The 432710-nt window shown below is 72.4% G+C and carries 372 protein-coding genes, 3 tRNA genes, 1 rRNA gene, 11 pseudogenes and 2 riboswitches; of the genes and pseudogenes, 216 read left to right on the top strand and 171 right to left on the bottom strand.

Going from position 1 to position 432710, the window contains the following annotated elements; all coding sequences use genetic code 11:
- A partial coding sequence (locus ACH4NX_RS15570) for an RICIN domain-containing protein (RefSeq protein WP_398127509.1) occupies positions 1-798 on the top strand: 798 nt, incomplete at its 5' end.
- Between the two features lie 140 nt (positions 799-938).
- Here the strand turns inward: ACH4NX_RS15570 and ACH4NX_RS15575 are convergent.
- The 3 genes from ACH4NX_RS15575 to ACH4NX_RS15585 form a co-directional block, all read right to left on the bottom strand.
- Positions 939-3053 carry an ATP-binding protein gene (locus tag ACH4NX_RS15575; protein ID WP_398127667.1) on the bottom strand — a complete coding sequence of 705 codons (2115 nt, stop codon included), beginning with the start codon at positions 3051-3053 and terminating at the stop codon, positions 939-941.
- Between the two features lie 11 nt (positions 3054-3064).
- Entirely contained in the window at positions 3065-3805 is a 741-nt protein-coding gene (locus tag ACH4NX_RS15580) for a DUF4255 domain-containing protein (protein WP_351401252.1), read from the bottom strand.
- A gap of 173 nt (positions 3806-3978) precedes the next feature.
- On the bottom strand, positions 3979-4668 hold the full coding sequence (locus ACH4NX_RS15585; RefSeq protein ID WP_398127510.1) for a LuxR C-terminal-related transcriptional regulator: 690 nt from the start codon (positions 4666-4668) through the stop codon (positions 3979-3981).
- Between the two features lie 411 nt (positions 4669-5079).
- Between ACH4NX_RS15585 and ACH4NX_RS15590 the strand changes: the two genes are divergently transcribed.
- Entirely contained in the window at positions 5080-8214 is a 3135-nt protein-coding gene (locus ACH4NX_RS15590; RefSeq protein ID WP_398127511.1) for an AAA family ATPase, read from the top strand.
- A 197-nt stretch (positions 8215-8411) separates the two neighbouring features.
- Here the strand turns inward: ACH4NX_RS15590 and ACH4NX_RS15595 are convergent, their stop codons facing one another.
- The 3 genes from ACH4NX_RS15595 to ACH4NX_RS15605 all read right to left on the bottom strand — a co-directional run bounded on the left by ACH4NX_RS15595 (position 8412) and on the right by ACH4NX_RS15605 (position 12194).
- Positions 8412-9296, bottom strand: coding sequence for an aminoglycoside phosphotransferase family protein (locus ACH4NX_RS15595; protein ID WP_351401256.1), 885 nt, complete (start codon positions 9294-9296; stop codon positions 8412-8414).
- 73 nt (positions 9297-9369) lie between these two features.
- The gene (locus ACH4NX_RS15600; protein WP_351401258.1) at positions 9370-10872 is read right to left on the bottom strand and encodes an MFS transporter; all 1503 of its coding nucleotides are present in this window, start codon (positions 10870-10872) and stop codon (positions 9370-9372) included.
- Positions 10873-11033: 161 nt separating this feature from the next.
- Positions 11034-12194 (bottom strand): NAD(P)-binding protein, encoded by a 1161-nt coding sequence (locus tag ACH4NX_RS15605; protein WP_398127512.1) that lies wholly within the window; start codon positions 12192-12194, stop codon positions 11034-11036.
- Positions 12195-12346: 152 nt separating this feature from the next.
- On the opposite strand from ACH4NX_RS15605, the gene ACH4NX_RS15610 reads away from it, so the two are divergent.
- On the top strand, positions 12347-13045 hold the full coding sequence (locus tag ACH4NX_RS15610) for a pentapeptide repeat-containing protein (RefSeq protein WP_398127513.1): 699 nt from the start codon (positions 12347-12349) through the stop codon (positions 13043-13045).
- 60 nt (positions 13046-13105) lie between these two features.
- Here ACH4NX_RS15610 and ACH4NX_RS15615 read toward each other — a convergent pair whose 3' ends face one another.
- Positions 13106-13606, bottom strand: coding sequence for a hypothetical protein (locus ACH4NX_RS15615; protein ID WP_279563897.1), 501 nt, complete (start codon positions 13604-13606; stop codon positions 13106-13108).
- A 159-nt stretch (positions 13607-13765) separates the two neighbouring features.
- Here ACH4NX_RS15615 and ACH4NX_RS15620 point away from each other — a divergent pair, with 159 nt between their 5' ends.
- Both ACH4NX_RS15620 and ACH4NX_RS15625 read left to right on the top strand, forming a co-directional pair.
- The gene (locus ACH4NX_RS15620) at positions 13766-15508 is read left to right on the top strand and encodes a protein kinase (RefSeq protein WP_398127514.1); all 1743 of its coding nucleotides are present in this window, start codon (positions 13766-13768) and stop codon (positions 15506-15508) included.
- A gap of 124 nt (positions 15509-15632) precedes the next feature.
- Complete coding sequence (locus ACH4NX_RS15625) at positions 15633-16610, top strand: GNAT family N-acetyltransferase (RefSeq protein WP_398127515.1); 978 nt, start codon at positions 15633-15635, stop codon at positions 16608-16610.
- A gap of 12 nt (positions 16611-16622) precedes the next feature.
- On the opposite strand, the gene ACH4NX_RS15630 is transcribed toward ACH4NX_RS15625, so the two are convergent.
- On the bottom strand, positions 16623-18023 hold the full coding sequence (locus ACH4NX_RS15630) for a M1 family metallopeptidase (RefSeq protein WP_398127516.1): 1401 nt from the start codon (positions 18021-18023) through the stop codon (positions 16623-16625).
- Between the two features lie 130 nt (positions 18024-18153).
- A complete protein-coding gene (locus ACH4NX_RS15635; protein ID WP_398127517.1) occupies positions 18154-18723 on the bottom strand; it encodes a heme-binding protein in 570 nt (189 codons plus the stop codon).
- Positions 18724-19042: 319 nt separating this feature from the next.
- On the opposite strand from ACH4NX_RS15635, the gene ACH4NX_RS15640 reads away from it, so the two are divergent.
- Positions 19043-20266 carry a sensor histidine kinase gene (locus tag ACH4NX_RS15640; RefSeq protein ID WP_351401273.1) on the top strand — a complete coding sequence of 408 codons (1224 nt, stop codon included), beginning with the start codon at positions 19043-19045 and terminating at the stop codon, positions 20264-20266.
- 32 nt (positions 20267-20298) lie between these two features.
- Positions 20299-21117 (top strand): response regulator, encoded by an 819-nt coding sequence (locus ACH4NX_RS15645; RefSeq protein WP_398127518.1) that lies wholly within the window; start codon positions 20299-20301, stop codon positions 21115-21117.
- Between the two features lie 64 nt (positions 21118-21181).
- On the opposite strand, the gene ACH4NX_RS15650 is transcribed toward ACH4NX_RS15645, so the two are convergent.
- Positions 21182-21757 (bottom strand): TerD family protein, encoded by a 576-nt coding sequence (locus tag ACH4NX_RS15650; RefSeq protein WP_279563904.1) that lies wholly within the window; start codon positions 21755-21757, stop codon positions 21182-21184.
- Positions 21758-21914: 157 nt separating this feature from the next.
- On the opposite strand from ACH4NX_RS15650, the gene arfB reads away from it, so the two are divergent.
- Positions 21915-22352, top strand: a complete 438-nt coding sequence (gene arfB, locus ACH4NX_RS15655; protein ID WP_351401278.1) for an alternative ribosome rescue aminoacyl-tRNA hydrolase ArfB — start codon at positions 21915-21917, stop codon at positions 22350-22352.
- A gap of 102 nt (positions 22353-22454) precedes the next feature.
- Here the strand turns inward: arfB and ACH4NX_RS15660 are convergent, their stop codons facing one another.
- Positions 22455-22925, bottom strand: a complete 471-nt coding sequence (locus tag ACH4NX_RS15660) for a GNAT family N-acetyltransferase (protein WP_398127519.1) — start codon at positions 22923-22925, stop codon at positions 22455-22457.
- Positions 22926-22973: 48 nt separating this feature from the next.
- Positions 22974-23465 carry a flavin reductase family protein gene (locus tag ACH4NX_RS15665; protein WP_398127668.1) on the bottom strand — a complete coding sequence of 164 codons (492 nt, stop codon included), beginning with the start codon at positions 23463-23465 and terminating at the stop codon, positions 22974-22976.
- A gap of 443 nt (positions 23466-23908) precedes the next feature.
- Between ACH4NX_RS15665 and cdgB the strand changes: the two genes are divergently transcribed.
- A complete protein-coding gene (gene cdgB, locus ACH4NX_RS15670; protein WP_398127520.1) occupies positions 23909-25591 on the top strand; it encodes a diguanylate cyclase CdgB in 1683 nt (560 codons plus the stop codon).
- A 118-nt stretch (positions 25592-25709) separates the two neighbouring features.
- Positions 25710-26663, top strand: coding sequence for a CBM35 domain-containing protein (locus ACH4NX_RS15675; RefSeq protein ID WP_351401287.1), 954 nt, complete (start codon positions 25710-25712; stop codon positions 26661-26663).
- Positions 26664-26691: 28 nt separating this feature from the next.
- Here the strand turns inward: ACH4NX_RS15675 and ACH4NX_RS15680 are convergent, their stop codons facing one another.
- From ACH4NX_RS15680 to ACH4NX_RS15690, 3 genes are all read right to left on the bottom strand, one after another.
- Positions 26692-27624 (bottom strand): 1-phosphofructokinase family hexose kinase, encoded by a 933-nt coding sequence (locus ACH4NX_RS15680; RefSeq protein WP_398127521.1) that lies wholly within the window; start codon positions 27622-27624, stop codon positions 26692-26694.
- Positions 27625-27781: 157 nt separating this feature from the next.
- On the bottom strand, positions 27782-28927 hold the full coding sequence (gene nagA, locus ACH4NX_RS15685) for an N-acetylglucosamine-6-phosphate deacetylase (RefSeq protein WP_398127522.1): 1146 nt from the start codon (positions 28925-28927) through the stop codon (positions 27782-27784).
- A complete protein-coding gene (locus ACH4NX_RS15690; protein WP_398127669.1) occupies positions 28927-29859 on the bottom strand; it encodes an ROK family protein in 933 nt (310 codons plus the stop codon). The genes nagA and ACH4NX_RS15690 overlap by 1 nt, the downstream gene beginning before the upstream one ends.
- Before the next feature lie 230 nt (positions 29860-30089).
- Here ACH4NX_RS15690 and ACH4NX_RS15695 point away from each other — a divergent pair, with 230 nt between their 5' ends.
- The 3 genes from ACH4NX_RS15695 (at position 30090) to otsB (ending at position 32604) form a co-directional block, all read left to right on the top strand.
- Complete coding sequence (locus tag ACH4NX_RS15695) at positions 30090-31307, top strand: ABC transporter substrate-binding protein (RefSeq protein WP_398127670.1); 1218 nt, start codon at positions 30090-30092, stop codon at positions 31305-31307.
- A 44-nt stretch (positions 31308-31351) separates the two neighbouring features.
- Complete coding sequence (locus ACH4NX_RS15700) at positions 31352-31576, top strand: DUF3263 domain-containing protein (protein WP_398127523.1); 225 nt, start codon at positions 31352-31354, stop codon at positions 31574-31576.
- Between the two features lie 149 nt (positions 31577-31725).
- Positions 31726-32604 (top strand): trehalose-phosphatase, encoded by an 879-nt coding sequence (otsB, locus tag ACH4NX_RS15705; protein WP_398127524.1) that lies wholly within the window; start codon positions 31726-31728, stop codon positions 32602-32604.
- Between the two features lie 76 nt (positions 32605-32680).
- Here the strand turns inward: otsB and ACH4NX_RS15710 are convergent, their stop codons facing one another.
- The gene (locus tag ACH4NX_RS15710; RefSeq protein ID WP_351401798.1) at positions 32681-34084 is read right to left on the bottom strand and encodes a trehalose-6-phosphate synthase; all 1404 of its coding nucleotides are present in this window, start codon (positions 34082-34084) and stop codon (positions 32681-32683) included.
- A gap of 144 nt (positions 34085-34228) precedes the next feature.
- Between ACH4NX_RS15710 and ACH4NX_RS15715 the strand changes: the two genes are divergently transcribed.
- Complete coding sequence (locus ACH4NX_RS15715) at positions 34229-34933, top strand: hypothetical protein (RefSeq protein WP_398127525.1); 705 nt, start codon at positions 34229-34231, stop codon at positions 34931-34933.
- A gap of 3 nt (positions 34934-34936) precedes the next feature.
- Here the strand turns inward: ACH4NX_RS15715 and ACH4NX_RS15720 are convergent, their stop codons facing one another.
- The gene (locus ACH4NX_RS15720) at positions 34937-35911 is read right to left on the bottom strand and encodes a glucosyl-3-phosphoglycerate synthase (protein ID WP_398127526.1); all 975 of its coding nucleotides are present in this window, start codon (positions 35909-35911) and stop codon (positions 34937-34939) included.
- Positions 35912-36098: 187 nt separating this feature from the next.
- A riboswitch (SAM riboswitch) is annotated at positions 36099-36246 on the top strand.
- Positions 36247-36263: 17 nt separating this feature from the next.
- On the opposite strand from ACH4NX_RS15720, the gene thrC reads away from it, so the two are divergent.
- From thrC to ACH4NX_RS15755, 7 genes are all read left to right on the top strand, one after another.
- On the top strand, positions 36264-37568 hold the full coding sequence (gene thrC, locus ACH4NX_RS15725) for a threonine synthase (RefSeq protein WP_351401791.1): 1305 nt from the start codon (positions 36264-36266) through the stop codon (positions 37566-37568).
- On the top strand, positions 37565-37840 hold the full coding sequence (locus ACH4NX_RS15730) for a MoaD/ThiS family protein (RefSeq protein WP_351401789.1): 276 nt from the start codon (positions 37565-37567) through the stop codon (positions 37838-37840). Before thrC ends, ACH4NX_RS15730 begins: the two co-directional genes overlap by 4 nt.
- A gap of 416 nt (positions 37841-38256) precedes the next feature.
- Positions 38257-38460: a cold-shock protein gene (locus tag ACH4NX_RS15735; protein ID WP_004929928.1), complete on the top strand. Its 204-nt coding sequence runs from the start codon at positions 38257-38259 to the stop codon at positions 38458-38460.
- Between the two features lie 356 nt (positions 38461-38816).
- Positions 38817-40442, top strand: a complete 1626-nt coding sequence (gene groL, locus ACH4NX_RS15740; RefSeq protein ID WP_279563920.1) for a chaperonin GroEL — start codon at positions 38817-38819, stop codon at positions 40440-40442.
- A 225-nt stretch (positions 40443-40667) separates the two neighbouring features.
- On the top strand, positions 40668-41798 hold the full coding sequence (locus ACH4NX_RS15745; protein WP_398127527.1) for an NADH:flavin oxidoreductase: 1131 nt from the start codon (positions 40668-40670) through the stop codon (positions 41796-41798).
- A 44-nt stretch (positions 41799-41842) separates the two neighbouring features.
- Positions 41843-43390: a carboxylesterase/lipase family protein gene (locus tag ACH4NX_RS15750; RefSeq protein ID WP_398127528.1), complete on the top strand. Its 1548-nt coding sequence runs from the start codon at positions 41843-41845 to the stop codon at positions 43388-43390.
- Positions 43387-43731 carry a hypothetical protein gene (locus tag ACH4NX_RS15755; RefSeq protein WP_351401782.1) on the top strand — a complete coding sequence of 115 codons (345 nt, stop codon included), beginning with the start codon at positions 43387-43389 and terminating at the stop codon, positions 43729-43731. The genes ACH4NX_RS15750 and ACH4NX_RS15755 overlap by 4 nt, the downstream gene beginning before the upstream one ends.
- A 495-nt stretch (positions 43732-44226) precedes the next feature.
- Here the strand turns inward: ACH4NX_RS15755 and ACH4NX_RS15760 are convergent.
- Positions 44227-44742 (bottom strand): annotated as a pseudogene (locus tag ACH4NX_RS15760) (Scr1 family TA system antitoxin-like transcriptional regulator); the annotation flags it as partial.
- Between the two features lie 101 nt (positions 44743-44843).
- Here ACH4NX_RS15760 and ACH4NX_RS15765 point away from each other — a divergent pair.
- Positions 44844-45233 (top strand): hypothetical protein, encoded by a 390-nt coding sequence (locus tag ACH4NX_RS15765; protein ID WP_351401777.1) that lies wholly within the window; start codon positions 44844-44846, stop codon positions 45231-45233.
- 3 nt (positions 45234-45236) lie between these two features.
- Here ACH4NX_RS15765 and ACH4NX_RS15770 read toward each other — a convergent pair whose 3' ends face one another.
- A complete protein-coding gene (locus ACH4NX_RS15770) occupies positions 45237-45815 on the bottom strand; it encodes a TetR family transcriptional regulator (RefSeq protein ID WP_351401775.1) in 579 nt (192 codons plus the stop codon).
- Positions 45816-45908: 93 nt separating this feature from the next.
- On the opposite strand from ACH4NX_RS15770, the gene ACH4NX_RS15775 reads away from it, so the two are divergent.
- The gene (locus ACH4NX_RS15775; RefSeq protein ID WP_351401773.1) at positions 45909-46502 is read left to right on the top strand and encodes a dihydrofolate reductase family protein; all 594 of its coding nucleotides are present in this window, start codon (positions 45909-45911) and stop codon (positions 46500-46502) included.
- Between the two features lie 20 nt (positions 46503-46522).
- On the opposite strand, the gene ACH4NX_RS15780 is transcribed toward ACH4NX_RS15775, so the two are convergent.
- The 4 genes from ACH4NX_RS15780 to ACH4NX_RS15795 are packed head-to-tail and all read right to left on the bottom strand — an operon-like array spanning position 46523 to position 50588.
- Positions 46523-47095, bottom strand: a complete 573-nt coding sequence (locus ACH4NX_RS15780) for a hypothetical protein (protein ID WP_351401771.1) — start codon at positions 47093-47095, stop codon at positions 46523-46525.
- Positions 47043-48587, bottom strand: a complete 1545-nt coding sequence (locus tag ACH4NX_RS15785; RefSeq protein ID WP_398127529.1) for a PTS transporter subunit EIIC — start codon at positions 48585-48587, stop codon at positions 47043-47045. The genes ACH4NX_RS15780 and ACH4NX_RS15785 overlap by 53 nt, the downstream gene beginning before the upstream one ends.
- Before the next feature lie 15 nt (positions 48588-48602).
- Entirely contained in the window at positions 48603-49538 is a 936-nt protein-coding gene (gene murQ / locus ACH4NX_RS15790; protein WP_398127530.1) for an N-acetylmuramic acid 6-phosphate etherase, read from the bottom strand.
- Positions 49539-49592: 54 nt separating this feature from the next.
- Positions 49593-50588 (bottom strand): MurR/RpiR family transcriptional regulator, encoded by a 996-nt coding sequence (locus ACH4NX_RS15795; protein ID WP_398127531.1) that lies wholly within the window; start codon positions 50586-50588, stop codon positions 49593-49595.
- 55 nt (positions 50589-50643) lie between these two features.
- Between ACH4NX_RS15795 and ACH4NX_RS15800 the strand changes: the two genes are divergently transcribed.
- Positions 50644-51027: a hypothetical protein gene (locus tag ACH4NX_RS15800; protein ID WP_351401763.1), complete on the top strand. Its 384-nt coding sequence runs from the start codon at positions 50644-50646 to the stop codon at positions 51025-51027.
- A 10-nt stretch (positions 51028-51037) separates the two neighbouring features.
- Positions 51038-51325, top strand: a complete 288-nt coding sequence (locus ACH4NX_RS15805; RefSeq protein ID WP_351401761.1) for a DUF4031 domain-containing protein — start codon at positions 51038-51040, stop codon at positions 51323-51325.
- On the opposite strand, the gene ACH4NX_RS15810 is transcribed toward ACH4NX_RS15805, so the two are convergent.
- The 4 genes from ACH4NX_RS15810 to ACH4NX_RS15825 form a co-directional block, all read right to left on the bottom strand.
- Complete coding sequence (locus tag ACH4NX_RS15810) at positions 51298-52374, bottom strand: GNAT family N-acetyltransferase (protein WP_398127532.1); 1077 nt, start codon at positions 52372-52374, stop codon at positions 51298-51300. The genes ACH4NX_RS15805 and ACH4NX_RS15810 overlap by 28 nt on opposite strands.
- A 10-nt stretch (positions 52375-52384) precedes the next feature.
- Entirely contained in the window at positions 52385-53056 is a 672-nt protein-coding gene (locus ACH4NX_RS15815) for a hypothetical protein (protein WP_398127533.1), read from the bottom strand.
- A gap of 220 nt (positions 53057-53276) precedes the next feature.
- Entirely contained in the window at positions 53277-53930 is a 654-nt protein-coding gene (locus ACH4NX_RS15820; protein WP_398127534.1) for a response regulator, read from the bottom strand.
- Complete coding sequence (locus ACH4NX_RS15825; RefSeq protein WP_398127535.1) at positions 53927-55120, bottom strand: sensor histidine kinase; 1194 nt, start codon at positions 55118-55120, stop codon at positions 53927-53929. The genes ACH4NX_RS15820 and ACH4NX_RS15825 overlap by 4 nt, the downstream gene beginning before the upstream one ends.
- A 132-nt stretch (positions 55121-55252) precedes the next feature.
- Here ACH4NX_RS15825 and ACH4NX_RS15830 point away from each other — a divergent pair, with 132 nt between their 5' ends.
- The 4 genes from ACH4NX_RS15830 to ACH4NX_RS15845 all read left to right on the top strand — a co-directional run bounded on the left by ACH4NX_RS15830 (position 55253) and on the right by ACH4NX_RS15845 (position 58531).
- On the top strand, positions 55253-56215 hold the full coding sequence (locus tag ACH4NX_RS15830) for an SDR family NAD(P)-dependent oxidoreductase (RefSeq protein ID WP_398127536.1): 963 nt from the start codon (positions 55253-55255) through the stop codon (positions 56213-56215).
- A 152-nt stretch (positions 56216-56367) separates the two neighbouring features.
- Complete coding sequence (locus ACH4NX_RS15835) at positions 56368-57024, top strand: TetR/AcrR family transcriptional regulator (RefSeq protein WP_398127537.1); 657 nt, start codon at positions 56368-56370, stop codon at positions 57022-57024.
- A 33-nt stretch (positions 57025-57057) separates the two neighbouring features.
- Entirely contained in the window at positions 57058-57741 is a 684-nt protein-coding gene (locus ACH4NX_RS15840; protein ID WP_398127538.1) for a maleylpyruvate isomerase family mycothiol-dependent enzyme, read from the top strand.
- 100 nt (positions 57742-57841) lie between these two features.
- Positions 57842-58531: a copper homeostasis protein CutC gene (locus tag ACH4NX_RS15845; RefSeq protein WP_398127539.1), complete on the top strand. Its 690-nt coding sequence runs from the start codon at positions 57842-57844 to the stop codon at positions 58529-58531.
- A 451-nt stretch (positions 58532-58982) separates the two neighbouring features.
- Here the strand turns inward: ACH4NX_RS15845 and ACH4NX_RS15850 are convergent, their stop codons facing one another.
- Positions 58983-61028: a HelD family protein gene (locus tag ACH4NX_RS15850; RefSeq protein ID WP_398127540.1), complete on the bottom strand. Its 2046-nt coding sequence runs from the start codon at positions 61026-61028 to the stop codon at positions 58983-58985.
- Between the two features lie 275 nt (positions 61029-61303).
- Between ACH4NX_RS15850 and ACH4NX_RS15855 the strand changes: the two genes are divergently transcribed.
- A complete protein-coding gene (locus ACH4NX_RS15855) occupies positions 61304-61489 on the top strand; it encodes a hypothetical protein (RefSeq protein WP_351389353.1) in 186 nt (61 codons plus the stop codon).
- Positions 61490-61519: 30 nt separating this feature from the next.
- Here the strand turns inward: ACH4NX_RS15855 and ACH4NX_RS15860 are convergent, their stop codons facing one another.
- The 3 genes from ACH4NX_RS15860 to ACH4NX_RS15870 form a co-directional block, all read right to left on the bottom strand.
- Complete coding sequence (locus tag ACH4NX_RS15860; protein WP_351389351.1) at positions 61520-63163, bottom strand: DNA repair helicase XPB; 1644 nt, start codon at positions 63161-63163, stop codon at positions 61520-61522.
- Between the two features lie 88 nt (positions 63164-63251).
- Positions 63252-63575 (bottom strand): hypothetical protein, encoded by a 324-nt coding sequence (locus tag ACH4NX_RS15865; protein WP_351389348.1) that lies wholly within the window; start codon positions 63573-63575, stop codon positions 63252-63254.
- Positions 63576-64095: 520 nt separating this feature from the next.
- Positions 64096-66681, bottom strand: coding sequence for a helicase C-terminal domain-containing protein (locus ACH4NX_RS15870; protein WP_351389346.1), 2586 nt, complete (start codon positions 66679-66681; stop codon positions 64096-64098).
- Positions 66682-66812: 131 nt separating this feature from the next.
- Between ACH4NX_RS15870 and ACH4NX_RS15875 the strand changes: the two genes are divergently transcribed.
- A complete protein-coding gene (locus ACH4NX_RS15875; RefSeq protein ID WP_398127541.1) occupies positions 66813-67907 on the top strand; it encodes a hypothetical protein in 1095 nt (364 codons plus the stop codon).
- A gap of 78 nt (positions 67908-67985) precedes the next feature.
- Positions 67986-68654: an HAD family hydrolase gene (locus ACH4NX_RS15880; protein ID WP_351389342.1), complete on the top strand. Its 669-nt coding sequence runs from the start codon at positions 67986-67988 to the stop codon at positions 68652-68654.
- Here the strand turns inward: ACH4NX_RS15880 and ACH4NX_RS15885 are convergent.
- Positions 68597-68881, bottom strand: coding sequence for a hypothetical protein (locus ACH4NX_RS15885; protein ID WP_398127542.1), 285 nt, complete (start codon positions 68879-68881; stop codon positions 68597-68599). The genes ACH4NX_RS15880 and ACH4NX_RS15885 overlap by 58 nt on opposite strands.
- Before the next feature lie 162 nt (positions 68882-69043).
- Here ACH4NX_RS15885 and ACH4NX_RS15890 point away from each other — a divergent pair, with 162 nt between their 5' ends.
- Positions 69044-69427, top strand: coding sequence for a cold-shock protein (locus ACH4NX_RS15890; RefSeq protein ID WP_053132946.1), 384 nt, complete (start codon positions 69044-69046; stop codon positions 69425-69427).
- 17 nt (positions 69428-69444) lie between these two features.
- Here ACH4NX_RS15890 and ACH4NX_RS15895 read toward each other — a convergent pair whose 3' ends face one another.
- Genes ACH4NX_RS15895 through ACH4NX_RS15910 form a run of 4 tightly spaced genes read right to left on the bottom strand, consistent with a single transcriptional unit; the run spans position 69445 to position 73000 of the window.
- Positions 69445-70293 (bottom strand): 1,4-dihydroxy-6-naphthoate synthase, encoded by an 849-nt coding sequence (locus tag ACH4NX_RS15895; RefSeq protein WP_351389335.1) that lies wholly within the window; start codon positions 70291-70293, stop codon positions 69445-69447.
- Complete coding sequence (locus ACH4NX_RS15900; protein WP_398127543.1) at positions 70283-71032, bottom strand: futalosine hydrolase; 750 nt, start codon at positions 71030-71032, stop codon at positions 70283-70285. The genes ACH4NX_RS15895 and ACH4NX_RS15900 overlap by 11 nt, the downstream gene beginning before the upstream one ends.
- Entirely contained in the window at positions 71002-71514 is a 513-nt protein-coding gene (locus tag ACH4NX_RS15905; RefSeq protein WP_351389329.1) for a DUF2771 domain-containing protein, read from the bottom strand. The genes ACH4NX_RS15900 and ACH4NX_RS15905 overlap by 31 nt, the downstream gene beginning before the upstream one ends.
- 58 nt (positions 71515-71572) lie before the next feature.
- The gene (locus ACH4NX_RS15910) at positions 71573-73000 is read right to left on the bottom strand and encodes an MFS transporter (RefSeq protein WP_398127544.1); all 1428 of its coding nucleotides are present in this window, start codon (positions 72998-73000) and stop codon (positions 71573-71575) included.
- A 344-nt stretch (positions 73001-73344) separates the two neighbouring features.
- Between ACH4NX_RS15910 and ACH4NX_RS15915 the strand changes: the two genes are divergently transcribed.
- Positions 73345-74271 carry a DUF3027 domain-containing protein gene (locus tag ACH4NX_RS15915; protein WP_351389324.1) on the top strand — a complete coding sequence of 309 codons (927 nt, stop codon included), beginning with the start codon at positions 73345-73347 and terminating at the stop codon, positions 74269-74271.
- A 432-nt stretch (positions 74272-74703) separates the two neighbouring features.
- Positions 74704-77826 carry a sacsin N-terminal ATP-binding-like domain-containing protein gene (locus ACH4NX_RS15920; protein WP_398127545.1) on the top strand — a complete coding sequence of 1041 codons (3123 nt, stop codon included), beginning with the start codon at positions 74704-74706 and terminating at the stop codon, positions 77824-77826.
- Between the two features lie 142 nt (positions 77827-77968).
- Here ACH4NX_RS15920 and ACH4NX_RS15925 read toward each other — a convergent pair whose 3' ends face one another.
- Positions 77969-80383, bottom strand: a complete 2415-nt coding sequence (locus tag ACH4NX_RS15925; protein WP_398127546.1) for an HAD-IC family P-type ATPase — start codon at positions 80381-80383, stop codon at positions 77969-77971.
- A 212-nt stretch (positions 80384-80595) separates the two neighbouring features.
- Positions 80596-80850 (bottom strand): DUF2530 domain-containing protein, encoded by a 255-nt coding sequence (locus ACH4NX_RS15930; protein WP_351389316.1) that lies wholly within the window; start codon positions 80848-80850, stop codon positions 80596-80598.
- 183 nt (positions 80851-81033) lie between these two features.
- Here ACH4NX_RS15930 and ACH4NX_RS15935 point away from each other — a divergent pair, with 183 nt between their 5' ends.
- On the top strand, positions 81034-82491 hold the full coding sequence (locus ACH4NX_RS15935; RefSeq protein ID WP_351389314.1) for an NCS2 family permease: 1458 nt from the start codon (positions 81034-81036) through the stop codon (positions 82489-82491).
- Between the two features lie 10 nt (positions 82492-82501).
- On the opposite strand, the gene ACH4NX_RS15940 is transcribed toward ACH4NX_RS15935, so the two are convergent.
- On the bottom strand, positions 82502-82684 hold the full coding sequence (locus tag ACH4NX_RS15940; RefSeq protein ID WP_055417808.1) for a hypothetical protein: 183 nt from the start codon (positions 82682-82684) through the stop codon (positions 82502-82504).
- 155 nt (positions 82685-82839) lie between these two features.
- On the opposite strand from ACH4NX_RS15940, the gene ACH4NX_RS15945 reads away from it, so the two are divergent.
- On the top strand, positions 82840-83277 hold the full coding sequence (locus ACH4NX_RS15945; protein ID WP_351389311.1) for a MarR family transcriptional regulator: 438 nt from the start codon (positions 82840-82842) through the stop codon (positions 83275-83277).
- A 27-nt stretch (positions 83278-83304) separates the two neighbouring features.
- Positions 83305-84666 (top strand): MFS transporter, encoded by a 1362-nt coding sequence (locus ACH4NX_RS15950; RefSeq protein WP_351389308.1) that lies wholly within the window; start codon positions 83305-83307, stop codon positions 84664-84666.
- 42 nt (positions 84667-84708) lie between these two features.
- On the opposite strand, the gene ACH4NX_RS15955 is transcribed toward ACH4NX_RS15950, so the two are convergent.
- On the bottom strand, positions 84709-85296 hold the full coding sequence (locus ACH4NX_RS15955; RefSeq protein WP_351389305.1) for a Uma2 family endonuclease: 588 nt from the start codon (positions 85294-85296) through the stop codon (positions 84709-84711).
- A gap of 115 nt (positions 85297-85411) precedes the next feature.
- On the opposite strand from ACH4NX_RS15955, the gene thpR reads away from it, so the two are divergent.
- Entirely contained in the window at positions 85412-85984 is a 573-nt protein-coding gene (thpR, locus tag ACH4NX_RS15960; RefSeq protein WP_351389303.1) for an RNA 2',3'-cyclic phosphodiesterase, read from the top strand.
- Positions 85985-86115: 131 nt separating this feature from the next.
- Here the strand turns inward: thpR and ACH4NX_RS15965 are convergent, their stop codons facing one another.
- From ACH4NX_RS15965 to ACH4NX_RS15975, 3 genes are read right to left on the bottom strand one after another with little or no spacing between them, the layout of a single operon-like run.
- Complete coding sequence (locus ACH4NX_RS15965) at positions 86116-87108, bottom strand: aldo/keto reductase (RefSeq protein ID WP_351389300.1); 993 nt, start codon at positions 87106-87108, stop codon at positions 86116-86118.
- A 51-nt stretch (positions 87109-87159) separates the two neighbouring features.
- Positions 87160-87690, bottom strand: a complete 531-nt coding sequence (locus ACH4NX_RS15970; RefSeq protein WP_398127671.1) for a Uma2 family endonuclease — start codon at positions 87688-87690, stop codon at positions 87160-87162.
- A gap of 9 nt (positions 87691-87699) precedes the next feature.
- The gene (locus ACH4NX_RS15975; RefSeq protein WP_351389298.1) at positions 87700-88380 is read right to left on the bottom strand and encodes a GDSL-type esterase/lipase family protein; all 681 of its coding nucleotides are present in this window, start codon (positions 88378-88380) and stop codon (positions 87700-87702) included.
- Positions 88381-88480: 100 nt separating this feature from the next.
- Between ACH4NX_RS15975 and ACH4NX_RS15980 the strand changes: the two genes are divergently transcribed.
- The gene (locus ACH4NX_RS15980) at positions 88481-89464 is read left to right on the top strand and encodes a WD40 repeat domain-containing protein (RefSeq protein WP_351389295.1); all 984 of its coding nucleotides are present in this window, start codon (positions 88481-88483) and stop codon (positions 89462-89464) included.
- On the opposite strand, the gene ACH4NX_RS15985 is transcribed toward ACH4NX_RS15980, so the two are convergent.
- Positions 89438-90277: a TetR/AcrR family transcriptional regulator gene (locus tag ACH4NX_RS15985; RefSeq protein WP_398127547.1), complete on the bottom strand. Its 840-nt coding sequence runs from the start codon at positions 90275-90277 to the stop codon at positions 89438-89440. The two genes, ACH4NX_RS15980 and ACH4NX_RS15985, sit on opposite strands and share 27 nt — an antisense overlap.
- Before the next feature lie 90 nt (positions 90278-90367).
- Between ACH4NX_RS15985 and ACH4NX_RS15990 the strand changes: the two genes are divergently transcribed.
- Positions 90368-91339 (top strand): ATP-binding cassette domain-containing protein, encoded by a 972-nt coding sequence (locus ACH4NX_RS15990; protein ID WP_398127548.1) that lies wholly within the window; start codon positions 90368-90370, stop codon positions 91337-91339.
- Positions 91336-92169: an ABC transporter permease gene (locus tag ACH4NX_RS15995; RefSeq protein WP_351389287.1), complete on the top strand. Its 834-nt coding sequence runs from the start codon at positions 91336-91338 to the stop codon at positions 92167-92169. The genes ACH4NX_RS15990 and ACH4NX_RS15995 overlap by 4 nt, the downstream gene beginning before the upstream one ends.
- A gap of 45 nt (positions 92170-92214) precedes the next feature.
- Here ACH4NX_RS15995 and ACH4NX_RS16000 read toward each other — a convergent pair.
- Positions 92215-92460: pseudogene (locus tag ACH4NX_RS16000) on the bottom strand (winged helix-turn-helix transcriptional regulator); the annotation flags it as partial.
- On the opposite strand from ACH4NX_RS16000, the pseudogene ACH4NX_RS16005 reads away from it, so the two are divergent.
- Positions 92460-92987: pseudogene (locus ACH4NX_RS16005) on the top strand (hypothetical protein); the annotation flags it as partial. The pseudogenes ACH4NX_RS16000 and ACH4NX_RS16005 overlap by 1 nt on opposite strands.
- Here ACH4NX_RS16005 and serC read toward each other — a convergent pair.
- Positions 92966-94084 (bottom strand): phosphoserine transaminase, encoded by a 1119-nt coding sequence (gene serC / locus ACH4NX_RS16010; protein WP_398127549.1) that lies wholly within the window; start codon positions 94082-94084, stop codon positions 92966-92968. The pseudogene ACH4NX_RS16005 and the gene serC sit on opposite strands and share 22 nt — an antisense overlap.
- 110 nt (positions 94085-94194) lie before the next feature.
- On the opposite strand from serC, the gene ACH4NX_RS16015 reads away from it, so the two are divergent.
- On the top strand, positions 94195-97059 hold the full coding sequence (locus ACH4NX_RS16015; RefSeq protein WP_398127550.1) for an FAD-binding and (Fe-S)-binding domain-containing protein: 2865 nt from the start codon (positions 94195-94197) through the stop codon (positions 97057-97059).
- Between the two features lie 156 nt (positions 97060-97215).
- On the opposite strand, the gene ACH4NX_RS16020 is transcribed toward ACH4NX_RS16015, so the two are convergent.
- The 3 genes from ACH4NX_RS16020 to ACH4NX_RS16030 all read right to left on the bottom strand — a co-directional run bounded on the left by ACH4NX_RS16020 (position 97216) and on the right by ACH4NX_RS16030 (position 98233).
- Positions 97216-97587 (bottom strand): VOC family protein, encoded by a 372-nt coding sequence (locus ACH4NX_RS16020; RefSeq protein WP_351389279.1) that lies wholly within the window; start codon positions 97585-97587, stop codon positions 97216-97218.
- Between the two features lie 71 nt (positions 97588-97658).
- A complete protein-coding gene (locus ACH4NX_RS16025) occupies positions 97659-98018 on the bottom strand; it encodes a hypothetical protein (protein WP_398127551.1) in 360 nt (119 codons plus the stop codon).
- The gene (locus ACH4NX_RS16030; RefSeq protein WP_351389414.1) at positions 98015-98233 is read right to left on the bottom strand and encodes a hypothetical protein; all 219 of its coding nucleotides are present in this window, start codon (positions 98231-98233) and stop codon (positions 98015-98017) included. The genes ACH4NX_RS16025 and ACH4NX_RS16030 overlap by 4 nt, the downstream gene beginning before the upstream one ends.
- Before the next feature lie 24 nt (positions 98234-98257).
- Here ACH4NX_RS16030 and ACH4NX_RS16035 point away from each other — a divergent pair.
- Positions 98258-98488 (top strand): annotated as a pseudogene (locus tag ACH4NX_RS16035) (SAM-dependent methyltransferase); the annotation flags it as partial.
- Positions 98489-98575: 87 nt separating this feature from the next.
- On the opposite strand, the gene ACH4NX_RS16040 reads toward ACH4NX_RS16035, so the two are convergent.
- The 4 genes from ACH4NX_RS16040 to ACH4NX_RS16055 form a co-directional block, all read right to left on the bottom strand.
- Positions 98576-99151 (bottom strand): dihydrofolate reductase family protein, encoded by a 576-nt coding sequence (locus ACH4NX_RS16040; RefSeq protein ID WP_351389274.1) that lies wholly within the window; start codon positions 99149-99151, stop codon positions 98576-98578.
- 62 nt (positions 99152-99213) lie between these two features.
- The gene (locus ACH4NX_RS16045; RefSeq protein WP_398127552.1) at positions 99214-99828 is read right to left on the bottom strand and encodes a dihydrofolate reductase family protein; all 615 of its coding nucleotides are present in this window, start codon (positions 99826-99828) and stop codon (positions 99214-99216) included.
- Between the two features lie 96 nt (positions 99829-99924).
- Positions 99925-100377, bottom strand: a complete 453-nt coding sequence (locus tag ACH4NX_RS16050) for an NUDIX domain-containing protein (protein ID WP_351389267.1) — start codon at positions 100375-100377, stop codon at positions 99925-99927.
- 91 nt (positions 100378-100468) lie between these two features.
- Positions 100469-101047: a helix-turn-helix domain-containing protein gene (locus ACH4NX_RS16055; RefSeq protein ID WP_351389264.1), complete on the bottom strand. Its 579-nt coding sequence runs from the start codon at positions 101045-101047 to the stop codon at positions 100469-100471.
- Between the two features lie 108 nt (positions 101048-101155).
- On the opposite strand from ACH4NX_RS16055, the gene ACH4NX_RS16060 reads away from it, so the two are divergent.
- From ACH4NX_RS16060 to ACH4NX_RS16105, 10 genes are all read left to right on the top strand, one after another.
- Positions 101156-102112: an NAD(P)-dependent alcohol dehydrogenase gene (locus tag ACH4NX_RS16060; protein ID WP_351389261.1), complete on the top strand. Its 957-nt coding sequence runs from the start codon at positions 101156-101158 to the stop codon at positions 102110-102112.
- 325 nt (positions 102113-102437) lie between these two features.
- A complete protein-coding gene (locus ACH4NX_RS16065; RefSeq protein WP_398127553.1) occupies positions 102438-103421 on the top strand; it encodes an EamA family transporter in 984 nt (327 codons plus the stop codon).
- 203 nt (positions 103422-103624) lie between these two features.
- Entirely contained in the window at positions 103625-104455 is an 831-nt protein-coding gene (locus ACH4NX_RS16070; RefSeq protein WP_398127554.1) for a TIGR03084 family metal-binding protein, read from the top strand.
- Positions 104452-106134, top strand: a complete 1683-nt coding sequence (locus ACH4NX_RS16075) for an acyclic terpene utilization AtuA family protein (protein ID WP_398127555.1) — start codon at positions 104452-104454, stop codon at positions 106132-106134. Before ACH4NX_RS16070 ends, ACH4NX_RS16075 begins: the two co-directional genes overlap by 4 nt.
- Positions 106131-107729 carry an acyl-CoA carboxylase subunit beta gene (locus tag ACH4NX_RS16080; RefSeq protein WP_398127556.1) on the top strand — a complete coding sequence of 533 codons (1599 nt, stop codon included), beginning with the start codon at positions 106131-106133 and terminating at the stop codon, positions 107727-107729. The genes ACH4NX_RS16075 and ACH4NX_RS16080 overlap by 4 nt, the downstream gene beginning before the upstream one ends.
- A 52-nt stretch (positions 107730-107781) precedes the next feature.
- Positions 107782-109629 (top strand): acetyl/propionyl/methylcrotonyl-CoA carboxylase subunit alpha, encoded by a 1848-nt coding sequence (locus tag ACH4NX_RS16085; protein WP_398127557.1) that lies wholly within the window; start codon positions 107782-107784, stop codon positions 109627-109629.
- Positions 109630-109684: 55 nt separating this feature from the next.
- Positions 109685-110839, top strand: a complete 1155-nt coding sequence (locus ACH4NX_RS16090; RefSeq protein ID WP_351389245.1) for an acyl-CoA dehydrogenase family protein — start codon at positions 109685-109687, stop codon at positions 110837-110839.
- 26 nt (positions 110840-110865) lie between these two features.
- Positions 110866-112434: a 4-coumarate--CoA ligase family protein gene (locus ACH4NX_RS16095; protein ID WP_351389242.1), complete on the top strand. Its 1569-nt coding sequence runs from the start codon at positions 110866-110868 to the stop codon at positions 112432-112434.
- Positions 112431-113165 carry an enoyl-CoA hydratase family protein gene (locus tag ACH4NX_RS16100; protein WP_398127558.1) on the top strand — a complete coding sequence of 245 codons (735 nt, stop codon included), beginning with the start codon at positions 112431-112433 and terminating at the stop codon, positions 113163-113165. Before ACH4NX_RS16095 ends, ACH4NX_RS16100 begins: the two co-directional genes overlap by 4 nt.
- Entirely contained in the window at positions 113153-113833 is a 681-nt protein-coding gene (locus ACH4NX_RS16105; RefSeq protein ID WP_351389237.1) for a TetR/AcrR family transcriptional regulator, read from the top strand. The genes ACH4NX_RS16100 and ACH4NX_RS16105 overlap by 13 nt, the downstream gene beginning before the upstream one ends.
- On the opposite strand, the gene pdxH is transcribed toward ACH4NX_RS16105, so the two are convergent.
- Entirely contained in the window at positions 113823-114515 is a 693-nt protein-coding gene (gene pdxH, locus ACH4NX_RS16110) for a pyridoxamine 5'-phosphate oxidase (RefSeq protein ID WP_351389234.1), read from the bottom strand. The genes ACH4NX_RS16105 and pdxH overlap by 11 nt on opposite strands.
- Positions 114516-114792: 277 nt before the next feature.
- Here pdxH and ACH4NX_RS16115 point away from each other — a divergent pair, with 277 nt between their 5' ends.
- Together ACH4NX_RS16115 and ACH4NX_RS16120 are read left to right on the top strand one after the other, a co-directional pair.
- Positions 114793-115893, top strand: coding sequence for a citrate synthase 2 (locus ACH4NX_RS16115; RefSeq protein ID WP_351389232.1), 1101 nt, complete (start codon positions 114793-114795; stop codon positions 115891-115893).
- A gap of 493 nt (positions 115894-116386) precedes the next feature.
- Positions 116387-117850, top strand: coding sequence for a PAS domain-containing protein (locus ACH4NX_RS16120; protein ID WP_351389231.1), 1464 nt, complete (start codon positions 116387-116389; stop codon positions 117848-117850).
- 17 nt (positions 117851-117867) lie between these two features.
- On the opposite strand, the gene ACH4NX_RS16125 is transcribed toward ACH4NX_RS16120, so the two are convergent.
- The gene (locus ACH4NX_RS16125) at positions 117868-118623 is read right to left on the bottom strand and encodes an SIS domain-containing protein (RefSeq protein WP_351389228.1); all 756 of its coding nucleotides are present in this window, start codon (positions 118621-118623) and stop codon (positions 117868-117870) included.
- A 211-nt stretch (positions 118624-118834) separates the two neighbouring features.
- On the opposite strand from ACH4NX_RS16125, the gene ACH4NX_RS16130 reads away from it, so the two are divergent.
- Together ACH4NX_RS16130 and ACH4NX_RS16135 are read left to right on the top strand one after the other, a co-directional pair.
- Positions 118835-119527 (top strand): metal-dependent transcriptional regulator, encoded by a 693-nt coding sequence (locus ACH4NX_RS16130; RefSeq protein ID WP_351389225.1) that lies wholly within the window; start codon positions 118835-118837, stop codon positions 119525-119527.
- Between the two features lie 650 nt (positions 119528-120177).
- Positions 120178-121095, top strand: a complete 918-nt coding sequence (locus ACH4NX_RS16135; protein WP_398127559.1) for an alpha/beta fold hydrolase — start codon at positions 120178-120180, stop codon at positions 121093-121095.
- A 19-nt stretch (positions 121096-121114) separates the two neighbouring features.
- On the opposite strand, the gene ACH4NX_RS16140 is transcribed toward ACH4NX_RS16135, so the two are convergent.
- The 5 genes from ACH4NX_RS16140 to ACH4NX_RS16160 all read right to left on the bottom strand — a co-directional run bounded on the left by ACH4NX_RS16140 (position 121115) and on the right by ACH4NX_RS16160 (position 128434).
- Positions 121115-121843: a hypothetical protein gene (locus ACH4NX_RS16140; RefSeq protein WP_398127560.1), complete on the bottom strand. Its 729-nt coding sequence runs from the start codon at positions 121841-121843 to the stop codon at positions 121115-121117.
- Positions 121840-121989, bottom strand: coding sequence for a hypothetical protein (locus tag ACH4NX_RS16145; RefSeq protein WP_351389217.1), 150 nt, complete (start codon positions 121987-121989; stop codon positions 121840-121842). The genes ACH4NX_RS16140 and ACH4NX_RS16145 overlap by 4 nt, the downstream gene beginning before the upstream one ends.
- 35 nt (positions 121990-122024) lie before the next feature.
- Positions 122025-126650, bottom strand: coding sequence for a CHAT domain-containing protein (locus ACH4NX_RS16150; protein ID WP_398127561.1), 4626 nt, complete (start codon positions 126648-126650; stop codon positions 122025-122027).
- Positions 126647-127525 carry a hypothetical protein gene (locus ACH4NX_RS16155; RefSeq protein ID WP_398127562.1) on the bottom strand — a complete coding sequence of 293 codons (879 nt, stop codon included), beginning with the start codon at positions 127523-127525 and terminating at the stop codon, positions 126647-126649. Before ACH4NX_RS16155 ends, ACH4NX_RS16150 begins: the two co-directional genes overlap by 4 nt.
- A gap of 255 nt (positions 127526-127780) precedes the next feature.
- On the bottom strand, positions 127781-128434 hold the full coding sequence (locus ACH4NX_RS16160) for a bifunctional DNA primase/polymerase (protein ID WP_398127563.1): 654 nt from the start codon (positions 128432-128434) through the stop codon (positions 127781-127783).
- Between the two features lie 320 nt (positions 128435-128754).
- On the opposite strand from ACH4NX_RS16160, the gene ACH4NX_RS16165 reads away from it, so the two are divergent.
- Together ACH4NX_RS16165 and ACH4NX_RS16170 are read left to right on the top strand one after the other, a co-directional pair.
- The gene (locus ACH4NX_RS16165; RefSeq protein WP_351389206.1) at positions 128755-130140 is read left to right on the top strand and encodes a transcriptional regulator; all 1386 of its coding nucleotides are present in this window, start codon (positions 128755-128757) and stop codon (positions 130138-130140) included.
- A 201-nt stretch (positions 130141-130341) separates the two neighbouring features.
- Positions 130342-132180, top strand: a complete 1839-nt coding sequence (locus ACH4NX_RS16170) for a hypothetical protein (RefSeq protein ID WP_398127564.1) — start codon at positions 130342-130344, stop codon at positions 132178-132180.
- Between the two features lie 57 nt (positions 132181-132237).
- Here the strand turns inward: ACH4NX_RS16170 and ACH4NX_RS16175 are convergent, their stop codons facing one another.
- Positions 132238-133560 carry an ABC transporter substrate-binding protein gene (locus ACH4NX_RS16175; RefSeq protein WP_398127565.1) on the bottom strand — a complete coding sequence of 441 codons (1323 nt, stop codon included), beginning with the start codon at positions 133558-133560 and terminating at the stop codon, positions 132238-132240.
- Positions 133561-133677: 117 nt separating this feature from the next.
- Between ACH4NX_RS16175 and ACH4NX_RS16180 the strand changes: the two genes are divergently transcribed.
- Together ACH4NX_RS16180 and purU are read left to right on the top strand one after the other, a co-directional pair.
- On the top strand, positions 133678-134178 hold the full coding sequence (locus ACH4NX_RS16180; RefSeq protein WP_351389199.1) for a hypothetical protein: 501 nt from the start codon (positions 133678-133680) through the stop codon (positions 134176-134178).
- 46 nt (positions 134179-134224) lie between these two features.
- The gene (purU, locus tag ACH4NX_RS16185) at positions 134225-135118 is read left to right on the top strand and encodes a formyltetrahydrofolate deformylase (protein ID WP_351389196.1); all 894 of its coding nucleotides are present in this window, start codon (positions 134225-134227) and stop codon (positions 135116-135118) included.
- 84 nt (positions 135119-135202) lie between these two features.
- Here purU and ACH4NX_RS16190 read toward each other — a convergent pair.
- Both ACH4NX_RS16190 and ACH4NX_RS16195 read right to left on the bottom strand, forming a co-directional pair.
- Positions 135203-136387, bottom strand: a pseudogene (locus ACH4NX_RS16190) (zf-HC2 domain-containing protein); the annotation flags it as partial.
- Between the two features lie 437 nt (positions 136388-136824).
- Positions 136825-137415, bottom strand: a complete 591-nt coding sequence (locus ACH4NX_RS16195; protein WP_351389193.1) for a sigma-70 family RNA polymerase sigma factor — start codon at positions 137413-137415, stop codon at positions 136825-136827.
- 390 nt (positions 137416-137805) lie between these two features.
- On the opposite strand from ACH4NX_RS16195, the gene ACH4NX_RS16200 reads away from it, so the two are divergent.
- From ACH4NX_RS16200 to ACH4NX_RS16210, 3 genes are all read left to right on the top strand, one after another.
- Positions 137806-138186, top strand: a complete 381-nt coding sequence (locus ACH4NX_RS16200) for an STAS domain-containing protein (RefSeq protein ID WP_345590818.1) — start codon at positions 137806-137808, stop codon at positions 138184-138186.
- Between the two features lie 130 nt (positions 138187-138316).
- Complete coding sequence (locus ACH4NX_RS16205; RefSeq protein WP_351389191.1) at positions 138317-138829, top strand: EF-hand domain-containing protein; 513 nt, start codon at positions 138317-138319, stop codon at positions 138827-138829.
- Positions 138830-139386: 557 nt separating this feature from the next.
- Positions 139387-139863, top strand: a complete 477-nt coding sequence (locus ACH4NX_RS16210) for an ATP-binding protein (protein WP_351389404.1) — start codon at positions 139387-139389, stop codon at positions 139861-139863.
- Positions 139864-140235: 372 nt separating this feature from the next.
- Here ACH4NX_RS16210 and ACH4NX_RS16215 read toward each other — a convergent pair whose 3' ends face one another.
- Positions 140236-141309 (bottom strand): GlxA family transcriptional regulator, encoded by a 1074-nt coding sequence (locus ACH4NX_RS16215; RefSeq protein ID WP_398127566.1) that lies wholly within the window; start codon positions 141307-141309, stop codon positions 140236-140238.
- Between the two features lie 71 nt (positions 141310-141380).
- Between ACH4NX_RS16215 and ACH4NX_RS16220 the strand changes: the two are divergent.
- Positions 141381-141590 (top strand): annotated as a pseudogene (locus ACH4NX_RS16220) (MFS transporter); the annotation flags it as partial.
- 119 nt (positions 141591-141709) lie between these two features.
- Here ACH4NX_RS16220 and ACH4NX_RS16225 read toward each other — a convergent pair.
- Positions 141710-142483, bottom strand: coding sequence for an XRE family transcriptional regulator (locus tag ACH4NX_RS16225; protein ID WP_351389187.1), 774 nt, complete (start codon positions 142481-142483; stop codon positions 141710-141712).
- Between the two features lie 321 nt (positions 142484-142804).
- Here ACH4NX_RS16225 and ACH4NX_RS16230 point away from each other — a divergent pair, with 321 nt between their 5' ends.
- Complete coding sequence (locus tag ACH4NX_RS16230) at positions 142805-143305, top strand: hypothetical protein (RefSeq protein WP_351389186.1); 501 nt, start codon at positions 142805-142807, stop codon at positions 143303-143305.
- 228 nt (positions 143306-143533) lie between these two features.
- Positions 143534-144010 (top strand): methyltransferase domain-containing protein, encoded by a 477-nt coding sequence (locus tag ACH4NX_RS16235; protein WP_351389183.1) that lies wholly within the window; start codon positions 143534-143536, stop codon positions 144008-144010.
- A gap of 21 nt (positions 144011-144031) precedes the next feature.
- On the opposite strand, the gene ACH4NX_RS16240 is transcribed toward ACH4NX_RS16235, so the two are convergent.
- From ACH4NX_RS16240 to ACH4NX_RS16250, 3 genes are all read right to left on the bottom strand, one after another.
- Positions 144032-144739: a recombinase family protein gene (locus tag ACH4NX_RS16240; RefSeq protein WP_351389180.1), complete on the bottom strand. Its 708-nt coding sequence runs from the start codon at positions 144737-144739 to the stop codon at positions 144032-144034.
- A 191-nt stretch (positions 144740-144930) separates the two neighbouring features.
- A complete protein-coding gene (locus ACH4NX_RS16245; protein WP_351389177.1) occupies positions 144931-145494 on the bottom strand; it encodes a hypothetical protein in 564 nt (187 codons plus the stop codon).
- A complete protein-coding gene (locus tag ACH4NX_RS16250; RefSeq protein ID WP_159056500.1) occupies positions 145487-145798 on the bottom strand; it encodes a hypothetical protein in 312 nt (103 codons plus the stop codon). The genes ACH4NX_RS16245 and ACH4NX_RS16250 overlap by 8 nt, the downstream gene beginning before the upstream one ends.
- Positions 145799-146236: 438 nt before the next feature.
- Between ACH4NX_RS16250 and ACH4NX_RS16255 the strand changes: the two genes are divergently transcribed.
- Positions 146237-146854 carry a hypothetical protein gene (locus ACH4NX_RS16255; RefSeq protein WP_398127567.1) on the top strand — a complete coding sequence of 206 codons (618 nt, stop codon included), beginning with the start codon at positions 146237-146239 and terminating at the stop codon, positions 146852-146854.
- Positions 146855-146911: 57 nt separating this feature from the next.
- On the opposite strand, the gene ACH4NX_RS16260 is transcribed toward ACH4NX_RS16255, so the two are convergent.
- Positions 146912-148333 carry a recombinase family protein gene (locus ACH4NX_RS16260; RefSeq protein ID WP_398127568.1) on the bottom strand — a complete coding sequence of 474 codons (1422 nt, stop codon included), beginning with the start codon at positions 148331-148333 and terminating at the stop codon, positions 146912-146914.
- A gap of 20 nt (positions 148334-148353) precedes the next feature.
- On the opposite strand from ACH4NX_RS16260, the gene ACH4NX_RS16265 reads away from it, so the two are divergent.
- Complete coding sequence (locus ACH4NX_RS16265; RefSeq protein WP_398127672.1) at positions 148354-149529, top strand: MFS transporter; 1176 nt, start codon at positions 148354-148356, stop codon at positions 149527-149529.
- Positions 149530-149662: 133 nt separating this feature from the next.
- Here the strand turns inward: ACH4NX_RS16265 and ACH4NX_RS16270 are convergent, their stop codons facing one another.
- Complete coding sequence (locus ACH4NX_RS16270; protein ID WP_398127569.1) at positions 149663-150865, bottom strand: flavin-containing monooxygenase; 1203 nt, start codon at positions 150863-150865, stop codon at positions 149663-149665.
- 153 nt (positions 150866-151018) lie between these two features.
- On the opposite strand from ACH4NX_RS16270, the gene ACH4NX_RS16275 reads away from it, so the two are divergent.
- Positions 151019-151630 (top strand): GNAT family N-acetyltransferase, encoded by a 612-nt coding sequence (locus ACH4NX_RS16275; RefSeq protein WP_398127570.1) that lies wholly within the window; start codon positions 151019-151021, stop codon positions 151628-151630.
- Positions 151631-151637: 7 nt separating this feature from the next.
- On the opposite strand, the gene ACH4NX_RS16280 is transcribed toward ACH4NX_RS16275, so the two are convergent.
- The 3 genes from ACH4NX_RS16280 to ACH4NX_RS16290 form a co-directional block, all read right to left on the bottom strand.
- Positions 151638-152306, bottom strand: a complete 669-nt coding sequence (locus ACH4NX_RS16280; RefSeq protein WP_398127571.1) for a pyridoxal 5'-phosphate synthase — start codon at positions 152304-152306, stop codon at positions 151638-151640.
- A gap of 27 nt (positions 152307-152333) precedes the next feature.
- Positions 152334-152759, bottom strand: coding sequence for a pyridoxamine 5'-phosphate oxidase family protein (locus ACH4NX_RS16285; protein ID WP_351389161.1), 426 nt, complete (start codon positions 152757-152759; stop codon positions 152334-152336).
- 433 nt (positions 152760-153192) lie between these two features.
- A complete protein-coding gene (locus ACH4NX_RS16290; RefSeq protein ID WP_351389401.1) occupies positions 153193-153828 on the bottom strand; it encodes a TetR family transcriptional regulator in 636 nt (211 codons plus the stop codon).
- Between the two features lie 134 nt (positions 153829-153962).
- On the opposite strand from ACH4NX_RS16290, the gene ACH4NX_RS16295 reads away from it, so the two are divergent.
- The gene (locus tag ACH4NX_RS16295; RefSeq protein ID WP_351389159.1) at positions 153963-154745 is read left to right on the top strand and encodes a VOC family protein; all 783 of its coding nucleotides are present in this window, start codon (positions 153963-153965) and stop codon (positions 154743-154745) included.
- Between the two features lie 189 nt (positions 154746-154934).
- Positions 154935-157367: a PQQ-binding-like beta-propeller repeat protein gene (locus ACH4NX_RS16300; protein WP_398127572.1), complete on the top strand. Its 2433-nt coding sequence runs from the start codon at positions 154935-154937 to the stop codon at positions 157365-157367.
- A 118-nt stretch (positions 157368-157485) separates the two neighbouring features.
- On the opposite strand, the gene ACH4NX_RS16305 is transcribed toward ACH4NX_RS16300, so the two are convergent.
- From ACH4NX_RS16305 to ACH4NX_RS16315, 3 genes are all read right to left on the bottom strand, one after another.
- The gene (locus ACH4NX_RS16305) at positions 157486-157671 is read right to left on the bottom strand and encodes a hypothetical protein (protein ID WP_351389153.1); all 186 of its coding nucleotides are present in this window, start codon (positions 157669-157671) and stop codon (positions 157486-157488) included.
- 247 nt (positions 157672-157918) lie between these two features.
- Positions 157919-160888 (bottom strand): BTAD domain-containing putative transcriptional regulator, encoded by a 2970-nt coding sequence (locus ACH4NX_RS16310; protein WP_398127573.1) that lies wholly within the window; start codon positions 160886-160888, stop codon positions 157919-157921.
- A 90-nt stretch (positions 160889-160978) separates the two neighbouring features.
- On the bottom strand, positions 160979-161485 hold the full coding sequence (locus ACH4NX_RS16315) for a nitroreductase/quinone reductase family protein (RefSeq protein ID WP_398127574.1): 507 nt from the start codon (positions 161483-161485) through the stop codon (positions 160979-160981).
- Between the two features lie 94 nt (positions 161486-161579).
- Between ACH4NX_RS16315 and ACH4NX_RS16320 the strand changes: the two genes are divergently transcribed.
- The gene (locus tag ACH4NX_RS16320; protein ID WP_351389146.1) at positions 161580-162413 is read left to right on the top strand and encodes an endonuclease/exonuclease/phosphatase family protein; all 834 of its coding nucleotides are present in this window, start codon (positions 161580-161582) and stop codon (positions 162411-162413) included.
- On the opposite strand, the gene ACH4NX_RS16325 is transcribed toward ACH4NX_RS16320, so the two are convergent.
- A complete protein-coding gene (locus ACH4NX_RS16325; protein ID WP_398127575.1) occupies positions 162385-163896 on the bottom strand; it encodes a CehA/McbA family metallohydrolase in 1512 nt (503 codons plus the stop codon). The genes ACH4NX_RS16320 and ACH4NX_RS16325 overlap by 29 nt on opposite strands.
- Before the next feature lie 319 nt (positions 163897-164215).
- On the opposite strand from ACH4NX_RS16325, the gene ACH4NX_RS16330 reads away from it, so the two are divergent.
- On the top strand, positions 164216-166819 hold the full coding sequence (locus ACH4NX_RS16330) for a bifunctional FO biosynthesis protein CofGH (RefSeq protein ID WP_351389143.1): 2604 nt from the start codon (positions 164216-164218) through the stop codon (positions 166817-166819).
- A gap of 93 nt (positions 166820-166912) precedes the next feature.
- Entirely contained in the window at positions 166913-167476 is a 564-nt protein-coding gene (locus ACH4NX_RS16335; protein WP_351389137.1) for a hypothetical protein, read from the top strand.
- Here the strand turns inward: ACH4NX_RS16335 and ACH4NX_RS16340 are convergent.
- The 3 genes from ACH4NX_RS16340 to ACH4NX_RS16350 are packed head-to-tail and all read right to left on the bottom strand — an operon-like array spanning position 167460 to position 169015.
- The gene (locus ACH4NX_RS16340; protein WP_351389134.1) at positions 167460-167966 is read right to left on the bottom strand and encodes a DUF2165 domain-containing protein; all 507 of its coding nucleotides are present in this window, start codon (positions 167964-167966) and stop codon (positions 167460-167462) included. The two genes, ACH4NX_RS16335 and ACH4NX_RS16340, sit on opposite strands and share 17 nt — an antisense overlap.
- A gap of 45 nt (positions 167967-168011) precedes the next feature.
- Entirely contained in the window at positions 168012-168206 is a 195-nt protein-coding gene (locus ACH4NX_RS16345; protein ID WP_345590851.1) for a DUF397 domain-containing protein, read from the bottom strand.
- Complete coding sequence (locus ACH4NX_RS16350) at positions 168203-169015, bottom strand: helix-turn-helix domain-containing protein (RefSeq protein WP_398127576.1); 813 nt, start codon at positions 169013-169015, stop codon at positions 168203-168205. The genes ACH4NX_RS16345 and ACH4NX_RS16350 overlap by 4 nt, the downstream gene beginning before the upstream one ends.
- Positions 169016-169176: 161 nt before the next feature.
- Between ACH4NX_RS16350 and ACH4NX_RS16355 the strand changes: the two genes are divergently transcribed.
- Together ACH4NX_RS16355 and ACH4NX_RS16360 are read left to right on the top strand one after the other, a co-directional pair.
- Positions 169177-169563: an ATP-binding protein gene (locus tag ACH4NX_RS16355; protein WP_398127577.1), complete on the top strand. Its 387-nt coding sequence runs from the start codon at positions 169177-169179 to the stop codon at positions 169561-169563.
- A gap of 951 nt (positions 169564-170514) precedes the next feature.
- Positions 170515-170808 carry a hypothetical protein gene (locus ACH4NX_RS16360; protein ID WP_398127578.1) on the top strand — a complete coding sequence of 98 codons (294 nt, stop codon included), beginning with the start codon at positions 170515-170517 and terminating at the stop codon, positions 170806-170808.
- A 92-nt stretch (positions 170809-170900) separates the two neighbouring features.
- On the opposite strand, the gene ACH4NX_RS16365 is transcribed toward ACH4NX_RS16360, so the two are convergent.
- Positions 170901-171272 (bottom strand): DoxX family protein, encoded by a 372-nt coding sequence (locus ACH4NX_RS16365; RefSeq protein WP_398127579.1) that lies wholly within the window; start codon positions 171270-171272, stop codon positions 170901-170903.
- Positions 171273-171389: 117 nt separating this feature from the next.
- Between ACH4NX_RS16365 and ACH4NX_RS16370 the strand changes: the two genes are divergently transcribed.
- The 4 genes from ACH4NX_RS16370 to ACH4NX_RS16385 all read left to right on the top strand — a co-directional run bounded on the left by ACH4NX_RS16370 (position 171390) and on the right by ACH4NX_RS16385 (position 178548).
- Positions 171390-172286 (top strand): LysR family transcriptional regulator, encoded by an 897-nt coding sequence (locus ACH4NX_RS16370; protein WP_398127580.1) that lies wholly within the window; start codon positions 171390-171392, stop codon positions 172284-172286.
- A gap of 104 nt (positions 172287-172390) precedes the next feature.
- On the top strand, positions 172391-173506 hold the full coding sequence (locus tag ACH4NX_RS16375) for an ADP-ribosylglycohydrolase family protein (protein ID WP_398127581.1): 1116 nt from the start codon (positions 172391-172393) through the stop codon (positions 173504-173506).
- A 239-nt stretch (positions 173507-173745) separates the two neighbouring features.
- A complete protein-coding gene (locus ACH4NX_RS16380; protein WP_398127582.1) occupies positions 173746-176181 on the top strand; it encodes a protein kinase in 2436 nt (811 codons plus the stop codon).
- Positions 176182-176214: 33 nt separating this feature from the next.
- A complete protein-coding gene (locus tag ACH4NX_RS16385; RefSeq protein WP_398127583.1) occupies positions 176215-178548 on the top strand; it encodes a protein kinase in 2334 nt (777 codons plus the stop codon).
- Positions 178549-178588: 40 nt separating this feature from the next.
- On the opposite strand, the gene ACH4NX_RS16390 is transcribed toward ACH4NX_RS16385, so the two are convergent.
- The 3 genes from ACH4NX_RS16390 to ACH4NX_RS16400 all read right to left on the bottom strand — a co-directional run bounded on the left by ACH4NX_RS16390 (position 178589) and on the right by ACH4NX_RS16400 (position 184938).
- Positions 178589-180172, bottom strand: a complete 1584-nt coding sequence (locus ACH4NX_RS16390) for a sodium:solute symporter family protein (protein WP_351389109.1) — start codon at positions 180170-180172, stop codon at positions 178589-178591.
- A 258-nt stretch (positions 180173-180430) separates the two neighbouring features.
- Positions 180431-182389 carry an MFS transporter gene (locus ACH4NX_RS16395; protein WP_398127584.1) on the bottom strand — a complete coding sequence of 653 codons (1959 nt, stop codon included), beginning with the start codon at positions 182387-182389 and terminating at the stop codon, positions 180431-180433.
- Positions 182390-182601: 212 nt separating this feature from the next.
- Positions 182602-184938, bottom strand: coding sequence for a D-alanyl-D-alanine carboxypeptidase (locus tag ACH4NX_RS16400; protein WP_398153360.1), 2337 nt, complete (start codon positions 184936-184938; stop codon positions 182602-182604).
- A 179-nt stretch (positions 184939-185117) separates the two neighbouring features.
- Between ACH4NX_RS16400 and ACH4NX_RS16405 the strand changes: the two genes are divergently transcribed.
- From ACH4NX_RS16405 to ACH4NX_RS16415, 3 genes are all read left to right on the top strand, one after another.
- A complete protein-coding gene (locus ACH4NX_RS16405; RefSeq protein WP_351389101.1) occupies positions 185118-185876 on the top strand; it encodes a GPP34 family phosphoprotein in 759 nt (252 codons plus the stop codon).
- 359 nt (positions 185877-186235) lie between these two features.
- Positions 186236-187120, top strand: coding sequence for a helix-turn-helix transcriptional regulator (locus tag ACH4NX_RS16410; RefSeq protein WP_351389098.1), 885 nt, complete (start codon positions 186236-186238; stop codon positions 187118-187120).
- A 183-nt stretch (positions 187121-187303) separates the two neighbouring features.
- Positions 187304-187495 carry a DUF397 domain-containing protein gene (locus ACH4NX_RS16415; protein WP_279565538.1) on the top strand — a complete coding sequence of 64 codons (192 nt, stop codon included), beginning with the start codon at positions 187304-187306 and terminating at the stop codon, positions 187493-187495.
- 104 nt (positions 187496-187599) lie between these two features.
- On the opposite strand, the gene ACH4NX_RS16420 is transcribed toward ACH4NX_RS16415, so the two are convergent.
- The 3 genes from ACH4NX_RS16420 to ACH4NX_RS16430 all read right to left on the bottom strand — a co-directional run bounded on the left by ACH4NX_RS16420 (position 187600) and on the right by ACH4NX_RS16430 (position 190301).
- Entirely contained in the window at positions 187600-188460 is an 861-nt protein-coding gene (locus ACH4NX_RS16420; protein ID WP_351389094.1) for a MerR family transcriptional regulator, read from the bottom strand.
- A gap of 102 nt (positions 188461-188562) precedes the next feature.
- Positions 188563-189084 carry a glutathione peroxidase gene (locus ACH4NX_RS16425; protein WP_398127586.1) on the bottom strand — a complete coding sequence of 174 codons (522 nt, stop codon included), beginning with the start codon at positions 189082-189084 and terminating at the stop codon, positions 188563-188565.
- Between the two features lie 242 nt (positions 189085-189326).
- Complete coding sequence (locus ACH4NX_RS16430) at positions 189327-190301, bottom strand: ArsR family transcriptional regulator (protein ID WP_398127587.1); 975 nt, start codon at positions 190299-190301, stop codon at positions 189327-189329.
- 93 nt (positions 190302-190394) lie between these two features.
- Between ACH4NX_RS16430 and ACH4NX_RS16435 the strand changes: the two genes are divergently transcribed.
- Both ACH4NX_RS16435 and ACH4NX_RS16440 read left to right on the top strand, forming a co-directional pair.
- Positions 190395-191633: an MFS transporter gene (locus tag ACH4NX_RS16435; RefSeq protein ID WP_351389085.1), complete on the top strand. Its 1239-nt coding sequence runs from the start codon at positions 190395-190397 to the stop codon at positions 191631-191633.
- 114 nt (positions 191634-191747) lie between these two features.
- Entirely contained in the window at positions 191748-192860 is a 1113-nt protein-coding gene (locus ACH4NX_RS16440) for a PP2C family protein-serine/threonine phosphatase (protein WP_351389082.1), read from the top strand.
- A 148-nt stretch (positions 192861-193008) separates the two neighbouring features.
- On the opposite strand, the gene sigJ is transcribed toward ACH4NX_RS16440, so the two are convergent.
- The gene (gene sigJ / locus ACH4NX_RS16445) at positions 193009-193950 is read right to left on the bottom strand and encodes an RNA polymerase sigma factor SigJ (RefSeq protein ID WP_351389080.1); all 942 of its coding nucleotides are present in this window, start codon (positions 193948-193950) and stop codon (positions 193009-193011) included.
- A 227-nt stretch (positions 193951-194177) separates the two neighbouring features.
- On the opposite strand from sigJ, the gene ACH4NX_RS16450 reads away from it, so the two are divergent.
- On the top strand, positions 194178-194654 hold the full coding sequence (locus ACH4NX_RS16450; protein ID WP_351389077.1) for a carboxymuconolactone decarboxylase family protein: 477 nt from the start codon (positions 194178-194180) through the stop codon (positions 194652-194654).
- 4 nt (positions 194655-194658) lie between these two features.
- On the opposite strand, the gene ACH4NX_RS16455 is transcribed toward ACH4NX_RS16450, so the two are convergent.
- Positions 194659-194838 carry a hypothetical protein gene (locus ACH4NX_RS16455; RefSeq protein ID WP_398127588.1) on the bottom strand — a complete coding sequence of 60 codons (180 nt, stop codon included), beginning with the start codon at positions 194836-194838 and terminating at the stop codon, positions 194659-194661.
- Between the two features lie 2 nt (positions 194839-194840).
- Between ACH4NX_RS16455 and ACH4NX_RS16460 the strand changes: the two genes are divergently transcribed.
- The 3 genes from ACH4NX_RS16460 to ACH4NX_RS16470 all read left to right on the top strand — a co-directional run bounded on the left by ACH4NX_RS16460 (position 194841) and on the right by ACH4NX_RS16470 (position 199131).
- Positions 194841-195389, top strand: coding sequence for a YceI family protein (locus tag ACH4NX_RS16460; protein ID WP_351389074.1), 549 nt, complete (start codon positions 194841-194843; stop codon positions 195387-195389).
- Positions 195390-195732: 343 nt separating this feature from the next.
- Positions 195733-196581 (top strand): ABC transporter ATP-binding protein, encoded by an 849-nt coding sequence (locus tag ACH4NX_RS16465; RefSeq protein ID WP_398127589.1) that lies wholly within the window; start codon positions 195733-195735, stop codon positions 196579-196581.
- 3 nt (positions 196582-196584) lie between these two features.
- Positions 196585-199131, top strand: a complete 2547-nt coding sequence (locus tag ACH4NX_RS16470; protein WP_398127590.1) for an FtsX-like permease family protein — start codon at positions 196585-196587, stop codon at positions 199129-199131.
- Positions 199132-199317: 186 nt separating this feature from the next.
- On the opposite strand, the gene ACH4NX_RS16475 is transcribed toward ACH4NX_RS16470, so the two are convergent.
- Together ACH4NX_RS16475 and ACH4NX_RS16480 are read right to left on the bottom strand one after the other, a co-directional pair.
- Entirely contained in the window at positions 199318-199677 is a 360-nt protein-coding gene (locus ACH4NX_RS16475; RefSeq protein WP_351389065.1) for a hypothetical protein, read from the bottom strand.
- A 334-nt stretch (positions 199678-200011) separates the two neighbouring features.
- On the bottom strand, positions 200012-201094 hold the full coding sequence (locus ACH4NX_RS16480; protein WP_398127591.1) for a Gfo/Idh/MocA family protein: 1083 nt from the start codon (positions 201092-201094) through the stop codon (positions 200012-200014).
- Between the two features lie 264 nt (positions 201095-201358).
- Here ACH4NX_RS16480 and ACH4NX_RS16485 point away from each other — a divergent pair, with 264 nt between their 5' ends.
- Positions 201359-202219, top strand: a complete 861-nt coding sequence (locus tag ACH4NX_RS16485; RefSeq protein WP_398127592.1) for an alpha/beta fold hydrolase — start codon at positions 201359-201361, stop codon at positions 202217-202219.
- A gap of 384 nt (positions 202220-202603) precedes the next feature.
- Here ACH4NX_RS16485 and ACH4NX_RS16490 read toward each other — a convergent pair whose 3' ends face one another.
- Complete coding sequence (locus ACH4NX_RS16490; RefSeq protein WP_398127593.1) at positions 202604-203971, bottom strand: MFS transporter; 1368 nt, start codon at positions 203969-203971, stop codon at positions 202604-202606.
- A gap of 72 nt (positions 203972-204043) precedes the next feature.
- Here ACH4NX_RS16490 and ACH4NX_RS16495 point away from each other — a divergent pair, with 72 nt between their 5' ends.
- The 3 genes from ACH4NX_RS16495 to ACH4NX_RS16505 all read left to right on the top strand — a co-directional run bounded on the left by ACH4NX_RS16495 (position 204044) and on the right by ACH4NX_RS16505 (position 205832).
- On the top strand, positions 204044-204916 hold the full coding sequence (locus tag ACH4NX_RS16495) for a LysR family transcriptional regulator (protein WP_351389053.1): 873 nt from the start codon (positions 204044-204046) through the stop codon (positions 204914-204916).
- A gap of 465 nt (positions 204917-205381) precedes the next feature.
- A complete protein-coding gene (locus ACH4NX_RS16500; RefSeq protein ID WP_398127594.1) occupies positions 205382-205582 on the top strand; it encodes a hypothetical protein in 201 nt (66 codons plus the stop codon).
- Position 205583: 1 nt separating this feature from the next.
- Positions 205584-205832, top strand: coding sequence for a hypothetical protein (locus tag ACH4NX_RS16505; protein WP_351389048.1), 249 nt, complete (start codon positions 205584-205586; stop codon positions 205830-205832).
- A gap of 119 nt (positions 205833-205951) precedes the next feature.
- Here ACH4NX_RS16505 and ACH4NX_RS16510 read toward each other — a convergent pair.
- The 3 genes from ACH4NX_RS16510 to ACH4NX_RS16520 form a co-directional block, all read right to left on the bottom strand.
- Positions 205952-206024, bottom strand: a tRNA-Arg gene (locus ACH4NX_RS16510).
- A gap of 44 nt (positions 206025-206068) precedes the next feature.
- Complete coding sequence (locus ACH4NX_RS16515) at positions 206069-207850, bottom strand: IclR family transcriptional regulator C-terminal domain-containing protein (protein ID WP_398127595.1); 1782 nt, start codon at positions 207848-207850, stop codon at positions 206069-206071.
- An 86-nt stretch (positions 207851-207936) separates the two neighbouring features.
- Positions 207937-209232 (bottom strand): M6 family metalloprotease domain-containing protein, encoded by a 1296-nt coding sequence (locus ACH4NX_RS16520; protein WP_398127596.1) that lies wholly within the window; start codon positions 209230-209232, stop codon positions 207937-207939.
- A gap of 341 nt (positions 209233-209573) precedes the next feature.
- On the opposite strand from ACH4NX_RS16520, the gene ACH4NX_RS16525 reads away from it, so the two are divergent.
- Complete coding sequence (locus ACH4NX_RS16525; RefSeq protein WP_351389040.1) at positions 209574-210227, top strand: helix-turn-helix domain-containing protein; 654 nt, start codon at positions 209574-209576, stop codon at positions 210225-210227.
- A 356-nt stretch (positions 210228-210583) separates the two neighbouring features.
- Positions 210584-212143 (top strand): MFS transporter, encoded by a 1560-nt coding sequence (locus ACH4NX_RS16530; RefSeq protein WP_351389037.1) that lies wholly within the window; start codon positions 210584-210586, stop codon positions 212141-212143.
- A 121-nt stretch (positions 212144-212264) separates the two neighbouring features.
- On the opposite strand, the gene ACH4NX_RS16535 is transcribed toward ACH4NX_RS16530, so the two are convergent.
- Positions 212265-212816 carry a MarR family winged helix-turn-helix transcriptional regulator gene (locus ACH4NX_RS16535; protein WP_398127597.1) on the bottom strand — a complete coding sequence of 184 codons (552 nt, stop codon included), beginning with the start codon at positions 212814-212816 and terminating at the stop codon, positions 212265-212267.
- 131 nt (positions 212817-212947) lie between these two features.
- Here ACH4NX_RS16535 and ACH4NX_RS16540 point away from each other — a divergent pair, with 131 nt between their 5' ends.
- Positions 212948-213709 carry a dioxygenase gene (locus tag ACH4NX_RS16540; protein ID WP_398127673.1) on the top strand — a complete coding sequence of 254 codons (762 nt, stop codon included), beginning with the start codon at positions 212948-212950 and terminating at the stop codon, positions 213707-213709.
- An 82-nt stretch (positions 213710-213791) separates the two neighbouring features.
- On the opposite strand, the gene ACH4NX_RS16545 is transcribed toward ACH4NX_RS16540, so the two are convergent.
- Complete coding sequence (locus ACH4NX_RS16545) at positions 213792-214328, bottom strand: N-acetyltransferase family protein (protein ID WP_351389031.1); 537 nt, start codon at positions 214326-214328, stop codon at positions 213792-213794.
- 232 nt (positions 214329-214560) lie between these two features.
- Between ACH4NX_RS16545 and ACH4NX_RS16550 the strand changes: the two genes are divergently transcribed.
- Both ACH4NX_RS16550 and ACH4NX_RS16555 read left to right on the top strand, forming a co-directional pair.
- Positions 214561-215559 carry a sigma-70 family RNA polymerase sigma factor gene (locus tag ACH4NX_RS16550; protein ID WP_351389028.1) on the top strand — a complete coding sequence of 333 codons (999 nt, stop codon included), beginning with the start codon at positions 214561-214563 and terminating at the stop codon, positions 215557-215559.
- 789 nt (positions 215560-216348) lie between these two features.
- Positions 216349-217056, top strand: a complete 708-nt coding sequence (locus ACH4NX_RS16555; protein WP_398127598.1) for a TetR/AcrR family transcriptional regulator — start codon at positions 216349-216351, stop codon at positions 217054-217056.
- Between the two features lie 29 nt (positions 217057-217085).
- Here the strand turns inward: ACH4NX_RS16555 and ACH4NX_RS16560 are convergent, their stop codons facing one another.
- Positions 217086-218057: a YafY family protein gene (locus ACH4NX_RS16560; RefSeq protein ID WP_351389025.1), complete on the bottom strand. Its 972-nt coding sequence runs from the start codon at positions 218055-218057 to the stop codon at positions 217086-217088.
- Positions 218058-218119: 62 nt separating this feature from the next.
- On the opposite strand from ACH4NX_RS16560, the gene ACH4NX_RS16565 reads away from it, so the two are divergent.
- The 4 genes from ACH4NX_RS16565 to ACH4NX_RS16580 all read left to right on the top strand — a co-directional run bounded on the left by ACH4NX_RS16565 (position 218120) and on the right by ACH4NX_RS16580 (position 224046).
- The gene (locus tag ACH4NX_RS16565; RefSeq protein ID WP_351389023.1) at positions 218120-219637 is read left to right on the top strand and encodes an MFS transporter; all 1518 of its coding nucleotides are present in this window, start codon (positions 218120-218122) and stop codon (positions 219635-219637) included.
- A 344-nt stretch (positions 219638-219981) separates the two neighbouring features.
- On the top strand, positions 219982-220743 hold the full coding sequence (locus ACH4NX_RS16570; RefSeq protein ID WP_351389021.1) for a DeoR/GlpR family DNA-binding transcription regulator: 762 nt from the start codon (positions 219982-219984) through the stop codon (positions 220741-220743).
- Positions 220740-221687: a 1-phosphofructokinase gene (pfkB, locus tag ACH4NX_RS16575; RefSeq protein WP_351389019.1), complete on the top strand. Its 948-nt coding sequence runs from the start codon at positions 220740-220742 to the stop codon at positions 221685-221687. The genes ACH4NX_RS16570 and pfkB overlap by 4 nt, the downstream gene beginning before the upstream one ends.
- A gap of 184 nt (positions 221688-221871) precedes the next feature.
- A complete protein-coding gene (locus ACH4NX_RS16580; protein WP_398127599.1) occupies positions 221872-224046 on the top strand; it encodes a fructose-specific PTS transporter subunit EIIC in 2175 nt (724 codons plus the stop codon).
- A 100-nt stretch (positions 224047-224146) separates the two neighbouring features.
- On the opposite strand, the gene ACH4NX_RS16585 is transcribed toward ACH4NX_RS16580, so the two are convergent.
- The 3 genes from ACH4NX_RS16585 to ACH4NX_RS16595 form a co-directional block, all read right to left on the bottom strand.
- Positions 224147-224893 (bottom strand): DUF6227 family protein, encoded by a 747-nt coding sequence (locus ACH4NX_RS16585; RefSeq protein ID WP_351389015.1) that lies wholly within the window; start codon positions 224891-224893, stop codon positions 224147-224149.
- A 168-nt stretch (positions 224894-225061) separates the two neighbouring features.
- Positions 225062-226288: an Ig-like domain-containing protein gene (locus tag ACH4NX_RS16590; protein WP_398127600.1), complete on the bottom strand. Its 1227-nt coding sequence runs from the start codon at positions 226286-226288 to the stop codon at positions 225062-225064.
- Positions 226289-226672: 384 nt separating this feature from the next.
- The gene (locus ACH4NX_RS16595; RefSeq protein WP_398127601.1) at positions 226673-227716 is read right to left on the bottom strand and encodes a P1 family peptidase; all 1044 of its coding nucleotides are present in this window, start codon (positions 227714-227716) and stop codon (positions 226673-226675) included.
- A gap of 136 nt (positions 227717-227852) precedes the next feature.
- Here ACH4NX_RS16595 and ACH4NX_RS16600 point away from each other — a divergent pair, with 136 nt between their 5' ends.
- Positions 227853-228029, top strand: coding sequence for a hypothetical protein (locus ACH4NX_RS16600; RefSeq protein WP_351389009.1), 177 nt, complete (start codon positions 227853-227855; stop codon positions 228027-228029).
- Positions 228030-228077: 48 nt separating this feature from the next.
- Here ACH4NX_RS16600 and mscL read toward each other — a convergent pair whose 3' ends face one another.
- The 6 genes from mscL to ACH4NX_RS16630 form a co-directional block, all read right to left on the bottom strand.
- Positions 228078-228572, bottom strand: a complete 495-nt coding sequence (mscL, locus tag ACH4NX_RS16605; protein ID WP_351389007.1) for a large conductance mechanosensitive channel protein MscL — start codon at positions 228570-228572, stop codon at positions 228078-228080.
- A 141-nt stretch (positions 228573-228713) separates the two neighbouring features.
- Positions 228714-229193, bottom strand: a complete 480-nt coding sequence (locus tag ACH4NX_RS16610; RefSeq protein WP_351389388.1) for a hypothetical protein — start codon at positions 229191-229193, stop codon at positions 228714-228716.
- A 304-nt stretch (positions 229194-229497) separates the two neighbouring features.
- The gene (locus tag ACH4NX_RS16615; protein ID WP_398127674.1) at positions 229498-230340 is read right to left on the bottom strand and encodes an S-methyl-5'-thioadenosine phosphorylase; all 843 of its coding nucleotides are present in this window, start codon (positions 230338-230340) and stop codon (positions 229498-229500) included.
- A gap of 152 nt (positions 230341-230492) precedes the next feature.
- Positions 230493-230825, bottom strand: coding sequence for an FmdB family zinc ribbon protein (locus ACH4NX_RS16620; RefSeq protein ID WP_398127602.1), 333 nt, complete (start codon positions 230823-230825; stop codon positions 230493-230495).
- 68 nt (positions 230826-230893) lie between these two features.
- On the bottom strand, positions 230894-232210 hold the full coding sequence (locus ACH4NX_RS16625; protein WP_398127603.1) for an MFS transporter: 1317 nt from the start codon (positions 232208-232210) through the stop codon (positions 230894-230896).
- A 303-nt stretch (positions 232211-232513) separates the two neighbouring features.
- Complete coding sequence (locus ACH4NX_RS16630; RefSeq protein WP_398127604.1) at positions 232514-234052, bottom strand: potassium/proton antiporter; 1539 nt, start codon at positions 234050-234052, stop codon at positions 232514-232516.
- Positions 234053-234375: 323 nt separating this feature from the next.
- Here ACH4NX_RS16630 and ACH4NX_RS16635 point away from each other — a divergent pair, with 323 nt between their 5' ends.
- Positions 234376-237198: a penicillin acylase family protein gene (locus ACH4NX_RS16635; RefSeq protein WP_398127605.1), complete on the top strand. Its 2823-nt coding sequence runs from the start codon at positions 234376-234378 to the stop codon at positions 237196-237198.
- Positions 237199-237267: 69 nt separating this feature from the next.
- Here ACH4NX_RS16635 and ACH4NX_RS16640 read toward each other — a convergent pair whose 3' ends face one another.
- A complete protein-coding gene (locus ACH4NX_RS16640; protein WP_398127606.1) occupies positions 237268-237882 on the bottom strand; it encodes a 5-formyltetrahydrofolate cyclo-ligase in 615 nt (204 codons plus the stop codon).
- A 93-nt stretch (positions 237883-237975) separates the two neighbouring features.
- On the opposite strand from ACH4NX_RS16640, the gene galU reads away from it, so the two are divergent.
- From galU to ACH4NX_RS16680, 8 genes are all read left to right on the top strand, one after another.
- Positions 237976-238878 (top strand): UTP--glucose-1-phosphate uridylyltransferase GalU, encoded by a 903-nt coding sequence (gene galU, locus ACH4NX_RS16645; RefSeq protein ID WP_351388997.1) that lies wholly within the window; start codon positions 237976-237978, stop codon positions 238876-238878.
- 5 nt (positions 238879-238883) lie between these two features.
- Positions 238884-240233, top strand: a complete 1350-nt coding sequence (glp, locus tag ACH4NX_RS16650) for a gephyrin-like molybdotransferase Glp (RefSeq protein ID WP_398127607.1) — start codon at positions 238884-238886, stop codon at positions 240231-240233.
- Between the two features lie 86 nt (positions 240234-240319).
- Positions 240320-240886, top strand: coding sequence for a cyclic pyranopterin monophosphate synthase MoaC (gene moaC, locus ACH4NX_RS16655; RefSeq protein WP_398127608.1), 567 nt, complete (start codon positions 240320-240322; stop codon positions 240884-240886).
- Entirely contained in the window at positions 240883-241422 is a 540-nt protein-coding gene (locus ACH4NX_RS16660) for a molybdenum cofactor biosynthesis protein B (protein ID WP_398127609.1), read from the top strand. Before moaC ends, ACH4NX_RS16660 begins: the two co-directional genes overlap by 4 nt.
- 26 nt (positions 241423-241448) lie before the next feature.
- Positions 241449-242054: a GNAT family protein gene (locus ACH4NX_RS16665; protein ID WP_351389377.1), complete on the top strand. Its 606-nt coding sequence runs from the start codon at positions 241449-241451 to the stop codon at positions 242052-242054.
- Positions 242055-242225: 171 nt separating this feature from the next.
- Positions 242226-243572 (top strand): gephyrin-like molybdotransferase receptor GlpR, encoded by a 1347-nt coding sequence (gene glpR / locus ACH4NX_RS16670; RefSeq protein WP_398127610.1) that lies wholly within the window; start codon positions 242226-242228, stop codon positions 243570-243572.
- A gap of 68 nt (positions 243573-243640) precedes the next feature.
- A tRNA-Ala gene (locus tag ACH4NX_RS16675) sits at positions 243641-243714 on the top strand.
- A 233-nt stretch (positions 243715-243947) separates the two neighbouring features.
- Entirely contained in the window at positions 243948-245702 is a 1755-nt protein-coding gene (locus ACH4NX_RS16680; protein WP_398127611.1) for a hypothetical protein, read from the top strand.
- A 125-nt stretch (positions 245703-245827) separates the two neighbouring features.
- Here ACH4NX_RS16680 and ACH4NX_RS16685 read toward each other — a convergent pair whose 3' ends face one another.
- Positions 245828-246313 (bottom strand): GNAT family N-acetyltransferase, encoded by a 486-nt coding sequence (locus ACH4NX_RS16685; RefSeq protein WP_279562612.1) that lies wholly within the window; start codon positions 246311-246313, stop codon positions 245828-245830.
- A 311-nt stretch (positions 246314-246624) separates the two neighbouring features.
- Positions 246625-246951, bottom strand: a complete 327-nt coding sequence (locus tag ACH4NX_RS16690) for a hypothetical protein (RefSeq protein WP_398127612.1) — start codon at positions 246949-246951, stop codon at positions 246625-246627.
- Positions 246952-247117: 166 nt separating this feature from the next.
- Here ACH4NX_RS16690 and ACH4NX_RS16695 point away from each other — a divergent pair, with 166 nt between their 5' ends.
- Together ACH4NX_RS16695 and ACH4NX_RS16700 are read left to right on the top strand one after the other, a co-directional pair.
- Positions 247118-247390: a GntR family transcriptional regulator gene (locus tag ACH4NX_RS16695; protein ID WP_279562614.1), complete on the top strand. Its 273-nt coding sequence runs from the start codon at positions 247118-247120 to the stop codon at positions 247388-247390.
- A 50-nt stretch (positions 247391-247440) separates the two neighbouring features.
- Positions 247441-248244: an exodeoxyribonuclease III gene (locus ACH4NX_RS16700; RefSeq protein WP_398127613.1), complete on the top strand. Its 804-nt coding sequence runs from the start codon at positions 247441-247443 to the stop codon at positions 248242-248244.
- A gap of 4 nt (positions 248245-248248) precedes the next feature.
- Here ACH4NX_RS16700 and ACH4NX_RS16705 read toward each other — a convergent pair whose 3' ends face one another.
- On the bottom strand, positions 248249-248908 hold the full coding sequence (locus tag ACH4NX_RS16705; RefSeq protein ID WP_398127614.1) for a MerR family transcriptional regulator: 660 nt from the start codon (positions 248906-248908) through the stop codon (positions 248249-248251).
- Positions 248909-249041: 133 nt separating this feature from the next.
- Here ACH4NX_RS16705 and ACH4NX_RS16710 point away from each other — a divergent pair, with 133 nt between their 5' ends.
- The 4 genes from ACH4NX_RS16710 to ACH4NX_RS16725 all read left to right on the top strand — a co-directional run bounded on the left by ACH4NX_RS16710 (position 249042) and on the right by ACH4NX_RS16725 (position 252800).
- On the top strand, positions 249042-250601 hold the full coding sequence (locus tag ACH4NX_RS16710; RefSeq protein WP_351388984.1) for an NAD(P)/FAD-dependent oxidoreductase: 1560 nt from the start codon (positions 249042-249044) through the stop codon (positions 250599-250601).
- A complete protein-coding gene (locus ACH4NX_RS16715; protein ID WP_398127615.1) occupies positions 250598-251542 on the top strand; it encodes an alpha/beta fold hydrolase in 945 nt (314 codons plus the stop codon). Before ACH4NX_RS16710 ends, ACH4NX_RS16715 begins: the two co-directional genes overlap by 4 nt.
- Complete coding sequence (locus ACH4NX_RS16720; protein WP_398127616.1) at positions 251539-252492, top strand: SDR family oxidoreductase; 954 nt, start codon at positions 251539-251541, stop codon at positions 252490-252492. Before ACH4NX_RS16715 ends, ACH4NX_RS16720 begins: the two co-directional genes overlap by 4 nt.
- Before the next feature lie 86 nt (positions 252493-252578).
- Positions 252579-252800, top strand: coding sequence for a hypothetical protein (locus ACH4NX_RS16725; protein ID WP_351388978.1), 222 nt, complete (start codon positions 252579-252581; stop codon positions 252798-252800).
- Between the two features lie 94 nt (positions 252801-252894).
- Here ACH4NX_RS16725 and ACH4NX_RS16730 read toward each other — a convergent pair whose 3' ends face one another.
- Positions 252895-256362 carry a S41 family peptidase gene (locus tag ACH4NX_RS16730; RefSeq protein ID WP_398127617.1) on the bottom strand — a complete coding sequence of 1156 codons (3468 nt, stop codon included), beginning with the start codon at positions 256360-256362 and terminating at the stop codon, positions 252895-252897.
- A gap of 179 nt (positions 256363-256541) precedes the next feature.
- Between ACH4NX_RS16730 and ACH4NX_RS16735 the strand changes: the two genes are divergently transcribed.
- The 5 genes from ACH4NX_RS16735 to ACH4NX_RS16755 all read left to right on the top strand — a co-directional run bounded on the left by ACH4NX_RS16735 (position 256542) and on the right by ACH4NX_RS16755 (position 261527).
- Entirely contained in the window at positions 256542-257141 is a 600-nt protein-coding gene (locus ACH4NX_RS16735; protein WP_351388974.1) for a TetR/AcrR family transcriptional regulator, read from the top strand.
- Positions 257142-257343: 202 nt separating this feature from the next.
- Positions 257344-259590, top strand: a complete 2247-nt coding sequence (locus ACH4NX_RS16740; RefSeq protein WP_398127618.1) for an MMPL family transporter — start codon at positions 257344-257346, stop codon at positions 259588-259590.
- Positions 259591-259778: 188 nt separating this feature from the next.
- On the top strand, positions 259779-260291 hold the full coding sequence (locus ACH4NX_RS16745; RefSeq protein WP_351388971.1) for a YbaK/EbsC family protein: 513 nt from the start codon (positions 259779-259781) through the stop codon (positions 260289-260291).
- Positions 260288-261133: a DMT family transporter gene (locus ACH4NX_RS16750; protein ID WP_351388969.1), complete on the top strand. Its 846-nt coding sequence runs from the start codon at positions 260288-260290 to the stop codon at positions 261131-261133. The genes ACH4NX_RS16745 and ACH4NX_RS16750 overlap by 4 nt, the downstream gene beginning before the upstream one ends.
- A 118-nt stretch (positions 261134-261251) precedes the next feature.
- Positions 261252-261527 (top strand): DUF1876 domain-containing protein, encoded by a 276-nt coding sequence (locus ACH4NX_RS16755; protein WP_398127619.1) that lies wholly within the window; start codon positions 261252-261254, stop codon positions 261525-261527.
- Here the strand turns inward: ACH4NX_RS16755 and ACH4NX_RS16760 are convergent.
- A complete protein-coding gene (locus tag ACH4NX_RS16760) occupies positions 261507-262745 on the bottom strand; it encodes a serine hydrolase domain-containing protein (RefSeq protein WP_398127675.1) in 1239 nt (412 codons plus the stop codon). The two genes, ACH4NX_RS16755 and ACH4NX_RS16760, sit on opposite strands and share 21 nt — an antisense overlap.
- 252 nt (positions 262746-262997) lie before the next feature.
- Here ACH4NX_RS16760 and ACH4NX_RS16765 point away from each other — a divergent pair, with 252 nt between their 5' ends.
- The gene (locus ACH4NX_RS16765; RefSeq protein ID WP_351388966.1) at positions 262998-263375 is read left to right on the top strand and encodes an SsgA family sporulation/cell division regulator; all 378 of its coding nucleotides are present in this window, start codon (positions 262998-263000) and stop codon (positions 263373-263375) included.
- Between the two features lie 34 nt (positions 263376-263409).
- Here the strand turns inward: ACH4NX_RS16765 and ACH4NX_RS16770 are convergent, their stop codons facing one another.
- The 5 genes from ACH4NX_RS16770 to ACH4NX_RS16790 all read right to left on the bottom strand — a co-directional run bounded on the left by ACH4NX_RS16770 (position 263410) and on the right by ACH4NX_RS16790 (position 270003).
- Positions 263410-265083: a penicillin-binding transpeptidase domain-containing protein gene (locus ACH4NX_RS16770; RefSeq protein WP_398127620.1), complete on the bottom strand. Its 1674-nt coding sequence runs from the start codon at positions 265081-265083 to the stop codon at positions 263410-263412.
- Positions 265084-265208: 125 nt separating this feature from the next.
- Positions 265209-266834 (bottom strand): penicillin-binding transpeptidase domain-containing protein, encoded by a 1626-nt coding sequence (locus ACH4NX_RS16775; protein ID WP_398127621.1) that lies wholly within the window; start codon positions 266832-266834, stop codon positions 265209-265211.
- Positions 266835-267172: 338 nt separating this feature from the next.
- Positions 267173-267487, bottom strand: a complete 315-nt coding sequence (locus ACH4NX_RS16780; protein WP_351388962.1) for a hypothetical protein — start codon at positions 267485-267487, stop codon at positions 267173-267175.
- Positions 267484-267990 (bottom strand): DUF6232 family protein, encoded by a 507-nt coding sequence (locus tag ACH4NX_RS16785; RefSeq protein ID WP_398127622.1) that lies wholly within the window; start codon positions 267988-267990, stop codon positions 267484-267486. The genes ACH4NX_RS16780 and ACH4NX_RS16785 overlap by 4 nt, the downstream gene beginning before the upstream one ends.
- A 267-nt stretch (positions 267991-268257) precedes the next feature.
- Positions 268258-270003 (bottom strand): dolichyl-phosphate-mannose--protein mannosyltransferase, encoded by a 1746-nt coding sequence (locus ACH4NX_RS16790; protein WP_398127623.1) that lies wholly within the window; start codon positions 270001-270003, stop codon positions 268258-268260.
- Between the two features lie 162 nt (positions 270004-270165).
- On the opposite strand from ACH4NX_RS16790, the gene rsmI reads away from it, so the two are divergent.
- The 6 genes from rsmI to ACH4NX_RS16820 all read left to right on the top strand — a co-directional run bounded on the left by rsmI (position 270166) and on the right by ACH4NX_RS16820 (position 275790).
- Positions 270166-271014 (top strand): 16S rRNA (cytidine(1402)-2'-O)-methyltransferase, encoded by an 849-nt coding sequence (gene rsmI / locus ACH4NX_RS16795; protein WP_398127624.1) that lies wholly within the window; start codon positions 270166-270168, stop codon positions 271012-271014.
- A 167-nt stretch (positions 271015-271181) separates the two neighbouring features.
- Entirely contained in the window at positions 271182-271604 is a 423-nt protein-coding gene (locus ACH4NX_RS16800; protein ID WP_398127676.1) for a hypothetical protein, read from the top strand.
- Positions 271605-271645: 41 nt separating this feature from the next.
- Entirely contained in the window at positions 271646-272533 is an 888-nt protein-coding gene (locus ACH4NX_RS16805) for a TatD family hydrolase (RefSeq protein ID WP_351388953.1), read from the top strand.
- Between the two features lie 100 nt (positions 272534-272633).
- Positions 272634-273848 (top strand): ubiquitin-like domain-containing protein, encoded by a 1215-nt coding sequence (locus tag ACH4NX_RS16810; protein ID WP_398127625.1) that lies wholly within the window; start codon positions 272634-272636, stop codon positions 273846-273848.
- Positions 273849-274010: 162 nt separating this feature from the next.
- Positions 274011-274886: a 16S rRNA (adenine(1518)-N(6)/adenine(1519)-N(6))-dimethyltransferase RsmA gene (rsmA, locus tag ACH4NX_RS16815; RefSeq protein ID WP_351388949.1), complete on the top strand. Its 876-nt coding sequence runs from the start codon at positions 274011-274013 to the stop codon at positions 274884-274886.
- A gap of 7 nt (positions 274887-274893) precedes the next feature.
- Complete coding sequence (locus ACH4NX_RS16820) at positions 274894-275790, top strand: 4-(cytidine 5'-diphospho)-2-C-methyl-D-erythritol kinase (RefSeq protein ID WP_351388947.1); 897 nt, start codon at positions 274894-274896, stop codon at positions 275788-275790.
- Between the two features lie 16 nt (positions 275791-275806).
- Here ACH4NX_RS16820 and ACH4NX_RS16825 read toward each other — a convergent pair whose 3' ends face one another.
- On the bottom strand, positions 275807-276406 hold the full coding sequence (locus ACH4NX_RS16825) for a Uma2 family endonuclease (RefSeq protein ID WP_351388945.1): 600 nt from the start codon (positions 276404-276406) through the stop codon (positions 275807-275809).
- A gap of 156 nt (positions 276407-276562) precedes the next feature.
- On the opposite strand from ACH4NX_RS16825, the gene ACH4NX_RS16830 reads away from it, so the two are divergent.
- The 4 genes from ACH4NX_RS16830 to ACH4NX_RS16845 all read left to right on the top strand — a co-directional run bounded on the left by ACH4NX_RS16830 (position 276563) and on the right by ACH4NX_RS16845 (position 283334).
- Positions 276563-278377: an ABC-F family ATP-binding cassette domain-containing protein gene (locus ACH4NX_RS16830; RefSeq protein ID WP_351388943.1), complete on the top strand. Its 1815-nt coding sequence runs from the start codon at positions 276563-276565 to the stop codon at positions 278375-278377.
- A gap of 246 nt (positions 278378-278623) precedes the next feature.
- Positions 278624-280432, top strand: a complete 1809-nt coding sequence (locus tag ACH4NX_RS16835) for a PQQ-binding-like beta-propeller repeat protein (RefSeq protein WP_351388941.1) — start codon at positions 278624-278626, stop codon at positions 280430-280432.
- A gap of 92 nt (positions 280433-280524) precedes the next feature.
- On the top strand, positions 280525-282420 hold the full coding sequence (locus tag ACH4NX_RS16840) for a PQQ-binding-like beta-propeller repeat protein (protein ID WP_398127626.1): 1896 nt from the start codon (positions 280525-280527) through the stop codon (positions 282418-282420).
- Positions 282421-282659: 239 nt separating this feature from the next.
- Positions 282660-283334: a LuxR C-terminal-related transcriptional regulator gene (locus tag ACH4NX_RS16845; RefSeq protein ID WP_351388937.1), complete on the top strand. Its 675-nt coding sequence runs from the start codon at positions 282660-282662 to the stop codon at positions 283332-283334.
- Between the two features lie 54 nt (positions 283335-283388).
- Here the strand turns inward: ACH4NX_RS16845 and ACH4NX_RS16850 are convergent, their stop codons facing one another.
- Both ACH4NX_RS16850 and ACH4NX_RS16855 read right to left on the bottom strand, forming a co-directional pair.
- Positions 283389-283712 (bottom strand): hypothetical protein, encoded by a 324-nt coding sequence (locus ACH4NX_RS16850; RefSeq protein ID WP_398127627.1) that lies wholly within the window; start codon positions 283710-283712, stop codon positions 283389-283391.
- Positions 283713-283733: 21 nt separating this feature from the next.
- Positions 283734-285413: a sodium:solute symporter family protein gene (locus tag ACH4NX_RS16855; RefSeq protein WP_351388933.1), complete on the bottom strand. Its 1680-nt coding sequence runs from the start codon at positions 285411-285413 to the stop codon at positions 283734-283736.
- Positions 285414-285663: 250 nt separating this feature from the next.
- Here ACH4NX_RS16855 and galT point away from each other — a divergent pair, with 250 nt between their 5' ends.
- From galT to galK, 3 genes are read left to right on the top strand one after another with little or no spacing between them, the layout of a single operon-like run.
- Positions 285664-286725, top strand: a complete 1062-nt coding sequence (gene galT, locus ACH4NX_RS16860; RefSeq protein ID WP_351388931.1) for a galactose-1-phosphate uridylyltransferase — start codon at positions 285664-285666, stop codon at positions 286723-286725.
- Entirely contained in the window at positions 286722-287684 is a 963-nt protein-coding gene (gene galE / locus ACH4NX_RS16865; RefSeq protein WP_351388929.1) for a UDP-glucose 4-epimerase GalE, read from the top strand. Before galT ends, galE begins: the two co-directional genes overlap by 4 nt.
- Positions 287685-287717: 33 nt before the next feature.
- A complete protein-coding gene (gene galK / locus ACH4NX_RS16870) occupies positions 287718-288893 on the top strand; it encodes a galactokinase (RefSeq protein ID WP_351388927.1) in 1176 nt (391 codons plus the stop codon).
- Here the strand turns inward: galK and ACH4NX_RS16875 are convergent.
- The 4 genes from ACH4NX_RS16875 to ACH4NX_RS16890 form a co-directional block, all read right to left on the bottom strand.
- Positions 288835-289140: a hypothetical protein gene (locus ACH4NX_RS16875; protein WP_398127628.1), complete on the bottom strand. Its 306-nt coding sequence runs from the start codon at positions 289138-289140 to the stop codon at positions 288835-288837. The two genes, galK and ACH4NX_RS16875, sit on opposite strands and share 59 nt — an antisense overlap.
- A gap of 87 nt (positions 289141-289227) precedes the next feature.
- Positions 289228-289455, bottom strand: coding sequence for a DUF397 domain-containing protein (locus ACH4NX_RS16880; RefSeq protein ID WP_351388925.1), 228 nt, complete (start codon positions 289453-289455; stop codon positions 289228-289230).
- A gap of 92 nt (positions 289456-289547) precedes the next feature.
- Complete coding sequence (locus ACH4NX_RS16885; protein WP_351388923.1) at positions 289548-289772, bottom strand: DUF397 domain-containing protein; 225 nt, start codon at positions 289770-289772, stop codon at positions 289548-289550.
- Entirely contained in the window at positions 289769-290113 is a 345-nt protein-coding gene (locus ACH4NX_RS16890; RefSeq protein WP_398127677.1) for a DUF5753 domain-containing protein, read from the bottom strand. Before ACH4NX_RS16890 ends, ACH4NX_RS16885 begins: the two co-directional genes overlap by 4 nt.
- Here ACH4NX_RS16890 and ACH4NX_RS16895 point away from each other — a divergent pair.
- Positions 290107-290328, top strand: a pseudogene (locus ACH4NX_RS16895) (Uma2 family endonuclease); the annotation flags it as partial. The gene ACH4NX_RS16890 and the pseudogene ACH4NX_RS16895 overlap by 7 nt on opposite strands.
- Before the next feature lie 5 nt (positions 290329-290333).
- On the opposite strand, the gene ACH4NX_RS16900 reads toward ACH4NX_RS16895, so the two are convergent.
- Positions 290334-290801: a GNAT family N-acetyltransferase gene (locus ACH4NX_RS16900; protein ID WP_398127629.1), complete on the bottom strand. Its 468-nt coding sequence runs from the start codon at positions 290799-290801 to the stop codon at positions 290334-290336.
- Positions 290802-291113: 312 nt separating this feature from the next.
- On the opposite strand from ACH4NX_RS16900, the gene ACH4NX_RS16905 reads away from it, so the two are divergent.
- Entirely contained in the window at positions 291114-291884 is a 771-nt protein-coding gene (locus tag ACH4NX_RS16905; RefSeq protein ID WP_351388919.1) for a response regulator transcription factor, read from the top strand.
- Here the strand turns inward: ACH4NX_RS16905 and tamR are convergent.
- On the bottom strand, positions 291843-292340 hold the full coding sequence (gene tamR / locus ACH4NX_RS16910; RefSeq protein WP_351388917.1) for a MarR family transcriptional regulator TamR: 498 nt from the start codon (positions 292338-292340) through the stop codon (positions 291843-291845). The genes ACH4NX_RS16905 and tamR overlap by 42 nt on opposite strands.
- A 119-nt stretch (positions 292341-292459) precedes the next feature.
- On the opposite strand from tamR, the gene ACH4NX_RS16915 reads away from it, so the two are divergent.
- Positions 292460-293278: a trans-aconitate 2-methyltransferase gene (locus tag ACH4NX_RS16915; RefSeq protein ID WP_398127630.1), complete on the top strand. Its 819-nt coding sequence runs from the start codon at positions 292460-292462 to the stop codon at positions 293276-293278.
- A 108-nt stretch (positions 293279-293386) separates the two neighbouring features.
- Here the strand turns inward: ACH4NX_RS16915 and ACH4NX_RS16920 are convergent, their stop codons facing one another.
- From ACH4NX_RS16920 to ACH4NX_RS16930, 3 genes are read right to left on the bottom strand one after another with little or no spacing between them, the layout of a single operon-like run.
- Positions 293387-294562 carry a CaiB/BaiF CoA-transferase family protein gene (locus ACH4NX_RS16920; protein WP_351388913.1) on the bottom strand — a complete coding sequence of 392 codons (1176 nt, stop codon included), beginning with the start codon at positions 294560-294562 and terminating at the stop codon, positions 293387-293389.
- 22 nt (positions 294563-294584) lie between these two features.
- A complete protein-coding gene (locus ACH4NX_RS16925; protein ID WP_279562659.1) occupies positions 294585-295262 on the bottom strand; it encodes a TetR/AcrR family transcriptional regulator in 678 nt (225 codons plus the stop codon).
- Positions 295259-296272: an acyl-CoA desaturase gene (locus tag ACH4NX_RS16930; protein WP_398127631.1), complete on the bottom strand. Its 1014-nt coding sequence runs from the start codon at positions 296270-296272 to the stop codon at positions 295259-295261. The genes ACH4NX_RS16925 and ACH4NX_RS16930 overlap by 4 nt, the downstream gene beginning before the upstream one ends.
- 311 nt (positions 296273-296583) lie before the next feature.
- On the opposite strand from ACH4NX_RS16930, the gene ppc reads away from it, so the two are divergent.
- Positions 296584-299319: a phosphoenolpyruvate carboxylase gene (gene ppc, locus ACH4NX_RS16935; RefSeq protein ID WP_351388909.1), complete on the top strand. Its 2736-nt coding sequence runs from the start codon at positions 296584-296586 to the stop codon at positions 299317-299319.
- Between the two features lie 82 nt (positions 299320-299401).
- Here ppc and ACH4NX_RS16940 read toward each other — a convergent pair whose 3' ends face one another.
- From ACH4NX_RS16940 to glmU, 5 genes are all read right to left on the bottom strand, one after another.
- On the bottom strand, positions 299402-299929 hold the full coding sequence (locus ACH4NX_RS16940; RefSeq protein WP_398127632.1) for a hypothetical protein: 528 nt from the start codon (positions 299927-299929) through the stop codon (positions 299402-299404).
- Positions 299930-300037: 108 nt separating this feature from the next.
- Entirely contained in the window at positions 300038-300634 is a 597-nt protein-coding gene (pth, locus tag ACH4NX_RS16945) for an aminoacyl-tRNA hydrolase (protein ID WP_398127633.1), read from the bottom strand.
- A 121-nt stretch (positions 300635-300755) separates the two neighbouring features.
- Positions 300756-301343: a 50S ribosomal protein L25/general stress protein Ctc gene (locus tag ACH4NX_RS16950; protein ID WP_351388904.1), complete on the bottom strand. Its 588-nt coding sequence runs from the start codon at positions 301341-301343 to the stop codon at positions 300756-300758.
- Positions 301344-301537: 194 nt separating this feature from the next.
- The gene (locus ACH4NX_RS16955) at positions 301538-302512 is read right to left on the bottom strand and encodes a ribose-phosphate diphosphokinase (protein ID WP_279562665.1); all 975 of its coding nucleotides are present in this window, start codon (positions 302510-302512) and stop codon (positions 301538-301540) included.
- Between the two features lie 135 nt (positions 302513-302647).
- Positions 302648-304096, bottom strand: a complete 1449-nt coding sequence (gene glmU, locus ACH4NX_RS16960; RefSeq protein WP_398127634.1) for a bifunctional UDP-N-acetylglucosamine diphosphorylase/glucosamine-1-phosphate N-acetyltransferase GlmU — start codon at positions 304094-304096, stop codon at positions 302648-302650.
- 399 nt (positions 304097-304495) lie between these two features.
- Between glmU and ACH4NX_RS16965 the strand changes: the two genes are divergently transcribed.
- The gene (locus ACH4NX_RS16965; RefSeq protein ID WP_351388900.1) at positions 304496-305815 is read left to right on the top strand and encodes a histidine kinase; all 1320 of its coding nucleotides are present in this window, start codon (positions 304496-304498) and stop codon (positions 305813-305815) included.
- A gap of 76 nt (positions 305816-305891) precedes the next feature.
- On the opposite strand, the gene ACH4NX_RS16970 is transcribed toward ACH4NX_RS16965, so the two are convergent.
- Positions 305892-306386, bottom strand: a complete 495-nt coding sequence (locus ACH4NX_RS16970; RefSeq protein WP_351388898.1) for an SUKH-3 domain-containing protein — start codon at positions 306384-306386, stop codon at positions 305892-305894.
- Between the two features lie 109 nt (positions 306387-306495).
- On the bottom strand, positions 306496-307071 hold the full coding sequence (locus ACH4NX_RS16975; RefSeq protein ID WP_351388896.1) for a YwqJ-related putative deaminase: 576 nt from the start codon (positions 307069-307071) through the stop codon (positions 306496-306498).
- A 305-nt stretch (positions 307072-307376) separates the two neighbouring features.
- Here ACH4NX_RS16975 and ACH4NX_RS16980 point away from each other — a divergent pair, with 305 nt between their 5' ends.
- The 6 genes from ACH4NX_RS16980 (at position 307377) to mfd (ending at position 320428) form a co-directional block, all read left to right on the top strand.
- Positions 307377-308402, top strand: coding sequence for an SMI1/KNR4 family protein (locus ACH4NX_RS16980; protein ID WP_351388894.1), 1026 nt, complete (start codon positions 307377-307379; stop codon positions 308400-308402).
- A gap of 7 nt (positions 308403-308409) precedes the next feature.
- Entirely contained in the window at positions 308410-311202 is a 2793-nt protein-coding gene (locus ACH4NX_RS16985) for an SUKH-4 family immunity protein (protein ID WP_398127635.1), read from the top strand.
- A 166-nt stretch (positions 311203-311368) separates the two neighbouring features.
- A complete protein-coding gene (locus ACH4NX_RS16990) occupies positions 311369-312259 on the top strand; it encodes a cellulose-binding protein (RefSeq protein ID WP_398127636.1) in 891 nt (296 codons plus the stop codon).
- Between the two features lie 863 nt (positions 312260-313122).
- Entirely contained in the window at positions 313123-313911 is a 789-nt protein-coding gene (locus ACH4NX_RS16995) for an ABC transporter ATP-binding protein (RefSeq protein WP_351388888.1), read from the top strand.
- On the top strand, positions 313908-316472 hold the full coding sequence (locus ACH4NX_RS17000; protein WP_351388886.1) for an FtsX-like permease family protein: 2565 nt from the start codon (positions 313908-313910) through the stop codon (positions 316470-316472). The genes ACH4NX_RS16995 and ACH4NX_RS17000 overlap by 4 nt, the downstream gene beginning before the upstream one ends.
- Positions 316473-316894: 422 nt before the next feature.
- Entirely contained in the window at positions 316895-320428 is a 3534-nt protein-coding gene (mfd, locus tag ACH4NX_RS17005; RefSeq protein ID WP_398127637.1) for a transcription-repair coupling factor, read from the top strand.
- A 190-nt stretch (positions 320429-320618) separates the two neighbouring features.
- On the opposite strand, the gene ACH4NX_RS17010 is transcribed toward mfd, so the two are convergent.
- Entirely contained in the window at positions 320619-320816 is a 198-nt protein-coding gene (locus ACH4NX_RS17010) for an antitoxin (RefSeq protein ID WP_351388883.1), read from the bottom strand.
- A 145-nt stretch (positions 320817-320961) separates the two neighbouring features.
- Between ACH4NX_RS17010 and ACH4NX_RS17015 the strand changes: the two genes are divergently transcribed.
- Together ACH4NX_RS17015 and ACH4NX_RS17020 are read left to right on the top strand one after the other, a co-directional pair.
- Positions 320962-321744, top strand: a complete 783-nt coding sequence (locus ACH4NX_RS17015) for an HNH endonuclease family protein (RefSeq protein ID WP_398127638.1) — start codon at positions 320962-320964, stop codon at positions 321742-321744.
- Between the two features lie 67 nt (positions 321745-321811).
- Positions 321812-322555 carry an N-acetyltransferase gene (locus ACH4NX_RS17020; protein ID WP_398127639.1) on the top strand — a complete coding sequence of 248 codons (744 nt, stop codon included), beginning with the start codon at positions 321812-321814 and terminating at the stop codon, positions 322553-322555.
- 20 nt (positions 322556-322575) lie between these two features.
- On the opposite strand, the gene ACH4NX_RS17025 is transcribed toward ACH4NX_RS17020, so the two are convergent.
- A complete protein-coding gene (locus ACH4NX_RS17025) occupies positions 322576-323058 on the bottom strand; it encodes a hypothetical protein (protein ID WP_398127640.1) in 483 nt (160 codons plus the stop codon).
- 191 nt (positions 323059-323249) lie between these two features.
- Here ACH4NX_RS17025 and ACH4NX_RS17030 point away from each other — a divergent pair, with 191 nt between their 5' ends.
- From ACH4NX_RS17030 to ACH4NX_RS17095, 14 genes are all read left to right on the top strand, one after another.
- Entirely contained in the window at positions 323250-325493 is a 2244-nt protein-coding gene (locus ACH4NX_RS17030; RefSeq protein ID WP_398127641.1) for an N-6 DNA methylase, read from the top strand.
- Positions 325494-325628: 135 nt separating this feature from the next.
- Positions 325629-326363: a hypothetical protein gene (locus tag ACH4NX_RS17035; protein ID WP_398127642.1), complete on the top strand. Its 735-nt coding sequence runs from the start codon at positions 325629-325631 to the stop codon at positions 326361-326363.
- A 38-nt stretch (positions 326364-326401) separates the two neighbouring features.
- Positions 326402-327892, top strand: coding sequence for a serine/threonine protein kinase PkaE (pkaE, locus tag ACH4NX_RS17040; RefSeq protein ID WP_351389372.1), 1491 nt, complete (start codon positions 326402-326404; stop codon positions 327890-327892).
- Positions 327893-328042: 150 nt separating this feature from the next.
- On the top strand, positions 328043-328690 hold the full coding sequence (locus ACH4NX_RS17045) for a SurA N-terminal domain-containing protein (RefSeq protein ID WP_351388871.1): 648 nt from the start codon (positions 328043-328045) through the stop codon (positions 328688-328690).
- Between the two features lie 89 nt (positions 328691-328779).
- Complete coding sequence (locus tag ACH4NX_RS17050) at positions 328780-329775, top strand: nucleoside triphosphate pyrophosphohydrolase (RefSeq protein WP_398127643.1); 996 nt, start codon at positions 328780-328782, stop codon at positions 329773-329775.
- A gap of 33 nt (positions 329776-329808) precedes the next feature.
- Positions 329809-331155: a cytochrome P450 gene (locus ACH4NX_RS17055; RefSeq protein WP_398127644.1), complete on the top strand. Its 1347-nt coding sequence runs from the start codon at positions 329809-329811 to the stop codon at positions 331153-331155.
- A 141-nt stretch (positions 331156-331296) separates the two neighbouring features.
- Positions 331297-332376 (top strand): transglycosylase family protein, encoded by a 1080-nt coding sequence (locus ACH4NX_RS17060; RefSeq protein ID WP_398127645.1) that lies wholly within the window; start codon positions 331297-331299, stop codon positions 332374-332376.
- A gap of 182 nt (positions 332377-332558) precedes the next feature.
- A riboswitch (cyclic di-AMP (ydaO/yuaA leader) is annotated at positions 332559-332725 on the top strand.
- 3 nt (positions 332726-332728) lie between these two features.
- Positions 332729-333475, top strand: coding sequence for a transglycosylase family protein (locus ACH4NX_RS17065; RefSeq protein WP_351388863.1), 747 nt, complete (start codon positions 332729-332731; stop codon positions 333473-333475).
- Positions 333476-333778: 303 nt separating this feature from the next.
- Positions 333779-335068 carry a phosphopyruvate hydratase gene (gene eno, locus ACH4NX_RS17070; protein WP_351388861.1) on the top strand — a complete coding sequence of 430 codons (1290 nt, stop codon included), beginning with the start codon at positions 333779-333781 and terminating at the stop codon, positions 335066-335068.
- 116 nt (positions 335069-335184) lie between these two features.
- On the top strand, positions 335185-335667 hold the full coding sequence (locus ACH4NX_RS17075) for a septum formation initiator family protein (RefSeq protein WP_279562689.1): 483 nt from the start codon (positions 335185-335187) through the stop codon (positions 335665-335667).
- A gap of 104 nt (positions 335668-335771) precedes the next feature.
- Complete coding sequence (locus ACH4NX_RS17080) at positions 335772-336311, top strand: DUF501 domain-containing protein (protein ID WP_398127646.1); 540 nt, start codon at positions 335772-335774, stop codon at positions 336309-336311.
- Entirely contained in the window at positions 336308-337249 is a 942-nt protein-coding gene (locus tag ACH4NX_RS17085; RefSeq protein WP_351388857.1) for a Ppx/GppA phosphatase family protein, read from the top strand. The genes ACH4NX_RS17080 and ACH4NX_RS17085 overlap by 4 nt, the downstream gene beginning before the upstream one ends.
- A 433-nt stretch (positions 337250-337682) precedes the next feature.
- Positions 337683-339098 (top strand): NAD(P)/FAD-dependent oxidoreductase, encoded by a 1416-nt coding sequence (locus ACH4NX_RS17090; protein WP_351388855.1) that lies wholly within the window; start codon positions 337683-337685, stop codon positions 339096-339098.
- 237 nt (positions 339099-339335) lie between these two features.
- Complete coding sequence (locus ACH4NX_RS17095; RefSeq protein ID WP_351388854.1) at positions 339336-340637, top strand: class I SAM-dependent methyltransferase; 1302 nt, start codon at positions 339336-339338, stop codon at positions 340635-340637.
- A gap of 63 nt (positions 340638-340700) precedes the next feature.
- Here the strand turns inward: ACH4NX_RS17095 and ACH4NX_RS17100 are convergent, their stop codons facing one another.
- Positions 340701-343229, bottom strand: coding sequence for an ABC transporter permease (locus ACH4NX_RS17100; RefSeq protein WP_398127647.1), 2529 nt, complete (start codon positions 343227-343229; stop codon positions 340701-340703).
- Between the two features lie 44 nt (positions 343230-343273).
- Complete coding sequence (locus ACH4NX_RS17105) at positions 343274-344044, bottom strand: ABC transporter ATP-binding protein (RefSeq protein WP_351388850.1); 771 nt, start codon at positions 344042-344044, stop codon at positions 343274-343276.
- Between the two features lie 405 nt (positions 344045-344449).
- On the opposite strand from ACH4NX_RS17105, the gene ACH4NX_RS17110 reads away from it, so the two are divergent.
- Positions 344450-344536: transfer RNA gene (locus ACH4NX_RS17110), tRNA-Leu, on the top strand.
- A gap of 238 nt (positions 344537-344774) precedes the next feature.
- Here ACH4NX_RS17110 and ACH4NX_RS17115 read toward each other — a convergent pair.
- On the bottom strand, positions 344775-345359 hold the full coding sequence (locus tag ACH4NX_RS17115) for an HD domain-containing protein (RefSeq protein WP_351388849.1): 585 nt from the start codon (positions 345357-345359) through the stop codon (positions 344775-344777).
- A gap of 12 nt (positions 345360-345371) precedes the next feature.
- Entirely contained in the window at positions 345372-346487 is a 1116-nt protein-coding gene (locus ACH4NX_RS17120; RefSeq protein WP_398127648.1) for a helix-turn-helix domain-containing protein, read from the bottom strand.
- Between the two features lie 164 nt (positions 346488-346651).
- Between ACH4NX_RS17120 and ACH4NX_RS17125 the strand changes: the two genes are divergently transcribed.
- The 7 genes from ACH4NX_RS17125 (at position 346652) to ACH4NX_RS17155 (ending at position 351101) form a co-directional block, all read left to right on the top strand.
- The gene (locus tag ACH4NX_RS17125) at positions 346652-347158 is read left to right on the top strand and encodes a hypothetical protein (RefSeq protein WP_279562699.1); all 507 of its coding nucleotides are present in this window, start codon (positions 346652-346654) and stop codon (positions 347156-347158) included.
- A complete protein-coding gene (locus ACH4NX_RS17130; RefSeq protein WP_351388844.1) occupies positions 347155-347541 on the top strand; it encodes a DUF6415 family natural product biosynthesis protein in 387 nt (128 codons plus the stop codon). The genes ACH4NX_RS17125 and ACH4NX_RS17130 overlap by 4 nt, the downstream gene beginning before the upstream one ends.
- A gap of 77 nt (positions 347542-347618) precedes the next feature.
- Positions 347619-348737, top strand: a complete 1119-nt coding sequence (locus ACH4NX_RS17135) for a radical SAM protein (RefSeq protein WP_398127649.1) — start codon at positions 347619-347621, stop codon at positions 348735-348737.
- 4 nt (positions 348738-348741) lie between these two features.
- Positions 348742-348942, top strand: coding sequence for a hypothetical protein (locus tag ACH4NX_RS17140; RefSeq protein ID WP_279562702.1), 201 nt, complete (start codon positions 348742-348744; stop codon positions 348940-348942).
- A gap of 90 nt (positions 348943-349032) precedes the next feature.
- Positions 349033-349899, top strand: coding sequence for a GNAT family N-acetyltransferase (locus ACH4NX_RS17145; RefSeq protein ID WP_383523088.1), 867 nt, complete (start codon positions 349033-349035; stop codon positions 349897-349899).
- Positions 349900-349969: 70 nt separating this feature from the next.
- Entirely contained in the window at positions 349970-350179 is a 210-nt protein-coding gene (locus ACH4NX_RS17150) for a hypothetical protein (RefSeq protein ID WP_351388837.1), read from the top strand.
- A 226-nt stretch (positions 350180-350405) separates the two neighbouring features.
- Positions 350406-351101 (top strand): hypothetical protein, encoded by a 696-nt coding sequence (locus ACH4NX_RS17155; protein WP_351388835.1) that lies wholly within the window; start codon positions 350406-350408, stop codon positions 351099-351101.
- A gap of 91 nt (positions 351102-351192) precedes the next feature.
- Here ACH4NX_RS17155 and ACH4NX_RS17160 read toward each other — a convergent pair whose 3' ends face one another.
- The gene (locus tag ACH4NX_RS17160; protein WP_351389370.1) at positions 351193-352818 is read right to left on the bottom strand and encodes an IS200/IS605 family accessory protein TnpB-related protein; all 1626 of its coding nucleotides are present in this window, start codon (positions 352816-352818) and stop codon (positions 351193-351195) included.
- A gap of 202 nt (positions 352819-353020) precedes the next feature.
- Between ACH4NX_RS17160 and ACH4NX_RS17165 the strand changes: the two are divergent.
- From ACH4NX_RS17165 to ACH4NX_RS17175, 3 genes and pseudogenes are all read left to right on the top strand, one after another.
- Positions 353021-353494 (top strand): annotated as a pseudogene (locus ACH4NX_RS17165) (ammonia channel protein); the annotation flags it as partial.
- 244 nt (positions 353495-353738) lie between these two features.
- The gene (locus ACH4NX_RS17170; RefSeq protein ID WP_351388833.1) at positions 353739-354932 is read left to right on the top strand and encodes a 4-hydroxybenzoate 3-monooxygenase; all 1194 of its coding nucleotides are present in this window, start codon (positions 353739-353741) and stop codon (positions 354930-354932) included.
- A 219-nt stretch (positions 354933-355151) separates the two neighbouring features.
- Entirely contained in the window at positions 355152-356063 is a 912-nt protein-coding gene (locus ACH4NX_RS17175; RefSeq protein ID WP_351388832.1) for a Bax inhibitor-1/YccA family protein, read from the top strand.
- Between the two features lie 116 nt (positions 356064-356179).
- Here ACH4NX_RS17175 and ACH4NX_RS17180 read toward each other — a convergent pair whose 3' ends face one another.
- Entirely contained in the window at positions 356180-356410 is a 231-nt protein-coding gene (locus tag ACH4NX_RS17180) for a DUF4287 domain-containing protein (protein WP_351388831.1), read from the bottom strand.
- Between the two features lie 103 nt (positions 356411-356513).
- Here ACH4NX_RS17180 and ACH4NX_RS17185 point away from each other — a divergent pair, with 103 nt between their 5' ends.
- Positions 356514-356825: a hypothetical protein gene (locus ACH4NX_RS17185; RefSeq protein WP_351388829.1), complete on the top strand. Its 312-nt coding sequence runs from the start codon at positions 356514-356516 to the stop codon at positions 356823-356825.
- Positions 356826-356887: 62 nt separating this feature from the next.
- Here the strand turns inward: ACH4NX_RS17185 and ACH4NX_RS17190 are convergent, their stop codons facing one another.
- From ACH4NX_RS17190 to ACH4NX_RS17200, 3 genes are all read right to left on the bottom strand, one after another.
- Complete coding sequence (locus ACH4NX_RS17190; protein WP_351388827.1) at positions 356888-357697, bottom strand: hypothetical protein; 810 nt, start codon at positions 357695-357697, stop codon at positions 356888-356890.
- 283 nt (positions 357698-357980) lie between these two features.
- Positions 357981-359201, bottom strand: a complete 1221-nt coding sequence (locus tag ACH4NX_RS17195) for an acetyl-CoA C-acetyltransferase (RefSeq protein ID WP_351388825.1) — start codon at positions 359199-359201, stop codon at positions 357981-357983.
- Positions 359202-359463: 262 nt separating this feature from the next.
- Entirely contained in the window at positions 359464-360489 is a 1026-nt protein-coding gene (locus ACH4NX_RS17200; RefSeq protein WP_351388823.1) for an SGNH/GDSL hydrolase family protein, read from the bottom strand.
- A 237-nt stretch (positions 360490-360726) separates the two neighbouring features.
- Here ACH4NX_RS17200 and ACH4NX_RS17205 point away from each other — a divergent pair, with 237 nt between their 5' ends.
- A complete protein-coding gene (locus tag ACH4NX_RS17205) occupies positions 360727-362115 on the top strand; it encodes a cystathionine beta-synthase (protein ID WP_398127650.1) in 1389 nt (462 codons plus the stop codon).
- 414 nt (positions 362116-362529) lie between these two features.
- On the opposite strand, the gene ACH4NX_RS17210 is transcribed toward ACH4NX_RS17205, so the two are convergent.
- Positions 362530-362964 carry a hypothetical protein gene (locus tag ACH4NX_RS17210; protein WP_351388820.1) on the bottom strand — a complete coding sequence of 145 codons (435 nt, stop codon included), beginning with the start codon at positions 362962-362964 and terminating at the stop codon, positions 362530-362532.
- Positions 362965-363117: 153 nt separating this feature from the next.
- Here ACH4NX_RS17210 and ACH4NX_RS17215 point away from each other — a divergent pair, with 153 nt between their 5' ends.
- Positions 363118-364062, top strand: a complete 945-nt coding sequence (locus tag ACH4NX_RS17215; protein ID WP_351388818.1) for a MurR/RpiR family transcriptional regulator — start codon at positions 363118-363120, stop codon at positions 364060-364062.
- Positions 364063-364182: 120 nt separating this feature from the next.
- Complete coding sequence (locus ACH4NX_RS17220) at positions 364183-364767, top strand: hypothetical protein (RefSeq protein ID WP_351388816.1); 585 nt, start codon at positions 364183-364185, stop codon at positions 364765-364767.
- Positions 364768-364804: 37 nt separating this feature from the next.
- Here the strand turns inward: ACH4NX_RS17220 and ACH4NX_RS17225 are convergent, their stop codons facing one another.
- Complete coding sequence (locus ACH4NX_RS17225) at positions 364805-366145, bottom strand: diaminopimelate decarboxylase (protein ID WP_398127678.1); 1341 nt, start codon at positions 366143-366145, stop codon at positions 364805-364807.
- Positions 366146-366413: 268 nt separating this feature from the next.
- Between ACH4NX_RS17225 and hutU the strand changes: the two genes are divergently transcribed.
- The 4 genes from hutU to hutI are packed head-to-tail and all read left to right on the top strand — an operon-like array spanning position 366414 to position 371918.
- Positions 366414-368114: a urocanate hydratase gene (gene hutU, locus ACH4NX_RS17230; protein WP_351388815.1), complete on the top strand. Its 1701-nt coding sequence runs from the start codon at positions 366414-366416 to the stop codon at positions 368112-368114.
- Positions 368111-369334 (top strand): allantoate amidohydrolase, encoded by a 1224-nt coding sequence (locus tag ACH4NX_RS17235; RefSeq protein ID WP_351388813.1) that lies wholly within the window; start codon positions 368111-368113, stop codon positions 369332-369334. Before hutU ends, ACH4NX_RS17235 begins: the two co-directional genes overlap by 4 nt.
- Positions 369331-370686, top strand: coding sequence for a formimidoylglutamate deiminase (locus ACH4NX_RS17240; RefSeq protein WP_351388811.1), 1356 nt, complete (start codon positions 369331-369333; stop codon positions 370684-370686). The genes ACH4NX_RS17235 and ACH4NX_RS17240 overlap by 4 nt, the downstream gene beginning before the upstream one ends.
- A gap of 56 nt (positions 370687-370742) precedes the next feature.
- Positions 370743-371918 (top strand): imidazolonepropionase, encoded by a 1176-nt coding sequence (gene hutI, locus ACH4NX_RS17245; RefSeq protein WP_351389366.1) that lies wholly within the window; start codon positions 370743-370745, stop codon positions 371916-371918.
- A gap of 118 nt (positions 371919-372036) precedes the next feature.
- Here hutI and ACH4NX_RS17250 read toward each other — a convergent pair whose 3' ends face one another.
- The gene (locus ACH4NX_RS17250) at positions 372037-372951 is read right to left on the bottom strand and encodes an RNA polymerase sigma factor SigF (protein WP_279562729.1); all 915 of its coding nucleotides are present in this window, start codon (positions 372949-372951) and stop codon (positions 372037-372039) included.
- A 252-nt stretch (positions 372952-373203) separates the two neighbouring features.
- On the opposite strand from ACH4NX_RS17250, the gene ACH4NX_RS17255 reads away from it, so the two are divergent.
- The 4 genes and pseudogenes from ACH4NX_RS17255 to ACH4NX_RS17270 all read left to right on the top strand — a co-directional run.
- Positions 373204-373581 carry an STAS domain-containing protein gene (locus ACH4NX_RS17255; protein WP_279562730.1) on the top strand — a complete coding sequence of 126 codons (378 nt, stop codon included), beginning with the start codon at positions 373204-373206 and terminating at the stop codon, positions 373579-373581.
- Positions 373582-373770: 189 nt separating this feature from the next.
- Positions 373771-374469: an ATP-binding protein gene (locus ACH4NX_RS17260; protein WP_398127651.1), complete on the top strand. Its 699-nt coding sequence runs from the start codon at positions 373771-373773 to the stop codon at positions 374467-374469.
- Positions 374442-374771: a Scr1 family TA system antitoxin-like transcriptional regulator gene (locus tag ACH4NX_RS17265; RefSeq protein WP_398127652.1), complete on the top strand. Its 330-nt coding sequence runs from the start codon at positions 374442-374444 to the stop codon at positions 374769-374771. Before ACH4NX_RS17260 ends, ACH4NX_RS17265 begins: the two co-directional genes overlap by 28 nt.
- A pseudogene (locus tag ACH4NX_RS17270) lies at positions 374759-374932 on the top strand (DUF397 domain-containing protein); the annotation flags it as partial. The gene ACH4NX_RS17265 and the pseudogene ACH4NX_RS17270, both read left to right, overlap by 13 nt.
- Positions 374933-375040: 108 nt before the next feature.
- Here the strand turns inward: ACH4NX_RS17270 and ACH4NX_RS17275 are convergent.
- Positions 375041-376876, bottom strand: a complete 1836-nt coding sequence (locus ACH4NX_RS17275) for a hypothetical protein (RefSeq protein WP_398127653.1) — start codon at positions 376874-376876, stop codon at positions 375041-375043.
- A 333-nt stretch (positions 376877-377209) separates the two neighbouring features.
- Complete coding sequence (locus ACH4NX_RS17280; RefSeq protein WP_351388798.1) at positions 377210-378706, bottom strand: MFS transporter; 1497 nt, start codon at positions 378704-378706, stop codon at positions 377210-377212.
- Between the two features lie 546 nt (positions 378707-379252).
- Between ACH4NX_RS17280 and ACH4NX_RS17285 the strand changes: the two genes are divergently transcribed.
- The gene (locus tag ACH4NX_RS17285; RefSeq protein WP_351388796.1) at positions 379253-379930 is read left to right on the top strand and encodes a response regulator transcription factor; all 678 of its coding nucleotides are present in this window, start codon (positions 379253-379255) and stop codon (positions 379928-379930) included.
- A gap of 49 nt (positions 379931-379979) precedes the next feature.
- Positions 379980-381254 (top strand): two-component system sensor histidine kinase DraK, encoded by a 1275-nt coding sequence (gene draK / locus ACH4NX_RS17290; RefSeq protein ID WP_351388794.1) that lies wholly within the window; start codon positions 379980-379982, stop codon positions 381252-381254.
- Between the two features lie 46 nt (positions 381255-381300).
- On the opposite strand, the gene ACH4NX_RS17295 is transcribed toward draK, so the two are convergent.
- The gene (locus ACH4NX_RS17295) at positions 381301-381891 is read right to left on the bottom strand and encodes a GtrA family protein (RefSeq protein ID WP_351388791.1); all 591 of its coding nucleotides are present in this window, start codon (positions 381889-381891) and stop codon (positions 381301-381303) included.
- A gap of 166 nt (positions 381892-382057) precedes the next feature.
- On the opposite strand from ACH4NX_RS17295, the gene ACH4NX_RS17300 reads away from it, so the two are divergent.
- From ACH4NX_RS17300 to ACH4NX_RS17315, 4 genes are all read left to right on the top strand, one after another.
- Entirely contained in the window at positions 382058-383197 is a 1140-nt protein-coding gene (locus tag ACH4NX_RS17300; protein ID WP_351388789.1) for a 5-(carboxyamino)imidazole ribonucleotide synthase, read from the top strand.
- On the top strand, positions 383194-383733 hold the full coding sequence (gene purE, locus ACH4NX_RS17305; protein WP_351388786.1) for a 5-(carboxyamino)imidazole ribonucleotide mutase: 540 nt from the start codon (positions 383194-383196) through the stop codon (positions 383731-383733). The genes ACH4NX_RS17300 and purE overlap by 4 nt, the downstream gene beginning before the upstream one ends.
- A 5-nt stretch (positions 383734-383738) precedes the next feature.
- Entirely contained in the window at positions 383739-384917 is a 1179-nt protein-coding gene (locus tag ACH4NX_RS17310) for a dipeptidase (protein ID WP_351389363.1), read from the top strand.
- 122 nt (positions 384918-385039) lie between these two features.
- A complete protein-coding gene (locus ACH4NX_RS17315) occupies positions 385040-386167 on the top strand; it encodes a dipeptidase (RefSeq protein ID WP_351388783.1) in 1128 nt (375 codons plus the stop codon).
- A 3-nt stretch (positions 386168-386170) separates the two neighbouring features.
- Here ACH4NX_RS17315 and ACH4NX_RS17320 read toward each other — a convergent pair whose 3' ends face one another.
- The gene (locus tag ACH4NX_RS17320; protein WP_351388781.1) at positions 386171-386563 is read right to left on the bottom strand and encodes a VOC family protein; all 393 of its coding nucleotides are present in this window, start codon (positions 386561-386563) and stop codon (positions 386171-386173) included.
- A 35-nt stretch (positions 386564-386598) separates the two neighbouring features.
- Positions 386599-386919, bottom strand: coding sequence for a VOC family protein (locus tag ACH4NX_RS17325; protein WP_398127654.1), 321 nt, complete (start codon positions 386917-386919; stop codon positions 386599-386601).
- A 385-nt stretch (positions 386920-387304) separates the two neighbouring features.
- Here ACH4NX_RS17325 and ACH4NX_RS17330 point away from each other — a divergent pair.
- Positions 387305-387545, top strand: a pseudogene (locus ACH4NX_RS17330) (CGNR zinc finger domain-containing protein); the annotation flags it as partial.
- A gap of 112 nt (positions 387546-387657) precedes the next feature.
- Here the strand turns inward: ACH4NX_RS17330 and ACH4NX_RS17335 are convergent.
- The gene (locus tag ACH4NX_RS17335) at positions 387658-389001 is read right to left on the bottom strand and encodes a UDP-glucose/GDP-mannose dehydrogenase family protein (protein ID WP_351388773.1); all 1344 of its coding nucleotides are present in this window, start codon (positions 388999-389001) and stop codon (positions 387658-387660) included.
- Between the two features lie 181 nt (positions 389002-389182).
- On the opposite strand from ACH4NX_RS17335, the gene ACH4NX_RS17340 reads away from it, so the two are divergent.
- Entirely contained in the window at positions 389183-390340 is a 1158-nt protein-coding gene (locus tag ACH4NX_RS17340; protein ID WP_351388770.1) for an acyl-CoA dehydrogenase, read from the top strand.
- 140 nt (positions 390341-390480) lie between these two features.
- Here ACH4NX_RS17340 and ACH4NX_RS17345 read toward each other — a convergent pair whose 3' ends face one another.
- A complete protein-coding gene (locus ACH4NX_RS17345) occupies positions 390481-391047 on the bottom strand; it encodes an acyl-CoA thioesterase (protein ID WP_351388768.1) in 567 nt (188 codons plus the stop codon).
- Between the two features lie 117 nt (positions 391048-391164).
- Here ACH4NX_RS17345 and ACH4NX_RS17350 point away from each other — a divergent pair, with 117 nt between their 5' ends.
- Entirely contained in the window at positions 391165-392451 is a 1287-nt protein-coding gene (locus tag ACH4NX_RS17350; RefSeq protein WP_351388766.1) for an LCP family protein, read from the top strand.
- 25 nt (positions 392452-392476) lie between these two features.
- On the opposite strand, the gene ACH4NX_RS17355 is transcribed toward ACH4NX_RS17350, so the two are convergent.
- Complete coding sequence (locus tag ACH4NX_RS17355; protein WP_398127655.1) at positions 392477-393853, bottom strand: LCP family protein; 1377 nt, start codon at positions 393851-393853, stop codon at positions 392477-392479.
- Positions 393854-394126: 273 nt separating this feature from the next.
- On the opposite strand from ACH4NX_RS17355, the gene ACH4NX_RS17360 reads away from it, so the two are divergent.
- Positions 394127-395173, top strand: a complete 1047-nt coding sequence (locus ACH4NX_RS17360) for a glycosyltransferase family 2 protein (protein WP_351388761.1) — start codon at positions 394127-394129, stop codon at positions 395171-395173.
- A gap of 51 nt (positions 395174-395224) precedes the next feature.
- Here ACH4NX_RS17360 and ACH4NX_RS17365 read toward each other — a convergent pair whose 3' ends face one another.
- The 6 genes from ACH4NX_RS17365 to ACH4NX_RS17390 all read right to left on the bottom strand — a co-directional run bounded on the left by ACH4NX_RS17365 (position 395225) and on the right by ACH4NX_RS17390 (position 405129).
- Positions 395225-396904, bottom strand: a complete 1680-nt coding sequence (locus tag ACH4NX_RS17365) for an LCP family protein (RefSeq protein WP_351388758.1) — start codon at positions 396902-396904, stop codon at positions 395225-395227.
- 84 nt (positions 396905-396988) lie between these two features.
- Entirely contained in the window at positions 396989-398740 is a 1752-nt protein-coding gene (locus ACH4NX_RS17370; protein WP_351388756.1) for an LCP family protein, read from the bottom strand.
- 204 nt (positions 398741-398944) lie between these two features.
- Positions 398945-400657, bottom strand: a complete 1713-nt coding sequence (locus ACH4NX_RS17375) for an LCP family protein (protein ID WP_398127656.1) — start codon at positions 400655-400657, stop codon at positions 398945-398947.
- Positions 400658-400806: 149 nt separating this feature from the next.
- A complete protein-coding gene (locus tag ACH4NX_RS17380) occupies positions 400807-402603 on the bottom strand; it encodes an LCP family protein (RefSeq protein ID WP_351388750.1) in 1797 nt (598 codons plus the stop codon).
- Positions 402604-402899: 296 nt separating this feature from the next.
- Positions 402900-404105 carry an LCP family protein gene (locus ACH4NX_RS17385; RefSeq protein WP_398127657.1) on the bottom strand — a complete coding sequence of 402 codons (1206 nt, stop codon included), beginning with the start codon at positions 404103-404105 and terminating at the stop codon, positions 402900-402902.
- Between the two features lie 259 nt (positions 404106-404364).
- On the bottom strand, positions 404365-405129 hold the full coding sequence (locus ACH4NX_RS17390) for a TIGR03089 family protein (protein ID WP_398127658.1): 765 nt from the start codon (positions 405127-405129) through the stop codon (positions 404365-404367).
- Between the two features lie 139 nt (positions 405130-405268).
- Here ACH4NX_RS17390 and ACH4NX_RS17395 point away from each other — a divergent pair, with 139 nt between their 5' ends.
- Positions 405269-406603 carry a peptidoglycan recognition protein gene (locus ACH4NX_RS17395; RefSeq protein WP_398127659.1) on the top strand — a complete coding sequence of 445 codons (1335 nt, stop codon included), beginning with the start codon at positions 405269-405271 and terminating at the stop codon, positions 406601-406603.
- 125 nt (positions 406604-406728) lie between these two features.
- Positions 406729-407811: an NDP-sugar synthase gene (locus tag ACH4NX_RS17400; RefSeq protein ID WP_351388739.1), complete on the top strand. Its 1083-nt coding sequence runs from the start codon at positions 406729-406731 to the stop codon at positions 407809-407811.
- A 193-nt stretch (positions 407812-408004) separates the two neighbouring features.
- On the opposite strand, the gene ACH4NX_RS17405 is transcribed toward ACH4NX_RS17400, so the two are convergent.
- The 4 genes from ACH4NX_RS17405 to ACH4NX_RS17420 all read right to left on the bottom strand — a co-directional run bounded on the left by ACH4NX_RS17405 (position 408005) and on the right by ACH4NX_RS17420 (position 412036).
- Positions 408005-409009 (bottom strand): DNA-3-methyladenine glycosylase family protein, encoded by a 1005-nt coding sequence (locus ACH4NX_RS17405; protein ID WP_398127660.1) that lies wholly within the window; start codon positions 409007-409009, stop codon positions 408005-408007.
- A gap of 73 nt (positions 409010-409082) precedes the next feature.
- The gene (locus ACH4NX_RS17410; RefSeq protein ID WP_351389361.1) at positions 409083-410414 is read right to left on the bottom strand and encodes a coenzyme F420-0:L-glutamate ligase; all 1332 of its coding nucleotides are present in this window, start codon (positions 410412-410414) and stop codon (positions 409083-409085) included.
- Positions 410415-410494: 80 nt separating this feature from the next.
- Positions 410495-411478 (bottom strand): 2-phospho-L-lactate transferase, encoded by a 984-nt coding sequence (cofD, locus tag ACH4NX_RS17415; RefSeq protein WP_398127661.1) that lies wholly within the window; start codon positions 411476-411478, stop codon positions 410495-410497.
- A gap of 33 nt (positions 411479-411511) precedes the next feature.
- Entirely contained in the window at positions 411512-412036 is a 525-nt protein-coding gene (locus ACH4NX_RS17420; RefSeq protein WP_398127662.1) for a cysteine dioxygenase, read from the bottom strand.
- A 683-nt stretch (positions 412037-412719) separates the two neighbouring features.
- On the opposite strand from ACH4NX_RS17420, the gene ACH4NX_RS17425 reads away from it, so the two are divergent.
- The 3 genes from ACH4NX_RS17425 (at position 412720) to ACH4NX_RS17435 (ending at position 418499) form a co-directional block, all read left to right on the top strand.
- Positions 412720-412983, top strand: a complete 264-nt coding sequence (locus ACH4NX_RS17425) for a WhiB family transcriptional regulator (protein ID WP_279562764.1) — start codon at positions 412720-412722, stop codon at positions 412981-412983.
- 192 nt (positions 412984-413175) lie between these two features.
- A complete protein-coding gene (locus ACH4NX_RS17430; protein WP_398127663.1) occupies positions 413176-417000 on the top strand; it encodes a glycosyltransferase family 2 protein in 3825 nt (1274 codons plus the stop codon).
- Complete coding sequence (locus ACH4NX_RS17435) at positions 416997-418499, top strand: DUF5719 family protein (RefSeq protein WP_398127664.1); 1503 nt, start codon at positions 416997-416999, stop codon at positions 418497-418499. Before ACH4NX_RS17430 ends, ACH4NX_RS17435 begins: the two co-directional genes overlap by 4 nt.
- Before the next feature lie 122 nt (positions 418500-418621).
- Here ACH4NX_RS17435 and ACH4NX_RS17440 read toward each other — a convergent pair whose 3' ends face one another.
- Complete coding sequence (locus ACH4NX_RS17440; RefSeq protein ID WP_351389359.1) at positions 418622-419083, bottom strand: metallopeptidase family protein; 462 nt, start codon at positions 419081-419083, stop codon at positions 418622-418624.
- Between the two features lie 294 nt (positions 419084-419377).
- Between ACH4NX_RS17440 and ACH4NX_RS17445 the strand changes: the two genes are divergently transcribed.
- From ACH4NX_RS17445 to ACH4NX_RS17485, 9 genes and pseudogenes are all read left to right on the top strand, one after another.
- The gene (locus tag ACH4NX_RS17445; RefSeq protein WP_345596365.1) at positions 419378-419800 is read left to right on the top strand and encodes a DUF3499 domain-containing protein; all 423 of its coding nucleotides are present in this window, start codon (positions 419378-419380) and stop codon (positions 419798-419800) included.
- Between the two features lie 139 nt (positions 419801-419939).
- Positions 419940-421566 (top strand): annotated as a pseudogene (locus ACH4NX_RS17450) (L-lactate permease).
- A gap of 79 nt (positions 421567-421645) precedes the next feature.
- Positions 421646-423010 (top strand): phosphomannomutase/phosphoglucomutase, encoded by a 1365-nt coding sequence (locus ACH4NX_RS17455; RefSeq protein ID WP_398127665.1) that lies wholly within the window; start codon positions 421646-421648, stop codon positions 423008-423010.
- A 179-nt stretch (positions 423011-423189) separates the two neighbouring features.
- Entirely contained in the window at positions 423190-423360 is a 171-nt protein-coding gene (locus tag ACH4NX_RS17460; protein ID WP_003975784.1) for a Trm112 family protein, read from the top strand.
- A gap of 73 nt (positions 423361-423433) precedes the next feature.
- Entirely contained in the window at positions 423434-424561 is a 1128-nt protein-coding gene (locus ACH4NX_RS17465) for an SIS domain-containing protein (protein ID WP_351388716.1), read from the top strand.
- A gap of 169 nt (positions 424562-424730) precedes the next feature.
- On the top strand, positions 424731-425882 hold the full coding sequence (gene manA / locus ACH4NX_RS17470; RefSeq protein ID WP_398127666.1) for a mannose-6-phosphate isomerase, class I: 1152 nt from the start codon (positions 424731-424733) through the stop codon (positions 425880-425882).
- 154 nt (positions 425883-426036) lie between these two features.
- Positions 426037-427017, top strand: coding sequence for a cation diffusion facilitator family transporter (locus tag ACH4NX_RS17475; RefSeq protein ID WP_351388711.1), 981 nt, complete (start codon positions 426037-426039; stop codon positions 427015-427017).
- Between the two features lie 354 nt (positions 427018-427371).
- Positions 427372-428829, top strand: coding sequence for an adenosylhomocysteinase (gene ahcY / locus ACH4NX_RS17480; protein ID WP_351388708.1), 1458 nt, complete (start codon positions 427372-427374; stop codon positions 428827-428829).
- A gap of 162 nt (positions 428830-428991) precedes the next feature.
- The gene (locus tag ACH4NX_RS17485; protein ID WP_351388706.1) at positions 428992-429606 is read left to right on the top strand and encodes a hypothetical protein; all 615 of its coding nucleotides are present in this window, start codon (positions 428992-428994) and stop codon (positions 429604-429606) included.
- A gap of 46 nt (positions 429607-429652) precedes the next feature.
- Here the strand turns inward: ACH4NX_RS17485 and ACH4NX_RS17490 are convergent, their stop codons facing one another.
- Positions 429653-430672 carry an RDD family protein gene (locus ACH4NX_RS17490; protein ID WP_351388703.1) on the bottom strand — a complete coding sequence of 340 codons (1020 nt, stop codon included), beginning with the start codon at positions 430670-430672 and terminating at the stop codon, positions 429653-429655.
- A gap of 125 nt (positions 430673-430797) precedes the next feature.
- On the opposite strand from ACH4NX_RS17490, the gene ACH4NX_RS17495 reads away from it, so the two are divergent.
- Together ACH4NX_RS17495 and ACH4NX_RS17500 are read left to right on the top strand one after the other, a co-directional pair.
- On the top strand, positions 430798-431805 hold the full coding sequence (locus ACH4NX_RS17495) for a stage II sporulation protein M (protein ID WP_351388701.1): 1008 nt from the start codon (positions 430798-430800) through the stop codon (positions 431803-431805).
- Between the two features lie 554 nt (positions 431806-432359).
- Positions 432360-432710 (top strand): 16S ribosomal RNA (locus ACH4NX_RS17500); the annotation flags it as partial.

A 432710-nucleotide genomic window follows, 5' to 3' on the forward strand; every position in this document is an offset into this window, starting at 1 on the left:
TTCCTCGGTATCGCCCTCGCGCTGACCCTGGCGTTCGTGATGATCTGGATCGCCTACAAGCCGCAGGTCCGCACCAGCGCCACCGAACAGCTGGAGCAGACGGGCACCGCGCTCGCGCCGAGCCCCAGCGCCAGCGCCGGCGCGGAGAAGCTGCCGAGCGCGGAGGAGCCGGCCCTCGCCCAGCCCCCCGCGCCGCAGCAGACCACCGAGGAACCGAAGAAGGACGCCGGCGGTGACGGCGGCGGTGGTGGCGGTGGTGGCGGCGGTGGCGGTGGCGCGGAGCAGACCGAGGAGCCGGCCGCGGAGCCCGACGTCGTGCCCGCCAGCAGGGTCCTGCTGCGCAACACCACCACCGAGTTCTGCGCCGAGCTCCCGGGGCACGAGAAGGGGCAGATCAACGGCCCCGTATGGCAGTCCGTCTGCGATCCCACCGATGCCGACAACCAACTCTGGAACCTGGAGGTGAAGTACCCGAAGGGCGGACCCGGCGGGACGGCGCTCTTCCAGATCCGGAACGTGAAGGACCAGCTCTGCATGGACCTGCCCGAGTACGGGGCCAACCCCATCAGGACGGCGGTCACCGAGTTCACCTGCACCGGCACGAACGCCGACAACCAGCTCTGGTGGGTCGACAAGCAGAAGAGCGGCAACTACTGGATCCGCAACTTCGCCAGCAACAACGCGTGCCTGGACGTCGCCGGATCGAGCGTCCGCGTCATCGACGCCAAGATGATGATCTACGACTGCGCCAACTCCGACGACGCGGAGTGGCAGATCCTCCCGTCGAACCAGGCCTGAGCCGTTCGATCACCGGCCCCTCGATCGCCGGCCCCTCGATCGCCGGCCCCGCCGCACGGGGCCGGTGATCGAGGGGCCGGCCGCCATTCACGGCGACGCCCGAAGGGCGGCTTCGTCGGCTGGGGAGCGACGGCGGGCGTCTACCAGACCGCCTCGCCCGGCACCAGCCGGCCGGCCTTGCGGTACTCACGGCGGGCGCCCTCCAGGAGGTCGTCCGCCGTCACATGCCCCCCGCGTCCGGCGGCGAGATAGGCGGCGGTGACCACCGCGCTGCGGATCGAACCGCCGGCCAGCTCGAAGTCCCGGGCCAGCGGGGCCGGATCGATGCCGTCGTCGGACGGCACGTGCGACAGACCGTGCCGCCACAGCGCCAGACGCTGACCGGCGTCCGGGAACGGGAAGTCGACCACCAGGTCCAGGCGCCGGGTGAACGCCTCGTCGATGTTGGCCCGCAGGTTGGTGGTGAGCAGGGCGATGCCGTCGAAGGACTCCAGACGCTGGAGCAGGTAGGCGCTCTCCATGTTGGCGTACCGGTCGTGCGAGTCCTTGACCTCGGAGCGCTTGCCGAAGACGGCGTCGGCCTCGTCGAAGAGGAGCACGGCGTCGGTGCGGTCGGCCTCCGTGAAGATCCGTTCGAGGTTCTTCTCGGTCTCGCCGACGTACTTGTCCACGACCGACGACAACTGGACCACGTAGAGGTCCAGGCCCAGGTCGGCCGCGACGACCTCCGCCGACAGGGTCTTGCCGGTGCCCGACTCGCCCGCGAACAGACCGAGGACCCCCCGGCCGCGTCCGCCGCCCGCGCTGAGCCGCCAGTCGCCGAGGACGCGGTCGCGGTGGCGGGCGCGCAGGGCGAGTTCGTGCAGCTGGACAAGGGGCTTGTCGGGCAGGACCAGGTCCCCCCAGTCCACGTCGGGCCGGATCCGGCGGGCGTGGCTCTCCAGGCCGGAGGCCGACTGCCGGCGGGCCGCGAGCCGGACGTGGGCGGCGGTGAGCGGGGTGCCGTCGAAGGCGGCGAGGGAGCGGGCGGCGAGCGCGGCCCGCTGGATGCGGTCGCCACCGAGCCGGTAGGGGGCGACGGCGTCGGCCAGGTCGAACGCGTCGCTGTCCGGTCCCAGCGCGGCCTGCCAGGCGGCCGCACCGCCGGCCAGGCGGCCCGGCGCGTCCAGGACCAGCGGGTCGGTCGGGGACCAGTGCGGGTCGTACGGTCGCGGGTCGGTGAGCAGCACGGTCACGTCCGTCGCCGCGGTCAGCGCTCGCACCAGCGGGCCCGGCTTCTCGGGCAGGCCCGACACCACGACGGCCCGGCCGGTGAGGCGCGCCTCGCGCAGCAGCTCGGGGACGTGGTCCTCGGGCCGGGAGCAGCGCAGCGCGTCGATGCCGGCGGCGTCCAGGACACAGGCGAGAGCGGCCAGACCGTCGCCCTCGCGCGGTTCGCGCAGGTAGGCGGTGAGCGGGCCGTCGTGCAGACGGGCGGCGAGGCGGCGTACGAAGTCGTCGGCGCCGGGCGCGGGCAGCGGATCCGGCATCGGGTGCAGCAGGTCGAGGAGGGCGGCGTCCGGGGTGTCGTCACCGAGCAGATGGCCGATCAGCCGGTCCGGGACCCGCAACGACCGGGTGAGGAAGGGGCGCTCGGGCTCCTCGACCACCAGCAGGCCGAGGGCGCGCAGCGGCGCGGAGGTGTGGAGGCGGGCCCGGGCCGCCGCCTGGTGCGGGGGCACCCCGCACAGGTCGAGGGCGAGGCCCACGGTGGCGCGACGGCGGCTCACGTCGTCGTTGAGGTAGCCGTAGAGCGGCTCGAAGGTGCGGTCGATGTCGGGGGCGAGGGAGATGAGCAGGAGCGCGATGTCCAGCTCGGTCAGCCACGTCCGCCCGGCCAGCCACGCCAGCCGGTCACCCGGGTCGGCCGGCCAGCCGGCGGACCCGTGCGGCGGGGCGGCGTCGCGAGCGTCGAGGACACCGGCGGCATCGGCATCGGTGGCGGCATCGGCAGCGGTGGCGGCGTCGGGAGTGGTGGTGGCCGCGGGCGCGTCGCCGGACGGCCAGGCGCGCAGCAGGTGCTGGACGGCCTCGTTGGACAGGTACAGGCCGCGCAGTGGGTCGTCGGCCGTGGGGTCGGTGGCCGAGCGGTGCTCGACCAGCGCGGTCACCTGCTCCCGCAGGGCGGCGAGGCGGGCGAGCAGCGTGTGTGCGGGATCGCCGTCGTACGGGGCGAACGCGGGGACACCGGAGGCGGCGGCCGACGTCGTCCGCACGGAGGGGGTGTTCACGGCTGGTCCGTACGGTCCGTACGGCGGCCGGCCGCGTCCTTGGGGGCGGCACGGTCCGCCGCGTTCTCGCGGGCCCTGCGGGCCGCCGCTTCTTCGCGGGCCGTGCGGACCGCGGCCACCTGGTGGGGACGGTGGGAGCGCCCTTCCGTCTTCGGCGGGTCGCCGTCCATACCGCGCAGCCGGACCATCGCGCCCTCGGTGACCGGGGGCCCGGCGTCGTACTCCGGGAAGGCCGGGAAGGGGGCGGTCACCACCAGGTCCAGGGACGGCTTCAGCTCGCCGCCCAGGGCGGACCAGATCTCGGCGAGGGAGCGGGACTCCGACTGGCTGCCGGCCACCGACAGCGGCATCGACAGGCCCAGCGCTCCGAGGGGACCGGGGAGTTCGCCGGGCGGCAGGAGCTCGTGGGGCAGCAGGGTCGCCAGTACGGCCGACAGCAACCGGTGTTCGTCCTGCGGGGTCTTCGTCCAGGCTGTCACCAGGTACGACAGCCGGAACCAGCGCGGCGGCCGACGGTGCCTCACCACGATGTCCCGCTCGTCACGCACCGAGATCTGGCCGCGATGGCGCCGGGTCACATCCTCACGGATGTCGTACAAGTAGGCGTTGACCACGGGGGCGTTGCGCCGGGCCGCCCAGTCGCGGGTGGGCGCTTCGAAGGCCACGTCGATGCCCGAGCCCGTCAACGTTCCACTGCCGAGGAGGCTCTTGACGACCTCGTCCACCTCGTGGATCACTCTTGCGCTCCCGCCCTGCCCGTACTGCCGTTCCGCCCGCTGCCGCGGCCTGTCACCAGTGTCACCGATCGTGCCCCGGGTGCCGGCCTGCCCGCGCGCGCGCCGGGGACGGCGGACGGGCAGGCGCCCTTGCCCTCGCGGCCCCGTGGGGTCGGTCTCGAATGCCCTTTCGGTCAGATGTAGCCTTCCCGCAGGGCATATGCCACGGCGTGCGCGCGGTTGCGCAGGTGAAGCCGCGTGGTGAGTCCGTGCATGACGTTCTTGACGGTCCGTTCGGAGTAGGACAGCTTGCCCGCGATCTCTCCGGTGTCGAGGCCCTCGGCCACCAGGCGCAGGACGTCCACCTCGCGTGGCGCGAGCCCCAGCGAGGGGGCGCCGGGACGGCCCGCCGCGCCCCGGTGCAACGTGCCCACCTGGGAGATGAGCCGGCCGAGCAGGTCGGCGGGCAGGTCGCCGTCGCCGCGGGAGGCGGCCAGCACCGCCTGCACCAGCCGGTGGGCGGTGGCCTCGTGCCGCCAGACGATGGCGCCGACGCCGCACTCGACGACGTCCAGCAGTTCGCTCTCACGGATCGTGCCGATCACGAGCACGGCGCGCGCGCCCTCGCTGCGCACGATCCTGCGCAGCCGGGTGAGCGCCGCCTCGTCGAGGGCGTCCTCGACGAGCAGGGCCACGGTGCCGGGGCCGGAGTCCTCGCGCAGGTCGATCTCCGGGTGCCGGCGCAACTGGCTGACCGCGCCCTCGCGGCTGATCGGGTCCGGAGCGGACACCGCCACCGGGACGCGCCGGTCGGTGACCCCGACGGCCGCGCCGGTGCTGGTGCCGATGGTGGATGTGGTGGTGGTCCGGGGTGAGTTGAGCAACCGTTTCCCCCCTGTTCACGAGCCCGCCGTCCGGCGCAGGCCAGTAGCGGATGAGCGTGTTCCACACTTCTGTGACGGATGGGACCGCGCAATCGTGGAGCACCACGAGGAACACCACGAGACCAGCGTGGAGACCGCCACGAACGGGCCGCCGTGGGAGCGTTTCAGCAGGTCAGGGAGGTTTGAGGGGCAGGTTCGGCAGTTCGTGACGCCGGGCGCGCAGCACCGTGAGCCTCGCCACAACCACCACCGTCACCACGACCACGACCGCGGCCACGGTCACAACCGCCGTGGCGGCCACCGCCCGGCCCACCGGACATCGTTGCCACGCGTGGGCCACTTCACACCACCCATGTCCGCATTCGTACGTCTCACAGAGCGGGGGAGCACCATCCACCACAGGAGGCACCGATGACCGGACCGCTCCGTGAGCGCGACGGCGCCCACGCGCTGCTCGCGGCCGAGACCGAGCGCGCCCGGACCGGCACCGGCGGTCTCGTGCTGCTGCGCGGCGCCACCGGCACCGGCCGCACCGCCGTCCTGGAGGCCGTCGTCCGGCACGCCGCGGACCGTGGCCTGCGAGTACTGAGCGTGCGCTGCTCGCCCGAGGACACCGGCGTGCCCTTCGCCGCGATCTGTCAGCTTCTGGGCCCGGTACCGGAGTTCACCGACCTGGTGCCCGGCGCTGACGACCGCGGCAGCGCGGCCCGGCTGTGGCGGCTGCTGCGCTCGTACGCCGACGAGGGGCCGCTGCTGGTGGCCGTGGACGACGTCCACCTGGCCGACGACGCCTCGCGGCGCTGGCTGGTCGAAGCGGCCCGGCGCGTCGACCGATTACCGGTACTGCTGGTGGCCACCGAGCGGAGCCAGTACGACATCGACCCGCGGCCCGCCGGACTCAGCCAGGCACTGTCCCCCTCCCTCGTCCGCACGCACACCCTCGCCCCGCTCAGCGACGCGGTGGCGGCCGGGCTGGTCCGGGACGCCTTCCCCACGGCCGGACCGCGCTGGACGGCGCAGTGCGTACGGGCGGGCGCCGGCAGTCCGTTGCTGCTGCACGCCCTGCTCGACGACCTGCGGGGCATCCCGCGGCCGGACGGCCCCGTGCCCTACGACGCGCCGCCCCTGCCCGACACCTGTGCCGCGCTGTATCCCGGGACCTACCCGGCGGCCGTCTCCTGGTGGCTGAACAGCGCCGGGCCCGCGACGGCCGACGTGGCCCGGTGCCTCGCGGCACTGGAACAGGCGTGGCCGACGGACACGGACGACGACCTTTCGGACGCCCGGGCGCACGACCCGGCGGACGGCCCGGCGGACCGGTCGGGCGGACGCGGGGAGCTCCGGCATGCCCTCGCACTCCCCGATGCGGGCACGTTCCGCGTCACCGAAGCCTCCGAGTCCGCGCAGACCACGAGAGCCACGCGGCCCACGCGGCGTGGCGAGGACGCGGAACACGTGTGGCCCGACCCGTACACACGGCGCGCCCCCCGGCAGGACGACCCGTACGCGGAGCCCGCGCCCCAGGGCCGTACGGCCCCCGCGGGGGCCGGGGACCCGGTCGACCTGCTCGCCGAGGCGGCCGGCGCCGACCCCGCGCGGGTCGCCGGATGGCTCGCCGCCATGACCCGGCTCGGTCTGCTGCGCCCCGACGCCCAAGGCCACCCCCGCTACGCGCACCCGCTGCTGCGCGACGCCGTGCTCACCGGCTGGCCCCGGCCCCGCCGGGAGGCCGCGCACCGGGCGGCGGCCGAGGCGATGCTGCGCCGGGGCGACCGGGTCGAGGCGGTCGCCCGGCACCTGCTGCGCACGCCGGTCGTCGGCCTGCCCTGGGCCTTGCGCGTCCTGCGCGACGCGGTCACGGTCGCCGTGCACGACGCCCGCCCCGACGACGCCGTCGGCTACCTGCGCCGGGCGCTGGACGAGCCGCTGCCGGACGACCTCCGCCAGCGGCTGCTGACCGAACTGGGCTCCCTGGAGTACGCGTCGGCCGACACCCCGGCGGCCATCGCGCGCCTCGCCGAGGCCCAGCACCTGCCGGCCGACCCCCGCAACCGGGTGCGTACGGCCGTGGCCCTCGGCACCGCCCTGGCCGGACGCGGCGAGATCCGTACGGCCATGGAGGTGCTGCGCCGCACGGAGGTCCGGCTGTCCGGCCACCCGGGCCTGACCCGCACCGTGCAGACCGCCGGCGTGCTGCTGTCCGACGTGGACCTGGCGACCCGGCAGGAGGTGTACCGGTGGCTGTGCGAGACCGGCGAGCACTCCCCGGAGCTGGTGGGCACCGCGGGGCAGGCCCTGCTCGTGCGGTACGCGGCGACGGCCGCGCTGATCTCGGCCGAGGACGCGATGACCCGCGTACGGGCCCTGCTGGCGCAGCCCACCGACCCGCTCGCCGAGCCCTTCCTGCTGGGTACGGCCGCCGCGGTCGCCCAGTGGGCCGACGAACTCGACGAGGCGGACCGGCTCGTGGAGCGCGGCCTGGCCGGACAGCACCCCGCCCTGCTCCACCCGATGCAGCACGCGCTCCTCAACACCCGCGCCGACATCGCCGCGGCCCGCGGCGACCACGCCCGGCTGCTCGCCACCGGCCCCGGCCCCGGTTTCGGTTTCGGCTCCGGCTTCCGCCGCGACGTGGCGGCGGGCGGGACGAGGGCGCCGTCCGGCTCCGGGCCCACCAACCGGGACGCCCACGCCCTGATGGCCCTGGTCCACACCGGCCGCACCGAGGAGGCGGGGCGGCTCGCGGGCGCCTTCGACCTGCGCCGGGCACCGGAGTCCTGGGAGCTGAACCGCTTCCTGTACGCGCGGGGCGTGCAGCGGGCCGCCGCAGGTGACCCGGCGGGCGCGATCCAGGACTTCCTGGAGAGCGGACGGCGCCAGTCCGCCCGCGAGGTGATCAGCCCGGTCGTCACCCCGTGGCGGACCGCGGTCGCGGAGTGCCGGCTGGTCCTGGGCGGCGGCCAGGAGGCACTCGCCCTGGCGACGGAGGAGCTGCGGCTGGCCCGGGTGTGGAACACCCCGCGCACGGTGGGCCGCGCCCTGCGCGTGCTGGGCACCGCGACCGGCGGGCGGCGCGGCCTGGAGCTGGCCGAGGAAGCCGTACGCACCCTGCGGGACGCGCCCGCCGACACCGGCATGGAGCTGGTCGAGGCGCTCATCGGCCAGGGCCGTCAGCTCACCGCCGCCGGTGAACGCGGCCGCGCCCGCGACTGCCTGCGCGAGGCGGCGGAGCTGGCCGAGGGCAAGGGCGCCGTGCGGCTGCTCACCCTGGCAGGGCAGGCCCTGCGGGAGAGCGGCGCCCGGGGCCCGGTGACGGCCCGTACCGGATCCGGGGCGCTGACCGGCAGTGAGCGCCGTATCGCCGAACTGGCCGCCGGCGGGCGGACGAACACCGAGATAGCCGACCTGCTGCACCTGGCCCGGCGCACCGTGGAGACCCACCTGACCAGCACGTACCGCAAGCTGCGGATACGCCGCAGGACCGAGCTGCCCGGCGCGCTGGCCCTGGGCCGGACCGAGGACGCGCGGCCCACCGCTCAGGACTGAGGGCCGGCGGGGGTGCGGTACGCCCGGCGCGGCGCGCGACTTCGTGGTACGCCCCCTCGCGGCTCGCGGCTCGCGGCTCGCGGCTCGCGGCTCGCGGCTCGCGGCTCGCGGCTCGCGGCTCGCGGCATGCGATCGGCTTCGGGGCCGGTTCCGTGGTCGGCCGTCGTCTCGGCCAGCAGCCGCCCGGTGACCGGAGCTCACGCCGCCGTTCGCAGCAGCCGCCCGATCTCCAGCTGCTCGACCTCCAGCGGGTCGCCGTCCTCCACGTTCCACAGGCAGTTCTGCAGGACGCGGCCGAGGGACCAGGCGCGGGCCCGTTCCCGGTCCAGTGCGAGGACGTCGGTCATGGCGTCGAAGCGCCACCGGGTCTCGTCCGGGTCGTAACGGTTGTCGAGGGCCGGCAACAGGTCGAAACCGGGGTCGCCGGCCAGCGGTTTGGGGTCGATGGCGAGCCACGGGGCCCGGTCCGAGCCGAGGACGTTGTCGTAGTGCAGGTCCCAGTGCAGCAGCCGGTCACCGGGCTCGTCCGCGACCTCGCGCACGGCGGCGGCGCAGTCGGCGACCAAGCGGCGGTCCGCCGGGTCAGGGATGTGCTCCAGCGCCCGCGGCGTCCGCTCCAGCATGCCGCGCGCGGCGTCACCGAGCCCGCGCACGCCGGGCGGTGCGGGAACCCTGGTGAGGTGGGCGAGCAGCCGGGCGATGACGAGGACGGCCTCGCGGGAGTCCTCGACGTGGCCGAGCGTGCGGGCCGAGTCCAGGCGCTCCAGGAGCATCGTGCCGGTGGCCGCGTCGTGGTCGAGCAGCCGCACCGCCCCGTCGCCGTCCCACAGCCGCAGCGCGACGGGCTCGCCCTCGGTCTCCGCGTCGAGGATCTGGAGTTTCAGCGCGGCCGGCGTGCCGTCTCGGCGTACGACGGGCAGTACGAGGGCGGCCCAGCCGTGCATCGACGGCCCGTCCAGGCGCAGTTCCCAGCGGTCCAGGAAACCGGCCGCCAGTGCGGGCAGCTCGTCGATGAAGGCGCGGCCCGCCTCTCCGTTGTACTTCGCCTGCGCGACGGCGAGCGCGTCCGGAACCTCGATCATGTCGGCCGACGCTACCGGCGGACGGCGTGGCGGTCACGCGGATATCGGGCCGGGGAGCCGTGGCCCGGTCCGGTCAGGCCACCGGTTCCGGCACCGGCCGGTCGGCCGGAGGGCCGTCCTTCGGAGCCTTGGCCGTCACCATCAGGCCCGCGATCAGGGCCGCCAGCAGCATGACGCCGGCGGCCAGCCAGATGGCGACCGTGTAGCCGTGGACGATGCCCTCCCGGACGACCGACGCCCGCTGCGACGGGTCGGTGAGGTGGGAGGCGACGTAGGACGCGCTGGTGCTGGTGGCGATGGTGTTGAGCAGCGCCGTGCCGATCGAGCCGCCCACCTGCTGCGAGGTGTTGACCGTCGCCGAGGTCACGCCGGAGTCCCGCGGGGCGACCCCGGCGGTGGCGGTGGAGAAGACCGGCATGAAGGTCAGGCCCATGCCGAGACCCATGAGGATCAGCGCGGGCAGGATCTCGGAGGCGTATTCCGAGTCCACGGTCATCCGGGTGAGGATCACCATGCCGCCGGAGGCGAGGAGCATGCCGGGGACCATCAGCGTGCGCGGGCCCACGTGGCGCAGCAGCCGGGCCGAGATCTGCGTGGAGCCGATGACGATCGAGGCGGTCATCGGCAGGAACGCGAGGCCGGTCCGTACGGGGGAGTAGCCGAGGATGGTCTGGAGGTAGTAGGTCATGAACAGGAACATCCCGAACATGCCGATGACGGCCAGCATCATCGTCAGGAAGCAGCCGGCGCGGTTGCGGTCGCGGATGACGTGCAGGGGCAGCAGGGGACTCGCGGCGCGGGCCTGCCACCACACGAAGACCGCGAGGAGTACGACGCCCGCGGCGAACAGCGCCAGCACCAGCGGGTCGGTCCAGCCGCGTGGCTGCGCCTCGCTGAAGCCGTAGACGAGGGCGACCAGGCCGCCGCAGCCGAGGAACACGCCGGGGACGTCGAGGCGGGCGTCGGACTGACCGGGACGGTCTTTCAGCAGGACCAGGGCGCCGATCACGGCGGCGACGGCGATGGGGATGTTGACGTACAGGCACCAGCGCCAGTTCAGGTACTCCGTGAGCACACCGCCGACGAGGAAACCGACGGCGGCGCCGCTGCCGGCCAGCGTGCCGTAGATGCCGAAGGCCTTCCCGCGCTCCTTCGGATCGGTGAAGGCCGTCGCCAGCAGGGAGAGCGCGGACGGCGCGAGGACGGCGGCGAAGACGCCCTGGAGGGCGCGGGCGCCGAAGAGCATCGCCGGGGTGGTGGCGGCGCCGCCGATCGCGGACACGGCGGCGAAGCCGATGAGCCCGATGACGAAGGTGCGTCTGCGTCCCACCAGGTCCGCGACCCGGCCGCCGAGCAGCAGCAGCCCGCCGAACGCGAGGGTGTAGGCGGTGATCACCCACTGGCGGTTGGTGTCGGACATGCCCAGGTCGCGCTGCGCGGAGGGCAGCGCGATGTTCACGATGGTCGCGTCGAGGACGACCATCAGCTGGGCCAGGGCGATGACCACCAACCCCCACCAGCGGCGGGGATCGGCCTCCGCGGGCGCGGCCGGCCCACCTGTCCGGGTGCCACTCATCTGGTCAGAAGACCATGAAACGGGGCGTATCGCATCCCGTTGCGGCGGCCGAGGGTCCCGCGAGGCCCCGAGAGGCCCCGCGAGGCCCCGAGAGGCCCCGCGAGGCCCCGAGAGGCCCCGAGAGGTCTTGCGCGGGAGGCGACGCGACGCGACCGGCGGCCTCACGCGTGCTCGACGTCCAGCTCCCGCCGGCCGAGTGCCAGCGACACCGCCGTCAGGGCGCTGTTGAACGACACCTCCGACAGCAGGCCCGGCGCGGCGACCTGGTCACCGGCGAGATACACCCCGTCGCCGCGGTCGACGGCGGGCCGGTCGCGCCAGGTGGTGCCGGGCGGGTCCACCGCGCCGGTACGGCCGTTCGCGATCGCCTCGCGCCGCCAGGTGAGGCGCTCGCGCCAGCCGGGGAAGCCGAGGTCGAGCAGTTCCTCGGCACGGGCGGTGCCGTCGGCCTTCGACTCGTGGGGTGCGATCGGGATCTGTCCCTGGATCAGCTGCTCGCCGGCCGGAGCCAGGGTGCGGTCCTGCGCCGTGAACCGTTCGATCCAGCCCGGCGCGTCCAGGTCGGAGATCGCGAAGGCGTCACCGCGCCGGGTCCGTACGGCCAGGTCGATCAGGGTGGTGCGCCCGCTCGGCCAGGTCAGCGAGGGCTCGCCCAGCAGGCGACGGGCGGCGTCCAGGGAGGTGGCGACGACGACGGGGGCGCCGGCCGGGACCGTGTCGACGCGGGAGAGGGTCTCCACCCGGACCCCGAGGTTCCACGCCAGGGCGGCCATCCGGTCGATCACCCCGGACCAGCCGCCGCGCGGGTAGTGCGCCTCGGGCGGCAGCTTGGCGGCCCGGCGCAGGCGTTCCCGCACGAAGGCGGCGGAGAGTGACCCGGGGTCGTGGTGGAAGAGGGCGACGGCGCAGTAGTGCGCGGCGGCCCGGGCGCCCTCCTCGCCCGCGACACCGGTCGCCCAGGTCAGGAAGTCGGTGTCGACCGGCGCCGGTCCGACGCCCCGGCGCAGCAGCTTGAGCATGGCGAGGGGCGGGGTGCGGCGCAGCGCGCCCTTGTGGCGCAGCCGCAGCCGGGCCCCCTCCAGCGGCGGGACCGGCGCGAGCGGGCCGATCAGGCCGCGCTGTCGCAGCCACGTCCAGTGCGGGCCGCCGTTGTAGAGGGCGTGCGGGCCGTCGTTGGTCCGGTAGCGGTCTTCGGCCGTCCGGGCCCGTCCGCCGAGGGTGTGGTGCGCCTCGTGGACGGTGACCTTGGCGCCCGCCTCGGCGGCGGTGATGGCCGCGGTCAGTCCGGCGAAGCCGCCGCCGATGACGGTGATGCGATGCATGGCTGGTGCTCTCCCTCGGTCGGGGCCGCCTGGCGTGATGCCTGTCCGCCAGTACGACGACCGCGGCGACGCCGGATGTGACATGAGGGCGGGGCGAAAGGGCGTTCGCGTAGGTCAGTGCGGTTGTCAGTGGTGGGGTGCAGCATGGGGGCATGGCGAGGAAAGCGGCGGGCGGCGGCGGGGGTACGAGGACGACGGTGCGGGCGGCGCGGCGCCCGGGGCTGCGGCTGCCACCGCTGGAGCCCCATGACGGAGCGGAGCTGGAGCCGGACGGGGACTACGACGCGCTGGAGTTCCGGGAGACGGACTTCGCCGGGCAGGACGGGGCGGGCGCCCGTTTCATGGACTGCGCGCTGACGGGATGCGCGCTGGACGAGGCGTCCCTGACCCGGGCCCGGTTGCTCGACTCGGTACTCACCGGTGTCCGCGGCGTCGGTACGCAGCTCGCCGAGGCGACCCTGCGCGACGTCGAGCTGGTCGACGCCCGCCTGGGCGGTACCCAGCTGCACGGTGCCGTGCTGGAACGGGTCCTGGTCCGCGGCGGCAAGATCGACTATCTCAACCTCCGCCGGGCCCGGCTCAAGGACGTCGTCTTCGAGAGCTGTGTCCTGGTCGAGCCGGACTTCGGGGGCGCCCGCCTGGAGCGGGTCGAGTTCGTGGACTGTGCTCTGAAGGGGGCGGACTTCAGCGCGGCGACCCTCACGGACGTCGACCTGCGCGGCGCCGCCCCGCTGGAGCTGGCCCGGGGGGTGGACCGGCTGTCGGGGGCGGTGATCAGTCCGGCCCAGCTGCTGGACCTGGCGCCGGTGCTGGCGGCGGAGCTGGGGTTGCGGGTGCAGGCGGGGGAGTAGCGCCGGGGGAGGCCAGGGGCGGGGAGAGCGGGCGCGGGGAGCGGCGCGGGGTCCGAGGGCTCAGGAGACGCGGGGGAAGCGGGCCTGGAGGGTCCAGATGGCCGGGTTGTCCGCCAGGTCGTCGTGCATGTCGGTGAGGTCGGCGATCAGGTCGTGCAGGAAGTCGCGGCACTCCCGGCGCAGTTCGGTGTGGGAGAAGGAGAGCGGGGGCTCGCTCTCCGGCAGCCACTCGGCCTCGATGTCGACCCACCCGAAGCGGCGCTCGAAGAGCAGGCGGTCGGCGGACTCGGTGAAGTCCAGCTCCGCCCACTGCGGCCGGGCGGCCCGGGAGCCCGCCGGGTCCCGGTCGACGCGCTCCACGATGTCGCACAGCGCCCAGGCGAAGTCGAGCACCGGCACCCATCCCCAGGCTGTGGAGATCTCCCGGTCCGCCTTGGTGTCGGCGAGATACACGTCCCCGCAGAACAGGTCGTGCCGCAGCGCGTGGACGTCCGCGCGGCGGTAGTCCGTCTGCGGGGGGTCGGGGAAGCGGGTGGAGAGGGCGTAGCCGATGTCGAGCACGCAGGTGATGGTGTCATGACCGTGGAACCGGCCGCCGCGTGCCGTTCGTGAGTCAGGGTGGCGGTCGGCGCAACTGCCGTCGGGGCACCGGGTTTTCACAGGCACGACTCGTGTCTCTATCCTCATGCGCACGGTGTCGCCAGGAACGAGGGAGCACGAATGAACGGGTTGGAGCCGGGCGATCCCGAATGGGTCGGTACCTACCGGCTGCTCGGCAGGCTCGGTGAGGGCGGCATGGGGCGGGTGTACCTGGCGCGTTCCGACCGGGGCCGGACGGTGGCCGTCAAGACCGTCCGCGAGGAACTGGCCCGCCAGCCCGACTTCCGGCGGCGCTTCGCGCAGGAGGTGAAGGCGGCGCAGCGCGTCGGCGGCGAGTGGACCGCGCCCGTGCTGGACGCCGACACCCAGGCGCCGACCCCCTGGCTCGCCACCGGCTATGTCGCCGGGCCCTCGCTCGCCGAGGTCGTGGACCAGCAGTACGGGCCACTGCCCCCCGCCTCCCTGCGGGTGCTGGCGGCGGGCCTGTTGCGGGCGCTGCAGACCATCCACGGCGCCGGTCTCGTGCACCGCGACCTCAAGCCCTCCAACATCCTGGTGACCATCGACGGCCCCCGCGTCATCGACTTCGGCATCGCCCGCGCGCTGGACGTGTCCACACAGTCCGCGGAAGGGTTCACCCGCACGGGGGCCGTCGTGGGCTCGCCGGGGTTCATGTCCCCCGAGCAGGTGCGCGGGGAGAAGGTGTCGTACGCCAGCGACATCTTCTGCCTCGGCGCGGTGCTGGCCTACGCCGCGACGGGCCGGATGCCCTTCGGTACCGACGAGGGCGGGATGCACTCGCTGCTCTTCCGCATCGCGACCGAGGAGGCGGACCTCTCCCGCGTACCTGATGACTGGCAGGGGCTGGTCGCGGCCTGCCTGGTCAAGGACCCCGACAAGCGCCCCACCCCGGACGAGCTGCTGACGTCGATCGAGGACATGGAGGGCGCGGACGCCGCGCGGGGCGGTGCGTGGCTGCCCGGCGAGGTGCTGGCCGAGCTGGGCCGGCACGCCGTGCAGCTCCTGGACAGCGAGGATCCGGAGAAGCGTGTGCCCCTCGGGGCGCCTGTCGCGGGCTTCGGCCCGCCGCCCACCGCCTTCGGCCCGTCGACACCCCCGGGGCCGCTCCCCACGCCGTTCGGTGCCCAGCCGGGCCCCCAGCGGTCTCCGGCGTACGCCACGCCCGTCCCCGGGCCGGCCGCCACCCCCTCCCCGTACGCCCGGCGGCCCATGCGCCCGCTCCGGGGGCTGGCCCTGACCCTGAACGCCCTGCTCGGCGTGTACGCCTTCCTGCTGCTGGCCCGCGGTGCCGTGCTCGGGCAGGTGCTCGTCCAGCTCGGCGATCTCGACAGCGACGAGTCCCCGCGCGCCATCGAGAGTTTCGACGACTGGGTCCTCGCGTCCGATCTGCTCTCCGGCCTCAACGGGCTGGCGATCATGGGGGCGGCGGGGATGTGGGTGTGCTGGTTCCGCCACACGTGGCTGAACGCCGACGCGCTCGCGCCGGGCCGGGTCCGCTACGGCCCCGGTCTGGCGGCGGGTGCCTGGTTCATCCCCGTCGCCAACTTCTACCTGCCCAAGCAGATCGCCAACGACATCTGGACGGCGACGACCGGCCGTGCGAAGGGCGCCGGGCGGTGGCTGGTGCACACCTGGTGGTGGCTCTGGCTCGCCCACTTCGTGACGTTCATGAACGACTCGTTCCAGGTCTGGAACGAGGACAAACTGGTCGAGGACGCCAGGGAGAGCGTCATCAACTCCCAGGGCGCCAACGTTGTCGGCATCGTGAGCACCGTGCTGGCGATGGTCCTGGTCTCCCGGCTCACCTCGCTCCAGCGGGCCCGCGCCGCCCAGGCCGCCTGAGCGGCGCGGGGGAGGCGCGGGCGCCCGTCCGGCCCGGCCTGCCCCGTCCGGTGGCCTGCCCCGCCCGGCCCGGAGCGCCCCGTGAACACGCCGCACGGACGCGCGGACCGGATAGGTTGCCCGAGTGATCCTCACTCCCCTCCCGCTCACCCCCGACCACGACATCCCGGGCCCCCTCCTCACCGAACTCACCGCCCTCTACGCCTCGAACCGCGCGTTCCACGCGCTCGGCGGCGAGTTCCCGGACCCGGACGACATCCGTCCGGAGCAGGTGGCGGCGGCGCTGGCCGACGAGTTGGCGCGGCCGGGGGCCGAGGTGCTGCTCGCCAGGGACGCGGGCCGGCTGGTCGGGGTCGCGGTCACGCTCGCCCGGCACCCGGGCCCGGCCGAGCCGGACCCGTGGATCGGGCTGCTGATGGTGGACGCGGGGCTGTGGCGGCAGGGATACGGCACACGGCTCGCGTCCCTCGTCGAGGACCGCCTCCGGGCCGGGGGCCGCACCGCCGTACGGCTCGCCGTCCCCGACGCCGACGGACTCGCCTTCTGGACCGCCCTCGGTTACACGGCCGTCGACGACCGCCCCGACCTTCGGCGGGGCCACCCCCGCACGGTGCTGCGCAAGCCACTGGGCGGCCCGGCGGACGGGCCGCCGCGCACCCCGCGCCGCGCCGCCCGCCTCGCCGTGCTCGACCCCGAGGGCGCGGTCTTCCTCCTCCGCTACGACAACGTGGAGGTCGGCGTGCACTGGGCGATGCCCGGCGGCGGTCTGGAAGCGGACGAGAGCCCTCGCGAGGGCGCCCTGCGCGAAGTGCGCGAGGAGACCGGCTGGACCGACCTGGAAGCCGGCCCCCTGCTCTGCACCTGGGAACACGACTTCACCCACCTGAGCGTCGGCCCCGTCCGCCAGCACGAGCACATCCACGTCGCCCGCGGCCCCCGCCGCGAACCCACCGGCCCTCACCTCGCCGCAGCCCACGCCGCGGACGGCATCCTCACCTGGCGCTGGTGGACCCCGGGGGAACTCGCCGAAGCCCCCGAACCCCTGTGGCCGCCGGACCTGGCCCGGCTGCTCGACGCGTTCGAGGCACCCCGGAGCCTCTGAAGCCCTCGGAACTCACGGGCTGTCCGGCCTGCCGTCCCCGTACAGCCAGTCCTCCCAGACCCCCGAGAAGTCCTCGTCCGGCGCCGACTTCTCCACGTACGCCGTGAAGTCGTCGGTGTCCGCGTTGCCGTGGCGGTGGGCGGTGGCCCAGCCCCGTAGAAGCGCCGGGAAGGCGTCGTCGCCGACTGCCTGGCGGATCTTGTGCAGGACCATCGCGCCGCGCTGGTAGACGGGGCTCGCGGAGATGTGCTCCGCGTCGGGCGGGTCCGCGGGCGGGAACGCCCAGATCGAGTCGTTCGCGTCCTCGTCGGGGTAGTAGGTCCCGTCGTAGAGCGCGTCGAAGGTCTGCTGCGCGGTGTCGCCGCCCTCGTCCTCCTCCCACAGCCACTCGGCGTAGGTGGCGAAGCCCTCGTTGAGCCACATGTCCCGCCAGGTCTTCGGGCTGACGGAGTTCCCGTACCACTGGTGGGCGAGTTCGTGGACGAGCAGGACGGTGTCGGGGGCACCGGGGAAGTAGGGCCGGTTCTGGGTCTCCAGGGCGTAGCCGGCGTCGCCGACGCGGTCGACGATCGCGCCGGTGGAGGAGAAGGGGTACGGGCCGAAGTTCTCCTGGGCCCACTCCATGACCTCGGGAATCCGCTCCAGAACCACCCGGCTCGCGTCGGCCTGCTCCGGGTCGACGGCCGTGTACACCGGCAGGCCGTCGTCGGTGGTGGAGCGGTCGGTCTCCCAGTCGCCGACGGCGACCGTGGCGACGTGGCTCGACATCGGCTCGGCGGTGTGCCAGGTGAACGTCGTGCGGCCCTCGCGGGTGGTCTCACCCGTCAACTCGCCGTTGGAGACGGCTCCCAGGCCCTCCGGCACCGTCACCGCGAGATCGTAGGTGGCCTTGTCGGAGGGGTGGTGGTTGCCGGGGAACCAGGCCATCGAGCCCGTCGGCTCGCCGAGCCCGACCGCGCCGTCGGCGGTGGGCAGCCAGCCCTCCTCGGAGCCGTCCGGGTCGGTCACCGTCACCGGGCCACCGGAGTAGCGGACGGTGACTTCGAACGTCTCCCCGTCGTTCAGCTCGTCCGCCGGGCGGACGGTCAGCTCCTGTCCGGCCCGGTTGAAGCGGGCGTCCCGGCCCTCGACGGTGACCTTCTCGACGTCCAGGCCCTTGAGGTCGAGGTTGAAGGCGGACAGCTCCCGGGTGGTGCGGGCGGTGATCGTCGAGGTTCCGGTGAGGTGCTCCGCGTCGGGGTCGTAGGCCAGGGTCAGGTCGTAGTGGCCGACGTCGTAGCCGCCGTTGCCCGCCTTCGGGAAGTACGGGTCACGCACGCCCGAGCCGCCGGGGGTGCCGTCGACCCCGCCGCCACCGCTGCACGCCGCGAGGACGGTGACGGTGGCGGCTACGAGCAGGCGGGGGGTGCGCACGTCGTGATCTTATGAGGCGTTTCACGTGAAACGCCTCTCGGAACCGGCTGTCGGAGCCGTACCCCGGGCCCCGGATCTCTGCCCCCGCCTCCCCGGACCTCTGCCCCGCCCCCCGGTCCTCCGGGGCGGACTAGTCGATCGCCGCCGCGCCCGCCCGCGCGAACTTCTCGTCCAAGGTGCCGGACGGCGCACCCGCGACCCCGATTCCGGCGATCGGCGCCTTGCCGGCGGTGACCGGGACGCCGCCGCCCAGGAACAGGGTGCCCGGGATGTCCTTCAGGTTCGGGGCGTTCTCCAGGCGTCCTTCCAGCTCGGTGGTCGGGGCGTTCCAGGCGACCGCGGTGAACGCCTTCTTCACGGCCGACTCGTACGACTGCGGGCCCGCGCCGTCACCGCGCATGGTGAGGATCGTGTTGCCGTTGCGGTCGACGACCGCGACCGTGATCCGCCGGCCCTCCTTCCCGGCGGCCTTCAGCGCGGCCTGCGCCGCCTCGGTCGCGGCGGCGATCGTCAGATGCGTGGAGGTGGTGGTGTCGCGCCCGCCGGCCTCGCCGGCGGAGACGGCGGCCACCGCGGAGTTCCGGGCGGCGTCCGGCGCGGAGGCGTTCGCCGCCACGGTGCCGAAGGTGCCGGCGGCGACGGCGGCGAGGACGGTACCGCCGGTGGCGATGCGGGCGCGCCGGGAGAAGGTCTTCTTCATGGTGGTCTGCTCCTCGGAGAAGGGCTGAGATCGGGCCGGACGGTCCGCGCCGGGGTCACCCGGGCCGCTTCCGTCCGTCTGCTCTCCACCCTCCGCCCACCACCCGGGGCGCACGGTCGCCGTTCCGGCTGCTCGTGGGCGACGGAACGGGCGACGGCGGGGTCGTCCGATCGGTTGACCCGCCGGCCGCCCAGGCGGGTCACCATGGGAGTGTCCGCGCAGCTCAGCGATCTCCTACGGCACGTTGTAGGACACGCGGGCGGAAAGCCGCGGGACACACAGGCGGACAGGACACACAGGCGGAAGGGAGGCGCGCCGGATGCCGAAGCCGTACGACCCGGACACCCGGTGGCTCGGTGCCGTCATGCACGCGGCGTTCTTCCTGCTGCTCGGGGGTGCCCTGGCCCGGTTCCTGCAGCGCCACCCCGGCGAGCCACGCACTCCGTGGATCCTCGCCCTGTCCCTCACCCTCGCCGTGCTGCACCTGCTCGGCCCCGTCCTGAGCGGCCCCGGGGCGCGGCACACCCGTCGGAGCCTGGGCCGGCTGGGCCTGGTCGTCGTGGTGTGGATGGTGCTGGTCGTCCTCGCGCCCAGCTTCTCCTGGTGTGCGGTACCGCTCTTCTACACCGGCCTGCGCACCCTGCCGGCCCGCGCGGCGCTCGTACTGGTCGCCGTCCTGACGGTGTTCGTCGTCGCCGCGCAGCTCCGCCTCGCCGGAGGTCTCGACCCGAACCTGCTTCTCGCGCCGCCCGCCGTCGCCGCGATCGCCGCGGCCGTCTTCCTGCACACCGAACGGCAGGCGGCCCGGCAGCGCACCCTGATCGACGACCTGATCCGCACCCGCCGGGAACTCGCCGCCTCCGAGCGCCGCGAGGGCACCCTCGCCGAACGCCAGCGGCTGTCCATGGAGATCCACGACAGCCTGGCCCAGGGCCTGTCCAGTCAGCGGATGCTGCTCCAGGCGGCCGAGCGGGTCTGGGAGTCCGACCCGGACAAGGCCCGCACCCACGTCCGGGGCGCCGCCTCCGTCGCCGAGCACAACCTCACGGAGGCCCGGCGCTTCGTCCACGACCTCGCCCCCGCCGACCTCGCCCGCGGCGGCGGCCTGGAGGCGGCGCTGCGCGCATTGGCCGAGCGGGAGTCGGGCGGCCACCTCACCGTGCGCGTCCACGTGGACGACGGCGCCCGCGTCCCGCCGCTGCCCGACCGGGTCGAGTCCGTCCTGTTGCGCATCGCCCAGGGAGCGCTGGCCAACGTCCGGGAGCACGCGGACGCGTCCATCGCCGCGCTCACCCTCACCCTCCTCGACGACCAGGCCGTCCTCGACGTCACCGACGACGGACACGGCTTCGACCCGGCCGCGCTGCCCGACGCGCCCACCGGGGTACGCGGACACGGACTGCCCGCCATGCGCGCACGGCTGCGGCAGCTCGGCGGCACCCTGACCGTCGAGTCCGCGCCCGGCGAGGGCACCGTCCTGTCCGCTGCCGTCCCCCTGGAAGCGCCCCGGACCGGGCCGGCCGACGCACCCGAAGCACGATGACCATCCCGGCCCGAAGCCCTGGAGGCACTCCGATGACCGACCCGGTGGGCCCGCAGCCGGCTGCCGCATCCCTTCCCGTGCGTCTCCTGGTCTGCGACGACCACGCCGTCGTACGGGCCGGGCTGCTCGCCCTGCTCGACAGCGCGCCCGGTATCGAGGTGGTGGGCGAGGCGGGCACCGGCGAGGAGGCACTCGCGCTCGCCGCGCGGCTGGCGCCGGACGTGGTGCTGATGGACCTTCAGCTCGGCGAGGGCATGGACGGCGTGGAGACCACCCGCCGCCTCACGTCCCCCTCGGCGGCAGTCGGCGCCGCGGGCGCCGCGGGCGCCGCTGGAACTGCGGGAACCGCCGGCGCCCGGGCCGCGGGGGGAACGGGAGGAGGCGGACGCGCCGGGAGCGCCGGGAGTGCCGGGGAAGCCGTCGGAGAGGGAGGCGCCGGGGAGGCCCGGGGAGCGCCCCCGCACGTCCTGGTCCTGACCACGTACGACACCGACGCCGACATCACCCGAGCCATCGAGGCCGGCGCGACCGGCTACCTGCTGAAGGCCGAGCGCCCCGAGGAACTGTTCGCCGCCATCCACGCCGCTGCCCAGGGCCGAACGGCGCTGTCCGGACCGGTGGCCAGCCGGGTCATGGCCAACATGCGCCGCCCGCGTCCCTCCCTCACCGACCGCGAACGCGACATCCTGGCCCAGCTCGCCACCGGGCTCGGCAACCGGGAGATCGCCCGTGCCCTGTTCATCAGCGAGGCCACGGTGAAGACCCACCTGCGCCGCATCTACGACAAGCTGGACGTCGACACCCGCGCGGGCGCGGTCGCGGTGGCGAAGGAGCAGCGTCTGCTGACGTGACGTACGAAGGCCCCCCGGCGCACGACCGGGAGGCCTCCGTACGGAACGAACGAGCGGGTGAACGTCAGACGCTCACACCGAAGTCCTGGGCGATGCCCACCAGGCCCGAGGCGTAGCCCTGGCCGACGGCGCGGAACTTCCACTCGGCGCCGTTGCGGTACAGCTCACCGAAGACCATCGCGGTCTCGGTGGCCGCGTCCTCGGACAGGTCGTAGCGGGCGATCTCGGCGCCGCCGGCCTTGTTGAGGATGCGGATGTAGGCGTTGCGCACCTGGCCGAAGTTCTGCGAACGGTTCTCGGCGTCGTAGATCGAGACCGGGAAGACGATCTTCTCGATGTCGGCCGGGAGGCCGGCCAGGTTGACGTTGATCGCCTCGTCGTCGCCGGCGCCCTCGCCGGTGCGGTTGTCACCGGTGTGGACGATCGTGTTGTCCGGCGTCTGCTTGTTGTTGAAGAACACGAAGTGGCCGTCGGAGTAGACCTTGCCCTGCGTGTTGACCGCGATCGCGGAGGCGTCGAGGTCGAAGTCTGTGCCGGTGGTGGTACGGACGTCCCAGCCGAGCCCCACGGTGACTTCGGTCAGGCCCGGAGCCTCCTTGGTGAGCGAGACGTTGCCACCCTTGGACAGGCTTACAGCCATTGTTGGGAGTCCCTTCCCTCGTTTACGTACGGCAAGAAAGTTACAGCTACCCCCATGAACGACGAGAGGGGTACGCAAGGTTCCTGCTCTCTTTACTTTCTTTACCGAGGCCGGGCTCAGGATATTGGGGTGACGTGGGCCGCCCGGGGACGGGAACATGGACGGCATGTCCGGTCCTCATCTCATCCGCGGCTCCGTCTCCCTGCCCGAGGCCGAGCTCGTCTGGCGTTTCTCGCGCTCCTCGGGGCCCGGTGGGCAGCACGTCAACACCACGGACACCGCGGTGGAGCTGCGCTTCGACCTGGCGAGGACCGAGTCCCTGCCCGAGGTGTGGAAGCGGCGGGCGCTGGAGCGGCTGGCCGGACGCCTGACCGACGGGGTCGTCACCGTCCGCGCCTCCGAGCACCGCTCCCAGTGGCGCAACCGCGAGGCCGCCGCCGTACGCCTCGCCGCCCTCCTCGCCGAGGCCACCGCGCCCCCGCCCAGGCCCCGCAGACCGACCCGCGTCCCGCGCGGCATCAACGAGCGCCGGCTGCGCGAGAAGAAGCAGCGCTCGCAGACCAAGCGGGGGCGCTCCGCGCGGGACTGGGGGTGACCGACCGGTGGCACCCGATGAGTCTGTCCGCGGGTCCGTCGCGGCCGGCCGCGCAGTTCCCCGCGCCCCTTTCGGGGCGCACTCCAGGTCGGCCCTCCGCGTTCAGCCGAGGTCCAGCACGCCCACCGTCTCGCCCTCGCTGGTCTCTCCGTCGGGCCGGAAGCCCAGGCCCAGGTAGAAGCGCTCGGGGCCGTCCGGGCCCGGATGCCACGTCACGTAGCACTCCTTGCCGCCGCGGCGACGGATCTCCCGGGCCACCGACTCCACGGCGAAGCGGCCGTACCCCCGGCCCTGCTCCCCGGCCGCGATGTTCAGCCGCCACAGTCCGGAGCGCAGCACGCTGCCGTCCTCGTACCAGTCGATGTCGAAGAAGGCCATGAGGAAGCCGACGGGACGCTCGCCGTCGACGATCAGGCGGGGCCAGGCGACGCCGGGGTGGAGGTAGGCCTCGGCGAGGGAATTCACCACCGGGGAGACGGCGAACTCCTGCTCGGGGAGGACCCGTATGCCGACGGCGGCGTCGAAGTTCGCCGGAGTGATCTCCTCCAGGCGCGTGGCGGTACTGGTCGTCATGCGCGCACCCTAGGCAGGCGGTGCGAGGACGGGCGAGCGGATTTCCGCTCAGCCCAGCTGCCGGTAGCGCCCCTTGAAGTACGCCAGCGGCCCCCCGTCGGGGCTCGGCAGCGCGGCGGTCAGCACGCGGCCGATCACCAGGGTGTGGTCCCCGGCCGCCACCCGTCGCTCGGTACGGCACTCCAGCGTCGCCAGGGCACCGCCTACCACGGGGGCCCCGGTCGCCTCCCCCCGTACGTAGGGGATGTCCGCGAACAGGAGCCGGTCGCTGACGCGGCCCTTCATCGCGAAGCGGCCCGCGATGTGCCGCTGGCTCTCGGACAGGACGGAGACCGCCCACAGGGGCTGCTCGTCGAGCAGGTCGTCCATGCGGGAGCCCTCCCGCAGGCTGACCAGCACCAGCGGCGGGTCCAGGGACACCGACATGAACGCCGTGGCCGTCATCCCGACGTCCTCGCCGCTCGGCGCCTGCGGGTCGTCGGGGTCGAGCGACGCCTCCTGCGCGGTCACCAGGACCACGCCCGAGGCCAGCCGGGACATGGCGGCACGGAATTCCTCGTTGCTCACCCCCTCAGCATGCCCGGCGGCGGGCGACGGTGACGGAGGCGAGGGGGACGCGGAGGGCGTGGGGGACGTGAGAGACGGAGAATTCGGCACGCCCGCCACGCTAATCGCCGGGCCGCCGGTCCGGCATCGGCCCCCGGACCGAACCGGGGCACGAACCGGGACCTAGGACCCCGGAAGGAGGCGTGCGCACACCCAAGAACTTTGCGTTCGGTAAACGCCTGGGGAAAACGCGGAAACGCCATGCAATTGCTCACCTTTTGCTGTGACTTGAGTCACAAGGAGCGGTAATTGTTGACCCTGTGTACCGAGTGAGGAGCGCGCTGTGATTCAGTGGCGGGGAACCTGCAAGGGCACCAGCAGTACAGGCGCCGACGAGAACCCTTGATTCGCTGCGAGGCCTCGGGGGGAGGGTGAGCATGGAGACCGAGTCGGAGCCCTACGTCCGTCTTGCGTCCCTGCGTCAGCTGCACCAGGCCATGGCCGACATGAACACCGCCCGCAGCCTGGCCGACACCCTGCAGACCGTCGCCGACGGAGTCGTCCACGCCCTCGGGTACGAGCTGGCGTGCGTCAACCTGGTCCGCCCCGACGGCGACCTCGTCGTGGCCGCCTTCGCGGGCAACCAGGCCGCCGAGGCGCTGATCACCGGCCGGGTCGGCTCACGCGACTCCTGGGAGCGCCGCCTGGCCATGGGCGAGCAGTGGGGCGACCTGATCTTCATACCCCACACCGAGGGCTGGATCCTCGACGACGACGACGTCCCGCAGTGGTACACCGACGGGCCCGCGCCCCGCTTCGAGGACGAGTGGCACCCCTCGGACCGGCTCTTCGCCCCGATGTACGCGCCCGGCCCGCAGGGCGGCGGCAACAGTGGCGAGCTGGTCGGCGTCCTGTCCGTGGACCGGCCGCGCAACGGCCGCCGCCCCGGCGCCTGGGGTCGCGAGGCTTTGCAGATGTACGCGTTCCAGGCCGCGATCGCGATCAGCAACGCCCGGCTCCGCTCCAACATGCAGCGCGCCCTGGTCCGCCTGGAGCGCGACCAGCAGGCGCTCAGGGCCAGTGAGGAAAGCTTCCGGCAGGCCTTCGAGTACGCCCCCTCCGGCATGGCCATCGCCGAGATGGGCGGCGACCAGCACGGCCGCATCCTGCGCACCAACGACGCCCTGTGCCGCCTGCTCGGCCGCCCCGCCTCCGCGATGCGCCGCTACGCCTTCTCCGACCTGGTCCATCCCGAGGACATCGGCACCCTGCTGCGCACCTCCGCCGAGGGCGGCCGGGCCGAGCTGCGCCTGGGCCGCCGCGACAACACGTACGTCTGGGTCTCCCTGCGCAACAGCGTCGTCGCCGACGCCGCCGACGGGCCGCGCTTCCTGCTCACCCACGTCGAGGACATAGAGGAGCGCAAGCGCCGCGAGCTCCAGCTCGCCCACCGCGCCTCCCACGACTCCCTCACCGGCCTGCCGAACTCCGCCGAGCTGCGCTCCCGGCTCGCCGCCCGGCTCTGCCGGCGCCCGCAGTCCTCGCACGTGGCCGTGGCCGACGCCATGGACGCGGCCTACGGGCAGGACGTGGCCCACGGGAGCTCCGCCGTGTTCGACTCCGGCGGTCACACCTACGACTTCGGCGCGGGCACCGAGCCGTACGGCACCTACGACCATCATGAGCACGCCATCGCCCCCGCGGACGGCCGCGACGACGGCACCAAGGGGCTCGCGGTCCTCTTCTGCGACCTGGACGGCTTCAAGTCGATCAACGACCGGTTCGGGCACAACGCCGGCGACGCCGTACTCATCGAGGTCGCCCACCGGCTCAGCGGCGGGGTGCGCGACGGCGACACGGTGGCCCGGCTCGGCGGCGACGAGTTCGTGATCCTCGCCAACGGGCTCGGCCGGGCCGACGCCCAGGACCTCGCCGTACGCCTGCGCAACGAGATCATCCAGCCGATCCGGGCCGAGGGACGGGCCGTCCGGGTGGGCGCCAGCTTCGGCATCGGATGGGCCCACTGCGGCATGACGGCGGACGAGGTTCTCAAGTCCGCTGACGAACGGATGTACGTCGAGAAACGATCTCGTCCCAAACAGCATCGCCGAGCCGGATGATCACCAGGTCAGCGCCTTGATGCGGTGTGAGTCACCCTTTCGGGTCAGTGGGAGCGGGTAGGCTCGCTGTCTCACACCCGTACCGCACAAGCACCGCATCTGGTTAGGAGACCTAGGGATGACGCCCGGCAACAACGGCGCGAGCACGCCCGAGGACGACGACCCCTTCGGCTACCTCTACGCCGACGGGCAGGCCAACGGGGCCCAGCCGCCGTCCGGTGGCTATGGCTACCCGAACTCCGTCAACCGGGTGCGTCCCGTCGGCACACGGCAGTACGGGGCCCCGCAGGGCCAGCCCGCCCCGCAGCAGCAGGGGGTCTACGGCCAGGCCCCACAGCAGCAGGGCGCCCACGGCCGGCCGAACGCGCACTACGCCGCGCCGGAGACCTTCCCCGGCGGCGGCGCTCCCACCGCCCCGCAGCACTCGGGACACGGCGGGGGCGGCGGACGCCGCGGCCCCAACACCAAGGGCCTGCTGATCGGCGCGGTCGCGGTCGTCGCCGCGGTGGTCATCGGTATCTCCGTGGCCATGATGAGCAGTGGCTCCGAGGACGACAAGGGCGGCGAGGAGGCGGGCGGCGGCACCGCGCCCACCCAGTCGCAGACCACCGATCCCAGCCCCTCGGCCAGCGAAGGCGCCGAGGAGGAGGCCGAGCTGCCGTCGACGGACGCGAAGGCCCTCAGGCTGTCGCCCGGTGTGACGACCGCCTCGGACATCGAGGGCGCGAAGACCGAGGGCGGGGTCTACGTCACGGGCTTCAACCAGGTCGGCGCCAAGGTCACCTGGACGGTGAACGGCATCGAGAAGGCCGGCAGCTACCGGCTGAACGTGCGCTACGGCACCCCGGGCGTGGACGCCGACGCCACCCTGCTGGTCAACGGCAAGTCCGAAGCCCGTCCGCTGAACATGAAGAACTTCGGGGGCACGCCGGCCGGGGACTGGGAAAAGGGCTGGAAGTCCACCTGGGCCAACGTGAACCTCAACGAGGGCACCAACACGATCGAGCTCGCGTGCAACGCGGACAACAAGTGCGAAGTGGTCCTCGACCAGCTCTCGATCACGGCCGGCTGACACCCCCCTGGGCCGGCCGCAGGCCACGTCACGCCGCGTCGGCCTCCGCCGTCACCGCGACCCCGCGTCCGAGCAGCTCCTCGTACGCCCCCCGGTCGAACTCGCCCGCCACCGGTGCCGACACCGTCGCCGCGGACAGGGCGACCGCGCGGGCCAGGCGGTCCGGCCAGGGCAGGTTCTCGACGAGGCCGGAGAGCAGCCCCGCGACCGCCGAGTCGCCTGCACCGGTCGGATTGCCCCGGACACGGGCGTGCGGCGCGGCCCGCCAGCGGCCCTCCGGAGTCACCGCGAGCAGCCCCTCGGCGCCCAGTGAGGCGACCACCGAGCGGGCACCGCGGCGCCGGGCGGACTGCGTGGCCCGCAGCGGCTCGTGCGAGCCGGTCAGCTCGGCCAGCTCCTCGGCGTTCGGCTTGATCAGGTCCGGGCGGGCGGCGACCCCCCGGCGCAGCGGCTCCCCGCTGGTGTCCAGCAGCACCGGCACGCCCGCGGCGCGCGCCGTGCGCACCAGGGCGGCGTACGCGCCCACCGGTACGCCCGGCGGCAGGCTGCCGCACAGGGCGACCGCCGAGGCGCCGGCCAGCAGATCCTCGTAGACGTTCTGGAAGGCGTTCCACTCGGCGGGTGCGACGGCCGGTCCGGGCTCGTTGAGCTGGGTGGTGTCGCCGGTGCGTTCGTCGACGACGGCGATGGTGCGCCGGGTCGCCCCCGCGACCGGCACCAGCGCGTCGGCCACCCCGCGCACGCCGCCGAGCCCCTCGCGCACGACCTCTCCGGTGACGCCGCCCGCGAAGCCGGTCACCGTCACCTCGTGTCCGAGGGCCGCCAGCACCCGGGCCACGTTCAGGCCCTTGCCGCCGGGCCGCTCCGTCACTCCGGTGACCCGGTGGGAGGCGTGCGGCCTGAGGGCCGGGACCCGATAGGTGATGTCGAGCGCGGTGTTGAGTGTGACGGTGAGGATCACCTGGGCAGACCTCCCCCGATCGCCTGCGGCTGCCGTGTGGACACGATCATGCCAAACGGGTGGCGGCGGGCCCAGCCCCCGGGGCGGCCACCGCCGGGCGCTCCGGGTGCTCCGGGCGCTCCGGGGGTGGACTCGGGGTGGTGGCCCCGGGGACGGATCAGCCCAGCCCGGGATCGACCACCCATTCGCCCCGGCGCATCACGCCCACCAGGTCGAACGCGGCGTCCAGCACCACCAGGTCGGCGTCCTTGCCGGGCTCCAGGGAGCCGACCCGGCCGTCCAGGCCGAGCAGCCGCGCCGGGTTGGCGGAGATCGCCGCGACCACGTCCTCCACGGCCAGCCCGTCCACCGTCACCGCCCGCTTGAAGGCGCGGTCCAGGGTGAGCGTGGAGCCCGCGATCGAGCCGCCCTCCACCAGCCGGGCCACCCCGTCGGAGACCTCGACCTCCATCGGGCCGAGCAGATAGCGGCCGTCACCGAAGCCGGCCGCGTCCATCGCGTCGGTGATGAAGGCGACCCGGGCGGCGCCCGCGTGGTGGAAGGCCAGCCGGAGCGCGGCCGGGTGCAGGTGCGTGCCGTCGTTGATCAGCTCGACGGTGACCCGCTCGTCCTCCAGCAGCGCCGTGATCGGGCCCGGGGCGCGGTGACCGAGCGGCGGCATCGCGTTGAAGAGGTGCGTGGCGACCGTGGCGCCCGCGTCGATGGCCTGGAGCGTCTGCTCGTACGTCGCGTCCGTGTGTCCGACCGCCGCGATCACGCCGTGCTCGGCGAGCAGCCGTACGGAGTCCAGGCCGCCCGGCAGCTCGGTGGCCAGCGTCATCATCTTCGCGTGCCCGTGCGCGGCGTCGATCAGCTTGCGGACCTCGGCCGGGTCCGGGTCGCGCAGCAGCTGCTCGTCGTGCGCGCCCTTGCGGCACGGGGAGATGAACGGCCCCTCGAAGTGGATGCCGGCGACGTCGCCCTGCTGGGCCAGCTCGGCCAGCACCCCGGCGTGCCGGGCGAGGAAGTCCAGGTCACCGGTGACGGCGGAGGCGACCGTCGTCGTCGTGCCGTGCCGGCGGTGGGTGTCGACGCCCTTGAGGATCTCCTCGTGGGTGCCGCCGGCGAAGGAGGCGCCGCCGCCGCCGTGGTTGTGGATGTCGACGAAGCCGGGGACCACCCAGTGGCCCGACACGTCGAGGACTTCCGCCTGAGGGGACGCCGTGTCCGCGATCCGCGTGCCGTCGACGATCACGCGGCCGTCGTCCACGGTCCCGGTGGGCAGTACCACCCGGGCACCGGCGAGAACCTTGCTTGGGGCCATCAGGTGGTTACCTCCGGGGGAGTCACGGTCGTGGGAGTGGTGCTGAGTGGGTCGGTGGTGAGCAGGTCCCAGGCCATGAGCCCGGCACCCAGGCAGCCGGCGGTGTCCCCCAGGGCCGCGGGGACGATCTCCGGCAGCTTCTGGAAGGTGACGCGCCGCCGGACGGCGTCCCGCAGTGGTGTGAACAAGGTTTCCCCCGCCTCGGCGAGGCCGCCACCGATGATCAGGACCCGCGGGTCCAGCAGAGTGAGCGCGGTGACCAGCCCGTCGGCGAGCGCGTCCACGGCGGCCCGCCACACGGCGAGCGCCCGGGTGTCGCCCGATTCGACGGCCTTGGCGCAGTCGGCGGCGTCCGCCTCCGGGTCGCCGCACGCCTCGGCCCACGCCTGGCTGACCGCCGACGCGGACGCGAACCGCTCCAGGCAGCCGCGCTGCCCGCACGGGCACGGCGTCCCGCCGGGCCGTACGACGATGTGGCCGATCTCGCCCGCGAAGCCGTGGGCGCCCGACTCCACCCGGCCGTCGATGCCGATGGCACCCGCGATACCGGTGCCCAGCGGCACGAACAGGAACCGGTCGGTGCCCTGCCCCGCCCCGATGCGCCCCTCGGCGAGCCCGCCGGTGCGCACGTCGTGCCCGAGGGCGACCGGAATGCCGCCGAGCCGGTCGCTGAGCAGCGCCCGCAGCGGTACGTCGCGCCAGCCGAGGTTGGCCGCGTACACGGCGGTGCCGTGCTCCTCGTCGATGATGCCGGGGACGACGACACCGGCGGCGCGGGCGGGCTCGCCGAACCGGTCGGCGCCGTAGGCGCGCAGTTCGGCGGCGAAGTCCAGGATGCCCGCGACGACCGCCTCGGGACCGCGGTCGCGGCCGGTGGCCCGGCGGGCCTGGTGCAGCAGCTCGCCCCCCGGCCCGGCCAGGGCGGCCTTCATCCCGGTGCCGCCCACATCGAGGGCGATGACATGTCTCACGGGGACAGTGTGGCCCGTTGACCCGGGAGAGGTCTAGTCCACTGTCGTGGTGTAGACCTTAATCCGTTAAACGAACAAGCGAACAAGCGAACGCGTAAGCAAAGCAGCGAACGACAAGTCGTCGGCAGGGTTGGGGAATCAGGGTGCAGCGGCGTAGGACAGGAACGATCGCGGTGGTGTCCGCACTGGGCATGACGGTGGTCCTCGGCGGCTGCGGGCTCACCGGAGACTCCGGCGAGGTGACCCTGAAGCTGGTGGCCGCCGACTACGGCGACAGCAAGGCCAACAGCTCCCAGACCTACTGGGACGAACTGGCCAAGGCCTACGAGGCCAAACACCCCGACGTGCACGTGGACGTCACCGTGCACTCCTGGAACGACGTCGACCGCAAGGTCCGCGAAATGGTCGAGGCCGGTGAGGCGCCCGACATGGCGCAGATCGGCGCCTACTCCGACTACGCGGACCAGGGCCTGCTCTACCAGGCCGGTGAACTCCTCTCCATCCCGGTCCAGGCCAACTACGTCTCGCAGCTCGCCGGCGCCGGCCAGGTCAACGGGGTGCAGTACGGCCTGCCGTTCGCGGCCTCCACCCGCGTGCTCTTCTACAACAAGACCCTCTTCGACAAGGCCGGCGTCACCCCGCCCAAGACCTGGGACGACCTCGCCGACGCCGCCGGGGAGCTCGAGGCGGAGGGCGTGAAGTACCCGTACGCGCTGCCGCTGGGCCCCGAGGAGGCACCGGCCGAGACGATGCAGTGGATGCTCAGCGGCGGGGGCGGCTACATCGACGACGTCGGCACCTACTCCGTCGACTCGCCGCAGAACGTCACCACCTTCACCTGGCTCAAGGAGGAACTGGTCGAGAAGGGCCTCACCGGCCCGGTCGCCCCCGGCCAGCTCGACCGGGCCGACGCCTTCGCCGCCTTCGCGAACGGCGACGTCGGCATGCTCAACGGCCACCCGACGCTGATGAAGATGGCGTCCGACAAGGGCGTGAAGTACGGCATGGTGACGACCCCCGGCGTCGACGGCGCCAGCAGGAACACGCTCGGCGTCACCGACTGGATGACCGCCTTCAAGGAGAACGGCCACCAGGAGGAGATCGGCGACTTCCTCGACTTCGTCTACGACGACGAGAACGTCCTCGACTTCTCCCGCCGGTACAACCTGCTGCCGGTGACCACCTCCGCGTCCCAGATCATGAGCACCTCGGCGGAGGACAAGGACCTCCGGCCGTTCCTGAACGAGCTGCTGCTCTCCGAGCTCTACCCGGTCGGCAAGACCTCCTGGGCCTCGGTCAGCGCGGACGTCAAGAAGCGCATCGGCCAGGCGGTCGCCCCCGGCGGCAGCACCGAGGAGGTCCTCGCCCAGATCCAGGCGACGGCGATGCGGGCGGGCAGCGCGGAGTAGCGGCCACGGGGCCACTGTCGGTGGCGGGCGTTACGGTGCCGTACATGGACCTGGGACAGAGGGAGCGGCGCATCCTCGCGCTGGAACGCCGCGGCTTTCCCGGCCCCGGCGCGAAGGAGCGCGCGATCCGCGAGGAACTGGGCCTGGCCCCCGTCCGCTACTACCAGCTCCTCAACGCCCTCCTGGACGCCCCCCGCGCGCTGGCGGCCGACCCGGTGACGGTCAACCGGCTGCGCCGGGTACGGGAGTCGCGGCGCTCGGAGCGGTGACGCCGCCGGCGCGGGCGGACGTGATCCGCGGCGCGACCGCGTTCGCAGGGTCGGCCTGTGCCCGTCCGCCCTGTGCCCGTCCGGCCGGTGTGCGGCGGAGGCGCAGAGCGATGCGTGTGCCCCGCGCGCCGGCGGGATAGGTTCGCGGTATGGGCAGCCACCAGGACTCCATCCGTGACGACTCCCCGGACTCTCCGGCCCACCTGCCGACGCCCGCGACGGCGGCCGGACGCGAAGGGCTCGACGCCCTCCTCGCCCGCCCCGGCCGCGCCGTGGTCGCGCTCGACTTCGACGGCACGCTCGCCCCGATCGTCGCCGACCCCGACCGGGCCCGCGCCCACCCGGACGCCGTACCGGCGCTCGCGGCCCTCGCCCCGAAGGTCGCCTCCGTCGCCGTGATCACCGGCCGCCCGGCGGAGGTCGCGGTCCGCCACGGCGGCTTCGCGGCCGTCCCCGGCCTGGGACACCTCGTCGTCCTCGGCCACTACGGAGCCGAGCGCTGGGACGCCGCCACCGGCACCCTCACCACCCCCGACCCGCACCCCGGCGTCGGCGCCGTCCGCGCCGAGCTGCCGGGACTGCTGGAGCGGTCCGGGGCCGGGCAGGGCACGTGGACCGAGGAGAAGGGCCACGCGATCGCCGTCCACACCCGCCGTGCCCCCGACCCCCAGGCCGCCTTCGACACCCTGCGCGCCCCCCTCACCGGCCTCGCCTCCCGCCACGGCCTGATCGTCGAGCCGGGCCGCATGGTCCTGGAGCTGCGCCCGCCCGGCATGGACAAGGGCGCCGCACTGCGGGAGTACGTCCGGGAGCTGGACGCGGGGGCCGTCCTCTACGCCGGCGACGACCTCGGCGACCTCCCCGCCTTCACCGCCGTCGACACCCTCCGCACGGAGGGCACCCCCGGCCTCCTGGTCTGCAGCGGCAGCGACGAGGTCCCGGACCTCCGCGAACGAGCCGACATGGTGGTCGACGGCCCGCCGGGAGTGGTACGCCTGCTCCGTTCCCTGGCCGCACGGCTCGCGTAGCCACTTCCTGCCCCCCCCGTAGCGCCGGGCCGCGCGACCCACCGCAGCCCAGCCCCAACGCCGGATCACCCGGCGATCAAGACCTCAGCGCATCCAACTGCTCCAGGAACCACCGCGCCGGAGGCAACGCCGTCCCCGCCGCCGCCAACCGCTTCGTCCGCTCCGCCCGTTCCCCCGGCGCCACCCCCAACGCCTCGTGCAGCGCGTCGGCCGTGCCGACCACGTCGTACGGGTTCACGACGACCGCGTCCTCCCCCAGCTCCTCGTACGCCCCCGCCTCCCGGGACAGCACCAGCACGCACCCCTCGTCGGAGACGACCGGCACCTCCTTCGCGACGAGGTTCATCCCGTCCCGGACGGGATTGACCAGCGCCACGTCCGCCAGCCGGTACGCCGCCAGCGACCGCGCGAAGTCGTCCTTCACATGCAGCACGACCGGCGTCCACCCCGCCGTCCCGAACTCCGCGTTGATCGAGTCGGCCACCCGCCGCACCTCGGCGGTGTAGTCCCGGTACACGGCGAGGTCCTGCCGCGAGGGGTAGGCGAACGCGACGTGCACGACCCGTTCCCGCCACTGAGGCCGCCCGGTCAGCAGCTCCCGGTACGCCAGCAGCCCCCGCACGATGTTCTTCGACAGCTCGGTCCGGTCCACCCGCACGACGGTCCTGCGCGCGCTTCCGTCCGGGCCGGCGCCGATCTCCGCCCGCAGCGCCGCCATCCGCTCGTCCACGTCGGCCTCGTGCGACCGCCGCCGCAGGAAGTCCGCGTCGGCGCCCAGCCCGTGCACACCGATCTCCGTGGAGCCGAGCCCGCCCACCAGCGCGTCGCAGCAGGCGCTGAACGCGTCGGCCCAGCGCCGGGTGAGGAACCCGAGCCGGTCGGCGCCGAGCATGCCCCGCAGCACCTGCTCGGCGATGTCGTCCGGCAGCAGCCGGAAGTAGTCGACCGGCGCCCACGGCGTGTGCGAGAAGTGCCCGATCCTCAGATCCGGCCGCAGCTCCCGCAGCATCCCCGGCACCAGTGTCAGGTGGTAGTCCTGCACGATCGCGACCGCGCCCTCGGCGGCCTCCTCGGCCAGCGCCTTCGCGAAGGCCCGGTTGTACGCCTCGTAGGAGGCCCACTGCCGCCGGAACTCCGCGTCGAAGACCGGCTCCAGGGGCGTCTGGTAGAGCATGTGGTGCACGAACCACAGCACGCTGTTGGCGATCCCGTTGTACGCGTCCGCGTGCACGTCGGCCGGTACGTCCAGCATCCGCACGCCGTCCTCGCCGACCCCGCGCCGCACCGCCTCGCGGTCGCCGTCGCCGAGCGCGGAGCACACCCACAGCGCCCCCGCGTCCGGCCCGATGGCCGACAGTCCGGAGACCAGCCCGCCCCCGCCGCGCCTGGCGTGCAGCGAACCGTCGTCCCGCACCTCGTACGAGACCGGCCCCCGGTTGGAGGCGACCAGTACCTGAGCAGCACCGAAGCTTGAAGCCATACGCCTCAACGTAGCCAGGCCCCGGAACCCTCAAACGTGCTCGGACGACACTTCGGCATCGATTGCGTCACGCGTCTTGTGCAGAAGATGTGAACGGATCGAGCATATGCGGTGCACATTTCAACTTTCTGGGGGGTGGGCGTCATGCCCATACGTATCCGCCGGTTCGCCGGCACCGCGGCACTGGTCGCGGCCTCGGCGCTGGCTCTGGCCGGTTGCGGGGACGGAAGCGCCGGTACCGGGACGGCGGCCGAGCGACCGGCCTCGGCCACCGCCACACCGACCCCCACGCCCACTCCGACCCCCACAGCCACGCCGGCCTCGACCCCCTCGCCGACCCCCACACCCACCCCCGCCGCCGTCACGCTGGACGACCACACCGGCTCCGCCGTCGGAAAGGCGGTCGGCGCGGCGAAGAAGGCCGGGCTCGCCTACGCCGTCCAGCTCCAGGGCACGGGCGGGAAGCGGGCCTCCTCCTGGGCCGCGGGCGAGGAGGTCTGCGAGCAGACCGACGATCCCGGCGGCTCCTACGACGTGGCGTTCACCGTCCCGCGCAACGGCCGTGACTGCTCCGGTGACCTCCTGCACACCCCGGAACCGGCCCGTACGACGGCCCCCGCCCCGGATCCCGGCACGGACACGGGTTCCGGCACGGGTACGGACACGGGTTCCGGGACCGGCACCGGCGGCTGCGAACTCACCAGCCCCGCCGGCAACTGCTACGCCGACGGCCAGTTCTGCGCCAAGAAGCACCGCGGCCTGAGCACCCACGGGCGCGGTGGCGAGTACCTGACCTGCGCGCAGGACCCGGGCGGCAGGTGGCGCTGGTCGGACGGCGTCGCCGGCTGACGCTCAGGCCACCCTGCGGGCCGCGTACTCCGCGATCTCCGTCATCGGGGGGCGTTCCTCGGTGTCCACCGAGTACGTGCGCGGCTCGAAGCCGTCGGCGCCCCGTTCGAACTGGATGAGGGACGGCCGTACCAGGTGGCCGCGGGCCAGCCGGAGCTGGGCGGTGCGGTAGATCGCGGCGGACATGCGGCCCAGCGCCTGGCCGTCCTGGTGCCGGTGCCTGCGCACGCCGACGTCGACCTGCGCGAGGGCGTCCAGGCCCACCAGGTGCAGGGAGTCGACCAGCATGCCCAGCTCGACCCCGTAGCCGACGGGGAAGGGGAGCCGCTCCAGGAGGGAGCGGCGGGCCGCGTACTCGCCGCCGAGCGGCTGGACGAAACCGGCCAGCCGCGGCCAGTGCATGTTGAGCAGCGGGCGGGCCATCAGTTCCGTGACCCGGCCGCCCTGCCCGGCCGCGGGCAGGCCGGAGGCGCGGCCGCCGTCGGACACGGTGAGCGGGCGGTCGTACATGGCCTTGACGAGGTGCACGCCCGGGTCGGTGAGCAGCGGCCCCACGATCCCGGTGACGAAGTCGGCGGAGAACTCGCGCAGGTCCGCGTCGACGAAGCAGACGATGTCGCCGCCGGTGACCAGCAGCGAGCGCCACAGCACCTCGCCCTTGCCGGGCACGGCCGGGATGCGGGGCAGGATCGCGTCGCGGTGCACGACGCGCGCGCCCGCCGCCGCGGCCACCGCCGACGTGCGGTCGCTCGATCCGGAGTCCACGACCACGATCTCGTCGACGAGCGGGACGCGCCCCATCAGGTCCCGGCGGATCACCGTGACGATGTCGCCGACCGTCGCCTCCTCGTCGAGGGCGGGGAGCACCACGCTGACCGACTGCCCGGTGGTGTGCTTGGCGGCCAGGAGCTGCTGGATCGGCCGGTCCGACACGGACCAGGAGCGTGCGCTCAGCCAGCGCTCGACTTCTTCCAGCACGTTCGGTGGCTCCTTCGTGGTCCGGTGTGATCCATCTCGCGGTGCGGACGACTGTCTCAACCGCCCTGGCCTTCGGTTACAGTCTTGAACAACGCGGAGGCCCACCGCATGCCGGGGGTCCCGCACGCACCAACGCTCGACAAGCGCGCCAGGCGCGACAGGCCGAGCGGGATCAACAATCGAATACCGCTCATCCAGAGGGGCAGAGGGATACGGCCCGTTGAAGCCCCGGCAACCCTCCAGTCGGTTCCTGTCACGCGGACGTGGCGAGGCTCCCGGCTCGGGAAGGTGCCAAATCCGTCTCACGGCGAGATGCGTCGTGAGGAAGATGAGGAGAAAGGGCCTCGCCTCCATGGCTGTGCAGACTGTCGAAAGCACCACCACCCCCGACGCTCCCGCCCCCGCCGGCTCCGTCGATCTGGGCCCCGCCGCAGCGCTCTCCTGCCGCGAATGCGGCCACCGCGTCCCGCTCGGCCCCGTCTTCGCCTGCGAGGAGTGTTTCGGCCCGCTGGAGATCGCCTACGACTTCTCGGCCTACGACACCGAGGAACTCCGCGCGCGTATCGAGGCGGGCCCCGCGAACATCTGGCGCTACGCCCCGCTGCTGCCCGTCCCCGCCGACGTGGCCGACAAGCCGAACATCAACCCCGGCTGGACCAAGCTGGTCAAGGCCGACAACCTGGCCCGCGAGCTCGGCGTCACCGGCGGTCTGTACGTCAAGGACGACTCCGGCAACCCGACGCACTCCTTCAAGGACCGCGTCGTCGCGCAGGCCATCGAGGCCGCCCGCGCCTTCGGCTTCACCACCCTGTCCTGCTCCTCCACCGGCAACCTCGCGGGCGCCGTCGGCGCCGCCGCCGCCCGCGCCGGCTTCCGCTCCTGCGTGTTCATCCCGCACGACCTGGAGCAGGGCAAGGTCGTCATGGCCGCCGTCTACGGCGGTGAGCTCGTCGGCATCCAGGGCAACTACGACGACGTGAACCGCTTCTGCTCCGAGCTGATCGGCGACCCGGCCGGCGAGGGCTGGGGCTTCGTCAACGTCAACCTGCGACCGTACTACGCGGAGGGCTCCAAGACCCTGGCGTACGAGATCTGCGAGCAGCTCGGCTGGCGGCTGCCCGACCAGATCGTCGTCCCGATCGCCTCCGGCTCGCAGCTCACGAAGATCGACAAGGGTCTGCAGGAGCTGATCAGGCTCGGTCTGGTCGAGGACAGGCCGTACAAGATCTTCGGCGCCCAGGCCGAGGGCTGCTCGCCGGTGTCCACCGCGTACAAGGCCGGCCACGACGTCGTACGCCCGCAGAAGCCGGACACCATCGCCAAGTCCCTGGCGATCGGCAACCCGGCCGACGGCCCGTACGTCCTCGACATCGCGCGCCGCACCGGCGGCGCCGTGGAGGACGTGAGTGACGAGCAGGTCGTCGACGCGATCAAGCTGCTCGCGCGCACCGAGGGGATCTTCGCGGAGACCGCGGGCGGCGTGACGGTCGGCGTCACGAGGAAGCTGATCGAGAACGGCGTCCTGGATCCGTCCCTCACCACCGTCGTCCTCAACACCGGCGACGGCCTGAAGACCCTCGACGCGGTGGCCGGTACCGGCCTCACCGCCACCATCCGCCCGAACCTGGACTCCTTCCGAGAGGCTGGCCTCGCATGAGCGTGACCGTTCGCATCCCGACCATCCTGCGCACCTACACCGGCGGCAAGGCCGAGGTCGCCGCCGACGGCGCGAACCTCGGTGAGGTCATCGCCGACCTGGACAAGAACCACACCGGCATCGCCGCCCGCGTGCTGGACGACCAGGGCAAGCTCCGCCGCTTCGTCAACGTCTACGTCAACGACGACGACGTCCGCTTCGAGCAGGGCCTTCAGACCGCGACCCCCAACGGCGCGGGCGTCTCCATCATCCCCGCGGTCGCCGGCGGCTGATACGCGTCGATACACGTCGTAGTACGAATTGCCCTCTCCGTAAGAGAAACGGAGGGGGCAATTCCATGTGATTGAGCACGGTAGAGTTGGGGAACGCGCTCCCGATCGCGAGATCGGGAACTCCGCCTCCCTGCCGCCGGCCCGACAAGAAATAGCCAAAATGCGGGCGTATTTCGCGGCTTTTGTTCCCTTCGTGGACCCCGACTTGACCCGAATTCAGGCGAATTCTTGCCATATTCCGGACCGGGTGCGTCCAGATTTCTCGTCCGACTGACCTGTTGCAGAGGGCAGTTGGACAGATACATTCGGCCGCGGTCGACGCGTTCCGGCGCACGCCCCCAGTCGTGGGGGGCGAGGTCTGACCCGGGTCCGCGAAGTGCGGATCTGTGCAAGGGCCAGTAATAGGGGAGTTAGGCATGGCTCAGGGCACCGTCAAGTGGTTCAACGCGGAGAAGGGGTACGGCTTCATCGCGGTCGACGGTGGTGCGGATGTTTTCGTCCACTACAGCGCGATTCAGATGGACGGCTACCGCACCCTCGAAGAAGGCCAGCGGGTCGAGTTCGAGATCTCGCAGGGTCAGAAGGGCCCGCAGGCCGACATGGTTCGCCTCAGCGCCTGAGACGCGCGGCCACCGCAGCGCGGTCTTCAGCCGAAGGGCCCGTACCTCCCGGGGTACGGGCCCTTCGGCCTGCCCGGACGCGCCCGGGACGCGCTCCGGACCATGCCGGGACCGCCCCCGGGCGGTGTTCGCGGGTGGCTGAGCGCCGGTGTCGATCCCCGAGAGGCGCTTGCACTCGGCAGGGGCGAGTGCTAATCATTGCGTTAGCACTCTGAAGGTGAGAGTGACAACGAAGGACCGGGTCGGTGAGGCCCGCAGGCCGGGTGGGGAAGGAACCACACGGCAGGCGAGCCGTCCGTCGCGGGCGCGGGCGCGGTCCGAAGGAATCACCCCCAGTCCTGGAGGGACCACTTCACATGGCCAAGATCATCGCGTTCGACGAGGAGGCACGGCGCGGCCTCGAGCGCGGCATGAACCAGCTCGCGGACGCCGTCAAGGTGACGCTCGGCCCCAAGGGCCGCAACGTCGTCCTCGAGAAGAAGTGGGGCGCCCCCACGATCACCAACGATGGTGTCTCCATCGCCAAGGAGATCGAGCTCGAGGACCCGTACGAGAAGATCGGCGCCGAGCTGGTCAAGGAAGTCGCCAAGAAGACGGACGACGTCGCCGGTGACGGTACGACCACCGCGACCGTTCTCGCTCAGGCCCTGGTCAAGGAAGGCCTGCGCAACGTCGCGGCCGGCGCCAACCCCATGGCCCTCAAGCGCGGCATCGAGAAGGCCGTCGAGGCCGTCTCCGCCGCCCTGCTCGAGCAGGCGAAGGACGTCGAGACCAAGGAGCAGATCGCCTCCACGGCCTCCATCTCCGCCGCCGACACCCAGATCGGCGAGCTCATCGCCGAGGCGATGGACAAGGTCGGCAAGGAAGGCGTCATCACCGTCGAGGAGTCCCAGACCTTCGGTCTGGAGCTGGAGCTCACCGAGGGTATGCGCTTCGACAAGGGCTACATCTCGGCGTACTTCGCCACCGACATGGAGCGTATGGAGGCGTCGCTCGACGACCCGTACATCCTGATCGCCAACTCCAAGATCGGCAACGTCAAGGACCTGCTGCCGCTCCTGGAGAAGGTCATGCAGTCGGGCAAGCCGCTGCTGATCATCGCCGAGGACGTCGAGGGCGAGGCCCTGTCGACCCTGGTCGTCAACAAGATCCGCGGCACCTTCAAGTCCGTCGCCGTCAAGGCCCCGGGCTTCGGCGACCGCCGCAAGGCCATGCTCGGCGACATCGCCATCCTCACGGGCGGCGAGGTCATCTCCGAGGAGGTCGGCCTCAAGCTGGAGAACGCCTCCCTGGACCTCCTGGGCAGCGCCCGCAAGGTCGTCATCACCAAGGACGAGACCACGATCGTGGACGGCGCCGGCTCCGCCGACCAGGTCCAGGGCCGGGTCAACCAGATCCGCGCCGAGATCGAGAACAGCGACTCGGACTACGACCGCGAGAAGCTCCAGGAGCGCCTGGCGAAGCTGGCCGGCGGCGTGGCCGTCATCAAGGCCGGTGCCGCCACCGAGGTCGAGCTCAAGGAGCGCAAGCACCGCATCGAGGACGCCGTTCGCAACGCGAAGGCGGCCGTCGAGGAGGGTATCGTCGCCGGTGGTGGCGTGGCCCTGCTCCAGGCCTCCCAGGTCTTCGAGAAGCTGGAGCTGTCGGGTGACGAGGCGACCGGCGCCAACGCCGTGAAGCTCGCCCTGGAGGCCCCGCTGAAGCAGATCGCCGTCAACGGTGGTCTCGAGGGCGGCGTCGTCGTGGAGAAGGTCCGCAACCTGACCGTCGGCCACGGCCTGAACGCCGCGACCGGTGAGTACGTCGACATGATCGCCGAGGGCATCATCGACCCGGCGAAGGTGACCCGCTCTGCTCTGCAGAACGCCGCCTCCATCGCCGCGCTGTTCCTCACCACCGAGGCCGTCATCGCCGACAAGCCGGAGAAGGCCGCCGCGGGCGGCGCCCCGGGCGGCATGCCGGGCGGTGACATGGACTTCTGATCGACCCAGGTCGATCAACCGTCCTTCACGTACCGAGGGCGGCACCCCCTGTTCCGGCAGGGGGTGCCGCCCTCGGGCGTTTTCGGGGCCGGCCGGGCGGTGTGCCACGGATCACAGCGGGCCGGCACGGACGGACGGAATGGCGCGGCGGGGCGTGCCGGTTGTCGCCGGAGTGCGTTGAATGCATGCGCACATACCGAACGGTACCTCCAGAGGAGCCCCCACGTGACCGTCACCGCCTCCGACGCCGCCTCGCGCGCCGCCCAGGTCCTCGCCCGCCCGGCCACCATCAACGGCCTGACCGTGCCGAACCGTATCGCGATGGCCCCGATGACCCGGATGTTCTCGCCCGGCGGCATCCCCGGCGAGGACGTGGTCTCGTACTACGCCCGGCGCGCCGCCGCCGGTGTCGGCCTGATCGTCACCGAGGGCACGTACGTCGGCCACGACTCGGCCGGGCAGAGCGACCGCGTGCCGCGCTTCCACGGCGAGGAGCAGCTGGCCGGCTGGGCGAAGGTCGCCGACGCGGTGCACGCGGCGGGCGGCACGATCGTGCCGCAGCTGTGGCACATCGGGATGGTGCGCGAGGCCGGGGAGCCGCCGTTCGCGGACGCCCCCGCCGTCGGCCCCTCCGGCCTGCGCATCGGCGAGGACGAGGTCACCGGCAGGGCGATGACCCGGCGCGACCTGGACGACGTCATCGGCGCCTTCGCCGAGGCCGCCGCGGCCGCGGAGCGCATCGGCTTCGACGGTGTGGAGCTGCACGGCGCCCACGGCTACCTCATCGACCAGTTCCTGTACGCGGGCACCAACCGCCGTACCGACGCCTACGGCGGCGACCCGGTGGCCCGTACCCGGTTCGCCGCCGAGATCGTGGCCGCCGTGCGCGAGAAGGTCTCGCCCGGCTTCCCGGTGATCTTCCGGTACTCGCAGTGGAAGCAGGACGCCTACGACGTCCGCCTCGCCGAGACCCCCCAGGAGCTGGAGGCGATCCTCGCCCCGCTCGCCTCGGCCGGCGTCGACGCCTTCCACGCCTCCACCCGCCGCTACTGGCTGCCCGAGTTCGACGACTCCGACCTCAACCTCGCCGGCTGGACCAGGAAGCTCACCGGCAGGGCCACGATCACGGTCGGCTCGGTCGGCCTCGAGGGCGAGTTCGGCAAGGCCTTCCTGGGCGAGGGCGCCGCGCTCGGCAGCCTCGACAACCTGCTGGACCGGATGGAGCGCGACGAGTTCGACATGGTCGCCGTCGGCCGCGCGCTGCTCCAGGACCCGGACTGGGCCCGGAAGGTCCTCTCCGGCCGCTTCGACGAGCTGGCGCCGTTCGACGCGGCGGCGCTGCGGACCCTGAGCTGATCCGGCCCGCTCACGGCGCGCACCGCGGCGTAGGGTCTGGGGGCATGACGCTCCCTGACCCCGTGGAATCAGTGGAATCAGCAGGTGTGGTGCGCACCGCCGCCGGTGCGGTGCGCGGGAGGCGGGAGGGCGGTCTGACCGTCTTCCGCGGCATCCCGTTCGCCGGGCCGCCGGTGGGCGGGGCCAGGTTCGCCGCCCCGCGCCCGGCCCGCGCCTGGGACGGCATACGCGAGGCGTACGCCTTCGGCCCGCCGCCCCCGCAGGACCTCGGCACAGTGGGCCCGGCCGGTGGTGCGAACGCCGCCGTGGGCGACGACTGGCTGACCGTCAACGTCTGGACCCCCGACCCGGACCCGGCCGCCCACCGCCCGGTGATGGTGTGGATCTACGGCGGCGCCTACAAGCTCGGCCACTCCGGCAGCCCCGGCTACGACGCCCGCCGCATCGCCGAGGACGGCGACCTGGTCGTCGTCACCTTCAACTACCGCCTCGGCATGGAGGGCTTCGCCCGCGTCGAGGGCGCCCCCGCCAACCGGGGTCTGCTCGACCAGGTGGCCGCGCTCAAGTGGGTGCGGGAGAACATCGCGGCGTTCGGCGGCGACCCGGACCAGGTCACCGTCTTCGGCGAGTCGGCGGGTGCCGGGTCCGTCGCCTCGCTGCTGGCCATGCCGAGCGCGACCGGGCTGTTCCGGCGGGCCATCGCCCAGAGTGTGCCGGGCGCGTTCTTCTCCGAGGGGCTCGCCCGGGACATCGCCACCGCCCTCGCCGCCGAGCTAGGCCTGCGGCCCACCGTCGCCGACCTGGCGGCCGTGGACCCGGACCAGCTGGTCAAGGCGGGGCAGTCCCTCGCGCCGAAGATGCCCGGGTACGTGGACCGCTGGGGGCAGGCCGCGCCCACGGTCACCCCGTACTCGCCGGTCGTCGACGGCGAGGTGCTGCCGGTCATGCCGTGGCGGGCACTCGCGTCCGGCGCGTCCCGGCACGTGGACCTGGTCGTCGGTCACAACCGCGACGAGAACCGGCTCTTCACCGCCATGGCGGGCAAGCTCGGCCGGATCACCGGCGAACGCGCGAGCGCGTCCCTCGCTCTGTACGCGCCGGGCGGCGAGGCGGCCTACCGCGCCGCGTACCCGGGTGCGTCGGCGAACGACCTCTACGAACGCGTCCAGACCGACTGGCTCTTCGCCATGCCGTCCCTGCACCTGGCCGAGGCCCACCTCGCGGGTGGCGGCCGGTCCCACGTCTACGAGCTGACCTGGCCGGCCCCGGGCGACGGCGGCGCCCTCGGCGCCTGCCACGCCCTGGACGTCCCGCTCCTCTTCGGCACGTTCCGGGCCGACCTGGGGCTGCTGCTGTTCGCCGGTGCGGAGCCGTCCCCGGAGGCGCTGGCCCTGTCGTCCCGGTTCCGTGCCTCGTGGACGGCGTTCGCACGCACGGGCGACCCCGGCTGGCCCGCGTACGACACGGAACGGCGCCTGGTGCAGGTGCTGGACGCGGAGCCGGTCGTCGCGCCGTACCCGGGGGAGGCGTCACGGCGGCTGTGGGAGGGCTACGAGTTCGCGCCCCTGCCGCTGGTGGGAACGGAGGCGTGACCGGCCGGGGCCTCGTGCTGGGACTGTTCGTCGTGCCGGTGGTCGTCGGCGTGTACCTGCTCTGCGAGCCGGCGTTCGTGGGCGGCACCCCGCAGTGCGACGGCATCATCGTGGAGTACGGGGACTCGGAGCGCTCCGGCCCCATGCAGCCGGGGCAGACGTGCAACCTGTTCGACTTCACGGACCGCAGGTCGGCGGGTACCCGGACGTACGACCAGCAGAAGAAGGCGCAGGACGACGAGGCGACGGAGGACTACTGGGTCGGGGGCTGGTGGCTCGCGTACGGTGTGGCGGGCCTGTTCGCCGTCACCCGCCTGGGCCGGGAACGCCGGCGCTCCTGAGGCACGGGTCCGGGCGGGGCGTCAGGGCGTCGCCGACTTCCACGTGGCCGTGGGGCCGCCGGCTTCTGTGTCAGTGTCGTGCTTCCACGATCCGCGTCAAGGGCGCTGCGCGTAGCCTTCGGCGATCGGCCTGCGGCCGCCCCTTGACCCGGCTCGCTCCAGCACGGGGGAGAAGCGTGCGGGCGGCCGGGGATGGTGGGTGTTCCAGGTACGCCGGTCCCTTGGCCGGGTCGCGCGGTCGCCCGGCGTGAGGGGCGCGTCGGCGCCTCGCAGGCACGCCGGGAGTGTGGCGTCTGCCGCCCGGTGGGTGGGGGACCCCTCCCGGAAACCGAGGACGAAATCGCTATTTCGTCCTCGGTTTTCGAGAGAGGTCCGGCCCGGGGGCTCTCGCGCCGAGACGGAACCGCCCACCGCCCACCGCCCACTGGCCACCGGCCGTCGGACGCTGAGGCGGCCCGGCGTGCTGCCACGGCAAGGAAGCGAGTGGCCCCACGGTCACCTGGAAGCCGGGGCTGCCTTGATGCCGTCGACGAAGACCGACCAGGCGTCGGCCTGGAACCGCAGCCTGGGTCCGTGGGGGTCCTTGGAATCGCGGACCGGGATGGCGACAGGGTTACCGACGCCGACTTCGAGGCAGTTGTCGCCGCTGCCGCCGCTGTACGTCGACTTGCGCCGGCGGCCGATCTCCATCAACTTGATGGCGCCCTCCAGCGAGGCATGCGCTCCCGCTTCGAACGGCAGCACCTGCACAATGATCCGGTTCCGGTCCATGCGCGCCGCCACCAGTTCCTCGATCACCTCGTTCGGCGCCGTGGGTTGGTATGCCCGGCACACCGCCCGTGTGTACGCAGGGGTTTGCAGCAGCCCAGGGAACAGCAGGGGCGCGTACTCCCTGATCTCCGTGGCGGTAGCCTCCGCCTCCGCCGCCTCCGTGAAGTGCTCCGGATACTTCGACTTCGCCGACGCCGCGCAGTTCCGCCGGAAGAAGTCCTCCGTGCTCAGGGCGTCGTCTCGCACATCAGGGGTTGTTGGGACGCCCTGTATGGCCAGGTTGGAGGCGGGGCAGACACGCAGTGTGGTGAATCGAGAACTCAGCGTGGAGGTGAGGAAGGGTGCGGTCGACCGAAGAAGTCGTCGAGTCCTTGCGGCAGGCCCTCGTGGGGGCCGGAGTCGTGCTGCCGTCCCTGTGCGTCGATCCGGTGACCGGCGCGAGTGACGAGCCGTTCGCCCTGGTCGACCTGGGACGGTGCAACGTCCGGGTCGCCGAGCGGCTGGCGTCGGTGGTGCGGGGTGAGCGGCCGGCGGTCGGTACACATGCCGTGGACGCGCGGGACGGGCGGGTGGGGGAGGTCATGGAACATGCCGGCGGCGGCGTGCGGCTGCGGCCGGTCGGCGGGGGCCGGGAGTGGGACTGCCCGAAGGGGGCGGTGGTGGATGCGCAGCCGGAGGAGGTGATGCGGGCCCGGCTGCGCAAGACCGACCACGAGAGCGTACGGGGCTAGTGGCTAGTCCGGTGCCACGATGCGTTCGACCGCCGCCGCCACCAGCTCGTCGCGCTCGGCCGGGGTGAAGACGTCCGGCAGGGTGAGCTGCTCGACGATCAGCCAGTTCAGGGCGAGGTAGAGCAGCTTGACGGCCATCGCGTCGCCGGGGAGGCCGGACGCCTCGTGGTACGAGACGTTGGCGGCGACGTCGGCACGGATGCGCTCGGTCAGGACCGCGCGCAGCTCGGGGCGGCGGGTCGCCTCCAGGCGGAGTTCCAGCAGCGCGAGGTAGCCGGTGCGGAACGAGGCGATGCGGTCGACGAGTTCGCGCATCAGGACGACGTAGGTGTCCCGGTCGCGGCCGGCCGTCCGCTGACGGGTGAGGGTGGCCTCGTCGGGGTGGAGCCGTTCGTAGACGCGGGCGCCGGCCTGGGTGAGCAGGTCGTCGCGGTTGGCGAAGTAGTTGGACGCGGTGCCGCCCGGCACGGCGGCCTCCGTGTCCACCGCCCGGAAGGTCAGGCCCCGGGCGCCTTCCTCGGCCAGCACCTCGATCGCGGCGTCGACGAGGGCGGCGCGGCGCTGGTCGTTCCTTCTCACCATGGGCACGGCTCCATCGGGAATCGCATTGACATCACTCCAGTCGTAGTACTACGTTCAAACCACTTCAAGCAGAGTACTACGTGGGGGTTCCTCTTGCGAAAGCTCGTGTACTACGTCGCCGTCACGCTCGACGGCCGTATCGCCGGCCCCGGCGGGGAGTTCGACTTCTTCCCGCTCGGCGACGAAAGGCAGGCCGCCGCCTACTCGGCCTGGACCAACCCGCTCTACCCGGAGACGGTGCCGACCGCCTACCGCGCCGCCGTCGGTCTCACGGACGTGCCCAACCGGAATTTCGACACCGTCCTGATGGGACTCGGCAGCTACCGTCCCGGTCTCGACGAGGGGCATCCCAGCCCGTACGCGCACCTGCGCCAGTACGTGGTGTCGAGCACCCTGAAGCCCGACGAGGCCGACCCCGCCGTCACCGTCGTGCCGAGCGATCCGCTCGCCCTCGTCCGTGAGCTGAAGGCGGAGGACGGCGGCCTGGACATCTGGCTGTGCGGCGGCGGAAAGCTCGCGGGCGCCCTGCTGCCCGAGATCGACGAGCTGCTGATCAAGAGCTACCCGGTGATCGCCGGTGCCGGTGTCCCGCTGGTCGACGGTGTCTTCGACCCCACGCTGTTCGACGCCGCCGAGCGCACCGCCTTCACCAACGGCGTCACGCTCACCCGCTTCACCCGCCGGTAGGAGGGGAGGGGCCGGCAGGCTCAGATGCCGCCCATCGGCTCGATGTCCACCCGTACCGGCGTCCCCCACACCCGCAGCACCTCGTAGTCCGTGAACTCGTGGACGAGCCGGTACGCCATCGCCGCGCGGGGGGCGCGCAGCTGGGCCGCGATGTACAGCTCGGCCTCGCGGCGGTCGCGGCGCGGGGTGCCGCACAGCTGCCAGGCCTGGCCGTTCCACAGCTCGGGCAGCCAGCGCTGCTGGGGCTGCGGACGGTCGCCCCGGACGCCGTAGCGGGACTGGACCGGCTCGGTGGCGGGACGGGCGGGGAGCGGGCCGCCGTTGTACTCGCTGCGGCGGGCGGCGCGGCGGCGGGTCTCGCACAGGAGGCAGAGGTCGGGGGCGGCCTTGTCGACCGGGCCGTTCGGGTGTTCGTGGCAGTGGGTGGTCGGGGCCGCCGCCGTGACGCTCTCCTCCAGCTGGTCCAGGGCGCGCTTCAGGTCCGCGCGGACCTCGTGCAGCTTGGCGTCCGGGGTGTCGGTGCCCAGGGCCTCGCCGTGCTCACCGAGGAGACGCAGGGCGCGGCCCAGGGCGGTCAGCTGGGCGTGGTTCATGTTCCCCAGCGTCGCACACGGCGCGGGCGGTGCCGTCGCCCAGACCGAAGAAGTACGTCGCCGCGAAGCCGACCAGGTACCCGGTGAGCAGCCCGCCGCCGTACACGCCCGCCGTCACCGCCCAGCCTCCGCCGCCCGCGAGAAGCGGGAACAGCGCCCAGCCGGACGGGCCGATCGCCGTCGCCCCCACGTCCGTGCCGAGCATCGCGAACAGGCCGGTGAAGGCGCCGCCCGCCGCGCCGCCCACACAGGCGGTGAGGAAGGGGCGGCCGAGGGGGAGGGAGACGCCGTAGATCAGGGGCTCGCCGACGCCGAGCAGGCCGGCCGGGAGCGCCGATCTGATCGTCGTGCGGAGAGTGGTGTCGTGGCGGAGGCGGACGTACACCGCCGCCGCCGCGCCGACCTGGCCCGCGCCCGCCATGGCCAGGATGGGGAGCAGGACGGTGTGGCCCTGCTGCTCGATGAGGGTGGTGTGGATGGGGATGAGGGCCTGGTGCAGGCCCAGCATCACCAGCGGGAGGAAGAGGCCGCCGAGGACCAGGCCGGCCAGCGCGCCGGTCGTCGTCAGGAGCCAGTCGGCCGCCGTGCCGATGGCCGTGGCGACCTCCCCGGCCGCGTACATGAGGACGTAGAGGGTGACCAGGCCGGAGACCAGGACCGTCAGGGTCGGGGTGAGCAGGACGTCCAGGGTGCCGGGGAGGCGGGCGCGGCACCACTTCTCGACGCGGGTGCCGAGCAGAGCGGCCGCCAGCGCGCCGAGGACACCGCCCTGGCCGGGGGCGAGCGCGGTGCCGAACGCCGTCACCTCCGCCACGCCCGGGTAGACGACGACGGCGGCGACCGCGCCGCCCAGCACGGGCGTCCCGCCGAACTCCTTCGCCGTGTTGTGGCCGACGAACACCGCGATCAGCGCCATGAAGGCGGAGGAGAGGGCGATCAGGGCGGGGGTGATGCCGGGGAGCCGTTCCAGGTTCGTCAGCAGACCCGCGATGCCCGCGACGATCCCGCAGCCGATCAGGGCGGGGATGAGCGGGACGAAGATGTTCGCGACGCGGCGCAGGGCCGTCTTGAGCGGGGTCGCGTTGCGCCGCTTCTGCCGCGCCCTCAGCTCGGCACCGCGCCGGGCGAGGGCGTCCGCCGGACCGGCGGGGCCGGTCACCGGGCCGGCGGGAGCGTCCGCCGGGGCGGCGGGAGCGTCCGCCGCCGGTGTGCCGCCGACCCCGTCGGTCGCCAGCAGTGCCTCGAACGCCTCCGTCACCCGGCCGACCACCCCCGGCCCCAGTACCACCTGGTACGACTCGCCGTCCTCCACCACCCCCAGCACACCGGGCAACGCCCGCAGCGCCGCGTCGTCCACCCGGGTGCGGTCGGCCAGGACCAGGCGGAGGCGGGTCATGCAGTGGGCGACGGAGGTGACGTTGGCCGGGCCGCCGACCAGGGGGAGCAGCGCGGCGGCCGTGGAGCGGGGCGTGTGGGGGGTGTCCTTGTGCACCCCCCGAGCGTGCGGTCAGCCCTGTGCCGTGGCCAGCGCGGCGCGCAGGTGGCCGCCGGAGTCCTCCAGAAGGCGGGCGGCCGTCGGGCCGTCCACGTCGGCCAGCAGGGTCAGGATCGCGTGCTTGACCTCGCCGTCCGTGGCGGTCAGGGCGCGCTCGACCTCGTCGTCGGCGGCGCCGGTGGCGAGCGCGACGATGCGGCGCGAGCGGGCGCGCAGCTTCTCGTTGGAGGCGCGGACGTCCACCATCAGGTTCCCGTACGTCTTGCCGAGGCGGATCATCGTGATCGTCGACAGCATGTTCAGGACCAGCTTCTGCGCCGTACCGGCCTTCAGCCGGGTGGAGCCGGTGATCAGCTCGGGTCCGGTGACGACCTCGATGCCGTGCTCCGCGGCGGCGGCCAGGGCGCTGCCGCGGTTGCACGCCAGCCCGATGGTCAGGGCCCCCAGCGCGCGGGCGTGCTCGACGGCGCCGACGGCGTACGGCGTGCGGCCGGAGGCGGAGACGCCGACCACCGTGTCGTCGGGGGTGAGGACGAGGGCGTCCAGGTCGGCGCGGGCCAGCTCGGCCGAGTCCTCGGCGCCCTCGACGGAGGTGACCATGGCGTCAGGGCCGCCCGCGATGAGGCCGACGACCTGTCCGGGGCCGGTGTTGAAGGTGGGCGGGCACTCCGAGGCGTCCAGTACGCCGAGCCGGCCGGCCGTGCCGGCGCCCGCGTAGACCAGCCGCCCGCCGCGTGCCATCCGGGCCACGACGGCGTCGACGGCGGCGGCGATCTCGGGCAGCCGCTCGGCGACGGCGGCGGGCACGGCGGTGTCCTCGCCGTTCATCACCCGCGCGATGTCGAGGGTGGGCATGCGGTCGATCTCGGCCAGCTCGGGCCGGAACGCCTCGGTGGCCAGCGTCTCCAACTGGGAACGGAGGTCGGGGTGATGGGGGGTCGCAGTCATGAGGAAGCCGCTCTTTTCCACTTCGGTGCCTGTACTTACCCGGGGCGCGGGGGCCTACGATCTCCCGCGGCTCCCGTGCCGGTGGGCCAACGCCTCGTAGGACGCCGACAGGGCCGGCGCGGCCGACTCGTACGTCCGCTGCGCCACCCCCACGAACAGACAGTCGACCACCAGCAGCTGGCTGGTCCGCGACGACATCGCCGCCGGCCGCAGCTCGCTCTCCCTGGACGTGGACGTGGTCAGCACGTGGTCGGCGTACTGCGTGACGGGGCTGTCGGGACGGCCGGTGATGGCGACGGTCGTCGCCCCGCGTTCGAAGGCGGCCCGCAGCGGCTCGATGACGTCCCCGGTCGACCCGGAGTGCGTGATGGCGAGGGCGACGTCCCCGGCGCGCAACTGCACCGCGTTGGTGACGGCGAGGTGCGGATCGCTGGGGGCGTGCGCTATGAGCCCTATGCGCAGGAGCTTCTGGGTGAGGTCCTGCGCCACCAGGCCCGAGGCGCCGATGCCGTACACGTCGGTGCGGCGGGCGGCGGCGAGCGCGGCGACGGCCGCGCCCAGCTGGACGGTGTCCAGTGAGGCGGCGGTGTCGGCGAGGGTCTGCTGCTCGTCGTAGGCCAGCTTGGCGACGACGTCGGCGATCGGGTCGTCGACCGCGATGTCGGTCGTGATGGCGGGCGCGCGGCCGGACTGCTGCTGGGCGGCGAGCCCGGCGAGCGCGAGGCGCAGGTCGCGGTAGCCGGGGTAGCCGAGCAGCCGGGCGGTGCGTACGACGGTCGCCTCGCTGGTGCCGGTGAGCTCGGCGAGGCCGGTGACCGTGAGGGCCGCGCAGCCGGCCGGGTCACCCGCGACCGCCTCGGCGACCCGCTGCATGGAACGGGTCATCGACGGCGCCAGCGTGCGGACCTTGGCGGCGAGGGCGGCGGGCGCGGGCGGCGCGCCCCCGCTTCCGGCGCCGTGGCGGGCACCGGTCGCGCCACCGGTCGCACCGCCGCCGCGCGTGCTCCCGCCGCGCGCGCTGCCGAAAGTTTCCTTCACTTCATCGGTCACCGCTGAAAGATATTTTCGTTTCGGTCCACGGGTCAAGAGTGCGCACAATGGGTGCATGGACGACCCCATCAGCCCCCTGGAGCAGACGCTGCACGCCGCACGCGCCCTCGTCCTCGCCGACCTGGTGGCGGGCCAGGTCGCCGAGCCGGACGTCGTCTCGCTGGTCGAGGAGTCCGTCGTACAGCGGCGCTGGTGGGTCGAGCAGTGGCCCGAGGGCGCGGAGTTCGTGGCCGGGCTGGTCGCGCAGGACGTGCAGGACGCGCTGCTGGAGCGGTACGGGCGCTGGCCGCTGTGCCCGGTGTGCGGCTCCGGCGACCCGCACGCGCTGGAGGTCGAGCCGGAGCTCGGCCCCGACCCGCACTGGGTGTGCGGCAAGGCGGGCGTGAGGGTCGCGGCGGTCGGCTCGCTGGGCGGCGCCGTCACAGGCACCCCTTCGTGAGGGCGGCCCGGTGAGCGTCTACATCGATCCGCCGAGCTGGCCCGGGCACGGCCGCATGTGGTCGCACCTCGTCAGCGACGTCTCCTACGCCGAGCTGCACGCGTTCGCCGAGACCCTGGGCGTGCCGCGCCGCGCCTTCGAACGCGACCACTACGACGTCCCCGCCCAGCGGTACGCCGACGCCGTGTCCGCCGGTGCGCTGGAGGTCAGCAGCCGCGAGGTGGTGCGGCTGCTGCACGGGGCGGGGCTGCGGCGCCGCAAGGGCGCCGTTCAGCCGCGCGTGCCGCGCAGCTCGTAGGCGAGTTGCCTCTCGTCCTTCGCGACCCGGGTGAAACCGGCGCGGACGATCACGGCCTGGGAGGCGAGGTTGACGGGCTCGGTCGTCGCGAACACGGACGTCACCTCCTCGCGGGCCAGCGCCCACGCGGACAGCGCCCGCAGGCCCTCGGTGGCGTAGCCGTGGCCGCGGGCCGCCTCCACGAGGTCGTAGCCGATCTCCACCCTGCCCTCCTCGTCCGGCACCCCGTGGAAGCCCATGCCGCCGACCGCGCGGCCGTCCTCGCGGCGCACGAGTACGAAGACCCCCCACTCGGGCCGGTGCACGCCCGCCTCGTACGCCTGCAGCAGCATCCCGGCGGCGTCCCGGGTGCCCTGGAAGGGGCCGCCGCCGGCCCATTCGAAGCCGCCGTCGCCGCCCGCCACCAGGTCGGTGGCGGCGGCCGGGGTGACGCCCTGGAGGGTGAGGCGCTCGGCCGGGACGACCAGGTTGTTGAGCCAGCGCCACCCGGTGACCGGCGCGCGGCCGGGCAGTTCGCCGCGGCCGGTGGCCCACAGCAGGGTGCGCCAGGGGTCGTCTCCGGGCCGGACGTGCGGGAAGATCCGGGCGAGGACGTCCGGGCACAGGGCGGCGGGCGGCTCGTAGGCCAGTCCGAGGCCCTCGGCGATGTCGTGCGTGTGCGCGAGTACCTCGGTGACGCCCATGGCGGCGAAGCCCTCGCGGTCCGCGCTGCGGAAGGGGTAGGGGTGGAAGGCGCGGACCTCGCGCGGCGTGGTGCGGAGGGTGGCGGTGAGCAGGGCGCAGGTCGTCTCGATGACGTGCAGGACGCCCTCGTTGTCCGTGCCGTCGTCGAAGGTGATCTCGAAGGGGACGCAGGCCTCGGTGGCGCGTCCGGCGAGCTGGCCCGCGTAGAAGACGAAGTCGCCCGCGAGGTGCTCCGCCGTCTCCCGGCAGCTCCACTTCAGGCGCCCGGCGCGTGCCGCCTCCCAGTCCCGGTCCGTCGCCGTCCGCAGCAGCGCGACCGCGCTCGCGACGGCCTCCTCCACCTGTTCCCCACCCATGCTCCGCATGCCGGGCAGGCTACGGGGCGGGTTCGTCCCCGGGCGACAGCATTACCAGCTCGCCGGTGAGGTTGTGGCGGGCGGTCGCCTCCCACTCCCGCCGCCCGTGCGGGGTGCGGAACAGCCGGGGCAGGGCGAGGAGCCGGCGGAGGACCGCGGCACGGCCCTCGCGGAAGTCCTCGTTCGGCACGAAGTGGTACTCCTCGCGGACGGCGGCCGTGTACGCGGCGTACGCCGAGGGAGGCGCCGCGAGGATCGCCAGGTCGGCGTCGCACAGCACCTGTCCGTCGCGGTCGTCGTCGGCGGGGTCGTGCGTGACGGTGAGCCGCACCAGCCGCGCCACCTCGGCGGTCTTGTGCGCCGGCACCCCGGCCTCGGGCAGCGCGCGCTCGGCGAGGCGGGCCGAGCGCTCCTCGTTCTCGGAGCGGTCGGGGAGGTAGACGGCGTCGTGGAACCAGGCGGCGAGCCGCACCACGTCGGCGTCGACGGCGTGCTCCTCCAGGACGTCGACGTGGTCCAGGACCGAGGTGAGGTGCGCGAGCGTGTGGTAGCGCCGCGCGGGCTCCTGCCAGCGGGCGAGCAGGTTGTCGGCGTACGGCGCCGGGTCGGGGCGGCCGGTCCCCCGGGCGGGGCCGGCGGCTCCGTCCAGGGCGCGGGCGAAACGGGAGCGCAGGGCGTCGAGGTCGGCCATGCGGCCATTGTCCCCGGTGAGCGCCCTTCTGTGCCCTCGAAGAGCGTGCTCGGAATGCGCGGTACCCGTGTCCGGGACGGCGCGGGAGTCCGCGCAGGACGGCCCGCGCGGGTAAGGCACCGCACCGGAGGCGCCCCGCAGTGGAGGTACCGCGTTGGAGGACTGCGCGGAGCATCGCGTCCCGGAGCGGGCAGGGGGCGCGGGGCGAGGTCGGGAGCGGTCAGTCCGGGCTGATACCGGTGAGGGCGGCGAGAACGGCGAGACGGATGCGGTTGTCCCGGCCCGTCTTCGCCATCAGGCTCGCCACGTGCGTCTTCACCGTGGTGATCCCGAGGTGCAGCCGGTCGGCGATCTCCTGGTTGGACAGGCCCACGCCCAGGAGGCCGAGAACCTCCCGCTCGCGCGGGGTGATGGCCGGTACCGGGAGTTCCGCCGGGGTGTCGGAGGGGGAGCGGGCGTGGAGAGCCTGGGCGACGAGGCGCTCGAGGACGTCCCGGCTGAAGGGGGCCTCTCCGCCCGCGGCCCGGCGTACGGCGTCCAGGAGTTCGGCCGGTGGGGTGTCCTTGACGAGGAAACCACAGGCCCCGGCCGCGAGCACCGGATAGAGATGGTCGTCGTCGTCGAACGTGGTGAGGGCGACGACCCGGGTGGCGGGGCGCGCCGCCAGGATGCGGCGGGTGGCCGTGATGCCGTCCACGCCGGGCATTCTCAGGTCCATCAGGACGACGTCGGGGGTGAGTCGTTCGGCCAGCCGTACCGCCTCCGCTCCGTTGTCCGCCTCGCCCTGGATCTCGATGTCCGGAGCCTGCTCGAAGAGCATGCGCAGCCCCATGCGGACGAGTTGCTGGTCGTCGACGACGAGGAGACGGATCACGACTGCAGCTCCATGCCGGGTGTGAGGGCGGGCAGTTCGGCCGTGAGACGCCAGCCCCGGGCCGAGGGGCCTGCGTCCAGCCGGCCGCCGAGCAGGTCCACGCGTTCGCGCATGCCGATCAGGCCGTGTCCGGACGGGCCCGGGGCCGGTGGCCGGGTTCTCCCGGCCCCGTCGTCGTGGATCGTCACGTGTACGGCGTCGTCGTCGACCCGTACGGCCAGCTCGGCGTGTGCGCCGGGCCCGCCGTGCTTGGCCGCGTTGGCCAGGCCCTCCTGGGCCAGTCGGAGGACCGCGAGGCCACGTACCGCGTCGAGCCGTGCGACACGGGGGTCCACGGACGCGGTCACGGCGAGGCCGGTCTGGCGGCCGTGTTCCACCACCGACTCCAACGCCGTCGGCAGGGCCCCGGGTGAGACCGGGGAACCGGTGCCGGGACCGGTACGGTCCGGGGCGCGCAGTACGGTCACCAGGCGCCGCAGATCGGTCAGTGCCGCGCCTGCACTGGAGTGCAGGTCGTCGAGGACTTCGGGGATCCGCGGGTCGGTGGTGCCGGTGGCGGCGACGACATGCCGGGCGACACCGACGCGCAGCACCATGGAGGAGACGTGGTGGGCCACGAGGTCGTGCAACTCGCGCGCGATGGTGGTGCGCTCCGCCGCGCGGGCGGCCAGCAGCTGTTGTTCGGCGCGGAGTTCCTGCTGCTCCGCGTACTGACGGGCGTGCGTCGCGGCGTCGCGGGTCACGCGTACGTACGCGCCCAGGAGGAGTGGTAGGCCCGCGACGATGCCCATCTTGTAGAGCACCGGCAGTAGTTCGCCGGGCAGGTCCTCCAGGCGGTTCACGGCGACGGCGAGTGCCAGTGCCGTCGTCCCCGCGGCCAGGTGGCGTCCGGACTGCCTGACCGCCAGTTCGAAGAGGGTCACCGCGGCCAGCACCTTCACCGGGGAGACGGTGCTCGCGCCCAGCGCGTGTGCGACGACGAGCAGGGCCGACTGCGCCAGGAGAGCGCCGAACGCCCACCTGCCCGCGGCCAGGCACAGTACGAGGCCGACTGCGGCCAGGGCCCGGTCCTGGGCTCCGGAGGGCCTTTGCAGCAGCAGGAAGTAGCCGATCAGTACGCCGGCGAGTGCCCAGACCCGTATGACGGCGAATCTCCTGTCGAACGCAAGCTCGATCCAAGACCGGTTCACGCGGCCCACGATAGGCGGGCGGTCGTACTCCTGGGGTCCTGCCGCGGAAGGAGGGCGACTCCTCCATCCGGCCGCGACGTCCGGCCCGAGGACGGAGCCGTGGGTCCGGGACGGGCTGCCAGTGTGCTCGTCATGGACACGAACGCGAACGCGAACACGAGTGCTGGTGCGGCCGCCGGTTCCGCCGCCCCGGGGCGGCGCGCCCTCCTCGGTGGCGCTGCCGCCCTGGGCCTGGCGGGCGCGGCCTTCGGCGGCACCGCCCACGCGGCCGGCGACCAGTCCGGCTCCCGTCCCCGGGCCGGCCGCTTCCGGGGGAAGTCGGTGCTCGTCACGGGCGCCACATCGGGTATCGGCAGGGCGACGGCGAAGGCGTTCGCCGAGGAGGGCGCCCACGTCGGATTCTGCGGCAGACGGGCCGAGTTGGGCCGCCAGGTGGAACGGGAGATCCGGGAAGCGGGCGGCGAAGCCGCCTTCGTCCAGGCCGACGTCCGGGAGGCCGCCCAGGTGCGGAGTTTCGTGGACCGGGTCGCGAGTCGTTACGGCGGCATCGACGTGGCCTTCAACAACGCCGGTATCGGCGGGGGCAAACTGCCCCACGAGATGAGCGTCGAGGAGTGGGACGACGTCCAGGCCACCAACGCCCGGGGCGTCTTCCTCGCGATCAAGTACGAGATCCCGCACATGCTCAGGGCGGGGCGCGGCGTCATCATCTGCACCTCGTCGTCGGCGGCCGAACAGGCGCGGCCGAACGGCGCCGCGTACACCGCGAGCAAGCGGGCGGTGCAGGGCATCGTGAAGTCCGCGGCGCTGGCGTACGGACCCGAGGGAATCAGGGTCAACGCCCTGCTGCCCGGCACCACCGACACCCCCTTCGTCCGTCCGCCGGGAATCCCGGACGCGGATTGGGCCGGGTACAAGCGGGCATGGGGGCCGCTCAACGTCGACGGTCTCGAACGGATGGCCGAAGCCGAGGAGATCGCGCACGCGGTGCTCGGGCTCGCGTCCGACGACTTCCCGTACATGACGGGTGCGTCGGTCGCCGTGGACGGCGGAAGCACCGCGGGCCGGAAAATGATCCAGCCGACCAGTACCTGAGGCCGGGTCCTCGGCCCGTGCGGTGATTCGCCGAGGCTCCGGGACCAGCTGGGAAGACCGTCGCGCTGATAGCCTCTAACCGACCTTTGACGCTGTAGTTCGAGTGGCCGGTTCGCGGAGACGCTCCGCGGGAGGCGGAGGGCGGTGGACCCGTGCCGGAAGCGCGCACCAAGACCACGAGGACCCCGCGCGAGCGCTACCGCACCCAGGTGCGCGCGGAGATCAAGGAACACGCCTGGGAGCAGATCGCGTCGGCGGGGGCGTCCGCGCTCTCCCTCAACGCGATCGCCAAGCGGATGGGGATGAGCGGCCCCGCGCTCTACCGGTACTTCGGCGGCCGGGACGAGCTGATCACCGAACTGGTCAGGGACGCGTACCGAAGCCTCGCCGACACCTTCCGGGCGGCCTTGGGGGCGGGCGCCGACCTCGCCGGGCTGGCGCACGCCATGCGCGCGTGGGCCCTGGACGACCCCCATCGCTACTTCCTCGTCTTCGGCACCCCCGTCCCGGGCTACCGCGCGCCCGACGACATCACCGGGATCGCCGCCGAGACGATGACGGCCATCCTCGACGCCTGCGCCGCGCTGCCCTCGGAGCGCCCCGCGACACCCTTCGACACGCACCTCGAAGGTCACCGGCAGTGGGCCGCCGGCCATCCGGCCCCGCCCGCCGTCCTGCACCGGGCGCTGACCGTCTGGACCCGGCTGCACGGTGTCCTGTCCCTGGAACTCGCGGGCCACTTCACCGGCATGGCGTTCGATCCCGCCCTGCTCTACGCCGCCGAACTGGACGACCTGCTGGAACGCTGACCGCGCGGCGGGGCCGGCCCTAACGTGGAGTCCATGACGACTCCCGCGGATGTGAACGACGTACGCGATCCCGAGCTGCCCGGACGGCTGCTGGCCACCGAGCGGGACGCCCTGGTCCCGCTGCTGCGGTCCCGGGCGGACGCCGACTTCGCGCTGCCGGTGGCCGCGTGTCCGGGCTGGACCGTGCGGGACGTGCTGGCGCACTGTTCCGGCGCGCTGACGCGAGTGGTGGAGAACCGCTTCGAGGACGGTGTCTTCTCGCCGGAGTCCAACGACCGCGACATCGCCGAACGCGCCGGCTGGACGAACGCCCGGGTCGTGGACGAGCTGGAACGCGGCATGACCGAGGCCGGTCCGGTGATCGTCCGCGCGGGCGGTGCCCTGGACGGGCTCGCGCTGGGGGAGTGGGTGCACGCGGGTGATGTGCGGGTGGCTCTCGGCGAGCCGGGGGCGTACGCGGGGCGCGGGCTGCCGGACGCGCTCGCGCTCCTCGGCTCGCTCACCCGTGATCGCGGTCACCTGCCGCTGCACGCCGACCTCGACGACGTGGACGAGCCCCTGAAGCTGGGCGAGGTGAGCGGGGAGCGGCCGCCGGGGCGGTTCATCGGGGACGCGGCGACGCTGCTGCGGCTGTTCGCGGGGCGGCCCGTGGACGACGCGGCCGGGTACGAGCTGGCCGGGGTGGATGCGGCGGAACTGAATCTCTTCGGCGGCTGAACCGTCCGCCGTGTCCGGGGGCGAAGGGGCGCCCCGGCCTGCCATCGGGGCGTAGTCTTGGATTGGACTAGACCTGTAGTAGGCCGACGAATGGGGTCCCATGAGCAAGCGTGCAGTCCTGGAGGTGATCGCCCTCGACGTCGAGGACGCGGTCGCCGCCCAGGCCGGAGGCGCGGATCGTCTCGAACTGGTCACCGACATGGCGGCCGACGGACTCACCCCGTCGGCCGAGACCGTCGCCGCGATCCGCGCCGCCGTCGACATCGACGTACGGGTGATGCTGCGGCTCGCCGACGGGTTCGCCGCCGGGGACGTCGAGCGGCTGGCGCGGGTCGCGGGGCGGATGCGGGAGGCCGGGGCCACGCAGTTCGTGCTGGGGTTCCTCGACACCGACGGTGACGTGGACCTGCGGGCCGTGGAGCGGGTGGCCGGGGTGCTGGCCGGGTGCCGGTGGACGTTCCACCGCGCCATCGACCGCGCCGGGAACCGGGACGCCCTGCGCAAGCAGCTCGCGGACTTCCCCGGGCTGGACACGTACCTCACGGCCGGGGCGGCCGGCGGGGTCGACGACGGACTGCCCGTACTGCTCGCCGAGGCGCGGCGGCGGGGGGAGCCCGGGTACGAGCAGCAGCTGCTGGTGGGGGGCGGCCTGCGGCTGGAACATGTGCCGGGCCTCCTCGACGCGGGCATCGACGGCTTCCACATCGGCGGAGCGGCGAGACCCCAGGGGTGGGACGGGCCGGTGTCGGCGGACGCGGTGGGGGAGTGGCGCCGGGTACTGGGAGCGTGACCGCGTCCCGCGTGGCCTGCGCGTGACCGCGTCCCGCGTACCCTGCGCGTGACCGCGTGACCGCGTGACCGCGTGACCGCGTGACCGCGTGACCGCGTGACCGCGTGACCGCGTGACCGCGTGACCGCGTGACCGCGTGACCGCGGGCGATCGTGCCGCCAGGGGCGGCACGGGTGGGCGCGGCGGCACCCGGCCGGCGCCGGGCCGCGCCACCCACCCCGCGTTCACCCGCACCGGACCCGCGCCCGCTGGGCCCGCGCCTGCTGGGCCCGCGCCTGCTGGGCCCGCGCCTGCTGGGCCCGCGCCTGCTGGGCCCGCGCCTGCTGGGCCCGCGCCCGCGCCCGCACCGGACCCGCGCCCGCAGGACCCGCGCCCGAACCAGCCCCGCGCCCGAACCGGCCCCGCGCCCGTACCGCGTCCGCGCCGCCCGCCCCCAAGCACCACGCGCCCGCTACACCAACTGCGAGGGCAGCCCCGCCCCGTGCGTCACGATCAGCCCCGACACCGCGCGGGTCAGACAGACGTACAGCCGCCGCAGTCCCGTCCGTTCGTCCGGCTCGCCGTCGACCACGGCCCGCGGCTCGTCCAGGACCACGTAGTCGTACTCCAGGCCCTTGGCCAGCGAGGCCGGCACCAGGGTCAGGCGGGTGGCGCGGGTCGTCTCCTCGCCCGGGCCGATGAAACCGATCCCCGCCGCTTCGAGGGCCTCCGCCAGCTCCGGCACCCGCGCGTCGGCGGCGATCAGGCCGACCGAGCCCTCGCGCTCCAGCAGCTCGCGGCAGGCGGACACCACGTCCGCGGTCCCCTCCGTGGTCGTACGGATGTCGAAGAAGCCCGGGTTCTCACGGATCGACGCCACCGGCGTCAGGCCCGGCGCGATGTGCGGCAGCAGCCGGGAGGCGTACGCGATGACGTCCGTCGGCACGCGGAAACCGGCCGTCAGCTCCTCGATCACGGCCTCGCCCTTGCCCATGTGCGTCAGCGCGTCGGACCAGCTCCGCGTCGCCCACGGCGTGGTGCCCTGCGCCAGGTCGCCGAGGACGGTCGCCGAGCCGGTGGTGCAGCGCCGGCCCACCGCGCGGTACTGCATCGGGGAGAGGTCCTGCGCCTCGTCGACGACCACGTGCCCGAGGGAGTGGGTGCGCTCGACGAGGTCGGTGGCCTCGTCGATCAGCACGGTGTCGGCGGGTGACCACTTGGCCGACTTCACCGAGCGGGCCGGCTTCGCCCACAGCACCGCCTTCCGCTCGTCCTCGGTGAGGACGCCCTCGGCGTGCTCGGCGAGGAAGTCCGCGTCCGACAGGAGCCGCAGGACGAGCTTCGCGGGCTCGACCGGCGGCCAGACCGCCTTCACCACCGCCTTCACGGCGGCGTCGCGCGCCACCGCGTTCTGCACCCGGTCGTCCGGTGCCTCGCCCGCCCGTTCCATCCGCACCAGTACCGCGTGCGCGATGCGCTGGGGGAGGGCCTCGCGGGCGGCGCCGTAGCGGATGCCGCGGGCGAGCAGCTCGCGGACGATCTCCTCCAGTTCGTACGCGGCCACCCGCCAGCGGCGCGAGCCGCGCACCACGACGACGCCCTCGGTGGGGAGGGTGACGTGCGAGTACAGCGCCCTGCGCAGTACGTCCGCCATCCGGGCGTCGCCCTTGATCACCGCCGTCGCCGCCTCGTCCGCGCCGCGCACCTCGACGTGCGCCACCAGGTCGTCGACGGTCGCCTGGCGGACCGTCAGTTCGCCGAGGGCGGGGAGCACCTGCTCGATGTAGTGCAGGAAGGACCTGTTGGGGCCGATGACGAGGGTGCCGGTGCGGGCGAGGCGCTCGCGGTGGGCGTAGAGGAGGTAGGCGACCCGGTGCAGGCCGACCGCGGTCTTACCGGTGCCGGGTCCGCCCTGCACACAGACCGAACCGGTCAGCCCGGCCCGTACGATCTCGTCCTGCTCGGGCTGGATGGTCGCCACGATGTCGCGCATCGGACCGACGCGGGGCCGCTCGATCTCCTGCTGGAGCAGCCTGCTGGTGAGGGCCGCCTCGGCCGGGTCGGACAGGTGCTCGTCCTCGTACGCCGTCAGCTCGCCGCCGGTGTAACCGAAGCGGCGGCGCAGCGCGACGTCCATGGGGTCCTTCTTCGAGGCCCGGTAGAACGGCTGCGAGACCGGCGCCCGCCAGTCGATCACCATCGGGTCGCCGTCCGTGTCGTGCACGTGCCGCCGCCCGACGTAGAAGAGCTCCCCCTCCCCGCCCTCCGCCCGCTCGGCACCCGGTGCGTGCAGGTAGTCGAGCCGGCCGAAGAACAGCGGGGTGTCGCTGAGGTCGGCGAGCGCCTTGACGCGCTCCTCGATCTGGCTCTCCAGCACGGCGGCGTTGACCCAGTTCGCGGTGACGTCGGTGAGGTCGAGGGACTCGACGTCCTCGCGCATGGCGCGCAGCGCGGAACGGGACGCGGCGAGGTGGGCGCGCTCCTTGGAGAGGGGGTCTTCGTGGACGGGCGTGGACAAGGGAGTGCCTCCGGATGACCTGCGATGCGGTGGGCGCTGGCTGCGCGCGGTGGGCCGGCCGGTTTCCGTCCGGACGGCGGCACTCCGTGGGGAGGCGGGCAAGAGCGGAGATTCTAGAGGGCGGAAGGCGGCGCGGGCCAACCTATTTCCCGTCCCCTAGGGGATCGCGTCCTCCGCTCAGGGGGACGCGCTCCCTCCACGGTCGTAGTGGGAAAGGGCGGGGCTCGGTCCGCGGACCGATGCCGGTACGGGGCCCGCGGTCGCACCATGGAGACATGAGCGCAGCAACCATCTCCCCCGCCCCGGCACCGGGCCGCGCGTCCGGTGCCACGCCCGTGGCCGGCAGCCACCGGCACCGGCTCGGTGACGCCGTGCGCGCCGTCAGGGTGTTCGCGGGCGCCGCCTTCGACGTGGTCGTACTCGGTGAGTACGGCGAGGAGGCCGGCGTCCGCCGCCGGTGATCCTCGCCGGGACCCGGCCGCGGTGTCCGGTCAGCCCTCCGCCAGCAGCTCGTCCGCGTCCATGATCCGGTACGCGTAGCCCTGCTCCGCCAGGAAGCGCTGGCGGTGGGCGGCGAAGTCCTGGTCGAGGGTGTCGCGGGCGACGACCGAGTAGAAGTGCGCCTGGTGGCCGTCGGCCTTCGGACGCAGCACCCGGCCGAGCCGCTGGGCCTCCTCCTGCCGGGACCCGAAGGTGCCCGACACCTGGATGGCGACGGTCGCCTCCGGCAGGTCGATGGAGAAGTTCGCGACCTTGGACACGACCAGCACGCTGATCTCGCCCTGGCGGAAGGACTCGAAGAGCTTCTCCCGCTGGGCGTTGGACGTCTCGCCCTTGATGACCGGCGCGCCCAGGTGCTCGCCCAGCTCGTCGAGCTGGTCGATGTACTGGCCGATGACGAGGATCTGCTGCCCGGCGAAGCGCCGCACGATCGCCTCCGTCACCTTCCGCTTGGTGGCGGTCGTCGCGCAGAAGCGGTACTTCTCCTCCGTCTCGGCGGTGGCGTACGCGAGGCGCTCGGAGTCGGTGAGGTTGACCCGGACCTCCACGCAGTCGGCGGGCGCGATGTAGCCCTGCGCCTCGATCTCCTTCCACGGCGCGTCGAAACGCTTCGGGCCGATGAGGGAGAACACGTCCGACTCGCGGCCGTCCTCGCGGACCAGGGTCGCGGTCAGACCGAGCCGCCGCCGCGCCTGGAGGTCGGCGGTGAACTTGAAGACCGGCGCCGGAAGCAGGTGCACCTCGTCGTAGACGACCAGCCCCCAGTCCCGGGAGTCGAAGAGCTCCAGGTGCGGGTAGACGCCCTTCCGCTTCGTCGTCAGCACCTGGTACGTGGCGATGGTGACCGGCCGGATCTCCTTCTTCGTCCCGCTGTACTCGCCGATCTCCTCCTCGGTGAGGGAGGTCCGCTTCACCAGCTCGTGCTTCCACTGCCGGGCGGAGACGGTGTTCGTCACCAGGATCAGGGTCGTCGACTTGGCCTGCGCCATCGAACCGGCCCCGACCAGCGTCTTCCCGGCGCCGCAGGGGAGTACGACGACGCCGCTGCCGCCGTGCCAGAAGTTCTCCACCGCCTGTTTCTGGTAGGGCCGCAGCGCCCAGCCGTCCTCGGCCAGCTCGATCGGGTGCGCCTCGCCGTCGACGTACCCGGCGAGGTCCTCGGCGGGCCAGCCCAGCTTCAGCAGCGTCTGCTTGATCTGCCCGCGCTCGGAGGGGTGCACGGCCACCGTGTCGGGGTCGATGCGGTTGCCGACCAGTGGCGCGATCCGCTTCGACTTCAGGACCTCCTCCAGCACCGGCCGGTCGGTGCTCGTCAGGACCAGGCCGTGCGCCGGGTGCTTGGAGAGGGTGAGGCGGCCGTAGCGGTCCATCGTCTCGGCGATGTCGACGAGCAGCGCGTGCGGCACCGGGTAGCGGCTGTACTCGACGAGCGCGTCCACGACCTGCTCGGCGTCGTGGCCCGCCGCCCGCGCGTTCCACAGGCCCAGCGGGGTCAGGCGGTAGGTGTGGATGTGCTCCGGCGCCCGCTCCAGTTCGGCGAACGGCGCGATGGCCCGACGGCACTCCCCGGCCTGCTCGTGGTCGACTTCGAGGAGCAGGGTCTTGTCGGACTGGACGATCAGCGGACCATTCACGGGCGGCACCCTTTCGCGCGCGTACGGCCGACTGCGACTGGACGGATCGGCCAAACGTCCAGTGTGCCTGATCCGGAGCCCGGCGGGTCTAGCGAAGAGTGAGGTTGTTGATCAGCGGGCCCTCGATGCTGATCCCCTCCGTGACCAGGGACTCGATGCCGTTGGCCGGTAGGAGCAGCGGCAGCGCGGCGGCCTTGGGGGCGAGCGCGCCGAACAGCGCCGCGGCGGTGATCAGGGCGGCGACGGAGACGGCGACGGCGTTGCGGGCGGCGGACTGGTCGGCGGAGCGGGCGGCGGACTGGTCGGCGGAGTGACTGTTCGAGTGATCGTTCGAGTGGCCGTCTGAGTGGCTGTCCGGGTGACTGTCCGAGTGGCTGGTGGAGCGGTCGGGATCGGTGAGCTCGGAGCGCATGGCGGTGTCCGGCCTTTCGGGATCACGGGGGAGCGTGGGGGGAGGAATCCGGAGCGGGCCGGGCCCAGGGGGACTGGGGACCCGGCCCGCCGACGGGGTCGCCGACCGGAGGGATCGGCGAGGGATCAGAGGGCGGTCACCGGACGGTCAGAGGACCAGGCCCCCGCCGAGGTCGATGCCGATCGCGGCGGCCTCGGCGGCGAACGCCGCGACGAGGGTGGCGGTGGAGGCCAGGACGGTGGCGACGCGGCGAACTGCAGTACGCATCAGGTTCTCCCTTTCGGTTGGTTTGCAGGGCAACCGGTGGCTGCCCGACCGCCGTCGAACCGATGCGGAATATGAAGAAAGCTCCCTCGCAGGTGCGAATCACCCGGCGTGGCGTGCATGAACCACCGCGTACGCCCGAAAGTGTCCAAGAAGGCGGAACCACGGCCGGACGCGCGTAAAACCCCAAAGGGACCCGAGTGCCACGTCACCGCAGGCCACGCCACGCGGCACAGCACGGACGCGGCACGTCACCTCACGTCGCGTCGTCCGCGAGTTCGGCCACACCGGTGATCCGGTGCAGCGGATACGTGCGCACCTCGTCCGCCGTGTGGTCGTACGCCGTCACGAAGCCGCCCTCCACCCGGATCGGGGCGACGACGCGCTGGCTGGCGGCGCCCTCGGCGTTCACGTAGCCGATCCACAGCGCCTCGCCGGTCATGACGGCCGCCTGCATGGTGGCGAGGGTCTCGGCGGCACCGGTACGGGGCAGTCCGCCCCCGGCCGGGGTGTCGTCCGCTCCGCTCCCGGGGCCCGGCTTGCGCGGGGCCGTGGCGGCCAGGTCGCCGGCCCGGACGGCGCGGATCGCCGCCGTCAGAAGCGTGTCGTCGGGCGCCGGCGGACCGTCCGGGACCGGCTCCGGCGCCGCCCGCGGCGGTGTGCGGTGGGCGTCGGCGCGGGCGATCAGCACGTCGCCCCCGGCGGACTCGGCGGCCGGCGCGAACCCCATCGCGCGCAGCCCCTCCAGCAGGGTCGCCGGGTCGGCCTGCGCGGCCAGCACGGTCGGCGCCAGGCGGCGCAGGGCGAGGGCGGAGGCCCGCCTGTCGGCGAGGATCTCGTCCAGCGTCGCGTCGTCGTCACAGCGCACGTACGCCGAGGCCGCGCCCACCCGCAGCCGCCCGTGCCGCCGGGCCACGTCGTCGATCAGGTACGTGAGCGGCTGCGGCACCGGCGTACGGGAGTGCCGCGCCAGGAAGGCGTGCAGGTCGGCGGCGGCCTGCCCGGAATCCAGGGCGCGGCGCACCGAGCCCGGCGTGAACCGGTAGACGGTCGCCCCGCCCTTGGACTCCACGTCCGCGAGCACCCCCAGCACGTCGGCCAGCGGCCGCTCCAGGGGACCCGGCGCCACCGCCGTCAGGTCGGCCTGGAGCAGCACGTGGTCCAGCGGTTCGGGGAACAGCGGCGCGAGCAGCCGGGCGGCCCTCGCGGTGGCGGCGGCCCGTTCGGCGGGGGTCGCGGGCGCGGGCGCGGGCGGGGTGCGGTGATGGTGGACGGGGAGCTTGTCGCCGGGGCTCTCGGGCGCCCCGGCAGCCTCCGGTGCCTCCTCCGGACGGGACGGTTCGGGCGCTCCGATCAGCGCCCGTCCCGGCGCGGCCAGCGCGCCGCGCCCGGTGACGCCCAGCAGCTCCGCCTCCGACAGCGTCCAGCGGGCCAGCCGCGTGCGCAGGTCGTCGTCCTGGCCTTCGCGCCCGTCCCGCCGCGGGCCGCGCAGCGGACGTTCCCAGCGCAGCCGGGCCAGCACCGACTCCTCGGTGGGCGAGGCGCCCTCGGGCAGCCCCGCCAGCAGGGCCAGCACCCGGTGCCGTACCTCCGGCGCCGCCGAACGGTCCAGGTTCGGGCCCAGCGCCGAGAGCGTACGGTCCTTCGCGTCCCGCCCGCCGACCACCCCCGGCGTGCGGGTGGCCGTCAGCCACGTCCCGGCGAGCCGCGCCCAGCGCTCCGCGGTGGGCAGCTCCCGCCACTCGTCGTACGCCGGGGTCGCCGCGTACCGCTCGTCCTCCGCGCCGTCGGAGGCGATCAGCCCGGCCGCGTAGGCCAGCTCGGCCCAGAACGCGGCCACCGGCTCGGGCACGTCCAGTGCGACGGCCGTCCGCTTCAGGTCGCGCACGCTCAGCCCGCCGGCCCGCAGCACCGCCGGACCGCCCTCGTCCCACTCCTTCAGCAGCTCCTCGACGGTCGCCAGCGCCGCCAGGGCCTGTCCGGCCGCGGTGGCGTCCACAACCTGTGGACGGTGCGCGGCGGCGGCCTCCACCGGCGGCGGCACCGGCTCCGGCGTGCGGTGCGCCCGGCCCCCGCGCAGATGCAGGGCGACCTCGCGGGGCAGGACGACGGTGCCGGGCGCGGTCGGCAGCAGCAGGCCGCGGTCCAGCAGGTGGCGCAGGTGCGGCGCGGGGTCGTGGGTGACCTGTCCGTAGGGCGGGCCCCACCTCAGCCGGGCCAGCACCTCCCGGGACTCCTCGGGCAGTTCGGCCAGGAGCGCCGCCATCCGCGGCCGGTCGGCGAACAGGGCGCCGAGCGCGGACACGGCGGAGACGGAGTCGTGCGTCGAGGGCAGCCCGACCGCGGCCAGGATGTCCTGGATCCGGCCCGGTGACATCCCCGCCGTCGCCTCCCGCACGGTGGGGCCGAGCCCCGTCGGGGACGGATGCTGCGGGGAGGGCGCGAGCAGCTCGCGGGCGGTGCGCACCAGCCGCAGCCGGTCGTCGGCACCCCACACCAGGGCCTGTTCGCGCAGCAGGGCGACGGCCCGGGGCAGGGCGGCCGTCACGACGGGATCGCCCTCGTCACCGGCCATGAGGCGGACCAGTTCCCCGTACGGCGCCGGATCCGCCGCCACGGCCAGCGCCTGGGCCGTCTGCAGCGCGAACCGGTCCAGCCGCTCCAGGGCGCGTACGACGGAGGCGCGGGTGCCGGCGCGGGTGGCGAGCTGCGTGAGGTCCGTGGGCACGGGGGTGATGAGGTCGGGACGGCTGCGCAGGAGGGCGGCCAGCGAGACGTCGTCCCTGACGCGGAGCGCCTCCGCGAGGGACCGGGGGGCCGCGGACTTCTCCTCGGTGCTCATCCGGCCCACGTTAGCGGGTGGGTACGGCGGCGGTGTGCGCGTACGGTCGCGCGGTGCGCGTCCGCCCCGCACGGGAGGATTGGATACCTTCGTCCGACGGCGTACCACAACACACCGCCCCGGAGGGCTCCGTGGGGATCGAGAGCGACCAGGTCGTCTACGAGTATCTGAGCCGCGTCGGCGACGTGGCCCAGCAACGGCAGCTGCCGTCGGCCACGCGCATGCGGCTGGTCTCCGAGCTGCGCGACGAGATCGACCGGCACCGCGCCAAGACCACTGTGGACAGTCCCGCCGCCGTCCGCCGCATCCTGGAACGGCTCGGCAGCCCCTACGACATCGTCGACGCGGCGGGCGGCACGAGCGGCGGGAGCGGCACGGGCGGTGGCCTGCGGCCGTCGGTGCCACCGCCCGCCGCCGTGCCCGTGCAGCCGGAGGGCGGGCCGAGGAAGGCGGAGGGCGGGCCTCGGAAGGCGGAGCGGCTCAAGGGTCTGCGGCGCGCCGTGCCGCGTCCCCGCCCCGCCGCGCCCGAGTCCGGGGCGGCTCCCTCCCCGCCGCACCTGGCGAGCGCGGACGAACTGGGTAGCGGCGGCGGCGTCACGCAGCCGGACTGGTGGCGGGTGGACAACGGCCCGTTCGGCGGCGGCCTCGACGGCGGCTTCGGCGGCGGTTTCGGAGGCGGCGGGGACAGCGTGCCGGGGTTCGTCGGCGGTGTGGAGATCCCCGAGCTGCTCAAGCCCCCGCCGCGGGACATGGGCGACGCGGCCGGGGCGGCGAGGAAGAACGGGACCGCGGAGAAGGCGGAGACGGTGGCGGAGGCCGGTGAACCGGCCGTCGCCGCGACGGGCGGGGCCCGGCGCCGCCGCCTCCCCCGCCTGTGGCCCGAGGCCGGCTGGAACAACCCGCTGCTGCTGCTCGCCGCCGCCCTTCTGGTCGTCGGCGCCGTCCTCGGCAGCCTCGTCCCGCTGGGCCTGGGCTGGCTGATCGCCTACCTCTCCCGCCGCCTGACCCCGGCCCAGTCGAAGTGGGCGGTACTGGGCCTGCCCGGCACAGTCGCCGCCGCCGGTGTTGTCTGGCTGTGGGGCCGCACGGAGGGCCGCTGGGGCGACCCGATCGCCGAGGGCCACATGAACGACGCCGTCACGGAGACCTGGCCCTGGGTCCTGCGCACGGCCGCCGTCGCCACGGCCCTGTACCTCCTCTGGCGCTCCCGCCGCCCCCGGAGCTGACCCGCACCCGGGGGCGGGCGGCGCGGGGCAGCCGGGTGTCCGGCCGGCACCGTCGGGCGTCCCGGCACAATGGGGTCCATGGCCTCCACGACCCGCCCCGCGCCCACCGTCGGTTTCGATCTCGACATGACGCTGATCGACTCACGCCCCGGCATCCGCGCCTGCTACCTGGCGCTGACCGAGCGGACGGGGACGTACGTCGACGCCGACCTGGCCGTCACGCGGCTCGGGCCGCCGCTGGAGGAGGAGCTGGCCCACTGGTTCCCGGCCGAGGAGATCGCCGCCACCGCCGACCTGTACCGGGAGATGTACCCGGCGTACGCCATCGCCGCCACGCCCGCGCTGCCCGGCGCCCGGGAGTCGATCGCCGCCGTGCGCGAGGCCGGCGGACGGGCGATCGTCGTCACCGCCAAGTACGAGCCGAACGCCAAGCTGCACCTGGCCCACCTCGGCATGGAGCCGGACGCCGTGATCGGCGACCTGTGGGCCGAGCAGAAGGCCGTGGCGCTGCGCGAGCACGGCGCGGACGTGTACGTCGGCGACCACCTCGGCGACGTACGCGGCGCCCGCACCGCGGGCGCCCACGCCGTGGCCGTGGCCAGCGGTCCGTGCGGTGCGGAGGAACTGCGCGCGGCCGGCGCCGACGTCGTCCTCGCCGACCTGACGGAGTTCCCCGAATGGCTCGCGGGCTACCGCGCCGGTGACGGCGAGGGCGACGCCGAAGGGCTCGACGCGGCACGCGCCTGACGCCGGCCCGCGATGATCGACTGGAACACCCCCGCACCGGCGATCAGGAAGCCCACTCCCATCAGCATGCTCAACACGAACATGTAGGTGGGAAAGGGCGTCGTCCCCAGAAACAGCGGGGCCACCGTGACCAGTGTGGCCACGGTACCGATGAAGAAGACGATCACACCGGCGCGGATCAGTCGGTCACCGGGCGCGGCGGAATTCGTTTGGGTTTTGTCACGCACCCGACCAGGGTAGTTCCCAGGCCTGGAGAACGACCGGGGGACGTCTTGTCACCGGCCTGAAGACCATTAGCCTTGGTACCGGCGGGTCCGGACGACCCGCCCAAGTGCTATCAAGAGCCGTTTCCGAGCAGTTTTCCGACGAGTACGAGGACGAGGACAGACGTGCCTACCGGCAAGGTCAAGTGGTTCAACAGTGAGAAGGGCTTCGGCTTTCTCTCCCGCGACGACGGCGGTGACGTCTTCGTCCATTCCTCGGTCCTCCCCGCCGGAGTCGAGGCACTGAAGCCGGGCCAGCGCGTGGAGTTCGGCGTCGTCGCCGGGCAGCGCGGCGACCAGGCACTGTCCCTCACCCTGCTGGACCCGGCCCCGTCGGTCGCGGCCGCTCAGCGCAAGAAGCCGGACGAGCTGGCCTCCATCGTCCAGGACCTGACCACCCTCCTGGAGAACATCACCCCGATGCTGGAGCGCGGCCGCTACCCCGAGAAGACCGCCGGCAAGAAGATCGCCGGCCTGCTCCGCGCGGTCGCCGACCAGCTGGACGTCTGACCCCGCACCCCCACCCGTCAGGGAAACGCCAGCGCGTCCGGGCCGAGGGCCGGTACCAGTCCCTCGGCCGCCGCGCGGGTCAGCAGGCCGCGGATCGCCGCGTAGCCGTCCTCGCCGAGGTCGGCCGTGAACTCGTTGACGTACAGCCCGATGTGCTGGTCGGCGACGGCCGGGTCCATCTCCTGGGCGTGCTCCATGACGTACGGCCGGGACACCTCCGGGTCGTCCCAGGCCGCGCGGACGGACGTCCGCACCGCGTCGGCCAGGCCCGTCAGCGCCTCCTCGCCCAGCGACCGCTTGGCGATGATCGCGCCGAGCGGGATCGGCAGCCCGGTGGTCCGCTCCCAGTGCTCGCCCATGTCGGCGAGCTTGTGCAGCCCGTAGTTCCGGTACGTGAAACGGGCCTCGTGGATCACCAGTCCCGCGTCGACCTTCCCGTCCCGCACCGCCGGCATGATCTCGTGGAACGGCATGACGACGATCTCACCGACCCCGCCGGGCACGGTGTCCGCCGCCCACAGCCGGAACAGCAGGTACGCCGTCGACGTCTCGCTCGGCACCGCGACCCGGCGGCCGGCGAGGTCCGCGCCGGCCTCCCCGGTCAGCACCAGCGGCCCGCAGCCCCGGCCCAGCGCGCCCCCGCAGGGCAGCAGCGCGTACTCGCCGAGGACGTACGGCAGCACGGCGTAAGACACCTTCAGCACGTCGAACTCGCCGCGCTCGGCCATGCCGTTGGTGACGTCGATGTCCGCGAACGTCACGTCGAGGGCGGGCGCGCCGGGCACCCGGCCGTGGGCCAGGGCGTCGAAGACGAAGGTGTCGTTCGGGCAGGGGGAGTACGCGATCTGCAAGGGCTCAGAGGTCATGTCGGTTCCAACTCGTGAGGACGGGTGCGAGCTTCCCGAAGGCGTCCGTCAGGGCCGCGAGCGCGTCGCCGACGCGCCAGGCGGCGCGGTCGCGCGGGCCGACCGGGTTGGAGACCGCGCGCAGTTCCAGTACGGGCACCCCGTGCGCGGCGGCGGCCTCGGCGACGCCGAAGCCCTCCATGGCCTCGGCCAGGGCGCGCGGGTGGCGGGCGCGCAGCAGCGCGGCCCGTTCGGCGGTGCCGGTGACGGTGGACCCGGTCAGGACGGTGCCGGGGCGGGCGCCGGTCGCGGTGGCCACGGCGGCGACGAGGCCGGCCGGCGGGTGATGGGTGACGGCGCCGAAGCCGAGGTCGGTGACCGGCAGGAAACCGTCGGCCGTCTCGGCGCCCAGGTCGGCCGCGGTGATCTCGTCGGCGACGACGAGCGAGCCGACGGGCGCGTCCGGTACGAAACCGCCGCCGATGCCGGTCGAGACGACCAGACCGTAGGGCGCGGAGCCGAGGGCCGCGGCGGTCAGGGCGGCGGCGGTGGAGGCTGCGGCGAGGGCCGGGCCGACACCGGCGGCCAGCAGATCCCAGCCGTCCGGGTGCCGGTGGAGGGTCACCCCGGGCAAGGACACCTCGGCACCCCGCGCCGGGAACGCCCGAGCCACCGCGTCCCGTTCGACGGGGACCGCGGTGGCCACCAGGACGCGTGGGGAGGACGTGGTCAGCTGTCCTTCTTCAGCCGGAAGGACCACAGACCGGTGGCCTTCTCGCTGGCTTCCTCGCCGTCGCCCGCCTTGATCGTGACGAGCGTGGAGTCGCCCTGGGCGCCGTACTGGGCGTTGAAGAACACGCTGCCCGGGACCGTGCGGTACGTGTTGTCCGTGTCGTCGGTCAGCTGCTGACCGTTCATCAGGATCGTCCAGCGCTCGTCGGCGACCTCCGGGTCCACCCCGAAGCGCACGGTGTCGTCCGGGTTGACCGTGATGGACTCGACGTCGTCGTCCTGCAGGCACTTCTGGATCTCGGCGGTCTCCAGGACCTTGCCCTCCCCGCCGCAGGTGGCGTCGGAGCTGACCGAGTCACTGCCGACCGTGACCGTGGCCATGGGCGTCGGCTGGTCGCAGGCGGACAGCAGGAGCAGTCCGGCGGATACGGCGCCGGCAACGGCGACGGCGCGGCGGCGTCGCACAGCGCCGTGTTGATCAGCGGCTGCGCCGCGGGGCAACGTGGTCATGTCCGAAGGCTATACGGCGCTTGTGGCCGTCCCCCCACCTGGGTACGGCGTGGCGTGGTCACGCCACTCTCGGCCGCGCCGGTCCTCCGTGCCGGGCCGAGTCGATCAGGCCCCGTACGGTCGTCAGCCACCCGGCGGCGATGATCGCGGCGGCCACCGACAGACCCAGCGTGCCGTTCAGCGGCAGCACGATGCCGACCGCTCCGCCGAGCACCCAGGAGACCTGGAGCAGCGTCTCCGAGCGAGCGAACGCCGAGGTGCGGACCTGTTCGGGCACGTCCCGCTGGATCAGCGCGTCCAGGGACAGCTTGGCCAGCGCCTGCGCGAACCCCGCGATGGCGGCCAGGCAGGCCACCAGGACGGTGCTGAAGAACACCGCTGCCGTGACCGCCGCGCCCAGCACGATCGCGACGACCGTCACGATGATGATCTCCGGCGCCCGCGACCGCAGCCACGCGCCCACCGCGGTGCCCAGCGCGTTGCCCGCCCCGGCCGCGACACCCACGATGCCCAGCGACACGGCCGCGCTCTGCCCGGACAGCGGATGCACGCGCAGCAGGAAGGCCAGGAAGAAGATCAGGAAGCCGGACAGGCAGCGGATGCCGGCGTTGGCGGCCAGCGCGTGCGTCACCGCCGGGCCCACCGTGCGCAGCCCGGGTCGCTTGCCCTGCCCCCCCAGCGGTCCTCGTAGCGGACCCCGCAGTGATCCGTGCAGGGGCCCGTGCAGATGGTCCTCGTCGGCGGCGAGCAGCGCCCGGCTCTCACCGCGCGCCGAGTCCACCTTCGGCGGCAGCGTGAACGACAGGACGGTGCCCGCGACGAAGATCACGAAAGCGCCGTACAGCGGCCAGCGCGCCCCGACCTGCTGGAGTCCCGCCGCGATCGGCGCGGCGACGCCGGTGGCGAGCAGCCCGCACAGCGTGACCCGCGAGTTCGCCTTCACCAGGGAGAACCGGGGTGGCAGCAGCCGGGGCACCACGGCGCTTCTGACCACCCCGTACGCCTTCGAGGCGACCAGCACGCCGAGAGCGGCCGGGTACAACCCGATGCTGCCGCTGATGACCGCCCCGGACAGCACCAGCGCGAGCAGCGCCCGGGCGCCCATCGCGGCCGCCATCGCCGCGCGCCGGCCGTGCGGCAGACGGTCCAGGAGCGGGCCGATCACCGGCGCGAGAAGCGTGAACGGGGCCATGGTGATGGCGAGGTAGAGCGCGACCCGGCCGCGCGCCTCGTCGGTGGGGACGGAGAAGAAGACGGTGGAGGCGAGCGCGACGGTGATCATGACGTCGCCGGCGCCGTTCACCCCGTGCAGCTCGATCAGCTTGCCGAGGCCGGACTCGCCGGCTCCGTGCGCGTGCGTCGCCCGGCGGATGCCGCGCGCGGTGCCGGTCACCGGCAGGCGCAGGGCGCGGCCGACCGCACGGAACCGGGAGCCGGGGCCGTGCCTCCGGCTCCCGCCCTTGAACTCCGTCCGTGTTGCTGCCACCCCGTCATAGTGCCCCGAGAGCGGGGGCTGTAGCGTCGATACGGCACGTATGGCGGTGATCGAGTCGGGTGACACCGGCTCCGGAGCCGGCGGCGAACGTCAGGCCGTACCCCGCCGAAACTCCCGTCGGTGTAGGCCCAGCGCACATGAACAGGTAGCGTGCCTAGCGCGCCGTGGCGAACGTTCTCGGCCGCGCGCCTTACGGCCATCCCGCAGAATGGATGACGTAGGTGTGCCCGAGCGCGATCGGGCGCGGACGTCGACGCGGTCCACAGGTCCGCTCCGTCCGCCCCTCGCAGGCAGCGGCGCACTCGTGAGACGGCGTATGGAGAGAAGCGATACCTGTGAGCGCAGCGACAACGCGAAGCCGCACCCCTGACCGTCTGTGCGCCGAGGCAGTCGACCTCGCCCGTGCGGCAGCCGAGGAGGCCGCCGCACCCGGCGTCGTCGGCGAGCACGCCGGGCTGGTGTCGGAGGGTGACCGGGTCGTCACCCACTACTTCGCCTGCAAGGATCTCGGGTACCGGGGCTGGCGCTGGGCCGTCACCGTGGCCCGCGCCTCCCGCGCCAAGATCGTCACGGTGGACGAGGCGGTGCTGCTGCCCGGCCCGGACGCGCTGCTCGCCCCCGAGTGGGTGCCGTGGAGCGAGCGGCTGCGCCCCGGCGACATGGGCCCCGGCGACCTGCTGCCCACCGACGCGGAGGACCTCCGGCTGGAGCCCGGCTGGACCGGCGAGGACGAGCCGCCGCCGAACTCCGCCGTCTCCCACGAGATGGCCGACCTCGTGGAGGCCGAGGACGCCGAGGTCACGGCCGGACCGCCCGCCGAGCTGTCGGTCGTCCCGGCCCGCGGCACGATCTCCGCGGTCGCCGAGGAACTGGGCCTGCGCCGCACGCGGGTGCTCTCCAGGTACGGCCTGCACGTCGCCGCGGACCGCTGGGAGGAGGGCTTCGGCCCGAAGAGCGCGATGGCCCAGGCGGCCCCCGCGGCCTGCGTGAGCTGCGGCTTCCTGGCGCGTATCGGTGGCTCGCTGGGTCAGGCCTTCGGGGTGTGCGCCAACGAGTTCTCCCCGGCGGACGGACGGGTGGTGTCGCTGGCCTACGGGTGCGGCGGGCACTCGGAGGCCGCGGTCATGCCGAGGCCGCCGCAGCCGGCTCCGCCGGTGATCGACGAGACGCGGGTCGACCCGTTCCCGCTGCGCCCGGCGCCGGACTCCGGGTCGGTGCCGGTGACCGAGGACGAGGCGACGGCGGAGCTGGGGCACTCGTAGGCTCCGCCGGCGGGTGCGGGTGCGGGTGCGGGTGCGGGTGCGGGTGCGGGTGCGGATGCGGATGCGGATGCGGGGACGTCGTGGCTCGCGTCCCCCAGCGGGCTGCGCCGCCTGATCCCCCAAGCCCTCTGGTCCCCCGGCCGCCTGCCCCCCGGCCGCCTGCCCCCGGCCGCCTGCCCCCGGCCGCCTGCCCCCCGGCTGCCTGGCCGCCCGGCCGCCTGATCCCCCTGGCCGCCTGGGTGCCTGATCCCCCTGGGCGCCTGGGCGCCTGATCCCCATGGGTGTCTGACCGTCCGACCCGGCCCCCCGGCCCCCGACCGCCCGTCGCCCCGCTCGGCGGCCCCGTCCGCCGAGGCGGGTGTGGGCGGGCGGTGTTCCGTGGGGTGGGTGCCGGGGCGGTACCTTCGTGGTCCGTCGATGAGGAGAGTCACCGTGAGCATGTACGTGCGGCCTGCCGCCAAGGGCGCCGATCCGTTCGGTACGGCACGTCTGCGGCGCGGGGTGCTGGACGCCTGGGCGACGAGCCCGGCCCGGTTCCGTGAGGACGCCAACGCGGAGGAGGACCTCGTCCTCGGCGGCTACCGCGACCGGCTGGTCGTCGAGCTCGCCCAGAACGCCGCCGACGCCGCGGCCCGCGCCGGTGTGCCCGGCCGGCTCCGGCTGACCCTGCGCGACGGGGTCCTCGTCGCCGCCAACACCGGCGCCCCGCTGGACGCGGCCGGCGTCGAGTCGCTGTCCACGCTGCGCGCCTCCGCGAAGCGGGACGCCACGGACAGCGCGGTCGGCCGGTTCGGGGTCGGTTTCGCCGCCGTCCTGGCCGTCACCGACGAGCCCGCCGTCGTCGGCCGGCACGGCGGGGTCCGCTGGTCCCTGGCCGAGGCACGGGGCCTGGCCGCCGACACGGCCCTGCACAGCCCCGGTCTGGGGGACGAGATCCGGCGGCGCGACGGGCACGTCCCGCTGCTGCGGCTGCCGTTCCCCGCCGAGGGCACCGCCCCCGACCCGTACGACACGGCCGTCATCCTGCCGCTGCGCGACCCGGCCGCCGCCGACCTCGCCGAGCGGCTCCTGCACGCCGTGGACGACGCCCTGCTCCTCGCCCTGCCCGGCCTGGAGGAGGTCGTGGTCGAGGTCGCGGACGACGTACGTACGCTGTCCCGCCGCGCCGAGGGCCCACTGACCGTCGTGGAGGACTCCCGGGAGGGCGTCACCCGCTGGCGCACCGCCGCCGCGCACGGGCCGCTCACCCCCGACCTCCTCGCCGACCGGCCGGTGGAGGAACGGCTGCGCCCCCACTGGTCCGTGACGTGGGCGGTGCCCGTGGACGCCGAAGGCTCTCCCGTGCGGCCCCGCACCAGCCCCGTCGTCCACGCCCCCACGCCCAGTGACGAGCCCCTCGGCGTTCCCGCGCTGCTCATCGCCTCCTTCCCGCTGGACTCCACCCGCCGGCACGCCGCACGCGGCCCGCTGACCGACTTCCTGACGGAGCGGGCGGCGGACGCCTACGCCGGGCTGCTCGCCGACTGGCGGCCGGTCACCACCGGCCTCATCGACCTGGTGCCCGGCCCACTGGGCAAGGGCGAACTGGACGGCGTACTGCGGCAGGCGATCCTCGAACGGCTGCCGCGCACCTCCTTCCTGCCGCCCGCCGTCGAACCGCGCGAGGACGACCCCGACCTGCCCGAGTCCCTGCGGCCCCGCGACGCCGAGGTGGTCGAGGGCGCGGGCACCGACACCGTGCGGGTCCTCGCCGAGGTGCTGCCGACCCTGCTGCCCGCCGGACTCGAACGCCGCGCCGAGCTGCGCACACTGGGCGTGGCCCGGGTGCCGCTGACCGACGCGATCGACCGGCTGGCCGGGCTGGAGAAGGCCCCCGGCTGGTGGCGGCGGCTCTACGACAGCCTCGCCGGAGTCGACCCCGAGCGGCTGTCCGGGCTGCCCGTGCCCCTCGCGGACGGCCGCACCACCATCGGGCCCCGGCAGGTGCTCCTGCCCTCCCCGGCCGCCGCCTCCCTCGACCCCGAGGTCCTCACCCGCCTCGGCCTGAAGGTGGCCCACCCGGAAGCCGCCCACGGGCTCCTGGAGAAGCTCGGCGCGCTGCCCGCCACCCCGCGCGCCGTGCTCACCACTCCGCAGGTCCGGACCGCCGTCGCCGCCTCCCTCGAGGACGACGGCGGCACGAACTGGGAGGAGGACGCCCTCGACGCCGACGAACTGGCCGACACCGTCCTCGGCCTGGTCCGCGACGCCGGACTCGACGCCGGGGACGAGCCCTGGCTCGGCGCGCTCGCCCTGCCCGACGAGGACGGCGAACTCTCCCCGGCGGGCGAACTCGTCTTCCCCGGCGGCCCCTTCGCCCAGGTCATGCGCGAGGACGAACTCGCCTCCGTGGACGCGGAGCTGGCCGACAAGTGGGGGCCGCAGCCCCTGGCCGCCTGCGGCGTGCTCGTCACCTTCGCCCTGGTCCGGGCCACCGACGTCGTACTCGACCCGGACGAACTGGAGCCCCGCGAGGGCGACTTCGCCGAGCCGGACGACGCGGGCCTGCTGGACGCCGTGGACGTGTGGAGCGAGGACGTCCTCGACCGCTTCCCGGACAGTCCCGTGCCGCCGGTCGCCACCGAGATCGTCGCCGTGCGCGACCTGGACCTGGTGGACGACGACCGGTGGCCCGAGGCCCTCGCCCTGCTGTCGCGGCCGCCGCTGCGCGACGCGCTCGTCCAGTCCGTGCGCGTACTCCTGCACGACGGCACCCACGAGGTCGTACGGCCGTACACCGCGTGGTGGCTGCGCGGGCACCCGGTGCTCGGCGGGCGCCGCCCGGCGGGTCTGCGCGCGGCGGGCGGCGACCCGCTGCTGCGGGGCCTGTACGACGAGGCCGACGCGGCCGGTTTCGAGGACGAGCAGGTGCTGCGGGCGCTGGGCGTACGGACGTCCGTCGCGGCCCTCCTCGAGGAGCCCGGCGGCGCGGCCGAGCTGCTGGACCGCCTCGCCGACCCCGACCGCCCGGTCACGGCCGCCCAACTGCACGCGCTGTACAGCGCGCTGGCCGAGCTAGACCCCGAACAGGTCACCCTGCCGGACGAGGTGCGGGCCGTGGTCGACGGCCGGGTGGAGGTGGTGGACGCCGCCGACGCCGTGGTGGTCGACTCGCCGGACCTGCTGCCCTTCACGTCGGGCGTGCCGCTGCTGCCGGTACGGCCGGCCCGGGCCGCCGAGCTGGCGGAGCTGTTCCAGGTGCGGCGGCTGAGCGAGTCCGTCACCGGTGAGGTGGACTCCGAGGGTGCCGAGCACGACGTACCGGAGCCGGTGCGGGTGCTGCTCGGGGCGCGGACCCCGGCGTCGTACGTGGAACACGAGGAGCTGGTCGTCGGCGGTGCGGAGATCGACTGGCGGCTGACGGACGACGGCACGCTGCACGCCGCGACCCTGGAGGGCGTCGCCGCCGGGCTCGCCTGGGCGGCCGGTCAGTGGCCGCGCCGCTTCGAGGTCGCCGCACTGCTGGAGGACGAGTCCCGCACGGAGGAGCTGGCGCGGGACCGCTGGTTCGACTAGTACCTTCCCGTAGGCGTGAACGATTCGCGCCCAGTGTCCTTGTGGCGCTCGGATGAGCGCTGCGAGGACACTGGGGCCGAAAAGTTCACGGTTTCTGGCAGGGTGGTCCTCCCCCGCGCCCGGAACCGCCCGTCATCGCGGGCTAGGCCGGTACGTGCCGGTCCACCCACCTCCACAGCAGTTCCAGCACACCCGCCGCCGCCACCGCGATGCCGACGGCGGCCCACGGCATCGTCACGCCCACCAGCTTCAGCGCGAAGAAGTCCTGGAGCCACGGCACCACCAGCACCACCAGGAAGCCCGCGGCCATCGCCGCCACCAGCGCCACGCGCCACCAGGTGTAGGGCCGGGCGATGATCGCCAGCACCCACAGGGAGATCAGGAACAGCGTCAGCGTCGCCGCGCTCGTCTCGGCGTCCAGCGCCCCCGGCCCGGAGTAGTGCTGCCGGGCGACCAGATACGTGGTGAAGGTCGCCGCCCCGGTCAGTACCCCGCCCGGGATCGCGTACCGCATGACGCGCCGTACGAAGTGGGGCTGGGCCCGTTCCTTGTTCGGGGCGAGGGCCAGGAAGAAGGCGGGGACGCCGATGGTGAGCGTGGAGATCAGGGTGAGGTGGCGGGGCAGGAAGGGGTACTCGACCTGTGAGCAGACCACCAGGATCGCCAGCAGCACCGAGTACACGGTCTTCACCAGGAAGAGCGTCGCGACCCGGGTGATGTTGCCGATGACCCGGCGGCCCTCGGCCACCACCGACGGCAGCGTGGCGAAACTGTTGTTGAGCAGCACGATCTGCGCGACCGCCCGGGTGGCCTCGGAGCCCGAGCCCATCGCCACGCCGATGTCGGCGTCCTTGAGCGCCAGGACGTCGTTCACGCCGTCGCCGGTCATCGCGACCGTGTGGCCGCGCGCCTGGAGGGCGCCCACCATGTCCCGCTTCTGCTGCGGGGTGACCCGGCCGAAGACCGTGCCGTCGTCCAGCGCCCCGGCCAGCTCCTCCCGGCCGGCGGGCAGCCGGCGCGCGTCGACGGTGGCGCCGGACAGTCCGAGCTTGGCGGCCACCGCGCCGACCGACACCGCGTTGTCCCCGGAGATGACCTTGGCGCGGACGTCCTGGTCCGCGAAGTAGCGCAGGGTGTCGGCGGCGTCCGGGCGCAGCCGCTGCTCCAGGACGACCAGGGCGGTGGGCGTGACCCCCTCGGCCACCCGGGGGTCGTCCAGGTCGCGGCCGGCGCGGGCGAGCAGCAGTACGCGCAGCCCCCGCTCGTTGAGCCGCGTGGTCTCGGCGAGGGCGGGGTCGTCCTCGGCCAGCAGCACGTCGGGCGCGCCCAGCAGCCACGTACCGGAGGGGCCGTATCCCTCGCCCTCACCCTCGCTGAAGGTGGCCCCGCTGTACTTGCGGGCGGAGGAGAAGGGCAGGGACGCGGTGCGGCGCCGGTCACCGGCGGCTTCGGCGACCGGGTAGGCATCGATGATCGCCTGGAGGGAGGCGTTCGGACGCGGGTCGGACGCGCCGAGGGCGCCGAGGACCGTGCGGACACGGCTCTCGTCGGCGCCGCCGAGCGGGCGCAGCTCGGTGACGTCCATGCCGCCCTCGGTGAGGGTGCCGGTCTTGTCCAGGCAGACGGTGTCGACGCGGGCCAGGCCCTCGATCGCGGGCAGTTCCTGGACGAGGCACTGCTTGCGGCCGAGCCGGACGACGCCGATCGCGAAGGCGACGGAGGTGAGCAGGACCAGGCCCTCCGGGACCATGGGCACGATGCCGCCGACCGTCCGCGCGATCGAGTCGTCCAGCTCGTTGTCCTTGGCGACCAGCTGGCTGAGGATCAGGCCGATCGCGGTCGGGACCATCATCCAGGTGACGTACTTCAGGATCGTGGAGATGCCCGAGCGCAGCTCGGACTGGACCAGGGTGAAGCGGGAGGCCTCCTCGGCGAGCTGGGCGGCGTACGCCTCGCGTCCCACCTTGGTCGCCCGGAACGCGCCGCCGCCCGCGACCACGAAGCTGCCGGACATGACCTGGTCCCCCGGCTGCTTGACGACCGGGTCGGCCTCGCCGGTCAGCAGGGACTCGTCGATCTCCAGCCCGTCCGCCTCGACGCACACCCCGTCGACGACGACCTTGTCCCCGGGGCCGGTCTCGATGACGTCGTCCAGCACGATCTCCGAGGTGCTGACCTCGACGGCCTTCCCGTCCCGGCGCACGGTCGGGCGGACCTCGCCGATCAGTGCCAGGGAGTCGAGGGTCTTCTTCGCCCGCCACTCCTGGACGATGCCGATGCCGGTGTTGGCGAGGATCACGAATCCGAACAGGCTGTCCTGGATCGGCGCGACGAACAGCATGATCACCCAGAGCACGCCGATGATCGCGTTGAACCGGGTGAAGACGTTGGCGCGGACGATGTCGGCCATGGAGCGGCTGCTGCGTACCGGCACGTCGTTGACCTGGCCGCGCGCGACCCGCTCGGCGACGCCGGCCGCCGTCAGTCCGGTGGCCGCGGAGGGGACGTGGAGGGGGTGCGCGGGATCGAGTCGGCCGCCCGCGTCGAGATGCGTCATGCGTTCGACGGTACGTGCGGTTTTGCGGCTTCACCCCCCGGATGCGGGGAAGATCCGACCCGGGTAGGAGGGGCCGGTCCGGCCTCTGGGGCCGTGGTACTACAGGGCGCGCGGGTACGTAGGACCAGGGAGCCCGTCGAGCCGCGGCGCGGTCAGCACGTGGAAGCAGCGCAGCCCGGCCTCCTGCTCGGCCGGCCGCGCGCGGAGCGTCTTCAGGCCGCGTCCCGTGCCATCCGCTTGAGCGCGGCGTCGCGCTTGCGGACGTACCAGATGCCGATCAGCCCGAGCCCGGCACCGGCCAGGCAGGTCCACACCCACCAGGCCTGCCCGCGGTCGTCGAACCAGCCGTAGAAGGGCAGCTGAACGAGGAAGAGGACGAACCAGAGGACGGTGCCGCCGATGATGGTGGGGACCACGGGGCCCTCCAGGGGCTCCGGCGCCTCGTGCGTGGGTGTCCACTTCGTCATGCGTACAGCTTACGAGCAGGGCGCGGGTGCGCCGACAGCGCGCGGCGCCACCCCGGATCTACGCGCGGAGATAGCGATCTCTGGCTCATACGTTCATACTGAATCCGTTTGTCTCTGACCACTTTCATTCGTAGGAAGCACCAACAAGGCCGTGGGGGAACCTGTTGGTGATGAGGTCCTCGCATGCCCACCTCGGCCTCCGCCAAGGTCCCCCCGTCCCCCGAGTCGCCGGAGGACCGGCGGCCCCCGCAGAACGGACTCGACCGCTACTTCAAGATCTCCGAGCGCGGCAGCACGCTGGCCCGCGAGATCCGCGGCGGTCTGGCCACCTTCTTCGCGATGGCCTACATCATCGTGCTGAACCCGATCATCCTGGGCAGCGCGAAGGACATGTACGGCAACCAGCTCGACAACGGTCAGCTGGTCACCGCGACCGCCCTGACGGCGGCGTTCACCACGCTCCTGATGGGCGTCATCGGCAACGTCCCGATCGCGCTGGCCGCCGGCCTCGGTGTGAACTCCGTCGTCGCCCTCCAACTCGCCCCGCGGATGTCCTGGCCGGACGCCATGGGCATGGTGGTACTGGCAGGCTTCGTCGTCATGCTGCTGGTCGCCACCGGCCTGCGTGAGCGCGTGATGAACGCCGTGCCCTACGGCCTGCGCAAGGCCATCGCCATCGGTATCGGCCTGTTCATCATGCTGATCGGCCTCGTCGACTCCGGTTTCATCACCCGGATGCCGGACGCCGCCCAGACCACCGTCCCGCTCCAGCTGGGCACCGGCGGCCATCTGATCGGCTGGCCGGTACTGGTCTTCGCCCTCGGCGTGCTGCTCACCCTGGCGCTGATCGTCCGCAAGACCCCCGGCGCGATCCTGATCTCCATCGTGGTGATGACCGTCGTCGCGATGGTCATCAACGCCGTCGCCGACATCCCCTCCTGGGGCCTGACCACCCCGGAGTGGCCCGGCAACCCCGTCGCCACCCCCGACTTCGGCCTGGTCGGCGAGGTCAGCCTGTTCGGCGGGTTCGAGAAGGTCGGCGTCCTGACCGGCGTGCTCTTCGTCTTCACCGTCCTGCTGTCGTGCTTCTTCGACGCGATGGGCACGATCATGGCGGTCGGCGACGAGGCGAAGCTGACCGACGGCGAGGGACAGATGCCGGGCATCAACAAGGTCCTGTTCGTCGACGGCATCGCGGTCGCCGCGGGCGGCGCCAGCTCCGCGTCGGCGACGACCTGCTTCGTGGAGTCCACGGCCGGCGTCGGCGAGGGCGCGCGCACCGGCTTCGCGAACATCGTCAGCGGTGCGCTGTTCGCCGTGGCCCTGTTCCTCACGCCGGTCGCCACGATGGTGCCGTCCCAGGCGGCCACTCCGGCGCTGGTCGCGGTCGGCTTCCTGATCCTGGCCGGCTCGATCAGGGAGATCGACTGGAGCGACTTCACGATCGCCGTCCCGGCCTTCGTGACGATGCTGATGATGCCGTTCAGCTACTCGATCACCAACGGCATCGGCATGGGCTTCATCACCTTCTCGGTGCTGCGCCTGGCCGCCGGGCGGGGCCGGGAGGTCCCGGTCACCATGTACGCGGTGTCCGCGGTCTTCGCCTTCTACTACCTGATGCCGGCGCTGGGTCTCACCTGACCGGCAGGGCTCACGTGACCCCGTAGAACCGCTCCGTCTCCTCCACGGCGGACTGGAACCGCTCGTCGAAGTCATCGCGAATGAGCGTCCGGACGACATAGTCCTGGACGCTCATTCCTCTTTTCGCCGCATGGTGCCGGAGCCGGTCGAGCAGCTCCCCGTCCATCCGCAGGCTGAGCACGCTGGTCCCCATGCGGACGAGGGTCGCCCCGCCGACCGGGTGATGCTCCGGTTTCCGGAAACAGCTCACTCGTACGGGTGAACTATGCGTTTCAGTGGCGGGCGTCACGGGCAGGCGGGCGGGTGCCCGGTGGTATTTCGCGAGACTAATGAGTTAAGCTAAGGAACATGCCGGACCTCAAGCATGGCGACGACGCCGCCGCCGTGAACTCCCTGCGCTCCGCCGTGATGCGGCTGTCCCGTCGGCTCAAGCACCAGCGCGTCGACGAGTCACTCAGTCCGACCGAGATGTCGGTGCTGGGCACCCTGTCCAACTGCGGCAGCGCGACCCCGGGCGAGCTGGCCCGCAAGGAACACGTCCAGCCGCCCTCGATGACCCGCATCGTGGCGCTCCTGGAGGCCAAGGGACTGGTCCGACTGGAGCCACACCCCGAGGACCGGCGCCAGAAGGTCGTGACGCAGACCGAGCAGGCAGTGGTGATGCTCGAGGAGAGCCGCCGCAAGCGGAACGCGTTCCTGGCCACGCTGGTCGAGGCACTCGACGAGGACGAGTGGGCGAAACTGCGCGCCGCCGCCCCCGTGCTCGAGAAGCTGGCGCACTTGTAAGCAGCATTCGCGAGGAGGCGAACCCTTTTGAGTACGGGATCCGGAGCAGCTTCCGCCCCCGCACCTGACGGCCACGACGACCCGACCGCCCCCGACGCCCCTCGTCGGACGTCGATGTTCGCCTCCCTGAAGGTCAGGAACTACCGCCTCTTCTTCCTGGGCCAGGTCGTCTCCAACGTCGGTACCTGGATGCAGCGCATCGCCCAGGACTGGCTGGTGCTCAGCCTCACCGGCTCCTCGGCCGCCGTCGGTATCACCACCGCCCTGCAGTTCCTGCCGATGCTGCTCTTCGGCCTCTACGGCGGTGTCCTCGTCGACCGCCTGCGCAAGCGGCCCACGCTGCTGGTCACCCAGTCCGCGATGGCCCTGACCGCGCTCTTCCTCGCCGTCCTCACCCTGACCGGCCACGTCGATGTCTGGCACGTCTACGTCGCCGCCTTCGCGATGGGCCTGGCCACGGTCGTCGACAACCCGGCCCGCCAGTCCTTCGTCGCCGAGCTGGTCGGCCGGGACCAGCTCCAGAACGCGGTCAGCCTCAACTCGGCCAACTTCCAGTCCGCCCGCCTGGTCGGCCCCGCCGTCGCCGGTCTGATGATCACCGGCGTGGGCACCGGCTGGGCGTTCCTCGCCAACGGCCTGTCCTTCGTCGCGCCGCTCACCTGCCTGCTGCTGATGCGCGCCCGCGAACTGCACGCCGTCGAGCGCGCCCCGCGCGGCAAGGGACAGCTGCGTGAGGGCCTGCGCTACGTCGCCGGCCGGCCCGAGCTGATCTGGACCATCACCCTGGTCGGCTTCATCGGCACCTTCGGCTTCAACTTCCCGGTCTTCCTGTCCGCCTTCGCCGACGACGTCTTCGACGCGGGGGCCGGTGCCTACAGCCTCTTCAACACCCTCATGGCGGTCGGCTCACTGGCCGGTGCCCTGCTCGCCGCCCGGCGCGGCACCGCGCGGCTGCGCGTCCTGATCGCGGCGGCGCTCGCCTTCGGCGCCCTGGAGATCGTGGCGGCGACGGCACCGCGGCTGTGGCTGTTCGCGCTGCTGATGGTCCCGATAGGCGTCTTCAGCATGACCGTCAACGTCACCGCCAACACCAGCATCCAGATGTCCACCGACCCGGCCATGCGGGGCCGTGTGATGGCCCTGTACATGATGGTCTTCCTCGGCGGCTCACCGGTCGGCGCCCCGATCGTCGGCTGGGTCACGGACACCTACGGCGCCCGGGCCGGCCTCGCCGCGGGGGGCGCGGTGGCGGCGACCGCCGCGCTCGTCATCGGCCTGGTCCTGGCCCGCGTCGGCAACCTGCGCCTGTCGGTGGGCTGGCACCGGGGGCACCCGCAGGTGCGGTTCGTGCCGCGCGAGCGGCGGGAGGAGCTGGCGCCGGCGGCGTAGCCCGCCCGGTTCCCGGCGCCCGCGGCCGGTCCGGTCCCCGGGTCAGTCGCGGGGGAAGTCGTCGGTCTTGAGGGTGAGGCCGACGACGGTGCCGGTCAGGTCGACGTCCTCGCCGAAACCGAAGCCGACGAAGCCGTGGTACTTGCCGTCCTGCGGCAGGGTGTGCAGGTACCACTCGCCGGCGTACGGGTCGACGATCAGGTACACCGGGACGTCGGCGGCGGCGTAGGCGTCCTTCTTGGGGCCGTGGTCGTTGCCGGCCGTGCTCCGGGAGACGACCTCGGCGACGAACTCCACGTCCTCGGGGAGCCAGTGGCCCTTGTCGTCCCGCCGGGCGCCCCCGGCCAGGGCGACGACGTCGGAGGCGAAGCCGTTGAGATGCCCCGGGTAGTCCATACGGACGTCGGACTTGACGCGCTTGCGCGGGTACCTGGCGCGCAGTTGCTCGACGATGTCCAGGATGATGTCCCAGTGGGTGTCCCGCTGTGGCGTCATGAAGATGTGACCCCCGACGATCTCGGTCTTGTATCCCTCGGGGACGGGCATCTTCTCGAGCCACTCGAACATGACGTCCAGAGTCAGCCCGGTGCTCTCTTCGGCCATCTCGATCCTGTCGTCAAGGACGGTCATCGTGGCACTCCTCCCCGGCCGCCCCCGACGCGAGTGCGGCCGCGCGGTACAACGATACGCACGGTGACCAGGACACGCGCGGACGTACGCGTGTTCCCCGGAGGAGACTGACGGCATGAGACTGTTCGCCGCCGTACTGCCCCCGGACGACGTCACCGACGCCCTCGCCGCCGAGGTCGCCGCACTGCGGAGGCTGCCCGGCGCGGACGGGCTGCGCTGGACCGGCCGCCCCGGCTGGCACCTCACGCTGGCCTTCTACGGAGAGGTCGGCGACGACCTCGTACCGGACCTGTCGGCCCGCCTGGAGCGGGCCGCCCACCGCACCGCGCCCTTCGGGCTGGCGCTGCGCGGGGGCGGTCAGTTCGGGCACGGGCGGGCTCTGTGGGCGGGTGCGGAGGGTGATCTCGCCACCCTGCGGCTGCTGGCCGGCCGCGCGGAGTCGGCGGCGCGCAGGGCGGGCGTCCCGATGGGGGAGCACCGCCGCTACAAGCCCCACCTGACGGTGGCCCGCAGCCGGGAGGCGTTCGACGCACGCTCCTGCGTCGAGGCACTGGACCACTTCACGAGCCCCGCCTGGACCGTGACCGACCTCGCGCTGGTGCGCAGCGACCTGCCGACGTCCGGGGTGCCGGGCGAACAGCCCCGTTACGAGACGGTCGCCCGCATCCCGCTCGGCGCCTCCGGTTAGGCTCGGGGGCGTGGACCCGAAGACCCGTAACCGGATCATGGCCGGTGTGCTCGTACTGATGATGCTCGTGGTGGCGGTGGCGGCGGCGCTCGGCTGAGCAGCCGTGAGGCGGCCGCCGCCCTCTCACGCCGTTACCAGGCGAACGCCTCCGGCGAGGGGCCCGGCCCCGGGAAGATCTCGTCCAGCCCGGTCAGCAGCTCGTCCGACAGTTCCAGCTCCACGGCCCGCAGCGCCGACGCGAGCTGCTCCGCGGTGCGCGGACCGACGATCGGGCCGGTCACGCCGGGCCGCGTCAGCAGCCAGGCCAGAGCGGCCTCGCCGGGCTCGACGCCGTGCTTGTCGAGCAGGTCCTCGTAGGCCTGGACCTGCGCGCGGCCCGCGGGGTCGGCCAGGGTGTCGGCCGCCCGTCCGGAGGCGCGGCGTCCGCCCCGCACCTCCTTCTTCAGGACCCCGCCGAGCAGCCCGCCGTGCAGCGGCGACCAGGGGATGACTCCGAGGCCGTAGTCCCGCGCGGCCGGGATGACCTCCATCTCGGCGCGGCGCTCGGCCAGGTTGTACAGGCACTGCTCGCTGACCAGCCCGATGGTGCCGCCGCGCCGGGCGGCGGTCTCGTTGGCCTGGGCGATCTTGTAACCGGGGAAGTTCGAGGACCCGGCGTAGAGGATCTTGCCCTGCTGGACCAGGACGTCGATGGCCTGCCAGATCTCGTCGAATCCGGTGGCGCGGTCGATGTGGTGGAACTGGTACAGGTCGATGTGGTCGGTCTGGAGCCGCTTCAGGCTGGCGTCGACCGCCCGCCGGATGTTCACGGCGGAGAGCTTGTCGTGGTTGGGCCACGCCTCGCCGTCGGCGCCCATGTTGCCGTAGACCTTGGTGGCCAGGACGGTCCTGTCGCGCCGGTCGCCGCCCTTGGCGAACCAGTTGCCGATGATCTCCTCGGTACGGCCCTTGTTCTCGCCCCAGCCGTACACGTTGGCGGTGTCGAAGAAGTTGATGCCGGCGTCCAGCGCCGCGTCCATGATCGCGTGGCTGTCGGCCTCGTCGGTCTGCGGGCCGAAGTTCATGGTCCCGAGGACGAGTCGGCTGACCTTGAGTCCTGTGCGTCCGAGCTGCGTGTACTTCATGGTCCCCAAGCCAACGACTTGGAGTGCACTCCAGGCAAGCGGTCCGTGCGGTCAGTCGCGGGGGAAGGCGTCGGTCCTGAGGGTGAGGCCGAGAACGGTGTCCGTGAGATCCAGCTCCTGCCCGAAGGCGACCCGGGTCTCGGTGGTGTAGTCGCCGTCCTTGGGGTGCGTGAAGATGTGGCAGCGGCCCTGGTAGGGGTCGGCGACGAGGTAGAGGGGGACCTCGGCGGCGGCGTACGCGAGCTTCTTGGGGCCGTAGTCGTTGGCGGCGGTGCCCTGGGGGATGACCTCGGCGACGAACTCGACGTCCTCGTGGCGCCAGTGGCCCGTGTCGTCCCGCTCCGCTCCGTCGCGAAGTTCGGCCACGTCCGGGCAGAAGCCGTTCTCATGGCCCGGGAAGTCGATGCGGACGTCCGAGAGGACCAGTACGTCCATGCCGAACCGGTCCTCGATGGGCCGTACGATCCGGCGGATGATCGCCCAACGCGTGTCGCGCTGCGGTGTCATGTGGACGTTGCCCCCGACGATCTCGACCCTGAATCGCCAGGGCGGTTTCCGTACCGACCTTCTGGTCCGGGCGATCCGGAGTGCCTACCGGGCGGGGGAGTAGGGCCCGCCCAGCCCCCACTCCTCGTCCATCGCCTCCGCGAAGGCCTCCGCGATCTTGTGCTCGCCGCTCTCGTTGGGGTGCGTGCCGTCGTACGTGTCCGTGTGGAAGTCGTACGACACCGGCGGCGGGACCAGGAGCAGCGAGGAGCGGGGTTCGTCGAGGTCGGCGGTGGTCTTCACGAGGAGTTCGTTGAAGCGGGTGACCTGCTCGGCGAAGGACGCGTCGGCCTCCACCCGGATGTTGGGGATCACCGGCATCACGGCCATGCGCACGCGCGGGTCGGCCGAGCGTGCCCCGGCGACGAAGGCCCGGACGTTGTCGGCCGTCTGCTCGGCGTTCGTGTAGAAGCCGAGGTCGATCAGGCCCAGGGAGACCAGGAGCACGTCCGCGCGGCAGTCCCGTACCGTCTCGCCGATCAGCGGGGCCATGTGGTGCCAGCCCTCGCCCCAGCCGGCCAGGTGGGCGCGGGGGAAGTCGGGGTCGGCGTAGGCGTACGAGGTGGGGGCGTCCGTCGACCGGTCGTGCAGCGTCTCGCGGGGGCCGACGAACGTGAAGGGGCGGTCGTGGGAGTCGCGCAGGTGCTGCCACATCCGGTAGCGCCACGTGTGTTCGCCCGCGCTCCCGATCGTCATGGAGTCACCGACAAACATGAACCTGAGCATCCGCTCATCATGGACGATCGGCCTGGGCGGCGCGATGTGAGCCCGGCCACCTGGGGAGCCCCGTACCGTGAACGCCCGTGCGGGATGGCAGTCTTGGCGCATGCGCCGTTCTTTCGCCCTCCTCGCCTCGGCCCTTCTCGTGGGCGCGTTCGCCGCGCCCGCCTCCGCCGCCGACGGGGTCGCCGGGAGTGACGGTTTCACGATCAAGGACCCGCGCATCACCGAGTCCAGCGGCCTCGCCGCCTCCCGCCTGCACCCCGGCGTCTACTGGACCCACAACGACCAGGACAACGGGCCCTACCTCTACGCCGTGGACGGCTCCACCGGCGAGACCGTCGCCCGCGTCGCGCTCTCCGGCGTCGGCACGCCGCGCGACGTCGAGGCGATCTCCGTCGGGCCGGGCAACCGGATCCTCGTCGGCGACATCGGCGACAACCTCGGCGGCACCTGGCCGCACGTGTGGATCTACGAGCTGCCCGAGCCGAAGGAGCTCAAGGACCAGACGGTCGAGGCGAAGCAGTACGTCGTGAAGTACGCGGACGGCGCCCGCGACGCGGAGTCGATGGTCGTCCACCCGAAGACCGGGCGGGTCTACATCATCGACAAGAAGGAGGACGGCGGGCACCTGTACGAGGGGCCCGAGGAGCTGTCCGCCTCCGGCACCAACGTCTTCCGGCGAGCCGCCCCCGTCGAACTCTGGGCCACCGACGCCGCCTTCTCCCCGGACGGCGAGCGGCTCGCCGTGCGCGGCTACATGGGGGGCATCTGGTACGACTGGAACGGCGGGAAGATCCAGCGCAAGGGGCGGATCAGCGTGCCGCTCGGGCAGGGCGAGTCCGCCACCTACACCACCGACGGCGAGAAGCTGCTGCTCGGGATGGAGGGCGAGAGCAGCCCCGTGAAGGCCGAGGACGCGCCCGGGAGCGGCGGTGAGTCGGGAGGTGGCGGCTCCCATGCCCCGGGTGAGGACTCCGAAGGTGCCGACGGGACCGGCGGGGGCACCCTCAAGGTCGGGGCGGTCGGCCTGGTCGTCGCGTGCGCCGCCGTGTTCTTCGGACTACGACGGCTCTTCCGCCGCCGCTGACCGATCAGCCGCCGCCGGACCGTCCGCCGGCCCCGAGCCGCGCGCCGCCGGCCCGCCGGCCGCGCCGCGCGCGGTCACCAGTACCTCCAGCCCGTCCAGGATGCGCTGCAGCCCGAACTCGAAGTGGTCGAAGCCCGCGCCGAAGGTGTCCTCGGTGAGGGAGGCCAGGACGGGGTAGCGCCCGCTGGTCATGGCTTTCACCAGCGCCGGCTCCTGGGCCTGCCAGAACTGCGCGTCCGTCAGGCCGGAGCTGCGCTCGGCCTCCTCCCCGTGCACCTGCGTGCGGGCGGCGCCGACGACGTACCCGTCGATCATGACGATCGCCGACACCAGCTCGGGGTCGGTCAGGCCCATCGGCTTGATCCGGGCGAGCACCTTCTCCATGCCGTCCAGGGCGCTCGGGCCGAGGACCGGGCGGGACTGGTTGACCTCCAGCAGCCAGGTGTGGCGGCGGTAGAGGGCGAGGGTGGCGCGGCCGAGCGCCTCCAGCGCCGTACGCCAGTCGCCGTCGCCGAAGCCGCCGGGGTCCTCGGACGGGCGCTGCACGCGGTCCAGCATCAGGTCGATCAGCTCGCCCTTGCCGGGGACGTAGCGGTACAGGGACATGGTCCCGGTGCCCAGCTCGGTGGCGATCCGGCGCATCGAGACCGCGCCGAGCCCGTCCCGGTCCGCGACCTCGACGGCGACCTCCACGATCCGTTCCAGGGTCAGGCCCGGTTTGGGCCCCCGGCTGGGCCGCCTGCCGGTGTCCCACAACAGGTCGAGGGTGCGGCCGATGTCACCGCTGCCGCTGGTCTCCGTACCGCTTGCCATGAGGGTCATTCTAGGTCCGCGCACAAAAACTGGGTACGGTGTACGCGCAATCGGGTACGGTGTACTCAGTAAAGGAGTGAAGGGGGACCCATGAGCGACGCATACGCGGTACGGGCCGAGGGGCTGGAGAAGCGGTACGGCGAGAAGCACGCCCTCGACGGCTTCGACCTGACCGTCCGCGAGGGCACCGTGCACGGCCTGCTCGGGCCGAACGGCGCCGGCAAGACCACCGCCGTGCGCATCCTGTCCACGCTGCTGAGGCTGGACGGGGGGCGGGCCGAGGTGGCCGGCCTCGACGTCGCCCGGCAGGCGCGCGAGGTACGGGCGCGGATCGGCCTCACCGGCCAGTACGCGGCCGTGGACGAGGTGCTCACCGGCCGGCAGAACCTGGAGATGTTCGGGCGCCTGTTCCACCTGGGCGGCAGGCGGGCTCGCGCCCGGGCCGTCGAGCTGCTGGAGCAGTTCGACCTGACCGACGCCGCCGACCGGGGCGTCGGCAAGTACAGCGGCGGCATGCGGCGCCGCCTCGACCTCGCCGCGTCGATGATCCTCGCCCCGTCCGTGCTGTTCCTGGACGAGCCGACGACGGGCCTGGACCCCCGCAGCCGCGGCGAGGTCTGGGACTCCGTCCGCGCGCTGGTGGCGAGCGGTACGACCGTGCTGCTGACCACGCAGTACCTGGAGGAGGCCGACAAGCTGGCCTCCCGGATCACCGTCATCGACCAGGGCCGGTCCATCGCCGACGACACCCCGGACGGGCTGAAGAACCTGGTCGGCGGCGACCGCGTCGAGGTCGTGGTCGCCGAGCGGGCCGAGATACCGAGGGTGGTGAAGGTGGTCGCCCGCGTCTGCGACGGCGAACCGGAGACCGACGACGTGGCGCTGCGGGTGCACGCCCCGGTCACCGACCGGGTGACCGCGCTGACCGAGGTGGCGCGCACCCTCCAGGACGAGGGGGTCCGGGTGGAGGACATCGGGCTGCGCAGGCCGAGCCTGGACGACGTGTTCCTGAGCCTGACCGGACACCGTACGACTGCGGAGAAGCGGGAGGTGGCGGCATGAGCGCCCTCGACCTGACGACCGGCCCCGGCAGCGGCGGCGATCGCGGGCGGCTGTACTGGGCGGTCGCCGACTGCGGCAACATCGTCCGCCGCGGCCTGACCCACTACAAGCGCCAGCCGGTCAACATCGCCTGGCAGCTCGGCTTCCCGATCCTGTCCGTCCTCCTCTACGGCTATGTCTTCGGCAGCGCGATGACCGTGCCGGGCGGCGGGGACTACAAGGACTTCCTGATGCCGGGCATGTTCGTGATGACCATGGCGTTCGGCTTCATCAACACCGCGACGCTCGTCGTCCACGACTCCACCAAGGGCGTCATCGACCGCTTCCGCTCCATGCCGATGTCCTCCTCCGCGGTGGTGGCGGGGCGCGGTGTGACCGACCTGGTCGTCGCCTGCGCCGAGCTCACGATCCTGGTGCTGACGGCGCTCGCCATGGGCTGGCGGCCGGACGGGGGCTGGAACTTCCTGGCCGCGTTCGGGCTGCTGCTGTGGCTGCGGTTCGCGCTGATCTGGATCGGGGTGTGGCTGGGCCTGCTGGTCCCCAACCCGGAGGCGGCGGGCGGCCTGTTCGCGGTGGCGTTCCCGCTGACGATGATCTCCAGCATCTTCGTAGCCCCGCAGCTCATGCCTGACTGGCTGGGCTGGGTGGCCGCCTGGAACCCCATCTCGTCCACGGCGGCGGCGGCCCGCGAGCTGTTCGGCACGCCGGTGGGCGGCGGCGACTCGTGGGTGGAACAGCACTCGCTGCTGATGGCGGGCGTGTGGCCGGTGGTCCTGACGGCGATCTTCCTGCCGCTGTCGGTGCGGCGCTTCCAGCGGCTCAGCCGGTAGGCCCCGCTCTCCAGGCATGCCGCGTGGAGGGCACCCATGACGGGCTCAGGGAATGGCCTCAATACGTTCCATGTGCTCCTCGCCCCACTCGCCGAGGGGGGCGAGCGCGGCGTTGAGGGAGTGGCCGAACTCGGTCAGCGAGTACTCCACCTTTGGCGGTACCTGGTGAAAGACCTCGCGATGCACCAGGCCACTGGCTTCCAACTCCCGCAGCTGAAGGATCAGCATCCTTTCGCTGATGCCGGGCACCGATCGCCTCAACTCTCCAAAACGGAGCGGCCCTTCACCGAGCGACGACCCTGAGGGTGCTGGGCGGCGACACCGTCCGTCTCGGCGACGAGACGGATCTCGCCGCGCTCTACGAGATGGCGGTCGGTGGCACCCTGCTGCCGGCGCTCGTCGGGTTCTTCCAGGGCGCCGCTGCTGTCCGGGCACGCGGGCTGGACGCGAGCACGTTGGTGCGCTTCACCATCAAGTGGTTCGAGATGATCAATTCCGTCCTGCCGGCCCTTGCTCAGGAGATCGACAGCGGCGATTACAGTAAGCCCGCTTCTTCTGTGAACGTGTTCCTTGCGGGAGCCGCCAACGACGAAGAGCTCGGCAAGGAGTCGAACATCGACACGGCCTGGCTCGCCCCCCTGCATGATTTGCTGAAGCGGGCCGTCGAGATTCCCGACGGTGTCCGAGAGCGGGTCATCGACTGCGCCGGTCTCGACGTGCTGGGGGTACGGATGCGCGAAGGGCGCCCGGCGGATGATCCGCCGGGCGCCCTCCGTCGTCGTACGGGAAGGAGCGGCTACAGCTTCTCGATGACGTAGTCGACGCACTTGGTCAGTGCCTCGACGTCCGCCGGGTCGATCGCCGGGAACATCGCGACGCGCAGCTGGTTGCGGCCGAGCTTGCGGTACGGCTCGGTGTCGACGATGCCGTTGGCGCGCAGCACCTTGGCGACGGCGGCGGCGTCGATGTCGTCGGAGAAGTCGATGGTGCCGATGACCTGCGAGCGCTTGGCCGGGTCCGAGACGAACGGGTCGGCGTACTTGGCTCCCTCGGCCCACGAGTACAGGCGGGTCGAGGAGTCCTTGGTGCGGCCGGTGGTGAAGTCCAGACCGCCCTGGCCGTTCATCCAGTCCAGCTGCTCGCCCAGGAGGAACAGGGTGGCGAGCGCCGGGGTGTTGTACGTCTGGTTCTTGCGGGAGTTGTCGATCGCGGTCGGCAGCGAGAAGAACTCCGGGACGTGCCGGCCGCTCGCGTGGACCCGCTCGGCGCGCTCGATCGCGGCCGGGGAGAAGACGCCGATCCACAGGCCGCCGTCGGAGGCGAAGGACTTCTGCGGGGCGAAGTAGTAGACGTCGGTCTCGGCGATGTCGACCGGCAGACCACCGGCCCCGGAGGTCGCGTCGACGAGGACGAGGGAGCCCTCGTCGGCGCCGGCGACCCGCTTGATGGGCATGGCGACACCGGTCGAGGTCTCGTTGTGGGTGAACGCGTACACGTCCACGCCGGCCTCGGCCCGCGCCTCGGGGTGCGTGCCCGGGTCACAGGAGACGACCGTGGGCTCGGCCAGCCAGGGGGCGAGCTTCGCGGCCTTGGCGAACTTGGAGGAGAACTCGCCGAAGCTCAGGTGCTGCGACTTGTTCTCGATCAGGCCGTGGGTCGCGACGTCCCAGAACGCGGTGGAGCCGCCGTTGCCGAGGATCACCTCGTAACCGTCGGGGAGCCGGAACAGCTCACGGATGCCCTCACGGACCTTGCCGACCAGGTTCTTGACCGGGGCCTGTCGGTGGGAGGTGCCGAGGAGGGACGTACCGGTGGCGGCCAGGGCGTCCAGCGCCTCCACCCGCACCTTGGAGGGGCCCGCGCCGAATCGACCGTCCGCGGGCTTGATGTCAGCAGGAATCTGGATCTCAGCCACGAGCGGGAGCGTATCCCCTCGGCGAAACCGGACGGGGAGATGTCCGTCCGATGAGACGAGATCTCCGCCTCGCGGACCTGTACTGAGCTACAAGCCCCCATCCTGGACGCATGACCGATCTGGAGGCAGCACTGCGCGGGGCCGTCCGGGGCGAGGTCGGATTCGACGTCACCTCCCGGGCCCTGACGACCATGGACGCGTCCAACTACCGGCGGGTGCCGCTCGGCGTGGTGGCGCCGAGGGACGCCGACGACGTGGCGGCCGTACTGGAGGTGTGCCGGACGCACGCGGTGCCGGTCGTGGCGCGGGGCGGGGGTACGTCGATCGCGGGGCAGGCGACCGGCACGGGTGTCGTCCTGGACTTCACCCGGCACATGAACCGGCTGGTCTCCCTCGACCCGGACGCCCGCACGGCGGTCGTCCAGCCCGGCCTGGTCCTCGACCGCCTCCAGGAGGCCGCCGACCCGCACGGCCTGCGCTTCGGCCCCGACCCCTCCACCCACAGCCGGTGCACGCTCGGCGGAATGATCGGCAACAACTCGTGCGGCTCCCACTCGGTGGCGTGGGGCACGACGGCGGACAGCGTGCGCGAGCTGACGGTGCTCACCGCGCGCGGACGGCGGCTGCGGCTCGGGCAGGAGTGGGCCGGGGCGCCGGAGGGCCTGCGTGAGCTGGCCGACGGCGACCTGGCCCGCCTGCGCACCGGCTTTCCCGACCTTCCCCGCCGTATCTCCGGCTACGCGCTGGACGCGCTGCTGCCGGAGCGGGGCGCGGACGTGGCCCGCTCCTTCTGCGGTTCGGAGGGCACGCTGGGCGTGCTGACCGAGGCGGTGGTCCGGCTGGTCGAGGCACCGCGCGCGCGTGCGCTGGCGGTGCTCGGGTACGCCGACGAGGCAGGGGCGGCCGAGGCGGCGGCCGGGCTGCTGCCGCTGGGCCCGCTGACGGTGGAGGGCATGGCGGCGGACCTGGTGCCGGATTCGGCCGCGGCCCTGCTCCCCCGGGGCGGGGCGTGGCTGTTCGTGGAGACGGGCGGCGAGTCGGCGCCACAGGCACGCGCGCGTGCGGAGGCGGTCGTGCGGGCGGCCGACGTGGTGGACGCGCTGGTGGTGACCGACCCGGCCGGGCAGCGGGCGCTGTGGCGGGTCCGGGAGGACGCGAGCGGCACGGCGACGCGGATGCCGGACGGTTCGGAGGCGTGGCCCGGCTGGGAGGACTGCGCGGTGCCGCCGGCCCGCCTCGGGGCCTACCTCCGGGACTTCCGGGGCCTGCTGACCACCCACCACCTGCGCGGCACGCCGTACGGGCACTTCGGTGACGGCTGCATCCACGTACGCATCGACTTCGACCTGCTGACGGACGCCGGGGTCGCCCGCTTCCGCCGCTTCTCCGAGGAGCTGGCCGACCTCGTCGTGGCGCACGGCGGCTCGCTGTCCGGGGAGCACGGGGACGGGCAGGCGCGGGCGGAACTGCTGCCGAGGATGTACGGGCAGGAGACCGTCGCCCTCTTCGAGCGCGCGAAGGCCGTCTGGGACCCGGACGACCTCCTCAACCCGGGCATGCTGGTGCGCCCGGCCCCGCTCGACGCGAACCTCCGCTTCTCCGTCCTGCCGCGTGAGCCGGTGGACGTGGTCTTCGGCTACCCGTTGGACGGGGGCGACTTCTCGGCGGCGGTACGGCGCTGTGTCGGCGTCGCCAAGTGCCGTACGACGTCGGTGGCCGGCTCCGGGGTGATGTGCCCGTCGTTCCGGGCGACGGGGGACGAGGCGCACTCCACGCGCGGACGTGCCCGCCTGCTGCACGAGATGCTCGCCGGCGAGCTGGTGACCGACGGCTGGCGCTCCACGGAGGTCCGGGACGCCCTCGACCTGTGCCTGTCCTGCAAGGGCTGCCGCTCCGACTGCCCGGTCGAGGTCGACATGGCCACGTACAAGGCGGAGTTCCTGCACCACCACTACGCCGGCCGCCGCCGCCCCGCCGCCCACTACGCGATGGGGTGGCTGCCGGTGTGGCTGCGCTGGGCGGCGCGGGCGCGTGCGGCGCCGGTCGTCAACGCGCTGGCGGGCGTGGGACCGCTGGCCGCGGTGGCGAAACGGCTGGGCGGGATCGCGGGCGAGCGGGAGGTGCCGAGGCTGGCGGGGGAGACGTTCAGCAGGTGGTGGCGCGGGCGGCGGCCCGTCGCCGCCGGCACCGGCGAGCTGGTGGTCCTGTGGCCCGACACGTTCACGGAGCACCTCTCCCCCTCCGTGGGCCGGGCGGCCGTACGGGTGCTGGAGGCGGCGGGGCTGCGGGTGGCGCTGCCGCCGACGCTGCGGGGACGCGCCGTGATCGGCGACGGTACGTCGAGGTCGGCGGCCTCCCTCCTGACCGCCCGCCGGGGCCGGGTCTGCTGCGGACTGACGTACGTCTCCACGGGCCAACTGGACCGCGCCCGAGCGGTGATGCGCCGCACCCTGGACCTGATGGCCCCGGTGCTGGAGACGTCCGCGCCGGTCGTCGTCCTGGAACCGAGCTGCGCGGCCGCCCTGCGCACCGACCTGCCCGAGCTGCTGCACGACGACCCGCGGGCGGCTCGGCTGGCGGCCCGTGTGCTGACCTTCGCGGAGGCCCTGGAGCGCCACGCCCCGGACTGGACCCCGCCCACCGTGGACCGCCCTGCCACCGGCCAGACCCACTGCCACCAGCACGCGGTCCTGGGCGACGCGGCCGACCGCCGCCTGCGCGAGGCGGCCGGCCTGACCGGCGAGCTGAGCGGCGGCTGCTGCGGCCTCGCGGGCAACTTCGGCTTCGAGAAGGGCCACTACGAGGTGTCGGCCGCCTGCGCGGAGGACCAGCTGCTCCCGGCGGTGCGCGAGGCCCCGGACGGGGCGGTGGTCCTGGCGGACGGCTTCTCCTGCCGGACGCAGCTGGAGCAGTTGGGCGGGGTGCGGGGGCGGCACCTGGCGGAGGTGCTGGCGGAGGCGTTGGAGGGGGAGTGACGGGGCGACGGGCGGGTGGCGGCAGTCCCTCCGCCGGGGCAGCTCGCAGAAAGTGTGAACGAAGTCGGGCTGATGTACTTACCGCGCTCATCTGAGAGCGAGCCCCGAGAGCCTCGGTCGGCCCCACCGGCCCGGCCGACCGAGGAGGGTCGCTGATCAGCCTCGGCAGATGCAGAAGGGATGACCGGCCGGATCGGTGAGTACCCGCGCCCTGGCAGCCTCGTGAGGCTGGTGATCCGGCTTCCCCGCGCCCAGCTCCAGCAGCCGGGCCTCGGCCTCGTCCAGGTCCGCGACGTAGAAGCAGAGGTGCAGCTGCTGGGGGACGTCCTGCCCGGGCCAGACCGGAGCCCGGTAGTCGTCGACCCGCTGGAATCCGATGAAGAGGCCGTCCTCGCGGTTGAGCCCCGCGAAGCCGGCATCCGACTCCGGGTGCGGCTCGAGACCGGTGGCCTGCTGATAGAACGCCGCCAGAGCCGGCGGGTCGGGACAGTCGAGGGTTATCGCGGCCAACCTCATCTGCGGCGCCATGTCATCTCCGAGCCGATCGGTGAACCTTCGGGGTGGACACCCTAGAGGCAGCGGGCGTGGCCTCGCTTCGCTCACAGACGCCCGGGGTCAGGACGGCCCCGCAGGAGGAGCCGGGGCCGTCGACTGTTCGTCTGCCTCTCAGTTCGCCGAGCCGAAGGCTTCCAGCCGTCGCCGCGGCTCTCGGCCACCCGCAGAACGTCGGCGAGACACTCCGCCAGTCGCTCGGCGAGGTAGCGAAACTCACCGTGCGGCGCGTCGGGGAGGAGACAGTGGGCGTGGGCCAGGAGTTCGAGGCCCATCCCGAGCTGGGTCGACTCCGTGGTGTCGGCCAGCCGTGAGACCGGGCCGCCGTCGTTGTCGGTGATCAGGTAACAGGGCTTGCCCTCGGGGCCGGACCAGGGGAGCAGGCGGGGCTCGGGCGGCTGGGTCATGCCGCCACCTCCAGCTCGTACGGCGCGTCCACGAGGACGTACGGGCGTACGGCCACGGTCTCGACTCCGTCGAGGACGGAGGGGAGGCCGTAGGGGCTGCGGTGAAGGGGAAGAGGTGTCATGCCGTCGGCGGCCGGGTGGTTCGGTGCGGTGTGCGCCGCCGGGTGCGGGCCGGTGCGGCGGTGAGTGCCTCGGGGTTTGAGCAGCAGGCTCAACCACGTGACGAGGCGGCCGATAGGAAGCAGTTGCGCGACGAGGTGGTGGCGGCGGGCTTCGTCGGCGCGGACGTCTTCGGGATCGAGGGACCCGCCTGGTCCCTGCTGGCGGCGGCGGAGCGGAACACCGGCCAGTCGTTCCGTGAGTCGAGCCTGTTCGAGTCGGTCCTCACCGCTGCCCGTATGGCCGAGCCGTATCCGGAGTTGCCGGCGGCGAGTTCGCACCTGCTGGCCGTGGGGCGCCGACAGGAGTGAAGGGGGGCCTGCTGTGTCCAGCCGCGCTGAACGGCCGTCCCGGCGTTACTGGGCACCATGGGGTTCCAGCGGCCCCAGGCCGTGTTGTCAGGACGCCGTCCGCCCCGTCACGCGGTAGCGCAGGTGGACGACTCGTGAGTTGAAGGTGCGGGTCTCGACGAGTTCGAGGTCCACCCGGCGCTCGTCCCGGGGGAAGAACGGGATGCCCCCGCCGACCAGCACCGGGTAGACCATGATCCGGTACTCGTCGATCAGGCCCGACGCGGCCGCCTCGGCGGCGAGTGTCGCGCCGCCGATCGCGATCTCGCCCTCGCCGGGTTCGGCCCGCAGCCGCTCGATCTCCTCCGCCAGGCTCCCGGAGGCCAGCCGGGCCTGCCCCCGTACCTGCGCCAGCGTGGTGGAGAACACCACCTTGGGGAGCGGATTCCAGAGCGCGGCCCATTCGAGCGCGGAGTCGTCGGACGACGGGTCCTGGTCGGCGGTCTCCCAGTACAGCATCGTCTCGTACAGCCGTCGTCCCAGCAGGTGGACGTCGACCTGCCGGATCTCGTCGATCCAGAAGCGGAAGACGTCGTCGCCGGGCGCCGTCCAGTCGAAGTCGCCGTCCGGCCCGACGATGTAGCCGTCGAGCGAGACGCTCATCGAACAGGTCACGCTGCGCATCGGAAGACCTCCTCGGTACGGCTTCGACCGTCGGCTTCGACCGTACGCCCGTCCTGCCGGGGTCACTTCTCGAAGCGGTACTTCAGGTGTGTGGCCGACGGTGTCTCGACGACCCTGAGCTGCCTGAGGCCGCGTGGTCCCGCGCCCGGACCCTCGAAGAGCCGCAGCCCGTCGCCGAGGAGCGCGGGCACCACGTGCAGCTGGAGTTCGTCGACGAGCCCCGCCGCGAGGTACTGCCGCACGGTGCTCGCCCCGCCGCCGATGTCCACGTTCCCGTCCCCGGCGGCGACCTTCGCCTGCTCCGGGGCGCTGTGGACGCCGTCGGTGACGAAGGTGAAGGTGGTGGCGCCCTCCTTGACCAAGGTGGGGCGGGGGCGGTCGGTGAGGACGAAGACGGGGGTGCGGAAGGTCGGGTTGTCGCCCCAGAACTCCTCGCCCGTGTCGTACATCATCCGGCCCATGACCACCGCTCCGGTCGCGTCGAACCACTCCCGGACCAGCTCCGGGTCGCGGTTCTCGTCCCCGCCGGTCATGCCCTGGCGCTCCCGCCGGCTCGCCAGGGTGTGGATCCACTCGAAGACCGGCCCGGCGCCGTCGCCGCCCGGGTTGTCGAGGGTGACGTTCGGACCGGCGACGTAGCCGTCGAGTGTGATGGCCATGTCAGCGGTCACGGTCATGAGGGCGCTCCTGCGGTCGTGGGGTGTGTGGGCGTACTGCCTTCACCCTCACGTCGATCGGGAGCGCGCCTTCTCGACACCGTCCGCGCGGGAATCTCAGAGCGCCGTCTCACCCCGTACGAGCGGACCGCACACCGGCTGCACGCCCTCGGGGAGGCCGTCCGGGCGGCACCAGCGGGCCTCCAGGATCTCGAAGGGGTCGACGCGCAGCTCGCCGCCCAGCAGGCGGGCCTCGTAGGCCACTTCGAGGCGGGTGCGGAAACCGCTGTTCATCATCACCAGGCGGCCCACCTCCACGTCGAGCCCGGTCTCCTCCCTGACCTCGCGGACCACGGTCTCCCGGAAGTCCTCGCCCTTGTGCGCGAAGCCGCTCGGCAGGCCCCACTGGCGGCCCGGCGGCCACATCCGGTGCTTCAGCATCAGCACCCGCCCCTCGTCGTCGCGCACGACGCCGGTCACGCCGACGACGAACTTGGCGTTGAGGAACCACATGACGCGGCTCTGGAAGGGACGCAGGAGCCGCCAGACGCGGGCAAGGAGTCGTCGCACGGGACCTCGGGAGGTGTGGTGGGGCGGGTAACGGCATTCGACACGGGGACGGTACCCGCCTCGGGGCCCGGTCCGGCCGGCCGTCCCCCGCTCAGGAGCGCACACCCGCGATCGCGATGTCCAGCAGCCGGCCCGCCTGCGATCCGTCGTCGTCCTCCTCCGTGACGAGGGAGATCGCGCTGACCAGCGCGAGCAGGTCCTCGGCGCGGACACCGGCACGCACCGTGCCTGCCCGCCGGGCCCGCTGGAGCAGTTCGTCCGCCGCGGTGGTGATCATCGCCGCGCAGCCGTCGTCGTCCGTCAGCAGGTCGGCGTCCGGGCTGTCGCGCAGCAACGACCCGACCAGGCCGCGGCTGGCGGCCGCGTACGCGTTGAAGTCCCGTAGCCAGGAGAAGAGCGCGGTGCCCGGATCGCTGTCCCGGGCATGCTCCCGGGCCCGCGAGCAGAGCGCTTCGACGCGGTCGCGGAAGACGACCTCCAGCAGCGAGCGCCGGGAGGGGAAGTGCCGGTGCAGGGTCGCCGAGCCCACTCCCGCCCGGCGGGCGATCTCTTCGAGGGAGGCGCTGGCGCCATGGGTGGTGAACGCTTCCTCGGCGGCGGCGACGATGCGTTCGTAGTTGCGCCGGGCGTCCGCGCGCAAGGGGCGTCGCGTCGTACTGCCGACCACCATGACCTCCATGATTGCCAATCGGGGTGCCTCTCCGGTTATCGTAGCGGGCATAAGTGGGGGGCCACCCCGTTTAGCGGGGTGGCGAGTGCAGAGAGTCAGGAGAACCGCATGCGTGCCGTCCAGTACGACCGTTTCGGCCCACCCGAGGTGCTGCGCGTCGCCGAGGTGCCCACGCCGCGTCCGGGGCCGGGAGAGGTGCTGGTCGAGGTGCACGCGGCCAGTGTGGACGCGGGGGAGACCGCCTTCCGTGCGGGCAGGATGCGTGCGATGACCCGCGCCCCGTTCCCCCGTGGCGTGGGCGGCGACTTCGCCGGCCGCGTCGCGGCGGTGGGTTCCGGGGTACGCGGCCGGCAGGTGGGAGAGGGGGTGTGGGGAGTCATGCCGCACTTCACCTTCGGCGCCATCGCCGACTACGTCGCCGTCCCCGAGGAGCGGCTCGCCACGGCCCCGGGGAACCTGAGCCTGCTGGAGGCCGCCGCCCTTCCGGTATCGGGAACCACCGCGCTGACCGCGCTGACGGACAAGGCACGCCTCGCCCCGGGGGAGCGGCTCCTGGTCCGGGGCGCCACCGGGGGCGTCGGCAGTGTCGCCGTGCAGTTCGGCAAGGCGCTCGGTGCCCACGTCACCGCCCTCGCCGGCGCCCGGAACCTCGACTGGATCAGGGAACTGGGTGCCGACACGGCCCTGGACTACCGTACGACCCGGCCGGAGGACCTCGGTCGCTTCGACGTCGTCGTCGACGTGGTGGGCACCCACCTCGGCGCCTACCAGGCCCGGCTGGACCGGCGGGGGCGCATGGTCGCCCTCGCCTTCGACCCGGACCGCATCGTCCTGTCCATGCTCGGTACGGGGGTACGGGCTGTCCTTCGGCCCCGGCGGATCAAGCTCTTCAGCAACAACCCCTCGGCGGAGCGCATGGCGGAACTGACCCGCTCCGCCGAGAGGGGGGACGTCCGTCCCGTGATCCACGCCGTCCTGCCGATGGACGGCGTCGCCGAGGCGCACCGCGGGCTCGAGGCGGGAGGCGTGCGCGGGAAGTACGTCGTGGACATGGGACGTCCGTAGCGCTCCTCGCGCTCCTCGCGTCCCTCCTGGCCCTCCTCCTGTCCGCTCCCGCCCTCTCGCCTCCCGCTCTGCCGTGGCCGACTTCAAAGGCTTCTGGGCTCGGTCCGTATGACGGACGGAACGGCGGACGGAGTTGACCCGGGCGGGGTGGGGGACTCATCGTCAGGTGCGTAGGCATTGCATGGTCCTGTCCGGAGGTCATTACCCTGGACCGGTCGGCGATGCGCGATGCGCGATTCGTTACGCGTGGTTCGCTCTGCGCGACTCGCGTTACGCGATGCCCGGCAGAGGTTTCGTTCTCCGCACCGAGTCCCAGGAAGGCCCCGTGACCAGCCCCAGCGCCGCCACCCCGCCCACCCCGGCCGCCGCCGCACTCGCGGGCGGCCCGGGGGCCACGTCCGCCCCGCCCGACGCCCCCGGCGGCCGGGGCTCCCTGGGGCCGGTCGGGCTGGTCCTCGCCGGTGGCCTCTCCGTGCAGTTCGGCGCCGCGCTGGCCGTGAGCCTCATGCCCCGGGCCGGTGCGCTCGGCGTCGTGACGCTGCGGCTGGCGGTGGCCGCCGTCGTCATGCTCCTGATCTGCCGCCCCCGGCTGCGCGGCTACTCCCGGGCCGACTGGAGCACGGTCGTCGTCTTCGGCGTCGCCATGGCCGGCATGAACGGCCTCTTCTACCAGGCCGTCGACCGCATCCCCCTCGGCCCCGCCGTCACCCTGGAGGTGCTCGGCCCGCTCGCCCTGTCCGTCTTCGCCTCCCGCCGCGCGGTCAACCTGGTTTGGGCGGCGCTCGCCCTGGCCGGCGTCTTCCTCCTCGGGGGCGGCGGCTTCGAGAGCCTCGACCCGGTGGGTGCCGCCTTCGCCCTGGCGGCGGGGGTGATGTGGGCGGCGTACATCGTCTTCAGCGCGCGCACGGGCCGCCGCTTCCCGCAGGCCGACGGGCTGGCCCTGGCGATGGCGGTCGGCGCGGTGCTGTTCCTGCCGCTGGGCATCGCCGAGTCGGGCGGCAAGCTCATCGAACCGTCCACGCTCGCGCTGGGTGCCGGGGTCGCCCTGCTCTCCTCCGTCCTGCCCTACACCCTGGAACTCCTCGCCCTGCGCCGCCTGCCCGCGCCCACCTTCGCCATCCTCATGAGCCTGGAACCCGCCATCGCCGCCGCGGCCGGCTTCCTCATCCTCGACCAGGCCCTGTCCGCCACCCAGTCCGCGGCCATCGCCCTGGTCATCGCGGCCAGCATGGGCGCGGTGCGGACCCAGGTGGGGCGGGGGAGGCGGGCGAAGCGTCCGTTGCCGGAGCCGGAGGCCGTCGCACGGTGACCTGCCCCCTGCTCAACTGAGCGGAGCGTGAACATTTCCCTCGAAATGTTCACGCTTTTTCCGTGCGGCCCCAAGGCCCCAAGGACCCGAGGCGCCCACCCCGTCACTCGTCCTAAAATCATGCAAGCATGCTTGATTGTTTATGGTGCCCCTGCCATGCTCCTCCCCACACCGCGCCGCCGCCGTGCCCGAGGGGAGCGACCGTGTCCGACCCGACGCCCGTGATCGACGACCTGCGCGAGGAGAGCGAGGAACTCGACGCGCTGGTCGCCCGGCTGAGTCCCGGCCAGTGGCGCCTCGCCACCCCGGCGCCCCGCTGGACGGTCGCCCACCAGATCGCGCACCTGGCCTGGACCGACCGGTCCGCCCTGCTGGCCGTCACCGACGAGGACGGCTTCCGCGCTCTGGTGGAGCAGGCCCTCGCCGCACCCGACCGGTACGTCGACGACGGCGCCGACGAAGGCGCCCGGCGGCCCCCCGCCGAGCTGCTGGCCACCTGGCGGGAAGGCCGCGCCGCCCTCGACAAGGCGCTGCGCGAGTCGGCCCCCGGCGCCCGTTTCCCCTGGTACGGCCCGCCCATGGCCGCCGCCTCCATGGCCACCGCCCGCCTGATGGAGACCTGGGCCCACGGCCTCGACATCGCCGACACCCTCGGGGTGACGCGCCCGCCCACCGGCCGTCTGAGGCACGTCGCCCGCATCGGCGTCCGCGCCCGGGACTTCGCCTACGCCGCACACGGCCTCACCCCGCCCGCCGAGCCGTTCCGCGTCGAACTCACCGGCCCCGGCGGCGACGTGTGGGCGTACGGCCCCGAGGACGCGGCGCAACGCGTCACCGGCCCCGCCCTCGACTTCTGCCTCCTCGCCACCCAGCGCGCCCACCGCGCCGGCCTCGCCCTCACCGCCGAGGGCCCGGACGCCGACCGCTGGCTGGACATCGCCCAGGCCTTCGCCGGGCCGCCGGGAGCCGGACGCCCGTCGGGGACCGGACGCCCGCCGGGGACCGGACGCCCGTCGAAGGGAACCGTTCAGTGAGCGTGCTCCGCGTCGGCAACGCCTCCGGCTTCTACGGCGACCGCTTCGACGCCATGCGCGAGATGCTCACCGGCGGCCCGCTGGACGTCCTCACCGGCGACTACCTCGCCGAGCTGACCATGCTGATCCTGGGCCGCGACCGGCTGAAGGACCCCGGTGCCGGGTACGCCCGCACCTTCCTGCGGCAACTGGAGGAGTGCCTCGGCCTCGCCCACGACCGGGGCGTGAAGATCGTCAGCAACGCCGGCGGGCTCAACCCCGCCGGACTCGCCGACGCCGTACGCACCCTCGCCGACCGCCTGGGCATCCCCGTACGGGTCGCGCACGTCGAGGGCGACGACCTCACCGCCGCCCACCCGGGAGCGCTGGCCGCGCACGCCTACCTCGGCGGGTTCGGCATCGCCGAGTGCCTGCGCGCGGGCGCCGACGTGGTCGTCACCGGGCGGGTCACCGACGCGGCCCTGGTCACCGGGCCCGCCGCCGCGCACTTCGGCTGGGCGCCGACGGAGTACGACCGGCTGGCGGGCGCGGTCGTCGCCGGGCACGTGCTGGAGTGCGGGGCGCAGGCGACCGGCGGGAACTACGCGTTCTTCGGCGAGGGCGGCGCCCCGCGGCCCGGCTTCCCCCTCGCCGAACTCCACGAGGACGGCAGCAGCGTCGTCACCAAGCACCCCGGCACCGGCGGCCTCGTCGACGTCGGCACCGTGACCGCCCAGCTCCTGTACGAGACGGCCGGGGCGCGGTACGCGGGACCGGACACCACGGCCCGCCTGGACACCGTACGGCTCACGCACGACGGCCCCGACCGGGTGCGGATCGACGGCGTCCGGGGCGAGGCCCCGCCCCCGGAGCTCAAGGTCGGGGTCAACCGCCTGGGCGGCTTCCGCAACGAGGTCGTCTTCGTCCTCACCGGCCTGGAGATCCCGTCCAAGGCGGCGCTGGTACGACAGCAGATGCGCGACTTCTTCGCCGCGTCCGGGTCACGTCCGGCCGAGGTGAGCTGGGATCTGGTCCGGACCGACCGGGCCGACGCCTCCACCGAGGAGACGGCGAGCGCCCTGCTGCGGCTCGTCGTGCGCGACCCCGAGCAGGAGAAGGCCGGCCGGGTACTGAGCGCGGCCGCCGTCGAACTGGCGCTGTCCAGCTACCCCGGCTTCCACGTGCTGGCCCCTCCGGGCAAGGGCGCCCCCTACGGCGTGTTCGAGGACGCCCGTGTCCCGCGGGACGCCGTGGACCACGTGGCCGTCCTCCACGACGGGCGCCGGGTTCCCGTGGCACCGGCCCAGGACACCGCCGTACTGGCGGACGTACCGGAACCGCCCCTGCCGCGACCCCTCCCGCCCGGCCCCGTCCGCCGCGCCCCCCTCGGCCTCGTCGCAGGCGCCCGCAGCGGCGACAAGGGCGGGGACGCCAACGTCGGCGTCTGGGTCCGGACCGACGACGCCTGGCGCTGGCTCGCCCACGAACTGACCACCGACCGGTTCCGGGAACTGATCCCCGAGGCCCGCGACCTGCCCGTCACCCGGCACCCGCTCCCCGGACTGCGCGCCGTCAACTTCGTCGTCGAGGACATCCTCGGCGAGGGCGTCGCCGCCCGGCACCGCTTCGACCCGCAGGCCAAGGCGCTCGGCGAATGGCTGCGCGCCCGGCACGTGGACATCCCGGAGGTTCTGCTGTGACCGTCCTCGCCTCCGCCCTCGACCCCACCGCCCCCGACCACCGGGCGGGCCGCGAGGCCATGCTCGCCAGACTCGCCGACCTCGACGCCGAACACGCCAAGGCGCTCGCGGGCGGCGGCGACAAGTACGTCGCCCGGCACCGGAAACGCGGCAAGCTCCTCGCCCGCGAGCGCGTCGAACTGCTCCTCGACCCCGACACGCCCTTCCTGGAACTGTCACCGCTGGCCGCCTGGGGCAGCGAATACGCGGTCGGCGGTTCCCTCGTCACCGGTATCGGCGTCGTCGAGGGCGTCGAGTGCCTGATCACCGCCAACGACCCGACCGTGCGCGGCGGCGCCAGCAACCCCTGGTCGCTGAAGAAGGCCCTGCGCGCCAACGACATCGCCCTCGCCAACCGGCTGCCCTGCGTCAGCCTGGTCGAGTCCGGCGGCGCCGACCTGCCGTCGCAGAAGGAGATCTTCATCCCCGGCGGCGCGGTCTTCCGGGACCTCACCCGGCTGTCGGCGGCCGGTGTCCCCACCGTCGCCGTCGTCTTCGGCAACTCGACCGCCGGGGGCGCGTACATCCCCGGCATGTCCGACCACGTGATCATGGTCAAAGAGCGCGCGAAGGTGTTCCTCGGCGGGCCGCCGCTGGTGAAGATGGCCACCGGCGAGGAGAGCGACGACGAGTCGCTGGGCGGCGCCGAGATGCACGCCCGCACCTCCGGCCTCGCCGACCACTTCGCCGTGGACGAGCCGGACGCGCTCCGGCAGGCCCGCCGCGTCGTCGCCCGCCTCAACCACCGCAAGGCGCACCCCGACCCGGGCCCCGCCGAGCCGCCGAAGTACGACCCGGAGGAGCTCCTCGGCATCGTCCCCGGAGACCTCAAGGCCCCCTTCGACCCGCGCGAGGTGATCGCCCGGATCGTCGACGCCTCCGACTTCGACGAGTTCAAGCCGCTGTACGGGACGAGCCTGACGACCGGGTGGGCGGCCCTGCACGGCTACCCGGTGGGCATCCTGGCCAACGCCCGGGGGGTCCTGTTCAGCGAGGAGTCGCAGAAGGCCGCCCAGTTCATCCAGCTCGCCAACCAGCGCGACATCCCGCTCCTCTTCCTGCACAACACCACCGGCTACATGGTCGGCAGGGAGTACGAGCAGGGCGGCATCATCAAGCACGGCGCGATGATGATCAACGCGGTCAGCAACAGCCGCGTGCCCCACCTCTCCGTCCTCCTCGGCGCCTCCTACGGCGCCGGCCACTACGGCATGTGCGGCAGGGCCTACGACCCCCGCTTCCTCTTCGCCTGGCCCAGCGCCAAGTCCGCCGTCATGGGCCCGCAGCAGCTCGCCGGCGTGCTCTCCATCGTCGCCCGCCAGTCGGCCGCCGCGAAGGGAGTGCCGTACGACGACGAGGGCGACGCGGCGCTGCGCGCCATGGTGGAGCAGCAGATCGAGTCCGAGTCGCTGCCCATGTTCCTGTCCGGACGCCTCTACGACGACGGTGTCATCGACCCGCGCGACACCCGCACCGTGCTCGGCCTGTGCCTGTCCGCCATCCACACCGCGCCCTACGAGGGCGTGCGCGGCGGCTTCGGCGTCTTCCGGATGTGAGGGGACCACTGTGACCAGCGAGGGAAGCCCTGCGACCAGCGAGGGAGGCACCGTGATCAGCACCGTCCTCGTCGCCAACCGGGGCGAGATCGCCTGCCGGATCTTCCGCACCTGCCGTGAGTCGGGAATCCGGACGGTCGCCGTGCACTCGGACGCCGACGAGTCCGCCCTGCACGCGCGCGTGGCCGACGCGGCGGTACGGCTGCCGGGCACGGCCTCCGCCGACACCTACCTGCGCGGCGACCTGATCGTGAAGGCCGCCGTCGCCGCCGGCGCCGACGCCGTCCACCCCGGCTACGGCTTCCTCTCCGAGAACGCCGGCTTCGCCCGCGCCGTCGCCGACGCGGGCCTGACCTGGATCGGGCCGCCGCCCCGGGCCATCGAGGCGATGGCGTCCAAGACACGCGCCAGGGAACTGATGGGCGTGGCGCCCCTCGGCCGGGTCACCGAGGCGGACCTGCCCGTCCTGGCGAAGGCGGCGGCGGGCGGTGGTGGACGCGGCATGCGCGTCGTACGCCGCCTCGCCGACCTCGAGGCCGCACTGACCGCCGCCCGCGCGGAGGCGGCGAGCGCCTTCGGCGACGGGGAGGTGTTCGTGGAGCCCTACGTCGAGAACGGCCGCCACGTCGAGGTGCAGATCCTCGCCGACACCCACGGCACGGTGTGGGCGCTCGGTACCCGGGACTGCTCCCTCCAGCGCCGCCACCAGAAGGTGATCGAGGAGGCCCCCGCACCGGGCCTGACGCCGGAACTCACCGGCGAACTCCACGGTCTCGCCGTACGCGCCGCCCGCGCCGTCGACTACGCCGGCGCCGGCACCGTCGAGTTCCTCGTCGCGGACGGCAAGGCGCACTTCCTGGAGATGAACACCCGCCTCCAGGTCGAACACCCGGTCACGGAGGCGCTCTTCGGCATCGACCTCGTCGCCCTCCAGCTCCGTATCGCCGAAGGCCACGCCCTCGGAACCGACCCCCCGCGCGCGCGTGGACACGCCGTCGAGGCCCGCCTGTACGCCGAGGACCCGGCGAACGACTGGGCCCCGCAGACCGGCCGCCTGCACCGCCTCACCGTGCCCGACGGCATCCGCCTCGACACCGGCTACACCGACGGCGACGACATCGGCGTCCACTACGACCCGATGCTCGCCAAGGCCGTCGCCCACGCGCCCACCCGCGCGGAGGCCGTCCGCCGCCTCGCCGGCGCCCTGGAGCGGGCCGCGATCCACGGCCCGGTCACCAACCGGGACCTGCTCGTCCGCTCCCTGCGCCACGAGGAGTTCACCTCCGCCCGCATGGACACCGGCTTCTACGACCGTCACCTCGCCGCCCTCACCGGCGGTGCGACGGCCGACCCCCTGGCCCCGCTGGCCGCCGCCCTCGCCGACGCCCACGGCCGCTCCCGCTTCGGCGGTGCCTGGCGCAACCTGCCCTCGCAGCCCCAGGTCAAGCGCTACGCCATGGCGGGCGATGAACTCGAGGTCCGCTACCACCACACCCGCACCGGTCTCACCGCCGACGGCGTACGCGTCGTCCACGCCGACGCACGCGTGGTCCTGCTGGAGGCGGACGGCGTACGGCGCAGGTTCGAGGTGGCCGCGTACGGCGACCAGATCCACGTCGACGCCACCCGCCTCACCGCCCTGCCCCGCTTCCCCGACCCCACCGCCCAGCACGCCCCGGGCTCCCTCCTCGCCCCCATGCCGGGCACGGTCGTCCGCGTCGCGGAGGGCCTCACGGAGGGGACGACGGTCCAGGCCGGCCAGCCCCTCCTGTGGCTGGAGGCGATGAAGATGGAACACCGGATCACCGCCCCGGCCACGGGAGTGCTGACGGCCCTGAACGCCACCCCGGGACAACAGGTCACGGTGGGTTCTCTACTGGCGGTGGTCCAAGGCACTTAGGGGCGCGGGGAACTGCGCGACAAGCCACGACGAGACCCGCTGACGAAGGAGCCGCATGACCCCCGTAATCGAATCCGACGAGCACAAGTCCCTCCGTAAAGCGGTCTCCACCTTCGCCAGAAACCACCCCCGCACCCTCGGCACCGACAGCAAAAACTTCTGGCAGGAAGCCGCCAAGCTCGGCTACATCGGCGTCAACCTGCCGGAGGCGTACGGCGGCGGCGGCGGAGGCATCACCGAACTCTCCCTCGTCCTCGAAGAGATGGGCGCCGCCGGCAACCCCCTGCTGATGATGATCGTCTCCCCGGCGATCTGCGGCACCGTCATCTCCCGCTTCGGCACCGAGGCCCAGAAACGGGACTGGCTCCCCGCCCTCGCCGACGGCACCCGCATGATGTCCTTCGGCATCACCGAGCCCGACGCCGGCTCCAACAGCCACCGCATCACCACCACCGCGCGCCGCGACGGCGGCGACTGGGTCCTCACCGGCCGCAAGGTCTTCATCAGCGGCGTCGACATCTCCGACGCCACCCTCGTCGTCGGCCGCACCGAGACCGTGTCCACTGAAGAGGGCCGCACCGGCAGGCTCAAGCCCTGCCTGTTCATCGTCCCCCGCGACACCCCCGGCTTCGAGCGCCGGCAGATCGACATGGAACTGAACGCCGTCGAGAAGCAGTTCGAGCTGACCCTCGACGACGTACGGCTGCCCGCCGACGCGTTGGTCGGTGACGAGGACGCGGGCCTCCTCCAGCTCTTCGCCGGACTCAACCCCGAGCGCATCATGACGGCGGCCTTCGGCATCGGCATGGGCCGCTACGCGCTCTCCCGCGCCCTCGACTACGCCCGCGAGCGCACCGTCTGGAAGACCCCCATCGGCGCCCACCAGGCCATCGCCCACCCCCTCGCGCAGGCCCACATCGACCTGGAACTGGCCCGCCTGATGACGCAGAAGGCGGCGCGTCTGTACGACGCCGGGGACGACATGGGCGCCGGCGAGGCCGCCAACATGGCCAAGTACGCGGCGGGGGAGGCCTGCGTGAGGGCTGTCGACCAGGCCGTGCACACCCTCGGCGGCAACGGCCTCACCCGTGAGTTCGGGCTGGCCTCGCTGATCACGGCGTCGCGCGTGGCCCGTATCGCCCCGGTGAGCCGGGAGATGATCCTCAACTACGTCTCCCACCAGACCCTGGGCCTGCCCAAGTCGTACTAGCCTCTCCCGGCCGTCCTGGAGGAACCGTGTTCCGCAGCGAGTACGCAGACGTCCCGCCCGTCGACCTGCCCATCCACGACGCGGTGCTCGGCCGCGCCGCCGCCCACGGGAACACCCCGGCGCTGATCGACGGTACCGACGGCACCACCCTCACCTACGAGCAGGTGGACCGGTTCCACCGGCGCGTCGCCGCCGCCCTCGCCGAGGCCGGCGTACGCAAGGGCGACGTCCTCGCCCTGCACAGCCCCAACACCGTCGCCTTCCCGCTGGCCTTCTACGCCGCCACGCGCGCGGGTGCCTCGGTCACCACGGTGCACCCGCTCGCCACGGCGGAGGAGTTCGCGAGGCAGCTCGGCGACTCGCGGGCCCGCTGGATCGTCACCGTCTCACCGCTGCTGGCCACCGCCCGCCGGGCCGCCGAACTCGCGGGCGGCGTCCAGGAGATCCTCGTCTGCGACAGCGCGCCCGGCCACCGCTCGCTCATCGACATGCTGGCGTCCACCGCACCCGAACCGTCCGTCGCCGTCGACCCGGCCGAGGACGTCGCCGCCCTGCCGTACTCCTCCGGCACCACCGGCACCCCCAAGGGCGTCATGCTCACCCACCGGCAGATCGCCACCAACCTCGCCCAGCTCGAACCACTGATGCCGGCCGCCCCGGGCGACCGCGTCCTGGCGATACTGCCCTTCTTCCACATCTACGGCCTGACCGCCCTCATGAACGCCCCGCTGCGGCTCGGCGCCACCGTCGTCGTGCTGCCCCGCTTCGACCTGGAGCAGTTCCTCGCGGCCATCCAGAACCACCGCATCACCGGCCTCTACGTCGCCCCGCCGATCGTCCTCGCCCTCGCCAAGCACCCCCTGGTCGCCGACTACGACCTCTCGTCCCTGAAGTACGTCGTCAGCGCCGCCGCCCCCCTGGACGCGAAGCTCGCCGCCGCCTGCTCCCGGCGGCTCGGCCTGCCGCCCGTCGGCCAGGCGTACGGCATGACGGAACTGTCCCCGGGCACCCACGTCGTCCCCCTGGACGCCATGAACGACGCGCCGCCCGGCACCGTCGGCAAGCTCATCGCCGGCACCGAGATGCGCGTCGTCTCCCTCACCGACCCCGGCAAGGACCTCCCCGCCGGCGAGTCCGGCGAGATACTCATCCGCGGGCCCCAGGTCATGAAGGGCTACCTCGGCCGTCCCGACGCCACCGCCGCCATCATCGATGAGGACGGGTGGCTGCACACCGGGGACGTCGGGCACGTCGACGGTCGGGGCTGGCTGTTCGTCGTCGACCGCGTCAAGGAGCTGATCAAGTACAAGGGCTTCCAGGTGGCCCCCGCCGAACTGGAGGCCCTCCTGCTCACCCACCCCGGCATCGCCGACGCGGCCGTCGTCGGCGCCTACGACGACGACGGCAACGAAGTGCCGCACGCCTTCGTCGTACGCCAACCGGCCGCGCCCGGCCTCCCGGCGGGCGAGGTCATGACGTACGTCGCCGAACGCGTCGCCCCCTACAAACGCGTCCGCCGGGTCACCTTCGTCGACGGCGTGCCCAGGGCGGCCAGCGGCAAGATCCTCCGCCGGGAACTGCGGGGCCGTTCATGAGCCTCGTCCGCCGCGCCCGGGACCGGGGCGTCGAGACCCTCACCCTCGACTCCCCGCACCACCGCAACGCCCTCTCGGCCGCCCTCGTCACCGACCTCGCCGGAGCCCTCACCGACGCCGGCGAGGACACCGGCGTCCGCGCGGTCGTCCTCACCCACACCGGCAACACCTTCAGCGCCGGCGCCGACCTGCGCGACCCGCCCCGCCCGGACGCCCTGGCCGGCCTGCTCCGGCAGATCACCGAGCTGCCCAAACCGGTCGTCGCCCGCGTCGCCGGGCACGTCCGCGCGGGCGGCCTCGGCCTGCTCGCCGCCTGCGACATCGCGGGCGCGTCCACCGCGTCGACGTTCGCCTTCACCGAGGTCCGCGTCGGCGTGGCCCCCGCCGTCATCTCCCTGCCCCTCCTGCCCCGCACCGACCCCCGCGCCCTCGCCCGCTACTGCCTCACCGGCGAACGCCTCGGCGCCGCCGAGGCCGCCCGGATCGGCCTGGTCACGGCGGCGGGCGACGACGTGGACGCCGTACTCGAACCCGTACTGGACGGTGTGCGCCGTGCCTCACCGCAGGGCCTGGCCGAGACGAAACGGCTGCTCACGGCTAGGGTGCTGGAAGCCTTCGACCGGGACGCGGCCGACCTGACGGCACTCTCGGCCCGGCTGTTCGCCTCCCCGCAGGCCCGCGAGGGGATGACGGCCTTCCTCGAACGACGGGATCCCCCATGGGTGGTGTGAGCGGCGCCGTGAACACGGCCGACCGCGCGGAGCGCGTTCCCAAGCAGGACCGCAGCCGGGCCACCCGGCGGCGGCTCCTCGAAGCCGCCGTGTCCTGCCTCGCCGAACGCGGCTGGGCGGGCTCCACGGTCTCCGTCGTCGCCGAACACGCCGGAGTCTCCCGCGGCGCCGCCCAGCACCACTTCCCGACCCGCGAGGACCTCTTCACGGCGGCCGTGGAGTACGTGGCGGAGGAACGGTCCGTCGCGCTGCGCACCCTGTTCCCCGAGGGCGCGGCGGCCGGCGAGCGCCGGGCCGTGGTGTCCGCCCTGGTCGACCTCTACACCGGTCCGCTGTTCCGTGCCGCCCTCCACCTGTGGGTGGCCGCGTCCGACGAGGAGCAGCTGCGCGGCCGGGTGACCGAGCTGGAGGCCCGCGTCGGCCGCGAGACGCACCGCATCGCCGTCGACCTCCTCGGCGCCGACGAGAGCCGCCCCGGTGCCCGCGAAACCGTCCAGGGACTCCTGGACATGGCCCGCGGCCTGGGCCTGGCCAACCTCCTCACGGACGACGCGGGCCGCCGTGAACGGGTGGTCGAGCAGTGGGCGCGGCTGCTGGACGCGGCGCTGGACCGAGGCCGGGGCGCTCCGGCGTCCGCCGTGACGCCGTCGACGACCGTCACGGGCTGAGCCGCTCCACCCGCCAGCCCCCGTCGGTGTCCGCGTCCGCCACGTACCGCAGCCGGTCGTGCAGCCGGTTCTCCCGCCCCTGCCAGAACTCCACCGTCCGCGGCACCACCCGGAACCCGCCCCAGTGCGGCGGCACCGGCACCTGCTCGCCCGCCGGATAGCGCGCCGCCAGCTCGGCGTACGCGGCGTCCAGGGAGCTCCGGCCGGCCACCACCGTGGACTGGGCGCTGGCCCAGGCACCCAGCTGGGAGCCGTGCGGCCGGGTCCGGAAGTACGCGGCGGTCTCGTCCCGCCCGGTACGCCGCGCGACGCCCGTCACGATCACCTGCCGGGCCATCGGATGCCAGGGGAACAGCAGCGAGACGTGCGGGTTCCCGCCCAGCTCGCGCGCCTTGCGGGAGTCGTAGTTGGTGTAGAAGACGAACCCCCGCTCGTCGAAGTGCTTCAGCAGCACCGTGCGGGAGCTGGGCCGGCCCTGTGCGTCCACCGTGGAGACGACCACGGCGTTCGGCTCGAACAGCCCGCCCTCCGTCGCGGCCTGCCGGAACCAGCGGGCGAACTGCTCGACCGGGGTGGCGGCGAGCTCGGCCTCCAGGAGACCCTCGGCCCGGTACTGCTTGCGCATCGCGGCGAGATCGAAAGGGACGGCGGGGCCGGACGGAACGGCATCACGGTCGGTCACGCGGCCATCCTGCCGTATCCGCGCCGATGCCTCCGTGTCCTTCGTCACCCCCTGGCACTGAGTGCCGCAACCCCTCCCCAAGCGTGGCACTCGGGGATATCGTGCTTGCTCCCGATCCGGTTGGATGACTGTCGGCCGAACGGGGCATCACAGGGGTGACCGCCAGGACCGCGAGTCGACGACACGACCGTGGATCCAAGGGACTCGAAGGGTCCCGGGGGCGACCGCACCGCCTCCGCACAGGTCGCCACACATCACGATCACGAGGAGCCGCCTGATGTCCGACTTCGTACCCGGGCTCGAGGGAGTCGTCGCGTTCGAAACGGAGATCGCCGAACCCGACAAGGAGGGCGGCGCCCTCCGCTACCGCGGCGTGGACATCGAGGACCTCGTCGGGCACGTCTCCTTCGGCAACGTCTGGGGCCTGCTCGTCGACGGCGCCTTCAACCCCGGCCTGCCGCCCGCCGAACCCTTCCCCATCCCCGTCCACTCCGGTGACATCCGCGTCGACGTGCAGTCGGCGCTCGCCATGCTCGCGCCGGTCTGGGGCCTCAAACCCCTCCTGGACATCGACGCCGAGCAGGCCCGCGCCGACCTCGCCCGCGCCGCCGTCATGGCCCTGTCCTACGTCGCCCAGTCGGCCCGCGGGCAGGGCCGGCCCATGGTCCCGCAGCGCGAGATCGACAAGGCGAACTCGATCACCGAACGCTTCATGATCCGCTGGCGCGGCGAGCCCGACCCCAAGCACGTCGCCGCGGTCGACGCCTACTGGACCTCGGCCGCCGAACACGGCATGAACGCGTCCACCTTCACCGCCCGCGTCATCGCCTCCACCGGCGCGGACGTGGCGGCGTCCCTCTCCGGCGCCGTGGGCGCCATGTCCGGCCCGCTGCACGGCGGCGCCCCCTCCCGCGTCCTGCACATGATCGAGGAGATCGAGCGCACCGGCGACGCCGAGGCCTACGTCAGGAAGACCCTCGACGCCGGCGAGCGCCTCATGGGCTTCGGCCACCGCGTCTACCGGGCCGAGGACCCCCGCGCCCGTGTCCTGCGCCGTACCGCCCGCGAACTGGGCGCCCCCCGCTTCGAGGTCGCCGAAGCCCTGGAGAAGGCCGCCCTGGCGGAGCTCCACGCCCGCCGCCCCGACCGGGTCCTGGCCACCAACGTCGAGTTCTGGGCCGCCATCATGCTGGACTTCGCCGAGGTCCCGGCCCACATGTTCACCTCGATGTTCACCTGCGCCCGCACGGCCGGCTGGTCGGCCCACATCCTCGAACAGAAGCGCACCGGCCGCCTGGTCCGCCCCTCCGCCCGCTACGTGGGTCCCGGCTCCCGCGACCCGCGCGACATCGAGGGCTACGCCGACATCGCCGGCTGACCCTCACGCACGGTCGCGGAACGCAGACGACCCGCGAGTCAGGTTCCTCCAGTGGAGGAGCCGGCCGGACGTACCGGCGACTCGCGGGTCGGGTGACTGCCTGGGATTGGGCCGGCCGCACGCGTCTGACACGCGCTGGCCCGGCACCGCACAGGATGTGGTGACGGGCCGCTAGCCCGCAGCCACCTCTTCCGTCCGGTATTCATACATCTGCCGAACCACCTCCTCTCCGAAGTGACACCCACACTAGGAAGCCGTCTGCCGGAGAACAACCCATTTTCCGAGACCTCGCCGCCGCGGCCCCGGAGCCGCGCGCGGCGTGGCGTCGTCGGCCCGGGGACGGGGACGGGGCTGCGGATCGAGGCCGTCGCGGGTTGCGCTTCGCGGCTCGTCCCGCACCCCTCATGACGGGGGCGTATGCCGAGTTTCCGCAGTACAACGATTTCCGCAATCTTGTGGGAACTCGGTGTGTGCTGCATCACGTTCGAGTTGAATGAAGGCCAGTGAGCGAACCGGCGTACCGTACGGCGGACGCAGCCTGCAGGGGGTCCAGGTGAGTGCTTCCCGGCGTAGTGGGACCACCGACGAGCTGGGGCCGGACGAGCCGGAACAGCCCGAGCGGGACGGCGCGGACCTGTTGGCCGCGCTCCTCGACGGGATGGACGCGGCCCTGTGCGCGTTCGACGCGGACGGTGTCGTCACCCATTGGAACCGCGAGGCGGAGCGCATCCTGGGCTGGAGCGCGGCCGAGGCCGTGGGGCGGCAGGGCTTCGCCGGGTGGGCCGTGCGCCGGGCGGACGCCGGGGAGGTCGAGGAGCGGCTGCTGTCCGCGATGCGGGCACCCGGGCGTCAGGTGCACGAGTTCGCGCTGCTGACCAAGGACGGCGGGCGGGTGCTGGTGCGCACCCAGTCCGCGGCCGTGCGCGGCCCCGATGGCAGACCCGCGGGCGTGTACTGCGCGTTCAGCGAGGTGCACGCGCAGATCGACCTGGAGCGGTCCATCGCGCTGAGCGAGGCGCTGCTGGAGGACGCGAGCTGGGGCGTCGTGCTGGTGGACGCGGACCTGCGGCCCGCCGTGGTGAACGCGCACGCGGCGCGAGCGCTGGGTGCCGGGCGTACGTCCGTACTGGGCCGCCCGCTCGGTGATCTGCTCGCCCAGGGCGTCGAGGAGCTGGAGAACGCGCTGACGCACGTCCTGGCGGAGGGCACGCCGCCCGCGCCCGCCGAGGTGTGGGTGACTGTGCGGGGCCCGGAGGGTGAGCGGCGCCGGTGCTGGCGCAGCGGGTTCGTGCGGCTGGCGTCGCCGCTGGCGGAGGAGCCGGTGCCGTTGGGCGTCGGCTGGCTCTTCCAGGACATCACCGAGTCGAAGCAGGGCGAGCAGGAGGCGGCGCTGCTGCGGTTCCGGGCCAACCAGCTGCACCGGGCGGCGCGTGCCGCGGCCGAGTGCGAGGACCCGGCGGAGGCGGCCGTCGTCCACCTGGACTTCGCGCTCGCCGGGTTCGCCGACCACGCCCTGATCGACCGGGTCGTGGGCGGGGCGGCGGCGGACACCGACATGGCGGAGCCGGTCCGGCTGGTCCGGGTAGCGGCCACGCCGTCCGGGGCGCCGGGGCCGAGCCTGCCCGCCGGGACGGCCGGGATGCCGGTGCGCTACGGCGAGGGGCACCCGGCGGTGCAGTGCGTGGAGCGGGTGGGCTCGGTGCGGGCCGGCGCCGGGGCCCGGGCGGTGCCGGCCGAGCAGATGCGTGACTGGGCCGCGGCCCGGCAGTGGCCGGCGGACACGGTGCACGGCCTGTGCGCGGTGCTGCGCAGCCGGGGCCGGACACTGGGCGTGGTGACGTTCCTGCGGGGCTCGGGACGCAGCGCGTTCGAGCGGTCCGACGCGATGTACGCGGAGGACGTGGCGGCCCACATCGCGGCGGCGCTGGATCTGGCCGCCGCGGTGGGGAATCGGTAGTGCGGTCCCGGGACCGCTCAGCGCCGGTAGAAGATCCGGTCCGCGTACTGCTCCAGTACGCGTCCGTTCCAGTCGTGGCCGCCGTCCACGTTGCCGGAGCGCAGCAGCGGCGGTTCGATGCCGCGTTCGGCGAGGGTGGCGGCCGCGGTGGCCATCACGGCCTGGAGGAGGGCGCTGGTGACGACCGTGGAGGCGGGCGCGAAGGGCGCCGGGACGGTGTCGAGCGTGAGCTCCGCGTCCCCGACGGCGATCTTGGAGTCCAGCACGATGTCGCAGTGGTCCTTGAGGAAGGTGCCGGAGGCGTGCCGGGACTTGGTCTCGGTGGCGTACGCCACCGAGGTCACGCCGATGACCCGCACACCGAGGGCGCGCGCGTTCAGGGCCATCTCCACGGGCAGGGCGTTGCGCCCGGAGAGGGAGATGATCACCAGGGTGTCGCCCTCGCGGAGCGGCGAGGAGTCCAGTACGGCGCTCGCGAGACCGTCGACGCGCTCCAGGGCGGAGCCGAGCGTGGCCGGCATCACGTCGACGCCGACGACGCCGGGCACGGCGAGCAGGTTCATCAGGGCGAGTCCGCCGGCGCGGTAGACGACGTCCTGGGCGGCGAGGGAGGAGTGCCCGGCGCCGAAGGCGAACAGCCGGCCGCCGTCCCGCACCGTGTCGGCGATCAGCGTGCCGGCCGCCTCGACGGTGTGGGCCTCCTCGTCGCGGACGCGTCGCAGGAGGTCGATCGCCGCGTCGATGAACTGGCCGGCCGGCTTGCGGTCGCTCATGCGGGACCCCTTCGGTATGGCGTCTGTGGCTGCGTCGCGGATCACCGTGCGGTCTGGACCAGTGCGGTGTCAATACGGCCTCGCGGGCCGCGCTGGCCCCGGTTCGGGCGCCGAGGCACGGTTGTCGGTGGTATGCGTCAGAATTGAACGCAGGGCCAGCGCACGCGCCGGTGGGCCGTCGGCCTCCCGGCAATCTCATCAAGGGGCACGTATGTCCGGACTGATCGACACCACGGAGATGTATCTCCGCACCATCCTCGAGCTGGAGGAGGAAGGTGTGGTCCCGATGCGCGCCCGGATCGCCGAGCGGCTCGACCAGAGCGGCCCGACGGTCAGCCAGACGGTGGCGCGGATGGAGCGCGACGGTCTGGTGTCCGTGGCGGCCGACCGGCATCTGGAGCTGACCGAGGAGGGCCGTCGGCTGGCCACCCGCGTGATGCGCAAGCACCGGCTCGCGGAGTGCCTGCTCGTCGACGTGATCGGGCTGGAGTGGGAGCAGGTGCACGCCGAGGCGTGCCGCTGGGAGCACGTGATGAGCGAGGCCGTCGAGCGTCGCGTGCTGGAGCTGCTGCGGCACCCGACCGAGTCGCCGTACGGCAACCCGATCCCGGGGCTGGAGGAGCTGGGCGAGACGGACGGCGCCCACCCGTTCCTGGACGAGGGCATGGTGTCGCTCGCCGACCTGGACCCGGGCCTGGAGGGCAAGACGGTCGTCGTGCGCCGTATCGGCGAGCCGATCCAGACGGACGCGCAGCTGATGTACACGCTGCGCCGGGCGGGTGTGCAGCCCGGCTCGGTGGTGAGCGTGACGGAGTCGGCGGGCGGTGTGCTGGTGGGCAGCGGCGGCGAGGCGGCCGAGCTGGAGTCGGACGTCGCCTCCCATGTGTTCGTCGCCAAGCGCTGAGCGGGCGTCCACGAGCCTTCACCCGCCGTCTCTGCGAGGGCGATCTCCCGCCACCGCGCCGATCCCGTCGATTCCGGGATTCAGTGAGCCGAACAGCAGCGCCCGGACGCTTCGCGTGCAAGGCTGTGCCGTGAGGCATATGACGTAAGGGGCTCTTGGCCGTGGCCTGACAGCGATGTCGCCCGGTCGGAGAGGGGGAGGGACGTGCCGGAGAGATCGAGAGGGCCCCGGCGCCGTGTGGCGCCGGGGCCTGTCCTCCCCTGTACTGACCCGGAGCCCCGAGCTCCCAGGGTCAATCCCCTCGGACCGTTTTCCCCGAGCGGTCCGCCTCCCGATGAAGATCTCCCCTCGCCGGAGGCGATCAATCCCGCAGTGGTGTCACTCGATTGAGGGGTGTTGCCCACCGGGACGGCATTTTCGAATGAGCATTCGATACTCTGCGCAGGTCGAACGGCCCTGAAGCCGAACGGCCCGTGAGCACGGTGGCTGGACACGACGGCGAGCACGTCAGGACACGGCTGGCACGGCAGGCGCGCGGGGACACGGCACGGAAGAAACGGCACGGCACGGCAGGCAGAACACGGTGCACAGGACCGGCCGGCCCGGGTGGGACGGACGGTCCGAGCGAAGCTTGGGGGGTGCCAGGACCTATGGCGCGGCGTATCGACGTGACCGGCGCGGGCGGCGTACGCCTCGCCGCCTGGGAGTTCGGTGATCCTCCCAAGAGCAGCCGGACGCACGGGACGGCCCCGGACGCCACGGCTCCGGGGGACACGGCCCCCTCGTGCGGGGCGGGTGACCTGCCCGGCGTGCTGTTACTGCACGGGCTGATGGGCCGCGCCTCGCACTGGGCCCCCACGGCCCGCTGGCTCTCGGCCCGGCACCGGGCCGTCGCCCTCGACCAGCGCGGCCACGGCCGCAGCGACAAGCCCCCGCAGGCGGCCTACACCCGGGAGGCCTACGTCGGGGACGTCGAGTGCGCCCTGGAGCAGCTCGGGCTCGGCCCGGCCGTCCTGATCGGCCACGCCATGGGCGCGCTGACCGCCTGGCAGCTCGCCGCCAAACGTCCCGACCTGGTCCGCGGCCTGATCATCTGCGACATGCGGGCCTCCGCCCTCGGCGGCGCCACGCAGCACACCTGGACCGAGTGGTTCCGTGCCTGGCCGGTCCCCTTCGCCACGCTCGCCGACGTACGCAAGTGGTTCGGCGAGGACGATCCATGGGTGGAGCGCCCGAATCCGGCCCGGGGAGAGTTCTACGCCGAGGTGATGGCCGAGTCCCCGGACGGCTGGCGGCCGGTCTTCGAGCCGGCGCAGATGCTCAGGTCCCGCGAGACCTGGGTCCACGACGCCCACTGGGAGGAGCTGGCCCAGGTGCGCTGCCCGACCCTGGTCGTCCGCGGCCTCGACGGCGAGCTGGGCCGCGCCGAGGCGCAGGAGATGGTCCGCGTGCTGCCGCGCGGCCAGTACGCGGAGGTCGCCGACGCCGGCCACCTCGTCCACTACGACCAGCCGGAGGCGTGGCGGGCCGCCATCGAGCCCTTCCTGGACAGCCTCCGGGAAGGCTGACCCCGCCCTGTCCCGGTCGTCAGGAAGCGGCGTGGTGCCGTACGGCACCGGCACCCGTCACCACCGTCCCCGCGGCCCCCGCTGCCGAGTCCCCGCCGGTCACCGTGAGGAAGGCCACGGCGCCCACCGCGACGAGCAGGACCGCGAGCAGGCACCAGCGACGGGCCGTGTGCAGGGCGGCGCGGATCTGCCAGACGTGGGCCATGGCGAGCAGCCAGCGTACGAACGGGTCCGTCCGCGCCACATTGGCCCGGGCGCGCTCCAGGTGCCGCCGGAGCAGCTCACGCCGGGCGGGGTCGGCCTCGGCGGCCAGCATGCGCTGGACCTTCGCGGCGACGATCCGGTGGCGCAGCAGGTCGTCCACGCCGGTGGCCGTGGCGCCGAAGAAGTCGGCGGGGGCGGCGTCGATCATCTGCCGCAGGCCGCGCAGCGCCGGGGAGGCGAGAGTGGCCGTCGTGGTCAGCGGGGGCACCAGCACCCGGCTGACCTGCCACACGGCGAGGCTCACCCCGGCCAGCGCGACGAGCAGGGCGGCCCCGGCGACCAGCGCCTCGCCGAGCCCGTGCACCTTGCCCACGGCGACCAGGGGGCCACCGCCGACGAGTGCCGCGCCGACCGCGCCGAAGGCGCCGATCATCCAGCGGGCCGCCGCCCGCAGCTCCGGTACGGCGTCCAGGGGCGAGGGCAGCGCGTCGAAGGGTGTGATGCCCTGGGTGCTCTCCGCGCCCGGTTCCGGTGCCGAGGTCACCGTGTCTCCCCCTCGCGGTTCACCGCGTTCGGGGGGCCGTGGTCCTCGGGCACGTCCGGGTACGGCAGCCACGCCGTGCCGTCGTAGAACTCCAGTACGCCGTCGATGCCGAGCCGTACGTCGTTGATCTCCGGCTCCCTCTCCATGCGCCGCAGTATGGCAGCCGGGAGCCGGCGGCGACTCAACACCCGGTGAGACCGGGGCCGTTGAGGCCGCCAGGGCCGTTGAGGCCGCCGGGTCCGCCGGGTCCGCCGGGTCCGCCGGGTCCGCCGGGTCCGCCGGGTCCGCCGGGTCCGCCGGGTCCGCCGGGTCCGCCGGGTCCGCCAGGTCCGCCGGGTCCGCCGGGTCCGCCGGGGTCACCGGGGCCACCGGGTCCGCCAGGTCCGCCGGGTCCGCCGGGTCCGCCGGGGTCACCGGGGCCACCGGGTCCGCCGGAGCCCTCCAGGTCGTCGAGGCAGCGCAGCAGCACCGTGACCGTCGCCCGTTGCGTCGGATCACGAACCCGTGCCGCGAGGCCGGGATCCCGGCGGCCGGCGAGGACGTCCGCCAGGACGGGGGCGAGCGGGGCGAGGGCCGGATCGGCGCGGAGCCGGTCGAGGTTCTCGCGGGTGGTCGTGGCCGTGCCGCTGTCGCCGGAGGAGGCCGTGACCAGGTTGCCGAGCACGAGCCCGAGATGCATGACGGGCCACAACTGGACCGGCACGTCCGCCTCACCGCGCAGGGCGGCCAGCGCGCGTGCGGCCACGGGCGCGTCCAGCGGTCCCAGACCGGCCCCGACACCGGGTGCGCGGTCGCCGTCGAGGACCCGGCGCAGCACCCCGGCCAGCGGGGCGAACAGGGGCGCCAGCCCGGCGTAGTGGTCCAGGTGCTGTCGTAACTTCACCTTCGCCGCCGTGTTGCCGCGCTCGGCGGACACCAGGGCCGCGATCGCCGGTTCCCACACGATGCCCCACGCCGCCGCGGCGACGCGCGCCGCCGGGTCCGCGTCCGCGCCGTCGGCCGAGGCGTCGGTTCCGGCCAGGCGGCGGGCCTCCCGTCCCAGGGCCGCGAGCACCTCCGACACCCGCTCGGGCGCGGCCAGCCGGCCCAGCAGCGCGTCCAGCGCCACGCCGGACACCTCGCCCACCCGGGCACACAGCGCCTCGGGACCCGGGGGCGGCTCCGCGGCCGGCCCGAACTCCCGCAGATCGCCCGCCGCCGCCCCCACGGCGTCGACCGTCCGTCCGTCGATCAGCACCCCCAGCAGCGCCCCGGCGAGGTGATGGGCGCACGCGCCCGCGCCGTCGCGCGCGTGGGCGTGCAGGTAGGAGCCGAAGTTGGCGTGGCTCACCGCGATGGTGGACGGGGCGCCCGCGCGGTAGGCGTAGCGCAGACAGTCCCGTCCGCGGGCCAGCGCCAGGTCGCCGCGGCCGCGGGTGTCCTCCACGGTCGCGAGGGAGCCGAACACCTCCCCGAGGAGCAGGTCGTCCCCGGCGGCCTCGAACACCGCCCGGCACGGTTCCAGCAGTTCCAGCGCCTCCTCGGCGCGGCCCAGCCGCAGCAGCGGCATGTACGCGGGAAACCGGGCCTGGGCCAGGTCGGGCGCCGGTGCGCCGCGGGCCAGCTTGGAGCGGCAGAGTTCGGCGTTGTACTCCAGCGCCCGCGACCAGTGCCCGGCGTCCACCGCGGCCCGCTGGGCGGTGTCGCACAGCTCCTCCCACACCTCCCACCAGGCCACGGCCTCGCCCGGTTCCGGCCGCCGGGGCAGCTCGTCCGTCCGGCGGCGCAGGACGTCGGCCTCGGCGAGCACCTGCCCGCTACGAGCCCGTTCCACCAGCACGTGCAGCCGGTGCACCTCGCCGAGCAGCCGCGTCCACGGGCCCAGGCCGGCCCGCCGAGCGTGGTCGGTCTCGGCGTCGGCGAAGCCGGCCGCCTCCGCGAGCCGGCCGGTGCGCAGGCACAGGCCGCAGAGCGTGGCGGCCGCCGTGGACGCCGCCGCGTGGTCCCCCCGTTCCAGTGCCGCCGCCAGTGCCTTGCGGGTCAGCCGCTCGGCCGCCGCCGGAGCGGTCGCCCACAGCACCTCGGCCAGCGCGCCGGCCGGTGCCCGGGGCGCGTCCCCTGCGGCGGCCAGGGCGGCGAGATGCCGCACCACGGGCAGGACCCGGTTCCGGGTGGGCCGGGAGCCGTCGCGGCGCAGCACCGTCGTCAGCAGCACCTCGGCGCTCTCGTACTGCCCCAGCCGGATCAGGTACGGGGCGGCGGACAGCCCGGAGTGTGCCAGCAGGGGACCGGCCGACCTGGCCCCGTCCGCCTCGGTGCCCTCCCGCTGCCACGCCGCCTCGAAGACCCGCGTCCAGTACCCGGCCAGCCGGGTGTCGACCAGCTCCCGGAAGCGCTCTCCGGCCCGGTGCCGCCCGTCGGCGGCCACGGCGGCCTGGACCTCGTAGGACACCGGCGTCTCGCCGGACGCGGTCGGTGGCCGCACGCCGATGAGCGCGTACGCCGTCAGTGCCCGCAGGCCGGTGTCCAGGAGGGCGTCGGGGTGGCCGAGGCGGGCGCGCAGGTCGGGCCAGTTGTGTTCCACGGCCGGGCGGGTGCGGTCGTCCTCCTCCAGGCAGCAAAGGAAGCGGAACAGGTCGCGGTGGGCGGGGGCCAGGGCGTCGGCGATCCCGTCGGACCAGGCGCCCAGGACCCGCGCGTAGTCGGCCTCGCTCGGCGTGGCGCGGCCCGTCGTGAAGAACCCGTCGGGCGGTCCCGCGCCCTCGGACCAGGCCCGGCCGGCGGCTCCCAGCAGACCGGCGAGCCGCGCGGGGTCGGACGCCTGCCGGTCGGCGAGCTCCAGCAGCTTGGGGTGGCCCTGCGTCACCTCCAGCAGGGCGGTGGCGTAGCGGCGGGCGGCGGTCGGGTCGAGCCCGGGCAGCCGCCCGTCGAGGAGCGCGGCGAGCCCGGGCAGCTCACGCGTGAGCAGCAGGGCCTCGTCGGCGCTCAGCATGCCGACCGGCTCGCGGTGCACGCGGGGGCCGAGCCCGGGCGGGCGCAGTCGGGCGGTCAGCACGATCCGTCCGGGCCCCGCGTGCCCCGACAGGGCGGTCAGCAGCGGACCCCACCGTTCGTCCCGCCACGCTCCCGTCGCGGTGAGCAGGGCGTCGACGTGGTCGAGGACGAGCAGCAGCCGGTGCCGTGCCAGGCAACCGGCGACGGCGTCCGTGAACTCCCGGAACCCGCCCGGCTCGTCCAGCAGCCGCACGCCGGCGAACTCCGGCACCGCCCGCTCCAGGGCCAGCGCGAAGCCGGCCAGCACATCCTGCGCGTCGTCCGTCTCCCGCCGTTCCGGCGCTTTGAACCAGACGACGCCCTCGAAGGCGTGCCGGTGCGTGGCGACCAGCTCCCGGGCACAGGCCGTCTTGCCCGCACCGGGCATCCCGTGCAGCAGCACGCCGCACCGTCCGCCCCCGACCGCCAACGCCGTCCCGGCCCGTGCCAGCACCCCCACCCGCCCGACGAACCGCTCGAACGGCTCTCCGCCCGGCCGCCCGGCCGTCGGAGCCGGCGCCTCCACCGAGGTGGGGGGAGAACCGTCGGCGGCCGCACCGGCGTGCTCCCCGGCCGCCCGTGCCCCGGCATCCGGCGCGGACCCGTCGGGTCGCCGCGGTGCCGCCAGGGTCAGCCGGGCCGCCCGCTCGCCGAACAGCGCCGGGGTCGCCGACTCCAGAACCGAGGAGGAGCCGCGGGCCGACAGCTCCCCGAGCGTCGTCGCCAGGGCCCGCGGCAGTGGGTGCCCCTCGATGACCAGCAGCGCGTACAGGCGCTCCGCGAGCGCGATCGCGTAACCGTCCGGTACCGCGTACCGCATCGCCAGTACCGCGCAGTCCAGCCGTTCGGCCAGCTCACCGGCGAGCGCGCCGACCGGCCCCGTCCGAGGCCCGGGTCCGGCGCCGCCCTCGTCGGCGTCGACCGGCAGCCCGAGCACCCGACGCTGTTCGCGTACCGTCAGCGTCGCCGACCAGCAGGCGGACAGGGTCACCAGGCCGACCCGGTGGGCGGCCGGGGCCAGCAGCCTGGCCAGTTCGGCGGCCGGTACCCGGTCGGGCCGGCCGGCCTCGGTCTCCAGGAGCAGTTCGCCCGGGGTGCCGTGGCCGGAGACGTGGACGACGTCCCAGCCCTCGGGAGCGGTCAGTACGGCACGGAGCCGGTCGCGGGTGACGCCGTACTGCAGGGTGCGCAGCTCCACGCCGCGCCCGGCCCGCGCGGCGTCCGCGAACAACCGGGCCAGGCCCACTCTCTCCCGCCGCAGGTTCAGTGCCCGTTCGCCCTCCGGCATGCTGAACAGGGCCAGCACCCGTACGGGCCGCTCGCCGTCCGGCGCCGGGGCCCGCACGGGGTGCCCGGTGCGCCCCGTGCCCAGCCGCATCACCAGCGACACGTTCCGCAGCGCCAGCGGACGTCCCCGGACATGGGCCAGTTCCAGCGGTACGTACAGCAGCCGGCGAGCGTCCGCCGGCACCACGACCCGCACCACGGCGGGTGCCGCCGCCGCCAGTGCGGGCCCGACGGGACCGAGGATCTCCGTGCCGATCCACTCGCCCACCTCCCGCACGATCTGCCGCTCCCGCACCGTCCGTTCGTCGGGTGCGGCATGCCGGCGCACGTGACCCGGCAGGTCGAGGAAGGCCTCGTACCGGGAGCTGCCGGGATCGAGGCGCACCGTGTGCCGGGCCAGGACGCCGCCGTCCGGACCGGTCAGCTCCCAGCGCCACCGGTCGGGTCCGGCGACGTCGTGTGCCATTAGCAGCAGCTCGGTCACGGCGGCGTCCGCGGCAGCCGTCACGTCCCCGAGGTGCCGCGCAGCAGCCGGAGCCGCTGGATGGTCCGCTGGATGCCCGGACGCGCGGGATGCGAGGGCGGGAACTCCCGCAACGCCTGCTCGTACATCGCCTGCGCTTGCGCGGCGTGCGCCGGCGACCCGGCCAGCGCGCGCAGCATCAGCGCGCCGCCGAGGTTGACCAGCCGGATCGGGTGGTCCGGGTGGTCGGCCGGGGTGGCGTTCAGCGCCTTGCGGGCATGTCCGAGGGCCTCCTCCAGCGTGGCGGGATCCGGCTCGCGCTGTACGCGGCGCAGCAGGGAGTTGGCCAGGTTGGACTGTTGCGAGGCGCGCTCGGGCCCGGGCGGGAGGAGGTCGAGGCAGGCCCGGTAGAGCCCGATGGCCTCGTCGATGTCGGCCGGCCGCCCCCTGTGGTCGAACGCCTCCTGCAACGACGTGCCCAGCGACGACATGTGGCGGGCCAGTTCGGGGTCGCCCGGCGGCGAGGTGTCCACCGCCTGACGCCCGTACGCCAGCGACCGGTCCAGCAGCCGCACGTCCCGCTCGCGCTCCCAGCGCAGCCGGTACAGCATGCACAGCGTGGACAGGCTGGTGGCGTGGTGCGGGTCGTCGGCCGGGTAGTGGTCCCTGGCCCGCTCCGCCAGGCGCACCGCGCGCCGCAGCAGCGCCGGGTCCCCGGTCCGTCCGTAGGCCAGCCGCAACTCGTCGGCGGCGCCGAGTGGTTCACCGTCTCCGGAGACCGCTCCGGCACCCGCGCCGACCGCCGCGCCCGCGGTCTCCCCGCTCCCGGGCCCGCGCCCGCGCCCGCTCCCGGGGTCGGCCTCGCCCTTGTCGGCCTTGCGCGCGGACCTGCCTCTGGGTATGCCGAACCATCTGGCCACGCTCGCCCCTCAACTGGTCGATGTCGACGGTGCCGTGCTGGACGCGCTGGTGTGTTCCGCGGCTGCTCCCCTGCTCCCCGCTTTTCCCCTTCCGGTCCCGCGTCATGCATGGCCGGCCGCGGTGAGGGTCTTTGGCGGACGCCCCCACCGTGCGCGGTACGGCCGGCCGCAGGCCGAGCAGGGCCGACGCCGCTCCGACGCCGCTCCGACCACGCCGCCGGGGGTGAGATCCAGGCCGGAGGGCCGAGTGCCGTTCTACCGGTCCCGGCCGCAGGCATAGGCCAACGCCGAGATCAGCTCCTCCACATCCGGCAGCCACCGGTTCGCCGCCGTGGGCCGGCACACCCACTGCACCGCCCCCCGCGTCCCGTACCGCGTCGGCGGCGCGGCCACGTACGTACCCTCTCCCAGCGCGGCCAGGTCGAGGGACGACGGCGACCATCCCAGCCGTCGCACGAGATCCGGCACCTTCACCGCCGCGCCCGGCAGCACGAAGAACCGCATCCGCCGGTCCGGCGTCAGCGTCACCGGCCCGAGCGTCAGCTTCATCCGCTCCATCCGGGCCAGCGCCAGGAACCCCGAGGTCTCGGGTACGTCGATCGCGTCGAACGTACGCCCCGTGGGCAGCAGGATGGACGCCGACGGCTGCTTCTGCCACATCCGGCGGGCGACGGTCGCGCTGCCCGTCGCCTGCGTCGCCCAGTCGTCGCGCGCCGGGTGCGCGCCCGGGGCGGCGCACACCGGGTCCGCGCAGGAGCAGTACTGCACCCCGTCGGCGGCTTCCAGCCAGGTGCCGGGAAACACGTCCCAGTGGCGCTCCTCGGCATAGCGTACGGCGGTCTCCAGCAGCGATGTGCCGCGCTGCTGGGGGATCTGTGCGGCTTCGGTGCCGGGGATGGTCTCTTCCACGTGGAACTCAACTCCCGTGGTCACCGGGGGTTACGGGGGGTCGCGCGCGCGGGGAGGAGCATCGATTCCCCACCCGGGGCGCATGGGTGCATGGGTGGGGGCGCGCAGGAGGATTCGCAGCGGGAGGTGGGTAGCCACGTCGGGGGCCGACGCCGGCCGCCACTCCGGCAATCCTCACAAGCGTCACAAGTTTCGTAAGTCTGGCAAGTCTCGTAAGTCTCGCATTGTCGGCACATCGACGGGGCATTGATCTGCACGGCCGGACCTTCTCGTCCGCCGGGACCGCATCGAACCGCACGAGACCGCATGGGGGTTACGCCATGGCCGCAAGGCCTCTCGTCGCGCGGCAGCCGAACGAACGACTGCAGGCGCTCATTCAGGAAGCGGGCTGCTCGAACGCGGGCCTCGCCCGCCGGGTCAACATGTGCGGGGTCGAGCACGGTCTCGACCTTCGGTACGACAAGACGTCAGTGGCCCGCTGGCTGCGCGGACAGCAACCGCGCGGCCGGGCACCGGCGATCATCGCGGAGGCGCTGGGACGCAAGCTCGGCCGCACGGTCACGATCGACGAGATCGGCATGTCCAACGGCAAGAACCTCGCGTCGGGCGTCGGCCTCCAGTTCTCGCCGACGGTACTGGGAGCCATCGAGCAGGTCTGCGAGCTGTGGCGCAGCGACGTGGGGCGCCGGGACTTCCTGTCCGGCTCCTCCGTCGCCGCGTCCGCGCTCGTCGAACCGAGCCGCGACTGGCTGATTTCCGCCCCCGACTCGCAGGTGTCGCGCTCGGCCGGGCCGCGGGTGGGCCGCTCCGACGTGGCGGCGGTGCGGGCGATGACGCAGGCGCTGGTCGACCTCGACCACCAGTACGGCAGCGGCCATGTGCGCCCGGTGGTCGTGCACTACCTGAACAGCGTCGTCTCCGGCCTGCTCGCGGGTTCCTACCGGGAGGCGGTCGGCCGGGAGTTGTTCGCCACGGTCGCCCGGCTGACCGAACTCGCCGGATACATGGCCGTAGACACCGGTCAACCGGGTCTGGCCCAGCGGTACTACATCCAGTCGCTCCGGCTCGCGCAGGCGGCCGGGGACCGCGGCTACGGCGGCTACGTCCTCGCCGCGTCCATGAGCCATCTGGCCGCGCAGCTCGGAAACCCGCGCGAGATCGCGCAGTTGGCGCGCGCGGCGCAGGAGGGCGCGCGCGGACGGGTGACGCCGCGCGCGGAGGCGATGTTCCACGCGGCCGAGGCCCGCGGCCACGCGCTGCTCGGGGACGTACGGGCGGCCCACACGGCGGCCGGGCGGGCGGTCGGCGCGATGGAGACGGCCGATCCGGCCGCCGGGGACGACCCGGTGTGGATCGCGCACTTCGACGAGGCCTACCTCGCGGACGAGTTGGCGCACTGCCACCGGGACCTCGGACAGGCCGACGCGGCGGCGCGGTACGCGCGGCAGTCCCTGGACGGGCATCCGGAGTCGCGGGCGCGCAGGCGGGCCATCGGCCATGTGCTGCTGGCCACCGCGCAGGTGCAGCAGCGGGAGGTCGAACAGGCCTGCAACACGGCGACGAAGGCCGTGGAGCTCCTCGAGACGCTGCGCTCGAACCGGGGCGCCGAGTACCTGGAGGACTTCCAGGCGAGGCTGGAACCGTACGGGCAGGAGGCGGTGGTGAGGGAGTTCGGGGCCCGGCTCGACCTGCAGGCCGCCGCGTGAACGAACGGGCCGCGGGCGCCCGAACGCGCGTCAGGCTCCGGCGTGGTGTGCGGAAAGGGACATGAACAGCGTGGCGCGGCCCGGTTTTGTTACTGCTGTCACAGGGAAGGAGTTGACGTCCGGTGCTGCGTGGCAGTGGGCTCCGGGGACCCGGTAGCGTGAGCCGACGATTCCGAAGGTCCCCCATTCGTAGGAGTCCCGGTGACGCAGAGTGGACAGGGCGAGGAGCCCTCGGCGCGGCAAGCGCACGAAGGCATCGTGCTGCCCTCGGACGGTGGCGAACCCTTGCTTCCGGGTCCGCCAGGCGGATCCGCCGGCCCGGGGCCCGGCCGGCCCGTGCCCGCCTCGGCGCCGCCCGGCGGGCAGGCCTGGGACCAGCCGTGGGGCCCCGGACAGCAGCAGAGCCCGTCCCCGGACCAGGGGTGGAACACGCCGCCCGGCGCCCAGCCCTGGGGCTCCCCGGAGGCCGGCCGGCCGCCCGCCGCGCCCGCTCAGCAGGCCTGGCCCGCGCAGAGCGGCCCGGACCGGACACCCGGAGCCCTGCCGCCGCAGGCCGGCCCGGGACCCCTGCCGCCGGAGGGCGCGCAGGCCCCGGCGTACGGCGCACCCGGGGGCGGCCAGACCTACGGTGAGCAGGCCGGCGGCCAGACGTACGGTGAGCAGGCCGGCGGCCAGACGTACGGTGCGCAGGCCGGCGGCCAGACGTACGGGTCGCAGGCGTCGTACGGGCAGCAGGGCGATTACGGGCAGCAGGGCGCGCACGGCCCGTACGGGCGGCACGGTCAGGTGTCCGGGCCCCAGCGGCCCGCACCCCAGCAGCCTGCCCCTCAGTCCGCGCCCCAGCAGTCCGCGCCTCTGCCGTCGGCTGGTCTGCCGCCCGTAGGCGAGGGCGCCACCCAGTACCTGCCGCCGGTCGGGATACCCGCGGACGAGGGCGTGACGCAGTACATACCTCCCGTGAGTCCGGGCGCGCTGCCTCCGGAGCGACCCGCCCAGACGCACGCCGAGTCGACCCAATTCCTCGGCCGGGCCCCGCAGTACCCCGCCCAGCCCGGGTCCGGTCACCAGCCCGCCCCCGCGGCTCCCGCCGCCCCCGACCCCGACGCCGAGGCCACGCAGTTCATCGCGCCCGTGCCCGGCGGCCCCGCCCCGGTCGCGTACGGCGCCGCGCCCGGCGGTGAGGAGGGGCGGCAGCCGCCCGCCGAGTTCGACAGCCTCTTCCGCGGCGCGCCGGGCGCGGACGGCCCGGCCTCGGCCACCCAGCAGATGCCCCGCTTCGACGAGCCGCAGCCCCCGCGCCCCGGCGATCCGTCCCCGTACGCCCCGCAGGGCCCCGGTGGCGGTGGCCGACGGCGCGGGCACGACAGCGGCGGCGGCCGGGGTGGCCGCGGTGGTGGCCGGACCGGTTCGCGTCTGCCGCTTCTCGCGGCCGTGGGTGTCGGCATCGCCGTCGTCGGTGTCGGCGCGGGCGCGATGATGGCCGGCGGCGGCGAGGAGGACAAGGCCGGCAACCAGACCGTGTCCGCCACGACTCAGGCCTCCGAGCCCGCGTCGGCCTCGCCCTCACCCTCGCCCTCCGTGGACCCGGTCCGGCAGCAGGCCGTGGAGCTGGACAAGCTGCTGGCCCACAGCGGCACCGGCCGGACCACGGTGATCAACGCCGTGGCCGACGTGAAGTCCTGCAAGAAGCTGCCGGAGGCGGCCAAGGACCTGCGCGAGGCCGCCAAGCAGCGCACCGGGCTGGTCACCAGCCTCTCCCAGCTGTCGGTGGACAAGCTGCCCCAGCACACCGAGCTGACCGCCGCCCTCACCAAGGCGTGGCAGGCCTCGGCGTCGGCCGACAACCACTACGCGGCCTGGGCCGACCAGACGGCCGGCAAGAAGGGTTGCAAGAAGGGCAAGGCCCGCACCACCGGCGAGACCCAGGCCGGCAACAAGGCGAGCGGCACGGCCAGCAAGGAGAAGGCCGTGGCCGCCAAGCTCTGGAACGTCATCGCCAAGCAGTACGGACTCACGGAACGCCAGCCGACCCAGCTGTGACCCGGCCGGGCGGGCCGCCTCCTGCCGGCGGGCGGCGCCCGCCGGGCCGGGGGGCGCTCAGGTCAGGTCGGTGTTCCGCAGGGTGCGCGTGGTGTCCAGGGCGTCGGCGCCCTCGCGGGCCGAGACCAGGCGGCCCTGTCGTACGACCTGGAGGGTGACCTCGGTGTTGACCAGGCGCGGGAAGCCGACCGAGGCCAGTTTGCCCTGGAACTTCCACTGGAGCGGCGGCGTGAGCCCGCCCGTGCCGACCGTCAGTCCGTCGTCGAGGGCGCGGGTGACGGTGTGGGCGCTGACCTCGCCGTCGCCGAGCGCCTCGACGACCTCCTTGAGAACGGTGTAGGCGATCCAGGTGGTCTGCACCCCGGCGTCCGCCGCGTCGACGCTGTTGTCGCCGAACGCCTCCTCCTTGATCACCTTCTTCATCCCGTTCCAGGCCGGGTCGTTCGCCGCCGGGTACCAGCCGGTGACGTACGCGCCCTCGTAGGGCCCGGACGCACCGCCGGTCGCGTTGATCGTGGTCTGGTCGACGCTGCCGAGCACCGTCGCGGTCCGGACGTCGGGATAGTCCGCGCGGGCGCGCCGGAAGGAGTCCATGAAGGTGCCGGTGCGGTCCCCGAGGACGGGCACCACGCACCCCGGCGCCGCCGGGTCGGTGGTCGTCCGCTCCAGTGCCCGCCCGGACTGGCCGTCGTACTCGGTGGCGTCCTCCGCCGCGCGCTGGTCGTGGGCCCGCTCGTGCCCGCCCGAGGTCAGTCCCGAGTCGAGCAGCACGGGCAGCTGGTCACCCGCGATGGTGTCGGGGCGGATCAGTGTGACGGGCCCGCAGGAGTCGGCGAGGGTGCTGCCGAGGCCGGCCAGCAGCGCGGGCTGACCGCCGTTCACCGGGTAGGACAGCGGGCTGGTGAACTCCGTGTTGGTGATGCCGTAGCCGCCGATGTACGGGATGCCGGCGCCCTCCAGTACGGGGAGGAAGGAGTCGGCGTGCTGGCTGTAGGAGCCGACGACGGCGACCACGTCCTCCTTGACGGCGCGGCGGGCGCACTTCGCGGCGGCCACGCTGTCGTTGTGGTCGTTGCAGGTCAGGACGTTGAGCTCGCGGCCGCCCAATCCGCCCTGGGCGTTGATCCAGCGGGCGTAGGCCTGCGCGAAGGCGGGCATGCCGGGTTTGTTGGTCGCGCCCGTGTCCTGCGGCGCCCAGGTCATGACGGTGACCGGGTCGTCCCCGGAGCCCCCCGTGGTCCCGGGGACGACCCCGCAGCCGGCGGCGAGTGACGCGCACGCCACCAGCGCGCCCGCCGACAGCGCGCCGGTGCGGATGGCCCGTGAGCGGCCGCGGAGGCCGCGGAGGAAGCTGCTGCGGGTGGGTCGCCTGCCGGTCATGTACCCGCACGATTCCGTCACACGGCTAACCTGGCAGTGACCTGCGGTCAACGCGTGGTGACACGGAGGTGAATTGCGGGGGCCGGTGAGACGCGGGTTGAGGGGAACGTACGATCGATGACCGTGCAGGATTCGGAGAACTCTTCTCGTCGTGGCCGTCGCTCCTCCACCATGGGCGGTATGCCACTCAACGACATGCCGTGGTGGCGCTGGCGCAGTCAGGTGCGCTCCGCGCTGCACATGCTCTCCGCTCCCGCCTTCCAACGGGACGTCTGGCTGGCCGGCGTGGACGGCTACGGCGACGTGACCGACGCGGTCTACCGGCTGGTGGAGGACACCTGGCTGGACCACTGGTCCGCCGAGAAGTACGTGGGCACGGTCTTCCGCGACGCGCAGGAGGCGGCGCTCGTCGACAGCGCCGTGCTGCGCGTACTGCGGATCATGCACCAGGTGGGGCCGGACGCGCCGGTGCACGCGTACCTGAACCACCCGGACTGGCCGGAGGCGGTCCAGGCGGCGCGGGAGGCGCACCTGCGGCTGGCCACCGGTGACGGCGACGACCCGGAGGGGGAGCCGCGCTCGCTCGAGGTGCTGCGGCTCCTGACCCGGTCCGCCTGACGGGACGCCCGCCGGGGGCGGGCCCGGATATGGGACCCTGTCCTGCATGAACGAGCAGTCCTCCGCGGCCGTCCCCCGGGCCGCCGCCCCGGCCGACCAGTACGTCCTCACCCTGTCCTGCCCCGACAAGCAGGGCATCGTGCACGCCGTGTCGAGCTACCTGTTCATGACCGGCTGCAACATCGAGGACAGCCAGCAGTTCGGCGACCACGACACGGGACTGTTCTTCATGCGCGTCCACTTCTCGGGCGACGCTCCGGTGACGGTGGACAAGCTGCGGGCCAGCTTCGCCGCGATCGGTGACGCCTTCCACATGGACTGGCAGATCAACCGGGCCGACGAGAAGATGCGCATCGTGCTCATGGTGAGCAAGTTCGGGCACTGCCTGAACGACCTGCTCTTCCGGGCCCGGATCGGCGCGCTGCCGGTGGAGATCGCGGCCGTGGTGTCCAACCACACGGACTTCGCCGAGCTGGTGGGGTCGTACGGCATCCCGTTCCACCACATCCCGGTGACGAGGGACACCAAGGCCCAGGCCGAGGCACGGGTCCTGGAGGTCGTGCGCGAGGAGGACGTCGAACTCGTCGTGCTGGCCCGCTACATGCAGGTCCTCTCGGACGACCTGTGCAAGCAGCTCAGCGGCCGGATCATCAACATCCACCACTCCTTCCTGCCGAGCTTCAAGGGCGCGAAGCCGTACCACCAGGCGCACGCGCGGGGTGTGAAGCTGATCGGCGCGACCGCCCACTACGTGACGGCCGACCTCGACGAGGGGCCGATCATCGAGCAGGAGGTCGAGCGGGTCGGCCACGACGTCACCCCGGACCAGCTGGTCGCCGTGGGGCGGGACGTGGAGTGCCAGGCGCTGGCGCGGGCCGTGAAGTGGCACGCCGAGCGGAGGATCCTGCTGAACGGGCGGCGGACGGTCGTCTTCGCCTAGGCGCCCGGGGCTTTCGGTCCCTGGTCCGGTGCACGGGCGGCGGCCGGGGGCCGGCCGTCCGCGAACCCGCGACCGCCCCTCCACCTACATCCGGCTCAGGCTCGCCGCCGCGAACAGCACGTCCCGGATCGCCTCCCGGTCACCCGTCTGACCGGCCGCCGCCTCCGCCGGAGGCACGTGCCCCGCGGCCAGCCGGCAGAACTCCACGCCGTCCAGGGCGACATGGGCCACCTCGTGCTCCGCGGAGCCCACCGCGCCCGGGGAGTCGAGCGGGATGAGCCACTCGCCGCCGCCCGAACCCTCGATCTCCAGCCGCAGGCTGCGCCCCGGCTCGCCCGCCGTGACCAGGTGCGGGCGGGTGCCGGGCGCGGCCAGCCCGGCCCGGCGGCGGGCCGCCAGGACGCCCGGCAGCATCCGGGCGGCGAGGTCGATCATGCTGTTCAGATGGCGCGCGGAGGGCGGCTTGTACGGGTAGTCCACCGCGTCGGCGATGTCCTCCGCGTGCACCCAGCACTCGAACGCCCGGTCCAGCATCGCGTCGTGCAGCGGCAGCTCGAAGTCGCCGTAGGAGACCGGCATCCGGCCCGCGTCGCCGGTGAACGACACGGTCCGGACGATGCCGTGGCTCTGCTCGCGCCAGGGCGCCCGCACCGCGCGGGTGGGCGGGTAGTGCGAGGCCCGCCAGTACGCCTCGGTACGGCTGGCGGGCGCCGGGGCGGGTGCGGTGATGTCGCCCAGCGGGTCGGCGAGGCCCAGAGTGACCGCGACGAGTCCGTCGACCGTCAGCAGGTGCGCGATGACGCCGGCGACGGTCGTACGGCGGCTGGCGGCGTCGTCGGCCTCGAACCAGCGCAGCCGGACCGGCGCGTGCCACTCGGCGTCGCCGATGTCCTGGAGCAGCGCGTCCAGCCGCGCGGCCTCGGCGTCGTACGGCCTGGCCCACTCGGGTACCGGGATGCGCGGTGGGCGCCGCTCCAGGCAGCCGTCCAGGACGCGGGTGCGCAGGGCGGGGTCCAGGTCGAGGCTCTCGGGTCGCTGGAGCAGCCCGACGGCCTCGCGCAGCCGCAGCGCCTCGTCGGCGCAGGCGTCGCACTCGCCGAGGTGCTCCTCGACGGCCGCGGCCTCCTGGGCCGAGCAGGCGGCCAGCGCCCAGGCCCCGAGCAGCGACGTCAGCACCTGGTGCTCCCACGCGAGAGGCCCGCCCGGCACCAGGCCGGGCAGGGCCCGCCCGCGGTCCTCGACGGACGCGCGGGGGAGCGGTATACGCGGCGCGCGCCTGGGTCCGTCGGGTCCGCCGGGTCCGCCGGGCCTGCCAGGACCACTGGGCCCGCCGGGGGACGCGGGTCCATCGGCTTTGCCGGGCCCGTCGGCTCCGTCGGGTCCAGCGGCTCCGTCGGGTCCAGAGGGCCTGCCAGGTCCACTGGGCCCGCCGGGGGACGCGGGTCCATCGGCTTTGCCTGGCCCGACGGGCCCGACGGCTCCGTCGGGTCCAGCGGCTCCGCCGGGCCTGTCGACTCCGCCGACTGCGCCGGGTCCGTCGACTCCACCGGGCCCGCCGGAGGGCGTGGGCCCCTCGGCTCCGCCGGACCTTGCCGCCCCGGCGGGCCCACCGGCCTCACCGGTCTCACCGACGGGGCCGGTGAGCCCGGCGGGGCCGGGGGAATGCCCCGGGCCCCGCGGGCCCTCGTCCTCCTCGTGGGTTCCCTTCATGCCGCGCCCCCGTATCCCGACGGAGCCCCGGGTGTGTCCGGGGAGGTGGCGTCGCGGGCGGTGGACAGGAGCTGGAGGCCCAGGCGGAGGCGGCGGCGGGCCTCGTCCTCCGTGACGCCGAGGTCGGCGGCGGTCTGGCGGTAGTCGCGGCGCTGGAAGTAGGCCAGCTCCAGGGCGGCGCGCAGCGGGGCCGGCATGGACTGGACGATGTAGTCGGCGCGGGCGGCGACCGAGGCGTGGCGCACCTTGCTCTCCAGCTCCTCGGTGGTGCCGGGACCGCCGCGGGCGAGGGCGGCCGTCTCCGTGGCGCGCAGCCGCTGCACGGCCAGGCGGTGGGTCAGCGTGGCCACCCACGTACGCAGCGGGCCCTGCCGGGGATCGTAGGCGTCCGGGTGCTCCCAGACGTGCGCGAAGACGTCGCGGGTGATCCGGTCGGCGGCCCGCTCGTCATCGAGCACGCGGTGCGCGAGGCCGTGCACGAGCGAGGCGAACCGGTCGTAGAGCTCCCCCAGGGCGGCGGCCTCGCCCCGCGCGAGCCGCTGCTGCATCTTGCGGTCCCAGCGCAGTGGTACTTCTCTCTTCGTCATACGGCGCTTCACCCCCTGTCCGGTGCTCTGATCGTTTCCTGATCATTCCGTGGTCGTGCCGCGTCCGAGCCGGTCCCCAGCGTGCGGCCACCGTGTCCCCGAATGTAGTCGGCACGTCCGACAGCGCACGCCCCTTTGTGCCAATGCGCGCCCCTGAGAGCCCGTAGGTGGTAAACGCCCCTGATCCGCCTCCCCTACCCTCTACCGTGCGACCGGATTCGATTGTTTTTGATCGAACAGGATCGAAACCGTCTGAAACAAGCCTCTTCTGACCGAACCCCGTTTCCGGCCGGGTGTTTGCGGGAACGGCCGGTGGGCAGGCGCGCGCCCAAGAAGCGTAAGCATGGCTTCCGTTTCGGGTGATTCCGGACGTACCGACGAATGAAAGGCGTGGTGGTGGCGTTCAACGTGACCGGCGGCGAGCAGGGCCAGTGGGCCGTGCTCCAGGTGTCGGGCGAACTGGACCTGGTGACGTCACCGGTGCTGCGGCAGCGCGTGCACGACGAGGTGGCCGAGGGGCGGCACAGTCTTGTTCTGGATCTCTCCGAGGTCCTTTTCTGCGACTCCAGCGGGGTCGGCGTGCTCATCGCCTCCCGGCGGCTCATCCGCTCCTGCCAGGGCCGGCTGCGGCTGATACTGCCGGCCCAGGGCGCCGTCGACGGCTCCCACGTCAACCGCGTCCTCGGCGCGCTCGGCGTGCGCCGGCTCTTCGACGTCCACCCCGATCTGGCCTCGGCGACCGGCGACGAGCCGCGGCCCCTCTCCGCGTAGGCCTGTGCCCGCGCGGGCCCTCTCCGTGCGGGTCCTCTCCGCGTGGATCCCGCCCGGGGCCGCGTCCCACGTCGTACGCTCCGAGCGAGACGCAGACCACCACACCGACGTGAGGCGGCCGGAGAAAACAATGGTCAACAGCGAGTACGAGCGCAGGATCGCCGCGCGGTTCGCCACCTTCGACCAGGACGGCAACGGCTACATCGACCGCGCGGACTTCAGCGGAGCGGCCAAGGCGCTGCTCGCCGAGTTCGGCACCACCGCCCGTTCCGAGAAGGGGCAGGCCCTGTACGGCGGCGCGGAGGCGCTCTGGCAGGGCATGGCGGGCATCGCCGACCGGGACGGCGACCAGCGCATCACCCGTGCGGAGTTCGTCACGGCGGCGGTCAAGCGGCTGCGCGACAACCCGGACCGGTTCGCCGAGATCGCCCGCCCCTTCCTGCACGCGGCCCTGGACGTCGCCGACACCGACGGCGACGGCGCCGCCACCGTCGAGGACGCCGCGCGCGTGCTCACCGCGCTCGGCGTGCCCGGTGACGCCGCCAGGTCGGTCGCCGCCGCGCTCGACGCGGACGGCGACGGCAGGGTCGGGGAGGCGGAGATCGTCCCCGCCTTCGCGCGCTACTTCACCGTGCCCGAGTAGCGGGCCCGGGTACGGAGGCCGGGCACGGGGGCCGGGCGGTCGCCGCCGGCCTCCCGGACGGATACGGCCGCCGCCGGCCCCCCGGACGGATGTCGCGGATCGTGGCAGAGCGGTGTGACGGAGCGTTGATATCGGCTTGTGTCCGGGGCGTGACTCGTCACGCCCCGGAGTCGGTGCCACACTCCGGTACCTTGTGTGGGATGCGAGTGGTCCTGAGCGCCGGCCGGGCCGGAGTTGCCCCTGGGGCGGTTCCGGGACCGGCGGTGTGCGCCTTGCCCCGCAGGGCGGAACGGCCGTCGGCCACCGCCTGTTCGACGGCCCGGAAAGGGCGTCGCACAGTATGCCGCACAGGTACTCCTTCGCGCTGGAATATGCCCGAAGCGCTTGTTGGCGTGACTGTACGTCAACCATGCTGTGCCACGAGGGATTCACGTTCCGTGATCCCTGACCCGGCCGTTGTTCTGGCCATGCAGAGAATGGCTACGATCGTGGCCCTCATGAGGCGCGAGCCTTTGTGTCCGCCGGTTCGGATGGTGTGAGCGGTGCAGGTGCTTCAAGTGCAACTGGAGGTCCGGCCCGACCCCTCGGAAGTGGGGCGTGCGAGGCGGTGGGCGCGCTCACGGCTCGCCGGGGCGGGTATACGGGCCGACGAACCACTCGCCGAGACGCTGGTCCTGCTCGTCTCGGAACTCGTCACCAACGCCGTGGTGCACACCGGCCGTTCGGCCGTGCTGCGGCTGGTACTGCCGGGAACGGTGGCCGAGGAGACCGAGGAAGCCACCGTCCGCCTCGAGGTGGACGACACCAGCGACCGGGCTCCGGTGCCCCGCTGCGTGAACGGCGAGGCCACGGGCGGCCGGGGCCTCGCCCTGGTCGACGGCCTCGCCGACCGCTGGGGCTGGAGCCGGGAAGGCACCGGCAAGCGCATCTGGTGCGAACTGGACCGCTGCGGCGATCGCGAGGACGCCGCGCCGGCCTGTGGGAGCGGCGGTGGCACGGCGGCGTACGAGGGGTTCGCGTACGAAGTGGTGTAGCGGCGGCGCGGGACGCGCCGGGTGCATGAGGGCCCGCTGTCTCCCGGGTCGGTGCGGCAGTGCGCCGGGGTGTGCTTCCGTGCGCGTCCCGCGCAAAAGGGATGTACGTGATGAACTTCCCTTGTTCGGTTGACGGATCGTGACCGTTTCCTCACGCTTGTAGGCAACGATTCGCCGCGAGGGGACGACGAGGGTTCGGTGACGGGGCCTCGGCGAGTGTGGGTCGTGATTCGGCGGCGGTTCCCTCGGGGGCGACGGGAGCCGGGCGGGAGCGCCGGAGTCGGACGGTGGCGCGCGGTGCCATGCTCGGGGCGGACAGCGCCGCGCCGCCGTTCCGACGAGCCGGGGAAGCGTGCGCGCCGTAGCTTCCGCTCACTGTCCACAGGCTGTGGACAACTCCGTCCGGAAGGTCCGCCGGTATGCGGTCGGGGTGACCCCGAGCGTCGCCATCAGGTGCTGCCGCATCGACTGGGCCGTACCGAAGCCGGCGTCGCGCGCCACCTGGTCGACGGACAGGTCGGTGGACTCCAGCAGATGCCGGGCCCGTTCGACGCGCTGCCCGGTGAGCCACTGGCCCGGACTGACACCGGCCTCCTCGCGGAAGCGACGGGTGAAGGTGCGTACGGACATCGACTCCTGGGCGGCCATGTCCCGCAGCTGGATCGGCTCCTGGAGGCGGTCCAGCGCCCAGGCGCGGGCGTTGGTCGTGGACGACTGCTGCGGATCGGGCACCGGCCGCTCGATGTACTGCGCCTGCCCGCCGTCGCGGTGCGGCGGCACGACGGTGCGGCGGGCCACGTCGTTGGCGACGGCGGTGCCGTGGTCCCGGCGCACGATGTGCACGCACAGGTCGATCCCGGCCGCCACCCCGGCCGAGGTGAGCACGTCGCCGTCGTCGACGAACAGCACGTCCGGGTCGACCCGCACCTTCGGGAACAGCCGTTGGAAGTGTTCGGCGGAGGCCCAGTGCGTGGTCGCCGGCCGGCCGTCGAGGTACCCGGCGGCGGCCAGGACGTACCCGCCGGTGCAGATCGCGACGAGCCGGGTGCCGGGCCGGACGAGCGCGAGCGCGGCGGTCAGCTCCTCGGTGAGCACGCCCTCCTCGTACACCGGACCCAGCTCGTAGGAGCTCGGTACGACGACCGTGTCGGCGGTGGCCAGTGCCTCGGGGCCGTTCTCGACCAGGACCGCGAAGTCCGCGTCGGTGCCGACCGGGCCGGGCGGGCGGACCGAGCAGGTGACGACCTCGTACAGCGGACCCGGCCGTTCGTCCCGGGCGCGTCCGAAGATCCGCTGCGGGATGCCCAGTTCGAAGGGGAGCAGGCCGTCGAGGGCGAGGACGACGACGCGGTGCGGCCTTCGCGGCCGGTCCGGCGGGCGCGGAGCCGGTCGCGCCGGTCGCGCCGGTTGCGGCCGGGGTGCGTGGTGCGCGCGGTCGGACGTCATGGCCCGATCCTAGCGAACCGTGTCTTCCGGGCCACTCGATCGGACGGCCCGAGCGTCGGAAGCTCAAGGGCATGACCCAGCCCACCGGCGCCGCCGACGCCGACGCAGCAGAACCAGCAGCCGCCGCACTCCGGCCGGAGCCCGCCCGCCCGCGCCGCCGCGCCCGGGTGCACCGCGCCTGGTGGGTCGCCGCCGTCACCTTCGTGACGATCATCGGCGCCGCCGCCTTCCGGTCCCTGCCCGGCATCCTCGTCGACCCGCTCCACGAGGACTTCGCGTGGTGCTGCTTGGGGGAATTTGAAAGCGGGTCTTGTGTCCCTGCCAGTTCCCAATCGGTCGGGGCGGTTTCGGCGGCAAGACGCCCGTACGGGGCGGTCCCAAATGGGAGCGCCCCGATCCCTCACTCCGGTGTGGTCGAGTACCGCTCGATGCTCGCGCGGCCTGTCGATCGGTCGAGTAGGCGCAGCTCCCACGGGCCTGTGTTCACATCGAAGTCCTTGCCGAACCCGACCCACTTGCCCGCCATGCGTCGGCCCGTCGGCTCGATCAGTAGCTGAATCGCACCGTGGTACCGGGCGCCCTGGTAGTACCCGTCAGCCGCCGTCTGCTCGGTCCACGTACCGGTGACGACGTTCCGATCAACGGTGAGATCCAGAGACAATGGGCTGTCCGGGTTGGTCGACGCTCCGGGCAGGCTCTGAGCTGTCAGCCGGTTGCCGTGCTGCACGATCACGATGTGGTGCTTGCAGTCGAACGTCTCGTCACGGCTGGACGAGTAGAACTCGTACCGGGACAGCCAGATGCCCGCGTACTCGCTCTGCGGCTCCGGCTCCGGGCTTGTGACAGCGTCAGCCGTGCCGACTTCCTCAGCCTCCATGTCGTGGCCTCCTGCCCCGTCCGAGTGGACGCGTGCCATCGGGATCGCGAACCCCAGCGACTCAGGGGTACGGCCGGTGAACCGCTTCAGTGCCCGCGCATACAGCGGGCGGCATGTCCTGGTCTCCCCGGACTCCCAGCGTTGCACGAGTCGCTTGGAGGCGTCGTTCGGCTCCCCCAACTCCTCGCCTGCGCCGCGTAAGCCTCGGGCGAACTCGTCTTGGCTGAGGTTCATCGACTTGCGCACGGAAGTCAGCACGTCGTTGGGGATTCGCTCCCGCTCGGCCGGATTCGTCATGATCCGAGCGTAGCCACGTCACGCCTCCAATGACACCGGTTTGACGCCCTCGGGGTGACACCGACACGACGCCCGAGGGACGCCTTGAACGTCGCCGCAATAGTCATGATCGATCCGGAACATGGTCGTCATGTTCATCCGCATCAGCGCTTACACGGTGAGAGCCGACGGTACGCAGACCAAGCCACGAACCCTGTACGAGGGTGAGGGCGGGGAGCCTCTCGCTACTGGTCTCATGCCGCCGTGCCTGTGTCCCAAGTGCGCGGGTGGACGACGTAACCGGAGCACCACGGAACCCCAACTACGTGGAGGCAAGCCAGCATGAGCACGGCAGTAGTGATCCGCGACCCGAAGGCGTACGTCACCCCGGACGTGTGGGAGCGGGAGGTGGCCCTCCTCCTCCGCAACCCGGAGAGCACGCGCGAACTGGCAGAGGCCAAGTTCGGACAGGCCATCGCCTACCTGGTCACGTGCGGCGAGAACCCGGACCTTCTCATGGGCCCGTCCAAGCAGGTGGACGAAGCATGGCACTCGTTCATGCTCGACTCGATCCCGTACCACCACTTCACCAGCCGGCACTTCGGCCGGTACATCCACCACGTGCCGGAGCTTCCGGGGATGGCGGTCGGAGTCCTGTGCGTCACCGACGACGAGGTGACGCGGGACGGGCACGACTCCAAGACCGGCGGCCCGCTCGTACTGGAGCAGACGATCAAGGCCATCAAGGCGGCCGGGTTCGAGATCGACCCCGCCCTCTGGGGCATGGAAAACGCTGCCGACTGCAACCAGTGCCACGCCGGGTGCCACGACTCGCCCAAGTAGTAGTGAACGGCATGTGAGTTGGGGCCTGTCCTCGTACGTTGGGGGTGGGCCCCTCATGTCGGAAAGGATCACCGCATGTCATTGGCTGAGTCCTGGGACAGGTACGCGGTCGGGAGTAAGCCACGCAGAAGCGTGAATGCCAGGGGCGAGACGACGTGGCTGAACTGGACGCAGTACGCCGACCATGGACCGGACGGGAGCGTTCTGGGCCCCGTAGCCGGACGCCGGGTGCTGGAACTCGGCTCGGGGAGCGGTAGTAACCTCGCGCACCTCGTGATGCTTGGCGCGACAGGTCAAGGGGTGGACATCGCCCCTGCCCGCGAGACGGTCGCGCGGGCGCGCTGGGGCAGTCTGCCGGGCCTTGAGTTCCGTACGGCGGAAGCGGCGGCGTTCCTGGGCGAGACGGACGAGACATTCGATGTCGTGCTCTCGATCTTCGGTGCCGTGTGGTTCGTCGATCCGGACACCTTGCTACCGCTGATCCGCTCGCGTATGGCGCCGGGCGGCATCCTGGCCTTCTCGCACTTGCCCCCAGGCAGCCAGGGGCCCAAGCCCGCCAGAGCGGGACTGCGGCACGACCACACCCCGGACGAGTGGACGCGCATCCTGACGGGGCACGGCTTCTCTGGCGTGAGCGTGTCTCTGATCGACCCGCCAGAGGGCAAGGCTGTGGGCACGATGCTTGTCCGTGCCCTGGCGGCCTGACCGCGCGACTGTACGCCTGTCTCAGGAGACCCCGGCCTTCTGGCAGACGGAGCGAACCGTCATGGCGCTCCACTTCGCGGCTCTGCGCGGGGGCAGGCCCTCAGCGTCGAGCTGCACGCCGATGGCCCGGTAGCTCATCCCCTCCGCCCTCAGTTCGAGTATGCGGGCCTGTGCGGCCTGCTCCGTGGGGTTGGGTGCAGCGTCGCGCTCCCGCCCCTCTCCGTCCCCGTGGAAGCCGTAGGCGTACGCACCGACAGCCTTCCGTCCGGATGCCGCCTTGGCCGCCCGCCCGTCCCGGAGACGCTTGACCACCATGCGCCGATCGAGTTCGGCGAACACGCCGATGACCTGTCGCATGGCCGTGCGCATCGGGTCGTCAGGGTCGTCCTGGTGGACCTCCCCACCATCGGCGGTGAAGACCTTCCCCCCGTCGCGCCAGACCACGGCAAGCGTGGCTTCCTGCACCGTGAGCGCACGGGCCAACCGGTCGAGCCGAGGTATCAGCAACCCCTCTGCCTCGCCCTCCCTGATGAGCAGCAGAGCTTCCGACAGGCCCTGACGGTCAAGCGCTTCGGTCGCACCAGACACGCCTTTATCGCGTGATACGTGAACGATGCGGTGACCGTGGGTCTTGGCCCACGCCTTGACGGCCTTCTCCTGTACGTCCAGGCCGAAGCCGTCCGAGACCTGTCCGGCTCCGGATACGCGGATGTAGGCAACGAGGTTCATGGCTCCCCTTCCATGAGCACGTAAGTCTTTTCGTGTGTAAAAACTTACACCGCAGGTCGGATTACTGCACCGTTGATCGCACGGCCGCGCGTGCAGGTCTACGGCGGAAGGGGTGGGGTATGACCCTCTGAAGGACCTTGCTCGACCGCCGAGTCTTACCGGCCGAGATCGCGCCACGGTTTCGGGGCCATTCAAGACCTCACGATCTGCTGCAAGAACTCGCGGTGCAGGCGGCGCAAGTGAGAGCTCAGTGCCTCGGGAGTGGGCCGCTCTTTCAGGTGGCGGACCGCGTGCGGCGCCATGGCCTTGCCGGTGACCCGTGTACCTGCGGCGTTCGCCTCGCTCGCACAGGACGTAAGAAGCAAGAGGGCGATCTTCTCGGCTAGATCTACTGATACGTCTGACGTCGATACGGCGCGAAGCCTGCGCATCTCTGCCCGGAGCTCGCCGGTGAGCGTGCTCGCCTCGTGGACCATCTGCTGGAGTTCGCCGACCTCAGTCTTCCCACCGTTCCCGGCCTCTGCGGATCCCCGAAACCTGAGAGAGAGATCGACAACTTGCCCCAGCGTCACGTACAAGTCGACGGCGGTGCGTTGCCGTGCAGAGTCAACGTAATCGGTCTGGTAGTTCACGGTCACTTGACCGCCGTCGGCGACGTACTGGTTGCTGACCCACTTCCCCGCGAACTCCTGGCGGTCAGCATTGAACTGCTGACCTACAGACTGACTCTGCTGGTCGAATCTGCTTTCACCCACCAAGCAGCGCCCCAAGCATGGTGGCGATCTGGCTACCAATACCCGTGGCCAGCCCACCCATCTCCAGAAGTCGCTGCATTCTCCCTTGCGCATCTGAGGTGTCGCCAGACGCTGCGGCGTCGCGTGCAGCTTCCAGCTCCGCCCGCACCTCAGGGGGCAGGGGTGGCTCCATCTGTTGCACTTGCCCCAGGATGTCGTTCAGCCCAGCAGCAAGATCGGCCATCGAGATCGGCGTTCCGACGATCATGTTCTCGGCGTTGTGCTGAACGCCGACTGTCTGGTTGTGCTGGTTGAAGGTCGCCACCTGGCCACAGTATGGCTCGCTCAACAAGCTGAGCAACATGTTCCCTGTGTCAACTCCCGTTCCAAAAAGAGGGATTCGAGAAGGGAGTTGCCCTGGATCTCCTCGCGCCACAGCGAGGTAGTCGCGTTACAGTCGGCCCTGCTTGGCCAGCTCAATGTGCTCCTCGGCCAGCTCAGCGCCGGTGACCTGGAGAGCGAACGCAAGGTCGTAGCCAGGCGCGTTGTCTGGATGGCTCATCGCGCCAGCGTAGCGGGGGCGGACCCGTACGCGGCCTCATTTTGAGAGGCGCCTCACATGCGGTGACCTGCGCCTTCCCTCTCCACGCGCTGTACATTTCGGGTTCCCCCGCGCGATGGTGACGGGGCCGCTGTTGTCGTCGGAGAAGGGAAACCTGAGATACAGGAACACGTATGGCGTCGTGCGCTGGTGCGCTCGAACATGAAGCACGCAGAGAAGTTGGTCGGCGTCGCCATGGCGTTGTACGCGGACTACGAGACGGGTGGGAACGTGTGCCCGTCGAACGGGACGATCGCCAGGGAACTCGGCTACGGCGGGAAAGCTCCGGAGCAGACGGTCAACAAGATCGTAGGCAGGCTCCGTAAGGCTGACTGGCTCACGAAGACCGGCAAGGTGCCGGATGGTCCAGTGATCTACCGACTCACTTTGCCGAAGCAGGGGAGTATGGCTGAGAAGCCATACAACCTACTTACCTTCAAGAGCGACGGCGGTAAGAGTGAGGAGCCAGCGGCGAAGAGCAAGCCGGAAGGCGAAAAGCGGCCCCCCGTACGGGGCCGACAGGGCGAAGACGAAGAGCGCAAGCAGCCGGCGAAGGTGGGCCGCGTGAGCGGCCCTCAGCAGGAAGACGAAGGGGCCGGCTCTCTTGGGGGGCCTTCGGCCCCCACCTTGTCCTTCGTGGACCTTGGCAAGGTCAAGCAAGAGGAACAGCGGCGACGCTGGTTCGGCGACGCGTACGCGGCTCCCTTGCTGGTGGAGTTCGACTACGACGGCTTGACCGACCGGCTCCAAGAAGCGGGGCAAGAGCCGCCCCCTTTCTGATCAGGCATGACGAAGCCCCGCCCTCTGGTGAGAGCGGGGCCAGTCGAGCGAGGCAGGCTACGCGTCTTGTTCGTCGTCGGCGGTGTGGTTCCACTCCACGGTCATGTAGTCGTCCACGGTCATCTTCGCCGCCTTCTTGAAGCCGTTCGTGTGCATCGTGATCGTGGTGACGAACTTGACCCAGGCTCGACGGACGGGGAGCGGAGTGTTCGGCCAGTCCTGAATCAGGCCAGCGATGCCCGATACGGGGTCGATCGGGGGCAGGCCGGTGACACCGGACAGCTTCTCGTCGACCTCGTCGAGCCTGGCCCGGATCGCCTCGGTACCGGCCGTCATCTGGGACAGGGTGATGGACCCCGACGCGTAGGCCACAGCCAACCCATCGAGCCGTTCCCGCAGGGTCTGCGCTTCCTGGTGAAGGTGGGCCGAGTCGTCTCCCTCCTCCTGTCGAGCGGCGAGGACCCAGGGAAGGAAGTCGGGGAAGACGATCCGCGCCAGGACAGCGTTACCGGCTCGCTTGTCGGCCAGCTCTCGGGGCACGCGTACGTGCTTCTGTCCACAGCGGTAGACCGGGGTCCCTCGGTACATGCCGCCTCGCACGGTATCCCCGCAACGCTCGCACGTGGCCAGACCGGCAAGCAGGGTCTGAGGGGCCGAGCCGGTACGCGCACCGCCCGTGAAGCGCTTGGGGTTCGTCAGTGCCGACACGAGGGCGTAGTGCGTCGCATCATCAAGAATCGCGGGCCACTTGCCCGCGCCCATCACCTCGCCCCGGTAGGTGACCTGAGCGATGTACCGAGGGGAGATGAGCACCTTCTTCACGCCGCCCACGCCCCACCCCTTCGCCTCGCCATCTGCCTCACCCTTCGCCTTGTCGGACGACGAGCGGGGAGCGAGCAGACCGAGGCCGGTCCAGAAGCGAGCGACAGCCGCCAGGGCCTCGCCTTGGAGAACCATCTCGGCACCCTTGCGGATCGCCTCCGCCTCGGCATCGACCACGGTCACGTAGTCGTCTTCGTATCCGAACGTTCGCAAGCCCGCCTTGTGTGGCTTGCCGTTCTTCGCCGCCTGGAGGTTCGACGCCTTCTGCCGTAGCGCCTTCTGCTCACCCTCGTACTCCGCCCAAGCCGTGACCGTCTTGGCCGTGGCCCGACCGGCCGGAGTCGACAGATCAAGATGTCCGGCGTGGATGGCGTGGACGTCGACCCCGAGTGCGATCACTCGCAGCAGGTCTTCCGTCCTGCGCACGAGCCGGTCAGTGTGCCAACAGAGAATCGCGTCCGGCTTGGTCGCCAACAGCCGTTCGAACCCTGGCCGCACCTTGCCCGAGGTGGCGCTGATGTCGTTGTCCGAGATCACCTCTCGTACGGTCCAGCCACGGGCTGCGGCGAACGCCCGGCACTCGTCCTCCTGGCGCTGAACGCCCAACTCGTCGCCATGCTGATCGAGGCTGAGTCGTACGTAGATGGTGACGTCCATCTGTCCTGCCCCCCTTGTTCATGCACGCGGACTCACGTGCCCCAAAGATTCACCACAAGTTCGGCTGGTCGCGCGGCACGGTCGGCGCCGCCGTCTCCGTCAACCTCGCGCTCTACGGGCTGACCGCCCCCTTCGCGGCGGCGCTGATGGACCGCTTCGGTATCCGGCGGGTGGTGGCCACGGCCCTGGTCGTGATCGCGATCGGCTCGGGCCTGACGGTGTGGATGGAGTCCGCCTGGCAACTCATCCTCTGCTGGGGTCTGTTGGTCGGCCTCGGCTCCGGCTCGATGGCGCTGGCCTTCGCCGCCACCGTCACCAACCGCTGGTTCACCGAGCGGCGCGGCCTGGTCACCGGCGTCCTCACCGCCGCCGCGGCCTCCGGACAGCTGATCTTCCTGCCGCTGCTGTCCTGGATCGTGGAGACGTACGACTGGCGCCCCGCGGCCGTCACCGTCGCCCTGGCCGCCCTCGCCGTCGTCCCCTTCGTCTGGCTCCTCCTCCACGACCACCCCGCGGACGTGGGCCAGAAGCCGTACGGCGCCAAGGAGTTCGTGCCCAAGCCGGCCCCCGTGCCCGGCGCCGCCCGCCGCGCGGTCACGGTGCTCCGCTCCGCCGTCCGCAGCGGCCCGTTCTGGCTGCTGGCCGGCACCTTCGCGATCTGCGGCGCCTCGACCAACGGCCTGATCCAGACCCACTTCGTGCCCGCCGCCCACGACCACGGCATGCCGCTGACGGCCGCCGCCTCGCTGCTCGCCGTCATCGGTGTGTTCGACGTGGTCGGCACGATCGCCTCCGGCTGGTTCACCGACCGCTTCGAACCGCGCCGCCTGCTCGCCGTCTACTACGCCCTGCGCGGCGTCTCCCTCCTCTTCCTCCCCATGCTGCTCGCGCCCGGCGTCCACCCGCCGATGATCTTCTTCATCGTCTTCTACGGCCTCGACTGGGTCGCCACCGTCCCGCCCACCCTCGCCCTGTGCCGCGAGCACTACGGCGACGACAGTGCGATCGTCTTCGGCTGGGTCCTCGCCTCCCACCAGGTCGGCGCCGCCCTCGTCGCCTTCCTCGGCGGCGCCGCCCGGGACACCTTCGGCTCCTACGACGTGGTCTGGTACGCCTCGGGCGCACTGTGCGCGGCAGCGGCCCTGATGGCCCTGGTGATCCGCCGCCGCCCGGCGCCGACGCCCGCGCTCTCCTGAGCCCCGTCCCCGTCCCCGTACCTGTCCCCGACCGGGACCGGGACCGGGACCGGGACCGATCCCACCCGCCGCCCCTCGCCCCGAGGCCGGGGCCCGCCCCTCGCCCCCGAGGCCGGGGGCCCCGTCCCGTCCCTCACCCGGGAAGCCGCGAGGTCCGGCCCCCGTCGCTCTTCGTCACGGCCTCGGCGATCCGCTCCGCGTCCAGTGCCAGTTCGCGGAGCATGCCGCTGACGGGGTTGGTGAAGCCGGTGAAGTACAGGCCGGGGGCGTCCCGCGGGGTGCGGGCGCCCCGTACGACCGGTCTGCCGCGGGCGTCGAGCACGCCGAGGTGGCCGACCAGTCCCTCCAGGCCGCGGAGGTAGCCGGTGGCGGCGAGCACCGTGTCCGGTGCGACGCGGGTGCCGTCGGCGAGGCGCACCTTGCCGTCCTCGAAGCCGTCCACGGCGGCCACGACCTCCACCCGGCCGCCGCGCACCGCGTCGGTCAGACCGACGTCCTGCACCGGGATGGCGCCCTCGGCGACCCGGGTGAGGAGCCCGGTGTCCGGGCGGGGCAGCCCGTGCGCCGACAGGTCGGGCGTGCTGATCCTGGCCAGCGGCCGGGCCAGCCGGTCGACGAGGCCGGCCGGCAGCCGCCGTACGAGGACGCCGTTGTACTGGGCGGGCCAGCCGGCCGTCGAGCGGCGCACGATGTGCGGCGCGGTGCGCACGGACAGCCGCACCCTCGCGGCCCCGCCCTCCACCAGGTCCACGGCGATCTCGGCGCCGGTGTTGCCGACGCCGACGACCAGGACGTCCCGGCCGGCGTACGGAGCCGCGTTCCGGTACTCGGCGGCATGCCGGAACTCGCCGGTGTACGTGTCCCGGCCGGGCCAGTCCGGCACGCGCGGGGTGTGGTTGTGGCCGGTGGCGACCACGACCGCGGCGCCGGCCAGCTCGCGGCCCCCGGAGGCGTGCAGCAGCCAGCCGTCCCCGTCGGGGGCGCGCTCGACGCGGAAGACCTCGACGCCGGTGACGATCTCCAGCTTGTGGTGCTCGGCGTACTTCTCCAGGTACCGCACCACGTCGTCCCTGGCCACCCATCGCCCGAAGCGGCGCGGCATCGGCAGGCCGGGCAGGGACGACAGACGGCGGGTGGTGTGCAGGCGCAGCCGGTCGTAGTGGCGCCGCCAGGAGGAACCGACGTGGTCGGCCCGCTCCAGGACGACGGCGCGGATGCCGCGCTTCCTGAGTGCGTGGGCGGCGGCGAGGCCGCCGGGACCGGCGCCGATGACGTACACGGGGCGGTCCGCGGGGTGGGCGGGCTGCGGTTCAGCGGACGCTGTGGAGTCGGCCATGCCGCGAGCGTAATCACGCCCTCGCTTGATGGGTCTCGGTCAAGACCGGAATCGGTTGCGGATCGGTCACGGCCGAGGCCGGCGGACGCGCGGCGACCAGGACGTGGTTCCGGTCCCCGGCCGGCACCGCCCCCGGTCGGATTGAATGGCTCGATGGTCCACACACGCATGCACACCCTCGCCCCCTCCCTCACCGAACCGCAGGGACACGGTCTGCGTCTCCGGCCCTGGGACGCCGGTTCCGACGCCGACGCGCGGATATGGCTGCGCGGCCACCTCGACCCCGAGTTCCGGCGCTGGAACACACCGCTGACGCTGTGGACGGACCTCGGCGGCGCCCGGAAGTCGCTGCGCGCGCGGGCGGTGGAGGCCGGGGAGGGCAGGGCCGCGTCGTTCCGGATCACTGACGCGGTGAGCGGTACGGCGCTGGGCCACATCGGCGTCAACGAGATCAACCGGCCGCTGAGGCTGGCACGGGTCGGCTACTGGGTGCTCCCCGAGGCCCGCGGCCAGGGCGTCGCCACCCGCGCCCTGTTCCTCGCGTCGCGCTGGGCCTTCGCGGAACTCGGCCTGTACCGCCTGGAACTGGGCCACGCGGTGGGCCACGAGGCCTCCTGCCGGATCGCCGAACGCTGCGGCTACGCCCACGAGGGCACGCTGCGCGGGGCGATGTGGGAGGCCGGGCGGCACGACATGTTCCGGGACGCGCACCTGCACGCGCGACTGGCGACGGACGAGGAGCCGGCGGCGCCCGGCCCCCGGTGAGAGCCGCTCAGGGCCACAGCGACCGCGTGTCCCAGCCGCCGTCCTCGGCCCGCCGGTAGGCCAGTCGTACGTGACGGCGGCGGGCTTCCCCCTGGAAGAACTCCACCTCGTCGGGGACCAGCCGGTACAGCGTCCATGACGGGACGGGAGTCTCCGGCTCCCGTCCGGCCCGTTCCCAGGCCTCCTGTGACGCGCGGGCCAGCTCGTCCGGCGAGTCCAGGTCCGCGCTCTGCCGGCCGGTGAGGGCGGCGGCCAGGGCACCGGTCGACCGTGCGCGCAGATCGGCCCGCGCCTCCTCGGCCGGGGCGACGGTGACCGGGCCGCGCAGGCGCACCTGGCGGCCCAGCGCCGGCCAGTAGAAGACGAGGGCGGCGTACGGGCGGGCGGCGAGGTGGCGGCCCTTGCGGCTGTCGGCGTGCGTGGCGAAGGACCAGCCGTCGGCGTCCGCACCGTGCAGCATCACGATGCGGACGTCCGGCAGGCCCCGGGCGTCCGACGTCGCCAGTGACACCGTGTGCGGCTCGCTCTGGCCGGCCGCCACCGCGTCGGCGAACCACCGCGTGAACAGGGGCAGGGGGTCGCCGGGCGCGGTGGCCGGGTCGAAGGGCGGCAGTTCGGTGACCGCGGGATCCCACACCCGCAGTGACCTCAGCAGTTCGTGCAGATCGGTTCCCATGCCCCGATTGTCACGGGTGCCGGGGGATCACACCGTGCCGAGGTCCGAGGAGACCCAGCGTTCGGGGCGCATCCGGACGATGACCTGATCTCCGTGGTCCGCGGAGGCGAAGGCGACGTAGCCCTCGACCTTCTCGGCCGGCAGGTAGCGGGCGGCCAGCTCCCGCAGACGTTCCTCGGTGGCGGTGGCCGTCTCGACGACCGGCCCCTCCACCGACACGTACCGGATGGTGGGCTCCAGCCGGTCGACCATCAGGGAGAACCGGCCCGCCGCCTTGATCAGCTCGTTCTTGCGGCTGTCGAGCCCGGTCATGATCCAGACGTCGCCGCCGGGCTCGTACTGGTACCAGATCGGCACGGTCAGCGGGGCCCGGCCCGATCCCGCGTCGACCGCGAGCGCGGCGATGTGGGGCTCGGCCAGGAACTTCTCACGCTCTTCGCGGGTCAGGGCCATTGCGGTCTCCTCCAGCGGGTACGGACGTCGGTGCTGAGCACAACACCGGCCGGGCGGGCGGCTGTTCCCCGTTCGAGGGACATCCGCCGGGACGTCGGGGCATCCGCCGGGGCGATGGTGGGCCCGGGTGCCGTGGGGCCGGACTCGGGGCGCTGGTCTTCGTGTCGACGCGGCGGGAGGGCCGGGAGACGGTCGCCGAGTCCGAGCGGGCGGTCGGCGAGGCGGCGGAAGCGGCGGAAGCGCGGCGGCTGACTTCGACGCCGGTGATGAGGCACGTGGTACGGGACCGGCCGCCACCGGCGTAACGCGGTGCGAGGTGCCACCTGCGAGGTGCTGGGTACGTGGTGCGAGGTACGTGGTGCGAGATGCGAGGTGCGAGATGCGAGGTACGTGATGCGTGGTGCGAGGCGGAGATGACAGGTTGCCGGGCGTGCTACTTGGCGGGTTTCTTGCCGGTGACGCCCAAGTACATCAACAGGGCCAGGTTCGGCCTGAGTTCGGACTGCTTGACGCCCCAGGAGGAGAAGCCCTTCTGGTGCGAGGCCGCGCCGGCGAGCATCACGACCAGTGAACCGGCGATCGCCGCGGGGCTCACGTCCTTGTCGACCTTGCCCTTGGCCTGCAGTTCGGCGACCGAGTCCGCGAGGGAGGAGTTCACGGAGTTGAGGATCTTCATGCGGATCTTGGCGAACCGTTTGTCCCCCTCCGCCGCGCCCAGGTCGATGACGCGGAGAATCGCCTCGTTCTTCCGCCAGAACTCCATGAATCCGTCGACGAGTTCCTGTGCCGTCTGCCAGCCGGCCTTGCCGACCCAGGAGCGGCCCGCCGTCAACTCGGCCAGTTGGGAACTCTCCGCGGCCATGTGCTCGGCGATCTCCAGGACGGCGCCCTCGACGTCCGGGAAGTACTGGTAGAAGGTCGCGGGCGAGGTGCCGGCCTTGCGGGCGACATCGATGACTTTGACATCGCGATAGGGGGAGGAGCTGAGCATGTCGCTGAGGCAGTCGAGCAGTTTCTGCCGGGTCGCCTGCCCACGTCGACCGGCCACGCGGCCGTCGACGGTACGCACTTGTCCTGTCATGACGTCAGCTTACCGACGGGTGATCCGAGCGCGATTCGGCCGACTGCAAATGGGGTGCGAGGGCGGAGAGAGGCTGGTGTGCCTGGTCTGCGCGGTGCGGGCGACGCGGCTACTTTGACGGCATGGCCGAAAACGGAGCATCCGCGAAGCGGACATCCAGCGACCCGGGCGACGCGTCCGCGCCCCCGGAAGGCGTCCCCTGCTGGGTGGACGCGCAGCTCTCCGACGTGGCGGCGGGCAAGCGCTTCTACGGCGAGCTCTTCGGCTGGACCTTCCGGGAGGTGGAGGAGGACACGGCCGAGGGGGCGGAAGGCGGGACCGTGTGGGCGTGGCTGGACGGCGCTCCCGTCGCCGCGCTGACCCGCAAGACGGACGGCCGGATGCCCACCGTGTGGTCCGTGTACTTCCACACCCCCGACGCCGCGGCACTGGCCGAGCGGATCCGGGCCGGCGGCGGGCAGGTCGTCACCCCGCCCCACCCGGTCGGCGGCCTCGGCACCACCGCGCTCGCCGCCGATCCCGAGGGTGCCGTCTTCGCCCTCTGGCAGCCGGCCCGTCACCCGGGCTTCGGGCGCCGGCGCCGGCCGGGCACCTTCGCCTGGGCCGAGCTGTACACCCGGGACACCGAGGCCGCCAACGCCTTCTACGGCGACCTCTTCCGCGACGCCCTCTTCGGCCCGGACGCCGCCCCCGACTTCGGCCGCGCCCCGGTCTCCGACGTCTTCCCCGCCGAGATGCCGCCGCACTTCCTCGTCCACTTCCGGGTCGAGGACTGCGAGGCCGCGCTCGGTACGGTGGTCCGGCTCGGCGGGCGGGTGCGGGTGCCGCCGTTCGAGACGTCGTACGGGCGGGTGGCCGTGGTCTCGGACGGGCAGGGGGCGTCGTTCGCGCTGCTGCGGCGCTGAGCGGGCCCGGCGAGCGCGGTCCGTGCCCGGGATGGGGTGAGACACCCTGATTGTCCTCAGGTTCGCCACCAGCGCCTCGGGCAGGAAGAATCGGGGTGCGTGGCGCCACGGAGGTGCGGTGGTGAGACGCTGCACTTCGGTCGCGGACATATGTGGGTGGCGCGGCCCGTACGGGGAGGTGGCAGGCAAGTGGTGGATCAGCTGACGCAGCACGATCCGCGGCGGATCGGGCCGTTCGAGGTGCTGGGGCGGCTCGGCGCCGGCGGCATGGGGCTGGTCTATCTCGCGCGCTCGGCTTCCGGCCGGCGGGTGGCGATCAAGACGGTCCGGACGGAGCTGGCCGAGGACCAGCTGTTCCGCGTCCGCTTCACCCGCGAGGTGGAGGCGGCCCGCGCGGTCTCCGGTTTCTACACGGCGGCGGTGGTCGACGCCGACCCGCGCGCGGCGGTCCCGTGGCTGGCCACGGCCTACGTCCCCGCGCCCTCCCTCGAGGAGATAGTGAACGAGTGCGGGCCGCTCCCGGCCCAGGCGGTGCGCTGGCTGGCGGCGGGCGTCGCGGAGGCGCTCCAGTCGATCCACGGCGCCGGGCTCGTCCACCGCGACCTCAAGCCGTCCAACGTCCTCGTCGTCGAGGACGGCCCCCGGGTGATCGACTTCGGTATCGCGTCCGGCGTCTCGAACACCCGTTTGACGATGACGAACGTCGCCGTCGGCACCCCCGCCTACATGTCCCCGGAACAGGCGAAGGACTCCCGCAGCGTCACCGGCGCCAGCGACGTGTTCTCGCTCGGCTCCATGCTGGTCTTCGCCGCCACCGGGCACCCGCCCTTCCACGGCGCCAACCCGGTCGAGACGGTCTTCATGCTGCTGCGTGAGGGCCCCGACCTCGAAGGCCTCCCGGACGAGCTGCGTCCGCTCATCGACTCCTGCATGCAGATGGAGGCGACCGGCCGCCCCAACCCCGCCGACCTCCAGTCCCAGCTCGCCCCGCACCTGTTCGGCTCGGGCTCCGACGACAGCGGTACCGCGTCGGCGTGGCTGCCCGAGCGGGCGGTGAGCCTGATCGAGGGCCGCCGGGGCGGCCGCACCGCGGTCAAGCTCGCCACGACGGCCGGCGGCCGGGGCGGCGGAGGTGCCGGAGGCGCGGGCGCCGGTGGCCCGGCCGGCGCCCGGCCCGCGGTCCCCGCGCCTCCGCTCCCGCCCCCGCCCTCGCACGACCCCGTCGTACCGCCGCCGCCCGTGCACGCACCGCCGGTGCCCGCGCCCGTCGGCGCGCCCGACACCGGCCCGGTGCGGCTGGCCGGCGTCTCCGTACCCATCGGCCCGGGCCCGCGCGTCGCCGACATGCGCTCCTCGGCCGTCGCGGCACCTCCGCCGGAGTCCGCCCTCGCCGCGTCCTGGTCCCGCCCCCGCCCCGGCGTCAACGGCGCCGACCCCGCCGTACCGGCGGCGGCCCCGCCCGCCCCCACCGCGGCCCCCGAGGCGTCACCGGCCGGCTGGCGCCCCTGGCGCTTCCGCATGTCCAACGACGTCTGGGGCACGCCGTCCGTCGCCGGGGACCTCGTCTACGTCACCTCCTTCGAGGTGCACGCACTGGACGTGGCCACCGGGCGCCGCCGCTTCAAGACCCGGGACGTCGCCTGGTCGATGGCGGTCGCGGACGGCCGTATCCACGCCTCCGACGGCCCCACCCTCTACGCCCTGGACGCCCGCGAGGGCGCCGACCTGTGGCGCGTCCAGACCGACGCCTGGGTGTACTCCCTCCAGGCCGACCGGGGCACGGTCGTCACCGCCACCCGCGGCGGCGGCGTCCAGGCCTACGAGTCCTCGGGCGGCCAGAAGCTGTGGGAGATCACCGGCGCCCAGAGCGACTTCGAGTCCCCGGAGGCGGGCGCGGCGCTCCACGACGGCACGGTGTACGTCTGGCAGGACGCCCGGCTGCGCGCCCTGGACGCCCGTACCGGCGACGAGCGCTGGTCGTACCCGATCGGCGACGCCGCCTCCTGCGGCGGGGTTCCGGTCCGTGTCGCCCACGCCCCCGACGGCTATGTCTACGTCTGTGCCGGCACCCGGGTCCTCGCCCTGGAGGTCGCCTCCGGCCACGTCCGCTGGCACTTCGAGGCCCCGGCGGTCTTCCTGGCCCCGCCCGCCTTCGTGCCCGGCCCCGCGGTGACCGGCGGCGGCGTCTACCTCGCCGACTACCTCGGCACGGTCTACGCCCTCGACGCCACCGACGGCCGCGACCGCTGGCGCATCGCGACCGAGGCCCGTTCCTCCACCGACCCGGTCCTGGTGGCCGCCGGCCACGTCCACGTGGGCAGCGGCAAGGGCCTCTACACGCTCGACGCGGTCACCGGCACGCCCAAGTGGCGCTTCCAGGCGGGCGGCGACATCGTCGGCGCCCCTGCGGTGGCCGAGGGCCGCATCCACTTCGGCTCCACGGACCATCTCCTCTACACCCTCAAGGCCGACGACGGCCGCCTCCGCTGGAAGCTGGCCACCGGCGGCGAGATCACCGGCTCCCCGGTCGTCCGTGACGGAATCGTGTACGCGTGCAGCAAGGACCGCTGTGTGTACGCGCTCGACGCGGAGAAGGGCACGGGAACGGCCCGCACGACCTGACCGACGTCCGGGGGCTCCGGCCGGACCGGTGCGCGTACCCGGGCCGGGTGCGGACGCACGTCGGCCGCGGCGGCTCCCCTCCGCGCCGCCGCGGCCGATCCCCGTGCGGGAACAGGGTCTACTTGCCGTCGCCGCCCAGGGCGGGCGGCGTGGGCATCTGGTTGTCCATCGTGACGATGGGCTCGCCCTTCGCCGGCGGCGTGGGCATCTGGTTGTCCAACGCGACGACGGGCTCGCCGTCCACCGGCGGCGTGGGCATCTGGTTGTCCAGCGGCTTGGCGGGCGTGGCCTTCTGCTCGCTCATCGATTCGTGCTCCTCTGCAACGACGAGGTCGGGTGCGGAACGCCCGCCCAGTAGCTCCCCCGAGGGCCGCTGGGCGGGCGTTCGGAGCCGAACACTAACCCGGTCGGCTCCCCTGTGACCGTCTGCCCCCCGACGCGACGGTCTGGCGTTGGGAAGCATGCCGGAGGGAGATAAACGAACGCTGAACGCCGACGTTTCGCCCGCCCGACGCCGCGTAGCCCAGCCCGCGTAGCCCAGCCCGCGTCGCTCAGGCCGCGTCGGCGGGCGCCAGCAGGGTGCGTACCTCGTCGGCCTCCGAGGCGCTGTTCTCCTCGTAGAGCTTGAGGGCCTCACGCCAGCACGCCCGGGCCCGGTCGGCCTGCCCCAGCGCGGAGAGCGACCGGCCGAGGAGCGTCAGGACGTTGCCGCGCATCCGGTCGCCTCCGATGCACCCGATGACGAGGGCCTGTTCGGCGTGCTGGGCCGCCTGGGCGGGGCGGTGCGCGGCGATGTGCGCCTCGGCGACCCTGAAGTGCGTGGTCCCTTCCCACAGACGCTGCCGGTGGTCCACGAAGATGGTCAGTGCCTCGTTGAACTGGTTCAGGGCCTCGGTGGACCGCCCGGCCTGGGTGAGGGCCATACCGAGGGCGTAGTGGCCGTTGGCCAGGCGCATCGTCCTGCCCAGTTCCGCGAGCAGGGTGAGCCCGTCCCTGGCGATACCGACCGCCTTGCCGACGTTGCCCATGGCCAGGTGGGCGCGCGACAGGTTGAACGACGTCGTCGCCTCGCCCGCCCGGTTGCCCGCCTGGCTGAAGCCCCGGATGGCCTGGTCGAAGAAGGCCTTGCCGTCGGAGTACCGGTGCTGATGCAGCGAGATGAGGCCCCGGTCGTTGGCGGCCCAGCTGCCCGCCGCGACATCCCGCGCGCCGGCCGCCCGCTCCATGGCGATCCGCGCCTCCTCCGCCGCCTGGTGGATGCGGCCGGACACGAGCAGCACGTTGGTGAGGGTCGTCCGCGCCCGTCCTTCCGTACGGAGGTCGCCGGCGGCCCGGGCGGCCTCGGACACGGCGATGGCCGTGGCCTCGTACTGACGGGAGTTGGCGCCGGACTCGGCCAGGTCCTTGGCAGCCCACAGGAGGTCCACTCCGCGCCGCAGCCTGTCCGTGTCCGCCGACTGCCGTACGCAGGCCAGCAGGGACTCGCCTTCGGTGTAGAGCCAGTCCAGGGCGGCCGTCCCCTCGGCGAAGCGCAGTCCTTCGTGCCGCGTCGGTTCCAGGTGGTCCACCAGGCGGTCCCCCGGACGCTCCATCGCGTAGATGCCCGCCGCCGTGGCCAGGTAGAAGTCCAGCAGCCGCGACAGCGCCGCCCCCCGCTCGCTCGGCGGATGCTCGTCCCGTTCGGCGCACGCACGCGCGTAGAGACGTACGAGATCGTGGAAGCGGTAGCGGCCCGGCGCCGCCGATTCGAGCAGGGACGTGTCCACCAGGGACTCCAGCAGGTCCTCGGTGTCCTGTGCCGGAAGGTCCAGTACCGCCGCTGCCGCCGCGAGGGAGATGTCCGGGCCGTCGGCCAGCCCGAGCAGCCTGAAGGCCCGCGCCTGGGCCGGCTCCAGCTGGCCGTAGCCCAGCTCGAAGGTGGCCTTGACGGCCAGGTCGCCGGCCTGGAGTTCGTCCAGGCGGCGGCGTTCGTCCGCCAGTTTCGCGGCGAGGACCGAGACCGTCCACGTGCGGCGGGCCGCCAGCCGGGACGCCGCGACGCGGATCGCCAGCGGCAGGAAGCCGCAGGCCCCGGCCACGTCCAGCGCCGCCTGCCGTTCCGAGGCCACCCGCTCCTCGCCCACGATCTTCGTGAAGAGCGCCAGCGCCTCGTCGGGCGACATCACGTCCAGGTCGACCAGATGAGCCCCGGCGAGGTCCACCATCCGCACCCGCGCCGTCACCAGCGCCGCGCACCCCTCCGTGCCGGGCAGCAGCGGGCGTACCTGTGCGGCGTCCCGGGCGTTGTCGAGCAGGACGAGGACGCGGCGGCCGTCCAGGACGGAGCGGTAGAGCGCCGCGCGTTCCTCCAGGGAGTCCGGGACGGCCGAGTCGGGTGTGCCCAGGGCGCGCAGGAAGGAACCCAGTACCGTCTCGGGTTCCGCCGCCCGCGCGCCCGCGCCCTGGAGGTCGACGTACAGCTGTCCGTCCGGGAAGGCGGCCCGCGTCTGGTGGGCGACGTGCACCGCGAGGGTCGTCTTGCCGACGCCGCCTATGCCGGCCAGTGCCGAGACCGCCATCACGCGGCCGTTGCCGTCCCCGGAGGCCGACGACAGTACGCCGCTCAGCTCGCGGACGAAGGACGCGCGTCCCGTGAAGTCCGGGACGGTGGCGGGAAGCTGGGCCGGCCGGAGCGGGGCCGCCGCCGTCTGCGCGGCCGGGGCCGGCGGTTCGGCGAGGCCCGGGTCGGCCTGGAGGATGCGCTGCTGGAGTTCCTGGAGACCGGGGCGCGGGTCGACGCCGAGTTCGTCGGCCAGCAGGCGCCGCGTGTCCGCGTAGACGGCGAGGGCCTCCGCCTGGCGTCCGCTGCGGTACAGGGCCAGCATCAGCAGCTCGCGCGGGCGTTCCCGCAGCGGGTGTGCCGCCGTGAGCGCCGTCAGCTCCGAGACCGCCTCCGCGTGACAGCCCTGTTCCAGGTCCATGTCGAGGCAGCTTTCGAGGAGTTGGAGCCGCCATTCCTCCAGGCGGACGCGCTGCGCCTCGGCGTACGGGCCCGGGACGCCGGCCAGTACCTCGCCGTCCCACAGCGCCAGCGCGCGGCGCAGTACGTCACGCGCGTGGCACAGGTCCCCGGCGCCGCGCGCCTTCTCGGCCTCGGCCGACAGGTCCTGGGCGGCGGTCAGGTCCAACGCCGCCTCGTCCAGGCCCCGTACGGCGTACCCGCCCGATTCGCTCACCAGGACACCGGGGTCCAGGACCTTCCGCAGCCGCGACGCGTACGTACGTACCGCCGCCAGCGCCTGCGACGGCGGTTCCTCGCCCCACAGGGCGTCGATCAGCTCGGACGCCGTCGCCGTACGGCCCTCGCGGAGCAACAGGGCGGCCAGCAGGGCGCGCTGCTGGGGGGAGCCGGTGGCCAGCGGTTCGCCGCCGCGCCAGGCGCGTACCGGTCCGAGCACGCCGAAACGCAGCGCCGCCGGCTTGTCCGGTTCCGCCGGGGATCCGGGACGCCGCTGCTCCGGTACGCGCGGTACACCGTCCATGCAGTCCCCCTAGACATCCTGAGCAACCACGCCAGTTTGCCTTGCTCATGCCGACCTCGTCAGCCGTGGGAGACGCCGATCACAGGTCCCTCACGTGGCTCCCCGGCTCTCCAGGTCCACCCGCACCGTCAGCAGGCCCGTCCCCACGCCCATGGCCCGCACCGCCAGGCTGTTGAGCCGGGGCAGACGCCGCAGCCGCGCGACCGGATCGTCGTCGGCCAGGGGGTGGGCCGTTCCCGTGTACCAGCGGCCCCTGACCCGCACGCGTACCCGCGGATCGGCCCGGATGTTGCGGACGTACTGGGAGCGCTCGCCGAACTCCGACACCAGCCAGAAGGAGTCCCCGACCCGCCGCCCGCCCACCGGCGTGCGGCGGGGCAGGCCGGAGACGCGTCCGGTGGTCTCCAGCAGGGTCTGGCCCGGCAGGCGGCGTACGACGGCGTTGAGACGGCGCTGGAGGGCCGTGACGGCCCGGTACTTCCTCTCGGCGCTCTTGGCGCTCTCGGAACTCTTGGCGCTCTCGGAACTCTTGGCGTTCTTGGCGCCTCTGACGTTCTTGGCGCTCTCGGCGTTCTCGGCGGAGGACGACATCGACATCGTTCGTTCACGCTCCCGTCTCGTGTGCCTCCATGTTCCCCGGAGACCCTCGGGGGAAGGGAGAGGGCAGGGCCGAGAGACGGGTGGTGCCGGCGTGCGGGTCGTGACCTGGAATCTGTGGTGGCGGTTCGGGCCGTGGGCCGAGCGGCGGAAGGCGATCCTCGACGTGCTGCGGGAGCTGCGGCCCGACGTCGTCGGTCTCCAGGAGGTCTGGGCCGCCGCCGACGGCGCGAACCTCGCCGAGTGGCTGGCCGGCGAACTCGGCCTGCACTGCGTCTGGGCCGCCTGCGAGGCCCCCGAGCGGTGGCAGCGACGGATCGGGGACGACACGGTCGGCATCGGCGCCGCGGTGCTCAGCCGCTGGCCTGCCGTGGAGCGGGCTGCGCTGCGGCTGCCCGTCCCCGAGGAGCTGGACGACGGCCGCCTGGCGCTGTACGCCCGGCTGGACGCGCCGGGCCACCCCGTCCCCTTCTTCACCGCCCACCTGACCTCGGGCGGCCACGCCTCCGCCGTGCGCCGCGAACAGGTCGCGGCGCTCTCGGACTTCGTCGCCGCGCACCGCCACGGCACCGGCTTCCCGCCCGTCGTCACCGGCGACCTCAACGCCCGCCCCGAGTCGCCGGAGGTCAGCCTCCTGCGTGCGGGCGGCCTCCAGGACGCCTGGGAGTGCGCCGGCCCGTCGGCCCCGTCCGCGACCTGGGACGGGGCCAACCCGTACATCCCCGGCGGGCCGGTGCCGGGCGCGCGGATCGACTACGTCCACGTGGGGCCGCCCGGCCCGGACGGACTCGGCCGCGTACACGCCGTGCGGCGGGCGGGCGACGGCCCCGTGGGCGGCGTGTGGCCCTCCGACCACGCGGCGGTCGTCGCGGACCTGGCGGGGCCCGGCGGCCCGGAGGCTACCGCCCCAGGAAGAGGGGATTCGTGAACGCCGCCAGCGCCCCCGGCAGGGGCCCCGCCGCCTCGTGGCGCAGTTCCGCCCGTACGTACGCCGCGTAGGACGCGGTCGTGCGCCACTCGACGACGTCCGAGCCGGACACCGGCAGCGGCGCACTGGTGAACAGCACGCCCTGGTCCGTGACGAAGCGCACCGTGCAGCGCGGCGCGCCCGTCACCTCCAGGCGGACGGTGACCGGGGTGTCGTCGTCCACGCGCAGCCGTTCGCCGATCCCGGCGTGCTCGCCCCGGCCGCCGGAAGCGGTGAAGGCCAGCGACACCTGCGCCGACTCGGCGACGTACGACCGTCCGGCCCGGATGCCCTCCTGGATCGCCTCCCGGGTCAGGTCGTCGGCGAGGACGACGGTCTGCGGGCGGCCGATCACGTCCGGGGCGCGGTGGGAGTCGCTGCTGCCCATCGCCGGGAGCCAGCCCCGCCCGTCGCGCCCGTCGCGCACGGAGGCGACCAGCATGGCGTCCCAGTCGGCCAGCGCCACCTCGTCGTCGGGCGTGTAGGCCCCGTTCCACACCTCGACGGCGTCCGCCTCCCCGAACCCGAACTTCCAGTTGCAGCCGATGCAGGTGGCGTGCGGATGGGCCGGGACGACCAGACCGCCGGCGCGGCGGATCTGCCGGGCGAAACGGCCGAAGCGGTTGTCACGGGCCCGGTAGCGCCAGTCGACGAAGGTGCCGGGATCGGTGCCGAGGGCGACGACGTGGCCGTTGCGGGTCGTCACCTCCTCGCCGAGCAGGATCAGCAGGTCGTCACCGGCCTCCTTCGCCCAGTGCGCGTGCGCCGAGTGCGTGTTGTGCTCGGAGGAGTTGATGAAGTCCAGTCCGGCCCCGCGCGCGAGCGCCGCGATCTCCGCGAGGGTGAAGCGGCCGTCGGAGTACTCGGAGTGCAGGTGGCAGTCGCCCCGGTACCAGGCACGCCCCCGCCCCCTGGCGCGCTCGGGCGGATACACCGGCCGTACGGCCGCGCTCTCCTCCCCGTACGTCAGCGTGACCGTGATCTCGTACGACAGTCCCCGCGGCGCCACCGTGTACGGGCCGAGGGCGATGTGCCACACCCCCGCCCGCACCGGCCCGGGGAGGTAGCCGGGGGTCGCGTCGTCCGCCCGTACGAAGAACTCCGTGCGCGCCCCGCCCGACCAGCCCCGGAAACCCCGGCCGCCGAGGTCGGTGCCGCGCTCGTCGAAGAGGCCGATGTCCAGGGCGTTGCCCTGGGTGCCGGCCGGGACGTCGGGGCGGTCGTAGGTGTAGGCGACATGGATCTCCCGGACGCCGTCCGGGACTTCGACGGGTACGTACACGAAGTCGGGCGAGCCGGTGGGCAGGGTGCCGCGCACCGTTCTCGTCCGCCGCTCCCGCGGTGCCGCCGAGGCGAAGCTCACGCTTCCCAACGTAAGCGCCGCGGCGGCTCCCGTCACGAACACCGCGCGTCTGCCGATTCCGGCGTGGTCGTCCTCGCACATGCTGCTGCTCCCAGGTGTCGTCAGTGACATGACATCGGTGGTGCGGGGTGGTGCGGGGTGGTGCGGGGTGGTGCGTGCAACCCTCGTATTGAGCCGTGAACTCCCGTGCAAGGAAAGGGGTTCGCCGGATTGAGAGCGGGAGTCCGCGCGGTGGGGGGAGCGGGTCGCCGGGCACGGGGAAACGGGACCGCGGGCGCGTGGGGGCCGGGGCCGCCGCGGTGGGACGGCCAAGACCGCCAGGGCGGGAAGAAGCGCGACCGCCGAGGCCGGCCGGTGGGAGGGCCCCGCGTCCTGATCACGCCGCTCGTATGCTCGAAGGATGACGACTTCCGCGACCCCCGGAACCGGACCCGCCGACCCCACGGGCCCCACCGAGAACTCCCTGCGCCGCGCCCTCAAACGCGCGCGGGACGGCGTCGCCCTCGACGTGTCCGAGGCCGCGGTGCTGCTCCAGGCACGCGGCGAGCACCTCGACGCCCTCACCGCGTCCGCCGCCCGGGTCCGGGACGCGGGCCTGGAGGCCGCCGGGCGCCCCGGCGTCATCACCTACTCGAAGAGCGTCTTCATCCCGCTGACCCGCCTGTGCCGGGACAAGTGCCACTACTGCACCTTCGTCACCGTCCCCGGCAAGCTGCGCCGCGAGGGCCACGGGATGTTCATGTCCCCCGACGAGGTCCTCGACATCGCCCGGCGCGGCGCCGCCCTCGGCTGCAAGGAAGCCCTGATCACCCTCGGCGACAAGCCCGAGGACCGCTGGCCGGAGGCGCGCGAGTGGCTCGACGCGCACGGCTACGACGACACGATCGCCTACGTCCGCGCCATCTCGATCCGCGTCCTGGAGGAGACGGGCCTCCTCCCGCACCTCAACCCCGGCGTCATGACCTGGACGGACTTCCAGCGCCTCAAGCCGGTCGCCCCCTCCATGGGCATGATGCTGGAGACCACCGCGACCCGCCTGTGGTCCGAGCCCGGCGGCCCCCACCACGGCTCCCCGGACAAGGAACCGGCCGTACGCCTGCGCGTCCTGGAGGACGCCGGACGCTCCTCGGTCCCCTTCACCTCCGGAATCCTGATCGGCATCGGCGAGACCTACGAGGAGCGCGCCGAGTCGCTCTTCGCCCTCCGCAAGGTCTCCCGCGCCTACCACGGCGTCCAGGAACTGATCATCCAGAACTTCCGCGCCAAGCCGGACACGGCGATGCGCGGCATGCCCGACGCGGAACTGGACGAACTGGTCGCCACGGTGGCCGTCGCCCGCCTCCTCATGGGCCCGTCCGCCTGCCTCCAGGCCCCGCCCAACCTGGTGGACTCGGAGTACGAGCGTCTGATCGGCGCCGGCATCGACGACTGGGGCGGTGTCTCCCCGCTCACCATCGACCACGTCAACCCCGAGCGCCCCTGGCCGCGGATCGACGAACTCGCCGAGAAGTCCCGCACGGCCGGCTTCGAACTCCGCGAACGCCTCTGCGTCTACCCGGAGTTCGTCCAGCGCGGCGAGCCCTGGCTGGACCCGCGCCTGCGCCCGCACGTGGCGGCCCTCGCCGACCCGGCCACCGGCCTGGCCCGAGCGGACGCGACGGTCGAGGGCCACCCGTGGCAGGAGCCGGACGAGGCGTTCACCGCGACCGGCCGCACCGACCTGCACACGACCATCGACACCGAGGGCCGTACGTCGGACCGCCGCGACGACTTCGACGAGGTGTACGGCGACTGGGGCGCCCTGCGCGAGGCCGCCGTCCCCGGCATGGCACCGGAGCGCATCGACACCGACGTACGCCAGGCCCTGGCGACGGCGGCCGACGACCCGACGAAGCTCACCGACGACGAGGCCCTCGCCCTGCTGCACGCCGACGGACCGGCGCTGGACGCCCTGTGCAAGGTGGCCGACGACGTGCGCAAGTCCGTCTCGGGCGACGACGTCACCTACATCGTCACCCGGAACATCAACTTCACCAACGTCTGCTACACCGGCTGCCGCTTCTGCGCCTTCGCCCAGCGCCGCACGGACGCCGACGCGTACACGCTCTCCCTGGAGCAGGTCGCCGACCGCGCGCAGCAGGCCTGGGACGTGGGCGCGGTCGAGGTCTGCATGCAGGGCGGCATCCACCCGGACCTGCCGGGCACCGCCTACTTCGACATCGCGAAGGCCGTCAAGGAACGCGTCCCCGGCATGCACGTGCACGCCTTCTCCCCGATGGAGGTCGTCAACGGCGCGACCCGCACCGGAATGTCCATCCGCGAGTGGCTGAGCGCGGCGAGGGAAGCCGGCCTGGACTCGATCCCGGGCACGGCGGCGGAGATCCTCGACGACGAGGTCCGCTGGATCCTGACCAAGGGCAAGCTGCCCACGGCGACGTGGATCGAGGTCGTCGAGACCGCCCACGAACTGGGCATCCGCTCCTCCTCCACGATGATGTACGGCCACGTCGACCAGCCCCGCCACTGGCTGGGTCACCTGCGCACCCTCGCCGGCATCCAGCAGCGCACGGGCGGCTTCACGGAGTTCGTGACGCTCCCCTTCATCCACACCAACGCACCGGTGTACCTGGCCGGCATCGCGAGGCCGGGTCCCTCCATGCGGGACAACCGCGCGGTCACGGCGATGGCCCGCCTCCTCCTGCACCCGCACATCCCCAACATCCAGACAAGCTGGGTGAAACTGGGCACGGAGGGTGCGGCGGAGATGCTCCGCTCCGGCGCGAACGACCTGGGCGGCACCTTGATGGAGGAGACGATCTCCCGCATGGCCGGCTCGTCGTACGGCTCGTACAAGTCGGTCAAGGACCTGATCGCGGTCGCGGACGCGGCGGGCCGCCCGGCGAAGCCCCGCACGACGCTGTACGGCCCGGTGACCGAGGAGCGGCAGCGGGCGGCGACGGCGTCGGACGGTCACCTGCCGGAGCTGCTGCCGGTACTGGACTGACTCCCGGGGAGGCGTAGGGGCACGGGCCGCCCGCAGTACGATGATCGGGCCCCCGGTGTGTCGGGGTTCTCGTAGCTGAGGAGATGCGTGCCCGTGCCAGCCCGACTTCCCTCGTGGGCCTGGGTCTCCGGTCTGACCGTGGGGGCGATCGCGGCGGTGACCGTCCTGGCCGTACAGGCGGACCAGGGCCCCCACCCCACCGCCACGGTCGCCAAGCCGAGCCCTTCGGTGTCGGCGGACGCGCAGCCGACCCCGAAGGAGACCGCGCCGGCCCCGGTACCGGACGGCTCCGGCACCGGGCGGCGCATCGTCTACTCGCTCGACCAGAAGCGGGTCTGGCTGGTCGACGCGAGCGACGCCGCTCGGCGGACGTTCACGGTGTGGCCGGGCACGGTCAGCCCCGACCCGGGCACCTACACGGTCGGCACCCGCGCCGAGGGGGCCACGACCGGCTCCGACGGTGTGCAGATCGAGCAGATCGTCTATTTCGCCCAGGAGGACGGCGTCTCGGTCGCCTTCTCCAACGCCGTGGACGGCTCCTCGCCCCCGCCGCCCGTCTCCGGTGCGAAGACGGGCGGCATACGGTTGCAGAAGGCCGACGGCACGGCGGTCTGGGCGTTCGCGACGAGTGGCACGAAGGTCACGGTCGTCGGCTAGCGTCCGCCTCTCCGAACGGCAGGTGCGCGACGATCAGCACGACGCCGCTCAGCAGGAACACCCGCGTCGCCGCCTCCAGGCCGTTCCAGTCCGCCGACTGCCACATCGCGAACCACTCCCCGCCGATTCCGATGAACCCGGCCCCGAAGAGCAGCATCAGCATGAGCGTGCCGTACGTGGTCATGCGCCGTGCGGGGGCGTGGTCACGGCGTATCCACAGCCAGGTCGCGTAGATCAGCACCAGTGCGGCCGCCGTCTCCCACACGATGATGGCGACGTAGGCGGCGTCCTGGAGGCCCTTGCTGGTGATCGCCCGCCACATCAGGTCGTCGTCCTTGAACGTCGTGTCCATCGCGAGGACATGACGTACGAAGTCCTGGTTGGTGCCGAAGTCGGTGATGTTCCCGAAGGCGACCAGGGCGATGTAGAGGGCGAGGATCGCGGTCAGGACGGTCGCCGCGAGAGGAAGGGTACGTGGGGTGTTGGACATGGCAGCACTATCCCGCACCGCGTGAGCCCCCATGGCGTGGAACCGCTATGCCGGCCGCCTGCCGGTGAAGGCGACGAAGCGGGCCCATGAGTCGTCCGTGAACGCCAGCCGGTCGCCCGACCTGTTCTTGGAGTCGCGGACGTGGATGGTGGCGTCAGCGGGGGCTATGGCGATCTCGACGCAGTCGGGACCGTCGTTGCTGCTGTAGCTGCTCTTGAACCACTCCAGGGCGGAGGTCATGTCTCTTCTCCCATGACTTTCTCGATGAAGGCCAGTGACTCACGGGGTGCGAGAGCCTGCGCCCGGATCATTCCATAGCGCATTTCCAGGATTTGCACGTCCCGGGGGTCGCTGATGAGGTGACTGTGCAGCTGGGCCTCCAGGTGCCCGAGTGTCTTTCCGTCCCGGAGTTTCAGCAGTCGGAGCGATCCGGCCATCCCCGCGTGATCCTCCCGGTCTGTCGGCATCACTTGGATCTCGACGTGCCTCAACCTGCCGATTTCCAGGAGGTGTTCGAGCTGTTTCCGCAGCGTCATTCTGCCCCCGAGCGGGCGTCGCAGCGTCACCTCTTCCTGCACAAAGGTGAGCTGCGGGTGGGGGACACGCTCGAAGACGGCCTTCCGCGCCATGCGGGCCGAGACGTAGCGGTCGACTTCCTCCTCGGTGTATGCCGGGCGGCGCATCGCGTACAGGGCGCGCGTGTACTCGGGTGTCTGCAACAGCCCGTGGATGTGGTGGCCCGCGTAGGCTCCCAATTCGACCGCCTCGTCCTCCAGCAAGGCCAGGTCCCGCACCTTCTTCGGGTAGCGGGCCTTCTCCACGTCCTCCTTCATGGTCGCGAGTTTTCCGCCCGCGCCCAGTACCTCGTCGGCCTTGTCCAGGAAGTCCGGCTTCGGTACCCGGCGTCCGCGCTCGACCGACGACACCATGTCCTCGCCGTACCCGATGGCGGACCCCAGCTCCGCCTGCCGCATCCCGGCGGCCTCGCGCCACATCTTGATCTGCCGTCCGACCGCCTTGAGCACGGCCGTGGCCTCCTCGTCCTCCACGTCTTCCCCTCCCGACGTACGACCCGTACGACCACGGTGGGCACCGGGACAGTCACCCTCGGTACCGGTGTCGCTGCTGTTCAGATTAGGGACCGGCGGCCACGCTGGGTGACGTGAATCCGAAATTGGACCAGCGAGTCACCCCCGCTACGCCTCAGTTCGTGATCCAGTTGTCCGCGACGCGCCGGGGTGCCCGGCTCGCCCGGCTGCTCGCCGAGCGCCAACTCGTCGACTGGGGCGTGCCGTCGGAGGAGGTGGTGCAGGTCGTGGCCGAGCTGGTGTCGAACGCCGTGCTGCACGGACGGGTGCCCGGACGTGACTTCCGGCTGGCGCTGCGACTGCGCCCCGGCGGCACTCTCCGTATCGAGGTGGCCGACGCGCGGGGCGACCGGGTCCCGCGCCTCCCCGACGCGGTCACCGAGAGGGAGGAAGGCGGGCGCGGACTGCTCATCGTGGGCGCGTACGCGGACCGTTGGGGTGTCGACGGAGGCCCGGGGCCCGCCAAGACCGTCTGGGCCGAGATGTCACCGGGGCGCGGCCGGGCGTGACCCGGTCGCTCACGACGCCAAAGACCAAAGAACCGGGGAAAGAACCAAACCCGTCCCCGCCACCCCCGTCGATCACCCTCCGGGGTGAATGTCGCCAACTCGGCTGGCGCGGAGGTGGCTTCGTGGTGCAGCGTCTGGCGCAGCAACCAACTGACATGATTCGGCCCCCGCCGGGACTGCCATCCCACTGCGAGGGCCTGATCACCGAGGAAGTGAGGCTTCCTGATGACTGAGCAGAACCCTAGCGCGCGCTCGCGCGCCGCGTCCGGCCGTTCCACTGGCGGTGTCGAGCACGACAACCGCCCCCACCACGAGAACTTCACCGTGGTCGGGAACCACCTCCTCCAGCACCCCGAGCTGTCCCTGACGGCGATCGGCCTGGCGGTGCATGTCCAGTCGCTGCCCGCCGGGACTCCGGTCGGGATCAAGACGCTGGCGGGCAAGTTCCCCGAGGGGGAGGTCCGCATCGCCGCCGCGCTGCGGGAACTGGAGGAGCACGGGTACCTCGCACGCACCAAGGAGCGTCTTCAATCGGGGCGAGTCGTGACCCGGACGGTCTCCCGCAACAGGCCCGGCGTGGCCCGGGCAGCCGTACTGCCGCCCGCCCCGCCTGCTGCACGCGCCCCGTCCCCCAAGCCTGTCCCGCCCGCGTCGCCGGTGTCGGCCGCGTTGCCTGTCCCGCCCGCATCGTCGGCGTCGGTCCCGTCGCCTGACCCGTGCGCTTCGTTGCCGCCGTCGGCCCCGTCGGCCCCGTCGGCCCCGTCGGCCCCGTCGGCCCCGTCGGCCCCGTCGGCCCGGTCGGCATCGCTGGCTCCGTCGGCTTCGTCGGCCCGGTCGGCTCCGTCGGCTTCGCTGGCCCCGTCGGCTTCGCTGGCGTCGGCCGGTCTGCTCGCGCGCCTTCGCGTCCTCGACTCATGCCTGCTCCTCACTGAACGGGACGTTCGCCGGCTCGTGCCGTTGGTCACCGTCTGGCTGGAGCGCGGTGTCCCCGCGACCGCCGTGGAGCGGGTCCTGACGTCCGGCCTGCCCCAGGAGCCGATCCGTCACCCGGCGGCCTTCCTGGAGCGCCGGCTCACGGCCGACCTTCCCCCGGTACTGCCCACGCCCAGGCCCGTCACCCCGTCGGCCGCCCGCCCCGACCCCCTCCAGACCTGTGACGACTGCGACCGCGCCTTCCGTGCCCCACAACCGGGCCACTGCCGTGACTGCCGCGAGGGCCGGGCGGTGGAGAGGACGGCCGCGTAGGGCGACCCTCCCTCCCGTTTGCGTGAACTATCAGCAAGGAATGTCCTTCAGCCGCTCAAACGAGCGCCCGAAGGACAACAGGGCCGTTTCGTTCACGCATTTCGGCAGCACAGTGCTCCCGCGGCGGCCAGGAAGAGCGCGGCCGCGTTCAGGGCCAGGTAGCCGGCGGGGAACGCGATGTTGTGGAGGACCCGCGTACGGATATGCGCGGCGACGGCACCGACGTAGAAGAGGACGAGACCGGCCGCCGCGGCGATGCCGAGCGGCCGGACGCCCAGAAGGCCGATGAGGAGCCCGGCGGCTCCGGCGGCCTTGAGCGCGGCGAGCCGGGGGAGCCACGACGCGGGGACCTCCACCTCGGCGGAGTTGGCCAGGACGAACCGAGCCCGCGTCAGGTCCGCGACAGCGATTCCGGCGTTCGCCACGATCGCGGCGACGGTGACGATCACATAGGCCGTGAACACACGCCTCTCCTTCCGGCCGGCCCTCTCACGAGCTCGGTCGTCGCGGCCCGCTTCCCTGGGTCAAGCGTCACCGTGGCGTGTCGTGACGTCCAATACCTGCGTCCATAACCTGGCGGCATGGATGTCGACACGCGGTTGCTGCGGTACTTCGCCGCTGTGGCCGAGGAGGGGACCCTGACCCGGGCCGCCGAGCGGCTGTTCGTCTCCCAGCCGGCGCTGACGAAGCGCATCCGGCAGTTGGAGGCCGGACTCGGAGTGGAACTGTTCACACGGTCGAGGACCGGCATGGCCCTCACCGAACCGGGGCGGGCACTGGCGGAACGGGTCCCCGCCCTGCTGGCAGGGTGGGAGACGGCGCGACGGGAGACGAGGTCGGCGGCGAGCCGGGCCGCCCGCGTCCTGCGGGTCGGGTTCATCGCCAGCGCCGCCAACGAGGCGACACAGCCGATCGTCGCGGAGTTCGCCCGGCGCCGGCCGGGCTGGAGGGCCGAGATGCGGCAGGCCGCCTGGTCGGACCCCTCCGCCGGACTCGGGGACTCGGACGTCGATGTCGCCCTGGTACGACTGCCGTTCCCCGCCCAGGACACACTGCGGGTGACGGTCCTGTTCACCGAACCGCGCTGTGTCGCGCTGCCCAGTGCCCATGCCCTGGCCGCTCGCGAGGTGATCCCCTTCCGCGAGCTGTGGGACGAGCCCTTCGTCGCCGCCCCGGCCGAGACGGGCCCGTGGCGGGAGTACTGGCTGGCCGCCGACGAGCGCGACGGCCGCCCGGTGCGCGTCGGCGCGGTCACCGAGCAGCCGGACGACTGGCTCAGCGCGATCGCCAACGGATACGGCATCGCCCTCGCCCCCGCGTCCGCCGCCCGCTTCTACACCCGGCCCGGCGTCGTCTACCGTCCCGTCACCGGGGTGAGCCCCAGCAGGGTCGGTGTCGCCCGGGCGCCCGCCGACGACGCCAACCCCGTCGTCCAGGACTTCGTCCGCTGCTGCCGCGAGACGCACATCGCCACGTGAACGTCTCCACACCGTTCCGGCCCGTTCCAGCCCTGAACCGGCCACCCCCGTTCGATTACAGTGCTGGGCGTCGTACGTACGCGCGGTGCCGAGGGGAGGTCCAGGTGGGCGCGACAGCCGGTGCCGTCTGGGGGCGTGCCGAGCAGCAGGACTTCCGCAGCCGGGTACGCGGGACGCTCCTCGGAGTGGCCGTCGGGGACGCCCTCGGCACGCCCGTCGAAGGGCTGGACCTCGACGGCATCCGCGAGGCACACGGCGCGGAAGGGCTCACCGACCTGGCGCCCGCCCACGGCCGGCGCGGTGCCGTCACCCACCTCACGCAGCTCACCCTGTTCTCCGTCGACGGGCTGATCCGCGCGCAGGTACGGCGGGACACCGGCGCCTGGCACCCGCCGACCGACCTGCACCGGGCGTACCGGCGCTGGGCCGCCACCCAGCGCGACTGGGGGCCCGACCTGCGGCGCAAGGACGACGGCTGGCTGGCGCGGGAGGAGTGGCTGTACGCCCGCCGGGACGCCACGCGCGCGCTGCTGCTCGGGCTGGGTGACGAGACGATGGGTACACCGGAGGCGCCGAAGAACCCCGGTGAGCGCGGGCCCGAGGCCGCCGCCCGGTCGGCGCCGTTCGGGCTCCTGGTCGGCTGGGAGCCGCAACTGGTCGCCCAGCTCGCCGTGGAGTGCGCGGCGCAGACCCACGGCCACCCCACCGGCTACCTGTCGGCGGGCGCGTACGCCGTGATCGTGCACGGGCTGGCGCGGGGAGAGAGCCTGGACGGTGCCGTGCAGCACGCACTCGCCCTGCTCGCCGCCCGTCCGGGGCACCAGCCTGTGGCGGACGCCCTGCAACACGCGCTGGGCGCGGTACGGCAGGGGCTGCCGAGCCCGGCACGGGTGACCGAGCTGATCGGCGCGGGAGCGGCGGACGGACTGGTCGGCGCCGCCGTGTACTGCGCCCTCGTCGCCGAGGACGTACGGCACGGGCTGCGGCTCGCCGTCAACCACGGCGGTCCCTCCGCCGCGACCGGGGCGCTGACCGGCGGCCTGCTCGGCGCCCTGCACGGCGAGACCGCCCTCCCCCCGGCCTGGCTGGCCGAGCTGGAGGGCCGCCCGACGCTTCTGGAACTGGCCGACGACTTCGCCATGGAGATGACCCAGGGCCCCGCACTGCACGGCCCGGCGGGATCGTCCCCGGGATGGCTGGCGCGCTACCCGCGAGGCTAGGGGGCGGCGGCGGCTTCACGCGGGCAGCCCGGGCAAACGGCACCCCGCGAGCGAGCGAACGTCACACGGCCGTCGTGAGGCCGTCCCGATTGTGTGGGGGCCTGTGGACGGGTCGTACGCGCGAATGTAAGGGTGAGGCGCCGGACCAAGGTCAACAAGGGGACTGCGGAGGGCCGTTCGCCCCTGGACGCACGCTGCGGCGCCGTGCGTTCCGCAGGACGAGAGGGGGCGCGACCGCCATGCTGGGTGGACTGGGCGAGGGAGACCCGAGACAGGTGGGGCCGTACCGGATCCTCGCCCGGCTCGGTGCAGGCGGCATGGGCGAGGTGTACCTGGGGGCGGACGTACGTCCCGCCCCCGCCGGTGCCCGGCCCGAGCTCGCGGCCGTCAAGACCATCCGCGCCGACCTGAGCGGCGACCCGGCCTTCCGCGACCGCTTCCGCCAGGAGATGGCGACGGCACTGACGGTCCAGGGGCGCTTCACCGCCCGGTTGCTGTCCGGTGACGCGGAGGCGGCCGGACCCTGGATGGCCACCGAGTACGTGGCGGGCCCGACCCTGGACCGCGCGGTGCGGGAGACCGGCCCGCTTCCCGTCGAGACGGTGCTCCACCTGGGCCTGGGGCTGGCCCGCGCACTGCGCGGCATCCACCACGCCCGTGTGCGGCACCGCGACCTGAAACCGGCGAACGTGCTGCTCGGCGCTGACGGACCCCGGGTCATCGACTTCGGCATCGCCCGCGACTTCGGCGCGAGCACGATGACCGCCACGGGCGCGATGGTCGGCTCGCCCGGCTACATGTCGCCCGAGCACGTACTGGGCGGCCGCCACATCGTCGCCGCCTCGGACGTCTTCTGCCTGGCCGCCGTGCTGTGCTACGCGGCGACGGGCGCGGCCCCCTTCGGGAACGGCCCCGTGGCCGCCGTGCTCTACCGGATCTCACAGGCCGACGCGGACCTCGGCGCGGTGCCGGGACCGGTGCGCGAGCTGATCGCGGACTGCCTGAGCCTCGACCCGGCCGCGCGGCCCGACGCCGTCGAGCTGGAGACCCGTTTCAAGGCGGCGGCAAAGGCCGCGGGGGCGGCGGAGAACGGCACCACCGCCTGGCCCGCCGCGGTGCGGGCCCTGGTGGACCGGTACGAGGACGAGCTCGCACGCGTCGTGGCGCAGGCCGGACCGGTGCCCGGTCGCGCCCCCACGATGCCGGGCGCCTCACCCGTCCACAGCGCGGAGACCGTCACCGGCCCACCCCCGGCTCCGGGGCCCGCTCCACCGCCGTCGCGCCCGACGGGCCTGTCCCGCCGCAGGATCGTGGCGGTGATCGCCGCGGCCGCGGCGGTGGGGGTGCTCGGGGCGTTCGGGCTGCGCGCGATGCAGGACTCCGGGAAGCCGGGCGGCACGGAGGCCGCGGGCGGCACCGCATCGCCCACCGCCTCGGTGACGGCGGAGGAGGTGGCGGAGAAGCCCTCCGGCCTCTACGAGGGCGGAGTCGACGGCACCCGGCACTTCCCGGCCGACCCGTCCGCCCGCCCCGCCGGGTGGCAGCCGTGGACCACGCAGTTGCCCGGCCGTCCCAGATACTGTGCGCTGAACCCCGAGATCCTGGTCTGCCGCACGGCGGACGGCGGCATGGTCGCGGTGGGCGCGGCCGACGGCAAGCAGCGCTGGGCGGTGCCGTCCACCGCCCCGGGGCAGAAGGCGGCCGAGACCCCGATGAACGGCATCTGGCTCCCCGGCGGCGCCAAGCGGCCACTCATCCACGGTGACCTGGTGATCTCCTACGCGAGCGGCAAGGTGCGCGGAAGATCCGTCTCCGACGGCGAGGCCCGGTGGGAGCGGAGCCTGCCGGTGGGTGAACTCGCCAACAGGGCACCCCTGCTGACGGGCGGGGGCGCCGTGTTCCTCACCGCACACGACAAGGACGGGGTCGTCGTGCACGCCCTCGACGCGGAGACCGGTGAACCGCTGTGGCACAAGACCCTGTCCAACCGCACGGGGACCGGATCGGCCGGCTCCCACTCCATGGCACTCGACTTCGCGGAAGGCAGGGTCCTCGCCACCACCGACAGCGGACTGACGGGCTTCGACGCCCGGACCGGCGCGGCCACCCACGCCGCTGTCGAAGAAGGAGGTGAGTGCGAGAACATCCGGGTGGTCGCGGACAAGGTGTTCTGCGGTTCCGGCCCAAGGACCGTGGTGCTGGACACGGAGAAGTACGCACCCGTGGGCGACCCCGCCCCCGCCCCCTTCGGCGACTGGCCGGGCGCCGAGTACAGCGGCGCCTCCTCCCTGGCCTTCCTGGACGGCACCGCCTACCGGCTCGAACCGGCCGACGACCCGAACCGCGTCGTCCTCCAGAAGGAGGGGGAGGCCCTCGTCCGCACGGTGGGCGGCGCACCCCAGCCGGCCGAAGCGCTCACCTCGTCCTCCGTGATCGTCGGCAGGACGGCGGTGGTCGCGGACAACGAGTACCTCTACACCCTGCCGGTGGACGGCGGAGACGGCGAGGACGGCGGGCGGTACTGGGTCGAGGACTCCCCTGGAAACGACGTCCGGTTCCAGGACTCGGACATCGGCATGGCGGCGTGGGGGCCGAGCCTGATCTCACTCGGCGGGGTGCTGTACCTCGCCTACCACGACGGCACCGTACGCTCCCTCGCACTCCCGCCGGCCTGACCCACCGCATCCGTCCGAACTGGAGTACCCGACGTGCTGCGCCCGCTCGACGCCCACGCCCCGTACGGCATCGGTTCCTACCGCCTGCTCGGCACTCTGGGCTCCGGCGGGATGGGCACCGTCCACCTCGCGCTCCCGCCGGACGGCGGCCCCGAGGACCTCGTCGCGCTGAAGACGGTCCGCCGGGACCTGGAACTCCAGCCCGACTTCAGGCTGCGTTTCCGCCGGGAGGCACAGGCCGCGGGCGCCGTCCGCAGCCCGTACGTCTCCGCGCTCGTCGCCGCCGACCCGGACGCCGAACGGCCCTGGCTGGCCACCGAGTACGTCGTCGGACCCCCGCTCGACGAGGCGGTGTCCCGCGCGGGCGCGCTGCCCGTGCCCGTGGTCCGGGAACTCGGCGCCGACCTGGCCCGCGGACTGGCCGCCGTGCACGGCGCGCGGCTCGTCCACCGCGACCTGAAACCGGCGAACGTCGTCCTGGGCACCGGCGGGCCCCGTCTCATCGACTTCGGCATCGCGCAGGCCTACGACGCGACGGCGCTCACCGCGACGGGCATCATGGTCGGCTCTCCCGGCTTCATGTCGCCCGAACACGTCGCGGGCGACCGGTCGGTCACCGCCGCGTCGGACGTGTTCTGTCTCGGCGCGGTCCTCTGCTACGCCGCGACCGGCCAAGGCCCCTTCCACGACGACGAACTGGCCGCGATCGTCCACCGCATCGCGCGGGGCCGACCCGACCTGTCTCGGGTACCCGGTGAACTGCGCGAGCTGATCGCCGCGTGCCTCGACCCGGACCCGGCCCGGCGGCCGACGACCACGCGGCTCGTCCACGGCCTGGACCCGACCGCCGCGAACGCCCGGCCGGGCGTCGCCCCCGGACCGCGGGCCGACGCCTTCCCGTGGCCGGCCGGGATCGCCCGGGTGATCGGCGAGTACGAGACCACGGTCGGCAGGGCTCTGCTGGCGCCCCCCGCGCCCCGGCACGCGCCCGGCCCGGCCGCTGCCTCGCAGCCCGGCCCGGCCGCCTCTTCGCAGCCCGCCCCTGCCGGTTCTTCGCCGCACGCCCCGGGGCGGGACACCCCGCTCGTCGCGCACGCGCCGTCCCGCTCGCGCCGCGGCACCCGTCGGCGCTGGGCGGCGGGGGCCACCGCGGGCCTCGCGGTCGGCGTGGTCACGGCCGTCCTGGCGGCCACGCTCGGCGACGACGACACGGGCACCGGCGGCGGCGGGGGCGGCGGGGGCGGAGCGGCGGGGGCGGTCACTCCCTCCACCGCGCCGTCGACGGTCTTCGTCAGCAGCGACATGAGCGACTTCGGGCCCGACGCGATGGACCGGAGCAAGCTGCCGGCCGACTGGTCCCCGTGGAACGCCTCGTTCGAGGGCGAGGGCGAGCCGCGCGGCTGTGTGCTCGGCGGCACCATCCTGGTGTGCAGACTGCACCAGGACTCGGGCCGGATCTCGCTGGAGGCGCGGAACGCGCGCGACGGCGGCCCGCTGTGGCGCCACCCGTCCGGGAACGACCGGGCGACGGCCGGGACAGGCACGGCGGAGCCGGGCGTGGACGGTACGTACGCCTACGTTCCGTCGGCGGACGAGGACGGCATCACCGTACTGCGCCTGCGGGACGGCGAGCCCGTGGCCACCGTGGGCGCCAGGAAGGGGTATTCGCCCGTCAAGGCCCGCACGCACGGGGGCCGGCTGTTCGTCGCCTACCGGGAGAGCGGTGGCAAGGGCGGCGCGCTGGTCGGTGCCTTCTCGGCCACGGGGAAGCGCGAGCGGCTGTGGGAGCGGAGGCTCGACTCGGCCGAACCCGGCTCCCTGGAGGTCATGGGCGACTCCCTTCACCTCCACGGCCGGGGCGAGACCCTCGCTCTCGACACCGAGGGAGGCAGGACGCTCGCCGAAGCGGCCGAGCGCTGCGAGCCGGTGGCGCGCGGCGCCGCCCACCTGTCCTGCCCGTCCGGAGTCCGCGACGGCACAACGCTGGAGAAGGCGGAGGGCGACCACCGGGGCGAGCGCATCATGGCGCTGAGCCGCACCGGCGTACTCCTGTCCAGCAGGGAGGGCGCCCCGGACGCCGAGCAGGCGGAACTCGTCGCCCGCGACGTCACCACGGGCCGGGTGCGGTGGACGCGGCCCTGGCCGGGGAGGGGGACCCTGCGGATCGCCGGGGACCAGCTGCTCGTGGCCGACCAGGAGGGCGTCGGCACGGCGCTCCTCGCCGACGGGCTGGGCGTCGGCGCGTACCGCGACACCTTCAGCGGCTGGTCCTCGGCCGGTGAGGGCCCGACCAGCACGCTGGTCCACGGCGGTGCCGTCTTCGTCACCTTCGAGGACGGCACCGTACTCTCCGCGTTCGCCCCCTAGGACACCGGGGGAGCGGGGCAGCGTGCTGGTCGTGGGTGGTTCAGTCCTTCGTCCGCGCCGTTCCCAGCGCGTCCTCCACACCGCCCGCCGGGGTCGGGATCGCGGCCGCCGCGCCGGAGGCGTCGTCGTCATCGTCGGTGTTGAGCCGCTCGATGATCGCGAGCCGTTCCGGGGTGTCCTCCGGCTTCAGGAAGCCGATCACGACGTACAGGACCAGCGACACGGCCAGCGGGATCGACACCTGGTACTCCAGCGGCACCCCGCCCTCCACGCTCCAGTTGATCGGGTAGTTGACCAGCCAGAAGGCGAGCAGGCCCAGCGCCCAGCTGGTGAGCGCCGCCGTCGGACCCGAGCGGCGGAAGGGCCGGAGCAGGCCGAGCATCATCGGGATCGCGATCGGACCCATCAGGCCGGCGACCCACTTGATGACGACGGTGATGATGTCCTTGAACGTCGGCGAGTCGACCTGCGTCGCCACCGCCATCGACAGGGCGAGGAAGATCACCGTCGTCAGCCGCGCCGCCAGCAGCCCGGACCGCCGGCCCCAGGAGCGTGCCCGCACCGAGAGCACCGGCGCCACGTCACGGGTGAACACGGCCGCGATCGCGTTGGCGTCCGAGGAGCACATGGCCATGGTGTGCGAGAAGAAGCCGACGATGACGAGACCCAGCAGGCCGTGCGGCAGCAGCTGCTCGGTCATCAGGGCGTAGGAGTCGGAACCGTCCGGCTTCTGCGACTCGACCAGCAGCGGCGACATCCACATCGGGAAGAACAGCACCAGCGGCCAGACCAGCCACAGGATCGCCGACAGCCGCGCCGAGCGTTCGGCCTCGCGGGGGTTGGGCGTGGCCATGTAGCGCTGGGCCTGGTTGAGCATGCCGCCGTTGTACTCGAAGAGCTTGATGAAGAGGTAGGCGAGCAGGAACACCGTGCCGTACGGGCCGACCAGGGGATCGCCGTGGCCCTGCAGCTCGGGCTCGTCCCAGACGCCGAAGAACCCGCCGTGGTCGTCGAGCTCGACGACCACCGCGGCGAACATGGCGATACCGGCCAGCAGCTGGATGATGAACTGCCCCAGCTCGGTCAGCGCGTCCGCCCACAGGCCGCCGATCGTGCAGTAGATGCCCGTGACGACGCCGGTGATCAGGATGCCCTCGTTGATCGAGATGCCGGTGAAGACCGACAGGAGCGTGGCGATGGCCGCCCACTTCGCGGCCACGTCCACGATCTTCAGCAGCATGCCGGACCAGGCCAGGGCCTGTTGGGTGGGCAGGTTGTACCGGTTCTTCAGGTATTCCAGGGGCGAGGCCACGTGCAGCCGTGAGCGCAGTCTGTTGATGCGCGGCGCGAACAGCTTGGAGCCGATGCCGATGCCGAGCGCGATGGGGAACGACCAGGTCACGAAGGACGTGACGCCGTAGGTGTAGGCGATGCCCGCGTACCCGGTGAACATCACCGCGCTGTAGCCCGACATGTGGTGCGAGATGCCGGACAGCCACCAGGGCATCTTGCCGCCGGCTGTGAAGAAGTCGCTGACGTCGTCGACGCGTTTGTGCGACCAGACACCGATCGCCACCATGACGGCGAAGTAGCCGATGAGCACGGACCAGTCGAGACCGTTCATGTGCCCCCTTCCGGGGTCCGCCTTGTGAACTCCGCTCAACTGGCTGGCACTTCGCACGAGCGGGGTCGGGGCGATGCAGGCCGCGAAGTGCCCGCTCATCGTGGTTGCGCCGACGCGGGCACGACAAGGAAGGGGAGGGTAAAGGGGCAGTAAAATTGTTCGACTAACTGACCTCGGTTCACCTACATGAACGCTCTCAGGGTGCTCCGAGCCGGGTCCGGACCCGAACCCGGACCCGGACCCGGACGGACCCGGGATCTACTTCAGCTCGTCGGGGCACTGCGTACCCCGCGGCAGTCCGTACGGTGACGCCAGCCGGTACGTGCCCGCCTCGGGCGCGATCAGCCACGTCCACTTGTCGCCCTCGGCGGTCTCCTCCGTCTCCATCAGGCAGCCGTTGACGTTGTCGTACGTCTTCGGCGTGTCCTCAGGACTGTTCTTGGAGGCCTCGGTCTCCTGGGGAGCCTGGAGCTTGTTGCCCTCGGCGTCGACGATGCTCAGCCACGGCGAGTACGGCATCCGGACCAGCACCCGGCCGGGCTGCCGCACGTCGATGATCCACTCGCCCTGGTCGGCCCGCTGGACGACCGCGTCGGGCTCCGCCAGCGGCGTCGGGTTGGTCACCTCGAAGAGCTGCCAGTTGGCGTCTCCCCAGACCTGCTTCAGATACGGCAGCCCCCGCTGCACCAGCTCCCGCTCGCGCTTGCCGCCGTCGCCGTCCGGCTCGCCCTTGGGCAGCACCACGTAGTGCACGGCCCAGCGCTTCAGCCACTCGTGGTAGTTCGCCGAGTTGAGCGTGTCGTCGTAGAAGAGCGGGTTGCGCTCCATGTCGGCCTGGCGGAGCCAGCCGCGGGCCAGGTTCACGTACGGCGCGAGCGCCGAGGCCTCCCGGTGCGAACGGGCGGGCACGACCTCAACCCGGCCCTTCTCCGCGCCGACCTCCTGCAACTCGTTGAGGAGCGGTGCCAGCTCGCGCGTCCATGAGGCGGTCGGCTGGGTGTGGATGACGTCGTCGGCCGACTTGAAGCCGATCCAGCCGACGAAGCCGACGATCGAGAAGACGAGCGCGTACCACTTGCGCGTCCGCTCCACCGTGAACGGCAGCGCGGCCACCAGCGCCGCCCCGGCGAAGAGCATCGAGAGGCGGGTGATGTTGGAACCGATCTGCGAGCTGATCAACCAGACCAGCAGCACGGACAGGCCGTAGACCGCCGACGTGATCCGTACGGTCGTCCAGGCACGCGGCACGAACACGTACACCAGGCCCGCGTACAGCATCGGCAGGACCGCCGAGCCGAAGGCCATCGGCTGGGTGCCGGAGAAGGGGAACAGCCAGGTCGACAGCGCGACGACGGCGGCCGGGGCCAGCCCCAGCGACCAGGCGCCCGGGCGGCGCTTCTGCAGGAACAGGGCCACCGCGACCAGCCCCACGAACAGGCCCGCGACCGGCGAGGACATGGTGGCCAGCGCGGCCAGCGGCGCCGCGCACAGCCCCTTGGCCCAGCGTTCGTACCGCCAGCGGTACGGCCAGCAGAACACCGCGGCGACCGCGCCCAGACCGAACATCATGCCCAGCCCGTACGTCACCCGCCCCGACGCCGCGTTGCCCAGCAGCCCGAACAGGCCCGCCAGCGACGCCCACAGCGGGTTGCGGACCACCCGGCTGCGGATCAGGATCATCGTCAGCAGCCCGGCCGACAGCGTCCCCGCGATCATCATCGTCGTACGCACGCCGAGCACCGACATCAGATACGGCGAGACCACGCTGTACGACACCGGGTGCGTGCCGCCGTACCAGGCGAGGTTGTACGCCGAGTCAGGGTGCCGGCCGACGAACTCCGCCCACGCGTCCTGCGCCGCGAGGTCGCCGCCGCTGTTCGCGAACGTGAAGAACCAGACGATGTGGAGGACGCCGGCCAGAGCGGTCACGGACAGTACGGGGTGGCGCAGCATGCGCTCGCGCAGGGCCAGGAAGGCGGCCTTCATCGCGGACGGCGCTTCCGGCTCGGCGGGTTCGCCGCGGTCGGGTGCGGTGCCGTCGGGTGCGGTGCGGTCGGGCTCACGGCCGTCGTCCGCCGGGCCATGACCGGTTCCGCCGCTCTCGCCGTTCTTCCCGCCTGTCCCGCCGTCCTTGCGGGGCGCGGGTACGTGTGGTCGCGGGCCGGCTTCCCGGCCCGGATCGGCGTCGTCGGCGCGTGTCGGCTCCGCAGTGGCCACCTGAAGGCACTCCCCGTGTCCCGTCTTCTGCTTACGACCGTGTCCCGTTCCCGCGACCGGCGACCTGCCCCGTTTCGTGACGCTAGCACGCACCCCCGCACCGTGGCTTCCTCCCCCTCCCGGCCCTCCACGGCCCTCCGGGGCCTCCCCCCGGCCTCCCGGGACGCGAACGCCCCCGCGACCGGGCGGCCGCGGGGGCGTGCGCAGGGGTGTCAGCCCAGGCGGGTCAGCTTGTCCGTGAGGGCGGGCTCCAGGAGCTCCTCCTGGAGGGCGACCGGCACCTGCACCGCGCCGGCGGCACCACCGTCGCCGACCGCGAGCGTTCCGACCTTCGTACCGGCCGCGGCCGTGTGCGGCACCTCGTCCGCCTTGAACGTCAGCTTCACGGTCAGGCCGGGCCAGCCGACGGCCTTGACGTCCTGCGTGGCGACGACCGGCGTCCGGCCGCCGAGGCCGTCGTCGACGTAGCCGACGACGCTCCCCTTCTTCAGGATCGTCCGCGACTCCAGCGTGTCCTGCGCGGCCCGGATCAGCTTGTCGCTGGAGGCCAGCGCGGCACCGAGGATGGTGTTGTCCTTGCCGCCCGCGGGCTGGCGCACCACGGCACCGACGATGGTCCGGGTCTCGCCGCCGATCTCCTTCTTCGCCGCGAAGAGGAGGTTGCCGAGCGCGGAGGTGGTGGTGCCGGTCTTGATGCCGACGACGTCGTTGTGGCCGACGAGCTGGTTCCAGTTGGAGTGGTTGACGCCCTTGTAGTCGTCGTACGACATCTTCGCGGCGACCTCGCGGAACGCGGGCGACTTCATCGCCTCCTTGGCCAGCTTCACCTGGTCCACGGCCGTGCTCACCGTCGTGTCGTTCAGGCCCGACGGGTCGGTGTACGTCGTGTTCGTCATGCCGAGGTCCTTCGCGGCGGCGTTCATCTTCCCCACGAACGCCTTCTCCGACCCCGCGTCCCAGCGGGCGAGCAGCCGCGCCACATTGTTCGCGGACGCGATCAGGATGGCCTCCAGCGCCTCGCGCTGGGAGATCGAGTCGCCCTCGTAGACGTTCACGGTCGACTCCTGGCCCGCCTGCGACTGGTCCTCGGCGGCCTGGTCGATCGCGATCTTCGGCCCGGCGGCGCCGCTCTCGAGCGGGTGGTCGCGCAGGACGACGTACGCCGTCATGACCTTGGCGACACTCGCGATCGGCACCGGCTTCTGGTCGCCGGACGAGCCGAACGTGCCGATGCCCTGCACGTCGAGCGCGGCCTGCCCGCTGGACGGCCACGGAATCCCGGGCTTGCCGCCCTCGAAGGTGAAACTGTCCTGCGCCGTGAGGTCGAGGGTCGGCGTGGGCAGCGAGCGCATGGACTGCACGACGCCGAAGGCGATCACCAGCAGGATGACCAGCGGGGTCCAGATCTTGACCCGGCGCACCGTCGTCCGCAGCGGGGTCTCCGGGGGCGGCGGGGTGTTCGTCAGTTCCGCGAGCAGGTCCAGCGGCGGCTTCGGCGGCAGCGGCTGCTGCCGGGTCCGCTCGGGCCCGACCTGCGGTACGGCGGCGGTGGCCCCGGTCGGGAGTGCCTGCGGCGCCTTGGGGGCCCCGGACGGGGGCTGTGAGGACTGCGGGGGCTTGCGCGTCGCCGGGTCGTCCGGTTGCCGGAGCGCGACGAACTTGCTGGTCCGCTCGGCCTCGGTCTCGGAGCTTTCGCGGGCCTTCTCGGGGACGGTCGCGGCGTCGCCCAGCTTCAGCGTGGTCGTCGGCTGGTCGACGCCGGGCGTGGAGAGCCGCGGGGCCTTGAAGACGGCGGTGGGCTGATCGACGGGACGCTCGTCGGTGTCTGCGCCGGCGGCGGCGTCACCGTCCGTGTCGGCGCCTGTGTCCGTGTCCGTGTCCGTGTCCGTGTCGGACTCGGGGTCGCCATCACGAGCCGTATCCGCAGCGGCGCGGTCGTCGGACCTGCCGTCCGCCCGCTCGGGGGCCTCCGCGGCCTCCGTGTCCGACGTGTCCTCGGCGCTCTCCTCCGCGTCTCCCGGACCCTCCGCGTCCTCGAGCCGCGAGTTCGCGGCGGCCCGCTCGTCCGCGGTCGCCACCCAGGCAGCGACTGCGTCCCGCAGCCGGCCGTCCCTCGGGGCGGCGGGCTCGGCGCGATCGTCGTCGGACGTGTCGGAGGCGTCGGAGGCGTCGGACGAACCGGGCCCCTCGGCCGTGTCGGACGCACCGGATGCCTCGGACGTCTCGGACGTCTCGGACGCCTCGGACGAATCGTCCTCGGCGGTGTTCTGCGGGCCGGTGTCCTCGGCCTCCGCCTCGGGGACCGACAGCACCCGGGTCGCCGTATCGACGCCCCCACGGGAACCGGCGGACGCCGCGGACTCCGAGGACCCGGCGGACGCCGCGGGCTTCGCGTCCTCCCGTGCCACCGCCAGCCGCGGATCAGGCGTCTCGCTCGCCTCGGCCCGGGCTTCGGGAACCGGACCCGCGCTCCCCGACGTCGGTTCTTCCGACGACTCGCGCTGCTTCGACCTGTCGGGGGACTCGCCCGCCACCGATGCCTCCTCCATGCGCCGCGCACGTCGTATGTGCGCTACCGAACCATGTACCAGTGTCCTGTGTACGGGTAGAACCCATGCGGTAGACGAGAACGACATACCTACTGGTTCCACTACGAAGCGGTCACGCACCCTCGACAGACCAATGTGAGAGGGGTCACCCTGTCTGTCATCCACGCGGGGAGGCATGGATGGGCAGGAGCCGCAGAACACTTCCGGAGGAGCTTCTGCTGCTGGCGTTGGACCCGACCACGGGTACCACCGCACAGCCGCAGTCGCTCGACCTCGGTCTGGCCGGAGCACAGCTGGTGGAGCTGGCGCTGGCCGGACGGATAGCCCCAGACGGGGATCGTATCGCCGTGGTCGCACCACGGCCGACAGGAGATCCAACACTGGACTGCGCGTTGGAGTTGCTGCGAAGGCGTGGCGCTCCCGTACGGGCGGTCAACTGGATTGGCGGGCCCCGCCTGGGGCTGCGCCAGACCTACCTCTCGCATCTGGAGCGATGCGGCATGGTGCATGCCGTGGAGGGCCAGATGTGCGGGGTGCTGCCGACGACTCGCTATCAGGCGACGGACACGGCGATCAGCAGGGAGATCAAGAACCGGCTGGACTCGGCGATCCGCACCGGCGTACCGCCGGACCCGCGGACCGCCGCGCTCGCCGCGCTGGCCCACGCGGTCGGTCTCGGCAAGCACCTCTACCCGGGCAACGAAGGACGCTCGTCACGGTCCCGGCTGCGGGACCTCATCAGGCACGACCCCATGGGCGGACTGGTGGCGCACGCGGTGATGGACGTCCAGAACGGCGCGGCGGCCCAGCCACGCCGTGCCCCGGCCCCGGCCGGCCGCCAGGCCGCGGGACCGGGAGGCAGGCCCGCACCGGAACCCGCCCACGGTGTTCCGGCGCAACCGCGCCACGGGTCCATGGCGCGTGCGGTGGCCCATTGAGCCACGTCCCACCGCAGTAGCGCACCGCAGGACCGCACCGCACCGCGACACCGCACCGAATACCGCACCGCAGCACCGCTCGGCAGTACCGCACCGCCGCACCACCAGTCCCCGAGACCCGGTTACGGGAGCCGCGGGTTCGCGCGGGGCGGCGGGACCGCCCGTACGTCCGGCACGCCCGGACGACGGCACGGCCCGCCGCCCCGCGCGGCCATGTGTACGGGTGGCACTCCGAACTGGCGTGTACGCGGCGCATATAGACCGTTTCCCAGCGGTAGAAAGCACCTTGGTGGCAGTCTGCTCAGCAGCAGATACGCAAAGTGGCAAGCATGAGTCACGCAGCCGGAGGTGCACGTCCCGTGGCGTCCAATGTCAATCCCACCGTCAGGCGGCGCCGGCTGGGCCAGGAGCTGCGCCGGCTCCGTGAGCTCAAGGGCATGACGGCCGAGGAGGTGGCCGAGCGGCTGCTGGTCTCGCAGTCGAAGATCAGCCGCCTGGAGAACGGCCGGCGCAGCATCAGCCAGCGTGACGTCCGCGACCTGTGCGGGGTGTACGAGGTCGAGGACCAGCGGATCGTCGACTCCCTCATGCAGATGGCGAAGGACTCGCGCCAGCAGGGCTGGTGGCACGCGTTCGGGGACATCCCGTACAGCGTCTACATCGGTCTGGAGACCGACGCGGAGTCGCTGCGGACGTACGAACCCCAGATCATCACCGGCCTGTTGCAGACCCGGCCGTACGCGGAGGCGCTCATCCAGGGCGCCCTGCCCGAGACGTCGGTCGCCGACATCGAGAAGCGGGTCCAGGTCCGCATACGCCGTCAGGAGCGCATCTCCGCCGACACCAACCCGCTGCGGCTGTGGGTGGTCCTCGACGAGGCCTGCCTGCGCCGTACGGTGGGCAACCGGCAGGTGATGCGCGAGCAGTTGGAGCACGTCGCCGAGATGTCGCAACTGCCGCACATCACCGTGCAGGTGCTGCCGTTCGACGTCGGGGCGCACCCCGGCATCAACGGTCAGTACTCGATCCTGGAGTTCGCCGACACCTCCGACTCCAGCGTCGTGTACATCGAGGGCGTGACCAGCGACCTGTACCTGGAGAAGGCGCAGGACGTGCAGAAGTACACGGTGATGTACGAGCATCTGCGGGCCCAGGCACTGAACGTGGAGCAGTCGCGGCAGCGCATCGAGGACGTCGCGAAGGAGTACGCGCGCGCCGACGGCGGCGGGATGCTACACCCCTGACAGGAGTCCCGGAAGAGCCATCTGAATATGCCACCTGGTCGGGTGAACGGCTGCTCCGATCGGTGAGGCCAGCGAGTAGCGTCGATCACGCCAACGATCACACGACATTGGCGTAAACCGTGCCGCGGCCCAGCGGGCGCGCGGCACGGCGTCAGTACTCAGCAACTCGCCATCGGAGCAGACATGGCAATTCTTCAGGGCGCCCAGGCATCGTGGACCAAGTCCTCCTACTCCGGAGGAAACGGTGCGTGCGTCGAGGTCAAGTCACCGGTCGTGGCGGCACTCGCCGTCCGCGACTCCAAGGTCACCGAAGGACCGGTCCTGGCGTTCCCCGCCGACGCGTGGAACGCCTTCGTGACCTCGGTCAAGGAGTAACGGCTCCACGCGGCGCCGGCCCGGCACCGCCGACGGAGCCCTCTCGACCAGCTCGCCGACCTTGCCGAGAGGGCTCTGTTCAGTCCGGGGCCGTCGTCCCCGCCTCAGCTCACGGGGAAGGCGATGTCACACACCGGGTCCTCGGGGCCCGACGCCTCCCAGTCGGCGAAGTACACCTCACGGCACGGCCCCGCCACCGTCAGCCCCTGAGCGGCGACCCACTCCTCCACCGCCTCGAAGGCGGCCAGGATCTGCGGATGGGCCACCTGCGCCTTGGTGATCCGGGTACGGGCCAGCCGCCGGGCCGGCTCCACCCGCACCCGCGGCCGCCGGGCCCGCCCCCGCTCCTCGCACCACGCCCGGGCCGCCGCCTCGTCGGCGACCGGGACGCACGACTCCGCCGGGCCGTCGCTCTCCATCGACACCTCGGCGTGGTACACGACGAACGGCGCCGCCGTCACACCCCCGCACTCCCCGGCCGCCTCCTCCAACCGTCCCAGCGAGGCGACGATCCACGCGGGCAGCTCGTCCGCCAGCGTGTGCCGCATCTCGCTGATCACCACCTGCGCGGGCACGTCCACCGTCTCGACCACGAATTCTCCGTACACCTCGGAGCTCCTCCCCGAAAGACGTCCACGGAGGTAGCCGGCGAGCGTCCGCTGCCCGGCGACCCGGGCCTCCACTCCCGCCCAGTAGGCGTCGAGCAGCGCGGCGGCCCCGGGCCCGTCCGCGTGGACCACCTCCGCGACCTTCGCGAGCGGCATGTCCAGCTGGCGCAGCAGGGCCACGAGCCGGGCGCGTTCGGTCTGGCCGGTGCGGTAGTAGCGGTAGCCGGTGGCCTCGTCCACATGGTCGGGCACCAGCAGGCCCATACGGTCGTACAGCCTGAGGGCCTTGGCCGACAGCCGGGCCCGCGCGGCGAACGCACCGATGGTCAGCGACTCGTCGTCGCGTGCATCGTCCACGTCGTCATCCTCCGTCACCGGGCGGCCTGTTCCGCCCGGCGACGACGACGCTCGGGCCTGCCCCAGGGGCAAGGTCAACCAAGCGGGCCGGGGCCGGCGTGATCAACCCGCCAGTCGCTCCTCCACGGCCGCCACGACCTCGGCCGACTCCGGCTCGGTCTGCGGCGAGAACCGGGCGGCGACCTTGCCGTCCCGCCCGATCAGGAACTTCTCGAAGTTCCAGCGGATGTCCCCGCTGTGCCCCTCGGCGTCGGCGAAGCCGGTCAGCCGGTCGTACAGCGGGTGTCGGCCCTCCCCGTTGACCTCCGCCTTCTCGGTCATCGGGAAGGTGACGCCGTACGTCGCCGAGCAGAACTCGGCGATCTCGTCGGCGTTGCCCGGCTCCTGGCCCATGAACTGGTTGCAGGGCACGCCGAGCACGGTGAAGCCCTGCTCCGCGTACCGCTCGTGCAGCCGCTCCAGACCGGCGTACTGCGGGGTGAGCCCGCACTTGGAGGCCACGTTGACCACCAGGACGACCCGGCCCGCGTACTGGGCCAGGTCGGCGGCCCCGCCCTGGAGGGCGCCGATCTCGACGTCGAGGGGGAGGCTGTCGTTGCGCTGCGCGTTCTCTGAGGTCGTCATGCCCGGATGCTAGCCCCGAGCCCTGCCCCGGCGACGACACCTTGCCCCACCGACGACACCTTGCCCCGGCCGCGCCCCGCCTTGCCCCGGCCGCGCCCCGCCTCCCCGCCCACCCGCCGCACCGCGCCTTGCTCGCCGGTCACCTAGCCCCCGTTCGGTCACCCCGCACCGCTCGTGGCATGTCCCGCCCGGTAGACGCCCCGACGCCGTGACGCCCCCGGCAGGCTCACGCCCCGACACGGTCACGCCCCCCGCGCGCCCGCCTCGACGAGCACCTCCCCGGCCGCGGTCCGCGAGTACAGCACCGACCGGCCCGCTCGCCGCCGCTCCACCAGCCCCGCGTCCAGCAGCACCCGCAGGTGCCGCCCGACCGACCCGAGGCCCTGCCCGGTCACGCCGACCAACTGGCTGGTGCTCATGGGATCGCCGAGCAGGACCAGCACGCCCGCCCGGGCCGGCCCGAGCAGCGCCCCCAAAGCCGCGGGCACGCTCCGGGCACCGTCGTCCGCCAGGACACCGGCGCACGGATAGACGACCGCGTACCGCTCGGCGTCCTCCCACGACACCCAGCCGTGCCGCTGCGGGGTGATCGGTACGAGGACCAGCTCGGCCCCGGAGAGCTCGCGCGGCGGATACGCGTTCAGGTTGATCTGGAGCCGGCTGTCGCCGAGCCAGCGTGTGCCCGGTCGCAGGGCGTCCAGTACGGCCGCCCAGCCTCCCCGGCTCACCTGCGCGATCCGCGCGACGACATCGGCCTCCAGGATCCGGCGGCGCCGGTCCCAGTCCGGCCGTACGGCCTCGGCCCAGACGTACTCCAGCAGCGCGGCGGCGCGTTCGTGCAGGTCGTCGCGGTCCAGCGCGGCGGGGAGCGGGCGGCCGGCGAGGGAGACGCGCAGATCCGCGCGGGCCTCACCGGGGCGGACCGCCCGGATCCGCGCGACGCCCTCCTCGAAGGTCTCGCCCTCGCGCGGGGTGGGCGTGAGGAAGTCGGCGATCCACTCCCGGCCGACGCCCGAGCGGACGAGCAGCGCGGTCACCGGGTCGCCCGCCAGCCGGCGCCGGTAGGCGGGCAGGTGGGTGTCCAGCCAGGCCCGTTCGCCCGGGTGCCCGGCCACCTCGGCGTGCAGCAGCTTCAGGCAGGCGAAGGTCTCGGCGAGCGGTGAGAGGACGAAGCGGCTGCGGGCCAGCGTGTCGGCGCTGATCTGCCACCAGCCCATACCGCCCAGCCCTCCCTCGGTGCCCGCGCCCCCGCCTTTCGCGTGCGCGCGAAACAATAACGGCCGGCCCCCGGCCCGCCCCAGACTCCCCGCATGCCAGACACCAGCCGCAGGAGCTACGCGGACCTCTTCCGCACCCCGGAGTTCAGCCCTCTCTTCCTCTCCACCTCGGCAGGCATCGCCGCCCAGACGGTGAGCGGCCTGGCGCTCGGCACCCTGGTGTTCCGGGCGACGAACTCGCCGCTGCTGTCCGCGGTGAGCATGTTCGGCCCGGCGCTGGCACAGGTGCTGGGCGCCACGTTGTTCCTGTCCGGCGCCGACCGACTGGCTCCGCGCGCGACGCTGGCGGGCCTCTCGCTCGCGTTCGCCGCCGCCACCGCGGCCCTCGCGCTGCCCGGCCTGCCCCTCTGGGCGATGTTCGCCATCGTCCTCGTCGAGGGCCTGATCGCCTCGCTCGGCGGCGGAGTGCGCTGGGGCCTGCTGAACGAGATCCTCGCCGAGACCGGCAACAGCGACTACCTGACCGGGCGTTCGCTCTTCAACATGATGAGCGGCACCATGCAGATCACCGGATACGCGGCCGGCGGCGCCCTGCTGACCCTGTTCTCGCCCCGCTTGTGCCTGCTGCTCGCGGCCGGCCTCTACGGCACCGCGGCCTGCCTCGCGCTCCGGCTGACCCGCCGCCCGCCGCGCGCCTTTGGCCGCCCCTCCGTGGCCGTCACCCGGCGCACCAACGCCCTGCTGTGGTCCTCCGCACCGCGCCGGTACGTCTATCTCGCCCTGTGGGTCCCGGGCGGCCTCGTCGTCGGCTGCGAGTCGCTGTACGTCTCCTACGACCCGGGCGCCGCGGGCACGCTGTTCGCCTGCGCCGCGCTGGGCATGCTGGCCGGGGACGTGGCGGTCGGGCGCCTGCTGCCGGCCCGGCTGCGCCCGCGCCTGGGCATCCCGCTGCTGGTGCTGCTGGCAGCGCCGTACCTCGTGCTCTTCCTGCGCCCACCGCTGCCGCTGACGGCCGTGCTGGTCGCCCTGGCCTCCGTCGGCTTCGGCGCGAGCCTGGTGCAGCAGGAGCGCCTGGTCGCCCTGACCCCCGGCGAGCTCACCGGACACGCCCTCGGCCTGCACTCCGCCGGGATGCTCACGACACAGGGCCTCGCCGCGGTCCTGGCGGGCACGGTCGCCCAGTTCAGCTCGCCGGCGACGGCGATGACCGCGATGGCGGCCGGCTCACTCGCGGTGACGCTCACGCTGACCGTGGCGAGCCGGCGGAACGCGGCCGACGGCGGCCTGTGGGCCGCCCGCCCCGAGCCGGGTACTCGGCCTCGATTGGGTTAAGGACCGCCCGGCCACTCCTGCGCCAGCAAACCGTTGCATAGTCTAAGAGACTGGTGAGGGGCGCCTGAGAACAGGGAGAAGGCGACTCTTGAGCGCTGCGACACCGGAGTAGTCATGACCGTGAAGAAGCCGCCGTCCAGTTCCGCGATGCTGTCCTGGATGCCCGTGGCGGCCATGACGGTGGTCGCCTTCGTGGACGTCACGGCCGGACCGGACGTGGGTCTTCTGCCCCTGGTGTCGCTGGGTCCCGCGTTCGCCGGCCTGGTCGGCGGCTGGCGGCGTACGGCGGTGATCGGGCTGGTCGCGCTGCTGCTCTGCGTGGGCCTCGGCCTCTACAACGGGCTCTTCGACCGCCCCCGCGGCTTCACCGCCATGGCGTCGGTGGCCGGGGTGACCGGCGTGGGGATCGCGGCGGCCGTGATGCGTTCGCGCCGGGAGGCGGAGCTGGCCAACGTGCGGTCGATCGCGGAGGCGGCCCAGCGGGTGCTGCTGCGTCCGGTGCCGCTGACCGCGGGCCCGCTGCACGCGGCCGTCTCGTACACCTCGGCGCTCGCCGAGGCCCGGATCGGCGGCGACCTGTACGAGGTGGTGGCCTCCCCGCACGGCGTCCGGGTGATCGTGGGCGACGTGCAGGGCAAGGGCCTGGCGGCGGTGGAGACCGCGGCCAGGGTCCTCGGCGCCTTCCGGGAGGCGGCGTACGACGAGAAGGACCTGGTCAAGCTCGGCGAGCGGCTCGAACGCAGCGTCGCCCGCGAGCTGGAGGACGAGAAGTTCGTGACCGCGATCCTCGCCGAGATCGGCTACGACCACCAGGTCGTCCTCCTCAACTACGGCCACCCGGCCCCGATGGTCGTCCACCCGGACGGCACCGCCGACTTCCCGGAGCCGCCCGCCTACGCCCTGCCGCTGGGCCTGGCCGCGCACGGCGGCCCCGGACCGGAGCCGTTCCCGGTGCCCTTCACCCCCGGTGACCAGATACTTCTCTACACCGACGGGGTCACGGAGGCCCGGGACGAGGAGGGCGGCTTCTACCCGCTCGCCGAACGCGCCCACCTCCTGAAGGAGCCCGACGTCCACCGCGCCCTGGACGCGCTCCGAGAGGACCTGGTGCGGCACGCGGCGGGCCCGCACCACGACGACGCGGCGATGCTGCTGCTGCGCTACCAGGGGCACGACGGCGGGCGCGACGGCGGGCGGCCCGCTCACGCCACCGGCCCGGCGGCGTGAGCGGGCCGCGAGGACCCGCTCCGCTCAGGCGCCGGCGACGTCACCACGGGCGCCGGGCCGTTTCTGACGAGGCGGGTACCGGCCGACGCCCCCCGAGCCAGGTACGGCGGGTCGCCCGCCCAGCGCCGGCCGGGCGTACGGACGGTTCTTAGCGGAGCGGCCTGGTCCAGGGCCGGAGCTTCTCCGGGTTCCGCACTCCCCAGATGTGCGTGATCCGGTCACCGGCGACGTCCAGCGACATCACCGCCACGGTGGCGTCCTCCAGTCGCAGCACCAGCCCGGGCTGACCGTTGACCGTACGCTCCAGGAGCGTCAGGCCGGGCGCCCTCCCGGCGAGATCGACGAGGTAGCGCGCGACCTGCTCGCCGCCTTCGACCGGGCGCAGCGCCGCCTGGACGAGCCCACCGCCGTCGCTGACCGCCGAGACCCCGGGGTCGAGGAGGCCGATGAGGGCGTCGATGTCCTTGGCGTCCCACGCCTGCTTGAAGTCCCGTACGACGCGGGCACGCTGGGAGGCCGGAGTCGCCGGCGCCCGTGACGCGCGGATGCGGCGGCGGGCCGAGGTGGCCAGCTGGCGGCATGCCGCCGGCGTACGGCCGACGATCTCCGCCACTTCGGCGAAGGAGTAGCGGAACACGTCGTGGAGGACGAAGGAGACGCGTTCGGCGGGGGTCATCGACTCGAGCACGACGAGGAAGGCCATGCCGACCGACTCGTCGAGGGTGACGCGGTCGGCCGGGTCGGCCGTCCTGCCGCCCGGACGTCCGTCGGCCCACTCCGAGGCATCGGGCAGCGGCTCCGGGATCCATTCGCCCACGTAGCGCTCGCGCCGGGCCCGTGCCGAGCCGAGCTGGTCGAGGCAGATACGGCTCGCGACCTTCGTCAGCCAGCCGCCCGGGGCCTCGACGGCCTCCCGCTGCTGAGGGGACATGGCGTACCAGCGGGTGTACGTCTCCTGTACGACGTCCTCGGCGTCGGCCAGGGAGCCGAGCAGCCGGTACGCGAGATTGATCAGCTGACGCCGCTCGCTCGTGATCGCGCCCAGGCCCGGATCGAACGGGCCGTCTCCTGGCTCGGACTGGGTCTTCATGGTCTCGCCGCTCCCTTGGCCTCGTCCGTCGTCACCAGTACGACGAGACAGCCCCCCGAAGTGTGAGGCGGGCGCCGTCGCCTCACATTCCGCGGGGCTGCGTCGTCGTACTGCCGGGACCGCACGATCACGAACCCGTCCACCCCGGCTCCCGGGGGCTCCCGGGCTCTCTCCCCCCGCGTTGTCCCCGCCCGGGGGAAACGGCCACGCAGGAAAAGGAGATCACCATGAACACCGCCCGTGTCGACTTCTTCGCCCACCCGGGCTCCGCCACGTTCCTGAAGCACATCGTCTCGGCGGGCAAGGCGCTCGCGGACTCGTCGCTGCCGCCCGCGACGCGGGAACTGGTGCTGCTCAGGGTCAGTCAGATCAACGGATGCGGCTTCTGCGTCGACATGCACACCAAGGACGCCGTACACGCCGGGGAGACGCCGCAGCGCGTCAACCTGGTCGCCGTATGGCGGGAGGCCACGGTGTTCACCGACGCCGAGCGCGCCGCCCTGGAGCTGGCGGAGCAGGGCACCCGCATCGCCGACGCGGCCGGCGGTGTCCCCGACGAGGTCTGGGCGAACGCGGCCAAGCACTACGACGAGGACCAGCTCGCCGCCCTGGTGTCGATCGTCGCCCTCATCAACGCGCTGAACCGTCTCAACGTCATGGCCCAGCGGCCCGCGGGCGACTACCGGCCCGGCCAGTTCGGGTGACCGGTCACCCCGCAGGGCCACGCCACCGAAGATCCGCGAGATCCGCGAGATCCGCGAGATTCGCGAGATCCGCGAGATTCGCGAGATTCGCGAGATTCGCGAGATTCGCGAGATCCGCGAGATTCGCGAGATCCGCGAGATTCGCGAGATTCGCGAGATCCGCGTCGGAGACAGGAGTGACCAAGCATGTCGACCATCACCAGGCTCAGCGACCTGACCGGCGACTACGCCCTCGACACCGCCCGCACCCGTATCGGGTTCGTCGCCCGGCACAGGCCGGGCACCAGGGTGCGGGGACAGTTCGACGCGTTCGAGGGCGGTGCGCACCTGGACGGCGACGACCCGTCGAAGTCCGGCGCACGGCTCGTCATCCGGGCGGGGAGCGTCCGGACCCGCAATCCGCGGCGCGACGACCTGTTGCGCGGCAGGTTCCTGGACACCGACGGCCACCCGGTCATCACCTTCACGTCGGCCGAGGTGACGCGGGTCGACGGGACGCACTACAAGGTCACCGGTGACCTGACCGTCCGCGGTGTGTCCCACCCGGTCACCGTGGACGTCGAGCTGACCGGTGGCGGGACCGATCCGCAGGGGAGGTTCCGGGTCGGCTTCAAGGGCAGCGTCACGATCGACCGCAACGACTGGGGCGTGAACTGGAACGCCGCGACGGCCGCCCTGGTCAGCCCCAAGGTGGTGCTGGAGTTCGACGCCGACGCGATCCGGCGACAGCCCTGACCGAACCGCACCGAGGCGGACGGGGGGTACCGAACCGAGCCGAGGCGGACCGAGGCGGTCCGGGGTGGACCGAGGCGGACCGGGGTGGACCGAGGCGGACCGAGGGGGCGGGGTTCGCACCCGCGGCACCGCTCCGGGGCCACCCCGGGACGGCCTGACCGTGCGGCCGACCGGCCTTCCGGCTTCCTGTCCTGCCCGGGCGCCGGTCCCGAACCCGGCCCCGCCGTCCGGTGGTAGTGCCTGCGCTACCTCGGACCGGGTCGCAGGCGGGATGGGTTCACGCGGCCGGCGGTCCTAGCGTCGAGGTGTCCTGCCCCGCGCTCGACCCGGAAGGCGTTTCACCATGTCAGTGACCTCGGCCGACTTCGCCGTCAGCCTCGAACGCGTACGGAAGACGTACGGCGGTGACCAGCCGGTGGTGGCGTTGAACGACGTGGACCTCCGCTTCGTGCGGGGCACGGCGACCGCGGTGATGGGGCCTTCCGGCTCCGGGAAGAGCACGCTGCTGCACTGCGCGGCGGGCCTGGACCGCCCCGACGCCGGGGCGGTCCGGATCGGGTCCACCGACCTGGCGACGATGTCGGAGAAGCGGCTGACCGAACTGCGTCGCAGCCGGATCGGCTTCGTGTTCCAGGCGTTCAACCTCGTCGGCGCCCTGAACGTCGAGCAGAACATCCTGCTGCCCTCCCGGCTGTCCGGGCAGCGGCCGGATCCGGCGTGGGTCGCCGAGGTCGTCGCCCGGGTCGGGCTGGGCGAGCGGCTGCGGCACCGGCCCGCGCAGCTGTCCGGCGGTCAGCAGCAGCGGGTCGCGATCGCACGGGCGCTGGTCACCCGACCCGAGGTGATCTTCTGCGACGAGCCCACCGGCGCCCTCGACACCCGCACCGCGGCCGAAGTCCTGGCGCTGCTGCGGTCGGTGGTCGACCAGGCCGGGCAGACCGTCGTCATGGTGACCCACGACCCGGTCGCCGCCTCCTACGCGGACCGGGTCGTCGTACTCGCCGACGGGCGGATCGTGCAGGACATGCCGCAGCCCGGCGCCGAGCGGATCGCCGAACACCTCGCGCACCTCGGCAACCACCAGCCCGTCACCCACTCCGTCCCCCAGCGCACCACCCAGCCCGCCACCCAGTCCGACAACCCGTACGCCGACCCGTACGCCGCGCAGCCCGCCGTGCGCCTGGAGGGCTGAACCGTGCTCACCCTGGCCGCGCAGACGCTGCGCCACCGCAAGGGCAGCTTCGTGGCGACGTTCGTCGCCCTCGCCGCCGGTGTCGCCGTCCTCATGGCGTGCGCGATGCTCGTGGAGTCCGGTTGGCGCTACCACGGCCAGCCGCAGCGGTACGAGAAGACGGTCGCCGTCGTCGCCGACCGGGACCTGACCGTGTCCACCGAGATGTTCGGCGAGACGGAGAAGTCCGTCATCGCGCTGCCCGAACGCGGCAGCGTGCCGACCGCGCTGGCCGGCAGGCTCGCGGCGGTGCCAGGCGTGGAGCGTGCCGTCGGCGACCGCTCCCTCGCCGTCACCGCCGTGCGGGCACCGGGCCTCGCGGTCACCGGTCACGGCTGGGCGAGCGCCGCCCTCGCCCCGTACCGGACGGTCGACGGAGCCCCGCCCCGCTCCGACGGGGAGATCGCCGTCGACACCCGGCTCCTCGACGGCACCGGCCTCGCCCCCGGCGACTCCATGGAGCTCCTCACCGGCGGAGCGAGCCGTACCTACCGGATCAGCGCGGTCGTCGAGCCGGAGGGCGGCGACGCGTCGAGCGCCGACGCCGGCAGCGCGGCGCTCTTCTTCACCGACGCGCACGCCGCCCGGCTCGACCCGCGCCCGGGCCGCTTCGACGCCATCGGCATCCTCGCCGCACCCGACGCCGACCGCGACGCCGTCCTGGCCGGCATCAGGGAGGTGACCGACAAGGCGGAGGCGACGACCTACACGGGCGACGAGCGGGGCCTGGCCGAAGAGCCCGAGGCCAGGGCGGCACGGGACTTCATCCTCCAGGCAGGCGGCGCCTTCGCCGGTTACGCCGTGATGATCATCGTCGTCGCCGTCGCCGCCACCGTCGGCCTCTCCGTACGGCACCGCCGCCGCGACCTCGCGCTGCTCCGCGCCATCGCCGCGACCCCCGGCCAGGTACGCGGCATGATCCTGGGCGAGGCCGGCCTGCTGGCACTGCTGGCCGCGGTGGTCGGCGTCCCCCTCGGCCTCGTCGCCACCGGATGGATCCGCGACGAACTCGTCACCCGCGGCTTCGCACCCGACACCTTCACCGTGCGGGGCGGCCTGCTGTCCGGGGCGGCGGTCACCCTCACGGTCGCCGCGGTGGCCCTGGGGGCCGCCTGGATCGCGGCCCTGCGCACCACCCGTATCCGCCCCACCGAGGCGCTCGGCGAGGCCGTGGTCGAAACCGGCCTCGGCAGCAGGAAACGGGTCGTGACCGGTCTGGCCTTCCTCGCCGGAGGCGTCGCCCTGATCGGCCTCACCGGCGTCACCGACGGCCAGACCGCCCTCGGCGCGGCCATGGGCATGCTCTACATGTTCGTCCTGGCCGTCGCCCTGCTCGCGCCCTGGATCAACCAGGGCGCGGCCCGCTTCCTCGGACCCGTCCTGAAGGCCGTGTGGGGCAGCAGCGGCTACCTCGCCGCCGCGAACATGCGCGCCAACGCCCGGGGCATGGTCGCCGTCCTCACCGCGCTCGTGCTCTCCGTCGGCTTCGGCGGCTCCGTGTGGTTCCTCCAGGACAACCTCCAGCGTCAGACCGTCGTCCAGAGCCGTGACGGCACGCTCGCCCAGCACGCGATCGTCGGCGGCGCCGGCCTTCCCGCGTCCGCCGCCGAAGAGGCCCGCCGCATCCCCGGGGTACGGGCCGCCACGGGCGTACGGCGTACGTCGGTCGTCGTCCCGTTCGAGATGGGCGCCCAGGCCGTCGTCGCACAGGGCATCGACCCGCGGGGCGCCGAACACACCCTGGACCTGCGGGTGGAGTCGGGCAGCCTCACCGACCTGAACAAGGACACGGTCGCGGTCTCCACCGCGCAGGCGGACTCCGCCGGCTGGGAACTCGGCGACAAGGCCGAGCTGTGGCTGGGCGACGGCACCCCCGTCACCCTGGAGGTCGTCGCCCTGTACGAACGCGGCTGGGGCTTCGGTGACGTCACCCTCCACACCGCGGCCCTCGCCGGCCACACCGTCACCGGACTCGACGACCAGGTCCTCGTCCGCACCGCCCCGGACGCCGACGCCGGCACCGTCGAGGCCCTGACCGACCTCGCGGGCCGGTACCCCGCCGCCTCGGTGGCCGGCACCGACACCCTCACCGGAGAACTCGCCCAGGACCTGGCCATCAGCGGCTGGCTCAACAAGCTGCTCATCGCCGTCCTGGCCGGCTACGCGGTCCTCGCCGCCGCCAACACCCTGATCATGGCGGCTCTCGCCCGGGCCAGGGAACTGTCCCTGCTGCGCCTGGCCGGCGTCACCCGAGGCCAGGTGAAGCGCATGGTCCACGCCGAACAGGCCGGGCTGCTCGGCGTGGCGCTCGCCCTCGGCGGCGCGATCGCGGCCGTCACCCTCACCTCGGTCGTCCACGCAGTCGCCGGACAACGCATCCCGTACGTCCCGGCCGCCGGCTGGCTCACCATCGTCGGCGGCACCGTCGTCCTCGCCCTGACCGCCACGATGCTGCCCATCGGCCGCGTCCTACGCACCCCACCGGTCCAGGGCATCGGCATCCGGGAGTAACCGCCCCACCCGAGCCCGAAGCCCCGGTGCACCGGCCCCGCCCCGGGCCCGAAGCCCCGGTGCACCGGCCCCGCCCCGGGCCCGAAGCCCCGGTGCACCGGCCCCGGCACCTCACCGGCGACGGGGCCGCCCCCGCTCCCGCCCCGTCACCCTCTGCCCTGCGCCGACCCGCCCGCCGGCGGCGACTCACCGCGCGCCGCCACGGCCCCGGAAGCCGCTGCGCAGCGCGAGGGCACACCATATGACCGCCACCGCCAGTGCCGCAGCGGCCATCGCACCCAGCATCGGCGGCTCCGGCCGCCAGCCCAGTGACAGCCGGGCGCCCGTGAACGTGGGCGCGATCGCGATCACCTCCGGGCCCGCGAGCGGAACCCTGGCGGCGACAGTCCGCAGCATGGCCGCCGCCGTCAGCCCGATCGCGGCCCAGACCCACACATACGGCCACGTCTGCCCCGCGACGGCGAGCGGAACTCCGTACTCGTCGGGCCCGACACGGTACGACCCGGAGAACCAGGCCATCCCCAACCCGAGGACGGTGACGCCCACCACCCACACCACATGCCGCCACAACGGACCGGGCCGCAGGGACGTTTCCTCGTCATCGGCTCCTGAGCTGTCGTCGGCTCCCGAGCTGCCCTCGGCACGTGCACCCTCGCCGGCAGGTGAACCTCCGTCGGCAAGTGGACCGTCACCGGCGGGTGAGTCATCCCCACCGAGGGAGCCGGTGTCCGTGCTTGAGCCGCCGCCAGGGCTCGAGCAGTCGTCAGGGCTGGGCAGGCCGCTCGATTCAGTCACGCTCACGAGGACGCACCCCGCAGGCCACGGGTTCCCACCCGCATCAGGTAGCACGCCGAACGGACTCAGAACTCGGGCCGGCTCCTTAGGGAGTTCGGCTCCCAGTCATCCCCGGCTCGGCCGTCACCGCGGGCACTGGGACTGGCCGGGAACCGTGCGCCAGTGACTCCGCGCCGGCCACGCCGACCAGTGACGCGGCCACGGCGGGCCGCACCGGTACCAGTGGTGGCTCACCGTGTTCCATCGTGGCCCGGAAGGCCCGTAGTAGCAGCACGGTGCCCTCGGCTGCACGTGCCACGGGTTCCCCCGCGAGGGTGAGCGGCGGAGGGACGCGTTCCTCCTCGCGGGCGTGGCCCTCCGGTGTCGCCCATCCCTCCGTCCTGACACGGACCGACCAGGACCGTTCGCCGTCGGCTCGGACGGACTCGGCCAGCGCCCTGGTGCCGCGTACGGAGATCCAGCTCCAGTGGCTGGCGGGTTCGCCCTGGAGGAACCCGTGCCGGGTGAGCGCCAGCGCCCCGGTGGACAGCCGTACCGCCATGACGACCGCGGAGCGTGGGTCCGCCGCGTCCACCGGGAACGCCGACACCTCCACCGGCCAGGCGTCCGTGAGGGCCAGCACCGGTGAGAGGGTGTGCGTGCAGTACGCCGTCGGAGCGATGCGCCCGCGCCAATGCGCCGGATCGCCGATCAGGCCCGTGACATCGGCCGGGGACATGCCGTGCAGGTAGTCCGCCTCGATCAGGCTGATCCGGCCCAGCTCCCCGGCCTCGATCGCCTGGCGGACGAGACGGACGTGCGGATGGGCCACGCAGTTCTCGGCGAAGGAGTAGGTCGCGGACGACCGGTCCGCCGCCGCGATGAGCCTTTCGCCTTCCGTGGCGTCCACGCACGCCGCCGACTCGGACAGCACGTGCACGCCACGGTCCAGGAAAGCGATGGCCAACGGCGCGTGCTCATCGAAGTCGTTGGCCAGGACGACCCCGTCAAGACGGTGCTCCAGCAGCTCCTGCCATCGTTCCACCAGCACCGCACTGGGCAGCCGCGCCCGCGCGACGGCGCGGCGTCCGGAGTCGCGGTCACAAGCCACCACGACCTCCAGGCCCACCTTGCGGCACCAGTCCGCCAGATGCAGCCCCATCCCGAGTCCCACCACTCCTACGCGCATACAGACATCCTCTTCCGGACTCCCCTTCCCTCGCAGATGGTTTTCCCACGAAAACGCGGCACGCAGAGGGACTTACCAGTGCGTACGTCCCGGGCACCGAGGGAAGAGGAGCGAGCGGGGCCGAAGCGTTCGGTTGTTCGCGTGCGTCCGGCGACGATGATGGTGTCGTCTGCTTCCACGACGGTGTCGGCGGTGGCCTAGGTGAAGCCCCCGCCGGGGCGGCCTCTCCTGTCCCGGGCAAGGACGAGGGCTGATACTCGGCCGATGGACTCGATCTACCGAAGTACGACGGGCGAGGATCTCACCCGACGCTGGTGCCTCGACCGGCTCGACGCGTGGCCGGTGCCGCATGAACGGAGGACGGTGACCGCCAAGGGGGCACAGACCCACGTGGTCCTCGCCGGCTCCGGTGCCACGACGGTCGTGTTCGTCCCGGGCACCAACTTCAATGCCGCTGTGTCCCTGCCGCTGGCCACGGCCCTGATCACCGCCGGCTACCGAGTCCTGCTGGTGGACGTCCCGGGTCAGCCTGGCCTCAGCTCTGGTGAACGGGGTCTCTCCGGCGGCCGGTTGTCCTGGTACGGGGAGTGGCTGAGCGAGGTGCTCGAGCAGGTCTCGTCCGAGCCGGTGGCGGTGATGGGCCACTCCTTCGGCGCCGCCATAGCCCTGTCCAGCGACTCTCCCCGGATCCACCGGCTCGTCCTGGTATCACCCGGCGGACTGACCAGACTGAGTCTGACCCCTGCGGTGCTGGCTGCCTCGGTTGCCTGGTTCCTACGGCCCGCGCCCACGCACAGCGCCCGGCTCCTGCGCACCATGCTCGCGCCGGGTCATCCGCCCCGCGAGGAACTGGTGACCTGGATGACACTGGTCGCCCGGCACGCGCGCTCCAGCGGGGCGCCCGGCGCGGCCACACTGCCCGCCCGGTCGGTCCCCCGCCTGGTCGTCACGGGGGAGCACGATGTCTTCCTCCCTCCGCGGCGGCTCGCCCACGCAGTGCGCGGCACACTCGGAGCTGAGCTGGGCGTGGTCTCCGGTGCCGGCCACCTCCTGGTCGAAGAGCAACCCGAGTACCTGTCCACCTTGCTGGAGAGCCCGGGCCGGCCCGCCTCCGACGGCCAATGACGTCGCGGTCCCCGTGGGGGGTGCTGCATCCGTAACCTGATCAGTGTGGAGGGATGCCGATCACCACAGCGCCCGGCGGTGTGCCTCACACCCGCCGTCCCAGTCGCCGCATCCGCTGCGGACCGTTCGCGACAACCGGGAGTCCCCGCCCGAGGACCAGCGTCGGCACTTCGACACGGAACTCGCCGGCACGGGGGTCGAGGCGCGACCCATGATGCCCACCGCTGGGTGACGCTGAGCAACGACGGCTTCGAGGGGTTTCTGCTCTCTGCTCCCTTCGAGGGTTTGGGGTTCGGCTCCCGTTCCTGCGATGAGCTACCGGACGCCAAGTGATCTACTTGGTCGATACCGACTACAGAGGCAGTGACCGCATCCGCCGGGCCGTCAGACGGCTCGGTCGTCCTTCCGGGCGGGAGGGCTGCCAGGGCAGCCTTTGACTGCTCCCGCCGCCGCTGTGGCGCTCCCGGCCGACCCCACTGTGGTGCCGCGGTCCGGTGCTGCCGTGCGCTGGACCGCGGACCTCTCGTCCGCTCCGCTCCGGCGGGCCATGAGCAGCCCGACCGCGGCCGCGGCGATCTGGAGCATCCCGGTGGCCGCCAGCACGCGGACCGAGCCGGCCCACCCGATGACCGCGCCGCCGACCAGCAGCCCGAGGGAGGCGCCACCGGAGTGCAGGACGGTCTCGGCGGTGAACGCCGCCCGCCGCTCGCCCCCGGTCGTCTGCTCGCTGATCACGGCGTTCAGGGCGGCGATGCCCCACGGCGTCGCTGCTCCGCCGACGCCGGCCACCAGAGCGATGGCCGCCAGGTTCGGAGCGGCGACGGGCAGGGCGAGGAAGACGGTGCCGAGGACGGCCCAGGAGAGGGCCATGGTGGCGCTGCGGGGGAGCCGGTCGATCAACAGGGGCACCAGCAGCGAGACGGTGACGGAGGCGATTCCGTAGCCGCTGACACCCGCCGCGATCAGCGCACCGGGGCGGCCGGACTCGATGCTCAGGATGGCCAGTCCGAGAGTGAAGCCGAACCAGCAGACCCCGCCGACACCGGCCATGAGAACACCGGCAGCGATCTGTGGATGGCGGCGCAGGACGGCCATCGCTGAGGCGGGTCGCGTCACCACGGCCGACTCGTCCTTGCTCTGGGGACGGCCGGGCTGTGCTGCCGGAACGGCCAGGACCGCGAGGGCCGCCACGGCGAATACGCAGGTCTCGCACCACAACAGGGGCTGCGCTCCCCAGACCGTCACCAGCCAGGCCCCGAGGGGAGGCGCGAAGACCATTGAGATCCGGTGGGCGAGGTCCTGCCAAGCAAGCCACCGGGCGGCGTCCGTCGCCCGGTCATGCCTCGCCCGGGCAGTGACCGGCCGCTCCTGGACGTCGGCCAGATCGGCGACGAGTGCCCGCTGCGCCGGTCCCGAGAGCGCGCCGGCAGTGCCGGTGACCAGACCGGAGGCGCACAGCGCCGCAGCACCGACCTGCCCGGTCAGGGCAGCCACCGGTACGACAGCCAGTCCGGCGGCATGGACGGCCGTCAGGACGGACAGGGCCCGCCCGGAGGTCAGCCGGTCACGCAGCCCACGGCCCCACCAGCCCACGGTCAGCAGGGGCAGGCCCGCCATGCCGCCGACCAGCCCGGTGGTCCACGCCTGACCGGTCTCAGCCAAAGCCACCAATGGCAGAGCCACAGCGGTCATGCGGCTTCCGGTCCAGGTCAGGAAGGTGAGAGCGGTGAGCAAGAAGAGTGGTGTGCGCATGGCCCGATCCTGGGCCGGACACCGCTCGGCAGGTAGGAGCCGCTCGGCCAACGCCTCTCATACGCTGGGGGTATGACCTCACGCCTCACTGTCGAGGATCTGACCCTTACCGAGGCCGTCGCCCGGCACGGCTCGGTGGGAGCGGCCGCCAAGGAGTTGCTGACCACACAGCCTTCGGCGTCGCGTCGCCTGGCCACTCTCGAACGCCGCCTCGGTGTCCAGCTGTTCGAGCGGGACACCACCGGAGCCCGACCCACCCCCGCGGGACGCGAACTGGCTCGTCAAGCAGCCCGGCTGCTCGCTGAGATCGACGCCCTGCCCGACCAGGTCCTCGCCGCCACCAGTGCCCCGTCACTGAGCGTCGGCACCATCCAGGCCCTCGCCCCGATGGTCTTCACCGCCCTGTCCGTCGAGCTGGACGACGTCACCGTGCATCCGGAGACCGACCACGGGCCGGTATTGCTCCAGCAGGTCCACGACGGCCTGCTGGACGCCGCGATTGTCACGATTGCCGACCAGGCCACCGTTCCCCGAGGACTGCACCGGACCGTTCTGGGCGTCTCCCCGCTCGTTCTCGTCCTGCCCCACGGCACCCCGGCCTCCAGAAGAAGGACTCGCCCGCTCGCCGGCCGTCCTGTCCTCTACTCGACGTTCGACCGCACGGGGGAGACCGTTCGGCAACGACTGTCCGCCCTCGGCGCTCACCCGCTGCCCGCCCCCACGATCGAGGCGGGCCTGCGCATCGCCCGGCATCGGCGCATCTGCGCCCTGGTCCCCGAGCTGGCCGCCCGCTGGTACTCCGCGCCGGGAGACCGGATCCAGTCCTCGCCGGTGCCCGGACAAGTCACTCTCTCCCTGGTAGCCCGCCCACCGGGATCCCCGGTACCGGCCGATGCGCTGGAACGGATCACAGCCCGTGTCCTGGGAGCCCATCAGAGCGAATAGTCCGAAAGGGCGGCAGAGTTTGACGTCCGCGCCACTGGCGATGGCCAGCGAGGCTGCCGCGTGTCGCAGCTTGTGCGGGGTGACCTTTGAGATGCCCACAGCCCCGCCCGAGTGACCGCCGGCCGAAGAACCGCTGACGGAAGTTGCGTGCCCGCAGGGGTGCCGGGTTCTGAAAGTCACCCGCTCCTCCTACTACGCCTGGCGCGGGGGCGAGGCCGCCCGCCGTGCCCGGCAAGCCGCCGACGACGCGCTCGCGCACGAGATCACCGTCGTGCACATCGCCTCCCACACACACCTACGGTGTCCCGCGCATCCACGCCGGACTGCGCCGCCTGGGCCGGCGGGTGACCCGGCCGGACCTCCCCCGGGAGTGCTGGACCTGATCTCCGCGCCGGCCACGGGCTTCGCCGGTCCCGTGGCGCTGGCCCGCGAGGCCGTCGCCGCGGTCCTAACGTCGTTCAGACGATGCTGGGTCACAAGTCGGCGGCTCTGACCCTGGACACGTACGGACACCTCTTCCCGGACCGCCTGGACGAGGTGTCGAAGAAGATGCGCAAGCGGCGCTCCAAACAGTTGGGCAAGGCGAAGGTCAAGCTGGAGAAGGCGGAGCGGAAGGCCCGAGAGGCCGCAGCAGCGGTGGCTGTTCTGGAGGACGACTCCGCGTGACGTGTGTCTGATCAAGCACGAGGAGTCTGCCGTCGACGAGGCGAGTGGCCACCTTCCAGCCGAGACGTCCTCCGGCCTCCCGAGCGGCTCGTCGAAGATCCTTGAGTTCGCCCATCTCCACGAGACCCTCGCGGCCGAGGACCAGCTGACCGTAGTAGCCCTCGTACAAGGGGTCCAAGCCGACGCGCATCAACGTCTCCAGCCGGTCGACCAGCTTCTCGTACCGGCGTCGGGCCAGCTCGTCTTCTGAGGGCATTTCGCACAGCTCCCCACCTCTGCCCGCAGCCGCGTGTGTGCCATCTGTGTGCCGCGAGTACAAAGGCCCTCCCGTCCGACGGACGGAAGGGCCTCTGACCAGGTGTTTCTCTGTGCCCCCGGCAGGATTCGAACCTGCGACACCCGCTTTAGGAGAGCGGTGCTCTATCCCCTGAGCTACGAAGGCCGGTGGTGGTATGGCTTTGCCACCGCCGACAGTGTAGCGGGTGGTCAGGTCAGGGGGACCTGGCGGAAGCGGCCCGCCACTCGTAGGTCTGCCTCGATGTGGCCCGCCGTTCGCGTGAGGGCAGGCAGGATCTCCGTCAGGCAGGACCGTGTCGTCCGGCGGGCCGCGTGCATCGCCACGTTCACCGCGGCCACGACGCGGCCCGTGCGGTCGCGTACCGGGACGGCGATGGAGCGCAGACCCGGCTCCAGTTCCTCGTCGACCAGGGCGTAGCCCTGTGAGCGGACCTCCGGGAGGGAGAGGAGGACGCGGCCCAGTGAGGTCGCTCGGGCCGGGAGGCGGGTGCCGACCGTGACGCGGGCGCTCATCACGCGGCCGGTGGACGCCCGGGCCGTGTACTGGATCTCCTCGCCCGAGTCCGCCAGGACGGCCAGCGAGGCCGACTCGTGGACGTGGTCGGCGAGGGCGGTCAGGTGGGGCTGGGCGATCTGGGGGAGGGAGGTGCGGGAGAGGGGCGGGAAGCCGAGGGAGAGGACTCGGGGGGTGAGGGCGAAGGTGTGGGCGGGGGTCTGTGTCACCAGGCCCGCGTGTTGGTGGGTGATGAGGGCCCGGCGGGCTGTCGCCCGGGCCAGGCCCGTCGCCTTCGCGACCTCCGTGAGGGTCAGCGCCGGGCGGTCCTCGCCGAAGGCCGTCAGTACCGTCAGGCCGCGGGCCAGGGACTCGATGAACTCCCGGCCCAGCTCGTGTTTGGACGCGGCCGTCCAGGTGGCCAGGCCGGTGCGGGGGGCCGCCGGTTGTGGCGGTGGGGCGGCGCGCAGGTCGTTCTCCATCGACCGCACCGTCGAGCGGAGGCGGGGGAGCAGGGTCGTGCGCAGGTCCTCGGCCGTGTGGCGGCTGGTGTGGCTCACCACGCTCGCCACGCATGCCACCCGGCCGGTGCCCGGGTCCCGTACGGGTACCGAGACCGCGACCAGGCCCGGTTCGATCAGCTGGTCGTCCAGGGAGCAGTCGTCGGTCGCCGCGGTGGCCGTGCGGTGTGCGAAGTCGTGGTCCCGGGTGGGGTCGTCGCGTGCGGGGACGGCGGGGAACGTGTGGTCCTCCGGGTCCGCCGCCCGGCGGGTGTGCCAGTGGTGCCAGTCGGTCTCCGACCACTCCGTGGCGAACAGCGGGCCCGGTGCGGTGCGTTCGGCGGGGAGCAGGTCGCCGATGCGGAAGCTCAGGGACATCGCGCGACGGCGGGTGGCCTGGTGGATGAAGCGGATGCCGTCACGGTCGCCGACCGCGAGGGAGACCGACTCGTCCAGCTCGTCGGCCAGGGCGTCGGCCCGGGAGGAGAGGAGGGCGGGGAGGCGGAGGGCGGCGAGGTAGGCGTTGCCCAGTTCCATCAGGCGGGGGGCGAGGGTGACGTCGCGGCCGTCCAGGCGGACGTATCCCATGCGGGCGAGGGTCGCCGTGACGCGGTCGACTGTGGAGCGGGCCAGACCGGTGGCCTTCTCCAGGCCGCTGAGGCTGAGGGTGCCGCCGCTGTCGGCTTCGGTCAGCCCCCGCAGTACGGCGATGCCGCGCAGCAGTGGTGCGACCGCTTCGGCCGGTGTCACGTCGTGGGTCGGTGTCGCGTGGGGGTTCGGTGTCACGTCGTGGTTCGGTGTCAGTGGTCCGGCCGGTGCCGCCTTGTCGGCCGGTGTCGCCTCGGCGTTCGGTGTCGCCGTCCTGCCCGGCGTGCCCCCGCCGGCCCGCGCGTCCCGGGGCGCGGCGGTCTCCGTGCCCCGGGGCGTGGCTGCCCGCTCGTGGGCGGCGTCGTTCGTGGTGTCGGTGTTGGCGGGCATCGGCTCTCCGGTGCGGCGGTCGCGGCAGGCCTACCGTAATCCCGGTCGGGAGGGCGCGGTGACCCCGGCGGCGGCCGTCCGAGGCGTCACCTGCGGGTGACCCGCACCTGGTGGTCGCCTTTCAGGTCCGCCCCGGCCACCGCGATCGTGATGCCCCGGCGCGGGTCCTTGAAGGTCTCGCCCGGTGTGAAGGCGGCGTCCGAGAGTTCGGCGTGGATGTTCGGGCTGCGGGTGCAGCCGCCGCTGTCCCGGCGGGAGTCGTAGACCGTCACCGGTCCCATCCCCGTGTCCACGTCCGCGTCGATCTTGTAGATCAGTACGCCCGGACGGCACACCACCTCGTCGTTGCCCTCGCGGGTGCGCAGCTCGACCGCGTAGCCGGACGTGCCGTCCAGCGGGACGACCACCAGCTTGTCGCCGCCCTTGCGGGCCAGTGGTGTCAGCTTGTACTCCGTCGTTCCCGGCGCCGACGCGCAGTGCACCTGGGTGCGGTCCAGCCAGCCCAGTTTCCACTTGTGCCAGCCGAGGAGGTCGTTGTTGGCGCCCCAGTCCTCGCTCATGATGTCCCAGTGGCCGACGGCTCCTCCGCCCTCCTGGGTGTAGAGGTCCGGGAGGCCGAAGACGTGGCCGTTCTCGTGGGGGAGTACCCGGTAGCCGGTGGCGTCGTAGGAGCCGGAGCCGTCGTCCTGGCGGGAGTAGACGAAGGACGCGTTGGACACCGGGACGCCGTCTGCGACCGAGGCCTCGGTGTTGCCGGCGAAGGTGACGGACAGGACCGTGTCCAGGGCGGAGGGGCCCGCGTTCGGTGTGACCAGCACGTTCAGAAGGTCGTACGCGCGGAAGTCGACCTTCGCGTCGGCCGCCCCGACCAGGTCCTCGACCAGTTTGCGGTAGCCGGGCTCGAAGGGCGCGCCGCGCTCTATGCCGTACTCGGCGAACGACTTCGGCATGCGCAGCCAGTCGCGGATCGGGGTCTCGGGGCGGTAGTCGAGGCGGCCGTAGGAACTGGTGCTGAACCATTCCTCGGTCTGCGGGAAGAACTCCGCGTAGCGGTCGAGCGCCTTGCCCTCGCCGGGCGCGTCCGAGAAGTCGATCATCAGGTTCAGGGCGCGGACGGTGCCGGTGGAGCGGGCGTAGCCGGCGGAGGTCGGGACGCCCTCGGACATCTGGATCTCGGGGCCGCCGCTGATCATGCAGGGGCCGTGCGCGGAGGAACGGGAGAGGACGGCCGGGCCCGGGCCCGCCGTCGTGGTGCCCGGCGCGAGCCGGCCGGTGCCCGCCGAGGTGCTGACGGCGAAGGTCACGACCGTGACGGTGGCGATCGCGGCCAGCCGGCGCGGGCGTATCCGGCGGCTCGGCGGCTGCGCCTGCGGCGGCTGCATGCGGACCTCCCGGACCACGGCAGCCGCCCGACACCGGCTGCACCCTTGCGTTCACCCTGTGCCGAGGGGGTCACGGGCGCGCGCTGGCGGAGCCGATCGTGGGTTTCTCGCCGGTAGCCCGCCGAGCGGGGGACGACGGTGAGGGACCCGGGAGGAGGGGAGGGGCGGTGGTGTTCCCGCGTGGACGTCCCCACCGAGGCGAGGGCGTGTGTGACGCGGGTCACCCGAATCTCTTCCGGTCTCGGAAATAACCGGGGATCCTTTCCCCGTTTAGCCCTGTGTCCGAGCGAAGCGGGGACTTCCTCCCCGGATCGCGAACCCAGTCCTCAGAGGAGTACGCCGTGCAGACCGCGACCCCCGAGCAGCACAGGGCGACCCGGCCCCGCGCCGACGCCCTGCGCAACCGGGAGCGGATCGTCACCGCCGCCCGGGAGATGTTCGTCGAGCACGGCCCGGACGTGCCGCTCGACGACATCGCCCGCCGGGCCGGCGTCGGCAACGCCACGGTGTACCGCAACTTCCCCGACCGCGACGCCCTCGTCCGCGAGGTCGTCTGCTCGGTCATGGACCGTACGGCACGGGCGGCGGAGCTCGCTCTCGCGGAGACCGGCGACGCCTTCGAGGCGTTGGAGCGCTTCGTGCACGTCTCCGCCGACGAGCGGATCAGCGCCCTGTGCCCCATGGTCTCCAGCACGTTCGACCAGTACCACCCCGACCTGGAGGCGGCGCGCGGGAGGGTCGAGCTGCTCGTCGCCGAGGTCATGGACCGGGCGAAGGCGGCCGGTCAGCTCCGTGACGACGTGGGCGTGGGCGATCTGATGACCGCCGCGGCCCAGCTCAGCCGGCCCCCGGCCGGTACGGGGTGTCTGAGCGCCGACCGGTTCGTCCACCGCCATCTGCAGCTGTTCCTGGACGGGCTGCGGGCTCCCGCCCGCTCCGCCCTGCCGGGCACGGCCGTGACCCTGGAGGACCTGCGCCGGCCCTGCGACCAGTAGTTCCGCGACTTCCGTCCGAGCAGTAGACCCGTCAGTTCCGTCAGTTCCGTCAGTTCCGTCAGTTCTGTGACTTCCGTCCGAGCAGTAGTTCCGTGGCTTTCGTCCGACCAGTAGTTCCGTTGGTTCCGTGACTTCTGTTCCATCGGCCGGTTCCGCGCTTTCCGTCCCACCGGCCGGCTCCGCGCTCTCCGCTCCACCGGCCGGTTCCGCGACTTCCGTACCACCAGTGGTTCCGCGAATCCCGACCGTCTGAACGCCGGACGGCGGCCGCTGTGGGCCGTCGTCGCGGGCCCGGTCGTCCAGTCGTCCCTTTACTCACCTTTTTTCCGTCACGAAGTCCCGAAGTGGGTACCCCCATGTCTGCAACAGCCGTCAAGGCTTCCGGCGCCCCAGGCGCCCCCGGCGTCCCCGACGCCGGCCGCTGGAAAGCGCTCGTCTTCATCGCGCTCGCCCAGCTGATGGTCGTCCTCGACTCCACCATCGTGAACATCGCCCTGCCCTCCGCCCAGCAGGACCTCGGCATCTCCGACGGCAACCGGCAGTGGGTCGTCACGGCCTACGCCCTCGCCTTCGGTGGCCTGCTGCTCTTCGGCGGGCGGATATCCGACCTGTGGGGCCGCAAGCGCACCTTCGTCCTCGGGCTGGCCGGATTCGCAGCCGCCTCCGCGCTCGGCGGTGCGGCCACCAACGAGGCGATGATGTTCGGCTCCCGCGCCCTCCAGGGCGTCTTCGGTGCCCTGCTCGCGCCCGCCGCGCTCTCCCTGCTCGCCGTGATGTTCACGGACGGCAAGGAGCGCGCCAAGGCCTTCGGCATCTACGGTGCGATCGCCGGTGGCGGCGCCGCCGTGGGCCTGATCCTCGGCGGTTTCCTCACCGAGTACCTGAACTGGCGCTGGACGTTCTTCGTCAACATCCCGTTCGCGGTCGTCGCCGCGGCCGGTGCGTACCTCTTCGTCCGCGAGCCGCAGGGCGGCCGCAACCGCTCGCCGCTCGACATCCCCGGCGTGGTCCTGTCCACCCTCGGTCTGGTCGCGCTCGTCTACGGCTTCACCCGCGCCGAGTCCGAGGGCTGGAGCGACGCGGTGACGGTCGGCATGTTCGTCGGTGCCGCCGTGCTGCTCGTCGCCTTCGTGCTGGTCGAGTCGAGGGTCAAGGCCCCGCTGCTGCCGCTGCGCGTGGTGACCGAGCGCAACCGGGGCGGGATCTACCTCTCGCTGGGCCTGGCGATCATCGCGATGTTCGGCCTGTTCCTCTTCCTGACCTACTACCTGCAGATCGTGCAGGGCTACTCTCCGGTGAAGACCGGGTTCGCCTTCCTGCCGATGGTCGTGGGCATGGTCACGGGCTCCACGCAGATCGGCACCCGGCTGATGACCCGGGTCGCGCCCCGGCTGCTGATGGGTCCCGGCTTCCTGGTCGCCGCCGTCGGCATGCTGCTGCTGACCCAGCTGGAGCTCAACACCTCCTACGCGGCCGTGCTGCTGCCCGGCATGCTCCTGCTCGGTCTCGGCATGGGTACGGCGTTCATGCCGGCCATGTCCCTGGCCACCATGGGCGTGGAGCCGCGGGACTCCGGTGTCGCCTCCGCGATGGTCAACACCTCGCAGCAGGTGGGCGGCGCGATCGGTACGGCGCTGCTGAACACGATCGCCGCCTCGGCCACCACGTCCTACATCGCCGACAACATCGGTGGCGCGGCCACCCGGTCCCAGCAGCAGCTGGTGCAGCTGGAGGGGCAGGTGGAGGGCTACACCAGCGCCATCTGGTTCGCCGTCGGCATCCTGGTCGCGGCGGCCGTGATCGCCCTGACCTTCGTCAACGCCGGCCGCCCGGGCGGCAACGCCGTCACGGGTTCCGGCTCCGGGGCGGGTGACGCGGTCGAGGGCGAGCTGCCGGTGCCGGTCGTCGCCCACTGACGACGACGGACTCGGTGCCCCTTCGGGCCCTGTGGTTCCACAGTTCCCTCGAGTTCCACCCGTGCGCGGGGGAAGGGACGCCCCTCACGTACGGTTCCCAGGACCTGCCCCGGCCGCGCGCTCAGCGCAGCCAGGGCAGGTCCGCACCCGCTTCGCTCGGCTGAAGTCCCTCGGCGACGATCCGCGTGATCTCGCCGAGGGACTTCTGCTGTTCGGGCGTGAGCCGGTCGAACACGGCCTGACGTACGGCGTTCACATGGCCCGGCGCGGTCCGGCTCAGCACCTCGTACCCCTCGTCCGTGAGGATGGCGAACTGGCCGCGCTTGTCGGAGGGGCAGTCCTCCCGGCGGACCCAGCCGTTCTTCTCCAGGCGGGCGACGGCGTGCGAGAGGCGGGAGCGGGTGATCTTCGCGTACCGGGCCAGCTCCGTCATCCGCAGCCGCCGCCGCGGTGACTCCGCGAGCTTGACCAGCAGGCCGTAGTAGACGTGCGGCATGCCCGCGTCGCGCTGGAGCTGACGGTCGAGATGGTCCTCGAGAAGGGTGGCGGCCTCGATGTAGGAGCGCCAGACGCGCTGTTCCTCGTCGGTGAGCCAGCGGGGCTCGTCGGCGGGGGCCGGGGCGGGGGCCGGGACGGGTCCCGGGGTGGGAGCCGGGTTGGGTGCCGTGTTCATGTATCCATCGTACGGAACCACTGCTTGAAACTTAAACAAAGGGAGCGTAGGTTCGGGGAAGAGAGAGATTGAGAGTTCAAGTAGCTCAAGTACCGGGAGTCGCCCTCATGTCCGTCGCCACTCAGGAGCGCATGCCCGCCCTCTATCTCAGCCACGGCGCCCCGCCCCTCGCCGACGACCCCGTCTGGCCCGGCGAACTCGCCGCGTGGGCCGCCGCCCTCCCGCGCCCCAAGGCGATCCTCGTCGTCTCCGCCCACTGGGAGGAGGCCCCGCTCGCCCTCGGTGCCACCCGGACCGTCCCCCTGGTCTACGACTTCTGGGGCTTCCCGGAGCACTACTACCAGGTGCGTTACGAGGCTCCCGGCGCCCCAGCGCTCGCCGAGTCCGTACGCAAGCTGCTGCGCGCCCCCGGTACGCCCGTGCAGGACGTCCCCGACCGCGGCCTCGACCACGGCGCGTACGTGCCGCTCGTCGAGATGTACCCCGGCGCCGACATCCCGGTCCTCCAGGTCTCCATGCCGACCCTCGACCCGGCACGGCTCATGGAGACCGGCCGCAGGCTCGCGCCGCTGCGCGACGAAGGGGTGCTGATCATCGGCTCCGGCTTCTTCACCCACAACCTCGCCGCGCTGCGCCGGAGCGGCGTCCCCGCCTGGTCCGCGGAGTTCGACGACTGGGGCCGGCGCGCGCTGGAGGCCGGTGACGTGGACGGGCTGCTCGACTTCGCCCACAAGTCCCCGGCGGGCCTGCTCGCCCACCCGCGCACCGAGCACTTCGCCCCGCTGTTCGTGACCATGGGGGCGGCGGACGCGGCCGGCGAGCTCGACTCGCGGAAGTCCGTGATCGACGGGTTCTGGATGGGGCTGGCCAAGCGGTCGGTGCAGTTCGGCTGACCGGGCACGGGACGGCGGCAGCGGGACGGAATACGGGCGGGGTGGGAACTGCTTGTGGGAACGGCTTGTTTCCGGGGTGGCACTACCGGGCCGCCTCCCGCTGGAGCGGCTTCTCGTACCAGGCCACGTCCCAGTACCGGCCGAATTTGCGGCCCACCTCGCGGTACGTGCCGACGTACCGGAAGCCGAAGCGTTCGTGCAGCCGGGTGGAGGCCTCGTTGGGCTGCGCGATGCCCGCGTAGGCGCGGTGCAGGTCCTCGCCCGCCAGGGCCTCGAAGAGGGCCGTGTAGAGCAGTGTGCCGATGCCGCGACGGCCGGCGTGCGGGGCGACGTAGACGGTGGTCTCCACCGAGGTCCCGTACGCGGGCTTCGCCCGATAGGGGCTGGATGTGGCGTACCCCAGGATCTCCTGTGAGTCCGCGTCCGTGGCAACCCTCAGCCGGTACGGACCGTCTTCAGGGTGGGAGAGCAGCCAAGGGCGGCGCTCTTCCGGGGTGAAGGGGTTGGTGTCGAACGTGACGGGCGTCTCACGGACGTAGTGGTTGTAGAGGTCGGTGAGGGCCTTGAGGTCCTCCTCGATTCCCGGTCTGACCTGGACCTCCGTACGCCCCGACCGCATCACGCCTCCCCCTGTGGCGGCACAGGGTACTGCATGATCAGAAAAATCGGGGGGCGGGTTGGGAATTCTGTCCGGATTCCAGTCGTTGTTTCCATCGGATGCAGGGCACCCGAGGAGAGTCCCGACAGAGGCCGGAGACCGGATCCGAGACCGGAGGACAACCCCACACGGCGCCGAGTGTCCACAGAACCACCTGGACCACCCGCTGAACCACCATCGCAAGGGAGCACGCATGGCAACCCGTGCCGTCGCCCGTCGTAAGTCCGCCACCGGCGGGACCTCCGACGCGGCAACCAGCGTCCGCGCCAACGGCGGCGAGCTCGCCGACCGCGATCTGGTCGGCATGTACCTCGACGAGATCGCGCGGACACCCCTGCTCGACGCCGCCAAGGAGGTCGAGCTGTCCCAGACCATCGAGGCGGGTGTCTTCGCGCGGCAGGTCCTCGAAGGCTACGAGGAGACCGGGGCGGATGCCACCCGGGAGGAGCTCCGCGCCCTGATCGAGGAGAGCGAGCGGGCGAAGGACGTCTTCATCCGTTCCAACCTGCGGCTGGTCGTCGCGGTCGCCCGCCGTTACCCCCGCAGCGGTCTGCCGCTTCTCGACCTCATTCAGGAGGGCAACGCCGGCCTGGTCCGCGCGGTCGAGAAGTTCGACTACCGCAAGGGCTTCAAGTTCTCGACGTACGCGACCTGGTGGATCCGTCAGGCCATCACCCGGTCCATCGCCGACCAGTCGCGCACCATCCGGCTGCCCGTCCACCTGGTGGAGGAGCTGGGCCGGATCCGGCGCGTCCAGCGCGAGTTCAACCGCGAGCACGGCCGCGAGCCGGAGCCCGCCGAGATCGCCGCCGAGCTCGGTTCCACGCCGGAGCGCGTCACCGACGTACTCGACTGGGCCCGCGACCCCGTCTCGCTGAACATGGCGGTGGACGACGAGGGCGAGACCCAGTTCGGCGACCTGCTCGAGGACACCTCCGCCGTGTCGCCCGAGCAGTCGGTGATGACGCTGCTGCGCAGCGAGGAGCTCGACGACCTCATCGGCCGCCTCGACCCGCGCACGGCCTCCATCATCAAGATGCGGTACGGCATCGACGACGGCCGCGAGCGTACGCTGACGGAGGTCGGCAAGGAGCACGGCCTCACGCGCGAGCGCATCCGGCAGATCGAGAAGCACGCGCTGCTGGAGCTGAAGAAGCTGGCCCGCGACACCGGCTTCGAGGCGGCGGCGTAAAGGCGGTCGCCGCGCGCCGCGGCGGGCGGCGGCCAAGGACGGCGCGAGGGTGACGGCGTGGCGCGGACGCGATGCGGCGGTGCTGTCACCGGCGGCGTGGTGTGATGCGGGGGCGTGACGTGACGCGTGGGGCGTACGCCGGTGGCCGAACCCCGCGCAAACATGGCCGTGTAACGCTGCTTCAACCGGCGGAGGCCGGGAAATAGAACTCCGGGCCCCGCGCTTCCCAGCAGTCCGGGCCCGGGGCGGCGGCCCGGACCGGGCCTCTCCGCCACTTCGGACCACGTCCCGACGCACTCCCCCCGGCGCCGGGACCTTCCCGAGCCGGGCTCGGCGCCTCTCCCCCCGGGGCGCCGGGTCCGGCTCCTTCCGTTGGGGGGCGCGGACCGGCCACGGCGCGGAGAACGGGTGGGGGAGCGTGGAGCGGGCAGGCAGGGGAGGCGGGGCACCCCGAACCTGAACCCCGGGGTGGCCCGCCGAATGGCAGATTCTGCCACAGCGGCATAGCCTGCCGAAGTGAGCAGCACGATCCCCACGCCATCGGCGAACCACCCGCCTTCCCCCTCGTCGGCGGGCACGACCCCTACGGCCCTTTCCTCGTCGGCGGGCACGACCCCTACGGCCCCTTCCTCGTCGGCGGGCACGACCCCTACGACCCTTTCCTCGTCGGCGGGCACGACCCCTACGGCCCCTTCCTCGTCGGCGGGCATCGCCTCTTCGTCGGCGGCGTCCCCCGCGCCCGGGCCGGCGCCCGTCTCCCTGATCGAGCGGCGCAAGGCCGCGACCCGGATGGAGATCGCCCGCGCGGCGGCCCGCCTCTTCGTGAACCAGGGGCTGCGGGCCACCCGGGCCGAGGACATCGCCCGGGCCGCCGGCGTCGCGCCGCGCACCTTCTACCGCTACTTCGCGACCAAGGAGGAGGCCGTCGCCCCGCTCTACGCCCTGGGCGCCGAGCGCTGGGCGCAGGCGGTGCGCGAGGCCCCGGCGGAGCTGTCCCCGCCCGAGGCCCTGGAACACGCCGTACGGCACACGCTGACGCCGGGCGCCGGGGTCTCGGCGCCGTCCTGGGAGTGGGCCCGGACCCTCATCCGGCTGGCCGAGAGCAGCCCGGCGTTGCGGAAGGTGTGGGCGGAGGTCTGCCGGACGGCGGAGCGGGGGCTCGTGAAGGCGCTGGCCGCCCGGATGGCTCAGGGTGACGACAACGTTGCCGCGCGACTGGAGCGCTCTCCCGCCACGCACTTCGCGGCTGCCGTCGCGGGCGCGGCGGTGCGGGTGGCGGTGGAGTACTGGGCGGCCTCCGCCCAGGGTCTCTCCGCCGAGAGCCTCTCGGCGGAGCCCTCCCGGGGGGAGGGGGTCGTGTCGTCCGAGGGCTCCTCGCCCGCGACTCTCCCGCCCGGGGGCTACTCGGCCGACGGGGCGCGGAGTCCGCTGGAGTTGGCGCTGCGGAATCTCGAGGCGGTGCGGGGAGTCGACTGGGACGGTGCTCGTACGAGGTAGTCCGCGAGGGTGGACGGCGGACGGAGCCGTCATTCGCCCCCCGACGCCCTCACCAGCCTTCCTCCCAAGCCCCGTACGCACTCCACCAGTTCCGCCGGCTCCCGTACCCGGAACTCCACCCCCAGCATCGCGAGACGTACCGCCATCCACTCCACCGCGTCGGACACGGTCGCCCGCAGGACGCACGACGCGCCGCCGTCCGCCGACTCCGGGGTCCCGAGCCACTGCGGGATCCGTGCCGCGACGACCTCGGCCGGCGCGTCGAAGGCGACCACGATCTCGTACGAGTCGCCGTGCCGCCGCATCGAGCGCCGCAGGTACTCCGCCGCGCTCCCGGTCGGCAGCTCCCGCGGCGCGAACCGGGCGCCCGTGGCGAACGGTTCGCTCACCCGGTCGACCCGGAAGGTCCGCCAGTCGTCCCGGTCCAGGTCGTAGGCGACCAGGTACCAGCGGCGGCCCGTCGACACCAGCCGGTACGGCTCCGTCACGCGCCGCGACTCGGTGCCGTCCCCCGCGCGGTAGGCGAACCGCAGCCGCTCCCGTCCGGCCACCGTCGAGGCCATGACGGTCAGTGTCTCGGGCGCGATGCTCGGCCCGTCCCCGCTGGTGAGCGGTGTCGTCGCGGCCTGGAGCGTGGCGACGCGGTGGCGCAGGCGGCCCGGCAGCACCTGCTCCAGCTTGGCCAGTGCCCGTACCGAGGCCTCGTCCACCCCCTCCACCGCGTGCCCGGCGCCGGCGCGCAGCCCGACCGCGATGGCCACGGCCTCCTCGTCGTCGAGGACAAGCGGTGGCATCGCCTTGCCGGCCACCAGCCGGTAGCCGCCGTCGGAGCCCATGCTCGCCTGCACGGGGTAGCCCAGTTCGCGCAGCCGGTCGATGTCCCGCCGGACCGTGCGGCGGGAGACCCCGAGCCGGTCGGCGAGCTCGCCGCCGGGCCATTCGCGGGGCGTCTGGAGGAGGGAGAGGAGCGTCAGGAGCCGGGCCGGAGTGTCCGTCGTCATGGCTCCGAGGATGCCGCACCTCTAGGACGTGAACTGTCCTACTGGGGTCGTAGTTTCCTTCCATGACCTCAACGCATATCCCGGGGCCCGCTCCCGCCCAGCCCGTCGCAGGCGACCGGCGTCGCTGGTTCGCGCTCGCGATCGTGATGACCGCGGCCTTCATGGACCTGGTCGACGTCACCATCGTCAACATCGCGATCCCGTCGATCCGGGAGAACGAGGGTGCCACCTACAGCCAGATCCAGTGGATCACCGCCGGTTACGCCCTCGCCTTCGCCGCCGGTCTGATCACCGGCGGACGGCTCGGCGACATCCACGGCCGCAAGCGGGTGTTCCTCATCGGCGTCGGCGGCTTCACCATGGCGTCCGCGCTGTGCGGCTTCGCCGTGAACCCGGAGATGCTGGTCGCCTCCCGCCTTCTCCAGGGCGCCATGGCGGCGCTGATGGTGCCGCAGGTGCTGTCGATCGTGCACGCCACCTTCCCGGCGCACGAACGCGGCAAGGTGTTCGGGCTGTTCGGCGCGATCGTGGGGCTGGGGGCCGTCTCCGGTCCGCTGCTGGGCGCGCTGCTCACCGAGTGGAACCTCTTCGGGCTCGAGTGGCGGCCCATCTTCCTCATCAACCTGCCGGTCGGCGTCGCCGGTCTGATCCTCGGCAGCCGCTACATCACGGAGTCCAAGGCGCCGCGTGCCCTCAAGCTGGACCTGGTCGGGGTCGCCCTGGTCACCCTGGGACTGCTGATGCTGGTCTACCCGCTCACCCAGGGCCGCGAGCTGGACTGGCCGCTGTGGGGGTACCTGTCGATGGCAGGCGCGTTCGTGGTCCTCGCGGTGCTGGTGGCGTACGAGAGGCGGAAGGCGGCGCGGGACGGTTCGCCGCTGGTCGAACTGTCGCTGTTCAAGGTGAAGAGCTTCGCGGCCGGTATCGCCGTGCAGACCGTCTTCGGGATCGCGCTCGGTATCTTCTTCCTGGTGTGGACGCTGTACATGCAGGTGGGGCTCGGCTGGAGCGAGCTGCGGGCCGGGCTGACCGGCGTTCCGTTCTCGATCGCCGTCTCCGTGGCGGCCGGGGTGTCGGTGCAGAAGCTCGTCCCGCGCTTCGGACGCAAGGTGCTCCAGGCGGGCGCGTTGGTCATGGCGGCCGGAGTGCTGCTCTACATCTGGGAGTCCGAGCGGTACGGACTCGGCATCACCTCCTGGCAGATGGCGCTGCCGCTCGTCGTGATGGGCGTCGGCATGGGGCTGATCGTCGCGCCGCTGACGGACGCGGTGCTGTCCCAGGTGCCGCGCGAGCACGCCGGAGCGGCGTCCGGGCTCATCAACACCGTGCAGCAGATGGGCAACGCGCTGGGGCTGGGACTGGTCTCGGTGGTCTTCTTCGGCACCATGAGCGACCACCTGGCTCCGGCCCGCGTCGGCCCGGCGTACGCCGACGCCTTCCAGAACGCGCTGGGCTGGGTGGCCGGGGTGCTGGCCGTCATCTTCCTGCTGATGTTCGCGCTGCCCAAGCGGCCGGCCCAGCACGTGGAAGGGGCCCAGGAGGAGGAGCGGACGCAGGAGAAGGAGCCCGCGCTGGTCTGAGGCCACCGCGCTTCGGTCACCGCGCTTCGGGCAGGGCGGGGGACGGGCGGGGCAGGACAGAGGACGGGCGGGGCAGGACAGAGGACGGGCGGGCAGGGCAGAGGACGGGCAGGACAGGGGCGGGTCCGGTACTTCGGTGCCGGGCCCGCCCCTTTTCGTGTCCCGCCTGGTGAGCCTGAGCCAGGGGTGCTGCCAGGGGTGCTGCCAGGGGTGCCGCCAGGGGAGGAGTGCCCGTTCATGCCCGAGTGAGTCCGTTCGTTTCTGTTTCCTGTTTACATTGCGGAATAGCGGGCGTAGCCTCCGGGTGAAACCACAGGTTCGGGCACAGGCGGAGGCGAACGGTCATGTACGCACCGGAGCGGCAACAGGAGATCCTCCGGCTCGCCCGGGACGGCGGCCGGGTCGACGTGGTGTCGCTGGCCGAGGAGTTCCAGGTGACGGCGGAGACCATCCGCCGCGACCTGAAGGCACTCGACCGCGCCGGGCTGCTGCGCCGCGTGCACGGCGGCGCGATCCCCGCCGGGCGGCTCGACTTCGAGCCGGACCTCGCCGAGCGCGAGTCCACGGCCGCCGACGAGAAGGACCGGATCGCCAAGGCGGCCCTGGCGGAACTGCCGGCCGAGGGCACGGTGATCCTCGACGCCGGTTCGACGGTGGCCCGCATGGCCGCCGCGCTCCCGCCGGAGGCGTCGCTCACCGTCGTCACCCACAGCCTGCCCATCGCGGCCCGCCTCGCCGACCACCCCGGCATCCAGCTCCACCTGGTCGGAGGGCGCGTGCGGCACCGTACGCGCGCCGCCGTGGACGCCTGGGCGCTGCGCGCGTACGGCGAGATCCGCGCCGACGTGCTGGTGGTGGCGGCCAACGGTTTCTCCGTGGAGCACGGTCTGACCACCCCCGACCTCGCCGAGGCCGCCGTCAAGCGCGCCGCGGTGGCCGCCGCCCGCCGCGTGGTGCTGCTCGCCGACTCCTCCAAGCACGGCCAGGAGCACTTCGCCCGCTTCGGCGCCCTGAGCGATGTGGACCTGCTGATCACCGACAGCGGGATGAGCCCCGAAGACGCCACCGCCATCGAGCGCGCCGGCACGGAAGTAGTACGCGCATGATCCTCACCGTCACCCCCAACCCGTCCCTGGACCGCACCTACGAGGTCCCCTCCCTCGACCGCGGCGAGGTCGTCCGCGCCACGGGCGAGCGCGTGGACCCGGGCGGCAAGGGCGTGAACGTCTCGCGCGCGGTGACGGCGGCCGGCCGGCGCACCGTCGCGGTCCTGCCGCTCGGCGGCCCGTCCGGCGCGCTCGTCACCGAGCTGCTCGACGCCCAGGGCATCGAGGTCGCGCCGGTGCCGATCGCCGGGGTCACCCGGGCCAACATCGCGCTCGCCGAGGCGGACGGTGTCCTGACGAAGATCAACGCCCCGGGGCCCGAACTGTCGGCGGCCGAGCGTGAGCTGCTCCTGGAGACCGTACGGCGCCAGTCGCCCGGCGCGGACTGGATCGCCTGCTGCGGCAGCCTGCCCCGCGGACTCGCCCCCTCCTGGTACGCCGACCTGGTCGCCCGGGCACACACGGCGGGCGTCCGCATCGCCCTGGACACCTCCGGGCCCGCCCTGCTCCGGGCGCTGCGTGAACGGCCCGACGTGGTCAAGCCGAACGCCGGGGAGCTGGCGGAGGCCGTCGGGCGTCCCCTGGCCACCGTGGGCGACGCCGTGAAGGCCGCCGAGGAGCTGCGGGAGCTGGGCGCCCGGTCCGTGCTCGCCAGCCTGGGCGCCGACGGACAGCTGCTCGTGGCCGACGAGGGCACCTGGTTCGGCAGCGCCCGGGTGGACGCCGTACGCAGCAACGTCGGTGCCGGGGATGCGTCGCTCGCCGGATTCCTCGTCGCCGGGGGCGCGGGGCCGGGCGCCCTCGCCTCCGCCGTCGCGCACGGCGCCGCCGCCGTCCAGTTGCCCGGCAGCGTGATGCCGACGCCGGTCGACCTGGATCCGGGCGCGGTGACGGTCACGGCGGAAGTGCCGGTGGACCGCGCTCTGAAGGAGCCGGCCTCATGAACTCCCACTCCGGCTCCCACCCCGACCGCCTCCCCGGCCTACTCCCCGGTTTCCTCCTCAACTCCCGCCCCGTCCCGGACCCCCGCGGCCCGGGCCCACGCCCCCACCGCAGTGCCCCCGTCCCCCTCTCCGCCCTCGCCCACCACCCCACGTTCCGGGCGATACGCGAGCTAAGGAGCCCGCGATGAGCGACATGATCACCGCGGATCTGGTCGACCTCGACCTGTCCGCCGACACCAAGGAAGCGGCGGCGCGCGCCCTCGCCGAGCGGATGGTGGCCCAGGGCCGGGTGACCGACCTGGAGGGCTTCCTCGCCGACGTGGCCGCCCGTGAGGCGCAGATGCCGACCGGCCTCGACGGCGGCATCGGCATCCCGCACTGCCGCAGCGAGCACGTCACCGAGCCGACGCTGGCCTTCGGGCGCAGCGCGGACGGCATCGACTTCGGAGCGGCGGACGGTCCGGCCGACCTGATCTTCCTGATCGCCGCTCCGGCGGGCGCCGACGACGCCCACCTGACGATCCTCTCCTCACTCGCCCGGCAGCTGATGAACGCCGAGTTCACGACCGCGCTGCGGTCGGTGGGTGACGCGACCGCCGCCGCCGCGCTGATCCGCGGAGAGCGGCCGACCGGCTCCGAGGGTGCCTCCGCAGGTGCCTTCGAAGGCGCCGGGGACTCCGTGGCGGTCTCGGCGGCGGCCTCCGCCGAGGCCGCCACGGCCGGCACCGACGGGGCGGATGGCACCGACGGGGCCGCTGACACCGACAGGACGGCCGGCACCGACAGGGCGGAGGAGCCCGGGGAGCACGGGAAGTCCGGTGAGCCCGGGCGTCCCTTCCGTATCGTCGCCGTCACCTCCTGCCCCACCGGCATCGCGCACACCTACATGGCGGCCGAGTCGCTGGAGAACGCGGGACGCGAGTCGGGCGTCGAGGTCGTCGTCGAGACGCAGGGCTCGGCCGGCTTCACCCGGCTGGACCCGGCGGTGATCGAGGCGGCGGACGGTGTGATCTTCGCCCATGACGTGCCCGTACGCGACAAGGACCGCTTCGCCGGGAAGCCCACCGTCGACACCGGCGTCAAGGCGGCCATCAACCGGCCCGGCGAGCTGATCGACGAGGTCCGAGGGAAGGCGGCACGCGGCGAGGTCACGGCGGCCGGTTCGAACGGTTCGGCCGGTGCCGACGGTACGACGCCCGTCGAGCGCGGCGGCGGATCCGGCGAGGGCTACGGGACGAAGCTGCGCGTCTGGCTGATGTCCGGCGTCAGCTACATGGTGCCGTTCGTCGCCGCGGGCGGTCTGCTGATCGCCCTGGGCTTCGCCATCGGCGGCTACGAGATCAACGAGGCGCCGTCGGTGATGGACCACTTCGTGTGGTCGCAGGCGGACAGCTGGGCGGCGCTGCTGTACCAGATCGGCGGCGTGGCCTTCGCCTTCCTCGTCCCGGTGCTGGCCGGTTACATCGCCTACGGCATGGCCGACCGACCGGGCCTGGTCCCCGGGTTCGTGGGCGGTTCGATCGCCCTGACCATCAACGCCGGGTTCCTCGGAGGTCTGGCGGCCGGTCTGATCTCCGGTGCCGTGGTGATGGCGATCCAGCGGGTACGCATCCCGGCGGCCCTGCGCGGCATCATGCCCGTGGTGGTGATCCCGCTGATCTCCGCGGCGATCGTCGGGTTCCTGATGTTCGTGGTGATCGGCAAGCCCATCGCGTCCGCGCAGACGGCGATGACCGACTGGCTGAGCGACCTGTCCGGTGCCAACGCCGTCCTGCTCGGCGCCCTGCTCGGCCTGATGATGTGCTTCGACCTGGGCGGCCCGGTCAACAAGGTCGCCTACGCCTTCGCCACCGCCGGCATAGCCGTCTCCGACCCGAGCGACTCGGCGATGAAGATCATGGCGACGGTCATGGCGGCCGGCATGGTCCCGCCGCTGGCGATGGCCCTGGCCACGACCGTGCGCGGCAAGCTCTTCAACGCCGCCGAGCGCGAGAACGGCAAGGCCGCCTGGGTGCTGGGCGCCTCCTTCATCACCGAGGGCGCGATCCCGTTCGCCGCGGCCGACCCGCTGCGGGTCATCCCGTCCTCGATGGTGGGCGGCGCCGTCACCGGCGCTCTGTCCATGGCCTTCGGCGCCACCCTGCGCGCCCCGCACGGCGGCATCTTCGTGGTCCCGCTGATCGGCAACCCGCTGCTCTACCTGGTCGCCGTCGCGGCCGGTGTCTGCGTCACCACGGCCCTGGTGATCGTCCTCAAGGGGCTGCGCAGGCCGACGCCGGGAGCGGTGGTCCCGGGCTCCGGCGGCGCGGACCCGACCGCCTCGACACCGGGGGCGAAGCAGCCGGTGGCCGCCGCCTGAGGGGCGCCCGACGTCGGGCGACGTCGGTGATTCACGGGCCGGGTCCGCGAGGGACCCGGCCCGGCGGCGTCCGTACCGCGTGCCCGCGCCGGCGGGTGCGCTAGGAGACCTGTGCCGCGCGCCGCTCCATCGCGCGGCGGGCGGTGTCCTCACTCTCGTAGACCTCGCACATGTGCCGCCCGTCGGGCGTCGCCGTGTGCTCGACCTCCCAGAGGGAGACCTCCGCACCGTCCCGCAGCAGGAACGCGTGCTCGTAGAGCGAGAAACCGATCCGGGCGCGGCCCGCGCGTCCGGGGCCGCCGAAGGCCTGGGTGATCTGGTGCGCGGACGCCGTCGTCAGCCGGGCGGCGAGGTCACCGCCGGGCCGGTCCGGGTTCTCCGCGCGGCGCAGCAGCCGGCGGGCGTGGTCCGCCGAGGCGTCGGGGACGTAGGCGTGGCGCGGGGCGGGGACGGGGGAGAGCTGTACCTGCACGGGCAGTTCGAAGTCGGGTGTGTCCGGCGGCAGCGCCAGCCGTGCGGTGGCGGTGCGCAGTTCCTCCTCGTCGACGTACACCTCGCGCTGCGGTTCGCTGCCCGGGGCGGTGTTGTGGACCAGCTCCCAGAGCGTGAGCGCCGAGCCGTCGGCGAGCAGCCAGGTGTGCCGGTACGTCTCGCGGTGCAGCCCCGCGCTGTGGTGCGCGGAGTGCAGCGAACCGTCGTGCGCCAGCGCGCAGTCCAGCTGCCGTAAAGTCTCGTCGGGCAGCTCGAACGAGTTCAGTGCGCGACCGAGCAGTCGCATGAGGTGCTCCTCCGGAGACTCGGGCGACTCGGGTGGTTCGTACGCTGCCGTCTCGTACGGAACGCTCAAGGTTTCTCCCGGCGTTGCTGCATGTCACCTTGTGGGTGCATACCGTAGCCCCTCGGTCGGACATCGTGTCCGGGAACCGAGAAAACGTACGCACGAAAAACGGCGGGGCCGCGCGAGAAGTTCCCGCGCGACCCGACGAACCGTCAAAAAACGCTGCTCAGGGCGGTGTCAGACCGCGCTTCCGGCAGTCCACTCGTTCCACGCCATGTTCCAGCCGTTGAGGCCGTTGTCCGGCGTGATCGTGCCGTCCGGGGAGTTCTTGACCGTCACGACGTCCCCGATGAGCGAGTTGTCGTAGAACCACTTGCCGTCGGTGGCGCCCTGGCCGCCCTGCACGTCCCGCAGCCCGACGCAGCCGTGGCTGGTGCCCTGGACGCCGAAGGGAGGGTTGCCCGGGTTGTACCAGTAGTTGCCGTGGATGAAGGTACCGGAGGTGCTCAGCCGCATCGCGTGCGGCACGTCCGGGATGTCGTACTCGCCGCCGAACCCGACCGTCGAACCGTCCATGTGCGTCTGCAGGGACTTCTCCGAGATCACCATCTGTCCGTTGTACGTCGGATTCTCGGCGCTGCCCGCCGAGATGGGGATCGACTTGAGCGTCTCGCCGTCGCGCACGACCGTCATGGTCTGGGTGTCCGCGTCCACCGTGGAGACCTGCGCCCTCCCCACGGTGAAGGTGACGGTCTTCTTCTGCACGCCGTACACGTCGTTCGCGCCCTCCACTCCGTCCAGGTCGATCTTCATCGTGACCTTGGAGCCGGCCTTCCAGTACTCCTCGGGCCGGAAGTCGAGCCGCTGCGAGCCGAACCAGTGCCCGACCACCTTCTGCCCGCTGCTGGAGGTGACCGTGATGTGCGACTGCACGCTCTTCTTGTCGCTGATCGCCTTGTCGAACGTGAATGACACCGGCATCCCCACCCCCACCGTGGTGCCGCCGTCCGGGGCGTACGTGCCGATGAAGCTGTTGGCCGTGGAGACGGTGGTGAAGACCGAGTCGGCGGCGGACGTGCGGCCGTCGGCGTCCTTCGCGGTCGCCGTGATCCGGTACTTCGTGCCGCGCTCCAGCTGCTCCTTGGGCTTCCAGCCCGAGCCGTCGGCGGTGATCGTGCCCGGCACGACCGCGCCCGTCTCCGGCAACGTCATCTTCACGTCCGTCAGTCTGCCGTCGCTGACCTTCACACCGGTCGCGTTGATCGAGGCGCCGGTCGATCCGTCCTTCGCCGAGATCACGACCTCCGCGACCGAGGTCCTGGCGGAGTCCGTGTCGCCGCCCTTGCCGTCCTTGCGGGCGTCGGCGCTGGCGCTTCCGCCGCAGGCGGTGAGGGTGAGGGTGCCGATGGCCAGGGCGGCAACGGCCCCCAGTACGCGCCGCGATGCTATGACCGGGGTTGTCACGGGCTGCTCCAGGTTCGGTTGTTGTGCGGGGTTCTCGCTCAGTCCTGTAGAGGTGATCGGCGGCCGACGAGGTTCCCGCCGCCCGCCCGGAACGCCGGCACGTGACAGAACCGGGACAATCACCCGTCGCGACGCCCGTGCGCCCGTGCGTCCGGGGCGCCCGTGCGTCCGGGGCGCCCGTGCGTCCGGGGCGCCCGTGCGTCCGGGACGGCCGTGCGTCCGGGGCGCCCGTGCGTCCGGGACGGCCGTCCGCTCGTGTGCGGCCCTGTGCGTGTACCGGCCTGTTCGGGACAGTCACGGTTGTCGTCCTGGCGTCCTGTCGTCCTGCCCGCCTGTCGTCGTGCCGGCCCCTCGGTGGCGGCCGGTGGTGTCGCTCGGACTCGGTCAAACGGCCCTGGACGGGCTTCCGTAGAGCTCCTCGTACGACGGCCATGCCCCGCCGGGTCCGTCCACCGGACCGGCGGCCCGGACGGCTCGCACGATCGCGCGCGTCACCATGTCCGCGCCCGCCGCCAGCACCTCGTTCAGCGCGAGCGGCTGCTCGGCGTCGAGGGGACGCTCCCCGGTCGCCAGGGTGAACACCGTGTCCCCGTCGCTGAGCAGGTGCACCGGCCGTACGGCACGCGCGATGCCGTCGTGCGCCGTGCCGGCCAGCTTCTGCGCCTGGGCCTTGGAGAGGTCCGCGTCGGTGGCGACCACGGCGAGCGTGGTGTTCAGCGGGGGCGGTGCGTTCCTCGCCGCGACCTCGGCGAGTCGCCGCCCCGCCGCTTCGTGGACGCCCGGCGCCGGGTACTCGACCCGCCCGCCCCGGAACAACTCCCCGTACAGCACCCCCGTTTCCGGATCCGTCACCGATCCCGCCGCGTTCGCCACCACCAGCGCCGCCACCGTGATTCCCGAGTCCAGCACGGTGCTCGCGCTGCCGATCCCGCCCTTCAGCGTGCCGACCACGGCTCCCGTGCCCGCCCCGACACACCCCTCGGCCATTCCCGCGCCCGGCGTACTCGCGTGGGCCGCCTCGGCCGCCGCCCGTCCGGTGTCCGCGTCCGGCCTGGCCCGGAAGTCGCCCCCGCGCCCGAGGTCGAAGACGCAGGCCGCCGGCACCACCGGCACCACGTGCGCGGGGTCCGGGCCGACGCGTACCCCTCGCCCCCGCTCCTCCAGCCAGGCCATCACCCCGGACGCCGCGTCGAGCCCGTACGCGCTGCCGCCGGTCAGCACCACCGCCTGGACCTTCCGCACCAGGTTGCGCGGATCGAGGGCGTCCGTCTCCTTGGTTCCGGGGCCGCCGCCGCGTACATCCACGGCGGCGACCGCCCCGTCCTCCGGCGCCAGCACCACCGTCGTGCCCGTCAGCCACCCGTCGCCGGTGCGTGTCGCATGCCCCACCAGCACACCGGCGACGTCCGTCAATGCGTCAACTGTCATACCGCCAGTCTCGTCCAGGCACCGGCGCCCACGTCGCCCACGTCGCCCGACGGCGGCATCGGGCGGCGGGCGCCGCAGGGCCCCGCTCCCGCACGCTTCGGCACGCTTCGGGCGGGACGGGCCGTACCCTGGAGCCATGAGCACCACCCCCGCCCCCGAGCCCCGCGCACCCCGGCCCGCGCTGGTCTTCGACGACCCGCTGGACCAGCAGACCTCGGACGACACCGACCGAGGATGGGGCGACCGGCCCGCGGGCGACAGTGCCGCCGACCTGAAGCGCTTCCTCGACGAGAAGCCGCCCCACCACCTGTGAGCCGTGCGGGCAGTGGCCGCCGCCGGGCAGTTGCCGTCGCGATCCGGCCTATGGACGGCCCGACGGGTCGTCCTGGGGACGGTCGTGGCCCGAACCGCGCTGCGCCACCAGCGCGTCGCGGATCTCCTTGAGCACCTCCAGCTCGGAGACCTCGACGATCTCCCGTGTGCTCTCCTTCGCCTTGCGACGGGCCTCCTGCCGGGCCAGGTACTTCGCCATGGGCAGCACCATGAGGAAGTAGACGACGGCCGCGGTGATCAGGAACGTGAGGGTGGCGCCCAGCACCGAGCCCCACAGGATCCGCACCCCCGTCGCGCTGTCGCCGGTCCCGGTGCACGGGCCCTTGAGGCAGGAACTGTAGCTGTCCAGGCTCTGGGTGCCGAACGCGCCGATCAGGGGGTTGATGACCCCCTTCACCACCGAGTTGACGATGTTGGTGAAGGCGGCGCCGATGACGACCGCCACCGCCAGGTCGATGACGTTCCCACGCATCAGGAAGGCCTTGAAACCCTGCCAGACGCTCGGCTCGTTCTTCTCGCTCACCTCGGGGGCTCTCCTCATGTGCACAGGTCGCGGGAGACCAGGTCTCGCACGGACGGGGTGTGGAACAAAACGCTCCGCAACCTACGTCAGCGCTGGGCCGTCCTGTCCAATCAGGTCCCTCCAACGAGCGACTCGACGGGCTCAGCACAGCGTCACCGCCAGCCGCGACGCGGCTCCCGCGCCGATCAGCCGGTGTGCGGTGGCGCGCGGCACCGAGACCACCACCAGCGCCCCGTCCGCCGCCGTCCCGTCCACGGGCTCCGGCACCTCCGTCACCCGCACTCCGCGCGCGATCACGGACGCGTCGCCCGCGCCGCCGTCCCCGGCCGACACGACGTCGACCCGGTCGCCCGGCCTGAGCAGCCGCACCGTGGCCGCGTCGGCGATCCGTACCGGCGCCGACACGAGTCGTACGCCCTGCCGCTTGCGCACCGGCTCGGTCACCGGATGCCCGCGTGGCCGCTGGGCGTCCTGCCCGCCGGCCCCCGGGTGCGGGCCCGCCGCCACCAGCGCCGCGGCGGTGACGGCGAGCCCGACGGCAACGGCACGCCGCCGGTGGCGTACGAGCCGGTGCAGCTGGTGACGCCCGCCGCGCACCCGGACCGGGTCGAAGTGCGGCACCTCGCAGGTGGGAGGAGCGTCGGTGCCGGGCGGCAGCGGAGAGGGAAGGGCGGAACGGGGCACGGTGACCACCACCTGTGACGGGGAGACGAGCGATCGGCTTGCGTTCCCACGATGAGGCCTCTCGCAGCCGCCCGCCGGAGCCCGTGCGTCACCGACCGGTTGTGGAAAACCCGGTCACCCGAAGGGGAAGCTCCAGCCCCCGACCGGCCCTGCTGCGGCAACCGGCCCTGCTGCGGCAACCGGCCCTACTGCGGCCACCGACTCTCACGGCGGCAACCGTCCCTACGGCAGCAACCGCCCCTTACGGCAGCGCGATCCCCGGATCCATCCCGCCCAGCGCCGCCCCGCACGGGCAGTCCCGCTCCCCGTCCGCCGGCAACGCGGCCAGCGCGTCGAACAGGACGCCCCGCAGCCGGTCCACGTTCGCCGCGAACACCCGCAGCACCTCCTCGTGCGAGACGCCCTCGCCGCTCTCCGCGCCGGCGTCGAGGTCGGTGACGAGGGTCAGCGACGTGTAGCAGAGCTCCAGTTCACGCGCGAGCGCCGCCTCGGGGTGGCCGGTCATGCCCACCACCGACCAGCCCTGCGCCCGGTGCCACAAGGACTCCGCGCGGGTCCCGAAGCGCGGTCCCTCGACCACGACCAGGGTGCCGCCGTCCACCGGCTCCCAGTCCCGGCCGCGCGCCGCCTTCAGCGCGGCGGCCCGTCCGGTGCGGCAGTACGGGTCGGCCAGCGACACGTGCACCACGTTGGGCACCGTGCCGTCGGGCGTCGGCATCCCGTCGAAGTACGTCGACGGCCGGGACTTCGTACGGTCGACGAACTGGTCCGGCACCAGCAGCGTGCCCGGCCCGTACTCGGGGCGCAGACCGCCGACCGCGCACGGGCCGAGGACCTGGCGCACGCCGACCGAGCGAAGCGCCCACAGGTTGGCCCGGTAGTTGATCCGGTGCGGCGGCAGATGGTGGCCGCGTCCGTGCCGGGGGAGGAAGGCGACCCGCCGGCCGGCGACCTCGCCGAGGAAGAGGGAGTCGCTGGGCGGCCCGTACGGGGTGTCCACCTCGACCTCGGTCACGTCGTCGAGGAACGAGTAGAAACCGGAGCCGCCGATCACGCCGATCCCGGCAGTCACCTTGTTCGCCATGTTCGCCATGCCCGCACCCTAACCGCCCCGGAAAACACCGAGGACCCCGTCGTCGGACGACGACAGGGTCTCGTAAGAAGCCTTGTACGGCCGAGGAAACCACCCAGCCCGGGAACCTCGCGGCTCAGGGAACCTCGCCGCCGAGGCAAGCCCTACGCGGCGGTGGTGCTGGAGGAGGAGCTGCCGGAACCCGACGACGAGGACGACGACGCCGACGAGGACGACGAACCGCCCGAGTCCGAGGACGACGACGAAGAGGACGTCGACGCTGACGACGACGACTTCGCCGGCGAGCTGCTCGACGAGCTGCCGCGGCTGTCGTTGCGGTAGAAACCGGAGCCCTTGAAGACAATGCCGACCGCCGAGAACACCTTCTTCAGGCGGCCCTGGCAGTTCGGGCACTCGGTCAGGGCGTCGTCGGTGAACTTCTGCACCGCCTCGAGGCCCTCGCCGCACTCGGTGCACTGGTACTGGTACGTCGGCACTTGTCTTCCTCCTGGCACTCTCACTCGATGAGTGCTAACGACGGTCCATAGTGACGTATTCCGCGGGATCAGTCCACTGCGGCGTGCTCCCGGTGACCGACGCCACGTGCCACCGTACGTCCCTGGGGCCGGGTCGCCAGCCGCGAACGCAGGGCCACCAGGACCGCCAGCGCGAGCACCGTGCCGCCCATCGGCACCAGGAACCCGGCGCCGTCCCAGAGCCGGTCCTCCAGCTGCCCGGAGACGGTCACGGCCGCCGCCTGGCCGAGCGCCACGGCGCCGGTCAGCCAGGTGAAGGCCTCGGTGCGGGCGCCGGCCGGGACCAGGCTCTCGACCAGCGTGTAGCCGGTGACGAGGGCGGGCGCGATGCACATGCCGACGAGCAGGCCGAGGCCGGCCAGCACGAGCACCGAGTGCGCGGCCCACAGGCCGGACGCGGTCAGCGCGAGGGCGGCGTACCCGACCAGGAGGCGCCGCTGCGGGGCGACCTTCCAGGCGATGGCGCCGCAGGCCAGGCCGGAGAGCATGTTGCCCGCTGCGAAGACGCCGTACAGGACGCCGTTCAGCCCGGGCTCGCCGATCGACTCGGTGAACGCGGCCAGCGAGACCTGCATGCCGCCGAAGACGGAACCGATGCCCAGGAAGACCACGATCAGGACGCGCACCCCGGGGATGCGCAGTGCCGAAACGCGCTCCACGCGCGCGTGGTCGCCGTCGGCACGGCCGACCACCGGCTGGGTGCTCTTCTGCGCGGCGAACAGCAGACCGCCCACCAGGGTGAGTGCCGCCTCCGTGACCAGGCCCGCGGCCGGGTCCACGGCCGTGCACAGGGCGGTCGCCACGAGCGGGCCGAGGACGAAGGTCAGCTCGTCCGTGACGGACTCGAAGGCGGCCGCCGTGCTCTGCAGCGGGGAGTCCTTGAGCTTCACCCCCCAGCGGGCCCGCACCATGGGTCCGACCTGCGGCACCGAGGCGCCGGTGGGCACGGCCGCCACGAACAGCGCCCACAGGGGTGCGTCCGCGAGCGCGAGGACGGTCAGGGTCAGACCGGAGGCCGCGTGGACGAGTACGCCGGGGAGCAGGACGGCGCGCTGCCCGTAGCGGTCGGCGAGCCGGCCGCTGTAGGGGGCGAAGACGGCCATGGCGACGCCGGTGACGGCCGCGACGGCGCCGGCGACGCCGTAGGAGCCGGAGGTGTGCTGTACGAGCAGCACGATGGAGAGCGTCAGCATGGCGAACGGCTGGCGTGCCGCGAAGCCGGGGAGCAGGAACGTCCAGGCGCCGCGGGTGCGCAGCAGCTGCCCGTATCCCGGGCGGGCGGAGCCGGGCGCGGTGTGCCGCTCCCCCTCCGGCGACTTCTTCGACGGGGTGACCGTGGATGCCACGGCCCGTGCCTTTCTGCCGCCTGGTAGCGCGGTCCGCCTCGCGGTTGTCACCGTGCGGGAGCGCCGAGAGCTGTCCTCTTGCGCGGACTGCGGTAGATGCCGGAGTCGGTGCCGAAGAGGGCGTTCCGGCCGCCATACGGTCGCGCCAGCTCTGCGTCAGGCAGAGTTGGTTCGATCAGGTGCCGTATTCATCGTACAGGGATCAAGAGGGACACAGCCTGTGAAAGCGAGCACCCTCTCACGTTCACCATGTCCACCACGCCCCCCACGGTCACGCCCCCCACGGTCGCCACGCCCCCACGTTCACCTGCGACGCCCGTTCGCGTCGCCCGTGCCCAGCCAGCCGGCCAGTTTGCCGCCGTGTCCGACCGCGCGCAGCCGTGCCTCGGCGGCGTCCCGGACGGGGTCCGTGGCGACCACGAGGAGTTCGTCCCCGCGTCGCAGCCCCGTCGTCGGCAGCGGTACGAACGACGTCTCGTCGCGGACGATGAGCGTGACGGCGGCCCCGGTCGGCAGCCGCAGTTCGCTGACCTCGACGCCGTGCATCCTCGAGCCCTCGGGGATCGTCACGGACAGCAGGTGTCCGCGCAGCCGTTCCAGGGGCGCCGACTCGATGCCGAGGTCGGCGGCCTCGTCCCCCTTGCCCAGGCGCAGCTTGCGGGCCAGCCAGGGCAGCGTCGGCCCCTGGATCAGGGTGTAGACGACGACCAGGACGAAGACGATGTTGAAGATCCGGCGGCTGCCCGCGACGCCCTCCACCATGGGGATCGTCGCCAGGATGATGGGCACCGCGCCGCGCAGTCCGGCCCAGGACATCAGGGCCTGCTCCTGCCAGGGCACCCGGAAGGGCACCAGGCACAGCACGACGCTCAGCGGACGCGCCACCATGGTGAGCACCAGTCCGATGACCAGGGCGGGCAGGATGTCGTCGCCCAGTTCGTGCGGGGTGACCAGCAGGCCGAGCAGCACGAACATGCCGATCTGGGCGAGCCAGCCGAGCCCGTCGGCGAACCCGCGGGTGGCGGGCCAGTGCGGCAGCCGGGCGTTGCCCATGACCATCGAGGCGAGGTAGACGGCGAGGAAGCCGCTGCCGTGGGCCATGGCACCGGCCGCGTAGGCCGCGACGGCGATCGACATGACGGCGATGGGGTAGAGGCCGGAGGCGGGAAGCGCCACGTGCCGCAGTCCCAAGGAGCCCAGCCAGCCGACCGCGAGTCCGATGGCCGCGCCGATGGCCAGCTCCAGGGCGATCTCGCCCAGCAGCACGTACCAGTGCTCGATCGGGCCGGCCGTGGAGAAGGCGACCACGAGGATGACCACCGGGGCGTCGTTGAAGCCGGACTCGGCCTCGAGGATGCCCGTTATGCGCGAGGGCAGCGGGATCCTGCGGAGGACCGAGAAGACGGCCGCCGCGTCCGTGGAGGACACCACCGCGCCGACGATCAGTGCCTGCCGCCACTCCAGCCCGGTCAGGTAGTGCGCGCCCGCCGCCGTCACGCCGACGCTCACCGCGACTCCGGCCAGTGCCAGCGCGGAGGCGGCCGGCAGGGCCGGTTTCGCCTCCTTCCACTTCGTGCCGAGACCGCCTTCGGCCAGGATCACGACCAGGGCCGCATAGCCGATGACCTGGACCAGTTCGGCGTTGTCGAACTGGATGTCGCCGATGCCGTCCTGGCCCATGGCGACGCCGATGGCCAGGTAGACGAGCAGGCTGGGGAGTCCGCTGCGCGAGGAGATCCGGACCGCCACCACGGCGATGAGCAGGACGAGCGAGCAGACGAGCAGGAGCTGGTTGAGGTGGTGGACAGTCAGCGGCCGTTTCCCTTCCCTGGCGCACAGCACGGATCACAGTGCGGATCACCACGGATCACAGCACGGACCACGTCGCGGACGAAGGCGCCCGCGCGGTACGCGCAAGCGCACTCCGCGCAATGTACGTACACCCATGGCACACGGGACCGCGGTGCTCTGCGGACAACTACTTCGTTACCTTACCTAACTCTTGACGCTTTCTTGACGCTCACCTTGGCAAGATCGAACGCCCGTGCCCGCCCGTACCCGACTCCGCGTCAAGGGGGAGTGGGCCCTGCGCCTACAGTTGCTCCAGCGTTCAGTACAAAGCACAGCCCGCCCCTGCCGCTCGTGTTAGGACAGCAAGGACAGCGATGCCCCCCACCAACACCGCCTCCACGGGTCAGCAGCCCGGCAAGTCCGGCAGGAAGAAGGGGCGCAAACTACGCCTTCTCGTCCTCGTGCTGGTTCTGGCCATCATCGGCGGCCTCGCCTACGGGGCGTACTGGTCCATCAGCACCGTCCGCGCGTCCTTTCCGCAGACCAAGGGCTCGATCACGCTGGACGGCCTGTCGGGTCCGGTCGACGTCAAACGCGACGGTTACGGCATCCCGCAGATCTACGCCTCCACCGACGAGGACCTGTTCATGGCGCAGGGCTACGTCCAGGCGCAGGACCGGTTCTACGAGATGGACGTACGCCGCCACATGACCTCCGGCCGCCTGTCGGAGATGTTCGGCGAGGGCCAGGTCGACAACGACGAGTTCCTGCGCACCATGGGCTGGCACCGGGTGGCGAAGAAGGAGTACGACGAGAAGCTGTCGGACTCCACGAAGAAGTACCTCCAGGCCTACGCCAAGGGAGTCAACGCCTACCTGAAGGGCAAGGACGGCAAGGACATCTCCCTGGAGTACGCCGCGCTCGGGTTCACCAACGACTACGAGCCGCAGGAGTGGACCCCGGTCGACTCGGTCGCGTGGCTGAAGGCGATGGCCTGGGACCTGCGCGGCAACATGCAGGACGAGATCGACCGCGCCCTGATGACCAGCCGCCTCGGACCCAAGCAGATCGCCGACCTGTACCCGGCCTATCCGTACGGCCGGAACAAGGCGATCGTCCAGGAGGGCCAGTACGACGAGCTCACCGAGACGTGGGACGGCGGCGGCACGTCCGGCGGCGACGAGGACTCCTCGTCCGGCACGGGCACGGGCACGGGCACGGGCACGGGGACTGGTACTGGCACCGGGACTGGTACTGGCACGGGCACTGGCACGGGTACGGGTACGGGCACCGGCAACGCTCTGCAGGGCCAACTGGGGACCCTCCAGGAGGTCCTGGACGACCTGCCCACCGCCGTCGGCGTGAACGGCAACGGCATCGGCTCCAACTCCTGGGTCGTCTCCGGCGAGCACACCATCACCGGCAAGCCGCTGCTGGCCAACGACCCGCACCTGTCGCCGTCGCTGCCGTCCGTCTGGTACCAGATGGGCCTGCACTGCCGCACCGTCTCCGCGAAGTGCCAGTACGACGTCGCCGGTTACACCTTCGCCGGCATGCCCGGCGTGATAATCGGCCACAACCAGGACATCGCCTGGGGCCTGACCAACTCCGGCGTCGACGTCACCGACCTCTACCTGGAGAAGATCACCGGCGCCGGTTACCAGTACGACGGCAAGGTGGTCCCCTTCGAGACGCGCGAGGAGACCATCAAGGTCGCCGGCGGCGACTCCAAGAAGATCGTCGTCCGGGAGACCAACAACGGCCCCCTCCTGTCCGACCGCGACGACGAACTGGTGAAGACCGGCAAGAAGGCCACCGTCGACACCGCCGCCCCCGACCGAGGCGACGGCTACGGCGTCGCGCTGCGCTGGACCGCGCTGGAGGCGGGCTCCACCATGGACGCCGTCTTCGCGATCGACCGGGCGAAGAACTGGGACGATTTCCGCGAGGCCGCCCAGCTCTTCGAAGTGCCCTCGCAGAACCTGGTCTACGCCGACAGCGAGCGCATCGGCTACACGCTGCCCGGCAGGATCCCGGTGCGCGCCGAGGGCCACGACGGCTCCCTTCCGGCGCCCGGCTGGAGCTCCGACTACCGCTGGAGCGGCGAGTACATCGACCCGGACGAGCTGCCGTACGAGTACGACCCGGAGCGCGGGTACATCGTGACCGCCAACCAGGCCGTCGTCGACGAGGACGACTACCCGTACACGCTGACCACGGACTGGGGCTACGGCGCCCGCAGCCAGCGGATCACCTCCCTGATCGAGCAGAAGATCAAGGACGGCGGGAAGATCTCCACCGACGACATGCGCCAGATGCAGCTGGACAACAGCAGCGAGATGGCCAAGCTGCTCGTGCCCCAGCTGCTGAAGATCGACGTCGCGGACAAGGACGTCCGCGAGGCGCAGAAGCTGCTGGAGGGCTGGGACTACACCCAGGACGCCGACTCGGCGGCCGCCGCCTACTTCAACGCGGTCTGGCGCAACATCCTCAAGCTCGCCTTCGGCAACAAGCTGCCCAAGGAGCTGCGGGTGGAGGGTCAGTGCCTGTGGGTCGACCCGGTCAACACCACCGGACCCGCGGACGAGACGAACAAGGTCCGCGAGTGCGGTCAGCGGGATGCCACCCAGGCGCAGCCCGACGGCGGCGACCGCTGGTTCGAGGTGGTCCGCACCCTGCTGGACGACCCCAAGAGCGACTGGTGGAAGACTCCCGCCTCCGGCACCCGCAAGGGCGCCGACAACCGGGACGACCTCTTCAAGCGGGCCATGACCGACGCCCGCTGGGAGCTGACCGCCAAGCTCGGCAAGGACATCGACACCTGGAACTGGGGCCGGCTGCACCGCCTGTTCCTGAAGAACCAGACCCTGGGCACCGAGGGCCCCGGCTTCCTGAAGTACGCCCTCAACCGCGGCCCGTGGAAGCTCAGCGGCGGCGAGGCGGCGGTCAACGCCGCCGGCTGGAACGCGGCCGGCGGCTACGGGGTGGTCTGGGTGCCGTCCATGCGGATGGTGGTCAACCTCGGCGACCTCGACAAGTCGCGGTGGATCAACCTCACCGGCGCCTCCGGACACGCCTACAGCGCCCACTACACCGACCAGACGGACAAGTGGGCCGACGGAGAGCTGCTGCCCTGGGCCTTCTCGAAGAAGGCGGTCGACGAGAGCACGAGCGACACGCTGGTGCTGAAGCCGTAGCGGTACCGGAAACCGAGCCGTGGCCGACGGCTGACGGGAGTGGCCCCCACGCGCGCGTGGGGGCCACTCTCATGTGAACCTGCGCACTCCCGACGGCGTGACCACCGCGTCCACCGGCCGGTCGTGCGGCTCCTCGGGGACCTGCGCGACCACCTCGGAGCCGTACAGCAGCACCAGCAGCGCGGGACGCGCTCCCGCCCGCTCCAGGCGCGCGAGGACCCGGTCGTACGATCCGCCGCCGCGCCCCAGCCGCATGCCGCGCCCGTCGACGGCCAGGCCCGGCAGCAGCACCACGCCGGCGTCCGTCACCGCGTCCGGCCCCAGGCGCTCACCGGCGGGTTCGGACAGCGTCATCCGCCCGCCGTGCCGCACGCGCGCCAGGGAGCCCTCCCCGGCGTACTCGCCCCAGTCCAGGTCGTTGTCCGGCAGCAGTGCCGGCAGCAGGACACGCACGCCCCGTGCGCGCAGCGCGTCCAGCAGCGCGAGGGTGCCCGGCTCGGCGCCCACGGAGACGTATGCCGCCACGGCGTGCGCCCGCGCGACCTCCGGCATCGCGAGTGCTTGTGCGGCCAGCGCGTGTGCGGCTTCGTGCACGTCGTTGGGGGTCAGACGGTTCCGGGCCGCGAGGATCTCCCGCCGCAACGTCCGTTTGCCGGGCCCGGCCGCAGGTCCGATCTGACTCAATGGTCGCTCCCGTACCGCTCTAGTGTGCTCATATGAGCGCCGAAGATCCGGGATCACGGATTCTCCCCATTGTCACCGGATATGGTGGCGCGCATGACTCAGTCCCACCCCAGGATCAGCAAGGCTGTCATCCCCGCAGCCGGGCTCGGTACCCGGTTCCTGCCGGCCACCAAAGCCACTCCCAAGGAGATGCTGCCGGTCGTCGACAAGCCTGCGATCCAGTACGTGGTCGAAGAGGCCGTGACCGCCGGCCTCGGAGACGTCCTCATGGTCACCGGGCGCAACAAGCGTCCCTTGGAGGACCACTTCGACCGCAACTACGAACTGGAGTCCGCCCTCCAGAAGAAGGGCGACGCGAGCCGGCTGGCCAAGGTCCAGGAGTCCAGCGACCTCGCGATGATCCACTACGTCCGCCAGGGCGACCCCAAGGGCCTCGGACACGCCGTGCTGTGCGCCGCCCCGCACGTCGGCGACGAGCCCTTCGCGGTCCTGCTCGGCGACGACCTGATCGACCCGCGCGACCCGCTGCTGCAGCGCATGGTCGAGGTCCAGGCGCAGTACGGCGGCAGCGTCATCGCCCTCATGGAGGTCGCGCCCGAGCAGATCCACCTCTACGGCTGCGCGGCCGTGGAGGCGACCGAGGACGGCGACGTCGTCAAGGTCGGCGGACTGGTCGAGAAGCCCGACCCGGCCGACGCGCCGTCCAACTACGCCATCATCGGCCGCTACGTCCTCGACCCGCACATCTTCGACATACTCCGCAAGACCGAGCCCGGCCGCGGTGGCGAGATCCAGCTGACCGACGCCCTCCAGCAGCTCGCCGAGGACGAGGGGGTCGGCGGCCCGGTGCACGGCGTCGTCTTCAAGGGCCGCCGCTATGACACCGGTGACCGCGGCGACTATCTGCGTGCCATTGTCAGACTCGCATGCGAACGTGAAGACCTGGGCCCGGACTTCCGGACCTGGCTTCGCAGTTACGTAGCCGAGGAGATGTAACGACGTTGAGCAGCGCCGCGCACCGTGACACCGGCCACGACCACGCCGCCGCGGACCTCGGTCCCGACCGGCTGTGGTCGGTGCAGGAGCACCTGGACGACATCCTCACCACCGTCCGGCCCCTGGAACCCATCGAGCTGAACCTGCTCGACGCCCAGGGCTGCGTCCTGGTCGAGGACATCACGGTGCCGCTCTCCCTGCCGCCGTTCGACAACAGCTCCATGGACGGGTACGCGGTGCGCGTCGCCGACGTCGCGGGCGCGAGCGAGGAGTTCCCCGCCGCCCTCGAGGTCGTCGGGGACGTCGCCGCGGGCCAGGCCGACCCGCTCACCGTGGGCCCCGGTCAGGCCGCGCGCATCATGACGGGCGCCCCGCTCCCGCCCGGCGCGGAGACCGTCGTTCCCGTCGAGTGGACCGACGGCGGGCTCGGTGAGGGCCCGGTGGCCGGGATGCGCGCCCGCAGCCTGGCTCCCGAGGCCGCCGAGGGCCAGGTGCGCGTGTACCGCCCGGCCGAGGCGCGCGCACACGTACGCGCGAAGGGCAGCGACGTCAGGTCCGGCGACCGCGCCCTGGAGGCCGGCACGGTCCTCGGCCCGCCGCAGATCGGCCTGCTCGCCGCGATCGGCCGCGGCAGGGTCCGGGTCCGCCCGCGTCCGCGCGTGGTGGTGCTCTCCACCGGCAGCGAACTCGTCCAGCCCGGCGAGGAACTGGCCCCCGGTCAGATCCACGACTCCAACAGTTTCGCCCTCACCGCCGCCGCCCGCGACGCCGGCGCCATCGCCTACCGTGTGGGCGCCGTCGCCGACGACGCCGAGACCCTGCGCTCCACCATCGAGGACCAGCTGGTCCGCGCCGACCTGATGGTCACCACGGGTGGGGTGAGCGTCGGAGCGTACGACGTCGTCAAGGAGGCGCTGGCGCACGTCGGCGACGAGGACGAACCGGGCAGCGGCGTGGACTTCCGCAAGCTCGCCATGCAGCCCGGCAAGCCCCAGGGCTTCGGCTCCGTCGGCCCCGACCACACCCCGTTGCTCGCCCTGCCCGGCAACCCGGTGTCGTCGTACGTCTCCTTCGAGCTGTTCGTCCGCCCCGCGATCCGCACCCTCATGGGCCTCGCCGACGTCCACCGCCCGACGGCCACCGCGACCCTGGTCACGGAGAAGGCGCTGACCTCGCCGAAGGGGCGCCGGCAGTTCCTGCGCGGTACCTGTGCCGACGGTTCGGTCACCCCGGTCGGTGGCGCCGGGTCCCATCTCGTGGCCGCCCTCGCGCACGCCGACGCGCTGATCGTCGTCCCCGAGGACACCGAGTCCGTCGAGCCGGGCGCCGAGGTCGAGGTGGTCCTGCTCGGCTGACACCTCCTGGTTGGCGGTACCGTGTCGCGCACAGCAGGCCCACGCGCCGCACCGCGCCGGGCCCGGACCGGGAGCGCCACACGAGCATGAGTACGCAGGACCGACCCCCGCACGACGGCCAGGACGCGCACGACACGCACGACACGCACGACGGCCGGGAAGCGCACGACACGCGCGACGGCCAGGACCGGCTGACGCACATCGACGAGGCGGGCGCCGCCCGCATGGTCGACGTGTCCGGCAAGGACGTCACCGCACGCACCGCGCGCGCGAGCGGACGCGTCCTCGTCGCGCCCCGTGTGGTCGAGCTGCTGCGCGGCGAGGGGGTCCCCAAGGGCGACGCCCTCGCCACCGCGCGCATCGCGGGCATCATGGGCGCCAAACGCACCCCGGATCTGATCCCGTTGTGTCATCCGTTGTCGGCCTCCGGTGTGAAACTGGACCTGTCGGTCGCGGACGACGCCGTGGAGATCACCGCCACGGTGCGCACGACGGATCGCACGGGTGTCGAGATGGAGGCGCTCACCGCGGTCTCCGTCGCCGCGCTCACCGTGGTCGACATGGTCAAGGCGGTCGACAAGGGAGCGGTCATCACGGACGTGCGCGTGGAGGAGAAGACGGGCGGCAAGTCGGGTGCCTGGAGCCGGGCATGACACTCGACGCGTCGGCCGGGGGCGCCCTGTCCGCGCCGTACGGAGCCCTGGTCGTCACGGCCTCCAACCGGGCCGCCGCGGGGGTCTACGAGGACCGGGGCGGACCCCTGGTCGCCGAGGGCCTGCGCCGCTTCGGCTTCGCCGTCGACGGCCCGCGGGTCGTCCCCGACGGTGACCCGGTGGAGGCCGCCCTGCGCGCGGGCGCCGAGGCGGGCTACGACGTCATCGTCACCACCGGCGGCACCGGCGTCTCGCCCACCGACCGCACCCCCGAGGCGACGCGGGCGGTGATCGACTACGAGGTCCCGGGCATCGCGGAGGCCGTCCGTGCCTACGGGCGGGACAAGGTGCCCACCGCGGTGCTCTCCCGGGGCCTGGCCGGCGTGGCGGGCGGCACACTGATCGTCAACCTGCCGGGTTCCTCCGGCGGGGTGAAGGACGGCCTCGCGGTGCTGGAGCCGCTGCTGAAGCACGCCGTGGACCAGCTCCGCGGCGGTGACCATCCCAGACCCGCCAGTGGTGGGGGTGCGAGCTGAACAGCCCCTCCTGGCCCGTGGAACTGATGGACGGCGACATCGTCCTCAGGCCGATAAAGCTGCGCGACCAGCGGGCCTGGCGTGAGGTCAACCGGCGCAACCGCGACTGGCTGCGCCCGTGGGAGGCGACCATTCCGCCGCCCGGGCCCGGCGGTCCGCTCACGCACCGTCCGACCTACCGCCAGATGGTGCGGCACCTCCGGTCCGAGGCCCACGCGGGCCGGATGCTGCCCTTCGTCATCGAATACCAGGGGCGGCTGGTCGGCCAGTTGACGGTGGCCGGCATCACCTGGGGCTCGATGTGCTCCGGGCACGTCGGTTACTGGGTGGACGAGGCGGTGGCCGGCCGCGGGGTGATGCCGACGGCCGTGGCGATGGTGGCGGACCACTGTTTCCGCACCGTCGGACTGCATCGCGTCGAGGTCTGTATTCGCCCCGAGAACGCGCCCAGCCGCCGGGTCGTGGAGAAACTCGGATTCCGCGAGGAGGGCCTCAGGCCGCGTTATCTCCACATCGACGGAGCCTGGCGCGATCATCTCGTCTTCGCGCTCACCGCGGAAGAGGTCCCGGAGGGGTTGTTGCGGCGCTGGCGCCGGTCACGGGACCGGAGTGCCCCCAACAGCGGGAATTGAATAAACGTTCGAAATTGACGGCCCGTGACCGTCCGGAACGGATAATTTCGCAACCCTGGTAGTCGGCTGATCGCATCGGTCACAAAAAAAGTTCGAAATATCAGCCAGATCGTGCGACACACCGGCTCAATTGGCGGATGGCCCCACGCAAACCCCTCTACCGTGTGAGGCGTGAGCAGCAGCGGCCTCATCTACGCAGTCATCGTCGGGGCCTGGGCCGCCTACTTGGTGCCGATGTGGCTCCGTAGGCAGGACGAGCTGAACGAGGCCCGTCCGACGGAACGCTTCAGTACCGCCATCCGGCTGCTGTCCGGAAGAGCGGGTATGGAGCGCCGGTACGCCAAGGACCTGCGGTCGCGCTACGCCGACGAGGCGGAGCCCGACGCCGACGCCCCGGACGCCGTCACCGACTCGGTGGACGTCCGGGCGTTCGCCGTGTCCAGAACCCGACGGCACACACGGCCCGCCGCACCGCAGCAGCACGCGGAGCGGTCCGAACCGGCGGGCCAGGACACGGGCGGGCGCCCGCAGGGCCGCAGACCCGGGCAGTCCGCCGACCCCGGGACGTCCTCCGCGTCCGGGCGGCCCTCCGACTCCGGGCAGCCTTCCGCGTCGGGAGAACCCCACGGGTCCGGTGCGGCCGCGGCGCGCAAGCGTGTGCCGCAGGCCCGGCGCGCCCCCGTCTCACCGGCGGCCGCGGCCCGAGCCCGGCGCACCAAGGCGCTCGCGCGCCGTCGGCGTACGACCGTGATGCTGTTCCTGGCCTTCACGCTCGGCTCGGTCGTCGCGGCGGTCGGCGGGCTCGCCTTCCTGTGGGCGCCCGGGGTGCCCGCGGTGCTGCTCAGCGCCTACATCGCCTACCTGCGGTCGCAGGAACGCCACCGGTTCGCCTTCCAGATGGACCGGCGTCAGGCCGAGGTCGCCGCGCAGCGGCTGCGCGACGGCGACCGCCGTCCCCGCCGGCGCACGCCCGCCGACCTCGCGGATCCCACCGGCCCCGCCGGCGACCCCGATGCCGAGGAGCCGGACGACGGCCCCGAGGCGGAACTCGACGCCGGCCTCTCGGCGCTCGCCGCGGACCGGCGCGCGCTGGTGGAGCAGACCGACCACGCCGAGTGGGTCGACCAGCAGCGCGAACGCCAGCGGCGGCCGCAGGGCGACAGCTGGGACCCGGTGCCGGTGCCCCTGCCCACCTACGTGACCGCGCCGGTCGCCCCCCGGGCCACGCCCGACGTGGATCTCGCGGCGCCGGACGCGTGGAGCTCGGCCCGCTCCAGCGCCGTCGCCGACCAGGAGGACGCGGCGGCCGACCCCGGGCCGGACCGCCCGGCCGCCCAGGACCGCCCGGCCGCTTATGCCGAGGACCGCCCGGCTCCCCATGCCGAGGACCGGCCGGAGGCCCCGGCCCGCAGTGGCGCCCGCCGCGCCGCGTCCGCCCGCCGGGCCCGGGAGCGCGGCCGGACCCCGCTCTTCGACCAGTACGAGGACGGGGACCGTCCCCGCGCGGCCAACGAGTAGTCCCAGGTGGTCCCCGGAACCGATTTTTGAGCTGGCCGGTCGGGGTGCTAAAGTTTCACTCGTTGCAAGGGCCTGTGGCGCAGTCTGGTAGCGCACCTCGTTCGCATCGAGGGGGTCTGGGGTTCAAATCCCCACAGGTCCACGCACATTGACGGGATCCCGTTCGATCATCACGATCGAACGGGATCTTCGTCGTTTGCGGGGGAGTGTCCCGTAAGGCAAGGCCGTCCGTACGGCCGCCCGTAAGACAGCCCCGCAGGGCCGCAACGAATCCGTGACCGGACGTCGGGCAACCTTCACTGTTACCGGTGGGTCACCTGGGCACGGTGTCACCGCAGTGGCGCCGTCCTGTCGTCTGGGGAACGGAAGAGAACCATGAGACGTAGCTCCCTGCGCACGCAGTGGGCTCACACGGCCGTGGCCGGGGTGGCCGCCGCGGGACTCGCCACGGTCGGACTGGCCACGGTCGGACTCGCCGGTGTCGCGCAGGCGGAGGAGGGCCAGACGCCCCTCCCCGTCACCATCACCGGTCCGGACAAGGTGGACCTGGCGTTGGACGGGGCCGAGGACGAGCCCGGGAGGCCGCAGATCAGCCTGGGGCTCACCGGTCCCGGGGAGTACGACCCGGACAGCGACACGGACCCGGAGCCGGTCCCGAACAACGGCTACAGCGTCACCATCGACGCCACCGCCCTCAAGGGCTTCGCCGAGGTCGGCCTGCCGCCGTCGTGCGAGGCGGACGGCGGCCTGATCGCCGTCTGCAACAGCAGCAGCCTCTATCCCGGTGACTCGTACAACCCGAGCTGGAGCATCCGCCTCGACCTGTTGGACACCGCCGGGGCCGGGGACTTCGGCAAGGTCAAGGTGACCGGCGCGGGCGAGGGCCTGGCGTTCAACGAGCACACCGTCGACGTACTGGTCGGCGGACCGGAGCTGCTGAAGAAGAAGCTCCCCGCCGAACCCGAGGGCTTCCGGGCCGGTGACACCTACGACGCCCCGCTCGGCTTCCGCAACGTCGGCAGCATGTCGGCCGACGGCGTCGTCCTGCGCTTCGGCGGCACGCGCGGCCTGTCCTTCCCCGACTCGTACGACAACTGCTCGTACGCGGAGGAGAACAAGGACGACCTGATCCGCTATCAGAAGATCGCCCTGTGCACGTTCGAGGGCGAGTTCCTGCCGGACACGGCCTACGAACTGAGTGAGCCGGTCAAGGTGAAGACCGCGGACTTCGCGCTCGGCGACATCTTCCACTACGGCTTCGACGCGGTCGGCGCCAAGGAGGCCGGTGCGCTGCGGGCGGACGCCGACTACCGCGAGGGCTCCGGCCGGACGCTGACCCTCGAGCCGGTCGAGGGCGGCTCCGCCGGCGACTACGAGAAGTACGCCGAGATCGGCCTGGCGACGCGGAACACCTACGACCTCGACCTCACCGGTGCGCGCGTCGCGGGCGAGCAGGGCGAGACCGTCACGGTCGACGTCGCCCTGAGCAACCACGGGCCCGCCTGGATCGGGGCGCTCCGCTCGGGCGGTGAGCCGCTGGACTTCACCGTGCAGGTCCCGGAGGGCGCCAGCGTGGTGGACAGCCCCTGCCGCCCCGTGAACGACGGAGCCACGTCCGAGTACCGCTGCTCGGCGGACACCCCGTTCCTCGAGGACGACCGGCGCACCTTCAGTTTCCAGCTGCGTATCGACGAGGTGGTCGCGGGCGCCAAGGGCAAGATCGCGCTCCCGGAGTGGGACGACCCCCGGGAGGGCAACCCGTCCAACGACGCCGGCTGGATCGTGCTGAACGGCACGGGTGACGAGGAGACGCCGGGTGACACCGGTGGCGCGACCGGCGGGGCCGACGGTGGCGCCACCGGCGGTACCGGCACCGCCGGCGGCTCGGGCACCACGGGCGGCACTGACACGACCGGCGGCTCGGCTTCCACCGGCGGGTCCACCGGTGGTTCCACCGGCGGCACGACCGGCGGTGAGTCCCCCCAGGGCGGCCAGGACACCGAGGGCGGCCTGCTGGCCTCCACCGGCTCCACGGCGCTGCTCGTCTCGGCCGGCGCGGCACTGGCGCTGGCCGCGGGCGGTGTGCTGTTCGCCGTCTCACGCCGCCGCAGGGCGAGTGACGCGGTCTGACGACACGTACATCGACTGCCGACGTCGATGACCGAAGGGCCCCGGGGACGCCGTCTCGCCGTCCCCGGGGCCCTTTGCCGAGCCGCCGACCGCGCCTACGAGTGCCTATCAGTGCCTACCCGTGCCTACGGGACCTGGAGGGCCTTCGCGTAGCAGAGGCTTTCCTCGTGGAAGCGGTAGTAGCCGAACTTCCCGCACGGCTCGTAGCCGCTGGAGGTGTACAGGGCCACGGCCTCCGGCTGCTTGGTGCCGGTCTCCAGCACCATGCGGGTCCGGCCCGCCGCGCGGGCGTCCTCCTCCAGGGCGGCCAGGATGCGCCGGGCCAGTCCTCGGCCGCGCACCTGCTCGATCACGAACATCCGCTTGAGTTCGGCGTCCCCGTCGAGATTGCCCTCGTCGTTGGCGTCCTGGCCGCGCCAGCCGCCGGAGGCGACCGGGACGTCGTTCTCGTCGTACGCGATGAGGTACAGGCCGTTCGGCGGCGCGAAGTCGGACGGGTCCAGGTGCGTGGCGTCGCCGCCGTCGCCGTAGCGGACGTCGTACTCGGCCTGGACCTCGTCGTTCAGCTTCACGGCGTCGGGGTGGTCGAAGGGGACCCGGCGTATGTTCATGCTTCCTACCGTTGATCGATGCGCTGTCTGGAGTGGAGCATCGTCCAGTGTGCCGGTACCGCTACCGCTCCCTGCGGCTCCGGCAGAGTGGGCAGCGGCACGGTGGCCACGTCAGGGAGTCGGGGATCCAGTCGGGGTCGCCGCCACCGGTGTAGGCGCGTTCCCTGGTCCTGCCGCTCTCGCGTCCCTCCGGGGTGACGCGGTAGGTGCTGATCGTCAGGCGGGACCTGCCCGGTTCGGGTGGGGTTCCGGCGTTCACGACTGGCCTGCCTGTGTGGTGTCGAGCCCGGTGCGCTCGGGTGACGTGCGCATCAGACGGCCCTCTTCGCGCCGATCACGTGCCGGTCCAGGTCGAGACCGAAGTCGGCGGCGATGACGAGAGTGAGTCGGCGGCGGCGCCGGCGTGCACGTTCACGTGCGTGCTCGCAGGCGACGACGTAGGGGCGTACGAGGATCGCCGCCGCGCCGTCGAGAGGGTGGTCCGCGCCGTACGGGGAGCGGGGGAGCGGGAGGCGGGGCGCGCCGGTATGGGCGTCGTCGGTGTGCGGAGGGACGGTGCGGGTGCTCGCCCGTCGTTGCCCGGTGGCGGGCAGCAGCAGGGGCAGAGCCCAGAGAAGGAACGCGTGGATAATGCTCATTGTTGTCAGCTCCTTTGTAGCTGGCGGCCATGCCCCCGGACGTTCGCCGCGTCGCGGGGGTCTTTGCGTGAGGGAGAGCGTAGCGTGACTTGTCAGGTGGTGTCATGTGTTGTCAGGTGGCTGCATATGACAAAAGGCATCGTCGTAGGTTCAATAAGGTCGTTAGGTGACCGTTGACCTCGAAGGACCCGAGCCCCTGTACGAGCAGATCGCCGCGATACTCGCCGCCCGGATCGCCGACGGAACCTACGCACCCCGCCGCAGGGTCCCCTCGGAGGCGGGCATCTGCGAGGAGTTCAACGTGTCCCGCCCGACAGCGCGGGCGGCCCTGCAGCTCCTCGGTGAGCGCGGCCTGATCATGACGGTGCGGGGGAAGGGCTCGTTCGTCGTCGAGTCGCCTGCAGAGGGTTCCCGGGGCGACACACCCTCCACCCCCTGACTCCGCCGTCGCCGGGCGGGGCCCGGTGCGGCGGCAGGTATCGTGCCCTGGTGCTCACCGTGACCTCCGTAAATGTGAACGGTCTGCGCGCCGCCGCGAAGAAGGGCTTCGTGGAGTGGCTCGCCGACACCTCCGCCGACGTGCTGTGCCTCCAGGAGGTGCGGGCCGAGCCCCAGCAGCTGCCGGAACACGTCCGCACGCCCGAGGGCTGGCACGTGACGCACGCCCCCGCCGCCGCCAAGGGCCGCGCCGGGGTCTCCCTCTACAGTCGCCGCGAGCCCGACCGGGTCCAGGTGGGTTTCGGCTCGACGGAGTTCGACAGCAGTGGCCGGTACGTCGAGGCGGACCTGCCCGGTGTGACGGTCGCCTCCCTCTACCTGCCCTCCGGCGAGGTCGGCACCGAGCGCCAGGACGAGAAGGTCCGCTTCATGGGCGAGTTCCTCGGCTACCTCAAGGAACTGCGCGAGCGGGCTGCCGCCGACGGGCGCGAGGTCGTCGTCTGCGGCGACTGGAACATCGCGCACCGCGAGGCCGACCTGAAGAACTGGCGCGCGAACAAGAAGAACTCCGGCTTCCTCCCGGAGGAGCGGGAGTGGCTGAGCCGGGTCCTCGATCCGGCCGAGGGGGGTTACGTCGACGTCGTACGCGCCCTGCACCCGGACGTCGAGGGGCCGTACTCGTGGTGGTCGTACCGGGGGCGGGCCTTCGACAATGACAGTGGATGGAGGATCGACCTTCACGCCGCCACCCCGGGCCTGGCCGCCAAGGCCGTCAAGGGGTACGTCGAGCGCGCCGCGACGCACGCCGAGCGCTGGTCCGACCACGCGCCGGTCACGGTGGTCTACGGCCGCTGACCCCCTAGTCCGGCCGCTGGTCCGTCCGTTGCTGGAACCGCCGGTCCATCGCCAGTGACAGTTCCGCCTCCACCACGCTGCGGGCCAGGGGGCGCAGGCGGTGGAGTTCCCGCTCGGGGGCGTGACGCAGGATCAGGTCGGTGAAGAGGTCGGCGAGGGCGTCGGCGTGTTCGCGGACGCGGGCGCCGGCCTGGAGGACCTCGCCGAGGGGGATGCCCTCGCGGACCAGGGCGGAGGAGACCTCCAGCAGACGGTGGCTGATGTGGACGAGTTCGTCGCCGTCGGTGCCGACATAGCCCAGGTCCATCGCGGCGGCGAGGTTCTCGGGGGTGACCTCGCCCTCGAAGCGGGCGGCGAGTTCCTCGGGGGTGAGGCGGACCGGGGTCTCCTCGGTGGGTTCGCCCAGGCCCAGCAGGTCGCCGACGTCGCGGCCGTGGTCGAAGGCGTCGGCGAGTTCCGCGATGCCGTTGAGGGTGTGGCCGCGTTCCAGCAGGGCGGCGATGGTGCGCAGGCGGGCCAGGTGGTGGTCGTCGTACCAGGCGATGCGGCCCTCGCGGCGGGGTGGCGGGATCAGTTTGCGTTCGCGGTAGAAGCGCAGGGTGCGCACCGTGATGCCGGCCAGCCCGGCCAGTTCCTCCATGCGGTATTCACGCTTCTCGGTCACGCCCCGACCCTAAGTCGTACCGGCGGTAACTTTCTTCGGCCCAACCCCTACCCATGAGTACGGAGCTGCTCTACTCTCCCCATTGCGCCAGTGTTCACTGGCGGAGTTCTAGGCGACGCGTGGAGGCTTCGGGATGGCCGAGCACGAGCAGGTGCAAGAACACGTTCGGGTGGCGGTGGTCGGGTCCGGCTTCGGTGGGCTGGGAGCCGCGGTGCGGCTGCGGCGCGAGGGGATCACCGACTTCGTCGTCCTGGAGAGGTCCGGCAGCGTCGGCGGCACCTGGCGGGACAACAGCTACCCCGGGTGCGCCTGCGACGTGCCGTCCCACCTGTACTCCTTCTCCTTCGCGCCCAACCCCGACTGGCCGCGCGCCTTCTCCGGGCAGGAGCACATCCGGGCCTACCTGGAGCACGTGGCCGACACCTTCGGGCTGCGCCCCCACCTCCGCTTCGACTCCGAGGTACGGCGGATGGCGTGGGACGGCGAGCGGCTGCGGTGGGAGATCGAGACCGCGAGCGGCCGGCTGACCGCCGACGTCGTCGTCTCCGCCACCGGGCCGCTGTCCGACCCCAAGGTCCCGGACATTCCGGGTCTGGACTCCTTCCCCGGCAAGGTGTTCCACTCGGCTCGCTGGGACCACGACTACGACCTCACCGGCAAGCGCGTCGCCATGATCGGCACCGGCGCCTCCGCCATCCAGATCGTGCCGGCCATCCAGCCGAAGGTGGGCGGCCTCACCCTCTTCCAGCGCACCCCGGCCTGGGTGATGCCCCGCATGGACCGGGCGATCAGCGCCGCCGAGCGCGCCCTGCACCGGGCGCTGCCCGTGACCACCAAGCTGCGCCGCGGGCTGCTGTGGGGCATCCGGGAACTCCAGGTGCAGGCCTTCACCAAGCACCCGGGCGAGCTGGGCTTCGTCGAGCAGATCGCCAAGCGCAACATGGCCGCCGCCGTCAAGGACCCGGCCCTGCGCGCCAAACTCACGCCCGACTACCGCATCGGCTGCAAGCGGATCCTGCTGTCGAGCGAGTACTACCCGGCGCTCGCCCGGCCCAACGTGGACGTCGTCGCCAGCGGGCTCGGTGAGGTGCGCGGCTCCACCCTCGTCGCAGCCGACGGCACCGAGGCCGAGGTCGACGCGATCATCTTCGGCACCGGTTTCCACGTCACCGACATGCCCATCGCCGAGCGCGTCGTGGGGGCGGACGGGCGGACCCTCGCCGAGACCTGGAAGGGCGGCATGGAGTCGCTGCGGGGCGGCTCGGCGGCCGGCTTCCCCAACTTCATGACGATCATCGGGCCCAACACCGGCCTCGGGAACTCGTCGATGATCCTCATGATCGAGTCCCAGCTGAACTACCTGGCCGACTACCTGCGGCAGATCGACGTGCTCGGCGGCCGGGTCGCTCTCGACGCCCGGCCCGCCGCCGTGCGGAACTGGAACCACCGGGTGCAGGAGCGTATGAAGCGCACCGTGTGGAACACCGGCGGCTGCACCAGCTGGTACCTGGACGCGAGCGGTCGCAACACCACCGTCTGGCCCGGCACCACCGCCGAGTTCCGGCGCGCGACCCGGCGTGTGGACCTCGCGGAGTACCAGGTGCTGCGCCCGGCCGCCGTCGCCGAGGCGGCGCCCGGCGCGGTCGCGGACGCCGAAGCGGTGCCCGGCGCGGACGCGGAGGTGGGCGCGTGAGCCGCCTCCTGCACGTCGCCGCCGGGCCGTACGCCCCGCCCGTCCCCGCCCACGAGCTGACCGTCAGCGCCGCCGACGGCGCCCGGATACACGTCCAGGTGCACGGGCCCGAGCACGCCCCCGCGGTCGTCCTCGCGCACGGCTGGGCCTGCTCGACCGCCTTCTGGGCGGCGCAGATACGCGCCCTGGCCACCGACCACCGCGTCATCGCCTACGACCAGCGCGGCCACGGCCGCAGCCCGGCGGGCCCGGCGTGCGGCACCGATGCTCTCGCCGACGACCTCGAGGCCGTCCTGGAGGCCACGCTCGCGCCGGACGAACAGGCCGTGATCGCCGGGCACTCCATGGGCGGGATGACGGTGATGGCCGCCGCGACCCGGCCCGCGGTGCGTACGCACGCGGCGGCCGTCCTGCTGTGCAGCACGGGCAGTTCCCGGCTGGTGGCTTCCTCGACCGTCGTGCCCCTGGGAGAGGGACGGGTGCGGACCTGGCTGACCCGGCGCATCCTCGGCTCCCGCGCGCCGCTCGGGCCGGTCACACCACTCGCCCGCCGGATCCTCAAGTACGGGACGATGGGCCCCGGGTCGGCCCCGCACATGGTCGACGCCTGCGCCCACGTCGTGCACGCCTGCCCGCGCGGGGTGCGGCACGCCTGGTCCCAGGTGCTCGACCTGCTCGACCTCGACCACGGCGTACGGGAGTTGAGGATGCCGGTCGAGGTCGTCGTCGGCACCGCCGACCGGATGACCCCGCCCGTGCACGCCCGCTCGCTGGCCGCCGCGCTGCCCAACTGCGTGGGCCTGACGGAACTCGTGGGCCTCGGCCACATGACGCCGGTGGAGGCGCCGGACCTGGTCACCGGAAAGATACGCGCCCTCGCCGCCGCCCACCTGTCCACCGACCGCATCGAGAACGCCGTACACGCCGAGGAGAGCGCATGAGCAGCCTGAGCAACAGGGGGAACGGCAAGGGGAACGGCAAGGGGGGCGGCAGGGGGAGCGGCAGGGCGAGCCTGGAGGGGCGGGTCGCCGTCGTCACCGGAGCCGCGCGGGGCGTCGGGGAGTTGCTGGCCCGCAAGCTGTCCGCGCGCGGGGTGAAGGTCGCCCTCGTCGGCCTCGAACCGGACGCGCTCAAGCGGGTCTCCGCACGCCTGCACAGCGACAGCGACCACTGGCACGCCGACGTCACCGACCACGAGGCCATGGCCCGGGTGGCGGCGGAGGTCAGGGAACGCTTCGGCCGGATCGACATCGTCGTCGCCAACGCGGGCGTCGCCACCGGCGGGCCCTTCGCCGACTCCGACCCCGAGTCCTGGCGGCGGGTGATCGAGGTCAACCTGATCGGCTCGGCGGTCACCGCCCGCGCCTTCCTGCCGGCGCTGCTGGAGAGCCGCGGCTACCTGCTCCAGGTCGCTTCCCTCGCCGCCATCACGCCCGCGCCGATGATGAGCGCCTACTGCGCCTCCAAGTCCGGCGTCGAGGCGTTCGCGCACTGCCTGCGCGGCGAGGTCGGCCACCGGGGCGTGAAGGTCGGCGTCGGCTACCTGTCCTGGACCGACACCGACATGGTGCGCGGCGCCGACCAGGACGACGTCATGCGCGAACTGCGGCAGCGGCTGCCCTGGCCGTCCAACAAGACCTATCCGCTGGGCCCGGCGGTCGACCGGCTCGTGGAGGGCATCGAGCGACGCTCCGCCCACGTCTACGGGCAGTGGTGGCTGCGCGGCATGCAGGGGGTGCGCGGCTACCTGCCGGCCGTCATCGGCACCGTCGGCCAGCGCGAGATGCGACGCTTCGGGGACCGGCTCGACAGTGTGCGCACGGGCCTGGTCGGCGCGGGCGGAGCGGCCGACGAACAGCGCCCGACCAGCGCGGTTACCGTCCGTAAGTGATCGACATGCGCAGCGTCACGGCCCATGTGAATCTGATCGGGCCAGGCCGATCCGGCCGGGCCCGAACATCACAGGAGTGAACCCACATGGGTATGAAGGACCAGTTCCAGGAGAAGGCCGAACGCATGCAGCAGCAGGGCAAGCAGCGGGCCGACCAGGCCAGGGAGCAGTTCCAGAACCGCGACCGCCGCCGCGACGAGGACGAGACGGACCCGTCGTCCCCGCGTCGCCGGGAGTCGGAGCACCAGAACCCGTCCTCGCGCCGCCGCGGCGAGGACGAGGAGCTGCAGGACAGCTTCGACGCGTGACGCGCCGCCGCTGAAGTGAGAGGGCGCCCCCGGCTGTTGCCGGCGGGCGCCCTTTCCCGTGCCATCAGAGGTTGCGGAGGTCTTACGGAGGTTCCTACTCCCGCGGCGGCAGCGCCGGTCGCGAGCGGTCCGGTACGTCGTCGTAACCGGGCGGCGTGGCGGGCGGGTTGGTCTCCAGCAGTTCCAGCGCCAGCCGGACCGCCTCGTCCAGCACCGGGTAGCGGCCCTCGGCCCAGTCCAGCGGGGTGCGCAGCGCCGCTACGTCGGGGTCGACGCCGTAGTTCTCCACGGACCAGCCGTACGTGTCGAACCAGGCCGCGTTCATCGGCACCGTGATCACCGTGCCGTCGCCGAGCCGGTGCCGGCCGGTCATGCCGACCACCCCGCCCCAGGTGCGCTGCCCGACCACCGGGCCGAGCCGCAGCAGCTTGAACGCGGCCGTGATCATGTCGCCGTCGGAGGACGTCGCCTCGTCCGCGACCGCCACGACCGGCCCGCGCGGGGCGTCGGAGGTGTACGACACCGGCTGCGCGTCGCGCGTCAGGTCCCAGCCCAGGATGGTGCGGGTCAGCTTCTCGATGACGAGTTCGCTGATGTGCCCGCCGGCGTTGCCGCGCACGTCCACGATCAGCGCGGGCCGGGACACCTCCATGCGCAGGTCGCGGTTGAACTGCGCCCAGCCGGAGCCGCCCATGTCGGGGATGTGCAGGTAGCCGCACCGCCCGCCGCTCAGCTCCCGCACCACCTCGCGGCGTTTGGCCACCCAGTCCTGATAGCGCAGGGGGCGCTCGTCGACCAGCGGGACGACCGCGACCCGGCGGGACGGTCCCGGGCCGCCTTCCGCCGGTGCGAAGGTCAGCTCCACGGTCGTACCGCCCGCACCCGCCAGCAGCGGATACGGCCCCGCCACCGGGTCGACCGGCCTGCCGTCCACGTGGGTCAGTACCGCCCCCTCGCGGATGCCCGTGCCGGCCAGCGGCGAGCGGGCCCTGGAGTCGGAGGAGTCGCCGGGCAGGATGCGCCTGACCGTCCAGTGACCGTCCCGGCAGGCGAAGTTGACGCCGAGCAGGCCCTGGCGGCGCTGGTAGTGCGCCGGGCCCTCGTTGCGCCGGGCGGCGGCGACGTAGGCGTGCGAGGTGCCGAGTTCGCCGAGCACCTCGCGGAGCAGGTCGGCGAACTCGTCCGGGGAGGCGACCCGTTCGAGCAGCGGGCGGTACTGGTCCAGCACCGCGTCCCAGTCGATGCCGCACATGCCGGGGTCCCAGAAGTAGCCGCGGGTCAGGCGGCCCGCCTCGTCGTACGCCTGGCGCCACTCGGCGGCCGGGTCGACCTCGTGCAGGATGCGGCGCAGGTCGATCCAGGTGGTCGAGTCGCTGTCGCCCGCCTCGGTCGCCGGTACGGCACGCAGGTCGCCCTCGTCGAGCACGACCAGGCGGCTGCCGTCGCCGCTGACCCGGAACCAGTCCAGGTGGTCGACCAGTTCGGACTTCTTCGCCTTGGCGAGGTTGAAGTGCTCCAGCGTGGGCCGTTCGCTCGGGTCCGCCGGGTTGGCGAAGGTCTCGCCGAGCGCGCCCGAGATCGGCCAGCGCAGCCAGACCAGGCCACCGCCGGCGACCGGGCACAGGGTCGAGTACTTGGACGCGGTGACCGGGAACGGCGTCACCCGGGACTCCAGCCCCTCGGCCTCGACGGTCACCGCGCCGCCCTCGCCGGTCTCGTCCTCCAACGGGTCCAGACCCCCGGCGGCGGGGCGGCCCTCCGGGTTCAGGGCGAAGGGGGAGGGGGTCGCGGAGGACAGCGGCACCAGGTAGGGGCGGCAGCCCAGCGGGAAGGACAGGTCCCCGGTGTGCACGTCGTACACCGGGTCGAAGCCGCGCCAGGAGAGGAAGGCGAGGTAGCGGCCGTCCCTGGTGAAGACCGGGTTCTCGTCCTCGAAACGACCGTCGGTGACGTCGATGACGAGGGGGCCGTGCTGGTCCTTCTGGCCGGTCTGGCTGGTATGGCCACTCTGGCCGGCTTGGCCTGTCCGGCCGTTGATCCGGGCCAGTTTGATCTGCCGCAGCGAGCGTCCGATGCCCGGATGGGACCAGGTGAGCCAGGCTCCGTCCGGGGAGAAGGCGAGGTCGCGCACGGGGCCGTTGACGGACCGGATCAGCTCGGTGACGTCGCCTTCGGCGGGACTGGCGGGGCCGCCCGCGTCGCCCCCCACGGTGCCGGTGTCCGCCGTGGCCTCTGTCTCCGCCGGGGTCCCGGTGTCCGCCGCCTCCGCCATCGTCCCGGTGTCCACCGTGTCCACCGCGTCCAGTGCCCGGGCGACCTCCTCGTCCTCCTGCGAGACGTCGAGCAGCAGCAGCCGGCCGTCGTGCGAGGCGAGGGCGAGCCGCTCGCCCGCCGGGTCCGAGACCAGTTCCAGCACCCGGCCCAGCTTCCCCGAGGCCAGGCGCCGGGCCGCTCGGCCCCCGGTCGCCCGGGGCAGGTGGGAGATCTCGACGGCGTCCTCGCCCTCCGCGTCCGTCACGTACGCGATCCGTCCGCTCGCCCCGAGCATCTCCGGCAGCCGTACCCGTACCCCCGGCGTGTCGGCGAGGGTGCGGGCCGGGCCGTCGCGGTGGGTGAGCCAGTACAGGCTGCCGCGTACGACGACGGCGCTCGCGCGGCCCGTCTCGTCCACGGAGATGCCGCCCACGTGCTGGGCGGCGGGCACCTGGTACGTACGCCGTCCCGCGCGCGGCCCGCTCAGCCGGACGTCGAGCCGGCGCGGCACCGAGCCCGACGACAGGTCGTCGACGATCCACAGGTCGCCCGCGCACTGGTACACCACGCGGTCGCCGTCGCTCGCGGCGTGCCGGGCGTAGCAGGCGTCGTGGTCGGTGTGGCGGCGAAGGTCGGTGCCGTCGTGGGCGCAGGAGTAGAGGTTGCCGACGCCCTCGTGGTCGGAGAGGAAGGCGATGCGGCCACCGACGAACATGGGGGAGTGCAGATGCCCCCGGAGGCCGGGCAGGAGCCGTCGCCCGTGCAGCCAGAGCCGGCCCGTGGCGCCGCCCCGGTAGCGCTTCCAGGCGGCGGGTTCGTGCGGCGGGGTGCCGGTGAGGAGCAGGGTCCTGCGTTCCCCGTCGAGATCGGCGGCCTGGATGTCGGTGACCGGCCCCCAGGGCAGTTTGCGGCCGGGGTCGCCGTCGGGAGTGACCTTGTAGGCCCAGGTCAGGTGGGAGAAGGGCTCGCCGTGCGAGGCGACGGCGAGGATGGCGGCGTGCCCGTCGGGTTCGGGTGGCGACCAGGCGCAGACCCGGGTGTCGAGGCCGCCCCAGTGGGTGAGCTGCCGTCCGGGGCCGCCGTCCACCGGCACCAGGTGGACCTCCGGCACCAGACTGCGCCAGCTGGTGTACGCGATGTGGCGGCCGTCGGGCGAGAAGCGCGGGTGGCCGGCCTTGGAGCGGTCGACGGTGAGCCGCCAGGCACGGCCCGGACCGTCGAGGTCCGCGAGCCAGAGGTCGTCCTCGGCCACGAAGCACAGTTGTCCGCCACTGAGGTGCGGAAGGCGCAGATAGCTCACCTGCCCCATGCTTTGCCGGGGGTCGGGCCCCGGCAACTCGGCCCGCCACTTACGAGTAACCGACAAGCGTGACCGAGACCACGAACGAAACCGTTTCGTTTCGCTAGAGGGGTGGAGTACCTTGGTCTTGTACGAAACGGTGTCGTTCAGTGGAGTGGACGACGGAGTGGGCGAGAGGAGCGAGCGAGATGACCGTGGTCACCACCGCGCGCCGCAGTCGGATCACTCCCGAGCGCGAGGCCGAGCTGTACGAGGCCGTGCTCGACCTGCTCCGCGAAGTCGGCTACGACGCCCTCACCATGGACGCCGTGGCGGCCCGCACCCGGTCCAGCAAGGCGACGCTCTACCGCCAGTGGGGCGGCAAGGCCGAGCTGGTCGTCAAGGCCGTGCGGCACAACAAGCCCGGTGAGATCGGTGAGGTCGACACCGGCACGCTGCGGGGCGATCTGCACGCGCTCATCGCCCACGACGACGACTGCACCATGGAACAGAACTCCGCCCTGATGCGAGGTCTGGCCATGGCGCTCCACCAGAACCCGGACCTGCGCCAGGCCTTCCGGGAACAGCTCATCGAACCCGAGATGGTGGAGTTCCGGCGCCTGCTGGAACGCGCCGTCGACCGGGGTGAGATCAGACCGGGCTGTCCGGCACTGGACTTCCTCGTGCCCATGCTGGTCGGCGGTTTCGTCACCCGCGCGCTGATCGAGGACCAGCCACCGACGCAGGCCTTCCTCACCTCCTACATCGACGCCGTGATCCTCCCCGCCCTCGGCGTCCCCACCACCTGACACGTCGCCCCAGGCACGTCACTCCGGACGCGTCACCCCGGGCACGTCACCCAGACATGCCACCCCGGACACGTCCCCGGGCTGATCCCCACCTGAGATCCATCTGATTCCCACCTGAGCCCCATCTGACGTCACCGCTCACGTCGTCGGGCCGATCACCCCTGCCCTGAAGATCCCACGACCTGACCGGGAGTACGCCCTCGTGGCCACGTTCCTCTACAAACTCGGCCGGCTCGCCTTCCGCCGGCGGCATTTCGTCGCCCTGATATGGGTGGCGCTGCTGACGCTCGCGGGCGTCGGCGCGGCCACTGCCCCGCCCGCCGGCACCACCTCCTTCTCCATCCCCGGCACCGAGGCCCAGAAGGCCTTCGACCTGCTGGAGGAGCGCTTCCCCGGCACCAGCGCCGACGGGGCGACCGCACGCGTCGTCTTCAAGGCACCGTCCGGCGAGAAGATGACGGACGCCGGGAACAAGGCGACCGTCGAGAAGACCGTCGGCGAACTGGCGGACGGCTCCGAGGTCGCCTCGGTCGCCGACCCCTACACGGGCAACGCCGTCAGCCAGGACGGCACGATCGCCTACGCGTCGGTGAAGTACGACGTCTCCGGCATGGAGCTGGAGGAGACCACCAAGGACGCCCTGGAGGACGCCGCCCAGCAGGCGCGCGACGCCGGGCTGAGTGTCGAGGTCGGCGGTGACGCGCTCCAGGCCGTCCCGCACACCGGCACCACGGAGATCATCGGCATCGCGGTGGCCGCCGTCGTCCTCGTCATCACCTTCGGCTCGCTGGTCGCGGCCGGTCTGCCCCTCCTCACGGCCCTGATCGGCGTCGGCATCGGCGTCGCCTCGATCACGGCGCTGGCCAGCGCGCTTGAGCTGGGCTCCACCACCTCCATCCTGGCGATGATGATCGGCCTCGCGGTCGGCATCGACTACGCCCTGTTCATCGTCTCCCGCTACCGCGCCGAACTCGCCGACGGCCGTGAGCGCGAGGAAGCCGCGGGCCGGGCGGTCGGCACCGCGGGCTCGGCGGTCGTCTTCGCCGGACTCACGGTCGTCATCGCCCTGGTCGGCCTCGCGGTCGTCAACATCCCGATGCTGACCAAGATGGGCATCGCGGCGGCCGCCACCGTCGCCATCGCGGTCCTGATCGCCCTGACGATGGTCCCCGCGCTGCTCGGCTACGCCGGCCGCAGGGTCAAGCCGGTCGGCGCGAAGAGCAAGCTCCTGGGCGGCGGCCGCAAGGGCTCGGACAAGCGCGAGGGTTCGGAGAAGACGGACCATCAGCCGAAGGAGAACCTGGGCACCCGCTGGGCGCGCTTCGTCGTCCGCCGCCCGCTGGCCGTCCTGCTCCTGGGCGTCATCGGTCTCGGAGCCGCCGCGATCCCCGCGGCCTCCCTGGAACTGGGCCTGCCCGACGACGGCTCCCAGCCGACGTCCACCACCCAGCGCAGGGCGTACGACCTGCTTTCGGAGGGCTTCGGGCCGGGCTTCAACGGTCCGCTGATGGTCGTCGTGGACGCCAAGGGCAGCGACGCCCCGCAGCAGGTGTTCACCGACGTCTCGAACGAGATCAAGAACCTCGACGACGTCGTGGCGGTGACCCCGCCCGCACCCAACAAGGGCGGCGACACCGCGACGATCACCGTGATCCCGGACTCCAAGCCGTCCTCCGTCCAGACCGAGGACCTGGTGCACGCCATCCGCAACGCGGGCGGCGACATCAAGGCGGACACCGGCGCGGAGACCCTGGTCACCGGCTCGACGGCGATGAACATCGACGTCAGCGAGAAGCTGAACGACGCGCTGCTGCCGTACCTGGTCCTCGTCGTCGGCCTGGCCTTCCTGCTCCTGATCGTGGTGTTCCGCTCGATCCTGGTCCCGCTGAAGGCGGCCCTCGGCTTCCTGCTCTCCGTCATGGCGGCCCTCGGCGCCGTCGTCGCGGTCTTCCAGTGGGGCTGGCTGTCCGGCCTGCTGGGCGTCGAGGAGACCGGTCCGGTCATGTCGATGATGCCGATCTTCATGGTCGGCGTGGTCTTCGGCCTGGCGATGGACTACGAGGTCTTCCTGGTCACCCGTATGCGGGAGGCCTACGTCCACGGCGAGAAGCCCGACCAGGCGGTCGTGACCGGCTTCAAGCACGGTGCGAGGGTCGTCTCGGCCGCGGCGGTCATCATGATGGCGGTCTTCGCGGGCTTCGTCGGCTCCAGCGAGTCGATGATCAAGATGATCGGTTTCGGGCTGGCGATCGCCGTCTTCTTCGACGCGTTCGTCGTCCGTATGGCCATCGTCCCGGCGGTGCTCGCCCTGCTCGGCAAGAGGGCCTGGTGGCTGCCGAAGTGGCTGGACCGCGCCCTGCCCAACGTGGACGTCGAGGGCGAGGGCCTGCGCACGGCCGACGAGCGGGGTCCGGGCCCCGACGAGGACCGGGAGCTGGTACGCACCTGACGTTCCGCCTCTGACAGCCTCCGACAGAACTGACGGGACCCGACAGGACCGACAGGGCTGACCGGAGGACGACAGACCAGCCGGTGAGGGCTTCCGTGGGGACGGGGCCGCCCTCACCGGCTTCCTCTTGCGCGGGTACGCCGCGAACCGGTCGCCTGCCCGCTACACGTACCGCTACGGTGCCGTCCATGACGACGACCGACGACGCCTCCGCGGCCCCCGCCGCCCACCCCCGTTTCGCCGAGGCCCTGCACGGACTCGGCCTCGGTGAACTGGCCGGACGGGCCCGGCGCTTCCCGGAGGCCACCCGCACCGCCGCCGAGGCCGCCGCCGCGCTCGGGTGCGAGCTGAACCAGATCTGCAAGTCGCTCATCTTCGCCGCCGACGGCGTGCCGGTGCTGGTCCTCATGGACGGCGCCTCCCGCGTCGACCTGGAGCGGGTCCGCGAGGAGCTCGGCGCCGGGAAGGTCACACGGGCCAGGGCCGACGTCGTACGGGAGACGACCGGATACGCCATCGGCGGCGTGCCGCCCTTCGGGCACCGCAACAGGACCCGGGTGCTCGCCGACCGGTCCCTCCTCGCGCACGAGGTCGTCTGGGCCGCCGCCGGAACTCCGTACGCCGTCTTCCCGATGGAGCCCGGAAAACTGGTCGCCACCGCCGGCGCCGCTGTCGTGGACGTGCGCGAGCGACCCGAGTGACCCCGCTGGTCACCGCCGCCGTCCTGCTCGCGGCCGTCACGCACGCCAGCTGGAACGCCATCGCCCACCGGATCACGGACAAGCTGACCGGCTTCGCGCTGATATCCGGCGGCGGGATGCTCATCGGACTCGCGCTGGTGCCGTTCACGGCGTTCCCGGCGGCCGGCGCGTGGCCGTACCTCCTGGTCTCCGCCGCCGTCCACATCGCCTACTACGCCCTGCTGATGCGGTCCTTCCGGCTGGGCGACTTCGGCCAGGCCTACCCGATCGCGCGCGGCAGCGCACCACTGCTGGTCACCGTCCTCGCCGCCGCCTTCGCCCACGAGGTGCCGGACGGCTGGGCGACCGGCGGCATCCTGGTCTCCTGCGCGGGGCTGACCGGCGTCGCCCTGTGGGGACTGCGCGGACGCCGGCCCGACTGGGCGGCGATCGGGGCGGCCCTGGCGACCGGGGTGACCATCGCGGTGTACACGGTCGTCGACGGGCTGGGCGTACGCGCCTCCGGGTCCTCCCTCGGGTACATCGCCTGGCTGATGGCGGTGCAGGGGACGGTCCTCCCGGCGTACTTCCTGTACCGCCACCGCGCGGGGGCCTGGGCGTTGCTGCGGCCGCAGGCCGGGCTCGGGCTGCTCGGCGCGGTGCTGTCCGTCGCCGCGTACGCGCTGGTCCTGTGGGCGCAGACCCGCGCCGAACTCGCGCCGATCGCCGCCCTGCGCGAGTCCTCGATCCTGGTCGGCGCGGCGATCGGCGCGCTCTTCTTCAAGGAGCGGTTCGGCGCGCCCCGGATCGCGGCGGCGGGCCTCCTCGTCGTCGGGATCGGGCTGATGCTCCACACGGGATAGCCGGGACAGCCGGTATGTCCGGGGTGGCGAAGGAGCCCCGGGCAGCCGGAATAGTGCGTACGGCGGCTGCGAGGAGCACCCTGGAAGGAGGTGTTCCGGAGGTCCGGAGGTGATCGTCATGATGCACACCGCAGTGGGGTGGCATGTCGAGCTGGAGTTCATGGAGGACGACCAGCACACGCGGGCGGTGGCGATGGTGCGGCTGCCCGACGGCAGCGAGGTCCGCGCGCACGGCCACGCCAGCCGTCACCGCGTCGACGCCAACCAGCCGAGAGTCGGCGAGGAGGTCGCGGGGGCGCGGGCGCTGAACGAGCTGGCGATGCAACTGCTCACCAAGGCGCACGAGGACATCGACGCGGCGTCGGGGAGGACCTCACACCCCATCCACGTCTGAGCCGGTCCCGGTCCGGCGCAGCGCTGCCCGCACCGCCCGTACCAGCGCCTGCGCCCGCGGGTCCGCCGTCACGGTCCTGCGGAAGCCGTTGGTGACATAGCCGAAGGCGACGCCCGCCTCCGGGTCGGCGAAGCCGAGGGCGCCGCCTCGGCCCGGGTGGCCGAAGGAGCCCGGGGACAGGAACGGGGACGCGCTGCCGTGCAGCATGTAGCCGAGGCCGAAGCGGGTGCCCACGACGAGGACCCGGTCAGGACCGGCCGACTCCTGGGCGCGGGCCCGCTCCATCGTGGCCGTGTCGAACAGGCGCGCGTGCCGCGTCACACCGTCGCGTTCGCCTTCGATCTCGCCGTCGACCTCGCCGATCAGCGCCGCGTAGAAGCGTGCCAGTCCGTCGGCCGTCGCGATGCCGTTGGTCGCGGGGAGGGCCGCGGCGCGGTACGCCGGGTCGTTCTGGTCGGGGAAGGGCGTGATCGCGGCGAAGGCCCGGCGGGTGAGTGAACCGGGGTCGGCGTAGGCTTCGGTGACGGAACGTCTGGGGCGCAGGCGGGGTCCGTTCCCCGACGGCTCGGGGTCCTCGACGCGGCCGACCCGTCCGGCCCGGCCCGCCGCCTCCTGGGCGGCCGGCAGGCCCAGCCACAGGTCCAGACCCAGCGGCCGGGCGATCTCGTCCGCGAGCCACTCACCGGTGCTCCGCCCGCCCGTCGCCCCGCGGACCAGTTCGTCGAGCAGCCACCCGTACGTCAGCGCGTGGTAGCCGTGGTCGGTGCCCGGCTCCCAGACGGGTTCCTGGGCGGCGACGGCCTCCGGGCCCCGGGCCGGGTCGAGCGCCTCGTCCGGGGTGAGCGGGTGGTCGAGGACCGGCAGTCCGGCCCGGTGGTTCAGCACGTGCCGGACCAGCACCCCCTCCTTGCCGTGCGCCTTGAACCGAGGCCAGTACTCGGCCACCGGCGCGTCCAGGTCCAGCACCCCGCGCTGGTGCAGCAGCAGTGGTACGGCGGCGGCGACGCCCTTCGTGGCCGAGCGCACGACCTGGGCGGTGCCCCGGCGCCAGGGCGCGGTGCCGTCGACGTCCCTGGTGCCGCCCCACAGGTCGACGACCTTGCGCCCGTCCCGGTAGACGGCGACCGCCGCGCCCCGGTCGCCCAGCGCCGTGAAGTTCCGTACGAACGCGTCCCTGACCGGCTCGAAACCCTCGGCCACCGTGCCGCGCACATCCACGATCGCGTCCACGTCCACTTCCGAGTCTGCTTCCACGTCCACGCCCACTTTCCTACGTCCCTTCCGACCGCTGCGACAGTCGGTGCAACCGCCCCCGGCCGCCCGCGATTCCGGGAACGGGATCAAGGTCGATCTCGCATGTGATATAGGTCCCGAAGGGTGTGGTCCGGGAAATATGGGACATTGGAGTAGGTGGCGTACGGGGTGGGCGCACAGCTTTCGCAACGGCGGCACAGCGTAAGGGGCGATCCGATGTCCGTAGTCGAACAGTACGCACGAGCCCACATCCTGACGGACACCGATCGCGCGGACGCGGACGACGGCGGAGCCATACCCGTCGTGCTGCGCTACGACCCCGACCGCGATCCGCGGTCCGTGTGCGTCGGACTGCCCGCGCGGGGCCGCGGTCCCGGCTCCCGCGAGTGGGTCTTCTCCAGGGAGCTGCTGGAACAGGGGCTGCGCACGCCCGCCGGGACCGGCGAGGTGCGGGTGTGGCCGTGCGGGCGGGTGCAGGTCGTCGTCGAGTTCCACACCCCGCAGGGCTGCTCGGTGGTCCAGTTCGAGACGAAGGCGCTCATCCGGTTCCTGCGCCGGACCCGCGCGGCGGTGGCACAGCCGGTCGCCCACTGAGCCACCGGCCGCGCGGTCCCGCGCCGCCGGTCGGTCAGCCGGCGTTCTTCAGCAGTGCCGCGACGATCGGCCCCGCGGTGTCGCCGCCGTGGCCGGCCTGCTGGACCACGCCCGCCGCGGCGAGGTCGCCCCGGTACGCGGTGAACCAGCCGTTGGGCTTCTCCTGGCCGTCGACCTCCGCCGAGCCCGTCTTCGCCCCGGCGTCACCGCCCACCCCGGCCATCGCCTCGGCCGCGGTGCCGTACGCCGCCGTGTAGGACATCAGCTCGCGCAGCTGGGCCAGTGTGGCCGCCGACATCGTGCGGGAGGCCGTGGCGAACTCGCGGCCGTCGACCGACCGGGCGACCAGGTACGGCTGGTGGAAGCCGCCCGACTTCACGGTCGCCGACACGGACGCCATGTTCAGCGGGTTCATCCGCACCCCGCCCTGTCCGATGAGGGAGGCGGCCATCGGGGCCGCGCTCTGCACCGGCACCGAGCCGTCGAAGGTGGGCACGCCGACGGACCAGTCGTTCATCGAGAGGCCGAAGACCTCCTTCGCCTGCTTGGTCAGGTCGTCGTTCTCCAGCTTCGGGGCCTGGCTGATGAAGGCCGTGTTGCAGGAGCGGGCGAAGCTCGCCCTGAAGGTGCCGTCCTCGATCTCGAACTCGTCGTCGTTCTGGAACTTCCAGCCGCCGTAGCTGAAGTACTTCGGGCAGGGGTGTTTCCTGTCCATCGACGCCAGGTTCTTCTCGATCAGCATCGAGCCGGTGATGACCTTCATCGTGGAGCCGGGGGCCAGCGAGCCCTGGAAGGCGGTGTTGAAACCGTGGCCGCCGTTGGCGACCGCGAGGATCTCGCCCGTGGAGGCGCGCAGCAGGACCACCGACGCCCGTGCCTTGCCGGCCACCTGCTTCTCGGCGTCGGCCTGGAGGGCGGGGTCCAGGGTCGTCCGCACGGTGCCGGGCGTGCCCTCGCTCAGCTCCAGCAGGGTCTTGTCGGAGGCCTTGGCCGCCTTGGACTCCTTGCCGCGGACCACGCGCAGTTCGACGCCCGGGGTGCCGCCGCCCTTCTCGCCGTACTTCTCGCGCAGGCCGTCCAGGACGGTGCCGAGCGAGGGGTACTTCGCGGCGGTGATCTCCGCGCCGTCCCGGTCCAGCGCCTTGACCGGCGGGGCCCCGGCCTCCCCGGTGACCAGCTTGTCGCCGTCCTTCAGCTCCGGATGGACGACGGAGGCGTGCCAGTCGACCCGCGGCTCGCCGTCGCCGGCCCGGCGTACGACGGTCAGCGCGCTGTCGTACGCCAGCGGCTCGGCCGTCTTCTCGTGGGCGACGGTGGCCTTCACGGAGAACGGGACCTTCTCCCCGGCCGGGACTCCCGCGGTGAACGTGGAGTCCTTGACGCGGGCGTCCTTGGTCCAGCCGGTGAGCAGCGCCTTCGCGGCCCCGGCGTCGTCGGTCGCGGCGGCGGCCCCGGCGACGTCGCCCCGCTGCCAGGCGGTGAGGAAGCCCTGGGCCGTGGAGGTGACCTCGGCCGCCGACAGTGGGCCCGACTTCGCCTTCTCCCCGGCCGCCGCGGCCGTCGTCCGGGCCGTGTCGTCGCCGCCGGCCTGGCCGCCGTAGACCGCGTAGGCACCGAATCCGGCGCCGGCCACGACCACGGCGGCCACACTGCCGACCACGGCGGGTTTCGTCCTCCGCCGTTCGCCGGCGGCCCTTCTGCTGCCCACTGCGTCCCGTTCCTCCGCGCGCTGTCCCGTCGTGGACGGGGTCGGCGGTGCCCTCGTTGTCTTGCTTCATGCTTTCAACGACGGCGACCACATTAGGGTCTTTCGCCCGGCCCGTCCGACCGGATTCAGCCGCCCGCGCGCAGTACGTCCGCCACGATCGGGCCGGCCGCGTCGCCGCCGTGGCCGCCCTCCTCGACCATGGCCGCCGCCGCGACGTCGCCCCGGAAGCCGGTGAACCAGCTGTCGGACGTGGCCTTCCCGTCGCCTTCGGCCGATCCCGTCTTGGCGCCGATGTCGCCGCCGAGCCCGGACATGGCCTCCTGGGCGGTGCCCTGGGTGGCGGTGAGGCGCATCATCTGCTTGAGCTGGGTGGCGGTACCCTGCGGCAGGCCCTTGGCGGTGGCGAGCTTCCGGTCGTCCAGGCCGGGCGAGACCAGGTAGGGCTGGCGGAACTCGCCGGTGATGGCGGTCGCCGTCACGGACGCCATGTTGAGCGGGTTCATCTGGACCTGGCCCTGGCCGATGGCGTTGGCCGCGCGGTCCGGGCCGCTCACGGCGGGGACCTTGCCGTCGAAGGAGACGATGCCGGTCTTCCAGTCGTCGCGTCCCAGCCCGAAGCGCTCCTCGGCCTCCGCCGTCAGCGAGGCGTCCGTGAGCGGTTCCTCGTCGATGAGCTTGATGAAGCCCGTGTTGCAGGACCGCAAGAAGGTGTTGGCGAGGGTGGCGCCCTCGTTGGCGGGCATGCCGGTGAGGTTCTTGAAGGTCTGGCTCTGCCAGGTCGCCGTGTCCGGGCAGGGGGCCGGGCCGTCCATCGAGGTCACGCCGTTGTCGATGAGCATCGCCGCGGTGACGATCTTCATGGTGGAGCCGGGGGCGGCCCGTCCCTGGAAGGCGGCGTTGAAGCCGTCCGCACGGTTGTTCGCCACGGCCAGTACCTCGCCGGTGCTCGGCTCGACGGCCACCACGGACGACTCGCCGTACCGCTTCACCGCCTTCTCGGCCGCCGCCTGCACGCTCGCGCTGAGCGTCGTCTCCAGCTTGCCGGGCTTGCCCTCGGTCAGGGTCAGCAGCGGGGTGTCCGGCCCGCCGTCGTTCCCGTGCCGGACCACCAGCTCCACGCCGGGGGTGCCGCCCGCCTGGGCACCGTACTTCTCCCGGAGCGTGGCGAGGACCGGGCCGAGCGAGGGGTACTTCTCCTTGGTCAGCACGGCGCCGTCGCGGCCGACCGCCTGGATCTGCGGGGTCGCCGACTCCTCGGTCACCAGGGTGTCGCTGTCCTTCAGGTCCGGGTGGACGACGGAGGCCTGCCAGTCGACCAGCGCGCGTCCGCTGGTCTCGCCCCGCACCACCGTCAGCTCGCTCTTGTACGTCAGCGGCTTGGACGCGCCCTCGTAGGACACCTTCGCCTTCACCGTGAACGGCACGGCGGTGCCGGTCGCCTCGCCGGGCGTGATCTCGACGCCGGTGATGTGCGCTTCCTCGCCGTAGGCCGTCAGCATCGTCCCGGCGGCCGTGGAGTTGTTCGTGTGGGAGGCCGCCGCGGTCGCGTCGCCCTTCTCCCAGGCCGTGAAGAACTTCTCCGCCGTCTCCTCGACCTCGTCGCCGCTCGGCGGTCCGCTCTTGACCGACCCTCCGGCGGCGCCCGAGCCCCCGTCCAGTGCCGACACGACGTTGTAGGTGCCGTATCCGGCCCCGCCCACCATCACGGCGAACACGCCGCCTATGACGGCGGCCTTCACCCCCTTGCGCATCGCGCTTTCCCCTCCCGTGGGTGCCTCTGTGACGTCTTCTGAACACGTTCAGAAGACGTGGTCGACTCCGAACTGTATGCGGGGCAGGGGGCGCGAGGTGAGGGGGTGACGTAATCGTTAGCGTGGCGAACGTCCGACGGGACGCCGACGGGGCGGCCGGCGCGGTATGGCCGCGCGGGCGGTCCGGTGCGGGGTGGCTGCGCGGGGCAGCCCGACGCGGGGGACGGCCGACGCGGGGGACGGCCGACGCGGGACGGCCGCCGATCCGCGCCGGCGTCAGTCCCGCGCCGTTCCGCCCGGTCTGCCCCTCTGCCGGCCCGTCGGCCGTCCCGCGCCTCTCACCGCAGGCCGAGCGCCTCCATCAGCCGGGTCGCCGCGCCGAGCGCCGGGGCGCCCACCTCGCCGACCAGGGCCGCGATGCCCGCGATCCCGGCCAGCGCCTGACGGAACCGGCCCGGATCGGCCGGCCCCTGGTCCCGGATCACGTCCAGGGCGGTGTCGATGACCGCCCGGTCGTCGGCGGAGACCTGCTCACGCAGCGACAGCGCGGCGCCGATCATCTGCTGAAGCGCGGCCTGCGGATCCACCGCCCCCTGGTTCTTGATGATGCCGATGTTCTGGTTGCCGAACTGCGTGACCGAGTCGCCGCTCACGTGGTCACCTTCCCGGTGTTGCGGTCGCCGTACTGGTAGATGTGGTCGCCGGTGATCGTGTACGTGGGCATCTGGAGGTGAACCTGGACCTCCGGGTTGTCCATCGCCTCCATCAGCTGGCGGAAGAGGCCCTCCAGCGCCGCCCTGTCGTCCGTGGTGAGGGCGGTCTGCGGATTGCCCGACGTGGTGATCTGGAGGACGTGGAGCGTCGGGGCGTTCAGGACCTTCTGGAGTTCCAGGTAGCCGCGGACCGCGAAAGCGGTCGCGGCGAGAATCACCGCCAGGCCGACGAACACCGACACCTGCGCGAGCCCGATCCCGAAGAAGAACAGGATCAGCTGGCCGATCAGGCCCTTGACGAACTTCGACCGGGCGGCGGCACGGTCCGGGTGAAGTGCTCGTAGCGACGTGTGCGCGATGTTGCGCAGCGGATAGGTGTCCGACCCGATCCACAGCGCGCCCTTGCTGATGTGCACGTCCGTCGTACCGCGTGAGTAGGCCAATTGCCGCTCCCCCTGTTTTCGGCGCGATGGGTGTCACCCACCGGGTGCGCGGTCACGCGCCTGGCCTTGATGAGGAGCCGACCGTATGGAGCCGCGAGGGGCGGCGGGGGTATACGGGGGAGAATGGTGTTCTGGTGACCGGATCGCTTTCGGTGCCGTCGCCGAGGCGGCCTGTCGCTTCCGGAAAGGATCACTGGGCGGACGTTCCGGATCATGACTCGAACCTGGCTCCGAATCATGATCCGGGTCACCGTCCGATCGGGCCCCTCAGACCCATGTATCCAGCCACATCCGCGCCCGCCAGTCGTCCATCGGGATCGGGGTGCCGGTGTAGATCGGCCAGAAGTAGATGAAGTTCCACGCGATCAGCAGCACCAGCACGCCCGCCGCCGTCGCCCCCGCGACCCGCCGGGTGTCGCCGCAGCCCGGCCGGCCCACGATCGCCCCCAGCAGCATCGCCACCGCCAGGCACAGGAACGGCAGGAAGACGACGGCGTAGAAGAGGAAGATCGTGCGCTCCTGGTAGAAGAACCAGGGCAGATAGCCGGCCACGATGCCGCACGCGATGGCGCCCGCCCGCCAGTCGCGGCGGAAGACCCAGCGCCACAGCACGTACAGCAGCGCGAAGACGCCCACCCACCACAGCAGCGGCGTGCCGAGCGCCAGCACCTCGCGGGCGCACTTCTGGCCGGCGTCGGCCGGGCAGCCGTCCGAACCGGCCGCCGGCGACTCGTAGAAGTAGGAGACCGGACGGCCCAGGACGATCCAGCTCCACGGGTTCGACTCGTAGGTGTGCGGCGACGTGAGGTGGGTGTGGAACTCGAGGACCTGCGACTCGTAGTGCCACAGGCTGCGCCACCAGTCCGGGAAGAGCCACGACCAGGAGCTGTCCTTGCCGTCGGTCGCCGCCCAGTCGCGGTAGTAGCCGCCGGTGCCGTCGGCGGGGGAGAAGATCCAGCCCAGCCAGGACAGCACGTACGTGACGAGCGCGACCGGCACCGTCGACAGGAACGCCCAGCCCAGGTCGTACCGCAGCACCGCCAGCCGGGGCCGGTGCGCGCCCGCGACCCGGCGGGTGCCGACGTCCCACAGCACGGCCATCACGCAGAAGGCCGCCATGATGTACAGACCGTTCCACTTGGTGGCCGCGGCCAGGCCCAGCATCAGCCCCGCCGCCAGCCGCCACGGCCGCCACCCGAAGCGGAAGGTCTCGGCGAGGTGCGCGTCCGGACGTACCCGGCCGTCGGCGTCCACCGGCAGCGCGGCGGCGAGTCTCCGGCGGGCCCAGTCGCGGTCGGCGACCAGGCAGCCGAAGGCCGCCAGCACGAAGAACATCAGCACGCTGTCCAGCAGCGCGGTGCGGCTCATCACGAAGTGCAGGCCGTCCACCGCCATCAGCGCGCCCGCCAGGCACCCCAGGAACGTGGAGCGGAACAGCCGGCGCCCGATCCGGCACAGCAGCAGCACCGACAGCGTGCCGAGCAGCGCCGTCATGAACCGCCAGCCGAACGGGTCGAACCCGAACAGCAGCTCGCCCAGCCCGATGACGTACTTGCCGACCGGCGGATGCACGACGTACGCCGCGTCCGTCGGGACCGGGACGTCGCCGCCCGAGTTCAGGATCAGGTCGTTGGCGTTCTTCTCCCAGTTGACCTCGAAACCGCGGTGGATCAGCGCCCAGGCGTCCTTGGCGTAGTACGTCTCGTCGAATATCACCGCCTTCGGGCTGCCCAGGTTCCAGAACCGCAGCACGCCCGCCAGCAGCGCCACCAGCAGCGGCCCGCCCCAGGCCGACCAGCGCACGATCCGGTCGGCCGGCGCCTTGGCCGGCCCGAGAAAGGCCCACAGGCGGGGGCCGGGGCGCGTGTACGGCGGCACCAGCCGGTCGCGGACGTCGTCGGCCGCGGGCGGTGCCGTGTAGCCGAAGCGGCGCAGCCGCTGCTGCCAGGTGGGCCGCTGGTCGGGCGGGGCCTGGTCCTGCCGGGTGTCCGTGGAGGACGCGGTACTGGTCACCGCGCCATCGTAGGGAACCGTACTGTGCACGTCCCGCGCATGCCCCGGACCGGTCGGATGCGTCCGGCGTCCGTCCACCCCCGCGAGGACGGACGCCCGCTCCTGGGACGACGGACGCCCGCTCCTGGGAGGACGCCCGTCCGCTCCTGGGAGGATGGGGGCGTGACTGGAACCCTTGTACTCGCGGGCACCCCCATCGGCGACGTCCGGGACGCCCCGCCGCGACTCGCCGAGGAACTGGCCGGCGCGGACGTCGTCGCCGCCGAGGACACCCGGCGGCTGCGCCGGCTCACCCAGGCGCTCGGCGTCACGCCCAAGGGGCGTGTCGTGTCGTACTTCGAGGGCAACGAGTCCGCGCGTACGCCCGAGCTGGTCGAGGAGCTGGCGGGCGGCGCGCGGGTGCTGCTCGTGACCGACGCCGGGATGCCCTCGGTGTCCGACCCCGGCTACCGGCTGGTCGCCGCCGCCGTCGAGCGGGACGTCCGGGTCACCGCCGTGCCCGGCCCGTCCGCCGTACTCACCGCGCTCGCCCTGTCCGGACTGCCGGTCGACCGGTTCTGCTTCGAGGGCTTCCTGCCGCGCAAGGCCGGCGAGCGGCTCTCGCGGCTGCGCGAGGTCGCCGGGGAACGCCGGACCCTCGTCTACTTCGAGGCCCCGCACCGCCTCGACGACACCCTCGCCGCCATGGCCGAGGTCTTCGGCACCGACCGGCGGGCGGCCGTCTGCCGGGAACTGACCAAGACCTACGAGGAGGTCAGGCGCGGTCCCCTCCGGGAACTCGCCGAGTGGGCCGCCGAGGGGGTGCGCGGCGAGATCACCGTCGTCGTCGAGGGCGCCCCGGACAAGGGACCCGAGGAGTTCGGCGCCGAGGAGCTGGTGCGCAGGGTGCGGGTGCGCGAGGAGGCCGGCGAGCGGCGCAAGGAGGCGATCGCCGCGGTGGCCGCACAGGTGGGCGTGCCCAAGCGCGAGGTGTTCGACGCGGTGGTGGCGGCGAAGAACGCGGGGACCTGATCCGGCCGCTTTTGACTCGTTCCTGACTTGGCGGCCTTTCCGTCAAGGGCACCCCAATTCGGCTCAAACACTCGGCAGATCTGGTGCGCTCCCGCCGCTGGAGGAGTCCACTGGAGGAAGGAGCGGAAGGAACGGCCAGCGACCGAGGGAGCCGGGACGGGATGAGCATGAGTGAGAGCGCGGCACGGACCGGACTGCGTGCCGGTGCCACCGCCGTCGTCCACGAGTCGTACTCCTTCGCCTGCATGCGCTGTGGCAGCGGTTGGGAGCAGTCCTTCGAGATCGAGCACCACAGGGCCGGTGACGGCCACGAGTTCGTGCTCTACGTCGCGGACGGCCGCGTCGTGCCCTCCCCGCTGACCCGGCCGACCTGCGCCAACTGCGACAACCACGTCGTACGGATCATGCGGCCGGGGCGGGTCGCCTCGATACGCGGTACCGGGGCCGGACAGCGGCACCGGGTGCCGCCGGCCGGACCGCTGGAGGTTCCGGTGGTGCCGGACGCCGCTGCGGCGCCCTCGGCGGAGCGCCGGCACTGGCACCTCGCCGACCTCCTGCACGCCCTCCACCTCCACCGCCGGGCGAGCTGACCCCGCCGGGTCCCCGCGGGACCTTTCGTAGGATCGGGGGTATGCCTTCGAACGCCGCCCGGTCCGACAAGAACGACGCGCCTCCGCTCCCCGAACCCCTCCGGGTGCCGGTCGCCGACTCGCACACCCACCTCGACATGCAGTCGGGCACGGTGGAGGAGGGCCTCGCCAAGGCCGCGTCGGTCGGTGTCACGACGGTCGTCCAGGTCGGCTGCGACCTCGCGGGCTCCCGCTGGGCGGCCGAGACGGCGGCGGCGTACGACGCCGTGCACGCCACCGTCGCCCTGCACCCGAACGAGGCGCCGCGCATCGTGCACGGGGACCCCGACGGCTGGTCCAGGCAGGGGGCGCGCGAGCCCGGCGGGGACGAGGCGCTCGACGACGCCCTCGCCGAGATCGACCGGCTGGCCGCCCTCCCCCAGGTCAAGGGCGTCGGAGAGACGGGCCTCGACCACTTCCGCACCGGCCCCGAGGGCAAGGCGGCCCAGGAGAGGTCCTTCCGCGCCCACATCGAGATCGCCAAGCGGCACGGCAAGGCCCTGGTCATCCACGACCGCGACGCCCACACCGACGTCCTGCGCGTCCTCAAGGAGGAGGGCGCCCCCGAGCGCACCGTCTTCCACTGCTACTCGGGCGACGCGGAGATGGCCGAGATCTGCGCCCGCGCCGGGTACTACATGTCGTTCGCCGGCAACGTCACCTTCAAGAACGCCCAGAACCTGCGCGACGCCCTCGCCGTCGCCCCGCCGGAGCTGGTCCTGGTGGAGACCGACGCGCCCTTCCTGACGCCGGTGCCCTACCGGGGGCGGCCCAACGCGCCCTACCTGGTGCCGGTCACGGTGCGCGCCATGGCCGAGGTGCGGGGCGTCGACGAGGACACGCTGGCGACGGCCCTGGCCGCGAACACGGCCCGCGCCTTCGGGTACTGAGAAAGCGGTTCGCCACACTGCGTAGTCGTTCCGCTTTGTGGAGTGACGAACGCTCCGCTAGGTTCTGGGGGCCCGATCCGGACCCCTGGAGCGTGTCGGCGTGAGCAGAACGCAGTTCGAGACGTACGAGACGTACGAGGCGACGTACGAGACGCACGAGACGTACCCGCCGGGCGACGGACGGGCCGCGCGTCGGCGCCGGGAGCGGGGCGCCGGGCGCGCGGACGGTTCCCTGCGCCGGCTGCTGCCGCGCGCGCTGGTCCTGGCGTTCCTCGCGGGCGGCACCACCGCCTTCGTCACCAAGGACAAGGCGGTCGAGCTGACCGTCGACGGCACACCGCGCACGCTGCACACCTTCGCCGACGACGTGTCCGGGCTGCTCGCCCAGGAGGGCGTCGAGACCGGCGCCCACGACGCGATCGTGCCCGCGCCCGGCACCCCGCTGACCAGCGGCGAGGAGGTCGCCGTCCGCTACGGGCGGCCCCTCCTGCTCACCCTCGACGGCCGCCGGCGCCAGGTGTGGACGACCGCGGAGACGGTGGCGGGGGCGCTGAGGCAGCTCGGCGTGCGGACGGAGGGCGCGTACCTGTCCACCGAGGGCCCCCGGCGCATCGGGCGGGAGGGCCTCGCCCTGAACGTGCGGACCGAGCGGGTGGTGACGGTCATGGCCGACGGCCGGGCCCGCACCGTCCGCACCAACGCGGCGACCGTGCGCGAGGCCGTCGAGGAGGCCGGGATCACCCTGCGGGGCCAGGACTCCGTCTCCGTCCCGGCGACCGCCTTCCCCCGCGACGGGCAGACCGTGACGGTGCTGCGGATCACCGGCTCCCGGGAGATCCGCGAGGACCCGATCCCGTTCGGCGTGCGGCGGGCCGAGGACTCCTCCCTCTACCGGGGCACCGAGGTCGTCCAGCAGGCGGGCCGGCCCGGGCTGCGACGCACCACGTACGCGGTGCGCACCGTCAACGGCGTCCGGGAGAGGCCGCGCCGCCTGTACACCGAGGTGGTGCGCGAACCCCTCCCGCAGGTCGTACTGGCCGGCACCCGTACCCGGCCGGAGTCCGTGCGGGGCGCCGACCACCTGGACTGGCAGGGACTGGCCGCATGCGAGTCGGGCGGACGCCCGGACGCGGTCGACCCCTCGGGGACGTACGGCGGCCTGTACCAGTTCGACACCCCCACCTGGCAGAGCCTCGGTGGCGAGGGCCGCCCCCAGGACGCGCCGGCCGAGGAGCAGACGTACCGCGCGAAGAAGCAGTACGTACGCGGCGGCGCCGACTCCTGGCCGCACTGCGGGGCACGGCTGGAGGGGTGACCGACGGCGCCCCGGCTGCCGGTGGGCCGTAGCCCGGAAACCCCGCGCCCGGGTCTGCCGTGCCCCGGCGCCCGAGTCCTGCCGTGCCCCGTCCTGCCGGGTCCTGCCGCGGCCGGCGCACGACCCGGCCGTGCCCCGCCCGCCCCCGGCTACCCTTGCGGGGTGAGCAGCCCCACCTCCGACGCCCTCCTGGGTCCCGCCGACGTCCGCGAACTCGCGGCAGCGCTCGGCGTACGCCCCACCAAGCAGCGCGGCCAGAACTTCGTGATCGACGCGAACACGGTCCGCCGTATCGTCCGCACCGCCGAGGTACGCCCCGACGACGTGGTGGTCGAGGTGGGACCGGGTCTCGGCTCGCTCACCCTGGCCCTGCTGGAGGCCGCCGACCGGGTCACCGCCGTCGAGATCGACGACGTCCTCGCCGGCGCCCTCCCCGCCACCGTCGCCGCCCGGATGCCCGAGCGCGCCGGCCGATTCACGCTGGTCCACTCCGACGCCATGCACGTGCGGGAGCTGCCGGGCCCCGCCCCGACCGCGCTGGTCGCCAACCTGCCGTACAACGTGGCCGTGCCCGTCCTCCTGCACATGCTGGAGACCTTCCCGACCATCGAGCGCACCCTCGTCATGGTCCAGGCCGAGGTCGCCGACCGGCTCGCCGCCGGGCCCGGCTCGCGGGTGTACGGCGTGCCGTCCGTGAAGGCCAACTGGTACGCGGAGGTCCGCCGGGCCGGCTCCATCGGCCGCAACGTCTTCTGGCCCGCGCCCAACGTCGACAGCGGGCTCGTCTCACTCGTCCGGCGCAGTGAGCCGCTGAAGACCACCGCGTCCCGGCGCGAGGTCTTCGCCGTCGTCGACGCCGCGTTCGCCCAGCGCCGCAAGACCCTGCGGGCCGCTCTCGCCGGGTGGGCCGGTTCGGCGGCGGCCGCCGAGGCCGCCCTCGTCGGCGCGGGCGTGTCGCCGCAGGCGCGCGGAGAGTCACTGACCGTGGAAGAGTTCGCGCGTATCGCCGAGCGGCGTATCGCCGAACACGAGGAGTGACGAGCAAGTGAGCGTGACGGTCCGCGTCCCCGCCAAGGTCAACGTCCAGCTCGCGGTCGGCGCCGCCCGCCCCGACGGCTTCCACGACCTGGCCAACGTCTTCCTCGCCGTCTCCCTGTACGACGAGATCACCGCGACCCCCTCAGCGGACGGCCCGCGCGTCACCTGCGAGGGCCCGGACGCCGGCCAGGTCCCCCTCGACCGGACCAACCTCGCGGCCCGCGCCGCCCTCGCCCTCGCCGAGCGGTACGGGCGCGAGCCCGACGTCCACCTGCACATCGCCAAGGACATCCCCGTGGCCGGTGGCATGGCGGGCGGCAGCGCCGACTGCGCGGGCGCGCTGGTCGCCTGCGACGCCCTGTGGGGCACCGGCGCCTCCCGCGCCGAGCTGCTCGCGATCTGCGCCGAACTGGGCAGCGACGTGCCGTTCAGCCTGGTCGGCGGGGCGGCTCTGGGCACCGGACGGGGCGAGAAGCTGACGGAGCTGGAGGTCGGCGGCGACTTCCACTGGGTCTTCGCGATGGCCGCGCGCGGGCTGTCCACGCCGGCCGTCTTCCGCGAGTTCGACCGGCTGGGGGAGGGCCTGGACATTCCGGAGCCGGTCGCCGCACAGCCCGTGCTCGACGCGCTCGCCAAGGGCGACACCGCCGCGCTCGCCGTCGCCGTCACCAACGACCTCCAGCCGGCCGCGCTCTCCCTCTTCCCCGAGCTGTCCGACACCCTCGCGGCGGGCCGGGCGGCGGGCGCGCTGGCGGCCCTGGTCTCGGGCTCGGGACCGACGACGGCCTTCCTCGCCACCGACGCGAGGTCGGCGTCGGACATCGCCGGGGTACTGCGGGCGTCGGGGACGTGCCGTGACGTGCGTACGGCGGTGGGGGCGGTGGCGGGGGCGACGGTGGTCTGAGGGGGCTCGGTCGGGGTCAGAGCTCGTCGATGGCGGTCAGGTCGATGTCGATGGAGTAGGGCTTGTCGACCTTGATCCGTTCACGGTGCATGCCCATGTGTACATAGGCGTTGGTCATCGGATCGAGTTCGTATACGTGGATGATGGGCCTGCCGCCTGATCCGCCCTGCTCGACGCGCCAGAAGTTCGCGATTCCCGCAGCCGCGTACTTCTGCGGCTTCGTCGTGCGGTCACGCGATTCCGAATCCGGGGAGACGACCTCAATGGCGAGGAGGACGTCCTTCGCCGCATAGTTCGTCTGGCCCGGCCCGGTGATGGCGTCGGTTCGGATGACGCTCACATCGGGCTCGGGGCCGTTGTGCTGATCGAGGATGATGGTCATCTCTCGTTTGACCCTGAAACCCGGCGGCACGAACTGCCGAAGGCCACTGACCAGAAGGTCGATCGCGTCGGCGTGAAAGGCGCGCTGCGGACTCACGAAAACCAGGCTCCCGTCGATCAGCTGGGTGTGCGGCGGGAGATCAGGCAGTGTGAACAGGTCGTCCACGGTGTAACCGTCCACGGGCGGCATCGGCCACTGCTGGCGGCGGCGGTGCTCTACGGACTCGGCGGTCATGGTTCCTCCCATGGGCGGGATCCTGCTGCCTGCTCCCCACCGTAGCCGGACGGGTCCGACATGCGTCACCACAAAGAGTGACGAACCCCGTCCGCGTCACCCCACCCCCCGAAGGGCCTACGCTGGAAGGCTGATCGTCCCCCAGTCAGGAGAGAAATGGCCGTCAACCTGGTCAATGTCGAGAACGTCACCAAGGTGTACGGCACCCGTGCGCTCCTCGACGGCGTGTCCCTCGGCGTATCCGAAGGCGACCGCATCGGTGTCGTCGGCCGTAACGGCGACGGCAAGACGACCATGATCCGGATGCTCGCCAGGCTGGAGGACCCGGACACCGGCCGCGTCACCCACTCCGGCGGGCTGCGGCTCGGTGTCCTCACCCAGCACGACTCCCTCGATCCCGGGGCCACCGTCCGCCACGAGGTCATCGGCGACCTCGCCGACCACGAGTGGGCGGGCAACGCCAAGATCAGGGACGTGCTGACCGGACTGTTCGGCGGGCTGGACATGCCGGGCTTCCCGCAGGGCCTGGACACCGTCATCGGGCCGCTCTCCGGCGGCGAGCGGCGCCGGATCGCGCTCGCCAAGCTGCTCATCGACGAGCAGGACCTCGTCGTCCTCGACGAGCCCACCAACCACCTCGACGTCGAGGGCATCGCCTGGCTGGCCAGGCACCTGCGCGAGCGCCGCTCCGCGCTCGTCTGCGTCACCCACGACCGCTGGTTCCTCGACCAGGTCTGCACCCGTATGTGGGACGTGCAGCGCGGCGACGTCTTCGAGTACGAGGGCGGCTACACCGACTACGTCTTCGCCCGCGCCGAACGCGAGCGCATCGCCGCCACCGAGGAGACCAAGCGGCAGAACCTGGTCCGCAAGGAGCTGGCCTGGCTGCGGCGCGGTGCCCCCGCCCGCACCTCCAAGCCCCGCTTCCGCGTCGAGGCCGCCAACGAGCTGATCGCGGACGTGCCGCCGCCCCGGGACAGCGGCGAGCTGATGAAGTTCGCGTCGTCGCGGCTCGGCAAGACCGTGTTCGACCTGGAGGACGTGACCGTCCAGGCCGGTCCCAAGGTGCTGCTCAAGCACGTCACCTGGCAGCTCGGCCCCGGCGACCGCATCGGCCTCGTCGGAGTCAACGGCGCCGGCAAGACCTCCCTGCTGCGGGACCTCGCGAACGCCGCGTTCAGCGACGGGGAGGAGCAGCCCGCGGGCGGGCACGTCAAGGTCGGCAGGACGGTCAAGCTGGCGTACCTCTCCCAGGAGGTCGCCGAACTCGACCCCGCCTGGCGGGTGCTGGAGGCCGTGCAGAGCGTCCGCGAGCGCGTCGACCTCGGCAAGGGCCGGGAGATGACCGCGGGGCAGCTGTGCGAGACGTTCGGCTTCGGCAAGGAGAAGCAGTGGACACCGGTCGGCGACCTGTCCGGCGGTGAGCGGCGGCGGCTCCAGCTGCTCCGCCTCCTCATGGACGAGCCCAACGTCCTCTTCCTCGACGAGCCCACCAACGACCTCGACATCGAGACCCTGACCCAGCTGGAGGACGTACTCGACGGCTGGCCCGGGTCGATGATCGTCATCTCCCACGACCGGTTCTTCGTGGAGCGCACCACCGACCGGGTCTTCGCCCTGCTCGGTGACGGCGCGCTGCGGATGCTGCCGCGCGGCATCGACGAGTACCTGGAGCGCCGCAGGCGGATGGAGGAGGCCGCCGCGTCCAGTGCCCCGGCGGTTGCGGCGAAGCCGGCCGCGGAGGTGCCCGTGAAGAGCGCCGCCGACGTGCGCGCCGCCAAGAAGGAGCTGCAGAAGGTCGAACGGCAGCTGGACAAGGTCTCCGAGAAGGAGACGAAGCTGCACGCGCGGATCGCCGAGAACGCGACGGACTTCGCGAAGGTGGCCGAACTCGACGCCGAGCTGCGCGAACTGGCCGGTCAGCGCGAGGAGCTGGAGATGCGCTGGCTGGAACTGGCGGAGGACGCCTGACTCTGGCCGAAACCGTACGGATACCGGGCGCACGCCGCGTGCAGGGGACGTGAAGGCGCGTAACAGAGGCATCACGGGCCGGTTCTCCCTTGGGTACAGGGGCGGACGCGGCCCGGTGTGCTGTCGTGCCCGGGTGATAGAAAGGCCGTCCGAGAACTGTCTGAGTGACTGCCGTTCAACGACTTCGAGGCCAGCGCGTACCTCGGGTCGTGGCTAGAAACAGTAGTAATAAGGGGGAACGCGCTGATGAGCCAACCGCCCAACCAGCCGCCGCAGCCGGGTGGCTTCGGAGCGCCGCAGGATCCACCGCCGCCAGGCTTCGGGGCCCCGACCCCGCCGCCCCCGCAGGGTCCGCCGTCCGGTCCGCCGCCGCAGCCGGGGTACGGGTATCCGCAGCAGCCGGGGCCGTACGGCCAGCCGCAGCCGGGTCAGCCCGGGCAGCCGCAGCCGGGTCAGCCGGGGCCGTACGGCCAGCAGCCCGGACCGTACAACTCCGGTCCGTACGCCGCCCAGCCCCAGCAGCCCGGCCCCTACGGCCAGCAGCCCGGCTACGGCTATCCGCAGCAGCAGTTCCCGGGCGCGCCCGGCACCCCGCCGCCCGGCGGTTCCGGCTCCCGCAACCCGTTCAAGGGCAAGCCCGCCCTGGCGGTCGGCGCCGCGGTCGCGGCCCTGCTGGTCATCGGCGGCAGCGTGTGGGCGGTCACCGCGACCGGCGGTGACGACAAGGACAAGAAGCCCGTCGCCGGCAAGAGCGACGACCCCAAGCCCTCCGGCTCCGGTGGCGCCCCGGTCAACCCCGGTGACGGCAGTGGCGACGGCGGTGAGGACCCCGACGACCTCAACGAGGGCCGCCAGGCCGGGGAGTCCAAGGTGCTCTGGTACAAGGAGGCGCCCGACGCCCCCGGTTCCGGCGCCGACGCCCCCGGCATGTGGGTCACCGGCGACACCGCGGTGAAGGCGGCGTACAAGCAGGTCTTCGCCTACGGCGTCGGTGACGGCAAGCCCGCCTGGGACCCGATCACCTTCCCGGAGGAGATCTGCGCGGTCACCCCGCAGAAGACGGCCGCGGACAAGATCGTCGTCGTCCACATGAGCGGTTCCAGCGACCGCGCCAAGTGCAACCAGATGCAGGAGATCGACCTCGCCACCGGCGCGAAGGGCTGGAAGGGGGAGGTCGACGACGGAGAACTCTTCGACACCACCCTCTCCGTCGAACTGAACGTCAGCGGCAACGTCATGATGGTCGGCCGCTCCCAGTCCGGCACCGCCTACGACGTCACCAGCGGCAAGAAGCTGTACGACAAGAAGCGGTACGGCGACGCCTGCTTCCCCGCCGGGTTCGCGACCGGGCCGACGAGCATCGTCCAGGTCGCCTCCTGCGGCGCCGGCGGCAACAACGAGCACGACGAGCTGCAGGGCCTCGACCCGAAGACCGGCAAGGTCCTGTGGACCTACAAGTACGAGAAGGGCTGGCGGGTCGAGCGCGCCTACTCCGTCGACCCGCTCGTCGTCTACGCCACCAACGAGGACAAGAAGGTCTGGAACATCTCCACCTTCACCTCCAAGGGCACGGTCCTCGAGCAGGTCGGCGTCGACGAGACCTTCGCCCCCGAGTGCGGCTGGGCCATCCTCGACCGCGACCTCCAGGGCTGCGAGGGCGTGGCGGTCGCCGCCAACACGCTCTACCTGCCGACCGAGGCGACCACCGGCGCCAACGAGATCGTCGCGATCGACCTCGCCACCGGAAAGGAGAAGTGGCGCGCGAAGTCCCCCGCGGACGAGTCGATGATCCCGATGAAGGTCGAGGGCGACCAGCTCATCGCCTACGTGCGGCCGTCCTACGACGCGGGCGGCCAGATCGTGTCGATCGCGACCGGCGGCAGCAGCCACGAACCGGCCAAGCTGCTGCAGAACCCGCAGGGCGTCGCGGACATCGAGAACAGCTTCTACTCCAAGGACATCGACTGGGTCGACGGGCGGTTCTACATCTCCACCACCCGCCTGACCGGAAACGACGAGTCGAAGGAGAAGTTGATGCTCGCCTTCGGCAAGTGACCTTCTTCTTCCGTTCGGTCTCTTCTCTTCGCTTCGTTCCGTTCGCCCGCCCGGCCGTTCCCGTCGTCTCCGCTCCCAGAGGTACTCACGTCATGACCCAGCCGCCGCCCCCGCCACCCAACCAGCCCCCGCAGGGGGGAGGCTTCGGCCCGCCGCAGAACGAGCCGCCGCAGCCGCCGACCCCGCCCTCGGGCGGTGCGCCGGACCTCGGCAAGACCCCCGAGCCGGGCTACGGCTACCCGCAGACCCCGCAGACCCCGCAGACCCCTCCGCAGGCGCCCGCGGCCCCGCCGGCGGGTGCGCCGCAGCCCGGGTACGGCTATCCGCAGGCCCCGCCCCAGCCCCAGCCCGGGTACGGCTACCCCGGTCAGCAGCCCGGCCCCTACGGGCAGCCGCAGCAGCCGGGGCCCTACGGGCAGCCGACACCGCCGTACGGCCAGCCGGGCCAGCCGGGATACGCCTATCCGCCGGTGACCGTGCCGATGCAGGCCCAGGCCGGTGGTCCGGGCGGCGGGCGGAAGATCAACGCGCAGCTGGCGATCATCGTGTCGGCCGTCGTGGCGATCGCGCTGATCATCGGGGGCGGCGTCTGGTACGCGAGCTCCGACGGCAAGGACGGCGGCAAGGACGACACCGCGAGCTCCGGCGGCAAGGGCGACGAGGGCGGCAAGGGCGGCACGGACGGGAAGGGCGGCGAGGGCGGCACGTCCACCGGCGGGGAGGAGAAGGTGCCCGCCGACCCCGCCTCCAAGGTGCTCTTCCAGGTTCCCGCGCCCGCGGTGGCCAAGGACGACAACAGCGTCGTCGTCTCCGGCTCGTGGCTCACCGACACGGTGTACGCCAAGAGCGGCATCGCCGAGATCGTCGGCTACGACCCCGACAAGGGCAGCGAGAAGTGGTCGGTCAAGCTGCCCGGCCCCGTCTGCACGGCCACCCGGCACGTCACCGACGACAACAAGACGGTCGTCGTCCACCAGCCCGCCATGCCGACCAAGACGAAGACCTCGCACGGCTGCTCCCAGGTCGCGCTCATCGACCTGGAGGCGGGCAAGACGCTGTGGACCAAGACCGCCGGTGACCAGCCGATGACCTTCAACAACGTCACGATCAGCGGCGGCACCGTCGCCGTCGGCGGCAATGACGGCGGCGTCGCCTGGGACATCGCCAACGGCAACGTCCTGTGGTCCCCGAAGACGACCGACACCTGCTCCGACGCGGGCTACGGCGGCGGCGAGAAGCTGGTCGCGGTGCGCCGGTGCGGTACGTACGACGCCCGGGAGCTGCACATCCAGACCATCGACCCGAAGGACGGGAAGGTGATCTCGGAGTACAAGATGGCCAAGGGCATCGAGTACGCGAGCGTCGTGTCGACGAACCCGCTGGTCGTGGCCGCCGATGTCGGCGATTCCGCCGGTGACGGCAGTGGCATCTCGGACTTCTTCTCCATCGACAACAAGACCGGCAAGCTGCTCGCCCGCATCTCGGCGCCGGGCGACCAGTTCGCGGCCGAGTGCGACGGCATCACCGAGATGGAGAACTGCACGGGGCTCGCGGTCGGCAAGGACCGGCTCTACGTCCCCACGGAGGAGCACGAGGCCAGCGGCGGCGAGTCGTACAGCCGGACCAACGAGATCGTCGCCTTCGACCTGGCCACCGGGAAGCAGACCGGGCAGCGCGCCGACGCCGGCGTCGACTACACGATCATCCCGCTGCGCATGGACGGCGGCAACGTGATCGCCTACAAGGTCCCGCCGTACGACAAGGGCGGCCAGGTCGTGAGCATCGACGGCGGTACGTTCAAGCAGACCACGCTGCTGGAGAACCCGTCGACCGAGGCGGTGCGGGACGTGGAGACCAGCATGTCGCCGGAGTACTCCGAGTTCATCTACTCGCAGGGACACCTCTACATGTCGGAGGTGTACGCGAGTGAGCCGATCAGCGCGGACGACAAGGAGTACCTCGTAGTCGCCTTCGGTGCCGGCGCCTGAGGCCTTTCGTCGCTTTCCCCGGTGCCTCGCTCACGGCCCCGTCCCTGTCCAGGGGCGGGGCCGTATTGCGGGGGATTTCGGCGATCCGGGTCGGTTATCACCGGTAGGGGCAGCGCGAGGGCGGGCAAGCGTGTAGCTTCCGGGGGCATGAAGGGCGGGGTCGGTGCGGGGCCGAGGGCGGGGGAGCCGGGGGCCCCGGCCGGACGTGCCGGGGGACTGGGTGACTGGGGGGTTGCTCTATGGGAGTACGGCTCATGGTGGTCGACGACCACCGATTGCTCGCCGAGGCGCTGGCCTCGGCGCTGAAGCTGCGCGGGCACCGGGTGCTCGCCGCGGCGGCGCCGGCCGCGGGCGCGGCGGAGCTGGTGATCAGCCGGGCGCCGGAGGTGTGCCTGCTGGGGACGGCGACCCCCGCCGAGCCGGGGATGTTCGATCCGGTGGTGCGGATCAAGCGGGAGCGTCCGCAGGTGGCGGTACTGGTGCTGGGGCCGGTGCCGAACCCTCGCGGGATCGCGGCGGCGTTCGCGGCGGGGGCATCGGGCTATGTCCGGCACGACGAGCGGATCGAGGGCGTCGAGCGGGCGATCATGAAGGCGCGGGCCGGGGAGGCGGCGGTGGCGCCGTCGCTGTTGCAGGGGGCGTTCGGCGAGCTGCTGAATCCGGCGGCCCAGCCCGACGACGAGGGGCAGCGGCTGCTGCGGATGCTCACGCCGCGGGAGGTGGAGGTGCTGGTCCGGGTCGCCGAGGGCGAGGACACCCGCCTGATCGCGGCGGGTATGGGGATCGCCCCCTCCACGGCGCGCACGCACGTCCAGCGCGTACTGATGAAGCTGGGCGTGGGCTCCCGCCTGGAGGCGGCGGCACTGGCCGCGCGCACGGGGCTGCTGGACCGGGCGGGCGCCTTGGACGGCTGAGCGGCCGGCCGACGCCGGGGTGCCCCGCGAGCGAGGGGCACCCCGCGTCGGACGTCACTGCTTCGGTGCCTCCTCCTTCGGGGCCTCCTCGACCGGCGGCGGTGGCGGAGCCGTCGGCCGCAGTTTCAGCCAGGCCAGGAAGAACAGCCCCAGCACCAGCATGCCCAGCCCGGTCCACAGGTTGATGTTCACCCCCTGCGCCTTGTCGATCTCGTCGTCGGACGCCACGAGGCCCGCGATCGTCACGATGACGCCGTAGACCACGAACAGCCCGCCGATGATCCGCCGGATGTCGAACAGCCGTGCGGCGGTGACGGACTTGGTCTCCAGCTCGGAGACCTCGTCCTGGACGTTCTTGTCGGAGTAGGAATCAGACATGTTCTCTCAATCCTCCCGCGATCAGAACGAGAACGGGATGTAGCAGGCGGCGGCCAGTACGACCGCTCCCCAGCCCAGCAGCGCCGGCTTGCGGTACCACGCGTCGTCGCCCTCGGCGGGCGCCTCGGCCATGCCGGGGGAGGTGGTGCCGTAGACCAGGCCCTGCAGCTCGGCGACCGGCTTCGGCTTGGTGAACAGGGTGACGGCGACCATGACCACCGCGCCGGCGACGAAGCCCGCGATCGCGGAGACGAAGTTGGCGCCCTGGTCGGAGGGGATGTCGATGATGCCCTGCTCGTAGAGGACGAAGTAGTTCACCATCGCCGCGGTGGTGCCCGCGATCAGGCCCCAGAAGCCGGACTTCATGGACGCGCGCTTCCAGAACATGCCGATGATGAAGACCACGAACATCGGCACGTTGAAGAAGGAGAACAGCGTCTGGAGGTAGCTCATGATGTTCGAGAACGACGACGCCAGGAAGGCCGTGCCGATCGAGGCCAGGACGCCGATCACGGTGATCAGGCGGCCGAACCGCACGTAGTAGCCGTCCTCGCGGTCCTTCACGACGTACTTCGCCCAGATGTCGGCGGTGAAGACCGTGTTGAAGGAGGAGATGTTCGCCGCCATGCCCGCCATGAAGGCGGCCAGCAGGCCGGTCACCGCGATACCGAGGACGCCGTTGGGCAGCAGTTGCTGCATCAGGTACGGGATCGCGTCGTTGTACTGGAGGTCCGAGCCGGGCGTGCCGATCTTCGGGACGAGTACGGCGGCGACCAGGCCCGGGATCATCACCACGAAGACGATGAAGATCTTCGGGAACGCGGCGATCAGCGGCGTGCGCTTGGCCGCCGAGAGGTTCTTCGCCGACAGGGCGCGCTGCACCTCGGCGAAGTTCGTCGTCCAGTAGCCGAAGGAGAGGACGAAGCCCAGGCCGAGCACGATGGTCAGCCAGTTGGCGCCCAGCGGGTTGTCGCTGCCGATGCCCGTGCCGCCCCACGAGGTCATGAAGTCGGCCCCGCGGGTCTGGGTGAGGGAGTCGGACAGGCCGTCCCAGCCGCCGACCTTCTTCAGGCCCAGGACGGTGATCGGGATGAGTCCGGCCAGGATCACGAAGAACTGGAGGACCTCGTTGTAGATCGCCGAGGACAGGCCGCCCAGGGTGATGTACGCCAGGACGAAGAAGCCGGCGACCACGATGGCCACCCACTGGGGCCAGCCCAGCAGCGCCTCGACGACGATCGCGAGGGCGTAGAGGTTCACTCCGGCGATCAGGATGGCGGCGACGGCGAACAGGACCGAACTCAGCAGGTGCGCCGCCTTGTCGAAGCGCAGCAGCAGGAACTCGGGGACCGAGCGGACCTTCGAGCCGTAGTAGAACGGCATCATCACCAGGCCGAGGAAGACCATGGCCGGGATGGCGCCGATCCAGTACCAGTGGGTCGTGTAGACGCCGTACTGGGCGCTGTTGGCGGCCATGCCCAGGATCTCGGTGGCGCCCAGGTTGGCCGCGACGAAGGCGAGGCCGGTGACCCAGGCGGGCAGCGAGCGTCCGGACAGGAAGAAGTCCAGGCTGGTCTTGACCGAGCGCCGGGCGGCGAAGCCGATGCCGAGCACGACGAGGAAGTAGATCCCGAGGATCGAGTAGTCGAGCCAGTTGGTGGGGAGTCGAAGCTCAGCGGCTAGATATGTGGGGGTATGCATACGAACTCGCTTCGTTGCGCGAACTGATCAGAGCGGAACCTACGCCTCCGCGTTCAGTAATTGAACACTTCTGGTGATGTTCTTTGTTTGATCGTGATGATCGGCACGCTGGTGGATCGCTGATGGACCGCCGATGGATCGCTGGTTGGTCGAGCGGTGCCCGCCGGTTCGATTGCTGATTGGTTGTGACGTGTTATGTTTGATTGTGTTGGGTGATTGGGTGCGGATGCAGGTGCAGAGGAGTCCGGCAGTGAAGAAGACCTCGACCCGACTGGCCGACGGTCGCGAGCTCGTCTACTACGACCTGCGCGACGACACCGTGCGGGACGCCGTCGACCGCCGCCCGCTGGAGCCGACCGTCACCACCTCCGAGGTCCGCCGCGATCCGCTGCTCGGCGACTCGGTGGCCGTCGCCTCGCACCGCCAGGGCCGCATCTACCACCCGCCGGCCGACGAGTGCCCGCTGTGCCCCTCGCAGGGCGAGCGGCTGAGCGAGATCCCGGACTCGTCGTACGACGTGGTGGTCTTCGAGAACCGCTTCCCCTCGCTGGCCGGCGACTCGGGCCGCTGCGAGGTCGTCTGCTTCACCTCCGACCACAACGCCTCCTTCGCCGACCTGAGCGAGGAGCAGGCCCGCCTGGTGCTGGACGCCTGGACGGACCGGACGTCGGAACTCTCCCATCTGCCCTCCGTCGAACAGGTCTTCTGCTTCGAGAACCGGGGTGCCGAGATCGGTGTGACGCTGGGTCACCCGCACGGGCAGATCTACGCCTACCCCTTCACCACGCCCCGCACCGCCCTGATGCTCCGTTCACTCGCCGCGCACAAGGAGGCGACGGGCGGGGAGAACCTGTTCGACGCCGTCCTGGCGGAGGAGCTGGCCGGCGAGCGGGTCGTCCTGGAGACCGAGCACTGGGCCGCCTTCGTGCCGTACGCCGCGCACTGGCCCTACGAGGTGCACCTCTACCCCAAGCGCCGGGTGCCCGACCTGCTCGGCCTCGACGAGGCGGCGCGCACGGAGTTTCCCCAGGTCTATCTGGAACTCTTGAGGCGCTTCGACCGGATCTTCGGCGCCGGTGAGCCCCCGACGCCGTACATCGCGGCCTGGCACCAGGCACCGTTCGGGCAGCTGGAGGACTTCGAGGGCGTGACGCGGGACGACTTCGCGCTGCACCTCGAGCTTTTCACCATCCGCCGGACATCGGGCAAGCTGAAGTTCCTCGCGGGCTCCGAGTCCGGCATGAACGTGTTCATCAACGACGTGCCCCCGGAGCGCGCGGCCGAGCGACTGCGAGAGGTAGCGAGTTCATGAGCGGGAAGTACCTGGTGACGGGCGGGGCCGGTTACGTAGGCAGTGTGGTCGCCCAGCATCTGCTGGAGGCCGGCCACGAGGTCGTCGTCCTCGACAACCTCTCGACGGGCTTCAGGGAGGGCGTGCCGGCCGGCGCCTCGTTCATCGAGGGCGACATCCGTGACGCCGCCAAGTGGCTGGACCCGTCGTACGACGGCGTCCTGCACTTCGCCGCCTTCTCCCAGGTCGGCGAGTCGGTCGTGAAGCCCGAGAAGTACTGGGACAACAACGTCGGCGGCACCATGGCCCTGCTGGAGGCGATGCGCACGGCGGGCGTGCGCCGCCTCGTCTTCTCCTCCACGGCCGCCACCTACGGCGAGCCGGACCAGGTCCCGATCGTCGAGTCCGCGCCGACGAAGCCCACGAACCCGTACGGCGCCTCCAAGCTCGCCGTCGACCACATGATCACCGGCGAGGCGGCGGCCCACGGTCTGGGCGCGGTCTCGCTGCGCTACTTCAACGTCGCGGGCGCGTACGGCGCGTACGGAGAGCGCCACGACCCCGAGTCGCACCTCATCCCGCTGGTCCTCCAGGTGGCACAGGGCAGGCGTGAGGCGATCTCCGTCTTCGGCGACGACTACCCGACGCCGGACGGCACCTGCGTCCGCGACTACATCCACGTCGCCGACCTGGCCGACGCCCACCTGCTCGCCCTGGACGCGGCCACCCCCGGCGAGCACCTCATCTGCAACCTGGGCAACGGCAACGGCTTCTCCGTCCGCGAGGTCGTCGAGACCGTCCGCCAGGTCACCGGCCACCCGATCCCCGAGGTCGTGGCCCCCCGCCGGGGCGGCGACCCGGCGGTCCTGGTCGCCTCGGCCGGCGCCGCCCGCGAGAAACTGGGCTGGAACCCGTCGCGCGCGGACCTCGCGGGGATCGTGGCGGACGCGTGGGAGTTCGCGCAGCAGCGCGCGAAGTAGACCGTACGGACGAGAAGGGCGAGGGGTCAGGGCATGGGCGAGGCTGTCGCAGGGGACGTCGCAGGAGCTGTCGGCGAGCGGTTCCGGGAGCTGTACGGGACGGACCCCGAGGGGGTGTGGGCGGCGCCGGGCCGGGTGAACCTCATCGGCGAGCACACCGACTACAACGACGGCTTCGTCATGCCGTTCGCCCTGCCGCACACGGCGGTCGCGGCGGTGTCCCGGCGCGACGACGGCATCCTGCGCCTGCACTCGGCGGACATCGCGGCCGGCCCCGTCGAGCTGCGCGTCGCGGACCTCACCCCCGAGTCGGACCGGTCCTGGACCGCGTACCCCTCGGGCGTCGTCTGGGCGCTGCGCGAGGCCGGCCACGAGCTGACCGGCGCCGACATCCACCTGGCGTCCACGGTCCCGTCCGGCGCGGGCCTGTCCTCCTCGGCGGCCCTGGAGATCGTCGTCGCCCTCGCCCTGAACGACCTCTACTCCCTCGGCCTGCGCGGCCGGCAGCTGGCCCGCCTGTGCCAGCGCGCCGAGAACGTCTACGTCGGCGCCCCCGTCGGCATCATGGACCAGACCGCCTCCGCCTGCTGCGAAGCGGGCCACGCCCTCTTCCTCGACACCCGCGACCTCTCCCAGCGCCAGATCCCCTTCGACCTCGCCGCCGAGGGCATGCGCCTGCTCGTCGTCGACACCCAGGTCAAGCACTCGCACAGCGAGGGCGAGTACGGCAAACGCCGCGCGGGCTGCGAGAAGGGCGCCGCGCTGCTGGGCGTGAACGCGCTGCGCGACGTGGCGTACGACGAACTCGACGCGGCACTGGAGCGGCTGGCCGACGACGAGGAGGTGCTCCGCCTGGTCCGGCACGTCGTCACCGAGGACGCCCGGGTCGAGCGGGTGGTGTCGTTGCTGGAGTCCGGCGACACCCGCGCCATCGGCCCCGTCCTGGTCGAGGGCCACGCCTCCTTGCGCGACGACTTCCGCATCTCCTGCCCCGAGCTGGACCTGGTCGTCGACACAGCCCTCGCCTCCGGCGCCCTGGGCGCCCGCATGACCGGCGGCGGCTTCGGCGGCTCGGCGATCGTCCTGACGGAGGCGGCCGACGTGGACGCCATCACCAAGGCGGTGGAGGAGGCCTTCGCCTCGGCGGGCTTCACGGCACCCCGCGTGTTCGAGGCGGTGCCTTCGGCGGGGGCGCGGCGGGTGGGGTGACGCCTCGGGCGGCGGCATTGAGCCCGGTGCCACCGCCCACGAAGGCTGCCCTCCTAGCCAGCCGAATCTCTGCGACGGCTACGGCGACAGCGGTGCCGAAGGCGGGATCCTGGCGGGCGGCGACCCGACCGCGGAACTCCTCGACGAGGCGGACGACACCGGAGAGGTCGGCCGGATCGGCACGGTTGAGCTCCCGGGCCAGCTCGGCCTCGAAGTCGTCGGCATCGCCGGGGAAGCCGTACCCCATGGTGAGGGCGGTACGCAGCTCACCGATGGTGCGCAGGGGGAAACCGGGGCCGTCCAGAGTGAACCGTTCCCCTTCTGATGCCGGTGTCTATGGCCGGACGCCGTCGCGCCGAGTCGTCGGCAGGCCTTCGACGAACGCGACGAAGGCGCCGGTGGAAACGGTCACGGTCGCATCAGGCGCCTTCGAGTCCCGCACGGACACCCATGGGCCGCGATCGGCGACCTCGACGCACTCGTTGCCCTCGCCGCCGCTGTAGCTGCTCTTGAACCAGTTCACAGTCATGTGTTCGGTCGAAGAAGGTGCTATGCCGGTCATGAGGACAGCTCCTGTCGTGCTCTGCCCCGGAGCGGTGGTCCGCCGCTCTCGGTTCGGGCAGCGGGCTCCACTTTCTCTGGGAGCGACCCGGGCTACGGCAGCAGAAGACTGCGCTGTCCCTGGGCGACGCCGCCCACGAAGGCCCGGTAGTCGTCCTCGGAGACTATGAGTACCGGGGCGTCGGGGTCGCCGATGTCGTTCGAGTCGCGCATGGCGACCACACCCTCGACGAACGCGACCTCCAAGCAGTTGTCGCCTCCGTCACTCAGGTCGCTCTTGACCCAGGCGGCGTTGGTGAGGTCGACCTTCTTGTTCATGTGTAGCGGTCCTTGATCAGATCGTGGATGTGGTGACGGGACGCCTCCACGTCGAGGGCTTCGGCGCGGAGGTGATTGAACGCGGTTTCGTAGCGCCCGATGTCGCTATCTTCCTCCAGGTACAGGGACGTTGTCATCGGCTGCACCACAGCCACGGGGGGACCGGCAGAGAAGTGCAGCAGGTGAAACGGCCCGTCGATGCCTGCATGGGAACCATGGGTGAAAGGGAGCACCTGGACAGTCACGTGCTTGTAGCGTTCGGTGACGTCGAGCAGGTGTTCCAGCTGGGCCTTCATCACCTGCCTTCCGCCCACTTCCCGCTGTAGTGCCGATTCGTCCAGCCAAGCCGCACAAGTACGCCGCCGCGGGCATCCCGCACTTCTGGCTGGTCGAGACGGGCGGCGGTGCCGGCAAGCACCCGGTGGTCCGGGTCTACGAACTCGACCCCGTCTCCAAGACGTACGACCTCACCGGCACCCATCGCGAGCTGCTCAAACTCGGCGTGCCGTACGACATGGACATCGACATCACCTCGGACGCGCTCGACGAGCTCTGAACACCTCAGACCGGCTGCCGGTTCAGCCGCTTCACCAGCGTGTACTCCGTGATCCCCGGCGGGTAGTCGGGGATCACGCACATCACCTCGTAGCCGTGTCCCGTGTAGAAGTCCGGTGCCTGGAAGTCCCAGGTCTCCACGCGGGCGGCCGCGCAGCGCCGTTCGTCGCGGGCCGTGCGCTCCGCCTCCGCCAGCAGGGCCGATCCCAGGCCCGCGCCCCGGCACCCGGCGTCCACCCACAGGTACGTCACGTGCAGCCAGGTCGCCCAGGTGTGGCCGACCAGGCCGCCCGCCAGGCCGCCTCTCTCGTCCAGCACCCAGACGTGCAGCGGGAATTCGCGTTCGTGAGGGGTTCCGCGCAGGGAACGGAGGGTGGAGGAGGCAACCGTGTTCGTCTCCCGCAGGCGGGTGCGCAGCAGATCGCGCCGTGCTTTGTCGACTTCTGTCACAAGACGAAACATGCGGCTCACCATAAACGCGCGGGACTGTCAGTTCTGCAAATAGCCTTCCGCTCCCGGCGACCGTCCGTACTCTGATGAGCAGCACCGGTGGGGGCCGGTGCCGTTCAGGGGGCGAGACAGCCGGGTACGGCGCCCGGGGCGGGGGTAGCGGTTACTGCACGGCGGCGGCCGTGCGGCCGCGGCGACCTGTCCCGGAGTACCGAGCGCACAGTCGGATACGGGGCTTCGGGCGCCGTACCCGTGCCGGTGTCGTCTTCCGTGTTCCGTGGATGGACAGACGATGGGTATCCCCTGCTCCTCCAGGAGCTCGGGGGAGGGGGTTTCGTGGTTCGTATCCGAGTCCTGGTCGTCGACGACCACCGTATCTTCGCCGAGTCGCTCGCCGCGGCGCTGGCCGCCGAGCCGGACGTCGACGTCTCCGCGGCCGGCAGCGGCCCGGCCGCGCTGCGCTGCCTGGAGCGGGCCGCGTCCGAGGGGCGGCGGTACGACGTGCTGCTCGTCGACGCCGACCTGGGAGGTCACGCGCCCGGTGCGCGTCCCGCCGCCGTGCCCGTGCGGGACGGCAACGAGGACGGGCTGGTGGACGGGATCTCGCTGGTCGCAGGGGTGCGGTCGGGGCAGCCGGGCGTACGGACCGTGGTCCTCGCCGAGAAGGACGACCCCCGGCGGGCGGCCCTCGCGCTGGGCGCCGGCGCCTCAGGTTGGGTGGCCAAGGACTGCTCCCTGTCGCGGCTGCTCAGCGTCATACGGGGGGTTCTGCGCGACGAGACGCATCTGCCGCCCGCCCTGCTCACCGGCGTCCTGCGCGAACTGACCGCCGCCCGCAAGCACCGCACCGAGAGCGAGCGGCTGGTGGAGTCGCTGACCCCGCGGGAGCGGGAGGTGCTGCGCTGCATGGTCGCCGGGCTCGGGCGCAAGGCGGTCGCCGAGCGGCTGTACCTGTCCCCGCACACCGTGCGGACACACATGCAGAACGTCCTGGGCAAGCTGGGCGTCCACTCCACCCTCGCCGCCGTGGCACTGGCGAGGAGGGCCGGGGTGGGGCCGGCGGACCTAACCGGGGATGTTGTCGAACGGGGCGGTCAGCTGGCGTAGCAGCGCGGCCAGTTCGCCGCGCTGGGCGCGGGAGAGTTCGGCCAGGATCGCGCGCTCCTGGGCGAGCAGGCCCGCCAGTGACTGGTCGGCGCGGTCGCGGCCCTCGTCCGTGAGCCGGACCAGTACGCCGCGTCGGTCGCTCGGGTCGGGCAGACGCTCCACCAGGCCCTTCTTGGCCAGGCGGTCGATACGGTTGGTCATCGTGCCCGAGGTGACCAGGGTCTGGGTGAGGAGCTGTCCCGGCGAGAGCTGGTACGGGGTGCCCGCGCGGCGCAGCGCCGTCAGGACGTCGAACTCCCACGGTTCGAGGTGGTGTTCGGAGAAGGCCAGGCGGCGTGCGCGGTCCAGGTGCCGGGCGAGCCTGCTGACCCGGCTCAGCACCTCGAGTGGTTCCACGTCGAGGTCCGGGCGCTCCCGGCGCCACGCTGCGACCAGCCGATCGACCTCGTCCTCCATGACGATCAGTGTAGTGGTTGTGTCGACGTGAAGTCTCTTGATATCGATTATCTTGAAACCGAGAGAATTCCGGGGCGACGCCGGGTACCCGTCCCGCACGGACATCCCCTGGAGGCCTCATGCCCGCCACCGCCCCCACCTGGGACCCCGCCCAGTACCTCCGGCACGCCGACCACCGCGCCCGCCCCTTCACCGACCTCCTCGCCCGCGTCCACGACCTGCCCGGCGACCCGCCCCGCATCGCCGACCTCGGCTGCGGCCCCGGCAACGCCACCGCCCTGCTCGCCGACCGCTGGCCCACCGCCCGCGTCACCGGCTACGACAACTCGCCGCGGATGCTCGAACGGGCCCAGGAGCACGCCGGCCCCACACCGGGCGGCGGCCACCTCGACTTCGCCCCCGCCGACGCCCGCACCTGGACCCCCGACGAGCCGTACGACCTCCTCGTCAGCAACGCCGCCCTCCAGTGGGTCCCCGGCCACGCCGAGCGCTTCTCCGACTGGATCGCCGGGCTCGCCCCCGGCGGCACCCTCGCCCTCCAGGTGCCCGGCAACTTCGACGCCCCCAGCCACCGCCTGATGCGCGAACTCGCCCACTCCCGGCGCTGGCGGGACCGCCTCGCCGGCACCCTGCGCCACGACGACGCCGTCCTCACCCCCGAGGCCTACCTCGCCCGCCTCACCGGCCTCGGCTGCACCGCCGACGTGTGGGAGACGACGTACGTCCATCTGCTGACCGGCGACGACGCCGTGCTGGACTGGGTGAAAGGGACGGGGCTGCGGCCCGTACTCACCGCGCTCGACGACGAACCGGAAGCCCGCGACGCGTTCGTCGAGGAGTACCGGACCGTCCTGCGCGCCGCCTATCCCGCCGGGGCGCACGGCACACCGTTCCCCTTCCGCCGCGTCTTCGCCGTCGCCCGGAAGACGAACCGCTGACCGACGCGGCCGGTCACGTGACAGCAGTCGGTCACGCCAGGAGGGGTACGGTCCGGGGCCGTCCGCATCCGCTCACGCGACGCCCTCCGCTCACGCGACGCCCTCCGCTCACGCGACGCCCTCCGCGACGAGCGCGTCGACGGCCTCCCGGGACAGACCCAGCTCGCCGAGTACGGCGCGGGTGTGCTCACCCAGCGCCGGCACCGCCTCCATGCGGGGCGTGTCCCCGGCCGGGCCGGGCGGCGCCATCGCCGGGACGGGACCGGCCGGCGTCGGCACCCGGTGCACGCGTCCGCGCGCGGCCAGTTGCGGGTGGTCCCACACCTCCGCGAGCGTGTTCACCCGGGCGTTGGCCACCGGCACCGCGCTGAGCAGGGCGACCGCCTCCGTGCCGGTCAGCTCCGCGAACCGGGCCGCGATCACCGCGCCCAGCGCCTCCCGGTGCGTGTCGCGGTCCACGTTGGTCGCGTAGTGCGGGTGATCGGCCAGCTCCGGACGGCCCAGGAAGCCGGCGCAGAAGGCGCGCCACTCGCGCTCGTTCTGGACCGCCATCATGACGACGTCGCCGTCACCCGCCGTGAAGGGACCGTACGGATGGATCGTCGCGTGCGCGGCGCCCGCCCGGGGCGGCGGCTCGGCTCCGTCGAAGGCGTAGTAGAGGGGGAAGCCCATCCACTCCACGGTGGCCTCCAGCATCGACACGTCCAGGTGCGTGCCCCGCCCCGTCCGCCCGCGCTCCAGCAGGGCGCCCAGGATCGAGCTGTACGCGTACATCCCGGCGGCGATGTCCGACACCGAGATGCCCACCTTGGCCATGTCGTCCGGCGTGCCCGTGACGGACAGCAGCCCCGCCTCGGCCTGCACCATCAGGTCGTACGCCTTGCGGCCCGCGTAGGGGCCGGGTTCGCCGTAGCCGGAGATGTCGCAGACGATCAGCTTCGGGTGCGACGCCCGCAGGTCCTCCGCGCCCAGACCGGCGCGGGCCGCCGCCCCCGGTGCCAGGTTCTGGAGGAAGACGTCGGCGCCGGCGATCAGGCGGCGCAGTACGTCCGCGCCGCGCGGGTCCTTGAAGTCCAGGGTGAGGGACTCCTTGTTGCGGTTGGCCCACACGAAGTGCGAGCTCAGGCCCCGTACGCGGGTGTCGTAGGACCGGGCGAAGTCCCCCGCCCCGGGGCGCTCCACCTTGATCACGCGCGCGCCGAGGTCGGCGAGCTGGCGGCTGGCGTAAGGGGCGGCGATCGCCTGTTCGAGTGAGACGACGGTGATTCCGCGCAGCGGCTGCATGTGTTCCCTTCCGGGTACGGCCCTAGTTCTTGCGGTGCCCTATCAGCCGAGGCTTCGGCTCCAGGCCGTCCAGGCCGTGCCACGCCAGGTTCACCAGGTGCGCCGCCACCTCCGCCTTCTTCGGGCGGCGCACGTCCAGCCACCACTGCCCGGTCAGCGCCACCATGCCGACCAGCGCCTGCGCGTACAGCGGGGCCAGCTTCGCGTCGAAGCCGCGGTTCTTGAACTCGCGGCCCAGGATGTCCTCCACCTGGGTGGCGATGTCGGAGATGAGCGAGGCGAAGGAACCCGTCGACTGCGGGATGGGGGAGTCGCGGACCAGGATGCGGAAGCCGTCCGTGTACTCCTCGATGTAGTCGAGGAGCGCGAACGCCGCCTGCTCGCACAGCTCGCGCGGATGGCCGGCGGTCAGGGAGCTGGTCACCATGTCCAGCAGCCGCCGCATCTCACGGTCCACCACCACCGCGTACAGCCCCTCCTTGCCGCCGAAGTGCTCGTACACCACCGGCTTGGAGACCCCGGCCTTCGCCGCGATCTCCTCCACCGACGTGCCCTCGAAACCCTTCGCCGCGAAGAGGGTGCGACCGATCTCCAGCAACTGCTGGCGGCGCTCGGCACCGGTCATCCGGGTGCGACGCGCGCGCCGCGGCTTCTCATTGCTCGGGGTGCTGCTGGAGTCGGTCGCCACGCCGACCATCATGCCGCTTCGACGGTTTCCTTCCGGCGGCGGGAGCCGTCTTGGTCCGTGTTGCGGCGGGAATCGATACGCGAGCGTGACGGCCACCGCACGTCGTAGGCCCAGCCGCACTGCTCGAACCAGCGGATCAGACGGGCGGAGGAGTCCAACTGCCCGCGCATCACGCCGTGCCGCGCCGAGGTCGGGTCGGCGTGGTGCAGGTTGTGCCAGGACTCACCGCAGGACAGGATCGCCAGCCACCACACGTTGCCCGAACGGTCCCGCGACTTGAACGGGCGCTTGCCGACCGCGTGGCAGATCGAGTTGATCGACCACGTGACGTGGTGCAGCAACGCCACCCGGACGAGTGACCCCCAGAAGAACCCGGTGAACGCCCCCCACCAGGACATCGTGACCAGCCCGCCGATCAGCGCCGGAAGGGCCAGGGACACCAGCGTCCACAGAACGAACTGGCGGGAGATCGCACGGAGCGCAGGGTCCCTGATCAGGTCCGGCGCGTACCTGTCCTGCGGGGTCTGCTCCTCGTCGAACATCCACGTGATGTGGGCCCACCACAGGCCCTTGATCAGGGCCGGAACCGTCTCGCCGTAGCGCCACGGCGAATGCGGGTCGCCCTCGTCGTCGGAGAACTTGTGGTGCTTGCGGTGGTCGGCCACCCAGCGGACCAGCGGCCCCTCGACCGCCATCGAGCCCGCGATCGCCAGCGCGATCTTCAGCGGCCGCTTGGCCTTGAAGGAGCCGTGGGTGAAGTGGCGGTGGAAGCCGATGGTGATGCCGTGGCAGCCCAGGAAGTAGAAGAAGACCAGCAGGCCCAGGTCCAGCCAGCTCACGCCCCACCCCCACGCCAGCGGCACCGCCGCCACCAGCGCGAGGAACGGAACGGTGATGAACAGCAGCAGCGTGATCTGTTCGAGGGACCGCTTCTGCTCACCACCCAGCGTGGCGGAGGGCGCGGGGGTGCCCTCCGGGGGCGGCTGCGGAGCGTCTGGGATCACATCGGAACTCGTGGTCATGCGCGTCCCCTGTGGGGTCGAGGGTGGGGGTCGGGGGTGTGTCCGGTTGTCCGGTGCCGGGCTTCGGGAACCATGCACGGTTTCCTACCGTTCCGTAACCTACGGCGACGTAAGTATGGCAGCGCGTCACGCCGCGGCAAGAGCCCGAGGCCCTGCGCGTCCTGGTCGACACCTATCCTGGGGGTCGGTCGGACAGCGCGGTCCGCTCTGATTTCTTCCCGGACGTCCGGCCCCGTAAGCGGCTCCCGCCGCGCGAGACGCCGTCCGGGTTCCCTCCCAGACGAGCTTCAACACTGCAAGGAGCCGCACCTGTGAGCAGTGCCGACGACCAGACCACCACCACGGCCAGCAGCGAGCTGAGCGCCGACATCCGCCGGCTGGGTGATCTCCTCGGAGAGACCCTTGTCCGGCAGGAGGGCCCCGAGCTGCTGGAACTCGTCGAGAAGGTACGCCGACTCACCCGAGAGGACGGCGAGGCCGCCGCCGAGCTGCTGCGCGGCACGGAACTGGAGACCGCGGCCAAGCTGGTCCGCGCCTTCTCCACCTACTTCCACCTCGCCAACGTCACCGAACAGGTCCACCGAGGCCGCGAACTGGGCGCCAAGCGCGCCGCCGAGGGCGGACTCCTCGCCCGTACGGCCGACCGGCTGAAGGACGCCGACCCCGAGCACCTGCGCGACACCGTCCGCAACCTCAACGTCCGGCCCGTCTTCACCGCCCACCCCACCGAGGCCGCCCGCCGCTCCGTCCTCAACAAGCTGCGCCGCATCGCGGCCCTCCTGGACACCCCGGTCATCGAATCCGACCGGCGCCGCCTCGACACCCGCCTCGCCGAGAACATCGACCTCGTCTGGCAGACCGACGAACTCCGCGTCGTGCGCCCCGAACCCGCCGACGAGGCCCGCAACGCCATCTACTACCTCGACGAACTCCACGCGGGCGCCGTCGGCGACGTCCTGGAGGACCTCACGGCGGAACTGGAGCGCGCCGGCGTCAAGCTGCCCGACGACACCCGCCCGCTCACCTTCGGCACCTGGATCGGCGGCGACCGCGACGGCAACCCCAACGTCACCCCCCAGGTCACCTGGGACGTCCTGATCCTCCAGCACGAACACGGCATCAACGACGCCCTGGAGATGATCGACGAGCTGCGCGGCTTCCTCTCCAACTCCATCCGCTACGCCGGCGCCACCGAGGAACTCCTGGGGTCCCTCCAGACCGACCTGGAGCTGCTCCCCGAGATCAGCCCCCGCTACAAGCGCCTCAACGCCGAGGAGCCCTACCGGCTCAAGGCCACCTGCATCCGGCAGAAGCTGGAGAACACCAAGCAGCGCCTCGCCAAGGGCACCCCCCACCAGGAGGGCCGCGACTACCTCGGCACCGCACAGCTCCTGGACGACCTGCGGCTCGTCCAGACCTCCCTGCGCGAACACCGCGGCAGTCTCTTCGCCGACGGCCGCCTCGCCCGCACCATCCGCACGCTGGCCGCCTTCGGCCTCCAGCTCGCCACCATGGACGTCCGCGAACACGCCGACGCCCACCACCACGCCCTCGGCCAGCTCTTCGACCGGCTCGGCGAGGAGTCCTGGCGCTACGCCGACATGCCCCGCGAGTACCGCGCCAAGCTGCTCGCCAAGGAGCTGCGGTCCCGGCGTCCGCTGGCGTCCAGCCCGGCACCCGTGGACGCGGCCGGCGAGAAGACCCTCGGCGTCTTCCAGACCGTCAAGCGCGCCCTGGAGGTCTTCGGCCCCGAGGTCATCGAGTCCTACATCATCTCCATGTGCCAGGGCGCCGACGACGTCTTCGCCGCGGCGGTACTGGCCCGCGAGGCCGGCCTCATCGACCTGCACGCCGGCTGGGCCAAGATCGGCATCGTGCCGCTCCTGGAGACCACGGACGAGCTGAAGGCCGCCGACACCATCCTGGAGGACCTCCTCGCCGACCCCTCCTACCGGCGCCTGGTCGCCCTGCGCGGCGACGTCCAGGAGGTCATGCTCGGCTACTCGGACTCCTCCAAGTTCGGCGGCATCACCACCTCGCAGTGGGAGATCCACCGCGCCCAGCGCCGCCTGCGCGACGTAGCCCACCGCTACGGCGTACGCCTGCGTCTCTTCCACGGCCGCGGCGGCACCGTCGGCCGCGGCGGCGGCCCCACCCACGACGCGATCCTCGCCCAGCCCTGGGGCACCCTGGAGGGCGAGATCAAGGTCACCGAGCAGGGCGAGGTCATCTCCGACAAGTACCTCATCCCCGCGCTGGCCAGGGAGAACCTGGAGCTGACCGTCGCGGCCACCCTCCAGGCCTCCGCCCTGCACACCGCGCCGCGCCAGTCCGACGAGGCCCTCGCCCGCTGGGACGCCGCCATGGACGTCGTCTCCGACGCGGCCCACACGGCCTACCGCAAGCTGGTCGAGGACCCCGACCTGCCGACGTACTTCCTGGCCTCCACGCCGGTCGACCAGCTCGCCGACCTGCACCTGGGCTCGCGGCCCTCCCGCCGCCCCGGCTCGGGTGTCTCGCTCGACGGACTGCGCGCCATCCCGTGGGTCTTCGGCTGGACCCAGTCGCGGCAGATCGTCCCCGGCTGGTACGGCGTCGGCTCTGGCCTCAAGGCGCTGCGGGAGGCCGGGCTGGACACCGTCCTCGACGAGATGCACCAGCAGTGGCACTTCTTCCGCAACTTCATCTCCAACGTCGAGATGACCCTCGCCAAGACCGACCTCCGCATCGCCCAGCACTACGTCGACACCCTCGTCCCGGACGAACTCAAGCACGTCTTCGACCGGATCAAGGCCGAGCACGAGCTCACCGTCGCCGAAGTCCTGCGCGTCACCGGCGAGACCGAACTGCTCGACGCCGACCCCGTCCTGAAGCAGACGTTCACCATCCGCGACGCCTACCTGGACCCCATCTCCTACCTCCAGGTGGCCCTCCTCGGCCGCCAGCGCGAAGCCGCCGCCGCCGGCGAGGAAGCCGACCCGCTGCTCGCCCGAGCCCTGCTCCTCACGGTCAACGGCGTCGCCGCGGGCCTGCGCAACACCGGCTGACCCGAACCGCCCCGCACACGACGGTGCCCCCGCGCTCACCACTCGAGCACGGGGGCACCGTCACGTCCGTGCGCTCGGCGGATCACACCGCGAAGAACGCCGCCGTCAGCAACGCCACACCCGCGCCGGCCATCCCCCACGCCGCCCGCGTCCGCCGCAGACCGCCCGCCACCACCACCGAGGCGAGCAGCAGCGCCCCGCCCAACGGCACCCACGCGTACAGCATCCCGGCCGGACCCGAACGCACCACGTCGTCACCGCCGGGCTTCAGCACCACCGCGTACGTCCGCCCCTTCGCCACGGCGACCGAGTCGTCGATGACGACCCGCTCCCGCGCCTGCGACCCCGACGACACCGGCGAGTACGGCCCACTGCACGACCCCTCGCCGCACCGCGACACCTCGACCGTGCCCTGCTCCCGCCCCTTGGTCAGCAGCACGTGCTGCGCCGTACCCCAGGACGCCCACACACCCGCGATCAGGATCAGCGCCGTGACCGTCCCCATCGCCGCGACCCGGCCGAACCGCCCGAGCACACGCACGGCGTGCGAGGCCCGGCGGGGACGGGCGGCGGCTGCGGCGGTGGCTGAGGCAGGCATGGCCGGGATCATTGGCCATACCTGCGCGCTCGGTCAACTCGCCCGCGCGCCATCGAGGGACAAGTCAGGAGTTGTACGCCGGGGGCCGCGGGTCGGAGCGCGTACGTCAGGAGTGGCGGGTCAGGAGTTGTAGGCGCTCTGCGCCCGCTCGAGTCCCTCGATCACCAGGGCCTCCACCGCGTCCGTGGCCCGGTCCACGAAGTAGTCCAGCTCCTTGCGCTCCGTCGACGAGAAGTCCCGCAGCACGAAGTCCGCCACCTGCATGCGCCCCGGCGGCCGTCCGATGCCGAACCGCACCCGGTGGTAGTCCGGACCCAGCGCCTTCGTGATCGACTTCAGCCCGTTGTGCCCGTTGTCCCCGCCGCCCAGCTTCAGCCGCAGGACGCCGTAGTCGATGTCCAACTCGTCGTGGACCGCCACGATGTTGGAGACCGGCACCTTGTAGAAGTCCCGCAGCGCCGTCACCGGCCCGCCCGAAACGTTCATGAACGACATGGGCTTCGCCAGGATCACCCGCCGGCCGGCCGGCCCCGGCGGTCCGATCCGCCCCTCGACCACCTGCGCCTGCGCCTTGCCGTGCCGCTTGAACCGCGCCCCGATCCGCTCCGCCAGCAGATCCGCCACCATGAAACCGACGTTGTGCCGGTTCGAGGCGTACTCGGGGCCGGGATTGCCGAGACCGGCCACCAGCCAGGGCGCACCCGCGTCCGTCGTCACGTCCGTGTCTCCTTCGTATCCGTCACGTCGTACCCGTCACGTCGTACCCGTCACATGCAGACGAGTCGGCCGCTGCCCCGCACGGGAGCAGCGGCCGACCCAACGATGACCGTGCTGAGGATCAGGCCTCGGCGGCCGCGTCGCCACCCTCGGCGGGGGCCTCCTCGGCCTGCGCCGACAGCACCTGCAGGACCACGGTGTCACCCTCGACGTCCAGCTTCACACCGGACGGCAGCTCGATGTCCTTGGCGAGGATCGAGGCGCCGGCCTCCAGACCCGCCACCGACACGGTGACCTGCTGCGGGATGTGCGTGGCCTCGGCCTCGACCGGCAGCGCGTCCAGGACGTACTCCAGCAGGAAGCCGCCCGGGGCCAGCTCGCCCTCGGCCTGCACCGGGATCTCGACCGACACGGTCTCGCCGCGCGTCACCAGCTGCAGGTCGACGTGCTCCAGGAAGCCCTTGATCGGGTCACGCTGGACCGACTTCGGGATCGCCAGCTCGTTGGTCTTGCCGTCGATGTCCAGCGCGATCAGCACGTTCGACGTACGCAGCGCCAGCAGCAGCTCGTGACCCGGAAGCGTCAGGTGCAGCGGGTCCGAACCGTGGCCGTACAGAACACCCGGAACCTTGCTGTCGCGGCGGATACGACGCGCGGCACCCTTGCCGAACTCGGTGCGCGTCTCGACGGCGATCTTTACCTCAGCCATGGTCACTCCTCGTATGAACAGAATCGGACGTGGTCACCCGGCCACGAACGGCCTGCTACGAAGAGCGCGTCGATAACGGACCGCCACACCCGTGAAAACGGGTACGGCCTCCCTCGCCGAGCAACTTCGACAGTCTACTCGGAGAGGGAGGCCGTACCCAAAACGATCTGTGCGGAACGGTTACCGCGCGACGCTCACTGCTCGTCGAACAGGCTCGTGACCGAACCGTCCTCGAACACCTCACGCACCGCACGCGCGATCGTCGGCGCGATCGACAGCACCGTGATCTTGTCCAGCTCCAGCTCGTTCGGCGTCGGCAGCGTGTCCGTGAACACGAACTCACTCACCTTCGAGTTCTTCAGCCGGTCCGCCGCCGGACCCGACAGCACACCGTGCGTCGCCGTCACGATGACGTCCTCCGCACCGTGCGCGAACAGCGCGTCCGCCGCCGCGCAGATCGTGCCACCCGTGTCGATCATGTCGTCCACCAGGACGCAGATCCGGCCCTCCACCGAACCGACGACCTCGTGCACCGTCACCTGGTTCGCCACGTCCTTGTCGCGCCGCTTGTGCACGATCGCCAGCGGCGCGCCCAGCCGGTCGCACCACCGGTCCGCCACCCGCACCCGGCCCGCGTCCGGAGACACCACCGTCAGCTTCGACCGGTCCACCTTCGCGCCCACGTAGTCCGCGAGGAGCGGCAGCGCGAAGAGGTGGTCGACGGGCCCGTCGAAGAAGCCCTGGATCTGGTCCGTGTGCAGGTCCACGGTCAGGATCCGGTCCGCGCCCGCCGTCTTCATCATGTCGGCGATCAGACGCGCCGAGATCGGTTCACGCCCCCGGTGCTTCTTGTCCTGGCGCGCGTAACCGTAGAACGGCACGATGACCGTGATGGAGCGGGCCGACGCGCGCTTCAGCGCGTCGATCATGATCAGCTGCTCCATGATCCACTTGTTGATCGGAGCCGTGTGGCTCTGGATCAGGAAGCAGTCGGCGCCACGGGCCGACTCCTGGTACCGCACGTAGATCTCGCCGTTGGCGAAGTCGAAGGCCTTCGTCGGGACGACCCCGACACCCAGCTGATGGGCGACCTCCTCGGCAAGCTCGGGGTGGGCGCGGCCGGAAAAGAACATCATCTTCTTTTCGCCGGTCGTCTTGATCCCGGTCACAGCACTTTCTCCTCAGAGGTTTCGCAGCTGAACGTCACGGACGCTCTTCCGGCTGGGTGCGGGAGGGCGTCTCAGCTGGTGGGGTGCGGATGTGCACTTATCACGGTACGCCGTGTTCGACGCGCCGGTTTCCGGTCAGCCTTCGCCGCCGGCCTCCCGGGACACCGCCTCGGCCGCCTTCGCCGCGGCGCTCCCCGGACGCTTCCGAGCCACCCAACCCTCGATATTCCGCTGCTGGCCACGGGCCACGGCCAGCGAACCGGGCGGCACATCCTTCGTGATCACCGAGCCGGCGGCGGTGTACGCGCCGTCCCCGACCGTGACAGGAGCCACAAACATGTTGTCCGAACCCGTACGGCAGTGCGAGCCGACGGTGGTGTGGTGCTTGTCCTGCCCGTCGTAGTTCACGAACACGCTCGCGGCACCGATGTTCGTGTACTCACCGATCGTCGCGTCACCCACATAGGAGAGGTGCGGGACCTTCGTCCCCTCCCCGATCGAGGCGTTCTTCGTCTCCACGTACGCACCGATCTTGGCCTTGGGCCCGAGACGGGTACCGGGACGCAGATACGCGTACGGTCCCACCGTCGCCTCCGGACCGACCACGGCACCGAGGGAGACCGTGTTGTCCACGCGGGCGCCCGCGCCCACGCGCGTGTCGGTGAGCCGGGAGTTCGGCCCGACCTCGCAGCCCTCCGACAGGTGCGTCGAGCCGAGCAGCTGCGTACCCGGGTGGACGACGACGTCCTGCTCGAACGTCACCGTCACGTCCACCCACGTCGTCGCCGGGTCCACGACCGTCACGCCGGCCAGCATGGCGTCGGTCAGCAACCGGTCGTTGAGCGTCCGGCGGGCCTCGGCGAGCTGCACCCGGTTGTTGATCCCCGCGATCTCCCGATGGTCACCGGCCACGGACGCGCCCACCCGGTGACCGGCCTCGCGCAGGATCCCGAGCACGTCGGTGAGGTACTCCTCGCCCTGACTGTTGTCCGTCCGCACCTTCCCCAGCGCCTGAGCGAGCAGCCGCCCGTCGAAGGCGAAGACACCCGAGTTGATCTCACGGATCGCCCGCTGCGACTCGGAGGCGTCCTTGTGCTCGACGATCGCGGTGACGGCACCGGAGGCCCCGTCCCGCACGATCCGGCCGTACCCCGTCGCGTCCGGCACCTCGGCCGTCAGCACGGTCACGGCGTTGCCGTCGGCGGAGTGGGTGGCGGCGAGGGCCCGCAGCGTCCCACCGGTGAGCAGGGGAGTGTCACCGCAGACGACCACGACCGTGCCGTCCACGGCGCCGCCCAGCGCCTCCAGCCCCATCCGCACGGCGTGCCCGGTGCCGTTCTGCTGCTCCTGCACGGCGGTGCGCACGTCGGGGGCGACCTCGGCGAGGTGCGCGGTGACCTTCTCGCGGGCGTGCCCGACGACGGCGACGAGTTCCTTGGGGTCCAGCTCACCGGCGGCGGCGAGCACGTGCCCCACGAGGGACCGGCCGCACAGCTCGTGCAGGACCTTGGGTGTGGCCGACTTCATACGGGTGCCCTCACCCGCTGCGAGAACGACGACGGCGGCCGGGCGAATGGCGCTCACGGGATGCCCTTCGGCTGAGGGGGTGGGGGTGGACATCCGCAGGATACCGGGGTGGTTCGTGGGGGACATGAGTGCGGGCCCCGACGCAGATGTCAGGGCCCGGAAGCCGCAGCTCCCCCATCAGGATTTGAACCTGAACTTAAGGGACCAAAACCCTCAGTGCTGCCTGATTACACCATGGGGGATGAAACTCAACTAACCGGACATTCCGTCAGGCCGCCGAGTCGGCACCCAACACTATGCCGTACCGGGTGCCTTCCGTGCGACGGTACAACTCGGCGCCGAAATGCCGCTCTGCGGGGCTCGGGTGGGCGGTCGGGAGGGACGAGGGGTATCGCGTCGTATCGCTTGTCGAAAGTCGCCGGAAATGTGCCGCCCGCCGCCCGTAGGCTGGAGGACATGACCACGACGGGGGAAGACCACGTACCGGCCCGGGGTGGGCCTTGGTGGTGGGACAGGCGGCGCGGTGCGGTGCTCGACGTGAGCCTCGGTGTCGTGTCCGCGTTGGAGTGCGCGGCGGAGGGGGTTCCGTTCGCGCGGGACGCCGGGATCCCGTGGGCGGCGGGGGTCGTCTTCGGGTTGCTGGCCGGTTCGGTGCTGGTGGTGCGGCGGCGGTGGCCGATCGCGGTGGTGCTGGTGGCGATCGCCATCACGCCCGCGCAGATGGGCTTCCTGATGGGCATCGTCGGCCTGTACACGCTCGCGGCGTGCGAGCTGCCGCGTCGCGTCATCGGCGCGCTGGCCGGGATGTCGATGCTGGGGACGTTGATCGTGACGTTCGTGCGGGTGCGGCAGGACATGGTGCGGGAGGACCTGGCGGTAGGGGACTGGATCCTGCCTTTCGCGGCGATCACCATGTCGGTGGGGGCGACGGCGCCGCCGCTGCTGCTGGGCCTGTACGTGGGGCAGCGACGGCGGTTGATGGAGAGTCTGCGGGAGCGGGCGGACAGCCTGGAGCGGGAGCTGCAGTTGCTCGCCGAGCGCGCGGAGGAGCGCGCGGAGTGGGCGCGGGGCGAGGAGCGGACGCGGATCGCCCGGGAGATGCACGACGTGGTCGCGCATCGGGTGAGTCTGATGGTGGTGCACGCGGCGGCGTTGCAGGCGGTGGCGCGGAAGGACCCCGAGAAGGCGGTGAAGAACGCCGCGCTGGTGGGGGACATGGGGCGGCAGGCGCTGACGGAGTTGCGGGAGATGCTCGGGGTGCTGCGCAGCGGCGGGGCCGGTGCGCGTGCGGAGCGGGCGTCGGTGCCGTTGGCCGCGGTGGGGGTGGCCGCGGCGGCGGCGGCCTCGCGGGCGGCGGGCGACGGTGAGCGGCTCGCCGAGGGGCCGTCTCTGTCCGAGCTGGGTGAGCTGATCGGGCAGTCGGAGGCGGCCGGGATGGCCGTGGACCTGTCGGTGGAGGGGGAGCGGCGGCCGTATGCGGCGGAGGTGGAGCAGACGGCGTTCCGGGTGGTGCAGGAGGCGTTGACGAACGTGCACAAGCACGCGGCGGGCGCGAAGACGTACGTACGGCTGGCGCACCGGGTGTCGGAGGTCGCGATGCAGGTGGAGAACGAGCCGCCGCCGGAGGTGTCGTCGGAGTCGTCGGCGCGGTTGCCGTCGGGTGGCAACGGGCTGGTGGGGATGAAGGAGCGGGTGGCCGCTCTGGGGGGTGTGTTCGTGTCGGGGCCGACGGACGCGGGGGGTTTCCGGGTGTCGGCGGTGATTCCGGCTTCGTAGCCGGGCTTCGTGGCCGAGGGTCTGGCCAAACGCCCGTCAACACCGGTCGGCGTCCGTCAACGCCCGTCGGCGTCCGTCAGCCCGTGGTGAGGCGGGTCGGCTGGGTGCCGGCGACGAGGGTGGCGAGGGCCTGGTCGATGGTGGGGCCGAGGTACCAGTCGCCGGTGTGGTCGAGGGCGTAGACGCGGCCCTCGGTGTCGATGGCGATGAGGGACTGGCTGTCGCTCTCGGCGCCGAGCGGGCAGGTCTGGGTGTCGAGGGCGCGGCCGAGGTCGCCGAGGGTGCGGGCCAAGTGGAGGCCGTGCAGGGGGTCCAGGTGCAGGGTGGCGGGGGCGATCTGGCGGCCGGGGCCGGTGGGGGCGATGTGGAGGCCGCCGAATTCGGCCCAGGCCTCGACCGCGGCGGGGAAGACGGTGTGCCGGTGGCCCGCGGGTGAGGTGTGTTCGCGCAGGGTGTCGGCCCAGATCTCGGCCTGCTTGATGTCCCAGCGTCCGGGTTGCCAGCCGGCGTCCCGCAGGGCGGCGTCGACGGGGACGGGGAAGCGGGTGGTGGAGGTGCGGTCGGCGTGCATCTGCCCTTGGGTTCGTTTCGGTCGGCTCGGTCGGCTCGGTCGGCTCGGTGGTGACGTGCCGCGTGCCGTGTCGTGCGGCGCGGGTGGTCGTTGGCGTGGGCGCCGGGGGTCAGTCGTCGTTCGTCGTGGGGTCGACGACCCGGACACCGAAGTGGGCGCTGAGGGCGGTGCAGGCGCGGCACGGTGTGGCGAAGCTGCCGTGGAGGGGGTCGCCGTCCTCGCGGATGCGGCGGGTGGTGAGTTTGGCGTGTTTGAGCGCTTTGCGGGCTTCGCCGTTGGTCATGGGTTTTCGGGCGGCGCGTTTGCTGCGGGTGGCGTCCGCGGCGGCCAGGTGCCGTGAGATGAGGATGGTCTCGGCGCACCGGCCGGTGTAACGGTCTCGTTGGCCGCTGGTGAGGGTGTCGAGGAAGTCCTGCACGAGGTGGTGCAGGGCCGGGGGTGTGTCGGCGCGGGTGGCGGTGCCGGTGAGGGTGGTGCCGCGGACGGAGAGCGCGGCGGCGACGGTGGGGAGGATGCCGTCGCGCCGGTGCTGGAGAGTGGGGGTCTGGAGGGCTTCGGTGGCGCTCCAGCCGATGCGGGGGTCGCCGCCGCGGGGGTCGCCGTCGCGGAAGTGGCCGCCGCGGGGATCGCCGCCGCGGGGGCCGTCGGACCGCCCCGTGTGGGGTCCCGCCTGTGTCGCACTCATGATCATCTTCCCCTCCTGAGCATCCCCCCGAAGGTCACAGAGTGCCAAATCCCGTGGCTCCTGCGGAAGCTGGGGCGTGTTGACACGCCCGGGCGTGGGCGTTGCGTCACGGGAGGGTGACGGCTGGTCACGGAAGTGGAGGGGCGGGTGGTGGGTGCGAGGTCCGGCGCCGGTGACCGGTCCCGTCGTACCGCATAGGCTGTCGGCACCGCGATCGCGTGCGGTGACCGGACAGTGCAGACAGGTGCGGTCGGACCCAGATCAGACAGACCCAGATCAGACAGACGCCGCAGGGGGCAACCGCCATGACGACAGGTCGGCTCGGGCTGGGGGCACCTCCCGGCCGCCAGGCCGGGGGACACGCCGCGCCGCCGAACGCGGCCTATGCCGGGCAGGTCGTACATTTCCCGGATCCGGTGCGGGCGGCACGTCACCCCAGAGGGGTACGGGTGGACGAGGGCGGTTACCCCGTCTTCACGCCGTACGCCCGTGCGATCGCGGAGATCGCGGACCCGCCGGAGGGATTCGGCGTCGACGAGCTGCGGCTGACGGACTACGTGTCGGCGAACGCCGCGCTGTCGGCGTCGGGGCACGAGCTGTGGGACACGGTGCCGGCGGTGGCGACGCCGCACGGCTGGACGTGGCACCACGTGGCCGGGTCACGGCGGATGGAGCTGGTCCCGGTCGAGGTCAAGGCGCTCCTGAGGCACCACGGCGGGATCGCGACGGCTGCCGTGGACCAGGGCAAGCGCGGGACGCGGCCGTTGCAGGAGACGCGTCCGGCGCACTTCGGTCTGCCGAAGTCGGGTGTGGCCGTGTCGGAGCAGCAGGTGCAGGAGGTCGAGGAGGACCTCGGGTACCGGCTGCCGGGCGCGTACCGGTCGTTCCTGAAGGCGGCGGGTGGTTGCGCGCCGGTGGGTACGGCGCTGGACGCGGAGCTGGGGCTGCTGGTCGACCAGCCGTTCTTCACGGTGCGTGAGGAGGCGGCGGTCAACGACCTGGTCTATGTCAACAAGTGTCTGCGGGACCACCTGACGAAGGACTACCTGGGCGTCGCGTTCGTCCAGGGCGGTCTGCTCGCGGTGAAGGTGAAGGGCGAGCGGATCGGTTCGGTGTGGTTCTGCGCCTACGACGACGTGCGGGACGTGGACCCGTCGTGGCCGCCGGCGGATCGCGTGGAGCGGCTGCTGCTGCCGTGCGGTGACGACTTCGACGCGTTCCTGTCGAGGCTGGCGGGGTCCCCGCCGGAGCTGGAGACGGTGGCGAACCTGATGGTGGACGGCGGTTTCGCGCGTGCGGTGCCCGTGACGTCGGCGTCGGTAGGGGAGTGAGCTGGCGATGGTGACGTTCGCGCAGGCGCAGGAGCGCGCGGAGGAGTGGGTCAACGGCGAGCTCCCGGCGTACCAGCACCGTGAGGTGCGGGTGCGGGAGTTCGAGCTCGGGTTCGTGGTGTGGGCCGAGGACCGCGCGGACGGGCCCCGTTCGGACGGGGGCGCGCAGCGGCTGGTGCTGGCGCGGGACAGCGGTGAGGCCACGCTGTGGCCGGGGCTGCCGGTGGGTGAGGTGATCCGCCGGTACGAGGAGGAGTACGGCCGTCCCGACGGGGCCGCGGATCCCGCGCCGGCGCCCGCGGCGCGGGTGGACCTGAACCAGACGTCGTTCTTGCTGACTCCGCCGGAGTGGTTGCAGGAGGCGGCGGACAAGCTGGGCATCCCGGATCGGCGGCGGGGGGATCACGACGGTGGTGGCGGTGGTGACGCCAGTGGTGCCGGTGGTGACGCCAGTGGTGCCGGTGCCGGTGTCGGTACCGGTGTCGGTGGTGGTGCCGGGACTGGGGCCGGGGTGCCGTCGGCGCCCGGGGCTCCTGCGGCTCCCGTGACGTCCGCCGCTTCGTCGGACGCGCAGGGGAGCGGTGCGGCTTGGCCCGCCGCCGGGGCGGGTTCCGGCTCCGGGGCGGGTGCGGCCGGTGCGCCGGGTGCGCCTGCCGGGGCGACGCCCTGGGCGGGGACGGACACCAACGCGGACGCCGGCGAGGACCGCTCCGTACCGCTGCCCCAGACCGTGTTCGCGCCGCCGCTGAGCGGCTCCGACGACGACAGGCCGCCCGCGGCGAAGCCGGACGCCAAGACGGCGCTGATGTCGGGCGGCAGCGGGCTTCCGCCGACGGCGCTCTCGCCGGCGATCGACGGCCCGAACGCGCCGGCCGCGTCCGCGGGTGCGGACACGCCGCCGCCCGCACCGCCGACGCCGCCCGCTTCGCAGCCGCCCGCCGGTCCGGGGGCGTCCACCACGCCGGCCCGGCCGCTCGCGCCGAACGCCGGGGACATCGCCGACGCCGCGACCAGCAAGGCCTCGCCTCCGCCGCGCCGTGGCGGTGGTTCGACCACGCCGCCTCCGCCGGGTGCTCCTGGCATGCCGGGCGCGCGGCCGGGGAGCACGCCTCCGCCGACGGGGCCTCAGGCGCCGGGGGGCGGCGGTTATGTGCCTACGCAGCTGGTGTCGTCGCTCGGTCCCGAGAGCCCGGCCGGTCCCGGTGGTCCGGCCGGTTCTGGTGGTCCGGCCGGTCCTGGTGGCCCGTCAGGTTCCGGCGGTCCGGCCGGTCCGGGCACGCCGCCCCCGCCGGGTGCGCCGCAGCCTCCGGCCGGTCAGGGCAACCCGGGCACCCCGGGCATGCCGGGTACGCCGCCCCCGCCGAGTGTTCCCGGTGGGATGCACCATGCCGCCACGATGCTGGCCGGCCCCGGCCGGCCGGGCGGCGGTGCTCCCCAGCCGCCGGGTCCGCCCGGTGCGCCTGGCGCTCCAGGTGTCGCAGGCGGGCCCGGTGGCCCGGGCACGCCGCCGCCCCCAGCCGCTCCCGGAGTTCCCGGGGCGCCCGGCCCCCAGGGCTCTTCGGGGGGCGCGGGCGGTGCCGTGCACCACGCGCAGACCGTGCTGGCCGGGCCTTCCATGGGTGGCCCCGGCACGCCTCCGCCGCCGAGCGCCCCGGGTGTCCCCGGTCCGCCCGGAGTCCCGGGCCCGCCTGGCGCTCCGGGCGGCCCGGGTGCCGCACAGCCCGTGCCGCCCGGTGCCGTGCCGCCCGGTGCCATGCCGCCGCCCGGCGGGCCGGTGCCGGGTCAGCCGCCGGCGTACGGCTATCCGCAGCAGCCGCCGTCCGGTCTGCCGACCGTCGGTCCGGGCTACCAGGCCGTGCTGCGCTACCGCGCCCAGGACGGTTCCGAGCAGCAGCTGATCCGGCGTTCGGCGCCGGGTACGCCGCACCCGGAGTGGCAGATCTTCCACGAGCTGCGGGCCATGAACGTGCCGCCGGACCAGGTGCTGGAGCTGCACACGGAGCTGGAGTCGTGCGAGCTGCCGGGCGCGTACTGCGCGCGGATGATCCGGGAGCAGTGGCCGCAGGCGCGGATCACCTCCATCGCGCCGTACGGCACGGATCACGCCAGCCGGCAGCAGGGTATGCGGCAGTTGCTGGTGCACCAGGGCGAGTTGCACCAGGTGGCCGACGGGCCGGCCCGTCCGGCACCGGTGCGTGCTCCGCTGCCGCAGGTGCAGCCGGCGCCGCCGGTCCCGCCGGAGGCCATCGGGCAGGAGCTGGGCGGCGCGTTCGGTCCGGGCGTCTTCCGGTTCGAGCAGGCCGCGGTGTCCCGGCAGGGCGTGCCGCCGGTCGTGGCGCACACGCTGGTGGCGGCGGGTCTGCCGATGGACATGGGTCCGTTCTTCTGGGCGCAGGCCCAGCCGGGGCGTCCGGTGCCGACGCTGGCGGAGCTGGCGGCCGAGCGGGGTGTGCAGCCGGCCTCGGACGCGGGCTCGTACCTCGTCGTGGGCAGCGACTTCGGCCGGGCGATCTGTGTGCAGTACGGCACGGCGGCCATCGTGGCGGTGCCGGTGGAGGCGGGGCCGGGCGGTACGCCCGTGCCGCCGCAGTTCGTGAACACGGGGCTGCCGGAGTTCGCGCGTTGCCTGGCGCTGCTGGGCCGGATGTGGCGGCTCAGGTTCGGTCTGAACCAGGAGCAGGCGGGCCGCTGGACGGTGGACTTCCAGGCGCAGCTGGCCGCGCTGGACCCGGCGGCGCTCGGGTCGCCGGAGAGCTGGTGGTCGGTGCTGCTGGAGCAGATGTGGGACGGGCTGCTGTGAGGCGGCCCGGCCGCTGACGTGACCGACGGGCGGGGCCCGGTCGACCTGTGAGGCGACCGGGCCCCGCCCGTATCTGTGCGGTGTGTCGCATTATGAGGCTTTACCTCCGATCCATAAAGTCGGTTAAGTCCGTTTAGTGCGACAGTTCACCGCAGGGGTGATAGGCATGAGCAGCGCATCGGCGTCCCCTCACGGCTTCGTGACCGTACGCGGGCGTGAGCGCGGCTACCGTCCCGAACAGGTGGAGGCGTACGCCACGGCCCTCTTCGAGGAGCGCGACGCGGCCTGGGAGCGGGCCGCCCGGCTCACCGTGCTCGCCCGGGAGATGGAGGAGGAGCTGGAGGACCTGCTGGACGTGGTCGCGGAGCTCGCCTCGCAGGACTACGAGGAGCTCGGGGAGCGCGCGCGGCACCTCTTCCGGCTCGGTCAGGAGGAGGCCGAGGCCGTACGTGAGGGGGCGCGCAGCGCGGCGCGGAGCCTGCTGGAGGAAGCCCGGGCGCACGCGGTCGGCGTGAACGAGGCGGCGAGGGCGCACGCCGACGCCGTACGCGCCGAGGCCGACGAACGGGCCCGGCACCGGCTGCTGGCGGCCCGCGCGGAGGCCGACGAGGCGCGGATCGAGGCGCGGCGCGAGGTGAGGGCGGGACGCGGAGAGGCGCTGTCCGCGCTGCGCGAGATGCGGAAGCGGACCACCGGGATGCTCGCCGAGCAGAGCCGGGAGCAGGCGGAGCGGTGGGCCGGGGAAGAACGGGCGGAGGAGGAGCGGGCGAGGGCCCTCGACGCACACCACGCTGAGCTGGAGGCCGCTGCCGAACAGGATGTGTGCGAGGCGAGGCGGGCCCTGGCCGACGCCGGGGAGGCGGCGGGGCGGTGGCAGGAGGAGGCCCGGGCCCGGGCGGCCGAGGTGGTCGCCGAGGCCCGGGAGTGTCAGGAGCGGATCGCCCGCGAGACGGAGCGGGTGCTGCGGGAGCACGGGGAGCGGTGGGACGAACTCCAGGCCCACATGGCCTCCGTACGCAGCAACCTCAGTTCGCTGACGGGGCGGGCGGTGGAGTGAGCGACGCCGGAAGGCCCGTTTCCAGGGCTTCCACGGCTCCACGCTTCCTCGGCTTCTTCGGCTTCCTAGGCTTCCTCGGCCTTCTCTGCGCCGTCCCTCGCCCCGGCGTACCGCCCCAGCCAGGAACGTGCCCTCCACGGCCTCCTGGCGGCGGCGCTGTTCCTGGCTGAGCCGGAGACCAGATCGGTGCCCGGCGTCCACAGCAGGACGGCCGGCGAGCCGCCGATGAGGGTGCTGAGCCCGCCCCCACCTCCCCGCGGGCCGTCGTACCCGGACCCGCACCGTGCGAGGAGGGGCCACGCGGCGGCCCACCCCCGCACCGTGCGAGGAGGGGCCACGCGACGGCCCACGTGTCCGGCATTCGCCCGCCGTCCGGCCGCACTCGACCCCGATGTCCTGATCCTGACGTCCTGACCTCGGCGTCTTGACCCTGACGTAGCCGGAGGGTGGATGCTCGAGGCGTCTCGGGCGGGGGACAACCCCGAGGTCTCCTCCGCCGAAGGGGGGACTACCCCTAGGGGTACCTCCGTACTACGGCCTGGGGAGGGTTCGTACCGACGGAGGACGAGACGGGCCCGGTGACGTCCTTAATCTGGCTTTACGCCGCTGGGGGGTGGCGAACCGGACCCCCGGGGGTGGGGTTTTCCACAGGAAAAGAGTGCGCTGAACACCAGCGCGGTCGCCCCCTGGTTCCGGCCAGACTCTTCGACGTAGCAGCACGGCACACGCAGCAGCACGGCACACGCACGGCGGTACGTACACCGCGAGGGATCGCAGCACCGCAGCACACACGTTCACCGGTACCGCTCAGGCGGGCTGACGGCACCGGCGGCTCATCTGATGACCGACATAGGAGACTTGACATGACATCGGCCGTAAGTATTCCCACGCACGGGAGCACTGGAGGACGTACGGCCGTTGCCGCGCGAGCGCGGCAGGTCGTGAAGGCGTACGGAACGGGTGAGACCCGGGTGGTCGCCCTCGACCACGTGGACGTGGACATCGCCCGCGGCCAGTTCACCGCGATCATGGGACCGTCCGGGTCCGGCAAGTCGACGCTGATGCACTGCCTGGCCGGCCTGGACACCGTGACCAGCGGGCAGATCTACCTCGACGAGACCGAGATCACCGGCCTGAAGGACAAGCGGCTCACGCAGCTGCGCCGGGACCGGATCGGCTTCATCTTCCAGGCCTTCAACCTGCTCCCGACGCTCAACGCGATCGAGAACATCACGCTGCCCATGGACATAGCCGGGCGCAAGTACGACCGTGCGTGGCTGGACCGGGTCGTGGAGACCGTGGGGCTCGCCGAGCGGCTCAAGCACCGGCCGAACCAGCTCTCCGGCGGCCAGCAGCAGCGGGTCGCGGTGGCGCGGGCGCTGGCCGCGCGGCCCGAGATCATCTTCGGTGACGAGCCGACCGGAAACCTCGACTCGCGCGCCGGCGCGGAGGTGCTCGGCTTCCTGCGCCAGTCGGTCACCGAACTGGGCCAGACCATCGTGATGGTCACCCACGACCCGGTGGCCGCCAGCTACGCGGACCGGGTGCTCTACCTCGCCGACGGCCGGATCGTGGACGAGATGCACAAGCCGACCGCGGACGCCGTCCTGGACCGCATGAAGGACTTCGACGCCCGGGGGCGCACGTCATGACCGTCGTCAAGACCTCGATGCGCAACTTCCTCGCGCACAAGGGGCGTATGGCCCTGTCGGCGGTGGCGGTGCTGCTGTCGGTGGCGTTCGTGTGCGGCACCCTGGTGTTCACGGACACGATGAACACCACCTTCGACAAGCTCTTCGCGGTCACCTCGTCGGACGTGACGGTCATGCCGAAGGAGGCCAAGAGCGAGGACACCCCGCAGAGCGGGGTGCCCGAGTCGCTGCCGGAGTCCGCGCTGGAGCAGGTCCGCGCGGTCGACGGGGTCGAGTCGGCCGAGGGCATGGTCAGTTCGATGAACGTGACCGTCGTCGACAGTGACAACGACAACGTGGGCGCCACCAGTGGCGCCCCGACGATCGCCGGCAACTGGACGAACAACGACCTCCGGTCGATGGAGATCACGTCCGGGCACGCCCCGCGCGGGCCCACCGAGTTGATGGTCGACGCCGACACCGCCGACAAGCACGGCCTGAAGCTCGGTGACGAACTGCGCACCATCGCGCAGACCGGCGACTTCAAGGCGGAGATCGTCGGCATCGCCTCCTTCACGGTGACCAACCCCGGTGCCGCCGTCATCTACTTCGACACGCCCACCGCCCAGCGCGAACTGCTCGGCTCCACCGGCAAGTTCACCCAGTTCAACGTCGTCGCCGCGGCCGGTGTCTCCGACACGCAGCTCAAGCAGAACGTCTCCCAGGCCATGGACGGCACCTACAAGGTGCAGACGGCGAAGGAGAACTCCGACGAGAACCGCAAGGAACTCGGCGAGTTCATGAACGTCATCAAGTACGCCATGCTCGGCTTCGCCGGCATCGCGTTCCTGGTCGGCATCTTCCTGATCATCAACACCTTCTCCATGCTGGTCGCCCAGCGCACCCGCGAGATAGGCCTGATGCGGGCCATCGGCTCCTCCCGCAAGCAGGTCAACCGCTCGGTGCTGGTCGAGGCCTTCCTCCTCGGCATCGTCGGCTCGATCCTCGGTGTCGCGGCCGGTGTCGGAATCGCCGTCGGCCTGATGAAGCTGATGTCGGCGGCCGGGATGAACCTCTCCACCGACGACCTGACCATCAAGACGGCGACCCCGGTGGTCGGCCTGGTGCTCGGCATCGTGGTCACCGTCCTGGCCGCCTACCTGCCGGCCCGCCGCGCGGGCAAGGTCTCCCCGATGGCCGCCCTGCGCGACGCCGGTACGCCGGCCGACGGCAAGGCCGGCCGGATACGCGGACTGATCGGTCTGGTCCTCACCGGCGCGGGTGCCGCGGCCCTGTTCACGGCGGCCGCCGCCGACAAGGCGAGCGAGGGTTCGCTGATGCTCGGCGCGGGCATCGTGCTGTCCCTCATCGGCTTCGTCGTCGTCGGCCCGCTGCTGGCGGGCTTCGTGGTGCGGATGATCAGCGCGGTGCTGCTGCGGGCCTTCGGCCCGGTCGGCCGCCTGGCCGAGCGCAACGCCCTGCGCAACCCGCGCCGAACCGGCGCCACGGGTGCCGCCCTGATGATCGGCCTCGCACTGGTCGCCTGTCTGTCGGTGGTCGGCTCCTCCATGGTCGCCTCGGCCACGAGCGAGCTGGACAAGACCGTCGGCGCCGACTTCATCGTCCAGGGCAACCAGCGGATCGTGCCGCAGGCCGAGAAGGCGATGCAGGACACGCCCGGACTGGAGCACGTCACCCGCTACAAGATGCTCGACGCCACGCTGACCTCGCCCGACGGCAAGACGGACGACGACGGCATCACGGCCGCCGACCCGACCTACGCCCAGGACGTGAACCGCGTGACGACGGAGGGCAAGCTCTCCGCCGCCTACGGGCCGGACGCCATGTCGGTCGGCGCGGACTACGCGAAGAAGCACGACGTGCACGTCGGCGACACGATCTCCGTCGCCTTCAAGGGCGGCGAGACCGCGAAGCTGAAGGTCGCCGCGATCACGGACGACGACGTGGCCATCGACCAGGGCGCCCGGTACATCAGCATCGAGACGATGCGGAAGTACCTGCCGGCCGACAGCGTCCCGCCGAACACGATCATGTTCGCCAAGGCGAAGGACGGCCAGGGGGAGCAGGCGTACGCCGCGCTGAAGAAGTCGCTGGACGCGTACCCGCAGTACCAGGTGGCCGACCAGACCGACTACAAGCAGGAGCTGAAGGACCAGGTCGGCCAGCTGCTGAACATGGTCTACGGTCTGCTCGCCCTGGCGATCATCGTCGCGGTCCTCGGTGTGGTGAACACGCTGGCGCTGTCGGTGGTCGAGCGGACCCGCGAGATCGGCCTGATGCGGGCGATCGGTCTCTCCCGGCGCCAGCTGCGCCGCATGATCCGCATGGAGTCCGTCGTCATCGCCCTCTTCGGCGCCCTGCTGGGCCTGGGACTGGGCATGGGCTGGGGCGCCACGGCGCAGAGGCTGCTCGCCCTGGAGGGTCTGAACGTCCTCGACATCCCGTGGCCGACGATCATCGGTGTCTTCATCGGCTCGGCCTTCGTAGGCCTGTTCGCCGCCCTGGTGCCGGCGTTCCGCGCGGGCCGGATGAACGTCCTGAGCGCCATCGCGACGGAGTGACCGAGAGACCGAGTGACCAAAAGACCGAGTGACCAAGAGACCGAGTGACCAAGTGACCGAGTGACAGGAATGACGGAGTAGCGACCGAGAAGCCACCGCATACGGGGGTTGCGGAGGAGAGAGCCCGGTGCCGGAAGTCCCGAGGGGGCTCCGGCGCCGGGCTCCTTCCGGTGCGCCTGGTGCGCCGCCTTCCAGTCCGCCGAGCCGGGTGGTGGGTGGCCACGGGCAGAGGGCCCAGGGGGCGGAGCCCCCGGTGGGGCACCGCCATGCCGGTCAACCTGGCGCCGGCGTCATCCACAGCCCCCCACGCCGGCCCGCGCAGCGTCGTACGCTGGACACCCCCGGCCCTCACACCGCCGGGTTACTCGTGTTGTCCACCCCAGCACCCGCACCCAGCACCCCAGGACGGAAGCGCCCCCTCCATGAGCCTGCACGGTCTGCTCGACGCCGTCGTCAAGGACACCGCCCTCGCGGAAGCGATCTCCGCGGCCGCGGACGGCAACCGCATGCACGTCGACCTGGTCGGCCCGCCCGCGGCCCGCGCCTTCTCGGTCGCCGCGCTGGCCCGCGAGACGGGCCGCCCCGTGCTGGCGGTGACGGCGACGGGGCGCGAGGCGGAGGACCTGGCCGCGGCCCTGCGCTCGCTGCTGCCCCCGGAGGGCGTGGTGGAGTACCCCTCCTGGGAGACGCTCCCGCACGAGCGGCTCAGCCCCCGCAGCGACACCGTCGGCCGTCGGCTGGCCGTCCTGCGGCGCCTGGCCCACCCCCGCCCCGACGACCCCGAGACCGGCCCGGTCTCCGTCGTCGTCGCGCCCGTGCGTTCCGTGCTCCAGCCGCAGGTCAAGGGCCTCGGCGACCTGGAGCCGGTGGCGCTGCGCACCGGGCAGAGCGCCGACCTGAACGAGATCGTCGAGGCCCTGGCGGCCGCCGCGTACGCGCGGGTGGAGCTGGTGGAGAAGCGCGGCGAGTTCGCCGTGCGCGGCGGCATCCTGGACGTCTTCCCGCCGACCGAGGAGCACCCCCTCCGCGTCGAGTTCTGGGGCGACGACGTCGAGGAGATCCGCTACTTCAAGGTCGCCGACCAGCGCTCCCTGGAGGTCGCCGACCACGGGGTGTGGGCCCCGCCCTGCCGTGAGCTGCTGCTCACCGACGACGTACGGGAGCGGGCCCGGGTCCTCGCCGAGGACCACCCCGAGCTGGGCGAACTGCTCGGCAAGATCGCCGAGGGCATCGCGGTCGAGGGCATGGAGTCCCTGGCCCCCGTCCTCGTCGACGACGTGGAACTGCTGCTGGACGTGCTGCCCAAGGGCTCGATGGCCCTGGTCTGCGACCCGGAGCGGGTGCGCACGCGCGCCGCCGACCTGGTGGCCACGAGCCAGGAGTTCCTCCAGGCCTCCTGGGCGGCCACCGCGGGCGGCGGCGAGGCGCCGATCGACGTCGACGCCGCCTCCCTGTGGTCCATCGCGGACGTCCGGGAGCGGGCCCGCGAGCTGGACATGATGTGGTGGTCGGTGTCGCCGTTCGCCGCCGACGACGCGCTGGACGACGCCGACACGCTCAAGCTCGGCATGCACGCCCCGGAGACCTACCGCGGCGACACCGCCAAGGCGCTGGCCGACACCAAGGGCTGGCTCGCCGACGGCTGGCGCGCGGTCTACGTCACCGAGGGCCACGGCCCGGCCGCCCGCACCGTCGAGGTCCTCGGCGGCGAGGGCATCGCGGCCCGCCTGGACAACGACCTCGGCACCCTCAGCCCCTCCGTCGTGCACGTCTCCTGCGGTTCGATCGACTACGGCTTCGTCGACCAGGCCCTCAGGCTCGCCGTGCTCACCGAGACCGACCTGACCGGGCAGAAGGCCGCCGGCCGCGAGGGCGCCCGGATGCCGGCCCGGCGCCGCAAGACCATCGACCCGCTGACCCTGGAAGCGGGCGACTACATCGTCCACGAGCAGCACGGCGTCGGCCGCTACATCGAGATGGTCCAGCGCACCGTGCAGGGCGCCACCCGCGAGTACCTGGTCGTGGAGTACGCCCCCGCCAAGCGCGGCCAGCCCGGCGACCGGCTCTACATCCCCACCGACCAGCTGGAGCAGATCACCAAGTACGTCGGCGGCGAGGCCCCCACGCTGCACCGCCTGGGCGGCGCCGACTGGACCAAGACCAAGGCCCGCGCGAAGAAGGCGGTCAAGGAGATCGCCGCCGACCTGATCAAGCTGTACAGCGCGCGGATGGCGGCGCCGGGGCACGCGTTCGGCACGGACACCCCCTGGCAGCGCGAGCTGGAGGACGCCTTCCCCTACGTGGAGACCCCGGACCAGCTCACCACCATCGCCGAGGTCAAGGAGGACATGGAAAAGACGGTCCCCATGGACCGCCTGATCTGCGGCGACGTCGGCTACGGCAAGACCGAGATCGCGGTGCGCGCCGCCTTCAAGGCCGTCCAGGACGGCAAGCAGGTGGCCGTACTCGTGCCGACGACGCTGCTGGTGCAGCAGCACTTCGGGACGTTCAGCGAGCGGTACGCCCAGTTCCCGGTGAACGTGAGGGCGCTGTCCCGCTTCCAGACCGACACCGAGTCGAAGGCGACCCTGGAGGGTCTGCGCGAGGGTTCGGTGGACATCGTCATCGGCACCCACCGCCTCTTCTCCTCCGAGACGAAGTTCAAGGACCTCGGCCTGGTCATCGTCGACGAGGAGCAGCGCTTCGGCGTCGAGCACAAGGAGCAGCTGAAGAAGCTCCGCGCCAACGTCGACGTCCTGACCATGTCCGCCACGCCCATCCCGCGCACCCTGGAGATGGCGGTCACCGGCATCCGCGAGATGTCGACGATCACCACCCCGCCGGAGGAGCGCCACCCGGTGCTGACCTTCGTCGGCCCCTACGAGCACAGGCAGATCGGCGCCGCGATCCGCCGCGAGCTGCTGCGCGAGGGCCAGGTCTTCTACATCCACAACCGCGTCGAGTCCATCGACCGCGCGGCGGCCAAGCTCCGCGAGATCGTCCCCGAGGCGCGCATCGCCACCGCCCACGGCCAGATGTCGGAACAGGCCCTGGAGCAGGTCGTCGTCGACTTCTGGGAGAAGAAGTTCGACGTGCTGGTCTCCACGACCATCGTCGAGTCCGGCATCGACATCTCCAACGCCAACACCCTCATCGTCGAGCGCGGCGACAACTTCGGCCTCAGCCAGCTCCACCAGCTGCGCGGCCGCGTCGGCCGAGGCCGCGAGCGCGGCTACGCGTACTTCCTCTACCCGCCGGAGAAGCCGCTGACCGAGACCGCGCACGAGCGGCTCGCCACCATCGCCCAGCACACCGAGATGGGCGCGGGCATGTACGTGGCGATGAAGGACCTGGAGATCCGCGGCGCGGGCAACCTCCTCGGCGGTGAGCAGTCCGGCCACATCGCGGGCGTCGGCTTCGACCTGTACGTACGGATGGTCGGCGAGGCGGTCGCCGACTACCGGGCCTCCCTGGAGGGCGGTGCCGAGGAGGAGCCGCCGCTCGAGGTCAAGATCGAGCTGCCCGTCGACGCGCACGTCCCGCACGACTACGCCCCGGGCGAGCGGCTGCGGCTCCAGGCGTACCGGTCCATCGCCTCCGCCAACAGCGAGGAGGACGTCAAGGCCGTACGCGAGGAACTCGTCGACCGCTACGGCAAGTTGCCGGAGCCGGTGGAAAACCTGCTGCTGGTTGCGGGCCTGCGGATGCTCGCGCGGGCGTGCGCCGTCGGCGAGATCGTGCTCCAAGGCAACAACATCCGGTTCGCGCCGGTCGAGTTGCGCGAGTCCCAGGAACTGAGGCTCAAGCGCCTCTACCCCGGAAGCGTCATCAAGGCGGGCGCCCACCAGGTCCTGGTGCCGCGCCCGAAGACCGCGAAGGTGGGCGGAAAGCCGCTGGTCGGGCGGGAACTGCTCGGCTGGGTGGGGGAGTTCCTGACCTCGATCCTGGGCTCGTGATCCGGGCCCTGGGCTCGCGATCCGGGCCCTGGGCTCGTGATCCGGGCCTTGGGCCCGTGATCCGGTTGTCGGGCCCTGACCTGGGGCTCTGGGCCGGTAGCCGCTCGCCGATGTGGTGAAGCCGTCCACGGGGACAGGCCCGTGGACGGCTTCGGCGGGTTCGGGGTGCGCGGCGCCCTGATGCGCCTCGCTACTGGTCGGGCCTGCCGCCGCCACGCTCACGCCCGAAGCCGAGTTTGCCCTCGGCCCGCTGCTGTGCGGCGTCGACCTGCTTGGCGTGCTTGCCGCCGGTCCTCTTGTTGACCTGTTGCTCGGCGGCGTCGGACATCTTCCTTGACCTGTCCTTGTCCTTGCCGGCCATGTTCTTCATCTTGTCGAGGATGCCCATGCAGAGCTCCTTCCGAGACGTGACTCACCTCCGACGTTACGGCACATATGTTCCGTATGCCCAATAGAGGCCGATAAGGCCCACTATGGTCTGGACCTCTCCGTCGCTACGGTGGTACGGCGAAACGGCAAGGGGAGGGGCCCGCATGAGGCGACACAGCAGGATCCGTACCGGATGGGCGGCGGGGGCGGCCCTCGCTCTGGCCCTGGTCACCGGGTGCGAGGGCCTCGACGGCGACGGTGACTCGAGCTCGGGCAGCGCTGCCGGGGCGCCGGCCGAGGGGCGGGCCGCGGGCCAGGCCGTCAGCCCGCTGGACAACCCGGACGGAACCGAACCCGGTCTCGCCCCGGTCACGGGCGACACCCGCCAGTCGACGGCCCGGAAGCTCATCGAGGGCCTGGAGACCAAGGGGCGCGGCCCCAAGACGGGGTACGACCGCGACGAGTTCGGCTACGCCTGGATGGACACGGCCGACGGCGTGCCGTTCGCCCGCAACGGTTGTGACACGCGGAACGACCTGCTGAAACGCGATGGTGAGAAGCTGCGCTTCCGCTCCGGCTCCGACTGCGTGATCGTCGCCATGACCCTGGACGATCCGTACACCGGGACGAGCATCGAGTGGCGCAAGCAGAACGCGAGCGAGGTCCAGATCGACCACGTCGTGCCGCTGTCGTACAGCTGGCAGATGGGCTCCTCGCGGTGGGCGGAGAGCAAGCGCGAACAACTGGCGAACGACCCGCTCAACCTGCTGCCGGTCGAGGGCCGGGCCAACTCCGCCAAGGGGGACTCGGGGCCGGCCACCTGGCTCCCGCCCAGCAGGACGGTCCGGTGCGCGTACGCCGTCCGCTTCGCGCAGGTCGCCGACAAGTACGAACTGGCGGTGACGGCGTCCGACAGGCAGATGATGCTGAAGCAGTGCGGCGGCTGACGCGGGCCTGGGGAGTGGTGACGAAAACCGCTTCCGGGCCGTCGGCGCTCCTGCCTACCGTGACTCCATGGAGCTGAAGGTGTCGAGTCTCGCCGAGCGCCCGGAGATGCTGGACCGGGTCCGTGGAATGGCCGACAGCTGGCCCGCGTTCGCGGTCGAGGACATGTCGGGCAACGCCCACTACCCGCGCATCGCCGCCGAACTGCCCGAGTACGTGCAGTTCGCCGAGGACGAGCACGGCGAGGTGGTCGCCCACGGCCACAGCGTGCCGTTCGCTCTGCACGCCGAGGGGCGTGGCACGCTGCCCGCGCGCGGCTGGAGCGAGGTGCTCGTCCGGGCCTTCGGTGACCTGCGCCACGGTGTCCGGCCCGACACCGTCAGTGCCGTCTCGGTGACCGTCGCCCCGCACGCCCAGGGGCTCGGCCTGTCCGGCCGGATGCTCGCCGCGATGCGCGACAACGCCCGTGCCCGTGGTTTCCGCGAGGTCGTCGCCCCCGTCCGCCCCAGCGCGAAGCACCTCGAACCCCACGCCCCCATCGAGGAGTGCGCCCGGCGCCTGCGCCCCGACGGCCTGCCCCACGATCCCTGGCTGCGGGTCCACGCCCGGGCCGGCGCCGCCCTCGACTCAGTGGCCCCGGCCTCCATGACCGTCTCCGGCTCGCTGGACGAGTGGCGGCGCTGGACGGGCCTGCCCTTCGACACCGCCGGGGACGTCGAGGTTCCCGGCGCCCTGGTGCCGGTGCGCTGCGAACCGGAGCGCGGATACGCGGTGTACGTCGAGCCGAACGTGTGGATGCGCCACGCGCTTTGAGCTTCTCGGGTCCCGGCCCGTCAGAACTCGCCGTTGCCGAGCAGTTCGCCGTCGGCGTCGTAGACGGTGACGAGGCCGTTCTCGCTCTGCTTCCAGTCGGCGAACGCGGAGGCGATGAGATTGGCGGGACCCGTGCCCTCGCCCATGAGGCCGCCGGTGAAGTTGGTGTAGACGTCGGCCGCATCGAGGATGTCGTTCTGCTCGTCGGCGCCCTGCACCTTGGTGACGTGGGAGACGGCGTCCTTCTCCGCCGCCGTTCCGTTCTTCCGCACGAACGCCTTGAACTGATCGGCCTGGGATGCCTTCTCGACGGCCTTGTCCTCGGCGGGCTTCGCGTCGGACCTGCCGTCCGGCTTCGCGTCGCCGGACTTCTCGCCCGCGCTCGCCGAGGTCCGGCTGTCGCTCTTGCCGTCGCCGCCCCCGTCACCGGAGTTCGCCGACACCGCGCCGATGACGACGAGCCCCACGACGGCCCCCAGCGCAATCTTGGTCTTCATGCCCATGGCTGTGTTCCCTCCCCATGCGGCAACCGCCACCTTCTCGGCGGTTGCTTGTTCGCGGGGTCAATAAGATCAGAGCGTGTGAACCGAGTCAACCAAGTTCACAGGGCTGTGCGCGTACACGGCGTGAATCGAGGAGGGTGCGTCCACGTCGGTATGCTCGCCGACACACCATCGACGAGGGGGCCGTGCGGGTGCAGGACAACGCGACAGAAGTGACCGCCGCTGGAATCGCCCGGCTCGCCGGCGTCGGCCGGGCGGCCGTCAGCAACTGGCGCCGTCGGCACGCCGACTTCCCCAAGCCGGTCGGCGGCAGCGAGACCAGCCCCTCCTTCGCCCTCGCCGAGGTGGAGGGCTGGCTGCGCGAACACGGCAAACTCGCCGAGGTTCCCCTGCGGGAACGGGTCTGGCAGCAACTCGTCGGCCACCCCGAGGGCCCGGTCACCGCGCTCAAGCACGCCGGCTGCGTCCTGCTGCTGATCCACGACCGCCCCACGCGCTGGCTGGAGGTGAGCGCCGGCTCCGACGTACGGCTCGCCGCGATGCTGCCCGAGGCGCTGGACCAGATGCTGACGGCGCGCTTCGGGACGGCTGCTGTGAACGCCTCCAGCGCTGACCGTGCGGTCGCCCCTGTTCACGCGGGACGCTCCGGGAAAGCGCCGGCCTCCGTGAACACCACGCCGAGGGTTCACACCCCCGTCGAGCCGATCGTGCACACCCCCGCCCGCCACATCCCCGCCGCGCCGATCGTGCACACCCCCGCCCTCCACGCCCCCACCGGCCCAGCCGTCCTCCCCTCCGCTCCCCTCCTGCGCGGCACCGCCGAACTCGCCGCCGAACTCGGGGCCCGGCAGACCTTCGAGTTCCTGCTCGGCCGGCACCTCGACGCCAACCCCCGCCAGTACACGCTCACCCCCGCCGACCTCGCCGGCCTCATGGCGGACCTCGCCGGCCCCGCCCGCACCGTCCTCGACCCCGCCTGCGGCACCGGCGCCCTCCTGCGCGCCGCCGCGCCGGACGGCCCCGCCCCCCGCGCCGAGCGGGCCGACCAGCGGCTGTACGCCCAGGACGGCGCCCCCGACCTCGCCGCCCTCACCGGCATCCGGCTGGCCCTGCACACCCGGGCCGGCGTCCGCGCCGCCGCCGGCGACACCCTGCGCGCCGACGCCTTCCCCGAGCTGCGCGCCGACGCCGTCCTGTGCCACCCGCCGTTCAACGAGCGCAACTGGGGACACGACGAACTCGCCTACGACGCCCGCTGGGAGTACGGCTTCCCGGCCCGCACCGAGTCCGAGCTGGCCTGGGTGCAGCACGCGCTCGCCCGCCTGCGGGACGGCGGCACGGCCGTCCTCCTCATGCCGCCCGCCGCCGCCTCCCGCCGCTCCGGCCGCCGCGTCCGCGCCGACCTGCTGCGCCGGGGCGCGCTGCGGGCCGTGATCGCCCTGCCCGTCGGGGCGGCACCTCCGTACAACATCCCGCTCCACCTGTGGGTGCTGCGCCGGCCCGAGAAGGCGCCCGCGCAGCCCGAGGTGCTGCTCGCCGACGTGGGGCGGTTCGCCGGCGAGGGGCGCGGCGGTCCCGACTGGCGGGCCGTGCGGGACTCCGTGCTCGACGCCTGGCGGGACTTCGACCGCGCCGGCCGCCTCGACGACCGCCCCGGCCTGGCCCGTTCCCTGCCCGTCATCGAACTCCTCGACGACGACGTCGACCTCGCCCCCGCCCGCCACCTGCCGCCCCCCGCCGCGGCCGACGGCGCCGGACGGCTCACCGACGTACGCGAGCGCCTCGACGAGACCCTGCGCCTGACCGCCGACCTCACCCCCGGCATCGCCCCCGACCCCACCCCCTCGGCCACCGGCACCGCACAGCCCGCGCCCCGCTGGCCGCTCACCACCGTCGGCGAACTCGCCCGAGGCGGCGCCCTCGTGCTGCGCACCGGCACCAACGGCGGCCACGCCCGCGTACCGGTGCTCACCGACCACGACGTACTCGCCGGCACCGCCCCTTCCGGCACCCTCCCCGAGAGCGACGAGGAACCCGTACTGACCGAACCCGGCGACGTCGTCGTCCCGGTCCTCGGCGGCGGTTCCGTCGCGCGCGTGATCGACGACGCCACCGCCGGCGCCGCCCTGGGCCGCAACCTCGTCCTCCTGCGGCCCGACCCCGCCGCGCTCGACCCCTGGTTCCTCGCCGGGTTCCTGCGCGGCACCGCCAACAACCGGCAGGCCAGCAGCTACGCCTCCACCGCCACCCGGCTCGACGTCCGCCGCCTCCAGCTACCCCGGCTCCCGCTCGACGCCCAGCACCGCTACGGCGCCCGCTTCCGCGCCCTCGACGAGTTCGAGCGGGCGCTCAGGCTGGCGGGCCGCCTCGGCGAGCAGCTCGTGCGCGGGATGTACGACGGGCTCACGGACGGCACGGTGGCACCCGGCCGGTGACCTGGTGGTGATCGGTACGGCAACGGTTCGGTACAACCGGGGACCACTGTCGGTCCGGGCCTATACGCTCGGACTTCCACACTGAACGGCCCGTTCGTCCGTTCGGCACGTCGGCATCATCGTCCAGGAGCAGTCATGTACGGCAACAGCGCCGCCGGGCCGCCGCCCTCCCGCGGCGCGGCCACCGTCATCACCCTGCGCGTACTGTTCGCCGCCGCGGGCTTCCTGACGTGCGGTCTGCTCGCCTGCGTCCCGCTGTTCCGGATCGCCGTGCTGCGCGGCCGCGGGCTCGACTGGACCGTGGCCTGGCTGAGCCTGCCGGTGTCGATCGGCTGCCTCGCCGTGGTCGGTGAGCTGCCGGAGAGCGACCGCCGCACGGACCTCGCCATGATCGCTCTGCTGCTGATCGGAGCGGCGGCCAGCGCGTACTTCCTCGTGGTCGACATACGCCTGCACGCCGCACCGCGCCAGTTCGCCGGCTACGCGCCGCCGCGGCAGGCCCCCGCCGCGTACTACGGCCAGTCCCACCCCGCGGGACCGTACGCGCCCACGGTCGTGTCGCAGCCCCCGCTCGCCCCGGCCCCGAGGCCGGCGCACCCCGGGTTCCAGACGCACCCCGCGCCCCAGGCGCCGATACCCCAGGCGCCGATACCCCAGGCGCCGATACCCCAGGCGCCGATACCCCAGGCGCCGGTGACCCGGACGCCCGTGCCCCAGGGCCCCGCTTCCAGCCCGCCGCCGCCCCGGCACCCCGCCCCCGCCCGCATCGACCAGGTCCGCGCCGAACTCGACGAGCTCAGCGACTACCTGCGCAACCACGACGGCAACGGCCCCGGCCATGGCAACGGCGGCAACCAGGGCGGAAGGTGACCGTGACGACCGGACGTGTCGTCGCCGACCGGTACGAGCTGTCCACGCTGATCGGGCAGGGCGGCATGGGCCAGGTCTGGACGGCGTACGACCGGCGGCTCGACCGGCGCGTGGCGGTGAAGCTGCTGCGCCCCGACAAGGTGGCCGGCCAGGAGGCCGACGAACTGCGCCGCCGGTTCGTTCGCGAGTGCCGGGTGACCGCCCAGGTCGACCACCCCGGCCTCGTCACCGTGCACGACGCGGGCAGCGAGGGCGAGGAGCTGTTCCTCGTCATGCAGTACGTCGACGGCGCCGACCTCTCCGACCACCTCGCCGAGCACGAGCCGTACCCGTGGCAGTGGTCGGTCGCCGTCGCGGCCCAGCTCTGCGCCGTCCTGAGCGCCGTGCACGCCGTGCCGATCGTCCACCGCGACCTCAAGCCGCGCAACGTGATGGTGAAGCAGGACGGCACCGTCACCGTCCTCGACCTCGGCGTCGCCTCCGTCATGGACGCCGACACCACCCGCCTCACCCACACCGGCACCCCCATAGGCTCGCCCGCCTACATGGCACCCGAGCAGGCGATGGGCGGCGCGGTCGGCCCGTACACCGACCTCTACGCACTCGGCGTGCTTCTGCACGAACTGCTCAGCGGCGACGTCCCGTTCGCCGGCTCCACCGCCCTCGGCGTGCTCCACCGGCACCTGTACGAACCGCCGCTGCCCGTGCGCCGCATCCGCCCCGAGGTCCCCGAGGCGCTCGAAACCCTCGTACTGCGCCTGCTCGCCAAGGACCCGCAGCACCGCCCCGCCTCCGCCCAGGAGGTCTACGAGCACCTGGCGCTGCTGCTGCCCGCGCGCGGCGTACCCACCGGCGGGCCCCTCGACCCCACCCGCCCCTTCGTACGCCCGCACGCCCCCTGGCCCGACCGCGCACGCACCCCCGCGCCCCGGCCGGCCCCCGTGGCGCCCGCCGCCGAGGCCGACAAGCCGGACGTCGCCCGCGCCGTCGACGACGTCAAACGCCTCCTCGGGGAGGGCCGCATCACCCAGGCCGTCGACATCCTCGGCTCGATCCTGCCCGCCGCCGCCGAACAGCACGGCGAGCGTTCCCCGGTCGTGCGCACCCTTCGCAAGCAGTACGCGGCCACCCTCATGGACGACGGCCAGTACCGGCGCGCCCTGCCGGAGCTGCGCCTCCTCGCCGACGAACGCGCCGCAGAGGCCGGCCAGGCCGACCCGCAGTCCCTGCGTCACCGCTACGAAGCCGCCCAGTGCCTGGAACAGCTCGGCGAACCGGCCGCCGCCCTCACCGAGTACCGCGCGCTGCTGCCCTATTACGAGAACCAGTACGTCGCCGGCGACCCAGGCCTCGCCCACGACGTCCGCCGCCGCATCGGCCACCTGCTCCTCGCCCTGGGCGACCGCGCCGCCGCCCACGAGACGCTGGCCCGGCTGCTGCACGACGTGGAGCGCCTGCACGGCCCCGGCCACCCGCTCGCGGCCGAGATCCGGCGCACCCTCCAGTGGCTCGGTCAGGTACGCGGCTGACGACCGCCACCACCCCGGCAGGGGCGAGGCGGTGCCCGAAGTCCTGGTGAATCGTTGGTCGAATGGGTTGGCCAGAGCCCGGCCACTGCCTACCATCGATCATCGCAAGACTTTGTGCACCGTCGCACAAGCTCTCCTCGGGAGGTTTCCTTGCACCGCCGCCGTCGCACCGCGCTCCTCCTCACCGCAGCGATCGCCGTCGCGGCGCCCCTGCTCACCGCCTGCGGCAACGACGCGCATCCGGGAGCGGCGGCCGTCGTGGGCGACCAGCGGATCACCGTCGCCCAGCTGGAGAACCGAGTCGACGAGGTACGCGAGGCACAGCGGGCCTCCGTCCCGGACGACGCCCAGTACCAGCAGGTCCTCGCCCGCACCGGCGGCCTCACCCGCGACACCCTGCACAGCATGGTCCTCGACCGGGTCCTGCACCGCGCGGCCCAGGACGCGGGCGTGACCGTCACCCGCAAGGACGTCCAGCGGATGCGCGGCGGACTCGAGGAGCAGGCCGGCGGCGCCAAGGAGCTGGAGACCGTCTGGCTCCAGCAGTACGGCGTCCCGCCCGAGCGCCTCGACGACAACCTCCGCGTCCAGCTGGAGGCCCAGAAGCTCGCCGAGACCCTCGGCACCGACACCAGCCGGCCCGAGTTCTGGCAGGCCCTGTCCGAGGCCTCCGAGAAGCTCGACGTCGACCTCAATCCGCGCTACGGCGCCTGGGACGTCCAGAAGAGCAGCCGCGTCGACACCGAGGTGCCGTGGCTGCGGGAGACCACGGCGGCGCAGACGCGACAGACGGCGTAGCAGTCCCGCGGGGGCGGGCCCTGCCGGACGGCACGGGGCCCCTGTGGACAACTCACGGGGCTGTCGGCCGCGTGCGTTACGTTCTGTTCGTGAACGCAACCACCGCCGACACCGCTCCCGGCACCACTCCCGGTCCCGGCCGCGTCGTCCTGCTCACCACCAGCCACCGCGTCGCCCCCGGCCTGCTGTCCTGGCCCGCCTGGCAGGCCCTGCGCACCGCCGACCGCGTGCTGTGCGCCGACGGCGCCCACCCTCAGCTGCCGTATCTGCGCGAGGCGGGCATACGGGTCGACGAGACGGCCCCCACCGCCGAGGAACTGGTCGCCGCCTGCGCCGGCGGGCACACGGTGGTGGTCGTGGCGACCGGTGAGGGCGACCCCGCCCTCACCGACGGACTGGCCCGCCTCGCCGGATCGGGCCGCCTCCGCATGCCGGACCTGGAGCTGCTCCCCGCCTCCTACGACCTGCCGGGTGCCCGCCTGCTCGACCTCGTCCAGGTCATGGACCGCATCCGCGCCGAGTGCCCCTGGTCGTCGCGGCGCACCCACCAGGGCCTCGCGAAGTACGCCATCGAGGAGGCGTACGAACTCGTCGAGGCGATCGAGGACGGCGACCGCGTCGAACTGCGCGAGGAGCTGGGCGACGTACTCCTCCAGGTCGTCTTCCACGCCCGCATCGCCGAGGAGGACCCCGACGCGCCGTTCTCCGTCGACGACGTCGCCGGCACCATCGTCGCCAAGCTGATCCACCGCCACCCGCACGTCTTCGGCGACGAGACGGCGTCCACCCCCGAGGAGGTCAGGGAGCACTGGCTGCGCACCAAGGCGGCCGAGAAGCAGCGCACCTCGGTCACCGAGGGCGTCCCCCTCGGCCAGCCCGGCCTGGCCCTCGCCGCCAAGCTCGCCTCCCGGGTGCGCACGGCGGACCTCCCGGTCCCGCTCCCGTCGGGCGAGGGCGTCGGCTACGAGCTGCTGGCCCTGGCGGCACGCGCCGAGGCCGAGGGCACGGACCCGGAGGCGGCACTGCGAGCGGCGGCACGGACGTACCGGGACGCGATCAGGCGGACCGAGGGCGCCGGGGACTGAGGACGCCCCTGGCTCCCCGGATACGGTCAAGGGGTGACCGACCACCCCACGCCCGACCACCCCACGCCCCACGGCGCCGCCCCCGACAGCGCCGTCCCCGCCCCCGAGCTCTTCACCTGGGAGTTCGCCGGCGACCCCTACCCCGCCTACGCCTGGCTGCGCGAGCACGCCCCCGTGCACCGGACGCGGCTGCCCAGCGGTGTGGAGGCCTGGCTGGTCACCCGGTACGCCGACGCCAAGCAGGCCCTCGCCGAACCGCGGCTGTCCAAGAACCCGGCCCACCACGACGAGCCCGCGCACGCCAAGGGCAAGACCGGCATTCCGGGGGAGCGGAAGGCCGAGTTGATGACCCACCTGCTGAACATCGACCCGCCGGACCACACCAGGCTGCGCCGACTGGTCAGCAAGGCGTTCACGCCCCGCCGGGTCGCCGAGTTCGCGCCCCGGGTGCAGGAGCTCGCCGACGACCTCATCGACCGGTTCGCCGGCACGGGGTCCGCAGACCTGATCCACGAGTTCGCCTTCCCGCTGCCCATCTACGCCATTTGCGATCTGCTCGGCGTACCCCGCGAGGACCAGGACGACTTCCGGGACTGGGCGGGGATGATGATCCGCCACGGTGGCGGGCCCAGGGGCGGGGTCGCGCGGTCGGTGAAGAAGATGCGGGGCTACCTCGCCGACCTCATCCACCGCAAGCGCGCGGCGCTGCCGCCCGAGCCCGGCCCCGACGAGGACCTCGTCTCCGCGCTCATCCGCGCCTCCGACCACGGCGAGCACCTCACCGAGAACGAGGTGGCGGCGATGGCCTTCATCCTGTTGTTCGCGGGTTTCGAGACCACGGTCAACCTGATCGGCAACGGCACGTACGCCCTGCTCACCCACCCGGAACAGCGGACCCGGCTCCAGACGTCCCTCGCCGCCGGCGAGCGCGCCCTGCTGGAGACCGGCGTGGAGGAACTGCTGCGCTACGACGGCCCGGTGGAGATGGCCACCTGGCGCTTCGCCACCCGGCCGCTCACCATCGGCGGGCAGGACATCGCGGCCGGCGACCCCGTACTGGTCGTCCTCGCCGCCGCCGACCGGGACCCGGAGCGGTTCACGGACCCGGACACCCTCGACCTCGCCCGCCGGGACAGCCAGCACCTGGGGTACGGCCACGGCATCCACTACTGCCTCGGCGCCCCGCTCGCCCGGCTGGAGGGGCAGACCGCCCTCGCCACGCTGCTCACCCGCCTCCCGGACCTGCGCCTCGACGCGGCCCCGGCCGATCTGCGCTGGCGCGGCGGGCTCATCATGCGCGGTCTGCGCACCTTGCCCGTGTCGTTCACACCCGTCCCGTCGTCATCGGCGGGCAACGGTTCGTCACCAATGCAAAAGTGACACGCGCTCAACTCTGTGATCTTCACGTGATCTGCGCGGCATGAACTTGTGACAAGCGATCATCTGCCTATACGTTCACGAATCAGCGTGGCGCCGAGCATCACCGCCGCGCGGTCCCCGTTGTCTCCGAAAGGTCGTCGCATGCTCTCCGGGAACGGTCGTCACCGTCGCCCCCGCCAGGCTCCCGCCCTGGTCGTCGCCGCCGGAGTGACCGGCTCCGCCATCGCGATCCCGCTCCTGGGCGCCACCGGCGCCCACGCGGCCGACGGGGCGAACTGGGACCAGGTCGCGCAGTGCGAGACCGGCGGTGCCTGGAGCCAGAGCAGCGGCAACGGGTACTACGGAGGTCTCCAGCTCTCCCAGGACGCGTGGGAGAGCTACGGCGGCCTGGAGTACGCGCCGAGCGCCGACCAGGCCAGCCGCTCCCAGCAGATTGCCGTCGCCGAGAAGATGCATGCGGACCAGGGCATCGCCGCCTGGCCGACCTGCGGTCTGCTCGCGGGCCTGGGCGACGACTCGGGGTCCGCGGGCGGCGGCGCGGGTTCGACGGGTGACGGCTCGTCGAAGGGCTCGGGCACCTCGGGGACGTCGGACGCCCCCGGCTCGCCCGGCCTGTCCGACTCGTCCGGTTCCTCCGGCTCGACCCGCTCCTCCGGCTCGAACGGGTCGACCGGCTCGACGAAGTCGGCGGAACCCGCGCCCGAGGAGTCCGCTTCGTCCCCTTCGTCGTCCGCCTCGCCCACCCCTGACTCCTCGTCGGGCAGTGAGGACGATTCGACCAAGTCCGACAGATCCACTGAATCCGGCTCCGCGGAGAGTGTCGATCCACAGAGGGCCGACAATTCACCCACAGCCTCTCCGGAGGTCGGTGAACGGGACAAGTCGGGTCGGAGCGGCGGCTCTTCGGCACTCACCGACACCGGTGAGTCCGGTGAGGGCCGGCATCGCGGCGGCAGTGCCGAAGAGGGTGTGGCGAGCGGCCGTACGGCCGAGTCGTCCGGACGGCACGCCTCGCGCGGAGAGGGGCAGGCGCGAGAGGTCGTGGACGGCGCGTACACCGTGCGTTCCGGCGACAGTCTCTGGGGTATCGCCGACTCCCTTGAGCTCGACGGCGGGTGGCGCTCGCTCTACACCGGCAACAAGGAGGTCGTGGGTGCTGACCCGGACCACATCCTGCCCGGTCAGACGCTCACGGTCAGGGGCGAATCGGGCGAAAAGTAGGGCCAGTTCGCGTCATGGTTAGAGACCGTATGTCCGTTTTGGATCACGTGAGAGATAGGTCTCAGAAGCCGTGATCGTCTTTGAAAATCCGCGGCGCGCGTGTCTACGGTCATGACCGCTCGCCATCGCGGGCCCCGGCTGCCGCAACGCCGAATCCTGCCAGCGGCCGTCCGGGAACAGTCGTCGCGCAAGCGCCGAAGGCAGGAGCGGGGGACCCAAGGTAAGTGCCGCACCGGGCAGTTGAGCCGGAGCGGCTAGGGGTGGAGCCGAGTTCCGCGAGGAACCCGGCCGGGCAACTCAACCGGCCCGAACCCGACAGCTCACCTCGCAGGCGTCGGTGAGGGGATCAACCATGCTGTTTTCCGGCAAGGGCAAGCACCGCCGCCCGTCCAAGGCCACCCGTGTCATCGCCGTCGCCGGCGTCACCGGTGCCGCCGTCGCCGCCCCGCTGATGGCGGCCGGCAACGCCTCCGCCGCCACCGCCTCCGAGTGGGACGCCGTCGCCCAGTGCGAGTCCGGCGGCAACTGGTCCATCAACACCGGCAACGGTTACTACGGCGGTCTGCAGTTCTCCGCCTCCACCTGGGCCGGCTACGGCGGTACGCAGTACGCCTCCACCGCCGACCAGGCCAGCAAGGCGCAGCAGATCGAGATCGCCGAGAAGGTGCTCGCGGGCCAGGGCAAGGGTGCCTGGCCGGTCTGCGGCACCGGCCTGTCGGGCGCCGCGTACACCGGCGGCGGCTCCGGCGAGAGCCAGGACAGCGGCTCCTCCGAGAGCTCCGGCAGCTCCGAGGGTTCCGGCAGCTCCGAGAGCTCGCAGAGCCAGGGCGGCGGCTCCACGGCCGACCGTTCCACCGAGCAGAAGGCCTCCCGCTCCGACGAGCGCCCGGCCCCCGAGAAGAAGACCGTCACCACCCCGACCGGCAAGAAGGTCGAGAAGGGTGACGGCGAGTACAAGGTCGTCGAGGGCGACACCCTCAGCTCGATCGCCGAGGAGCACGACGTCAAGGGCGGCTGGGCGAAGGTGTTCGAGCTGAACGACGACATCGTCGACGACGCCGACCTCATCTACCCGGGCCAGCAGCTGCACCTCAAGTAGGCAGCGGCCCCCAGCTCCCGTCCCGGTGCGTGTTCCCCCGTACGCACCGGGACGGGTTTTTCACGCCCGGGCCCGGACGGGTTTCTGACGCCCCGGCCCGGACGGGCTTCACGCCCCGGCCCGCCCCGGTTTCCGGAAACGTCTTTGTTCCGTTCGGAAACAATTTACTCTCGGTTCTGTCCAGCGGGTGGGCGATCGGCTGGCCGATCGCCCGGAGCCGGTTAGGCTCGGTCCCGCAGAGCCGCTGCGGTCCTGTGGGCCCGCGCGTCACACCTAAGCGTCACATTGAAGAAGGAGATGCTCGTGCCGTCCATCGACGTCGTCGTAGCCCGGGAAATCCTGGACTCCCGAGGCAACCCCACGGTCGAGGTCGAGGTCGGCCTCGACGACGGCAGCACGGGTCGTGCCGCCGTTCCGTCCGGCGCCTCCACCGGCGCCTTCGAGGCCGTCGAACTCCGTGACGGCGATGCGGGCCGTTACCTGGGCAAGGGCGTGGAGAAGGCCGTCCTCGCCGTCATCGAGCAGATCGGCCCGGAGCTCGTCGGCTACGACGCCACCGAGCAGCGCCTGATCGACCAGGCCATGTCCGACCTGGACGCCACCGACAACAAGGGCTCGCTGGGCGCCAACGCCATCCTCGGCGTCTCGCTCGCCGTCGCCCACGCCGCCTCCGAGGCCAGCGACCTGCCGCTCTTCCGCTACCTGGGCGGCCCCAACGCGCACCTGCTGCCGGTGCCGATGATGAACATCCTGAACGGCGGGTCGCACGCCGACTCGAACGTGGACATCCAGGAGTTCATGATCGCCCCGATCGGCGCGGAGTCCTTCTCCGAGGCCCTGCGCTGGGGCGCCGAGGTCTACCACACCCTGAAGAAGGTCCTGAAGAGCAAGGGCCTGGCCACCGGCCTCGGAGACGAGGGCGGCTTCGCCCCGAACCTCGGCTCGAACCGCGAGGCCCTCGACCTCATCCTCGAGGCGATCAAGGAGGCCGGCTACACCCCCGGCGAGCAGATCGCCCTCGCGCTCGACGTCGCCGCGTCCGAGTTCTACAAGGACGGCGTCTACACCTTCGAGGGCAAGGACCGCTCGGCCGCCGAGATGACCGAGTACTACGCCGAGCTGGTCGAGGCGTACCCGCTGGTCTCCATCGAGGACCCGCTGTTCGAGGACGACTGGGCCGGCTGGAAGGTGCTCACCGGCAAGCTCGGCGACAAGGTCCAGATCGTCGGCGACGACCTGTTCGTCACCAACCCGGAGCGCCTGGCCCGCGGCATCGAGGAGGACGCCGCCAACGCCCTGCTCGTCAAGGTCAACCAGATCGGTTCGCTGACCGAGACCCTGGACGCCGTGGAGCTGGCCCAGCGCAACGGCTTCAAGTGCATGATGTCCCACCGCTCCGGCGAGACCGAGGACGTCACCATCGCCGACCTGGCCGTCGCCACCAACTGCGGCCAGATCAAGACCGGCGCCCCGGCCCGCTCCGAGCGCGTCGCCAAGTACAACCAGCTGCTGCGCATCGAGGAGATCCTCGACGACGCCGCGGTGTACGCCGGCCGCAGCGCGTTCCCGCGGTTTCGCTCTGCGAACCAGTAGGCACGGCAAGGGCTGAGCACCGCCCCTGTAGGGCAGCGTCGTACGTACGTCCCCGTACTCGGTCCCGTACCGTGTGCGGGGACGTACGCACGTGTGGACTTAAGGCGGGGACAGACATGGCGGTGAAGGACCGGGACCGTTTCTCCACCGCGACCAGGATCCGGATCATCGGGGAACAGACCGCGGCCCGGGTCTACCGCTCGCAGACCAAGCGCCAGGCCCGTCGTTCCCGGCTGACCGGCCGGGCCGCGCTGCTCGCGATGGTGCTCTGCTCGCTCGTCGTGGCACTCGCCTACCCGATACGGCAGTACGTCGCCCAGCGCGCCGAGATCGCCGACCTCCAGCGGGAGCGGCAGGAGACCCGGGACCGGGTCGAGGACCTGCGCGACCTCAAGGCGCGCTGGCAGGACGACGCCTACGCCGAGCAGCAGATCCGGCTGCGGCTGCACTATGTGATGCCGGGGGAGACGGGGTTCGTCGTCGTCGACCCGGACGCGGCCGAGCAGGCCCGCGCCGAGGCCGGCGCCGCCGACCGGCCCTGGTACCGGAACGTCTGGGACGGGGTCGACAAGGCCGACGCCGCCGCCCACCGGCAGTGACCGACCATGCCGGCAGTGACCGATCACGGCAGTGAACCGGCCCGGCCGGCGGTGAGCCGACCGTGCAGGCAGTGACTCAACAGGAAGACCAGCAGAAGACAGTCATGCAGACTCCCCCGCCGACCACCCCGCGTACCGAGCCCACCGACGCGGACGTCGAGGCCTTCAAGCAGCAGCTCGGACGACCCCCGCGCGGCCTGCGCGCCATCGCGCACCGCTGCCCGTGCGGGCAGCCGGACGTCGTGGAGACGGCCCCACGGCTGCCCGACGGCACTCCGTTCCCCACGCTGTACTACCTGACGTGCCCGAGGGCGGCCTCCGCGATCGGCACGCTGGAGGCGAACGGCGTGATGAAGGAGATGACCGAGCGGCTGGCCACCGACCCGGAACTGGCCGCCGCCTACCGCGCGGCGCACGAGGACTACATCCGGCGCCGCGACGAGATCGAGGAGCTGACCGGCTTCCCGAGCGCGGGCGGCATGCCGGACCGGGTGAAGTGCCTGCACGTGCTGGTCGGCCACTCGCTGGCGGCCGGACCCGGCGTCAACCCGCTGGGCGACGAGGCGATCGCGATGCTGCCCGAGTGGTGGCGCAAGGGGCCGTGCGTGACGGTCTCCGAGACCTGTGGGGAGGACGGCAAGTGACCCGTGTCGCCGCCATCGACTGCGGTACGAACTCCATCCGGCTCCTGGTCGCCGACGTGGACCCGGAGACGGGCGAGCTGACGGACCTGGACCGCCGCATGACCATCGTGCGGCTCGGCCAGGGCGTCGACCGCACCGGGCGACTGGCGCCCGAGGCGCTGGAGCGGACCTTCGCCGCCTGCCGGGAGTACGCCGGGGTGATCAAGGAGCACGGCGCCGAGCGGCTGCGCTTCGTGGCGACCTCCGCCTCCCGGGACGCGGAGAACCGGGACGTGTTCGTGCGCGGGGTGCTGGACATCCTCGGCGTCGAGCCGGAGGTCATCACCGGCGACCAGGAGGCCGAGTTCTCCTTCACCGGCGCCACGCGGGAACTGAGCGGGCGGGACCACCTCGACAAGCCCTACCTGGTCGTCGACATCGGCGGCGGCTCGACGGAGTTCGTCGTCGGCGAGGACCACGTGCGCGCCGCCCGCTCCGTGGACGTCGGCTGCGTCCGGATGACCGAGCGGCACCTGGTGCGCGACGGCGCCGTGACCGACCCGCCCACCGCCGGGCAGGTCGCGGCGATGCGGGCCGACATCGAGGCCGCCCTGGACCTGGCCGAGCGGACGGTGCCCCTGCGCGAGGCCCGCACGCTGGTGGGGCTGGCCGGCTCGGTCACGACCGTCTCCGCGATCGCCCAGGAGCTGCCGGAGTACGACTCGGCCGCCATCCACCACTCCCGCGTCTCCCGCGACCGGGTCCGTGAGATCACCGACTGGCTGCTGCGCTCCACCCACGCCGAGCGCGCGGCGGTTCCCTCCATGCACCCGGGCCGCGTCGACGTGATCGGAGCGGGAGCGCTCGTCCTGCTCTCGATCATGGAGCGGACGGGCGCGGAGGAGGTCGTGGTGAGCGAGCACGACATCCTCGACGGCATCGCGTGGTCGTTGGCGTAGGGGTCCTCGCGGTCGTGGTCTGAGCAGGACGGACGAGCGGGACGGACGACGATTGAGCGGGTGCCGGGGGCCCTTCGGGGCCCCTCGGTGACATCCTGTCGGGAAACTTCGTGAAGTTCTTCACAAGGAATTGGGCCCAGTCGGACGACGAAAGCGCGTCGGTTGACCCTTTTGGGGGTTCAACTGCCCTTTGAACGTGTTCAGGACGGTGTCCGGAGAGTCTCCTGGGCAGACGCTCCAGGAGGGTGGCCCAACGCCCGTAAAGGTGCGGAGGGGCAGCTCACGCGGCATTGACAACGGGGTGCGCCACGCACCGGTTCCTTGCTCCATCATGATCTCCGTCACGTGGGCGGCGGATGGTAGCACAGCCACCGCCGAAGCTTGTGAAGGGGCGCACGAACCACCCCCCTCAACCGGGTGGATACTCGATGGCATGAGCACCACGGAGCGTCCCAGGATCCTCGTAGTAGGCGGTGGGTACGTAGGCCTGTACGCAGCTCGACGCATCCAGAAGAAGATGCGTTACGGCGAGGCGACCGTCACCGTCGTCGACCCGCGGTCGTACATGACCTACCAGCCCTTCCTCCCCGAAGCCGCCGCCGGCAGCATCTCCCCGCGGCACGTCGTCGTCCCCCTGCGGCGCGTGCTTCCGAAGGCGGAGGTCCTCACCGGCCGGGTCAGCACCATCGACCAGGACCGCAAGGTCGCCACGATCGCCCCCCTCGTGGGCGAGGCGTACGAGCTGCCGTTCGACTACCTGGTCATCGCCATGGGCGCGGTCTCCCGCACCTTCCCGATCCCCGGCCTCGCCGAGCAGGGCATCGGCATGAAGGGCATCGAGGAGTCCATCGGCCTGCGCAACCACGTCCTGGAGCAGCTGGACAAGGCCGACTCCACCACCGACGAGGAGATCCGCCGCAAGGCGCTCACCTTCGTTTTCATCGGCGGCGGTTTCGCCGGCGCGGAGACCATCGGTGAGGTCGAGGACATGGCCCGGGACGCGGCCAAGTACTACAACAACGTCTCCCGCGAGGACATGCGCTTCGTCCTCGTGGACGCCGCCGACAAGATCCTCCCCGAGGTCGGTCCCAAGCTCGGCCAGTACGGCAAGGAGCACCTCGAGGGCCGCGGCGTCGAGGTCTACCTGTCCACCTCCATGGACTCCTGCGTCGACGGCCACGTGGTGCTGAAGAACGGCCTGGAGGTCGACTCCAACACCATCGTGTGGACGGCCGGCGTCAAGCCCAACCCGGCGCTGGCCCGCTTCGGCCTGCCGCTGGGCCCCCGCGGTCACGTCGACTGCGCGCCGACCCTCCAGGTCCAGGGAACCGACTACATCTGGGCCGCGGGCGACAACGCCCAGGTGCCGGACCTGGTCGGCCGCAAGGCCGGCAACGAGAACGCCTGGTGCCCGCCGAACGCCCAGCACGCGCTGCGTCAGGCCAAGGTCCTCGGCGACAACGTGATCTCCGGTATGCGGGGCTTCCCGCAGAAGGAGTACAGCCACGCCAACAAGGGCGCGGTGGCGGGCCTCGGCCTGCACAAGGGCGTCGCGATGATCGTCATGGGCAAGATGAAGATCAAGCTCAAGGGGCGTCTCGCCTGGTACATGCACCGCGGATACCACGGTCTCGCGATGCCGACCTGGAACCGGAAGATCCGCGTCTTCGCGGACTGGACGCTCGGCATGTTCCTCAAGCGCGAGGTCGTCTCCCTCGGCGCGATGGAGACCCCGCGCGAGGAGTTCTACGAGGCCGCCAAGCCGGCGCCGGCCGCGCCGAAGGCCGCCGACAAGAGCGAGAAGGCCGCGAGGTCGGAGAAGACCGAGGAGAAGGCCAAGGCCTCCTGACCTCCGGTCATCTCCCGCAGTAGTTCCCCGAAGGGGCCGTCCGCCATCCGTGGTGCGGACGGCCCCTTCGCGTTGCGCCGACGGGGCGAAAAACCTCGTGGCGTGTACAGGTATTTTGCTCAGTCGTCACGCGCGCCGGGGACTGTGCGGCGGGCTCCCAGGTGTTTACGTGGTGTCGGACATTCCTGTCGGACATTCATGTGGGACATCCGGGCTCGCTCGTCACGGAGGTACGCCATGGCTGACGCCGCGCTGCGGCTGCAGAACCTCTTCGAACAGTTGCTGGGAACACCACTCCCGGTGCGCATCCGCGCCTGGGACGGTTCACAGGCGGGCCCGCCGGGCGCGCCGACACTCGTCGTCCGCAACCGCAGGGCCCTGCGGCGCCTGCTGTTCAAGCCGGGCGAACTCGGTCTGGCCCGTGCCTGGGTGGCCGGGGACCTCGACGTGGACGGCGACCTCTACACCGCCCTCGGTCTGCTCGCCGGTCTCCTCTGGGAGCGCGGCGAGGACGCCCGCGGCCTCGCCGAGGCGCTCCGCGACCCCGAGGTCCGGTCCGCCGTGCGCGGTCTGGTCCGGCTGGCCGGGCCGCCGCTGCCGCCCGCCCCGCCGCCGGAGGAGGTCCGCCGGGCCCGCCGCCACCTGCACACCAAGCGCAGCGACCGACGGGCCATCAGCCACCACTACGACGTCGGCAACGACTTCTACGAGCTCGTCCTCGGCCCGTCCATGGTGTACTCCTGCGCCTACTGGCCGGTCCCGCCGTCCGAGGGCGGCACCCTGGAGGACGCCCAGCGCGACAAGCTCGAACTGGTCAGCCGCAAGCTGGGACTGAGCCCCGGTCAGCGCCTCCTCGACGTCGGCTGCGGCTGGGGCTCCCTGGCGATCCACGCGGCCCGTGAGCACGGGGTGAGCGTCGTCGGCGTCACGCTGTCCCAGGAGCAGGCCGCGTTCGCCCGCAAGCGCGTCGCCGACGAGGGACTCACCGACCGGGTGGAGATCCGCGTCCAGGACTACCGGGACGTCGCCGACGGACCGTACGACGCCGTCTCGTCCATCGGTATGGCCGAGCACGTCGGCGCCGAGCGGTACCTGGAGTACGCCGTCGACCTGTTCAGGCTCCTCAAGCCCGGCGGACGGCTGCTGAACCACCAGATCGCCCGCCGCCCCCGACGGGACGAGTCCGCCTACAGCGTGGACGAGTTCATCGACGCCTACGTCTTCCCCGACGGCGAACTCGCCCCGGTCGGCAGTACCGTCACCCAGCTGGAGCGCGCCGGGTTCGAGGTGCGCGACGTCGAGTCGATCCGCGAGCACTACGCGCTCACCCTGCGCCGCTGGGTCGCCAACCTGGAGTCCGGCTGGGCGGCGGCCACCCGCCTCGTCAGCCCCGGCCGGGCCCGCGTCTGGCAGCTGTACATGGCCGCCTCCGCACTCGCCTTCGAGCGCAACCGCATCGGCGTCAACCAGGTCCTCGCCGTGCGGACCCCCGAGCCGGGCGGCTCCGGGATGCCGCTGCGCGCCCGCACCTGGAACTGACCCCCGCGCGCACCGCGAAGGGCCCCGCTCCTGACGGAACGGGGCCCTGTCCACACGTACCGCCTACTCGGCCTTGATGGCGTCGAGCATGTTCAGACGCGCCGCCCGGCGGGCCGGCCACAGCGCCGCCAGGACGCCCACGACGGCGGCCAGCAGGAGGAAGACCCCCATCCGGGCCCAGGGCAGGACCAGCTCGTACGTCGGCATCGTCGAGCCCATCAGCTGTCCGGCGGCCCAGCCGAAGAACACGCCGAGGCCGATGCCGAGCACACCGCCGAAGAGGGAGATCACCAGGGACTCCAGGCGGACCATCCGCTTGATGCCCTTGCGGTCCAGGCCGATCGCCCGCAGCATCCCGATCTCCTGCGAGCGCTCGAAGACCGACATGGCCAGGGTGTTGATGACGCCGAGGACGGCCACGATCACCGCCATGGCCAGCAGACCGTAGAGCATGTTCAGCATCAGCGTGAACATCTTCGCGATCTCGTTGGAGATGTCCTGCTTGTCCTGGATCTTGATCGCCGGGTTGGTATCCAGCGCCTTCACCAGGCTGTCCTTGGAGGCGGAGGAGGCCCCGTCGGACATCTTCACCATGACCTGCATGTCGACCGGGTCCGACTGGTGCGGGGTGACGCCCGCGAGGTCGACCATGATGCCGCGGATCATGTCGTTGCCCTCGTAGACACCGGCGACCTCCAGCCGCTGCTTCTCGCCGTCCTCGTAGGCGACGGTGAAGGCGGAGCCGGCCTTCCAGCCGTGGTCCTTCGCGGTGTCGGCGTCCACGACGACGTTCGTGCCGCCGATCTCGAAGGCGCCCTGCTCGACCTCCAGGTCGGTCAGCTCGCCGATCGTGGAGCCGTTGACGCCGGTGAGGTACTCGGTCTCCCCGTCGATACGGGACTCCGCGTTGCGCAGCGGGCTGATGGCGGTGATGCCGTCGGCCCCGCCGAGCTTCTCTGCGACGTCCGGGCTGAGGGGGCTGCCGTTGGCCATGGAGACCACGTAGTCGGCCTCGATCGACGCCGACGCCATCTTGTCGATCGACTTCTGCAGGCTGCCGGCCATCACCGTCATGCCGGTGATCAGGGTGAGGCCGATCATCAGCGCGGAGGCGGTGGCGGCGGTGCGGCGCGGGTTGCGCACCGAGTTCTGCCGGGCGAGCTTGCCCGCGACGCCGAAGACGCGCAGCACCGGTGCCGCGGCGGCGATCAGCGGGCGGGAGAGCAGCGGCGTCAGGATGAACACGCCGATGATCAGCAGCACCGCGCCCATGCCCATCGGGGCCTGCCCGTCCGAGCCCTCCATCGTCGTCGCCGCGAGGACGACCGCGACGCCGGCGGCCGAGACCAGCGCGCCCAGCGTGTTGCGCAGCACCAGCGACTTCGTCGTGGCCGTGGCGTGCACGCTGCTCATCGCCGCGACCGGCGGGATCTTCGCGGCCCGGCGGCCGGGCAGCCACGCCGCCAGCATGGTGACCAGCACGCCGACCGCGAGGGCCGCGACGATCGTGCCCGGGGAGACCACCAGCGGCCCGTCGGGCACGACCTCGCCCAGCGAGCCCATCAGGGAGCGCATCCCGGCACCGATGCCGACGCCCGCGAGCAGGCCGGTCACGGCGGCGACGACACCGACGACGAACGCCTCGATCAGCACCGACCGCGTCACCTGCCGGCGGGAGGCGCCGACCGCACGCATCAGGGCGAGTTCCTTGGTGCGCTGGGCGACCAGCATCGTGAAGGTGTTGGCGATGATGAACGTGCCGACGAACAGCGCGATGCCGGCGAAGACCAGCAGACCCTGCTTCATGCCGCTCATCGACGAGGCGATCATCTCCGCCTGGTCGTCGGCCAGCTCCTCGGCGGTGGTGGTCTCGACGAGGTCCTTCGGCAGCGCCTTGTCCAGTTCCGCCTTCAGCGCGGCCTGGGTGACACCGGCCTTCGCCTTGACGTCGATCTCGTAGTACGTGCCCGCCTTGCCGAACAGCTTCTGCGCGGTCGCCGTGTCGAACAGGGTGAGGCTGCCGCCGGCCGCGACGCCGCCGTCGTCGGTGGTGAAGACGCCGACGACCTTGGGGGTGAGGACCGGGCCGTCGACGGACATCCGCACGGTGTCGCCGACGCCGTAACCGGACCGCTCGGCGGTCTTGGAGTCGATGAGGATCTCGCCCTCACCCTTCGGGGCGCGCCCGTCGGTCAGCGGGTACCGGGGGTCCTTCGCGCCCCAGTAGTTGCCGCCCCGCGTGCTCCAGCCGTCGCCTATCAGGTCGCCGTCCTTGTCGGCGACGGCGGTGAAGCCGGAGACCACACCGATGGCGGAGGCCGCGCCGGGAACCTTCGCGCTGTCGTCGAGGAGCGCCTCGGTCAGCTCGGGGACCTCGCCGACCTTGTCGCCCTCGGCCTCCTGGTACTCGGTCGTGACGGCGACGTCGACGTGGTCGAAGCCCTTGGCGGAGCTGTTCTGCAGGGCGTCGGAGATGGTGTTGGTGAAGACCAGGGTGCCCGACACGAACGCCACGCCGAGCATCACGGCGAGCACGGTCATCAACAACCTGGCCTTGTGCGCGAACACGTTGCGCAAGGCGGTACGGAACATGGGTCTTCTCTGTCCAGACGTACGGGGGAGAGGCGGGCGGGACGTCAGCTGGTGCGGCCCTTGGCGTCGAACTGCTTCATGCGGTCCAGCACCGAGTCGGCCGTCGGCCCGTACACCTCGTCGACGATGCGTCCGTCCGCGAGGAAGACCACCCGGTCCGCGTAGGCGGCGGCCACCGGGTCGTGGGTCACCATCACCACGGTCTGCCCCAGCTCCCGCACCGAGTTGCGCAGGAAGCCCAGCACCTCGGCACCCGAGCGGGAGTCGAGGTTTCCGGTCGGCTCGTCACCGAAGATGATCTCCGGCCGGGAGGCCAGCGCCCGGGCCACGGCCACGCGCTGCTGCTGGCCGCCGGAGAGCTGGGAGGGACGGTGGCCCAGCCGGTCGGACAGACCGATCATCCGGATCACGGAGTCCAGCCACTGCTTGTCCGGCTTGCGCCCCGCGATGTCCATCGGGAGGGTGATGTTCTCCAGCGCGGTCAGCGTCGGCAGCAGGTTGAACGCCTGGAAGATGAACCCGATCTTGTCCCGGCGCAGCTTGGTCAGCTGCTTGTCCTTCAGGGAGCCCAGTTCCGTCTCGCCGATGCGCACCGAGCCGGAGGAGAAGCTGTCCAGCCCGGCGACGCAGTGCATCAGCGTGGACTTGCCGGAGCCGGAGGGGCCCATGATCGCGGTGAACTCGGCCTGCCGGAAGTCGACGGAGACCCGGTCCAGCGCGACCACCTGGGTCTCGCCCTGGCCGTAGATCTTGGAAAGCTCCGTGGCGCGTGCGGCCACGGTGGTGGACCGGTCGGCGATGGGTGCGGTGGTCACGGGAAGGGCGCTCCTGTCGGTACGGCGTGTGCTCGGGGACGTTCTCCATCCTTCCGGCCGCGGAGCGCCGTGTAGTCAGCCGCTGTTCCGGTTCTGGGGGGCGACTTCGGTCGGACCACGCGGGCCGGCGTCATACCTGGGGATGACAGGCGCCCCTGACAGGCTCCACCGCGGCGCCCCCGGGCGATAACAGGGCGGGCGCCCTTGTAGAGACGGTGAAATTCCGTCATTCCGCATACAAGGCCGGCCACCGCGCGCAAGGGTGTTGGCAAGTGCGGATGACCCGCCCCCCGAGCTGATGCTCCCTCAGGCGCCAATAAAATAAGACAACATCGCTCCGCCCGCCCGCTGTTCGAGGGACCCGTCCCGATAGGCTCGGGGCGCTCAACGCGGAGCCCATGGCCTGCCCGGATGGTGGAATGCAGACACGGCGAGCTTAAACCTCGCTGCCCCTTCGCGGGCGTGCCGGTTCAAGTCCGGCTCCGGGCACCACCGCTGTCACCCTGCGTGACCAGTGACAACGGTCCTGCGGGGCCGTCTCTCTCTTTCCGTGTGGTGCACCGTGAGTGCACGGGCGGCTACTTCGTCGGCAAGAGCTCAGAGTTCGCCGTCAAGGGACAGCGCGCTGATCATGACCGTCTGCTGTACGACTACTGCGACACCGAGGCGCGGTCGGCTCGTGTGCGGCGCCCGGCCGTCCTCCACTGCCTAGGACGACCGGGCAGCTCGGTCAGCGCTTCGTTTCACCGAGGGCGGCGCGGAGCCAGTCGAGCGAACCGGTCTCCAGGACAGCGTCCGCGAGGGCCTGGCCGCTCCTGGTGACGATCCGGCCGCGACTGTTGTCGATCCACCGCTGAGCGTTCTCGTATCCCTGGGCTCGGTATTCGATGCCCTGGATCATGCACTCCAGCTTGTCGGCGTCCCGCGCGCACACCGCCTCGGGGGACTCCCGTGCCTCGTACTCGCCGATCAGGTCGGTCACGGCCTGCGCCAAGGCCTCGGGCATGCCGGTGACCTGATCGGCGGCGATCGCGCGCGCGTCGGCTTCACCGTCGGTGTACTTCTTGCCGAGGTGGTTGACGTCCCCGGTCCGGGTCTCACCGGTGTCGTGCCAGACGGCGAGGAACGCGGCCCGCGCCGGGTCGGCGCCCTCCAGCTTCGCGATGATCGACGCGATCAGACTGGTGCGCCACGAGTGCTCGGCCACCGACTCAGGGTCCCGGACGCCCGCCATCCACCATCCGGTGCGCTTGGTCTGCTTGAGCGTCCCCGCCTCGTACAGGAAGTTCGCCACCGCGGAAAGGTCGTCTGACACTTCGGGCTCCTCTCACGCCTCGGCGAGGCGGATTGCATAGTGGATGCTCTCCAGCTCCCGTCTGCCACGTGGCGAGAGCTCCCGGCTATCCAACATGATCGGTAGCCGGTCGCGCAGGGCGCGGGAGGCAGCTCCTGAGCGCAGGAGGTTGGGCCGGAGCTGGAGCAGGGACCACACGGTGTGGATGTTGAGGTCCACGTATCCGTGCTCGGGGGCCACGCCCTGGACGAGATGGTCGAGGAGCCGGTCTCCGGGCCAGGGCCGTGGCGTGCGGTCGGCGATGAAATCGTCGGACAGTTCTACGTGCTGCATCTCGCCGACCCAGTACGCCCAGTAGTTGAGGTTGGCGGTCTCGCCTGCGTCGTTGTCACGGAGGGCCGTGTCGATCCAGTGGTCCATGCGGTCGCGGTCGCCCTGGCGGGCGGCGACGGCCGCCACCGAACGACCGTTGAGCCAGCCCGTCAGCCAGTCGTCGGGGCGCTCGGTCCTCTGCTGGTGGGCAAGCCAGTCGGCGGTGTCCGTGGCGGTGTCGTACCCCGACAGGTAGAGGGCCTGACGGCGCAGCAGGAACCGGCCGGGGCCGCGGGCCTGCTCGGCGGTGGTCCGCATATGCGTGAAGAAGCGCCGGCGCTCCTCCAGGGAGAGCTGCGGCCCGGGCGGCGCCGGTCCGCGCCGGGGCCGGGCAGGGGCGGGCAGGGTCCGCACCGGCTCCGGGGGTACACCGTTGAGGGGCCACGCCAGCACGGCGCCCAGCTCGCGCTGCATCACCATCACCGCGAGAGGGCTCTCCTCGACGGGGACCTCCTCGTCGAGGACGGTTGTGAGGAGCACGTCTGCCTCGAGGGCCCTCCCCCACGCCTGGAGCAGCGCGGCCGAGACGCCCATCAACATCAGTTTGTGCCGGTACGTGAGCATCTGCCCGTACGGTACGGCGGTCAGCGGTCGGCGAGCTGTCTCCCACCCCGCGACGGTGTCCAGGCTCACGCCCAGGTGCTCGGCCGCCTCCTCCTGCGTGTAACCCTGCTGCTCCCTTATGACGCGCAGGACGTAACCGGAGATGAGGCCGGCGCGGGGACGCGGAGGCGTACCCGTACTGGCGGTCAGGGTTCGGTCCGGGCGAGGCCGCATGGGGTGTCCATCCTGACGGCTAGAGCTCAAGCCACCTGTACTCGCAGTCAGTTCCAGCCCCCACCTGCGGTTTCTAGTGTCGAGGCCATCACGGAATCGAGCGTAGAGGGGGGCAGCCAGACATGGGACCCGTTCGGCAAGTCGACGGATCGAAGGTCGCAGTCGTGACCACCGCGGGTGCGCTGGTGCAGGCCCGGGACAGGGCCGTCTCGAACTGGCTGCTCGCCGCTGCGGACAACCGCGACCGGGCCCAGAGGGAATGGAACGACCGAGGAGTGGCGCTGCTGCGCTGCGGCGGAGCGTTCACCGCCATCCGCGTCCCCGCCTCCCTGATCACCGCCGCTGCCGGCAGCGAGGAGCGTGTCAGGGTGAGTGCCTACCTGAGCGCGGCGCTCCACCGAGGGCCGGTCTTCGTCGACCAGACCGCAGGTTGGTACTACTGCCTCGTCCCCTCGAAAGCCTGCGACTCCTGGCGAGAGCCCGAGACCGAGTGCTTCGGCGATGACCACTACCTCGGCGTGCCCTGCCCTGGAATCGACTTCCGGCACCCCCGGGCGCGCTCCTGCTGGGTGGTCCCGATGGACGGACCCGCCGATCTGTGCAACCCCGACGCAATCAGCCAACTCGTGCACGTGACGAGGAAGAAGACGGCCGAAGCAGGTGCGCGGTGAGGCCCGCGGAGCCGACGGCGGACCCTCGGCAGGACTGGACTGAGGCGCTGAGCATCACTTCCTGCCTGCCGTTGCGCGTACCGGGCCGCGAGCAGGTCGACCAGCTGACCGCCCGCCTGCGCCAGCATGTCGGGCACCTGGCGCCGAAGGTGGACGAGGCGATCAACGACGAGTGCCACGATACTGCCGACCGAGAGACGGCCCGCTGGCTCCTCGGCCGCGTCGACCACACCCTGCGCCAAGGGCCCGGCCCGGACAACCGCACGGCCGCTGTCCACCTCGAAGACCTCGCCCTGAACTGCCGTGCCCTGGCCGCGATCTGCTCACACGAGGAAGAGACCGGGCAGCTCGTTGCCATCGGTCTCCCGTCCACACCGTCCTGACAGTCGGCTTTCCGCTCCTGGCCGTGCTGCCCGGTGCGTACGGCAGGGAGCGGCACCAACCCATCCGAGGAGTCTTCGTGCACTCTTTGATCGCCAGCCCGTTCCTGGAACAGCACACGCTCGTGCGGCCAGGCAGCCGTGGCGGGGCCCTCTTGCCAGAGGCCCGGTACGAGGAATTGCGCGCCCATGACCCCGCCAAACCTGCCCCGGCCTGGCTCGTCGACGCGGTCCGTGGACAGTGGCCCGACCTCGACGTGACCGGCCGGCCGACCGGGGAGTACCTCCTCGTCCGTCAGCCGTCCTCCTGGGGCTATGGCAAGGCGTCCTGGGAGGTCAACCTCGGCTGCAACTACGACTGCAAGCACTGCTACCTGGGGCTGAAAACGCAGTCCGGGATGCCGTGGGAGGACAAGCGGCGCTGCCTGGACGTCATGGCCGAGGCCGGCGTGCTCTTTCTCCAGGTCACCGGTGGCGAGCCCACCATCGACAAGGACTTCATGCGGTCCTACCGGCACGCGTTCGAGCTGGGCATGATGGTCACGGTTTCGACCAATGGGTCGCTGCTGTGGCGGGAGAACCTGCTGCGCCTCTTCCGGGAGTGCCCGCCCTACCGCGTCACCGTCTCCATGTACGGAGCGGCCAAGGCCAGTTACGACGCGCTGACGCAGCGCCCGGGTGCCTGGGACCAGTTCGTGCAGGGCATGAACGCCGCCCGCCACGCCCGGCTGCCGCTGCGCATGAGCATCGTCGTCACCGAGGACAACGGCCACGAGGAACAGAACATGGTCGACCTGTGTCAGCGGTGGGGCGTCGAGTACGAGGTCTTCACCAACATGACGCCCACCATTTACGGCGGGGGCGAGGTGCTGACCGCGCAGTCCAAGGAGCACCTGCGCGTCCGTAAGCAGTTCACCGGCTGCAACGCCGGCCACACCTTCTTTCACATGGACCCCCACGGCCTGGTGTCCATCTGCAAGATCGGCCGCGACGACCAGATCAGCCTGCCCCACGAGGGGATCGAGGGCCTGGCCCGCCTGGGCGCGATCGCGGACCGCCTGATGCTTCGCACTGGAGGCTGCTCGGGATGCAGCCTGGCCGGCTCCTGCCGGGTGTGCAGGCCCCTGGCCAAGCACTACCAGGAGGCGAAGGCCCCGCTGGCGGCGTACTGCCAGCACGGAGATAAGAAAGCAGGGTGAACAGATGACCGCTGTAACCGTCGAAATCTCACCGCGGCGTCCGCTGCCGGACGAAGGACCGACCCAGACCGGCCAGCCGTACCTGACGCGTCCCGTCCTGGTGCCGGTGGAGCCCGTGACCCGGATCACCGCCGTGAGCGACATGGACACCGTCATGGACAGCGCCAAGTGCTCGTGCGCCGCCGGTGACGACAACCCGCACTAGCCGTCCCCTGACCGGCGGGTGACGCCGCAGGCTCCGGGCCAGTTCGCGCCGGGGCCTGCGGCGTGTGCGCGGCGTGGGTAGCGTGCGGTCATGCGCTTTCACTGGGGCTGGATCGAGCCCGTGATGCCCGTGCCGTATGTGCCCACCCTCGGGCCCGCGCGCTGGGGAGACCCGCTCCACGAACTCCTGGAGGCTGTGGTGGACAGCGCCGGTACCGGCCGCTTCCTCCCGCACGACAAAGACCGCCGCTGGGCCGAGACCAAGACCGAACGGGTCTTGGTCGACGCGATCGAGCACGACCAGGCGCAGACCTTCGTCCCGACCCTCGCCGAGCGCGGCCGGGGCGTCGTCAAGGTCCACGTCTACGGGGCAGCGCCGGACAGCCTGTCGGCCGGCGCCGACCTGGCCCGGAAACTGGCCCCCGCCCACGGCGCGGCCAAGGCCCGGATCGTGTGGTTCCTGGGCGCCGACCAGCCCGACGCGTCCGCCCAGGGGACGCGCGTCCAGCTCAAGGACCTCACCGCCGGGCCCGGGGATGCGCCAGGTGTGCCGATCCAGGAGTACAAGGAGCTGCCCGAGGACGCCGGGTTCCAGGCGTTCGCCACGGCGATGGCCGAGGACGGGTTCGCGTTCCTGTACGGACAGATGCAGGCCGGGACGGTCGGCCCCGTCCTGACTGTGCTCCACGACGGGCTGGTCGCCGGCGCCATCGGTCCGATGGAGACCATGAACGACGCCCGGGGGTACGTGCGACTACTGCCTCAGTACTTTGGCGTCCTGCCCCAGCACCGCGGCCGCGGCTACGGGCGGGCCCTGTGGCGCGCAGCAATGCATTGGGGGCACCAGCACGGGGCTGCCTACCAGCTCCTGCAGACCGAGGTCGGGGGCACCTCGGACCGGCTCTGCCGGGCCGAGGGCCTGGCATCGCTGGGGTTCGTCAACCAGGCCGACGTGTGAGCCGGCGCGGCGCCTTTCAGGCCGTGCCCGGTACTCCGTAGCTACTGACTCCGTCCAGGAGGAACTGACCATGACCAACCACGCCGTACGTCTGGAGAGCGCCGGCGCGGCCGTGACCGTCGTCTCCGCCGAGCAGGCCGTCACCGACTGGTCCGCCCGCTACTTCGGAACCTGGTGGAAGGCCGCCGAGGCCGACCCCGCGAGCGTCAGCGCCGGGGCCCTGGTCACCGCCCGCGTGGACACCCGCGAGTACGACGACATCGCCTCGGCCGTGACGTAGTCCCCGCACACGAGCACCACCTACGCGCGGGCCCAACTGCTCCTTGCGGCGGACGCGTCCGGGGGAGTGATCCGGGCCGTGTCGCCGGAGGGCGCGCTCGCCTACCGGTCGGAGCCGGGGGTGCCGCGGCTGGACGTCGTCGGCTGCCGCACCGAGGACGTCGCCACGGCGACCGCCCGCCTGGCACGGGAGGTGGTGCGGGGCGCTGCTGCGGGACGGCTGGGCCGTGCTGCACGCCTCGGCCGTCGTCCAGGACGGGCGCACGGTCCTGACCTTCGGCGGCAAGGGCGCGGGCAAGACGACGACCGCTCTCGCCCTGGCCTCCCGTCACGGCTACGGCCTGCTCGCCAACGACCGCGTCTTCGTCCGGCCGGGCGAGCGGGGCGGCGTGGACGTCCTGCCCTGGCCCTCGGCGGCGGCCGTCGGCCTCGGCCTGCTGGAGGCGCTGGGCTGGTTCGAGACCGCCCGGGAGCGTCTGGAGGCAGGCGAGGCGCTGCACCCGACACAGGACAAGCGGGTCACGGAGGCTCTGCTGGCCGGGGACCGCACGCCGTTGTGGGAGCGCGGCAAGGAATTGAAGACGCAGGTGTTCCCGGACCAGTTCACCGGTTGGTTCGGCGTCCCCCTGGCGACCGAGGGCGAGGCAGCGGCGCTGGTGTTCCCCAGGATCGAGGCCGGGGCGGCCCCGGCCGTCGAGGAGACCGGTCGCGTGCTGGGCGGGGCGGACTTCATGAGCGGCGCGACGGAGGACCGCTACCCGGACGTGTTCGCGCTCCTCGGGGTCGACGACGGCGGCCCCGCGGCCGCCCGCGAGAACGTCGCCCAGCGCGTGGTGGAGCTGCCACACCACTCGGTCGTCCTCGGGCACGACGTGGCCGCGAACGCCGACTTCCTGGCCAAGGTCACCGGGCTCACGACGTAGCCGGCTCCCGCCTCGTCAGGCTCTGGCGCGGTGGCGGCGGGGCCTGACGCGTGGGCAGGCCGGACAGCCAGCATGGTGGCCATCACCGTTCCTATTCAGTGTGCAGGAGTGAGTGCTGGACCCATTCCTGCCTACTGCGGACATCCCGAACGGTTTTGGGTGTCCTGGTCGCCCGCTTTCTCGCTGCGTCCGGTGGCACGGATCGTGTCCGTGGTCCGGGGATACGGGGGCGGGGTCCCTCACGCCCAGAGGCCTCCGGTGGGGCCTGGACGGTCCGATGCCCGCATCCATCACTCTGGTGGGTGCGGGGCGGTGCCGTCCGACGCCGGACCGGATAGCCCTGGGCGCGTCGCCCGATCGCGATGCTCGCGGCATCGTGACGGGTTGTCCTGCGGGTGGTGCTGGTGAGGGGTTTCTGCCAGTGCTGGGCGCCCCATCGGGAGGTGTAGGCGGGATCGACGGCGATGACCGTGATCCCGGTCTGGTCGGCCATGGAGGTCAGGCGGGCGCGGAGCCGGCCGGTGGGCATGCCGGAGATCAGCTGTCTGAACCGTTTCCTGCCGCCGTGTTTCTCGCGGGTTGTCTCGGCGGTGAAGTCGAGGTCTTCGACGGCGATGGCCTTGACCCCGCAGGTCCGGGCCCAGTGCAGGAGCCGGGTCAGGGCGTGGCGGACCTGTGCGTCCCGGTGCTGTGCGGTGCCGGTGAGGTCGTAGGTGAAGCGGCGGGGGTTGCCTACCGGGTTGCCGTGGGTGTCCAGGCGCCAGGCGGCGAGGTGGCCGGCGTTCATGTCGACCCCGATCACCCCGTCGGCCAGTGCCGTGGCCAGGGGTGTGCGGGTGACGGGTTTCTGCCAGGACGCCGTCACATACCAGCGGTCGCGGACCGCGTCGTGGTGGATGCGGTAGGCGACGGCCCTGTTCGCCGAGACCCGGTCGGCCCATTCCTGCCCTCGGTGCGCGAACCGGATGCGGCCGGTGAGGACGTACCGGCCGTGCGGGGCGTTGGCCCACTCCTTGAGCGGGGCGGGCAGCTTGACACTGACCTCACCATCCGGGCTGATGCGCAGGGTCTCGTTCCCGAACCGTTTCCCGCTCTCCCCGTCCGCCTGTAGGAACCACCGCGCCACTTCCCAGCGTGCACGCCACTGGGAGGCGGACAGTTGCGCGGCGGGCAGATGATGCCGGGTGCGGGCCAGGCTCTTGCCGCCCCGGACGACGTGTACGGTCCCGGCCGCCCAGTCGGCGCGTGCCCGCTCCAGCCGGTCCTCCAGAACGCGCAGGCGGCGGGCCTTGGCATGCCACTCCCGCCGACTGCGGTAACCACCCGGAGCCTTCTTCGAACCCTTCTGCCCGACCGGCAGCGACAACCGGCCCCGAAGCGTCCGTACCCCCGCCTCAAGGGACTGGATGTGGGTGCGGGCGCAGCGGCGGGCCAAGGCCCACTGATCGTGTGTGGCCTTCGTGATCGCACCCGCCCATCGAGCCGACGACTGCGGTGTCAGTTCCCGCTTGCGCACTGCCCAGGCCCCGGCATTGTGGTCCAGGCCATCCCGGCAGCGTGCCTTCAGATCACGGGAGGCCAGGGTGCCCAGATGCGCGCCCACCCGCCGCAGCACCTCCAGGTCCACCGCGGTGAGCTGCTTGAGCCGGGTGCAGACCGCCACACCCGACGGGCCTAGCGTGACGAACGGCGCCGCAAGCTTCCGTAGACCACCCACCATGCACCCCCCGCCAAGCTCTGAAAACCCGCTCACCACACCAAACGAGTAGACCCGTCAAAGGTCACGCATTCGACAGGCGGACTCCCGTTCCCTCCCTCGGTGCGGTGCCACAGGGCAACATCCCGCCTCCGAACCACGCTTCCACACTCACTCACACACGCCAGAACACACTCACGCGCCCTCAACGGCCAGCAGTTCCAACCCCACCGGCGCGCTGGTGACCGGACTCGTCGCCGGCGCCGTCTGCGCGTACGCCATCACCCTGAAGTACCGCCTGAACGTCGACGACACCCTCGACGTCGTCGGTGTGCACGGCGCGGGCGGTCTCGTCGGCCTGATCATGGTCGGCCTGTTCGCCACGGCCGAGGTCAGCGGCAAGAAGGGCCTCTTCTACGGGGGCGGCGGCTCCCTGCTCTGGAAGCAGATCGTCGCCATCCTCGCCGTGGCCGCGTTCTCCTTCGTCCTGACCTGGATCCTCGCCAAGGTCGTGGACGTCGTCGTCGGCTTCGCCGCCGAGGAGACGTACGACGCCGTACCGGGCGAGGGCGAGGAACGCGCCTACGACTTCCGCACCGCCGAGCGCCTGGACGCCCTCGCGGGCGGCGGCCGGGGCACCGACCGGGAGACGCTGGCCGAGATCCAGCGGCTGCTGCGGGACCACCGGGAGGGATGAGGGGACCGGCGGCGGCGGCGTGCCCCGGACACCGCCGCCGGCCCGTCCCCGGCCTGTCCCTCGACCGTCGGGCCGTCGCACGATCCTCGGGAGCGCGTCACACACCCGTTGACAGCCGCGCGCGGGAGACCGAAACTCTGCGCAGCGGAGGTGAAAGAAATTTCACCACGCGAACAGTAGAGGTGTGGTGAGCGGACTCATCGCCCACCGTGACGGCAACGACGCCAATCGAAGGGAACGACCGATGCGCACCACCGTCGGCATCATCGGGGCCGGCCCCGCCGGACTCCTCCTCGCCCGGCTGCTCCACAACGCCGGGATCGACTCGGTCGTCCTGGAGAGCCGCGACCGCGCCTACGTCGAGCGGCGGCAGCGCGCCGGAATCCTGGAGCAGGGCACCGTGGACGTCCTGCGCGCGGCCGGGGCCGGGGAGCGGATGGACCGCGAGGGCCTGCCCCACGACGGCATCGAGCTGAGGTTCGCCAAGCGGCGCCACCGCGTCGACTTCCCCGCGCTCACCGGCGGCAGGTCCGTCATGGTCTACGCCCAGACCGAGGTCTGCAAGGACCTCATCGCCCTCCAGCTGAAGGACGGCGGCCCGCTGCTGTTCGAGGCCGAGGCGCTGGCCGTGGAGGGCGCGGAGACCGACCACCCGCGCGTCCGTTTCCGGCGCGGCGGCACCGAGGGCGCAGAGGGCGCGGAGGAGGTCCTGGAGTGCGACTACGTCGTCGGCTGCGACGGCTTCTGGGGCGTGGCCCGGGCGGCGGTCCCGGCCGGACCGGTCCGCACCTTCGAACGGACGTACCCCTTCGGCTGGCTCGGCATCCTCGCCGACGTCGCCCCCTCGCACGACGAGCTGGTCTACGCCCGCCACGACCGCGGCTTCGCCCTGCTCTCCATGCGCTCCCCGTCCGTCTCCCGCCTCTACCTCCAGGTACCCGCCGGCACGGACGCCGAGAGCTGGAGCGACGAGGAGATCTGGACCGAGCTGGAACGCCGTTTCGAGACCGACGACGACTGGGTCCTGAACCGGGGCCCGATCACCCAGAAGTCGGTCACCCCCATGCGCTCCTACGTCCACGAGCCCATGCGGCACGGCCGCCTCTTCCTGGCCGGTGACGCCGCGCACATCGTGCCGCCCACCGGCGCCAAGGGCCTCAACCTCGCCGTCGGGGACGTCGTCACCCTCGCCCGCGCGCTGGCCCATCGCACGAGGACCGGCTCCGAGGACCTCCTCGACGCCTACTCCGAGACCTGCCTGCGCCGCGTCTGGCAGGCCGAGCGCTTCTCGTACGACATGACGACCCTCCTGCACCGCGCCCCCGACGCCACCCCCTTCGAGGAGCGGCTCCAACTCGCCCGCCTCGACCGGATCGCCTCCTCCCGCGCCGCCGAGACCGACCTCGCCGAGGCCTACACCGGGTTCCCGATCGGGTGAACCGATCCGGTGGTCCGAACCGGTGATCCGATGGGGTGACCGACCGGGCAAGGGGTACCCGGACCCGCGCACAACCCCGCCCGTGGGGGGAATCACTGATCCGCGTAGCGTGTTGTGCGGCAAGGCGAGGGAAAGATCCTCCCCAAGCAGTAGGGTCATTCCTTTGCCGTTCTATTACTCTTGAGCCAAGGCTGCGTCGTGTGGCCATGGAGGAGTGAAATGAGGAGCAGAAACCCGGTCTTCTCGCGACGGGGGTTCAGCCGCGACAACGGCTACGCGGGCTTCAACGCCGCGCCGCAGGCCGGGGGCCCCGCCGTCGCCACGCAGGGCAACCCGTACGCGCAGGGCGCTCCGTACGCCCAGCCCGCCGGCAACCCCTACGCGCAGAACCCGTACGCACAGCAGGACCAGCAGTACGGCGCGCCGCCGCAGGCGCCGGCCACCACCGGCCGCATGACGATGGACGACGTCGTCATCCGGACGGCGAGCACGCTCGGCGTGCTCGTGGTGACGGCCGCGCTCGCCTGGGCGCTGCTGCCCGTGGACGACGCCAACCTCGGCCGCTCCATCGGTATCGGTGTCGGTGCCGCGCTGGTCGGCATGGTCCTGGCGCTCGTCCAGTCGTTCAAGCGCAAGGCCTCGCCGGCGCTGATCCTGACGTACGCGGCGTTCGAGGGTGTCTTCCTCGGCGTCATCTCCAGCGTCGTCGACAACCGCATCGCCGACGGCGCGGCCATGCAGGCCGTGATCGGCACGATGGCGGTCTTCGCCGGTGTGCTGATCGCGTACAAGGCCGGCTGGATCCGCGTCAACCGCCGCTTCTACGGCTTCGTGATGGCGGCCGCGCTCGGCTTCGTCTTCCTGATGATGGTGAACCTGCTGTTCGCCGTCTTCGGCGGCGGTGACGGCCTCGGCTTCCGCAGCGGCACCCTCGGTGTCGTCTTCGGCATCGTCGGCGTCATCCTCGGTGCCTGCTTCCTGGCCATGGACTTCAAGCAGGTCGAGGACGGTCTGGCCTACGGCGCCCCGCGCGAGGAGGCCTGGCTCGCCGCCTTCGGTCTCACGCTGACGCTGGTGTGGCTGTACCTGGAGTTCCTGCGGCTGATCGCGATCCTGAACAGCAACGATTAGCGACGACTGGCAGCACCTGCACCAGTGGCGAGCCAGTAGCGAACCAGTAGTGACGAGTACGCGAAGGGTCCCGGGCTTCGAGCCCGGGGCCCTTCGTCGTCGTGGGGACGGCGCGCCTAGAGCAGCTTGCGCGCGGCCCTTCTCAGGTCGTACTCGTGGATGATCGCCTTCGCGTGGCCGTACGCGAGGTCGTGTTCGTGACGGAGCCAGCTGACCTTCTCCTCGAAGCGGAAGAGGGAGGGGCCGTCCTCGACGGCGCGCAGCCAGTCGGAGATCTCACGACCGGTGCAGTGGGGGATGCGGGCGAGCATGTTGCGATGGGTCTCCTCGGAGAAGACGTGGGACATCGGCGCCTCCGGGCGAAAGGGGATGTAAGCCGGTCCTTCAGGTCACCGTGCCTGAGCGTTTGCCCGTTGGCAACAGTCCCGGAGGGGCGCGTACGCTCGCGCCGTGGTTGATACGACGCCTTTGACCCGTGCCGTGGACGACTTCGCCGACCGGTTGCGGGCCGCCCCGCAGAGCAGGCTGCAACGCGGAGCCGCCGCCGAGGCGCTGGAGCTGGCCAGGGAGCTGGCCCGGCGCGCCCAGCTCGTGGAGGAACCGGGGACGGAACCGCGCGAGATGCCGGACGCGGGGATGTTCGCCGCCGCCGACCAGATCGCCGTCGCCGCACACGACCTTGCCCTCGTACTGGCGGACGAGGACCAGGTGGAGGAAGCGGTGGGGCTGGTGGAGGAGGCCCGCAAGCGGGCCGGGGTCTGACGGCCGCGGACCGACGCACCGGCAGCGGCCCTCAGGCCGCCGCCGCGCGGCCGCGGAAGCGGCTAGAGGGACGCGATGACGCGGTCCGCCAGGATGTACACGTTCTCCTCGCCGCAGGCGAAGGTCAGCGTGTAGGCGCCGGAGATCCCCGAACCGCCGAGCAGGTACGGCGTCCTGCCCGCGCCCAGCGCGGCGGCCAGGCGCTCCGCGGTCTCGCGGTGCCCCGGGGTCATGCACAGGGTGGTGCCGTCGGCGAAGACGTACACGTCGAGCGTGCCCAGCGGGCCCGGACGGACGTCCGCCAGCGCGATGCTCGACTCGGCCAGCTCCTCGAGGGTGGCGACGGTGCGCTCGTGGTCGCCCACGGCCGGTGCCGGGTTCGGTACGAAGTCCGGGTGCGAGGGGTGCCGGCGGCGGGCGGCGGCCAGCTCGGCGGACTCCCTGGGACCCGCGTCCACCGCGTCCACCGAGGACGGTTCGTCGGTGTCCGTGCCCGGTTCCGCCACCGGTTCCAGGCCCACGAGGTCGGCCTGGCGGGGCATGAAAAGCTCGCTGTCGGACAGGCCGAGCAGCAGGGGCGCGTCCGAGACGTCCCTGGAGTCCTGGGCCGCCCAGAAGGCCCGCGCCTCGGCGAGCTCCCGCTCGCGCTCCTCGGCGAGCGCCTCCGCGACGGCGGCGCGTATCTCCTCGGCGTCGGCGCTGCCGCGGGCGGCGGGTACACGGCCCCGCGTGGCGGCGGCGCGGCTCTCGGCCAGCTCGGTGCGCAGGGCCGCCACCTGGCGGCGCAGCACCAGGATGCTGCGCAGGACGGCGACGCCCACGGCGCCGGTGGCGGCCGTGGTGAGCAGCAGGGCGATCGGCATGGCGCTCACTGACGTACTCCCGGTTCAAAGTCGACCCCCGACTTCCTACATCAGCTTGAAGGGCGGACTAACCGTCTGTCAGTGCGTAACGTCACGAAGCGGACAGGACTTTGGGCCTGGGCGGTGGGGGTGTGGCTGGTCTGACCTGCGTAAATCAAGGGTGCTGGAGAGGTAGGTCACATCCTGGGGGAGATTGGGTCACAAAACGACCCAGAACCCTGGGGTGAGCGGGGTTCCGGGCCGTGGTGTCACGTTGGGTCCGCGAGGGGCTACCGACGGTCCCTCGGCGGGGTCAGCTCAGGCGCTCGATGACCATGGCCATGCCCTGGCCGCCGCCGACGCACATGGTCTCCAGGCCGAACTGCTTGTCGTGCCACTGGAGGGAGTTGATGAGCGTGCCGGTGATGCGGGCGCCGGTCATGCCGAAGGGGTGGCCGACGGCGATGGCGCCGCCGTTGACGTTCAGCTTCTCCAGCGGGATGCCCAGTTCGCGGTAGGAGGGGATGACCTGCGCGGCGAACGCCTCGTTGATCTCGGCCAGGTCGATGTCGTCGATGGTCAGCCCGGCGCGGGACAGTGCCTGCTTGCTCGCCTCGACCGGGCCCAGGCCCATGATCTCGGGGGAGAGGCCGGAGACGCCGGTGGAGACGATCCGGGCGAGCGGGGTCAGGCCCAGCTCCCGGGCCTTGGTGTCGCTCATGATCACGAGGGCGGCGGCGCCGTCGTTGAGCGGGCAGCAGTTGCCGGCGGTGACCAGGCCGTCGGGGCGGAAGACGGGCTTGAGGCCCTGGACGCCCTCCAGGGTGACGCCGGCGCGGGGGCCGTCGTCCTTGGAGACGACCGTGCCGTCGGGCAGCGTGACCGGGGTGATCTCGCGCTCCCAGAAGCCGTTCTTGATGGCTTCCTCGGCGAGGTTCTGCGAGCGGACGCCGAACTCGTCCATGTCCTGCCGCGTGATCCCCTTGGCGCGCGCCAGGTTCTCGGCGGTCTGGCCCATCGCGATGTACGGGTCGGGGACGAGGCCGTCCTCGCGCGGGTCGTGCCAGGTGGTGCCCTCCTGCTGGGCGACCTCGGCGGTGCGGGCCTCGGCCTCGGCGAAGAGGGGATTGCGGGTGTCCGGCAGGCTGTCGGAGTTGCCCTTGGCGAACCGGGAGACCATCTCGACGCCGGCCGAGACGAAGACGTCGCCCTCGCCGGCCTTGATGGCGTGCAGGGCCATGCGGGAGGTCTGCAGCGACGAGGAGCAGTACCGGGTGACGGTGCAGCCGGGCAGGTGGTCCATGCCCATCTCGACGGCGACGATCCGGCCGAGGTTGTTGCCCTGCTCGCCGCCGGGCAGGCCGCAGCCGAGCATCAGGTCGTCGATGTCCCGGGGGTCCAGCTCGGGAACCTTGGCGAGGGCGGCCTGGATGATCGTGGCGGCGATGTCGTCGGGGCGCAGGTCCTTGAGGGAGCCCTTGAAGGCGCGGCCGATGGGGGAGCGGGCGGCTGAGACGATCACGGCTTCGGGCATCACGGCTCCAAGGAAGAAGATGCGGCGCGTAGCGCCTCGTTGAGGGATTGGTGGTCGGGTGGCGGGAGGAAGAGAGGGTTGGGCGGCTGCTGGGGAAGTTACCCGGACGTATGGCCTGGGTCACGGGTATGGGTGTGTGACATGGACCGCAACTTTCTAAGCGCTTGCTTGGTGCCGTCGTGGCTGCGCCCGTCCGCGCCGCTGAGGGCGGCACGGACGGGCGCACCGGCACCCCGCCGGCGCCGGTGAGTGCCGGCCCCGCCTACCTCGGCTGCGCCGACCTCGCGGGCTCCGGCTCCGTCACCCGGCGCCGCCGCCGGCGCTTGAGCAGCGCCCAGGGCCCCCGCGGGCCCGTGGGCATCGCCGCCGCGACCTCCGTGCCCGCCTCCGCCGCGGCCTCGGCCGCCGCACGCGCCACCGGCAGGAAGCCCTCGCGCCGCAGCGCGTCCGGACGCTCCTCGTCGGCCGGCCACAGGCCGAGCGCGGCGCACACCGACGGCAGTACCGCCATCGCGGCCGTGGCGTACCCCTCGGCGGAGGGGTGGTAGTTGTCGGGGCCGAACAGCTCCCGCGGGTTCTGCGCGAACTCCGGGCCCAGCAGGTCACCCAGCGAGACGGTGCGCCCGCCCTGCTCCACCGCTCCGATCGTCTGCGCCGCCGCCAGCTGCCGCGAGGCCCGCCGGGCCACCCAGCGCAGCGGCTGCCGCACCCGCTCGATGGTGCCCAGATCCGGGCAGGTGCCGACGACCACCTCCGCGCCGGCCGTGCGCAGCCGCCGTACCGCCCCCGACAGGTGCCGGACCGAGCGGGTGGGCGGCATCCGGTGCGTGACGTCGTTCGCCCCGATCATGATCACGCAGATGTCGGGCACCAGTCCCGGATCCGCCAGCACCAGCGTCACCTGCCGGTCCAGGTCGTCCGAACAGGCCCCCGGCGCCGCGACCGACCCCAGATCCACCGGCCGCTCCGCCACCGCCGCGAGCCCCGACGCCAGCAGCGCGCCCGGCGTCTGCCCGGCCCGGTGCACGCCCTGGCCGGCGGCCGTGGAGTCGCCCAGCATCATCAGCCGCAGGGGCGGCCCGCCGACCACCGGCAGGGAGCCGCCGTACAGCCCCCGCGCGTTCGGCACCCGGTCGGGGCCCCCGATGCCCACCCGGCGCCTGGCCAGCTGCACCTCCGCCAGCAGCAGACCCACCGCGGCCGCACCGGCCAGCCCGATGCCGCCGCCGCCGTACGCCGCGCCGGCCGCGATCCGCCGGGCCACCCTCGCCCTCGACATACTCGTCATACGTCGCCGCCACCTCCTCCAACCCGTACACCCAGTGCTTGCCCCGTACGGACGGTCGCCCAATCTCAACGGGGAGTGAACGACCGTCACGGGGTATGGGCCGGGCCGGCAGGCCGTTGGCCTGCCCAGCGGATTTCCGCCTGCCGCCCTCCGGGCGGACGGCGGAAATCCGCCGGGCAGGCCATAGGCTGGCCGGACCGATAGCGACCACACCTTTTGCAGCATCCGGAGACCACGGTGCATTTCCACGACTCGATGATCAGCCTCGTCGGCAACACCCCGCTGGTGCGGCTCAACAGCGTGACCAAGGGCATCAGGGCGACCGTCCTGGCCAAGGTGGAGTACTTCAACCCGGGCGGCTCCGTGAAGGACCGCATCGCCCTGCGCATGATCGAGGCCGCGGAACAGAGCGGAGCCCTGCGGCCGGGCGGCACGATCGTCGAGCCGACCAGCGGCAACACGGGCGTGGGCCTCGCGATCGTGGCCCAGCAGAAGGGCTACAAGTGCGTCTTCGTCTGCCCTGACAAGGTGTCCACCGACAAGATCAACGTACTGCGCGCGTACGGCGCCGAGGTGGTCGTCTGCCCGACGGCCGTCGACCCCGAACACCCGGACTCCTACTACAACGTCTCCGACCGGCTGGTCCGCGAGACGCCGGGCGCCTGGAAGCCGGACCAGTACTCCAACCCGCACAACCCGCTCTCCCACTACCACTCGACCGGCCCCGAACTGTGGGAGCAGACGGAGGGGAAGATCACCCACTTCGTCACCGGTGTCGGCACCGGCGGCACCATCTCCGGCACCGGCCGGTACCTGAAGGAGATCAGCGACGGCGCGGTCAGGGTGGTCGGCGCCGACCCCGAGGGCTCGGTGTACTCCGGCGGTTCCGGACGCCCCTACCTCGTCGAGGGCGTCGGCGAGGACTTCTGGCCGACGGCGTACGACCAGGAGGTGGCCGACGAGATCGTCGCCGTCTCCGACAAGGACTCCTTCCAGATGACCCGCCGCCTCGCCAAGGAGGAGGGCCTGCTGGTCGGCGGCTCCTGCGGCATGGCCGTCGTCGCGGCGCTGCGCGTCGCCGAAGGGCTCGGCGAGGACGACGTGGTCGTCGTACTCCTCCCGGACAGCGGGCGCGGCTACCTGAGCAAGATCTTCAACGACGAGTGGATGGCGGACTACGGCTTCCTGGAGGACGCCGGCCCCAGCGCGCGCGTCGCCGACGTGCTGAACCACAAGGAGGGCGGCTCCATCCCCTCCCTCGTCCACATGCACCCGGACGAGACGGTCGGCGAGGCCATCGAGGTGCTGCGCGAGTACGGCGTCTCGCAGATGCCGATCGTCAAGCCCGGCGCCGGACACCCGGACGTGATGGCCGCCGAGGTCGTCGGCTCGGTCGTGGAACGCGAGCTGCTGGACGCCCTGTTCACCAAGCGCGCCTCGCTGGAGGACCCGCTGGAGAAGCACGTGTCGGCCCCGCTGCCGCAGGTCGGCTCCGGCGAACCGGTCGCGGACCTGATGTCGGTGCTCGGTACGGCGGACGCGGCGATCGTCCTCGTCGAGGGCAGGCCCACCGGTGTGGTGAGCCGTCAGGACCTGCTGTCCTTCCTCGCCAGGAGCGGGAAGTAGCGGGCAGCGGCGAGCGGGTGGGGAGCCAGGCGGGCTTCGCGGACTTCGCGGAAGTGGTACGCGCACGTCACGTCGGCGCAGCACACGCTTAACACGGGCCCGGCAGAGTAGCGGTTGTCGGCAGGGGAGGTGGAGGTACCTCCCAGGCGTTCAGCACTGGGGGAGGGTCCCCGCCCCGCCGGCACCGAACGGCGTCAAGGAACTTCCGGAGCGGCTCCCGGACCTCCAAGGACGCCATGGACGCGCCGCCCCGGCCGTGAGGCCCCGGCACCGCGCGTCCACCGCGGGGACCGCCGTCGTCCCGCCCCCCAGCGATGGGGGTGCGGCGGTCCCCGCGCAGTCTTCTCCCCGCACCCGCCTCAGCGCTCCTTCAGCGCTTCCTCACCGCTTCCTCGGTCCTCCCTCGGTCCTCCCTCAGTCCTCCCAGGCGTCGTCCTTGTCGGCGCGGCGGCGCCGTCCGAAGAGGCCGGGGTTGGTCCGGGCCACCTGGACGACGTTGACCCCGACGATTCCCGCCCACGCGACCAGCAGTCCGGGGAGGTCGCCGACGCCGCCGCCGATCGCGGACAGCGGGATCGCCAGGACCAGCGAGACGATGCCGAAGCCGAAGCGTTCGCCGAAGGTGTCCATGGGCTTCGGCGAACGGCTGTCCCGGGCCGCCGACATCTGCTGCTCGGCGAGCTGTCGGCGCACCCGGCGCTCGACCGTTCCGTCGATGCGCTGGTCGACCTTCTCCAGGAACGAGTCGACCAGCGCGGACTCGTACTCCTCGCCCAGCTCCCTGCGGGTCCGCAGAGTGGCGTCGAGTTCCTTCTTCAGGTCGGTGTCCCGCGCGTCCATTCCCGTCATGCCCCCACGGTAGGCAGCCGGGGGGCCGGCGGCACTGGGGATAGCCCCAGTCTCGAGCGGGGGACGACCGGTGGGCGTCGTGCCTGCCGCCACCTCGCTGTATAACGGTATGCAGAATTCGGGGATGGTGAATAGAGCGAGGGGGAGCACGTCATGAGCGGGGCAAGCGGGACCAGCGGGACGGGTGGGAGCAGCGGGGCCGGCGGCACTGACGTGCCGAGCGAGCGCGGCGGCGACAACGCACCGAGCGGCGGGACCGGCGGGACCGACAGCCCGGCCGTGCGGCTCCAGGCGCTCTTCGAGGGGCACCGGCTGACGCCCACCCAGCGGCGCATCGCGCACAGCATGGTGCGGCGCGCTTTCGACGTGCCCTTCCTGTCCAGCGTGGAACTGGCCGAGCTGGCCGGAGTCAGCCAGCCGTCCGTGACCCGCTTCGCCGTCGCCCTCGGCTTCGACGGGTACCCGGCGCTGCGCCGCCATCTGCGCGAGGTCGCCCCCGCGGAAGCGGTGGCGGACACCGGCTCGCGCAACGAGTACCAGCAGGCCGTGGCGGCCGAGATCGCGAACCTGCGCCACCTGGCGGAGGTGCTGGCCGACCCGGGGCCGGTGCGGGAGGCGGGCCGGACCCTCGCCGCCAGCCGGCCCCTGCCGGTCCTCGGGCTGCGGGCGGCCGCGGCCCAGGCCCACGGCTTCGCCTACTTCGCCGCCAAGGTCCACCCGGACGTGCGGCTGCTGGGCGAGGGCGGCACGATGCTCCACGACCGCATCGACGCCGCGGTCCGGGCGGGCGCGACGGCCCTGCTCTGCTTCGCCCTTCCCCGGCACCCGCGGGAGGTCGTCGACGCGCTCGCCCACGCCAAGGAGGCGGGGCTCACGGTGGTGACCGTCGCCGACTCCGCCTTCGCGCCGGTCGCCAAGGTCTCCGACCTGCTGCTGCCCGCCGCCGTCGGCACCGGCCTCGCCTTCGACACCGCCTGCGCGCCGATGCTGCTCGGCCGGGTGCTGCTCGAGGTCATGTGCGACGACCTGCCGGACGCCCAGGCCCGGCTGGAGGAGTTCGACACCAAGGCGGCGGCGCGGGGCCTCTTCGTGGACTGAGGCGAGGTGCCGGCCCGGGCGCTCCTTCTTCTCAGACTCGTCTCACTTTCTCCCGTTAACCTGCCTCGCCGCACACCCTTCAGACGATTCGCGAAAGCAGAACGGAACAGGAGGCCGGACGTGGCGCGCGGAGGACAGGGGCTGGCTCGGGTCGCCGTCGTCGTCAGGGCGGGGGCGGCACCGCTGTGGTGGCTGGGCGTGTTCGCGACGGGCATCGGGGTGCTGGTGCCGGGACTGACCGGACGCCGGATCGGCGTCCTGGCGGGCGCCGCGCTGTTCATCGTCGCGGCGGCGGTCGTCGCGACCGTGCGGCGCGGGCGGTACACGGCCCTGGCCCGCTCGGCCGCCCACGCCGGCAAGCACGACGTACTCCAGGACCGCGCGGTGACCCTGCGCAACTGGCGCCGGGGCCACCGCTGGTGGCTGCTCCTCGCCTTCCTCGCCGCCCTGGGCAGCGCCTTCGCCGTCCCCGCCGCGGCCGGGCTGCTGATGGCGGGATGCGGCGCCGGACTGTGGCTGAAGTCCGCCTGGATCGGCCGCCGGGAACAGGCCGAGGACGCCCTCCTGTGGGTCCGCGTCGACTGGCTCGCCCACGGTGCCGGCCGCCCGGCGGGCAAGGCCGTCCGCGCCTACCGCAGCACGGGCATCGCGGCGGGCGACGCGGCCCCGGGCGGCGCCCGGCGCAAACAGGCGGCGCTGGTCTGATCCCGTCCCCGCGGGGGACCGCGACGCCGCCCTGCCGCTAACCCCTGCGGCGGACGGCTTCCGTCAGCGCGGCGGCGTGCTCCCCTCCCGCCTCGGTGACGATCTCCCCGACCGTCTGGGCCTCCCGCACGGTCGCGAAGGCGACGTCCCCGGGGCCGCCGGTCAGGAAGCCGTGAACCCCGGGACGCGCGAGTGAGTTGTACGCGTAGTGGTGCGCGAAGTAGTACGCCCCCGTGTCCAGCGCGGCCGCGTAGTCCCCCTGCTCCAGCAACGGCATGGCCCGGCCCACGGCCAGCAGGTCCCCCGCGAAGCACGCGGGCCCCGCCACGTCCTGCACCACGTCCGGCCCCTCCTTCGGCGACCCCTCGCCGTCGTACGCGGAGATCCGCAGCGGCCACGCCCCCGGCGTGTAGACCGTCCGCGTCGCGACCTGCACGCCCGCGTGCGTCACCGCGACCGGCCGCCCCCCGGCGCTCTTGGCGTACTCCACGCGCGCCACCACCGTGCCGTGCTTGGCCAGCAGCGACCGCCCGAACTCGGTGACCAGCCCGTACCGCCCGTCGAACAGTCCCGGCACCGCCTCGCGCAGCACGCGCGCGTACTCGGCGTACGTCGGAGTGGTCTCGTCCGACGCGAAGTTCACCGGCAGCCCACCGCCGATGTCGAGCGTGTCGACCTGCCGGCGTCCGGCCCGCTCGTTGATCTCCTCGGCGAGCGCGTACGTCGCGGCCACGCCCTCGGCCATCAGGGCCAGCGGTATGCCCTGGGAACCGGTGTGCGCGTGCAGCCGGGTCAGCCACGGCCGGTCCAGATACGCCCGCACCACCCACTCGCGCGCCCCCTCGTCGCGCAGCGCCACCCCGAACTTCGAGGTGGCCGTCGCCGTCGACAGCGCCTCGATGGAGCCCCCGCCGACCTGGGGATTGACCCGGATGCCGAGCGGGGAGGCGCTCGCCCCCTCGGCCATCAGGGCGTCGATGCGCTCCAGCTCCTGGAAGTTGTCCGCGTTGACGGCGATGCCCAGGGCCAGCGCCTCCCGCAGCTCGCCCGGCGTCTTGGCGGGCGAGTCCAGCACCGTCCGCTCCGGCGGTACCCCCGCCGCCCGTGACAGCGCGAGCTCACCCGGGCTCGCGACCTCCGCGCCGATGCCCTCCTCGTGCAGCAGCCGCAGCACGGGGACCAGCGGGGTCGCCTTGACCGCGAAGGCGTGCAGTACGGACGTCCCGGGCGCCGTCACCGCCTCGAACGCCGCCCGCAGCTCCGCCGCCGACTCCCGTATGCCGGCCACGTCCAGCAGCCCGACGATCGGGGCGTCGGGCCCGAGCAGTCCCTGCTCCACGGCCGCCCGCACGGCGTCGTCCCGCCGGGCCGCCCGCACGGCCCGCTCCCGCCGCGCGACTTCCTCCGCCCGCGCGGCCGTGCCGCCGGCGCCGTCGCTCACACCCGTGCTCGTTCCGTCGCTCACGCGACCCTCCGTCCCTCGCTGCCTGCCGGTACGTCCCGCTGCCTGCCCCACACATCCAGCCAAACACCCGCGACGCGTCCGCGCCGGGACACGAGACGTATTGACTAGCTCTATTCACGAGGTGAGTATGTGAATATCCGCAGTAACAATCCGCCGGGAGCAAGCCACCAGGAGGCAGACCATGTCCGGACCCCGCCCTGTCCGAGCGCCGCGCGGTACGACGCCGAGCGCCCTGGGCTGGCAGCAGGAGGCCGCCCTGCGGATGCTGCAGAACAACCTCGACCCCGAGGTCGCCGAGCACCCCGACAAGCTCGTCGTCTACGGCGGTACGGGCAAGGCCGCCCGCGACTGGCGCTCCTTCGACGCCATGGTCCGCACGCTGCGCACCCTCAAGCAGGACGAGACGATGCTCGTCCAGTCCGGCCGCCCCGTCGGCGTCATGCAGACCCACGAGTGGGCCCCGCGCGTCCTCATCGCCAACTCCAACCTCGTCGGCGACTGGGCCAACTGGGAGGAGTTCCGCCGCCTGGAGGCCCTCGGCCTGACCATGTACGGGCAGATGACGGCCGGCTCGTGGATCTACATCGGCACCCAGGGCATCCTCCAGGGCACCTACGAGACCTTCGCCGCCGTGGCCGCGAAGCTGCACGCGACCGGCAAGGGGGTCGACGGCACCCTCGCCGGGACCATCACCCTCACCGCCGGCCTCGGCGGCATGGGCGGCGCCCAGCCGCTGGCCGTCACCATGAACGACGGTGTCGCGATCTGCATCGACTGCGACCCGCGAGCCATCGACCGCCGCATCGAGCACCGCTTCCTCGACACGAAGGCCGACTCCCTCGACCACGCCCTCCAACTGGCCACCGACGCCCGCGACCGGCGCGAGCCGCTCTCCGTCGGCGTCCTCGGCAACGCCGCCGACCTCGTCCCGCGGCTGCTCGCCATGGGCGCCCCCGTCGACATCGTCACCGACCAGACCTCGGCCCACGACCCGCTGGCCTACCTGCCCACCGGGATCGCCTTCGAGGACATGGCCGACGCCGCCGCCAAGGACCCGGCCGGCTTCACCACCCGCGCCCGCGAGTCCATGGCCCGGCACGTCGAGGCCATGGTCGGCTTCCAGGACGCCGGAGCCGAGGTCTTCGACTACGGCAACTCCATCCGCGGCGAGGCCCGGCTCGCCGGTTACGACCGGGCCTTCGCCTTCCCCGGCTTCGTCCCCGCCTACATCCGCCCCCTCTTCTGCGAGGGCAAGGGCCCCTTCCGCTGGGCCGCGCTGTCCGGCGACCCCGCCGACATCGCCAAGACCGACAAGGCGATCCTCGATCTCTTCCCCGAGAACGAATCCCTCGCCCGCTGGATCAGGATGGCGGGGGAGCGGGTCCACTTCCAGGGCCTGCCCGCCCGTATCTGCTGGCTCGGCTACGGCGAGCGCGACAAGGCCGGCGAGCGGTTCAACGACATGGTGGCGAGCGGTGAGCTGGCCGCACCCCTCGTCCTCGGCCGCGACCACCTCGACTGCGGCTCCGTGGCGTCTCCGTACCGCGAGACCGAGGCCATGCTCGACGGCTCCGACGCCATCGCCGACTGGCCGCTGCTCAACGCCATGGTCAACGTGGCCTCCGGCGCCTCCTGGGTCTCCCTCCACCACGGCGGCGGCGTCGGCATGGGCCGCTCCCTCCACGCCGGGCAGGTCACCGTCGCCGACGGCACCGCGCTGGCCGGCGAGAAGATCCGCCGGGTCCTCACCAACGACCCCGGCATGGGCGTCATCCGGCACGTCGACGCCGGGTACGACCTCGCCGACTCGGTCGCCGGGGAGCGGGGCGTGCGGGTACCCATGCGCGAGGGCGACGGGACGCGCGAGGGTGAGGGCGCGTGAGCTTCCACAGCATGTGGGCGGAGCTGCTGCCGGTCGGCCGCAGCTCCGCCTCCGGCGGTTACCGCCGCTACGCCTGGACCGGTGCCGACGCCGACTGCCGGACCTGGTTCCGGGAGCAGGCCCGCAGACGCGGACTGGCCTACGAGGTCGACCGCAACGGCAACCAGTGGGCCTGGCTCGGCGACCCCGCCGCCCAAAACGCCGTCGTCACCGGCTCCCACCTGGACTCCGTGCCCGACGGCGGCGCCTTCGACGGCCCTCTCGGCGTGGTGTCCGCCTTCGCCGCCCTGGACGAACTGCGCGGGAGGGGAGCGCGCCTCACCAGACCCCTCGGCATCGTCAACTTCGGCGACGAGGAGGGCGCCCGCTTCGGCCTCGCCTGCGTCGGCTCCCGGCTCACCGCGGGCGCGCTCACCGTCGAGCAGGCCCACCGCCTGACCGACGGCGACGGCATCACGCTCCCGCGGGCCATGGAGGCCGCCGGGTACGACCCGGACACCATCGGACCCGACCCCGAGCGGCTCGCCCGCATCGGCGCCTTCGTCGAGCTCCACGTCGAACAGGGCCGCGCCCTCGACCTGTCCGGGGACCGGATCGGCCTCGCCAGCGCCATCTGGCCGCACGGCCGCTGGCGGTTCGACTTCCGCGGCGAGGCCAACCACGCCGGCACCACCCGGCTCCCCGACCGGCAGGACCCCATGCTGAGCTACGCCGAGACCGTCCTCGCCGCCCGACGCGAGGCCGAACTCGCCGGCGCCGTCGCCACCTTCGGCAAGATCGCCGTCGAGCCCAACGGCGTCAACGCCATCCCCTCCCTCGTACGCGGCTGGCTCGACTCCCGCGCCGCCGACCAGGAGAGCCTGGACACCGTGGTGACCGGCATCGAGAAGGCCGCCCGCGAGTACGCCGCCGCCCACGGCGTCGACCTCGACGTCGAACGCGAGTCCTTCACGCCCGTCGTCGAGTTCGACCACGCGCTGCGCGACGAACTCGCCCGCATCCTCGGCGGCGACACGGAAACGGATCCCGAGGTGCCCGTCCTCGGCACCGGCGCCGGACACGACGCCGGAATCCTCTCCGGACGCATCCCGACCGCCATGCTGTTCGTACGCAACCCCACCGGCGTGTCGCACTCCCCGGCCGAGTACGCCGCCGAGGACGACTGTGTGGCCGGGGTGAGCGCACTCGCCGACGTACTGGAAGGGCTGGCCCGCACGTGACCCCCACCGAGACCGGGCGGACCCGGACGTACTGGCTGGAACACGCCTGGCTCGGCACCCACGTCGAACCGGGCGTCGCCCTCGACGTGCGCGCCGGTCGCATCACCGCCGTCCGCCGGGACACCGCCACCCCGCCCCCCGGCGCCGAGCCCCTGCGCGGACTGACCCTTCCCGGCCTCGCCAACGCCCACAGCCATGCCTTCCACCGCGCCCTGCGCGGCACCGTCCAGGTCGGCTCCGGCACCTTCTGGACCTGGCGCGAGGTCATGTACTCCGTCGCCGACCGGCTGACCCCCGAGACCTATCGCCAACTCGCCCGCGCGGTGTACGCCGAGATGGCCCTCGCCGGCATCACCACCGTCGGCGAGTTCCACTACGTCCACCACGCCCCCGGCGGCACCCCCTACGCCGACCCCAACGCGATGGGCGAGGCCCTGATCGAGGCCGCCGCCGAAGCCGGCATCCGCGTCACCCTCCTCGACACCTGCTACCTGTCCGCCGGCTTCGGGCAGCCCCCGAACGCCCACCAGCTCCGCTTCAGCGACGGCACTGCGGAGGCCTGGGCGGAACGCTGTTCACTTCTCAAGGAACGGGATCACGCACGGATGGGGGCGGCGATCCACTCCGTACGGGCCGTACCCGCCGACCAGCTGGCGACCGTGGCGCGCTGGGCCGAGGAGCGGCGGGCCCCGCTGCATGCGCACCTGTCCGAGCAGACCGCCGAGAACGACGCCTGCCGCGACGCCCACGGCTGCACCCCGACCCGGCTCCTCGCCGACCACGGCGTACTCGGACCCCGCACCACCGGCGTCCACAGCACCCACCTCACCGACGAGGACATCGCCCTGCTCGGCGGCAGCCGCACCGGCACCTGCATGTGCCCGACCACGGAACGGGACCTCGCCGACGGCATCGGACCCGCGGCCGCCCTCCAGCGGGCGGGCTCCCCGCTCTGTCTCGGCTCCGACAGCCACGCCGTCGTCGACCTGCTGGAAGAGGCGCGCGCCATGGAGCTGAACGAGCGTCTGCGCACCCGCACCCGCGGCCACTGGACCGCCGCCGCCCTGCTGCGCGCCGCCACCGCCGACGGCCACGCCGCCCTCGGCTGGGACGACCTCGGCACCATCGAGGCCGGGGCCCGCGCCGACCTCACCACCCTCGCCCTCGACTCCGTCAGAACAGCGGGGCCGCTGCCCAGGCTCGGCGCCGAGACGGCCGTATTCGCCGCGACGGCAGCGGACGTACGGCACACGATCGTGGGCGGGCGGCACGTCGTGCGCGACGGGGCGCACACTCTCGTACCCGATGTGCCGCAGGCCCTCGCGCGGGCCGTCGAAGCCCTGCGCGCGTGACCGCGACCGCCCGCCCCCACTTCCGCTCCCGCCCCCACGAGGACGTCACGGACATCATGAGCAGCAGCACCGTCATCACCAACATCGCCGCACTCGTCACCAACGACCCCTCCCTCGGTGACAACTCCCCCCTCGGACTGGTCCGGGACGCGGCCGTCGTCATCGACGGCGACCGCGTCGCGTGGACCGGTGAATCAAGCAAAGCACCCGCCACTGACAATCGCCTCGACGCCGGCGGCCGGGCGGTCCTCCCCGGCTTCGTCGACTCCCACTCCCACCTCCTCTTCGGCGGCGACCGCACCGAGGAGTTCAACGCCCGCATGTCCGGCCGCCCCTACAGCGCCGGCGGCATCCGCACCACCGTCGCCGCCACCCGGGCCGCGAGCGACGCGGAACTGGAGACCGGCCTCACCCGTTATCTCGAAGAGGCCCTGCGCCAGGGCACCACCACCTTCGAGACCAAGTCCGGCTACGGCCTGACCACCGCCGACGAGTCCCGCGCCCTGCGGGTCGCCGCCCGCCACACCGACGAGGTCACCTTCCTCGGCGCCCACATCGTCGCTCCCGAACTCGCCGACGACCCGGCCGCCTACGTCGCGCTCGTCACCGGCGAGATGCTCGACGCCTGCGCCCCGTACGCCCGCTGGATCGACGTCTTCTGCGAGAAGGGCGCCTTCGACGGCGACCAGGCCCGCGCGATCCTCACCGCCGGCAAGGCCAAGGGCCTGCACCCCCGCATCCACGCCAACCAGCTCTCCCACGGACCCGGCGTCCGGCTCGCCGTGGAACTCGACGCCGCCAGCGCCGACCACTGCACCCACCTCACCGACGCCGACGTGGACGCCCTCGCGAACAGCCGCACCGTCGCCACCCTGCTCCCCGGCGCCGAGTTCTCCACCCGCGCCGAGTGGCCGGACGCCCGGCGCCTGCTCGACGCCGGCGTGACGGTCGCGCTGTCCACCGACTGCAACCCCGGCTCGTCCTTCACGTCCTCGGTGCCCTTCTGCGTCGCGCTCGCCGTACGGGACATGGGGATGACTCCCGACGAGGCGGTCTGGGCGGCCACCGCGGGCGGCGCGGCCGCCCTGCGCCGCGACGACATCGGCCGCCTCACCCCGGGCGCCCACGCCGACCTGACCCTTCTCGACGCCCCCAGCCACGTCCACCTGGCCTACCGGCCCGGCGTTCCGCTGGTCGCGGGCGTGTGGCGACGGGGCGTACGGATGGTGTGAGCGGCGCGCGCCTCGGCGGGAGCGCGGCCGGGAGGGCGGCGCGGCCCCCGACAGCCCGAAGGGGGGCGGCCCGGTTCCGGACCGCCCCCCTTCAGGGCAAGCGTCACGCGGTGAGGTCCTACTCCTCGACCGTGAGCCCCTTGCGCAGCCGTACGAGTGTCCGCGACAGCAGGCGTGAGACGTGCATCTGGGAGATGCCCAGTTCCTCGCCGATCTCCGACTGGGTCATCCCCGCGACGAAGCGGAGCGAGAGGATCTTCCGGTCCCGGGACGGGAGTTCGGCGATCAGCGGCTTCAGCGACTCGACGTACTCGATGCCCTCGAGCCCGTGGTCCTCGTAACCGATGCGGTCGGCCAGCGCGCCCTCGGCGTCGTCCTCCTCCGGCTGGGCGTCCAGCGAGGAGGCGGTGTAGGCGTTGGACGCCGCCATGCCCTCGACGACCTCGTCCTTGGACAGGCCGAGGTGCTCGGCCAGTTCGCTCACCGTGGGGGCGCGGTCGAGGCGCTGGGCCAGCTCGTCGCCGGCCTTGGCCAGGTCGAGCCGCAGCTCCTGGAGGCGGCGCGGGACGCGCACGGACCACGAGGTGTCGCGGAAGAAGCGCTTGATCTCGCCGATGATGGTCGGCATCGCGAACGTGGGGAACTCCACACCGCGGGACGTCTCGAAGCGGTCGATCGCCTTGATCAGGCCGATCGTGCCGACCTGGATGATGTCCTCCATCGGCTCGCTGCGGGAGCGGAAGCGGGAGGCGGCGAACTTGACCAGCGCGAGGTTGAGCTCGACGAGCGTGTTGCGTACGTACGCGTACTCGTGCGTGCCTTCCTCCAGCGACTCCAGCCGCTCGAAGAGGGTCTTGGACAGGGCCCGGGCGTCCGCCGGAGCAACCTCGTCGTAAGCGGGGATGTCCGGAAGCCCGGCGAGTGCGCCGTCGTGGTCGACGACCGCGTCATGATGCTCGATGGGATCCAGATGTTCCGGAGGGAGTGTCGACGTCGCTTCTTGGGTACGCGATCCGTCGAGCCGGGGTGACATGATGTCCTCCATCGTTCTCGGCATACGGCTGCCGAAGCCAGTTACGTGCACTGCGGTGTGCGGCGCCTCCAAAGCCGGCCGTGTCGGTTTACGTGTCCTACTAGCCCTACCGGGTTTACCGAGCCCACCGCAAGTGTGTTATGTGCAAGTATGTCCGTTTGTGTGCGGTTGTTCGGGTGTCGGAGTGCGCTGGGAAGGCGTAGTGTTCGAGGGCGTCAGCAAGCAGTCACGACCTCGGGAGAGAGAAACGGCATGGACCGCGGGACGGTCGGCAGTGCCCAGTCGGGCCGGCTACTGGTGGAGGTGCGGGACGAGGGCCCCAGTGCCGTCGTGACTCCGGCGGGTGAGTTGGATCATCACACCGCCGATTTGTTGCGCGAGCCCCTGGAGGACTGTCTCGCCAAGGGATTCAACCGGCTTGTCGTCGACTGCTCGCGTCTGGAGTTCTGCGACTCCACAGGGCTCAACGTCCTGCTCGGCGCGCGGCTGAAGGCGGAGGCCGCGGGGGGCGGTGTGCATCTGGTGGCCATGCAGCCCGTAGTGGCTCGCGTGTTCGAGATCACGGGGGCCGAAGCGGTCTTCACCCTCCATGACACGCTTGAGGCCGCCCTGGCCGACGCGACCGGCTGAGCCGGTCCTTGTCCAGCCGGCGACGGGTCTCGCGCGCCCCCTGGGGCAGGGGTTTTCGCCCCGTCCGATGTTTCGTGCCGAATACAGGGGTGTTCGGACGGTCCGGTCGGGCAGGAGACCCCCTGAACCGACTGTGTACGACGTACGACTTTGAAACGTGAACTGGTGAATCGGTGAGGTGAAGCGCTGATGAGCACCACCCGGCCCTACTCGCCGGGCGACCGTGGTCCGGAGCCCAGCGGCGCTTCCGGGGCGTCCGAGGGGGGCGTGCCCGGGACCGGGGAGTCCGAGGGGGGCGTGTCCGCCGGGCAGGCCGCCGTGATCGGGGGGTCCGTGTCCTCGTCCCCGTCCGGGGCAGCCGCGTCCGGGGCAGCCGCGTCCGGGGCGTCGCCCGGGCCCGCTCCCGGGGCGGCTTCCGGGCCCACCTCCACGGCTCCGTCCGGGGCGGCGTCCTCGGGTGGCCCCGCGAGTGGCGGGGGGCGGCAGGTACGCAGGCTCAGCTTCGACGACCAGAGCGGGGTGGTCCCGCTCGCTCGTGACTTCACCCGCCAGGCGCTGTACGCCTGGGGCTGGCTGCCCTCCGCCACCGCGGACCAGCGTGCCGCCGCCGAGGACGTACTGCTCGTGGTGTCCGAGCTGGTCACCAACGCCTGTCTGCACGCCGAGGGGCCGGACGAGCTGTGGATCACCTGCGAGAAGAAGGTGATCCGGCTGGAGGTCTCCGACCGGGGCACGGGGCAGCCCGCGCCGCGCACCCCGCACCGCGCCGGGCGTCCTGGCGGGCACGGCATGTTCATCGTGCAGCGGCTGTGCCTGGACTGGGGCGTGGTGCGGACGCCGGGGGTCGCGGGCAAGCGGGTGTGGGCGGAGTTGGGGGCGCCGGCGTAGGCCTGCGCCGGCGACGCCTGCACCGGGTTCACCCACCCACCCGTCTCGGTCGGCCGAGGAGCTCCCGCTCCTGGGGCTCCGCCACCCGTGCCCAGCTGTTCCACATCCTTGAACTGAGCGAACAGGGCAACGTGACCGTCCGGGTCATCCCGTACGCCTCGCCCCACTTCCCGGGCAACGGCCGGCCCTTCGACTACGCGGCCGGCCCGGTCCCTCAACTCCACACCGTCCAGTTGGCGTGCAGCCCCTCACCTGGCGCAAGTCCACCTAGAGCCCCGACGGTTCGAACTGGGTCGAGATAGCCACCACCGCGACCGTCATCCTGGTCCGCGACTCCAAGAGCCGCGCGGGAGCGCACCTCGCCTTCCCCCGCACCGTATGGGCGGACTTCCTCGCAGTGACGACGCACCCAGCCTTGGCGGAGGCTGCGCGGTTTCCCGTTCCGTCAACCGTGGTCACGTGACCCGGACGCCTCGCGCTCGGGAGCATCCACCCAGATGCCGGGCAGGGGCAGCGGGAGGGGTGCAGGGCGAGACGCCGAGCGATCATGGGCTTCGGAGTTGCGGCTGTTTCAGCCGGCACTGGTTCCAGGACTGCCCCTACGCTCCCGCCCGCTGCCCTCGGCGGCCTCCTTGGGCCGCCACATGGCCATCCACCCGGACAGCATCACCAGGTGCGACTTGACGACATCCAGCGACCGGAGGCTCTGCTCCACGAGCCGGCTCTTGTCGTTGGTGGTCAGTGTCCCCTCCTCCCAGCCCTCGAACGCGTCGATCCGTTCCTGGAGCACCAGCCGCAGCGCGGCGAGTTGCTCACGCGCCCGCTTCGCCACGATCAGGAACTCCCGCAGTCCCTGGCGGTTTGCCTGGTCGGTGCCCGACTCGATCGCCTCGATCTCGGCGTCCGCCTCGTCGTGCGCGGCCGTCACCTCGTCGGCCAGGCCGACGAGCCGCTGCCGCAACCGCTGCCCGGTCGGCACGGTCCCGCCCTCGTGCGCGCGGTCCATGTCGTAGGGCACGCCGAAGTTCTGGGCTATGTCCATGACTTCGTGCAGCGTGTGGTAGGCCAGCTCGGCCGTGTGGTCGTAGTGCAGCCGCCAGAAGGAGAAGACGCCCCAGGCGACCGCGGCGATCTCCTCCTGCGACGCTCCGGCCGTCTTCGCCAGCTTCAGCATGCGGGCGGCCCGGCGGGACTGTCCCGCCCACACGGGCAGGTTCTTGGACCGGGCCAGCTTCGTGGTCTCCGAGTTCTCGTTGCGTACGGACGGCTGTCTCCTGCCCGTGTTCGGCGGCGAGACCCGCAGGTTGGTGCTGCCCCGGTCCTGGGTGGGCAGCCGCTTGCCGTCGGCGTCGAACCCGGCGGTGCTCCGCAGTTCCTCCTCGGTGTTGCCCGGCAGCCATCCGCTGCCCCGGGTGCGGGGCGTGTGGGGGTTGGGCGCCGCGTAGTACTCCTGGAGGTCGTGCAGCGTGATGACCTTGTCCCGGAAACCGAACTTCTCGGGGGTCCGCAGCACCGCCAGGTAACCCCCGTTGTCCAGCATCCCGGGGCGCAGGTGGGAGCCCTCGAACTTCTCGGCGCCGAAGTAACCCCCGTAGGTCCCGATCGGCCGCGGCGGCGGGGCCGTCTCGCCCCTCGCGTCCCGCAGCACCGGCTGCAGCTTCGGGTCGGACAGGCCCGTGGTCAGCTCGCGCGCCATGCCCTGAGCGGCGTCGTCCGTGAACTTCTGCTTCCCGAGGCGCTCGTTCTTCTCGTCCTCGAACCTGCGGTACAGACGCTTCAGCAGCACGTTCAGGAAGGCCTCGACGTCACCCTCGGCCTGGATCTTCTGCGCGATCTCCTTCTCTTTCCTCCGGTTCCCCTTGGCGGCGACCCAGCCCATGAGGTGACGGGCCAGTTCCGTGTAGTCGTTCACCAGGATCTTGTGGTTCTTCGCCCCGAAGTCGGGGTGGGCGCCGATCTCCCGTTTGAGGGCCGGGTGGTAGCCCTTGTGGCCGACCGGGGCGACGATCGCCTTCCTGAGCTGGTCGATGATCCGGGAGTGGTGGTTCATGAACTGCTGGCGTTCCTCCGGCGAGAGGTCCTTGTCAACCGTCTCGGCCAGATGCGAGAGCACCTCGTGCGACAACTCATCGACGGCCGTCGAGTGCTTCTCCTCCGGCAGGTTCCGCGTCTTCCGCTGGTAGCGCATCGTGTAGTCGATCCGCCCGACCACGAGCGAGCGCTGCACCGGGGTTCCGGTCCCGGTCCAGGAACCGCGGGCGACGGTGCGGGCGACGGCGGCGTTACCGGCGAGGCCCTGCAGGCGGTGCACGGCTGCCTCGGGCGGCTGCTGGTGCGGCGCCGGAGCCGGCAGACCGGTGCCGGCGGGCTTCTTCTCCCGCTGCCAGCCGCGTCCGTGCTGATGCATCGTGTGCCCTCTCGCCTGTACGGGTGGCGGGCGCTCACGCGCCTCCGCACGCGGCCCGCACCTTGCATAGTGGAGGGGGAACACGGCCGGGAAGAGCCTCGGGGGTAGTCCAGCTGCCCGTTCAGGCCGCCCCGCGCCCGCCTGCCACGACAAGGGCGTCTGCTCCTCGCGGACCCCCGCCGAACCGACCACGGACTCCCCTGTCCAGTGTCCGGCTTTCGAGTGACCGAGGCACGGGGACCTGTCTCAGCATCGCTGAAACGCCCGGAGGGCCACCGCGTCCACCCGGACGCGATGACCCTCCGCGGAACAGGACCGCCAGGCCGGCTGGGCTCAGCGGACGTCGCCCATGAGTTCCTTCACGCGCTTGCGGTACATCCAGATCGCGACACCGGCGACCACGGCGAGCGTGGCCTCCGCGGCCACGATGCCCGTCCTGTTCAGGTCGACGCCGGCGATGGAGAGCAGGCCGGTCGTGGCGTCACCGGCGGTGACGGCCAGGAACCAGACGCCCATCATCTGCGAGGCGTACTTCACGGGCGCCATCTTCGTGGTGACCGACAGGCCGACCGGGGAGAGCATCAGCTCACCGCAGGTCTGGACGAAGTAGATCGCCACCAGCCACAGCGCGGCCGCCTTGTGACCGCCGTCCGCGATGGCCAGCGGGGCCAGGAAGAGGAAGAAGGACGCGCCGACCAGGACCAGGCCGAACGAGAACTTGACGATCGTGCTCGGCTCCTTGCCGCGCCGCGCGAGCGCCAGCCACACCGTGGCGAAGACCGGGGCCAGGGCCATGATGATGACCGGGTTGACCGACTGGAACCAGGAGACCGGGAACTCCCAGCCGAAGACGCTGGTGTCGGTGGAGGAGTCCGCGAAGAGCGACAGGGTCGAGCCGCCCTGGTCGTAGATCATCCAGAAGATGGCCGCGGCGACGAAGAACCAGATGTACGCGGACATCTTCGACTGCTCGGCGCGGTCCAGGTCCTTGTCGCGCTTGATGCGGGTCAGCACCAGCACCGGGATGATCACGCCGAGCAGGGTCAGCGGGACCAGGATCCAGTTCAGGGTGTAGGTGCCGGAGAAGCCGACGATCGCGTAGAAGACGACCGCGAGGGCGGCCCAGAACGCGGCCTTGCGCAGGGTGGAGGTCTTCTCCGCCGCCGACAGGGGCTTGGGGACCACGCTGGAGTGCGGCGCCAGGTGACGGCTGCCGAGCAGGAACTGCACCACGCCCAGACCCATGCCGACCGCGGCGAGCGCGAAGCCCAGGTGCCAGTTGACGTTCTCACCGATGGTGCCGATGATCAGCGGCGCGGCGAAGGCACCGAGGTTGATGCCCATGTAGAAGACGGTGAAGCCACCGTCGCGGCGCGGATCGTCGGGGCCGCTGTAGAGCTGGCCGACCATCGTGGAGATGTTGGCCTTCAGCAGACCCGAGCCGATGGCGACCAGACCGAGGCCCGCGAAGAACGTGCCGGAGGACGGCAGCGCCAGCGTGAGGTGGCCGAGCATGATCACGCCACCGGCGACGGCGACGGTCCTGCGGGGTCCCCAGACACGGTCGCCGAACCAGCCGCCCGGCATCGTGAGCAGGTACACCAGCGAGAGGTACACCGAGTAGATCGCGGTCGCGGTGCCGGCGTTCATGCCGAGACCGCCGGGGGCCACCAGGTACAGCGGGAGCAGAGCCCTCATGCCGTAGTAGGAGAAACGCTCCCACATCTCGGTCATGAAGAGAGTGGCCAGTCCGCGGGGGTGGCCGAAGAAGGTCTTCTCGGATCCGGGGGTGCCCGGAGAGACCGAGTCCTTCGTCAGGCTGGACGCCATGGTCGATCCTTGCTGGTCGGGACGCGCTCATGAGGCGATGCGCGCCCGGTGGGGGAGGCGGCCGGCACCGGCGGCTCGTCACCCGTCCATCCCACGCCTGAGGGATTCCGCTCCGGATCACGAAGCGGTGGACGGCGGCCACCGGGATCCACGCCTCCGCGCGCGGCGCTGCACGCGTTGAGGCCCGGCCACAGGTCATTCCTTTCAAGGCCGGCCGTGGGGGCCGGCCCGCACACAAAAGAGACCCTCAGCGTCGTACTGTCGCCAAAGGGTCCCCTGGGTGCTACAGGCGCTGATTCACCATACGGCAGGACACCGCCCGGTATGGAAGGACTTGAGACGCGGATCACAGGTGATACTGGAACCGCGAACGATCTTTCGAAGGTCCATCACAGGATGGCACCCCACAGCCGCAGGTTCGTACAGGGGGTCCGCGGCGGGCCGGGCGGGCGGGCCGCCGCGGCGGATGCCCGGCTTGTCCGCAGGCGGGAGATCCTCGGGTCGATCACGCCCCGGGCGCTGCTCCGAGCGGACTACCATCAGCTCATGACCCGTGTACTGCTCGCCGAGGACGACGCGTCCATCTCGGAGCCGCTGGCCCGCGCACTGCGCCGGGAAGGGTACGAGGTCGAGGTGCGTGAGGACGGACCCACCGCACTCGACGCCGGCCTGCAGGGCGGCATCGACCTGGTCGTGCTGGACCTGGGCCTGCCGGGCATGGACGGGCTGGAGGTCGCCCGCCGGCTGCGGTCCGAGGGCCTCGCCGTGCCGATCCTGATCCTGACCGCGCGCGCCGACGAGGTGGACACCGTCGTCGGGCTGGACGCGGGTGCCGACGACTACGTCACCAAGCCCTTCCGCCTCGCCGAGCTGCTCGCCCGGGTCCGGGCCCTGCTGCGGCGCGGTTCCGTGGAGCCCCCGCAGCCGCCCGCGACGCACGGCGTGCGCATCGACGTCGAATCGCACCGGGCCTGGATGGGGGAGGAGGAGCTCCAGCTCACCGCCAAGGAGTTCGACCTGCTGCGGGTGCTGGTGCGCGACGCCGGCCGGGTCGTCACGCGCGACCAGCTGATGCGCGAGGTCTGGGACACCACCTGGTGGTCGTCGACCAAGACCCTCGACATGCACATCTCCTGGCTGCGCAAGAAGCTGGGGGACGACGCGGCGAACCCCCGCTACATCGCCACCGTGCGCGGTGTCGGTTTCCGTTTCGAGAAGAACTGAGCTCCGAGAAGGGCTGAGCGCCCGCAGGGGCCTGCCCGGGTAAGAGGACATGCGCCGTCGACTGATCCAGTCCACGCTCGCCGTGGTGCTCATCGTGATCGCCGTGTTCGGCGTCTCACTCGTGATCGTCGAGACCCGGACGATCAGCAGCTCCGCGCAGGAGCGGGTCGACCTGGAGGCGGTGCGGCTGGCCAGCATCGTGGACAGCCGGCTGCTCGGCACCGGATCGGTCGACGCCACGTTCCTGCGGGAGCAGGTCCGGGACGCCCGGTACGCCGAGATCCGGATCCCCGGCAAGCCGGTCATCGAGGTCGGCAGCCGGCCGACCGGCGAGGTCATCCGCGGCAAGGCCACCGGCGAGGAGGGCGAGACCGTCCTCGTCGAGGAGCCGAGCTCCGCGGTGACCCGTGAGGTCGGCCGGACCCTGCTGATCATCGGCCTGGTGGCGCTGCTCGCGGTGATCGCCGCGGTGCTGCTGGCGATCCGGCAGGCCAACCGGCTCGCCTCCCCGCTCACCGACCTCGCCGAGACCGCCGAACGCCTCGGCTCCGGCGACCCGCGCCCGAGGCACAAGCGCTACGGCGTCCCCGAGCTGGACCGCGTCGCGGACGTGCTGGACTCCTCCGCCGAGCGCATCGCCCGGATGCTCACCGCCGAGCGCCGCCTGGCCGCCGACGCCTCGCACCAGTTGCGTACGCCGCTGACGGCGCTGTCCATGCGGCTGGAGGAGATCACCCTCACCGACGAGCCGGAGACGGTGAAGGAGGAGGCGACGATCGCGCTGTCGCAGGTGGAGCGGCTGACGGACGTCGTGGACCGGCTGCTGACGAACTCCCGCGACCCGCGCAGCGGCTCCGCCGTCACCTTCGAGCTGGACGACGTCATCCAGCAGCAGATCGACGAGTGGCGCCCCGCCTACCGGAGCGAGGGACGGGCGATCGTCAGCTCCGGCAAACGGCACCTGACCGCCGTGGGCACCCCGGGCGCCGTGGCGCAGGTGCTGGCCGCGCTGATCGAGAACTCCCTGATGCACGGGGGCGGCACGGTGGCCCTGCGGACCCGGGTGACCGGCAACCAGGCGGTGGTCGAGGTCACCGACGAGGGGCTCGGCGTCCCGGCCGACCTGGGGGCGCGGATCTTCGAACGCGCGATCAGCGGGCGGAACTCGACGGGTATCGGCCTCGCCGTCGCCCGCGACCTGGCCGAGGCGGACGGCGGCCGGCTGGAGCTCCTCCAGGGCCGCCCCCCGGTGTTCGGCCTGTTCCTGTCGCGTACGCCGCCGTCGAAGAAGTCGTCCGGGGACTCGGGGGGGACGGTGCGCTAGGCGCATCGCCGCGCGCACCGCGCGGGGAGGGCGGCCCCGGCCGCCGTCAGCGCTGTGCCGCGGGGGCGCCGTCCGGGGCGCGTACGGCCGTCGGATCCTCGTGCTCCAGGAAGGTCTCCGCCCGCCTCACCGGCTCGCGGGCCGGCCGGGTGCGGAAGACCCAGCTGCGGTACGACCAGAAGCGGAACAGCGTGCCGATGCCGATGCCGAGGAACTTGAAGATGTTGCTCTGCAACGGGCTGTCCCAGCCGAAGCCGTACGTCGCCGTGTACAGCACGCCGTTCTCGATCACCAGCCCGACCGCGCTGAACAGCAGGAACAGCGACATCTCGCGGGTTTGGCGGCTCTTGTCGCGGTCCCGGTAGGTGAAGTAGCGGAAACCCAGGTAGTTGAAGGCGATCGCGACGACGGTCGCGACGATGCTGGCCCGCACCACGTGGAGCTCGGTCACGTGCCGTATCAGGTTGAAGACGAGGAGGTTGACCAGAACCCCCGCGCCGCCCACCGCGCCGAACTTCACGACCTCACGGACCAGCCCTTCGAGCCGGTGCCGCACCGGGCCGCGCGGGGCCGGGGGAGCGGGTGACGCCGGGGGCGTCGCGGGAGCCGTATGAGCACCCGAGGAACCATGTTCCATGGTCGTGCAGGCCCCCGTCCATCGGTTGGCGTCAATCCGTTCATGCTAACCACCCGGACGCGCGATCTTCCTGCGGACGGCCCCGGGGCGGCGGCCGCGGAGGGCGGGAGCGCCGGGGAAACGGCCGGTAAACAGGTGGGCCCCGCGCGGCCGATACGCTAGGGGGGTGACGTTCCCGGTAGTCGGTATGGTCGGCGGTGGCCAGCTCGCTCGTATGACACACGAGTCGGGCATCCCGTTGGGCATCAGGTTCAAGCTTCTCAGTGACACTCCTCAGGACTCTGCGGCGCAGGTCGTGAACGAAGTCGTCGTCGGCGACTATCGCGATCTGGACACGTTGCGCGAGTTCGCGCGCGGCTGTGACGTGATCACCTTCGATCACGAGCACGTGCCGACCGAGCACCTCAAGGCCCTGGAGGCGGACGGCATCCCCGTGCGCCCCGGCCCCGACGCGCTCGTGCACGCCCAGGACAAGGGCGTGATGCGCGCGAGACTCGACGCGATCGGCGTGCCCTGTCCACGGCACCGGATCGTGCGCGATCCGGCCGACGTGGCCGCCTTCGCGGACGAGGGCGAGGGTTTCCCCGTCGTCCTCAAGACCGTGCGCGGCGGTTACGACGGCAAGGGCGTGTGGGTGGTGGACTCCGCCGAGGAGGCCGCCGAGCCCTTCCGTGCCGGTGTGCCCGTGCTGGCCGAGGAGAAGGTCGACTTCGTCCGCGAGCTGGCCGCCAACGTGGTCCGCTCCCCGCACGGCCAGGCCGTGGCGTACCCCGTCGTCGAGTCCCAGCAGGTGAAGGGCGTCTGCGACACGGTGATCGCGCCCGCCCCCGGCCTCGACGGGGCCCTGGCGCTCAGGGCCGAGGAGATGGCGCTCAGCATCGCCAAGGAACTGGACGTCGTCGGCCACCTCGCCGTCGAGCTGTTCCAGACCCGCGACGGCCGCATCCTCGTCAACGAACTGGCGATGCGCCCGCACAACTCCGGCCACTGGACGATGGACGGCGCGATCACGTCGCAGTTCGCCAACCACGTCCGCGCGGTCCTCGACCTCCCCCTCGGCGACCCGCGCCCGCGCGCCCCGTGGACGGTCATGGTCAACGTCCTCGGCGGTGACTATCCGGACATGTACTCCGCGTACCTGCACTGCATGGCCCGCGACCCCCAGCTGAAGATCCACATGTACGGCAAGGACGTGAAGCCCGGCCGCAAGGTCGGTCACGTCAACACGTACGGCGACGACCTGGACGACGTGCTGGAGCGCGCCCGTCACGCCGCCGGCTACCTGAGAGGGACGATCACCGAATGAACGCGGTAAGCCCGGTGAGTCCGGTCGTGGGCATCGTCATGGGGTCCGACTCCGACTGGCCCGTGATGGAGGCCGCCGCCAAGGCCCTCGACGAGTTCGAGATCGCCTACGAGGTCGACGTCGTCTCCGCGCACCGCATGCCGCACGAGATGATCGCGTACGGCGAGCAGGCCGCCGGCCGCGGTCTCAAGGCGATCATCGCGGGGGCCGGCGGCGCCGCCCACCTGCCCGGCATGCTCGCCTCCGTCACTCCGCTCCCGGTCATCGGCGTGCCGGTGCCGCTGAAGTACCTCGACGGCATGGACAGCCTCCTGTCCATCGTGCAGATGCCGGCCGGCGTCCCCGTCGCCACGGTCTCCGTCGGCGGCGCCCGCAACGCCGGCCTGCTGGCCGCGCGGATGCTCGCCGCGCACGACGGAGAGCTCCTCGGCCGCATGCGCGAGTTCCAGCAGGACCTCAACGACCAGGCCACCGAGAAGGGCAAGCGGCTGCGCACCAAGGTCGAGGGGTCGGCGGCCTTCGGATTCGGGAAGTGAGGCCCGTGACCTCCCTCGACCAGGCCCGGGAGCTGCTGCGCGAGTTCCCCGTAGTGGACGGCCACAACGACCTGCCCTGGGCGCTGCGCGAGCAGGTCCGCTACGACCTCGACGCCCGTGACATCGCCGCCGACCAGTCCGCCCACCTGCACACCGACCTCGCCCGGCTGCGGGCCGGCGGCGTCGGCGCGCAGTACTGGTCGGTGTACGTCCGCTCGGACCTGCCCGGCGCGGTGACCGCGACGCTGGAGCAGATCGACTGCGTACGGCGGCTGATCGACCGCCACCCCGGGGACCTGCGCGCCGCGCTGACCGCCGCCGACATGGAGGCCGCGCGCGCCGAGGGCCGGATCGCGTCCCTGATGGGTGCCGAGGGCGGCCACTCCATCGACAACTCGCTCGCCACGCTGCGCGCGCTGTACGCGCTCGGCGTGCGCTACATGACCCTCACCCACAACGACAACATCGCGTGGGCGGACTCGGCGACCGACGAGCCCGGTGTCGGCGGCCTGTCGGCCTTCGGCCGCGAGGTCGTGCGGGAGATGAACCGCGAGGGCATGCTGGTCGACCTCTCGCACGTGGCGGCCACGACGATGCGCGACGCGCTGGACACCTCGACGGCGCCGGTGATCTTCTCGCACTCCTCCGCGCGTGCCGTCTGCGACCACCCGCGCAACATCCCGGACGACGTCCTGGAGCGGCTGCCGGCCAACGGCGGCATGGCGATGGTGACGTTCGTGCCGAAGTTCGTCCTCCAGGCGGCCGTGGACTGGACGGTCGCCGCCGACGAGAACATGCGCGCGCACGGCTTCCACCACCTCGATACCGGCCCTGAGGCGATGAAGGTCCACCGCGCCTTCGAGGAGCGCTCCCCGCGCCCGGTCGCCACGGTGTCCACGGTCGCCGACCACCTCGACCACATGCGCGAGGCCGCGGGCGTCGACCACCTGGGCATCGGCGGCGACTACGACGGCACGCCCTTCACCCCGGACGGTCTCGGCGATGTCTCCGGCTACCCCAACCTGATCGCCGAACTGCTCGACCGCGGCTGGTCCCGGGCCGACCTGGCCAAGCTGACCTGGAAGAACGCGGTCCGGGTACTGGGCGCGGCCGAGGACGTGGCCCGGGGTGTCCAGGCGACCCGGGGGCCGTCCAACGCGACGCCGGAGGAGCTGGACGGCTGAGCCGGCCCTCTCCGTCCTGGCCAGGGCGGGGCGCTCGTACCCCGAACGCCCCGCCCGCCAGGAAGCCGCTCCCGCTCCGTGCGACGGTGACCGTAACGCACGACGACCGTACGGAGCCGGCCATGGCAGACCTCCAGGACGACCTGCACACCAGCACCGGGGCCGGCGGGCTCGACGATCTGGCCGTGCCGCCCGCCGCGGAGGCCTTCCCGCCGGAGCCCTACGCGCCCGTGTCCGACCCCGACGACGAGCCGTCGGCCCGGGCCCACGCCGTGCTGGCCGCCCACCCCGTCGCCGACGGCTACAGCGGTCTGCCCCGCACGCTCAAGCACCTGCCCTGGTACGACCTGGAGCTCGGCGAGAGCGCCGTCGACACCGATCTGCCGCGACTGCGCGAGGGCCGGGTGGGCGCGCTGTTCTGGTCGCTGCACCTGCCCGAGGCCGACGGTGACCGGGCGGTCGGCGCGACCCTGGAGCAGTTGGACCTGGTCAAGACGGTGGTGCGGGCCTACCCGGAGGGACTGCGCCTCGCGTACGACGCCGGGCAGGTCATCGACGCGCGCAACTGCGGCCGGGTCGCCGTGCTGCCCGGCCCCGCCGGCGCCGCCGCCCTGGGCGACCGCCTCGGCATCCTGCGCTCCCTGCACGCCCTCGGCCTGCGCGTACTGACGCTGACCGGGGCGAGTTGGGCGAGCGAGGCGGGACTGACCCGGTTCGGCGAGGAGGTGGTGCGCGAGATGAACCGGCTCGGTGTCGTCGCCGACCTCTCCGGCGCCTGTGCCGACACCTTCCGCCGTACCTTCGCCATCTCCAAGGCTCCGGCGCTGTGCACCCGCTCCGCCGCCCGCGCCCTGCGCCCGCATCCCGCCAACCTCCCCGACGACCTGCTCGTCGAGCTGGGCGCGGCGGGGGGCCTGTGCATGGTGCCGCTGACCGCAGAACAGACCGGCCCGACCGTCCGGGACGTCGCCGACCATCTCGACCACGTCCGCACGGTGGCCGGCCCGCGGAGCGTCGGCCTGTCCGGCACCTACGACGCCGGCACCGCCCACCCGTTGGAACTCGGTGACGCCTCCTGCTACCCCCGGCTCATCGCCGAGCTGCTGCGACGCGGCTGGGACGAGGCCGACGTGGCCCTGCTGACCTGGGGCAACGTCCAGCGGGTCCTGCGGGGGGCGGCCTTCACCGCACGGGCGGCACAGCTGCGCCGGGAGCCTTCGACGGCGACGATCGCCGAACTCGACGGATGACCGTCACGCGTGCTCGATCCGGCACAGGCAGAACGGATGCCCCGCCGGGTCGGCGTACACCATGAAGTCCTTCTTCTCCCGGTCCTCCAGGTCCAGCGGCCGGGCGCCCAGCGCGAGCACCTTCTCGTGCGCCGCGTCCATCTCCTCCCAGGTCGCCCCGCCGTCGAAGTCGAGGTGGAACTGCTGGGCGTTGCGGTCGGCGCGCGGCCACTGAGGCGGGGTGAGCCCCGGCGCCCGCTGGAAGGACAGCCTCGGCCCGCCGGGCACCTGGAGCACCACCCAGTCGGGGTCCTGCTCGTCGGGGGTGCCGCCGCCGACCCGCGCGTAGAAGCGGGCCAGCTCGCGGGGCTCGGGACAGTCGACGACGACGGAACGCAAACGTGCCACGGGTGCCATGGGGAACCTTTCGGTGTGGGCGGTCCGGGTCTCGCTCAGCAGGCGCAGAGGCAGAACGGGTGCCCGGCCGGGTCCGCGTAAACCCGGAAGGTCCGGGCCCGGTCCTCCGCGTCCAGCGGCCTCGCGCCCAGCTCCAGCACGGCCTTCTCCGCCGCGTCCAGGTCCTTCACGTCGAGGTCGAGGTGGAACTGCTGCGCGCCGTCGGGCCCGGGCCACTTCGGCGGTACGAATCCGGGTGCGGCCTGGAACGCCAGCGTCCGCCCGCCCGGCAGCTTCAGGTCGACCCAGTCGCCCTCGCCCTCGACGGTGCCGCCGAGTACGGCGGCGTGCCAACGGGCGAGCGCGCGGTGGTTCACAACTGTTGGCCGCGGAGGAGCACGTGTGGGTGGTTTAGCTCGATCGTGTGGTCGTTGCCCTCCCGGCTTGCGGTGGCCTGGGCCATCCGGGCAACGTGATCGTGCGATCTGAGACGCGGATAGGGCGTCAGTGCGCGGGGCCCCCGTTCCACCGGAGTGATGATTCAGGGCCTCCCCGCCGCCTCTGGCTGCACCGATTGCTCAGATCGTGAGGGAACCGGCCTCCTAGGATCGGACCACGGACAGGATCCGTGTCGCTGCCCTGGGGTTGAGTACGCCGGAGACCAGTGCGCCCAAGACCGTTCGGGGCGTGCGGCTGAACGGACTCCAGGCCCGCTTGGTCCACAGGAACGGTCGGGACAGTCCAGGACAACGAACGAGTTGTTTGGCCTGGATCCCACCAGTGGTGACGGCCGACGCGGCCGACGGCTTCGCCGTCCTCGCCCCAGTCAGGGAGGTTCCCCTGGCTGGGGCGAGGACGGCGGACCCGGCTGAAGGCCTGTGAGGCCGTCGACTGCCACTGGGCGTACTACGACCGCAGCCCCGCCGGACGCGGGCGCTGGTGCTCGATGCAGGTGTGCGGGGCCCGCGCCAAGATGCGCCGGTACCGGGCCAAGGAGGCGTGATCCGCAGGGGGGGCCACCGGCCGCCGGGCCGCCCCGCGGGGCAGAACGCGGATGACGCGGGTTCGGCCGACTGAGCCCCGGCCGAACCGGCGTCACCCGTCGACCGGCCGGGCTACGCCGTGGGGCGGCCCATCGCCCGGTACGTCCAGCCGGCCTTCCGCCAGGCCACCGGGTCCAGGGCGTTGCGCCCGTCGAGGATCACCCGGGCCGTCACGGCCTCGCCCAGCGCCTCCGGGTCCAGCTCGCGGAACTCCCGCCACTCCGTCAGGTGCAGGACGACGTCCGCGCCCCGCACCGCCTCCAGCGCGGAGTCGGCGTAGCCGAGCGTCGGGAACAGCCGCCGGGCGTTCTCCATGCCCTTGGGGTCGTACACCGTCACCTGGGCGCCCTGGAGGTGCACCTGCCCGGCGACGTTCAGCGCGGGGGAGTCCCGTACGTCGTCCGAGTCGGGCTTGAAGGTGGCGCCGAGCACCGCGATCCGCTTGCCGAGGAGGGGGCCGCCGCCCAGCGCCTGCCGGGTCAGCTCCACCATCTGGCCGCGCTGGCGCATGTTGATGGAGTCGATCTCGCGCAGGAAGGTCAGCGCCTGGTCGGCGCCCAGCTCACCGGCGCGCGCCATGAACGCCCGGATGTCCTTCGGCAGACAGCCGCCGCCGAACCCGATCCCCGCCCGCAGGAACTTCTTCCCGATCCGGTCGTCGTACCCGATCGCCTCCGCCAGTTTCGCCACGTCGCCGTCGGCGGCCTCGCACACCTCCGCCATCGCGTTGATGAAGGAGATCTTGGTGGCGAGGAAAGAGTTCGCGGAGGTCTTCACCAGCTCGGCCGTCGGGAAGTCGGTGACGACGAACGGCGTGCCCTCCGCCACCGGCGTGGCGTACACCTCGCGCAGCAGCCGCTCCGCCCGCTCGCTGCGCACGCCGACCACGATCCGGTCGGGGTGCAGTGTGTCCTTGACGGCGAAGCCCTCGCGCAGGAACTCCGGGTTCCAGGCCAGCTCGGCGTCGTGCCCGGCCGGCGCGTGCTCGGCGAGGTAGGCGGCCAGCCGGTCGGCGGAGCCCACGGGCACGGTCGACTTGCCGACGACGAGCGCGGGACCGGTCAGGTGCGGTGCCAGCGAGGCCAGCGCGGAGTCGACGTACGACATGTCGCACGCGTACTCGCCGTGCTTCTGCGGCGTGTTCACGCACAGGAAGTGCACGTCGCCGAAGGCCGCGACCTCGGCGAAGTCGGTGGTGAAACGCAGCCGCCCGCTGGATCCCTCGATCCCGGCGACGTGCTTGCCCAGCAGCTCCTCGAGCCCCGGCTCGTACATCGGGACCTGGCCCCGCTGGAGCATCTCGATCTTCTCGGGCACCACGTCCAGACCCAGCACCTCGAAACCGAGCTCGGCCATGGCCGCCGCGTGGGTCGCGCCGAGATAGCCGGTGCCGATCACAGTGATCTTGAGGGCCATGGGTGCTCCAGAGGTGTACGGCGAAGGTGCGCGCCCGAGCATATCCGGGACGCGGGAGAACCCTTCCGGTCGGCTGTCGTCAAGCTCACCTATCCACGGACGTGGACGGGGCTCTAAAATTTGGGTTACTTAACGGTAGTTAGCGTGCCCAGCATCACAGCGTTTTGGAGCGTGAGAGACCTTGGCCGGATCGGCTGACTTCGACCTGTACCGCCCGTTGGAGGAGCACGACATGCTCCGGGACGCCGTCCGCTCCCTGGCCGAGGCGAAGATCGCGCCGCACGCCGCCGCGGTGGACGAGGAGGCCCGCTTCCCCCAGGAGGCCCTCGACGCCCTGACCGCGAACGACCTGCACGCGGTGCACGTCCCCGAGGAGTACGGCGGCGCGGGCGCCGACGCCCTCGCCACGGTGATCGTCATCGAGGAGGTCGCCCGCGTCTGCGCGTCGTCCTCCCTGATCCCGGCCGTGAACAAGCTCGGCTCCCTCCCGGTGATCCTCTCCGGCTCCCAGGCGCTGAAGAAGAAGTACATGACCCCGCTCGCCAAGGGCGACGGCATGTTCTCCTACTGCCTCTCCGAGCCCGACGCGGGCTCCGACGCGGCCGGCATGAAGACCAGGGCCGTCCGCGACGGCGACTTCTGGGTCCTCAACGGCGTCAAGCGCTGGATCACCAACGCGGGCGAGTCCGAGTACTACACGGTGATGGCCGTCACCGACCCCGCCAAGCGCTCCAAGGGCATCTCCGCCTTCGTCGTCGAGAAGTCCGACGAGGGCGTCTCCTTCGGCGCTCCGGAGAAGAAGCTCGGCATCAAGGGCTCGCCGACCCGCGAGGTCTACCTGGACAACGTCCGCATCCCCGCCGACCGCATGATCGGCGAGGAGGGCACCGGCTTCGCCACCGCGATGAAGACGCTGGACCACACCCGCATCACCATCGCCGCGCAGGCCCTCGGCATCGCCCAGGGCGCCCTCGACTACGCCAAGGGCTACGTCAAGGAGCGCAAGCAGTTCGGCAAGCCGATCGCCGACTTCCAGGGCATCCAGTTCATGCTCGCCGACATGGCCATGAAGATCGAGGCCGCCCGCCAGCTGACGTACGCCGCCGCGGCCAAGTCGGAGCGCGGCGACAGCGACCTCACCTTCCAGGGCGCCGCCGCCAAGTGCTTCGCCTCCGACGTGGCCATGGAGGTCACCACGGACGCGGTCCAGCTCCTCGGCGGCTACGGCTACACCCGTGACTACCCGGTGGAGCGCATGATGCGCGACGCGAAGATCACGCAGATCTACGAGGGCACGAACCAGGTCCAGCGCATCGTCATGGCGCGCAACCTGCCCTAAGGCCCGGCGAGACGCACGGGCCGCGCCCCCGGCCCTCCGTCGGAAAGCGTGAACGATCGGCCACTGTCGTCCCTCAGGCGCTCAGATGAGCGCCTCAAGGACACTGGCGGCCGATCGTTCACGCTTTTCGGGCCGGACGGTCAGTCCTCGTACCCCTCCGCCACCCGCTGCTCCCGCAGCTCCATGATCGCGCGGCGGCGGGCCAGGCGGTGGGTGCGGCGGATCTGGGCCTCCTGGTAGCGGCGCTTGTCCTTCCCGGTCTCCGGCAGGACCGGCGGCACCGTGCGCGGCTTGCCGTCCGCGTCGACCGCGGCGAAGACCAGGTACGCCGAGCCGACCTGGGTGGCGGGGGTGGACTCGTTCCAGCGTTCGGCCAGGACCCGGACGCCGACCTCCATGGAGCTGCGGCCGGTCCAGTTGACCTGGGCCTTCACATGGACGAGGTCGCCGACGCGGACCGGTTCGAGGAACGCCATCTCGTCCATGGACGCGGTGACGGCGGGGCCGCCGGAATGCCGTCCTGCCACGGCCCCGGCCGCGTCGTCGACAAGCTTCATGATCACTCCGCCGTGCACCGTGCCCAGGAGGTTGGTGTCGCTGTGGGTCATGATGTGGCTGAGGGTGGTGCGGGACGCCGAGGTCGGCTTGCCCGGGATCTCCGGAGTCGCCGAGTGCGCGGCTGAGGCCTGTTCTGCCTGGTCTGTCATGGCATCCACCTTATGCCGGGACGACATCGGAGTAATTTGTGTCAGCTTCGCAACAGCGCTGACCCTATTTTCCGACGGCCCTTATGGCCCGTGGCGCGGACCTGCACACTGGTGCGCATGACTGATTGGCCCGAGGCATCGACCGGTGACAACCGCGGCGGCCGGTACGGACGCGGCAGTGCGAGCGCGCGACCCGAGAGCGCCCGCGTGATGCGACAGGTCCGCCGCGGCCAGGCGCCCCCGCCCGGCCCGGGCCCCTCGGCGCCGCCCTACGGCGGCGGAGTGCCGCAGCAGCCCTCCTACGTCGACGGTCACGGCGGCCAGGACACGTACGACAGCGGCTACAACACCGGCCAGGTCTACGGCAGCCCCGGCGGCCGGGGCTCCGGCCCGGGCCCCGGCGGTCCCGGTCCGGGCCGGCCCGCGCCGGACTGGCGGCGCCGGATCAAGTGGACCGCGATCACGGTGGTGACCGCGCTGGTCGTCACCACCGTCGGCACCTACTTCTGGGCCGACTCCAAGCTCAACCGCGAGGTCGACCTGTCCAAGGTCATCGAGCGGCCCGGGGCCGGTGAGGGCACGAACTACCTGATCGTCGGCTCCGACAGCCGCGAGGGCATGACCGACGAGCAGAAGAAGGACCTGCACACCGGTTCCGCCGAGGGCAAGCGCACCGACTCGATGATGATCCTGCACACCGGGGACAACGGGTCGACGCTGATCTCGCTGCCCCGTGACTCGGACGTGGAGATCCCGAGCTTCGTCGGCTCCGAGTCCGGCAAGAAGTACGAGGCCACGGGCCGGCGCGTGAAGCTGAACGCCGCGTACGCGGAGGACGGCCCCGAGCTGCTGGTGCGGACCATCGAGCACAACACCGGACTGCGCCTGGACCACTACGTGGAGATCGGCTTCGCCGGCTTCGCGAACATCGTGGACGCGGTCGGCGGCGTCGAGATGGACATCCCGCAGGACATCAAGGACCCCAAGTCCGGCGCGGACCTCAAGAAGGGCAAGCAGACCCTGAACGGCGAGGACGCCCTCGCCTTCGTCCGCACCCGCTACGCGCTGGCCGGCTCCGACCTGGACCGTACGAAGAACCAGCAGAAGTTCCTGTCGGCGCTGGCGAGCCAGGTGGCCACCCCGTCGACCGTCCTCAACCCGTTCAAGCTGTACCCGACCATGGGCGCAGGCCTGGACTCCCTCATCGTCGACAAGGACATGGGCCTGTTCGACCTGGCCGGCATGTTCTGGGCGATGAAGAGCGTCAGCGGCGGCGACGGCACGTCGATGAACATGCCGGTCTCGGGCAGCGTCGGCGGAAACCTCAAGTGGGACGACGCCAAGGTGAAGCAGCTCGTGGAGCAGCTGAAGAACGACGAGAAGGTCACCGTCAAGGGCAACTGACGCCGGGGCGCACGCCCGGCCCCGGTCACCGCTTCCCGCAGACCACCTCGTCGCCGCGCACCACGGTGCCCGACTCCTGCGGCGGGTCCGCCGGCCGCACCTTCACGACCTTCTCGAAGCCGGCGCCCGCGATCACCTTCAGCGTGGGGCCCTGGCCCTCGACCGGCCGCAGCTCGCTGCCCGGCAGGGCGGCGGCCAGCGACTTCGCCGAGCGGTCCCAGCGCGGGTCGAAGGCGACGACGGTCCGCTCGACCGCGCGGTCGACGGCGTTCCTGGGGACCCGGGTGGTGCGGAACCCGGCCGCGGCCAGGGCGTCGTCCACCCGCTTGCCGAGCCCCGGCGTGCGCGTGCCGTTCTCCACCTGGACCCGCACCTGCTTCGGGTCCACCGGGACACGTACCGGCGCCGGGCCCTCGGGCTTCGGTTCGGGCGCGGCCAGCCGCCTGTCCTCACGCAGGGCGTCGAAGATCCGCTCGGACTCGGCCGGGTCCCACTTCAGGGTCGAGCCCACGCCCTTGACGTCGTGGCCCATCTGCCCGATGGGCACGGTGGTGAACTCGGACGAGGACGGCGAGAAGTTCCGCATCGCCCGCCCGAGCGCCAGCAGCTCGTCCGTGCCGAAGCCCGTGTCGGCCCGCACCGAGCCCAGCACCGCCTGGGTGACGTCGCGGAACTTGAGTGGGTTCAGCAGCAGCCCGGAGGAGGTCGCCCGGTCGATCAGGGCGGCCAGGAAACGCTGCTGGCGCTTCATCCGGCTCAGGTCGGAGGCCCCGTCGAGGTGGCGGGCGCGGACGTACTGCAACGCCTGCCCGCCCATCAGCCGGTGGGTGCCGGCCGGCAGGTCGAGCCCCGTGTGGCCGTCCTTGAGCGGCTCGACGGTGCAGATCTCCACCCCGCCGAGGACGTCCACCGTCTTCATGAAGCTGGTGAAGTCGACCTCCAGATAGTGGTCGATCTTCACGCGGGTCATGTTCTCGACGGTGCGGATGGTCAGCTGCGGGCCGCCCTCGGCGTAGGCCGCGTTCAGCTTGAGGGGGTGCCCCTCGTGCCGCTCGCCGGAGGTGCGGTCGGTGTGGTCGGGCGTCTCGGCGTACGAGTCGCGCGGCAGGCTGACGACGCTGGCGCGCTCCCGGTCCTCCGAGATGTGCACGATCATGACCGTGTCGGTGCAGTGGCAGGGGGCGCCGCCGAGGCGGTACTTCTGCCGCTCCTCCTCGCTGATCCGGTCGCGGCCGTCGGTGCCGACCAGCAGGATGTTCATGCCGTCGCCCGCCCGCGGCCGGTTCTTCATGTCCTTGAAGGCGTCGACCCGCGAGATGTCCGCGTCGAGGCTGGAGAGCACGGCGTGCCCGATCCCCGCGGAGGCGAGCACCACCACCGACAGGGCGGTCACCGCCCGCATGGCCCAGCGCGGCCTCTTCCGTCGTACGGGGGGCCTCGGCGGGCGGCGGGACGGACGCGTGGTGCCGGGCCGCGGCTCGGGGCCGCCCCGGGGGGACGCGGCCGGGACCCGGGGGGAGCGGGGCGGCGTGGGCAAGGTGACACCTCCGCGGGGACGGGCCGTGCGGCCGGACGTGGGATCCGTGAGCACCGTAGGCCCATACGATCTGCTGCCCGGGGCAGCGACCCCCGCGGCGCGCACCCTTGTCCCCCGTTCGCGGTAACGTGAGCACCGATGAACGCCAAGTCCGACGTGCGGCCGCCCGCCGTTTCCGTGATCATGCCCGTCCTCAACGAGGAGCGGCATCTGCGCGGCTCAGTCCGCGCCATCCTCGCCCAGGAGTACGCCGGCGAGATGGAGGTCGTGATCGCCCTCGGTCCCTCCACGGACCGTACGGACGAGATCGCCGCAGAACTCGTCGCCGAGGATCCGCGCGTGCACACCGTGCCGAATCCCACCGGCCGTACGCCCGCCGCGCTGAACGCCGCGATCAAGGCCTCGCGCCATCCGGTCGTCGTCCGCGTCGACGGCCACGGCATGCTGTCGCCGAACTACATCTCCACGGCCGTACGGCTCCTCGAGGAGACCGGCGCGCAGAACGTCGGCGGCATCATGCACGCCGAGGGCGAGAACGCCTGGGAGGACGCCGTCGCCGCCGCGATGACGTCGAAGATCGGCGTGGGCAACGCCGCCTTCCACACGGGTGGGCAGGCGGGTCCCGCCGAGACGGTGTTCCTGGGAGTGTTCCGCCGCGAGGCGCTGGAGCGGCAGGGCGGCTACAACGTGGAGTTCATCCGCGCCCAGGACTGGGAGCTGAACTTCCGCATCCGCGAGGCCGGCGGTCTGATCTGGTTCTCGCCGGAGCTGAGGGTGTCCTACCGGCCGCGGCCGAGCGTGCGGGCGCTGGCCAAGCAGTACAAGGACTACGGCCGCTGGCGGCACGTCGTCGCCCGCTACCACTCCGGCTCCATCAACCTGCGCTACCTCGCCCCGCCGACGGCCGTGTGCGCCATCGCGGCCGGTGTCGTGGTCGGCGCGGCGCTGACCCCGTGGGGCTTCGTGATCCCCGGCGGCTACCTGGCCGCGATCGTGGCCGGCTCGGTCCCGGCCGGCAAGGGGCTGGGACCGAAGGCGCGGGCGCGGATCCCGGTGGCGCTGGCGACCATGCACATGTCCTGGGGCTGGGGCTTCCTGACCAGTCCGCGGTCGCTGGCCAAGCGGGTCATCGCCTCGCGGCGCCCGGCGGTCCAGCCGGACGCGGACGCCGCCGGGGCGCGGTGACGGGCTGCCGCGCCTCGTGGTGACGGTCGTCGCGGTACGAGGTGACGGCCGTCAGGACCAGGTGAACGCCGGGTTCACGTGCATGCAGGCGTCCTCGTCCGCGCCGTTGAGGGCCTCGGCCGACTCCGGGGTCCTGTCGTCCTTCACGGGCGCCTTGTACGCCGTACCCTCGCGCCAGTCGGCTCCGACGACGAGCGTGACATCCGAGACGTCGGTCGACCTGTGCACCGAACTCGCGGGAATCCCCAGGGACTTGGCTATGCGCCGCGCGTCGCCCTCCAGGTCGGCGCTCGGGTAGCGGACGACCGTACGGTCCTCGCTGGGCAGCACCGAGGAGTCGGCGACCGCCTTGGCGAAGCCCTGCTCCACCAGGAGTCCGGCGACCGTGGTCGCACGTCCGCGGGCCAGGCCCAGACGGTCGGTGCGGGTGCCGTTGCGGACCTGGACCGCGATCTCGTCGTCGGCGGCGGCCGGGTCGTCCGGGACCTTCGGCTCCTCCTCAAAAGCCTTCTTCTTCGCGTCCTTGCCGTCCAGCGCGATGTCCTCCCGCACCAGCCGGAACAGCTGCTCCGCGTCCTCGGTCGGCTCCACGCGGGCGCCCACGTACCGGTTGGGCATCGTGGTCATGGTGATGCGCTCCGGCTTCACCCCGCGCAGCTCGTTGCTGAGGTCGTACAGCTTCTTGACGGTGTCGAGGCCCGGGTCGACCGTGAGCGCCCCGGTGGCCTCCTCGGCCAGCCTGCGCAGCTTGTTCGGGCTGCTCAGGGTCGCGTTCTCGCGCAGCGTCCGGACCATCGAGTTCAGGTACATGTGCTGGGCCTTGGCCCGCGCCAGGTCGCTGCCGTCCGCGAAGCCGTAGCGGGTGCGCAGCCACTGGAGGGCCTGTTCGCCCTTGATGGGATGTGTGCCCTTCTCCAGCTTCAGACCGGAGCCGTGGCCCTGGCTGTCGCGTGAGTGGATGTTGGCGTCCACACAGACGGGGACGCCGCCGACGGCGTCCGCCATCGACACCACGCCCGCGAAGTCGACCATCATGAAGTGGTCGATGTGGATGCCGGTCAGCTCCTGCCAGGTGGCCACCGTGCAGCCGGGACCGCCGTGTCCCAGGCTCTGGTTGGTCATCGTCCGGCCCTCGCTCGCCGGGTAGACCTTGCCGTCGTCGGGGTCGGTGCATCGGGGTATCTCGACGAGGGTGTCGCGCGGCATGCTGACGACCGACATGTTGCTGCGGTCGGCGGACAGGTGCACCAGCATCTGCACGTCCGCCAGCGGGGTGGAGCCGAACGTCTCGCGGGCGCCGCCGAGTTTCTGGTTCTCCTCGCTGTTGCGCGCGTCCGAGCCGATCACGAGGATGTTCAGCGGGGTCTGCCCGGCGGCGTTCGGTGTCGGCGGGGCGACCTTGCTGTCACCCAGGTTCAGCGGGACCTTCTTGATGTTGTCGTTGAGGTGCTCGTAGTAGAGGTATCCGGCGCTCGCCGTGCCCACTATGAGCACGGCGAGGGTCACCGCGGTCCAGCGCAGCGCACGGCGCCTCCTGCGGGGCCGATGTCTGACGGCTTCGGCACCGCTGTCGCCGTCGTCGGTGCCGGGGGTACCCGTGGCGTCCGCGGCGCTTGTGGTGCCCGCCTCGCCCGCCGTCTCCTCCGCTCCCTCGACGGTGCTCTCCACACGCTCGGGGGCATCCGATGCGCCCTTCCGCGTGTCCTCCCCCTGCACACTGCTCCGCGTCATGTCCGCGTCCCTCCCCACCCCCGCGCCGAGACCGCGGGCCCGTCACCGTCCCCGTCCTGTGAGACGTACGACAGGCCCGTCAGGTCAACTGGCGCACTGCTTCTGGTCGGCCGTGGACTTCGGCAGGTCCGGCGTCTCGATCGATTTGGCGTTGAGTTTGACGCCGGCGCCCTTGAAGTCCTTGCCGAGGGTGAGGGTCATGGTGGGCAGGCCCTGGGCGTTGGTGGTGCTCTCGCCGGGTTTCATGGCGGCGCCGGACAGGCCGAGGATCTCGGCGAGGGCGCGCGCCTGTGAGGCCTGGTCGGGGGCGTATTCGAGGGTGGTCCTGGCGATTTCCGCGTCGGCGTTGCCGGCGTTCTCGGACTTGGTGACGCCGGCCCGGGTCTGGAGGTAGGTCAGTTCCTGCCCCGCGCTGCCGCTGGGGGCGCCGCCGTTGAGGACGCGGACGCGGACCTCGGAGGGGTCGGACTTCTCGCCCTTGAGCCGGGCGGAGACGGCCGCGGCCTCCTTCTTCTCCTGCTGCTTGACCTCGGTGAAGGAGATGTCGTTCGCGATCATTTCGAAGACCTGGGGTGCCTTCGCCTCGTTCGCGACGACCGTCGCCTTGACCTTCTCGGCGGGGTTGTCGACCACCGGCACCGTGGCGAACGTGATGTTCTTCGTCGGTACCTTCTTCAGCTCCAGGGCGATGTCCTTGAGCGTGCCCACGTTGCCGATCGGCTCGTCCACGGTCAGGGCCTTGGTCGCGGCCTCGGCCAGCTTCACCAGCTTGGTGGGGCTGGTGAGCGTGTCGCTCGAGGACATCTTCCGCATGAGCGAGCCCAGGAACTGCTGCTGCACCTTGATGCGGTCCAGGTCGCCCTCGTTGCCGAAGGCGTGCCGGGTGCGGACGAAGGCGAGGGCGTCCTCGCCCTTGACCACGGACTCGCCCGCGGGCAGCTTGAGTTTGGACTTCTTGTCGTCGACGGCCTTCTCCACGCAGACCTCGACCCCGTCGACGGCGGTGGTGAGCGTCTTGACCGCGTTGAAGTCGGCCATCATGAAGTGGTGCGGCTGGATGCCGGTCGCCTCCTTCACCGTGCGCATGGTGCAGCCCGCGTTCCGGCCGCCCTCGCCGAGGCTCCTGTTGAAGCGGACGTCCTGCTCCCCGGGGACGACCGTCTTCGTTCCGTCCTCCTGCGTCGTCTCGCAGTCGGGGATGTCGACGATCAGGTCGCGGGGGATGCTGAGCGCGGTGGCGTTGGAACGGTCCTTGGCCACGTGCAGCAGGATCGTGGTGTCGGCGTGGCCGACGCTGCCGGCGTCGCCGTAACCCTCGTTGCCGGCGCCGGTGCGCTTGTCGGTGCCGATGATGAGGATGTTGAAGGCCTCGTCCTTCTTGAAGCTGCTGCTGCCGGCGTTGCCGACGTCCGTCGTCGAGACGTTGCCCTCGAGGTGCTTGAGGTAGACGTAGCCGCCGGCGCCGGCCACCAGGACCACGAACGCCGTGCTGCCGCCGGCCCACAGCAGGGCCTTCTTGCCCTTCGACTTCTTCTTCTCGGGCCGGCGCCCGCGCCGCCCCGGCGCCGTCTCCTCGGGTACCGGCCGGCGCCGTCGCTGGGGCGGGACCTCGCGGCCGGGCGTGGCCGTACGGCGACGTGCCGTGCCGGCGCTGCCGTCGGCGGCGGAGGGGGCCGTGGCGTCGCCTGCGCGGCGGGCGCCCCTGCGGGGGCCCGGGACGGCCGACTGCGGTGCGGAAGGGGACAGTCGCAGTTCGTATTCACCGGTGCGCGGATTCAGTACCCACTGGTCTGCGGGATCGACATTGTCTGCCCGCCCACGTCCTTGCGCGTCCACGGTCTCCCAATCCTCCGGCGGCGCCACGCGGCACCTTCCCCGGAAGGTGCACGATAAAGGGTCAACATGTGCACGACGCCAGGGCGGACCTCGCGGCGGGGGCACTGGAGCGCTCACACTATCGGCCCAGTTCAGCGTCGAACGACACTGGTGACAAATTCGACGGCCCTACAACAGGGCAATTCCTCCTATTTTCATGAACTCCTACCATCTGTAGGGCTTGTACACGTCCATGCACTCGTCGGTGTCCGAACCGTTGAGGGCGTTGCTGTTCTCCGGCAGGTTTCCGGCTTCGGGCGTCTCCTGTTTCGGATAGGACGTCCCCGAGCGCCAGTCCGCTCCCACCGTGAGCGTGATCCCGGACACGTCCGTCGACTCGCGCACCGCGCTCGCCGGAATTCCCAGCACATCGGCGACGCGCCGGGCGTCGCCCGCCAACTCGTCGCCCGGATGACGGACCACGGTCCTTTCCTCGGAGAGCGCGGACGAGGTGTCCTTGGACGCCTTGGCGAAGCCCTTCTCCACCAGCGCCTGGGCGAGGGCGCCCGCACGGCCGCCGACGGGACCGAGAGTGGCGGAGCGGGTCGCGTTCTGGACGAGGACGTCTATCTCGGAGTCGGCGGCGGGGGAGTCCCCGGAAGGTTTCCGCTCGGCGTCCTTCCCCGCATCCTTCTCCCTCTCCTTTCCGGTGGCGGAGTCCTTCGCGTCCTTGTCGTCCTTGCCACCCTTGTCGTCGTAGGGCACGTCGTCGCGCAGCATCGCCCACATCCGCTCCGCGCCGGCGCCGTCCAGGAGCAGGTGGTTCTCGTTCTGGGAGTCCTGGACGGTGGGTATGGTCGTCATGGTGATGCGGTCGGTGGGTACCGTCTTGAGCTGCATACCCAGGTCGAAGAGCTTCTTGACCGTGCCGATCTCCTCGGAGACCCCCAGGGACTTCGTGGCGGCGTCGGCCAGGTCCATCAGCCGGCCGGTGTCGGTGAAGACGTTCTGCCCCTTCAGGGTGCGGATCATCGAGTTCATGTACATGTGCTGCGCCTGGGCCCGCAGCACGTCGCTGCCCCAGGCGTGCCGGGTGCGCAGCCACTGGAGCGCCTGCTCGCCCTGCACCTTCTTCGGGCCGGAGGTCATCTTCAGGCCGGAGCCGCCCGGCACGCCGGGGAGAGGGCGGTCCCACACGTTCTGGTTCACGCAGACCTCGACCCCGCCGACGGCGTCCGCCATCGACACCACGCCCGCGAAGTCGATCGTCATCCAGTGGTCGATGTAGACCCCGGTGAGGTTCTCCCAGGTGGCCAGGGTGCAGCCGGCGCCGCCGCGGCCCAGCGAGTTGGTGATGATCGCGTTGGTCGCCGGGTAGGTCCTGCCGGTGTCCGGGTCGGTGCACTCGGGGATGTCGACCCGGGTGTCGCGCGGGATGCTGACGACGGAGGCGTTCTCGCGGTCGGCCGACAGGTGGACGAGCATCTGCACGTCGCCCCGCGGCGGTTCGTCGCGGGTGTCCCTGCTGCCTCCCAGCGCCACGTTGGCGTCGGAGGCCCGGCTGTCGGAGCCGATCAGCAGGATGTTCAGGGGAGTCTGACCGGCCGCGTTCGGCTCGGTCCGGTGCGCCTTGGAGTCGCCGCTGCTGCGCTCGCCCTTCTCGATGTTGCCGTTCAGGTGCTCGTAGTAGAGGTATCCGGCGCCGGCCGTGCCGAGTATCAGGACCGCGAGGGTCGTCGCGGACCACCGCAGCGCGCGATGCCGGCGCCCGGCGCGTCGCCGTCCGGACCGCCCGCCGTTCCCGCGCCCAGGGCCGCCCTGCCCGCCCGTGGTCGCTCCGCCGTCGTCACGGGCGCCTCTCCTGCCGCCCTTGCCCCCACGGGCGTGCCGGACGGCGCCCGCTGGTGCCTCCTCCCCGTGCACACTGCTCCGCGTCATGTCCCTCTCCCCCTCGGGCCCGCGAACGCGCCTCTGTACGCGACCTGTTCGCACAGTTGGACGTACGAGCCCCCTCGTTGGCTGTACGGACGCCCCGACGGATTACTCCGAAGCAGTCGTACTGTCAGACGCGCGCGGGGCCCGTCAGGTCACTTCGCGCACTCGACCTTGTCCGCGGTGGACTTCTGGGCCTCTTCGGGCGCTTCCCCGAAGGTGGCGTCGAGTTTGACGCCGGCGCCCTTGAAGTCCTTGCCGAGGGTGAGGGTCATGGTGGGCAGGCCCTGGGCGTTGGTGGTGCTCTCGCCGGGTTTCATGGCGGCGCCGGACAGGCCGAGGATCTCGGCGAGGGCGCGTGCCTGTGAGGCCTGGTCGGGGGCGTATTCGAGGGTGGTCCTGGTGATTTCCGCGTCGGCGTTGCCGGCGTTCTCGGACTTGGTGACGCCGGCCTCGGTCTGGAGGTACCGGAGCTCCTGCTGGGCACTGCCGGCCGGGGCGCCGCCGTTCATGACGCGGACGCGGACCTCGGAGGGGTCGGACTTCTCGCCCTTGAGGCGGGCTGCGACGGCCGCGGCCTCCTCCTGCTCCTCCTTCTTCTCCTTCCGCTTGACCTCGGTGAAGGAGATGTCGTTCCTGATCATGTCGAAGACCTGCTGGGCGGGCCCCTCCTGGAGGACGACCGTCGCCTTGACCTTCTCGGCGGGGTTGTCGACCACCGGCACCGTGGCGAAGGTGAGGTTCTTGGTGTTGAGCTTGCCCAGCTCCAGCCCGAGGTCCTTCAGCTTGCCTATGCTGTCCAGCTTCGAGTCGACGGTCAGCGCCTCGGTGGCCGCCTCGGCCAGGTTGAGCATCTTCGACGGGCTGGTGAGCGTGTCGTTGGACTTGAGCTTGCGCATCAGCGCGCTGAGGAACTGCTGCTGGATCTCGATGCGGCTCAAGTCGCCGCCGAAGCCCACGGAGTGCCGGGTGCGCACGAAGGCGAGGGCTTCCTCGCCCTCGATCGTGTGCTTGCCCTTCGGCAGGTCCAGGTGCGAGTCCGGGTCGTCGATGGCCTTCGCCAGGCACACCTCGACTCCCTCGACCGCGGTGGTGAGCGTCTTCACCGCGTTGAAGTCGGCCACCATGAAGTTGTCGGGCGTGACCCCGGTCAGCTCGGTGACGGTCCGCATGGTGCAGCTGGGCGTACGGCCGCTCTGCCCGAGGCTGTTGTTGAAGCGGACGCCGGTGGAGCCCGGGATGACCTTCGTCGTCCCGTCCTCCTGCGTGGTCGGACAGTCGGGGATGTCGACTATCAGGTCGCGGGGGATGCTGAGCGCGGTGGCGTTGGAGCGGTCCTTGGCCACGTGCAGCAGGATCGTGGTGTCGGCGTGGCCGGCGCTGCCCGTGTCGCCGTAGCCCTCGTTGCCGTCGCCGGTGCGCTTGTCCGTGCCGATCAGCAGGATGTTGATCGCCTTGTCCTTCTGGAAGCCACCGGTGCTCGCACCGTCGTCCGCGACGGACTTGATGTTGTCGTTGAGGTGCTCCAGATAGAAGTAACCGGCCGTGCAGGCGGTGAGGACGACGAGCGCCATGGTGCCGCCGGTCCACAGCAGGACCTTCTTGCTCTTCGACTTCTTCTTGGCCGGCCGCCGTCGGCCGCGCCGCCCGGGGGGCGGCTCCTCGGGTGCCGCACGGCGCCTGCGGGGCGGGGGGACCTCGTCGCCGGGGGCGGCCGAGGACGCGGGGGCCGACGCCTGGGCGCCGCGGCCGCGTGACCCGCCGGGTGCGCCGGAACCGCGGGAGCCGCGGGATTCACGGGTCCCGCCGGGTGCCGCGCCACGGGGGCGCGGGACGGACGACTGCGGTGCGGAAGGGCTCAGTCGCAGTTCGTATTCGCCGGTGTCCGGATTGAGTACCCACTGGTCTGCGGGGTCGATGTCCTCCGACCGCCCACGGCCTTGCGCGTCCACGGTTGTCCGAATCCTCCGTCGGGGCCACGCGGCGCCTTCCCCTCCAGGCGCCCGGTCTCGCTCACTCGGTGCATGGTCCTGGGCAGAGCTTCGTGGCCAGGCGCACCGGATCGCTCACACTAACCGCCCTGTCCGGTGCGGGGCGACGGCAGTGACGCATTCCACGGAACTTACAACTGGGCAATCCGGCGCATTCCTTGGAGAATTGTCCTCGTCTTTCGCGGCGTCCCCCGCACCAGCCCCTCGAATGCCTCGTGTACGCCTCGCCCGTGCCGCGCGCCTTCTTGGAACGCGCTTTACCCGCAGATGTCCTCCGCGGCGGTGTTCCCGCTGAACGTCGGCGCCGGGGAATCGCCGGCGCCGGGTTCGCGGGAGTTCCCGGAACCGGTCGCCTTGTCCGGCTCGGCCGCCGCCGTGATCGCCACGGGTTCGTCCGTCCGCAGGCGGGTGAACAGCTTCTCGGCGTCGGGCTCCACGAGTTGGTCGCGATTGGCGTCGCCCGCGTACGACTCCCTGGGAACGGTCAGGAACCGCACGCGTTCGGTGGGAATGCCGCGCAGCCCGCGCACGAGGTCGTACAGACCACGCAGACTCGCCAGGTCCGGATCCGTGGTGAGCGACGACGTGGCCGCGTCCAGAACGGGATACAGCTTCACCGGATTCAGCAGTACGTCATTGCTCTGCACCTTGTTGACGAGCGCGCCCAAGAAACGCTGCTGCCGGTCCATCCGGTCGGTGTCGCTGCCGTCGCCGAGCGACTTGCGGGCGCGGACGTAGCCGAGCGCCTGCTCCCCGTCGAGCGTCACCCGGCCCGCGGGCAGCTTCAGCTTGGCGTCCTTGTCGTCGACAGGTTTCCGCAGGCACACCTCGACGCCGTCGAGCGCGTCGACCATCTCCTCGAAGCCCTGGAAGTCGACGACCACGTGATGGTCGATCCGGATACCGGTCAGCTTCTCCACCGTGCGGACCGTGCACGCCGAACCACCCGTCGCGAAGGCGGAGTTGAACTGCGTGAACACCGGCTCGGCGCGAGACCCGTCGGGGCGGCGGCAGTCGGGCACGGCCACCATCAGGTCGCGGGGGAGGGAGACGGCGGTGGCGCTGTCACGGTCGGCGGCCAGGTGCAGCAGGATCGTGGTGTCCGACCGCTCGGTCCCGGAGTCCCGGCCGTAGCGCGCGTTGCCGTCACCGGAGCGCGAGTCGGACCCGATCAGCAGTACGTTCCGCGCGTCGCGGACCAACGCGGTGGGCCGGTCCTTCTCGTACCGTGCGAGTTCGGCCGCCGCCGCCTCGTCCGACGTGATGTTGCCGTCCAGCTTGGTGTACACCGCCCACCCGGCGCCCACGGCACCGGCGGCCAGCACGGCGACCGCGAGCCCCGAACACCCCAGCCGGCGCCTCCGGCGCCGCCGCCTCAGCCCCTTCCCGGTCGCGGAAACCCCCGCTGCGGGCCCGTCGGCGCCGCCCTCACCGAGGGGCGCGTCCGTGTCGTCATCGCCCACGTCTCCCTCCGTCCCGCACAGGTGCGCTCCTGCGAGCATGACCCGAGCGAGCGCCCGGGGCGGCACGGTACTGACCCGAACGGGTCACGCGCACCCGGGTCACCCGGCAGCGCCACCGCCCGCCCGACACTCCTCGCGCGGGTCCCGCCCCGCGGGCCCACCCCGCGCAGGCACGGACGTCGGACGACCCGTCAGCGCCGGGTCACACGTCCCAGGGCCCCACCCCGACGCCGTGTCCTCGCCCCCCGAGGCAGACACCTCACCGCGCCGTGGCCGAAACCTTCTCCGACTCGATCCGCTGGTCCACGACACCGGCTGCGGCCTGCTCCAGATGCCGGCACAGCACCACCGAGCCCCCGCTGGCCAACGGCCCGTACAACCCCGCGCTCAATCCCTCCCAGGTGTCGTAGGGCAACCCCGACAGGATCCGCGCCCCCGGCCCCGTGAGCCCCAGCCCCGACGCCTCCGCCCGAGCCCGCTCCACGACCTCCGCCCCGCTGAACTCCCGCCCGGCCACGATCAGTGCGGGCGCCTCCGGGTCCACCGGCACGTACGGCACGAACCGGTCGCCCTGCCCCGGCACCTCCACCGCGTAGTCGGCGAAGCCCTCCGGCGGACGCGGCACGAACCGCCCGCCGAGCGGCCGCAGCGCCAGCGCGACCCGCGCGCCCGAGCACGCCCGCGCCGCCTCCAGCGCCTCAGGCTCCGGCCCGCTCACGACGACGTCGGCCGCCGCGGGGTCACCCGCCACGTCGGCGACGACACCCACCGACGCACACGCCAGCAGCCACACCGCCGTCTGCCAGTGCGCGGGCAGCAGCAGAGCGACCCGGTCGCCGGGTTCGACGGACAGTTCGTCCTGGAGCAGATTCGCGGTCTTGGCCACCCAATTGGCGAAGGTGGCGACGGACAGTTCGACGCGTTCGCCGGTGGCGTCGTCGTAGAAGGTCACCAGGGGGCGTCCCGGGTCCGCGGCGAGCGCGGAACTCAGCAGGTCGGCAGGGGTGCGGTCGGTCGCGTTCATCCGCGCAAGCGTACGCGGGCCCACCGGTGCGCACCGAGCGTACGGCGTACCGCGCGGCCACCGGATCGGACGAAAACGCCCTACGGCCTGTCAGGTCACGGATGGACAGATGTGTACGGCAATGTCAACGATCAGTGACATGCGTGGATTCCTTGCTTCCTCGATCGGTGTCACGTGCGCGGTGGCCCTGGCCCTCCCGCTCGCCCCGCCCGCGGCGGCGGCAGCCACCTCCGCGGCCGAGCCCACGACCGGAAGAACGGCACGGTCCGAGGCACACGTCCCCGGCAGCACCCAGTCGCTGCGCCTCGCCCCCCTCACCCACAACCGCGCTCCCGGCGCCGCCGAACAGGGCCTGCCCCGCCGCGACGTACGCCACTTCTCGCTGGTCGGTGTCGTCTGGGACAACCCGGAGACCGACCTGCACGGCCACGTCCAGGTCCGCACCCGTGCCACCGCCACCGGCGCCTGGTCCGGCTGGCAGGAGCTGGAGACCCACAACGCCGACCATGCCGCCGACCCCGGCACCCCCGAAAGCACCTCGGGCCGCGTCCGCGGCGCCACCGCCCCGCTGTGGGTGGGCGAGTCCGACGGCGTGGAGGTACGGGTCACAGCGGAGCGGACTCCCGAAGCCACCGAGGCCCTCAAGGCCGCGGAGGCCGCCGGCTCCCCCCTCCCCACGGGCATGCGCCTTGAACTCGTCGACCCCGGTCAGTCCGCCCCGCCCCCGGCGGCCCCGGGCCCCGAGGAGGGCCCCCGCACCACCGCCGTCACGGCCGAGTCCGCGAAAGCCGTCGCCGCCTCCGCCGTCAACACCGGCCTCGCCCCACTCGGCGCCACCGAGATCCCGGCGGGGCAGAGAGCGAAGCCGTACGTCGGCCCCCGCCCGGGCATCACCACACGCCGCGGCTGGGGTGCCGACGAGAGCCTGCGCGAGCGGAAGTTCGTGTACACGAAGAAGGTCAAGGCGGCCTTCGTGCACCACTCGGCCACGGGCAACAACTACACCTGCAAGCAGGCACCGTCAGTCATTCGCGGTATCTACCGCTACCACGTCAACAGCATGGGCTGGCGCGACCTCGGCTACAACTTCCTCGTCGACAAGTGCGGAAAGATCTACGAGGGCCGGGCCGGGGGGGTGTCGAAGGCGGTGCTGGGCGCCCACACCCTGGGGTTCAACTCCAACAGCATGGGCATCGCCGTCCTCGGCACCTACAGCTCCAAGAAGCCGTCGTCCGCCGCGGTGAAGGCGGTCGCCCGCCTCACCGCGTGGAAGCTCGGTCTGAACGGCATGAATCCGCGCGGAAAGACATACCTGAAGTCCGGTGGTGGCAATCTCTACCGGAAAGGCAAGAACGTACGACTGAACGTCATCTCCGGTCACCGCGACGGCTTCGCCACGAGCTGCCCCGGCAAGAAGCTCTACGGCAAGCTCGGCACGACCCGCTCGACGGCGGCCAAGTACCAGGGCCGCTGAGGACGCACCCGTACGACCCACCGCACAGCCCACCGCACGGCCATCGAAGGCGCCATGGAACGGTCTGCATACACTGGCCGGCCGAAAGAAAGTTCGGCCGGTCCCGGCAGGAAGCAGAGACGACGGTGACAGAAGCGATCCTCCTGGTCGGCGGCAAGGGCACGCGGCTGCGTCCGCTCACGGTGCACACGCCCAAGCCCATGGTCAGGGCGGCGGGGGTGCCGTTCCTCACGCATCAGCTGGCGCGGGCCAAGGCGGCGGGCGTCGACCACATCGTGCTCGCGACGAGCTACCTGGCAGAGGTCTTCGAACCGCACTTCGGTGACGGCTCGTCCCTGGGCCTCCACCTCGAGTACGTCACGGAGGAGGAGCCGCTCGGCACGGGCGGCGCGATCCGCAACGTGGCGTCCCGGCTGCACTCGGGCCCCGACGACCCGGTCCTCATCTTCAACGGCGACATCCTGACGGGCCTGGACATCGGCGCGCTGGTCCGCACGCACGGGACGACGGGCGCGGACGTCTCCCTGCACCTGACGAAGGTGACCGACCCGAGGGCGTACGGCCTGGTCCCCACGGACGACACGGGCAGGGTGCTCGCCTTCCTGGAGAAGCCCCAGACCCCCGAGGAGATCGTCACCGACCAGATCAACGCGGGGGCGTACGTCTTCCGCCGCTCGGTCATCGACACGATTCCGGCCGGCCGTCCCGTCTCGGTCGAACGCGAGACCTTCCCGGAACTGCTGGCCACCGGAGCGCACCTCCAGGGCATGGTCGACTCCACGTACTGGCTGGACCTGGGCACTCCGGCGGCCTTCGTACGCGGCTCGGCGGACCTGGTCCTGGGCCGAGCCCCCTCCCCGGCGATACCGGGCCGCTGCGGAGACCGTCTCGTCCTCCCCACGGCACGGGTCGCGCCCGACGCCAAGCTGGCCGGCGGCACGGTGGTCGGCGAGGGCGCCTTCGTGGCGGAGGGCGCGCGCGTCTACGGCAGCACGATCCTCCCCGGCGCCGTCATCGAACCCGGCGCCGTCATCACCGACTCCCTGATCGGCGCCCGTGCCCGCGTCGGCACCCGCTCGATACTCAGCGACACGGTCATCGGGGACGGGGCCGTCATCGGCGCCGACAACGAACTCCGCTCCGGCGCCCGCATCTGGTGCGACGCCCACATCCCCCCGGCATCCCTGCGCTTCTCCTCCGACACATAACCGCCGACCACCCCCCCCGGCTGCGGGCAGTCGTGCCGCTGGGGCGGCACGGGTGGGCGCAGCGGCACCCGTCCAGCGCCGGTCCGCGTCCCCCACCCGGCCCACACCCATGCCGGGCAACCCGCACGCACCGCTACCCGCACACACCGCAACCCCGCACCGGCACACCGCACCCCGTCCCGGCACGCCAACCTCAAAGCCTCTCAATCCCCCGCGGAGCCATCCGCGGCGCCCGCCGCCCCGGCACCCGCCCGCTCAGCAACACCAACCGGGCCGCCCGATGCCGCTGCCCGGCATACGGCTCCAGCAACCGCAGCATCGCAAAGTCGTCCGCGTCCCGGTCCCCGCCCAGCGCGAACCCCACGATGCCCGGCAGATGCAGATCCCCCACCGTCACCTCGTCCGGTGCCCCATGGCTGCGCTGCACGGTCTCCGTGGACGTCCACGGCCCGATCCCGGACACGACCTCCAGCCGTTCCCGCGCCGCCGCCGGCTCCATCCCGGCCGCCTCCTCCAGCCGCGCGGCGACCCGCACCGCGCGCAGGATCGTCGACGCCCGCTTGTTGTCCACGCCGGCCTTGTGCCACTCCCAGGACGGGATCAGCGCCCACGTCCGCGCCGCCGGCATGACACACATCCGCCCGGGCGCGGGCCCCGGCGCCGGCTCCCCGTACTTCCGTACGAGCAGCCGCCACGCCTGGTAGGCCTCCAGCGTCGTGACCTTCTGCTCCAGGATCGACGGGATCAGCGACTCCAGCACCAGCCCGGTCCGGGTCAGCCGCAGCCCCGGCCGCCGGTGCGCCGTGAACGCCAGCAGCCGGTGCCGCGGCACGAACGCCGACGGGTCGTCGTCGGCGCCGAGCATCCGCGGCAGCCGTTCCAGCAGCCACTGTGCCCCGGGCCCCCAGGCCTCGCCCCGCACCTCACCGCCACGCGCGGTGACCCGTAGCGTGCCCGGCCCCGCGGGCGTCCGGCTGGCCCGCCACACCGACCCGTCCGGCATCGTCCGGAACGTCGGATCGCCCGGACCGCGCCGCAGCGGACCGAGGACCAGCCCCAGCTCCAGCGGCCCGTCCGGCACCCACGTCCGTACCTCCGCCGGCGCGGCGGCCTGCCGGGGCACACCGCCCGCGGGTACGACGGCCTCCCCGCCGCGCACCGAAGCGCGCGCGGGCCGGGGAGCGAAACGTCCTGCCACGAAAGAGGTCCTCGAAAACGGGGGGAGACACGAAGGCGAAGTCCCTACGAGGGTAGAGGCTCGCCCCGACAGCTCACCGCACCTCGATGAACGCCCCCGCGTCCCGCTCCGGCCGTGCCTTCGGTTCCTGGGCGGGATGGCCGACCGCGACCGCGCCCATCGGGTCCCAGTCGCCCGGCAGCCCGAGCACCTCCCGTACGACGTCCCGGCAGAACATCGTCGAGGACACCCAGGCGGACCCCAGCCGCTCCCCGGCGAGCGCGACGAGCAGGTTCTGCACGCCTGCGCCGGTGGCGACCACGAACATCTCCCGCTCGGCCCCGTCGCGGCGTGCGTCGCCGTACGTGTGGGAGCCGTCCATGACCAGGCAGGGGACGACGAGGTACGGCGCGCCTCGCAGTACGTCGCCGCGCCTGACCCGCTTGGCGACGGACTCCTCGCTCTTGCCGTCCCGCCGCAGGTCCGCGATCCAGGCGTCCCGCATCGCGTCCAGCAGCCGGGTGCGGGCGCCGGCCGACTCCAGCAGCACGAAACGCCACGGCGTCGTGTGGTGCGGTGCCGGCGCCGTGACCGCCGCCGCGACCGCCCGGCGCACGGCACCCGGATCGACCGGCTCGTCCGTGAAGGCCCGTACCGTACGCCGCTGGGTGACCGCCTGCCGTACCGCCTCCGACGTACCCAGCCGGAACATGTCGTCGCGCGCGCCGCGCACCATCGCCCGCGCGCCCTCGCCGTCGTCCTCGGCCACCACCTGAGGCAGCCCGCGCACGACGGCGACGGGCAGCCCCGCGGCCTTCCCCTTGACCAGGTCCCCGGCGGCGGCGAGCTCGTCGGCGGTGGCGACGACGGTGGCGCCGAGCGGATTGCCGTGCGCGTCCGTGCCCCCGCGCAGGTCGTCGAGGACCCGCACACCGGCGGCACCGATCGCCACGTCCGTGAGCCCGGCCCGCCAGGGCCGGCCGAACGTGTCGGTGACGACCACGCCGACGGTCACGCCCAGCGCCTCGCGCAGAGCGTCGCGGAGGCCGCGCGCGGAGGCGTCCGGGTCCTCGGGGAGCAGCAGCACCGTCCCGGAGGGGGTGTTGGAGGCGTCGACCCCGGCCGCCGCCATGACCAGCCCCTGGCGGTTCTCCACGATGCGCAGCGTGCCGCGCCGGGCCACCACCCGTACGGTCTCCGCGTCGATCGCGGTCTCGCGGTCGGCCGCCCGCACGACCCGGCCCTCGGCCTTGGACACGATCTTGGACGTGACGAGCAGCACGTCCCCGTCGGCCAGCCCGGGCTCGGCCGCCGCGATCAGCTTGGCCAGGTCGTCGCCCGGCTGGACCTCCGGCAGGCCGGGGACGGCCCACACCCGGTAGCCGTGCCGGTTGTCACCCCGGTGTTCGTCCCGGCGGCCCTCCAGGTCGCCTCCGAGGTCGCCCCCGAGGCGTTCGTCCTGGTGGCCGGGCGCCCCCGCGCGCACGCCGCCGCTCGCCCCGTCGCTCACGCCTGTCCCACCTCCTGCGCCAGCGTCAGGGCCTCCCGGGCCATCCGCGCCGTCGCGTCGAGGTCGGTCATCATCAGCGGGACGGCGCGGCACAGGATGCCGGCCGCCCTCACGCGCGTGACGGACTCCGCGTCGACCGTGTCGACCAGCCAGCCGTCGAGCAGCCCCGAGCCGTAGTGCTCGGCGACCGCTGCCGCCGTGGACTCCACGCCGACCGCCGCGAGGACCTTGTCGGCCATGCCGCGCACGGGCGCGTCCCCGACGATCGGGGACAGGCCCACCACCGGCACCCCGGCGTCGGCGATCGCCTCCCGGATGCCGGGCACGGCGAGGATCGTGCCGACCGAGACGACCGGGTTGGAGGGCGGGAAGAGGATCACGTCCGCCTCCGCGATGGCCTCCAGGACGCCGGGCGCCGGCTTCGCCTGCTCGGCCCCCACCGGCACCACGGCCTCGGCGGGCACCGAGGCCCGCAGCCGTACCCAGTACTCCTGGAAGTGGACCGCCTTGCGCTCCCCGGGGCCCTCGGCGGAGCCGCTGTCGGGCAACGTGACGGCGACGTGCGTCTCCACGCGGTCGTCGCTCATCGGCAGGAGGCGCACGCCCGGCTTCCAGCGGTCGCACAGTGCCTGCGTCACCGCGCTGAGCGGGTACCCGGCGGCCAGCATCTGCGTCCGCACGATGTGCGTCGCGAAGTCCCGGTCGCCGAGGCCGAACCACTCCGGTCCGGCGCCGTACGCCGCGAGCTCCTCCTTGAGATGGAAGGTCTCCTCGGCCCGCCCCCAGCCCTGCTCCTCGTTGATGCCGCCGCCGAGCGTGTACATCACCGTGTCGAGGTCCGGGCAGACCTTCAGCCCGAAGAGGTGGATGTCGTCCCCGGTGTTGCCGATGACCGTGATGTCCGCGTCCGGCGCGGCCTGCTTCAGACCACGCAGGAACCGGGCACCGCCGATGCCGCCTGCCAGAACCACAATGCGCATGGCCCCAGTCTCGCAGGCGGGTACGACAGTGCGTCAGGCAGTCGTCACGGAACCGGCACCGGCGGCACTGGCACCGGCGCCGACGTCCGAGCACCGTACCGAGTGCATCGGCATGTCCGTCAGCCCCGGGTAGTAGACGTGCAGGCTGACCGCCGGCCGCAGCGCGTCGTTGACCACCTCGTGGACATACCCCGGCGCGAACACCCGCTGGGCCCCCGCCCGCAACTCGCGCGTGCCGCGCGGCGTTCGCTCGGTCAGGGTGCCGTCCAGGACGGTCAGTACTCCGGAGGAGGGGCCGTGGTCGTGGAGTCCGCTGCCCTGACCGGGCACCCAGGACAGCAGCCAGACCTCGTAGCCGGGGCCGGTGCGCAGCCGGTGGTACCAGCGTGTCGTCGCGTCGTACCGGACGAGGTGTTCCCACTCGGACCGGTCGGCGGCGATGGAGCGGGCCAGGCCGGCGAACTCGGCGACGGTGGCCGGGTGCTCGCGTGGCGCCTGCAGGAGATGAGGGACTTCGAGGATGTCGCCGGCGATCTGGAGGTCGCTGTCGCTGTTCATGGGTGCGGTGGGTCCTCGGCAGAAGAGTGCGGGGGAGTGGCGAAATGCGAAGAACGCCCTGGTCGGGCGGGCAACGGAGAGTCGAGTCGCGTGGACTCGGGGGCAGCCGGAGCGGGTGGCTCAACAGCTGGAACAGCAACAACAGCTACAGCGGACGCGGGCAGCACCGTGGGACCCGGCGGTGCGGGTCGAGGTGAGCGCCAAGTTCGCGAGCATGCCCACAAGGACAGCGGCTCACACCAGCACTGTCAACTCACTGACCGATATGTGGGACATGTTTCACCTCATCCGGTTCATCTCGCAGGTGAAAGGTTTGCTCAGGCGGCTTCCGGGACACATGGCGCACAAGCCGGGCGCACAACCCCCGTTGCGAATGTGTGATCCGAATGTGATCAGCTTCGCTTCGGCGTGCGTATCGGAACGGGATCGATCGCCGGGGCGTCCTTCCTGATGCAGGCGCTGTGTGAGTCGGGTGTCCCTGTGGTTCTCGTTGGTATGTCGAGGTTTAGGCCGATTTGAACACTTTCTGCTTGGCCTTGGTTCCGCAGAGTGAATAAGGGGCCCAATAGCAGATCTCGGCTTGACTCGCCCGGAGCAGCACACTTGTAATTTCACTCGTGTCGTTCAGCCGGAATCGGTAACGGCTAGATCACGGGGACGCGAAAGACGGACGAGGGGCGCACATGACCGAGCTGGTGCAGCAACTGCTGGTCGACGACGCGGACGAGGAACTCGGCTGGCAGGAGCGCGCACTGTGCGCCCAGACCGACCCCGAGTCCTTCTTCCCCGAGAAGGGCGGCTCCACCAGGGAGGCCAAAAAGGTCTGCCTCTCCTGCGAGGTCCGCTCCGAGTGCCTCGAGTACGCCCTGGCCCACGACGAGCGCTTCGGCATCTGGGGCGGCCTGTCCGAGCGGGAACGCCGCCGCCTGAAGAAGGCCGCCGTCTGACCCGCCGGCCGGCGCGCGGTGCACCTCCACACGTACATAACGGCAGGAACGGCCCCTCGCGGGCGGGTTGTCCACAGGCGGCGGGTCGCCGCCCTGCCCAGCCGATAGTGTGGGCGCTCGTCCGAGACGCCCCGCCACCCCCAACAGGAACGGGCGTCCACCGCAGTCCACCGAACCGGGGCCCGTACCTCGATGTCCGTGCACAGCCACACGGCAGCCCAGCAAGACCTCGCTGCCACACCTGAGTTCCCGCGTCACGTGGTGACCGCGGTCCTCGTCGCCCATGACGGAGCCCGCTGGCTGCCAGACGCCCTCGCCGGGCTGCTCGGCCAGGAGCGCCCCGTCCAGTACGCCGTGGCCGCCGACACCGGCAGCGCCGACGACTCCGCCCGGCTGGTCACCGAGGCCCTCGGTGACGACCGGGTGCTCCATCTCGCCCGGCGCACCGGCTTCGGCCAGGCCGTCGAGGAGGCCGCCCGCACCGCTCCCCTCCTCACTCCGGACGACCTGTCGTACCTGAGGCGGCCCAGCGGCTGGGACCCCGTCACCCACACCTGGCGCGACGACACGTACGACCTGCCGGAGCTTCCCCACGGAGAACCGGTGCAGTGGCTGTGGCTGCTGCACGACGACTGCGCCCCCGAACCCGACGCCCTGGCCCAGCTGCTGCGCGTCGTGGACAACGAGTACGACCTCGGCCGCGACGACGTCGCCGTCGTCGGCCCCAAGCTCCGCGGCTGGTACGACCGCCGGCAACTGCTGGAGGTCGGCGTCTCCATCGCCAACTCCGGCCGCCGCTGGACCGGCCTGGACCGCCGCGAACAGGACCAGGGCCAGCACGACCACGTCCGGTCCGTCCTGTCCGTGTCCACCGCCGGCATGCTGATCCGGCGTGACGTCTTCGAGCGGCTCGGCGGATTCGACCGCCGACTGCCGCTGATGCGCGACGACGTCGACCTGTGCTGGCGCGCGCACGCCGCCGGACTCCGCGTCCTCGTCGCCCCCGAGGCGGTCGTACGCCACGCCGAGGCGGCCTCCCGCGAACGCCGCGCCGTCGACTGCGCGGGCCGCACCACCGCCTCCCCGCACAAGGTGGACAAGGCCGGCGCCGTCCACACCCTCCTCGTCAACGTCCGTACGGCCGCCCTGCCCTGGGTGCTGCTGCGCATCGTCGTCGGCACCCTGCTGCGGACCCTCGCCTACCTCGTCGGCAAGGTCCCCGGACAGGCCGTCGACGAGATCCGCGGCCTGCTGGGCGTCCTGCTGCGCCCCGAGCGCATCATCGCCGGACGGCGCGAACGCGGTCGCCCGCAGGTCGAGAAGGACGAACTGCGCCCCCTGTTCCCGCCCCCCGGCGCCACCATCCGCGTCACCGTCGAACAGGTCGCGGGCAACCTGGCCGGCAGCTCCGACGCCGAGACGGCCCCCGGCGCCGGACGGCACGGCGGTGCCATCGAGTCCGGACCCGGCGGCGACGACGCCGACTTCCTCGAGGTGGAGCAGTTCGCCCGCCTCAAGCGCGTCGCCCGCAAACCCGGCCCGCTGCTCTTCGTCGTGCTGCTGCTCGTCTCCCTCGCCGCCTGTCGCGCCCTGTTCGGCGGCGGCGCGCTGGCGGGCGGCGCGCTGCTGCCCGCCCCGGCCGGCGCCGGCGAGCTGTGGTCGCGGTACACGGACGCCTGGCACACCGTGGGCACCGGCGGCACCGCCTCCGCGCCGCCCTACCTCGCGATCGTCGCCACGCTCGCCACCCTGCTGCTGGGCTCCACCGGACTCGCCGTCACCCTGCTGCTGGTCTGCTCGGTGCCGCTGGCGGGCGTCACCGCGTACTTCGCCTCCCGCCCGCTCGTCACCTCCCGGCTGCTGCGCGCCTGGGCGGCCGTCGCCTACGCCTTCCTGCCCGCCGCCACCGGCGCCCTCGCCGGCGGCCGCGTCGGCACCGCCGTCCTGGCCGTACTGCTCCCGCTCATCGCACGCGCGGGCGCCGCCGCGGCCGGCCTGACACGCTCGTCCGGCACCCGCGGCAGCTGGCGCGCCACCTGGGCGTACGCGCTGCTGCTGACGATCACCACCGCCTTCACACCCGTCGTGTGGCCCCTCGCGCTGCTCCTCGGCGTCGGCGTCCTGGCCCTGCGCCGGGGCGACATCACGGCGTACGGACCGCGCTTCCTCGCCCAGCTCGGCACCCCGCTGCTGCTCCTCGCCCCCTGGTCGCTGTCGCTGCTTCCGTTCGGTTTCTTCGACGAGGCCGGACTGGAGTACGGCGCTTCGGCCGCCTCCGCCCTCGACCTGCTCGGGGCGAGCCCCGGCGGCCCCGGCACGGTCGGCGGGCTGGTCCTCCTCGGCATCGTGCTGGCCGCGCTGGCCGCCCTGCTGCGCTCGGAACGGCAGCTGGGCGTCCGCACGGCCTGGGCCGTCGCCCTGGTCGCCCTGGTCTTCGCGGTGCTCTCCAACCGCTCCGCCTGGGCCGGACCCGCCACCCTCGTCCACGGCATCGCCCTGCTGTCCGCCGCTACGCTCGGCGCCGACGGGGCACGCTCCCGGGTGGCCGAGCAGAGCTTCGGCTGGCGTCAGCCCGTCGCCGCCCTGATCGCCCTCGCCTGTGCCGTCGGCCCGCTGATCGCCGCCACCGGCTGGATGATCAGGGGCGCCGACGGGCCCCTGGAGCGACGCGACCCCGTCCAGGTGCCCGCGTTCGTCGCCGAGGAGAGCCGCACCCGCGACCAGGCCCGCACCCTCGTCCTGGACAGCGACTCCGCGGCCCACGTGAGGTACATGCTGGTCCGCGGCTCCGGAGCCCGCCTGGGCGACGGCGAACTGGCCGCCCAGGACGGTGGGAACAGCGGACTCGACAAGATCGTCGCCAACCTCGTGGCCGGCTCCGGCGCCGACCAGGCCGACCAGCTCGGCGGCTTCGCCGTGCGCTACGTCCTCGTACACAAGGGCGCGCCCCGCGAGGTCACCCGGGTCCTGGACGCGACACCCGGCATGAGCCGGCTCAGCCAGCAGGACGGCAGCGGGCTGTGGCGGGTGGACCAGGAGGTCGCGCGCGCGACCATCGTGCCCGGCGAGGACGACGGTGCCGGCTCCGACGCCGGCTCCGGAGCCGGTGAGCCGCAGCCCGTCGCGGCCGGGCCCGTCGAGATCCACACCAAGATCCCGTCCGGCTCCGAGGGACGTGTGCTGCGCCTCGCCGACACCGCCGCCGAGGGCTGGACCGCCACCCTGGACGGCGAGCCGCTCACCCGCACCACGGTCGACGGCTGGGCCCAGGGCTTCGAACTCCCCGCCTCCGGCGGGAAACTGGACGTCACCTACGACGCCCCCTTCACCCACACCCTCTGGCTGTGGGCCCAGGGTCTCCTCGCCGTCGTCCTGGTCGTCCTCGCCCTGCCCGGCAGGCGCCGCGACGTCGACGACGACCTGCCCGACGAGCCGGTCGTCCCCGCCGAGGCGCTCGAAGGCGAAGGCCGCAGGGCCCGGCGCCTGCGCGCCCAGGCGGAGGCCGAGGCCGAGGCGGAGGCCGAGGACGGCACCGACCCGGTGACCGGGACCCCGGACGCCATCGAGGAGGCCGGCCCGCCCGGGCAGGCCCCCGTACCGGTCCCGCAGCAGCCGGCGTACGGCGAGTGGGACTCGGCGGGGTACGCCGGCGCCGAGTACGGTTCCTACGGCACGTACGGCGGCGAGCAGTACCAGGGCGCCCAGCAGTACGACCCGGGCGCGTACGGACAGCAGGGGTACCAGGGCGACCCGTACCAGGCGGACGCCTATCAGGGCGGCCAGGCCGGTCAGGGCGGCCAGGGAGGTCAGAGCGACCAGGGCGGCCAGGCCGGTCAGTACGAGGCGGGCCAGTACGACCCGTACGCCGCCTACGCCGACCCGTCCCAGTCCGGCACGTACGACCCCGCCTACGGCCAGGAGTACGGCCAGGGCGGATACGACGCGTCGTACGACCCTTCCCAGCCCCACCACCCCCACGGCACGGGCAGTGAACGTCCCGACGGGAGCCAGCAGTGAAGCGCACCACCCTGTCCCTGTTCGCCGGCGCGACCGCGCTCGCCGCCGTCACCGGGTTCGCGGCGGTGTCCACACCGGACGCCACCGGAGCGGACACCGCCAGGCCGGCCGCCCGGCTGCCCGTGGAGCGCACCAGCCTGCTGTGCCCGGCGCCCAGCACCTCCGACCTCGCCGAGACCTCGTACACGTCCTTCACGCCCGTCACCAAGGGCGCCGACGAGAAGGGCGAGGCCGCACTCACGGCCGGAGCCACCAAGGACGAGAAGACCGGCGAGAAGTCGGAGGAGAAGCAGGACGAGAAGGCCGAGAAGCCCGTCGTACAGCCCAAGGCGCCCGGCACGCCGGTCACCGGCGAGACCTCGGGCGCCGGCACCCCCGCCCTGGTCGGTACCGCGGAGGGGGGCTACGCGCCCGGCTGGACGGTCCAGCAGACCACCGAGGTCGCCGCCGGGACGGGCCGGGGCCTGCAGGGCGTCAACTGCACCGCCCCGGACACGGACTTCTGGTTCCCCGGCGCCAGCACGGCGACCAGCCGCACCGACTACGTGCACCTGACGAACCCGGACGACTCGGCGGCCGTCGTCGACATCGAGCTCTACGGCAAGGACGGAGCCCTGAAGTCGACGGTGGGGGAGGGCATCACGGTGCCACCGCGCGGCAGCGAGTCGCTCCTGCTGTCCACGCTCAGCGACGAGGAGCAGACCGACCTCACGGTGCACGTCGGCGTGCGCAGCGGGCGGGTCGGGGCCGCGGTCCAGGCCCTGGACGACAAGACGGGCGGCGACTGGCTGTCCGCGGCCGCGGACCCGGCGAGCGACCTGGTGCTGCCGGGCATCCCCAAGGACGCCACCGCCGTACGCCTGGTGCTGTTCACGCCCGGTGGCACCGACGCCGATCTGAAGGTGCGGCTCGCCTCGCCGTCCGGGCTGATCACGCCCGCCGGGCACGAGACGGTGCGCGTCAAGGCGGGCATGACGACGGGCGTCGACCTGGGCGAGGTCACGCGGGGCGAGGCGGGGTCGCTGGTGCTGACGCCGACGAGCGGGTCCGTGCCGGTCGTGGCGGCGGTCCGGGTCGTACGGGGCAAGGGCGGCGAACAGGAGTCGGCGTTCATCCCGGCCTCCGACCCGGTCGGGGCGCGCGCGACGGTCGCGGACAACCGCGCCAAGAGCACGACACTGTCCCTGACCGCCCCCGGAAAGGGCGCGAAGGTCAAGGTCACCGCGTCGGCGGGCACCGAGGGCGGTACGACGGCGACCAAGACGTACACGGTCAAGGGCGGCACGACCCAGGACGTGGAGGCACCGGTCCCCGCCGGCCTCAAGGGGACCTACGCGCTGACGGTCGAGACCGTCTCGGGCGGCCCGCTCCACGCGTCCCGCACCCTGACCGGGCAGGACGACGACGTGGCGTCCTTCACCGTGCAGACCCTCCCCGACGACCGGGGAACGGTCTCGGTGCCGAACGCGGACCAGGATCTGTCGGTACTGCAGAGGTAGCCGGGCCGCCCGGCCCGCGGTCGTCCGCGACCGCGGGAGGCGCACAGGGCCGGCCCCCGGCCGCCGTCGGACGTGGTCCGGGGCGGCCTCCCGCGGCGCACTTCCCCCTCGGTCCCCGCCGCTCAGTCCTCCCCGTACCGGGGATCCACCGTCTCCGGCGTCAACCCCAGCAACTCCGCGACCTGTTCCACCACGACCTCGTGGACCAGCGCCGCACGCTCGTCCCGCCCCTTGGTCCGGATCTCGACCGGCCGCCGGTACACGACCACCCGTCCCCGCCGCCCGTCCCGCGAGGGCACCGTCCCCCCGAGCGGGACCGCCTCGTCGTCCCACACCTCCCCGGATCCGGCGGCGGCGTCCAGCCGCGGCACGTCCAGGACGAGGAAATCGATGTCGGCGAGCTGCGGCCACCGGCGCTCCAGGCGCTCCACGGAGTCCTGCACCAGGTCCGCGAACAACTCGCCCCGGCTCGCGGCGAGCGGTACCTGCGGAGGCGCGACCGGTCCGCGCATGCCCCGACCGTGGCGATCACGACGGCGGGGCCCTGGGCGGCCGGCATCACGGGGCGTCACGGGGTTGTCCATCACTGCTGAAGGGTAGTCCCCGCACGGTCCGCGCGCCGGTCCGCACACGCACACCGCACCACGCCCGGGCCCCCCGCGCCGCATGTCGCCGGATGACCGTTCCAGCCAAGGTCGGGCTCGATTCCGTATCTCTCCGTGACCGTGGAACTCGAGGGAAATGTCGCTGTTTGTATCAGGTCGTGACCGCTTCCGAGGTCGTCCGGTATCCCGAAAACCGTTGTCACCGCAGGTCAACGAGGTGTGTCCGGAGGGCCCCGCCGGGCGTTTCGCACCACGACACGGTGGTGTGACCCGGTGGAGAGTCGTCGCGGCCCGCTCAAGAGTGCGGTACCGTCCAACATCGTGAGCCCTGTACGTCGCTGTTCGCGCACCGCCTGCGGTCGTCCCGCCGTCGCGACGCTGACGTACGTCTACGCCGACTCGACCGCGGTGCTCGGCCCGCTCGCCACCTACGCCGAACCCCACTGCTACGACCTGTGCGCCGAGCACTCCGAGCGCCTCACCGCCCCGCGCGGCTGGGAGGTCGTCCGCCTTCTCGACGGTTCGGCCCCGGCCCGCCCCAGCGGCGACGACCTGGAAGCGCTCGCCAACGCGGTGCGCGAGGCGGCCCGCCCCCAGGAGCGGGCGGCCGAGGCCGGCGGCGGGCCGAGGGCGGCCGATCCGATGGAGGTCGCGCGCCGCGGCCATCTGCGCGTACTGCGCTCGCCGGACAACTGAGCCCACCCCTTCCGGGTCGGTCTCGCCACCTTCACCGCATCCGTCGCCGCACACCCATTGACGGCCCATTGTCGCGGACACGGCCATTCCGGAAGCCGCGAGAAATCCCTTTCGCATAGCGGAATCCGGGGAGGCGCCCGTGTACGTGCAGGAACTGGAACCCGTCGCCGGTTCGCTCGGACTGTCCGCCCTGGTGGCGGCCCTGCCCCTGGTGATCGTCCTCGTCCTGCTGGGCGGCGTCCGGATGAAGGCGCATCTGGCGGGCCTCACGGGCCTCCTGGCGGCCCGTACTCGTCGCCTGGCTCGCCTACGGCATGCCGCTGGACCAGACGGCCTCCAGCGCCGTCCAGGGCGCCGTGTTCGAGATCTTCCCCATCCTGTGGATCGTCGTGAACGCCCTGTGGGTCTACCGGATGACCGTGCACACCCGGCACTTCGACATCCTGCGCCGCTCCTTCGGACGGCTGTCCGACGACCCGCGCATCCAGGCACTGGTCGTCGCCTTCTGCTTCGGCGCCCTGCTGGAGGCACTCGCCGGGTTCGGCGCACCCGTCGCGATCTGCGCGGTCATGCTCGTGGCCCTCGGCTTCGACCCCGTACGCGCGGCGGTCGTGGCGCTGGTCGCCAACACCGCACCGGTCGCCTTCGGCGCGATGGGGACCCCCGTGGTGACGCTGGCCCAGGTCACCGGGCTGCCGCTGGACGACGTCGCCTCCGTGGTGGGCCGCCAGACGCCCCTGCTCGCACTCGTCGTCCCGTTGCTGCTGGTCGCGCTGGTGGACGGGCGGCGCGGGCTGCGCGAGACCTGGGTGCCCGCGATGGCCTGCGGGGTCGCCTTCGCCCTCGCCCGGTTCGTCGCCTCCAACTACCTCTCCGCCCAGCTCGCCGACATCGGCGCCGCACTCCTGGGCGCCGGCGCCCTGGTCGCCGTACCGCGGTCCCGCAAACCCGCCCCCGAGCCCGTACGCGCCTCCGTACTGACCGGCGTACGCAGCGAGGAACTGGACGAGCGGGACCCCGGCCGGGAGGTCCTGCGCGCGTACGCGCCCTACGCGCTGATCGTCGCCGTCTTCTCCGTCGCCCAGATCCCGGCGGTCAAGGACTGGCTGGCCCGGTCGACCCAGACCTACGACTGGCCGTTCCTGGACGTCGCCGGCCCCGAGGGGAACCCGGTCGGCGGCAACGTCTTCTCCTGGCCGATCGTCTCCACCGGCGGCACGCTCGTGCTGTTCGCCGGCCTGGCCACGGCCGTCGTACTCGGCGTGCTCGGCGTGCACGCGCGCGTGGCGGTCAGGGAGTGGCTCGCGACCGTGCGCGAACTGCGCTACGCGATCCTCACCGTGACCTCCGTGCTGGCCCTCGCCTATGTCATGAACCTCTCCGGCCAGGCCGCCACCATCGGCCACTTCGTCGCGGCGGCCGGCGCGGGACTCGCCTTCCTGTCACCGGTGCTCGGCTGGTTCGGCGTCGCCGTCACCGGTTCCGACACCTCGGCCAACGCGCTCTTCGGCGCCCTCCAGGTGACCGCCGCGCGGGAGTCCGGTCTGTCGCCCGAGCTGCTCGCCGCCGCCAACAGCTCGGGCGGTGTCCTCGGCAAGATGATCTCCCCGCAGAACCTCACCATCGCCTGCGCGGCCGTCGGCCTCGCGGGCCGCGAGGGCGACCTGCTGCGCAAGGTGCTGCCCTGGAGCCTGGGGCTGTTGCTGGTGATGTGCCTGATCGTGGTCGGGCAGTCCACGCCGGTCCTGGGCTGGATGCTGCCCTGACCTTCGGGAACCCCCCGGCACCCCGTCGGCGGTTGCGGGTAGTTTGTGGGCTCCGACAGGACTTTCAGGAAGGTTGGCCGTGGCTGCTGATCTGTCGCAGATCGTGAAGGCGTACGACGTACGCGGTGTGGTCCCGGACCAGTGGGACGAGTCGCTGGCCGAGCTGTTCGGCGCGGCCTTCGTCGAGCTGACCGGCGCGGACGCCATCGTGGTCGGCCACGACATGCGGCCCTCGTCCCCGGGCCTGTCCGGCGCCTTCGCGCGCGGGGCGACCGCCCGTGGCGCCGACGTCACCGAGATCGGCCTGTGCTCCACCGACCAGCTGTACTACGCCTCCGGCGCGCTGGACCTGCCGGGCGCCATGTTCACGGCCTCGCACAACCCGGCCCAGTACAACGGCATCAAGCTGTGCCGCGCCGGTGCCGCCCCCGTCGGCCAGGACACGGGCCTCGCCGAGATCCGCGAGTCCGTGGAGCGGTGGAGCGCCTCCGGCCCCCCGCAGCCGTCGTCCCGTCCGGGCAGGGTCACCCGGCGTGACACGCTCGCCGACTACGCGGCCCACCTGCGCTCCCTGGTCGACCTCACCGCCATCCGTCCCCTCAGGGTCGTCGTCGACGCGGGCAACGGAATGGGCGGCCACACCGTCCCCTCGGTCTTCGCCGGCCTGCCCTTCGACCTCGTGCCGATGTACTTCGAACTGGACGGCACCTTCCCCAACCACGAGGCCAACCCGCTCGACCCGGCCAACCTCGTCGACCTCCAGAAGCGCGTCCGCGAGGAGGGCGCCGACCTCGGCGTCGCCTTCGACGGCGACGCCGACCGCTGCTTCGTCGTCGACCAGAACGGCGACCCGGTCTCCCCGTCCGCCGTCACCGCCCTCGTGGCCGCCCGCGAACTCGCCCGCAACGGCGGCAAGGGCACGGTCATCCACAACCTGATCACCTCCTGGTCCGTGCCGGAGGTCGTGCGGGAGAACGGCGGCACCCCGGCACGCACGCGCGTGGGCCACTCCTTCATCAAGGCCGAGATGGCCAGGAGCGGCGCCATCTTCGGCGGCGAGCACTCCGCGCACTACTACTTCCGCGACTTCTGGAACGCCGACACCGGCATGCTGGCCGCCCTCCACGTCCTCGCCGCCCTCGGCGGCCAGCAGGGCCCGCTGTCCGCCCTGGTCGCCCAGTACGACCGCTACGCCGGCTCCGGCGAGATCAACTCCACCGTCGCCGACCAGGCCGCCCGCCTCGCCGCGATCAGAACCGCGTACGAGGGCCGCGACGACGTCACCCTGGACGACCTGGACGGCCTCACCGTCACGGCCCCCGACTGGTGGTTCAACGTCCGCCCCTCCAACACCGAGCCGCTGCTGCGCCTGAACGCGGAGGCACGGGACGAGGCGACGATGACGAAGGTCCGCGACGAGGCGCTGGCGATCATCCGGGCGTGAGGGGGCGGCTCACCCTTCAGCTCAGCCGGCCGAGTCGGGCGGCCGGTGGGCACAGCCCCGGGGCCGGCGGGGGCCGCCCCCGCCGGGGCCGCAGGGGCGGCGCCCCACACCCGCCCTCCACCGGCGGTACCCTGACCAGCACATCCGCACAAGCCGAACCGCCCCCGAAGGGAACCCCCATGCCGCTCGAAGCCGGCCTCCTGGAGATCCTCGCCTGCCCGGCCTGCCACGCACCCCTCGAGGAGCGGGACGCGGAGCTGATCTGCACCGGTCAGGACTGCGGCCTGGCGTACCCGGTCCGCGACGGCATCCCCGTCCTCCTCGTCGACGAGGCCCGCCGCCCCGAGTAGCCGAGGGCCCACGCACGGCCAGGCGACCCGCGTACCCGAACACGAACGCATCCGGCGATCGGAGACTGCCGCCATGCTCGACGAATCGCTCCTCGACGCCCCGGAACGCCTCACCGAGGCCGACCGCCGCGGCCTGCTCCGCGGCGCCGCCGAGGCCGGTGCCCGCGTACGCACCGCCGCCCGGCACGCCGCCGAGGCCGGAGTGGGCAACCTCAAGCCGGACGGACGCCCCCGCGCCGTCCTGATCGCCGGCCCCGGCGCGGCCGCCACCCAGGCCGCCGACCTCCTCGGCACCCTCGCCGGCGCCGGCAGCCCCGTCACCCGCCTCGCCCCCACCGGCGTCGCCCCCGCCGCGGGCGCCCTGCGCTGGGAACTGCCCGGCTGGGCCGGTTCCGTGGACCTCCTGCTGATCGCCACCCCCGACGGCACCGAGCCGGGCCTCGCCCTGCTCGCCGAACAGGCCTACCGCCGGGGCTGCACGGTGGTCGCCGTCGCCCCCGCCCGTTCCCCGCTCGGCGAGTCGGTGAACGGCTCGCACGGCCTGTTCATCCCGATGGCGACCGCCCCCTACGACCACGACGAACCCCTCGCCGGTGCCGCCCCCGGCGTCCTGTGGGCACTGCTCACCCCGCTCCTCGCGCTGCTGGACCGCACCGCCCTGCTCGACGCACCGCCCGACGCCATCGAGAAGGTCGCCGACCGCCTCGACCGCGTCGCCGAGCGCTGCGGGCCGGCCATCGTGACGTACAGCAACCCCGCCAAGACCCTGGCGTCCGAACTCGCCGACTCCCTCCCGGTCATCTGGACCGAGGGCACCTCGGCCGGTCCGGCGGGCCGCCGATTCGCCGCCGCACTCGCCGAACTGGCCGGCACCCCGGCCGTCGTCGCCGAACTGCCCGAGGCACTCGCCGCGCACAGCGCCCTGCTCGCCGGCCAACTCGCCGCCGGCGCCGACCCGGACGACTTCTTCCGCGACCGCGTCGATGAGGCGCCCGCCCTGCACGCGCGCGTGGTGCTCCTGCGCGACCGCCCCAGCGGCGGCCTCACCGCCGCCCCGGGCGCCCGTGAACTGGCCCTCGGCCACGACACGCCGATCAGCGAACTGGAGCCGGAAGCCGGTGGCGAACTGGAGACCCTCGCCGAACTGATCGCCGTCACGGATTTCGCCGCCGTTTACCTGGCGCTCGCCTCGGGCGCCTGATCCCGTACGCACCGTTCCGTACACATGTCGTACGCACGATCTCGTACGCACCAGCGCCACGCACGATCTCGTACGCACCAGCGCCACGCACCAGGACGCGCACCTCGGCGCCACGCAACAGAGTCACGTACCAGAACACGCACCGCGCACGCACCGGCAGAGAGAGCCCATGGACCGCCTCGACAACACCGTCCGCCCCTACGCCTGGGGTTCCACCACCGCGATCCCGACCCTGCTCGGGACCGAGCCGACCGGCGAACCGCAGGCGGAGATGTGGATGGGAGCCCACCCCGGCGCCCCCTCCCGCACCGGCCGGGGCACCCTCGCCGAGGTCGTCGACGCCGACCCCGAGAAGGAACTCGGCGCCGCCTCCGTCGCCAAGTTCGGCCCCCGGCTGCCCTTCCTCCTCAAGCTCCTCGCCGCCGGCGCCCCGCTCTCCCTCCAGGTCCACCCCGACCTGACCCAGGCCAGGGCGGGCTACGAGGACGAGCAGCGCCGGGGCGTCCCCCTGGACGCCCCGCACCGCAACTACAAGGACGCCAACCACAAGCCCGAACTGGTCTGCGCCCTCACCGAGTTCGACGGCCTGTGCGGCTTCCGGGCCCCCGCCGAGACGGCCGACCTGCTCGACGGCCTCGGCGTCGCCTCCCTCAAGCCCTACGTCGACCTGCTCCGCGCGCACCCCGAGGACGCCGCCCTGCGCGAGGTCCTCACCGCGATCCTCACGGCCGACCCCGAGGAGATGTCCCGCACGGTCGCCGAGACCGCGGCCGCCTGCGACCGGCTCGGCGGCGCCTACGCCCCCTACGCCGGCATCGCCCACCACTACCCCGGCGACCCCGGTGTCCTCGCCGCGATGCTCCTCAACCACGTCCGGCTCCAGCCCGGCGAGGCCCTGTTCCTCGGCGCCGGCATCCCGCACGCCTACCTCGACGGACTCGGCGTCGAGATCATGGCCAACTCCGACAACGTCCTGCGCTGCGGCCTGACCCCCAAGCACGTCGACGTCCCCGAACTGCTGCGCATCGTCCGCTTCGAGGCCGGCGGCCCCGGCATCCTCCGCCCGGAGGCGTCCCCCGACGGCGAAGAGGTCTACGACACCCCGATCGACGAGTTCCGCCTGTCCCGCCACGTCCTCCCCGACGGCTCCGGCGTCCACGACCTCACCCTGCCCACCCCGCAGATCCTGCTCTGCACGGCCGGCACCGTACACACGGGCGAACACGAACTGGCGCCCGGCCGGTCCGTCTTCGTTCCCGCGGGCGAGAAGACCGAAGTGTCGGGATCCGGCACCCTCTTCCGGGCCACCGTGCTCGCCTGACGCAGGCCTGACGGGCGTACGACGGGGCAACCGGCATGTCGGGGCCCGCGAGGGCTGCAACAATGACGCACCGCCAAGGAGGGGCAGAGCCGGCGACCGGCCGAGCCCCCACCGGCGTACGGACGCAGACGAACGCGAAGGGACAACGCGACACATGAGCGCGTCAGGCGGAACCAAGGCGATCGTGGCGGCACTGTTCGCCAACCTCTCGATCGCGGTAGCGAAATTCGTGGCCTTCATCTTCAGTGGATCGTCATCGATGCTCGCGGAGTCCGTGCACTCCCTCGCCGACTCCGGCAACCAGGGACTCCTGCTCCTCGGAGGCAAGCGCGCCGAGCGCGAGGCCACCCCCCAGCACCCGTTCGGCTACGGCCGCGAGCGCTACATCTACGCCTTCCTCGTCTCCATCGTGCTCTTCTCGGTCGGCGGCATGTTCGCCCTCTACGAGGGCTACGAGAAGATCAAGCACCCGCACGAGATCGAACACTGGTACTGGCCGGTGGGCGTCCTGATCTTCGCGATCATCGCCGAGGCCTTCTCCTTCCGGACCGCCATCAGGGAGTCCAACGCCCTGCGCGGACAGAAGTCCTGGAAGGAGTTCGTCCGCCACGCCAAGGCCCCCGAGCTGCCGGTCGTCCTCCTCGAGGACCTCGGCGCCCTCGTCGGCCTGATCCTTGCCCTCGGCGGCGTCGGTATGGCCCTGCTCACCGGCGACGGTGTCTGGGACGGCATCGGCACCCTGTGCATCGGCGTGCTGCTCATCCTGATCGCGCTGGTCCTTGCCGTCGAGACCAAGTCCCTGCTGCTCGGCGAGGCCGCCGGTCCCGAGACGGCCCAGCGGATCGAGGCCGCGATCGTCGCCGGCGACACGGTCACCGGCGTCATCCACATGCGCACGCTCCACCTCGGCCCCGAGGAGCTGCTCGTCGCCGCCAAGATCGCCGTCCGCCACGACGGCACGGCCACCGAGATCGCCTCCGCGATCGACACCGCCGAGGCCCGTATCCGCGAGGCCGTGCCGATCGCCCGCGTCATCTACCTGGAACCGGACATCTACAGCGAGTCCGAGGCGACCAGGGGCCCGGACCGCGAGGCGTCCCCCGGCGGCCCGGCCACGCCGCCCGCCGCCCACTGACACCGCACCTCCCACGCCCGACGGGGTCCGCCGGTCCACCCGGCGGGCCCCGCCTGCGTCCGCCCCCCACGCCACCCCGTGACTCCTCACTCCATTCCTCCTCGAGAACGACCTGAAGTGTTCGGAGGCGGACTGGGGGCGGCGGGCGCCCTCGGTGTAGCTTGGGACGGAGCCAGACGTCGCTGCTGATGGCGGTCGGGCGGTCCAGTACGGACCGGCCGAGGGAGAGAGGGCCTCCGACGGACTGCGCTGCGCGCACGCGGGCATGCCTGTGTCCTCTTCGGGGCACCCCTGTGTCCGCCGCCGCGCAGGTCAGCCGTACCCACCTCGACCCAACCCGAGGAGCAGCCCGTAATGACGACTGTCGACAACCAGCAGGACTTCAAGGTCGCCGACCTCTCCCTGGCCGCGTTCGGCCGCAAGGAGATCACCCTCGCCGAGCACGAGATGCCCGGCCTCATGGCGATCCGCAGGGAGTACGCCGAGGCCCAGCCCCTCGCCGGCGCCCGCGTCACCGGCTCCCTGCACATGACCGTGCAGACCGCTGTGCTCATCGAGACCCTGGTAGCCCTGGGCGCCGAGGTCCGCTGGGCCTCCTGCAACATCTTCTCCACCCAGGACCACGCGGCCGCCGCCATCGCCGTCGGCCCGAACGGCACGCCCGACAACCCGCAGGGCATCCCCGTCTTCGCCTGGAAGGGCGAAACCCTGGACGAGTACTGGTGGTGCACGGAGCAGGCGCTGACCTGGCCGAACACTCCCACCGGCGGCCCGAACATGATCCTGGACGACGGTGGCGACGCCACCCTCCTCGTCCACAAGGGCGTCGAGTACGAGAAGGACGGCAAGGTCCCCTCGGTCGACACCGCCGAGTCCGACGAGCACCGCGTCATCCTCGAGCTCCTCACCCGCACGGTGAGCGAGACCCCGCAGAAGTGGACCCAGCTGGCGTCCGAGATCCGCGGCGTCACCGAGGAGACCACGACCGGCGTCCACCGCCTGTACGAGATGCACCGCGACGGCACCCTGCTGTTCCCGGCGATCAACGTGAACGACGCGGTGACGAAGTCGAAGTTCGACAACAAGTACGGCTGCCGCCACTCCCTGATCGACGGCATCAACCGCGCCACGGACGTGCTGATCGGCGGCAAGACCGCCGTCGTCTGCGGCTACGGCGACGTGGGCAAGGGCTGCGCGGAGTCCCTGCGCGGCCAGGGCGCCCGCGTGATCATCACCGAGATCGACCCGATCTGCGCCCTCCAGGCGGCGATGGACGGCTACCAGGTCACCACGCTGGACGAGGTCGTCGACAAGGCCGACATCTTCGTCACCACGACCGGCAACAAGGACATCATCATGGCCGCGGACATGGCCAAGATGAAGCACCAGGCCATCGTCGGCAACATCGGCCACTTCGACAACGAGATCGACATGGCCGGCCTCGCCGCCATCCCCGGCATCGTCAAGGACGAGGTCAAGCCGCAGGTCCACACCTGGACCCACCCCGACGGCAAGGTCCTCATCGTCCTGTCCGAGGGCCGCCTGCTGAACCTGGGCAACGCGACCGGCCACCCGTCGTTCGTCATGTCCAACTCGTTCGCGGACCAGACCCTGGCCCAGATCGAGCTGTTCACCAAGCCCGACGAGTACCCGACCGACGTCTACGTGCTGCCCAAGCACCTCGACGAGAAGGTCGCCCGCCTGCACCTCGACTCTCTCGGCGTCAAGCTGACCACGCTCCGCAAGGAGCAGGCCGACTACATCGGCGTCAAGGTCGAGGGCCCGTACAAGGCGGACCACTACCGCTACTGAGCGAGCCCGCGTCGCAGCCGACGGGGGCGCGTCCGTGCACAGACGCGCCCCTCGGCCGACTCCCGGCTCCTCCGCGACAGGCCCCCGCACCCCCGTGCCGGGGGCCTGCCCCGTTGGCGCCTCAGCGGCCGGACCAGCAGCCCGTCACGACCCAGGACCACCATGCCCCGCGGCCGTTATTCGCTCCACGACCCGCACGACCACACCCCCCTCGCGGAAGAACACTTCCAGTGCGCCCCCGGTCCTTCCGGCTGGCGCTACGTCTCCCGGCTGACCACACCCGCCGGAGACCACCACGGCTCCGTCGACCTCGCCCTCGACGAACTCGGCCGGCCCATCCGCCTCGAACTCCAGGCCGCGAGCTGGCAGGTCCGCGGTGCGGCCATCGACGGCGTCACCTGGGTCCGTACCGACCCCACCGGAGTCCACGCCACCGAAGGCAACGTGCCCGCCCACGCCTTCACCGGCACCTCCCCGGCCTTCCTCGTCGCGGTCACCCGTCTCCTGCGCCTCACCCCCTCCGCCTCGGCCACCCGCGTACGCCTCGTCGCCCTCACCGACCCGGTCCTCGCCCCCCGCACCGTGGACCAGTCCTGGGCCCTGATCGACAGAGAAGCACACGCCACTGACAACGGCCCCCTCGTCGTGGACGAATACCAGGTCACAGCCCTGGACACAGGTGAGCAGCATGCCGTGCACATCGCCGGCGACGTTGTTCTCGCGGCCCCCGGCCTGGAGCTGGAGGACCTGGAGTCACCGCCGTCCGTGTTCCCGTGAGCCACGTCGGCCGGCAAGCGCCGCGAGGCCGCGTGCGGAGGCCGCCCTACGCGGGTGGCACGAACCCGGTGCCGGGACGGGCGTCCGACGGAGCGTCCTCCGACGCCTCGGGCCGGACCCCCGGCGAAGGCGCGGCGGGCGGCACCAAGGGATTCACCGCGGGCGGCAGCACCGGCGACGCCTCCGGGGAAGCCGGCGGAGGCGAACCGACGGGCCCCGCCACCGTCTGGCCCATGGCGTTCATATGGCCCGTGTGGCCCGCGCCATCCATGTGGCCCGTGTTGCTCATGCGGCCTGTGGGGCCGCCAGCGACCGCACCACCCCCGAACGCCCGCCGGGCCTCCCGATCCTGCCGCTCGTGCAGAACCGCCGCCAGATAGGCCGCCGGTGGAACACCCTCCGGCGCCGGAGCACCCGTACGAGCCGCCACATCGGCGGCGAGCCGTTCCGCCATGCTCCAGCCGACGCGGGGATCGAGCTGCCCCATCCGCGTCAGGTACTGACGGACGGCGAGCCACAGATCATCGGGTACGGCGGACAGGTCGAGCCCGGAGAACCTCCCCGCCAGCCAGGGCGGAGGAGGCGGCATGAAGCCCGCCGTCGACACCGGCACGCGTTCCCGTACGACGAGAGTCCCCGCGAACACGTCACCGAGCCGCCGCCCCCGCGCCGACACGAGAGAGGCGATACAGGCGACGACGCCGAACGTCATGAGGATCTCGATCACCCCGATCAAGCCCCGCACCAACGAGTGCCGGAACCGGATCGGCCCGCCGTCGTCCCGCACCACCCGCAGACCGCAAGCCATCTTCCCGAGCGACCGCCCATGGCTGAGCGTCTCCACCGCGATCGGCCCTCCCACGAGCACCAGGACGAAAGCCGCGATCGATATCGCTGTCTGCGCGGCCATGTCCAGTGAGGCGGTGGAGACCATCAGAGCGACGGTCACCGCCACATAGACGGCCACGGCCACCGCCAGGTCGAGCAGAACGGCCAGCGCCCTGCTGGGCAGTCTCGCGGGGCGCAGCTCCAGCGCCACCGCCTCGCCCGTCACCAGCTCACTCACGCCTGCCGCCCTTCCCTGACTGCCCCCGTCCCCGCCAGTCTGCCAAGCTGAGGACACACCGCGCCGCAGTACGACAAGCTGATCCACGACGAGCCGCCGACGATAGCCGAGGAGCAGGCACACCGATGGACCTCGACGTCTTCGTCTCCGCCCACCGCGCGGAGTGGGACCGCCTCGACGCCCTGCTCCGGCGCCGGCGCCGACTGACCGGCGCCGAGACCGACGAGCTCGTCTCCCTCTACCAGCGCACGGCCACCCACCTCTCCCTGATCCAGTCCAGCGCGCCCGACCCGCAACTGACCGGACGGCTCAGCCAACTGGTGGCACGCGCGCGCAGTGCCGTGACAGGAGCTCGTCGAGCCTCCTGGCGCGACGTCACTCGGTTCCTGACCCACCAGTTCCCGGCCGCCGTCTACCGGGCACGCCACTGGTGGGTCCCCACGGCCCTCCTGTCGACCGCCGTCGCGGCACTCCTGGGCTGGTGGATCGGCACCCACCCGGAGGTGCAGTCCACCATCGCGGCGCCCAGCGAGCTGCGTGAGCTCACTCGCCCCGGCGGCCAGTACGAGGCGTACTACTCGAGCCACCCCGCGACCTCCTTCGCCGCACAGGTCTGGACGAACAACGCCTGGGCGGCCGCGCTCTGCCTGATTCTGGGCGTCTTCCTGGGCCTGCCCGTCCTCTGGATCCTGTTCCAGAACATGCTCAACCTCGGCGTCGGCTTCGGCCTGATGTCGTCGGCCGGCCGCCTCGACACCTTCCTCGGCCTCGTCCTGCCCCACGGCCTGCTCGAACTGACCGCGGTCTTCGTGGCCGCCGGCACCGGTCTGCGTCTGGGCTGGACCGTCATCGACCCGGGCCCGCGCACCCGCCGCACCGCCCTCGCCGAGGAGGGACGAGCCGCCATCGGCATGGCGATCGGCCTCGCCCTGGTCCTGTTCGTCTCCGGTGCCATCGAAGGCTTCGTCACCCCGTCCGGCCTGCCCACCTGGGCCCGCATCACCATCGGAGTCGTCGCCGAGCTGGCCTTCCTCGCCTACGTCTACGTCCTGGGCGCCCGTGCGGTGCGCGCCGGTGACACGGGCGACGTGGAGGCGGCCGAGCGCAGCGCCGCCGTGCCGACGGCCGCCTGATGTGCGTCCGCCCCCGGTGAGCTGCTAGTGTCCTCTTCGTTCCCGCAAGAGCCGTTGACACGGAGCTGGCGGGGAGGTAGATTCGAACAGTTGCCTGGAGATGGGTTCACCCCAGAAGGCAACCGTGAGTGCCTATCTGCTTCACTCCGGATCATTGAATTCGGCGAAGCACTCTCCCGATGAATCGGAAATGAACAGCCGGTCAGACCGGCTCAGAACTTCTGATAAAGTCGGAACCGCCGGAAAGGGAAACGCGAAAGCGAGAACCTGGAAAGCACCGAGGAAATCGGATCGGAAAGATCTGATAGAGTCGGAAACGCAAGACCGAAGGGAAGCGCCCGGAGGAAAGCCTGAGAGAGTCTCTCGGGTGAGTACAAAGGAAGCGTCCGTTCCTTGAGAACTCAACAGCGTGCCAAAAGTCAACGCCAGATATGTTGATACCCCGACCTGATCGGATCTCTGATCGGGTTGAGGTTCCTTTGAAACACAACAGCGAGGACGCTGTGAACGGTCGGATTATTCCTCCGACTGTTCCGCTCCCGTGATGTAAAGCATTCACGGAGAGTTTGATCCTGGCTCAGGACGAACGCTGGCGGCGTGCTTAACACATGCAAGTCGAACGATGAACCACTTCGGTGGGGATTAGTGGCGAACGGGTGAGTAACACGTGGGCAATCTGCCCTGCACTCTGGGACAAGCCCTGGAAACGGGGTCTAATACCGGATACTGACCATCACGGGCATCCGTGATGGTCGAAAGCTCCGGCGGTGCAGGATGAGCCCGCGGCCTATCAGCTAGTTGGTGAGGTAATGGCTCACCAAGGCGACGACGGGTAGCCGGCCTGAGAGGGCGACCGGCCACACTGGGACTGAGACACGGCCCAGACTCCTACGGGAGGCAGCAGT

The organism is Streptomyces sp. NPDC017225 (genome assembly GCF_044331465.1).
Lineage (GTDB): Bacteria > Actinomycetota > Actinomycetes > Streptomycetales > Streptomycetaceae > Streptomyces.

Coding starts and splice junctions, on each gene's coding strand:
- ACH4NX_RS15590 (WP_398127511.1), top strand. CDS start 5,080: ATGACCGGACCGCTCCGTGAGCGCGACGGCGCCCACGCGCTGCTCGCG.
- ACH4NX_RS15595 (WP_351401256.1), bottom strand. CDS start 9,296: ATGATCGAGGTTCCGGACGCGCTCGCCGTCGCGCAGGCGAAGTACAAC.
- ACH4NX_RS15600 (WP_351401258.1), bottom strand. CDS start 10,872: ATGAGTGGCACCCGGACAGGTGGGCCGGCCGCGCCCGCGGAGGCCGAT.
- ACH4NX_RS15605 (WP_398127512.1), bottom strand. CDS start 12,194: ATGCATCGCATCACCGTCATCGGCGGCGGCTTCGCCGGACTGACCGCG.
- ACH4NX_RS15610 (WP_398127513.1), top strand. CDS start 12,347: ATGGCGAGGAAAGCGGCGGGCGGCGGCGGGGGTACGAGGACGACGGTG.
- ACH4NX_RS15620 (WP_398127514.1), top strand. CDS start 13,766: ATGAACGGGTTGGAGCCGGGCGATCCCGAATGGGTCGGTACCTACCGG.
- ACH4NX_RS15635 (WP_398127517.1), bottom strand. CDS start 18,723: ATGAAGAAGACCTTCTCCCGGCGCGCCCGCATCGCCACCGGCGGTACC.
- ACH4NX_RS15640 (WP_351401273.1), top strand. CDS start 19,043: ATGCCGAAGCCGTACGACCCGGACACCCGGTGGCTCGGTGCCGTCATG.
- ACH4NX_RS15645 (WP_398127518.1), top strand. CDS start 20,299: ATGACCGACCCGGTGGGCCCGCAGCCGGCTGCCGCATCCCTTCCCGTG.
- ACH4NX_RS15650 (WP_279563904.1), bottom strand. CDS start 21,757: ATGGCTGTAAGCCTGTCCAAGGGTGGCAACGTCTCGCTCACCAAGGAG.
- arfB (WP_351401278.1), top strand. CDS start 21,915: ATGGACGGCATGTCCGGTCCTCATCTCATCCGCGGCTCCGTCTCCCTG.
- ACH4NX_RS15660 (WP_398127519.1), bottom strand. CDS start 22,925: ATGACGACCAGTACCGCCACGCGCCTGGAGGAGATCACTCCGGCGAAC.
- ACH4NX_RS15665 (WP_398127668.1), bottom strand. CDS start 23,465: ATGTCCCGGCTGGCCTCGGGCGTGGTCCTGGTGACCGCGCAGGAGGCG.
- cdgB (WP_398127520.1), top strand. CDS start 23,909: ATGGAGACCGAGTCGGAGCCCTACGTCCGTCTTGCGTCCCTGCGTCAG.
- ACH4NX_RS15675 (WP_351401287.1), top strand. CDS start 25,710: ATGACGCCCGGCAACAACGGCGCGAGCACGCCCGAGGACGACGACCCC.
- nagA (WP_398127522.1), bottom strand. CDS start 28,927: ATGGCCCCAAGCAAGGTTCTCGCCGGTGCCCGGGTGGTACTGCCCACC.
- ACH4NX_RS15690 (WP_398127669.1), bottom strand. CDS start 29,859: ATGAAGGCCGCCCTGGCCGGGCCGGGGGGCGAGCTGCTGCACCAGGCC.
- ACH4NX_RS15695 (WP_398127670.1), top strand. CDS start 30,090: ATGACGGTGGTCCTCGGCGGCTGCGGGCTCACCGGAGACTCCGGCGAG.
- ACH4NX_RS15700 (WP_398127523.1), top strand. CDS start 31,352: ATGGACCTGGGACAGAGGGAGCGGCGCATCCTCGCGCTGGAACGCCGC.
- otsB (WP_398127524.1), top strand. CDS start 31,726: ATGGGCAGCCACCAGGACTCCATCCGTGACGACTCCCCGGACTCTCCG.
- ACH4NX_RS15710 (WP_351401798.1), bottom strand. CDS start 34,084: ATGGCTTCAAGCTTCGGTGCTGCTCAGGTACTGGTCGCCTCCAACCGG.
- ACH4NX_RS15715 (WP_398127525.1), top strand. CDS start 34,229: ATGCCCATACGTATCCGCCGGTTCGCCGGCACCGCGGCACTGGTCGCG.
- thrC (WP_351401791.1), top strand. CDS start 36,264: ATGGCTGTGCAGACTGTCGAAAGCACCACCACCCCCGACGCTCCCGCC.
- ACH4NX_RS15730 (WP_351401789.1), top strand. CDS start 37,565: ATGAGCGTGACCGTTCGCATCCCGACCATCCTGCGCACCTACACCGGC.
- ACH4NX_RS15735 (WP_004929928.1), top strand. CDS start 38,257: ATGGCTCAGGGCACCGTCAAGTGGTTCAACGCGGAGAAGGGGTACGGC.
- groL (WP_279563920.1), top strand. CDS start 38,817: ATGGCCAAGATCATCGCGTTCGACGAGGAGGCACGGCGCGGCCTCGAG.
- ACH4NX_RS15750 (WP_398127528.1), top strand. CDS start 41,843: ATGACGCTCCCTGACCCCGTGGAATCAGTGGAATCAGCAGGTGTGGTG.
- ACH4NX_RS15770 (WP_351401775.1), bottom strand. CDS start 45,815: ATGGTGAGAAGGAACGACCAGCGCCGCGCCGCCCTCGTCGACGCCGCG.
- ACH4NX_RS15780 (WP_351401771.1), bottom strand. CDS start 47,095: ATGAACCACGCCCAGCTGACCGCCCTGGGCCGCGCCCTGCGTCTCCTC.
- murQ (WP_398127530.1), bottom strand. CDS start 49,538: ATGACTGCGACCCCCCATCACCCCGACCTCCGTTCCCAGTTGGAGACG.
- ACH4NX_RS15800 (WP_351401763.1), top strand. CDS start 50,644: ATGGACGACCCCATCAGCCCCCTGGAGCAGACGCTGCACGCCGCACGC.
- ACH4NX_RS15810 (WP_398127532.1), bottom strand. CDS start 52,374: ATGCGGAGCATGGGTGGGGAACAGGTGGAGGAGGCCGTCGCGAGCGCG.
- ACH4NX_RS15815 (WP_398127533.1), bottom strand. CDS start 53,056: ATGGCCGACCTCGACGCCCTGCGCTCCCGTTTCGCCCGCGCCCTGGAC.
- ACH4NX_RS15830 (WP_398127536.1), top strand. CDS start 55,253: ATGGACACGAACGCGAACGCGAACACGAGTGCTGGTGCGGCCGCCGGT.
- ACH4NX_RS15840 (WP_398127538.1), top strand. CDS start 57,058: ATGACGACTCCCGCGGATGTGAACGACGTACGCGATCCCGAGCTGCCC.
- ACH4NX_RS15845 (WP_398127539.1), top strand. CDS start 57,842: ATGAGCAAGCGTGCAGTCCTGGAGGTGATCGCCCTCGACGTCGAGGAC.
- ACH4NX_RS15855 (WP_351389353.1), top strand. CDS start 61,304: ATGAGCGCAGCAACCATCTCCCCCGCCCCGGCACCGGGCCGCGCGTCC.
- ACH4NX_RS15865 (WP_351389348.1), bottom strand. CDS start 63,575: ATGCGCTCCGAGCTCACCGATCCCGACCGCTCCACCAGCCACTCGGAC.
- ACH4NX_RS15870 (WP_351389346.1), bottom strand. CDS start 66,681: ATGAGCACCGAGGAGAAGTCCGCGGCCCCCCGGTCCCTCGCGGAGGCG.
- ACH4NX_RS15880 (WP_351389342.1), top strand. CDS start 67,986: ATGGCCTCCACGACCCGCCCCGCGCCCACCGTCGGTTTCGATCTCGAC.
- ACH4NX_RS15895 (WP_351389335.1), bottom strand. CDS start 70,293: ATGACCTCTGAGCCCTTGCAGATCGCGTACTCCCCCTGCCCGAACGAC.
- ACH4NX_RS15905 (WP_351389329.1), bottom strand. CDS start 71,514: ATGACCACGTTGCCCCGCGGCGCAGCCGCTGATCAACACGGCGCTGTG.
- ACH4NX_RS15925 (WP_398127546.1), bottom strand. CDS start 80,383: ATGACGCATCTCGACGCGGGCGGCCGACTCGATCCCGCGCACCCCCTC.
- ACH4NX_RS15930 (WP_351389316.1), bottom strand. CDS start 80,850: ATGACGAAGTGGACACCCACGCACGAGGCGCCGGAGCCCCTGGAGGGC.
- ACH4NX_RS15935 (WP_351389314.1), top strand. CDS start 81,034: ATGCCCACCTCGGCCTCCGCCAAGGTCCCCCCGTCCCCCGAGTCGCCG.
- ACH4NX_RS15940 (WP_055417808.1), bottom strand. CDS start 82,684: ATGGGGACCAGCGTGCTCAGCCTGCGGATGGACGGGGAGCTGCTCGAC.
- ACH4NX_RS15945 (WP_351389311.1), top strand. CDS start 82,840: ATGCCGGACCTCAAGCATGGCGACGACGCCGCCGCCGTGAACTCCCTG.
- ACH4NX_RS15955 (WP_351389305.1), bottom strand. CDS start 85,296: ATGACCGTCCTTGACGACAGGATCGAGATGGCCGAAGAGAGCACCGGG.
- thpR (WP_351389303.1), top strand. CDS start 85,412: ATGAGACTGTTCGCCGCCGTACTGCCCCCGGACGACGTCACCGACGCC.
- ACH4NX_RS15965 (WP_351389300.1), bottom strand. CDS start 87,108: ATGAAGTACACGCAGCTCGGACGCACAGGACTCAAGGTCAGCCGACTC.
- ACH4NX_RS15975 (WP_351389298.1), bottom strand. CDS start 88,380: ATGCTCAGGTTCATGTTTGTCGGTGACTCCATGACGATCGGGAGCGCG.
- ACH4NX_RS15980 (WP_351389295.1), top strand. CDS start 88,481: ATGCGCCGTTCTTTCGCCCTCCTCGCCTCGGCCCTTCTCGTGGGCGCG.
- ACH4NX_RS15985 (WP_398127547.1), bottom strand. CDS start 90,277: ATGGCAAGCGGTACGGAGACCAGCGGCAGCGGTGACATCGGCCGCACC.
- ACH4NX_RS15990 (WP_398127548.1), top strand. CDS start 90,368: ATGAGCGACGCATACGCGGTACGGGCCGAGGGGCTGGAGAAGCGGTAC.
- ACH4NX_RS15995 (WP_351389287.1), top strand. CDS start 91,336: ATGAGCGCCCTCGACCTGACGACCGGCCCCGGCAGCGGCGGCGATCGC.
- ACH4NX_RS16015 (WP_398127550.1), top strand. CDS start 94,195: ATGACCGATCTGGAGGCAGCACTGCGCGGGGCCGTCCGGGGCGAGGTC.
- ACH4NX_RS16020 (WP_351389279.1), bottom strand. CDS start 97,587: ATGGCGCCGCAGATGAGGTTGGCCGCGATAACCCTCGACTGTCCCGAC.
- ACH4NX_RS16025 (WP_398127551.1), bottom strand. CDS start 98,018: ATGACCCAGCCGCCCGAGCCCCGCCTGCTCCCCTGGTCCGGCCCCGAG.
- ACH4NX_RS16040 (WP_351389274.1), bottom strand. CDS start 99,151: ATGCGCAGCGTGACCTGTTCGATGAGCGTCTCGCTCGACGGCTACATC.
- ACH4NX_RS16045 (WP_398127552.1), bottom strand. CDS start 99,828: ATGACCGTGACCGCTGACATGGCCATCACACTCGACGGCTACGTCGCC.
- ACH4NX_RS16055 (WP_351389264.1), bottom strand. CDS start 101,047: ATGGTGGTCGGCAGTACGACGCGACGCCCCTTGCGCGCGGACGCCCGG.
- ACH4NX_RS16060 (WP_351389261.1), top strand. CDS start 101,156: ATGCGTGCCGTCCAGTACGACCGTTTCGGCCCACCCGAGGTGCTGCGC.
- ACH4NX_RS16090 (WP_351389245.1), top strand. CDS start 109,685: ATGACCCCCGTAATCGAATCCGACGAGCACAAGTCCCTCCGTAAAGCG.
- ACH4NX_RS16100 (WP_398127558.1), top strand. CDS start 112,431: ATGAGCCTCGTCCGCCGCGCCCGGGACCGGGGCGTCGAGACCCTCACC.
- ACH4NX_RS16105 (WP_351389237.1), top strand. CDS start 113,153: ATGGGTGGTGTGAGCGGCGCCGTGAACACGGCCGACCGCGCGGAGCGC.
- ACH4NX_RS16115 (WP_351389232.1), top strand. CDS start 114,793: ATGTCCGACTTCGTACCCGGGCTCGAGGGAGTCGTCGCGTTCGAAACG.
- ACH4NX_RS16120 (WP_351389231.1), top strand. CDS start 116,387: ATGAAGGCCAGTGAGCGAACCGGCGTACCGTACGGCGGACGCAGCCTG.
- ACH4NX_RS16125 (WP_351389228.1), bottom strand. CDS start 118,623: ATGAGCGACCGCAAGCCGGCCGGCCAGTTCATCGACGCGGCGATCGAC.
- ACH4NX_RS16130 (WP_351389225.1), top strand. CDS start 118,835: ATGTCCGGACTGATCGACACCACGGAGATGTATCTCCGCACCATCCTC.
- ACH4NX_RS16135 (WP_398127559.1), top strand. CDS start 120,178: ATGGCGCGGCGTATCGACGTGACCGGCGCGGGCGGCGTACGCCTCGCC.
- ACH4NX_RS16145 (WP_351389217.1), bottom strand. CDS start 121,989: ATGGAGAGGGAGCCGGAGATCAACGACGTACGGCTCGGCATCGACGGC.
- ACH4NX_RS16165 (WP_351389206.1), top strand. CDS start 128,755: ATGGCCGCAAGGCCTCTCGTCGCGCGGCAGCCGAACGAACGACTGCAG.
- ACH4NX_RS16175 (WP_398127565.1), bottom strand. CDS start 133,560: ATGACCGGCAGGCGACCCACCCGCAGCAGCTTCCTCCGCGGCCTCCGC.
- ACH4NX_RS16180 (WP_351389199.1), top strand. CDS start 133,678: ATGACCGTGCAGGATTCGGAGAACTCTTCTCGTCGTGGCCGTCGCTCC.
- purU (WP_351389196.1), top strand. CDS start 134,225: ATGAACGAGCAGTCCTCCGCGGCCGTCCCCCGGGCCGCCGCCCCGGCC.
- ACH4NX_RS16195 (WP_351389193.1), bottom strand. CDS start 137,415: ATGACGAAGAGAGAAGTACCACTGCGCTGGGACCGCAAGATGCAGCAG.
- ACH4NX_RS16205 (WP_351389191.1), top strand. CDS start 138,317: ATGGTCAACAGCGAGTACGAGCGCAGGATCGCCGCGCGGTTCGCCACC.
- ACH4NX_RS16215 (WP_398127566.1), bottom strand. CDS start 141,309: ATGACGTCCGACCGCGCGCACCACGCACCCCGGCCGCAACCGGCGCGA.
- ACH4NX_RS16225 (WP_351389187.1), bottom strand. CDS start 142,483: ATGACGAATCCGGCCGAGCGGGAGCGAATCCCCAACGACGTGCTGACT.
- ACH4NX_RS16230 (WP_351389186.1), top strand. CDS start 142,805: ATGAGCACGGCAGTAGTGATCCGCGACCCGAAGGCGTACGTCACCCCG.
- ACH4NX_RS16240 (WP_351389180.1), bottom strand. CDS start 144,739: ATGAACCTCGTTGCCTACATCCGCGTATCCGGAGCCGGACAGGTCTCG.
- ACH4NX_RS16255 (WP_398127567.1), top strand. CDS start 146,237: ATGAAGCACGCAGAGAAGTTGGTCGGCGTCGCCATGGCGTTGTACGCG.
- ACH4NX_RS16260 (WP_398127568.1), bottom strand. CDS start 148,333: ATGGACGTCACCATCTACGTACGACTCAGCCTCGATCAGCATGGCGAC.
- ACH4NX_RS16265 (WP_398127672.1), top strand. CDS start 148,354: ATGCACGCGGACTCACGTGCCCCAAAGATTCACCACAAGTTCGGCTGG.
- ACH4NX_RS16270 (WP_398127569.1), bottom strand. CDS start 150,865: ATGGCCGACTCCACAGCGTCCGCTGAACCGCAGCCCGCCCACCCCGCG.
- ACH4NX_RS16275 (WP_398127570.1), top strand. CDS start 151,019: ATGGTCCACACACGCATGCACACCCTCGCCCCCTCCCTCACCGAACCG.
- ACH4NX_RS16280 (WP_398127571.1), bottom strand. CDS start 152,306: ATGGGAACCGATCTGCACGAACTGCTGAGGTCACTGCGGGTGTGGGAT.
- ACH4NX_RS16285 (WP_351389161.1), bottom strand. CDS start 152,759: ATGGCCCTGACCCGCGAAGAGCGTGAGAAGTTCCTGGCCGAGCCCCAC.
- ACH4NX_RS16295 (WP_351389159.1), top strand. CDS start 153,963: ATGGCCGAAAACGGAGCATCCGCGAAGCGGACATCCAGCGACCCGGGC.
- ACH4NX_RS16305 (WP_351389153.1), bottom strand. CDS start 157,671: ATGAGCGAGCAGAAGGCCACGCCCGCCAAGCCGCTGGACAACCAGATG.
- ACH4NX_RS16310 (WP_398127573.1), bottom strand. CDS start 160,888: ATGGACGGTGTACCGCGCGTACCGGAGCAGCGGCGTCCCGGATCCCCG.
- ACH4NX_RS16315 (WP_398127574.1), bottom strand. CDS start 161,485: ATGTCGATGTCGTCCTCCGCCGAGAACGCCGAGAGCGCCAAGAACGTC.
- ACH4NX_RS16325 (WP_398127575.1), bottom strand. CDS start 163,896: ATGTGCGAGGACGACCACGCCGGAATCGGCAGACGCGCGGTGTTCGTG.
- ACH4NX_RS16330 (WP_351389143.1), top strand. CDS start 164,216: ATGACGACTTCCGCGACCCCCGGAACCGGACCCGCCGACCCCACGGGC.
- ACH4NX_RS16340 (WP_351389134.1), bottom strand. CDS start 167,966: ATGTCCAACACCCCACGTACCCTTCCTCTCGCGGCGACCGTCCTGACC.
- ACH4NX_RS16345 (WP_345590851.1), bottom strand. CDS start 168,206: ATGACCTCCGCCCTGGAGTGGTTCAAGAGCAGCTACAGCAGCAACGAC.
- ACH4NX_RS16370 (WP_398127580.1), top strand. CDS start 171,390: ATGGATGTCGACACGCGGTTGCTGCGGTACTTCGCCGCTGTGGCCGAG.
- ACH4NX_RS16380 (WP_398127582.1), top strand. CDS start 173,746: ATGCTGGGTGGACTGGGCGAGGGAGACCCGAGACAGGTGGGGCCGTAC.
- ACH4NX_RS16390 (WP_351389109.1), bottom strand. CDS start 180,172: ATGAACGGTCTCGACTGGTCCGTGCTCATCGGCTACTTCGCCGTCATG.
- ACH4NX_RS16400 (WP_398153360.1), bottom strand. CDS start 184,938: ATGGAGGAGGCATCGGTGGCGGGCGAGTCCCCCGACAGGTCGAAGCAG.
- ACH4NX_RS16405 (WP_351389101.1), top strand. CDS start 185,118: ATGGGCAGGAGCCGCAGAACACTTCCGGAGGAGCTTCTGCTGCTGGCG.
- ACH4NX_RS16415 (WP_279565538.1), top strand. CDS start 187,304: ATGGCAATTCTTCAGGGCGCCCAGGCATCGTGGACCAAGTCCTCCTAC.
- ACH4NX_RS16425 (WP_398127586.1), bottom strand. CDS start 189,084: ATGACGACCTCAGAGAACGCGCAGCGCAACGACAGCCTCCCCCTCGAC.
- ACH4NX_RS16430 (WP_398127587.1), bottom strand. CDS start 190,301: ATGGGCTGGTGGCAGATCAGCGCCGACACGCTGGCCCGCAGCCGCTTC.
- ACH4NX_RS16435 (WP_351389085.1), top strand. CDS start 190,395: ATGCCAGACACCAGCCGCAGGAGCTACGCGGACCTCTTCCGCACCCCG.
- ACH4NX_RS16440 (WP_351389082.1), top strand. CDS start 191,748: ATGACCGTGAAGAAGCCGCCGTCCAGTTCCGCGATGCTGTCCTGGATG.
- sigJ (WP_351389080.1), bottom strand. CDS start 193,950: ATGAAGACCCAGTCCGAGCCAGGAGACGGCCCGTTCGATCCGGGCCTG.
- ACH4NX_RS16450 (WP_351389077.1), top strand. CDS start 194,178: ATGAACACCGCCCGTGTCGACTTCTTCGCCCACCCGGGCTCCGCCACG.
- ACH4NX_RS16460 (WP_351389074.1), top strand. CDS start 194,841: ATGTCGACCATCACCAGGCTCAGCGACCTGACCGGCGACTACGCCCTC.
- ACH4NX_RS16465 (WP_398127589.1), top strand. CDS start 195,733: ATGTCAGTGACCTCGGCCGACTTCGCCGTCAGCCTCGAACGCGTACGG.
- ACH4NX_RS16480 (WP_398127591.1), bottom strand. CDS start 201,094: ATGCGCGTAGGAGTGGTGGGACTCGGGATGGGGCTGCATCTGGCGGAC.
- ACH4NX_RS16485 (WP_398127592.1), top strand. CDS start 201,359: ATGGACTCGATCTACCGAAGTACGACGGGCGAGGATCTCACCCGACGC.
- ACH4NX_RS16490 (WP_398127593.1), bottom strand. CDS start 203,971: ATGCGCACACCACTCTTCTTGCTCACCGCTCTCACCTTCCTGACCTGG.
- ACH4NX_RS16495 (WP_351389053.1), top strand. CDS start 204,044: ATGACCTCACGCCTCACTGTCGAGGATCTGACCCTTACCGAGGCCGTC.
- ACH4NX_RS16500 (WP_398127594.1), top strand. CDS start 205,382: ATGCTGGGTCACAAGTCGGCGGCTCTGACCCTGGACACGTACGGACAC.
- ACH4NX_RS16515 (WP_398127595.1), bottom strand. CDS start 207,850: ATGCCCGCCAACACCGACACCACGAACGACGCCGCCCACGAGCGGGCA.
- ACH4NX_RS16520 (WP_398127596.1), bottom strand. CDS start 209,232: ATGCAGCCGCCGCAGGCGCAGCCGCCGAGCCGCCGGATACGCCCGCGC.
- ACH4NX_RS16530 (WP_351389037.1), top strand. CDS start 210,584: ATGTCTGCAACAGCCGTCAAGGCTTCCGGCGCCCCAGGCGCCCCCGGC.
- ACH4NX_RS16535 (WP_398127597.1), bottom strand. CDS start 212,816: ATGAACACGGCACCCAACCCGGCTCCCACCCCGGGACCCGTCCCGGCC.
- ACH4NX_RS16540 (WP_398127673.1), top strand. CDS start 212,948: ATGCCCGCCCTCTATCTCAGCCACGGCGCCCCGCCCCTCGCCGACGAC.
- ACH4NX_RS16545 (WP_351389031.1), bottom strand. CDS start 214,328: ATGCGGTCGGGGCGTACGGAGGTCCAGGTCAGACCGGGAATCGAGGAG.
- ACH4NX_RS16550 (WP_351389028.1), top strand. CDS start 214,561: ATGGCAACCCGTGCCGTCGCCCGTCGTAAGTCCGCCACCGGCGGGACC.
- ACH4NX_RS16555 (WP_398127598.1), top strand. CDS start 216,349: ATGGAGATCGCCCGCGCGGCGGCCCGCCTCTTCGTGAACCAGGGGCTG.
- ACH4NX_RS16560 (WP_351389025.1), bottom strand. CDS start 218,057: ATGACGACGGACACTCCGGCCCGGCTCCTGACGCTCCTCTCCCTCCTC.
- ACH4NX_RS16565 (WP_351389023.1), top strand. CDS start 218,120: ATGACCTCAACGCATATCCCGGGGCCCGCTCCCGCCCAGCCCGTCGCA.
- ACH4NX_RS16570 (WP_351389021.1), top strand. CDS start 219,982: ATGTACGCACCGGAGCGGCAACAGGAGATCCTCCGGCTCGCCCGGGAC.
- pfkB (WP_351389019.1), top strand. CDS start 220,740: ATGATCCTCACCGTCACCCCCAACCCGTCCCTGGACCGCACCTACGAG.
- ACH4NX_RS16580 (WP_398127599.1), top strand. CDS start 221,872: ATGAGCGACATGATCACCGCGGATCTGGTCGACCTCGACCTGTCCGCC.
- ACH4NX_RS16595 (WP_398127601.1), bottom strand. CDS start 227,716: ATGACAGTTGACGCATTGACGGACGTCGCCGGTGTGCTGGTGGGGCAT.
- ACH4NX_RS16600 (WP_351389009.1), top strand. CDS start 227,853: ATGAGCACCACCCCCGCCCCCGAGCCCCGCGCACCCCGGCCCGCGCTG.
- ACH4NX_RS16615 (WP_398127674.1), bottom strand. CDS start 230,340: ATGGCGAACAAGGTGACTGCCGGGATCGGCGTGATCGGCGGCTCCGGT.
- ACH4NX_RS16635 (WP_398127605.1), top strand. CDS start 234,376: ATGCCCCCCACCAACACCGCCTCCACGGGTCAGCAGCCCGGCAAGTCC.
- galU (WP_351388997.1), top strand. CDS start 237,976: ATGACTCAGTCCCACCCCAGGATCAGCAAGGCTGTCATCCCCGCAGCC.
- moaC (WP_398127608.1), top strand. CDS start 240,320: ATGAGTACGCAGGACCGACCCCCGCACGACGGCCAGGACGCGCACGAC.
- ACH4NX_RS16660 (WP_398127609.1), top strand. CDS start 240,883: ATGACACTCGACGCGTCGGCCGGGGGCGCCCTGTCCGCGCCGTACGGA.
- ACH4NX_RS16665 (WP_351389377.1), top strand. CDS start 241,449: ATGGACGGCGACATCGTCCTCAGGCCGATAAAGCTGCGCGACCAGCGG.
- ACH4NX_RS16680 (WP_398127611.1), top strand. CDS start 243,948: ATGAGACGTAGCTCCCTGCGCACGCAGTGGGCTCACACGGCCGTGGCC.
- ACH4NX_RS16685 (WP_279562612.1), bottom strand. CDS start 246,313: ATGAACATACGCCGGGTCCCCTTCGACCACCCCGACGCCGTGAAGCTG.
- ACH4NX_RS16690 (WP_398127612.1), bottom strand. CDS start 246,951: ATGAGCATTATCCACGCGTTCCTTCTCTGGGCTCTGCCCCTGCTGCTG.
- ACH4NX_RS16710 (WP_351388984.1), top strand. CDS start 249,042: ATGGCCGAGCACGAGCAGGTGCAAGAACACGTTCGGGTGGCGGTGGTC.
- ACH4NX_RS16720 (WP_398127616.1), top strand. CDS start 251,539: ATGAGCAGCCTGAGCAACAGGGGGAACGGCAAGGGGAACGGCAAGGGG.
- ACH4NX_RS16725 (WP_351388978.1), top strand. CDS start 252,579: ATGGGTATGAAGGACCAGTTCCAGGAGAAGGCCGAACGCATGCAGCAG.
- ACH4NX_RS16730 (WP_398127617.1), bottom strand. CDS start 256,362: ATGGGGCAGGTGAGCTATCTGCGCCTTCCGCACCTCAGTGGCGGACAA.
- ACH4NX_RS16735 (WP_351388974.1), top strand. CDS start 256,542: ATGACCGTGGTCACCACCGCGCGCCGCAGTCGGATCACTCCCGAGCGC.
- ACH4NX_RS16745 (WP_351388971.1), top strand. CDS start 259,779: ATGACGACGACCGACGACGCCTCCGCGGCCCCCGCCGCCCACCCCCGT.
- ACH4NX_RS16755 (WP_398127619.1), top strand. CDS start 261,252: ATGATGCACACCGCAGTGGGGTGGCATGTCGAGCTGGAGTTCATGGAG.
- ACH4NX_RS16765 (WP_351388966.1), top strand. CDS start 262,998: ATGTCCGTAGTCGAACAGTACGCACGAGCCCACATCCTGACGGACACC.
- ACH4NX_RS16775 (WP_398127621.1), bottom strand. CDS start 266,834: ATGCGCAAGGGGGTGAAGGCCGCCGTCATAGGCGGCGTGTTCGCCGTG.
- ACH4NX_RS16800 (WP_398127676.1), top strand. CDS start 271,182: ATGAGTGAGAGCGCGGCACGGACCGGACTGCGTGCCGGTGCCACCGCC.
- ACH4NX_RS16805 (WP_351388953.1), top strand. CDS start 271,646: ATGCCTTCGAACGCCGCCCGGTCCGACAAGAACGACGCGCCTCCGCTC.
- ACH4NX_RS16825 (WP_351388945.1), bottom strand. CDS start 276,406: ATGACCGCCGAGTCCGTAGAGCACCGCCGCCGCCAGCAGTGGCCGATG.
- ACH4NX_RS16830 (WP_351388943.1), top strand. CDS start 276,563: ATGGCCGTCAACCTGGTCAATGTCGAGAACGTCACCAAGGTGTACGGC.
- ACH4NX_RS16835 (WP_351388941.1), top strand. CDS start 278,624: ATGAGCCAACCGCCCAACCAGCCGCCGCAGCCGGGTGGCTTCGGAGCG.
- ACH4NX_RS16840 (WP_398127626.1), top strand. CDS start 280,525: ATGACCCAGCCGCCGCCCCCGCCACCCAACCAGCCCCCGCAGGGGGGA.
- ACH4NX_RS16845 (WP_351388937.1), top strand. CDS start 282,660: ATGGGAGTACGGCTCATGGTGGTCGACGACCACCGATTGCTCGCCGAG.
- ACH4NX_RS16850 (WP_398127627.1), bottom strand. CDS start 283,712: ATGTCTGATTCCTACTCCGACAAGAACGTCCAGGACGAGGTCTCCGAG.
- ACH4NX_RS16855 (WP_351388933.1), bottom strand. CDS start 285,413: ATGCATACCCCCACATATCTAGCCGCTGAGCTTCGACTCCCCACCAAC.
- galE (WP_351388929.1), top strand. CDS start 286,722: ATGAGCGGGAAGTACCTGGTGACGGGCGGGGCCGGTTACGTAGGCAGT.
- galK (WP_351388927.1), top strand. CDS start 287,718: ATGGGCGAGGCTGTCGCAGGGGACGTCGCAGGAGCTGTCGGCGAGCGG.
- ACH4NX_RS16875 (WP_398127628.1), bottom strand. CDS start 289,140: ATGGGGTACGGCTTCCCCGGCGATGCCGACGACTTCGAGGCCGAGCTG.
- ACH4NX_RS16880 (WP_351388925.1), bottom strand. CDS start 289,455: ATGACCGGCATAGCACCTTCTTCGACCGAACACATGACTGTGAACTGG.
- ACH4NX_RS16885 (WP_351388923.1), bottom strand. CDS start 289,772: ATGAACAAGAAGGTCGACCTCACCAACGCCGCCTGGGTCAAGAGCGAC.
- ACH4NX_RS16900 (WP_398127629.1), bottom strand. CDS start 290,801: ATGGTGAGCCGCATGTTTCGTCTTGTGACAGAAGTCGACAAAGCACGG.
- tamR (WP_351388917.1), bottom strand. CDS start 292,340: ATGGAGGACGAGGTCGATCGGCTGGTCGCAGCGTGGCGCCGGGAGCGC.
- ACH4NX_RS16915 (WP_398127630.1), top strand. CDS start 292,460: ATGCCCGCCACCGCCCCCACCTGGGACCCCGCCCAGTACCTCCGGCAC.
- ACH4NX_RS16920 (WP_351388913.1), bottom strand. CDS start 294,562: ATGCAGCCGCTGCGCGGAATCACCGTCGTCTCACTCGAACAGGCGATC.
- ACH4NX_RS16925 (WP_279562659.1), bottom strand. CDS start 295,262: ATGATGGTCGGCGTGGCGACCGACTCCAGCAGCACCCCGAGCAATGAG.
- ACH4NX_RS16930 (WP_398127631.1), bottom strand. CDS start 296,272: ATGACCACGAGTTCCGATGTGATCCCAGACGCTCCGCAGCCGCCCCCG.
- ACH4NX_RS16940 (WP_398127632.1), bottom strand. CDS start 299,929: ATGATCCCGGCCATGCCTGCCTCAGCCACCGCCGCAGCCGCCGCCCGT.
- ACH4NX_RS16950 (WP_351388904.1), bottom strand. CDS start 301,343: ATGGCTGAGGTAAAGATCGCCGTCGAGACGCGCACCGAGTTCGGCAAG.
- ACH4NX_RS16965 (WP_351388900.1), top strand. CDS start 304,496: ATGACCACGACGGGGGAAGACCACGTACCGGCCCGGGGTGGGCCTTGG.
- ACH4NX_RS16970 (WP_351388898.1), bottom strand. CDS start 306,386: ATGCACGCCGACCGCACCTCCACCACCCGCTTCCCCGTCCCCGTCGAC.
- ACH4NX_RS16975 (WP_351388896.1), bottom strand. CDS start 307,071: ATGAGTGCGACACAGGCGGGACCCCACACGGGGCGGTCCGACGGCCCC.
- ACH4NX_RS16980 (WP_351388894.1), top strand. CDS start 307,377: ATGACGACAGGTCGGCTCGGGCTGGGGGCACCTCCCGGCCGCCAGGCC.
- ACH4NX_RS16985 (WP_398127635.1), top strand. CDS start 308,410: ATGGTGACGTTCGCGCAGGCGCAGGAGCGCGCGGAGGAGTGGGTCAAC.
- ACH4NX_RS16990 (WP_398127636.1), top strand. CDS start 311,369: ATGAGCAGCGCATCGGCGTCCCCTCACGGCTTCGTGACCGTACGCGGG.
- ACH4NX_RS16995 (WP_351388888.1), top strand. CDS start 313,123: ATGACATCGGCCGTAAGTATTCCCACGCACGGGAGCACTGGAGGACGT.
- ACH4NX_RS17000 (WP_351388886.1), top strand. CDS start 313,908: ATGACCGTCGTCAAGACCTCGATGCGCAACTTCCTCGCGCACAAGGGG.
- mfd (WP_398127637.1), top strand. CDS start 316,895: ATGAGCCTGCACGGTCTGCTCGACGCCGTCGTCAAGGACACCGCCCTC.
- ACH4NX_RS17010 (WP_351388883.1), bottom strand. CDS start 320,816: ATGGGCATCCTCGACAAGATGAAGAACATGGCCGGCAAGGACAAGGAC.
- ACH4NX_RS17015 (WP_398127638.1), top strand. CDS start 320,962: ATGAGGCGACACAGCAGGATCCGTACCGGATGGGCGGCGGGGGCGGCC.
- ACH4NX_RS17020 (WP_398127639.1), top strand. CDS start 321,812: ATGGAGCTGAAGGTGTCGAGTCTCGCCGAGCGCCCGGAGATGCTGGAC.
- ACH4NX_RS17025 (WP_398127640.1), bottom strand. CDS start 323,058: ATGGGCATGAAGACCAAGATTGCGCTGGGGGCCGTCGTGGGGCTCGTC.
- ACH4NX_RS17035 (WP_398127642.1), top strand. CDS start 325,629: ATGTACGGCAACAGCGCCGCCGGGCCGCCGCCCTCCCGCGGCGCGGCC.
- ACH4NX_RS17060 (WP_398127645.1), top strand. CDS start 331,297: ATGCTCTCCGGGAACGGTCGTCACCGTCGCCCCCGCCAGGCTCCCGCC.
- ACH4NX_RS17065 (WP_351388863.1), top strand. CDS start 332,729: ATGCTGTTTTCCGGCAAGGGCAAGCACCGCCGCCCGTCCAAGGCCACC.
- ACH4NX_RS17075 (WP_279562689.1), top strand. CDS start 335,185: ATGGCGGTGAAGGACCGGGACCGTTTCTCCACCGCGACCAGGATCCGG.
- ACH4NX_RS17080 (WP_398127646.1), top strand. CDS start 335,772: ATGCAGACTCCCCCGCCGACCACCCCGCGTACCGAGCCCACCGACGCG.
- ACH4NX_RS17090 (WP_351388855.1), top strand. CDS start 337,683: ATGAGCACCACGGAGCGTCCCAGGATCCTCGTAGTAGGCGGTGGGTAC.
- ACH4NX_RS17095 (WP_351388854.1), top strand. CDS start 339,336: ATGGCTGACGCCGCGCTGCGGCTGCAGAACCTCTTCGAACAGTTGCTG.
- ACH4NX_RS17100 (WP_398127647.1), bottom strand. CDS start 343,229: ATGTTCCGTACCGCCTTGCGCAACGTGTTCGCGCACAAGGCCAGGTTG.
- ACH4NX_RS17120 (WP_398127648.1), bottom strand. CDS start 346,487: ATGCGGCCTCGCCCGGACCGAACCCTGACCGCCAGTACGGGTACGCCT.
- ACH4NX_RS17140 (WP_279562702.1), top strand. CDS start 348,742: ATGACCGCTGTAACCGTCGAAATCTCACCGCGGCGTCCGCTGCCGGAC.
- ACH4NX_RS17145 (WP_383523088.1), top strand. CDS start 349,033: ATGCGCTTTCACTGGGGCTGGATCGAGCCCGTGATGCCCGTGCCGTAT.
- ACH4NX_RS17150 (WP_351388837.1), top strand. CDS start 349,970: ATGACCAACCACGCCGTACGTCTGGAGAGCGCCGGCGCGGCCGTGACC.
- ACH4NX_RS17170 (WP_351388833.1), top strand. CDS start 353,739: ATGCGCACCACCGTCGGCATCATCGGGGCCGGCCCCGCCGGACTCCTC.
- ACH4NX_RS17175 (WP_351388832.1), top strand. CDS start 355,152: ATGAGGAGCAGAAACCCGGTCTTCTCGCGACGGGGGTTCAGCCGCGAC.
- ACH4NX_RS17180 (WP_351388831.1), bottom strand. CDS start 356,410: ATGTCCCACGTCTTCTCCGAGGAGACCCATCGCAACATGCTCGCCCGC.
- ACH4NX_RS17195 (WP_351388825.1), bottom strand. CDS start 359,201: ATGCCCGAAGCCGTGATCGTCTCAGCCGCCCGCTCCCCCATCGGCCGC.
- ACH4NX_RS17200 (WP_351388823.1), bottom strand. CDS start 360,489: ATGACGAGTATGTCGAGGGCGAGGGTGGCCCGGCGGATCGCGGCCGGC.
- ACH4NX_RS17210 (WP_351388820.1), bottom strand. CDS start 362,964: ATGACGGGAATGGACGCGCGGGACACCGACCTGAAGAAGGAACTCGAC.
- ACH4NX_RS17215 (WP_351388818.1), top strand. CDS start 363,118: ATGAGCGGGGCAAGCGGGACCAGCGGGACGGGTGGGAGCAGCGGGGCC.
- hutU (WP_351388815.1), top strand. CDS start 366,414: ATGTCCGGACCCCGCCCTGTCCGAGCGCCGCGCGGTACGACGCCGAGC.
- hutI (WP_351389366.1), top strand. CDS start 370,743: ATGAGCAGCAGCACCGTCATCACCAACATCGCCGCACTCGTCACCAAC.
- ACH4NX_RS17250 (WP_279562729.1), bottom strand. CDS start 372,951: ATGTCACCCCGGCTCGACGGATCGCGTACCCAAGAAGCGACGTCGACA.
- ACH4NX_RS17255 (WP_279562730.1), top strand. CDS start 373,204: ATGGACCGCGGGACGGTCGGCAGTGCCCAGTCGGGCCGGCTACTGGTG.
- ACH4NX_RS17260 (WP_398127651.1), top strand. CDS start 373,771: ATGAGCACCACCCGGCCCTACTCGCCGGGCGACCGTGGTCCGGAGCCC.
- ACH4NX_RS17275 (WP_398127653.1), bottom strand. CDS start 376,876: ATGCATCAGCACGGACGCGGCTGGCAGCGGGAGAAGAAGCCCGCCGGC.
- ACH4NX_RS17280 (WP_351388798.1), bottom strand. CDS start 378,706: ATGGCGTCCAGCCTGACGAAGGACTCGGTCTCTCCGGGCACCCCCGGA.
- ACH4NX_RS17285 (WP_351388796.1), top strand. CDS start 379,253: ATGACCCGTGTACTGCTCGCCGAGGACGACGCGTCCATCTCGGAGCCG.
- draK (WP_351388794.1), top strand. CDS start 379,980: ATGCGCCGTCGACTGATCCAGTCCACGCTCGCCGTGGTGCTCATCGTG.
- ACH4NX_RS17295 (WP_351388791.1), bottom strand. CDS start 381,891: ATGGAACATGGTTCCTCGGGTGCTCATACGGCTCCCGCGACGCCCCCG.
- purE (WP_351388786.1), top strand. CDS start 383,194: ATGAACGCGGTAAGCCCGGTGAGTCCGGTCGTGGGCATCGTCATGGGG.
- ACH4NX_RS17315 (WP_351388783.1), top strand. CDS start 385,040: ATGGCAGACCTCCAGGACGACCTGCACACCAGCACCGGGGCCGGCGGG.
- ACH4NX_RS17320 (WP_351388781.1), bottom strand. CDS start 386,563: ATGGCACCCGTGGCACGTTTGCGTTCCGTCGTCGTCGACTGTCCCGAG.
- ACH4NX_RS17335 (WP_351388773.1), bottom strand. CDS start 389,001: ATGGCCCTCAAGATCACTGTGATCGGCACCGGCTATCTCGGCGCGACC.
- ACH4NX_RS17345 (WP_351388768.1), bottom strand. CDS start 391,047: ATGACAGACCAGGCAGAACAGGCCTCAGCCGCGCACTCGGCGACTCCG.
- ACH4NX_RS17350 (WP_351388766.1), top strand. CDS start 391,165: ATGACTGATTGGCCCGAGGCATCGACCGGTGACAACCGCGGCGGCCGG.
- ACH4NX_RS17355 (WP_398127655.1), bottom strand. CDS start 393,853: ATGCGGGCGGTGACCGCCCTGTCGGTGGTGGTGCTCGCCTCCGCGGGG.
- ACH4NX_RS17360 (WP_351388761.1), top strand. CDS start 394,127: ATGAACGCCAAGTCCGACGTGCGGCCGCCCGCCGTTTCCGTGATCATG.
- ACH4NX_RS17365 (WP_351388758.1), bottom strand. CDS start 396,904: ATGACGCGGAGCAGTGTGCAGGGGGAGGACACGCGGAAGGGCGCATCG.
- ACH4NX_RS17375 (WP_398127656.1), bottom strand. CDS start 400,657: ATGACGCGGAGCAGTGTGCACGGGGAGGAGGCACCAGCGGGCGCCGTC.
- ACH4NX_RS17390 (WP_398127658.1), bottom strand. CDS start 405,129: ATGAACGCGACCGACCGCACCCCTGCCGACCTGCTGAGTTCCGCGCTC.
- ACH4NX_RS17395 (WP_398127659.1), top strand. CDS start 405,269: ATGCGTGGATTCCTTGCTTCCTCGATCGGTGTCACGTGCGCGGTGGCC.
- cofD (WP_398127661.1), bottom strand. CDS start 411,478: ATGCGCATTGTGGTTCTGGCAGGCGGCATCGGCGGTGCCCGGTTCCTG.
- ACH4NX_RS17420 (WP_398127662.1), bottom strand. CDS start 412,036: ATGAACAGCGACAGCGACCTCCAGATCGCCGGCGACATCCTCGAAGTC.
- ACH4NX_RS17425 (WP_279562764.1), top strand. CDS start 412,720: ATGACCGAGCTGGTGCAGCAACTGCTGGTCGACGACGCGGACGAGGAA.
- ACH4NX_RS17430 (WP_398127663.1), top strand. CDS start 413,176: ATGTCCGTGCACAGCCACACGGCAGCCCAGCAAGACCTCGCTGCCACA.
- ACH4NX_RS17440 (WP_351389359.1), bottom strand. CDS start 419,083: ATGGACAACCCCGTGACGCCCCGTGATGCCGGCCGCCCAGGGCCCCGC.
- ACH4NX_RS17460 (WP_003975784.1), top strand. CDS start 423,190: ATGCCGCTCGAAGCCGGCCTCCTGGAGATCCTCGCCTGCCCGGCCTGC.
- ACH4NX_RS17465 (WP_351388716.1), top strand. CDS start 423,434: ATGCTCGACGAATCGCTCCTCGACGCCCCGGAACGCCTCACCGAGGCC.
- manA (WP_398127666.1), top strand. CDS start 424,731: ATGGACCGCCTCGACAACACCGTCCGCCCCTACGCCTGGGGTTCCACC.
- ACH4NX_RS17475 (WP_351388711.1), top strand. CDS start 426,037: ATGAGCGCGTCAGGCGGAACCAAGGCGATCGTGGCGGCACTGTTCGCC.
- ahcY (WP_351388708.1), top strand. CDS start 427,372: ATGACGACTGTCGACAACCAGCAGGACTTCAAGGTCGCCGACCTCTCC.
- ACH4NX_RS17485 (WP_351388706.1), top strand. CDS start 428,992: ATGCCCCGCGGCCGTTATTCGCTCCACGACCCGCACGACCACACCCCC.
- ACH4NX_RS17495 (WP_351388701.1), top strand. CDS start 430,798: ATGGACCTCGACGTCTTCGTCTCCGCCCACCGCGCGGAGTGGGACCGC.